Annotated in this window: 439 protein-coding genes, 10 tRNA genes and 3 pseudogenes (2 of these 452 running past the window's edge); 252 read left to right on the plus strand and 200 right to left on the minus strand. The window is 63.3% G+C overall.

Features of this window, described 5'->3' with window-relative positions; genetic code table 11:
* From LZ536_RS10325 to LZ536_RS10335, 3 genes are all read right to left on the minus strand, one after another.
* A protein-coding gene (locus LZ536_RS10325) for a DNA-packaging protein (protein ID WP_249848711.1) crosses the window boundary here: on the minus strand, positions 1-1,175 show its 5' portion. 121 nt of this gene lie to the left of the window's left edge; the window shows 1,175 of its 1,296 coding nt (coding positions 1-1,175); the start codon lies at positions 1,173-1,175; the stop codon falls past the left edge of the window.
* A 32-nt stretch (positions 1,176-1,207) separates the two neighbouring features.
* Positions 1,208-1,813 carry a hypothetical protein gene (locus LZ536_RS10330; RefSeq protein WP_249848712.1) on the minus strand — a complete coding sequence of 202 codons (606 nt, stop codon included), beginning with the start codon at positions 1,811-1,813 and terminating at the stop codon, positions 1,208-1,210.
* 140 nt (positions 1,814-1,953) lie between these two features.
* Positions 1,954-2,226, minus strand: a complete 273-nt coding sequence (locus LZ536_RS10335; RefSeq protein WP_249848713.1) for a hypothetical protein — start codon at positions 2,224-2,226, stop codon at positions 1,954-1,956.
* Positions 2,227-2,585: 359 nt separating this feature from the next.
* Here LZ536_RS10335 and LZ536_RS10340 point away from each other — a divergent pair, with 359 nt between their 5' ends.
* The 5 genes from LZ536_RS10340 (at position 2,586) to LZ536_RS10360 (ending at position 6,677) form a co-directional block, all read left to right on the plus strand.
* The gene (locus LZ536_RS10340) at positions 2,586-4,448 is read left to right on the plus strand and encodes an adenylate/guanylate cyclase domain-containing protein (protein ID WP_249848714.1); all 1,863 of its coding nucleotides are present in this window, start codon (positions 2,586-2,588) and stop codon (positions 4,446-4,448) included.
* Positions 4,445-4,954 carry an MAPEG family protein gene (locus LZ536_RS10345; protein WP_249848715.1) on the plus strand — a complete coding sequence of 170 codons (510 nt, stop codon included), beginning with the start codon at positions 4,445-4,447 and terminating at the stop codon, positions 4,952-4,954. The genes LZ536_RS10340 and LZ536_RS10345 overlap by 4 nt, the downstream gene beginning before the upstream one ends.
* Before the next feature lie 15 nt (positions 4,955-4,969).
* Positions 4,970-5,569, plus strand: coding sequence for a hypothetical protein (locus LZ536_RS10350; RefSeq protein WP_249848716.1), 600 nt, complete (start codon positions 4,970-4,972; stop codon positions 5,567-5,569).
* Positions 5,570-5,815: 246 nt separating this feature from the next.
* On the plus strand, positions 5,816-6,148 hold the full coding sequence (locus LZ536_RS10355) for a DHCW motif cupin fold protein (RefSeq protein ID WP_249848717.1): 333 nt from the start codon (positions 5,816-5,818) through the stop codon (positions 6,146-6,148).
* Positions 6,149-6,296: 148 nt separating this feature from the next.
* Positions 6,297-6,677 (plus strand): plastocyanin/azurin family copper-binding protein, encoded by a 381-nt coding sequence (locus LZ536_RS10360; protein ID WP_249848718.1) that lies wholly within the window; start codon positions 6,297-6,299, stop codon positions 6,675-6,677.
* A 43-nt stretch (positions 6,678-6,720) separates the two neighbouring features.
* On the opposite strand, the gene LZ536_RS10365 is transcribed toward LZ536_RS10360, so the two are convergent.
* The gene (locus LZ536_RS10365) at positions 6,721-7,182 is read right to left on the minus strand and encodes a DUF2165 family protein (RefSeq protein ID WP_249848719.1); all 462 of its coding nucleotides are present in this window, start codon (positions 7,180-7,182) and stop codon (positions 6,721-6,723) included.
* 82 nt (positions 7,183-7,264) lie between these two features.
* On the opposite strand from LZ536_RS10365, the gene LZ536_RS10370 reads away from it, so the two are divergent.
* A complete protein-coding gene (locus tag LZ536_RS10370; protein ID WP_249848720.1) occupies positions 7,265-8,650 on the plus strand; it encodes an RNB domain-containing ribonuclease in 1,386 nt (461 codons plus the stop codon).
* Between the two features lie 3 nt (positions 8,651-8,653).
* Here the strand turns inward: LZ536_RS10370 and gnd are convergent, their stop codons facing one another.
* Positions 8,654-9,631, minus strand: a complete 978-nt coding sequence (gnd, locus tag LZ536_RS10375) for a phosphogluconate dehydrogenase (NAD(+)-dependent, decarboxylating) (protein WP_249848721.1) — start codon at positions 9,629-9,631, stop codon at positions 8,654-8,656.
* 128 nt (positions 9,632-9,759) lie between these two features.
* Between gnd and LZ536_RS10380 the strand changes: the two genes are divergently transcribed.
* Positions 9,760-10,647 carry a hypothetical protein gene (locus LZ536_RS10380; protein WP_249848722.1) on the plus strand — a complete coding sequence of 296 codons (888 nt, stop codon included), beginning with the start codon at positions 9,760-9,762 and terminating at the stop codon, positions 10,645-10,647.
* Between the two features lie 128 nt (positions 10,648-10,775).
* Here the strand turns inward: LZ536_RS10380 and LZ536_RS10385 are convergent, their stop codons facing one another.
* The gene (locus LZ536_RS10385) at positions 10,776-11,507 is read right to left on the minus strand and encodes a hypothetical protein (protein WP_249848723.1); all 732 of its coding nucleotides are present in this window, start codon (positions 11,505-11,507) and stop codon (positions 10,776-10,778) included.
* A gap of 196 nt (positions 11,508-11,703) precedes the next feature.
* On the opposite strand from LZ536_RS10385, the gene LZ536_RS10390 reads away from it, so the two are divergent.
* Together LZ536_RS10390 and LZ536_RS10395 are read left to right on the plus strand one after the other, a co-directional pair.
* Positions 11,704-12,147, plus strand: coding sequence for a hypothetical protein (locus LZ536_RS10390; protein ID WP_249848724.1), 444 nt, complete (start codon positions 11,704-11,706; stop codon positions 12,145-12,147).
* A 354-nt stretch (positions 12,148-12,501) separates the two neighbouring features.
* A complete protein-coding gene (locus LZ536_RS10395) occupies positions 12,502-13,209 on the plus strand; it encodes a hypothetical protein (RefSeq protein ID WP_249848725.1) in 708 nt (235 codons plus the stop codon).
* Positions 13,210-13,564: 355 nt separating this feature from the next.
* Here the strand turns inward: LZ536_RS10395 and LZ536_RS10400 are convergent, their stop codons facing one another.
* The 9 genes from LZ536_RS10400 to LZ536_RS10440 form a co-directional block, all read right to left on the minus strand.
* Positions 13,565-13,948 carry a hypothetical protein gene (locus tag LZ536_RS10400; RefSeq protein WP_249848726.1) on the minus strand — a complete coding sequence of 128 codons (384 nt, stop codon included), beginning with the start codon at positions 13,946-13,948 and terminating at the stop codon, positions 13,565-13,567.
* A gap of 56 nt (positions 13,949-14,004) precedes the next feature.
* The gene (locus LZ536_RS10405; protein ID WP_249848727.1) at positions 14,005-14,394 is read right to left on the minus strand and encodes a hypothetical protein; all 390 of its coding nucleotides are present in this window, start codon (positions 14,392-14,394) and stop codon (positions 14,005-14,007) included.
* Between the two features lie 213 nt (positions 14,395-14,607).
* Positions 14,608-15,219, minus strand: coding sequence for a GTP cyclohydrolase I FolE (gene folE, locus LZ536_RS10410; RefSeq protein ID WP_249848728.1), 612 nt, complete (start codon positions 15,217-15,219; stop codon positions 14,608-14,610).
* Between the two features lies 1 nt (position 15,220).
* Positions 15,221-16,534, minus strand: a complete 1,314-nt coding sequence (locus LZ536_RS10415) for an FAD/NAD(P)-binding protein (protein ID WP_249848729.1) — start codon at positions 16,532-16,534, stop codon at positions 15,221-15,223.
* Complete coding sequence (locus LZ536_RS10420) at positions 16,524-16,769, minus strand: DUF6356 family protein (RefSeq protein WP_249848730.1); 246 nt, start codon at positions 16,767-16,769, stop codon at positions 16,524-16,526. The genes LZ536_RS10415 and LZ536_RS10420 overlap by 11 nt, the downstream gene beginning before the upstream one ends.
* Before the next feature lie 43 nt (positions 16,770-16,812).
* Positions 16,813-16,889, minus strand: a tRNA-Arg gene (locus LZ536_RS10425).
* Positions 16,890-16,923: 34 nt separating this feature from the next.
* Entirely contained in the window at positions 16,924-17,745 is an 822-nt protein-coding gene (locus LZ536_RS10430) for a carbon-nitrogen hydrolase family protein (RefSeq protein WP_249848731.1), read from the minus strand.
* Positions 17,745-18,002, minus strand: coding sequence for a glutaredoxin 3 (gene grxC, locus LZ536_RS10435; protein WP_249848732.1), 258 nt, complete (start codon positions 18,000-18,002; stop codon positions 17,745-17,747). Before grxC ends, LZ536_RS10430 begins: the two co-directional genes overlap by 1 nt.
* Positions 18,003-18,034: 32 nt before the next feature.
* Entirely contained in the window at positions 18,035-18,775 is a 741-nt protein-coding gene (locus LZ536_RS10440) for a ComF family protein (protein WP_249848733.1), read from the minus strand.
* A gap of 43 nt (positions 18,776-18,818) precedes the next feature.
* Here LZ536_RS10440 and LZ536_RS10445 point away from each other — a divergent pair, with 43 nt between their 5' ends.
* Both LZ536_RS10445 and LZ536_RS10450 read left to right on the plus strand, forming a co-directional pair.
* On the plus strand, positions 18,819-19,580 hold the full coding sequence (locus LZ536_RS10445) for a methyltransferase domain-containing protein (protein WP_249848734.1): 762 nt from the start codon (positions 18,819-18,821) through the stop codon (positions 19,578-19,580).
* A 100-nt stretch (positions 19,581-19,680) separates the two neighbouring features.
* Positions 19,681-19,863: a Flp family type IVb pilin gene (locus tag LZ536_RS10450; RefSeq protein WP_249848735.1), complete on the plus strand. Its 183-nt coding sequence runs from the start codon at positions 19,681-19,683 to the stop codon at positions 19,861-19,863.
* A 43-nt stretch (positions 19,864-19,906) separates the two neighbouring features.
* Here the strand turns inward: LZ536_RS10450 and LZ536_RS10455 are convergent, their stop codons facing one another.
* The 5 genes from LZ536_RS10455 to LZ536_RS10475 form a co-directional block, all read right to left on the minus strand.
* Positions 19,907-21,376, minus strand: coding sequence for a M48 family metalloprotease (locus LZ536_RS10455; RefSeq protein WP_249848736.1), 1,470 nt, complete (start codon positions 21,374-21,376; stop codon positions 19,907-19,909).
* 63 nt (positions 21,377-21,439) lie between these two features.
* A complete protein-coding gene (locus tag LZ536_RS10460) occupies positions 21,440-22,381 on the minus strand; it encodes an acetyl-CoA carboxylase carboxyltransferase subunit alpha (RefSeq protein ID WP_249848737.1) in 942 nt (313 codons plus the stop codon).
* Positions 22,382-22,417: 36 nt separating this feature from the next.
* A complete protein-coding gene (locus tag LZ536_RS10465) occupies positions 22,418-23,275 on the minus strand; it encodes a tyrosine recombinase (protein WP_249849210.1) in 858 nt (285 codons plus the stop codon).
* Positions 23,276-23,313: 38 nt separating this feature from the next.
* A complete protein-coding gene (locus LZ536_RS10470) occupies positions 23,314-25,092 on the minus strand; it encodes a hypothetical protein (protein ID WP_249848738.1) in 1,779 nt (592 codons plus the stop codon).
* A complete protein-coding gene (locus LZ536_RS10475; protein WP_249848739.1) occupies positions 25,076-25,213 on the minus strand; it encodes a hypothetical protein in 138 nt (45 codons plus the stop codon). Before LZ536_RS10475 ends, LZ536_RS10470 begins: the two co-directional genes overlap by 17 nt.
* Before the next feature lie 47 nt (positions 25,214-25,260).
* Between LZ536_RS10475 and LZ536_RS10480 the strand changes: the two genes are divergently transcribed.
* Both LZ536_RS10480 and aroB read left to right on the plus strand, forming a co-directional pair.
* Positions 25,261-25,800 (plus strand): shikimate kinase, encoded by a 540-nt coding sequence (locus LZ536_RS10480; RefSeq protein ID WP_348538837.1) that lies wholly within the window; start codon positions 25,261-25,263, stop codon positions 25,798-25,800.
* Positions 25,797-26,855: a 3-dehydroquinate synthase gene (aroB, locus tag LZ536_RS10485; protein WP_249848740.1), complete on the plus strand. Its 1,059-nt coding sequence runs from the start codon at positions 25,797-25,799 to the stop codon at positions 26,853-26,855. The genes LZ536_RS10480 and aroB overlap by 4 nt, the downstream gene beginning before the upstream one ends.
* On the opposite strand, the gene LZ536_RS10490 is transcribed toward aroB, so the two are convergent.
* The 6 genes from LZ536_RS10490 to LZ536_RS10515 are packed head-to-tail and all read right to left on the minus strand — an operon-like array spanning position 26,852 to position 34,055.
* Positions 26,852-28,624 carry a monovalent cation:proton antiporter-2 (CPA2) family protein gene (locus LZ536_RS10490; RefSeq protein WP_249848741.1) on the minus strand — a complete coding sequence of 591 codons (1,773 nt, stop codon included), beginning with the start codon at positions 28,622-28,624 and terminating at the stop codon, positions 26,852-26,854. The genes aroB and LZ536_RS10490 overlap by 4 nt on opposite strands.
* Positions 28,621-29,067: an iron-sulfur cluster assembly scaffold protein gene (locus LZ536_RS10495; RefSeq protein WP_249848742.1), complete on the minus strand. Its 447-nt coding sequence runs from the start codon at positions 29,065-29,067 to the stop codon at positions 28,621-28,623. Before LZ536_RS10495 ends, LZ536_RS10490 begins: the two co-directional genes overlap by 4 nt.
* On the minus strand, positions 29,052-30,359 hold the full coding sequence (cysS, locus tag LZ536_RS10500) for a cysteine--tRNA ligase (protein ID WP_249848743.1): 1,308 nt from the start codon (positions 30,357-30,359) through the stop codon (positions 29,052-29,054). The genes LZ536_RS10495 and cysS overlap by 16 nt, the downstream gene beginning before the upstream one ends.
* Positions 30,356-30,874, minus strand: coding sequence for a CvpA family protein (locus LZ536_RS10505; RefSeq protein ID WP_249848744.1), 519 nt, complete (start codon positions 30,872-30,874; stop codon positions 30,356-30,358). Before LZ536_RS10505 ends, cysS begins: the two co-directional genes overlap by 4 nt.
* Positions 30,875-30,912: 38 nt before the next feature.
* The gene (gene radA, locus LZ536_RS10510) at positions 30,913-32,277 is read right to left on the minus strand and encodes a DNA repair protein RadA (RefSeq protein ID WP_249848745.1); all 1,365 of its coding nucleotides are present in this window, start codon (positions 32,275-32,277) and stop codon (positions 30,913-30,915) included.
* A gap of 38 nt (positions 32,278-32,315) precedes the next feature.
* A complete protein-coding gene (locus LZ536_RS10515; protein WP_249848746.1) occupies positions 32,316-34,055 on the minus strand; it encodes a DUF885 domain-containing protein in 1,740 nt (579 codons plus the stop codon).
* A 67-nt stretch (positions 34,056-34,122) separates the two neighbouring features.
* Between LZ536_RS10515 and LZ536_RS10520 the strand changes: the two genes are divergently transcribed.
* The 3 genes from LZ536_RS10520 (at position 34,123) to LZ536_RS10530 (ending at position 39,153) form a co-directional block, all read left to right on the plus strand.
* Positions 34,123-35,433 carry an MFS transporter gene (locus LZ536_RS10520; RefSeq protein ID WP_249848747.1) on the plus strand — a complete coding sequence of 437 codons (1,311 nt, stop codon included), beginning with the start codon at positions 34,123-34,125 and terminating at the stop codon, positions 35,431-35,433.
* A complete protein-coding gene (cysK, locus tag LZ536_RS10525) occupies positions 35,430-36,356 on the plus strand; it encodes a cysteine synthase A (RefSeq protein ID WP_249848748.1) in 927 nt (308 codons plus the stop codon). Before LZ536_RS10520 ends, cysK begins: the two co-directional genes overlap by 4 nt.
* A 115-nt stretch (positions 36,357-36,471) precedes the next feature.
* Positions 36,472-39,153 carry a putative bifunctional diguanylate cyclase/phosphodiesterase gene (locus LZ536_RS10530; RefSeq protein WP_249848749.1) on the plus strand — a complete coding sequence of 894 codons (2,682 nt, stop codon included), beginning with the start codon at positions 36,472-36,474 and terminating at the stop codon, positions 39,151-39,153.
* Between the two features lie 40 nt (positions 39,154-39,193).
* Here LZ536_RS10530 and LZ536_RS10535 read toward each other — a convergent pair whose 3' ends face one another.
* A complete protein-coding gene (locus LZ536_RS10535) occupies positions 39,194-40,990 on the minus strand; it encodes an acyl-CoA dehydrogenase C-terminal domain-containing protein (protein ID WP_249848750.1) in 1,797 nt (598 codons plus the stop codon).
* Positions 40,991-41,139: 149 nt separating this feature from the next.
* On the opposite strand from LZ536_RS10535, the gene purF reads away from it, so the two are divergent.
* Both purF and LZ536_RS10545 read left to right on the plus strand, forming a co-directional pair.
* Positions 41,140-42,585 carry an amidophosphoribosyltransferase gene (gene purF, locus LZ536_RS10540; RefSeq protein ID WP_249848751.1) on the plus strand — a complete coding sequence of 482 codons (1,446 nt, stop codon included), beginning with the start codon at positions 41,140-41,142 and terminating at the stop codon, positions 42,583-42,585.
* A gap of 10 nt (positions 42,586-42,595) precedes the next feature.
* Positions 42,596-43,312, plus strand: a complete 717-nt coding sequence (locus LZ536_RS10545) for an SDR family NAD(P)-dependent oxidoreductase (RefSeq protein WP_249848752.1) — start codon at positions 42,596-42,598, stop codon at positions 43,310-43,312.
* On the opposite strand, the gene LZ536_RS10550 is transcribed toward LZ536_RS10545, so the two are convergent.
* From LZ536_RS10550 to LZ536_RS10565, 4 genes are all read right to left on the minus strand, one after another.
* Positions 43,309-44,556, minus strand: coding sequence for an SAM-dependent methyltransferase (locus LZ536_RS10550; RefSeq protein WP_249848753.1), 1,248 nt, complete (start codon positions 44,554-44,556; stop codon positions 43,309-43,311). The two genes, LZ536_RS10545 and LZ536_RS10550, sit on opposite strands and share 4 nt — an antisense overlap.
* 10 nt (positions 44,557-44,566) lie before the next feature.
* Entirely contained in the window at positions 44,567-45,538 is a 972-nt protein-coding gene (locus LZ536_RS10555) for a metal-dependent hydrolase (RefSeq protein WP_249848754.1), read from the minus strand.
* A gap of 14 nt (positions 45,539-45,552) precedes the next feature.
* Positions 45,553-46,563 carry a 2-oxoacid:ferredoxin oxidoreductase subunit beta gene (locus LZ536_RS10560; RefSeq protein WP_249848755.1) on the minus strand — a complete coding sequence of 337 codons (1,011 nt, stop codon included), beginning with the start codon at positions 46,561-46,563 and terminating at the stop codon, positions 45,553-45,555.
* A gap of 276 nt (positions 46,564-46,839) precedes the next feature.
* A complete protein-coding gene (locus LZ536_RS10565; protein WP_249848756.1) occupies positions 46,840-48,717 on the minus strand; it encodes a 2-oxoacid:acceptor oxidoreductase subunit alpha in 1,878 nt (625 codons plus the stop codon).
* A gap of 142 nt (positions 48,718-48,859) precedes the next feature.
* On the opposite strand from LZ536_RS10565, the gene LZ536_RS10570 reads away from it, so the two are divergent.
* Together LZ536_RS10570 and LZ536_RS10575 are read left to right on the plus strand one after the other, a co-directional pair.
* Complete coding sequence (locus tag LZ536_RS10570) at positions 48,860-49,651, plus strand: hypothetical protein (RefSeq protein ID WP_249848757.1); 792 nt, start codon at positions 48,860-48,862, stop codon at positions 49,649-49,651.
* A gap of 9 nt (positions 49,652-49,660) precedes the next feature.
* Positions 49,661-50,137, plus strand: a complete 477-nt coding sequence (locus tag LZ536_RS10575; RefSeq protein ID WP_249848758.1) for an RNA pyrophosphohydrolase — start codon at positions 49,661-49,663, stop codon at positions 50,135-50,137.
* A 3-nt stretch (positions 50,138-50,140) separates the two neighbouring features.
* Here LZ536_RS10575 and LZ536_RS10580 read toward each other — a convergent pair whose 3' ends face one another.
* Both LZ536_RS10580 and LZ536_RS10585 read right to left on the minus strand, forming a co-directional pair.
* Positions 50,141-50,290 (minus strand): hypothetical protein, encoded by a 150-nt coding sequence (locus LZ536_RS10580; protein WP_249848759.1) that lies wholly within the window; start codon positions 50,288-50,290, stop codon positions 50,141-50,143.
* Between the two features lie 44 nt (positions 50,291-50,334).
* On the minus strand, positions 50,335-50,832 hold the full coding sequence (locus LZ536_RS10585) for a MaoC family dehydratase (protein WP_249848760.1): 498 nt from the start codon (positions 50,830-50,832) through the stop codon (positions 50,335-50,337).
* Between the two features lie 15 nt (positions 50,833-50,847).
* Between LZ536_RS10585 and LZ536_RS10590 the strand changes: the two genes are divergently transcribed.
* From LZ536_RS10590 to LZ536_RS10620, 7 genes are all read left to right on the plus strand, one after another.
* Entirely contained in the window at positions 50,848-52,059 is a 1,212-nt protein-coding gene (locus tag LZ536_RS10590) for a hydrolase (RefSeq protein WP_249849212.1), read from the plus strand.
* Positions 52,056-53,075 carry an arginine N-succinyltransferase gene (locus LZ536_RS10595; protein WP_249848761.1) on the plus strand — a complete coding sequence of 340 codons (1,020 nt, stop codon included), beginning with the start codon at positions 52,056-52,058 and terminating at the stop codon, positions 53,073-53,075. The genes LZ536_RS10590 and LZ536_RS10595 overlap by 4 nt, the downstream gene beginning before the upstream one ends.
* Positions 53,072-54,325: an N-succinylarginine dihydrolase gene (locus LZ536_RS10600; protein WP_249848762.1), complete on the plus strand. Its 1,254-nt coding sequence runs from the start codon at positions 53,072-53,074 to the stop codon at positions 54,323-54,325. Before LZ536_RS10595 ends, LZ536_RS10600 begins: the two co-directional genes overlap by 4 nt.
* A 70-nt stretch (positions 54,326-54,395) precedes the next feature.
* On the plus strand, positions 54,396-54,734 hold the full coding sequence (locus LZ536_RS13125) for a hypothetical protein (RefSeq protein ID WP_348538838.1): 339 nt from the start codon (positions 54,396-54,398) through the stop codon (positions 54,732-54,734).
* A gap of 17 nt (positions 54,735-54,751) precedes the next feature.
* A complete protein-coding gene (locus LZ536_RS10610) occupies positions 54,752-54,994 on the plus strand; it encodes a hypothetical protein (RefSeq protein WP_249848763.1) in 243 nt (80 codons plus the stop codon).
* Positions 54,995-55,418: 424 nt separating this feature from the next.
* Positions 55,419-55,495, plus strand: a tRNA-Arg gene (locus tag LZ536_RS10615).
* 126 nt (positions 55,496-55,621) lie between these two features.
* A complete protein-coding gene (locus LZ536_RS10620) occupies positions 55,622-56,050 on the plus strand; it encodes a hypothetical protein (protein WP_249848764.1) in 429 nt (142 codons plus the stop codon).
* Here the strand turns inward: LZ536_RS10620 and LZ536_RS10625 are convergent.
* Genes LZ536_RS10625 through LZ536_RS10660 form a run of 8 tightly spaced genes read right to left on the minus strand, consistent with a single transcriptional unit; the run spans position 56,047 to position 66,350 of the window.
* The gene (locus LZ536_RS10625; RefSeq protein ID WP_249848765.1) at positions 56,047-56,637 is read right to left on the minus strand and encodes a GNAT family N-acetyltransferase; all 591 of its coding nucleotides are present in this window, start codon (positions 56,635-56,637) and stop codon (positions 56,047-56,049) included. The genes LZ536_RS10620 and LZ536_RS10625 overlap by 4 nt on opposite strands.
* Complete coding sequence (gene hemB / locus LZ536_RS10630) at positions 56,630-57,625, minus strand: porphobilinogen synthase (RefSeq protein ID WP_249848766.1); 996 nt, start codon at positions 57,623-57,625, stop codon at positions 56,630-56,632. The genes LZ536_RS10625 and hemB overlap by 8 nt, the downstream gene beginning before the upstream one ends.
* A gap of 31 nt (positions 57,626-57,656) precedes the next feature.
* Entirely contained in the window at positions 57,657-59,108 is a 1,452-nt protein-coding gene (locus tag LZ536_RS10635; RefSeq protein ID WP_249848767.1) for an MATE family efflux transporter, read from the minus strand.
* 19 nt (positions 59,109-59,127) lie between these two features.
* Positions 59,128-61,746: a valine--tRNA ligase gene (locus LZ536_RS10640; RefSeq protein WP_249848768.1), complete on the minus strand. Its 2,619-nt coding sequence runs from the start codon at positions 61,744-61,746 to the stop codon at positions 59,128-59,130.
* 40 nt (positions 61,747-61,786) lie between these two features.
* On the minus strand, positions 61,787-63,856 hold the full coding sequence (locus tag LZ536_RS10645) for a S9 family peptidase (protein WP_249848769.1): 2,070 nt from the start codon (positions 63,854-63,856) through the stop codon (positions 61,787-61,789).
* Positions 63,857-63,895: 39 nt separating this feature from the next.
* Positions 63,896-64,309, minus strand: coding sequence for a DUF2497 domain-containing protein (locus LZ536_RS10650; protein WP_249848770.1), 414 nt, complete (start codon positions 64,307-64,309; stop codon positions 63,896-63,898).
* 15 nt (positions 64,310-64,324) lie between these two features.
* The gene (locus LZ536_RS10655; RefSeq protein ID WP_249848771.1) at positions 64,325-65,758 is read right to left on the minus strand and encodes a TolC family outer membrane protein; all 1,434 of its coding nucleotides are present in this window, start codon (positions 65,756-65,758) and stop codon (positions 64,325-64,327) included.
* A gap of 13 nt (positions 65,759-65,771) precedes the next feature.
* A complete protein-coding gene (locus LZ536_RS10660; protein ID WP_249848772.1) occupies positions 65,772-66,350 on the minus strand; it encodes a protein-L-isoaspartate O-methyltransferase family protein in 579 nt (192 codons plus the stop codon).
* Positions 66,351-66,545: 195 nt separating this feature from the next.
* Between LZ536_RS10660 and LZ536_RS10665 the strand changes: the two genes are divergently transcribed.
* The 6 genes from LZ536_RS10665 (at position 66,546) to LZ536_RS10690 (ending at position 72,431) form a co-directional block, all read left to right on the plus strand.
* Positions 66,546-66,619, plus strand: a tRNA-Cys gene (locus tag LZ536_RS10665).
* Between the two features lie 265 nt (positions 66,620-66,884).
* A complete protein-coding gene (locus LZ536_RS10670) occupies positions 66,885-68,354 on the plus strand; it encodes a class I adenylate-forming enzyme family protein (RefSeq protein WP_249848773.1) in 1,470 nt (489 codons plus the stop codon).
* Positions 68,347-69,528: an isocitrate/isopropylmalate family dehydrogenase gene (locus LZ536_RS10675; RefSeq protein ID WP_249848774.1), complete on the plus strand. Its 1,182-nt coding sequence runs from the start codon at positions 68,347-68,349 to the stop codon at positions 69,526-69,528. Before LZ536_RS10670 ends, LZ536_RS10675 begins: the two co-directional genes overlap by 8 nt.
* On the plus strand, positions 69,528-71,378 hold the full coding sequence (locus LZ536_RS10680) for an aldehyde dehydrogenase family protein (protein ID WP_249848775.1): 1,851 nt from the start codon (positions 69,528-69,530) through the stop codon (positions 71,376-71,378). The genes LZ536_RS10675 and LZ536_RS10680 overlap by 1 nt, the downstream gene beginning before the upstream one ends.
* A gap of 40 nt (positions 71,379-71,418) precedes the next feature.
* Positions 71,419-71,850: a copper chaperone PCu(A)C gene (locus LZ536_RS10685; protein WP_249848776.1), complete on the plus strand. Its 432-nt coding sequence runs from the start codon at positions 71,419-71,421 to the stop codon at positions 71,848-71,850.
* Entirely contained in the window at positions 71,847-72,431 is a 585-nt protein-coding gene (locus LZ536_RS10690) for an SCO family protein (protein WP_249848777.1), read from the plus strand. The genes LZ536_RS10685 and LZ536_RS10690 overlap by 4 nt, the downstream gene beginning before the upstream one ends.
* Here the strand turns inward: LZ536_RS10690 and LZ536_RS10695 are convergent.
* Positions 72,428-73,309: an alpha/beta fold hydrolase gene (locus tag LZ536_RS10695; RefSeq protein WP_249848778.1), complete on the minus strand. Its 882-nt coding sequence runs from the start codon at positions 73,307-73,309 to the stop codon at positions 72,428-72,430. The genes LZ536_RS10690 and LZ536_RS10695 overlap by 4 nt on opposite strands.
* A gap of 53 nt (positions 73,310-73,362) precedes the next feature.
* A complete protein-coding gene (locus LZ536_RS10700) occupies positions 73,363-73,722 on the minus strand; it encodes an MmcQ/YjbR family DNA-binding protein (RefSeq protein ID WP_249848779.1) in 360 nt (119 codons plus the stop codon).
* Between the two features lie 49 nt (positions 73,723-73,771).
* Here LZ536_RS10700 and LZ536_RS10705 point away from each other — a divergent pair, with 49 nt between their 5' ends.
* Together LZ536_RS10705 and astD are read left to right on the plus strand one after the other, a co-directional pair.
* Positions 73,772-75,130: a protein adenylyltransferase SelO family protein gene (locus tag LZ536_RS10705; RefSeq protein WP_431357943.1), complete on the plus strand. Its 1,359-nt coding sequence runs from the start codon at positions 73,772-73,774 to the stop codon at positions 75,128-75,130.
* Positions 75,131-75,162: 32 nt separating this feature from the next.
* Positions 75,163-76,590 (plus strand): succinylglutamate-semialdehyde dehydrogenase, encoded by a 1,428-nt coding sequence (astD, locus tag LZ536_RS10710; protein ID WP_249848781.1) that lies wholly within the window; start codon positions 75,163-75,165, stop codon positions 76,588-76,590.
* A gap of 83 nt (positions 76,591-76,673) precedes the next feature.
* Here the strand turns inward: astD and LZ536_RS10715 are convergent, their stop codons facing one another.
* Entirely contained in the window at positions 76,674-78,110 is a 1,437-nt protein-coding gene (locus tag LZ536_RS10715; protein WP_249848782.1) for a L,D-transpeptidase family protein, read from the minus strand.
* Between the two features lie 236 nt (positions 78,111-78,346).
* Between LZ536_RS10715 and LZ536_RS10720 the strand changes: the two genes are divergently transcribed.
* Complete coding sequence (locus tag LZ536_RS10720; RefSeq protein ID WP_283938543.1) at positions 78,347-79,183, plus strand: outer membrane protein; 837 nt, start codon at positions 78,347-78,349, stop codon at positions 79,181-79,183.
* A 144-nt stretch (positions 79,184-79,327) separates the two neighbouring features.
* On the opposite strand, the gene LZ536_RS10730 is transcribed toward LZ536_RS10720, so the two are convergent.
* Positions 79,328-80,815: a replicative DNA helicase gene (locus LZ536_RS10730; RefSeq protein WP_249848783.1), complete on the minus strand. Its 1,488-nt coding sequence runs from the start codon at positions 80,813-80,815 to the stop codon at positions 79,328-79,330.
* Positions 80,816-81,023: 208 nt separating this feature from the next.
* On the opposite strand from LZ536_RS10730, the gene dcd reads away from it, so the two are divergent.
* Both dcd and kynU read left to right on the plus strand, forming a co-directional pair.
* Positions 81,024-81,578, plus strand: coding sequence for a dCTP deaminase (gene dcd / locus LZ536_RS10735; RefSeq protein WP_249848784.1), 555 nt, complete (start codon positions 81,024-81,026; stop codon positions 81,576-81,578).
* Positions 81,578-82,798, plus strand: coding sequence for a kynureninase (gene kynU, locus LZ536_RS10740; RefSeq protein WP_249848785.1), 1,221 nt, complete (start codon positions 81,578-81,580; stop codon positions 82,796-82,798). Before dcd ends, kynU begins: the two co-directional genes overlap by 1 nt.
* Here the strand turns inward: kynU and LZ536_RS10745 are convergent.
* The 5 genes from LZ536_RS10745 to LZ536_RS10765 form a co-directional block, all read right to left on the minus strand.
* Positions 82,795-83,409: an NADPH-dependent FMN reductase gene (locus tag LZ536_RS10745; protein WP_283938544.1), complete on the minus strand. Its 615-nt coding sequence runs from the start codon at positions 83,407-83,409 to the stop codon at positions 82,795-82,797. The genes kynU and LZ536_RS10745 overlap by 4 nt on opposite strands.
* A gap of 35 nt (positions 83,410-83,444) precedes the next feature.
* The gene (locus tag LZ536_RS10750) at positions 83,445-83,774 is read right to left on the minus strand and encodes a YdbL family probable chaperone protein (RefSeq protein WP_249848786.1); all 330 of its coding nucleotides are present in this window, start codon (positions 83,772-83,774) and stop codon (positions 83,445-83,447) included.
* Between the two features lie 53 nt (positions 83,775-83,827).
* On the minus strand, positions 83,828-84,685 hold the full coding sequence (locus LZ536_RS10755; protein ID WP_249848787.1) for a cytochrome c: 858 nt from the start codon (positions 84,683-84,685) through the stop codon (positions 83,828-83,830).
* Between the two features lie 41 nt (positions 84,686-84,726).
* Positions 84,727-86,961, minus strand: coding sequence for a ribonuclease R (gene rnr, locus LZ536_RS10760; protein WP_249848788.1), 2,235 nt, complete (start codon positions 86,959-86,961; stop codon positions 84,727-84,729).
* A 136-nt stretch (positions 86,962-87,097) separates the two neighbouring features.
* Positions 87,098-88,507, minus strand: a complete 1,410-nt coding sequence (locus LZ536_RS10765) for a M28 family peptidase (RefSeq protein WP_249848789.1) — start codon at positions 88,505-88,507, stop codon at positions 87,098-87,100.
* 95 nt (positions 88,508-88,602) lie between these two features.
* Here LZ536_RS10765 and LZ536_RS10770 point away from each other — a divergent pair, with 95 nt between their 5' ends.
* From LZ536_RS10770 to LZ536_RS10870, 21 genes are all read left to right on the plus strand, one after another.
* Positions 88,603-89,400 carry an FkbM family methyltransferase gene (locus LZ536_RS10770; protein WP_249848790.1) on the plus strand — a complete coding sequence of 266 codons (798 nt, stop codon included), beginning with the start codon at positions 88,603-88,605 and terminating at the stop codon, positions 89,398-89,400.
* Positions 89,401-89,498: 98 nt separating this feature from the next.
* Positions 89,499-90,377 carry a Cif family virulence factor gene (locus LZ536_RS10775; RefSeq protein ID WP_249848791.1) on the plus strand — a complete coding sequence of 293 codons (879 nt, stop codon included), beginning with the start codon at positions 89,499-89,501 and terminating at the stop codon, positions 90,375-90,377.
* A 75-nt stretch (positions 90,378-90,452) separates the two neighbouring features.
* Positions 90,453-91,955 (plus strand): CoA-acylating methylmalonate-semialdehyde dehydrogenase, encoded by a 1,503-nt coding sequence (locus tag LZ536_RS10780; RefSeq protein WP_249849213.1) that lies wholly within the window; start codon positions 90,453-90,455, stop codon positions 91,953-91,955.
* 59 nt (positions 91,956-92,014) lie between these two features.
* The gene (locus LZ536_RS10785) at positions 92,015-92,533 is read left to right on the plus strand and encodes a hypothetical protein (protein WP_249848792.1); all 519 of its coding nucleotides are present in this window, start codon (positions 92,015-92,017) and stop codon (positions 92,531-92,533) included.
* A gap of 43 nt (positions 92,534-92,576) precedes the next feature.
* Entirely contained in the window at positions 92,577-93,722 is a 1,146-nt protein-coding gene (locus LZ536_RS10790) for an acyl-CoA dehydrogenase family protein (protein ID WP_249848793.1), read from the plus strand.
* Between the two features lie 8 nt (positions 93,723-93,730).
* Complete coding sequence (locus LZ536_RS10795; RefSeq protein ID WP_249848794.1) at positions 93,731-95,404, plus strand: PHA/PHB synthase family protein; 1,674 nt, start codon at positions 93,731-93,733, stop codon at positions 95,402-95,404.
* 8 nt (positions 95,405-95,412) lie between these two features.
* A complete protein-coding gene (locus tag LZ536_RS10800) occupies positions 95,413-96,480 on the plus strand; it encodes an enoyl-CoA hydratase/isomerase family protein (RefSeq protein ID WP_249848795.1) in 1,068 nt (355 codons plus the stop codon).
* 9 nt (positions 96,481-96,489) lie between these two features.
* Positions 96,490-97,263, plus strand: coding sequence for an enoyl-CoA hydratase (locus LZ536_RS10805; RefSeq protein WP_249848796.1), 774 nt, complete (start codon positions 96,490-96,492; stop codon positions 97,261-97,263).
* Positions 97,247-98,161, plus strand: a complete 915-nt coding sequence (mmsB, locus tag LZ536_RS10810) for a 3-hydroxyisobutyrate dehydrogenase (protein ID WP_249849214.1) — start codon at positions 97,247-97,249, stop codon at positions 98,159-98,161. The genes LZ536_RS10805 and mmsB overlap by 17 nt, the downstream gene beginning before the upstream one ends.
* An 8-nt stretch (positions 98,162-98,169) precedes the next feature.
* Positions 98,170-98,634, plus strand: coding sequence for a c-type cytochrome (locus LZ536_RS10815; protein WP_249848797.1), 465 nt, complete (start codon positions 98,170-98,172; stop codon positions 98,632-98,634).
* 2 nt (positions 98,635-98,636) lie between these two features.
* On the plus strand, positions 98,637-99,290 hold the full coding sequence (locus tag LZ536_RS10820) for a cytochrome b/b6 domain-containing protein (RefSeq protein ID WP_249848798.1): 654 nt from the start codon (positions 98,637-98,639) through the stop codon (positions 99,288-99,290).
* Between the two features lie 31 nt (positions 99,291-99,321).
* Entirely contained in the window at positions 99,322-99,897 is a 576-nt protein-coding gene (locus LZ536_RS10825) for a NifU family protein (protein ID WP_249848799.1), read from the plus strand.
* A gap of 67 nt (positions 99,898-99,964) precedes the next feature.
* Positions 99,965-100,576: a tRNA (adenosine(37)-N6)-threonylcarbamoyltransferase complex dimerization subunit type 1 TsaB gene (gene tsaB, locus LZ536_RS10830; protein WP_249848800.1), complete on the plus strand. Its 612-nt coding sequence runs from the start codon at positions 99,965-99,967 to the stop codon at positions 100,574-100,576.
* Between the two features lie 2 nt (positions 100,577-100,578).
* Positions 100,579-101,052, plus strand: coding sequence for a ribosomal protein S18-alanine N-acetyltransferase (gene rimI / locus LZ536_RS10835; RefSeq protein WP_249848801.1), 474 nt, complete (start codon positions 100,579-100,581; stop codon positions 101,050-101,052).
* 123 nt (positions 101,053-101,175) lie between these two features.
* Positions 101,176-101,592, plus strand: coding sequence for a Ros/MucR family transcriptional regulator (locus LZ536_RS10840; RefSeq protein ID WP_249848802.1), 417 nt, complete (start codon positions 101,176-101,178; stop codon positions 101,590-101,592).
* Between the two features lie 71 nt (positions 101,593-101,663).
* A complete protein-coding gene (locus LZ536_RS10845; protein ID WP_249848803.1) occupies positions 101,664-102,086 on the plus strand; it encodes a Fur family transcriptional regulator in 423 nt (140 codons plus the stop codon).
* Positions 102,058-102,831 (plus strand): lysophospholipid acyltransferase family protein, encoded by a 774-nt coding sequence (locus LZ536_RS10850; RefSeq protein ID WP_249848804.1) that lies wholly within the window; start codon positions 102,058-102,060, stop codon positions 102,829-102,831. The genes LZ536_RS10845 and LZ536_RS10850 overlap by 29 nt, the downstream gene beginning before the upstream one ends.
* 12 nt (positions 102,832-102,843) lie before the next feature.
* Positions 102,844-104,181 carry a tRNA (N6-isopentenyl adenosine(37)-C2)-methylthiotransferase MiaB gene (miaB, locus tag LZ536_RS10855; RefSeq protein WP_249848805.1) on the plus strand — a complete coding sequence of 446 codons (1,338 nt, stop codon included), beginning with the start codon at positions 102,844-102,846 and terminating at the stop codon, positions 104,179-104,181.
* The gene (locus LZ536_RS10860) at positions 104,181-105,203 is read left to right on the plus strand and encodes a PhoH family protein (protein ID WP_249848806.1); all 1,023 of its coding nucleotides are present in this window, start codon (positions 104,181-104,183) and stop codon (positions 105,201-105,203) included. Before miaB ends, LZ536_RS10860 begins: the two co-directional genes overlap by 1 nt.
* Positions 105,203-105,706, plus strand: coding sequence for an rRNA maturation RNase YbeY (gene ybeY / locus LZ536_RS10865; RefSeq protein ID WP_249849215.1), 504 nt, complete (start codon positions 105,203-105,205; stop codon positions 105,704-105,706). The genes LZ536_RS10860 and ybeY overlap by 1 nt, the downstream gene beginning before the upstream one ends.
* Positions 105,706-106,587: a hemolysin family protein gene (locus tag LZ536_RS10870; protein ID WP_249848807.1), complete on the plus strand. Its 882-nt coding sequence runs from the start codon at positions 105,706-105,708 to the stop codon at positions 106,585-106,587. The genes ybeY and LZ536_RS10870 overlap by 1 nt, the downstream gene beginning before the upstream one ends.
* On the opposite strand, the gene LZ536_RS10875 is transcribed toward LZ536_RS10870, so the two are convergent.
* Entirely contained in the window at positions 106,584-107,006 is a 423-nt protein-coding gene (locus LZ536_RS10875; protein WP_249848808.1) for a VOC family protein, read from the minus strand. The genes LZ536_RS10870 and LZ536_RS10875 overlap by 4 nt on opposite strands.
* Before the next feature lie 50 nt (positions 107,007-107,056).
* Here LZ536_RS10875 and lnt point away from each other — a divergent pair, with 50 nt between their 5' ends.
* Genes lnt through trmB form a run of 3 tightly spaced genes read left to right on the plus strand, consistent with a single transcriptional unit; the run spans position 107,057 to position 110,584 of the window.
* A complete protein-coding gene (gene lnt, locus LZ536_RS10880) occupies positions 107,057-108,586 on the plus strand; it encodes an apolipoprotein N-acyltransferase (RefSeq protein ID WP_249848809.1) in 1,530 nt (509 codons plus the stop codon).
* Between the two features lie 31 nt (positions 108,587-108,617).
* Positions 108,618-109,832, plus strand: a complete 1,215-nt coding sequence (metK, locus tag LZ536_RS10885; RefSeq protein WP_249848810.1) for a methionine adenosyltransferase — start codon at positions 108,618-108,620, stop codon at positions 109,830-109,832.
* A gap of 8 nt (positions 109,833-109,840) precedes the next feature.
* Positions 109,841-110,584: a tRNA (guanosine(46)-N7)-methyltransferase TrmB gene (gene trmB / locus LZ536_RS10890; RefSeq protein ID WP_249848811.1), complete on the plus strand. Its 744-nt coding sequence runs from the start codon at positions 109,841-109,843 to the stop codon at positions 110,582-110,584.
* On the opposite strand, the gene LZ536_RS10895 is transcribed toward trmB, so the two are convergent.
* A complete protein-coding gene (locus LZ536_RS10895; RefSeq protein WP_249848812.1) occupies positions 110,524-111,753 on the minus strand; it encodes a PQQ-dependent sugar dehydrogenase in 1,230 nt (409 codons plus the stop codon). The genes trmB and LZ536_RS10895 overlap by 61 nt on opposite strands.
* 49 nt (positions 111,754-111,802) lie before the next feature.
* Here LZ536_RS10895 and LZ536_RS10900 point away from each other — a divergent pair, with 49 nt between their 5' ends.
* Both LZ536_RS10900 and LZ536_RS10905 read left to right on the plus strand, forming a co-directional pair.
* A complete protein-coding gene (locus tag LZ536_RS10900) occupies positions 111,803-112,849 on the plus strand; it encodes a type III polyketide synthase (protein WP_283938546.1) in 1,047 nt (348 codons plus the stop codon).
* The gene (locus LZ536_RS10905) at positions 112,846-113,346 is read left to right on the plus strand and encodes an isoprenylcysteine carboxyl methyltransferase family protein (RefSeq protein WP_249848814.1); all 501 of its coding nucleotides are present in this window, start codon (positions 112,846-112,848) and stop codon (positions 113,344-113,346) included. Before LZ536_RS10900 ends, LZ536_RS10905 begins: the two co-directional genes overlap by 4 nt.
* Here the strand turns inward: LZ536_RS10905 and LZ536_RS10910 are convergent.
* Positions 113,330-113,863, minus strand: a complete 534-nt coding sequence (locus LZ536_RS10910) for a PadR family transcriptional regulator (protein WP_249848815.1) — start codon at positions 113,861-113,863, stop codon at positions 113,330-113,332. The two genes, LZ536_RS10905 and LZ536_RS10910, sit on opposite strands and share 17 nt — an antisense overlap.
* A 70-nt stretch (positions 113,864-113,933) precedes the next feature.
* Between LZ536_RS10910 and LZ536_RS10915 the strand changes: the two genes are divergently transcribed.
* The 15 genes from LZ536_RS10915 (at position 113,934) to LZ536_RS10985 (ending at position 131,528) form a co-directional block, all read left to right on the plus strand.
* Entirely contained in the window at positions 113,934-115,775 is a 1,842-nt protein-coding gene (locus tag LZ536_RS10915) for an aspartyl protease family protein (RefSeq protein WP_249848816.1), read from the plus strand.
* Between the two features lie 138 nt (positions 115,776-115,913).
* Positions 115,914-116,438, plus strand: a complete 525-nt coding sequence (rimP, locus tag LZ536_RS10920) for a ribosome maturation protein RimP (RefSeq protein WP_249848817.1) — start codon at positions 115,914-115,916, stop codon at positions 116,436-116,438.
* Positions 116,439-116,443: 5 nt separating this feature from the next.
* On the plus strand, positions 116,444-118,063 hold the full coding sequence (gene nusA / locus LZ536_RS10925; protein ID WP_249848818.1) for a transcription termination factor NusA: 1,620 nt from the start codon (positions 116,444-116,446) through the stop codon (positions 118,061-118,063).
* Entirely contained in the window at positions 118,044-118,742 is a 699-nt protein-coding gene (locus tag LZ536_RS10930) for a DUF448 domain-containing protein (RefSeq protein ID WP_249848819.1), read from the plus strand. Before nusA ends, LZ536_RS10930 begins: the two co-directional genes overlap by 20 nt.
* Positions 118,739-121,258, plus strand: a complete 2,520-nt coding sequence (gene infB, locus LZ536_RS10935; protein WP_249848820.1) for a translation initiation factor IF-2 — start codon at positions 118,739-118,741, stop codon at positions 121,256-121,258. Before LZ536_RS10930 ends, infB begins: the two co-directional genes overlap by 4 nt.
* 3 nt (positions 121,259-121,261) lie before the next feature.
* Positions 121,262-121,657, plus strand: a complete 396-nt coding sequence (gene rbfA, locus LZ536_RS10940) for a 30S ribosome-binding factor RbfA (RefSeq protein ID WP_249848821.1) — start codon at positions 121,262-121,264, stop codon at positions 121,655-121,657.
* Positions 121,654-122,196, plus strand: coding sequence for a GNAT family N-acetyltransferase (locus tag LZ536_RS10945; protein ID WP_249848822.1), 543 nt, complete (start codon positions 121,654-121,656; stop codon positions 122,194-122,196). The genes rbfA and LZ536_RS10945 overlap by 4 nt, the downstream gene beginning before the upstream one ends.
* 79 nt (positions 122,197-122,275) lie before the next feature.
* The gene (locus LZ536_RS10950) at positions 122,276-122,674 is read left to right on the plus strand and encodes a hypothetical protein (RefSeq protein WP_249848823.1); all 399 of its coding nucleotides are present in this window, start codon (positions 122,276-122,278) and stop codon (positions 122,672-122,674) included.
* Positions 122,674-123,303, plus strand: a complete 630-nt coding sequence (locus LZ536_RS10955) for a thymidine kinase (protein ID WP_249848824.1) — start codon at positions 122,674-122,676, stop codon at positions 123,301-123,303. Before LZ536_RS10950 ends, LZ536_RS10955 begins: the two co-directional genes overlap by 1 nt.
* Positions 123,300-123,980: a site-2 protease family protein gene (locus LZ536_RS10960; protein WP_249848825.1), complete on the plus strand. Its 681-nt coding sequence runs from the start codon at positions 123,300-123,302 to the stop codon at positions 123,978-123,980. The genes LZ536_RS10955 and LZ536_RS10960 overlap by 4 nt, the downstream gene beginning before the upstream one ends.
* Before the next feature lie 3 nt (positions 123,981-123,983).
* Positions 123,984-124,964 carry a tRNA pseudouridine(55) synthase TruB gene (gene truB / locus LZ536_RS10965; RefSeq protein WP_249848826.1) on the plus strand — a complete coding sequence of 327 codons (981 nt, stop codon included), beginning with the start codon at positions 123,984-123,986 and terminating at the stop codon, positions 124,962-124,964.
* A gap of 19 nt (positions 124,965-124,983) precedes the next feature.
* Positions 124,984-125,253 carry a 30S ribosomal protein S15 gene (gene rpsO, locus LZ536_RS10970; protein WP_249848827.1) on the plus strand — a complete coding sequence of 90 codons (270 nt, stop codon included), beginning with the start codon at positions 124,984-124,986 and terminating at the stop codon, positions 125,251-125,253.
* A gap of 157 nt (positions 125,254-125,410) precedes the next feature.
* On the plus strand, positions 125,411-127,795 hold the full coding sequence (gene pnp, locus LZ536_RS10975) for a polyribonucleotide nucleotidyltransferase (protein ID WP_249848828.1): 2,385 nt from the start codon (positions 125,411-125,413) through the stop codon (positions 127,793-127,795).
* Between the two features lie 608 nt (positions 127,796-128,403).
* Positions 128,404-128,934, plus strand: a complete 531-nt coding sequence (locus LZ536_RS10980; RefSeq protein WP_249848829.1) for a biliverdin-producing heme oxygenase — start codon at positions 128,404-128,406, stop codon at positions 128,932-128,934.
* Positions 128,931-131,528: an HWE histidine kinase domain-containing protein gene (locus LZ536_RS10985; RefSeq protein WP_249848830.1), complete on the plus strand. Its 2,598-nt coding sequence runs from the start codon at positions 128,931-128,933 to the stop codon at positions 131,526-131,528. The genes LZ536_RS10980 and LZ536_RS10985 overlap by 4 nt, the downstream gene beginning before the upstream one ends.
* A gap of 9 nt (positions 131,529-131,537) precedes the next feature.
* Here the strand turns inward: LZ536_RS10985 and LZ536_RS10990 are convergent.
* Positions 131,538-131,613 (minus strand) — tRNA-Ala (locus LZ536_RS10990).
* A 188-nt stretch (positions 131,614-131,801) separates the two neighbouring features.
* Here LZ536_RS10990 and LZ536_RS10995 point away from each other — a divergent pair.
* The 3 genes from LZ536_RS10995 to LZ536_RS11005 all read left to right on the plus strand — a co-directional run bounded on the left by LZ536_RS10995 (position 131,802) and on the right by LZ536_RS11005 (position 134,605).
* The gene (locus LZ536_RS10995; protein ID WP_249848831.1) at positions 131,802-132,830 is read left to right on the plus strand and encodes a DUF2171 domain-containing protein; all 1,029 of its coding nucleotides are present in this window, start codon (positions 131,802-131,804) and stop codon (positions 132,828-132,830) included.
* 167 nt (positions 132,831-132,997) lie between these two features.
* A complete protein-coding gene (locus tag LZ536_RS11000; RefSeq protein ID WP_249848832.1) occupies positions 132,998-133,987 on the plus strand; it encodes an NADP-dependent oxidoreductase in 990 nt (329 codons plus the stop codon).
* A gap of 222 nt (positions 133,988-134,209) precedes the next feature.
* On the plus strand, positions 134,210-134,605 hold the full coding sequence (locus LZ536_RS11005) for a hypothetical protein (RefSeq protein WP_249848833.1): 396 nt from the start codon (positions 134,210-134,212) through the stop codon (positions 134,603-134,605).
* Positions 134,606-134,646: 41 nt separating this feature from the next.
* Here LZ536_RS11005 and LZ536_RS11010 read toward each other — a convergent pair whose 3' ends face one another.
* Positions 134,647-135,228, minus strand: coding sequence for a hypothetical protein (locus LZ536_RS11010; RefSeq protein WP_249848834.1), 582 nt, complete (start codon positions 135,226-135,228; stop codon positions 134,647-134,649).
* An 80-nt stretch (positions 135,229-135,308) separates the two neighbouring features.
* The gene (gene ypfJ / locus LZ536_RS11015; RefSeq protein ID WP_249849216.1) at positions 135,309-136,187 is read right to left on the minus strand and encodes a KPN_02809 family neutral zinc metallopeptidase; all 879 of its coding nucleotides are present in this window, start codon (positions 136,185-136,187) and stop codon (positions 135,309-135,311) included.
* A 100-nt stretch (positions 136,188-136,287) separates the two neighbouring features.
* Between ypfJ and LZ536_RS11020 the strand changes: the two genes are divergently transcribed.
* From LZ536_RS11020 to LZ536_RS11030, 3 genes are all read left to right on the plus strand, one after another.
* Positions 136,288-137,055 carry a 3-hydroxybutyrate dehydrogenase gene (locus tag LZ536_RS11020; protein WP_249848835.1) on the plus strand — a complete coding sequence of 256 codons (768 nt, stop codon included), beginning with the start codon at positions 136,288-136,290 and terminating at the stop codon, positions 137,053-137,055.
* A 157-nt stretch (positions 137,056-137,212) separates the two neighbouring features.
* Positions 137,213-137,818 (plus strand): DUF4893 domain-containing protein, encoded by a 606-nt coding sequence (locus LZ536_RS11025; protein ID WP_249848836.1) that lies wholly within the window; start codon positions 137,213-137,215, stop codon positions 137,816-137,818.
* Between the two features lie 33 nt (positions 137,819-137,851).
* Positions 137,852-138,025 carry a hypothetical protein gene (locus LZ536_RS11030; RefSeq protein ID WP_249848837.1) on the plus strand — a complete coding sequence of 58 codons (174 nt, stop codon included), beginning with the start codon at positions 137,852-137,854 and terminating at the stop codon, positions 138,023-138,025.
* 3 nt (positions 138,026-138,028) lie between these two features.
* On the opposite strand, the gene LZ536_RS11035 is transcribed toward LZ536_RS11030, so the two are convergent.
* Positions 138,029-139,003, minus strand: coding sequence for an aldo/keto reductase (locus LZ536_RS11035; RefSeq protein ID WP_249848838.1), 975 nt, complete (start codon positions 139,001-139,003; stop codon positions 138,029-138,031).
* 70 nt (positions 139,004-139,073) lie between these two features.
* Here LZ536_RS11035 and prsK point away from each other — a divergent pair, with 70 nt between their 5' ends.
* From prsK to LZ536_RS11060, 5 genes are all read left to right on the plus strand, one after another.
* The gene (prsK, locus tag LZ536_RS11040) at positions 139,074-141,134 is read left to right on the plus strand and encodes an XrtA/PEP-CTERM system histidine kinase PrsK (protein WP_249848839.1); all 2,061 of its coding nucleotides are present in this window, start codon (positions 139,074-139,076) and stop codon (positions 141,132-141,134) included.
* Positions 141,131-142,507 (plus strand): PEP-CTERM-box response regulator transcription factor, encoded by a 1,377-nt coding sequence (gene prsR, locus LZ536_RS11045; RefSeq protein WP_249848840.1) that lies wholly within the window; start codon positions 141,131-141,133, stop codon positions 142,505-142,507. Before prsK ends, prsR begins: the two co-directional genes overlap by 4 nt.
* 202 nt (positions 142,508-142,709) lie before the next feature.
* Complete coding sequence (locus LZ536_RS11050; RefSeq protein ID WP_249848841.1) at positions 142,710-144,542, plus strand: DUF885 domain-containing protein; 1,833 nt, start codon at positions 142,710-142,712, stop codon at positions 144,540-144,542.
* A 141-nt stretch (positions 144,543-144,683) separates the two neighbouring features.
* Positions 144,684-146,522, plus strand: coding sequence for a DUF885 domain-containing protein (locus LZ536_RS11055; RefSeq protein ID WP_249848842.1), 1,839 nt, complete (start codon positions 144,684-144,686; stop codon positions 146,520-146,522).
* Between the two features lie 60 nt (positions 146,523-146,582).
* On the plus strand, positions 146,583-147,815 hold the full coding sequence (locus LZ536_RS11060; protein ID WP_249849217.1) for an MFS transporter: 1,233 nt from the start codon (positions 146,583-146,585) through the stop codon (positions 147,813-147,815).
* Here LZ536_RS11060 and LZ536_RS11065 read toward each other — a convergent pair.
* The 3 genes from LZ536_RS11065 to LZ536_RS11075 form a co-directional block, all read right to left on the minus strand.
* Entirely contained in the window at positions 147,812-148,369 is a 558-nt protein-coding gene (locus LZ536_RS11065; RefSeq protein ID WP_249848843.1) for a lipid-binding SYLF domain-containing protein, read from the minus strand. The two genes, LZ536_RS11060 and LZ536_RS11065, sit on opposite strands and share 4 nt — an antisense overlap.
* Positions 148,370-148,506: 137 nt before the next feature.
* The gene (locus LZ536_RS11070) at positions 148,507-148,974 is read right to left on the minus strand and encodes a hypothetical protein (protein WP_249848844.1); all 468 of its coding nucleotides are present in this window, start codon (positions 148,972-148,974) and stop codon (positions 148,507-148,509) included.
* A 28-nt stretch (positions 148,975-149,002) separates the two neighbouring features.
* On the minus strand, positions 149,003-150,628 hold the full coding sequence (locus LZ536_RS11075; protein WP_249848845.1) for a tetratricopeptide repeat-containing sulfotransferase family protein: 1,626 nt from the start codon (positions 150,626-150,628) through the stop codon (positions 149,003-149,005).
* 249 nt (positions 150,629-150,877) lie between these two features.
* On the opposite strand from LZ536_RS11075, the gene LZ536_RS11080 reads away from it, so the two are divergent.
* Complete coding sequence (locus tag LZ536_RS11080; RefSeq protein ID WP_249848846.1) at positions 150,878-152,242, plus strand: YadA-like family protein; 1,365 nt, start codon at positions 150,878-150,880, stop codon at positions 152,240-152,242.
* Positions 152,243-152,315: 73 nt separating this feature from the next.
* On the opposite strand, the gene LZ536_RS11085 is transcribed toward LZ536_RS11080, so the two are convergent.
* The 3 genes from LZ536_RS11085 to LZ536_RS11095 all read right to left on the minus strand — a co-directional run bounded on the left by LZ536_RS11085 (position 152,316) and on the right by LZ536_RS11095 (position 156,656).
* Entirely contained in the window at positions 152,316-154,397 is a 2,082-nt protein-coding gene (locus tag LZ536_RS11085; protein WP_348538839.1) for a sensor histidine kinase, read from the minus strand.
* A gap of 45 nt (positions 154,398-154,442) precedes the next feature.
* Positions 154,443-154,730 (minus strand): hypothetical protein, encoded by a 288-nt coding sequence (locus tag LZ536_RS11090; RefSeq protein ID WP_249848848.1) that lies wholly within the window; start codon positions 154,728-154,730, stop codon positions 154,443-154,445.
* A gap of 132 nt (positions 154,731-154,862) precedes the next feature.
* A complete protein-coding gene (locus LZ536_RS11095; RefSeq protein ID WP_249848849.1) occupies positions 154,863-156,656 on the minus strand; it encodes an ABC-F family ATP-binding cassette domain-containing protein in 1,794 nt (597 codons plus the stop codon).
* Between the two features lie 119 nt (positions 156,657-156,775).
* Here LZ536_RS11095 and LZ536_RS11100 point away from each other — a divergent pair, with 119 nt between their 5' ends.
* The 5 genes from LZ536_RS11100 (at position 156,776) to LZ536_RS11120 (ending at position 162,403) form a co-directional block, all read left to right on the plus strand.
* The gene (locus tag LZ536_RS11100) at positions 156,776-157,072 is read left to right on the plus strand and encodes a PepSY domain-containing protein (RefSeq protein WP_249848850.1); all 297 of its coding nucleotides are present in this window, start codon (positions 156,776-156,778) and stop codon (positions 157,070-157,072) included.
* 110 nt (positions 157,073-157,182) lie between these two features.
* Entirely contained in the window at positions 157,183-157,848 is a 666-nt protein-coding gene (locus LZ536_RS11105; RefSeq protein WP_249848851.1) for a response regulator transcription factor, read from the plus strand.
* A gap of 89 nt (positions 157,849-157,937) precedes the next feature.
* Positions 157,938-159,245: an ATP-binding protein gene (locus tag LZ536_RS11110; protein WP_348538844.1), complete on the plus strand. Its 1,308-nt coding sequence runs from the start codon at positions 157,938-157,940 to the stop codon at positions 159,243-159,245.
* Between the two features lie 82 nt (positions 159,246-159,327).
* The gene (locus LZ536_RS11115; RefSeq protein ID WP_249848852.1) at positions 159,328-161,346 is read left to right on the plus strand and encodes a M13 family metallopeptidase; all 2,019 of its coding nucleotides are present in this window, start codon (positions 159,328-159,330) and stop codon (positions 161,344-161,346) included.
* 43 nt (positions 161,347-161,389) lie between these two features.
* Positions 161,390-162,403 (plus strand): polyprenyl synthetase family protein, encoded by a 1,014-nt coding sequence (locus tag LZ536_RS11120; protein ID WP_249848853.1) that lies wholly within the window; start codon positions 161,390-161,392, stop codon positions 162,401-162,403.
* Here the strand turns inward: LZ536_RS11120 and LZ536_RS11125 are convergent.
* Together LZ536_RS11125 and LZ536_RS11130 are read right to left on the minus strand one after the other, a co-directional pair.
* Positions 162,397-162,909, minus strand: coding sequence for a DUF4402 domain-containing protein (locus LZ536_RS11125; RefSeq protein ID WP_249848854.1), 513 nt, complete (start codon positions 162,907-162,909; stop codon positions 162,397-162,399). The genes LZ536_RS11120 and LZ536_RS11125 overlap by 7 nt on opposite strands.
* A 70-nt stretch (positions 162,910-162,979) precedes the next feature.
* A complete protein-coding gene (locus LZ536_RS11130; protein WP_249848855.1) occupies positions 162,980-163,582 on the minus strand; it encodes a hypothetical protein in 603 nt (200 codons plus the stop codon).
* 77 nt (positions 163,583-163,659) lie between these two features.
* Between LZ536_RS11130 and hrpB the strand changes: the two genes are divergently transcribed.
* Both hrpB and LZ536_RS11140 read left to right on the plus strand, forming a co-directional pair.
* Entirely contained in the window at positions 163,660-166,119 is a 2,460-nt protein-coding gene (hrpB, locus tag LZ536_RS11135; RefSeq protein ID WP_249848856.1) for an ATP-dependent helicase HrpB, read from the plus strand.
* Positions 166,116-166,397 (plus strand): ETC complex I subunit, encoded by a 282-nt coding sequence (locus LZ536_RS11140; RefSeq protein WP_249848857.1) that lies wholly within the window; start codon positions 166,116-166,118, stop codon positions 166,395-166,397. The genes hrpB and LZ536_RS11140 overlap by 4 nt, the downstream gene beginning before the upstream one ends.
* A 3-nt stretch (positions 166,398-166,400) precedes the next feature.
* Here LZ536_RS11140 and LZ536_RS11145 read toward each other — a convergent pair whose 3' ends face one another.
* Positions 166,401-167,258: a phosphodiesterase gene (locus tag LZ536_RS11145; protein ID WP_249848858.1), complete on the minus strand. Its 858-nt coding sequence runs from the start codon at positions 167,256-167,258 to the stop codon at positions 166,401-166,403.
* 182 nt (positions 167,259-167,440) lie between these two features.
* Here LZ536_RS11145 and wecB point away from each other — a divergent pair, with 182 nt between their 5' ends.
* Together wecB and LZ536_RS11155 are read left to right on the plus strand one after the other, a co-directional pair.
* Positions 167,441-168,529 (plus strand): non-hydrolyzing UDP-N-acetylglucosamine 2-epimerase, encoded by a 1,089-nt coding sequence (gene wecB, locus LZ536_RS11150; protein WP_348538845.1) that lies wholly within the window; start codon positions 167,441-167,443, stop codon positions 168,527-168,529.
* A gap of 48 nt (positions 168,530-168,577) precedes the next feature.
* A tRNA-Glu gene (locus LZ536_RS11155) sits at positions 168,578-168,653 on the plus strand.
* A gap of 185 nt (positions 168,654-168,838) precedes the next feature.
* Here LZ536_RS11155 and LZ536_RS11160 read toward each other — a convergent pair.
* Positions 168,839-169,144 carry a hypothetical protein gene (locus tag LZ536_RS11160; RefSeq protein WP_249848859.1) on the minus strand — a complete coding sequence of 102 codons (306 nt, stop codon included), beginning with the start codon at positions 169,142-169,144 and terminating at the stop codon, positions 168,839-168,841.
* 520 nt (positions 169,145-169,664) lie between these two features.
* On the opposite strand from LZ536_RS11160, the gene LZ536_RS11165 reads away from it, so the two are divergent.
* The 10 genes from LZ536_RS11165 (at position 169,665) to LZ536_RS11210 (ending at position 181,222) form a co-directional block, all read left to right on the plus strand.
* Positions 169,665-169,877, plus strand: a complete 213-nt coding sequence (locus tag LZ536_RS11165) for a helix-turn-helix domain-containing protein (protein WP_249848860.1) — start codon at positions 169,665-169,667, stop codon at positions 169,875-169,877.
* Entirely contained in the window at positions 169,877-170,335 is a 459-nt protein-coding gene (locus LZ536_RS11170; protein WP_249848861.1) for a hypothetical protein, read from the plus strand. The genes LZ536_RS11165 and LZ536_RS11170 overlap by 1 nt, the downstream gene beginning before the upstream one ends.
* A gap of 31 nt (positions 170,336-170,366) precedes the next feature.
* Entirely contained in the window at positions 170,367-172,778 is a 2,412-nt protein-coding gene (locus tag LZ536_RS11175; RefSeq protein ID WP_249848862.1) for an AAA family ATPase, read from the plus strand.
* Positions 172,779-172,983: 205 nt separating this feature from the next.
* The gene (locus LZ536_RS11180; RefSeq protein ID WP_249848863.1) at positions 172,984-173,148 is read left to right on the plus strand and encodes a hypothetical protein; all 165 of its coding nucleotides are present in this window, start codon (positions 172,984-172,986) and stop codon (positions 173,146-173,148) included.
* 591 nt (positions 173,149-173,739) lie between these two features.
* Positions 173,740-174,873, plus strand: coding sequence for a hypothetical protein (locus LZ536_RS11185; protein ID WP_249848864.1), 1,134 nt, complete (start codon positions 173,740-173,742; stop codon positions 174,871-174,873).
* Positions 174,874-174,938: 65 nt separating this feature from the next.
* Positions 174,939-175,283: a hypothetical protein gene (locus LZ536_RS11190; protein WP_249848865.1), complete on the plus strand. Its 345-nt coding sequence runs from the start codon at positions 174,939-174,941 to the stop codon at positions 175,281-175,283.
* Between the two features lie 704 nt (positions 175,284-175,987).
* Positions 175,988-176,206, plus strand: coding sequence for a hypothetical protein (locus LZ536_RS11195; RefSeq protein WP_249848866.1), 219 nt, complete (start codon positions 175,988-175,990; stop codon positions 176,204-176,206).
* A gap of 66 nt (positions 176,207-176,272) precedes the next feature.
* Positions 176,273-180,394 (plus strand): RHS repeat domain-containing protein, encoded by a 4,122-nt coding sequence (locus tag LZ536_RS11200; RefSeq protein WP_249848867.1) that lies wholly within the window; start codon positions 176,273-176,275, stop codon positions 180,392-180,394.
* Between the two features lies 1 nt (position 180,395).
* On the plus strand, positions 180,396-180,659 hold the full coding sequence (locus tag LZ536_RS11205; protein WP_249848868.1) for a hypothetical protein: 264 nt from the start codon (positions 180,396-180,398) through the stop codon (positions 180,657-180,659).
* Positions 180,660-180,997: 338 nt separating this feature from the next.
* Positions 180,998-181,222, plus strand: coding sequence for a hypothetical protein (locus LZ536_RS11210; RefSeq protein ID WP_249848869.1), 225 nt, complete (start codon positions 180,998-181,000; stop codon positions 181,220-181,222).
* A gap of 149 nt (positions 181,223-181,371) precedes the next feature.
* On the opposite strand, the gene LZ536_RS11215 is transcribed toward LZ536_RS11210, so the two are convergent.
* The 7 genes from LZ536_RS11215 to LZ536_RS11245 all read right to left on the minus strand — a co-directional run bounded on the left by LZ536_RS11215 (position 181,372) and on the right by LZ536_RS11245 (position 186,150).
* Positions 181,372-181,971: an SOS response-associated peptidase gene (locus LZ536_RS11215; RefSeq protein ID WP_249848870.1), complete on the minus strand. Its 600-nt coding sequence runs from the start codon at positions 181,969-181,971 to the stop codon at positions 181,372-181,374.
* A gap of 9 nt (positions 181,972-181,980) precedes the next feature.
* Entirely contained in the window at positions 181,981-182,973 is a 993-nt protein-coding gene (locus tag LZ536_RS11220) for a COG3904 family protein (protein WP_249848871.1), read from the minus strand.
* 532 nt (positions 182,974-183,505) lie between these two features.
* Positions 183,506-183,958 carry a surface-adhesin E family protein gene (locus LZ536_RS11230; RefSeq protein ID WP_249848873.1) on the minus strand — a complete coding sequence of 151 codons (453 nt, stop codon included), beginning with the start codon at positions 183,956-183,958 and terminating at the stop codon, positions 183,506-183,508.
* Positions 183,955-184,272: an excalibur calcium-binding domain-containing protein gene (locus LZ536_RS13130; RefSeq protein WP_348538846.1), complete on the minus strand. Its 318-nt coding sequence runs from the start codon at positions 184,270-184,272 to the stop codon at positions 183,955-183,957. Before LZ536_RS13130 ends, LZ536_RS11230 begins: the two co-directional genes overlap by 4 nt.
* Positions 184,273-184,364: 92 nt before the next feature.
* Positions 184,365-184,712 carry a hypothetical protein gene (locus LZ536_RS11240; RefSeq protein WP_249848874.1) on the minus strand — a complete coding sequence of 116 codons (348 nt, stop codon included), beginning with the start codon at positions 184,710-184,712 and terminating at the stop codon, positions 184,365-184,367.
* A 6-nt stretch (positions 184,713-184,718) separates the two neighbouring features.
* Positions 184,719-185,243, minus strand: coding sequence for a YecR family lipoprotein (gene yecR / locus LZ536_RS13180; RefSeq protein ID WP_431357944.1), 525 nt, complete (start codon positions 185,241-185,243; stop codon positions 184,719-184,721).
* Positions 185,244-185,676: 433 nt separating this feature from the next.
* Positions 185,677-186,150 (minus strand): hypothetical protein, encoded by a 474-nt coding sequence (locus tag LZ536_RS11245; protein ID WP_249848875.1) that lies wholly within the window; start codon positions 186,148-186,150, stop codon positions 185,677-185,679.
* A 707-nt stretch (positions 186,151-186,857) separates the two neighbouring features.
* Here LZ536_RS11245 and LZ536_RS11250 point away from each other — a divergent pair.
* On the plus strand, positions 186,858-187,739 hold the full coding sequence (locus tag LZ536_RS11250; protein ID WP_249848876.1) for a hypothetical protein: 882 nt from the start codon (positions 186,858-186,860) through the stop codon (positions 187,737-187,739).
* A 762-nt stretch (positions 187,740-188,501) separates the two neighbouring features.
* On the opposite strand, the gene LZ536_RS11255 is transcribed toward LZ536_RS11250, so the two are convergent.
* From LZ536_RS11255 to LZ536_RS11275, 6 genes and pseudogenes are all read right to left on the minus strand, one after another.
* The gene (locus tag LZ536_RS11255; protein ID WP_249848877.1) at positions 188,502-189,827 is read right to left on the minus strand and encodes a tyrosine-type recombinase/integrase; all 1,326 of its coding nucleotides are present in this window, start codon (positions 189,825-189,827) and stop codon (positions 188,502-188,504) included.
* 366 nt (positions 189,828-190,193) lie between these two features.
* Complete coding sequence (locus tag LZ536_RS13185; RefSeq protein WP_431357945.1) at positions 190,194-190,439, minus strand: Crp/Fnr family transcriptional regulator; 246 nt, start codon at positions 190,437-190,439, stop codon at positions 190,194-190,196.
* A pseudogene (locus tag LZ536_RS13190) lies at positions 190,390-190,746 on the minus strand (Crp/Fnr family transcriptional regulator); the annotation flags it as partial. The gene LZ536_RS13185 and the pseudogene LZ536_RS13190, both read right to left, overlap by 50 nt.
* A gap of 299 nt (positions 190,747-191,045) precedes the next feature.
* Positions 191,046-191,945 (minus strand): universal stress protein, encoded by a 900-nt coding sequence (locus tag LZ536_RS11265; protein ID WP_249848879.1) that lies wholly within the window; start codon positions 191,943-191,945, stop codon positions 191,046-191,048.
* Positions 191,946-192,012: 67 nt separating this feature from the next.
* Entirely contained in the window at positions 192,013-192,519 is a 507-nt protein-coding gene (locus LZ536_RS11270) for a pyridoxamine 5'-phosphate oxidase family protein (RefSeq protein ID WP_249848880.1), read from the minus strand.
* A 102-nt stretch (positions 192,520-192,621) separates the two neighbouring features.
* The gene (locus LZ536_RS11275; RefSeq protein ID WP_249848881.1) at positions 192,622-193,125 is read right to left on the minus strand and encodes an Hsp20/alpha crystallin family protein; all 504 of its coding nucleotides are present in this window, start codon (positions 193,123-193,125) and stop codon (positions 192,622-192,624) included.
* Positions 193,126-193,501: 376 nt separating this feature from the next.
* Here LZ536_RS11275 and LZ536_RS11280 point away from each other — a divergent pair, with 376 nt between their 5' ends.
* A complete protein-coding gene (locus tag LZ536_RS11280) occupies positions 193,502-193,801 on the plus strand; it encodes a hypothetical protein (RefSeq protein ID WP_249848882.1) in 300 nt (99 codons plus the stop codon).
* A 37-nt stretch (positions 193,802-193,838) separates the two neighbouring features.
* On the opposite strand, the gene LZ536_RS11285 is transcribed toward LZ536_RS11280, so the two are convergent.
* The 4 genes from LZ536_RS11285 to LZ536_RS11300 all read right to left on the minus strand — a co-directional run bounded on the left by LZ536_RS11285 (position 193,839) and on the right by LZ536_RS11300 (position 196,705).
* On the minus strand, positions 193,839-194,453 hold the full coding sequence (locus tag LZ536_RS11285; RefSeq protein ID WP_249848883.1) for a response regulator transcription factor: 615 nt from the start codon (positions 194,451-194,453) through the stop codon (positions 193,839-193,841).
* Positions 194,450-195,595 carry a sensor histidine kinase gene (locus LZ536_RS11290; protein ID WP_249848884.1) on the minus strand — a complete coding sequence of 382 codons (1,146 nt, stop codon included), beginning with the start codon at positions 195,593-195,595 and terminating at the stop codon, positions 194,450-194,452. The genes LZ536_RS11285 and LZ536_RS11290 overlap by 4 nt, the downstream gene beginning before the upstream one ends.
* 31 nt (positions 195,596-195,626) lie before the next feature.
* Positions 195,627-195,998: a hypothetical protein gene (locus LZ536_RS11295; RefSeq protein WP_249848885.1), complete on the minus strand. Its 372-nt coding sequence runs from the start codon at positions 195,996-195,998 to the stop codon at positions 195,627-195,629.
* Positions 195,999-196,099: 101 nt separating this feature from the next.
* The gene (locus tag LZ536_RS11300) at positions 196,100-196,705 is read right to left on the minus strand and encodes a CC0125/CC1285 family lipoprotein (protein WP_431357946.1); all 606 of its coding nucleotides are present in this window, start codon (positions 196,703-196,705) and stop codon (positions 196,100-196,102) included.
* Between the two features lie 264 nt (positions 196,706-196,969).
* Here LZ536_RS11300 and LZ536_RS11305 point away from each other — a divergent pair, with 264 nt between their 5' ends.
* On the plus strand, positions 196,970-197,278 hold the full coding sequence (locus LZ536_RS11305; protein WP_249848887.1) for a hypothetical protein: 309 nt from the start codon (positions 196,970-196,972) through the stop codon (positions 197,276-197,278).
* Positions 197,279-197,289: 11 nt separating this feature from the next.
* On the plus strand, positions 197,290-198,246 hold the full coding sequence (locus tag LZ536_RS11310; RefSeq protein WP_249848888.1) for a L,D-transpeptidase family protein: 957 nt from the start codon (positions 197,290-197,292) through the stop codon (positions 198,244-198,246).
* A 439-nt stretch (positions 198,247-198,685) separates the two neighbouring features.
* On the opposite strand, the gene LZ536_RS11315 is transcribed toward LZ536_RS11310, so the two are convergent.
* Together LZ536_RS11315 and LZ536_RS11320 are read right to left on the minus strand one after the other, a co-directional pair.
* Positions 198,686-199,012, minus strand: coding sequence for a TraR/DksA family transcriptional regulator (locus tag LZ536_RS11315; protein WP_249848889.1), 327 nt, complete (start codon positions 199,010-199,012; stop codon positions 198,686-198,688).
* Positions 199,009-199,434, minus strand: a complete 426-nt coding sequence (locus tag LZ536_RS11320) for a GNAT family N-acetyltransferase (RefSeq protein WP_249848890.1) — start codon at positions 199,432-199,434, stop codon at positions 199,009-199,011. The genes LZ536_RS11315 and LZ536_RS11320 overlap by 4 nt, the downstream gene beginning before the upstream one ends.
* A gap of 311 nt (positions 199,435-199,745) precedes the next feature.
* On the opposite strand from LZ536_RS11320, the gene LZ536_RS11325 reads away from it, so the two are divergent.
* Positions 199,746-200,270: a superoxide dismutase family protein gene (locus tag LZ536_RS11325; protein ID WP_249848891.1), complete on the plus strand. Its 525-nt coding sequence runs from the start codon at positions 199,746-199,748 to the stop codon at positions 200,268-200,270.
* A gap of 5 nt (positions 200,271-200,275) precedes the next feature.
* Here LZ536_RS11325 and LZ536_RS11330 read toward each other — a convergent pair whose 3' ends face one another.
* Genes LZ536_RS11330 through LZ536_RS11370 form a run of 9 tightly spaced genes read right to left on the minus strand, consistent with a single transcriptional unit; the run spans position 200,276 to position 209,515 of the window.
* Positions 200,276-200,896 (minus strand): class I SAM-dependent methyltransferase, encoded by a 621-nt coding sequence (locus LZ536_RS11330; RefSeq protein WP_249848892.1) that lies wholly within the window; start codon positions 200,894-200,896, stop codon positions 200,276-200,278.
* Positions 200,896-201,546: a tetratricopeptide repeat protein gene (locus tag LZ536_RS11335; RefSeq protein ID WP_249848893.1), complete on the minus strand. Its 651-nt coding sequence runs from the start codon at positions 201,544-201,546 to the stop codon at positions 200,896-200,898. The genes LZ536_RS11330 and LZ536_RS11335 overlap by 1 nt, the downstream gene beginning before the upstream one ends.
* Before the next feature lie 20 nt (positions 201,547-201,566).
* The gene (locus tag LZ536_RS11340) at positions 201,567-202,334 is read right to left on the minus strand and encodes an SDR family NAD(P)-dependent oxidoreductase (RefSeq protein WP_249848894.1); all 768 of its coding nucleotides are present in this window, start codon (positions 202,332-202,334) and stop codon (positions 201,567-201,569) included.
* The gene (locus LZ536_RS11345) at positions 202,324-204,405 is read right to left on the minus strand and encodes an AMP-binding protein (RefSeq protein WP_249848895.1); all 2,082 of its coding nucleotides are present in this window, start codon (positions 204,403-204,405) and stop codon (positions 202,324-202,326) included. Before LZ536_RS11345 ends, LZ536_RS11340 begins: the two co-directional genes overlap by 11 nt.
* Positions 204,402-204,983 carry a thermostable hemolysin gene (locus LZ536_RS11350; RefSeq protein WP_249848896.1) on the minus strand — a complete coding sequence of 194 codons (582 nt, stop codon included), beginning with the start codon at positions 204,981-204,983 and terminating at the stop codon, positions 204,402-204,404. The genes LZ536_RS11345 and LZ536_RS11350 overlap by 4 nt, the downstream gene beginning before the upstream one ends.
* 49 nt (positions 204,984-205,032) lie before the next feature.
* Positions 205,033-207,405, minus strand: a complete 2,373-nt coding sequence (locus tag LZ536_RS11355; RefSeq protein ID WP_249848897.1) for a TonB-dependent receptor — start codon at positions 207,403-207,405, stop codon at positions 205,033-205,035.
* On the minus strand, positions 207,311-208,237 hold the full coding sequence (locus LZ536_RS11360) for a FecR family protein (RefSeq protein ID WP_249848898.1): 927 nt from the start codon (positions 208,235-208,237) through the stop codon (positions 207,311-207,313). The genes LZ536_RS11355 and LZ536_RS11360 overlap by 95 nt, the downstream gene beginning before the upstream one ends.
* A 59-nt stretch (positions 208,238-208,296) precedes the next feature.
* Positions 208,297-208,836, minus strand: coding sequence for an RNA polymerase sigma factor (locus LZ536_RS11365; protein ID WP_249848899.1), 540 nt, complete (start codon positions 208,834-208,836; stop codon positions 208,297-208,299).
* A gap of 10 nt (positions 208,837-208,846) precedes the next feature.
* Positions 208,847-209,515, minus strand: a complete 669-nt coding sequence (locus tag LZ536_RS11370; RefSeq protein ID WP_249848900.1) for a site-specific integrase — start codon at positions 209,513-209,515, stop codon at positions 208,847-208,849.
* Between the two features lie 614 nt (positions 209,516-210,129).
* Between LZ536_RS11370 and LZ536_RS13135 the strand changes: the two genes are divergently transcribed.
* From LZ536_RS13135 to LZ536_RS11465, 19 genes are all read left to right on the plus strand, one after another.
* The gene (locus tag LZ536_RS13135) at positions 210,130-211,713 is read left to right on the plus strand and encodes a sensor histidine kinase (protein WP_249848901.1); all 1,584 of its coding nucleotides are present in this window, start codon (positions 210,130-210,132) and stop codon (positions 211,711-211,713) included.
* Positions 211,710-212,330: a response regulator gene (locus tag LZ536_RS11380; RefSeq protein ID WP_249848902.1), complete on the plus strand. Its 621-nt coding sequence runs from the start codon at positions 211,710-211,712 to the stop codon at positions 212,328-212,330. Before LZ536_RS13135 ends, LZ536_RS11380 begins: the two co-directional genes overlap by 4 nt.
* Positions 212,331-212,404: 74 nt before the next feature.
* Complete coding sequence (locus LZ536_RS11385; protein WP_249848903.1) at positions 212,405-213,457, plus strand: M23 family metallopeptidase; 1,053 nt, start codon at positions 212,405-212,407, stop codon at positions 213,455-213,457.
* Between the two features lie 16 nt (positions 213,458-213,473).
* Positions 213,474-214,982 carry a hypothetical protein gene (locus LZ536_RS11390; protein WP_249848904.1) on the plus strand — a complete coding sequence of 503 codons (1,509 nt, stop codon included), beginning with the start codon at positions 213,474-213,476 and terminating at the stop codon, positions 214,980-214,982.
* Positions 214,975-216,090 carry a glycosyltransferase family 87 protein gene (locus LZ536_RS11395; protein ID WP_249848905.1) on the plus strand — a complete coding sequence of 372 codons (1,116 nt, stop codon included), beginning with the start codon at positions 214,975-214,977 and terminating at the stop codon, positions 216,088-216,090. The genes LZ536_RS11390 and LZ536_RS11395 overlap by 8 nt, the downstream gene beginning before the upstream one ends.
* A gap of 159 nt (positions 216,091-216,249) precedes the next feature.
* Positions 216,250-217,023, plus strand: coding sequence for a DUF2569 domain-containing protein (locus tag LZ536_RS11400; protein WP_249848906.1), 774 nt, complete (start codon positions 216,250-216,252; stop codon positions 217,021-217,023).
* Between the two features lie 426 nt (positions 217,024-217,449).
* Entirely contained in the window at positions 217,450-217,665 is a 216-nt protein-coding gene (locus LZ536_RS11405) for a Flp family type IVb pilin (protein ID WP_249848907.1), read from the plus strand.
* A 126-nt stretch (positions 217,666-217,791) separates the two neighbouring features.
* Positions 217,792-218,715, plus strand: coding sequence for a Flp pilus assembly protein CpaB (cpaB, locus tag LZ536_RS11410; protein ID WP_249848908.1), 924 nt, complete (start codon positions 217,792-217,794; stop codon positions 218,713-218,715).
* Complete coding sequence (locus LZ536_RS11415) at positions 218,705-220,258, plus strand: type II and III secretion system protein family protein (RefSeq protein ID WP_249848909.1); 1,554 nt, start codon at positions 218,705-218,707, stop codon at positions 220,256-220,258. Before cpaB ends, LZ536_RS11415 begins: the two co-directional genes overlap by 11 nt.
* Positions 220,248-220,556, plus strand: a complete 309-nt coding sequence (locus LZ536_RS11420) for a hypothetical protein (protein WP_249848910.1) — start codon at positions 220,248-220,250, stop codon at positions 220,554-220,556. Before LZ536_RS11415 ends, LZ536_RS11420 begins: the two co-directional genes overlap by 11 nt.
* A gap of 6 nt (positions 220,557-220,562) precedes the next feature.
* Entirely contained in the window at positions 220,563-222,146 is a 1,584-nt protein-coding gene (locus tag LZ536_RS11425) for a pilus assembly protein TadG-related protein (RefSeq protein ID WP_249848911.1), read from the plus strand.
* A complete protein-coding gene (locus tag LZ536_RS11430) occupies positions 222,146-222,697 on the plus strand; it encodes a TadE/TadG family type IV pilus assembly protein (RefSeq protein WP_249848912.1) in 552 nt (183 codons plus the stop codon). Before LZ536_RS11425 ends, LZ536_RS11430 begins: the two co-directional genes overlap by 1 nt.
* Positions 222,694-223,338, plus strand: coding sequence for a TadE/TadG family type IV pilus assembly protein (locus tag LZ536_RS11435; protein WP_249848913.1), 645 nt, complete (start codon positions 222,694-222,696; stop codon positions 223,336-223,338). Before LZ536_RS11430 ends, LZ536_RS11435 begins: the two co-directional genes overlap by 4 nt.
* 10 nt (positions 223,339-223,348) lie before the next feature.
* Positions 223,349-224,551 (plus strand): CpaE/TadZ family protein, encoded by a 1,203-nt coding sequence (locus LZ536_RS11440; RefSeq protein WP_249848914.1) that lies wholly within the window; start codon positions 223,349-223,351, stop codon positions 224,549-224,551.
* A 3-nt stretch (positions 224,552-224,554) separates the two neighbouring features.
* Positions 224,555-225,940, plus strand: coding sequence for a TadA family conjugal transfer-associated ATPase (locus tag LZ536_RS11445; protein WP_249848915.1), 1,386 nt, complete (start codon positions 224,555-224,557; stop codon positions 225,938-225,940).
* A complete protein-coding gene (locus LZ536_RS11450; RefSeq protein WP_249848916.1) occupies positions 225,937-226,938 on the plus strand; it encodes a type II secretion system F family protein in 1,002 nt (333 codons plus the stop codon). The genes LZ536_RS11445 and LZ536_RS11450 overlap by 4 nt, the downstream gene beginning before the upstream one ends.
* 4 nt (positions 226,939-226,942) lie before the next feature.
* Positions 226,943-227,926, plus strand: coding sequence for a type II secretion system F family protein (locus LZ536_RS11455; RefSeq protein WP_249848917.1), 984 nt, complete (start codon positions 226,943-226,945; stop codon positions 227,924-227,926).
* A 1-nt stretch (position 227,927) separates the two neighbouring features.
* The gene (locus tag LZ536_RS11460) at positions 227,928-229,025 is read left to right on the plus strand and encodes a LytR C-terminal domain-containing protein (RefSeq protein WP_249848918.1); all 1,098 of its coding nucleotides are present in this window, start codon (positions 227,928-227,930) and stop codon (positions 229,023-229,025) included.
* Positions 229,022-229,804, plus strand: a complete 783-nt coding sequence (locus LZ536_RS11465; protein WP_249848919.1) for a tetratricopeptide repeat protein — start codon at positions 229,022-229,024, stop codon at positions 229,802-229,804. Before LZ536_RS11460 ends, LZ536_RS11465 begins: the two co-directional genes overlap by 4 nt.
* 4 nt (positions 229,805-229,808) lie before the next feature.
* Here the strand turns inward: LZ536_RS11465 and nadA are convergent, their stop codons facing one another.
* The 11 genes from nadA to LZ536_RS11520 form a co-directional block, all read right to left on the minus strand.
* Positions 229,809-230,840: a quinolinate synthase NadA gene (gene nadA, locus LZ536_RS11470; protein ID WP_249848920.1), complete on the minus strand. Its 1,032-nt coding sequence runs from the start codon at positions 230,838-230,840 to the stop codon at positions 229,809-229,811.
* Complete coding sequence (locus LZ536_RS11475; protein ID WP_249848921.1) at positions 230,837-231,559, minus strand: DUF4230 domain-containing protein; 723 nt, start codon at positions 231,557-231,559, stop codon at positions 230,837-230,839. Before LZ536_RS11475 ends, nadA begins: the two co-directional genes overlap by 4 nt.
* Positions 231,544-232,389 carry an MBL fold metallo-hydrolase gene (locus LZ536_RS11480; RefSeq protein ID WP_249848922.1) on the minus strand — a complete coding sequence of 282 codons (846 nt, stop codon included), beginning with the start codon at positions 232,387-232,389 and terminating at the stop codon, positions 231,544-231,546. The genes LZ536_RS11475 and LZ536_RS11480 overlap by 16 nt, the downstream gene beginning before the upstream one ends.
* Before the next feature lie 42 nt (positions 232,390-232,431).
* On the minus strand, positions 232,432-232,845 hold the full coding sequence (locus tag LZ536_RS11485) for a hypothetical protein (RefSeq protein WP_249848923.1): 414 nt from the start codon (positions 232,843-232,845) through the stop codon (positions 232,432-232,434).
* A 68-nt stretch (positions 232,846-232,913) separates the two neighbouring features.
* The gene (locus LZ536_RS11490; protein ID WP_249848924.1) at positions 232,914-233,786 is read right to left on the minus strand and encodes a hypothetical protein; all 873 of its coding nucleotides are present in this window, start codon (positions 233,784-233,786) and stop codon (positions 232,914-232,916) included.
* Positions 233,787-233,856: 70 nt separating this feature from the next.
* Positions 233,857-235,116, minus strand: a complete 1,260-nt coding sequence (locus LZ536_RS11495) for a glycosyltransferase (RefSeq protein ID WP_249848925.1) — start codon at positions 235,114-235,116, stop codon at positions 233,857-233,859.
* 188 nt (positions 235,117-235,304) lie between these two features.
* On the minus strand, positions 235,305-237,002 hold the full coding sequence (locus LZ536_RS11500; RefSeq protein ID WP_249848926.1) for a M56 family metallopeptidase: 1,698 nt from the start codon (positions 237,000-237,002) through the stop codon (positions 235,305-235,307).
* The gene (locus tag LZ536_RS11505) at positions 236,999-237,370 is read right to left on the minus strand and encodes a BlaI/MecI/CopY family transcriptional regulator (protein ID WP_249848927.1); all 372 of its coding nucleotides are present in this window, start codon (positions 237,368-237,370) and stop codon (positions 236,999-237,001) included. The genes LZ536_RS11500 and LZ536_RS11505 overlap by 4 nt, the downstream gene beginning before the upstream one ends.
* 268 nt (positions 237,371-237,638) lie before the next feature.
* Positions 237,639-237,956: a Grx4 family monothiol glutaredoxin gene (gene grxD / locus LZ536_RS11510; protein WP_249848928.1), complete on the minus strand. Its 318-nt coding sequence runs from the start codon at positions 237,954-237,956 to the stop codon at positions 237,639-237,641.
* Positions 237,953-238,198: a BolA family protein gene (locus LZ536_RS11515; protein ID WP_249848929.1), complete on the minus strand. Its 246-nt coding sequence runs from the start codon at positions 238,196-238,198 to the stop codon at positions 237,953-237,955. Before LZ536_RS11515 ends, grxD begins: the two co-directional genes overlap by 4 nt.
* The gene (locus LZ536_RS11520) at positions 238,198-238,524 is read right to left on the minus strand and encodes a DUF1476 domain-containing protein (RefSeq protein WP_249848930.1); all 327 of its coding nucleotides are present in this window, start codon (positions 238,522-238,524) and stop codon (positions 238,198-238,200) included. Before LZ536_RS11520 ends, LZ536_RS11515 begins: the two co-directional genes overlap by 1 nt.
* 150 nt (positions 238,525-238,674) lie before the next feature.
* Here LZ536_RS11520 and LZ536_RS11525 point away from each other — a divergent pair, with 150 nt between their 5' ends.
* Together LZ536_RS11525 and LZ536_RS11530 are read left to right on the plus strand one after the other, a co-directional pair.
* Entirely contained in the window at positions 238,675-240,027 is a 1,353-nt protein-coding gene (locus tag LZ536_RS11525; RefSeq protein ID WP_249848931.1) for a DUF418 domain-containing protein, read from the plus strand.
* A gap of 78 nt (positions 240,028-240,105) precedes the next feature.
* Positions 240,106-240,543, plus strand: a complete 438-nt coding sequence (locus LZ536_RS11530) for a hypothetical protein (protein WP_249848932.1) — start codon at positions 240,106-240,108, stop codon at positions 240,541-240,543.
* Position 240,544: 1 nt separating this feature from the next.
* On the opposite strand, the gene LZ536_RS11535 is transcribed toward LZ536_RS11530, so the two are convergent.
* The 8 genes from LZ536_RS11535 to LZ536_RS11570 are packed head-to-tail and all read right to left on the minus strand — an operon-like array spanning position 240,545 to position 245,436.
* On the minus strand, positions 240,545-241,540 hold the full coding sequence (locus LZ536_RS11535; protein ID WP_249848933.1) for an NADPH:quinone oxidoreductase family protein: 996 nt from the start codon (positions 241,538-241,540) through the stop codon (positions 240,545-240,547).
* 4 nt (positions 241,541-241,544) lie between these two features.
* A complete protein-coding gene (locus LZ536_RS11540; protein WP_249848934.1) occupies positions 241,545-241,967 on the minus strand; it encodes a hypothetical protein in 423 nt (140 codons plus the stop codon).
* The gene (locus LZ536_RS11545; RefSeq protein ID WP_249848935.1) at positions 241,964-242,839 is read right to left on the minus strand and encodes an N-acyl homoserine lactonase family protein; all 876 of its coding nucleotides are present in this window, start codon (positions 242,837-242,839) and stop codon (positions 241,964-241,966) included. Before LZ536_RS11545 ends, LZ536_RS11540 begins: the two co-directional genes overlap by 4 nt.
* A gap of 10 nt (positions 242,840-242,849) precedes the next feature.
* Positions 242,850-243,506: a CoA transferase subunit B gene (locus tag LZ536_RS11550; protein ID WP_249848936.1), complete on the minus strand. Its 657-nt coding sequence runs from the start codon at positions 243,504-243,506 to the stop codon at positions 242,850-242,852.
* Positions 243,506-244,213 (minus strand): CoA transferase subunit A, encoded by a 708-nt coding sequence (locus LZ536_RS11555; protein WP_249848937.1) that lies wholly within the window; start codon positions 244,211-244,213, stop codon positions 243,506-243,508. Before LZ536_RS11555 ends, LZ536_RS11550 begins: the two co-directional genes overlap by 1 nt.
* Positions 244,214-244,257: 44 nt before the next feature.
* Entirely contained in the window at positions 244,258-244,620 is a 363-nt protein-coding gene (locus tag LZ536_RS11560) for an ACT domain-containing protein (protein ID WP_249848938.1), read from the minus strand.
* Between the two features lies 1 nt (position 244,621).
* Positions 244,622-245,137, minus strand: coding sequence for a hypothetical protein (locus LZ536_RS11565; RefSeq protein WP_489146319.1), 516 nt, complete (start codon positions 245,135-245,137; stop codon positions 244,622-244,624).
* Positions 245,137-245,436, minus strand: a complete 300-nt coding sequence (locus tag LZ536_RS11570) for an SCP2 sterol-binding domain-containing protein (RefSeq protein WP_249848940.1) — start codon at positions 245,434-245,436, stop codon at positions 245,137-245,139. The genes LZ536_RS11565 and LZ536_RS11570 overlap by 1 nt, the downstream gene beginning before the upstream one ends.
* A 72-nt stretch (positions 245,437-245,508) precedes the next feature.
* Here LZ536_RS11570 and LZ536_RS11575 point away from each other — a divergent pair, with 72 nt between their 5' ends.
* Positions 245,509-246,936 carry an NAD-dependent succinate-semialdehyde dehydrogenase gene (locus LZ536_RS11575; protein WP_249848941.1) on the plus strand — a complete coding sequence of 476 codons (1,428 nt, stop codon included), beginning with the start codon at positions 245,509-245,511 and terminating at the stop codon, positions 246,934-246,936.
* 46 nt (positions 246,937-246,982) lie between these two features.
* On the opposite strand, the gene LZ536_RS11580 is transcribed toward LZ536_RS11575, so the two are convergent.
* The 3 genes from LZ536_RS11580 to LZ536_RS11590 all read right to left on the minus strand — a co-directional run bounded on the left by LZ536_RS11580 (position 246,983) and on the right by LZ536_RS11590 (position 257,771).
* On the minus strand, positions 246,983-248,335 hold the full coding sequence (locus LZ536_RS11580) for an HlyD family type I secretion periplasmic adaptor subunit (RefSeq protein WP_249848942.1): 1,353 nt from the start codon (positions 248,333-248,335) through the stop codon (positions 246,983-246,985).
* Positions 248,332-250,053, minus strand: coding sequence for a type I secretion system permease/ATPase (locus tag LZ536_RS11585; RefSeq protein ID WP_249849221.1), 1,722 nt, complete (start codon positions 250,051-250,053; stop codon positions 248,332-248,334). The genes LZ536_RS11580 and LZ536_RS11585 overlap by 4 nt, the downstream gene beginning before the upstream one ends.
* Positions 250,054-250,133: 80 nt before the next feature.
* Positions 250,134-257,771, minus strand: a complete 7,638-nt coding sequence (locus LZ536_RS11590) for a hypothetical protein (protein ID WP_249848943.1) — start codon at positions 257,769-257,771, stop codon at positions 250,134-250,136.
* A 134-nt stretch (positions 257,772-257,905) separates the two neighbouring features.
* On the opposite strand from LZ536_RS11590, the gene LZ536_RS11595 reads away from it, so the two are divergent.
* From LZ536_RS11595 to LZ536_RS11605, 3 genes are all read left to right on the plus strand, one after another.
* A complete protein-coding gene (locus tag LZ536_RS11595) occupies positions 257,906-258,850 on the plus strand; it encodes a winged helix-turn-helix domain-containing protein (RefSeq protein WP_249848944.1) in 945 nt (314 codons plus the stop codon).
* A gap of 158 nt (positions 258,851-259,008) precedes the next feature.
* Entirely contained in the window at positions 259,009-260,526 is a 1,518-nt protein-coding gene (locus LZ536_RS11600) for a PAS domain-containing protein (protein ID WP_249848945.1), read from the plus strand.
* Positions 260,526-261,020, plus strand: a complete 495-nt coding sequence (locus LZ536_RS11605) for a PilZ domain-containing protein (protein WP_249848946.1) — start codon at positions 260,526-260,528, stop codon at positions 261,018-261,020. The genes LZ536_RS11600 and LZ536_RS11605 overlap by 1 nt, the downstream gene beginning before the upstream one ends.
* Here LZ536_RS11605 and LZ536_RS11610 read toward each other — a convergent pair.
* A complete protein-coding gene (locus tag LZ536_RS11610; protein WP_249848947.1) occupies positions 261,017-262,819 on the minus strand; it encodes a multicopper oxidase family protein in 1,803 nt (600 codons plus the stop codon). The two genes, LZ536_RS11605 and LZ536_RS11610, sit on opposite strands and share 4 nt — an antisense overlap.
* Before the next feature lie 114 nt (positions 262,820-262,933).
* Between LZ536_RS11610 and LZ536_RS11615 the strand changes: the two genes are divergently transcribed.
* A complete protein-coding gene (locus LZ536_RS11615) occupies positions 262,934-264,586 on the plus strand; it encodes a thiamine pyrophosphate-binding protein (protein WP_249848948.1) in 1,653 nt (550 codons plus the stop codon).
* A gap of 23 nt (positions 264,587-264,609) precedes the next feature.
* Here the strand turns inward: LZ536_RS11615 and LZ536_RS13195 are convergent, their stop codons facing one another.
* Positions 264,610-264,825, minus strand: coding sequence for a hypothetical protein (locus tag LZ536_RS13195; protein WP_431357947.1), 216 nt, complete (start codon positions 264,823-264,825; stop codon positions 264,610-264,612).
* 58 nt (positions 264,826-264,883) lie between these two features.
* Positions 264,884-265,543, minus strand: coding sequence for a protein-L-isoaspartate(D-aspartate) O-methyltransferase (locus LZ536_RS11620; protein WP_249848949.1), 660 nt, complete (start codon positions 265,541-265,543; stop codon positions 264,884-264,886).
* Positions 265,544-265,626: 83 nt separating this feature from the next.
* On the opposite strand from LZ536_RS11620, the gene LZ536_RS11625 reads away from it, so the two are divergent.
* The 3 genes from LZ536_RS11625 (at position 265,627) to LZ536_RS11635 (ending at position 266,909) form a co-directional block, all read left to right on the plus strand.
* Positions 265,627-266,421 carry a thymidylate synthase gene (locus LZ536_RS11625; protein ID WP_249848950.1) on the plus strand — a complete coding sequence of 265 codons (795 nt, stop codon included), beginning with the start codon at positions 265,627-265,629 and terminating at the stop codon, positions 266,419-266,421.
* A 79-nt stretch (positions 266,422-266,500) separates the two neighbouring features.
* On the plus strand, positions 266,501-266,641 hold the full coding sequence (locus tag LZ536_RS11630; protein WP_249848951.1) for an entericidin EcnA/B family protein: 141 nt from the start codon (positions 266,501-266,503) through the stop codon (positions 266,639-266,641).
* Positions 266,642-266,768: 127 nt separating this feature from the next.
* The gene (locus LZ536_RS11635; protein WP_249848952.1) at positions 266,769-266,909 is read left to right on the plus strand and encodes an entericidin EcnA/B family protein; all 141 of its coding nucleotides are present in this window, start codon (positions 266,769-266,771) and stop codon (positions 266,907-266,909) included.
* An 84-nt stretch (positions 266,910-266,993) separates the two neighbouring features.
* On the opposite strand, the gene rpoC is transcribed toward LZ536_RS11635, so the two are convergent.
* Together rpoC and rpoB are read right to left on the minus strand one after the other, a co-directional pair.
* Complete coding sequence (gene rpoC, locus LZ536_RS11640) at positions 266,994-271,256, minus strand: DNA-directed RNA polymerase subunit beta' (RefSeq protein WP_249848953.1); 4,263 nt, start codon at positions 271,254-271,256, stop codon at positions 266,994-266,996.
* 50 nt (positions 271,257-271,306) lie between these two features.
* Positions 271,307-275,479 (minus strand): DNA-directed RNA polymerase subunit beta, encoded by a 4,173-nt coding sequence (gene rpoB / locus LZ536_RS11645; protein WP_249848954.1) that lies wholly within the window; start codon positions 275,477-275,479, stop codon positions 271,307-271,309.
* 281 nt (positions 275,480-275,760) lie between these two features.
* On the opposite strand from rpoB, the gene LZ536_RS11650 reads away from it, so the two are divergent.
* On the plus strand, positions 275,761-276,111 hold the full coding sequence (locus tag LZ536_RS11650) for a DOPA 4,5-dioxygenase family protein (protein WP_249848955.1): 351 nt from the start codon (positions 275,761-275,763) through the stop codon (positions 276,109-276,111).
* A 14-nt stretch (positions 276,112-276,125) separates the two neighbouring features.
* On the plus strand, positions 276,126-276,542 hold the full coding sequence (locus tag LZ536_RS11655) for a GFA family protein (RefSeq protein WP_249848956.1): 417 nt from the start codon (positions 276,126-276,128) through the stop codon (positions 276,540-276,542).
* A 3-nt stretch (positions 276,543-276,545) separates the two neighbouring features.
* Here the strand turns inward: LZ536_RS11655 and LZ536_RS11660 are convergent, their stop codons facing one another.
* On the minus strand, positions 276,546-277,058 hold the full coding sequence (locus tag LZ536_RS11660) for a hemerythrin domain-containing protein (RefSeq protein ID WP_249848957.1): 513 nt from the start codon (positions 277,056-277,058) through the stop codon (positions 276,546-276,548).
* A gap of 98 nt (positions 277,059-277,156) precedes the next feature.
* Between LZ536_RS11660 and LZ536_RS11665 the strand changes: the two genes are divergently transcribed.
* Complete coding sequence (locus LZ536_RS11665) at positions 277,157-277,390, plus strand: hypothetical protein (protein ID WP_249848958.1); 234 nt, start codon at positions 277,157-277,159, stop codon at positions 277,388-277,390.
* On the opposite strand, the gene LZ536_RS11670 is transcribed toward LZ536_RS11665, so the two are convergent.
* Both LZ536_RS11670 and LZ536_RS11675 read right to left on the minus strand, forming a co-directional pair.
* Positions 277,391-278,260, minus strand: coding sequence for an SDR family oxidoreductase (locus LZ536_RS11670; RefSeq protein WP_249848959.1), 870 nt, complete (start codon positions 278,258-278,260; stop codon positions 277,391-277,393).
* Between the two features lie 50 nt (positions 278,261-278,310).
* Positions 278,311-279,612 carry a serine hydrolase domain-containing protein gene (locus tag LZ536_RS11675; protein ID WP_249848960.1) on the minus strand — a complete coding sequence of 434 codons (1,302 nt, stop codon included), beginning with the start codon at positions 279,610-279,612 and terminating at the stop codon, positions 278,311-278,313.
* A 165-nt stretch (positions 279,613-279,777) separates the two neighbouring features.
* Here LZ536_RS11675 and LZ536_RS11680 point away from each other — a divergent pair, with 165 nt between their 5' ends.
* From LZ536_RS11680 to LZ536_RS11695, 4 genes are all read left to right on the plus strand, one after another.
* On the plus strand, positions 279,778-280,062 hold the full coding sequence (locus tag LZ536_RS11680; protein ID WP_249848961.1) for a lipopolysaccharide assembly protein LapA domain-containing protein: 285 nt from the start codon (positions 279,778-279,780) through the stop codon (positions 280,060-280,062).
* On the plus strand, positions 280,059-280,733 hold the full coding sequence (gene pyrF, locus LZ536_RS11685) for an orotidine-5'-phosphate decarboxylase (protein ID WP_249848962.1): 675 nt from the start codon (positions 280,059-280,061) through the stop codon (positions 280,731-280,733). Before LZ536_RS11680 ends, pyrF begins: the two co-directional genes overlap by 4 nt.
* A gap of 61 nt (positions 280,734-280,794) precedes the next feature.
* Complete coding sequence (gene accD, locus LZ536_RS11690) at positions 280,795-281,664, plus strand: acetyl-CoA carboxylase, carboxyltransferase subunit beta (protein WP_249848963.1); 870 nt, start codon at positions 280,795-280,797, stop codon at positions 281,662-281,664.
* Positions 281,665-282,975 (plus strand): bifunctional folylpolyglutamate synthase/dihydrofolate synthase, encoded by a 1,311-nt coding sequence (locus LZ536_RS11695; RefSeq protein ID WP_249848964.1) that lies wholly within the window; start codon positions 281,665-281,667, stop codon positions 282,973-282,975. It abuts the gene before it with no gap.
* Here LZ536_RS11695 and LZ536_RS11700 read toward each other — a convergent pair.
* Positions 282,972-284,690 carry an AmpG family muropeptide MFS transporter gene (locus LZ536_RS11700; RefSeq protein WP_249848965.1) on the minus strand — a complete coding sequence of 573 codons (1,719 nt, stop codon included), beginning with the start codon at positions 284,688-284,690 and terminating at the stop codon, positions 282,972-282,974. The two genes, LZ536_RS11695 and LZ536_RS11700, sit on opposite strands and share 4 nt — an antisense overlap.
* A gap of 58 nt (positions 284,691-284,748) precedes the next feature.
* Complete coding sequence (locus LZ536_RS11705; protein ID WP_249848966.1) at positions 284,749-285,465, minus strand: Crp/Fnr family transcriptional regulator; 717 nt, start codon at positions 285,463-285,465, stop codon at positions 284,749-284,751.
* Between the two features lie 367 nt (positions 285,466-285,832).
* Between LZ536_RS11705 and LZ536_RS11710 the strand changes: the two genes are divergently transcribed.
* The 3 genes from LZ536_RS11710 (at position 285,833) to LZ536_RS11720 (ending at position 287,572) form a co-directional block, all read left to right on the plus strand.
* The gene (locus tag LZ536_RS11710; RefSeq protein ID WP_249848967.1) at positions 285,833-285,997 is read left to right on the plus strand and encodes a hypothetical protein; all 165 of its coding nucleotides are present in this window, start codon (positions 285,833-285,835) and stop codon (positions 285,995-285,997) included.
* Positions 285,998-286,674: 677 nt separating this feature from the next.
* Positions 286,675-287,031, plus strand: a complete 357-nt coding sequence (locus LZ536_RS11715) for a hypothetical protein (protein ID WP_249848968.1) — start codon at positions 286,675-286,677, stop codon at positions 287,029-287,031.
* A 91-nt stretch (positions 287,032-287,122) separates the two neighbouring features.
* A complete protein-coding gene (locus tag LZ536_RS11720) occupies positions 287,123-287,572 on the plus strand; it encodes a WGxxGxxG-CTERM domain-containing protein (RefSeq protein ID WP_249848969.1) in 450 nt (149 codons plus the stop codon).
* A gap of 235 nt (positions 287,573-287,807) precedes the next feature.
* Here LZ536_RS11720 and LZ536_RS11725 read toward each other — a convergent pair whose 3' ends face one another.
* The gene (locus tag LZ536_RS11725) at positions 287,808-288,317 is read right to left on the minus strand and encodes a hypothetical protein (protein ID WP_249848970.1); all 510 of its coding nucleotides are present in this window, start codon (positions 288,315-288,317) and stop codon (positions 287,808-287,810) included.
* Between the two features lie 1,032 nt (positions 288,318-289,349).
* Between LZ536_RS11725 and LZ536_RS13140 the strand changes: the two genes are divergently transcribed.
* Both LZ536_RS13140 and LZ536_RS11735 read left to right on the plus strand, forming a co-directional pair.
* Positions 289,350-289,658, plus strand: a complete 309-nt coding sequence (locus tag LZ536_RS13140) for a cold-shock protein (RefSeq protein ID WP_348538842.1) — start codon at positions 289,350-289,352, stop codon at positions 289,656-289,658.
* Between the two features lie 137 nt (positions 289,659-289,795).
* A complete protein-coding gene (locus tag LZ536_RS11735) occupies positions 289,796-289,984 on the plus strand; it encodes a hypothetical protein (RefSeq protein ID WP_249848971.1) in 189 nt (62 codons plus the stop codon).
* Between the two features lie 504 nt (positions 289,985-290,488).
* Here LZ536_RS11735 and LZ536_RS11740 read toward each other — a convergent pair.
* From LZ536_RS11740 to LZ536_RS11750, 3 genes are read right to left on the minus strand one after another with little or no spacing between them, the layout of a single operon-like run.
* Positions 290,489-290,716, minus strand: coding sequence for a hypothetical protein (locus LZ536_RS11740; protein WP_249848972.1), 228 nt, complete (start codon positions 290,714-290,716; stop codon positions 290,489-290,491).
* Positions 290,717-290,755: 39 nt separating this feature from the next.
* On the minus strand, positions 290,756-290,980 hold the full coding sequence (locus LZ536_RS11745; protein WP_249848973.1) for a hypothetical protein: 225 nt from the start codon (positions 290,978-290,980) through the stop codon (positions 290,756-290,758).
* Complete coding sequence (locus LZ536_RS11750) at positions 290,977-291,186, minus strand: hypothetical protein (RefSeq protein ID WP_249848974.1); 210 nt, start codon at positions 291,184-291,186, stop codon at positions 290,977-290,979. The genes LZ536_RS11745 and LZ536_RS11750 overlap by 4 nt, the downstream gene beginning before the upstream one ends.
* A gap of 404 nt (positions 291,187-291,590) precedes the next feature.
* On the opposite strand from LZ536_RS11750, the pseudogene rpsA reads away from it, so the two are divergent.
* The 4 genes and pseudogenes from rpsA to LZ536_RS11770 all read left to right on the plus strand — a co-directional run.
* Positions 291,591-293,285, plus strand: a pseudogene (rpsA, locus tag LZ536_RS11755) (30S ribosomal protein S1); the annotation flags it as partial.
* 423 nt (positions 293,286-293,708) lie between these two features.
* Positions 293,709-294,005 (plus strand): integration host factor subunit beta, encoded by a 297-nt coding sequence (locus LZ536_RS11760; RefSeq protein ID WP_249848975.1) that lies wholly within the window; start codon positions 293,709-293,711, stop codon positions 294,003-294,005.
* A 24-nt stretch (positions 294,006-294,029) separates the two neighbouring features.
* Positions 294,030-294,115, plus strand: a tRNA-Leu gene (locus tag LZ536_RS11765).
* Positions 294,116-294,316: 201 nt separating this feature from the next.
* Positions 294,317-294,481 (plus strand): hypothetical protein, encoded by a 165-nt coding sequence (locus tag LZ536_RS11770; protein ID WP_249848976.1) that lies wholly within the window; start codon positions 294,317-294,319, stop codon positions 294,479-294,481.
* A 134-nt stretch (positions 294,482-294,615) separates the two neighbouring features.
* Here LZ536_RS11770 and LZ536_RS11775 read toward each other — a convergent pair whose 3' ends face one another.
* Positions 294,616-295,887, minus strand: coding sequence for an MFS transporter (locus tag LZ536_RS11775; protein ID WP_249848977.1), 1,272 nt, complete (start codon positions 295,885-295,887; stop codon positions 294,616-294,618).
* 81 nt (positions 295,888-295,968) lie between these two features.
* Between LZ536_RS11775 and pgsA the strand changes: the two genes are divergently transcribed.
* Together pgsA and katG are read left to right on the plus strand one after the other, a co-directional pair.
* On the plus strand, positions 295,969-296,538 hold the full coding sequence (pgsA, locus tag LZ536_RS11780) for a CDP-diacylglycerol--glycerol-3-phosphate 3-phosphatidyltransferase (RefSeq protein WP_249848978.1): 570 nt from the start codon (positions 295,969-295,971) through the stop codon (positions 296,536-296,538).
* Between the two features lie 273 nt (positions 296,539-296,811).
* Positions 296,812-298,983, plus strand: a complete 2,172-nt coding sequence (gene katG, locus LZ536_RS11785; RefSeq protein WP_249848979.1) for a catalase/peroxidase HPI — start codon at positions 296,812-296,814, stop codon at positions 298,981-298,983.
* Positions 298,984-299,034: 51 nt separating this feature from the next.
* Here katG and LZ536_RS11790 read toward each other — a convergent pair whose 3' ends face one another.
* The gene (locus tag LZ536_RS11790; RefSeq protein WP_249848980.1) at positions 299,035-299,958 is read right to left on the minus strand and encodes a hydrogen peroxide-inducible genes activator; all 924 of its coding nucleotides are present in this window, start codon (positions 299,956-299,958) and stop codon (positions 299,035-299,037) included.
* Positions 299,959-300,069: 111 nt separating this feature from the next.
* Between LZ536_RS11790 and LZ536_RS11795 the strand changes: the two genes are divergently transcribed.
* Positions 300,070-300,612: a peroxiredoxin gene (locus LZ536_RS11795; RefSeq protein WP_249848981.1), complete on the plus strand. Its 543-nt coding sequence runs from the start codon at positions 300,070-300,072 to the stop codon at positions 300,610-300,612.
* Positions 300,613-300,720: 108 nt separating this feature from the next.
* Positions 300,721-301,242: an alkylhydroperoxidase, AhpD family gene (gene ahpD, locus LZ536_RS11800; RefSeq protein ID WP_249848982.1), complete on the plus strand. Its 522-nt coding sequence runs from the start codon at positions 300,721-300,723 to the stop codon at positions 301,240-301,242.
* Between the two features lie 7 nt (positions 301,243-301,249).
* On the opposite strand, the gene LZ536_RS11805 is transcribed toward ahpD, so the two are convergent.
* Together LZ536_RS11805 and LZ536_RS11810 are read right to left on the minus strand one after the other, a co-directional pair.
* Complete coding sequence (locus tag LZ536_RS11805) at positions 301,250-301,804, minus strand: hypothetical protein (RefSeq protein WP_249848983.1); 555 nt, start codon at positions 301,802-301,804, stop codon at positions 301,250-301,252.
* An 80-nt stretch (positions 301,805-301,884) separates the two neighbouring features.
* On the minus strand, positions 301,885-302,664 hold the full coding sequence (locus LZ536_RS11810) for a sulfite exporter TauE/SafE family protein (protein ID WP_249848984.1): 780 nt from the start codon (positions 302,662-302,664) through the stop codon (positions 301,885-301,887).
* Between the two features lie 275 nt (positions 302,665-302,939).
* Here LZ536_RS11810 and LZ536_RS11815 point away from each other — a divergent pair, with 275 nt between their 5' ends.
* The 3 genes from LZ536_RS11815 (at position 302,940) to LZ536_RS11825 (ending at position 305,045) form a co-directional block, all read left to right on the plus strand.
* Positions 302,940-303,935 carry a phosphatase PAP2 family protein gene (locus LZ536_RS11815; protein WP_249848985.1) on the plus strand — a complete coding sequence of 332 codons (996 nt, stop codon included), beginning with the start codon at positions 302,940-302,942 and terminating at the stop codon, positions 303,933-303,935.
* A gap of 76 nt (positions 303,936-304,011) precedes the next feature.
* A complete protein-coding gene (epsC, locus tag LZ536_RS11820) occupies positions 304,012-304,704 on the plus strand; it encodes a serine O-acetyltransferase EpsC (RefSeq protein ID WP_431357948.1) in 693 nt (230 codons plus the stop codon).
* Positions 304,701-305,045 (plus strand): DUF2794 domain-containing protein, encoded by a 345-nt coding sequence (locus LZ536_RS11825; protein WP_431357949.1) that lies wholly within the window; start codon positions 304,701-304,703, stop codon positions 305,043-305,045. The genes epsC and LZ536_RS11825 overlap by 4 nt, the downstream gene beginning before the upstream one ends.
* Here LZ536_RS11825 and LZ536_RS11830 read toward each other — a convergent pair.
* The 3 genes from LZ536_RS11830 to LZ536_RS11840 form a co-directional block, all read right to left on the minus strand.
* Positions 305,023-306,141, minus strand: coding sequence for a hypothetical protein (locus tag LZ536_RS11830; protein ID WP_249848986.1), 1,119 nt, complete (start codon positions 306,139-306,141; stop codon positions 305,023-305,025). The genes LZ536_RS11825 and LZ536_RS11830 overlap by 23 nt on opposite strands.
* 113 nt (positions 306,142-306,254) lie before the next feature.
* Positions 306,255-307,481: a SulP family inorganic anion transporter gene (locus LZ536_RS11835; RefSeq protein ID WP_249848987.1), complete on the minus strand. Its 1,227-nt coding sequence runs from the start codon at positions 307,479-307,481 to the stop codon at positions 306,255-306,257.
* Between the two features lie 304 nt (positions 307,482-307,785).
* Positions 307,786-308,088 carry a glycine zipper 2TM domain-containing protein gene (locus LZ536_RS11840; RefSeq protein ID WP_249848988.1) on the minus strand — a complete coding sequence of 101 codons (303 nt, stop codon included), beginning with the start codon at positions 308,086-308,088 and terminating at the stop codon, positions 307,786-307,788.
* A 199-nt stretch (positions 308,089-308,287) separates the two neighbouring features.
* Here LZ536_RS11840 and LZ536_RS11845 point away from each other — a divergent pair, with 199 nt between their 5' ends.
* Positions 308,288-308,638, plus strand: a complete 351-nt coding sequence (locus LZ536_RS11845; RefSeq protein WP_249848989.1) for a hypothetical protein — start codon at positions 308,288-308,290, stop codon at positions 308,636-308,638.
* Here the strand turns inward: LZ536_RS11845 and rsmD are convergent.
* Together rsmD and LZ536_RS11855 are read right to left on the minus strand one after the other, a co-directional pair.
* On the minus strand, positions 308,635-309,171 hold the full coding sequence (gene rsmD, locus LZ536_RS11850; protein WP_249848990.1) for a 16S rRNA (guanine(966)-N(2))-methyltransferase RsmD: 537 nt from the start codon (positions 309,169-309,171) through the stop codon (positions 308,635-308,637). The two genes, LZ536_RS11845 and rsmD, sit on opposite strands and share 4 nt — an antisense overlap.
* Positions 309,168-309,950, minus strand: a complete 783-nt coding sequence (locus LZ536_RS11855; RefSeq protein ID WP_431357950.1) for a pseudouridine synthase — start codon at positions 309,948-309,950, stop codon at positions 309,168-309,170. The genes rsmD and LZ536_RS11855 overlap by 4 nt, the downstream gene beginning before the upstream one ends.
* A 54-nt stretch (positions 309,951-310,004) precedes the next feature.
* On the opposite strand from LZ536_RS11855, the gene LZ536_RS11860 reads away from it, so the two are divergent.
* Positions 310,005-310,439: a response regulator gene (locus tag LZ536_RS11860; RefSeq protein WP_249848991.1), complete on the plus strand. Its 435-nt coding sequence runs from the start codon at positions 310,005-310,007 to the stop codon at positions 310,437-310,439.
* Here the strand turns inward: LZ536_RS11860 and LZ536_RS11865 are convergent.
* Positions 310,436-311,578 (minus strand): aromatic ring-hydroxylating oxygenase subunit alpha, encoded by a 1,143-nt coding sequence (locus tag LZ536_RS11865; RefSeq protein WP_249848992.1) that lies wholly within the window; start codon positions 311,576-311,578, stop codon positions 310,436-310,438. The two genes, LZ536_RS11860 and LZ536_RS11865, sit on opposite strands and share 4 nt — an antisense overlap.
* Positions 311,578-312,225, minus strand: coding sequence for a (d)CMP kinase (locus tag LZ536_RS11870; RefSeq protein ID WP_249849225.1), 648 nt, complete (start codon positions 312,223-312,225; stop codon positions 311,578-311,580). The genes LZ536_RS11865 and LZ536_RS11870 overlap by 1 nt, the downstream gene beginning before the upstream one ends.
* A gap of 142 nt (positions 312,226-312,367) precedes the next feature.
* Between LZ536_RS11870 and LZ536_RS11875 the strand changes: the two genes are divergently transcribed.
* Both LZ536_RS11875 and LZ536_RS11880 read left to right on the plus strand, forming a co-directional pair.
* The gene (locus LZ536_RS11875) at positions 312,368-312,691 is read left to right on the plus strand and encodes an FYDLN acid domain-containing protein (RefSeq protein ID WP_249848993.1); all 324 of its coding nucleotides are present in this window, start codon (positions 312,368-312,370) and stop codon (positions 312,689-312,691) included.
* 78 nt (positions 312,692-312,769) lie between these two features.
* A tRNA-Ala gene (locus LZ536_RS11880) sits at positions 312,770-312,845 on the plus strand.
* 120 nt (positions 312,846-312,965) lie between these two features.
* On the opposite strand, the gene LZ536_RS11885 is transcribed toward LZ536_RS11880, so the two are convergent.
* Entirely contained in the window at positions 312,966-313,127 is a 162-nt protein-coding gene (locus tag LZ536_RS11885) for a Flp family type IVb pilin (protein WP_249848994.1), read from the minus strand.
* Positions 313,128-313,280: 153 nt separating this feature from the next.
* On the minus strand, positions 313,281-315,254 hold the full coding sequence (locus LZ536_RS11890; protein ID WP_249848995.1) for a transglycosylase domain-containing protein: 1,974 nt from the start codon (positions 315,252-315,254) through the stop codon (positions 313,281-313,283).
* 109 nt (positions 315,255-315,363) lie between these two features.
* On the opposite strand from LZ536_RS11890, the gene LZ536_RS11895 reads away from it, so the two are divergent.
* Both LZ536_RS11895 and LZ536_RS11900 read left to right on the plus strand, forming a co-directional pair.
* Complete coding sequence (locus LZ536_RS11895; RefSeq protein ID WP_249848996.1) at positions 315,364-316,833, plus strand: ABC transporter substrate-binding protein; 1,470 nt, start codon at positions 315,364-315,366, stop codon at positions 316,831-316,833.
* Entirely contained in the window at positions 316,830-317,252 is a 423-nt protein-coding gene (locus LZ536_RS11900) for a DUF4112 domain-containing protein (protein ID WP_249848997.1), read from the plus strand. The genes LZ536_RS11895 and LZ536_RS11900 overlap by 4 nt, the downstream gene beginning before the upstream one ends.
* Here LZ536_RS11900 and LZ536_RS11905 read toward each other — a convergent pair.
* Genes LZ536_RS11905 through LZ536_RS11915 form a run of 3 tightly spaced genes read right to left on the minus strand, consistent with a single transcriptional unit; the run spans position 317,249 to position 320,195 of the window.
* Entirely contained in the window at positions 317,249-319,345 is a 2,097-nt protein-coding gene (locus tag LZ536_RS11905) for a prolyl oligopeptidase family serine peptidase (protein WP_249848998.1), read from the minus strand. The genes LZ536_RS11900 and LZ536_RS11905 overlap by 4 nt on opposite strands.
* Positions 319,346-319,401: 56 nt before the next feature.
* On the minus strand, positions 319,402-319,689 hold the full coding sequence (locus LZ536_RS11910; RefSeq protein ID WP_249848999.1) for a hypothetical protein: 288 nt from the start codon (positions 319,687-319,689) through the stop codon (positions 319,402-319,404).
* Positions 319,686-320,195 carry a DNA-deoxyinosine glycosylase gene (locus LZ536_RS11915; RefSeq protein ID WP_249849000.1) on the minus strand — a complete coding sequence of 170 codons (510 nt, stop codon included), beginning with the start codon at positions 320,193-320,195 and terminating at the stop codon, positions 319,686-319,688. The genes LZ536_RS11910 and LZ536_RS11915 overlap by 4 nt, the downstream gene beginning before the upstream one ends.
* A 69-nt stretch (positions 320,196-320,264) precedes the next feature.
* On the opposite strand from LZ536_RS11915, the gene LZ536_RS11920 reads away from it, so the two are divergent.
* Entirely contained in the window at positions 320,265-321,479 is a 1,215-nt protein-coding gene (locus tag LZ536_RS11920) for a glycosyltransferase family 4 protein (protein WP_249849001.1), read from the plus strand.
* A 31-nt stretch (positions 321,480-321,510) separates the two neighbouring features.
* Here LZ536_RS11920 and LZ536_RS11925 read toward each other — a convergent pair whose 3' ends face one another.
* Positions 321,511-322,173: a PadR family transcriptional regulator gene (locus tag LZ536_RS11925; RefSeq protein ID WP_249849002.1), complete on the minus strand. Its 663-nt coding sequence runs from the start codon at positions 322,171-322,173 to the stop codon at positions 321,511-321,513.
* 94 nt (positions 322,174-322,267) lie between these two features.
* Between LZ536_RS11925 and LZ536_RS11930 the strand changes: the two genes are divergently transcribed.
* From LZ536_RS11930 to LZ536_RS11950, 5 genes are all read left to right on the plus strand, one after another.
* Complete coding sequence (locus tag LZ536_RS11930; protein ID WP_249849003.1) at positions 322,268-323,605, plus strand: replication-associated recombination protein A; 1,338 nt, start codon at positions 322,268-322,270, stop codon at positions 323,603-323,605.
* A 10-nt stretch (positions 323,606-323,615) separates the two neighbouring features.
* Positions 323,616-324,923 carry a mechanosensitive ion channel gene (locus LZ536_RS11935; RefSeq protein ID WP_249849004.1) on the plus strand — a complete coding sequence of 436 codons (1,308 nt, stop codon included), beginning with the start codon at positions 323,616-323,618 and terminating at the stop codon, positions 324,921-324,923.
* Positions 324,923-325,270 (plus strand): MmcQ/YjbR family DNA-binding protein, encoded by a 348-nt coding sequence (locus LZ536_RS11940; protein ID WP_249849005.1) that lies wholly within the window; start codon positions 324,923-324,925, stop codon positions 325,268-325,270. Before LZ536_RS11935 ends, LZ536_RS11940 begins: the two co-directional genes overlap by 1 nt.
* Complete coding sequence (locus tag LZ536_RS11945; protein ID WP_249849006.1) at positions 325,267-326,118, plus strand: hypothetical protein; 852 nt, start codon at positions 325,267-325,269, stop codon at positions 326,116-326,118. The genes LZ536_RS11940 and LZ536_RS11945 overlap by 4 nt, the downstream gene beginning before the upstream one ends.
* Before the next feature lie 18 nt (positions 326,119-326,136).
* Positions 326,137-326,211: transfer RNA gene (locus LZ536_RS11950), tRNA-Thr, on the plus strand.
* Between the two features lie 204 nt (positions 326,212-326,415).
* Here LZ536_RS11950 and LZ536_RS11955 read toward each other — a convergent pair.
* Entirely contained in the window at positions 326,416-327,606 is a 1,191-nt protein-coding gene (locus LZ536_RS11955) for a threonine synthase (protein ID WP_249849007.1), read from the minus strand.
* A 6-nt stretch (positions 327,607-327,612) separates the two neighbouring features.
* Positions 327,613-328,542: a cation diffusion facilitator family transporter gene (locus tag LZ536_RS11960; protein WP_249849008.1), complete on the minus strand. Its 930-nt coding sequence runs from the start codon at positions 328,540-328,542 to the stop codon at positions 327,613-327,615.
* Between the two features lie 104 nt (positions 328,543-328,646).
* Between LZ536_RS11960 and LZ536_RS11965 the strand changes: the two genes are divergently transcribed.
* Positions 328,647-330,785 carry a TonB-dependent receptor gene (locus LZ536_RS11965; RefSeq protein WP_249849009.1) on the plus strand — a complete coding sequence of 713 codons (2,139 nt, stop codon included), beginning with the start codon at positions 328,647-328,649 and terminating at the stop codon, positions 330,783-330,785.
* A gap of 299 nt (positions 330,786-331,084) precedes the next feature.
* Here the strand turns inward: LZ536_RS11965 and LZ536_RS11970 are convergent, their stop codons facing one another.
* The 3 genes and pseudogenes from LZ536_RS11970 to LZ536_RS11980 all read right to left on the minus strand — a co-directional run bounded on the left by LZ536_RS11970 (position 331,085) and on the right by LZ536_RS11980 (position 332,518).
* Positions 331,085-331,225: a hypothetical protein gene (locus LZ536_RS11970; RefSeq protein WP_249849010.1), complete on the minus strand. Its 141-nt coding sequence runs from the start codon at positions 331,223-331,225 to the stop codon at positions 331,085-331,087.
* A gap of 430 nt (positions 331,226-331,655) precedes the next feature.
* Positions 331,656-331,793: a hypothetical protein gene (locus tag LZ536_RS11975; protein WP_249849011.1), complete on the minus strand. Its 138-nt coding sequence runs from the start codon at positions 331,791-331,793 to the stop codon at positions 331,656-331,658.
* Positions 331,794-331,856: 63 nt separating this feature from the next.
* A pseudogene (locus LZ536_RS11980) lies at positions 331,857-332,518 on the minus strand (aquaporin).
* Positions 332,519-332,656: 138 nt separating this feature from the next.
* Between LZ536_RS11980 and LZ536_RS11985 the strand changes: the two are divergent.
* The 3 genes from LZ536_RS11985 to LZ536_RS11995 are packed head-to-tail and all read left to right on the plus strand — an operon-like array spanning position 332,657 to position 334,539.
* Positions 332,657-333,283: a hypothetical protein gene (locus LZ536_RS11985; protein ID WP_249849012.1), complete on the plus strand. Its 627-nt coding sequence runs from the start codon at positions 332,657-332,659 to the stop codon at positions 333,281-333,283.
* A gap of 38 nt (positions 333,284-333,321) precedes the next feature.
* Complete coding sequence (locus LZ536_RS11990) at positions 333,322-333,672, plus strand: DUF3147 family protein (protein WP_249849013.1); 351 nt, start codon at positions 333,322-333,324, stop codon at positions 333,670-333,672.
* 45 nt (positions 333,673-333,717) lie between these two features.
* Positions 333,718-334,539, plus strand: coding sequence for a COG4705 family protein (locus tag LZ536_RS11995; protein WP_249849014.1), 822 nt, complete (start codon positions 333,718-333,720; stop codon positions 334,537-334,539).
* Between the two features lie 76 nt (positions 334,540-334,615).
* On the opposite strand, the gene LZ536_RS12000 is transcribed toward LZ536_RS11995, so the two are convergent.
* Genes LZ536_RS12000 through pspA form a run of 3 tightly spaced genes read right to left on the minus strand, consistent with a single transcriptional unit; the run spans position 334,616 to position 335,969 of the window.
* Complete coding sequence (locus tag LZ536_RS12000) at positions 334,616-334,852, minus strand: hypothetical protein (RefSeq protein ID WP_249849015.1); 237 nt, start codon at positions 334,850-334,852, stop codon at positions 334,616-334,618.
* Positions 334,852-335,241 (minus strand): PspC domain-containing protein, encoded by a 390-nt coding sequence (locus LZ536_RS12005; RefSeq protein ID WP_249849016.1) that lies wholly within the window; start codon positions 335,239-335,241, stop codon positions 334,852-334,854. The genes LZ536_RS12000 and LZ536_RS12005 overlap by 1 nt, the downstream gene beginning before the upstream one ends.
* A gap of 14 nt (positions 335,242-335,255) precedes the next feature.
* Entirely contained in the window at positions 335,256-335,969 is a 714-nt protein-coding gene (pspA, locus tag LZ536_RS12010; protein WP_348538843.1) for a phage shock protein PspA, read from the minus strand.
* On the opposite strand from pspA, the gene LZ536_RS12015 reads away from it, so the two are divergent.
* Positions 335,959-336,600: a hypothetical protein gene (locus tag LZ536_RS12015; protein WP_249849017.1), complete on the plus strand. Its 642-nt coding sequence runs from the start codon at positions 335,959-335,961 to the stop codon at positions 336,598-336,600. The genes pspA and LZ536_RS12015 overlap by 11 nt on opposite strands.
* 43 nt (positions 336,601-336,643) lie before the next feature.
* Here the strand turns inward: LZ536_RS12015 and LZ536_RS12020 are convergent, their stop codons facing one another.
* Complete coding sequence (locus tag LZ536_RS12020; protein ID WP_249849018.1) at positions 336,644-336,937, minus strand: DUF3297 family protein; 294 nt, start codon at positions 336,935-336,937, stop codon at positions 336,644-336,646.
* Positions 336,938-337,073: 136 nt separating this feature from the next.
* Here LZ536_RS12020 and LZ536_RS12025 point away from each other — a divergent pair, with 136 nt between their 5' ends.
* The 7 genes from LZ536_RS12025 to LZ536_RS12055 all read left to right on the plus strand — a co-directional run bounded on the left by LZ536_RS12025 (position 337,074) and on the right by LZ536_RS12055 (position 348,552).
* Entirely contained in the window at positions 337,074-340,406 is a 3,333-nt protein-coding gene (locus LZ536_RS12025) for an amidohydrolase family protein (protein ID WP_249849019.1), read from the plus strand.
* 57 nt (positions 340,407-340,463) lie between these two features.
* On the plus strand, positions 340,464-341,180 hold the full coding sequence (locus LZ536_RS12030) for a hypothetical protein (protein ID WP_249849020.1): 717 nt from the start codon (positions 340,464-340,466) through the stop codon (positions 341,178-341,180).
* 108 nt (positions 341,181-341,288) lie between these two features.
* Entirely contained in the window at positions 341,289-342,551 is a 1,263-nt protein-coding gene (locus LZ536_RS12035; RefSeq protein ID WP_249849021.1) for a 3-methyl-2-oxobutanoate dehydrogenase (2-methylpropanoyl-transferring) subunit alpha, read from the plus strand.
* Positions 342,552-342,559: 8 nt separating this feature from the next.
* On the plus strand, positions 342,560-343,564 hold the full coding sequence (locus LZ536_RS12040; protein ID WP_249849227.1) for an alpha-ketoacid dehydrogenase subunit beta: 1,005 nt from the start codon (positions 342,560-342,562) through the stop codon (positions 343,562-343,564).
* Positions 343,564-344,877: a dihydrolipoamide acetyltransferase family protein gene (locus tag LZ536_RS12045; protein WP_249849022.1), complete on the plus strand. Its 1,314-nt coding sequence runs from the start codon at positions 343,564-343,566 to the stop codon at positions 344,875-344,877. The genes LZ536_RS12040 and LZ536_RS12045 overlap by 1 nt, the downstream gene beginning before the upstream one ends.
* A 92-nt stretch (positions 344,878-344,969) precedes the next feature.
* Positions 344,970-347,543 carry a TonB-dependent receptor gene (locus LZ536_RS12050; protein ID WP_249849023.1) on the plus strand — a complete coding sequence of 858 codons (2,574 nt, stop codon included), beginning with the start codon at positions 344,970-344,972 and terminating at the stop codon, positions 347,541-347,543.
* 40 nt (positions 347,544-347,583) lie between these two features.
* Positions 347,584-348,552, plus strand: a complete 969-nt coding sequence (locus tag LZ536_RS12055) for a class I SAM-dependent methyltransferase (protein ID WP_249849024.1) — start codon at positions 347,584-347,586, stop codon at positions 348,550-348,552.
* A gap of 87 nt (positions 348,553-348,639) precedes the next feature.
* Here the strand turns inward: LZ536_RS12055 and LZ536_RS12060 are convergent, their stop codons facing one another.
* Complete coding sequence (locus tag LZ536_RS12060; protein ID WP_249849025.1) at positions 348,640-349,191, minus strand: FMN-dependent NADH-azoreductase; 552 nt, start codon at positions 349,189-349,191, stop codon at positions 348,640-348,642.
* 112 nt (positions 349,192-349,303) lie between these two features.
* Here LZ536_RS12060 and LZ536_RS12065 point away from each other — a divergent pair, with 112 nt between their 5' ends.
* Both LZ536_RS12065 and LZ536_RS12070 read left to right on the plus strand, forming a co-directional pair.
* Positions 349,304-349,693, plus strand: a complete 390-nt coding sequence (locus LZ536_RS12065; protein WP_431357951.1) for a winged helix-turn-helix transcriptional regulator — start codon at positions 349,304-349,306, stop codon at positions 349,691-349,693.
* Between the two features lie 63 nt (positions 349,694-349,756).
* Positions 349,757-351,064 carry an MFS transporter gene (locus tag LZ536_RS12070; RefSeq protein ID WP_249849026.1) on the plus strand — a complete coding sequence of 436 codons (1,308 nt, stop codon included), beginning with the start codon at positions 349,757-349,759 and terminating at the stop codon, positions 351,062-351,064.
* On the opposite strand, the gene LZ536_RS12075 is transcribed toward LZ536_RS12070, so the two are convergent.
* A complete protein-coding gene (locus LZ536_RS12075) occupies positions 351,061-351,327 on the minus strand; it encodes a hypothetical protein (RefSeq protein WP_249849027.1) in 267 nt (88 codons plus the stop codon). The genes LZ536_RS12070 and LZ536_RS12075 overlap by 4 nt on opposite strands.
* Before the next feature lie 125 nt (positions 351,328-351,452).
* Here LZ536_RS12075 and LZ536_RS12080 point away from each other — a divergent pair, with 125 nt between their 5' ends.
* From LZ536_RS12080 to LZ536_RS12110, 7 genes are all read left to right on the plus strand, one after another.
* Positions 351,453-353,765 carry a transketolase family protein gene (locus tag LZ536_RS12080; protein ID WP_249849028.1) on the plus strand — a complete coding sequence of 771 codons (2,313 nt, stop codon included), beginning with the start codon at positions 351,453-351,455 and terminating at the stop codon, positions 353,763-353,765.
* A gap of 10 nt (positions 353,766-353,775) precedes the next feature.
* Positions 353,776-354,228: a MaoC family dehydratase gene (locus LZ536_RS12085; protein ID WP_249849029.1), complete on the plus strand. Its 453-nt coding sequence runs from the start codon at positions 353,776-353,778 to the stop codon at positions 354,226-354,228.
* The gene (locus tag LZ536_RS12090) at positions 354,228-355,061 is read left to right on the plus strand and encodes an HpcH/HpaI aldolase/citrate lyase family protein (RefSeq protein WP_249849030.1); all 834 of its coding nucleotides are present in this window, start codon (positions 354,228-354,230) and stop codon (positions 355,059-355,061) included. The genes LZ536_RS12085 and LZ536_RS12090 overlap by 1 nt, the downstream gene beginning before the upstream one ends.
* A 10-nt stretch (positions 355,062-355,071) precedes the next feature.
* Positions 355,072-356,160 carry an NAD(P)-dependent alcohol dehydrogenase gene (locus LZ536_RS12095; RefSeq protein ID WP_283938552.1) on the plus strand — a complete coding sequence of 363 codons (1,089 nt, stop codon included), beginning with the start codon at positions 355,072-355,074 and terminating at the stop codon, positions 356,158-356,160.
* Positions 356,157-358,079, plus strand: coding sequence for an acetate--CoA ligase (acs, locus tag LZ536_RS12100; RefSeq protein ID WP_431357952.1), 1,923 nt, complete (start codon positions 356,157-356,159; stop codon positions 358,077-358,079). Before LZ536_RS12095 ends, acs begins: the two co-directional genes overlap by 4 nt.
* 139 nt (positions 358,080-358,218) lie before the next feature.
* Entirely contained in the window at positions 358,219-359,874 is a 1,656-nt protein-coding gene (locus LZ536_RS12105; RefSeq protein ID WP_249849031.1) for an MFS transporter, read from the plus strand.
* 30 nt (positions 359,875-359,904) lie between these two features.
* Positions 359,905-360,141, plus strand: coding sequence for a hypothetical protein (locus LZ536_RS12110; RefSeq protein ID WP_249849032.1), 237 nt, complete (start codon positions 359,905-359,907; stop codon positions 360,139-360,141).
* A 22-nt stretch (positions 360,142-360,163) separates the two neighbouring features.
* Here the strand turns inward: LZ536_RS12110 and pgl are convergent, their stop codons facing one another.
* Together pgl and LZ536_RS12120 are read right to left on the minus strand one after the other, a co-directional pair.
* On the minus strand, positions 360,164-360,865 hold the full coding sequence (gene pgl, locus LZ536_RS12115; protein WP_249849033.1) for a 6-phosphogluconolactonase: 702 nt from the start codon (positions 360,863-360,865) through the stop codon (positions 360,164-360,166).
* Positions 360,866-360,924: 59 nt separating this feature from the next.
* A complete protein-coding gene (locus LZ536_RS12120; protein WP_249849034.1) occupies positions 360,925-361,662 on the minus strand; it encodes an energy transducer TonB in 738 nt (245 codons plus the stop codon).
* 54 nt (positions 361,663-361,716) lie between these two features.
* Here LZ536_RS12120 and LZ536_RS12125 point away from each other — a divergent pair, with 54 nt between their 5' ends.
* The 4 genes from LZ536_RS12125 to LZ536_RS12140 all read left to right on the plus strand — a co-directional run bounded on the left by LZ536_RS12125 (position 361,717) and on the right by LZ536_RS12140 (position 368,807).
* A complete protein-coding gene (locus LZ536_RS12125; protein ID WP_249849035.1) occupies positions 361,717-362,892 on the plus strand; it encodes an acetyl-CoA C-acetyltransferase in 1,176 nt (391 codons plus the stop codon).
* A 141-nt stretch (positions 362,893-363,033) separates the two neighbouring features.
* Positions 363,034-364,587 carry a hypothetical protein gene (locus LZ536_RS12130; RefSeq protein WP_249849036.1) on the plus strand — a complete coding sequence of 518 codons (1,554 nt, stop codon included), beginning with the start codon at positions 363,034-363,036 and terminating at the stop codon, positions 364,585-364,587.
* Positions 364,588-364,666: 79 nt separating this feature from the next.
* The gene (locus tag LZ536_RS12135) at positions 364,667-367,756 is read left to right on the plus strand and encodes a TolB family protein (RefSeq protein WP_249849037.1); all 3,090 of its coding nucleotides are present in this window, start codon (positions 364,667-364,669) and stop codon (positions 367,754-367,756) included.
* A 7-nt stretch (positions 367,757-367,763) separates the two neighbouring features.
* Positions 367,764-368,807: a PrsW family glutamic-type intramembrane protease gene (locus LZ536_RS12140; RefSeq protein ID WP_249849038.1), complete on the plus strand. Its 1,044-nt coding sequence runs from the start codon at positions 367,764-367,766 to the stop codon at positions 368,805-368,807.
* Positions 368,808-368,817: 10 nt separating this feature from the next.
* Here the strand turns inward: LZ536_RS12140 and hspQ are convergent, their stop codons facing one another.
* Positions 368,818-369,186 (minus strand): heat shock protein HspQ, encoded by a 369-nt coding sequence (gene hspQ / locus LZ536_RS12145; protein WP_249849039.1) that lies wholly within the window; start codon positions 369,184-369,186, stop codon positions 368,818-368,820.
* Positions 369,187-369,291: 105 nt separating this feature from the next.
* Between hspQ and LZ536_RS12150 the strand changes: the two genes are divergently transcribed.
* The 6 genes from LZ536_RS12150 to LZ536_RS12175 all read left to right on the plus strand — a co-directional run bounded on the left by LZ536_RS12150 (position 369,292) and on the right by LZ536_RS12175 (position 374,113).
* Positions 369,292-369,381: transfer RNA gene (locus tag LZ536_RS12150), tRNA-Ser, on the plus strand.
* A 196-nt stretch (positions 369,382-369,577) separates the two neighbouring features.
* On the plus strand, positions 369,578-370,318 hold the full coding sequence (locus LZ536_RS12155) for a DUF1223 domain-containing protein (RefSeq protein WP_249849040.1): 741 nt from the start codon (positions 369,578-369,580) through the stop codon (positions 370,316-370,318).
* 726 nt (positions 370,319-371,044) lie between these two features.
* Complete coding sequence (gene rplU / locus LZ536_RS12160; RefSeq protein ID WP_249849041.1) at positions 371,045-371,572, plus strand: 50S ribosomal protein L21; 528 nt, start codon at positions 371,045-371,047, stop codon at positions 371,570-371,572.
* Between the two features lie 3 nt (positions 371,573-371,575).
* Positions 371,576-371,848 carry a 50S ribosomal protein L27 gene (rpmA, locus tag LZ536_RS12165; protein ID WP_249849042.1) on the plus strand — a complete coding sequence of 91 codons (273 nt, stop codon included), beginning with the start codon at positions 371,576-371,578 and terminating at the stop codon, positions 371,846-371,848.
* A gap of 179 nt (positions 371,849-372,027) precedes the next feature.
* The gene (locus LZ536_RS12170; protein WP_249849043.1) at positions 372,028-372,573 is read left to right on the plus strand and encodes a GNAT family N-acetyltransferase; all 546 of its coding nucleotides are present in this window, start codon (positions 372,028-372,030) and stop codon (positions 372,571-372,573) included.
* A 202-nt stretch (positions 372,574-372,775) separates the two neighbouring features.
* On the plus strand, positions 372,776-374,113 hold the full coding sequence (locus LZ536_RS12175) for a M61 family metallopeptidase (RefSeq protein WP_249849044.1): 1,338 nt from the start codon (positions 372,776-372,778) through the stop codon (positions 374,111-374,113).
* Between the two features lie 9 nt (positions 374,114-374,122).
* Here the strand turns inward: LZ536_RS12175 and LZ536_RS12180 are convergent, their stop codons facing one another.
* Positions 374,123-375,013, minus strand: a complete 891-nt coding sequence (locus LZ536_RS12180; RefSeq protein WP_249849045.1) for a metal-dependent hydrolase — start codon at positions 375,011-375,013, stop codon at positions 374,123-374,125.
* Positions 375,014-375,075: 62 nt separating this feature from the next.
* Between LZ536_RS12180 and LZ536_RS12185 the strand changes: the two genes are divergently transcribed.
* Together LZ536_RS12185 and LZ536_RS12190 are read left to right on the plus strand one after the other, a co-directional pair.
* Positions 375,076-375,669, plus strand: a complete 594-nt coding sequence (locus LZ536_RS12185) for a TetR/AcrR family transcriptional regulator (RefSeq protein WP_249849046.1) — start codon at positions 375,076-375,078, stop codon at positions 375,667-375,669.
* Positions 375,666-376,004: a VOC family protein gene (locus tag LZ536_RS12190; RefSeq protein ID WP_249849047.1), complete on the plus strand. Its 339-nt coding sequence runs from the start codon at positions 375,666-375,668 to the stop codon at positions 376,002-376,004. Before LZ536_RS12185 ends, LZ536_RS12190 begins: the two co-directional genes overlap by 4 nt.
* Positions 376,005-376,037: 33 nt before the next feature.
* On the opposite strand, the gene LZ536_RS12195 is transcribed toward LZ536_RS12190, so the two are convergent.
* A complete protein-coding gene (locus LZ536_RS12195; RefSeq protein WP_249849048.1) occupies positions 376,038-377,078 on the minus strand; it encodes a LysR family transcriptional regulator in 1,041 nt (346 codons plus the stop codon).
* 52 nt (positions 377,079-377,130) lie between these two features.
* Here LZ536_RS12195 and LZ536_RS12200 point away from each other — a divergent pair, with 52 nt between their 5' ends.
* Genes LZ536_RS12200 through LZ536_RS12215 form a run of 4 tightly spaced genes read left to right on the plus strand, consistent with a single transcriptional unit; the run spans position 377,131 to position 380,650 of the window.
* On the plus strand, positions 377,131-377,721 hold the full coding sequence (locus LZ536_RS12200) for a peroxiredoxin-like family protein (RefSeq protein WP_249849049.1): 591 nt from the start codon (positions 377,131-377,133) through the stop codon (positions 377,719-377,721).
* A gap of 40 nt (positions 377,722-377,761) precedes the next feature.
* The gene (locus LZ536_RS12205; protein WP_249849050.1) at positions 377,762-378,652 is read left to right on the plus strand and encodes a DMT family transporter; all 891 of its coding nucleotides are present in this window, start codon (positions 377,762-377,764) and stop codon (positions 378,650-378,652) included.
* Between the two features lie 55 nt (positions 378,653-378,707).
* Positions 378,708-379,748 carry a GTPase ObgE gene (gene obgE / locus LZ536_RS12210; RefSeq protein WP_249849051.1) on the plus strand — a complete coding sequence of 347 codons (1,041 nt, stop codon included), beginning with the start codon at positions 378,708-378,710 and terminating at the stop codon, positions 379,746-379,748.
* Complete coding sequence (locus LZ536_RS12215) at positions 379,733-380,650, plus strand: NAD-dependent epimerase/dehydratase family protein (protein ID WP_249849052.1); 918 nt, start codon at positions 379,733-379,735, stop codon at positions 380,648-380,650. The genes obgE and LZ536_RS12215 overlap by 16 nt, the downstream gene beginning before the upstream one ends.
* Here the strand turns inward: LZ536_RS12215 and LZ536_RS12220 are convergent.
* On the minus strand, positions 380,607-381,230 hold the full coding sequence (locus LZ536_RS12220; protein WP_249849053.1) for a Pycsar system effector family protein: 624 nt from the start codon (positions 381,228-381,230) through the stop codon (positions 380,607-380,609). The genes LZ536_RS12215 and LZ536_RS12220 overlap by 44 nt on opposite strands.
* Positions 381,231-381,317: 87 nt before the next feature.
* Here LZ536_RS12220 and LZ536_RS12225 point away from each other — a divergent pair, with 87 nt between their 5' ends.
* The 3 genes from LZ536_RS12225 to LZ536_RS12235 are packed head-to-tail and all read left to right on the plus strand — an operon-like array spanning position 381,318 to position 384,792.
* A complete protein-coding gene (locus tag LZ536_RS12225; protein WP_249849054.1) occupies positions 381,318-381,560 on the plus strand; it encodes an acyl carrier protein in 243 nt (80 codons plus the stop codon).
* Entirely contained in the window at positions 381,560-382,762 is a 1,203-nt protein-coding gene (gene spt / locus LZ536_RS12230; protein ID WP_249849055.1) for a serine palmitoyltransferase, read from the plus strand. The genes LZ536_RS12225 and spt overlap by 1 nt, the downstream gene beginning before the upstream one ends.
* Positions 382,763-382,809: 47 nt before the next feature.
* Complete coding sequence (locus LZ536_RS12235; protein ID WP_249849056.1) at positions 382,810-384,792, plus strand: ATP-binding protein; 1,983 nt, start codon at positions 382,810-382,812, stop codon at positions 384,790-384,792.
* Here the strand turns inward: LZ536_RS12235 and LZ536_RS12240 are convergent.
* Positions 384,749-385,609, minus strand: a complete 861-nt coding sequence (locus LZ536_RS12240) for a hypothetical protein (protein WP_249849057.1) — start codon at positions 385,607-385,609, stop codon at positions 384,749-384,751. The two genes, LZ536_RS12235 and LZ536_RS12240, sit on opposite strands and share 44 nt — an antisense overlap.
* Positions 385,610-385,618: 9 nt before the next feature.
* Positions 385,619-386,599 carry a diacylglycerol/lipid kinase family protein gene (locus LZ536_RS12245; protein WP_249849058.1) on the minus strand — a complete coding sequence of 327 codons (981 nt, stop codon included), beginning with the start codon at positions 386,597-386,599 and terminating at the stop codon, positions 385,619-385,621.
* A gap of 190 nt (positions 386,600-386,789) precedes the next feature.
* Between LZ536_RS12245 and lptF the strand changes: the two genes are divergently transcribed.
* Positions 386,790-388,010, plus strand: a complete 1,221-nt coding sequence (gene lptF / locus LZ536_RS12250) for an LPS export ABC transporter permease LptF (protein WP_283938553.1) — start codon at positions 386,790-386,792, stop codon at positions 388,008-388,010.
* Positions 388,007-389,104 (plus strand): LPS export ABC transporter permease LptG, encoded by a 1,098-nt coding sequence (gene lptG, locus LZ536_RS12255; RefSeq protein WP_249849060.1) that lies wholly within the window; start codon positions 388,007-388,009, stop codon positions 389,102-389,104. Before lptF ends, lptG begins: the two co-directional genes overlap by 4 nt.
* On the opposite strand, the gene LZ536_RS12260 is transcribed toward lptG, so the two are convergent.
* Positions 389,088-390,188, minus strand: coding sequence for a fatty acid desaturase family protein (locus tag LZ536_RS12260; RefSeq protein ID WP_249849061.1), 1,101 nt, complete (start codon positions 390,186-390,188; stop codon positions 389,088-389,090). The genes lptG and LZ536_RS12260 overlap by 17 nt on opposite strands.
* Positions 390,189-390,306: 118 nt before the next feature.
* On the opposite strand from LZ536_RS12260, the gene LZ536_RS12265 reads away from it, so the two are divergent.
* A complete protein-coding gene (locus LZ536_RS12265) occupies positions 390,307-391,446 on the plus strand; it encodes an N-acetyltransferase (protein WP_249849062.1) in 1,140 nt (379 codons plus the stop codon).
* 562 nt (positions 391,447-392,008) lie between these two features.
* On the opposite strand, the gene LZ536_RS12270 is transcribed toward LZ536_RS12265, so the two are convergent.
* The 4 genes from LZ536_RS12270 to LZ536_RS12285 form a co-directional block, all read right to left on the minus strand.
* Entirely contained in the window at positions 392,009-392,341 is a 333-nt protein-coding gene (locus tag LZ536_RS12270; RefSeq protein ID WP_249849063.1) for a hypothetical protein, read from the minus strand.
* A 257-nt stretch (positions 392,342-392,598) separates the two neighbouring features.
* Entirely contained in the window at positions 392,599-393,372 is a 774-nt protein-coding gene (gene xth / locus LZ536_RS12275; RefSeq protein WP_249849064.1) for an exodeoxyribonuclease III, read from the minus strand.
* A 32-nt stretch (positions 393,373-393,404) separates the two neighbouring features.
* Positions 393,405-393,731: a HesB/IscA family protein gene (locus LZ536_RS12280; RefSeq protein WP_249849065.1), complete on the minus strand. Its 327-nt coding sequence runs from the start codon at positions 393,729-393,731 to the stop codon at positions 393,405-393,407.
* Positions 393,732-393,768: 37 nt separating this feature from the next.
* A complete protein-coding gene (locus LZ536_RS12285; protein ID WP_249849066.1) occupies positions 393,769-394,716 on the minus strand; it encodes a M23 family metallopeptidase in 948 nt (315 codons plus the stop codon).
* Positions 394,717-395,097: 381 nt separating this feature from the next.
* Between LZ536_RS12285 and LZ536_RS12290 the strand changes: the two genes are divergently transcribed.
* Genes LZ536_RS12290 through LZ536_RS12300 form a run of 3 tightly spaced genes read left to right on the plus strand, consistent with a single transcriptional unit; the run spans position 395,098 to position 399,156 of the window.
* Positions 395,098-396,240 (plus strand): phosphoserine transaminase, encoded by a 1,143-nt coding sequence (locus LZ536_RS12290; protein WP_431357953.1) that lies wholly within the window; start codon positions 395,098-395,100, stop codon positions 396,238-396,240.
* Complete coding sequence (gene serA / locus LZ536_RS12295; RefSeq protein ID WP_249849067.1) at positions 396,237-397,817, plus strand: phosphoglycerate dehydrogenase; 1,581 nt, start codon at positions 396,237-396,239, stop codon at positions 397,815-397,817. Before LZ536_RS12290 ends, serA begins: the two co-directional genes overlap by 4 nt.
* Positions 397,818-397,866: 49 nt before the next feature.
* On the plus strand, positions 397,867-399,156 hold the full coding sequence (locus LZ536_RS12300; RefSeq protein WP_249849068.1) for an adenylosuccinate synthase: 1,290 nt from the start codon (positions 397,867-397,869) through the stop codon (positions 399,154-399,156).
* On the opposite strand, the gene LZ536_RS12305 is transcribed toward LZ536_RS12300, so the two are convergent.
* Genes LZ536_RS12305 through LZ536_RS12320 form a run of 4 tightly spaced genes read right to left on the minus strand, consistent with a single transcriptional unit; the run spans position 399,153 to position 402,201 of the window.
* Positions 399,153-399,425 carry an acylphosphatase gene (locus tag LZ536_RS12305; RefSeq protein WP_249849069.1) on the minus strand — a complete coding sequence of 91 codons (273 nt, stop codon included), beginning with the start codon at positions 399,423-399,425 and terminating at the stop codon, positions 399,153-399,155. The two genes, LZ536_RS12300 and LZ536_RS12305, sit on opposite strands and share 4 nt — an antisense overlap.
* The gene (gene fabI / locus LZ536_RS12310) at positions 399,422-400,225 is read right to left on the minus strand and encodes an enoyl-ACP reductase FabI (RefSeq protein ID WP_249849070.1); all 804 of its coding nucleotides are present in this window, start codon (positions 400,223-400,225) and stop codon (positions 399,422-399,424) included. The genes LZ536_RS12305 and fabI overlap by 4 nt, the downstream gene beginning before the upstream one ends.
* Positions 400,222-401,250, minus strand: coding sequence for a YihY/virulence factor BrkB family protein (locus LZ536_RS12315; protein ID WP_249849071.1), 1,029 nt, complete (start codon positions 401,248-401,250; stop codon positions 400,222-400,224). Before LZ536_RS12315 ends, fabI begins: the two co-directional genes overlap by 4 nt.
* The gene (locus LZ536_RS12320; RefSeq protein WP_249849072.1) at positions 401,251-402,201 is read right to left on the minus strand and encodes a DnaJ C-terminal domain-containing protein; all 951 of its coding nucleotides are present in this window, start codon (positions 402,199-402,201) and stop codon (positions 401,251-401,253) included.
* Positions 402,202-402,266: 65 nt separating this feature from the next.
* On the opposite strand from LZ536_RS12320, the gene pdxH reads away from it, so the two are divergent.
* The 3 genes from pdxH to LZ536_RS12335 are packed head-to-tail and all read left to right on the plus strand — an operon-like array spanning position 402,267 to position 404,544.
* Positions 402,267-402,845 (plus strand): pyridoxamine 5'-phosphate oxidase, encoded by a 579-nt coding sequence (gene pdxH / locus LZ536_RS12325; protein ID WP_249849073.1) that lies wholly within the window; start codon positions 402,267-402,269, stop codon positions 402,843-402,845.
* The gene (locus LZ536_RS12330) at positions 402,842-403,768 is read left to right on the plus strand and encodes a cation diffusion facilitator family transporter (protein WP_249849074.1); all 927 of its coding nucleotides are present in this window, start codon (positions 402,842-402,844) and stop codon (positions 403,766-403,768) included. The genes pdxH and LZ536_RS12330 overlap by 4 nt, the downstream gene beginning before the upstream one ends.
* Positions 403,765-404,544 (plus strand): PhzF family phenazine biosynthesis protein, encoded by a 780-nt coding sequence (locus LZ536_RS12335; RefSeq protein ID WP_249849075.1) that lies wholly within the window; start codon positions 403,765-403,767, stop codon positions 404,542-404,544. The genes LZ536_RS12330 and LZ536_RS12335 overlap by 4 nt, the downstream gene beginning before the upstream one ends.
* A 313-nt stretch (positions 404,545-404,857) precedes the next feature.
* Here LZ536_RS12335 and mnmA read toward each other — a convergent pair whose 3' ends face one another.
* Positions 404,858-405,970: a tRNA 2-thiouridine(34) synthase MnmA gene (mnmA, locus tag LZ536_RS12340; protein WP_249849076.1), complete on the minus strand. Its 1,113-nt coding sequence runs from the start codon at positions 405,968-405,970 to the stop codon at positions 404,858-404,860.
* Between the two features lie 405 nt (positions 405,971-406,375).
* On the opposite strand from mnmA, the gene sciP reads away from it, so the two are divergent.
* Together sciP and LZ536_RS12350 are read left to right on the plus strand one after the other, a co-directional pair.
* Positions 406,376-406,675: a CtrA inhibitor SciP gene (sciP, locus tag LZ536_RS12345; protein WP_249849077.1), complete on the plus strand. Its 300-nt coding sequence runs from the start codon at positions 406,376-406,378 to the stop codon at positions 406,673-406,675.
* 188 nt (positions 406,676-406,863) lie between these two features.
* The gene (locus LZ536_RS12350; protein WP_249849078.1) at positions 406,864-407,115 is read left to right on the plus strand and encodes a GlsB/YeaQ/YmgE family stress response membrane protein; all 252 of its coding nucleotides are present in this window, start codon (positions 406,864-406,866) and stop codon (positions 407,113-407,115) included.
* Between the two features lie 56 nt (positions 407,116-407,171).
* Here LZ536_RS12350 and LZ536_RS12355 read toward each other — a convergent pair whose 3' ends face one another.
* Positions 407,172-407,891 (minus strand): SIMPL domain-containing protein, encoded by a 720-nt coding sequence (locus LZ536_RS12355; protein ID WP_249849079.1) that lies wholly within the window; start codon positions 407,889-407,891, stop codon positions 407,172-407,174.
* Positions 407,892-407,968: 77 nt separating this feature from the next.
* The gene (locus LZ536_RS12360; protein ID WP_249849080.1) at positions 407,969-408,235 is read right to left on the minus strand and encodes a GlsB/YeaQ/YmgE family stress response membrane protein; all 267 of its coding nucleotides are present in this window, start codon (positions 408,233-408,235) and stop codon (positions 407,969-407,971) included.
* A 215-nt stretch (positions 408,236-408,450) separates the two neighbouring features.
* On the opposite strand from LZ536_RS12360, the gene LZ536_RS12365 reads away from it, so the two are divergent.
* From LZ536_RS12365 to LZ536_RS12380, 4 genes are read left to right on the plus strand one after another with little or no spacing between them, the layout of a single operon-like run.
* Positions 408,451-409,626, plus strand: coding sequence for an efflux RND transporter periplasmic adaptor subunit (locus LZ536_RS12365; protein WP_249849081.1), 1,176 nt, complete (start codon positions 408,451-408,453; stop codon positions 409,624-409,626).
* Positions 409,627-409,649: 23 nt separating this feature from the next.
* Complete coding sequence (locus LZ536_RS12370; RefSeq protein WP_249849082.1) at positions 409,650-413,030, plus strand: efflux RND transporter permease subunit; 3,381 nt, start codon at positions 409,650-409,652, stop codon at positions 413,028-413,030.
* A 32-nt stretch (positions 413,031-413,062) separates the two neighbouring features.
* Positions 413,063-414,349: a DUF445 domain-containing protein gene (locus LZ536_RS12375; RefSeq protein ID WP_249849083.1), complete on the plus strand. Its 1,287-nt coding sequence runs from the start codon at positions 413,063-413,065 to the stop codon at positions 414,347-414,349.
* A gap of 35 nt (positions 414,350-414,384) precedes the next feature.
* Positions 414,385-414,765, plus strand: coding sequence for a GNAT family N-acetyltransferase (locus tag LZ536_RS12380; RefSeq protein ID WP_249849084.1), 381 nt, complete (start codon positions 414,385-414,387; stop codon positions 414,763-414,765).
* Here the strand turns inward: LZ536_RS12380 and murA are convergent.
* From murA to LZ536_RS12395, 3 genes are all read right to left on the minus strand, one after another.
* Positions 414,762-416,045, minus strand: a complete 1,284-nt coding sequence (gene murA / locus LZ536_RS12385; RefSeq protein WP_249849085.1) for a UDP-N-acetylglucosamine 1-carboxyvinyltransferase — start codon at positions 416,043-416,045, stop codon at positions 414,762-414,764. The two genes, LZ536_RS12380 and murA, sit on opposite strands and share 4 nt — an antisense overlap.
* 47 nt (positions 416,046-416,092) lie before the next feature.
* The gene (gene clpS / locus LZ536_RS12390; RefSeq protein ID WP_249849232.1) at positions 416,093-416,434 is read right to left on the minus strand and encodes an ATP-dependent Clp protease adapter ClpS; all 342 of its coding nucleotides are present in this window, start codon (positions 416,432-416,434) and stop codon (positions 416,093-416,095) included.
* A gap of 143 nt (positions 416,435-416,577) precedes the next feature.
* Positions 416,578-417,303: a phasin family protein gene (locus LZ536_RS12395; protein ID WP_249849086.1), complete on the minus strand. Its 726-nt coding sequence runs from the start codon at positions 417,301-417,303 to the stop codon at positions 416,578-416,580.
* Between the two features lie 125 nt (positions 417,304-417,428).
* On the opposite strand from LZ536_RS12395, the gene gmk reads away from it, so the two are divergent.
* Complete coding sequence (gmk, locus tag LZ536_RS12400; RefSeq protein WP_249849087.1) at positions 417,429-418,079, plus strand: guanylate kinase; 651 nt, start codon at positions 417,429-417,431, stop codon at positions 418,077-418,079.
* Here gmk and LZ536_RS12405 read toward each other — a convergent pair.
* From LZ536_RS12405 to LZ536_RS12430, 6 genes are read right to left on the minus strand one after another with little or no spacing between them, the layout of a single operon-like run.
* Positions 418,076-418,768: an ATP12 family chaperone protein gene (locus LZ536_RS12405; protein WP_249849088.1), complete on the minus strand. Its 693-nt coding sequence runs from the start codon at positions 418,766-418,768 to the stop codon at positions 418,076-418,078. The genes gmk and LZ536_RS12405 overlap by 4 nt on opposite strands.
* A complete protein-coding gene (locus tag LZ536_RS12410; RefSeq protein WP_249849089.1) occupies positions 418,765-418,992 on the minus strand; it encodes a hypothetical protein in 228 nt (75 codons plus the stop codon). The genes LZ536_RS12405 and LZ536_RS12410 overlap by 4 nt, the downstream gene beginning before the upstream one ends.
* Positions 418,989-419,651: an HAD-IA family hydrolase gene (locus LZ536_RS12415; protein WP_249849090.1), complete on the minus strand. Its 663-nt coding sequence runs from the start codon at positions 419,649-419,651 to the stop codon at positions 418,989-418,991. The genes LZ536_RS12410 and LZ536_RS12415 overlap by 4 nt, the downstream gene beginning before the upstream one ends.
* Positions 419,648-420,766: an RluA family pseudouridine synthase gene (locus LZ536_RS12420; RefSeq protein ID WP_249849091.1), complete on the minus strand. Its 1,119-nt coding sequence runs from the start codon at positions 420,764-420,766 to the stop codon at positions 419,648-419,650. Before LZ536_RS12420 ends, LZ536_RS12415 begins: the two co-directional genes overlap by 4 nt.
* A gap of 10 nt (positions 420,767-420,776) precedes the next feature.
* Positions 420,777-421,142: a ribose-phosphate pyrophosphokinase gene (locus LZ536_RS12425; protein ID WP_249849092.1), complete on the minus strand. Its 366-nt coding sequence runs from the start codon at positions 421,140-421,142 to the stop codon at positions 420,777-420,779.
* Positions 421,139-421,804, minus strand: coding sequence for a DUF4893 domain-containing protein (locus LZ536_RS12430; protein ID WP_249849093.1), 666 nt, complete (start codon positions 421,802-421,804; stop codon positions 421,139-421,141). The genes LZ536_RS12425 and LZ536_RS12430 overlap by 4 nt, the downstream gene beginning before the upstream one ends.
* Positions 421,805-421,937: 133 nt before the next feature.
* Between LZ536_RS12430 and rarD the strand changes: the two genes are divergently transcribed.
* From rarD to LZ536_RS12445, 3 genes are read left to right on the plus strand one after another with little or no spacing between them, the layout of a single operon-like run.
* Entirely contained in the window at positions 421,938-422,882 is a 945-nt protein-coding gene (rarD, locus tag LZ536_RS12435) for an EamA family transporter RarD (RefSeq protein ID WP_249849094.1), read from the plus strand.
* A gap of 21 nt (positions 422,883-422,903) precedes the next feature.
* Positions 422,904-423,125 (plus strand): hypothetical protein, encoded by a 222-nt coding sequence (locus tag LZ536_RS12440; RefSeq protein WP_249849095.1) that lies wholly within the window; start codon positions 422,904-422,906, stop codon positions 423,123-423,125.
* Positions 423,122-423,715 carry a YdeI/OmpD-associated family protein gene (locus tag LZ536_RS12445; protein WP_249849096.1) on the plus strand — a complete coding sequence of 198 codons (594 nt, stop codon included), beginning with the start codon at positions 423,122-423,124 and terminating at the stop codon, positions 423,713-423,715. The genes LZ536_RS12440 and LZ536_RS12445 overlap by 4 nt, the downstream gene beginning before the upstream one ends.
* Before the next feature lie 17 nt (positions 423,716-423,732).
* Here the strand turns inward: LZ536_RS12445 and LZ536_RS12450 are convergent, their stop codons facing one another.
* The gene (locus tag LZ536_RS12450; protein ID WP_249849097.1) at positions 423,733-424,164 is read right to left on the minus strand and encodes a GNAT family N-acetyltransferase; all 432 of its coding nucleotides are present in this window, start codon (positions 424,162-424,164) and stop codon (positions 423,733-423,735) included.
* Entirely contained in the window at positions 424,164-425,894 is a 1,731-nt protein-coding gene (locus tag LZ536_RS12455) for a PHA/PHB synthase family protein (protein WP_249849098.1), read from the minus strand. Before LZ536_RS12455 ends, LZ536_RS12450 begins: the two co-directional genes overlap by 1 nt.
* Before the next feature lie 43 nt (positions 425,895-425,937).
* Here LZ536_RS12455 and LZ536_RS12460 point away from each other — a divergent pair, with 43 nt between their 5' ends.
* Together LZ536_RS12460 and LZ536_RS12465 are read left to right on the plus strand one after the other, a co-directional pair.
* Positions 425,938-426,558, plus strand: coding sequence for a trimeric intracellular cation channel family protein (locus tag LZ536_RS12460; protein WP_249849099.1), 621 nt, complete (start codon positions 425,938-425,940; stop codon positions 426,556-426,558).
* Positions 426,559-426,595: 37 nt separating this feature from the next.
* Complete coding sequence (locus tag LZ536_RS12465) at positions 426,596-427,771, plus strand: LL-diaminopimelate aminotransferase (RefSeq protein ID WP_249849100.1); 1,176 nt, start codon at positions 426,596-426,598, stop codon at positions 427,769-427,771.
* On the opposite strand, the gene LZ536_RS12470 is transcribed toward LZ536_RS12465, so the two are convergent.
* The 3 genes from LZ536_RS12470 to LZ536_RS12480 form a co-directional block, all read right to left on the minus strand.
* Positions 427,749-428,468 carry a prolyl hydroxylase family protein gene (locus tag LZ536_RS12470; RefSeq protein ID WP_249849101.1) on the minus strand — a complete coding sequence of 240 codons (720 nt, stop codon included), beginning with the start codon at positions 428,466-428,468 and terminating at the stop codon, positions 427,749-427,751. The genes LZ536_RS12465 and LZ536_RS12470 overlap by 23 nt on opposite strands.
* 53 nt (positions 428,469-428,521) lie before the next feature.
* Positions 428,522-431,080, minus strand: a complete 2,559-nt coding sequence (locus LZ536_RS12475) for a TonB-dependent receptor (protein ID WP_249849102.1) — start codon at positions 431,078-431,080, stop codon at positions 428,522-428,524.
* Between the two features lie 175 nt (positions 431,081-431,255).
* A complete protein-coding gene (locus tag LZ536_RS12480; protein WP_249849103.1) occupies positions 431,256-431,978 on the minus strand; it encodes a hypothetical protein in 723 nt (240 codons plus the stop codon).
* A gap of 175 nt (positions 431,979-432,153) precedes the next feature.
* On the opposite strand from LZ536_RS12480, the gene LZ536_RS12485 reads away from it, so the two are divergent.
* The 4 genes from LZ536_RS12485 to LZ536_RS12500 all read left to right on the plus strand — a co-directional run bounded on the left by LZ536_RS12485 (position 432,154) and on the right by LZ536_RS12500 (position 435,586).
* A complete protein-coding gene (locus LZ536_RS12485; RefSeq protein ID WP_249849104.1) occupies positions 432,154-432,639 on the plus strand; it encodes a DUF2721 domain-containing protein in 486 nt (161 codons plus the stop codon).
* Positions 432,640-432,702: 63 nt separating this feature from the next.
* Positions 432,703-433,677 (plus strand): class II fructose-bisphosphatase, encoded by a 975-nt coding sequence (gene glpX / locus LZ536_RS12490; protein ID WP_249849105.1) that lies wholly within the window; start codon positions 432,703-432,705, stop codon positions 433,675-433,677.
* 31 nt (positions 433,678-433,708) lie between these two features.
* On the plus strand, positions 433,709-435,466 hold the full coding sequence (gene recJ / locus LZ536_RS12495; RefSeq protein ID WP_249849106.1) for a single-stranded-DNA-specific exonuclease RecJ: 1,758 nt from the start codon (positions 433,709-433,711) through the stop codon (positions 435,464-435,466).
* A 45-nt stretch (positions 435,467-435,511) separates the two neighbouring features.
* Positions 435,512-435,586, plus strand: a tRNA-Glu gene (locus LZ536_RS12500).
* A gap of 94 nt (positions 435,587-435,680) precedes the next feature.
* Here the strand turns inward: LZ536_RS12500 and LZ536_RS12505 are convergent.
* Positions 435,681-436,613 (minus strand): LysR family transcriptional regulator, encoded by a 933-nt coding sequence (locus tag LZ536_RS12505; RefSeq protein WP_249849107.1) that lies wholly within the window; start codon positions 436,611-436,613, stop codon positions 435,681-435,683.
* Between the two features lie 180 nt (positions 436,614-436,793).
* Here LZ536_RS12505 and LZ536_RS12510 point away from each other — a divergent pair, with 180 nt between their 5' ends.
* Both LZ536_RS12510 and LZ536_RS12515 read left to right on the plus strand, forming a co-directional pair.
* Entirely contained in the window at positions 436,794-437,504 is a 711-nt protein-coding gene (locus LZ536_RS12510) for an SDR family NAD(P)-dependent oxidoreductase (RefSeq protein WP_249849108.1), read from the plus strand.
* Positions 437,505-437,529: 25 nt separating this feature from the next.
* Positions 437,530-437,763: a tautomerase family protein gene (locus tag LZ536_RS12515; RefSeq protein WP_249849109.1), complete on the plus strand. Its 234-nt coding sequence runs from the start codon at positions 437,530-437,532 to the stop codon at positions 437,761-437,763.
* 44 nt (positions 437,764-437,807) lie between these two features.
* Here the strand turns inward: LZ536_RS12515 and LZ536_RS12520 are convergent, their stop codons facing one another.
* Entirely contained in the window at positions 437,808-439,058 is a 1,251-nt protein-coding gene (locus LZ536_RS12520) for an MgtC/SapB family protein (RefSeq protein WP_249849110.1), read from the minus strand.
* Between the two features lie 124 nt (positions 439,059-439,182).
* On the opposite strand from LZ536_RS12520, the gene LZ536_RS12525 reads away from it, so the two are divergent.
* Positions 439,183-440,331: a hypothetical protein gene (locus tag LZ536_RS12525; protein ID WP_249849111.1), complete on the plus strand. Its 1,149-nt coding sequence runs from the start codon at positions 439,183-439,185 to the stop codon at positions 440,329-440,331.
* 7 nt (positions 440,332-440,338) lie between these two features.
* Here the strand turns inward: LZ536_RS12525 and LZ536_RS12530 are convergent, their stop codons facing one another.
* The 5 genes from LZ536_RS12530 to LZ536_RS12550 are packed head-to-tail and all read right to left on the minus strand — an operon-like array spanning position 440,339 to position 445,432.
* Positions 440,339-442,402, minus strand: coding sequence for an alkaline phosphatase D family protein (locus LZ536_RS12530; protein WP_249849112.1), 2,064 nt, complete (start codon positions 442,400-442,402; stop codon positions 440,339-440,341).
* A gap of 4 nt (positions 442,403-442,406) precedes the next feature.
* On the minus strand, positions 442,407-443,249 hold the full coding sequence (gene fghA, locus LZ536_RS12535) for an S-formylglutathione hydrolase (RefSeq protein ID WP_249849113.1): 843 nt from the start codon (positions 443,247-443,249) through the stop codon (positions 442,407-442,409).
* Positions 443,249-443,620, minus strand: coding sequence for a VOC family protein (locus LZ536_RS12540; RefSeq protein WP_249849114.1), 372 nt, complete (start codon positions 443,618-443,620; stop codon positions 443,249-443,251). Before LZ536_RS12540 ends, fghA begins: the two co-directional genes overlap by 1 nt.
* Positions 443,621-443,630: 10 nt before the next feature.
* Positions 443,631-444,743, minus strand: a complete 1,113-nt coding sequence (locus LZ536_RS12545; RefSeq protein ID WP_249849115.1) for an S-(hydroxymethyl)glutathione dehydrogenase/class III alcohol dehydrogenase — start codon at positions 444,741-444,743, stop codon at positions 443,631-443,633.
* The gene (locus tag LZ536_RS12550) at positions 444,740-445,432 is read right to left on the minus strand and encodes a type 1 glutamine amidotransferase (protein WP_249849116.1); all 693 of its coding nucleotides are present in this window, start codon (positions 445,430-445,432) and stop codon (positions 444,740-444,742) included. Before LZ536_RS12550 ends, LZ536_RS12545 begins: the two co-directional genes overlap by 4 nt.
* 67 nt (positions 445,433-445,499) lie before the next feature.
* On the opposite strand from LZ536_RS12550, the gene LZ536_RS12555 reads away from it, so the two are divergent.
* The 5 genes in view from LZ536_RS12555 to LZ536_RS12575 are tightly spaced (each overlapping or abutting the next) and all read left to right on the plus strand, a layout consistent with a single transcriptional unit that may run on beyond the window.
* Positions 445,500-446,258, plus strand: coding sequence for an SDR family NAD(P)-dependent oxidoreductase (locus LZ536_RS12555; RefSeq protein ID WP_249849117.1), 759 nt, complete (start codon positions 445,500-445,502; stop codon positions 446,256-446,258).
* Entirely contained in the window at positions 446,255-447,064 is an 810-nt protein-coding gene (locus LZ536_RS12560; RefSeq protein ID WP_249849118.1) for an enoyl-CoA hydratase family protein, read from the plus strand. Before LZ536_RS12555 ends, LZ536_RS12560 begins: the two co-directional genes overlap by 4 nt.
* Positions 447,057-448,193 (plus strand): acyl-CoA dehydrogenase family protein, encoded by a 1,137-nt coding sequence (locus LZ536_RS12565; RefSeq protein ID WP_249849119.1) that lies wholly within the window; start codon positions 447,057-447,059, stop codon positions 448,191-448,193. The genes LZ536_RS12560 and LZ536_RS12565 overlap by 8 nt, the downstream gene beginning before the upstream one ends.
* On the plus strand, positions 448,190-448,582 hold the full coding sequence (locus LZ536_RS12570) for a RidA family protein (protein ID WP_249849120.1): 393 nt from the start codon (positions 448,190-448,192) through the stop codon (positions 448,580-448,582). Before LZ536_RS12565 ends, LZ536_RS12570 begins: the two co-directional genes overlap by 4 nt.
* Positions 448,579-449,485, plus strand: the 5' portion of a protein-coding gene (locus tag LZ536_RS12575; RefSeq protein WP_249849121.1) for an AMP-binding protein. 674 nt of this gene lie beyond the right edge of the window; only the first 907 of its 1,581 coding nucleotides appear in the window; it begins with the start codon at positions 448,579-448,581; its stop codon lies beyond the right edge, outside the window. Before LZ536_RS12570 ends, LZ536_RS12575 begins: the two co-directional genes overlap by 4 nt.

The raw sequence follows: 449,485 nt of genomic DNA on the forward strand, positions 1-449,485 counted from the left end.
AGGCCCGCCAACTCGTCCTCCAGTTCCGGAAATGCGCCCACGAACCACGCCCGCTTTGCCTCGAACAACAGCGCCACCGGCTCCGCCCGCGCGACCTTTCCTTTCGACGCATGAACCAGCTTCGGCGCCAGGCCGCTGTCCGCATTGCGCAGCACCTCCGTGATCATTGCCCCGCCATTATTGGCTTCGGCAACGACCCTGTCCGCGCGCCATCTCGAAGCCGCAGCGGCGACCGCTCGCGCCCATCCGTCCGGGCTCAAGCCAAAGACGCTTTCGTCGGCCAGCACATAATATTGCTCGCCCGCCTTTGCGCAGACGACGATTCCGCAAGCATCTCCGCCTTGCCCTGAGTCCGACGAAGGGCCCGCCGGCGGATCGACGCCGACCACCACCCGATCGAACCGCGACGGCATTTCGCAGCGGCAGGTCTCGATCAACGCTCGCGGCCACAAACTGCCCTCGACATCCTCGATCAGTTCGCCGTCCAGCTCCTGCCGGCCGATCCGTGTCTTCGCATAAGTTGCCATCATCACCTCGATGAACGCCTTTGGCAGCGACACATTGTCCTTGGTCCGGCCGCCCGTCGTCACGGTCCAGGCATCGTCCCTGATCCGTTTCAGCAAGCGGATCGGCCGCGGCGTCGTCGTCACCAGTGCGCGCGGCCTCGGCCCCGCCCTCAGCCCCATCTGCAAATTGGTCCAGGCCTCTTCGGCCTGCCGCCACTTCGCGAGCTCGTCACACCACGCAACGGAGAGCTCGGGCCCGCGCAATCCGTCCGCATTGTCGCCCGAAAACAGCTGCGCGACGGTGCCCTTCGGCCAGATCAGCCTGCCCTTGCTCGGCTCCCATTTCACCCGCACCCTTTGTTTGCGCGCGATGCTCAGGATCCCACTCACGCCCTCGACCATGATGCTGCGCGCCTCGTCGATCGTCGCCGCGACCAAGGCGATGTGCTTCGGCACGCCTTGGGCCAAATTGTTAATCCACTCCGCCCCCGCGCGCGTCTTCCCGTATCCACGCCCGGCCATCATCAGCCACACGCGCCAGCCCTCGCCCAGCGGCGGCAACTGCCCTTCGTCCGCCCACATCTCGAAGGCGGCATCGAGCAACAAGACGCCGCGCGGCCCGCATTTCTCCAGGAAGTCGCGAAGCTCTTCCGGCGACATACGCAACATGGCCCGCGCCTCGGCAGGCCCCAGTGGCAACTTCACGCCTCGTCGCGTTCCCGCAGCCGGTCCAACCGCGCAACGATGCGGTCCTTGGCTTCCTCATATTCGATGTCGTCGACGGTCTCATCCGACAGCTTGGCCGTGTCGCGGTGCATCCGCAGCAGCGCCAGCGCCACCCTGTCGCTATATTCGCGCATCATCGTCTTGGTGCCATCGCGAGCGACGACGATCTTCTCGACGCCATGCAGTGAACGCTCCAGCAGCATCAGCTCAAGCTGGGCGTAACCGGTCGCCAGCGCATTGTCCCAAGCCGCCCGGAAGGACGCGTGCTTCGATCGCCTGTCATAGACAGAGCTGGTCGAAACCTTCGCCGTCTTCGCCGCCAGCTTGACGTTGCAGCATTCGGCCAGCGCGCGCAGGAACGCACCTTCCTTCGCCTTGGTCCAGCTACGGCACGACGCCCGGACCTTCCGCTTCCGACTTCCGCCTTCCAGGACGAGCCCGTCCGCCTTCGCCATGCCGATCGCCCTTCCCGCAAAAGAAAAGCCGCCCGGATTTCTCCGTAGCGGCTCGCTGAACCCATTTTCCGACTGTTCATGGAAGTACCGAAGCAGCGTGACGATGTCAAGAACTATTTTACCCATTTGGTTTCTTCAGCGGTAAGCTGTCCACCGGATGCTGGCGACGAAGCCCAAGCCGCACAAGACGAATACAGCGGGCCACTCCAGGCCGAAGAAATAAGCCGCGAGGAGTGCCGCCGTCACAATCGTGAAGGGCCGCATTGTCAGGAGTTCATATGAGCATGCAGCCACTCCATGCCTTCCTTGCGCGCCTCGATCGACCAGTCGGCGTTCGGCAGAAGTTCGAGGACGGCGATCGATCCGCTGCCCCGAAAGGTGGCCTGCAGAATCCTTCTTACAGCCTCGGCTGGGCCAGCCAGCTCTGCGAGCCAAACGGACTCTAGCAGGCGCCTCGCCTGCCATTTGAACATGAGCTGATGGCATTCTTCGTAATTGCGAGACGGATGCTCGTCATAGCTGATCACATACAAGGGCATACGCGCCTCCCCAGGACGCAACGATTCGGCATGGATATAATCTGCATGCTTGATCTAGATTGCAAATCAGCTACGCAACATGGATCAGCGTGCCTGTGGGGGCAGGCCCGTCGGTCAGTTGCGTTCGACGGGCCTGTTTCCAAGAAGTTGGGCCTCTTTTCATGAGCATCGCAATCCTGACGCAGGTTATTGCGCGTTCCGATGAACCGTCCCACGGTGGCGGTGCCTGAAGTAGCGTAAGGCCTTCTTCGTTTCTCCACTCGACCTAGCCTGCCGGCATCCCCCTCCTCCCTCGGACCGGCGGGCTTTTTCTCGTCCGGCGATGTGCTAGACCGGCCCTGAACAGTGCCGGAGCGTCGATGGAACGTCGCCTGTCAGCAGTCTTGTCCGCCGACGTCGTCGGTTACAGCCGCCTCATGGGCACGAACGAGGTCGCGACGCTGACCTTATTGAACGAACGCCGCAGCGAGATCCTCGAGCCCGCCATCGCCACCCACAACGGCCGCGTCGTCAAGCTCACCGGCGACGGCCTGCTTGCCGAATTCGCCAGCGTTGTCGGCGCGGTCGAATGCGCGACGGGCATCCAGCAGCAGATGCGTTCGCGCAATGCCGACCTCCCGGAGGACCGCCGCATCGAAATGCGTATCGGCATCAACCTCGGCGACGTCATCGCCCAGGACGGCGACATCTACGGCGACGGCGTCAACCTCGCTGCCCGCATCGAAGGCGCCGCGCGCCCGGGCCGCGTTGCAGTATCGCAATCGGTCCGCGACCATGTCGGCAACAAGCTCGACGTCGAGTTCGAGGATCGCGGCAATCACGACCTCAAGAACATCGACCGGCCCGTACGGATCTTCGAAGTCGTCGATGGATCAACCGCGCAGCCGGCAGGCAAGGCTGCTGCGGCAACCGCCACCGACGACAAGCCCTCCATCGCTGTTCTGCCCTTCAACAACATGAGCGGCGACACGGAGCAGGACTATTTCTCGGACGGCATTACCGAGGACATCATCACCGATTTGTCCAAGGTCTCCGGCCTGTTCGTCGTCGGCCGCCACACCAGCTTCGCTTACCGTGGTGCGTCGGAAAACCTGGAAACGGTCGCACGCGACCTCGGCGTGCGCTTCATCCTCGAAGGCAGCGTCCGCAAAGCCGGCAACCGCGTCCGCATCACCGGCCAGCTCATTGACGGGGCAACCGGCGGTCATGTCTGGGCCGAACGCTACGACCGTGACCTCGACGACATTTTCGCCATCCAGGACGAGATCACCCGGACCATCGTCGATCAATTGAAGGTCAAACTCTTCCCAGCCGAGAGCAAGGCCATAGGCCAGGCGCCAACCGACAATGTCGAGGCCTACAATCTCTACCTCAAGGGCCGGCATTACTTTCATAATGCGACCAAGCATTTCCTTGTCCTCGCGCGGCAGATGTTCGTTCAGGCAACTGAGCTCGACCCGAAATTCGCCCGAGCCTACGCAGGCATTGCCAACGTCGATTGCCGGAAGATCGGCTGGTACGGCGAAATCATCCCCGAGAAAGATATTCTCGCGGTCGCCGATCAGGCGCTGGCGCTGGATCCCAATCTCGCCGAGGCCCACGCGGCCCGCGCGGACGCACTCAGCTTCTTCGGTCATTTCGAGGAGGCCGAGGCTGCATTTGAACGAGCGCTCGAACTCGACCCGGATAGCCCCGACGTCAATCTGCTCTATGCGCGCTTCCGCGTCCGCAACAATGAGCACGACAAATGCATTCCCCTGTTCGTCCGGGCGCTGGAAGTGAATCCGGACGATTTCACGTCGCCGCTAATGCTTCAATTCATCTTGCGCGCGCTCGGTCGAAAGGAAGAGTCGGAACTTTATGCCGAGCTTGGCATCAAGCGCGCCGAAGAAGCCATGCGACGTCATCCCGAAGCCTCACGCCCGGCCCAGCTGGTCGCACCGACGCTCGCCGGGTTGGGACGGACGGAAGAGGCAAAGGTCTGGCTGGAGCGGTCGATCTCGCTTGATCCCGACGACGGGCAAACGCTCTACAATGCGGCATGCACCTATTCGCAACTCGGGGAGACCGAGAAAGCGTTTGAAACGCTATATCGCTGGCTGCCGACGTCCGGACTCGAGAAGAAGCAGTGGCTGGTGATGGACAATGACTTCGATCCCATCCGCGATGACCCGCGCTTCGTTCAGCTCCTCGAAGATGTGAAGGCTTCCTTCGAGTCATGACTCCCGACCAGCGCAGGGTGGCCATCGGCGCCGCCAGCGGCATCATCTCCATGGCCGCCGCCATGTGGCTGCTGACCGCCATCCTGCCCCATGCCTATGCGCCAACCGCCGGCGACCGCCTTGCTTACGCGGCCGCCGCCAATGCCTGCGCCGCCATCGTCCTGTTCGCCATGGTCGTCGCCGTCGGCAATGCCCGCTTCCTCTCCGAAGCCATTGACCCGACCTTGCACAAGGAAAGCCAGAGGATGGAGGTCGATGGCCGCGTGGCCGACAACACGACCCAGCAATTCGTGATTTTCTGCGCCGCGACCCTGGGCCTCGCCGCTAACATTTCCGAAGACCGCATCCACGTCATCACGGCTGCGGCAATCGTCTTCGTGGCCGCCCGCATCGCCTTCTGGATCGGCTATCGCATCCACCCGCTCTACCGCGCCTTCGGCTTCGCCTCGACCGCCTACCTCAACCTCGGCCTCATCCTCTCCGCGGCCTGGTTGGCGGTCCGCTAGAACCGCGGAGCGGGAATGACCGGGATCGACCTCTTATTCCAGCTCTTCGCCTTGCTGCTGGGCCTGTCGATCGCGGAAATGCTGGTGGGTCTTGGCCGCAGCTGGCGGATCCGTTCGGGCGCCACCAAGGCCGCCACCAAAATCCGCATCGGCTATCTCGTTCCGCTGCTTGGCCTGCTGGTCCTCTGCGACCAGACGCATTTCTGGGTCAGCGCTTATGGCATGCGCGACCATCTGACCTTCAGCTATTGGACGCTGCTCGTCATCCTCGCGATCGTCGGCGGCTATTTCATCCTCTCGACCTTCGTCTTCCCGGATGAACCGGCCGACTGGCCCGACTTCGACGATTATTACCTCGCCACCAACCGCACGGTCGTCGGCGGCATGTTCTTCGTCAATTTCCTGACGTTGCTGCACCTCGCCTATCTCAGCATGCACGGGCTCGACGTCACCACCCTCCCGTTCGCCCAGTCATGGCCGTCGCTGGCGGCGGTCTTCCTCTATTTCCCCGGCCTCGTCGCACTCTGGTACGTCAAGTCGCCGCGCGCCAACGCCGCCCTGCTGACCTTCATGATCGCCCTCCTCGTCATCGCGGCGCTGGGCGCGGAATTATGATCGTCGCTATATTCCGGAAATGGCTGGAAAGCGGACATTGGCAAACCCGATAGGCTTTCCCTGGTTCGGGAATAAACCGCGCGCAGGCCGAGTCACTGGCATCGACGCTCTGAAACGAAAGTCGATGCAATGGCGAATAGAAGAAGACCGCGCGATATTTTGAAATGCATGGCGTGGGCGGTCAGCGCCACGCTGCCCACCCGCTTTCTTTGACGTGAACTCGCCACCTTCCTTGGAACGCAATCAATGAAAATCGACCCGATCCCGTTCACCGTTGTGGATTGGTCCGCAGTGGCGGCCACGACATTTGCTGGAGCTACTGGAACCGGTTCACAGCGAATTATCAACATCGGCGATATCCGCATTCGCGTGGTCGATTTTTCCGCGGGATACCTTGCCGATCACTGGTGTGATCGGGGACACGTCCTGGTCGTCCTGGAAGGCGAACTGATCAGTCAGCTGAAAGACGGACGAAGGTTCCTGCTCAAGCAGGGTATGAGCTATAAAGTCTCGGACTTCGGCGACGAACCGCACCGGTCGTTCACGCCTACGGGCGCCAAGGTATTCATCGTTGACTGATGCGCGAATTGGACCGGGATTTCTGGCGAGTAAGCGAACCGGTGTTTCAGCCAAGATTTCCGGCAGGACAATCATTCCATCCTCAATACCGCGCGGTTAGTTCGGTTGCTCCGCGAGAAACAAGAGATGCCCGACAAAGGAGATCCGTATGAAGAGCTTGGTCGCCTTTTCCCTAATGAGCCTGATCGCGCTCAATCCATTGAGAGCTGCGGATCCCAGCGTCGTTCAGGTCACGATGACCAGCTTCAACTTCAATCCCGCAACCGTGCAACTGCGTGCGGGAATTCCTACTGTGCTGCAGCTCCGCAACGATGCGGGCGGCGCACATAACTTCAGCGCACCGGCCTTCTTCGCTGCGGCCCATATCGACCCAGCCTCCTCCGCGTTGATTCATGACGGCCATGTTGAGGTTAAAGGACACGCTCAAGTTGACATCACCCTGACGCCGGCGGCGGGGCAATATCCGCTGAAGTGTACGCATCCCCTCCATTCCTCGTTCGGAATGAAAGGCAGCATTACCGTCCGTTAGCTTGCGGGCCCCAGACGGACCGCCGCCCTAGAACTACTCTAGCCTAGTCCCTGACGCCGTTGACGAAGAGGATCGTCAGCGCCGACGTGCTGCCCAGCTGGAACGCTCGCGTCAGTGCCATCGCTCCGAACTCGCTGCCCCACTGGAACAGGCCGGCGCCGATCATCAGCGACAAAGCGAACCACAGCAGCAGCGACAGGCCGCCCGCCCAGATGGCGAGGTTCTTCGCCTCTTTATATTCGGCGTCCGTGGCGTTCCTCGCCGTGTACAAATCCCAGGCGCCTTTGAATGCCACGCCGGCGATCACGAACTGGCATAAGGTAATCAGTGCAAAGCCTGTCCAGGTTGCCGCCGGCGATCCGCTCAACAAGGTGTCGCGATAGGCATCGCCCGGCGCTGCCTCGGCCTGCACCTTCATCTCGTCGATGCTGGCCAGCCCCTGCACCGCGTACATCAGCGCCGTCAGCCCGATCAGCGCAACCAGCAGGCTCTTGAAGCTTCTCATCCCGGCCCCCGCAGCGATGGCGCGAAGACCCTAACTTACCTATGCACCGGCCATCAAGGTCGCCGAAGGAGTTGCGGACGGTATGAGGTTGATCGACAGCGAAGGCGCACTGGCGCGCGGCCTGTCGGACATCCGCACCCAGTTCCAGGTCCCGGCCGGCTTTCCCGCCGAAGTCGTCGCCGCAGCCCAATCCGCCAAGGATCACTACGCCGCATCCCGCGCCGACTGGACCGCCACCCCATTCGTGACCCTTGACCCCGCAAGCTCGACCGATCTCGACCAGGCCTTCGCCCTCGCCCGCGATGGCAACGATATCGTCCTTCACTATGCCATTGCCGACGTCGGCGCGGTCGTCGCGGACGGCGACCCGATCGATACCGAAGCCTGGGCGCGCGGCACCACCATTTACCTCCCCGACGGCAAGGCCTCGCTCTACCCGCCGATCCTCAGCGAAGGCTCGGCCAGCCTGCTCCCCGACGTCGACCGGCCGGCAGTCGTCTTCACCGTCCGCGTCGATGAAGCCGGCAATTCCCGCCTCGACGGCGCTGTCCGCGGCCTCATTCGCTCGCGCGCCAAGCTCGCCTACGAAACCGTCACGCCATCCGACCTGTCGCCCGAATTCACCGAACTATCCCGCCGCATCGCCCTCGCCGAAGACGCGCGCGGCGCCGAGCGGGTCGACGCGCCGGAGCAGGAGCTGGTGCCAGACGGCGGCGATGGCCAGTTCGACCTCGTCATCCTCCCGCAGCTGGAATCCGAACAGCAGAACGCCGCGCTTTCCCTCGCCGCCAACCTCGCCATCGCCGACGCTTTGTTCGCGCACCACACCGGCCTGTTCCGTGTCATGGCGGGTCCGGGCGACTGGGCCGTCCGCCGTCTGCGCCACACCGCCAAGGCCCTCGGCCTCATCTGGCCGAAGGACGCGACGCTCGCGCAGTTCGAACGCACGCTCGACGGCACAAACCCAAGCCACGCCGCCTTCCGCTCCGCCATCCGCCGAGCCAGCCCGGGTGCCACCTACGCGCCCTTCACGCCCGGCGCCGTCCCCTGGCATTCGGCGATGGCCGCGACTTACGTCCACGCCACCGCACCGCTCCGCCGCCTCGCCGACCGCTTCGTCATTGAGGCGGCCCTCGCGGTCGCCAACGGGCAGCCTGTCCCCGACACCCTCACCGCCAGTTTCGCGAAGCTGCCGGAAGTCATGGCCGACGCCGACAATCGCGCCGCGCAGGTCGAGCGCGCCGCCCTCGACCTCGCCGAAGCCGTGATGCTGAAAGGCCGCGAGGGCAGCCGGTTCGACGCCGTCGTCACCGATGTGGACGAACGCGGCGCGCGCATCCAGCTTTGCGAGCCGCCCGTCGTCGCCCGCATCGATGCGAAGGACCTGCTTCCCGGCGCCGCGCTCAAGGTCGAGCTCGTATCGGCAGACGCCACAACCCGCCAGGTCCGCTTCCGCCGCGTCTCCTGACGCTTACTGCGGCATCTCCACATGCCCGCCGAACCCGAAGCGCATCGCCGACAATAGCCGATCGCCGAACCGGTCGTCGGTCCTGCTCCGGTATCGCGCGAACAAGGCCGCGCTCAGCACGTTGATCGGCACGGCTTCTTCCATGGCTGCATCGATCGTCCACCGCCCCTCGCCGCTATCGGCGACACGCCCGGAGAAGCGTTCGAGGTGATTGTCTCGAGCCAGCTCCAGTGCGCACAGGTCGAGCAGCCAGGACGAGATCACCGATCCCCGGCGCCACACCTCGGCAATGTCCGGCAGGTTGAGCGTGAAGCGCTCGTCCTCCGGAAGCGCCTCGGACGACCGCCCTTTCAGTACGTCGAAGCCTTCCGCATAGGCCTGCATCAGGCCGTATTCGATCCCGTTGTGCACCATTTTCACGAAATGCCCCGCCCCCGCCGGCCCGGCGTGGATATAGCCGCGCTCCGCCCGGTCGTCGCTGCCTGTGCGGTTGGCGTTGCGCGCGATCGTCCCATATCCCGGCGCCAGCGTGTTGAAGATCGGGTCGAGCAAATGGACCGCCGCCTTGTCGCCGCCGATCATCAGGCAATAGCCGCGCTCCAGCCCCCAGACGCCGCCGGACGTCCCGACATCGACATAGCTCACGCCGCGTTCGGCGCATTCGCGGTGCCGCCGGATATCGTCCTTGAAGAAGCTGTTGCCGCCGTCGATGACCACGTCGCCCGTCTCGGCGAGCCCGCTCAACGCCGCCACCGTCTCCTCGGTCGGCGCGCCCGCCGGCAGCATCACCCAGAAGATCCGCGGCGGCTCCAGCTTGGCGACCGCCTCCTCCAGCGACGCCGCGCCCACAGCCCCGTCCGCCGCCAGCTCGGCCACCTTCGCCGCGTCGCGGTCGAACGCCACGACCTCATGCCCGCCGCGCATCAAGCGCCGCGAAATATTCGCTCCCATCCGGCCAAGTCCGATCACTGCCAAACGCATGCGGCGACTCCCATCCATCAGCGGGCGCCACCCATAGCAGCGCACAGGCGGCAAATCTGCGCCGCTTGCCCTCGTCCGCAGATTTGCTAGCAATCCCCCCGTGTTGCGTATCAGGGGGTAGCGTAATCATGAAGATGTATCGCGTATTGTTGGCCGCCGGCTGCGGCCTTGTGGGGCTTTGCGTTTCGACTTCGGCGAGTGCGGGCTACGGTTATTGCGAGACTTATGCGCCGCACCAGGCGGCTCGCGTCACCCCGATGTTCGAATTCCCGTCGGCTTCCAACGGCAACATCGACGCCGACTTCGAAACCTATATGGAAGCCAAGCTCGGCTTCAACCTCATGCCCATGTGCATTTCCTATGGCGACGACGAGGACCGCGCCCGGGAAATGGCGGCCTATGCGCTCGCCGATATCAAACAGGACATGCACGCGATCCTGGAAGAAGGATTCGTGGCCTATGTGGCCCAGAAATATGGCAGCGGTCGCAAGAGCAGGCCGGCACCCAAGACCGTCGCGGAAAGCTCCGGTCGCGACGATACGAGCGAGGCCGAAACCCCCGCCGGACCATCCGCCGCCGAACAACGTGCCGAACGCCACAAGGCGGTCGAGGAGCGCAATCGCGCCGCCCAGGCGAAATATGAAGCCGATCTCGCCGCGGTCGAGCAGGCCAAGCGCGACATCGAAGCGCGCAAGGCCGCCAATCGCGCCGCCGCCGACAAGGTCCTCGCCGACCACGCCCGCGACATGGAAGCGCACGCCCAGCAGGTCCGCATGGCCGACGCCGCCAACCTCGAATACAAGAAGCAGGTCGCCAAGCCCGCCGGCGTGCCCAACCCCGTTTATCGCGGTTTCATCGGCAAGGACTGCGCCGCCGCCCGGATGAGCGCCACCAACGGCGCCGGCACCGATTCAGGCACCAAGTTCATCGAAGTCGAAAGCGAAATGGTCGGCGGCTACTGCAACGTGCGCGGCTGGTCGTGGAGCACCCAGGTGGGCGGCGCATCGCGGCAGTAAACTGCTGCAGCGCCGGCGGGCACTAGCGGCGTTGCGAGAGGCGGCCGGGTTCAACGGCGACTATTTGCACATCAAGCGCCGCGTCGCGATCCCACACTGAATTGGCGCGGGAAACGAACGGCTCGGGATCAAGGACCCTGTGGTTCGACCTTCCCAATGGGTAAACCGTGAGCACGGCAGAACTTCAGCGTCCCGGACTGGCGAATCTCCTCGGCAAGGTCCGCCTCAGCCGGTGTTAGCTTCATTGCCTGAACGCTTCCGATAATCTGGTTGCCGACCAGCCTCATGGTGGAAAAGCGGCCTCTTGCCTCCGCGATTGCTTCGCTGAGTCGAACGCGGGTGCCGGCATCGAACTCTATGGGTTGGCCGAGGATGCCCAATCTCCAACCCAGCTGATCCGCAGTCCGGTTGTTATCGCGCATGTAAGTCACCTGCGCATAATGCTCGCCCAGGATGACGCGCAGGTCCTTGGCCAAATGAGAGGCAACGCCCTCGCTGACGATGGAAGCCCACTTGTTCTCGGACCAGGTGCGGGTCGGCGCCCTGTATACAAATTGCCGAAAGAGATCGTCCGAATAAACGGTCGCGGGTCGGGGAGAGTCCTTGCGCAGTTCCGCTTCGAGAAGCGCAAGCAGCCTGTCGATGCATGGCTGGGCCATGACGATTTCCACCGAATAGAAATAATGGTCCGCGACTTCCTCACGAAGGGCTTCGGTCGCCAAATTTGCGCGGCGTTGCCAGCTTAGGTCTTCAACGATTTGTTGCGCGGCAAGCGCGACTAATACGCCGACGACGATGATTCCGACCTCGCCGGCGAACTGGCGCCAGCCGTGGAGCGGCCGCAGCAGCTTAATATACATGAAACTGATCCCCCCCGCTACCGCAATGGCTGGCAATCGGGACCCCACGTGGTTTGACAAATTGCGCCACCGCATTGTCCATTTACGACGGGCGCGAGTGGGCAAACCGGGTCTCTGGGACCTGTCGGTATTCGACCCGATTGCCCGGCCAGTCTCGCGGAGTAACGGCAGGGCCTGCTCCTGAGGGGGACTGGGCATGATGCGATTTGGATTTTGCTTGGGCGCTGCGCTGATCCTGAGCCTTGCCAGCTGCAAGGGCGATGAGTCTAGCAACGAAGTGAATCCGCAGGCCAATCAGGCTCAACAAGTCGCCAAAAAGGATCAGCCAGCCCCGAAGGCAACGGGCGCCAAATGCCCCTTTGTCTACACGCAGCTTCCGGTTGGCACCCCCGACCCGACGCGAAGGGTCTACACCTGCGTCGAACGCTACGCCCACCTCTATTCAAAAGGCCCGGACAGCGCCGAAATCCTCTCGAAGGCGGTCATGGCCAAGTGCAAGGACGAGATCGTCAAATATGTGGATCAGGAAGCCAAAAAGGCGGGCGTAAGGCCCCCTTACAAGGAAGCTTTCGAATCCTGGCAGGGCCACACCTTGCCCATCATCGCAGAAGCCAGGTCCCGCCGCTGCTTTGCTGACTGACCGGCCGCAATCGGTCGGACACGGACACTAGGCTTCTAGGGCCCGACTTGGGCGGAAAACTGCCATTAGTCTCCTAACGTCATCCCCGCGCAGGCGGGGATCCCGCTGCCTTCAGGCAACCGCCAACCATGCATCAGCCCTCGCACCAGCGCTGCTCGCCCGCGCAATTCGGCGAAAGAAGACTAGCGGGATTCCCGCCTCCGCGGGAATGACGGATTTGGGAGGTTCTAATGTCCGCAATGGGTCGAATTCAGCCATTGGCCTTCTAGCGCCCGATCGTCCGGTCCCATCGAACAGCTATCGCGCGAGCCGTTTCATTGTTAGCGATTGCACTTGCCGTCGGGGGGCTGCGCAATGTTCCAGACCGTACGTCATTGGTGGGGAAGCGGGCCTGGAAAGGTGACCGCGCGTCTGTTCGCGTTCGAATTCGTCGTCGTTGTCACGGGCGTTCTGGTTGCGCAGGCACTCGCCAGCTGGGTGCAGGACCGCGCCGCTTTCAGGGCGATGAAAGAAGCGGAAGCTCGTGCCGACGCCGAAATCAGCGACAACATGTACGCCGCCAGAATCTACCAGGTGGCGATCCCCTGTTTCGAAGATCGCATGCGCGAGGTGATGCGCAGTGCAAGCAAGGGACCGGTCGACCCTCAATTGGCTGTGCGACCGTCCTTCAAATCTTCCGGCCTTTCTCCGATTGGCGAACAATCCGCGTTGCTCCTGCGGAAGGAAAACGGCGACCAATGGTCGAACCTGTTCGACGCGCTGGCTCGCAGCATTTCCGACATCGACGACCGGGGCTCGAGTATCGCCGAAGAGTGGGGCAGGATCGCGCTCGCCGATCCGGGGAACGGCGAAGTCAGCTTGGGCGACCGTCTTGCGGCGCGAGAGGCGGCGGCGAACATAATCGCTCGCCTGCGCGGAATGAGGATCAATGCCGAAAACATCCTGCAGCTGGGCGCGCAGCTTGGCCTCAAACCGCGTTCGTTGACGGAGCCCGAATACGGCCCCGCCAAGACATGCGACGCAATCTGGAAAAGCGGGCGAAGCGATCCCCCGTTGAGCTAAGCGCCTAGAGTCCGATTAGGGTGGAAAGCGGACTCTAGTCCGTGCGGTTTTTTCGAGCCTGAGAACGCAATAGCAGCACTGGCACGACGGCGCAGCCGACCAACAGCGGTAGCCAGAATCCCATTAGCAGCGCCCACACGCTCGTCATCTCGTAGTCCGGGTCGGGAGCGCTGAAGAACTCGCAAGCCCACCAAGATTCCCACGCGACGGCGGCGAGAACCGCCACCCATTTTGCGATGCGCCAGTATCTATGGGGAACGCTCACAGCTAACGTTTGTCCGATGCTGCTAATGTCCGCAATGGGTCGAAATCGGACTCTATGTCGCTAACGTCTGATTTGGGTGGAATACTGCCGTCAGCGAGCTTCCAACTTCGCGGACCTCACCAGGAAGCGCTTCTCGACATTGAGATAATTCCATTCAACGCCCGCGCATCGGCATACGATCCTCTTGCCCAGCAAGGGGTTTGCCTCGCCCTTGAGGTAGACCCTGCCGGGTTGGATGAAGCCATCGAAGGCCGTTTGAACCTGCGCATCCGCAAAGTCGGGCCACAGGTCGTCGCCGGGGCGATCCACAGGCGTCAGCGTATAGCCGTAGTGCATTTCCCAGCCGACGTAGAACTCACGTTCCGCAGTGGTTGGGGAGCCTTGGACCTCACGAAGGGCGGCTGCCCTGCCCTCGGCGACCTCTTTTTCGACGGCCCGGACATCGACCTGCTCGAGTGCGGGCGGGCTAGGCACGCAGGCACTAAGGCAGGTGAGTGCCAATGCGGCGGCACAAGGGACGCCTGCGCCGCTCAATGGGACTGCCGGTACGTATTGATGATCACGGATTTCACGCAGGGTCCGTCGGGGTCAGGTAGGCCGAAGGACACCGACCCCCAATCTTGCCGGGCGGTGTAATACCAGCACTGCGCATCCGCGCAGGATTGCTCGACGCTTCCGCCGCTGAATTGTCGGGCGACCACAGCGGCGCGAACGCATTGTCCGGAAATGTCATCGAGCTCGAAGAACAGGCCGTTGCGGTCGAAGCTCAGCCGGCCCTTTCGCGAGACCATGCCGCCAAATTCGGTTTGGCCGAAGTCGCATCCTCCTGTGGCGCACTCGCTTCGCAGGCCAAAGGCGCCGGCGACTGCTCCGGCCGTTACGGGCTGCTCGTTGAGGGCGTCGGCAAGACGCCCAAGCATTTCGTCTTCACTGCGATTGAGGGAATGATCGTTCGGGTCCGATCAAAAGGGCGCCTGCAACGGTTGTGGATCCATTGGCCTGATCGTCGGCGGCTCTGTCGAGCATCCAGCCGCGCAAATGAACACCAACGAGGCAACCAGCATGCGCATCGATTCGATGCTTACATGCAAGGAGAATGTCCGCAATGGGTCGAAAGCTGTCTTAGCGCCCGCTCAATACCCCATTAGCGCCAACACCTCGCGCCGGCTCCGCTCGTCGCTGCGAAAAATGCCCATCATCCGGGATGTCGTCATCATGACGCCGGGTGTGTTGACCCCGCGCGCCGACATGCAGGCGTGGCTGGCTTCGATCACCACCGCGACGCCCTTGGGCTCAAGGTGCGTCCAGATGCAGTCGGCGACCTGCGCCGTTAAGCGCTCCTGCACCTGCAGTCGCCGCGCAAAACCGTGCAGCACGCGGGCGAGCTTGCTGATCCCGACCACTTTGTCGCCGGGCAAATAGGCGATCGCCGCCTTGCCGATGATCGGCGCCATGTGATGCTCGCAATGGGACTGGAACGGGATGTCCTTCAGCAGGATGATCTCGTCATAGCCGCCGACCTCCTCGAAGGTGCGGCTGAGGTGGTGCGACGGGTCCTCGGCATAGCCTCGGGCATATTCGCGCCAGGCCCGCGCCACCCTTGCCGGCGTGTCCAGCAGCCCTTCGCGCTCGGGATCGTCGCCGGCCCAGCGGATGATGGTCTTCACGGCGTCGGCGACGTCCTTCGGGACCTTCACTTTCTTCGCCGGCTCGACCAGGTCGCCATCTTCCGGGGAACAACCCATCCTACTTCAGCTCCATCTCGATATCCTCGGCGACCCGCGCCGCCTGCCCGCGTATATCCGGCACGGCGATGATCTCCCAATAATTCCCCTTGGTCACGGGGCCCATCGCCCAAACCCGCTCACCCGCGCGGTCGGTCTCGTCGACCTTCAGCCCGATGCCGATCCGGTCGACGGCAACCAGTCCGTCGTCCAGCATCTGTCGGATGACCGGATTTTCGGTTTGCTCCATGGCATGCAGCGGCCCGGTGCAATTGATGACCGTGTCGAAAGTCCGCGTCTCGACCTTGCAGGCGCCGCGAGCGCAAACCTCGACCTCGACCCCGTCGGCGGTTTCACGCATCGCCTTTATGCGACCGGCCGCGATCTGCAGCTGGCCATTGCCAATCAGCTGCTTCATCCGTTCGGCGACTTCCGTGGCGATGCGGTGCCGGTGGACGTCCCAGAACGGACGGGCGTGACGCATGAAGCGGCCCTGCTGCTCTGCGTCCCAGGATCTCCAGACCATGCTTGTGTGGGGCCGCATGGCATCGACCGCCGCCCGCCAATTGCCTTGCCCGGCCCGCTTTCGCAGCCAGCGCCAGACCTTCAGCACATTGCCCAGCGGCACGTCTTGCGCTTCCACCGGCCAGGGTTCGTAGAGGATATGCCCGCGCGGCACCTGCCCGCGCCGCGACAGCATGGTGATCCGCCCGTGATGGCCGTGCGCGTCGAGCGCCAGCACATGGTCGACCGCCGTCAGGCCGGTGCCGATCAGCAGCACAGTCTTGTCCGTCCCGGCCAGCCGGTCGTCGGCCGCGCGGGCATCGGGGCCCCAGGGATTGTTGACGAAACGATTCGGCGAAATGCCTTGCGCGAACGGCATCGGCGCCGGATCCTGGTTGCCGATCGCCAGCACCAGCGCCCTCGCCTTGATGCCGCGGCCGTCGTCCAGCGTCACGATCCAGCCATCGCCTTGGCGTTGCGCTCGAACCGCCGTTGCGGCGACTGGCTCGACCTGCCCGGACTCCAGCGCGTCCCCCAGCACTTCGTCCATGTAGCGGCCAAAGCGGCGGCGCTCGGCAAAATCCTTGGGCGTTCCGCCCTCGGCCACAACCTGCCGGGAGAAATCCTCCAGGTCCTCCGGCCAGGCGCTCATCACTTCGGCGCGGACGTTGAGGACGTGGGCCGGCTCGCGGGTCGAATAGGCGACGCCGCGGCCCATCCGGCCGCTTCCGTCGATCAGCGCAGCCTTGAGGCCGCGCCGGCCGAGCTGGACCGCCGCCATCGTGCCGGAAAAGCCGCCGCCGATAACGGCGACGTCCACCTCAGATGTCATAGTCCGACCATTGCTCCGGCTTGCCCGATCCCGCCCTGATCTTCTGGATGTAATTGTAGGTTTCGGTGACCGTGCGTCCCGCGGTGTCGGTGAAGAGGCCGGGGACGAGCCCGTGGATGAGGGCCGCGCAGCCGGCGAAGATGAGCTTGCCGCCGATCTTCAGCGCGCCCATGCCGTGCCTGTACCAGCTCAGCCCCAGAGAGCGTGGATGTTCCATGAACAGCCGGTCCAGCATTATCAGAGCACCCCTCAATTCGCCTTTTAAATCAATATGTTACTGGTGGCCCCGGCAGGACTCGAACCTGCGACCTTTGGTTTAGGAAACCACTGCTCTATCCGGCTGAGCTACGGAGCCAACGGTGCCGCAATAGGGTCGGCTCGCCCTCGAATCAATCGACCGGGCCGATGGCCTTGCGATGCTTCAGCGCCGGCACCCTCGACCGCACCTCGGCGATGCGGCCAAGGTCGATCTCGGCGAAATGCACCCCGCCTTGGTCCGCGGCGTCGAGCAACACCTCGCCCCAGGGGTCTATGACCAGGCTGTGGCCATAGGTCTCGCGGCCATCTTCATGCCGGCCGCCCTGCGCCGCCGCGAGGACGAACAGCCCCGCCTCGATTGCCCTCGCCCTCAGCAGCACATGCCAGTGGGCCTTGCCGGTCGGCACGGTGAACGCCGCCGGCACCGCGATAACCTCGGCCCCCGCCTCGGACAGTCGCTCGAATAGCGCCGGGAAGCGGAGATCGTAGCAAATGGTCAAACCGAGATTTCCGACCGGCGTATCACGTACGAGCACCGGCCTGTCGCCGCCCTGGTACACCGCCGACTCTCGCCAACTCTCGCCGGTCTGCAGGTCGACATCGAACAAATGGATCTTGTCGTACCTCGCGCGGACCTCACCCTCATTGTCCATGAGGAAAGCCCGGTTGACGAACCGGTCGCCCGGACCTTGCAGGGCCAGCGATCCTAGGTGAACCCAGATGCCGCTGGCCTTTGCCGCCGCCCGAACACTGCGAAGGACCTCATCGTCCTGCTCGGTCCGGATCGCCGATTTGGCTCGTTCGCGATTGCTGTCGAGCAGCCCGGACATTTCGGGGGTGAACAGCATCTCGGCCCCGCCGGCCGCCGCTGTCTCCACTGCCGCGACCAATGCCACGGAGTTCGCCGCCGGGTCGATGCCGCTACGGGCCTGGTAGAGCGCGATCCGTGCCATCAAGCCGCCAACAGCTCGTCCAGCTTGCCGGCGCCATCCAGCTCGAACAGGTCGTCGCAGCCACCGACATGCTTCCCGTTGATGAAGATTTGCGGGACCGTCATCCGGCCGTTGGCGCGCTGGATCATTTCCTGTTTCTTCGGCCCGCCGAGATCGACTGAAATTTCCTCAGGATCCACGCCCTTCTGTTTCAACAGCGCCTTGGCACGGTAACAGTAGGGACAGGTGAACTTCGTATAGATTTCGACCTTCGCCACGTTCGAACGCTCTCCCAAAGTTGGCCGGCCCCTTAACGCACAAGCTGGGTGGGTCGCACAACCCGTGCCCAGCAAATCAGTTCGATACGCGCCGCGCCCGCCTTGGCCAGTGCCTTGGCACAACCATCAGTCGTACTGCCGGTCGTCAATACGTCATCGACCAGGATGACCTTGCGGCCGGAAAGGTCCGCCCGGACATCAACGGTGAAGGCGCCGGCCACCTCCCGCTTCCGCTGCAGCGAGCTCATCCCTCGCAGGGCGGCGGTCCGTTTGCTGCGCCAAAGCAGGAAAGGATCGTATTGGGCTCCAGTAAGCTTCGCCAGTTCTGCCGCCAGCAAGGCGGCTTGGTTGAAGCCCCGATTCCACAATCGGCTACGATGGAGCGGTACCGGGATAAGGATCGGATTTTCGCTTTGATCCACAAGCGGTCGCATGAACTTTGCCATGGTCTTCGCAAGCGCCACCTTGCGCGCATATTTCAGCCGCAACGGCAGCGACCGGGTGGCGTCTCCATAGGCGACCGCTGCCCGAGTCCTGGCGATCAGGGGCGGTTTCGCGAGGCAGGCCGCACAGGTGTCCATATCGGTCGCCTCGAGCCGCACACCACAACTCTGGCAGCCGCCGTCGCCGAGCCATTCGATACCTGTCCAGCAATCGGCGCAAAAGCTGTGCGGCTGCCCGGTGATGATTCCGCACCCCGGGCACCGCGGCGGCAGGGCAAGGTCGATCGCCCAATTGCCGGCAGTTGCGAAGGGCTGAAGGAACGCTTGCATCCGCCCCTTGTCGCCTCGGCGTGCGCGTCGCACAAGCTCCGCCATGCCCGAACTGTTCGACCATAATCTTCGCTCGCTGCGCCGTGACCGGGCTGTGAGATCGGGCCTGGAAACCTTTTTGTTCGATCGCGCCTTTGGCGATTGCCTGGACCGGCTCGCCGACATGCGGAAAAGCTTCAACGACATCCTGCTCGCCGGATGTCCCGATCCCAGCTGGATTAAGCACTTCGGCGCTGCCAACGTCGTAGTCGTCGATCCCGGGCCCCTAATGGCCGAGCGCGCAGGGGGCCTGTGCGCCGATCTGGAAACACTGCCCTTCGACGGCGAGCGCTTCGACCTTGTCCTCTCGGTCGGCCTGCTTGAGACAACGAACGAGCTTCCTTTTGCAGCCGCAGCATTGAACCTGGTTCTAAGGAAGGGTGGCTTATTGCTTGGCGCCGTTGCAGGCGGCCACAGCCTTCCAAGGCTGCGGGCGGCCATGCTCGCGGCAGATGCTGCGACGGGCCAGGCAAGCCCACATGTCCATCCACGCATCGATGCGCCAAGTCTGGCGCACCTGCTAACCGCGGCCGGCTTTCAAGAGCCCGTCGTGGATGTGGATCGCATCGACCTGGCCTACGGTTCGTTCGACAAGCTTGTCCATGATTTGCGCCAGATGGGCTCGACCAACATCCTGCACGCGCGCTCCCGTAAACCTATGGCCCGCCCGGCTTTGTGGGCTGCCCGCGAGGCCTTCCTCGAACGCGACGCTCGCGTCACCGAACAGATCGAAATCCTGCACTTTGCTGCCTGGAAGCGAGCCTAGCCAACCAAGGCAAACGGTTCCTTAATCACGCTCCCGGAACATTCTGTTAACTCTTGCGACCGTAAACCCGCAGCGTGGACCAAGACCAGAGGAGGGTGGCGTGGACGCTATCCTGACGTTGATGCGGTGCCTGCGCGCGGACACGCGCGGTGCAACTGCGATTGAATATGGGTTGATTGTCGCGCTCATTGCGATCGCCATGCTCGAGGGCCTCAGGCAGCTCGGCGGCGGCGCCGGAGGCATGTGGACGAACCTCGCGACGACCGTCAACGGCAACATGTAAGTTTGCTGGCCCGTGAAGCTTGCGTCCCGTTTAGGTCGGGGCGCTACGTTCTTCGCGTCCCATAGGTGACCACCTTCACCCTTTGACCGGGCACCAGCCGCGAGTTGGCCGTGAGGCCATTCAGCGACAGGAACCGATCCAATTGAAATTCATGATAAGCCATGCGCCGCGACAGGAGTTGCGGCGTGTCCCCCGGCTTGACCGTGACCACGTCGATGATTTTTGGTCGGATGCTCGAGGCTTCCTGAGGCGTAATCCGGCGGAGTGAATCCACCATCGACGCAAAGGGACCGATCCCTGCACCGGCCTGCGTGAGCATGACGAAATGGTAAGCGCGGTCCGGGGCCCATTGATAAGCCATGACACTCACGTCCACCGCGCCCGACGAGGTGTTCGCCCGGCCGACGGAATACATGGCCGGAATGCCGTTGATTGTGGTTTGTCGCGGCGGCGCCATCGGCACCTGGCTCCGCCCGCCGGTCAGTTCATAGACGACCTGGTTGATGTAGGCAGCGAGGTCGCCATTGAAGCGCCCGGTGCTGAATTGGGCTTTGCCCGCAGACCCGGAGATCGTGACCGCGCTGCTGCCGTTTTGCATGGTGTACCCAGTCGGCACGGCGAACTGGAATCGCAGATCGGGATGCGTGAAAGTGCGGCCGTCGATCACACCCTGGGCCGGATCGTCATCGACATAAATGCCTTGGAGTTGCGCAAGGAATTGGTCGCGGTTGCGCAGGCCCTGTCCAGCCCGGCCCGTCGCACGCGCTTCTGCCTGCGCTCGCTGCGTCCTGTTTGTACTGAGCGGATGGGTGCGCGCCCATTCGGGTGTTGAACGGCTGTCACGTCCCTGAAGCCTCGTCTCCAGGGCATCGGCCCGCACGAGATTGTCCAGCATCGTTGCGCTGCCCATGGGGTCGTAGCCCGCCGAGAGCATGTAGCGAATTCCCAAAGTATCCGCCTGATATTCCTGGTCGCGCGAGAAGCTCAGGGTCGCCATCTGCGCATATTGCGCCGCGCCTTGAGAAATCATGTTGCCGAAGCCACCTGCCCCGACGACGCTGCCAAGCAGGATGCCAAGCACGCCCATGATGGAATTGCGCCTTTGAGCCGCTTCCCGCGCCTGGGCGTGACGGGCAGCGATGTGGCCCGTTTCATGCCCAAGGACGAACGCGAGCTCGGACTCATCGTTCATCAGGCCCATGAGCTGGCGGGTGATGTAGACGTAGCCGCCCGGCAGCGCGAACGCGTTCTCGACGGCACTGTTCAAGGTGGTGAAGTGATAGGTCTGCGCACTGTTGGCGATGCCCGAATATGCTGCGACCCGCCGCCCTACGCCTTCGACGTAGCCTGCGCGAGCGCCGGTCTCAGCGCCCCCGAATTCGGCAACGACTTGGGGATGGTCGCGCTGTGCTTCCGCGACATCACGCTGATTGAGGTACCCCGGCGCCTGGCCCAAAGCGACGGCGGGAATGGTGATGATCGCAATGCCAGCCAGAACCCAATTCGTGCGCATACGCCCCTCCTCCAAGGGATCTTTCATGCACGAAACCGAATGAATAGTGGCCGGTTCCCTCGTTCACCCGACAGCAAGGAATTTTGCGCGCCTCTGCGCCAGCAATTCCTTGGGTCCGAGGGCTGAACAGCCATCCAGCTCCTCGATCAGCGTTTCCTTTAGTTTCCCCATCGCTGCCTCGGGTTGCCGGTGCGCGCCTCCCAAAGGCTCGTCGACTATGCGATCGACGACGCCCAAGGCCTGGAGATCGAAAGCGGTTATCTTCATCGCTTCGGCGGCGTCCGCGGCCTTGTCGGCCGTGCGCCACAGAATGGAGGCGCAGCCTTCCGGCGAAATCACCGAATAGACGGCATGTTCAAACATCAGGACACGATTGGCAGCAGCCAAGGCGACCGCTCCGCCCGAGCCGCCTTCCCCGACAATCACGGCGATCAGGGGAACCTTGAGATCCAGGCATTGCTCGGTCGAACGGGCAATGGCCTCCGCTTGCCCGCGCTCTTCGGCCTGGACACCAGGGAAGGCGCCGGGTGTGTCGACCAAAGTGATGACCGGCAGTCCGAACCTGTCGGCCAACTGCATCAGTCGGATCGCTTTGCGATAACCCTCGGGTTTGGCCATCCCGAAATTGTGCTTGAGGCGGGAAGCCGTGTCGTCGCCCTTTTCGTGACCGAGCAGCATGACGCGTCGGCCGTCAATCTTGGCCAGGCCGCCGATGATCGCCGGATCGTCCGCGAAGGCACGGTCACCTGCGAGCGGCGTGAAGTCCTCCGCGATTGCCCCGACGAAATCCTTGAAATGCGGGCGATCGGGGTGGCGTGCGACCTGCGTCTTCTGCCAGGGCGTGAGACGCGAATAGGTTTCCTTGAGAAGCTTAGTCGACTTCGCCTCAAGCTTGGCGACTTCCGCCTCGATGTCGATGTCGCTTGCTGTCGCTGTCTCGCGAAGCTCCGCGACGCGGGTCTCGAGCTCGGCGATCGGTTTTTCAAACTCTAGGTACGTCTGCATAATCGTGGCGAGGCCTAGGGCGCGAGGTCTACCGCGTCAACGCGCTGGAGCGCGGCGCGGACGAGCCAGAGGGTGCCGTTGGTTGACCAGTTCGACCAGGCGGGCGCTGTCGACATGGGTGTAGATCTGGGTCGTGGCGATGTCCGCATGGCCCAGGAGCGTCTGTAAAGCCCGCAAGTCGGCGCCACCGGCGAGTAAATGGGTCGCGAAAGCATGGCGAAGCACGTGCGGGCTCACCCGGTCGGGCGCGATGCCTGCGTCGGCAGCGAGCGCGCGGACAATCTGGAACAGGCGCATTCGGCTCAAATGCTTGCGGCCACTGGGGAACAGCCAGATGGATTCGGCCGGGCAAACGGCAAGCCAGCGCTCCACAGCCACAAGTGCGCGACTTGAGACCGGAACCAACCGTTCCTTCTCACCCTTTCCTTTGAGAATGAGGAACGGCTGCCCCTGTCGGACGGCACGCCTTGGCAGTGTCACCAACTCGCTTGCGCGCAGGCCGGAACCGTAGAGCAATTCCAACAACGCAAGGTTTCGTACCGCTTCAACCTGGCCGCTAGCAGCTCGGTCCTCAGCTGCGGTGAACATCGCCTGCACCTCATCCTCGTCGAGGATGCGTGGCAGGGGGCGCTGGTGGCGTGGCCGCGGCAGCGCGGCGCTGGGGTCGTCGGGCCGCAGCCCCTCGTCATGCAGGAAGCCAAAAAACCGACGCAAGGCTGCGGAGCGGCGTGCCAGCGTCGATGCCGCGAGTTCCGACCAGCGTGGAGCAAGCTCGCCCAATTCATCAAGCGATGCCTCGCCAAGACCCTGCGGCAGTGCATCGGCCGCCGCCTCAAGGTCGTTACGATACGCGTTCAGCGTGTTGCGCGACGCGCCTGCTTCCGCCGCCATCATATCGAGGAAGCGGTCGACTAGCGCGCGGTCATCGGCGTTCACGTCCTGGAGAGTGCCTCGGCAGCGATCATGCGCGCCGCGAACTCCTGACCGTTTCGCCTCAGGGCCGTGACGGCATGGAACATGTGCATGCCCGGCACGCCTTCGAAGCTATTGGTCTGCATGCCGATCCCCGCAAGCACGGCAACGGTTGCAGCCTGCCTGCGGATCGAAGCGGCATCGATCAAATTGCTCCAGCTGGTTCGCCGCGACAGTCCCAGGCCGTAACGGTCGCTGAGCCGTCCGGCAGTGCGGCCATCGATCCGTCCAAGACCTGCCAGCCCTGCGACGAGCAATGCGCTGCGCTGCTTGCCCGGACTATTGTCGCGGCCAATGAAGGATCCGATCCGTCCCGAACTGATATCGAGCCCGCGCGCTGAAGGCGCGCCCAATGCCAGCATCGCCCAGCATTTGTCGGCATTCGCGTCGCCCATATCGTCGACGACGGAGGCCCAGCGAGCCGCCTGCACGTCATAGCCGGCTGCCAGCATTGAGGCGATCAGGTTGGGAGCGTCTGCTTCCAGATCTTTGCTCGGCGCCACTCGCGAAGCTGCTCTGGCCAAGACGGCACGCGCGGCTTCAGTGTCCAGGCCGGGCTTCGCGGCCGACCACAGTTTGCGCATCGCGGCCAGGCGCGTTTCCTGGTCCTTCCCCACCATCGCCACACGCAATTGCCAGGCGTCGGTCTGGCCAAGGTCGCTCGGATCGGTGCCGTCATAGATGACCGAGTACAAGTCCATCAGCGCCTGGCTGGAGAAGACACCAAGGCCGGTTGCGATCCGCGCTGATGCAAGTCGGGACTCGGGGCCCAGGACGGGCGCCCGCGCCTGCCATGCGCGAACCTGCGGCGATGCCGTGTCGATAAGATCCTGTGGCGGCAACATCCCGGTCGAAGTGGCAAGGCCGAACCGCCAGGCGGTTAGCGAGTTCGCCTGCGCCCATTCGATTGTTGCCGCCCGCGAGGTATCAGCGCCGGCGCCCACAACCTTGTCGGCGAGGGCAAGATCGATGCCGCCGATGCGGCCGTGGCGGCGCGCATCTTCAATGTCGGCAGCGGCCTCGGCGCTGGCGCCAGATAGCGATGCGCAAATGGCCCGGATGAGCGGAAGCGAGAGCCTTTCCACCGTCCCAAGACCGTCCTGGAGCGGGCAGAGGCCAGACGGATCGGCATTGGCGAGCGCGCTCTGCACTGCCACCTGATACATTTTTGGCGTGAAATCATCGACGTCCACGGCCGAGACGAGCATCCTGGCACCGTCCGCCTCCCCCATGCGCAGCAACAGCCAGGCGCGCTCCGCGGCCCAGTCGGCAGCGTTGACGTCGGTCGGAGCCGGGATCTGCGTCAGAAGAGCATTGCGAACCGTGATGTGCGCCCAGCGCGACGGCAGTGGTGCGTGCGTACGCCGGAGCAGGATCGACAAGAATTTGCCGCTCGCCCTGCCCCAGGCGTCCCGCTCAAATCCGGTCTGTGAGGAGGGCAATGGCCCGGCTAGCGAAGGGTCCCGGCGCGCTGAGGCCGGCAGTTCGACAGGCGGCGGGACGTTGTCGGGCAACAGGTCGGCTAAAGCCTGGTCCATCGGCACCATTTCCACCGCGGTCTCACTACCTCCGGTGGGTGCGGTGGTATTTCCGGGCGATACTGTGGTCGGACTAGGAGCAGGCGCCGGTTCGCCGAAGCCCGGCGGCAACAGCGATTCCGGCTGGTCCTGGGCAATGGCGGGAATAGCCACGGCCAGGGCCGCCGCCACTCCCAACAGGAGCTTAGTGCGCGTTCGCATCACGGCTAACGTCAGCCTCGATCTGCTTGGTGGGCACCTCGTGGGCGCTGCGTGAAAGGAAGAAAGCCCCACCGATGACGAGCAGGGCGACGATGATCAGAATAACGGTTCCTCGCGACATACCAGCCCTTTTGCCCGACCAGACAAGCCCATGTATAGCCCTGCTTTGTGGAAAAGCTCTCGGGGCGTCTCGATCGGCCAATTGTCCTGGTTGGATTGATGGGTGCGGGCAAATCGACGGTGGGCAAGCGCCTTGCGAAGCGGCTTGGCCTGCCCTTCGTCGACAGCGATTCCGCTATCGAAGACGCCGCTGGATTCAGCGCAGCCGAGGTTTACGAACGGTTCGGCGAGAAGGATTTCCGCGACGGAGAGCGGCGGCTGGTCGCTCGCCTGGTGGACGGCCGTGTCGGCGTCATCGCCACCGGTGGCGGCGCTTTCGTAGATCCTCGGACGCGCGAACTCCTCAACCAGCGCGCAATCACGATCTGGCTCGACGCCCCTGTCGATATTCTGCGCGAACGAACCTCACGACGGGACACCCGGCCATTGCTTCGGACACCTGATCCAAAGGCGACCTTGTCCAGGCTGGCGGACGAGCGACGGGCCTCATACGCCGAGGCGCACATCCACATTCGCAGCGGCATCCAGGGCCATGGCGAGGTCGTCGACCGGATTATCGACGCTCTGGCCGAACACCTCAGCGCATGAGCACCATTCGAGTGGCGCATTGCGACGCCGACTACGACGTACTGGTGGAGAACATTGCAGAGGCCGTTCCAAAGCTTGCCGGGATTGCCAACGGGCGCCGCCTGGCACTGGTCAGCGATACTCGGGTGTTTGAACTCTATGGGCGGGCATTCGCATCAGTAGCACTCGATGAACCCGTCCTCGTTCCTGCCGGCGAAGCCGCCAAGGATTGGAGCGTCCTGGCCGAAATCACGGACCGTCTGGCAGCGCTGGACGTCAAGCGCGGTACGCCCATCATTGCACTCGGGGGTGGATCGGTCGGCGATGTTGCCGGGCTCGCAGCGTCAATATTCAAGCGCGGTTGCCCGATCATTCATGTGCCCACCACGTTGCTTGCCCAGGTCGACAGCGCCATCGGCGGCAAGACCGCGATCGACGCCGCCGGCCAGAAGAACCTGGTCGGCAGCTTTCACCATCCGCTATTGGTCATTGCCGATCCGGCCCTCCTCGACACACTTGACGAGCGTCAGATGCGTTCCGGTTATGCCGAAGTCGTCAAATATGGGCTGATCGACGATCGCGGCTTATTCGAATGGTGCGAAGCCAATGGCGGAGCAGTAATCGCTGGGGCCGGTACTGCTCGCCGCGCCGCGATCGAGCATTGCATCCGCGCCAAGGCGCGCTTCGTCTCGGCCGATCCGGAGGACACTCTGGGAACCCGAGCCCTGCTCAACCTTGGCCACACCTTCGGCCATGCCATCGAAGCGCTAGCGGGCCAAAACCTGCTTCATGGCGAAGCTGTGGCGATCGGCATGGTGCTGGCCTTTGAATTCTCTGCCGAGCTCGGACTTTGCCCGGCCGACGACACTGAGAGGGTCAAGACTCACCTCCGATCCGCGGGGCTGCCCGTGAGAATTGCTGACGTTGGCTTGATCGGGCCCGCAATTTTCGCGGCGATGAGGGCCGACAAGAAATGGACCGCCGCCGGACCGACACTTATCCTTGCCAAGGGCATTGGCCAGGTCTTCGTTGCCCGAGACGTCGACGCGAGCCGTCTCGCTGCCTTTCTCGCTTAGCCGCAGGATTTGGCCGGGTCGGCAGGCTCATCCGGAAGACCTCGGTCAGCAGCGAAGCTACGCTCCGCACCTGCGTGAAGATCTCCGGTTTGGCTTTGCGCGTGCAGCCGATCACTGTCGCGGACTCGAAATTCGCGTTCCACCCGCACAACCTCTCGATCGGCGACGCGCAACGCTTGAAGCGCCGCGCTCCCCATCGTCATCGCGCTTTCGAAAACCTCGCGCTGGATCAGGTCAACATCCAACCCATCGAGGGCTATTTCCTCGATGCGGTCGAAGACGCGGACCATGACCTTCGCCTGCGGAAAGGCCTCCAGCACGGCTTCAAGCTTGTCGCGCGAGAAGCTGCGATCATCGTGGCAGAACAGGATCGCTTCCGCGGTTTCCGCCCCAGCCGTCCGAAGCAGGTCTATGCGGGTGCCGTCGCCGTAATAGACCTTGTGCCCGAACTCGCCGACCCTCTCGATCTGGCGAGCATTGCTGTCGATCAACGTGACCGGGATGCGCTTGGCGTAGAGCATTTGCGCCACGGTCTGACCAAAACGGCCATAGCCAACGACGATCGCGTTGGTCTCCGGCGAGAATTCGGGGCCCTCAAGATCCGAATGCTGCTCCGGACGGCGGCGCTGCAGATATTCAATCAGCATCATCAGGAACGGAGTCGACACCATCGACAGGGTGACCACAGCACCGAACAGGGACGCGGCCTCGGGCGAAATTAGCTGTGCTGCCGTCGCTTGCGAGAAGAGGACAAAGCCGAACTCGCCGGCTTGGCTCAGAAGCAGGGCGATGGAGATCGATCGCCCCGGCCGCATCTTGAACCATCGCGCCAGCGGGTACAGCACCGCCGCCTTCACCGCGATGACCATGATCGCCAATCCCAGGACCATCAGCGGTCGCGACGCGATCACCGACAGGTCCAACATCATGCCGACGGACATGAAGAAGAGGCCGAGCAGGATCGACCGGAACGGCTCCACATCGCTTTCCAGCTCGTGCCGGTAAGGCGATTCTGCGAGCATCACGCCAGCGACAAAGGCGCCGAGCGCAACCGACAAATGCAGGTAATGCATCAGCGCCGCGCTGCCGACGGCCGCAAACAGGCCCGCAACAACGAACAATTCGCGCTCGTTGAAGCGACCGATGAGGCGGAAGAGCGGATTGAGCAGGAAACGCCCCGCGACGACCAGCCCGGCGACCGCGAGGACGGTGAAAAGCACCAACTGCCAACCGCCAACCGCTTCAGGATCCGGCGACCTCGACATGGCGGCAATGATGGTGATCAGGGGAATGATCGATAGATCCTGAAACAGCAGGATCGAGAAGGCCCTCTCGCCATAAGGCGTGTTGAGCTCCCCGGTGCTGCGCAGCATCGGCAGTACCTGCGCCGTCGATGAAAGGGCGAGCGGGAGGCCCAGTGCGAGGCTGGCTTCCCAGCTGAACTCGAGCGTCCAGTGAATCAGCAAGGCGAGGGCAAGGCCGGCGATCGTCACCTGCAACAGGCCGAGACCGAAGATATCGTGCCGCAACCGCCAAAGCCGGCTGGGTTGAAGTTCCAGTCCGACGATGAAGAGCAGGAGCGCGATACCGATTTCGGCAACGCTCTGTATCGTCTCCGCCTCGCCAACGAGATTCAGGGCGTAAGGCCCAAGGATCGCCCCGCTGACGATATAACCCAAGGTAGCGCCGAGCCCGAGGCGGCGGAACAGGATCACAAACAGTACAGCGCCGCCGAGCATCACGGCGGCGGCGGTGAGGAAGCCGCTCATGGGGTCTGGCCTTCCGCGTCTCGGATGGCCGCGAGTAACGCAAGAAACGGGAGTCGCATGGCTCCGTGTCTGCCTCGCCGGTTCTTCGCGGGGGTTAGTACGTCGAGGTTCGGCCAGTCCCCTGGATTGTTTCGCGCACCCTCCAGCCAGCCGCTAAAATCGGCGAGAGCTTTCTCGGCTTCGAGCTCGCTGCGCCCGATGGCATTCGCGCCGAGTAATGCAGCACTAGCCTGGCCAAATGCGCAGGCCTCGACCTGCTGCCCGAAGTCGGTAACGCGCCCGGTGTCGTCAAGGATGACTTGGGCTGACACCTTGCTTCCGCAGGTCGGCGATCGGACCTCGGCTTGCCCGTGCGGATCCTTGAGCGGCGTGAGATGTGGAATGTCGGCAGCGAGCCGCAGGATCTCGATCGTGTAGAGCGGCTGGTTCACGCCCTTCGCCACGTAGTTCCTTGAGGCCCGTCCTCCAAGAGCACGCCCTCGGACTTCAGCTCATCGCGGATGCGGTCGGCTTCTGCGAAATCCCGGCGAGCCTTGGCTTCGGCACGGGCTAGGATGAGCCCCTCCACTCGCTCATCACCCTCGCCCCGGAACCACTGTTCTCCTCCTTGGTCGAGGAAACCCATCAGCCGAGCGCTGGCGCGAAGCGTGGCGGGGTCGTCGATAGCCGCGAGGCGTGACAAAGCGAGCGGCGTATTGAGATCGTCCGCGAGCGCAGCGAACACCTCATCGTCTACCTCACCGGGCTCAGCATCGCCTGCCGCGCGATAGAGCCGGTCGAGCAGGGCTTTCGACTGAACGACCAGAGCTTCGGTCCAGCTGAGCGGCTGGCGATAATGCGCCGACAGTAGCGCAAGTCGCAGCACCTCGCCGCGATGTCCCTGCTCGAGCAGGTCGCCGACGGTGACGATATTGCCCAGCGACTTGGACATTTTCTCGCTGCCCATGTCGACGAAGCCGTTGTGCACCCAGTAGCGCGCCAGCGGGATGCCGCCATGAGCGCAGCGACTCTGAGCGATTTCATTCTCGTGATGCGGGAAAATGAGGTCGAGGCCGCCGCCGTGAATGTCGATGGTCTCGCCAAGGTGCGCCTCGATCATCGCCGAGCATTCGATATGCCAGCCGGGGCGTCCACGGCCCCAAGGCGAATCCCAGCCGACGACGCCTTTGCCGCTGGGCTTCCACAACACGAAGTCCGCCGGATCGCGCTTGTAAGGGGCAACTTCGACCCTCGCACCCGCTAGCATCGCCTCACGGTCGCGCCGCGACAGCTCGCCATAATCGTCATGCGACGGCACATTGAAGAGCACGTGGCCATCGGCGGCGTAGGCATTGCCGCGATCGATCAGCCGCTCGATCATGCCAATCATCGCCGGGATCTCGCGGGTGGCATGTGGCGCGATGTCGGGCGGCTGGACGCCCAGCGCGCCCATGTCTTCGAGGTAGATGCGCTCGTAGCGCTCCGTGATCACCGAGGGACCGACGCCTTCCTTCTCGGCGGCGGCGATGATCTTGTCGTCGACGTCCGTGACATTGCGCGCATAGACGAAACTATCGGTGCCGAACTGGTGCCGGATCAATCGAGACAGCGTGTCGAAAACCACCGCCGGCCGGGCATTGCCGATGTGGGCGCGTCCGTAGACCGTCGGCCCGCAAACATACATCGTGATGCGTTGCGGGTTCTGCGGAACGAACGGCCTTTTTTCCCGCAACAAGGTGTCGTGCAGCTGGATCACGATGCGCGGTCCACTTCACCGTCACCGCGTCTGGTTTCGACCCAATCGACGACTGCGCGCCCGGTCGCGTTAAGCAAGGGATAGGTGCGCGAACTGGTCATCCACTCCGGACGGTCGGCGCGTGCACCGTAGACCATGTCGGTGGCAAGATTGGCCAAGAGGAAGAAAAGCGTCGCGCCAAGCAGGCCTTTGAGCATGCCGAACCCGCCCCCGAGCATGCGGTCGACGGGACCGAGGAGCGAACGTCGCGCCTTGCCGCCGACCGCTCGAGCAAACAGCTTCACGGCGATGTAAACGGGGAAGAAAATCAGGGCGAAAGCGACGATCGAGGCGCCGGGATCACTGCCGACCGGGCCGACCAGTGCATGCTGCAACGGGTTGTGCAGGAACTTCAGCGCGACGATGGCGACGATCCAAGCAAAAAGCGCCAGCACTTCGTGAACGAAGCCGCGGATGAAGCCAATCAGCGCGGCTCCGCCGAGGAGAAGGACAACAAAGATGTCGAGCGCGGTCATGGCCCCGCGCTAGCGGGCGGTCGGGCCAGATTCCAGCCCTATCTCCCGAGGATCTGGTCGACCAAGGCGCGAAGATTGCCGAAGTACGCCAACCCAATGCCCTTCGCATCGGCAGTTCCAGAAGGCACCCATGCCCGCTCGAACCCGAGCTTGGCCGCTTCCTTGAGCCTCAGGCCCGCATGGGCAACCGGCCGGATTTCTCCGGACAAGGCGATCTCTCCGAGGATGATGGCTTCGGATGGAATCGGACGCTCGGACAAGGCCGACACGAGCGCCGCGGCAACGGCGAGGTCGGCGGCGGGGTCGGTCAGCCGGTAACCACCAGCGACATTCAGGTAGACCTCGACCGAAGCGAAACTGATGCCGCAACGCGCTTCCAGCACGGCAAGGATCATCGCCAGCCGGCCGCCGTCCCAACCGACCGCGGCTCGGCGAGGCGTCGCGCCGCTTGCCAGCCTCACGGTCAGCGCCTGAATCTCGACCAGGACGGGGCGAGTGCCCTCGAGCGCCGGGAAGATCGAAGTACCGCTCACCGGATCGTCGCGGCGGGTAAGGAACAACGACGAGGGGTTACCGACTTCGGCCAAACCGCCGGCCTCCATGGCGAAGACGCCGATCTCGTCGGTGCCGCCGAAGCGATTCTTCATGGCGCGGAGGATGCGGTATTGGTGGCTGCGCTCGCCCTCGAAGCTCAGCACCGTGTCGACCATATGTTCGAGCACGCGTGGCCCGGCGATGGTGCCGTCCTTCGTGACGTGGCCAACCAGGACTAGGGCCATATCCTGCTGCTTGGCGAAGCGCACAAGCTCCTGCGCCGAGGCGCGGACCTGACTGACTGTGCCGGGCGCGCCCTCGATCAGGTCGGAATGCATGGTCTGGATGGAGTCAATGACGAGCAGCGCCGGCGCCTCGCCATTGCCGAGGGTGGTGAGGATGTCGCGAACCGAAGTTGCAGCCGCCAATTCGACAGGCGCACCGCCGAGGCCAAGCCGCAATGCCCTTAGACGGACCTGGTTTGCGGCTTCCTCCCCCGAGACATAGACTACGCGCTTACCGCTCGACGCCAGTCGTGCCGCCACTTGCAACAGCAGTGTCGACTTGCCGATGCCGGGATCGCCCCCGACTAGCATGGCCGAACCGGGGACGATACCGCCGCCAATCGCCCGGTCGAACTCTGCAATGCCGGTGACGATGCGCTCCGGCAACGCGACCTCTGTATCCAGGCCGACGAGGCGGATCGCCTGACCGCCGCCAGACAAATCGTGCTTGGCGGCGAAGATGCTCTCGACCGATGCTTCCTGCGCCAGCGTGTTCCACTCGGCGCAGTCAGGGCATTGCCCCTGCCAGCGCATGGAAACCGAGCCGCAGGCCTGGCAGACGTATCGGGTCTTGAGCTTCGCCATGCCTGCAGCTTACGCGAACAAAGAGAGAACGAAAAGCCCTAGAAGACGGCTTCGGCCTTGCCGCCCATCATCTGCTGCCGGACCAACGGTATCGGCGGCCCGCCGAAGCTCAGGAACTGGTCGTGAAATTCCTTCCAAGCTTTCTCCCCGCCCCGACTGGCCGACCAGTCGTCCCGCAGTTTGCGGATCATGAGCTTGCCCATCGTGTAGTTGAGGTACGCCGGGTCATAGGTGCCCCGCGCCGCCTGCTGCCGGGCATTGCCGGCATCCTGGTAGCATTGCTTCTGGAAGAGATCATAGCTTTGCGCCTGGGTCATGGACCCGGTGTGCATGCCGATCGCCGACAGGAAGCGGCAATCGCGCAACAGGGCATTTGACAGCTGTCCGATCAGCGTCTCGTCGGTGCCGCCGCCGACGCCTTTCAAGCGCATCATCTCCTCGGTGTAATGCGCCCATCCCTCGGCAAAGGCGTAGCCGACAAAGATCCTGCCGAAGATATCCTTCGACCGGTTGGCGTGCAGGAAGTTGAGGAAGTGGCCGGGCCAGACTTCGTGGACCGACGTGAACAACAAATCCGCCTGACCAGGCACGAACGCGTCCTGCTCGGCCTTCGGCCAGCTCGGGTCCGCCGGGGCGATGTAATAGACGGATGGCAAGCCCTCTTCGTACGGCCCCGGAATGTTGATGTAGGCGAAGTTCTGCCGGTTGTAGGGCGGCGCCTCCTCGACCTTCGCTTCTTCCGGTCCCGGGATCGTGACGATGTCATGATCGATGATGAACTGCTTCAGGCCGGCGAGCTGGGCGCGGGCGCCGGCGACGGCTCCGCCCTGCGGCTTGTTGGCTGACATCTTGGCCATGCAGGCCTCGATCGTCTGGCCCGCCGCGTAGCGCGAGCAGGCCTCAGTGAGAAGCTTCTGGTTCGCGGCAAGGTCCGCGCGGCCAATCTGCTCGAGTTGGTCGATCGGCGTCGTCACCATCTCGGTATCGGCCAGCATGCGCTGGAATTTCGCCTTGCCGAGCGCAAAGTTGGGTTTGGAGGCGCCGCGCTGGCTTTCGACCCATGCCGCGACTCCCTTCATTGCCTTGACCGCATTGTCCGTCGCGGTCTTCAGCGCCTGTTGGTCTTCGGACGAACCGATGCCCTTCCAGGCCGCCATGCCATCGCCCGGGTAATATTCGACGAAGCCGCCGAACGCCGACTTGCCGTAATCGACAAAGCTGGTCGCCATCGGCGTCTTGATATTGGCCCGCATCCGCTCGGCGGTGGTCGGGATGGTCTGCAGGAACTTGATGTACGACTTCAGCCGCTGTTCCTTGGGCGCATAAGGCACCGTGACGTAGACCGACGGGTCGAAGGCGCCGAGGTAAGCGGCGGGATTATTATGAAGCTGGTCGGCGCCCTCGGGGTCGATCCAGAACAACTGCCCTTTGGCGACCGCGATCAAATAGTCGCGCTGATAGCGCTGCTGGGCATCGAGCTTGTCGTCGCCGTAGGCCTGGGCATCGGCGATCGCCTTCTTGAGGCGCGCGACTTCGGCGGAAATACCGGCTTCCGACAAATCGCCGACCTGCCCGTCATACTCGTGGCGGCCCTGGCCCACCGCGAAGCCTGGGTTTGCCTTGAAACTGGCTTCGATGAAATTGTTGACGAAAGCCGCCCAATCACCCTGCTGCGCGCCGGACTGCGCCGTCCCGTTCTGGGGAGCCTCCGATACCTTGCACCCGGCCACCGCCAGCGCAGCTGCCACCACCGAGGTCATCAGGAACGGAAGCTTCATGGCCAGACTCCTTGCCCAGGGAAACGGGCGCGCAACCTAGCGCGCCCGCGCTGCTTGTCGAGGCGTCATGGCGCGGCTAGGCGCGGAGGCGATGCTGTCCTTCCCCGAACCGCTGCGAATCCCCGACTTCAGGCTTTACTGGATCGCGCGCTTCGCCGCCGTGCTCGCGACCATGGGGATGGTCGTCATCATCGGTTACCAAGTCTACGACGTCGCCCGATCCGCCTATGGCATGTCGATTAAGGAAGCCTCCTTCCAGATCGGCCTTGTGGGCCTCAGCCAGTTCATTCCCATCGCGCTGCTGACCCCAGTCGCCGGATGGGCGGCGGACAGGTTCGAGCGCCGGACCGTCGCCCGCATCGCCAACGCGATCGACTTGGTCGTCGCGCTATCGCTAGCGACGATCACGTATCAGGCCATCCTCAGCCTGCCGCTGCTCTTCACGCTCGCGGCACTGCACGGTGTTGCCCGCGTGTTCGTTAATCCGGCGATGGCGGCCATCGCGCCGAACATCGTGCCGCCCGAGCAGTTGCCAAAGGCAATCGCCATGAGCTCGATCGCCTGGCAAACGGGTTCGGTTGTCGGGCCCGCACTGGGAGGCTTCCTCTACGCCGCGCATCCCTCAGCGCCATATTTTGCCGCGGCGGCGCTCATGCTGGTCGCCATGGTTGCGCTAACTCCGATCCGGCGTGTGGTGCCACCGCCCATCCAGGGTGAGCGGCATCCGATCCGCCAGATGATCGAGGGCGTGACCTATGTCAGACACCATCGCTTCCTGCTGGGTGCGATCACGCTCGACCTGTTTGCAGTCCTGCTCGGCGGTGCGACTGCGATGCTTCCGGTTTACGCTCGGGATATCCTTAAGGTGGGGACCGAAGGCCTCGGCCTACTGCGTGGCGCGCCTGCTGTCGGGGCGGCAATCGTCGCGCTTTGGTACAGCTTCGCGCCATTGAGACGGAATGTGGGCGCCAAGATGTTGCTGTCCGTCGCCGCCTTCGGCCTGATGACCGTGATATTCGGACTGTCCAAATCAATGACGCTGTCGCTTGCGGCTTTGGTATTCCTGGGCGGCTTTGACATGCTCTCGGTCTATGTCCGCTCGAGCCTGGTGCAACTCCACACGCCGGACGCCATGCGCGGCAGGGTGTCTGCCGTCTCGGGCCTAGCCATTTCCGCCTCGAACGAACTCGGCGAGCTCCAGTCTGGAGTCGCGGCCGCCATCCTCGGCCCGGTGGTCGCCGTCGTCGCTGGCGGAGCCGCGGCTATGGGAATCGCGGGCCTCTGGTCCTATCTGTTCCCCGAACTCAGGCGAGCCCGGACGTTCGACCCGCCGGCAACCGCGCTCGCTGACGCATTGATGGAGGAGAAGCCCGCATGAAGGCCGCCAACGTCCTGGAGACCATCGGCAACACCCCGCACATCCGCCTGAACCGGCTCTTCGGCGACAAGGCAGAGGTCTGGGTGAAGTCTGAGCGTCAGAATCCCGGCGCGTCGATCAAGGACCGCATCGCCCTCGCGATGATTGAGGATGCCGAGCGCAGCGGCAAACTGAAGCCGGGTGGCACGATTATCGAACCCACGAGCGGTAACACCGGCATCGGCCTGGCCATGGTCGCCGCGGTCAAGGGATATAAACTCGTCCTCGTCATGCCGGACAGCATGAGCGTCGAGCGCCGCCGGCTGATGCTAGCCTATGGCGCCGAATTCGACCTCACTGACCGTGCCCTCGGCATGAAGGGGGCGGTCGCGCGGGCCGAAGAACTCATTTCCCAAACTCCGAATAGCTGGATGCCCCAGCAGTTCGACAATCCTGCCAATGTCGAGGTTCACAGCAGGACGACGGCGCAGGAAATCCTGCGCGACTTCGCCGATCAGCCGCTCGATGCCTTGATCACCGGCGTCGGCACCGGCGGCCACATCACCGCCTGCGCCGAGGTACTGAAAAAGGCGTGGCCAAATCTGAAGGTTTTCGCGGTTGAGCCGGCCCTGTCGCCAATCCTGTCGGGCGGCGCCCCAGGCCCGCACCCGATCCAGGGCCTTGGCGCCAATTTCGTTCCCAGCATTCTCAACACGGGCATCCTCGACGGCATCATCGACGTCGATGCGAACGATGCCAAGGAAATGGCCCGCCGCTGTGCGCGGGAAGAAGGCCTTCTTGTCGGGATTTCATCAGGCGCTGCCCTCGCGGGCGTGGCGCTGAAACTGTCCGAGCTTGGCGAGCGGCCCCGTGTCCTGACGTTCAACTACGACACTGGCGAGCGCTATCTGTCTGTGCCGGATTTCCTGCCGGAAGAAGGTTGATCGCTGCCAATCGGCAAAAAATCATCACTAACAACGGCCTAACCGCATCGGTTTGACCGGCTGTTAACCCCTACGCGCGCATATCTTCCCCGCGAGTCTCGGTTGTGGGGAGCAGATGCGTAGGACGCAAATCGCGGTTGTGAACAAGGACACGCCGGCCGACGGCCGGATGGATTTCCGCGACCTGATGACTTTCGATCTGAAGCGCGTGTTCGACCCCGAGGAGATCGGGCTCGCGGAGTCGCGCGTTGCCACCTTCAATCACGCACCCTTGCTGCTCGCGGCAGGCCATCTAGTTTGGGGAATTACGCTTCTCGCGCAATGCATCTGCGACAGTTTCCTCAGCCAGATGATCCTGCCTATATTGCTGCTTGGCCTCGTTCTCGCGGCGGACGGCGCCTTCGCCTTCCTGCTGCGAATTCGCGCCAACCTCGAACCTCACATCGTGACCAAAGGCATCTGCGGATTTATTGCCGTGACGGGAATGCTGTGGCTCCTGTTCGTCAGCGTGGCCCATGCCCATCAAGGTATGCCCAACGATCAGGTCACTGATCAGGCGATCGGCGTCGGACTGATCATCGGGGCCCTCGTCGCAATCCAGTCGCCAGTAGCCTCGATCACCAATGCGCTGGTCGCGATCGGGTCGGCTGCGCTCATCGTCCAGGACTTCGTCCTTACGGGGGCGCTGGTCGTCATGTCGGCAGCGATCGTCACCTACAGTCTCGCCAACTCAAGGGGCGTGATCGCGGCTTCCCGCCGCCGGCGTATGCTCGCCGAAGAGGCCCGCAAGGCCTTGCACTTTGTCCATGAGTTCGAAGGCTCGGGTCGCGGCTGGTTCTGGGAAACCAACCATCTCGGCACCCTGTCCTACGTTTCACTGCAGCTTGCCGATGACTTCCATTGCGGGCGCGAAGAATTGCTCGGCCGCCAATTCACCGATTTGCTGTCGGTGGATACCAGCCATGGTGCCGGCGGCGAAGAGCACAAGACACTGGGCTTCCATCTCTCGGCTCGCTTCCCCTTCTCCGACGTCGTGGTCCGTGCCGCAACCAACGAAGACGTCCAATGGTCGCTGTCGGGCAACCCGATTTTCGACGATCACGGCCGCTTCATGGGCTTCCGGGGTATCGGCGCCGACCTCACCGAGCAACGGCGCACAGAGCAGGAAATCAGCCGCCTCGCCCGCTTTGATTCGCTGACCGGCCTGCCCAACCGGGCTATGATGCGTCAGACACTTGAAGAGGCGTTGCGCAACGCGTCCAGGCGTCAAAAGGGCTGCGCGCTGTTCCTGATCGATCTCGACCGGTTCAAGAACGTCAACGATACGCTGGGCCACCCTGTCGGCGACGCTCTCCTGCGCCAGGTAGCCGATCGACTGAAAACCGTGATGGGCAATCATGGCCAGGTCGGCCGGCTTGGCGGCGACGAATTCAAGGCAGTGCTTCCAGGCATTGTCGAAACGGGCCTGCTGGAATCGCTGGCGCGGACGCTGATCGAGCAGGTTTCGCGTCCCTACACGATCGAGGGCCATAAGATTTCAATTGGCGCTTCGGTCGGCATCGCCATTGGCGACCCGGGCCGGGCTTGTGCCGACGCCATGATCCGCAACTCCGATCTCGCCCTTTACGCGGCAAAGGCCGCTGGCCGTGGCAAGCACTGCTTTTACGAGCAATCGATGCACTCCGAAGCTTCGGACCGGCAGATCCTGGAGAACGACCTGCGCCAGGCCCTGGATCGCGGCGAGCTTTGGGTTGCCTATCAGCCGATTGTTCGCACGACCGGCGAAGATGTCTGCGGCTTCGAAGCACTCGTCCGCTGGAATCACCCGGCGCGCGGGCCGATCGGGCCCGACAAGTTCATTCCGCTCGCTGAAGAATGCGGCATGATCGAGAAAATCGGCACGTTCGTGCTGCGGACGGCTGTCAAGGACGCCGCGACCTGGCCCGACCCGGTGCGCATCGCGGTCAACCTGTCGCCGATCCAGTTCAACAATCCCAACATCGTCGAGACGATTTCGGCCGTTCTTAACGAGCATAAGCTGCGGGCCGGCCGGCTAGAGCTGGAGATCACCGAGGGCGTCTTCCTTGCCGATAACAGCGCGACCGACGAGACGTTCGCCAACCTGAAGGCACTCGGTGTTCGATTGGCGCTAGACGATTTCGGTACCGGTTATTCGTCGCTCGGCTATTTAAAAAAGGCGCCCTTCGACAAGATCAAGATCGACCAGAGCTTCGTTCGCGGTGCCGCGTCTACGGGTAGCCGGAACTCGGCCATCATCCGCGCCATTGTCAGCTTGGCCGAAAGTCTGGGGATGGACACCACGGCCGAAGGCGTCGAAACCCATGATGACCTCCAGCTCATCCGCGAGCTCGGCGTCAGCCAGGTCCAGGGCTTCATTTTCGGGCGGCCCGGCGATGCGACGGCTGCCGCTGAATATGCCTCTAGCGCAACCATCGAGGCCGACGGATACAGCTGCATTCGCGAGCCTCGCCAGACACTGATGCGCCGCGCCATTACCATGATCAATGGCTGCACAGAGGAAATCCGGCTTCGCAATATTTCCGGCATGGGTGCGCTCGTGGAATGCTCCGCCCCGGTTGCGCCAGGGACGCATCTGACACTCGACATCGTCGGCGTCGGCCCAGTGACGGGCAGTGTCCGCTGGGCTCAGTCGAGCCGCTTCGGAATGCAGTTCGACGAACCGTTCGACCTGTCGCGGCTCACTCCCAAGCGCGAGAAATCAAGCGGCCAGCCGGTGCTCCGGCCCTGGTACGTCGACCGGGCGGTCGGCGAGTAGCAAGCGAGCAAGTCATGCCGGGGGCATGACGCGCGGCTTGCTAGAAGGCTTCGACCGGAAGCGCCATCACGCTTTCGGCACCCGCCTCGACCTTTTTGCGGAGTGCACTCGCAGTGACCAGCTCGCGCTGAGCGTAGAAGCGGGCAGTGGCGATCTTGGTCTCATGGAAGGCGCGGTCTTCTCCGGAATCGTCCTTCAGACGGTCAGAGGCACCGGCCATTTTCAGCCACATCCAGCCGAGCGAGACCAACCCCATCAACTGCATGTAGGCATAAGCTCCGGCACCGGCGTTGTCCGGGTCGGCCATGCCGTTTTGCGCCAGCCACATGGTCGCCGATTGCAACTGCCCGACGGCCGCTTCGAGAGGAGCGGCGACACCCGCCGGATCGCCCGCTGCTCGGGCGTCGGCGATATCGCGCCCTACGGTTTCAAAGAATAAGCGCACAGCGCGCCCGCCGTTCTGCGCAAGCTTGCGGCCCACCAGGTCCATCGCCTGAACGCCATTCGTCCCCTCGTAAATCTGGGCAATGCGAGCGTCGCGGACGAACTGCTCCATTCCCCATTCGCGAATGTAGCCGTGGCCGCCGAACACCTGCTGGCCGTTGACCGCCGCCTCGAACCCCTTGTCGGTCAGGTAGCCTTTGATGACTGGCGTCAGCAGCGAAACCAGATCGTCGGCCGACTGCCGCTCCGCCTCGTCCGGCGACTTGCGCGACAGGTCGACCTGCATCGCACCCCAGAGGATCAACGCGCGCGCGGCCTCGTTGAAGGCTTTCGCCTCCATGAGCATGCGGCGAACGTCCGGGTGGACAAAGAGACTATCGGCCTTGGCGTCGGGGTCGCGATTTTCAGGCTTTAGTGCCCGGCCCTGCCTCCGATCCTTCGCATAGGCCACCGCGTTCTGGTAAGCGACTTCGCCCTGCGCGAGCCCCTGCAGGCCGACGCCCAGCCTGGCGGCGTTCATCATGATGAACATCGCCTGGAGCCCTTTCTCGGGCTCGCCGACCAAGTACCCGGTCGCCCCGTCGTAGTTGAGCACGCAGGTCGAATTGCCGTGAATACCCATCTTGTGCTCGATCGAGCCGCAGCTGACCGCGTTGCGCGGGCCCAGCGAGCCGTCCGCATTCACCAGGAACTTGGGGACGATGAAAAGCGAAATGCCTTTGACGTTGTCCGGCGCGCCGGCGATTTTCGCGATCACCATGTGGATGATATTTTCTGAGAGGTCGTGCTCGCCCGACGAGATGAAGATCTTCGTTCCGGTGAGCTTGTAGCTGCCATCGTCCTGCGGCTCGGCACGTGTCTTCATGAGACCAAGATCGGTCCCGCAATGCGGCTCGGTCAAGTTCATGGTGCCGGTCCATTTTCCCGACACCATGTTCGGCAAATAGGTGGTCTTTTGCTCGTCCGAACCCTTGACCACTAAGGAGGCGATCGCGCCCTGGGTCAGGCCGTTGTACATCTCGAAGCTGTGGTTCGACGAGCAGAGATACTCTGCAATCGCGGTCGAGAGGATGTGCGGCAGCCCCTGCCCGCCAAATTCCTGCGGCGCCGACAGGGTCGTCCAGCCGTTGGCAACGAACTGGTCCCAGGCATCCTTGAACCCCGGCGGCGTCGTCACCGACCCGTCGTCATGGCGGACACAGCCATTCTCGTCGCCGACCCGGTTCAATGGTTGGAGCACTTCCTCGCAGAAGCGGCCGCCCTCGGTCAGGATCGCCTCGACCATGTCAGGCGTCGCGTCGGCGAATCCAGGCAGGTTCGAATAATTCTGAAGGCCGACGATGTGATCGATGACGTAGCGCGTGTCGCGGACTGGGGCGGTGTAGCTGGGCATGTCCGTTCCTCGTTGAAGGTCGTCCCGCACTCAAGGCGAATTGACAGCGGAGTCAATAAGGGCCGCGGCCTTCAACCTGGGTTCAGGCCAAGGGCGACAAATGGCGAACCCTCCCCTATATGACGGAAAAGCTGGGATTCGCGGGCAAAATGCTGACAACTAATCCGTTTGACGACGACAAGCTGCACGAGGAGTGCGGCATTTTCGGCATTTGGGCCGCCGACGACGCCGCGAGCTTCGTCGCATTGGGTCTCCATGCCCTTCAGCACCGCGGCCAGGAAGCCGCCGGCATCACCAGCTTCGACGGCAAGCATTTCCATTCGCATCGCGCGATGGGCCATGTCGCCGGCAACTTCGATCGCGACGATGTCATCCGAAAGTTATCGGGGCGCGCAGCCATCGGCCACGTCCGCTATTCGACGACGGGCGAATCTGGCCTGCGGAACATCCAGCCGCTATTTGCAGATTTGGCCGAGGGTGGGTTTGCGGTCGCGCACAACGGCAATCTATCCAACGCGCTGACGCTTCGGAAGACGCTCAACCGCCGCGGCTCGATTTTCCAGTCGAGCAGCGACACGGAGGTCATTATCCACCTCGTCGCGACCTCCAGCTACTCGACCCAGCTTGATCGCCTGACCGATGCCCTGAACCAGGTCGAAGGCGCTTACGCCTTGGTCGTCCTGACGGAACAAGGCCTTGTCGCCTGCCGCGACCCGCTTGGCATCCGGCCGTTGGTCATGGGCAGGCTCGGCCATTCAACAATTTTCGCGTCGGAGACGGTCGCGCTCGACGTCATCGGGGCGAAGTTCGTCCGAGAAGTCGAGCCGGGTGAGGTGGTGCTGATCAACGACGATGGCCTGCGGTCATTCAAACCGTTCGCCAAGGCGGCGGCGCGGCCCTGCATCTTCGAGCACGTTTATTTCTCGCGGCCCGATAGCATCATCGAGGGCTCGTCGGTTTACGAAGTCCGCAAAAACATCGGCGCTGAGCTGGCCCGCGAAGCCCCGGTAGATGCAGATTATGTCGTCCCTGTCCCCGACAGTGGTGTGCCCGCAGCGCTCGGTTTCAGCCAGGAATCGGGCATCCCATTCGAACTGGGCATTATCCGTTCACACTATGTCGGCCGGACCTTCATCCAGCCGAGCCAGGACGTCCGCCACTTGGGCGTCAAACTGAAGCACAACGCCAATTCTGCTTTGATCCAGGGCAAGAAGATTGTCCTGATCGACGACAGCATCGTTCGTGGCACTACATCCGTGAAGATCGTGCAGATGATGCGCGATGCAGGCGCCCGAGAAGTTCATATGCGGATTGCCTCGCCGCCGACCAAGCATAGCTGCTTCTACGGCGTCGACACGCCGGAACGCGCGAAACTCCTTGCGGCACAGATGAATGTCGAGGCGATGCGCGACTATATCAATGCCGACAGCCTGGCCTTCATTTCGATCGACGGCCTCTACCGCGCGCTCGGCGACACCCGTGATGGACAGAATCCTCAAAGATGCGATGCCTGCTTCACCGGCGACTATCCGACGGCCTTGACCGACGTCGGCGGCAAAGACTCCGGCTCGCTTTCGCTGGTCGCCTCGCGCTAGAGGCGCGGCCATGACTGATTCGAAGCCTCTCGCCGGCAAGCTGGCGCTCGTTACCGGTGCCAGCCGCGGTATCGGCGCCGCCACCGCCGAAGCCCTCGCCGAAGCAGGCGCGCATGTCATCCTTGTCGCCCGGACAGGCAAGGCGCTGGAAGATGTCGAGGAGCGCATTCACAACGCCGGCGGCAGCGCCACCATCGCACCGCTCGATATTACCGACGGCGAGTCCATCGCCAAGCTGGCCGCCGCAGTCGCGGGACGCTGGCAGGCGCTGGACGTGCTCGTCCTCAATGCCGCGATGCTCGGCTCGCTGACCCCGGTCGAGCATATCGATGCCAAGGAATATAGCCGGCTCATCGCCACCAACCTGCTGGCGCCTCAAGCGTTGATCGCGGCCTTCGACCCCATGCTGCGCCATGCCGAGCGGGCCGATCTAGTGGCCGTGACTTCGTCGGTCGGCAGTGAGCCTCGCGCTTTCTGGGGTGCCTACGGCAGCAGCAAGGCAGCGCTCGAGACACTGGTCCTGTCCTATGCCGACGAGACCGAGCATGTCGGCAGGATCAAGGTCCATGTCGTCGATCCCGGAGCCACCCGCACCCGCATGCGGCAGCTGGCGTTTCCCGGCGAGGAGCCCTCATCGGTGAAGCCGCCGGAAGTCGTGGCCAAGGCGATCCTCGAGCGTGTGATGGCGGATGCCATCACCGGCGAACGCATCCGGGTCGAAGCCTAGCCCTTCACCATCGTGACCTGGGCGACGTCGATGCCGCCGCCACGGAAGCCGCCCTCGCAATACATCAAATAGTAGCGCCAGAGGCGGCGGAACTCCTCGGCGAAATCGTCGAGGCGGCCGCGCCTGGCAGCGGCGTCGAAGCGCTGACGCCAGGCCTTCAGCGTTTCGGCGTAGTGCTGGCCGTAGCCGATGCGGCCCTCCCAGCTGAGGTCATGCGCGCCGGCAATGGCAGCGAAGCGCGGCTCGTGAACCAGCATGCCGCCGGGGAAGATGTAGGTCTGGATGAAGTCCGGGCTGGCGGCATAGGCGTCGAATAGAGCGGGATCGATCGAGATAAGCTGTAACGCCGCGCGGCCGCCCTCCGGTAACGCTCGGCTGATGGCGGCGAGATAGTCGTCCCAATATTCCTGACCGACCGCCTCGACCATTTCGACCGAGGCGACGGCGTCGAAGCGTTCATCGAGTTCGCGATAATCGGCGAGACGGATTTCAACCTTGTCGGTCAGTCCTGCCTTTTTCATCCTCTTGTCGGCGTAGGCCTTTTGCTCCTCCGAAAGGGTGAGACCGACGACCTCGACCCCGTAATCGCGGGCGGCGATCTCGGCGAGGCTTCCCCAGCCGCAACCGATCTCGAGCAGGCGCTGGCCAGGTTTCAATTGAAGGCGATCGAGCAGCAGGTGAATCTTGCGCGCCTGAGCTTCTTCGAGGCTGTCGCCATCCTCGAACGCCGCGCTCGAATAGGTCATGCTCTTGTCGAGCCAGGCCGAGTAGAAGTCATTGCCCAGGTCGTAGTGCGCCTGGATGTTTTTGCGGGCTCCGAGCGGAGTGTTCTTGCGCACCGCATGCGCCGCGCGGTTGGCCAGCTTGAACAAGCCCTTGGCGCGGCCGATCTGCCCCAGTGAGCGGCCGTTGCGCATGAAGAGGTCGAAGAGCGGCACCGGGTCCGGGCTCTGCCACTCGCCCTTGAGCCAGGCATTGTACCAGCCGACCGAGCCCGATGTGGCGAGTCGCAGCATCGCCCGCCAGCTGTTCAGCCGCACGATTGCCACCGGGCCGTCTGTCCGGAAGCCCAGGCGGCGACGTGAACCGTCCGGCAATGTGGCGTCGATGCCACCGGTCAGCAGGCCGGCATCGATCCTGTCGAGGACAACCCGAAACGCCGGCGCAAGCGGCTTCAGCAATGCCAGCCCGCCGGTCGCAAAGCGTCGGTCGGCCCGGACCAGATGTTCGCCACGCGTGCTCATCGGCGCCGAACTATGAACGCCGACGCGAATTGTCGAGGCACGCGCCGGGAATCGCGATCACTGCTTCTCGCGCCAGCCGCGAGCGCTTGCCTTCGCCGTAGCGGGCGTCGCCAATGGTCACGCGCGCCAAGCATTTGCCGCGGGTCACATCCGCTTGCGGCAGGATCGACCATTTCAGAAACTTGGCAAGCGAAGGATCAGTGCGGACGGCGAAGCGAACCAGAGGATCAGCCATGTTCGTCGGCTCGCAGGCCTTGCTGGCCGTGAAACCCTGGCCGAACAGATCGTAACGGGCGCGACCGTAGCAATGGTCCTCCCGCCAGACGATGTCGCGGCGCCATGACCAGAAGGGCGGGGGCGAGGCGAAGATTGATTGCGCTTGGGGTCGGAGCGCGCGGACGGCGGAATCGGCACGCTCGGTGATCAGCAGGTTGGCACCGATGTAGGCGATGACGATGGCGATGGCGATTTGCGGAATGCGCCGCCACGGCCGGCGCTTCTTCTCCCTGCGCTTCGACCAGAAGATCGCCCCGCCAAGGACCAGCCAAATCCAGACGTCGATAATGAACAGGCCGTCGGCGTGATACCAGGACCGCGACAATGGGGAGAAAAGCTGGATCGAATAGGTGGTCAGCAGGTCCAGGAGCGGATGGGTCAGCGCCCCCAAATAAGCGAGCGCCACGAGCCAGCCGAAATGCATCGGCAGTCCGCTCTTGAACGCCGTGCCACGACCCAATTGCCAGCGGTCGAGCAGCCAGAGCAGTCCGGCCAGCACCGGCGGCAGGAACAGCACGCCGCCGACCAGCCCGTGGGTGAAGCCACGATGGATGGCGAGCGGATCCCACGGCGCATTGCCGAAGAAGACGTCAATGTCAGGCATGTTGGCGCCAAGAATCAGTGCCGCCAGGCCTTTTCGCGAGCGCGTCTTCAGCCCGGCCTGGCCCAGCGCCCAGCCGGCCAACGAATGGGTGATGTTGTCCACTGAGGGCTAGGCGGTCAGAGCTCGCGCGGTTCCTTGCCGACCATCCAGCTCTGGCCCTTGGAGACTAGGGCCTGAAGGTCCGGCTTCTTGCCTTCGGAAACCTTGGCGTTCTGCTCGGCGACGGCGCTGTCGAAGGTCGGCGCGGGGCTTTCGTAAATGACGCCCAAGGCCATAGGGAAGCTTTCCGGCATGGCGATCAGCATGGCGGCGATGCCCTTGTTGCGCGGGTCGTGGACGATGACGGCGGGATCGTCGGCCTCGACGACCTTCAGGGCCAGCCGTTCGACATCAAGCGCGAGGCCCTTTGTGCCGTTGGCGAACAGCATCTTCTCGCCGGCCTTGAGCCAGAGCTGTTTGTCGGCGGCGACTTCGCGGTTGGTGAATCCGGCGAAGACGTCGTCATTATAGACGACGCAATTCTGGTAGATTTCAACGAAGCTCGCGCCCCTGTGGGCGTGCGCCGCCTTGAGGACGTCGGGCAGGTTCTTGTGGACGTCGATGCCGCGGGCAACGAAGCGCGCGCCCGAGCCAAGCGCGAACATGCAAGGCGTCACTGGCCGGTCGACGGAGCCGAAAGGCGTCGATGGCGAGCGCGTGCCGACGCGGCTGGTCGGCGAATATTGGCCCTTGGTCAGGCCGTAGATCTCATTGTTGAAGAGCAGGATCTGGCAGTCGAGGTTGCGGCGCAGGATGTGCATCGTGTGATTGCCGCCGATGCTGAGCGCGTCGCCGTCGCCGGTGATGATCCAGACGTCGAGCTCCGGGTTTGCGAGCTTGATGCCGGTCGCGAAGGCCGGGGCGCGGCCGTGGATGGTGTGGAAGCCGTAGCTCGACATGTAATAGGGAAAGCGGCTGGAGCAGCCGATGCCGCTGACGAACACCGTCTTTTCGCGCGCGACGCCGAGGTCCGGCATCGTCCGCTGCACGGCCTTCAGGACCGCATAATCGCCGCAGCCCGGACACCAGCGGACCTCCTGGTCGCTTGCCCAGTCCTTGGCGGTCGTGATTGTCGTCATTTCATTCATGTCAGATACCCACCGAGCCAGGCGATCAAAAACACCACTGCGGCCAGCAGCGCGATCAGCGGCCATGCGTTGATCGGTTTCATGCGTGCGAGCCCCTGCTTAAAGTCACAAAGGTCGCAAAAGTCTTGGGATGAGGCGCCATTTTGGGCCCCTGCAGCTCCCCGGCGCAGGCCGGGGTCCAGGAGCGCGAAGCGCTTTCCGCTATCTGGTTGGCCAGGTGAACGCTGCTGCGCAGCGTCCTGGGCCCCGGCCTGCGCCGGGGAACACGAAACCCCGTCATTTCAGCGCCTCCGAAATCGCCGCTTCAATCTCGGCGATGGTGAAGGGCTGGCCGCTGACCTTCGGCAGTGATTTCGCGTCCACCAGGAACTGGTCGCGGAGCAAAGTCTTGAGCTGGCCAGTGTTCATCTCGGGCACGAGGATATGCTCGAAGCCTTTGAGTAGGACAGCCATGTTTTTCGGCATCGGCCAGATGTGGCGGATGTGGACATGGGCGACGTCGAGCCCCTTGCCGCGGGCGCGGCGGACGGCCTGGTGGATCGGCCCGTAGGTGGAACCCCAGCCGACGATCGCGAGCTTCGCTCCGGCCTCGCCCAGGCAAACGTCCTGGTCGGGAATGGAATCGGCGACGCCGTCGACCTTGGCGGCGCGGATGCGGGTCATTTCCGCATGGGCTTCCGGCGAATAGTCGATGTTGCCGCTGCCCGGCGCCTTCTCGATGCCGCCGATGCGATGTTCGAGGGCGGGAGTGCCCGGCTTGATCCACGGCCGTGCCAGTTCGTCGTTGCGGGCGTAGGGCATGACCCCCTCGCCTTCCGCGGGCGCCTTGTCGAAGAAGCTGACCGGGAATGGCGCGAACTTGCTGGTGTCCGGCACTTTCCACGGTTCGGCGGCATTGGCGATGTAGCCGTCGGTCAGCAGCATCACTGGCGTCATGTAGCGGGTGGCGATGCGGCAAGCCTCGATCGCGCATTCGAATGCGTCCGAAGGCGAGCGGGCAGCGATGACCGGCAGCGGCGCATCGGCATTACGGCCATAGACCGCCTGGTAGAGGTCGGACTGCTCCGTCTTGGTCGGCAGGCCGGTCGAAGGCCCGCCGCGCTGCGAATTGACGACGATCAGCGGCAGCTCGGTCATGATCGCAAGGCCGATGGCCTCGGTCTTCAAGGCAATGCCCGGGCCTGAAGATGAAGTGACACCAAGCTGCCCGGCATAGGAGGCGCCGATAGCAGCGCAGACGGCGGCAATCTCGTCTTCCGCCTGGAAGGTGGTGATGCCGAACTCCTTGAGCCGCGACAGATGGTGCAGCAGCGGCGAGGCCGGGGTGATCGGATAGGAACCGAAGAACATGTCGAGCCCGGCAAGCTGCGCGCCCGCGACCAGGCCGATGCTGAGCGCCTCGGCGCCGGTGACGGTCCGATAGAGGCCGGGCTCGGCTGGCGCGGCGTCGAGATGATGCTTGTGGACGCCGCCCATCTCGGTCGTCTCGCCATAGGCGTGACCGGCGTTTAAAGCAGCGATATTGGCTTCGGCGAGTTCCGGAGCCTTGGCGAACTTGGACTTCAGCCAGTCGACAATCGGCTCGCGGTCGCGGTCGAACATCCAGAGTGCCAGCCCCAGCGTCCACATATTCTTGCAGCGCAGGGCCTCCTTGTTGCCGAGGCCGAACGGCTTCACGGCATCGAGGGTCAGCTGCGAGATATTGAAATGGACGAGCTGCCACTTGGCGAGGCTGCCGTCCTCCAGCGGATTCTGGTCATAGCCGGCCTTGGCCAAGTTGCGGGCGGTGAATTCGCCCTCGTCGGCGATGATCAGGCCGCCCTCACGTAGCGCCTTGACGTTCACCTTTAGCGCCGCCGGGTTCATGGCGATGAGGACGTCGGGCTGGTCGCCGGCCGTATCGATCGCGCAGCTGCCGAAATTGATCTGGAAGGCGGAGACGCCGAAGGTCGTGCCCTGCGGGGCGCGGATTTCCGCCGGAAAATCGGGGAAGGTCGCGAGGTCGTTGCCGGCAAGCGCTGTCGAAAGCGTGAACTGCCCGCCCGTCAGCTGCATACCGTCGCCGCTATCGCCCGCGAAGCGGACGACGACGGCTTCCTGGGGTGGATGTGCCTCGGATTCCTCCGGGGTCAGAACATGGGTCGCTGTGGCCACGAGCGAAACTACCTTACGCCTTAGGTTTTGATTTTGCGCCCTACTTAGGCCTGTCGCCCGCCAATCGCCACCTTTTCGTCAGGAAATGACGGAGTGCGGGCGAGTTGCGGAGTTGCTACAAGGCGCGCGGGGGGAACAGCCGATGATCCTGCGTCGCCTGACCGAAAACTTGCGCGGCCAGAACTGGACCGCCATCACCATCGAATTCCTGATTGTCGTCACCGGCGTCTTCATCGGCACGCAGGTGTCCAACTGGAACCAGGAGCGACTGGAAAAGCAGGCGACGAAGCGAATGCTCGACCAGCTTCAGCCGGAGTTGCGGAGCCAACTGGAGTTCTTCGATGGCGTCACAATCTATTTTGCGACTAGCAGGCGGTATGCTGATGAAGCGTTTGCCGGTTGGAGAGGCGACCCGACCATAAGCGACGAGCGCTTCGTTATTGCAGCCTACCAAGCCAGCCAGATTACGGGGATCGCCATCAATCCCGACAGCTGGGCGCTGACCTTCGGCGGTTCGCAGCTCCGCGACATCGAGGACCCGAAGATTCGCCGCAATCTCGAGCTGACGCTGACGGCGGACTATGCGCCCGTCGAGTTTACTGCGGTCGCCACTCGATATCGCGAGCAGGTGCGCCACGTCATACCGATCGATATTCAAGACAAGGTTCGCATCGAATGCGGCGACCGCAACGTACCCGGGAAAGAGGGCGCAATCCTCATCGTGCTTCCGACAACATGCGCGACGAAGATCGAACCCGCGGTCGCGCACCAGATCGCCTCAGCCTTGCGTGCAAGGCCCGACCTCGTGGGCGAACTACAGTGGCATCTGGCAGCGATTGCAACCTTCATGGCGAATGTGGAAACACTTTCCATGCCCATACGCGAACTGGAAAAGGAGCTGGCCGCCACTTCCGTGCCGGCGAAAGCCAGCTAGAAGACCAAAATGCCCAAGAACGACGAAAATCGCTACCGACGCGGCGTCGGCGTCATGCTGCTCAACAGTCATGGCAAGGTGTTTGTGGGGGCACGTATCGATAACACGGATGAGGCCTGGCAGATGCCGCAAGGTGGGATCGACAAGGCCGAGGACCCCTGGGACACCGCGCTGCGCGAACTGGAGGAGGAGACTGGAATCTCGCCGCAGCTCGTCGAGCGGGTTACGGTCTGTCCCGAGCGGCTTAAGTACGACCTTCCGGTCCAGCTCAGGACCAAATTATGGGGCGGCAAGTGGATCGGGCAGGACCAGGACTGGTATTTATGCCGCTTCCTTGGTCAGGATAGCGACGTGAATATCGCCACCAAACATCCCGAATTCCGGGCCTGGAAGTGGATTGAGCCAAGTCAGCTTCCCGAGTTGATCGTGCCGTTCAAGCGACCGCTCTATGAACAACTCCTCGCCGAATTCGCGGAGTATCTCTGAGCGCTACTTCTTCTGGTCGGCGGTGAAGAAACCGATGCCGCCGCCGAGGATCGCGCCCGCGATCGGGCCGATGAACGGCAGCGGGATGGCAATGACCGCACCGATGGCCGCCGCAATCGCCGCGCGCTTCGCAACCGGGTTCTCGAACATCATCTGTCCTCCTTCATGTGTATTATAGTGATAATACACATCGGAGTCTAGGTCTGGGGGCGCTTGAAAACCGGCATCTTGACGGTGAAGACCTGGACCGCCTCGCCTTCCTGGTCGCGAGTTTCGTTGCGCATCGCAACCATCGCCATGTTCGGCTTGGACCGTGACGGCTTGATGTCCGTGATTTCGCTAAACACACGAAGCGTCATTCCAGGTCGCGTCGGCTTCGGCCAGGCCAGTTCCAGCTGCGCGCCGACCAGCCCATCGGCAAAGGGCGTGCTTTCCACCAGCATGCGCATGGTGAGTGCTGCGGTGTGCCAGCCGCTGGCCGCCAGCGAACCGAACAAAGTGCCGCGAGCCCCCTCTTCGCTGAGGTGGAAGGGTTGCGGATCGAACTCTTTGGCGAAAGCCACGATCTGCTCGGAATCGATGTGGTGCGGCGCGCTTTCGAAACGCTGACCGACATGAAGGTCTTCGAGGTAGAGCGGGTTGTGCATGGATGAGTCCGGATTGGGGCCGTCAGTGTAGCCTTCGCTCCGGAGCACGGCTAGAGCATGGCCATGGGGGCGCTCAGCAGCACGGAACAGGACGCGGTCGAAACGGCATCGGCGGAACCGATGCTGGCGCAGGTCGAGGCTTGGGCGCCGGTCAACAGCGGAACCGGCAACCTCGAGGGCCTGGAGGTCATGGCAGGCCTGCTTGGCGATGCCTTCTCAGCCTTGCCCGGCAAGCTGAACCTCGATGACGCGAGTGTCGTGGAGGCCGTCGAAGCGGACGGATCGAAACGAGCCATCGGCTACGGGAAGAATTTGCACCTGACCGTGCGGCCTGACGCGCCCGTGCAGCTGCTGCTGACCGGCCATATGGACACGGTCTTCGCCAAGGATCACCCCTTCCAGGCTTTGACCTGGCTGGAACCCGGCAAAGTGCTCGGCGGCCCGGGCGTCGCCGACATGAAAGGCGGTATCGCGGTCATGCTGGCGGCGCTGAAGGCGGTGGAAGCCAGTCCTGAACGCGGCGCCATCGGCTACGAAGTGGTCCTCAACAGCGACGAGGAAACCGGCTCGGCCGGATCGGCGGCACTGATCGCACAGGCGGCGCAGGGCAAGCGCGCGGCCCTGACCTACGAACCCGCCGCACTTCCCGACGGTACGCTGGCCGGCGCGCGTCCGGGCAGCGGCAATTTCAGTTTCGTCATCAAAGGACGCTCCGCCCATGCCGGGCGCAACCCGGAGGATGGCCGCAATGCCGTCGTCGCGGCGGCTGAACTGGCGCTGCGGTTGGCGCATTCGAAAACGCCGGGGCTCAGCATCAATCCCGCGAAAATCGACGGAGGCTCTCCCAACAATGTCGTGCCGGATCATGCGATCCTCCGCGCGAACCTCAGGCCGCTAACCGGCGACGACCAGGAAATCGCACAGCGGCTGATCGCCAATGCGGTCGAACAAGTGGCTAAGGAGCATGACGTCTACATCGAGGTCCATGGCGGATTTGGCCGGCCTCCCAAGCCGATGACCGGTGAAGCCGAAGTCCTGTTCCACCTCGTCCGCAAGGCGGGTGCCGATCTGGGCCAAGCCATTGCCTGGCAGCCGACCGGCGGCGTCTGCGACGGCAACAATATCGCCGCCTGCGGCGTGCCCGTGGTCGATACGATGGGTGTGCGCGGCGGCAAGATCCACTCGATGGAGGAATATCTGATCGTCGAAAGCCTGGCCGAGCGCGCCGCCTTGTCCGCCTTGACGATATTGCGATTGGCCGGAGGCGGCGCATGAGCTTCCGCATACGCGCGGCGCGCGAGAGCGATTATCCGGCGCTGTACGAGATGGCGAAACTGACTGGAGGCGGTTTCACCAACCTGCCCGCCGACAAGACGACGCTGCAAAACAAGCTGGCGCGAGCGGCCGAGGGCTTCGACCGCAAGGGCGAGAACCAGTCGGACGACCTTTACCTGTTCATGCTGGAAGATTTCGACAGCAAGGCCATTCGCGGCACCTGCCAGATCTTCGGCGAGGTCGGCCGCGACCGGCCTTTCTATAGCTACCGTATGTCCACGCTGACGCAGAAGAGCGAGGAACTGGGCCGTATCTTCCGCAACCAGACATTGTCGCTGTGCACCGATCTTGAAGGATCGAGCGAGGTGGGTGGGCTCTTCCTGCATCCCCACGAGCGGGCCGGAGGCCTCGGCATGTTGCTCGCCCGGTCCCGGTACTTGTTCATTAAGCAGCACCGGCCGCGCTTTGGTGCCCGGGTGCTGGCCGAATTGCGCGGCGTCATGGATCCCGCGGGCCATTCACCCTTCTGGGATGCGCTCGCCGGCCGCTTCTTCGGCATGACCTTCCCGGAAGCCGACGAGTTCAATGCCGTCCACGGCACGCAGTTCATCGCCGACCTGATGCCGAACACGCCGATCTACGTGAACATGCTGCCGGAAAGCGCCAGGGCGGTAATCGGCCAGCCGCACCCGACGGGCCGCGCGGCGTTGAAGATGCTGCAGGCGGAAGGCTTCGTTTGGGAATGCTACATCGATATTTTCGACGGCGGCCCGACGGTGACAGCGCCTACCGACCAAATCCGCAGCGTGCGCGAAGCCGAATGGATCAAGGTCGGCGGCAGCCACAAGGACAAGGGCGGCAAGACGATGATGGTCGCGACCGGCCAGCTGGGCAATTTTGCCGCCTGCTGGGCCCAAGTACAGATCGACGACCGCGGCGAGGCCCTGCTCGATGAAAAGGCCATGCAGATGCTCGACGTCGGCAGCGGCGACACGATCATCGCTGTTTCGCGATGATCCGCGAGATCAACTTCGATGGAATCGTCGGCCCGAGCCATAATTATGCTGGCCTGAGCCTCGGCAACCTCGCCTCGGCCCGCAACGCGGGTGAGGTCTCGCAACCCCGCGCCGCAGCACTGCAGGGCCTCGACAAGATGCGGGCGAACCTGAAGCTGGGGCTTGTCCAGGGGATCTTCGTCCCTCCTCCGCGACCCAATGACGACTGGCTTGCGAAACTCGGTACATCGATCGAGGGCGCGGACCCGGCGCTGGCCGCCAATGCCCTGTCGGCCTCGACCATGTGGGCGGCCAATGCGGCAACGGTTTCCCCGTCCCCCGACACCGCCGACGGCAAGTGCCACCTGACGGTGGCCAATTTGAAAAGCATGCCGCATCGCAGCCACGAATGGCCGGACACGCTGGCGCAGTTGCGGGTGGCGTTTGCAAGCGGCGCGTTCGCCGTCCACGACCCCGTGCCGGTGGCGTTCGGCGACGAAGGTGCGGCGAACCACATGCGGCTCGCCGGGTCGCACGGCGAGCCAGGCCTGGAAGTGTTCGTTTACGGCGTCAGCGGCGGCGCCTTTCCTGCCCGCCAGCATGTGGAAGCGTCGCGGGCCGTTGCGCGACTGCACGGGCTTGCCCCCGACCGGACAATGTTCGTCGAACAGTCGCCGGACGCGATCGCGGCAGGCGCTTTCCACAACGACGTGGTCGCGGTTGCCAACGAACGCGTGTTGTTCACGCACGAGCTTGCCTTTGCCGAGCGCGACGGATTCTTCGACCAGCTGCAAGGGCGCATGCCCGACGTCGAAATCGTCGAAGTCCCGGCAGGCGAGGTGCCGATCGAAGATGCCATCCGCTCCTATTTGTTCAACTCGCAGCTGGTAACGCCGCCCGACGGCGCGATGACCCTGGTGGCGCCGACGGAATGCCGCGAAACGCCGAGCGTTGCCGCCTGGATCGAGCGGCACCTGGCGTCGAACGGCGCCATTCGCCGCGTCGAGTACGTGGACGTCCAGCAGTCGATGGCCAATGGCGGCGGCCCGGCCTGCCTGAGACTGCGGGTTGCCTGCGAACCTGCGGATGTCGATCCACGCTTCCTCGTGGATGAGGCCAGGCTGGACCTGCTCGCGGACGTCATCAGCCGGAACTGGCCCGAGGAGATTGCGATCGCCGACCTGCAGTCTCCGGCGCTGATCGCGTCCATCCGCGCTGCGCGGACGCGTCTGCTCGAGGCGTTGAGCCTAGGCGAACTATTGTCGGGTTAATTGACACTTTACCATTTTGGTAAACGCAAAAACGGCGGAACTGCGCCATTGGCACGGCGTTTGCTTAACCATGAGCATGTTCAAGCGTCTTGGCCGCCTCTTCATCATCAAGACCCGCTTCGAGGCCTTCCTTGTCACCTATGCAATCGCGGTCGGCTCAATCGAACGCGGCCAGCATTACATGGCGCAATATCCCGGATTTGGCGGCTACCTGCTCGCCTTGGCGTGCACCGGAGTGGTCTTCCTCGCCGGCGGCAAATTGCTGGACTCGGTCAAGGCACAGCCGGTGATTGCCTCTTCCCAGGTTCCAGTGCAGCCGCGGGCACGGCGTCAGTTCAGTCGTAATCGACCCAGGTTTCGCCGCTCGGCCGCCGGCGCAAGGTCAGTCGGCTCGTCCCGCAGAGGTTGACGCCGGACCATAAGGCGGTGCCGCCGCCCGCGACCGATGCCTTCAAATCGAACGCGCAATCGGGATCGCTGAAATTGACATTGTTCGCCGCCCCGGCGCTGGCGGATGCGGATAAGGGTTTCCAGTCAGACGTGCCCGTGCGCTTGATCGAAATCGCCGACAAGGCGGCGTCGGTGCCGTTGACGAGCGTGAAGTTCGTCGCCCCCGCGAATGCCAATGTGGGCGCTGCTAAAAAAGCCAATGCGGCCAGTGCGAAATGACGCTTGCTCATGGGGCCTTTTATACGCTGAAAATCGTTGCGCCCCAAGAGGATGATTGGGCCGTTCCACAAGCGAAAAGACTCATGTGGATATTAACCATGCGTTAGGGCATGTAGCTGCATGCTTGAGTCGCTCGGGGGAGGACTCCATGGTTTCGAACTTGCGTTATTACCAACGCCGCGCGGCAGAAGAACGCATCGCCGCAGCGCGTTCTGTCACCCCTCAGGCCCGCGAGTGGCACAGCAAACTTGCCCAGGATTTCGCGGCGCGCGCAGAAGCCTGCAGCGCTCATGCCGTTAGCGCCTGAGCGCGCTTCTTTCAGAATTTTGATTGAGCTGGCGACGGGTTTCGCCGGCCATTTTGTTTTGCGTCTGACGGGGGTTGCGCAGCAAAAAGTCTCCCCCTATGTGCGCCTCTCTCCTGCGCGCCCGTAGCTCAGCTGGATAGAGCACCAGACTACGAATCTGGGGGTCAGAGGTTCGAATCCTTTCGGGCGCGCCATTTCCTTGAAGCGCATTTGCACAGGCCGTCGCGGCCCCCTAGACAGGCGCAATGCCTCGCCGCTTTGCCCTGTTTTGCCTTCTGCTTTCCGCTTGCTCGACCGGGCCTTCCGGACATGAGCCGTCATTGGCGCCGCGGGCGGCCGAGGCGATCGATCCGCGTGTGCCGATCCCGAGCGAAGTCGTGTCCGGTCCGGCAGACCCCGCGCTCGTTTCAAAGGTCATTCTGTACTACGCGCAGGCCGCACACAAAGGCGACGTCGCATTCGAGGCCGCATTGCCAAACGCCGAGCGAATGGTTGCCGCCGCCGGTCCAGCGCAGAGCGAAAGCTGGATCGCGGCTCAGCAGGCGGTGTCTGCGCTCATTGCGAGCCGGGCACCGGTCACTGAGGCCATCAGCCACCTGGACGAATTGGCGTCCTCGCAGGTGATCGCGAATGGCGGGATTCTGCCGGGCGATTTGGAAATCATCCAAGCTGCGAGCAGACTGGCGAGCACTATCGGCGATCGTGAAGCGGCGGTTATCGACCGATTGCAGAGACAACTCGCCCGCTAGACTGCCTGCCGAGGACGAAGCGCTGCCTGCCGCGCCGCCGGCCAGTCCACTGCCTCGATTTCAAAGACGATCTGCGGATTGACCTCCGGGCCGAAGCGGCCGTCGACAAAGTCGAGGTCGGCACGCCGATGCATGCCGAGGCGATGCATCAGCCCCTTGCTTTGGGCATTGGCAGCGATGGTCATGGCGATGATGCGTTCATAGCCAAAGCTGTCGAAACCGAGGTCGAGCGAGGCAATTGCCGCTTCCTTGGCAATGCCCTTGCCCCAAGCGCTTTCGCGAAGCCGCCAGCCGATTTCCGGTGTGCCGGTGAGGTCGCCCGCGCCCGGCGCATTGACGCGCTTGAGGCCGCAGAAGCCCTGGATTTCGCCGGTTGCCTTGTCTTCAACGATCCAAAAGGTGTGGCCGAAATCGCGGGTGAAGCCGCGGATGCGTTCGAAACCGGCATGCCAGGCTTCCGGATCCTGCACCCCGCCTAGGTGTCGCATGACGGCGGGCGTATTCATGATCGCGTAGAAATCGGCCTCGTCGGAGTCCCGCCAGTCGCGAAGCCGCAGCCGCTCGGTCTCGATCGCGACCTCAGCCATTGATGAGGCGGGCAGCATCCAGCGCGTGATAGGTGAGGACACCCGCGGCCCCTGCCCGCTTGAACGCCAGCAAAGTCTCGAGGATCAGCGCATCCCGCTCGCCCGCGCCGGCCGCGGCGGCATGCTCGATCATCGCATACTCGCCCGACACCTGGTAGGCGAAGGTCGGCACGCGGAACTCGCGGGCGACGGCGGCGACGATGTCGAGATAGGGCAGCCCCGGCTTCACCATCACCATGTCGGCGCCCTCGGCGAGGTCGAGCGCGACCTCGCGCAAAGCCTCGTCTCTATTGGCCGAATCCATCTGGTAGGTCTTCTTGTCGCCCTTCAGCCGGCCGAGGGACCCGACGGCTTCACGGAACGGGCCGTAGAAGGCCGAGGCATATTTGGCCGCATAGGCCATGATCGCCGTGTTGATGTGACCGCCCTGCTCCAGCGCCGAGCGGATAGCGGCGACGCGGCCGTCCATCATGTCCGACGGAGCGACGATGTCGGTGCCCGCCTCCGCCTGGACCAAAGCCTGGCCGACCAGGACCTCGGTGGTCTCGTCGTTTAGGACATAGCCCTTGGCGTCGACGATGCCGTCGTGGCCGTGGCTGGTGTAGGGATCGAGCGCGACGTCGGTAAGGACGCCGATTTCCGGTACCGCGTCCTTGATCGCCTTGATGGCACGGCACATCAGATTGTCCGGGTTGAGCGCCTCGCGGCCGTCATCGGTACGAAGTTCGTTCGGCGTGTTCGGAAACAAGGCCAGGCACGGGATGCCGGCATCTGCGGCAAGGCGCGCCTGGGCGGCCAGCCGGTCGACGCTCCACCGCGACACGCCTGGCAGCGCGCCGATCGGCTCCTCACAGGACCGACCATCGCAAATGAAGAGTGGCCAGATCAGGTCGCTCGGATGCAGGCGGTGCTCGGCGAGCATGGCGCGCATCCACGGGCTTGATCGGCCGCGACGCATGCGGACGGCGGGGAAAGAGCCTTGAGTCATGGCGACGCACTAGCGCGCGCGGGTCCCAGTGTCAGCCCGAGGGATTGAGGCGCGCCGTCTGCTCCATGCTTGCCTCGGCCTCCTCGATACACTCGTCTACGCTGGGCGGCGGCATCATGCGCTGCTTTTTCCATCCGCCGTGCATGTAGAAGGCGATAGCCAGCGACATGTTGACGAAGCTGCTGACCGGGAAGCTCAGCCACAAAGCGTCGGCGCCGAGCCAGTGATAGGCACCGAGAGCGAAGCCCAGCCGCACCGGATAGAGGCCGATGGCGAGGATGATCAGCGGGCCAAGGACGGCGCCATTGGCGCGAACGACGCCGAACAGGATCATCGTCACGCCAAATAGCAGGAAGCTCCATGTCGCGAGAATCTGGATATGCTCGGCAATCGGAAGTGCCGGGCTTTGGCCCCCGAGGAAAAGCGCCAAGGCAGGACGATCGGCAAAGGCCAGAAGCGCGACGAAGACGCCCGTGATCAGCATGCACTGGATAATGCCGGTCTTGGCGATCGATCCGACACGGTCCCACCGCCCGGCGCCGATGTTCTGGGCGGCCATGGCGCTGGCGGCGGCGGCAAGCGCCATCGCCGGCATCTGGAGGTAGGTCCAAAGCTGCATGGCGACACCGAAGGCGGCGGTCGTGTCGACGCCCTCGCGATTGACGAGGCCGATGGTCGCCAAGGCGGACGAGGAGACGACGATCATCTGCAGGCCCATCGGGAAGCCTTTACGGATGATGACGCCGAGCAGGGCCTTGTCGGGTTTCAAATAGGCTAGCTCCCTACCTCGCAACCGAAGCGGGAGGTCGCGCCAGTAAATGGTGGCGATGAGCGCGATGAGGCCGACGTAATTGGCGATGACGGTCGCCAGCGCGCTGCCGGCGATGCCAAGCTTGGGCGCCGGACCTAGGCCGAGGATGAAGACCGGATTGAGGCCCGCATCGAGAATCACGGCGAGGATCATGAAATAGAGCGGCGTCATCGCATCGCCCGCACCGCGAAGGGCCATCATCAGCATGACGAGGATGAGGATTGCGGGCATGGCGGTGAAAATGACGCGCAGGTAGGCGAGCGCCAGCGGCATGGCGTCGGCCGGCATGGCGAGCAGTCGCAACAGCGCCGGTGCCGCGAACCAGCCGACGATGCCGATCAGTGCGGCAACGGGCAGAAAGCTGCCGATTGCGGTGCCTACGACCTTGCGGGCCTGGTCGAGATCCCTGGCGCCGAAGGCCTGGCCGATCAGCACGGTCGAGGCCATGCCGAAGCCGAAGACGAAAGCCATCAGCAGGAACATGATGAAATTGGCGTTGAAGGTGGACGCAAGCGCGTTTTCGCCGAGGAAGCGCCCGATCCAGATGGAGTTGATCGAGCCGTTCAGCGACTGGAGGATCGACGAAACGAGCGTCGGCAAGGCGAACAGGATCAAAGTCCTGCCGATGCCGCCCTGCGTCAGGTCGCGGCCATGCTGCGGTCTGCTCGCCATTGAAGTCTCCCTGCGGAGACTACCCTAGCCGGTTGAGGGCCGCCCGCAAGCGCTCCGCCTCGGCGGCTTTCTCGGCATGGTCCGCGCGTGCCTTCTCAACCGCTTCGGGCTTGGCGCGTTCCGAGAAGGCCGGGTTGGCGAGGCGGGCGGCGAGACTGTCGCGTTCCTTTTCCGCGGCGGCGATAGCCTTGGATAGACGTGATTTCTCGGCCTCGATGTCGATCACGCCTTCCAGCGGCAGCGCGTAAGTCGCCTCGTCAACGACGATCTGCGCCGCGCCCGTTCCCGCGAATGGCGACAACTGGATGGATTCCAGCCGCGCCAGCCGCGACAGCGTCGCGTACTGGCGGTCGAGCCGGGCCGCGGTTTCATCCGAGGGGTCGGCGACGAACAAATGCAGCTTGGCTCCCGGAGGAACGTTGAGCTCGTTCCTTGCCGAGCGGATTTCGCTGACGAGCCGAGTGACCCAATTGAGCTCAGCTTCGGCGCGCGGATCGCGCTGTGCTTCCGGCTCAGGCCATTTGGCGACGATCAGGTCGTAGGGCCGCTCGTTGGCATGCCACAGTTCTTCGGTGACGAAGGGCATGAACGGGTGGAGCATGACGAGGATCTGGTCGAACGCCCAGGCGGCGACGGCGCGGGTTTCATCGTCGAACGCGCCTTTGATCAGTTCCACATACCAGTCGCAGAAGGTGCCCCAGGTGAAGTGGTAGATGGCGTCGGCCATTTCGTCGAAGCGCAGTTCGGCAAAGGCCTTGTCGAGCTTCGCCAGCGTTTCGACCACTTCGCCGATGATCCAGCGATTGACCGGCAGCTCGGCAGCCGGCGCCGCGATGCTTTGCGAGGCGCCAACGCCGTTCATCTGCAGGAAGCGGGCGGCGTTCCAGAGCTTGGTCGCGAAGTTGCGGTAGCCTTCGACGCGCTTCTCATCGAGCTTGATGTCGCGGCCCTGGCTTTCCATCGCCGAGAGCGTGAAACGCAAAGCGTCGGCGCCATATTTGTCGATGAGGCCGAGCGGATCGACCGTATTGCCCTTCGACTTGGACATCTTCTGGCCCTGCGCGTCGCGGACCAGGCCGTGGAGGTAGAGGGTGCGCCACGGCACTTCCTCCATGAACTCCATGCCCTGCATCGCCATGCGGGCATCCCAGAAGAACAATATGTCGAAGCCCGAAATGAGGACGTCGTTGGGATAGTGGCGCTTCAGGTCTTCCGTCTGCTCGGGCCAGCCGAGGGTCGCGAAGGGCCAAAGAGCGGACGAGAACCAGGTGTCGAGCACGTCATCATCGCGACGTAGTGCCTTGCCGCCGGCCTGGGCCCGCGCCTCTTCCTCCGTCTCGGCAACATAGGCATTGCCGTCATCGTCGTACCAAGCCGGGATGCGATGGCCCCACCAGAGTTGGCGCGACACGCACCATGGCTGGATGTTCTCGAGCCAGTTGAACCAGGTCTTGGACCAGGTTTCCGGGACGATCTTGATCTCGCCGCTGCGAGTGGCGGCCATCGCCCGCTCGGCAAGCGGCGTGACGTTCACATACCATTGGTCGGTCAGCCACGGTTCGATGACGACGCCCGAGCGGTCGCCATAGGGCGTGGCGATGACGCGATCCTCGACCTTCTCCAGCGCGCCTTCGGCTTCGAGCAATTCGACCACCCGCTTGCGCGCGTCGAAGCGGTCTAGGCCGATTAGCTCGGCCGGAACCAAGCCGTCCTGCGTCTGGACGATGCGGCCCTGAGCATCGAGCATGTTGAGCATTTCCGCAGCCTTGAAGCCGGCGCGCCTGCCGACCTCGAAGTCGTTGAAGTCGTGGCCCGGCGTGATTTTCACCGCGCCCGAACCAAGCTCCGGATCGGCATGCTCGTCGGCGACGATGGGGATGAGGCGGCCGGTAATCGGATGCTTCACCTGCTTACCGGTAATGGCGGTGTAGCGCTCGTCCTCCGGGTGCACGGCGACGGCCATGTCGGCCAGCATCGTCTCGGGGCGCGTCGTCGCGACATGGATCGCGCCCGAGCCGTCGGCGAGCGGATATTTCAGGTGCCAGAAGTGGCCGTTGACCTCCTTGGTCTCGACCTCGAGGTCGCTGATCGCAGTCTGGAATTTCGGATCCCAGTTTACGAGGCGCTTGTCGCGATAGGCCAGCCCGCGCTTGTAAAGCTCGACGAAGACATGGGCGACCGCGGCCGAGAAGCCCGGGTCCATGGTGAAACGCTCGTTCGACCAGTCGCAGCTGGCGCCGAGGCGGCGGAGCTGACGGGTGATCGCGCCGCCCGACTGCGCCTTCCATTCCCAGACATGTTCAAGGAACGCATCGCGGCCGATCTCGGCGCGCTTGATTCCCTGGCTGTCGAGGTTGCGCTCGACGACCATCTGGGTAGCGATGCCGGCATGGTCGGTACCCACCACCCAGAGGGCATCCTTGCCCTGCATCCGGGCGTGCCGCGTCAATATATCCTGCAGCGTATTGTCGAGAGCGTGCCCAATATGCAGCGAGCCGGTGACGTTCGGCGGCGGCATGACGATGGTGAAGGGCACGGCCTCCTTCCGCTCCGGGCGGAACAGGCCTGAACCCTCCCAATGGTCATACCAGCGGGCCTCGATCGGGCCCGGTTCGAACGTCTTTGCTAATTCGGTCATGCTGTGGCGCGACTAGCCTTGCCGCGCCGCAGCATCAACCTCAGTGCGCGGTGACGCTGATCGGCTGGCTGGTCCACTTGCCGAGCCAGCTGAAGACCTCGTCATACCATTGGATCGAGTTCTTCGGCTTCAGCACCCAGTGATTCTCGTCCGGATTGACGAGCAGCCGCGATGGCACGCCCTTGCGCTGGAGCGCCGTGAAGCTGGCAAGCCCCTGCGTGTAGGGAATGCGGAAGTCCTTCTCGCCGGTGATGACCAGCATTGGCGTCTTCCAGTTCTGGACGTAGTTCACCGGGTTCCATTTCTCGAACGCCGCCGGGTCCTCGTAATAGGCCTTGCCGCCGTGTTCCCACTCGTCGAACCACAGTTCTTCGGTTTCATAGGCCATGGCGCGGGCATCAAAGACGCCGTCGTGCTGGACAATGCATTTGAACCGGTCGGGCCATTGCCCCTCGATCCAGTTCATCATGTATCCGCCGTAGCTGGCGCCGAGCGCGCAGGCCTGGTCGCCGTCCAGCTGGGCATCATTGGCCGTTGCGTAGGCCAATCCCTTCTGCAGGTCCTCAAGCGGCCAGCCTCCCCAATTGTTGCGGATCGCATCGGTGAAGGCTTGGCCGTAACCGGTCGAACCGTGGAAATCGACGCTGACGACACCATAGCCGCCCGATGCGAAAACGCGCGGGTTCCAGCGATAGGACCAGCTGTTGCCAAGGCTGCCCTGCGGCCCGCCGTGGACGACGAAGGCAATTGGTAGCTTGGCCGCCGCCGCATATTGCGGGCCGGACGGCTTCACCGTGATGCCCCAGACCTTGTCGTTGTTGGCACCGGTGAAATTGAATTTCTCAAGCTTCACGGGATCCAGTTGGGCAAGCAGGTCGCGATTGAGGTTGGTCAGCCGGCTGACCTTGCCCTTCGGCGTGACGCGGAACAGGTCATCGGGGGCATCGATGCTGTTCGATGTGTAGAGCACATCGCCGTTCGGCAGCGCATGGGCATTACCGGCATGGCCGTCGCCGGTCAGGCGAGTGACTGCGCCGGTCTTGGCGTCGACGCGGAACAGCGGCTCCTCCAGCGTTTCGCCGGCAGTGACGATGAGGCTCTTGCCGTCCTCGGACCAGGCTATCGAGTCGACCGACCGATCCCAATTCTGCGTTAACGCTCGAACTTGGCCGCTAGCGAGGTCGCGGAGCATCAGCACCTGGCGGTCGGCCTCGTAAGTCGGGCGCGCCATTGCAAAATAAGCGAGCGTACGGCCATCGGGCGAGACGACAGGCAAATTGTCCATCGCGTCATTGGCGTCGGTGAGGTTGACCGGGCGGGCGCTGCCGTCGCTGGGGGTCGCGAAGATGTCGAGGTTGGTCGACTTGGCTTCGATCCGTCCCGCCTCGCGCAACGTGAAATAGATCGTCTTGCCATCCGGCGAGAAGTTGAGTTCCTCGCCGCCGCCCATGGGCTTGGACGGCGTGTCGCCGACCAGCGTCCCGGTCAGCGGAGAGCCGGCGCCGGTTACCTGCCCGTTGGCGACGGCAAAGCCGAATAGGCGCGAACGCACACCAGGCTCGGCCCATGTGTCCCAGTGACGGACGAACAGCTGGTCGTAGGTGCGGCCGCCGCCCGTCCGAGTCTTCTTCGGGAGGTCGGCGCAGGCGAAATCGTTGCAGCGCAGGTCGCGGTCGGCCCAGATCACCAGCCGGTCGCCGGTCGGTGCGATCTTGAACCCGCTGATGTCACCCTTGAGGTTGCTCGCCTGTACCGGCGCGCCGCCTGGGACCAGGCGGAACAATTGGTCCTGGCCATTCACGTCCATCAGGAACCAGATCGCGCCGTCGCCGGCAAAGGTCGCGTCGTGGCCCTTTTCCGCGCCCTTGATCGGCTGCGGAGTCGCGCCCTGTGCCTTCAGGTCCAGCAAATAGAGCGTGTTGTTGCGCTTATTGGCGGCAAGATCCGTGTCGGAAATGGTGAAAACGGCCCAGCGGCCATCGGGCGAGACCTCCGGCGCGCCGAGACGATGCATCATATGCATGTCCGTGGCGGTCATCGGCCTAGCGACGGCGGGGGCGGCGAAGAGAGAGGAAGCGGCAACGGCCGCAAGCAGGGTGCGCTTTATCATGGACGCGAGGCGTAGCAGCGCCGCGGCAGGAGGCAAGCCTTAGAGCGGCCTTCCCGTAATCCTGGTGATCTCGCGCTTCACATGTTCGTCAACGATGCGCGGCAGGTTCTCGTCCAGCCATTGCTTGAGCATAGGCCGCAACATCTCGCGCAACATCTCTTCGAGCGGATTGCCCTGCGGCTGCGGCGGCGGAGCGCTGGCGGCAAGGCTGGACAATTGATCGAGACGTTCGCGGGTTGTGCCGGCGGCCTGTTCGTCCAGCAACGGCGGTCCGAGCTCGACAGGAGCCTCCGGCGACGATTCTTCCATGCTTTCGTCGAGCTCCAGTACGTCGTCGTCGTCCTCGGGCATCGAAGGAGCCGGCGGCACGGCGGCGCGCAGCTCCTTTTCCTCGGCGATCACACGTTTGATCGACGCCAGAATGTCTTCCATCGAGGGCTCACGCGACTGCATGGCCGTCCGTATCGCTTATCGCGTCGGCGGAGTCACGCCCTGCGCCGGAGTCTCGGCCGGAGTAAGCGTCCGGGTGGAGACCGGCAGGTGCTTCGGATCACCCGACCAGTCGTTCCAGTCACCGGCGACGCGGCGGTAATTGCCCAGCGGATCATAGAGAGGGCCGCCATCCAGTCCCAGGTCCTGTGCTTCTGCCTGGCCCATGGCGTTCAGCAGCTGGAAACCAGCGACATAAGCATCGCGTCGCGCTGTCACCAGGAGCACCTGCGAGTTCAGCAACTCCTGCTCGGCATCGAGCACGTCGAGGATGGTGCGCGTGCCGACGCTGTTTTCCGCGCGGACACCCTCGAGCGCCAGCTCGTTGGCCTTCACCGCAACATCGTTCGAATTAATCGATTCGAGCGCCGCATGGTAATTGGCAAAGGCCGACCGCGTAGCCGAAATCACGGCGCGCTCGGTCCCTATGCGGTTCTCGAGAAACTGGCCTTCGATCGCCTGCGCCTGGCGGATCCGGGCCGCCGGAAGGCCGCCCTGGTAGACGGGGACCCGCAGCTGGGCGCCAACACTGGTCGTCGTGCCGGAGAGGAAATTGTCATTGTCGCCGAACGCATCGTCATATTCGGCCGAGCCGAAGGCCGAGACGGTGGGGAGGAGGGTGCCGCGGACCGACTTGACGTCGTAACCGGCGGCCTCGGCCTGGTGCAGGATGGAAATCAGGTCGGGATTGTCGACCAGCGCGATGCGGACGGCTTCGTCGGCGGTCGTCGGCAGTGGCGGAAGCGGCGGCGGCGAAGCTAGGCTGTCAGGTTGCTTGCCGATTACCCGGCGGTAGTTTTCCTCGCTGGCGGTTAGGTTACCCTTCGCCAAGAGCAATCGCGTCTGGCCGAGGGAGAGGCGCGCTTCCGACTGCGCAACGTCCGTGCGAGTCACGTCGCCGATCTGAAATCGGTCGCGCGTCGCTTCGAGGTTTGTCTGCAGAACCTTGACGTTGTTCTGGTTGAGCTCGACGGCCGCGCGGTCACGCATGACGTCCATGTAGGCAGACACGGCTTCGACGAACGTGTCGCCTTCGACAGCACGCAAGGTGGCGCGGCCCGCCTCGTCGCGCTTTTTGGCGGCCTTGATATTGTTTTTGACCGTCCCGCCCTGGAAGACTGGATAGCTCAAATTGACATTCGAAGTGACATACGGCCCCTTGCCGAGGGTCGACTCAAATCGGCCGCTTCGCGAAATGTCGCGTGTCAGGTTGACAGTGCCCGCCACGGTCGGGCGTCCCGCCGCCTTGGCGATCGCCACGCCGGCATCGCTCGACTTCAGGCTCTCGCGTTGGGCGTTGAGGGTCGGGTTATAGTGATAGGTCGAGTTAAGCGCCTCGCGCAGCGTATCCGCATAAGCGGTTCCGCCGAGCAAGGTTGCAGCCATCGCGCCGATAAGAAGGTGACGCTTCACAGTAACTCCATTCCTAGAAGGTAAAGGCCCGCGGCCGCGTAAAGCCGGCAAGAACCGGCAGCTGAACATCCGCGAAACGCCGGAGACCGAAAGATGTGCCCGCGCGGCGGCCAATCGCCAGGCGCGTCACGCCATTGTCGGAAACGCCGGTTCCAAGCCGGCCATCGGGACCAAGGCGAGCGGCGAGGGATTCAGGGATTTCTTCCACCGCGCCATCGACCAGAATGAGATCGTAAGCCGATTTGCCGCCTCGCGTCTCGCCAGCAGCCGTATCGACTTGGACGCCAAGGGCCTCAAGGACGCGTGGGGCATAGCCATTGCCCGAACCAACGACGAGCGCGCGTTCTCCGGCGCGCGGCTCTAGCTCCATGATCAGCTTTCCAAGCGCCGCCGGCGGCATCATTGCCTTGCCGTCACCAAGATCGAGCGCGCGGTCCATATAAGCGAGCGGGCGCACGTTCTCCGGCACGAACTCCTCCCGCGGTACCGAAGCCATGGCAGCGAGGATCGCCGGGTCGCTGACGCCCTGCGGCCGCAACTGGCTGTCGATCATGGCCTGCCGGGCAGCGGCGAAGTCGGTGTTAGGCGACATCAAGTCCTCTGAAATCTCAACTGTTATATGCCAGTAATACACCGGCGTTGCAAGGCCGTCCATATCGCCCGTGGCCGCCAAGGCCAAGCAGCGGACACCACCTCCGGTCGAAAAGACGTACGGACGAATGACCTGTTTCGCCAGTGGCGCGCGGTTGACAATAGAGGGCCGCCCGACCATTGCGCCGCTTCCGCTGGCCCGATGGCGGAGTGGTTACGCAGAGGACTGCAAATCCTTGCACGCCGGTTCGATTCCGGCTCGGGCCTCCACCTTCCCGCAGCCTGTCCACAAGTGGACGGCGGGCGTCCGGAATCGGACACTCGCGCGCATCGCGGCGGGTTGTACGCCGCTGTCGTCCGGTTCGTGCCTCAAATTCCATAGCCAATATGGAGCAAAAGGCGTGCCAAGCCGCGGCGACAAAAGTGTTGGCGTAGCGCCACTGGCCCAACGAACAATCGCGTTCACCTTGAAATGCGCGTTGCGCCAAATCCCGGCTTTGCTAATGCATTGGCGACTGGGGGAAATCGGGCGTTCATGGGAATTATCGCGCGAATCATGGAACAGGCGGGCGACCGCACGGCCGTGTTGGCCGGCGGCGCGCCGATCAGCTTTGCGCGCCTCAATTCCGATATCGATGCCGCCGCCATGAAGCTGCGGTCCCAGGGCGTGGGTACCGGCAAGACGATCGGCATCCGCGCCGGGGCCGCGGAGAACGGTCATTCCTATACGAATTGGATCGCCCACCTCGCGGTCATAAAGCTGGGCGCCACCCATGTTTCGATGACCGACAAGGCGGCGGTCAAGGGCGCGCTCCAAGCAGGTAAGGTCGACCTCGTGCTCGGCCACTTTGAATCCCTTATCGACGTGCCCCCCTCCGTTTCGCGTTTCGAATTTCACCTCGATCCGGGCGCCCCGACCGCCGTCGGCGAGGCGGTTGCCAACGATGAACAGTCGGCGCGGCGCCTCAATCTCACCTCGGGGACGACCAATCGACCCAAGTTCATCGTCTGGGACGCCGCAATGATCGAGCAGCGGGTCGACCAGGTCGGCGAAATGGCGAACGCTGAGACCAAGCTGTTCCCGCTTCTGCACCTCAGGACCACGGCAGGTTTCCGCTACCCGCTGGCGACGTGGGCAGCCGGTGGCTGTGTCATCCTGCCGCGGGCAGCCAAGGGCCTGGAGCGCGATGTCGAAGCGCTCCCCGATGCCAATTTGATCACCTGTTCCCCGCCGCAGCTCAAGGAACGATTGTTCGGCCTCAAGGGCGAGTGGCCGGGACGAGAGGGGCGGACGATCATGCTTCTCGGCGGCCGGCTACCGACGGCGTTGCGCGACGTCGCGCTCCAGCGAGCCTGCACCCGCCTGCTGATCAGCTATGGCTCGACCGAGACGGGCAGCATCGCCATGGGCGAACATGAGGTGATCGAGCGCCATCCCGGAGCAGTCGGATTCCTCCGCGACGGCGTCGAAGCCGAGATCGTCAGCGCCAAGGGCGAGCCAGTCCCAGCCGGGCAGCCGGGCCTTATCCGGACACGCAGCGCGATCATGGCCGGTGGTTATGAGGAGGGCTCTGGCCCAACCGGCGGCAGTGTTTTCCGTGACGGTTGGTTTTATCCGGGCGACATCGGCCGGCTTTACGAGGATGGGCTGCTCGCCATCGACGGCCGCACCGGCGACATGCTCAATCTCGGCGGCTGGAAGATTTCCGCAGTCAACCTCGAGACGATGGTCGGCGGATTGCCGGGAGTAAAAGACGTCTGCGCCGTCGGCCTTCAACTCGATGAGGGTGACATTCTGACCTTTGGAATCGTCTGTGACGACGATTTCGATGTTCGAGGTTTGACCGAGAAAATCCGGGGCATGCTGAAGAACAATCGCCGCTTCCACGTCATCCGAATGCCGTCGATCCCGCGCAACGCCATGGGCAAGATCCCAAGGCCCCTGATTGCTAGTCAGCTGACTGCTCTCTACGGCGCCGTGAAGAAGAATGCCGCAAATGCTTAAGAGCCTGATGAATCCAGTGTCCGACAAGTTCAGCCGAGTGACCGAAGCTTCCAAGCCGCGCCTGACCGAGACGCTCCACGTTCCCTGTGCGCCTTGGGACCCGGCGCGCGTCCATCATATCGGCCTCTTCCTGGGCGAGGGTGTCGGCCCAGAAGTCGTGCGGGTTGCGGCTTCGCTGCTCGAAGTCCTGTCTCAAGCGACCTCGCGTCGGTTCGAGATCCATGAAGGCGGCCTCATCGGCCTGCCGGCGAAAGAGCTCTACGGCAGCAGTCTCTCGTCGGAGGTTATCGGCTTCGCTGAGGACATCTTCGATCGCGGCGGAGCGCTTTTCTGCGGGCCGGGCGGCGACCGCTTCGTCTACGAAATGCGCCGCCAGTTCGACCTTTATTGCAAATTCACGCCAATCGAGCCGCTCATCGAATTGCGTGAAGCGGGCCAAGTCCGCCCCGAGGTCGTCGCCAGCGCCGACATCATCGCCATCCGGGAGGGCATGGGCGGGATTTACCAGGGAAGCTGGGAGGAGGTCGACGTCGAAGGCGACCGCGTCGCCCGCCATCGCTTCGAATATCGCGAGTCCATGGTCCGCCGGATCGTGGACGTGGCGATCAAGCTTGCCTCCAGTCGGCGCGGGCGCATCAATGTCGTCCTGAAACCCGGCGGCATTCCCTCGATCAGCTCGATGTGGCGGCGCATCGCACAGGAAATGACCCAGGAAGCCGGCACCGCTTTGGCAGAGCTGGAGATCGACAATGCGGTCTTCCAGTTGATCGCCAATCCGGGCCAATTCGACGTTGTGCTCTCGCCGAACATGTTCGGCGACGTGCTTGCCGATTGTGCCGCATTGTTGCTGGCCTCGCGGGGCCTCAGCTATTCCGGCAATTTCAATGACAGGGGCAACGGCGTCTACCAGACCGGGCACGGCGCGGCGCGAGACATCGCCGGCAAGGACGTCGCCAACCCGATCGGCCAGATTCTGTCGCTCGGCATGATGTTGCGCGAGAGCTTCTGCTGGCCGGAAGCGGACGCGGCCTTGCGCCAGGCCGTCCGCGAGACGCTCCAGCAGGGCAAGTGCACCGGCGACATCGCCATGCCGGGCCATGAGGTCGTCGGCACGGCCGAGTTTGGCCAACTGGTCAAAGCCAACCTCGAACGGCTGCTGGCCGACGCGGCCTAGTGAGCGGCAAGACCGCCCTCCTGCTGGTCGATTGCCAGGAGGATTATCTCGCGCGGGAGAGTTTGCAGCCACCTCGCGGCACGCTGATCGCGGCGATCGCTGAAACCTTGGAGGCGGCACGGACCCAAGGCTGGCCTGTCGTCCATGTCCGCACCCGGGTTGCCGCTGATGGTTCAGGCGCCATGCCCCATCGCCGCGGCGCACCCGAAGCGGTCGACGGGACGCCCGGCGCCGCTGCGCCGCCCGAATTGCAGGAGCGGCCGGGCGAGCCCGTGCTGTTTAAGCGCTTCTTCAGTGCCTTCGATGCGCCAGGCCTTGACACCGAACTCCAGTCGCTAGGCGTCGAGCGCCTGTTAGTCGCGGGCGTGCATAGCCATGCCTGCATCCAGGCGACCGTTCTCGATGCCTATGCGCACGGTTTTGAGGTCGTGATCGGTGAAGATCTTGTCGGCAGCTACGATGCCGCCCACGGCGCGCAAGCGCTGCGCTGGCTCGATGGTCGCGCCGCGAGCGTGAAGTCCAGTGCCGCGATCTTCGGGAAGGCTTCAAAGACTTGGAGTCATTTCAATCCGTGCGATGCACGAGAATTGCTGTTCGAGGCCGAGCTGACTCGGTCCGCGACCGTCACCAGCGAAGCGGATCGCCTGCGCGGACAGCCCGACATGCCGATCGCCGAGCGTTCGTCCGCCCTTTCAGAATTGCACAGGCGCCTGAGTTCAACTCGCGGAATGTGGGTCGAAGCCTTGATCCGCGACCTTGGTAAGCCGCGTGTCGATGCCGAAGGCGAATTTACCTACGGACTCGGCCTGCTGGAGCACGTGGTGACTACGCTTCAGAACGAGGAGGCCCACGGCAGTCGCCGAGTCCGCTACCGGCCAGTCGGCGTCGCCGGCCTGATCACGCCTTGGAACAATCCCTTCGCCATCCCTCTTGCCAAGCTCGCCCCCGCGCTGGCTTATGGGAACAAGGTTCTCTGGAAGCCGGCGCCCCAAGGCTCGCGCATTGCCTCCATGCTTCGAGACAGTCTTGCCGACGTCGGGTTGGGCGAGAGCATCGCGATGCTCACGGGCGACGGGGTTACCGGACAGGCCGTATTGGCCAGCGCGGACCTCTTCAGCTTCACCGGCTCCGTTCCGGTTGGCCGGCTGATTGTCGCTGAAGCCGGAAGGCGAGCGATCCCTGCTCAGGCGGAGCTTGGCGGCAGCAACGCTGCCATCGTCGACGGGAGCGCCGACCTTGAGGCGGCCGCCAGCGATCTCGCCGCCGCTATTTTCAGCTTCGCCGGCCAGCGCTGCACCGCCATCCGCCGCGTCATCGTCCTCGATGCAGTCTACGACGTTTTTGTCGAGCGCCTGGCCGCGGCGGTAGATGCGCTGTCTGTCGGCGATCCCGCGGGCGTTGCTACGCAAGTTGGGCCGGTGATCGACAAGGCCAGTCAACGAACCTTCTTGAGCATGGGCGCCCAGGCGGCGGTGGACCTGAGCGAGCGCGGCTGCTGGGTACGACCGACCCTGGTCATCGAGCCAAGACCCGATCACCCGCTCCTTCGCCACGAGGTGTTCGGACCGCTGGCAGCAGTCCTCAGGGTGCGCAATCTGGACGCTGCCATTGCAAGCCACAATTCCACCGACATGGGCCTCCTGGGCGCCCTGTTCAGCAACGACGCAGGCGCGCATGCACGCTTCCTGGCAGAAGCCCAGGCGGGTATTCTTTCCATCGGCAAAGCCCGGCCGCCTTTCGCGGCCGATGGGCCGTTCACCGGCTGGAAGGCATCCGGGTATGGAGTGCCCGAGCACGGCCGATGGAACCGCGACTTCTATACGCGCGCGCAGGCAATCTACGGCCACTGATGGCTTGCGGCTCCGAGTGTCCGCTTCCATAGGGCGCGCCATGTTGAGACCCGCTACCATCGCATTCGCTCTTAGCCTTGCCGCCTGTTCGGCTCCCGGCCCGAAGATTTCGGCGCACGACGCATGGGCGCGGGAAACCGGCTCCGCCGACAACGCTGCCGCCTATGTCACGATCGAGAACAAGGGCGGGGCCGATGAATTGATTGGCGCCAAGGCCAGCATCGGCGAGGCGATGATCCACGAGAGCTCGATGGACGGGGGCGTCATGCGCATGCGTCCGATCGCGGCCGGTGAAGGCCTATCGGTGCCTTCGAATGGCAAGCTGACGCTTGGGCCGGGCGGCACTCACATCATGATCATGGGCCTGAAGGGGCCGCTAAAGGCCGGCGACCATTTCGACCTGACCCTGATCTTCGCCAAGGCCAGGGCGCACCGTATTAGGGTGACGGTCAAACCAGCGGGTGCAATGTGAGAAACCTTCGGCTAGCACTTTGGCTGCTGGCGGCAGTCGCCGCCATGATCGGCGGCGCCTTGCTGTGGCGGCAATCCGACGCACCGCTGCTGAAGCCTGTGCCGACGCAGGTCAGCTTTGGAGGGCCGTTCACGCTGGTCGACAGCAAGGGCCAGCCATTCGCCAGCAGCAAACTGGCTGGCAAACCCTACGCGATCTTCTTCGGCTTTACCCATTGCCCCGATGTCTGCCCAACCACCTTGGCGAGGCTTGTGAAGCTGCGCCGGGAAGTAGGCAGCGAGGGCGCATTCCAGATCGTCTTCGTTACCGTCGACCCCGAGCGAGACGGCCCGAAGGAGGTGGGCAATTATGCCGATCTGTTCGGCGCGCCGGTCATCGGTCTGACCGGCAGCACGGCCCAGATCGCCCTGGTGAAGAAGGAATATGGCATCTTCTCGCAGAAGGTCGGAACTGGAGATGACTACACGATCGACCACACGGCGACGGTCCTGCTGTTCGACAAGGACCAGAAGTTTCAGGCGACTATTGCACCAGACGAGCCGGACGAGACTGCAATCGCCAAGCTGAAAAAGCTCGCTTAACCCGCCTCGACTTCGGATTCAGCCAGAACTTTCGCAAGCAACCGGTCGATACCGGCGACGGCTTCCGGTTCGTCGAGGATCGGCGCGTGGCCGATGCCCGGGACCGTCACCAATTCGGACTTCGGCAGAGTTTCAATCATTCGCTCGGCTGTTTCGACCGACAGCAAATCGCTGGTCTCGCCGCGCACGAGGAGGACGGGCTTGTCCCTCAATCCGTCGATCAGCGGCCAAGGGTCGAACGGGGGCGTCCCCTGCGCGGTCGCGAACGGCTGGGCGATGGCCATGTCATAGTCCGACCGCACCGTTCCGTCTGGCCGCTCGCTTGCCTGCCGGCGGACGAAGACGTCCCACTGATCGGCAGTGTAGTTAGGAAAAGCGATGCCGTTCCTTGTCGCAGCGGACTCCGCCGCCTCGGCCCAATTGGCGAAAACCCCTCCCTTGCCGACATAGGCGCGGAGGCGATCGATCCCGCGATCCTCCACCACCGGCCCTATGTCGTTGATCATCGCCCCCGCGATCCGCTCGGAATCCGTCGAGCTCATCAGCATGGCGACGATACCACCCAGCGACGTCCCGAAGAAGACGGCGTCAGCAATGCCGAGCTGGTCGAGCAGCTTGAGGACGTCTGCCGCATAGGTGTGCGGCACGTAATTGGCCGGATTGGGGTCGTATTGCGATTGGCCCCTGCCCCGGAATTCGACGGCAATGATCCGCCATTCACCGGCGAGGCGGTCGGCCACGGGCTCAAAGTCGCGAGCGTTGCGGGTCAGTCCGGGCAGGCAGAGGATCGGCGGCCGCTCATGCGGACCCGCATAATCGCGATAATGGAGTTTCAGCCCGTCGTTGCTCGTCCAGTAACGATCGACCCACTCCGCCATGCGATACCCCTGACTGCTTCCTGGCAAGACCCTACAAAGGGCGCTGGCGACTGTCACCCGTCGTCGCGAGCATCCAATTCCTTGACCAGTTTGCGCGGCGCCTGGGCGCGGTAGCTCTCCTCGACCCATTCCTTCAGTTGATTGAACGAGGGAATATGATCGGCCGGTGGCGAGAAGCTGACCCAGCCGCTCTTGCCGAGACCATAACCGGTCGGTTCGGCGAAGGGCAGCTGCAACGCCTCATAGCCGGTATAAGGCAGCTTGCAGGACAAGCTGAACGGCTTCCCCTTGCCCGGCAAATAGGCGAACGTCTTGTCCTTGACCGCCAGATCATCGTGATCGGGCCAGGGCGATTTACGGTGCGCACCGGGCAAAGAGAGGCCGAATGCCCGCAATTGTTCGACAAGGTCCATGGGATTGGACCTAGCGGATCCAGCGCCGATGCTCCACCTGTGGCAAGCCATGGCCGATTACCGCCCCGACCCAAAAATCCTCGAGCTCGGCGCGGATTTCTATGACGCAGTCGAACCGGCAAAATTCCCCAGGTCCATTCCGCGGTTTCTCAACGAGCGATGGGCCGAGCGGATCGGATTGGATGGCACCGATTGGGAAGCGCATTTCTGCCGCTTCGAACCGTTGCCGGACAACCTGCCGCAGCCCCTCGCCCTTCGCTACCACGGGCATCAGTTCCGGAGCTACAATCCGGAGATCGGCGATGGCCGCGGATTCCTCTTCGCCCAACTCCGTGACGAGGGCGGCCGCCTGCTCGACCTCGGCACCAAGGGGTCGGGCCAGACCCCTTACAGCCGGTTCGGCGATGGCCGCCTAACTCTAAAGGGCGGGGTTCGCGAGGTGTTGGCCACGGAAATGCTGGAGGCACTGGGCGTCAATACGTCCAAGACCTTCGCATTGTTCGAAACAGGCGAGGAGCTGGTGCGGAGCGACGAGCCTTCTCCCACACGCTCGTCCGTTCTGACGCGGCTCGGTCACGGCCATATCCGCATCGGCACCTTTCAGCGGCTCGCCTTCTTCGAGCAGCCCGACAATATCGCCAAGCTCGTCCGCTATTGCCTGGAGCACCTCTACGGAGAAGACCCGTCCGCGGGTGCGCATCGACTGTTCGAGCTGATTGCAGGGGCCACAGCCCGCCTTGCCGCCTCCTACCTTGCCGCCGGTTTTGTCCATGGCGTCCTCAACAGCGACAATATCGCCATTACAGGTGAGAGCTTCGATTACGGGCCGTGGCGGTTCACGCCCTACTGGGACGACGCGTTCACCGCCGCCTATTTCGACGAGACGGGGCTCTACGCATTCGGCCGGCAACCTGAAGCGATCCACTGGGACCTGGCACAATTGGCGGGCTGCCTTGCGCTGGTCGCCGAAGCCCCGCCCCTCGCCGACCAACTGCGCTCATGGTCCGAATTATTTGAAGCTGCACTCATTGAGGCGATGCTGAAGCGGCTCGGTGTCGTCCCGGCCGCCAGGGACGATGACCGGCACCTGGTCGCGACACTGATCAAAGCGCTGCAATCGAAAGCAGCAGGGATCGACTGGCTGTTCTTCGACTGGCGGGGTGGCCGCGATCCGGGGGTAGACGCGTACCCCTGCGAGGAATTCCGCGACCTGGCACAGCTGCTCGATGGCCGCGACAATCCCGCGGCGCGATCGCATCCATATTGGAGCGATGAGACGCCATGCTCGATGCATATCGAGGAGGTTGAAGGGATCTGGGCCGCAATCGCCGCGGGCGATGACTGGACACCCTTCAATGCCAAGATCGCCGCAATCCGGCGAATGGGCGCGGCAATGAGCGCGACTTGACCCAGGTTAACCAAGTTGTACCGAGGCCCGACATGGCAGCGCGTATCATTTCCACCGAGCCGGCGACGGGCGCTGAAGTCTGGTCGGGCGACGTCGGCAACGCTGCGGCCGAGGTTGTGGAGGCGCGCGCCGCCTTCCCCGAATGGGCTGCACACAGCATCGCCTATAGGATCGAGGCGCTTCGGCGCTTCGCCAATGAAGTGCGCAGCCGGGAACGAATCTTCGCCGACCTGATCGCCCGCGAAACGGGCAAGCCTCTGTGGGAGGCGCGCACCGAAGTCGGCGCAGTGATCAACAAGGTCGAGATATCTGCCTCCGCCTATCTCGATCGCACGCCGATGCGAAAATTGGAGGGTGCTCTCGGCAGCAAGATCGCGATCCGGCACAAGCCGCATGGCGTCCTTGCCGTGCTCGGGCCCTACAATTTCCCGGCCCATTTGCCCAACGGCCACATCGTGCCGGCGCTGATCGCCGGCAACACGATCGTGTTCAAGCCGTCCGAGAGAACGCCTGCAACAGGCGCCATGCTGGTGGAATGCTTCCATGCCGCCGGCATCCCCGAAGGCGTGGTCCGGTTATTGGTAGGAGGCCCCGACGAGGGGCGGGCGCTGGCCGCCGAGCCGGGCATCGATGGCCTGTTGTTCACCGGCTCGGTTCGCGCGGGCATGGCGCTTCACAAGCAGTTTGCAGACGCGCCGCACAAGATCCTGGCGCTGGAGTTGGGCGGCAACAGCCCGTTGGTCGTGTGGAACGCGAAGGACCTGGAAGCCGCGGCGGCAATCATCGTGCAGTCCGCTTACTTGTCGGCGGGCCAACGGTGCACCGCCGCCCGCCGGCTGATCGTCGAGGACGGCAAGGAAGCGAAGCTGATCAAAAAGGTCACGCAATTGATCGACCGGCTGATTGTCGACGAGCCCCTCGCTGATCCGCAGCCGTTCATGGGACCGGTCATCGACAATGACTCGGCGCACCACCTGCAGGAACAGTGGGTCGAGCTCATGATGCGCGGCGGAAAACCGATCCGCCGCCTCGACCGGCCATATGAGGACCGGCCCTATCTGACGCCGGCCTTGATCGACGTAACCGATGTCCGTGACCGGCCAGACGAGGAAATGTTCGGGCCCGTGCTGCAGTTGATCCGGGTGCCCGATTTCGAGGCCGCGATCGCCGAAGCGAACAATACGCGCTTCGGGCTGGCCGCCAGCCTCGTCGGGGGTAGTCCCGCCATGTACGACGAGTTCTGGACCAAGGTCCGTGCCGGCGTCATCAACTGGAACAAGCCGACCAACGGCGCACCGTCCAACGCACCCTTTGGCGGCGTCGGCCTAAGCGGCAATCACCGTCCCAGCGCCTTCTACGCGGCCGATTACTGCGCTTATCCGGTAACGAGCAGCGAGGCCGACCTGGCACGCGCCGGCATTGAGCAGGGCCTGCGCGACCCCAATCTGCAAGAAGACTAAAGCGCAGGCCGTCCGGGGGACAGCCGAGCACTAGTCTGAGCGCGTAGGCCGTCCGGGGGACAGCCGCACACTGGCCCCAATCCTTAGTGCGGCGAGCCCGCGGCCTTCGCGCTGCCTGTCTTCGGGGCGCCGCTGCTGCCTTCAAGGACCTCGGCGGAGCCCGCAGCCGCGGAAATGCCAATGGTAATGTCCATGCCGCCCGCCAGAACGCCAGGACGATCCCAGCCATAGCGGTCCTCGAAACTGGCCATTCCGTCAGTACTCGGAACCATCGTCAGGTAAGTCACGTAAACCGGTACGCCGCGAGGCAGCGAAATGTGCTGCTCGGGGCCGCTCCCGGCGGCCGCCACGTCATGGCCGAACAGCCAGTAGGCGAGCTTGCGATAATCCTCGACGCGGATGCAGCCGTTAGACTTGGCGCGGTTCGCCAGGCTGAAATATTCCTTCATCGGCGTGTCGTGCAGGTAAATGCCTTCCCGGTTGGGGAAGGGGAATTTCATCCTGCCCATCGAGTTGATGCTGTTCGGCTTCTGCCGCATCAGCACCTTGGTCGTGCCGGCCTGCACTGCCTTCCAGTCGATTGATGAAATCGGAACCGGCTGGCCGCTGGGCCCGAAATCCGTCAGCACTTCATAGCCGTTGCGATCCATGAAGGATTGCCCCTGAGCCTGGACGCGCGGCGCGAACTTGCGAACCAGATGTTCCGGAACGTGCCAATAGGGATTGGCGATCGCATAATTGATGCTGCTGACGACGATTGGAGTCGGCAGGCCGTAATGGTCCTTGTCGCCGACGACGACCTTCATTGAACCAGCTTCCTGCCAATTATCGTACATGTGCAGGCGCTGCTCGGCCGAATTGACGAGGATGAATTTGCCCGACGCCGGCAGGATGCGCGAGCGCTCCAGGTTCAGCCGCGTCTTGTCCGAGGGACGGCCACCGTTCGCGGCAGCCTCGGTGAGCGCGATCTCGCGAATCTTGGCGTAGATCGGGTTGACCGTCGACACCGACTGCAGATGCGAGGGCAGCGAGGGAGCAGCCGCTAGAAGGGCCATGATCCGGTCGGGATTGCCAGGCTTCAACGAGAGATAGGGGTCGCCCCAAATTACGTTGGTATCGGGCCGCTGCAGAGCCTGCACATAGTCGACCCAGGCGGCGGTCAGCGCCAGTTCGGCCACCTTGTGCGCCATCTCGTCGCCGGCACGGGCGGCCATGACCCTTGCGCCGACCGTGGCGGCAACCTGCGCGCCATTGGCCATGCCGTCGACCGACGCATTGTTGAGGATGCTCAGTAGTTGCGCGATCGCTTCATCGCCACCACCCTGCTTGAACCAGATCGGCGCATAATTGCGGCGCTCATAGAAATAACGGACGGCAACGCCGTTGGGGGAATCGGGCAGCGCAACCTGCGGCGGCGCAACCGGAGCCGGCGGCGGCAAGTCCTTCTTTTTTGCATCGGCCGGAGTGGCAGCAACCATCGTCGCCGCCAGTGCCATCAGAAGTGAACTCCGCCCCAACATGTAATTCCCCTTGCCCAATGTGGTTTCCGCTGAACGCCAATTGTGGCGCAACTATCCAATCGCATCAATGTTTTGGCGGCCCTGCCGGGCGCACCCGTTAACCATTCCAGCGCAGCTCAATGCCCTCTGTGACCTGAATGTCACAGTAACGAGGTGAAAACCCTTAGGGTGGAAACCATCACCTGCCCGGGCGGTTGGGGCGGCATCTCTCCAATCACTCAATCAAGGAAATAGAGATGCGTAAATATCTGCTCGCGGCTGCGTCCGCGGCGGCACTGGCTGCGACGCCGGCCATGGCTCGCGACCATGCGCCGTATGTCGGCGTCGAGGCTGGCGCCGTCATCGATGCCGATGCCGATTTCGACATCGACTACGACAGCGTCGATTTCGACAACGCCTTCGACGTCGACTTCAAGATGGGCTTCGACGGCGACATCGTCGCCGGTTACGATTTCGGCATGTTCCGGCTCGAAGGCGAGCTCGGCTACAAGAAGTTCAAGGCCGACAAGGTCGATCTCGACAACGACTTTGCCGACGCGCTCGGCATCGTCGACGACGATTTCAGCGTCGGCGGCTCGGGCAAGGTCTGGTCGCTGATGGGGAACGCTTTGCTCGACCTCGGCGGCAACGGCGGCGTCGGCGGCTACATCGGCGCCGGCTTCGGCCGCGCCAACGTCAAGCTGTTCGGCGACAGCGACAGCGCCTGGGCGTGGCAGCTGCTCGCCGGCGTTTACATGCCGGTCAGCGACAATGTCGATATCGGCCTGAAGTACCGCTACTTCCGCACCGGCAAGCTCGACTTCAGCGATGAGTTCGACAACGGAGACGGCATCGTCGAGCTTGGCGCCAACGGCAAGCTGCACTCGCACTCGCTGCTCGCAAGCGTGATGTTCAACTTCGGTGCCGCTGCGGCAGCCCCGCCGCCGCCACCCCCGCCGCCTCCTCCGCCCCCGCCGCCTCCGCCGCCCCCGGCGACGCAGACCTGCCCGGACGGTTCGGTGATCCTGGCGACGGACGCCTGTCCGCCCCCACCGCCACCGCCTCCTCCGCCGCCGATGCCCGAACGCGGTTAAGCGGAAAGGCTGCGGCCAAAATGGAACGGCCCGGGAGCGATCCCGGGCCGTTTCCTTTTCAAGTGAGGACGCCGGACGGGAAAACCGCCAGCATCCTCACCTGCCCCCCCACGCGCACCGCCCCAGAGCAGCGCGCTCCCGAAATCAGCCGCGCATTTCCGGTAGGTAAGCGTCGTCCACCAGGTCGCTGAACTTGGTGATGCGGCTGTCGAACTTGACCTTGACCTTGCCCGTCGCACCATGGCGCTGCTTGGCGACGATGATCTCCGCCTTGCCATAAGCGCGGGTCATCTCTTCCTGCCATTTCGGGAAGTCGGGATGATCGTCGGCCGGTTGCTTGGCGGCGAGGTAATAGTCCTCGCGATAAACGAAGAGGACAATGTCGGCGTCCTGCTCGATCGAGCCCGATTCACGAAGGTCGGACAGCTGCGGGCGCTTGTCTTCGCGCTGCTCGACTGCGCGGCTGAGCTGCGAGAGTGCCAGCACCGGGACGTGCAATTCTTTGGCGAGCTGCTTCAAGCCGCGGCTGATCTCCGAGATTTCCTGGACGCGGTTGTCGTTAGATCCCCTGCCCGACCCCTGCAGCAGCTGGAGATAATCGACGACGATCATGCCGATGCCCTTCTGCCGCTTGAGGCGGCGGGCGCGGGCGCGCAGCGCGGCGATGGTCAGCGCGGGCGTATCGTCGATGTAGAGCGGCAGGCTGTTCAGTTCGCTGGCAGCGCGGGCAAAGCGCGTGAATTCGTTGCGGCCGATCTTGCCTGAACGAATCTGCTCGCCGGGGATTTCCGACACTTCCGCCAGCACGCGGGTGGCCAGCTGGTCGGCCGACATTTCCAGGCTGAAGAAGGCGACGCCGGCACCGGCCGAACGCTCAGGCTCGATGCCGTCGGCGACCTCGTTGAGGAAGCGGGTGGCGGCGGCAAAGGCGATGTTGGTGGCGAGCGAGGTCTTCCCCATGCCCGGACGGCCGGCGAGGATGACGAGGTCGGACCGGTGCAGGCCGCCCATGCGGCCGTTGAGCTCGGTCAGGCCGGTGGTGATACCGCTGAGGCCGCCGCCGCTGTTGAGCGCTGCCTCGGCGACGCGAAGCGCCTCCTTCGAAGCATCGCTGAACGACTTGACCTTTCCTTCGCCGCCGCCCTGCTCAGCGACCTTGTAGAGCTCGCTTTCGGCCCGCTCGATCTGGGTCAGCGGCGCCACTTCCTCGGACGTGTCGAGCGCACCTTCAACCATCTCGCGGCCGACGCCGACCAAGGCGCGCAGCAACGCCAAATCGTAAATCTGGGTCGCAAAATCGCGGGCGCCGATGACCGCCGCGCCGGAGCCCGTGAGTTGGGCGAGATAGGACGGCCCGCCGACCTCCTTCATGCCCTCGTCGCTCTCGAACATCGGCTTCAGCGTGACAGGATTGGCGACCATGTTGCGGTCGGTCATGCGCAGGATCGCCTCGTAGATCCGCCCGTGCAGCGGCTCGAAGAAATGTTCGGAGCGCAGCCTGATCTGGACGTCCTCGACCAGCCGGTTGTCGATCATCAAGGCGCCAAGCAGCGCCGCCTCCGCCTCGATATTCTGGGGGAGCGAGGGCGTTGCGGGAGGTTCGCTCCCACTGATTCGAACAACTTCAGCCATGGGTCTTTCCGTGAAGGATTGATGCTTAGCTGAAAACGAGAACAAAAGCAGCCCGTGGGATGATAGCTGTGGATAGACTGTGCACTAAAATCTCCGTCATTCCCGCGAAAGCGGGAATCCCGCTTGGGCAAACCGTCCACAGAAAAAGAAGCGGGACCCCCGCATCCGCGGGGGTGACGAAATCGGGCGATGAAGCTAGCCAATCGCCATGAGCATCCTATCCGACCGCTGGATTCGCGAGCAGGCCCAGTCCCACAACATGATCGAGCCGTTCGTCGAGGCGCAAAGGCGCGAGGGCTGCATCAGCTACGGACTGTCGTCCTACGGCTATGACGCGCGCGTCGCCGACGAGTTCAAGATTTTCACCAACGTCGATTCCGCCGTCGTCGACCCCAAGGATTTCGCGTCGAATAGCTTCGTCGATCGCAAGACCGACGTCTGCATCATCCCACCCAACAGCTTCGCGCTGGCGCGGACGGTCGAATATTTCCGCATCCCGCGCGACGTGCTGGTGATCTGCCTTGGCAAATCGACCTATGCCCGCTGCGGAATCATCGTCAACGTCACGCCGCTGGAACCCGGCTGGGAAGGGCATGTTACCCTGGAATTCTCGAACACGACGCCGCTGCCCGCCAAGATTTATGCCAATGAAGGCGCCTGCCAGTTCCTGTTCCTCCAGGGCAACGAGCCCTGCGAAACGAGCTACGCCGACCGCGCCGGCAAATATATGGGGCAGAAGGGCGTCACCCTTCCCAAGCTGTGATGCTGGACGAAGCGAGGGCGCTCGACGCCGCTGACCCGCTGGCGCTCGCGCGCCAAAGGTTCCGGCTTCCCGATGGCGTCATCTATCTCGACGGCAACAGCCTTGGCGCCTTGCCGGTGATGACGCCGGGCGCGCTGTCGCGGACGGCGGAGCGCGAATGGGGCAATGATCTCATCACGAGCTGGAACAAGCACGGCTGGATCGACGCGCCAGCACGGATCGCGGCGAAGCTCGCGCCGCTTGTCGGGGCAAAACCGAACGAACTTCTGGTCGCGGACTCGACGAGCGTCTGCCTGTTCAAGCTGCTTGCAGCCGCCCTCGCGGCCAGGCCCGGCCGCGCCACCATCCTGACCGAGCGACGAAACTTCCCGACCGATTTGTATGTCGCCCAGGGTCTCGCCGACCTCTTGCCGGGTACTCAAATCAACACGGTCGACCGCGCCGATTTGGGCACGGCGATCGTTGACGACACCGCCGTCCTCTACCTCACGCACACCGATTATTGCAGCGGCGAGCGGCACGACATGCGGGCGCTCAACGAGGTGGCACACGAAAACGGCGCATTGACCATCTGGGACCTGTCGCACAGCGCCGGAGCGTTCGCGGTCGAGCTCAATGGCTCAGGCTGCGACCTCGCTGTCGGATGCGGCTACAAATATCTGAACGGCGGCCCCGGAGCGCCGGCCTTCCTGTTCGTCGCCGAACACCTGCAGGACGACTTACGCTCCCCGATCACCGGCTGGATGGGCCATGCCGAACCCTTCGCCTTTGCGGGTGACTATCGCCCGGCGCCGGGGATCTCTCGCTTCCTGACCGGGACGCCGTCCATTCTGGCCCTTGCGGCGCTGGAAGCCGGCGTCGGCACCTTCGACGGCATCCTCATGAGCGACATCGAGGCCAAATCGGCTGCAATGACACAATTGTTCATCGATGAGATCGAGGCGCGCTGTCCGGAAGTGACGCTCGTCTCACCCCGCGATCCGGCGCAGCGCGGCAGCCAGGTCAGCTTTTCACATCCCGACGGCTACGCCGTCATGCAGGCGCTCATCGCCCGCGGAGTCATCGGCGATTTCCGGGCGCCGAACATCATCCGCTTCGGCTTCGCCCCGCTCTACAATCGCTTCGAGGATGCGTGGCAGGCTGCCGACGCACTCGCCGAAATTCTTTCCACCCGCGAATGGGACCAGCCGCGCTTTCACGCACGGCAGAAAGTCACTTAAGCAGGCTCCTTCGCCTGCTCCTTGGCCGCGTCGTGGAGGAGCAGTTCGCGGGCCCTCAGGATCGCGTTCACCCAGTCATGGAAGGCATGCGCCAGCTTGGTCACAAGCTCCTTCAGCGGACCCTCCTTCAAGCAGCCGTCGGCATCGAAGCTGTCGTCAGTGACATGGCCGAGATAGGCCTCCGGCTGCTGCATCACGGGCATGTTTAGGAACACGCAGGCCTGGCGCAGCTGGTGGTTGGCGCCGAAGCCGCCGATCGACCCCGGCGAGGCGCTGACGATCGCCGCCGGCTTCTGGTCGAACACGCTTTTGCCATAGGGCCGCGAGCCGATGTCGATCGCGTTCTTGAGCACCCCCGGCACGCCGCGATTATATTCCGGGGTGCAGAACAGGATGCCGTCCGCCGCGCCGACCTGCTCACGGAAGCGCTTCCAGGACGCCGGCGGATTATCGGTGTCTATGTCCTGATTGTAGAGGTCGAGTTCGCCGATCTCGACCATCGAACAATCGAGATTGTCGCCCCGGAGCGCACAGATCGACCGCGCGATCTTCCGATTGAGGCTGTCCTTGCGAAGGCTGCCGACGATGATCGCAATCTTGTAAGTGGCCATTGAGCGCTCCCTATCCGACAGAGGCCCAATACTCCTCAGTGCGGAAGGTTGCGACCCGTTGCCGCGAATACGCCGAGCATCACGGCTGCGGCGAGGGCGGCGAGAAGCACGAGGATGATGGTGCGCTGGATGGCGTGGCGGCGGCTCAGTTCGATGTCGTAGGCAACGACATCGAGCCAATATTCTCCGGGCTTGGCTTCAAGGATGATATTCTTGGCCCGCATCTTTTCGAACTGCCGTTGTTCGATGCCGTTCTCGGCGGCGAACGGCACAGCACGGTCGGCACGGACAGCATCGGCGGCGAAGAAGTGATGCTGGATCTCGCGGCGGGCTCGAGCGATCAGAGCGGCGGCGGCAGTGGCCATGAAGCGTTACTCCCCCAAAGTGCCTAGAATTAAAGCGGATTCTTGGCCGGGTATCAATTGGACCGCTGGGCCCGTCCAACGAGATAGGCATGCAGTTCGGCGATTTCCTCGTCGGTCATGTGGCTGAAATTCGCGCGCGCGACCTCGTCCATCAGGGTCAGCTTCTTGCCGCTCGCCGGAATGCCGGTCCGCAGCAATTTGGTGAAGGCCGCCAGGTCATAGGCGCCGACGATGTCGAGGTCCGGCGACTTGAGGCCCGGCTTTACCTCGGCGCCATCGAGCGCCGGGCCGTGGCATTCGGAGCAGACGGTCGCTGCGAGGTGGCGGCCCTTGGCATAGTTCGGGCCAAGGTCCGCCGGCCATTGCTGGACATAGTCCGCCATCAGTTGGGGCTGCGTCCTGAACTTGCCGGTTGCGACGCCGAGGCGGCCCATCGCACCGATCGTCCGTGCAGGTGTGGGCGCGCCACCAGACGGAAGTTTGCGCACCGCGGCAATCAGCGCCGCGACCTCGCCATCGGTCAGGCGAGAGAATTGCGCGGACGGCATGATGGCGAGCGCGCGGCCATCGACTCCTATGCCTTGGCGGATAGCCGCCGCGAGCTGCTGGTCCGTCGCCTTTCCAGCGATTTCGGAGACGTTTGGCGCATAGAGCTTGGCGAGGTGCGGATCGTCGATGAACAAAGACCCGCGCATCCCATCGCCATGGCAGGAGATGCAGCCGAACACATGCAGCCGGCGCGATGCGTCGGCCACCATTTCCGGAGTGGCGCCAGACAGGTTTTCGTGTTTGGCCGCGAACGGCCCGTTCAGCATCCGGTTAGACGCGATCCAGATGTAAGCCGCCAGGACAGCGGCAATGACGATCACTCCCCCGGCCAGATAGCCGGCCCAACGCAATGCACTTCGCATGCAAGCCCCCCGGTTGCGCTTGCTGCGGCGATTAGCCGATTTCAGCGGCGACGGGAATCGTGACGAATGTTGCCGGGGCGGCCGCGTCGGCCCTGGGGCCGCTTGGCGGCGGTGCGCACGCGATCGCGCCGGGGGGCGCTTGGCCCGCCATAACTCCCCTCGGGCAACTGGAACCTCAAACCGCCGGAAACCGGATTGGCCTCGGCCAGGCGCAGCTCCAGCCGCTGTCCGACGCGGTAAGCCTCGCCGGTCTCGTCGCCGACCAGGGTCCGCGCTTTCTCGTCATAGCGGAAATATTCGGTGCCGAGGTCGGCGGCGAGGACCAGCCCGTCGCCGCCAAGCTCATCGACTGTCGCGAAGAAACCGAAGGGCTGTACGCCGGTGATCCGGCAACGGACGATTTGCCCAACCTGGTCGGCAAGGAAGGCGGCGACGTAGCGGTCGACGGTCTCTCGCTCTGCCTCCATGGCGCGCCGCTCCAACGTCGAGATCAGTTCGCCGGTGACCTCCATGGAATCCGCTTCCTGGTCGGTGAGGCCGCCCTCGCCCAGCTTGTACCAGCGGGTGAGCGCGCGGTGGACGACGAGGTCGGCATAGCGGCGGATCGGCGAGGTGAAGTGGGCATAGGTCGCCAGCGCCAGCCCGAAATGGCCGAGCCGTTCCGGCGAATAGCGCGCCTGCATCTGGGTGCGCAGCAATTGCTCCATAATTTCGGTCCGCCCTTCGCGGTCGCCGAACCGCTCGAGGATGGCGTTGAAGATCGATGGCTTGATGACCTGGCCGAGCGCGAACTCGAGGTCGAAGGTGGCGAGATAGTCCTTGAGTGCGACCAGCTTTTCCCGGCCCGGCGTTTCGTGGACGCGGTACATGACCGGCGCCTTCTTAGCTTCCAGCGCGCGAGCCGCCGCGACATTGGCCGCGATCATATAATCCTCGACCAAACGGTGCGCATCGAGCCGTTCTCGGGCTGCGACAGACAGGATCCGGCCCTTTTCGTCGAGCATGACCCGCCGTTCGGGAAGGTCGAGCTCCAGCGGCTCGCGCTTGGCCCGCGCCGCGAACAACGCCTTCCAGCAGTCCCAGAGCGGTTTGAGTGCATTTTCAACCACTTGCGGATCGACCAGACCGGCCTCGCCGTTGATCGCCGCCTGTGCATCCTCGTAAGCAATGTTTGCTGCTACGCAAATTTTGGCACGCGTAAATTTCCAGCTTTTCAGCTGCCCGTCCTTGCCGACATGGAGGTGGCAGGCCATCGCCGCCCGCTCCTGCCCTTCCTTCAGCGAGCAGATGTCCGCCGACAGCTCCTCCGGCAACATCGGCACGACGCGGTCGGGGAAATAGACGCTGTTGCCCCGCGCCCGGGCCTCGCGGTCGAGTTCGCTGCCGGGGCGGACGTAGAAGCTGACGTCGGCGATGGCGACGATGGCGTCCCAGCCGTCCTTGTCGTCGCGCGCCTTGGCCCAGATGGCATCGTCATGATCGCGGGCGTCAGCCGGGTCGATGGCGACGATGGGCAAGTGGGTCAGGTCTTCGCGGTCCTCGCCGAGCGGCTGCTTCGCTTGCCTTTTGGCCTCCTCAATCGCCTCGTCCTTGAAGCGGTCGCGGATACCGTGCTTGTGAATGGCGATGAGCGAAAAGCTGCGCGGCGCGGACGGGTCGCCCAGCACCGCGTCGACCCGCGCCGAGACGCGCGGCGGCCGGCCAGACGGTTCGCACAGCACGAGGTCGCCGGGCTGCGCGTCGCCGAGGTCCGAAATCGGCAGCTCGCGCCGCTCCTTCTTGTCGACCGGCGACAACCAGAAGCGATCGCCTTCTTTCCGCACCACGCCAAGCACCAGCTCGGCGGCGCGGGCGAGCTTTTTCATCGGGTGGGCGACATGCCCCTGCCCGCGCTCCTCGGTCCGCGCCAGGATGCGGTCGTTGAGCGCCAGCGCCGAGCGCTTGCCGCGCTCGATCACGCGCAGCTTCGGGGGCGGCGTGTCGGCATGCCATTGCTCCGGCACCGCCCAGACATTGCCGCCGTCGTCGACCGACGCGACGCGCAGCACGGTAACGCGCGGCACGCCGCCGGCCTGATGGAAAGCGCGGCCGGGCGATGAGTCGATCAGCCCCTCGTCGGCCATGTCCTTGAGCAGGACCTTGAGGCCAATCTTGTCATTGCCCTTGAGCCCAAATGCCCGCGCAATCTCCCGCTTTCCCGCCGGCTGGCCGGAGGAAGCGATGAAATCGAGGACCTGCTTGCGGGTCGGAAGGCCAGGCTTGGGCTTGCGGGGCATGACTAGCCCCTAAACGTCATCGTTCGCGAAGCGAAGCAATCCAGAAAGAAAAGGTTTCACGCGAAGCCGCGAAGGACGCGAAGAGGATTGCAGCAAACGGCCTCCTTCGCGTCCTTCGCGGCTTCGCGTGAGATCACTACTTCTCGTCCGCCGGCTTCACATAGGGCTTGAAGGCGCCGCCGGGCACGGCCGAGGCGACCGGGCTCTCCCAGCCATCCTTGCTGACCGAGGAGACGCCGAACACCCAATCGTCGACGCGGATCCCTTTCAGGATCGCATCGCAATCACCAATTACGCGCTCCTTTGGTGTCCCGGCGTTGACGGCATGAAGATCGCAATTGTCGGGCAAGGCGGGCCGCTTTTCGTTCCACTGGTTTGCGTCCGTGCGTCGCCAATGAATCACGTAAGAATAGGCACCCTCCATGGGCGGCACCCACTTCACCGTCGTATCCGTGCTCACCGCACCCTCCACCACCGGCTCCGGCGGCGGCGGGGCGGAGGCGATCGCAGCGAGCGCCGCGACGTTCAGCTGCGCCACCTTCTCAAGATAGCGGAAGTCCATATGGTCGATGGTGTCGCCATAGACCTTGCCGTTCTCGGTCCTCAGGTCCTGGTGCTGCCAGTCGTAATTCTCGATCGCCACCGAGAAGCGCACCGCCGGAAAGCCGTTGTTCAAGAATTCCGTATGGTCGCCGCCGCGGCCGAAGCGATCGTTGCGCCAGACCTGCATGACGTCGAGGCCGATGTTTAGCCGGTCGGCAAGGCTGTCGAGGAAGCGCGAGACGTTGCGTCCCGGCGCGTCATTCTCGCCGCCAAGGCTGCGCAGCTGCGCGGCAAGGTCCTCATGCCCCTGCCAGCGCGGGCCTTCGGAAAAAACACGGACATGCTTGTCGTCGCACAGGCCGTCCGACCCGCAGGAATTGCCGATGATGTCGTTGTTGAGGTTGGCGATGACGTTCCAGCCCTGCGCCTTGGCATAGTCGGCGAGGATCTTGCCGCCGAGCAACCCTTGCTCTTCACCCGACAAGGTCGCGTAGACGATTGTACCGGAGAATTTATGCTTCGACAGCACCCGCGCCGCTTCGAGGACCGCTGCCGTCCCCGACCCATCGTCGTTGGCGCCCGGCTCCTCCGCATTCACGTTCATGATGTCGGTGACACGGCTGTCGATGTGGCCGGTGATGATGACGACGTCGTTCGGCCGCTCGGTACCGCGCTGGATGCCGACCGCGTTGCAGACCCTGGTCGGCGCCGGCGTCCGCGGCGGCTTTGTCACCATGTCGCAGGTCTGCAGCGCCTCGATGCCATCCGCCTTGAACTGGCTTTCGGCCCAGCGCACCGCGGCACCGATGCCGCGCTTGGGGTCGGTCTGGGACGACAAGGTGTGCCGCGTGCCGAAGCTGACGAGCTTCGTGACGGTCTGCTTCATTTTCTCGCCGCTCACCGGCGCGACAATGGCGCGCAGCTTGGCGTCATTGTCGGCATTCTGGGCCAAGGCGGGCGAAACGGCGGCAAGGGCGGCGAACGCCGGGATCAGTTTCCTCATGGCGGCGATGGATGAACCGAGGTCCGGCAGCTTGGCAAGGGCTTTGCCGGTCCCTTCACCTAAGTTACGCTCGCGCCAGTTTGGGGGAGCGTGTCATGACCTTGCCGCGGATCGCACGCGTCGAATGCGACGGCTTCGACTTCAGCGTCTTTGCGACCGGCGATTTCATTTCGCAGGTCATCATCAAGGACGGGACTTGGGAGCCGCGCGTACGCGCCGCCGCACAGATGCTCCTCAGGGGCTTCGATGCAGCCACGGTCCTGGATGTCGGCGCCAATATCGGCCTGTTTTCGGTGCCGACCGCCAGCATGATCGGTGCCACCGGCGGCAGGCTCTACGCCTTCGAGGCGCAGCGGGTTGTCTTCCAACAGCTATGCGCAAACATCTTCGCCAACCGGCTCGACTGCGTCTGGGCCTTCAACCAGGCGGTCGGCGCCGAGCCGGGTGAGGTTGAAATCCCGACCTTTGACTATGCCAAGGCAAGCAATGTCGGCGCATTCTCTCTCGTCGAAGGCCTGCAGGAGTTGCGCGGACTCGACGATTGCGCCGACCGCAGCCGGATGGAGACAATCGAGTTGATCTCCCTCGATAACCTCGAGGTCGAAGGCCGCGTCCGCCTTGTGAAGATCGATGTCGAGGGCATGGAAATCGACGTCGTTCGCGGCGGTCATGACTTCCTGCGGCGACACAGTTTCCCGCCGATCATTTTCGAAGTCTGGGAAGACGAGGCCTTTGCCGATGGCCGGAAAGCGCTGTTCGAAGAAATCACCTCGCTCGGCTACGCGATCACCCGGCTCGGTCGCGACAGCTTCATCGCCCAGCATCCCGATTATGAGGCGCAGATCGACGTCCGCATAGATGGCATTAAGGTCCACTTCGCGCGCACCAAATAAAGCGGTCGGTCGAATGTGGGTGCACTTTGGTCGAGGGCCGGGCGCGCGATCCTTGGTCACGCACTAGGCGACGGCAATAAGATAAGGGGGAATTTCTGATGTTGCGCGCCCTGTTTCTGGCATTGCTGGCCATCGCTGCTCCTGCCTCGGCCAAGTCGCCAAAGGTAGCGCTCGACGAGCTTCTCGCGGCCGACCGCGCCTTTTCGGCGGCGTCCGCCAAGGCCGAGCCGATTGCCGGCATCACGGCAATGCTGGATGAAGAGGCGGCCATGCCGCTCGCCGGCAAAGGCATCCTTATCGGCAAGGCCGCCGTTACCGACGCTTTCAAGGCCAGCCCCGCCTTCAAGGACGGCCATGTTACCTGGGCGCCAGTGCGCGGCGGCATTTCCGCAGACGGCACGCAGGGATTTACCTATGGCTTCCTAACCGCCGGCTCGGGCGACGAGGCCAAGCGCAACCGCAAATATCTCAGCTATTGGGTGAAGCGCCCGGCCGGTTGGCGCGTCGTCGCCTATCGCCAGCAGCCGCGCGAGGCGGGCGATGTCTCGACCGCGATGTTCGAGCCCGCCCTTCCCGGCTTTGAAGCCAAGGCCAAGACCGATGCGGCGACGATCGCCGTCCTCAACAAGAGCCTGGCCGATGCTGAAAAGGCTTTCTCGGACCGCGCCCAGGTCGTCGGGCTCAAGACCGCCTTTCGCGAGAATGGCCGGCAGGACGCGATGAACATGTATTCGGGCGCCGGCTTCTCCTACGGGCTCGATGCCGTCGTCGCCAATTTCAAGGACGAGGGCCCGGCCAAGATCCACTGGAGCACCGAGCGCAGCTTCGTGGCCTCCAGCGGCGACCTAGGCGTCTCGATTGGCACCATCGTCCCGAACGAGCCGGGTGCCGACGGCAAGCCGCAGCCCGGCTTTCCCTTTTTCACCGTCTGGAAGCGCGACACGCCGAACGGGCCCTGGCGCTACATCGCCGAGTAGTTCGCTGGCATTCGCATTCGCGCGGGTCTAGGGGGGCCGCGACCCTTTGACTCACGAGGACGCTCACCCATCATGTTGCGTGAAATCGACCATTATATCGACGGCTCGACCTACACCTCCGGCGACCGCTCCAGCGACGTTTTCGATCCCAACCAGGGCTCGGTCCAGGCCAAGGTCCGCCTCGGCACCGCCGCCGACCTGCAGAAAGCGATCGACGCCGCCAATGCCGCGCTTCCCGGCTGGGCCGCGACGAATCCGCAGCGCCGTGCCCGCGTCATGTTCAAGTTCAAGGAACTGGTCGAGGCCAACATGCAGAGCCTCGCCGAGCTGCTCGCCTCCGAGCACGGCAAGGTCGTCGCCGACGCCAAGGGCGACGTGCAGCGCGGCCTCGAGGTCATCGAATTCGCCTGTTCCATCCCGCAGGCCCTGAAGGGCGAATATACTGTCGGCGCCGGCCCCGGCATCGACGTCTATTCGATGCGCCAGCCGCTCGGCATCGGCGCGGGCATCACGCCGTTCAACTTCCCCGCCATGATTCCGATGTGGATGTTCGGCATGGCAATCGCCTGCGGCAACGCCTTCATCCTGAAGCCCAGCGAGCGCGACCCGTCGGTGCCGGTGCGCCTCGCCGAACTGATGAAGGAAGCCGGCCTGCCCGACGGCATTTTGAACGTCGTCCATGGCGACAAGGAAATGGTCGACGCGATCCTCGACCATGAAGACATCAAGGCGGTGAGCTTCGTCGGCTCATCCGACATCGCCCAGTATATCTACTCGCGCGGCACCGCGAACGGGAAGCGCGTCCAGGCTTTCGGCGGCGCCAAGAACCACGGCATCGTCCTGCCCGACGCCGACCTCGACCAGGTCGTCAACGATTTGACCGGGGCCGCCTTCGGCTCAGCCGGCGAACGCTGCATGGCACTTCCGGTGGTTGTGCCGGTCGGCGACGACACTGCGGACGCCCTGCGCGCCAAGCTGCTTCCGGCTATCGACGCCCTGCGCGTCGGCATCTCAACCGACGCCGAAGCGCATTACGGGCCGGTGGTCAGCGCAGCGCACCGCGCACGGATCGAGCAGTACATCCAGATGGGTGTCGACGAAGGCGCCGAACTGGTCGTCGACGGCCGCGGGTTCAAGCTGCAGGGCCATGAGGAAGGCTTCTTTATCGGCCCGACCCTGTTCGACCATGTGAAGCCGACGATGAAGTCCTACCAGGACGAGATTTTCGGTCCGGTACTGCAGATCGTCCGCGCCAAGGATTTCGAGGAAGCCGTCCGGCTCCCTTCGCAGCACGAATACGGCAACGGCGTCGCCATCTTTACCCGCAACGGCCACGCCGCCCGCGAATTCACCGCCCGCGTCAATGTCGGCATGGTCGGCATCAACGTACCGATCCCGGTACCGGTCAGCTACCACAGCTTCGGCGGCTGGAAGCGGTCCGGGTTCGGCGACATCGGCCAGTACGGCATGGAAGGCATGCGCTTCTGGACGAAGAACAAGGTCGTCACCCAGCGGTGGCCGGATGGCTCGGCCGCGGGGGATCACAGGGAAGCGTTCATCATTCCCACTATGGGATAGGCGCGGCTCCGCGAGAGCGGGTTCGGAAACAAGTTCGGCCTCAGGGTCGTTCTAGCCGCATGAAAGCCGTTCTCGCAGCCATTCCACTGGCATTCGTTCTCAGCGTCGCAGCCTGTGGCGGCAACAAGCCCGTCGACGAGAAAGCGGAAAATGCCGACGGCCTCGACCAGGCCGTTGCGGAGGCGAACGCGACTGCCAACGCCGTTCATAATGATGTCGTCGATAATCCGCCTGCACCTGTGACCAATGAGAAGGCGCCCGAAGTCGCCACCCCGGTCCCGGGCGATGTTATTCCTGCACAATACCAGGGCCGGTGGGGCATGGTTCCGGCCGACTGCACATCCACGCGCGGCGACAACAAGGGCCTGATCACCATCGGGGACACCAGCATCCGCTTCTACGAATCGACAGCGACGCTGAAAGAGCGGAGGCCTGCCGTCGCGATCAGCTTCGCCGGCTTGTTCGACTTCACCGGCGAAGGCCAGCGTTGGACGAAGGTCATGACCTTCACCCGGACTGGGGATGCGCTGAAGCGCGCAGACCCGGAGGGCAGCTTCACCTACAAACGCTGCGCCTGACCCCACTGGCAATTCCCGCCGCGCCGGTGCTAGGGCGGCGCCCATGTCGCACCAATTCGACCTGACCGACGACCAGCTCCAGATCCAGGACATGGCGCGGAAATTCACCGCTGATGCCATCACGCCCTTCGCGGCCGAATGGGACGAGAAGCACGTCTTCCCCAAGGACACGATCCGCATGGCGGCCGAGCTCGGCTTCGGCGCCATTTACGTGTCCGAGGAATCCGGCGGCATCGGGCTCGGCCGGCTGGAAGCGGCGTTGATCATGGAGGCCATGGCCCATGGCTGTCCGTCGACCAGCGCCTTCATTTCGATCCACAACATGGCGAGCTGGATGATCGATCGCTTCGGGTCGGACGAGGTGAAGGCGAAATACCTCCCCTCCATGATCAGCATGGAAAAAATCGCCAGTTACTGCCTGACTGAACCGTCGTCGGGCTCGGACGCCGCGGCGCTCAAGACCAGGGCGGTCAAGGATGGCGACGATTATGTTGTCTCCGGCTCCAAGGCCTTCATCTCCGGCGGCGGCGAGAATGAGGTCTATGTGACGATGGTCCGCACCGGCGAGGACGGCCCCAAGGGCATCACCTGCCTGGTCATCGACAAGGACATGCCTGGCGTCAGCTTCGGCGCGCAGGAAAAGAAGCTCGGCTGGCATTCGCAGCCGACCGCCCAGGTCAATTTCGACGAGGTCCGGGTGCCTGTCGCGAACCGCGTCGGCGCCGAGGGCGAAGGCTTCCGCATCGCCATGATGGGCCTAGACGGCGGCCGCCTCAACATCGGCGCCTGTTCGCTCGGCGGCGCCCAACGCTGCCTCGACGAGGCGGTGAAATACACCAAGGAGCGCAAGCAGTTCGGAACGGCCATCGCCGACTTCCAGAACACGCAATTCATGCTCGCCGACATGGAGACGGAACTGCAGGCCGCGCGCCAGCTGCTCTACGCCGCGGCGGTCAAAGTCACCGCAAATGCCCCGGACAAGACCAAGTTCGCGGCCATGGCCAAGCGCTTCGCCACCGACACCGGCAGCTCGGTCGTCGACCGCGCGCTGCAGCTGCATGGCGGCTACGGCTATCTGATGGATTATCCGATCGAGCGCTTCTGGCGTGACCTGCGCGTCCACTCGATCCTTGAGGGAACCAATCAGGTGATGCGCATGATCGTCGGCCGGGAGCTCACCCGCCAGTGATCGCAGACATGACGCGCCGCCTGAGCGAAGCCGCCGAGAAGATGATGAGGGGCGATATCAAGGCGAGCCTGCCTTTCGATCCGTTCGCCATCGCGCAGGCGTCCACAGACTTCGCGCTCGGACTGGCCGCGCGGCCAGCTGATCTTCTCGAAGTGCAGATCACCGCCGCCCAGCAATGGGGCGACTTCTGGACCAAAGCGTTGTCCGGCCAGCCAACGGAGGCCCCGCGCGACCGCCGCTTTGCTTCGCCGCAGTGGCAGGACGATCCCTACTTCCGATCGATCCGCGATTCCTATCTGCTTGCATCGGAGCAACTCCGCGACCTGGTGTCGCTCGGCACGAACGGCACGGACAGCGGCAATGCGACCGTGCGTTTCCTGCTCGACCAGTATCTGAATGCGGTCGCGCCGACCAACTTCGCGCACACCAACCCTGAAGTGCTGAAGCGCACCAAGGAGACCAACGGCGCCAACCTCGTCCAGGGCTTCGCCCACCTGATGGAAGATATGGCGAGCGGGAAGGGAATTGTTCAGCGCCGCACCGATCCCGACGCGTTCGAAAAGGGCAAGACGATCGCCGCGACGCCCGGCCAGGTCGTCTTTCAGAACGATCTCTTCCAGCTGGTCCAGTACGCGCCGACCACCGACAAGGTGGCCGTGGAGCCTTTGCTCTACGTCTCGCCGCTGGTGAACCGTTTCTACATGATCGACCTCGTCCCCCGGCAGAGCCTGGTGAAATGGCTGGTCGAGCAGGGCCGCACCGTCTTTGTCGTGTCGTGGGTCAATCCGACAGAGAAGCATAAGGACAAGGGCGTCGGCGACTACGTGCTCGAAGGCGTGGTCGAAGCGATCGGCCAGGTCCGCCAGCGCACGGGCCAGTCGCCGGACCTCTTCTCTTTCTGTCTAGGCGGCACCCTCGTCGCGATTGCCCTCGGCTATCTCGCGGCGAACAAGCGCGCGGCAGAGGTCAATTCAGCGACGCTGATCGGCAGTCTCGTCGACTTCGCCGACATGCGCGACTGGTCGGCGTTCGTCCATGAAGGCCATCTTGCCGCGCTCGAGGATCACCTCGAAGCGCAGGGCTATATCGACAGCCTGGAGCTGCAGCGCCTGTTCGCAGCGATGCGCGCCAACGATCTCATCTGGTCCTCGGTCGTGAACCACTATCTGCTCGACAAGCCAGCGCCGCCAAGCGACCTGCTCTACTGGTTCGAGGATGGTGCCCGCATCCCGGCCGCATTCCTCAAGAGTTACAACCGCGACCTGCTGCTCGAAAACAAGCTGAAGGACCCGGCCGGCTTCGAGGTTGGCGGGACGCCCATCGACCTTGCCGCCATCCCGACACCGATGCTGGTGATCGCGCTGAAGGACGACCATGTTTCCGCCTGGCAAGCAGTGTATTCGGGAGCCCGCTCTCTCGGCGCTGATTTCATACTCGGCGGTTCGGGCCACAATGCAGGGGTCATCAATCCGCCCGCCGCCAACAAGCACGGCTTCTGGACTAACAAGGCCAGGCCCGCGAGCGCCGACGAATGGCTGGAAACCGCCAGGCGCCACGAAGGCAGCTGGTGGCCGACCTGGACCGAATGGCTGAGCGGCAAGGGTTCGAAGAAGACGGTGCCTGCCCGAAAGATCGAGGACGGCATGGAACCGGCCCCCGGCTCTTACGCGAAAATGCCCTGATGGACGCGATGACGACGCAACAAGACGTACTAACGATCAAGGAAGGCCTCGCCGGCCGCCTGCGGCTCAATCGGCCAAAGGCTCTGCACAGCCTTAACCGGCAAATGGTCCGGGACATGGCGACGGCATTGCTCGAATGGCGCAACGACCCTGACGTCCGGATCATACTGATCGACCACACAGAAGGCCGCGGCTTCTGCGCCGGCGGCGACGTCGTCACCATCGCCAACAGCGTCGACGGCGCCGAAGAGGCGGCGCGCGCCTTCTTCTTCGACGAATATCGCCTCAACCACCTTGAATATACCTATCCGAAGCCCGGCGTCGCTTTCATGGACGGCATCACCATGGGCGGGGGCGTCGGCATCGCCTGCCCCTGCCGCTTCCGCGTGGCCACAGAGCGCACCCTGCTCGCCATGCCGGAAACGACGATCGGCATCTTCCCGGATGTCGGCGGCGGCCGCTACCTTTCGCGCCTGCGCGGGCGACTGGCCCAGTTCCTGGCGCTGACGGGAGCGCGGCTCGACGGCGCGGAGTGTTTCCGCCTTCGTTTGGCGACGCATTATTTGCCGTCCGACCGCGTCGAGGAAGCGAAAGAGCGGATCATCGCCCAGCCCTTCCGGGTCGAAGCGATCCTCGACGAGTTGAGCGAAGAGAATGTCCCCGAGGCCCGCATCATGGGCAACCTCAACAAGATCGACCGCTATTTCACCAGCGACCGGCTCGAGGAAATCCTCGAAGCGCTCGATGCCGGCGCGACCGAGGGCGACGAATGGGCGCGGGCGGAAGCGGAGACCATCCGCAAGAAGTCGCCAATGGCCTGCAAGGTGACGCTCAAGCTGTTGGTCGAAAGCCCCTACCAGCTCCACTTCGTCGACGAGATGCGGATGGAATATGGAATCATGGTCCGGCTGATCCATCACCCGGACTTCCGCGAGGGCGTCCGCGCGTTGCTGATCGACAAGGACAATGCGCCCAACTGGCACCCGACCAACCCTGCCGTCATCGGCGATGCCGAGGTTCAGGCCTTCTTCGAGCCGCTGCCCATCGAGGAGCAGTGGCGTCCGTTCGATTTCTAGAGGTACGACATGAGCTACGAAACCATTCTGGTCGAAAAGAAGGGCGCGGTGACGCTGGTCACCTTGAACCGCCCGCAGGCACTGAACGCGCTCAACACGACCGTCCTCAAGGAATTGATCGAGGTTTTCGCGGCCTATGACGCGGACGACAGCCAGCACTGCCTGGTCCTGACCGGCTCGGAAAAGGCCTTCGCCGCCGGCGCCGACATCAAGGAAATGCAGTCCCAAGGCTTCGCCGATATGTATTCGGCCAACTTCTTCGCCGGATGGGAGCATGTTACCGCGACCCGCAAGCCGTGGATCGCCGCCGTCTCCGGCTTTGCGCTCGGCGGCGGCTGCGAAGTGGCGATGATGGCCGACTTCATCATCGCCGGGGACAATGCCAAGTTCGGCCAGCCCGAGATCAAGCTCGGCGTCACGCCGGGTATGGGCGGATCGCAGCGCCTCGCGCTTGCCGTCGGCAAGGCCAAGGCTATGGAAATGTGCCTGACCGGCCGCATGATGGGCGCCGAGGAAGCCGAACGCGGCGGCCTCGTCGCCAAAGTCGTGCCCGCCGCCGACCTCGTCGAAGAAGCGCTGAAGACCGCCGAGGCGATCGCGGGCATGGCCCCGCTCGCTGCCATCGCCACCAAGGAAATGGTCAACGCCGCGTTCGAAATGCCGCTCAATCAAGGCATCCGCTTCGAGCGCCGCCTGTTCCACGGCCTGTTCGGCACCGAAGACCAGAAGGAAGGCATGGCCGCCTTCGTCGAGAAGCGCCCGGGCAATTGGAAGGGTAAATAGGATGGCACGCGTCGCATTCATCGGGTTGGGCAACATGGGCGGCGGCATGGCCGCGAACCTCGCCAAGGCGGGGCATGAGGTCCACGCCTTCGACCTTAGCGAGGCCGCTTTGGCTCACGCCGAGGAGCGCGGCTCGCAGCGCGCCGCTTCCGCCGCCGAAGCCTGCAAGGGCGCCGACGCCGTCGTCACCATGCTTCCCGCCGGCCAGCATGTCGCCGCGGTCTATCGGGACAGCGTCTTCGGCCATGCACAGGCGTCCGCCATCCTCATGGACTGCTCGACAATTGACTTCGCCACCGCCCGCTCGGTCGAGGAAGAGGCCGCGGCCCAGGGCTACACCATGGTCGACGCACCCGTTTCCGGCGGCATCGCTGCTGCCGAGGGCGGCACCCTCACCTTCATGGTCGGTGGCTCCGACGAAGGCTTCGATAAGGCCCGAGAATATCTCGACAAGATGGGCAAGGCCGTCATCCATGCCGGCGATGCGGGCGCTGGTCAGGCAGCGAAGATCGTCAACAACATGCTCTTGGGCGCGACCATGGCCGCGACCTGCGAGGCCTTTGCGCTCGCCAAGAAGCTCGGCCTCGACCAGCAGACCTTTTTCGACATTTCGTCGAAAGCCTCTGGCCAGAGCTGGTCGATGACAAGCTATTGCCCGGTCCCGGGTGTCGGGCCGGAAACTCCAGCAGACCGCAATTACGAAGGCGGCTTCATGGCGCAGCTGATGCTGAAGGATTTGAAACTGGCGATGGAGGCCGCGCAGGCCGCGGGCGCCTACACGCCGATGGGAGCCGAAGCGGAAGAGCTTTACCAGCGCTTCGTAAACTTGGGCGGTGGGCCCAAGGATTTTTCAGCTCTTATTAAGATGATCGACGACAGTTGGCAGAAGCCGGAATAGGAGTTCGCATGAAGTTCGTGGTTGCAGTTTCCTCCATCGCCCTGATCGCTTCGGTCGCCGTCGCCAAGCCGCTGTCCCAGGACGCGGCGCTCAAGATCATGCATGAGCGCCACGAGGGCATGGAGACGATCGGCAAGGCCAATCGGGATCTTCGCCGGGAATTGACCAGCGACACGCCGAACATGGCGACCGTCAAAACCGCCGCGAGCCAAGTTGCCAACCTTGCGGGCAAGTCGTCTCACTGGTTCCCGGCCGGTACGGGTCCCGAACTAGGCAAGACCGGCGCCAAGCCGGAAATCTGGCAGCAGCCGGCCGATTTCAACGCTAAACTCAAGGATTTCCAAGGCGCTGCAAAGGCGCTTCAGGTGGCGGCTGCGAAGGGTGATGCCGGCGCGTCCAAGGCCGCCTATGCGAGCCTCGGCAAGACCTGCAACGCTTGCCACGAGACCTATCGCATGGACATGCACCACTAAGCATGAAGCAGGCGATCTGGGACCTGCCGATCCGGCTGTTTCACTGGCTGCTGGTCGCGCTGGTCGCGTTCAGCTGGTGGTCGGCGGAAAATGGCGAAACCGACCTCCACATCTGGTCGGGCATCGCCATCCTGTCGCTGCTGATCTTCCGGCTTTTATGGGGCTTCTTTGGCAGCTCGACCTCTCGCTTCTCGAATTTCGTGCGCGGCCCGAAGACGGTCGTCGGTTACCTGCACAATAAGGACAGCTGGCGTGCCGCCGGACACACGCCGCTCGCGGCCCTCAGCATCCTGACCCTGCTCGCCCTCATCGCGGCGCAGGTCGGCCTTGGGCTGATTTCCGTCGACGAAGACGGCTTTTACGAGGGGCCGCTGGCCCATCTCGTCAGCACGGATGTTTCAGAGGCTGCGCGCGAACTGCATGAGCAATTGTTCAACCTACTGCTCGCCTTCATCGTCCTGCACGTTGCGGCGATCATCTACTACCGCATCCGGGGCAAGAAGCTGACCAAGGCGATGATCACCGGCAAAGGAGAGCTCGGCCCGGGTGTAGAGCCGATGCGGCGCGCGAAGTGGTGGGCAGCACTGATTTGCCTCGCCGTCGCCATCGGCATCACGCGCTGGGTCGTCGCCGGCGCTCCCCCGTTCGGGGGTTGATGTCTCGACCGGCTGACGCCACATCGCGCCCATGCTGATCGAAACCGAACTGACGCCCAACCCGGCGACCCGCAAGTTCCTGCCCGGCCACACCGTGATGGAAACCGGCAGCCGCGACTTCCCGAATGCCGAAAGCGCGGAAGCTTCTCCGCTTGCCGAAGCCCTGTTCGCGACCAACCTGGTCGACGGCGTGTTCTTCGGTCGCGATTTCGTGTCCGTCAGTGCAGCATCGGGCGTCCAGTGGGACGCGCTGGAACCCGAAGTCCTCGGCATACTCCTCGACCATTTCGTCAGTGAGGCACCGCTCTTCAAACCAGGCACCGCGGCCGGCATCGCCGTCGACAATGAGGCGCCTGCCTTCGAGGAAGACCCGGCCGACGCCGACATCATCGAGCAGATCCGCGACCTGATTGATACCCGCGTCCGCCCGGCCGTTGCACAGGACGGCGGCGACATCGTCTATCGCGGTTACAGGGACGGCACGCTCTACCTAGCCATGCAGGGAGCCTGCTCCGGCTGCCCGTCCTCGGCGATCACGCTCAAGCGCGGGATCGAGAGCCTGATCAAGCATTACGTGCCCGAGGTCGAAACCATCGAAGCCATTTAGGCTTGCCCCGGCGGGCCGCTTGTGCCCAAATCCCTAACTTGTTGATTTGAGTAGGAGCACGCGACCCGTGATCCTTGCGTTCGACACGTCGACGCCCGCCTGCACCGTCGCCTTGTTTGCGGCGGACGGGAGCCTCTTCGCCTCACGCGACGAAGTTATCGGCCGCGGCCATGCAGAACGCCTCGTTCCACTGATCGCCGAAATGCTCGACGGCCATTTGCCATCACAGGTCCTCGTTGGTGTCGGCCCCGGCAGCTTTACCGGCCTGCGCATCGCCATCGCCGCCGCGCAGGGCTTGGCGATCGGTTGGGACGTGCCCCTCCATGGCATGTCCTCTTTGGCTTTGCTGGCAGCGACCGCACCCGGAGATGGGCCGGTCGCGGCTGCCCTTGCCGGCGGTCACGGCGAACTCTTCGTCCAGCAATTCCGCCGCGACCACTTCAGGTCCACCAGCGATATGTTGAACCTGCCTGCTTCCGACGCAGCGAGTCTTATCGAAGCACCTTTGGTTGTCGGGACCGGTGCCGAAGCGCTGGTTGCCGCACGCGGGCAAGGAGAGGCGGCGCCGATCCTGCCGTCCGCCTCCAACGCCTTGAAGCTCCCGTCCAAGCTGCGCTCCCTCGAGCCCAAGCCGCTATATGCCCGGGCGCCGGATGCCCGGCCCCGGGAAGCGGCATGAACATGGCGGCGGAGGCGATGCCCTTGCAGTTGGTCACAGGGGAATCGAAGGACCTGGACGAAGTGATGGACGTCATGGCGTCGGCCTTCGATCCGCATTTCGGCGAGGCATGGACCCGGTCCCAATGTGCCGGGATCCTGCCGCTTTCGGGTGTGCAACTCGTCCTCGCTCGTAACGAACACGAAGTATGCGGCTTTTCGTTACTACGCACGGTCGCGGATGAAGCCGAACTTTTGCTGCTGGCAGTCTCGCAAGATTCGCAACGCCAGGGCATCGGCGGCGCACTACTCAACCATTTCATTGATCACGGGCGGCAAGCCAACCTCGCTCGCCTTCACCTCGAAGTCCGTGACGGCAACCCTGCGGTCGCAATGTATCAAGCCTTCGGCTTTGAGGAGGAAGGCCGCCGTCGCAAATACTACACTGGCCGCGACGGCAGCCAGCATGATGCTCTGACAATGGCGCTCAAGATTTGATTGATCGAAATCAAGACGAATAGTGTCTGACTATTGCCGCGTAAAAAAAGGCGGCGTACTGACCCCGCGACTGTGGAGGTGGGAAGGGCCGCCACAGCATTTTCCAGCTCGGGGAAAATCCACATGTCAGATGAATCTCAAGACGATATTCTTATCACCATGACCACCGAAATTGTCGCTGCTCACGTCAGCAACAATAGCGTGGCGGTTAATGACCTGCCTACACTTATACAGAACGTTCACGGAGCACTGTCCGGCCTTTCCGGCCGCAGCGCCCCGGAAGCGCGACCGGAGCCCAAGGTGCCGATCCGTTCGTCGATCAAGCCGGACTATATTGTCTGCCTTGAAGACGGGAAGAAGCTGAAAATGCTGAAGCGTCACCTGATGACGCATTACCAGCTTACGCCCGACCAATATCGCCAGAAATGGGGTCTGGCAGCCGACTATCCGATGGTCGCTCCCAATTATGCGGAGCAACGCCGGACGCTGGCCAAGTCGATCGGCCTTGGCACCAAGCGCCGCAAGACCAAGGGCCGCTAAATTATTGCGGGGCATTTCGGCCGCTTCAAGCCGGATTGCCCCGCACGCGCCCGCGTCCTAACTAACAAGCCATGACGCGTAAGATCGACATCGAGGCGCTGTGCGCCGACAAGGGCCTCCGCATTACCGAGCAGCGCAAGACTATCGCGCGCGTACTCGGCGACAGCGAAGACCATCCCGACGTCGAAACCCTGCACGCCCGCGCCGCTGCGGTCGACCCGAACATCTCGATCGCTACCGTTTACCGGACGGTGCGCCTGTTCGAGGAAGCGGGGATCTTGGAACGCCATGAGTTCGGCGACGGCCGCTCGCGCTACGAAGCGGCTTCGGAAGCGCATCACGACCATTTGATCGACGTCGAGACCGGCAACGTAATCGAGTTCGTCGATGACGAATTGGAGATGCTGCAAAAGCGCATCGCCGAAAAGCTCGGCTTCCGCCTCGTTGACCATCGCATGGAGCTCTATGGCGTCGCTCTCAATCGCGGCCGCTGAACTGCCGAGCTCACGTCTCCGCGCCTATCGCCGTCTCGCGGGTTTGCTCCTTTTCTTCGCGCTCTGCGTTCCGCCGCATCTCGTTGCCAAGGCCTTCGGTCGGTCGCGCTGGCCGCGGCGTTTCCTGAAGCTGGTCGCCTGGGGAGCAGGTATTGATTTCCGGATTGACGGCCCGCTGGCGTCCCGCGGGACGCTCTTGCTCGCCAACCACGTCAGCTGGCTTGATATCCCGATCCTCGCCGCCGCGACCGGCTGCGCCTTCGTCTCCAAAGCGGAGGTCCAGGATCATTGGTTCCTCAAGTGGATCGCCGACCAGAACGAAACCATCTACATCGACCGCAGCGTCCTGCGCTCGATCCACGGTCAACTTGATGCTTTGTCGAACGGATTGAAGCGCCCCAAGCCGCTGGCGCTTTTCCCAGAAGGCACCGTAAGTGACGGCGGCCGTCTCCTGCCGTTCAAGCCGAGTCTCCTCTCCGCCGTGGCGCCTCCGCCCGAAGGGGTCATCATCCGCCCGGTTGCAATCGACTACGGGAGGATCGCGTCGATCATCGGTTGGGGCACGGGCGAGCCCGGCCTGCAAAACTTCTTCCGAGTGTTGGGGCTGAAGGGCCGGCACACGGTCACGCTTCACATGCTGCCCGCATTGCCGCCCGACCCGGACCGCAAACTCCTCGCCCGCCATGCCCACGACGCCATCGCCGCCGCGCTCGCGCCTTCCGGTATTGCCCCGGCTCGCGTATAGGCCGCGAAGTAAATGACGGATTCCCCAAAAACATTTCGAGTCAAAAGCTTTGGTTGCCAGATGAACGCCTACGACGGCGAGCGCATGGCCGAACTGCTTGGCGCTCAAGGCCTGACCCCGGTTGCAGACAATGAAGACGCCGACCTCGTCGTCCTCAACACCTGCCACATCCGTGAAAAAGCGGCTGAGAAGGCTTATTCCGATATCGGCCGGCTGAAACGCGAGGACGGCTCACGGCCGATGATCGCGCTAGCCGGCTGCGTCGCCCAGGCCGAGGGCGCGGAAGCAAAAGCTCGCAGCCAGATGATCGACATCGTGGTCGGTCCTCAGGCCTATCACCGCCTCCCGGAGATGGTTGCCGACGTCAGCGCCGGAAAGCGTCCGGTCGACACGGACATGCCCGCCCTCTCCAAGTTCGGCGCCCTGCCCGCCCGCCGAAAAGTGGGCGCTAGTGCCTTCCTCACCGTCCAGGAAGGCTGCGACAAATTCTGTACTTATTGCGTCGTGCCCTACACCCGGGGAGCGGAGATCAGCCGCCCGTTCGCCGACATCGAAACCGAAGCCCGCTCGCTCGTCGAGGGCGGCGCGCGCGAGATCACGTTGCTCGGCCAGAACGTCAACGCATGGGAAGGCACGTGCGGCGGTCTCGATGGCCTCATCCGCGCCATCGCCCGGATCGATGGGCTGGAGCGCATCCGCTACACCACCTCGCACCCCGCCGACATGAGCGACGCTTTGATCGCGGCCCATGGCGAGGTCGAGAAGCTCATGCCCTATCTGCATCTGCCCGTGCAGTCCGGAAGCGACCGCATTCTCAAGGCAATGAACCGCAGCCACAGTGCCGAATCCTACCTCCGCACGATCGAAAAGGTGCGTGCGGCGCGGCCCGATATTGCGATTTCCGGCGACTTCATCGTCGGCTTCCCGGGCGAGAGTGAAGAAGATTTCACGCAGACACTGTCGATTATCGATGCAGTCGGTTACGCATCGGCTTATTCGTTCAAATATAGCGCCCGTCCGGGCACTCCGGCGGCAGTGATGGGGGATCAGATCTCGCGGGAAATCATGGAGGAGCGGCTGGCTAAGCTGCAGGAGCGGATCATCAAGCACCAGCTTGCGTTCAACCGTTCGAAAGTGGGCATCGACACGCAGATCATGATCGACCGCAAGGGTCGCGCCGCAGGCCAGATGGTTGGCAAGTCCCCGTGGCTGCAGTCCGTCCATGTCGAAACCGACGCGCCGATTGGCGCCATGCTCGATGTGACCCTTACCAGCGCCGGTCCCAACAGCCTCGGCGGCGCGCTTAGAACCGCGCCTGCCCTGAGCTCTGTCGAAGGGGTGGCTGCCTGATGTCCAAGCGTGATCTCGCCGCCGTCGGCGCCAATGATTCCGGCCGCGCCCGCCTCGAGCTTGAGTTCGAGCAGCCCTATCTTCTCGGTCCTCTGTTCGGCGATTACGACCGTCACCTCGTGATGATCGAGGACCGGCTCGGCGTGAACATCGCCGCGCGCGGCAACCGGGTCATGATCGAAGGCGAACCTGATGCCGCCGCCCGTGCCCGCGACGTGCTTTACGGCCTCTACAACAGGCTCGACCAGGGCCATGACGTCGATACCGCGGCAGTCGAGGCCGTCATCGGAATGGCCGCACAGCCCTCGCTCGACGGAATCATCAACGAGGAGGTGGCGCAGCCGCCGCGCGTGATGATCCGCACGCGCAAGAAAACCATCGTTCCGCGCTCGCCGGTCCAGACGACCTACATGGAAGCGATCAACCGCGACGACATGGTATTTGCGTTGGGACCGGCTGGCACAGGCAAGACCTATCTTGCCGTCGCCCAGGCCGTCGCCATGCTGATCGGCGGCCAGGTCGATCGACTGATCCTCTCCCGTCCCGCCGTCGAAGCCGGCGAGCGCCTTGGCTTCCTGCCCGGCGACATGAAGGAGAAGGTCGATCCTTACCTGCGCCCCATCTACGACGCTTTGTACGACATGCTTCCGACCGAGCAGGTCGAGCGCCGTATCGCCAGCGGAGAGATTGAAATCGCGCCCATCGCCTTCATGCGCGGCCGCACGCTGAATGACGCCTTCATCATCCTAGACGAGGCGCAGAACACGACACCGGCGCAGATGAAAATGTTCCTGACCCGCTTTGGCATGCGCAGCCGGATGGTCATCTGCGGCGACCCCAACCAGGTCGACCTTCCCGACGCCGGCCGTTCGGGCCTTGCCGACGCCGTATCGCGGCTCGAAGGCATCCGCGGTGTCGCCACCGTTCGCTTCTCGTCCGCCGACGTTGTCCGCCACCCGCTGGTCGGGCGCATCGTCGATGCGTATGAGGGAGAGTCTGCGAAGAGAAGTGTTGGCGCATGATGCTGGACGTCGCCATTGAAGCCGACGCGGAGTGGGACAGTAGAACCGGCTGGGAAGAGCTGGTGTCCAGGGCCGCACAGGCCGCCGTCGCCGAAAGCGCCTTTCCACAGCTCGCCGCCGCCGTCCGGCCGGTCGAGCTATCCGTCCGCCTGACCAGCGACGAGGAAGTCCGCATCCTCAACGCCCAGTGGCGTCGCAAAGACAAGCCGACCAACGTCCTCTCCTTCCCGATGGCCGAAGCCTATGAGCTGGAGCAGGGCGACGAAGAAGGCCCCGAGTTGCTGCTTGGGGATGTGATCCTCGCCCATGGCGTCTGCGAGCGCGAGGCGGCCGAGAAGGCGGTTTCGATCGAAGATCATGCCGCGCATCTCGTAATCCACGGCACCCTGCATCTGCTCGGCTGCGACCATGAGAATGACGGCGACGCCGAGGACATGGAGGCGCGTGAGGTTCGCGCACTTGCACGCCTGGGCATAGCCGACCCCTACAAGGTTCACGCCTGATGGCGACGCGGCAGGACGACGAGGGCGGCTCAAGACTCTGGCGCGGAATGCGGGCCTTGCTGTTCGGCGAGGACCGCGAACCGACCCTCCGTGACCAGATCGAGGATGCGATCGACGAGGCCGAAGAGGGCAAGGAGGTCAGCGGCGACCTCAGCTCGCAGGAGCGCCTCATGCTCCGCAACATGCTACACTTCGGCGACCGCACCGCCGGTGAGATCGCGGTCACTCGCGGTGAAATCGTCTCGGTTCCCGACACCATCAGCTTCGACGAGCTGGAGGCCAAGTTCGCCGAAGCCGGCCACAGCCGCCTTCCGGTCTATGGCGAGAGCCTCGATGAGGTCATCGGCATGGTCCACATCAAGGACGTCTTCGTCGCAGCCCGCGACCCGTCGCTCGATCGCTCGCTCAATACACTGATGCGCACGCCGCTGTTTGTGCCTGAGAGCATGGGCGTCATCGATCTCCTTGCCCGCATGCGTGCCGAACGCATGCACCTTGCCATCGTCGTCGACGAGTTCGGCGGCACCGAGGGCCTCGTCACCATTGAAGACGTTGTCGAGGAAATCGTCGGCGACATCGAAGACGAGCATGACGAGGAGGAAACCAGCCGGCTCGTTCTGCTCGACGATGGCCTTTGGGAGGCCGATGCCCGGCTGGAGCTTGAGGAGCTAGCCGAAGCCATCGATTCGCGCCTCGCGACCGACGAAGACGAGGTGGATACGCTCGGCGGGCTCGTTTTCCTTCTCGCCGGCAAAATTCCGGCCAAGGGTGAGCATGTCGTCCACCCCAGCGGCTGGCGCCTCGAAGCGGTGGATTCCGACCCCCGTAAAATCCTGCGCGTTCGCCTTCACGCACCGGAAGCGGGCACGCCTGAGGCCTAGTCCTTCGCGAACAGGTTCTGCGGGTTCGCCATGGCCTTGAATTCCAGCGCATTGCCGGAGGGATCGAGCAGGAACATCGTTGCCTGCTCGCCCGGCTGACCAGCGAAGCGAACCGCCGGCGGGATGACGAAATCGGTTCCGGCCTCGACCAGCCGCTCGGCGAGCCGCTCCCAATCCTTCATCGACAGCACGAGGCCGAAATGCGGGACCGGAACATCCTCGCCATCGACCTCGTTGCTGGCGCGGCGCGGCGCATTTTCAGGGGCCAGATGAGCGACGATCTGATGACCTTGGAGGTCGAAATCGATCCAGCGGTCCGAACTCCTTCCCTCCGGGCAACCGAGCAGCGTCCCATAAAACTCGCGGGCGGCGGCCAGGTCGTGAACCGGAAAGGCGAGGTGGAATGGCGGCATGCTCATGCGCGAAGCCTGCTAGCCCCTTTGCCTCGCGTCGGCTAGCGAGGCGCGCGATGAAGTCCTTCGCACTCGCTTTCGGTCTCGGAATCGCCTCGGCCTTCGCGTTCCAGCCGGTCGGCTGGTGGCCTTTGATGCCAGCCGCCTTTGCCCTGTTATGCGAGCTCATCAACCGCACCGGCTCGTTGCGGCGCGCACTGCTGAACGGTTGGGGGTTCGGCCTCGGCCAGTTCATGCTCGGCCTCAACTGGATCGCTACTGCTTTCACCTTCCAGGCGAAGATGCCTGCGTGGCTCGGCTGGATCGCGGTCGTCCTCCTGTCGCTCTACCTCGCCGTCTATCCCATGCTCGCCGCCGGCCTTGCCTGGCGGTTCGGGCGCAATAAGCCGGTGGCGCTAGTACTGACCCTGGCGGGTGCGTGGGCAGTCACTGAGTGGCTCCGTGCCACGGTCTTCACCGGCTTCGCCTGGAATCCGGTGGCCGTGACGCTCATCGACACTCCTCTCCGGACTATTGCTTCCGCCGTCGGCACTTACGGCCTGTCTGCAGTCGTGGTTCTAATTGGCGGTCTGGTCTGGCTGGCAACGCAGCGCGAATTCAAGCCCGCGGTCGCCGGCGGGGCGATCCTTGCGATTGCTGCATTTGGCTTCTGGCCGCGAGCAGCGCCAACGCCGACAATTCTTAAGCCAGTCCGCATCGTCCAGCCGAACATCGGCCAGGAAGATAAATGGCGCGAAGGTTTCGGCGACGCGGCGGCCGACAAGCTCGCGTCCCTCTCATTGCCCCGAGCCAGCCAGCCGCGCCTGCTGCTTTGGCCCGAGGCCGCGATCACCGAGCCCGTCACCGACGAGCGCCGCGATCCACGCGCGCAAATCCTGGCGCAGTTCGAGCGGATGCGGGCAACGCTTGTCCTTGGGCCCGGCGACACGCTGGTCACCGGCGGCATCGGCCTGACATCGAAGGACGGCCGCTTCCTGACCGGAGCAACCAACAGCGTCTACGCCATCGCTCCCGGCGGCCGCGTGCTGGGCCGTTACGACAAGGCGCACCTGGTCCCCTACGGCGAATATCTCCCGATGCGGCCTTTGCTCTCGGCGATCGGCCTGTCGAGGCTCGCGCCGGGCGATCTCGACTTCGACGACGGCCCGGGACCCCGGACCATCACCCTTCCCGTTTTCGGGAAGATGGGTGTCCAGGTCTGCTACGAGATCATTTTCTCAGGCGATGTGGCCGATCGCCACAATCGGCCTGACTTCATCTTCAACCCTTCCAATGACGCCTGGTTCGGGAGCTGGGGCCCGCCGCAGCATTTGGCCCAGGCCCGCCTGCGAGCCGCCGAGGAAGGCCTGCCGATCATCCGTGCAACGCCGACTGGTATTTCCGCCGTCGTCGACGCCGATGGCCGTCTTCTCAAGAGCCTGCCGTGGCACGCCGCAGGCCGGATCGACACGACCATTCCGGCCGCCCGCGCTCCAACGCTCTTCGCCCGGCTCGGCAATGTCATCCCGTTGGTTTTGGGCTTTCTGTTGATCGCAGCCGGCATTGCAGCCGGGCGGTTCCGACGCTACAGCGCCGCCAACATATAAAGATTTCCTTATATCAGGATTCATCGCCGAAATGCGCAGCTCTTACCTCTTCACGTCCGAATCGGTTTCCGAAGGCCATCCCGACAAAGTCGCCGACCAGATCAGCGACGCCATCGTCGATCTTTTCCTTTCGAAGGATCCTGAAGCCCGCGTCGCCTGCGAGACGATGACCACGACCAACCGCGTCGTCCTTGCTGGCGAAATCCGCGGCGACGGGATCATGGACACAGCAGGCAATTGGGCGCCGGGCATTCGCGAGGAAATCGAATCCACCGTTCGCGGCGTGGTGAAGCAGATCGGATATGAGCAGGCCGGCTTCCACTGGGACCGCCTCGACTTTGCCAACCATTTGCACCCGCAGTCGTCGCACATCGCCCAGGGCGTCGATGCCGGCGAGAACAAGGATGAGGGCGCGGGCGACCAGGGCATCATGTTCGGCTTCGCCTGCGACGAAACTCCAGACCTGATGCCGGCGACGCTCGATTACAGCCACAAGATTCTTGCCGAAATGGCCGCGGACCGCCACGCCGGCCGGGCCCCGTTCCTTGAGCCGGACGCCAAGAGCCAGGTCACTTTGCGCTTCGAGGAAGGCAAGCCGGCCAAGGCGACCGCCATCGTCGTCTCGACCCAGCACGCTCCGGGCTACGACAAGGGCGAGAAGCAGGCCGAGCTCCACGCTTACGTGAAGGACGTCGTCGCCAAGGTCATGCCGGCCGAGTTGCTCGGCAACGAGACTGTCTATCACATCAACCCGACCGGCAGCTTCGAGATCGGTGGGCCGGACGGCGACGCCGGCATCACCGGCCGCAAGATCATCGTCGACACCTACGGCGGCGCGGCCCCGCACGGGGGCGGCGCGTTCAGCGGCAAGGACCCGACCAAGGTCGACCGCTCAGCCGCCTATGCCGCCCGCTACCTCGCCAAGAACATCGTCGCGGCCGGTTTCGCTCGCCGCTGCACGATCCAGCTCGCTTATGCGATCGGCGTGTCGAAGCCGCTGTCGCTCTATGTCGACACGCATGGCACCGGCAGCGTCGGTGACGACCAGATTGAGCAGGCGATCGGCAAGATCGACAAGCTCGGCGGCCTGACCCCGCGCGGCATCCGCACCCACCTCGCGCTCAACAAGCCGATCTACCAGGCGACCGCCGCCTACGGCCACTTCGGCCGCAAGCCGGAAGGCGACTTCTTCCCTTGGGAGAAGACGGACCTGGTCGACGATTTGAAAGCCGCGCTCGCGGCCTGAGCGGCCCGATGACTGCCCACAAGGCCGGCGATCCGACCACGCTCAACCGCCTCTACGGCCGGTCGAGCGGCCACAAACTGCGCAAGGGCCAAGCCGACCTCGTCGAGACCCTGTTGCCGCAGATTGCGGTGCCGGCGGAAGGCGAGATCACATCGGTGCGCCTGTTCGGCGAGGACCGGCCGCTGCACCTGGAGATCGGGTTCGGCTCGGGCGAGCATCTCGCCTACCGCGCCGACCTGCTGCCCGACCACGGCTTCATCGGCTGCGAGCCGTTCGTGAACGGCGTCGCCACCGCGCTCGGCCATATTCGCGACCAGCATCTCGCCAATGTCCGCATTCACATGGGCGACGCGCTCGACGTCCTGCGACGCTTTCCGGACCAGTCGCTGACCATGGTCTATATGCTGCACCCCGACCCGTGGCCGAAGGCGCGCCACGCCAAGCGCCGGATGATCAACGACGGCCCGCTCGACCTCATCGCTGCCAAGATGAAGCCGGGCGGCGAGTTCCGCCTCGCGACCGATGACCCGACCTATCTCAACTGGTCGCTGATGGTCATGCAGCGCCACATTGACGATTTCGAATGGGTGGTGAAGGAACCGGGCGAGTGGCTCCGCTATCCGTCAGGCTGGCTGGAAACCCGCTACGCCGCCAAGGCCCGCCGCCAAGGCCGAGTCCCGCATCAATTCCGCTATCGGCGCACTGGCTCCAATCGCAGCAACCTGCCGCCCTCGCCGTCTTCGAGCAAATAGACCTCGCCCCTCGGTCCCTGCTCGACCTCGCGGATGCGGGCACCCATGTCCCATTGGTTGGCCTTGCGTGCCTTGTCGCCGTCGATGTCGACGCGGATGAACGCCTGGCCCGATAGCGCCCCGATCAGCGCATCGCCCTTCCACTGCGGGAACAAATTGCCAGTGTAGATAATCATCGAACTGGGACTGACCGACGGGTTCCAAAAGACCTTGGGCGCCTCGAAGCCGTCGCCGCCGCGATGGTCGGGAATCGGCACGCCGTCATAATTGTCGCCGTTGGAAACCACCGGCCAGCCGTAATTCTTGCCGGGCAGGATCAGGTTGACCTCGTCTCCGCCGCGCGGCCCCATCTCATGCTCCCAAAGCCGGCCATCTGGCGCGAATGCGAGGCCATAGGGATTGCGGTGTCCGCTGCTCCAGGTTTCGACCGGCGTGCTGTTCATGCCGGGCCAGGCGACGCTGTGACCGGCGGCGCTTCTCGCGGCCTGCGTGTCGCGCGGGGGATCGGTGATCGTCACCTTTGCGGCACCGGCGCGTCCCGCCATCGGGTTGTCGGGCATAGGCTTCCCGTCCAGCGTCAGGTGCAGGATCTTGCCGAGCGGCTGGCTCGCATCCTGCGCCGGCGTAAAGCGCTGCCGCTCACCCACCGTCAGGAACAGCGACCGTCCGTCCGGCGCAAAGGCGATCCTGGCGCCGAACTGCCCGCCCTTGCCGCCGCCCGGATCGCGCCACAGCACCGTCAAACCATCCAGGCGCGGCGCCGACCCCAGGTCCGCTAGCTTTGCCCGGGCCAGCGCCAGTGAACTACCGCCGCTCGGGGACGGCTCGGAATAGCTCAGGTAGACCGTCTGGTCGCCCGCAAATCCCGGTGAAGGCACGATGTCGAGCAGGCCGCCCTGGCTGGAAACCAAGACTTTTGGCGCGCCCGCGACCTCCTGTTTCCGGCCGGTGCCGACGTCAATCAGCCAGATATGCCCCGGCTTCTCGGTCACCAGCGCGACATTGGTCATGGGCACGCCGCTCCCCGGCAGGAAGGCCATGGCCCAAGGCGCATCGAAGGTCGCAACCGGTGCGACCGTGAATGGCCGATCGCCGCTTTGGCCGTCGGACGGCGAAGCCCCGCAAGCCGTCAGAAGCAACATCGCGGCTTGCATAAAGCGTAGGGTCATACCACCTGCCTTGTAGCCATCAGCCCCCGGTGGCCGAACTTGGAACAGCATGCAAAGTTGCAGTCTCCTCTCCGTGGCCACGGCGGTACCGCCGCACGTCATCTCGCAGGCGGAGGCGAAGCTATTGGGCCGCCAGGCCTTCGGCGGCAAGAAGGCTTTGTTCGACCGCCTTTCGACTGTCTTCGACAATGCCGGCATCGCCAAGCGCCACATCGTTCAGCCGTCCGACTGGTACCTCCAGGACCATGGCTGGCACGACCGCAACGCATTGTACCTGGAAGCGGCCGAGCAGCTTTTCATCGATGCAGCGACCAAGGCCATCGACCAGGCGGGTCTTTCGCCCGAGGATATCGATGGCGTGGTCACCGTCTCGACGACGGGCATTGCCACACCGAGCCTGGAAGCACGTGTGGGGCCACGCCTGGGCCTTCGCAACGACATCCGCCGCGTGCCCGTTTTTGGCCTTGGCTGTGCCGGCGGGATCAGCGGCCTCTCTACCGCCGCGCGCCTCTCTGCCGCGGATCCCGGTAGCAAGTGGCTGATGGTCACAGTCGAAACCTGTTCCATCTCCATCCGGCTCGATAGCGACGATCCCGCCGCAATTGTCGCGACCGCATTGTTCGGTGATGGCGCCGCCGCCGCCGTCGTCACATCCGGCAAGCATAGCCTCGCGCATATCGGCGGCTCGGCGGAAAGAATGTGGCCGGACACGCTCAAGATCATGGGTTGGGACGTCGAAGACCCCGGCCTCGCCGTGGTCTTCGACCGCGCCATACCGCCTTTCATCGAGGCCGAGCTCGCCGACGCCGTCGACGGCATGCTGGGCGAGCTTGGGCTGACCCGCGCCGACATCGACCGCTTCTGCTGCCACCCGGGCGGCGTGAAGGTGATCGATGCGATCGAGAAAGCGCTCGAACTTCCGCAGGGCGAGCTCAATATCGAGCGGGAGGTCCTGCACGACTTCGGCAACATGAGTGCGCCAACCGTTTTGTTCGTACTCGAACGCTTGCTCCGGCGCGGCTTGCCCAAGCGCGTCATGATGACCGCCTTCGGGCCGGGCTTCACTTGTGCTGGGTTGCTACTCGAAGCCGCATGACCTGGCTCGCCTACCTGATCCTCGCGCTCGTCACGCTGCAGAGGCTGGGGGAACTGGTCCTCGCCGAACGCAACACCCGCCGGCTGCTTGCCAAAGGCGCGCATGAGGTCGGCCGGGATCACTACTTCTTTGTCGTCGCCGTCCATGCCGGATGGCTGATCGCGCTTTGGTTGCTGGGCCCCGGACCAGCGATCCACATCGTCCCGTTTGTCTTCTATATCGCCCTGCAATTCGCCCGCGTCTGGGTCATTGCCAAATTGGGCGAGCGCTGGACCACACGGATCATCGTCCTGCCGGGCGCGCCCCTCGTCCGGACTGGCCCGTATCGCTGGCTCGACCATCCCAATTACGTGATCGTCATTGCCGAGATCGCCGTGCTGCCACTCGTCTTCGGCCTGCCGATAGTTGCCGGTTTCTTCAGCGTGCTGAACGCCGTTGTCCTCTGGATCCGGATCCGTGAGGAGAACCAGGCGCTCGCGGCTATTTCTCCGAGCTGAGCTCCCGTTCCGCCAAATGAAGCCAGTCCAGGCGCGCATTGAGCTCGGCCAATGCGCCGAGGCTGCCTAGCCTCTCCGACCTCGCCACCATATCGCCTGCGGGCCGTTCAAGCTTCTTCTCGACACTGGCGATCGCCGCCCGGGTCGCCGCGCGATAATCGGCGAACGCCTGCCTCCGCGCGGCCGGATCGAGTGCCGACAGGAAGTGGACCCTGGTCCGCAGCGGGTCCGCCCTCGCCGATCCCAACCCGGCGCCGACCTTGGTCAGCCAGTCGTCGAGCGCCTTGCGGCCCTTGGTGGTCAGGCTGAGCAATTCACTCTTGCGGGGGCCGGTGGGCGACCCAGCGTCGAGATATCCGGACTGCCTCAATCGCCGGATCGCCGGGTACACCGTGCCCGTGCTGGAGCTCCAGGAAACCGTGCTCGATCCGGCGAAATGGGCGCGTACGCCATAGGCGGACATCGGCCCGCCGCGCCAGATGACACCGAGGATGCAATTGTCGAGTTCAGTCAGCATTTCGTCGAAGACCTTGTCGCCGGTGCGGAATCAATGCTATAGTGCGTGACGCATTATCGTGGAGATGTCCATGCGGTTTCTTGCCCTTCCCCTCGGCGCCCTCCTCCTCTGCGCGCCTCTTGGCTCCGCCGAGACGGCCCCTGCCGCGGCCCAGGCGCTTAGTCCGGAAACCGCGCAACTCGTCGCCCGCTACATCGAATGGCGCGGCGGCAAGACCTTCGCGGCGCTGAACAATTATCACCTCGTAGCCGACGTCGAGGCCGATGGTCTCAAGGGCACCACCACCGAGTGGCGCGACCGTTCCAACCGTTCGCGCGACGAATATGATCTTGGCGTCACCAAGGGTCTGTCGGTGCACGCGGCAAAAGACGGCTGGAACCGCGACGACGCCCTGGTGACTCCGCAGGGGCGCCACGCAACCGAAGACGATCGCCGCGCCCTGGCCATCGAATTCGGCGACGCATTTCGCGGCGGAGCTTCGGTCCAGCGGCTTGCGGACGAGCAGTTCGACGGCAAGACCTTCGCCGTCCTTCGCATCACCTTTGGCGATGCCGACAGCTACGACCTGATCCTCGATCCGGCGACCGGCGCCCAATATGGACGCCGAACCAAGGCGGGAGGCGCTCCCAACTTCACGCGCTTGTCCGATTGGCGCCTGATCAACGGCGTCCGGTTTCCGTTCCTGCGCGAAGCCTATCGCAGCAACGGCAAGCTCGATTCCACCATCCGCGTCCGGTCGATCGAGACCAACGCCAAATTCGCCGATTCGCTGTTCGCCAAGCCCGAAGGCAAGAAGACTCTCAGCTTTGCGGCCGGCACGCATTCGACGGGGCGGATCAAATATAACCCGTTCACCGGCACGCGGATTTACATCCCGGCCAAGGTCAACGGGCGCGACGTCGAGGTCCTGCTGGACAGCGGCGCGGATTCCAGTGTGCTCGACAAGGGCTTCGCCGACAGCATCGGCAGCAAGACGGTGAAGGGTGGCGTCGCCGTCGGCACCGGCGGAGAGACGGAGGCTGGCCTCGCCAACAACGTCCGCATCGCGATCGGCAACATGGCGCTCGACCTGCCGACAGTCGGCGTCGTCGACCTGGCATCCGTCGGCAAGCGCATCGGCATTCCGCTGCCGGTCGTACTCGGGCGCGACGTCTTCCTGCAGTCGATCGTCGACATTGATCCGTCGGGGCCGACCATCGCCTTCCACGATCCCGCGACCTTTACGCCCCCGGCTGGCGCGACCCTCGTCCCGCTCGACCCTCAGGGCGGTCTCCGTGTCGTCCAGGCGTCGGTCGAAGGCCAGCCGGACGCACCGATGCTCTTCGACCTCGGCAACGGTGGCTACATGACGCTCGGCGCCGCTTATTGGCAGGCACATAACCTCCTCGACGGCCGCAAAAGCAGCACCCGATCCTCCGGCGCCATCGGCGGCGAACAGATCAACCATGTCGCCACCTTGAAGACGGTACGCTTCGCCGGCGTCACCTTCCACGACGTGCCCGCTCAGTTCGACGCGCCGAATATCGAGCGGGACAGCGATCGCGATGCGGGTAATATCGGCATGCCGATCCTGAAGCGCTTTCGCATGATGATCGATTTCCAGAACAGCCGCATGTACGTCATCCCGATCGCCGAGCGCATCTCCCAGCCCTTCGATCGCGACCGCTCGGGCCTCCGCGCAGTCCAGGATGGCGACAAGCTGGTTGTCCGCCATGTCAGCAAGGGCTCGCCCGCCGAAGCCGCTGGCTGGAAAGCTGGCGACGTCATCACTTCCATCGACGGCCAGGCCATCGGCCCGCAGTTCGCCAGCAGCCAACTGAGCCTCTGGTCGTGGCGGCCGGAAGGGACTGTCGTCACCTTGACCATGGCCGACGGAAGTACCCGCAAGCTGGCGCTCGCCGACTACTTCTAAAGGAGTTGCGGCGCCGCTTGCGCGCCTGACCTGACGGGCCTATATCGCGGCCACTCCTCGACATCGCTGAGATGCTGAGGCTGGTTCCGGGACCCCGGGGCCGGCTCGAGTGGCGTTTGGTTTTGCAAAGGACGCAAGTTGGAAGCCGATCTGGCAACCGTGACGAAGTTGATCGAGCCCGAGGTGAAAGCCCTGGGCTTCGACCTCGTGCGCGTTGCGATGACCGGCGGCCGTTCCGACCCGACCCTGCAGGTGATGGCCGAGCGGCGCGAAACGCGTCAGCTCAACCTCGACGATTGCCAGGCGATTTCGCGGAAGCTTTCTGATTTGCTCGACGAAAAGGACCCGATCGAAGGCGCATACCGCCTCGAAGTCTCCTCGCCCGGCATCGACAGGCCTCTGACCCGGAAGGCGGATTACGCCGACTGGGCCGGTCACGAAGCTCGCGTGAAACTCACCGTGGAGCATGAAGGCGCCAAGCAGCTGTCCGGCGTCATCCAAGGCATCGAGAACAACATTGTCAGCATTGCGACGCCGAAGGGCGTGCGCGAGGTGCCCTTCGAATCTATCGCGTCGGCCAAGCTCCTTTTGACCGACAAGCTTATCAATGCCACTGCGCCGCTCAGCACTGAGGGCGCCGACTCAATTCAAACGGAAGGTTGATCACAATGGCTTCTGCAGCCCCCGCAGCACCCACCGCCAACAAGGCCGAGCTGCTCGCCATCGCCGACGCCGTCGCGCGCGAAAAGCTGATCGACAAGGGCATCGTCATCGAAGCGATGGAAGACGCCATCCAGCGCGCCGCCCGCGCCCGCTACGGCGCCGAGAACGACATCCGCGCCAAGCTCGACCCGAACACCGGCGACCTTCGCCTGTGGCGCGTCCTCGAAGTGGTCGAGGAAGTCGATGACTACTTCAAGCAGGTCGATTTGAAGGGCGCACAGAAGCTGCAGAAGGATGCAGCGATGGGCGACTTCATCGTCGACCCGCTGCCGCCGATCGAATTCGGCCGCATCGCCGCCCAGGCCGCCAAGCAGGTCATCTTCCAGAAAGTCCGCGACGCAGAGCGCGAACGCCAGTTCGAAGAGTTCAAGGACCGGGTCAGCGAAGTCATCACCGGCGTCGTCAAGCGCGTCGAGTTCGGCCACATCGTCGTCGATTTGGGCCGCGCCGAGGGCGTCATCCGCCGCGACCAGCAGATTCCGCGCGAAATGGTCCGCGTCGGCGACCGCATCCGCAGCCTCATCCTCTCGGTCCGTCGCGAAGCTCGCGGGCCGCAGATCTTCCTGTCGCGCGCACACCCGGATTTCATGAAGAAGCTGTTCGCGCAGGAAGTGCCGGAAATCTATGACGGCATCATCGAGATCCGCGCCGCCGCCCGCGACCCGGGCAGCCGCGCCAAGATCGGCGTCATCAGCCACGACAGTTCGATCGACCCGGTCGGCGCCTGCGTCGGCATGAAGGGCAGCCGCGTCCAGGCCGTCGTCCAGGAACTGCAGGGCGAGAAGATCGACATCATCCCTTGGTCGGAGGATCTCGCGACCTTCGTCGTCAACGCGCTGCAGCCGGCAACGGTCGCCCGCGTCGTCATCGACGAGGAAGAGAGCCGCATCGAAGTCGTCGTTCCCGACGACCAGCTCTCGCTCGCCATCGGCCGCCGCGGCCAGAATGTCCGCCTGGCCTCGCAGCTCACCGCTTCGCAGATCGATATCCTCACCGAGGCCGACGCCAGCGAGAAGCGCCAGCGTGAATTCGTAGAGCGTTCTGAATTGTTCCAGACGCAGCTGGACGTCGATGAAACCCTCGCCCAGTTGCTGGTCGCCGAGGGTTTCACCAGCCTTGAGGAAGTCGCCTACGTCGAAGTCGACGAAATCGCCTCGATCGAGGGCCTCGACGACGATATCGCCTCCGAGCTGCAGAGTCGCGCCTCGGAAGCGCTGGACCGCCGCGAAGCCGCCGCCCGCGAAGAGCGCCGCAAGCTTGGCGTCGAGGACGCGCTGGCCGAGCTTCCGCACCTCACCGAAGCGATGCTGGTGACCTTGGGCAAGGCGAACATCCGCACTTTGGACGACCTTGCCGACCTCGCCACCGACGAGCTTATCCAGAAGAAGCGCGTCGAGCCCCGCCGCCGCGAGCCGAGCAACCGGCCCGAGGACAAGGGTGGCGTGCTGGCCGAATATGGCCTGAGCGAAGAACAGGGCAACGAGATCATCATGGCAGCCCGGGCCCACTGGTTCGAGGACGAAGCCCCAACCGAGGAGGCCGCCGATGCGGAAACCTCGGAATGACTCTCTAGAGACGCATAACCCGGAGCGGACCTGCATCCTCTCGCGGCGGACGGCGTCGCGGGAGGACCTGATCCGGCTCGCCCTTTCGCCCGATGCGGAGGTCGCTCCCGACGTCCGCGCCCGCGCCCCTGGCCGCGGCGCCTGGATCGGCGTTTCCAAGTCCGATCTCGACGCCGCCAACGCCAAGGGGAAGCTGAAGGGCGCCCTTCAGCGCGCCTTCAAGGCCAATGAAGTGACCGTCCCCGCCGATCTCGGCGACCGCATCGCATCGGCGCTAAGGCAGGCGGCCCTTGACCGTCTCGGCCTTGAAGCGCGCGGCGGGACGCTGATCAACGGCAACGACAAGATCGACGCCGCCGCCCGCTCCGGCAAGGTCCATCTTTTGATCCACGCCGCCGACGCCGGCGAGGACGGGCGGCGCAAGCTCGACCAGGCCTGGCGCGTCGGCGGCGGCGGTCCCCGAGGACTGGAATTTCCCGAAGAACGCACCATCTTGTCGATGGCGCTAGGGCGCGAAAATGTGGTACATATCGCCCTGACCGATCCTGCCGCTGCGCGGCGGGTTAGCCATGCCATCGACCGGTGGCTTGCTTTCATTGCACCCGATGCTGGGCTAGAGGGCGGCTCCGCTGCCGTTGGCGCCGGCGTGGGTAACGAGTTGAACGAAGGAACCAAATGACCGACCAGACGGACAAGCCCAAGCTCGGTACCCGGCCTCCGCTGGGCCTGAAGCGCACGGTCGAGACCGGCAAGGTGAAGCAGAGCTTCAGCCATGGCCGCTCGAACACCGTGGTCGTGGAGGTCAAGAAGCGCCGCATCCTGGGCAAGCCGGGCGAAGCCGCGCCGGAAGCGCCGAAGACGCCGGTCCCCGCCGCTGAAGCGCCCAAGCCGGCAGCGCCAGCGCCGAAGCCGGCCGCCGCCGCGCCCGCCGCACCGAAGCGCAGCGCCGCTGACGATATCGCCGCCCGCAAGGAGCTTCAGGAGCGACTGCTGCGCGAAGCCGAAGAAGCGCGCATGACCTCGCTCGAGGAAGCGCGTCGCCGCGACGACCGTATCAAGGTTGAAGCGACCGAGGACGAAAAGCGGCGCGCCGAAGAAAATCGCAAGGCTGAGGAAGAGGCCGCCGAGCGCGCTCAGCAGGAAGCCGCGGAAGCCGCGCAACGCGCCGCCGAAGAGGCCGAGCGCGCCGCCGCACCGGAACCTGCCCAGCCCAGCGCCGCCGACGAACGCCCGCGCCACCATACCCCTGCCCATGCGCCGAAGCGCCACGAGCCGGCCCGTCCGACCCGTGGCCGCGGCGACGACCGCCGCCATTCCGGCAAGCTGACCGTCACGCGCGCCCTTTCGGGCGAGGACGACAGCCGCGCCCGCTCGCTCGCCGCGCTCCGCCGCGCCCGCGAGAAGGAAAAGCGCCACCACCAGGAGGTTGGGCCGTCGGCCAAGCAGTATCGCGATGTCGACGTTCCCGAGGCGATCACCGTCCAGGAGCTCGCCAAGCGCATGGGTGAGCGCGGCGCCGATCTGGTCAAGGCCCTCTTCAAGATGGGCACTCCGGTCACCATCACCGAGACCATCGACCAGGACACCGCCGAGCTGCTGATCACCGAGTTCGGTCACCGCATCAACCGCGTCTCCGAATCCGACGTCGACATCCAGGCGGAAACCGACGTCGATGCGGAAGATACGCTTAAGGTCCGCCCACCGGTCGTGACCATCATGGGCCACGTCGACCACGGCAAGACGTCGCTGCTAGACGCCATCCGCGGCGCCAGTGTGGTTTCCGGCGAAGCCGGCGGCATCACCCAGCACATGGGTGCCTACCAGGTCAGCCTGCCGGACAAGTCGAAAGTCACCTTCCTCGACACGCCGGGCCACGAAGCCTTCACCGAAATGCGCGCCCGCGGCGCCAACGTCACGGATATCGTCGTCCTGGTGGTTGCCGCCGATGACGGGCTGAAGCCGCAGACCATTGAGGCGATCAATCACACCAAGGCCGCCGGCGTGCCGATGATTGTCGCCATCAACAAGATCGACAAGCCGGACGCCAAGCCGCAGAAGGTCCGCGAGGAGCTGCTGCAGCACGAGATCATCGTCGAGGACATGGGCGGCGACGTCCAGGACGTCGAAGTCTCGGCGCTGAAGAAAACCAACCTCGACAAGCTGCTTGAGGCCATCACCCTCCAGGCCGAAATCCTCGAGCTGAAAGCCAATCCCGACCGCGCCGCCGAAGGCGCCGTCGTCGAAGCCAAGCTCGACAAGGGCCGCGGCCCGCTTGCCACCGTGCTGATCCAGCGCGGCACGTTGCGCGTTGGCGACGTCATCGTCGTCGGCGCCGCGAGCGGCAAGGTCCGCGCCATGATCGACGATCATGGCCGCCAGGTGAAGGAGGCCGGCCCGTCATTCCCGGTCGAAGTGCTTGGCCTGGGCGCCGTGCCGTCGGCCGGCGACCAGCTGACAGTCGTCGAGAATGAGGCCCGCGCCCGCGAGGTCGCAGCCTATCGCCAGGGTGTGCTCGACAAGAAGCGCACGACATCTGCGCCCGTCAGCCTCGAAAACATGTTCGCGGACAGGGCCTCGACCACCATCGAGTTCCCGCTGGTCATCAAGGCCGACGTGCAGGGCTCGGTTGAAGCCATCGTCAGCGCCGTCAACAAGATCTCGACCGACGAGATTCGCGTCCGCGTCCTCCAATCTGGCGTCGGCGCCATCACCGAGAGCGACGTCACCCTTGCCGCCTCGACCGGCGCGCCGATCATCGGCTTCAACGTCCGTCCGAACGCCAAGGCGCGCGAGGCCGCCCAGCGCAACAAGGTCGAGTTCCGCTACTACGACGTCATCTACCATCTCACCGACTGGGTGAGGGGCGCGATGGCGGGCGAGCTCGGTCCGGAGATCATCGAGAACGTCGTCGGCCGCGCCAGGGTCCAGGAAGTCTTCCCGGCCGGCAAGCGCGACAAGGCCGCCGGCCTGCTCGTCCTCGAAGGCGTCATCCGCAAGGGGCTGCATGCACGCCTCACGCGCGAGGATGTCATCGTCTCGAAAACGACCATCTCCTCGCTCCGCCGCTTCAAGGACGATGTCGCCGAGGTCAATTCGGGCATGGAGTGCGGTGTGCTCCTGGCCGACACCAACGACATCAAGCCGGGCGACAATCTCGAAGTGTTCGAGGTGGAAGAAAGGGAGCGCACGCTCTAGCCGATGCGCACCAAGGAAACTGCCGAAGGCCGTTCGGTCCGCCTGCTGCGCGTCGGCGAGCAGGTGCGCCACATTTTGAGTGAGTTGCTTCAGCGCGGCGACGTGCATGACGAGGTGCTGCAATCGCACCTCGTCAGCGTCACCGAAGTGCGCATGTCGCCCGACCTTCGTCACGCGACGGTGTTCGTGAAGCCCTTGCTCGGCCAGGACGAGGAAGCCGTGCTGAAGGCGTTGCGGACCAACACGGCCTATCTCCAGCGCGAAGTCGCCAACCGCGTCCGCCTGAAATATGCCGCCAAGCTGAAGTTCCTCGCCGACGAGAGCTTCGATGAAGGCACGCATATCGACAAGCTGCTGCGTTCGGATCACGTCGCGCGGGATTTGACGGAAGACGGATGATCGACCTCGATCGGCTAGCCCAGCCGATGACGGGCGACGGCTGCCGCGCCGAACCTTTCACCGAAACGCACCGCGATGCGCTGAAGGCCGCCTGCGCCGAGGACAATGAAATCTGGGCGATATATGCCAACAATTTCGGCCCGGACGGCTTCGATGCGAGCATCGATTCCTATGTCCAGAACCCGCGCAACCGCACCTTTGTCCTCTTCAACGGCGATGAGCTTGCCGGCATGTCGAGCTACCTCGGCATCGACGAAGCGCGGGAGGTGCTGGAAATCGGCGGCACTTACTACCGCCCTCACCTTCGCGGCAGCGGGTTTAACCGCCGGGTGAAAGACATGATGCTGGAGCGCGCCTTCGCCTCGGGCATCCGACGCGTCGAATTCCGTGTCGATTCTCGCAACAAGCGCAGCCAGGCGGCCATGAAGAAGCTCGGCGCCGTCCGCGAGGGCGTCATGCGCGCCGACCGCATCACCTGGACCGGCCACGTCCGCGACACGGTCCTGTTTTCGATTCTGAGGGATGAATGGCGGTCATGATTATGTGTTCCCGCGAAGGCGGGAACCCAGTCTGGGCTCCTGCCTTCGCAGGAGCACATCTTCGCGCTAATCAACGGCTGTGCGTTTAGTAGTTCTTTCCTTTGCGGCCCTGTTCGTCGCTTCGCCGCTCGCGGCCAAGCCTTTGACCGTGCACATGGGTGAAACCTGGATTTTCGCCGTCGCCCACGGCCAGCCAGCCAAGGCCCGCAAGGTGGACGCGAAGATCGCACCCTCGACTGGCGAAATGAAGGTCTCGCTGAGCTCTCTCATGGGCACAACCATGACTATCGCCAACAACAGCGAGCACGACTACGCTTATCGCGCGACCCTGGTCCTTGCCGAGGGCAAGGCGGGACCCGCGAAGAGCTGCGCAGTCCCCGCCAACGGCCGCCTCGCCATCGAGCATTGGCCGCAGAAGGTTGCCGCCATCCGCCTTAGCGACTTCAAGCCTGCCCCAGCCGGGAGCCTCTGCCCCTAATGGCCAAGCTCTATTTCTATTATGCGGCGATGAACGCGGGGAAATCGACGACCCTGCTGCAGGCCGATTTCAATTATCGCGAGCGCGGCATGGAAACGATGCTGTGGACCGCCGCGCTCGACGATCGGGCGGGTGCGGGGCGCATCGCGTCGCGGCTCGAAATTGGTGCCGACGCGCACCGATTTAGCGTGGACATGAGCCTATTCGATGCCGTCGTGCAGGAACTGCTGAAGCGCAGGCTCGACTGCATCCTGGTCGATGAAGCCCAGTTCCTGACCCGCGACCATGTGCTGCAGCTGTGCCGCATCACCGACGAGATCAAGATTCCAGTGCTCTGCTATGGCTTGCGCACCGACTTTCAGGGGCAGTTGTTCCCCGGTTCGGCGGCGCTACTGGCGCTCAGCGACAGCTTGGTCGAGCTGAAGGCGGTCTGCGAATGCGGGCGCAAGGCGACGATGAACCTGCGCGTCGACCAGGATGGCCATGCTGTCGCCGCCGGCGCCCAGACCGAAATCGGCGGCAACGATCGCTATGTCGCCCTCTGCCGCCGCCACTTCTTCGAGCGCCTGCGCGAGAGCGAGGCGCGCCAGCTCAGCCTCGACATCCCCCGGAAGTCCGAAACCGCATGAGCAGTACCGTCTATTCCATTGCGACCTGGCTGATCCCGCTCGTCATCGCCATCGTCTTCCACGAGGTCGCGCACGGCCTCGTAGCGCGCCGTTTCGGTGACACGACGGCCGAAAGCCAGGGCCGTCTGACCCTCAACCCGATCAAGCATGTCGATCCAGTCGGAACGATTATCCTGCCGATCGTCCTCGCGCTCTCCCACGCTCCCATCTTCGGCTGGGCGCGGCCGGTGCCGGTTCGCTCCGACCGGATGCGCAACCCGCGCCGCGACATGATGCTTGTGGCGCTCGCCGGGCCTGCCATGAATCTCCTGCTCGCGATCAGCGCCACAGCCATCCTCGCTTTCGGCCTGTGGCTTGGCGCAGGCGACCCGATGACGGTCGGCGGCTTCATTGCCAGCAACGCCATCAACTTCCTGCTGATCAACATCTTCCTCGCGGTCTTCAACCTCATCCCGTTGCCGCCGTTCGACGGCGGGCACGTCGTCGAAGGACTGTTGCCGCCGCCGCTGGCCGCCCGCTTCCATGCGCTCGGCCGCTACAGCCTTTTCATCCTCTTCGCCTTGCTGCTGATCGTCCCGGCAATCTGGCCGCAGGCCGATATCGTCGCCAAGGCCGTGACCCCCATCGTGAATGCCATCGCCCGGCTGTTCCTTGGAGTTGCCGGACTCAACGCCTGAATCATGCTCAGCGGCTGGATCATACTCGACAAGCCGGTGGGCATCGGCTCGACGCAATGCGTCTCGGCGGTGAAGCGGGCGCTGCGCGAAGCCGGTGAGCCCAAGACCAAGGTCGGCCACGGCGGCACGCTCGATCCGCTCGCCAGCGGTGTCCTTCCAATCGCCCTCGGCGAAGCGACCAAGCTCGCCGGCCGCATGCTCGACGCGACCAAGCAATATGAATTCACGATCCGCTTCGGAGAGGAGACCGACACGCTCGACGGCGAAGGCGAGCTGGTCGCCGCCAGCACCCATCGCCCGACGCGCGCCGAAGTTGAGGCCATCCTCCCCCGTTTCACGGGCCCGATAGAACAGGTTCCCCCGGCCTATTCGGCGCTGAAGATTGCCGGCAAGCCCGCCTACGCCCGCGCCCGCGCCGGCGAGCAGCTCGACATGAAGCCGCGTGCGGTGACGATTCACGATCTCAAAATCCTCCCCAGGATGGGGAGGGGGACCGCACGCAGTGCGGTGGAGGGGCTCGCAAGCCAAACCGACGATCCCCTCCACCAGCCTGTGGCTGGTCCCCCTCCCCGTTCCGGGGAGGATCAAATCACACTCGCCGCCACCGTATCCAAGGGCACCTATATCCGCAGCCTCGCCCGCGACATCGCCCGCGCCTTGGAAACGGTCGGCCATGTCACCATGTTGAGGCGGACGCGCGCCGGTCCCTTCGACCTTGCAAGGGCGATATCGCTGGACAAACTGGCCGAAATCGCTAAGGCGCGCACCCTTGATGGGGCGGTTCTCCCGCTTGTCGCGGGGCTGGACGACATCCCGGCCCTCCCCGTCACCCCCGAACAGGCAGCGCTGCTCCGTCATGGACAGCACCTGAGCGGGACCCCCGCGAGCCCGGGGCTTCACCTTGCGATGGACGGCGAAACGCCCGTCGCTCTGGTCGAGGTTTCGGCAATCGACGTTCGTGTCGTGCGCGGGTTCAACCTTTGAATTAGAAATGGAGTGAACGATGTCGATTACCACGGAGCGCAAGGCCGCGCTGGCGAAGGAACATGGCCGGGGCAAGGGCGACACAGGTTCGCCGGAAGTCCAGGTCGCCATCCTCACCGACCGCATTCAGACGCTGACCGAGCATTTCAAGGGCCACGCCAAGGACAATCATAGCCGGCGCGGTCTCTTGATGATGGTCAACAAGCGCCGGTCGCTGCTCGATTATCTCAAGAAGACGGACGTCGAACGCTATACCGACCTGATCGGCAAGCTCGGCCTTCGCAAGTAACGCCAAGGGCGCCCACGCGGCGCCCTTCGCATATCGGGGCCTCGCCGCATTTCGGCGGCAGGCCTTGGGGCATTATCAGGCCCAGCACCGCTCGCAGACCGGATTTGTCTGCCCTGCTGTCCCCGCCGCATCTGGCCGCGGGGGTGAAGGAAATAAAATGTTCGATATCAAAACCGTTGAAACCGAGATTGGGGGAAAGACCCTCAAGCTCGAAACCGGCCGCGTCGCCCGTCAGGCCGACGGCGCCGTCCTCGCCACCATGGGCGAAACCGTTGTCCTCTGCGCCGTGACCGCCGCCAAGTCGGTGAAGCCGGGCCAGGACTTCTTCCCGCTGACCGTCCACTACCAGGAAAAATTCTCGGCCGCCGGCCGCATCCCGGGTGGCTTCTTCAAGCGTGAGCGCGGCGCGACCGAAAAGGAAACGCTGACGAGCCGCCTGATCGACCGTCCGATCCGCCCGCTGTTCCCGGAAGGCTTCTACAATGAAGTCCTCGTGATCGCGCAGGTCCTCTCCTACGATGGCGAGAACGAGCCCGACATCCTGGCGATGATCGCCGCTTCGGCCGCCCTCACCATTTCCGGCGTTCCCTTCATGGGCCCGATCGGCGCCGCCCGCGTCGGCTACAAGGACGGCGAGTACATCCTCAACCCAACCCAGACCGAAGTCGCTGAAGGCCAGCTCGACCTCGTCGTCGCCGGCACCCCCGGCGCCGTGATGATGGTCGAATCCGAAGCCAAGGAGCTTTCGGAAGACGTGATGCTCGGTGCGGTCATGACCGCGCACAAGGCGTCGCAGGACGTCTGCAAGGCGATCATCAAGCTCGCCGAAAAGGCTGCCAAGGATCCTTGGGAGCTCGCCAAGAGCGACGACAAGGCCGCCATCAAGGACAAGCTCAAGAAGCTGATCGGCAAGGACGTCGAGGCTGCCTACAAGCTGACCTCGAAGTCGGAGCGCTCCGCCGCCCTCAACGCCGCCCGCGAAAAGGCCAAGGAAGGCTTCGCCGAAGCCGATGCCCAGGAACAGTTGGTCGCCATGAAGGCGGTCAAGAGCCTGGAAGCCGACATCGTCCGCACCGCCATCCTGAAGGAAGGCCGCCGCATCGACGGCCGCGACACGAAGACCGTCCGTCCGATCGAGAGCATGGTGGGCTTCCTGCCGCGCACGCACGGCTCGGCGCTCTTCACCCGCGGCGAGACGCAGGCGATCGTCACCACCACGCTCGGCACCAAGGACGCCGAGCAGATGATCGACGGCCTCGAAGGCCTCTCCTACTCGCGCTTCATGGTCCACTATAACTTCCCGCCCTATTCGGTCGGTGAAGTCGGCCGCTTCGGCGCTCCGTCGCGTCGCGACACGGGCCACGGCAAGCTCGCCTGGCGCGCGCTTCACCCGATGCTGCCGAGCGCGGAGGAGTTCCCCTATACGATCCGCGTCCTCTCGGACATCACCGAGTCCAACGGCTCCAGCTCGATGGCCACCGTCTGCGGCGGCAGCCTTGCAATGATGGACGCCGGCGTTCCGCTGAAGCGCCCGATCGCCGGCATTGCCATGGGCCTGATCCTCGAAGGCAAGGACTTTGCCGTGCTCAGCGACATTCTTGGCGACGAGGACCACCTCGGCGACATGGACTTCAAGGTCGCCGGCACGTCCGAGGGCATCACCAGCCTGCAGATGGACATCAAGGTCGCCGGCATCACCGAGGAAGTGATGAAGGTCGCTTTGGCCCAGGCCAAGGACGGCCGCGCCCACATCCTCGGCGAAATGGCCAAGGCGCTCGATCACACCCGTGAAGAGCTGTCGGCCCACGCCCCGCGCATCGAGACCATGCAGATCGCCAAGGACAAGATCCGCGAAGTCATCGGCACCGGCGGCAAGGTCATCCGCGAAATCGTCGCGACGACCGGCGCCAAGGTCGACATCGACGACGAAGGCCTGATCAAGATCAGCTCGTCGGACCTGTCGCAGATCGAGGCCGCCCGCCAGTGGATCCACGGCATCGTCGCCGAGCCGGAAGTCGGCACCATCTACACCGGCAAGGTCGCCAGCGTCGTCGATTTCGGCGCGTTCGTCACCTTCATGCCGGGCAAGGATGGCCTGGTGCACGTTTCGGAAATCAAGAACGAGCGGGTCGAAAACGTCCGCGACGTGATCTCCGAAGGCCAGGAAGTGAAGGTCAAGCTCATGGAAGTCGACCAGCGCGGCAAGGTCCGCCTGTCGATGCGCCTCGTCGACCAGGAGACCGGCGAAGAACTGCCCGACACCCGCCCGCCGAGGGAGCCGCGCGAAGGCGGCGACCGTGGTCCGCGCGGTGACCGTGGCGACCGTGGCCCGCGCCGCGATGGCCGTGGACCCCGCCGTGACGGCGGCGACCGTGGTCCGCGTCGCGAAGGCGGCGACCGGGACCGTGGCCCACGCGGCGAAGGCCGTGGCGAAGGTCGCGGAGACCGAGGCCCCCGCCGCGAACGCGACAACGGCGGCGACGAGGGCCCAACCCCCGAATTCGCCCCGGCGTTCCTGACGGGCGACAACGACAAGGACTAATCTGTTCCCCGGCGTAGGCCGGGGCCCAGTCCCAAAACAACGAAGGCCCCGGAGGAATCCGGGGCCTTTTTGTTCGCTTGGTGCCCAGGAAGATGCTCAGGTGCTCAAAATCCTTCCAATGTAGGAACTGATTTGCTTGGCTCGCCGCGCCGGTGAGTCTTGCGTGCCGGCATGGCTGCTTGAACTGGTCGATACCTGCCCTGAGCCTGTCGAAGGGCACCTCTTCGCCCGCGCGCGCATGCCCGCACGCGAGGCGAGTGCGACTCTTTTTGACTTTTGGAGCCGTGAGAACGCCCAAAGGTAACGAAGGTAACAACCCCCCTTTTTCGTGCGGGAGCGTTACCCTTGCTGTCACCCTCGCCTCGCCGCTCCAACCGGCAGAAACCGCCGAAATCCGCCGCCTAGCGGCCGAAAGTGACGAAGTTGACGACCCCCCGTTTTGATAGGGGCAGCGTCACCCTCCCGCGTCCGCCGCCTCCATGCTGGCGCCAGCATTCCCGGTATTGCGCACACGGAACGAACTCGTCTTTCGCGCGCTTAACGACGTTAAGACTGCACTTTTCCTGACCTTGCCCAAGGACTGCCGCCCGCGTGGACTTGTATCGCCCGTGACGAATCGCTTTGTGTTGAAGGCCGCGACTGACGATGTGCATCGCGAGCTCGACGACCGCCTGTCGCAGCTGAACCTGGCGACGGCCGAGGATTACGGCCGCTTCCTCGGCTTCCAAGCGCGCACCGTGCCCGCCATCGAAGGCGCGCTCGCCGCAGCCGGCCTCGCCTCACTGGTCACCGGCTGGGAGCAAGGTCGCCGTTCGGAAGCGCTGAGGTCCGATCTCTCATCGCTCGGCCAGCCGATGCCGCAGCCCGCTGCGCCGCCGTCCATCAGCACTACCGCCGAGGCCCTGGGCGCCGCCTATGTCCTCGAAGGCTCCCGCCTCGGGGGCCGCGTGTTGCGCGGGCGCGTCGGCAAGGGACTGCCCGCGCGCTTCCTCGGCGAAGGCCAGCACAATAGCTGGCCGCACGTCGTCGCCGCGCTCGATCGCCTTCTTGGTTCCGAAGCCGATCTCGACGCCGCCAAGCAGGCCGCGCGCCGGACCTTTGCCTTTTTCCTCGATGCCGCTGGGGAGGCGGGCCTTTGACGACCGAGACCGTTCTTGACCGCACTGCCGAAGTCGACCTTACCAACTGCGACCGCGAGCCGATCCACCAGCTTGGCGAAATACAGCCGATCGGCTTCCTCATCGTCCTGACCGCCGACTGGATGATCTCCAACGCTTCGGCCAACACGCCCGACTTCCTCGACGTCGACGAGCGCGGCCTGATCGGCCGGCCGGCGACGGACATCATGACCAAGGAGGCGATCCACACGCTGCGTAACCGCCTCGCCCTGCTGCGCGGCGCTGATGCCCTGGAGCGCGTCTTCCGAATGGCTCTGCAGGATAACGGCAAGTGCTTCGACATCGCGCTCCACATGTCCGGATCTCGCATCATCCTCGAGGCCGAGCCGAGCAGCGAGCATGATTATGGCGATGCCACCGGCACTGTCCGCGGCATGGTCAGCCGGCTGGAGCAGGCTGGCGACATGCCTGCTTTCTTCAATGAAGGTGCCCGACAGGTCCGCGCCCTCACCGGCTTCGACCGGGTCATGGTCTACCGCTTCTCGGCCGACGGCTCCGGCGAGGTGGTCGCCGAAAGCGCCAAGGGCGGAATCGGCAGCTTCCTCGGCCTCCACTACCCGGCCACCGACATCCCCAAGCAGGCCCGCGAGCTGTACACCCGCAGCCTCCTGCGCGTGATCACCGACATCAATGCAGAGCCGGTGCCGATCCTTCCGGCGACCGACGAATATGGGAAGCCGGTCGACCTCTCACTGTCGGTGCTGCGTTCCGTCTCGCGGATCCACATCGAATATCTCCGCAACATGGGCGTCGGCGCTTCCATGTCGATCTCCATCGTCGTCGAAGGCAAGCTCTGGGGCCTCATCGCCTGCCACCATTATTCGCCCCGATGCCCGAGTTTCGAGCGCCGCTCCGTGGCCGAGCTCTTCGCCCAGATGTTCGCGATGCGGATCGAGGCGCGCGAACGAAAGCTGATCGTCGAATATGAGCGCCGCGCCCGTGACATTTCCGACCAGCTCTTGGGTGCCGTCGCCTCCGACGAGACCCTGCTCAATGATCCCGACTGGCTGTCGCAAATTCTCACCAGCGCCATCCCCGCGGACGGCGTCGGCGTCTGGATCAACGGCAATTACGCCTTCAGCGGCCTGACACCCGAAACCGGCGAATTCGCCCGCATCATCCAAGCGCTGAACACCACCGCTGCCGGCCGCGCTTATGCAACCGACCATGTCGCTTCGCTGGTCCCGCCGCGCGAGGGGAAGGAAAGCCACATCGCCGGCCTCCTCGCCATCCCCATCTCGCGGACGCCACGCGACTATGTTGTGCTCTTCCGGCAGGAGATCATTCGCTCGGTCCGCTGGGCCGGCGATCCCCACAAGCCGGTCGAATATGGCCCCAACGGTCCACGCCTCACGCCTCGCCAGAGTTTCGAGGAATGGAAGGAAACCGTCGTCGGCCGCTCGCAACCGTTCACGGATTCCGAAATGCGCGTCGCCGAAACCTTGCGCGCCACGCTCATCGAGGTTGTGCTCCGCCTCTCCGACGAAGCCAGCGCCGAGCGCAAGGAAGCGACCAGCCGGCAGGAGCTGCTGATCGCCGAACTCAATCACCGCGTCCGCAACATCCTGTCGCTGATCCGCGGCCTGATCCGCCAGTCCAAGCCCGCCGACGGCACGTCGATCGAAGATTTCGTCAAGGTCATCGACGGCCGCGTTCACGCCCTTGCCCGTGCCCACAACCAGATCACCGACGACCATTGGGGCCCAGCCCCGGTCAAGAACTTGCTGGAGGCCGAAGCCGCCGCCTTCCTGACTACGCAGAAGGACCGGCTTCTGCTCGATGGCCCGAACGTCCTCCTCAACCCGCAGGCTTACTCGACCCTGGCGCTGGTCGTGCATGAACTGGTCACCAACTCCGTCAAATATGGAAGCTTGTCCGTCGAGACCGGCGAAGCGCTGGTCGAATGGTCAGTGCGCGACAATGGCGACCTCCACTTCTGCTGGCGCGAACGGAGCGGCCCGGAAGTCGCCGGCCCTCCCCAGCGCAAGGGCTTTGGGACAACCATCATCGAACATAGCGTCCCCTACGACCTCGGCGGCACGGCGAAGGTCGCCTATGCGAAAGAAGGCGTCCGGGCCGATTTCGTCATTCCGGCCAAACACGTCGTCCAGGCGGGCGACATCGCCGGTACCCGCATTTACCTTCCCGACGCACCTCACACGCCGGTCGAGCATGCCTCCAGGCTATTGCACGGCAAGAATGTCCTGCTTGTCGAGGACAGCCTGATCATCGCACTGGACGCCGAGGACCTGCTCATCCGGCTGGGCGCGGACCGCGTGAACACCGAGGCTTCGGCGCTTGGCGCCATTGCCGCCATCGAGACCGAGAAGCCGGACGTCGCCATCCTCGACATCAACCTTGGCGATCACGACAGCGTCCCCATCGCCAACCGTCTCGCCGAGTTGGAAGTCCCCTTCATCTTCGCCACCGGCTATGGAGAGCAAAGCCAGCTCCCGGACCACCACAAGCGCCGCCCGGTCGCGCAGAAGCCCTACACGCTCGCCAGCCTGTCGCGGCGCCTGAGCGAGCTGCTGGGAGTCGGCGAGGAAGCTTGATCAAGGGGCTGGTGGAGCTGAGGGGAATCGAACCCCTGACCTCTGCAGTGCGATTGCAGCGCTCTCCCATCTGAGCTACAGCCCCGCGCCCTTGGCAGGCGGCCCCTCTAGCCGCGCTTCCCCCTCCCTGCAACCACTCCGTTTCGCTCCCGTTCGGTTGGGCGCATCCGCCGCCTCCATTCGTCGCTACGACCGGAACGTGACCCCTCCGAAATCGTTGTTTTGGACAGTCCGGGCGCGTGTTCTGCGCCGGCTTCCTTGGAGGGAAAATCAATGGCTTATGACCGTTATGATACGCGCCGTGATTGGCGTGGCGAACGCTCCCGATGGCAGGGCGACGACCGTTCCGACCGTAGCTGGGGCAATGACCGTGATCGCAACGAACGCGGCTGGTTCGACCGTGCGAGCGATGAAGTGGCGAGCTGGTTCGGCGATGACGACGCCGAGCGTCGCCGGCGCCAGGACAACCGCATGAGCGGATGGTCCGGCAATGATCGCGACCGTCACGGCAGCGGCCATCTTCGCAACGACGACGATGTCCGCTCCTATTATTCGCATCGCGACCATGACCGCGACGCCTTTGGGCGTGATCGCGACACCAGTTTCCGCCGCGACCGCGATTTCGGCCGCGACGACCGCGCCTTCATGAGCGACGAAGATTTCTCGCGTTATGAACGCCGCCCGAGCTTCCGTGACGAAGGCTATCGCCGGCCCTACACCGGCCGCTTCACCGGTCGGGACGATCGTGATCGCGACGACCGTGGTTACCGACCGATGACCGGCGACTATGGCCGCGGCACCGAGGAGCGCATGGAACAGGGCGCGTCCTTCTATGGCGTCGGCGCTCATCATGACCGCCATTATGGCGAGTGGCGTTCGAAGCAGATCGACCAGCTCGATCGCGACTATGAGGACTATGCTCGCGAGAACCGCTCACGGTTCGAGGACGATTTCTCCAACTGGCGCGGCAAGCGTCAGGAAAAGCGCGGCCTGCTCGGCCAGGTCCGCGAGCATATGGAAGTGCTCGGCTCGGACGGTGAGCATGTAGGCACCGTCGACCGCACCGCCGGCGACCGCCTGATCCTTGCCAAGAGCGATCCGGAAAGCGGAGGCGCCCATCACTCGCTGATGTGCACCATGATCGACCGGATCGAAGGCAACCAGCTGTTCCTCGACACCCCGGCCGACGAAGCCAAAAAGCGCTGGCGTGACGACAGCCGCGAACGTGCGCTGTTCGAGCGCGACGACCAGGGCGAAGCCGGCCCGCACGCGCTCAACCGGAGCTTCTCGGGCACCTATTAAGGCAAGCCTGAGGGAGAGGAGGGCCCGGTCGCAGCGATGCGGCCGGGCTTTTCTTTGTCCTGTTCGTCATCCCGGGCTTGACCCGGGATCCGCCTTTTCTTTTGCAACGGAGCCTGAACGAAGGCAGACCCCGGATCGAGTCCGGGGTGACGAAGGAGAGACATCCAATGGCCCGCGCCTGGCATCTGATGAACCGCCCCACCGGTATCCCGACCAATGACGACGCCGTGCTCAAGGACATTGCCCTGGCGCCGCTCGACGACGGCATGGTCCACGTCCGCAACCGCTGGCTGTCGGTCGACCCGTACATGCGCAGCCGGATGAACGACGTGAAGTCTTACGTCCCCTCCTTCCAGATCGGCGAGCCGATGACCGGCGGCGCGGTCGGCGAGGTCGTCGAAAGCCGCGATCCCTCGCTGCAACCCGGCGACATGGTCCTCCACATGGCGGGCTGGCGCGACGAAGTCGTCGAGCCCGCTGGCCACTTCAACAAGCTTCCGCCGATCCCCGGCGTCGAGCCGCAGGCATTCCTCGCCAACCTCGGCCTGACAGGCGGGACGGCCTATTTCGGCCTGCTCGACGTTGCCGCGGCCAAGGCCGGCGACATCGTCTTCGTCTCGGCTGCCGCGGGCGCGGTCGGCTCGGCGGTGGTGCAGATTGCCAAGGCCAAGGGGATGACCGTCATCGGCTCGGCCGGCGGCGCGGACAAATGCGAATTCGTCCGCTCGCTCGGCGCCGATGAGGTCATCGACTACAAGGCCGGGCCGGTCGTGAAGTCGCTGATGGCGGCTGCGACCAAAGGCATCGACGTCTATTTCGACAATGTCGGCGGCGACCATCTCGATGCTGCACTTGCCGCAGCCCGACAGAACGCCCGCTTCGCCATGTGCGGGATGATCGAGGGCTACAATACGGGCGAACCCACGACCCTGCGCTACATCATGCGCGTTGTCGCCATGCGCATCCGCATGCAGGGCTTCATCTACACCGACTACATGGGCCGCCTCGGCGAGTTCTACCAGGACATGGGCGCCATGATCGCCGGCGGCCAGGTCAAGGAGCGCGAAACAGTGATGGACGGCCTCGACAGCGCCCTCGATGCCTTCCGAGGCCTCTTCACCGGCGCCAACACCGGCAAGATGCTCGTCCGCTTGTAGCCACCGAGCGCAGCGCCGCCGGCGCGCTCGGCGCGCCGCCGAAGCAGCGCGAAGAGATGGCGCAAGCCGGCCGACCGGCGTTCCGGCAAAGCCGAGGACGACCGGATCGACGTCACGGATTTACTCCGTGACGGCGAATGTCCGCTTTCGACCCATTCCTGCCATTAGCTCGGGCGGTCAGCTTTTGATTGCAGCCCTTGGCTTTGATGGTAGCGTTGGTTGATGGCAGACGATGCGGGTCAAGAACCGAGAGAAACTGCGCGAGAGGGCATCGACTACCAGAAGCTCTCAAATCCAGCTTATCTGGTCATTCTCGTTTTTGCTGTCCCTGTGTTCTTTTTCTTTGCCGCTCGAGGCGATGATGCCCGGGGGTTTGTCGCAGCGCTTTCGTTAAGCGCAGTCCTCGGCGTGGCTGCAATACTGAGGCCCCATTCGGGGCAGTTGATGTATTGGATGGCGTTGCTCGCCATGGCGGTCTCTCACGGTCTGTTGGTCATGCTTGTTCCGTGGCCTCAGCAATATCATGGTGCGGGGATAGTTTTTGCGCCGCTCGTTATTCTCGACATGTACGCGTGGGCGAGACTACTTTTGGCGATGGTCAGACTGCACAGCGCTTAAGCCGGAACGGCAGCTTTCCACCCAAACCTGCCATTAGCCCGTCAGGCGTGCGCGCGCTCCAGCACGATCAGCAGGTGCGGGTGCTCGCTCGGCTTGCCCGTCTTCACCTCGACCGGCTGGGCGACGACGGCGATCTTCGTCCGCTCGACGCCTAACGCGACGATGTCGCGCTGAAGCCGCTGCGCTCGCGATTGCTCCAGCTGGTCCTCGGCTTCGGTCTTGATCCCCTTGGCGGTGGTGATCATGATCTGCGTCGTCAGCTCCGGATGGGCCTTCATCATCTGCGCGAAATCGGCGACGCGATGGGCACCGTCGGGGGTGGGCTCGGCAGAGCCGGAGGCGAAGACCTCGTCGCCAACGGAGAACTGGTGGGTCGTCGTCGTGCCCACCTTGAGCCAGTTGGCCATCTTGTAGCCGATCGACCCCGGCTCGAGGACCAGTGTCGTGCCGTTCTTCAGGGACACCAGTCGTTCGTCGATCTGCGACGATATCACGACGCGATCCTTGTCCAGCGTGGTCTGGACACAGCTGCGAAGGGCAACGATTGGCCCCGTCAGAAACAGGGTTATGGCCAAGGTGAGCCAGGTGCGGGCATTGGCGTCGAGGCGCCGGCTTCTCGCCATTATCAACGTCCCAAACTGTCAGGAACGTTATGGAGAAGGGCCGCACCCTTCCCCATCGGGTTAGATACTGAGCGCCCAGCCTACCGCGTGTAGTTGCACTGCGACGGGTCGCCGGTGGTCATGCCGCGGCGGAGGGCCTCCATGCGCTGCGCGGACGACCCGTGCGTGAAGCTGTCCGGGACAACCGTGCCCTGCGCCTGCCGTTGCAGCGTGTCGTCGCCGATGGCTTCGGCGGCGCGCATACCTTCTTCCAAATCGCCCTGTTCGATGATCGAGCCCTTCTCGTCGCGGGCATTGGCGGCCCAGACGCCTGCATAGCAGTCGGCCTGCAGTTCGACTCCGACCTGGATGGCGTTGCCGCCCGTTTCGCTGCTGCGCGCCTGCGCATTGTGGGCCTTGTCGAGCGTGCCTTCGAGATCCTGGATATGATGCCCGACCTCATGGGCAATGACGTAGGCGACCGGGAAATCGCCCGGCGCGTTGAAGCGCTGCGACAGCTCGTTGAAGAAAGCCGGGTCGACGTAGATCTTCTTGTCGTTGGGACAATAGAACGGCCCCATTGCCGCCTGCCCCATTCCGCAAGCGGTCTGTGTTCCACCGGTGTAAGCGACTAAAGTCGTCGGCTGGTATTGCGCCCCCGATTTCTGGAAAATCTCGCCCCAGGTCTGCTCGGTCGAACCGAGAATACGGACCATGGCGTCGCGGACGTTCGGATCCAGCTTGGATGCGCCAGACGACCCCGCAGGCCCTCCGCCGCTACCGCCGCCCAAGCCACCAAGCGAGGTCAGCGCGCAGTATCCGAGCAGCAGGACCAGGATACCGACGATCCCGAACCGGCTGCCGACCAGGCTGAGGAGCAGGCCGAGCCCGCCACCACCGCCTCCGAAGCCGCCAAGCCCGCCGCTTTGGCCGGTCCGATCCTCAAAATTACCGCTTTCCGGTTCGCCGCCGAGCCGCACCATGCTTCAAGTCCTCCTCGTCGCGTCCAATGCTTGGCTTAGCGTAACGGTTGCAATTGCCCAAAGCGAAGGCAAAGGCGACTTGCAAAGGAGATCACGCATGAGCCTTGCCGGTAAAGTCGCCCTCGTCACCGGTTCCACCTCCGGTATTGGCCTCGCGATCGCCCGCGCGCTGACTGCCGACGGCGCGAAGGTCATGCTCAACGGCTTCGGCGACCAGTCCGAAATCGACAAGCTGAAGGCCGAGCTCGGCGCCGGTCACGACGGTGCCGACATGGGTGATGCCGCCGCGATCGAACGGATGATCGCGCACTGCACCGAAGAACTCGGCGCACCCGACATTCTCGTCAACAACGCCGGTATCCAGCATGTCTCGCCAGTCGAGGATTTCCCGGTCGACAAGTGGAATGCCATCCTGGCGATCAACCTCTCCGCCGTTTTCCACACCACCCGCCTCGCTTTGCCGGCCATGAAGGCGAAGAATTGGGGCCGCATCATCAACACCGCGAGCGCCCACAGCCTGATCGCCTCGCCGAACAAGTCCGCCTACGTCGCCGCCAAGCATGGCGTCGCCGGCTTCACCAAGACGGTCGCGCTCGAAGCCGCGAAGGACGGCATCACCGTCAATTGCATCTCGCCCGGCTATGTCTGGACGCCGCTCGTCGAGAACCAGATCCCCGACACGATGAAGGCGCGCGGCCTCACCCGCGAGCAGGTGATGAACGACGTCCTCCTCGCCGCCCAGCCGACCAAGCGGTTCGTCACGCCGGAGGAAGTCGCGAGCCTCGCACTTTATCTCTGCTCCGACGGAGCTGCGTCGATCACCGGAGCGAACTTGTCGATGGACGGGGGCTGGACGGCAGCTTGAGCCATCGAGCGCAGCGACGCCGGCGCGAAGCGCCGCCGGAGTAGTGCGAGAGATGGCGGATGCCGGCCAGCCTGCCGCGCCAACGGACAGGTCTGACGTCACGAATTTAGTTCGTGACGGCATTGCGCGGACAAATTGCCGCGCTACGCTCCGCCCCGTGAATCGCGCCTCGGCTCTCATCGCCTGCCTCGCACTCGCTGCCTGCGCGCCGAAGCCGATCGTTGCGACGCACACCGCCGACTGGCGCGCTGTCGTCACTGCGGCCGACCGCACCAAATTACATGACTGGCGGCAGGCCTTCATCGAGGCATTGGCACAAGCGCGCACGACCAACGCGGCCGATGTCGCAAAGGAAGGCGCCCTGCTCGACCCGGATGCAGCGCTCGGCGGGCCGATTCCCAACGGAATGTACAGATGCCGCGTCATCAAGCTCGGCGCCAAGACGCCGGGAATGCTCAACTACGTGAGCTATCCCGCCTTTTCCTGCCGGGTGCAGGCCGAGCATGGCATCCAGGGCTTCGCCAAGCTGACCGGCTCGCAGCGCCCCGTCGGCCTCATCTTCCCCGGCGACCAACTGCGCCAGGTCTTCCTCGGCACCATCACCCTCGGCGATGAGGTTCGTGCCATGCAATATGGCAATGACCCCGACCGGGACGTCGCCGCCTTCGTCGAGCGCATCGGCGACGCGCGTTGGCGGATGGTCATTCCGCGACCAGCTTTTGAATCCAGGACGGACGTGATCGAGCTCGTTCCCGCCACTTGAGGGGGAAAACGCAAACATGATAATCGATCATTGATGAACAGGGCTCAGCAGCAGCTGGTCTGGTCCGGCGCCGTCTTCATGGCGCTGCTCGGCGTCGCCGCCCTCAAGGAAGCAAGCAGGCCCGGCCTTCATTGCAAGCAGGACATCGTCGGCTGGGTCGATGGGCGCGGCCGCTGGGTCCAGGCCAACAGCGGCCATTGCAAATAAGGCTCAGGCGCTCGCCTCGCTGATCCGCGCCAACTGATCTTCCGACAGTTCCAAAGTCATCGACGCGATCAACTCGTCCGCCTGCTCGACGCTCGTGGCACTGGCGATTGGCGCGGTGATCGTCGGCTGCGCCGCCGTCCAGGCGAGCGCGACACTGGCCAGCGCCGCGCCGGTCTCTGCCGCGACCTCCTCGAGCGCCGCCAGCACCTTTGGCCCCTTGCCATCCAGATATTGCTCCGATCGGCCGCCGCGCACGCTTTTCTTGAGATCGTCCTTCGACCGGTACTTGCCGGTCAAAAAGCCATTGGCGAGGCTGTAGAACGGGAAGACGCCGAGGCCTTCCTTGATGGCGACATCGCGCAGCGCGCCCTCATATTTCCCGCGCTCCATCATATTGTACCAGGGCTGGAAGGCGCTGACCGCCGGGAAGCCGTCGACGCGGGCGATGATGCAGGCCTCGGCGAAGCGATCCGGCTCGAAATTGCTGAGGCCGATCGCCTTGATCTTGCCCGCCTTCGCGAGGTCGTCGAAGGTCTTCAGGCTTTCGGCCAGCGGGACCTTCAGATCGTCCTTGTGCTGGTAATAGACGTCGATCGTGTCGATCCCGAGCCGCTCGAGCGAGGCGTCGCAGGACTTGACGATGACCGCCGGGTCGAGCGCCGGCACATATTCGCCGTCGACCATCTTGCCGTCGTAATAGCCGACCTTGGTGGCGATCACGACCTTCTGCCGCTTCGACGGATCGCGCTTCAGCCAGTGGCCGATAATGGTCTCGCTCTCGCCGCCTTGGTGACCCGGCACCCAGGCCGAATAGACGTCGGCGGTGTCGATCATGTTGCCGCCGGCATCGACGAAGGCGTCCAGGATGCGGAAACTGGTCGCTTCGTCCGCGGTCCAGCCAAAGACATTGCCGCCGAGCGCCAGCGGCGCGACCTTCAATTTGCTCGTCCCGATGGGGCGCTTTTCGATATTTGCCATGCACGCATTCTAGCGTCTCATTTAGGCTTTGTTTGTAAATTTATCCGACACTCTGGCCATGTCGGCGGATTTGACACTGACGAACTTCTGGAGCCACGCGATGGCGGCGGCCCTGTTCCTGTCGCTCATCATGTGGCGGGTGAAGATCGGCGTGCGCCATCCTGCGCAGCGATTGATGCTTGCAGGCTTTGCGCTCACCGCCTGCTGGGCGTGGCTGACGGCCATCGCTCCTGCGAGCCAGATTCCCGCGCTCGCCGAGACCGTCCGCAACCTCATCTGGGTCAGTGTCCTCTACCGCCTGTCGAGCGGTGCGGACGGCGAGCGGCAGCATGGCGTGCGCTGGGTCTACGGCGCGATCGGCGCCGTGCTCGGCATGCAACTGGTCGCCGACATGATGCCGATCCTACTGGGCGCGGATGCCGGCGCTTCGGTCGTCGAGACTGCTACGATCCTCCGCATCACGGCCGCCGCCGGGTCCCTCGTGCTGGTCCACAACGTCTATGGCCAGGCCGCGCCGGAAAGCCGCGCAGCCATTGGCATGGCGATGCTCGCGCTGGTCGTCACTTGGGGATACGACCTCAACCTCTACACCTTGCTCTACCTCGATCCGCAATCCGGCCGCGGCCTGCTCGACTGGCGCGGCGCGGTGATCGCAATGACAGCGCCTCTGTTCGCCTTGGGCGCCGGCCAGCAGGACGGCTGGAAGATGCGCCTGTCGCGCGCCGCCACTTTCCAGTCTCTGTCGCTGCTCGCCATCTGTGGTTACTTCGCCGTCATGACCATCCTCGCCACCGCGCTTCGCGGTACCGGCTGGGACTGGTCGCGGGCGCTCCTTGTGCTCAGCATCTCCGCCATGACGCTGGCGGCGATGGTGCTGCTGCCCTCGCCCAAGGCGCGCGCCTGGGCAAAGGTAAAGCTCGCCAAGCATTTGTTCGAGCATCGCTACGACTATCGCGCCGAATGGCTGCGCTTCGCCGACACCGTTGGCCGCAGCGGCCCGCAGGCGCCGCCGATTGGCGAGCGGCTGGTCAAGGCCTTCGCCGACATCGTCGATGCGCCCGGCGGCCTCCTGCTCACCATCGACGAGAATGGCGCCATCACCGAGGCATCGGAATGGAACTGGCAGGGCCGGCCCTTCACGCCCGATCCGCAGGATGCCGCCCGCTGGCGCGAGCTCGAAGCGCGGCCGATGATCCTCGACATCGATGCGATGCGCGACGGCACGTCGGAAGGCGGCATGGGCCTTCCGCTCCCCGAATGGCTGACGAAGGACAAGACGGCATGGGCCGGCGTCCCGCTCGTCCACAATGAGCGGCTGGTCGGCCTCGTCCTGCTTGCCGCGCCCGGTTATCGCCGCCCGCTCGACTGGGAGGATTTCGACCTCCTGAAGACTGCGGGCCGCCAGGCGGCGAGCAGCCTTGCCGAGGCACATGGCCAGCAGGCGCTGTCGCAGGCTCAGCGCTTCGACGAGTTCAATCGCCGGTTCGCCTTCATCCTGCACGACGTGAAGAACCTCGTGAGCCAATTGTCCCTGGTCGCCCGCAATGCCGAGCGCCACGCCGATAATCCCGAGTTCCGGGCCGACATGGTGGCGACCCTGCAGAGCTCGGTCGGCAAGATGAACGACCTGCTTGAGCGCCTCGCGCCAAAAGCCGGCTCGCGCCCCGTCAACCCTGAGGCGCAGCCGCTGAAACCCATCCTCGAAGCCGCCATCCTCGCCAGCAACCGCGGTCGCGAGGTCCGTCTGCGCGGCAATCAGGGCCTGTGGGCGATCGCCGATGCCGAAGCGCTCGAACAGGCGATCAGCCACCTGCTGCGCAACGCCCTCGACGCCAGTGCCGAGTACCAGCCGGTGATGATCGACGCGCTCGCCGACGGCAGTGAAACCGCCATCAGCGTCATCGACGAAGGCAAGGGCATGACGCCCGACTTCGTCCGCGACCAATTGTTCCAGCCCTTTGCCTCGACCAAGGACGGCGGCTTCGGCGTCGGCGCCTTCGAGGCCCGTACGCTCGTCGCCGCCATGGGCGGACGCCTCACCGTCCAGAGCCGCCCGGGCAAGGGCAGCCGCTTCACCATTCACCTGCCGGCGCCGGAGCCGGTCCAAGAACCGAAACGGAAACGCGCATGACCGACACGTCTGATCTTCCCGTCCTGCTTGTCATCGAGGACGACGAGGGCCTGCAGCGCCAGCTAAAATGGGCCTATGAAGGCTATCGCGTGGTTGCGGCGACCGACCGCGCCCAGGCAATCGACATGCTTCGCCTGCATGAGCCTTCGGTGATCACGCTCGACCTAGGCCTGCCGCCCGACCCGGACGGCACCAGCGAAGGTTTCTCGACCCTGTCGGAAATCCTGGCGCTTAAGCCCGACGCCAAGGTCATCGTCGCTTCCGGCCACGGCGCCCGCGAAAGCGCGCTCAAGGCCATTTCGCTCGGCGCCTATGATTTCTACCGCAAGCCGGTCGACATCGACGATCTCGGACTCATCGTTGCCCGCGCATTCCATTTGCATGAAATCGAGGCGGAGAATCGCCGGCTCGAAGCCAGTGGCGCGCCCGTCGACACCGTCATCGGCTCGATCATCAGCGCCGCCCCGGAAATGCTGAAGGTTGCCCGCACGATCGAGCGCGTTGCCACCACCGACGTCTCGGTCATGCTGCTGGGCGCCAGCGGTACCGGCAAGGAATTGCTCGCCAGGGCCCTGCACGAAAAAGGCCCGCGCGCCGGCGAGTCGTTCGTCGCCATCAATTGCGCGGCGATCCCGGAGAACCTGCTCGAGGCCGAGCTATTCGGCTATGAACGCGGCGCTTTCACCGGTGCCGTCAAGACGACGCCCGGCAAGATCGAACTTGCCCAGGGCGGTACTCTGTTCCTCGACGAAGTGGGCGACATCCCGCTGCCGCTGCAAGTCAAGCTGCTGCGCTTCCTGCAGGAGCGGGTGATCGAACGCATCGGCGGCCGTTCCCCAATCGCGGTCGATACCCGCATCGTCTGTGCGACGCATCAGGACCTCGACGCCATGACCGCCGACGGCCGCTTCCGCGAAGACCTCTATTATCGTCTCGCCGAAATCGTCGTGAAGATCCCGAGCCTGGCCGAGCGTACGGGTGACGCGGTCCTGCTCGCCCGTCACTTCGCGGCCCGCTTCGCTCGCGAGATGAATACAAAGGTGCAAGGCCTGTCTGCCGACGCCATCGATGCGGTCGACGGCTACGCCTGGCCGGGCAACGTCCGCGAATTGGAAAACCGGATCAAGCGCGCGGTCATCATGGCCGACGGCAAGCTGGTGACCGCCGCCGACCTCGATCTCGGCAATGCCGTGCCGGCCGAGGAAGGCCCGGTCGCCATCAACCTGCGCGCCGTCCGCGAAGTCGCCGACCGCAGGGCGATCCGCCAGGCCCTCGCCCGCACCGACAACAATATCTCCGGCGCTGCGAAGCTGCTCGGGATCAGCCGGCCCACGCTTTACGACCTTTTGAAACAGTACCACCTTCAGGCTTAGTGCTCCTGCGAAGGCAGGAGCCCAGTCGCGCGAAGCGCTTCTTGGGTTCAAAGCTCGCGCCAAGGCGCTCGGACTAGGCTCCTGCGTTTGCAGGAGCACACCGGTGCGATCTGCAAACGCGCGGCGACCATCGACAAACGCCCTTGCGCGGCGCGCATCGGCTCCTAGTCTCCCCGGCAAAATCCACCGGGGAGACTCACTCATGGACCGCCGTTCCTTCCTTTCCGCCGGAAGCGCCGCTGCGCTCGTTCCGATCCTCGCCGCCGCGACGCCCAAAGTTGCCAACGCAGCGGTCGCTGCGCCCGCCAAATCGTCGGGGGACGCTGCACTCAACGCCGCTTTCGACGAAATTTTCAACGTGATCATGAAGAACAGCCCGGGCTATGCGACGGCGCTCGGCCTCGACAAGGGCGACCTCGCTTATCTTCGCCGGACGTTCGATCCAAAGCCTATCGATGCAACACTGCGCGACCAGCTGGCGAGGGCCAAGGCGGCGATTGCCCTGCTGAGCGGGATCAACCCCGCAACTCTCTCGCCGACGGCGGCGCTAAACCGCGAGATAGTCCTCTATGGACTGGAGCAAGATACCGTCGCTTACCCGAAGTTCGGGCTCGGCAGTGTCCAGCGACCCTATGACATCACGCAGCAGGACGGGAATTACTTCGGAATCCCCGATTTCCTGGATAGCACGCACCCGGTGGAGAATGCGTCGGATGCCGAGGCCTATCTCTCGCGCCTCGCCGAGTTCTCCAAGCTTCTCGATTACGAAACAGAGCATCAGCGCGCCGAGGCCGCGCGCGGCTTCCTCGCTCCTGCCTGGTCGCTCGACCTCGCACTCGGACAGATCGCCAAGCTCCGCAATCAGCCGGCAGCGACGAACGGCCTCGTCACGTCGCTTGTCAATCGCGCCAAGGCCAAGAACATCCCGGGCGATTGGGCCGGTCGCGCCACCAAGATCGTCGAAACGCAGGTATATCCGGCGATCGACCGCCAGGTGGCGATGCTCAATCAGCTGAAGCCGACAACTCGCCCCGGCGACGGAGCCACCCGTCTCCCGAACGGCGAAGCGATCTACGCGGCTGCTTTGGCTGAAGCGACGACGACCAACATGACCCCGGACGAGGTGCACAAGCTCGGTCTTTCACAGGTCGCGGAATATACCGGCATCATTGACGGGATCCTCAAATCCAACGGCTTCACGCAAGGCTCGGTCGGGGAGCGTCTCTCGGCCCTCAACACCAACCCGACCCAGCTCTACGCCGACACGGATGCCGGTCGCGCCGAACTGATCGCCAGCCTCAACGCCAATGTGAAGATGATGAGCGGCCTGCTACCGAAGGCGTTCGCGACGCTCCCCGGCCAGCCGCTGGAAATCCGCCGTGTACCGCCGGACATCCAGGACGGCGCTCCCAACGGTTATTACAACCCGGCGACCCTCGATGGCTCGCGGCCGGCTATCTACTGGATCAACCTCAAATCGACCCACGACTGGCCGAAATATTCGCTGCCTTCGCTTACCTATCACGAGGGCGTTCCGGGCCACCATCTGCAGATCAGCCTCGCACAGGAGTCCAAGGACATCCCGATGCTGCGCAAGATCAGCTTCTACAATTCCTACCTCGAAGGCTGGGCGCTCTATGCCGAACAGCTGTCGGACGAGATCGGCGGCTACTCAGGCATCGAACGCGCCGGCTATCTCCAGTCCTTCCTGTTCCGTTCGGCGCGCCTCGTCGTCGACACCGGCCTTAACGCCAAGGGCTGGAGCCGCGAAAAGGCCGTCGACTACATGGTCGGCGTCACCGGCTTCCCGCGGCCGCGCGTGCAGCGCGAGGTCGAGCGCTATTGCGCCTCGATCGGCCAGGCCTGCAGCTACAAGGTCGGCCACCTCGCCTGGCTCCGCGCCCGCGACAGCGCCAAGAAGATCCTTGGGCCCAAGTTCGACATCCACCAGTTCCACGAAGTGCTGAAGGATGGCGCCATGCCGCTGACGATCCTCCAGCGCAGGGTCGAGGAACGCGCCCGCGCCCTCGCATAAGGTAACTCCCCTCCCCTCGATGGGGAGGGGTTCGGGGTGGGGTGACCTCGCCGCAGGCAGTACCTGCTCGAACGTCACCCCCCACCCCACCCTTCCCCCCATCAAGGGGGAGGAATTTCAAGAACAAAGGACCAAGCCTCCATGGACCGCCGCCAGTTCCTGACCACCTCGTCGATTGCCGCCGCCACCGCTCTTGTCCCCGCCGCCGTCAAGGCCGCCACCCAGGCCGCCGTTCCCGCCGCCAACGGCGACGCCAAGCTCAATGCGGTCTTCGAGGATATCTTCCAGGACCGCGTGAAGCGGAACCCGGAGTTCGCCACCTCGCTCGGTCTCGACAAGGGCCCGCTGGCGCACCTGAAGTCGGAGCTCGACGTTCGTCCCGCCGCCCATGCACGCAAGGAAGATTTGGCCCTCGCCAAGAAGAACCTCGCGGCGATTAAGTCGGTCCCGCCCGCCAGCCTCTCCGACTCCGGCAAGCTCAACCGCGACGTCGTCGTCTACCAGCTCGAAACCGGCATTACGGCCGCCGAGAAGTTCAACATTGATAGCGTCCAGCGCCCCTATCCGATCTTCCAGCAGGGCGGCGCATATTTCTCGACGCCCGACTTCCTCAACAGTGCGCACACGATCGAAAATGCCGCCGACGCCGAGGCCTATCTTTCCCGCCTCGCTTTGGTCGGCAAGGAATTTGATAACGACACCGAAAACCAGCGGGAGCAGGCCGCCCGGGGCTTCCTCGCTCCCGCCTGGTCGATCGACCTCACCCTCGGCCAGATGCGCAAGCTGCGCGAGCCCGCGCCGGAAGCGAACACGATGGTCGATTCCATCGTCAAGCGCGCCGCAGCCAAGGGCATCGCCGGCGACTGGCAGGCCCGGGCCGCCAAGATTGTCGCCGACAGCGTCTATCCAGCGCTCGACCGCCAGATCGCCATGATGGAGAAGCTTAAGCCGACAACCCGGCCCGGCGACGGCGCCCAGCGCCTGCCGGGCGGCGATGCCATCTACGCCGCCGCTCTCGCCCAGGCCACGACCACCAATTTCACGCCGGACGAAGTCCACCGCATGGGCCTGTCGCAGGTCGCGGACTTGACCGCCCAGCTCGAAGCCATCCTGACCGCCGCCGGCCTCACCAAGGGCACCGTCGGCGAGCGTCTGAACGCCCTCAACCGCGACCCGGCCCAGCTCTATCCGGACACGCCCGCCGGCCGCGCCGAACTGCTGGCCAGCCTCAATGCCGGCGTCAAGGACATGTACGCCCGCCTGCCGCGCGACTTCGCGACCCTGCCCAATGCCCCGCTCGAGATTCGCGCGGTACCGGTCGAGATCCAGGACGGCGCCTCCAACGGCTATTACCGTCGCGCTGCCCTCGATAACTCGCGTCCGGCCATCTACTTCATCAACCTGAAGGATGTCGGCGACTGGCCGAAATATTCGCTGCCGACCTTGAGCTATCACGAGGGCGTCCCCGGCCATCACCTGCAGATCAGCATCAGCCAGGAATCGAAGGACATCCCGACCCTGCGCAAGATCGGCGGCTTCTCGGCCTATTCCGAAGGCTGGGCGCTCTATGCCGAGCAGGTCGCGGACGAACTCGGCGCCTACGCCAACGATCCCATCGGCCGCGCCGGCATGCTGCAAAGCTACTTGTTCCGCGCCACCCGGCTCGTCGTCGACACCGGCCTCCATTCCAAAGGCTGGAGCCGCGAGAAGGCCACCGACTACATGGTCGGCACCACCGGATTCGCTCGCCCCCGAACCCAGCGCGAGGTCGAGCGCTACTGTACGCAGATCGGCCAGGCCTGCAGCTACAAGGTCGGTCACATGGCGTGGATCCGCGCCCGCACCGAGGCCCAGAAGGCGCTCGGCGCCAAGTTTGACATCAAGCAGTTCCACGAGGTCCTGCGCGACGGCGCCATGCCGCTGGCGATCTTGGAGCAGCGCATCCGCGCTCGCACTCAAGCCGCCCTGCGCGGAGCCTAGATCACGAGCGAGCGGCCCGCCATCGACCACGGCCACCGCGCCGTCTCGCGCGGGTCGCTCATCGTCGCCGCCTTCTCGACCATCGTCGAATGGTACGACTTCACGCTCTACCTCTATTTCGCGACGGTCCTGTCCCGCGTCTTCTACGGCGGCGGCGCGGCTTCGCTGGCGCTGACGCTCGGCAGCTTCGCCGTCGCCTATCTCATGCGACCGCTAGGCGCTGCCGTCTTCGGCCATGTCGGCGACAAGATCGGGCGGCGGCACATGCTGCTCTGGTCGGTTACCGTCATGACGGCAGCGATGCTCGCAACCGCTCTCCTGCCGACCCACGCGCAGATTGGCGCCGCCGCCGGCTGGCTGCTCTTCCTCCTGCGCTGCGTCATGGGCTTCTCGGTCGGCGGCGAATATAGCGGCGTCGTCGCCTATCTTCTCGAAGGCGCGCGCCCCAGCCGCCGCGGCCTCATCGCCAGTTCCGCCTCCGCCGCCAGCGAGATCGGCGCCCTGCTCGCCGTTGGCGTCTCGGCCCTCACCGTCGCCTCGCTGAGCGAAGCCGATCTCGCGAGCTGGGGCTGGCGCATCCCCTTCTTCGTCGGCGCGGTGCTCGCCGGCAGCGTCTGGATCGCCCGTTCCACCATGCAGGAATCGCCCGAGTTCGAACGCCAGCGCGCCGCGGGCACCGTCCCCCACCAGCCATGGCGGCACAGCCTCGCCAACCACAAGCTCGGCATCTTCCGCGCCTTCTCCATCTCGGCGCTCGGCTCGATCACTTATTATGTTGGCATCACCTACGTGCCCGCTTTCCTCACCTCGTCCGGATCATTGAGCGAAAGAGAAAGCTTGTGGCTTGCAACCATTGCGGCTGTCGCGGTCATCCTGGTGACCCCGCTGACCGGCATCCTCTCCGATCGCTACGGCCGCAAGCCGGTGCTGATCGCCGTCAGCCTGCTCAGCGCCGCGCTGCCCGTCACCCTCTTCTCGATCATGGCCAGCGGCAGCCATGCGCAGGCGCTCGGCGGCGCCATCCTGCTGGCCTGCGTCGCCGGGGCGATGAGTGCAGTCGGCGCCGTCGCCACCGCCGAGCAATTCCCCGGCGAGGGCCGGGTCACCGGCCTCGCCTTCGGCGCCACCGGCGCGACCGCCATCTTCGGCGGCCTTACCCCTTATGTCGCGCAGCTCTTGCTGGAGCGCACCGGCAACCACGCCGTCCCCGGCATCATGATTGCCGTCGTCGCGCTCGCGGTCCTGCCGGTCTTCCTGACCCTCAGCGAAACCGCCCCCGCCAAGCTCCGTTAGCGGCGGATCGGCGAGATTTTCGAGCCTTCCAGCCCGATCCCCGCCATCAGCCCCTTCTGCCCGAACGGCATGGCGTAGACGTCCTTGGCGACCGTCGTCGAGGTCGTGCTCATCGCCGCGCCCTGGTCGATCACGACCACGCTCGGCCCCGACCCGATCGCCCAGCCGTCGCTCTTGCGCAAATAGGTCAGCGCCTTGTCGTTCATGAAGAACAAGGCATAGCTGAACGACTGGCCACCGGCCTGCAGGCCGTATGACACCGCATTGATCTTGTAATAACCCGCCGGCTTGCCGTGGACGAACAGCACGCCCTCGCCGCCCTGCCCGCCGATCACCAGGCCTGCCTTGAGGATCTTCGGGAAGACCAGGATGGCGCGTGCGTCACGCGCATAGCGCTTGGCCCGGTCCGACTTGGAATAGAGGAGATTCAGCGCCGCCTGCCCGCGCGAATTCAGCTCGGCGGCGGTCGCCGCCTGGGCCGGTGTGGCGACCGACCCCGCCATGCCCGCGACCATGATGCCGAGCGCCAGAAACCCGTTCCGAATGATCTTCATCGCATGTGCCTTCCCAGTATTTCCCCCATGGGATGTGCCCAACGAAACAGCCCGCGCCCATCGGGAATAGCCACGAGACGCGTGGGAGTGGAAGGCTAATGGCAGGTTTGAGTGAAACGCATTGTCGCGTCAGCTAATCATTTCTCCAGACCAGCTGCCTGCTGCTCTGCCGCGGTAACGACGCCGTCCTGATTGCCATCGACACGGTCGAAACGGTTCAGCTTCACCGTTCGATATTCCACCTGGCTGATCCCGCCATCACGATTGGTGTCGTAGCGGATCAGGAGGGGTTGGGGGTCAATCTTGGTGGCAGGAGTCAAAGCGCGGAACTCGGCCGGGCTGATCTGGCCATTTTTGTCCGCGTCGAGCTGGGTAAAAAGGGCGTGGTTCCGGGCTCCGGACTCCGCGACGCTGACCAAACGTTGAAAGTCCGCGACCTCGGAACGCGTCACGATGCCGTTCTTGTCAGCATCCATCTTTCGAAACTCTCCGTCGATGGCGCTCAGGAAGTTCGCTCGAGGAAGGGAGGCCTGCGGCTGTGCCGTTGCGATACCGGAAACCATCGCAACCACACTGCTGGACATCATGATGTGACGAATTGACACGCAAGTCTCCTCTGTTCGAATGCGTCGGTCACGCCGGCGTTCGATCCCAATCAAAAAGATTTGGCCCGAGAGCTTCCTTCAGCTCGTCCAGCCAGGTTTCATAATGGCGCCAGGCGTCCAGACCGTCGCTGTTGATGGGCCTCCTGACCTGCTCGGCGCTCGGGGTGCTGACCGCTCTCTTCGTCCGGTGGAAATCAAGGCATGCCGGATCGAAAGGCACCTGGATAAAATCGAGAAGCCGTCGAATCTCGCCTTCGGGGTCGGCGACGAGACGTTCGTTCAGCAGGTGATGAATTGCGCCGGGTTGGACCTCATCGAAGTGTTGCATCAAGCGCAGGTAATCGACGTAGAATCGGCCGATCGATTGAAGGCTGTACGCAAACGCAACGCCCGTTGCGTAGTGCTGTTTGAAATTGGAAAATCCACAGGCCATTGGGTGCCGCCGCGCATCAATAATCCTGGCATTCGGCAGCACCGCACGAATGAGGCCGACCATCATCCAGTTTGCCGGCAGCTTGTCGACAAACAGAGGGCGGTCAGTACGCCGGAACGGCTTGACCCTGGCGAAATAATCCTCGCCAATAGCCTTGAGGCGAGCCGGGTTCGATTCCGCGAGCGCTTCCCAGACGGTTTTGCCCTCTCGAGCGGCGTCCTTTCCAAGGTCTCCCCATAGTTGCTGCAAGGCCAGCAGCTCGGTCGTGCCCTCGATCAGCGGATGGCTGGCGACGATCTGTTCGATCAGGGTGGAACCGGAGCGTTGCAAACCAACGACGAAGATCGGGCCCGTTTCCGGATGACCGTGGGTTCCAACGCTTGCGAAGAAGGAGCGGTCGAGGCTGGCGATCGCCTGATCGACGAACGGCGTGACGACCAACTGCTCCGGCCGGAAGCCGGCACTGCGGATGCGGTTTCCTTCGGCGTAGTGGCGGAAGGAGTGCTCATATTCACGCCGGTCTTCCAGCGCTTTGCCCAGCGCAAAATGCAAATGGAGGGCGTCGATGTCCTGAACGCCGCCACGCAGCGCTTTCCGCATCGCGCGCAGATCCGACGCTTCAAATCGTGCCGTCTTCACATTGGCGAGGCTCCACCAGGCTTCGCCATAGCTTGGGCGGATTTTTACGGCGCGCCTCAGTGCGACGAGGCTTTCTTCCGTCCGCCCAGCATATTTGAGGGCGTTACCGAGAGAGTTCCAAAGGGCCGGATGATCGGGACTGTCGCAGGTTAAGCCCTGGTAGATTGCAATTTCACCTTCATGGTCGCCCAACTTGCCGAGCAGGCTTGCTTCCAGAGCCCGAACCGCAAAAGAATGACGCAATGGGCCAGTGATCGCGTTGAGTTGCGCGCGTGCGGTCTCGACATGATCCTGGGCGTCCAGCAAGCGCGCGAGACCCAATTTGATCTCATTGTTGGCCGGAAGCACTCCGGCTGCCCGCTGCAACATCATCGTGGCTTCCGGTAGCCGTCCCTGACGGCCAAGCAATTCACTGAGCAGCAGCAATGCCGGCGCGTCATTGAACGACGTAGAAATATGGTTTCGAAGCAGGGTCTCCGCTTCGACTAAGTTCCCGGATTGGGCGCAAAACCTCGCCATCTGGCAGATGCCTTGCGAGGCGCGAGCGGCATCTTTGTCCGCTGGCCTAAGTAGCTCGATCATCGCTTCAACTGTCGTGGACGGGCAGAAGTGCGTGTGGAAATGTTCAAACCGTGTCAACTATTATTCAAATGTAAAGCTGCATATTCCAGCCTGCTAGATAGTTACGGTAGCGAAACGAAAGTAACGTTGAAGTATTTGCATTAATTATTGTTAATCTCATCAACATTGATGATCGGTGACTATTTCATTCCGTAGCTTAATGCAGACGTGACGCTGCTTTCATGGCGTCTGGTATCAGGGAAGTATTTCATGAAAAATACGAGAATGATGGTCGCCGCATCGGCGATTGCGATGGGATTCGCATTGACGTTCGCCACTCCGGCAGCGGCTCAGGAAGTTTGCGACGTCGCCGGTGCGCCGTCGGGTACCGCAGCTGGCACGCCTTCACTCGCTTGTGGCGCCGGCGCCAACGCCAGCGGCAATTTTTCGACCGCCCTTGGCCAGAACTCTGTCGCTTCCGGCCAGTACGCCACAGCGGTCGGCAACTTTGCCCAAGCCACGGGCTTCGATGCCACGGCCGTCGGCGTGAATTCGCTGGCGACCGACTTCGGGACCGCTTTCGGGTTCAGTTCGCGCGCGACCGCTCCGGCCACGACCGCGATCGGCAACAATGCGACCGCGACGCTTGATGGCGCGACCGCCGTTGGCTGGTATTCAACGGCGACCGGCCTCAATTCCACGGCAGTCGGACGTTATGCGCAGGCGAATGGCGACGGCTCCGTTGCGCTCGGGCGGATCGCGGTTGCTGATGGCATCGATGGTGTCGCCATCGGGCGCTACGCCGACAACGCCGGCTTCGACAATTCCGTCGCACTTGGCGCGGGCTCGGTAAACACGGCAGACAACCAGGTCCACGTCGGCGGCCGCACTGTCAGCGGCGTGGCCAACGGCGCGATTGCGGCCGGTTCAACCGACGCGATCAACGGCGGTCAGATCAATACGATCGTGACCGCTCAGGACGCTCGCGACGACGCCCAGGATGCCTTGATCGGCGCGCTCGTCACCGACGACGATTTGTATGTGCAGATCAACAGCACGGGAGCGCCCGCAAGCGCTACCGGTGTCGACGCCATCGCCATTGGCGGAGATTCAGTTTCGTCGGGCGCCGGCGCGATTGCGCTGGGTGAGAATTCGACGGCTGGCTTTGCGAATTCCGTAGCGATCGGAACTGGCACGGCGACGACGGCGGCCAACCAGGTCAACGTTGGAAATCGCACGATTGGCGGCGTGTCAGCAGGCGCAATTACGGCGACGTCGACCGATGCCGTGAACGGTTCGCAGCTGTTTGCTACCAACCAGGCAGTGAACGCGCTCGATAATCGCGTGGACGCGCTGGAAACGCTTGCACTCGACTTCGATTCCAGGCTCGACCGGGTCGATGACCGTGCTTCGGCCGGCACCGCCGTGGCAATTGCCTTGGGCGGCAGCACCTTCTTGCCGGGCAAGCAGTTCAACATCTCCGGCAACGTCGGCACCTATCGCGGTGCCTATGCTGGTTCACTGCAGATCGGTGCCATGATCGGCGAGAATGCGGCCGTCAACGCGGGCGTTGCCAGCGGCTTCAACAAGGGCGGCAAGCTCGGCGCTCGCGCCGGCGTGACGTTCGGTTTCTAATGGAATGAAATGGAAGGCGGGGTCTTCGGGCCCCGCCTTTTCGCAGTTTCTTGCGCAATTAGGTGCTTGGCTCTTAGCGAACCTGCCCGCCTGACCCATAAGCGAGCGGAATTGCCACGTGCACGGTAGTGCCTCGTACGCGGCGATCGACATCCATTCGCCCGCCTAGCTGCTGTACACGGGCCGCCATGCCCGGAAGCCCGACACCAAGTCTCAGCCTCTCGCCGAGTTCTCGCCCATTGTTAAACTGAATGCCTTTCCCATCGTCGCTCACAACCAAGTGGACGACGTCCGAAATGCACCGGACGGCAACGGTGACATTGCTGGCCCTGGCATGCCGGTGAACATTGCTGAGGCTCTCTTGTGTAATCCGCAGGATGGCATGCTGCTGTTCGGCGGACAGGAGATCGGCGAGCGGGTTGACGCGAAGCGAAGCGGTTACGCCAGTCCTGCTGGCAAATCCCGGAACATATTGCCTCAAGACGCCGCTGAGGCCGATGCGCCCAAGCTGCGGCGGATGCAGCAGGTAAGAGAAGGTCCGCACTTCCATCAATGCTTCGTGAAGCGACTTGAGTCCCAGCGCGAGGATGCCACGTGTCTCGGGCGCGCGAACCCGCGTCTTGAGCGAAGACAGGTTGAGCTTCGCGGCGACGAGATGCTGGGCGGTTGAATCGTGCAGCTCCTCGGCGATCCGGCGGCGTTCGTCTTCCTTCAGGTTAGCCAGGCGCCTGCGAAGTTCCTCGGCCTCCAAATGGGCGAGGACGCGCTCCGTGACGTCCCGGAAGACGCCGCTGACTTGCATCTTATTGTCGCTCCCCAGCTCCGAATGCACTTGGAGTTGCAGCCAGCGCGCCTCGCTCTCATTGCCAATCCGAAAATCTTGTGCGGGCAGCTGTTCTGTCGAGGAGAGCGCCAGCTTAATGGCGGCTTCGAAGCGCTGTCGATCCAGTGGATGAACGGAAGCGAGGAACGACATGGGTGTCTGCCCGTCGCCGGCTCCAAGTCCGAACATTTCCCGGCAATGGTCGGAAGCCCAGAGCGACTTCGTCCCCGAATCCCATTGCCAGAGTCCCGTGTCGGTTGCCGAAGCAACGACGTTCATTCGCGCTTCGGACAGGCGAAGGAGGGCGGCGGTCCACCGTCGCTCGTCCATCAGCGCCGCAAGCAAGATCAACGGGATCGAAATGGTCACCAGGAAGGCTTGCAGCGAAATGACGTCCCTTGCCGGCGACTGCAGCGCAAATGGCCCATGATGCCAGAGCGCCTGGACGATGGTCGCTGACGCGAGCACGAGCAAGGAGACGCTTGTGCCGCCAACCCCCAATCGCACTGCAGCCCAGATCAGGAACGGAAACGGGGCCAGGAACAGTGCGGGCCAGCTGGTTGTGTTCGCGGCTGCGCCGAACGCTTCGAAACTGAATGCAAACAGCAGTGCGATCAGCAGCAGCAGTTCCAGGCGGGGACTTGGCGATGCCGACGGTTGGCCGGTCAGCCGCCCGTTGGCCGCCAGGACCAGGACGGGCGGGATCGTGATCGTCGGAAAGATCCCTGCGATCATCCATTGCCTCCAGGCGAGCCAGAAGTCGTGCGTCCACCCGGTTGAAAGGTGCACCGCGAGGATCAGTGAATTGACGACGGCCGGCACGCCAAGGCCGGCGACAAGGATGAAGGTTACCAGCGTACTGAAGCTGTCGAACCTGACCCGCGCTCCGACTGCCTTTTGAACCGCGACGACCGTTGCCAGGGCCAGGATCAGATTGCCGCCGATTTGCGTCACGACCACGGGAATGGGCGCTCCGGGCTGCAGGGTTGCGGCAATATAGAAATGCGTTGGAATGACCGCGGCAACGCAGAGCCACCAGCGGCTCGGAGCGATGATGAGAAATGTCGAAACCAGGAAGGCGGTGGCGGGCCAAATGATAGCGAAGCCCGACGGCGGCACGCTCAGCAGGGTCCCGACGAGCGCACTCACATAGTAGCCAAGGGCACAGCCCGCGGCGACGAGGAGGTCAGGAACCAGTCTTCCAAGACGGGTTTGATTTTCATTTGCAGGCGAAGCCGCGCCAGAGGCCTCGCGACGCGTCTCGCGTCCGCGCCAATATGCTTTTCGAAGAATGTTAGCGTTCGGCACCATCAACCGGCTTACAGATTGCATCCGCAAGAGAACAGCGCACCTGCGGTTTCCCCCTAGAATCAGCCTTTATGGCGTCGCGCTCGCCCTGACCCGGGTGCACCCCGGCAACGGACGGTCGTCGGCGACGAAGGCGGCGAAGTCGCCGTCGAGGTAGAGCGTCGCCTTGGCGCTCGCATATTTGACCGCGATCGCCGACGGCTTGCGCGGCAGTCGATATTCGCCGTTCTTGAACCGGACGACCGCCTGGCCCTCAGACAGGACGAGGGTGAATGTGGTCTCGTCGAAACAGCGATAGTCGCGCTTTTCCAATGCCGGCTGTGCGGCCTCGCCTGCCAGAAACACCAGAAAACTCATGCCCGCTCTTGCCCCAGAAACCTTTGCCGAACCCGCTCACGGCCCGGTCGATTCAAAGGTTCAACAGTCTTTTCAGTCTTTTAGGCATAGTTAACTTTGGATATAATTGAAAGATGGTTAACGTAATTTAACTCAAGCCAATTGCTCAGCGAGCTCCGCCACCTCCAGCCACCGCAATTCCGCTGCCTCAACCTCCGCGCGGTGGCGCGCGATGCGCTCGGTCAACTCGGCGAACAGCGCCGGATCTCGCGAAAACAGATCGGGATCGTGCAATTTCTCTTCATCCGCCGCGATTTCGCGCTCCAGCCGCTCGATTTCGCCCGGCAAACGGTCGAAATCCCGCTGGTCCTTGTAGGAAAGCTTCTTCGCCGGCCCGCCGCGAACCTCATTCTTTGAAACCGCTGCAGTGTCCGGTTTGGCCGCGGCTTTCGCCGGCCGATGGTCCTCGAACCTTTTCCGGACCCAATCCTCATAGCCACCGGCCACCACGTCAACCTTGCCCGACCCGTCGAGGCCCAGGGTCACCGTCACGGTCCGGTCCAGGAAGTCGCGGTCGTGGCTGACGATCAGCACCGTCCCGTCATAGTCTGCGATGACTTCCTGCAAGAGGTCCAGAGTCTCGAGGTCGAGATCGTTGGTCGGCTCATCGAGCACCAGCAGGTTCGATTCCCGCGCAAACTCCCTCGCCAGTAGCAGCCGCGACCGTTCGCCGCCGGACAGGGAGCCGACCGGCGCCTCGGTCAGCGAGGGATCGAACAGGAACTCCTTGAGATAGCCCTTGATATGCTTCTTGTGGCCGCGGACTTCGATCCAGTCGCCGCCCTCGGCCAGCACGTCGCGGACCCGCTTGGTTGGGGTCATCAGCTTGCGCTGCTGGTCGATGACGATGCCCGACAGGGTCTTGGCCTTGGTCACCGAGCCGGAATCCGGCGGCAGTTCCCCCGTCAGCAGCCGCAGCAGCGTCGTCTTACCCGAGCCGTTGGCGCCGACAAGGCCGATACGGTCGCCGCGTTGCACCCTCAATGAGAAGTCGCGGATGATCTGCCGCTCCCCGAAGCTCTTTGAGACCCGCTCGGCGTCAATCACCGTCTTCGATTTGATGTCGTCCTTTGCCAGCGCCAGCTTCGCCGCGCCCGGCGGACCGAGCATCGCCGCCCGCTGCGCGCGCATCTCGTGCAGCTTTGCAAGGCGGCCCTGGTTGCGACGGCGGCGCGCGGTGACTCCGCGCTGCAGCCAATGCGCCTCGATCGCCAGCTTGGCGTCGAGCTTCTCCGCTGCGCGCGCCTCCTCGGCATAGGCCGCCTCAGTCCAGGCTTCGAACCCCCCGAAGCCGATTTCCGCCCGGCGCAGAGTGCCCCGGTCGAGCCAAATGCAGCTCTTGGTCAGCCGCGCCAGGAAGGTGCGGTCGTGGCTGATGACGATGAAGGCGCCCTTGAAGCGATTCAGCCATGCCTCCAGCCAGCCGATCGCCGCGAGGTCGAGGTGGTTGGTCGGTTCGTCGAGCAGCAGCACATCGGGATTCTGAGCCAATGCGCGAACGATCGCTGCTCGCCGCCGCTCGCCGCCACTTGCTGTGGTTGCCGGCCGCGCCAGATCGATTCCAAGCTGCTGAGCAATTGCGTCGGCCTCGTGCGGCGCCGGCGCGTCGTCCCCCGCCAACACCCACACGCCCAGCGAGTCATGCGCGCTCATGTCCGGGTCCTGCTCCAGAAGCACGACCTTGGTGCCAGGAACGATGGTTCGTCGCCCTTCGTCCGTTTCGATCATGCCCGCGAGGCATTTGAACAGGGTCGTCTTGCCGGCACCGTTGCGGCCAATAAGCGCCAAGCGATCCCGGGGGCCGATGAACGCATCGATCCCACGAAACAGCCAGCCTTCGCCCTGAACGAGCCCGAGACCTTCGTAAGACAAAATAGGGGGTGCCATGCGCGGGCCACTAGACTAGCTTGGCGAACACGTCATCTGGCCGGATGAACAGGGGATTTCGGGCCATTCATAGGATATTCAATGCCTTGTCCGTAACAGGCGGTCAGAGAGTTAAGCCAATGAGCCTGTTTCGTACCCTTCTAGGCGGCATGATCGCCGTCGGCCTCCTCGCCTCCCCCGCTTTGGCAGACCGCCCGCGGGATCAGGATCGTGCGTTCCAGGCAACCCGCGACGGCAAGTCGATGCCGCTGCCGATGATCGAGCGCCGCGTCATGCCTTTCATGGGAGGCGCCGAATATCTTGGCCCGGAGCTTCGCGGCGATTCCTACCGCCTGAAATTCATGCGGGACGGCCGTGTGATCTGGGTCGACGTCGATGCCGCCACTGGCCGCATTATCGGCAAATCCGGCCACTGATTTCTCAAGCGCCAATTGACTTTTCGGCGCTTCTCCCTTCGTTGCGGTGAAGCAACCGTTCAGGTTGCCGCGTGTTTGAGTAGCCAAACGCAATTTTCAGGGATGCAGACATGCGTGTGTTGATCGTCGAGGACGAGCCGAACCTGGGGCGTCAGTTACGCTCGACGTTGGAAGGCGCCGGCTATGCCATCGACCTCGCCACCGACGGCGAAGACGGCCATTACCTCGGGGCCACCGAAACTTATGACGCCGTCGTCCTCGATCTCGGCTTGCCCGAGGTCGACGGCCTGACCGTGCTAGACCGTTGGCGCAAGGAGGGCCGTAAGATGCCGGTCCTGGTGCTGACCGCGCGCGACAGCTGGTCGGACAAGGTGGCGGGCCTCGACGCCGGCGCCGACGACTATCTCGCCAAGCCGTTCCAGACCGAAGAGCTGATTGCCCGCCTGCGCGCCCTGATCCGCCGCTCAGCGGGCATCGCCAGCTCGGAACTTCATGCTGGCGACATCCGTCTCGACACTCGTTCAGGCAAGGTCACAAAGGCCGGTGAACCGGTGAAGCTGACGGCGCAGGAATACAAGCTGCTGAGCTACCTCATGCATCACAAGGGCAAGGTGGTTAGCCGCACCGAACTGATAGAGCATATCTACGACCAGGATTTCGACCGAGACTCCAACACAATCGAGGTCTTCGTCACCCGTATCCGCAAGAAGCTTGGCGCCGACGTGATCACCACGATCCGTGGTCTCGGCTATAGTCTTGAGGACCCGGACAAATAGTGACCGAGCCGGCCGCGGTTGATTCAGTACCCGCGGCTGGGCAGGCCCCAGCGCCGCGGAAACGTCCACTGACGTCGCTGACGCGGCGTATCATCGGCATCGCCGCGATCTGGATCACCGTGCTTTTGCTCGGCGGCGGCTATGCGCTCGACAGGGTCCTGACGAGCTCCCTCGTCGAGAATTTCGACAAGCAACTGGAATATGTCCTCAATGCCATGATCGCCGCCTCGGAAATCGGGCCGGACGGCGAGGTGCGTTTCAACCGGCCGCCTGCGGACCAGCGCTTCCTGGAGCCTTATTCCGGCGTCTATTTCCAGGTCTCGGGCGAAGGCGCCGATACGTTCCCATCACGATCTCTTTGGGACCGCCGGCTTCACGTTGACCCAGGTCACTATGACGTCCGACTTCACACCTACGATAGCCGTGAATTCGAGGATGAACCGCTGCGCATCGTCGAGCGCGACGTTATCCTTCCAAGTTCCAATATCCGCTGGCGTTTCCAGGTCGCACAGTCGCGCGAGATCATCGATCACCAGATCAAGGAATTGCGGACGACGCTAATCCGCGCCTTCGCGGCGCTCGGGATTGGACTACTCGTGCTGGCTGCCCTTCAGGCTTTCTACGGCCTGTGGCCGTTACGGCGCGTACGCAAGGAAGTCGTCGCAATCCGATCCGGCACGCAGCGACGCATTAGCGAGGACTTCCCGCGCGAAATCTTTCCGCTGGTCAATGAGTTGAACCAACTGCTCGCCCATGGCGAAGAACAGGCCGAGGAAGCGCGGCGACATGCGGGCAATCTCGCCCATGCCTTGAAGACGCCGCTGACGGTCATCACCAATGCCGCGACCGCTCAGGCGCCCGATCTTGCCGACACCGTTTGCAGAGAGGCAACCACGATGCGCCGGCAGGTCGACCATCACCTCGCCCGTGCTCGGGCCATTGGCCGCCGGGCGTCGGCACACGCGCGTGCCCAGGTCTGGGACAGCGTCGAGGCCGTCGAGCGCGCAGTCACCCGCCTCTATCCGGACGTCACGGTCGATATCGCCGGAGACAAGCAAGCAGCGGTCGCAATTGAGCGCCAGGATCTCGACGAAATGCTCGGCAATTTGGTCGAAAATGCCGCGAAATATGGCAACGGCCGCGTCTTCGTCACCGTCGAGCAGGTTGGCGACAAGGGGGTCGAAATCCTGGTCGAGGACGACGGCCCCGGAATCCCCGCCGCCGAGCGCGAGTCCATTTTCCAGCGCGGCGCGCGGCTCGACACCGACAAACCCGGCACCGGCCTCGGCCTCGCCATCGTCCGCGATGTTGCCGAAATCTATGGTGGCTCGATCCGCCTGGAAGAAAGTGAAGATCTTGGCGGCCTGCTCGCCCGGCTCTGCCTGCCGCCAGCCTGAGCCTCCCCTTCGTCGAAAAGCCGCTTGCGTCCGGCACGCCCGCCGATAGGGTTCCGGCCAATCCGTTGGGGAGTAAAAATCGATGAATGTTCGTCACTTGCTGCTGGGCACGACTTTACTCGCAGCGGCTCCCGCGCTTGCGGCCACGCCGAAGTTTGGCGACTGGGGCTATGACTCCAGTTCGATGGACAACGCCGTCAAGCCCGGCGACGACTTCTTCGATTTCGTCAACGGCTCCTGGGCAAAGCGCACAGAGATCGCGGCTGACCGCACATTCGTCGGCATCGATTCCGTTCTCAATGACCAGATCGACAAGGACGTCCGCGCCGTCGTCGAGGACATGGCAAAGAACTCCGCTTCCTCCGGCAAGATCGGCCAGCAGGTCGGCGATTTCTATGCCAGCTGGATGGATGAGGCCGGAATTGAAAAGCGCGGCCTCGCGCCGCTGAAGCCCTACTTAGCGCGCGTCGCGGCGGTGAAGGACAAGACCGCTCTCACCCACTTGTTCGTCGACCCATCCTATGCGGGACCGGTTGGTCTCGGCATCATCCCCGATCCACAGGATCCGACGCGCTACGTCGCCATTGCCGGCCAAGGCGGGCTCGGCATGCCTAACCGCGATTACTACCTGCTGCAGGGCGCGAAATATGACGGCTATCGCAAGGCGTATCGCGACTACGTAATCAAAATCCAGACGCTCGCCGGCATTACCGATGCCGCGGCAAAGGCGGACAAGATCATCGCTCTTGAGACCGCCATCGCCAAGGACCAGTGGACGCCCGAGCGCAGCCGCGAGATCAAGGACATCTACAACCCGATGGATCGGGCGAAGATGGCCACGCTCGCGCCCCAGTTCGACTGGAACGGCATGCTGAAGCAGGCGGGTCTCGCGAACATGCCAACTGTGGTCGTCCTGCAGCCGAGCGCTATCCAGTCGGCCGGCAAGCTGGTCGATACCGTGCCGCTGCAGACCTGGAAGGACTATGTCGCGTACCATTTCGTCAGCAGCCACGCCCAGTTCCTCCCCAAGGCGCTCGATCAGGCGAATTTTGACTTCTTCTCAAAGACGCTCCGCGACGTTCCGACCCAGCGCGATCGATGGAAGCGCGGCGTTGCCCTCGTCAATGGCGCGCTCGGTGAGGGCGTGGGCCAGATCTACGTCCAGCGCCATTATCCCGCCGAAAGCGACAGGCAGATGGGTGAGCTCATCGCCAACATCCGTGCCGCGCTGAAAGAGAAGATCGAGACGAACAGCTGGATGGATACCGGCACCAGGAAGGAGGCGCTGGCCAAGCTCGCGAGCTTCGACCCGCGCACCGGCCACCCGGTCAAGTATATCGACTATTCGTCTTTGAACGTCAGCCGTACCGACCTGCTAGGCAATGCCGTGCGATCGGACGAGTTCGACTGGAACCTGCAGTTGTCGCGGCTGCCCAAGCCGGTCGATCGCACCCTCTGGGACATGACCCCCCAGACGAACAATGCCTACTACGACCCGTTCATGAACCAGATCACGTTCCCGGCTGCGATCCTGCAGCCGCCCTATTTCGATCCGAACGCCGATCCGGCCTCCAACTACGGCAGCATCGGCGCGACCATCGGCCATGAAATCGGCCATGGTTTCGACGACCAGGGCCGGCAGTTCGATGCCAAGGGCCGCCTACGCGATTGGTGGACCCCGGCAACGGCCAAGCTCTACACCGATCACGCGCAGGCCTTGGTGAAGCAGTACGACAGTTACGAGCCGATCCCGGGAGTCCGTATCAAGGGACAACTCACGCTCGGCGAAAACCTCGGAGACCTTGGCGGGCTTGAAGTCGCCTATGCCGCCTATCGACGTTACGTCGCCCAGCATGGCGAACCGCCAGTGATCGACGGCATGACGGGCGATCAGCGCTTCTTCGTGGCCTATGGCTATAGTTGGCAGACTAAGACCCGCGAGGGTGCGCTCCGTGCCCAGCTGCTGACCAATGAACATTCGCCGGCCAAGTATCGCGTGAACGGCGTCGTTCGGAACATCGACGCCTGGTATAAGGCATTCAACATCCAGCCGAGCGACAAAATGTACCTCCCGCCCGAACAGCGGGTCCACGTTTGGTAGGTGCTAGGAAAACGCCCGCCGTGCGGCTAGTGCGGCGGGCGCCATGACTGCCACGGTCCATACTCTGCAGGCCAATCGAGCTCCGTCCCTGGAACCGATGATGGCGCTGACAACCAGCGGCATGAATGCCGTCAATGCTGTGATCCTCGACAGGATGCAGTCAAAGGTTGCGCTCATCCCTGAGCTCGCTGGACATCTGATCGCAGGCGGCGGCAAGCGGATGCGACCGATGCTGACGCTCGCGAGCGCGGCCTTGTTTGATTACCCGGGAACGCGGCACCACAAGCTCGCCGCAGCAGTCGAGTTTATCCACACAGCCACCCTGCTTCACGATGACGTAGTGGATGGCTCAGGCCTGCGCCGCGGCCGACGAACCGCCAACATCATCTGGGGCAACCCGTCGAGCGTGCTGGTCGGCGACTTCCTGTTCAGCCGCGCTTTCGAGCTGATGGTGGAGGACGGCAGCCTCAAGGTGCTGAAGATCCTGTCATCGGCGTCGGCAATCATCGCCGAGGGAGAGGTCGATCAACTGACAGCCCAACGCCGTATTGATACCGATGAAGACCATTATCTGCAGATCATCGCCGCGAAGACCGCGGCGCTTTTCGCCGCCGCCTGCCGCATCGCCCCGGTTGTCGCGGAGGCGGGAGAGGAAGCGGAGGACGCGCTCGACACGTATGGCCGCAACCTCGGTATCGCGTTCCAGTTGGTGGATGACGCCATCGACTACAGTTCCGACAGCGCCACCATGGGAAAAGGCGTCGGTGACGATTTCCGCGACGGGAAGATGACCTTGCCGGTCATTCTCGCTTACGCGCGTGGCACTGACGGAGACCGCGACTTCTGGCGTTCCGCGATTTCCGGCGATCGCGTCGCCGATGAGGATCTGGCCCGGGCCATCGATCTTGTCAGGTCGACCGGCGCGCTGGCGGATACGCTGGAGCGGGCCCGCATCTATGCCCGCCGGGCCGTCGATTCACTTGGAAGTTTCCCGGCCGGGAAGGCGAAATCGGCAATGATCGAAGCAGCCGAATTCGCGGTCGCCCGCGCCTATTGATAGTCGACCGTCACGTCGACGACCCCAGTGTAGAGGCCTTCGCCAGTCGTCGGCGTAATGACGAACGATCCGCCGATCGCAAAATCGCTTCCAGGCGCTCCCGAATTGGTCAGCGTGACACTCGCTGGCCCGATCGGGGTCAACGTCAGAGTCGCGCCATTGACGCTGTTGCGCAACGTGCTCAAGTTCTTGTTGATCGTGATGACCTGCTTGTTGGTTCCCTGGACATTATAGGTCGGGACCGATGTCGCACCGGAGCAAACCAGCTCCGTCGTGTTCCCGCAGGTCAACACGTTCGCCGCGCTAAGGCTGATCGTGCGGTTAGCCGTGATCTTGTTGATGACGATCGTGCCGAAATTCAGGGACCCCGTCGCCGTGAGCACGACGGGCCTCACCACATTGGCATTGACCTGGGCACTGGCGGTTGCCGCCGACGCAGGGGTGCTCGCAAGCGCCGCCAATGGCAGCGCCAGCAAAGCACCGTACTTGCCTGGTCCCCCGGACATGCGTGGGACTATCACCGAAAATGGTTAAGACGCCATTAGCCCTGTTCCGATTCGGTCGTGGCTTGGCGACTTATTGTGCCGGTTCGCCGATCGGGATCATCAGGTGCGCATAAGGCGTGCCGGCGAACATCACGTAAGGCGCCTTGGTGTCCGGCTGCTCGCCAGTCGGATAACCCGCCAGTATCTCCTTGGAACCGACAACCATGACGTGCGGGCCTGTCTCGACCCATTTGGCGCCTTCCGCCGGCTTGGTGCCCCACGGGTCAGTGTTGCTGGCGTCGCTGCCGCCCTCCAGCATGTACATCAGGCCGACGGCGCCTGCCGGCGGATCCTTGTGTGCCATCCACGCCTGCGCCCACTTCAACCCATTGGCGTCCATGCACATCGGATCATGACCCGGTGTTTGCGGATTATCGGGCATGCAGGTCCAGCCGTTGCCGCCCTGCCGTAGCACCTTCATCGAGCCGTCCGCCGCGGCCTGGATCACCGTTGCATTCGCGGACACGGAGGACGGCGCAGCCGCGGTCGCGCTTTCGATTGGGTCGGTCGGAATGGACTTCTTGGCCTCCGCTTTCGATTCCGGCTTCGCGGGGGATGCCTCATACTTCTGGCAGGCCATAAGCGGCATCGATGCCGCCGCGACGAGCAGGATGGCGCACTTCGACATTGTCATGACTTCCTCCCTCGTGAGGAGGGCGTCCTATAGCATCGCGCTGGCCAATTGTCCGCAGGCTGGGCAAGGGTGTTCGAGTGAGCGAGTACCCCGTCCGCGATGTCCTGCCAGAACTGTTGGCCGCGTTGCGCGAAGGCACGCGCGCATTGCTCGTCGCTCCCCCCGGCGCCGGCAAGACCACAATGGTCGCACCGGCCCTGCTTGATGAGCCCTGGATCAACGGCGGCCAGATCCTCCTGCTGGTCCCGCGCCGCCTCGCTGCCCGCGCCGCCGCCGAGTTCATCGCGTCACAGCATGGCGAGCAGGCTGGCGAGACATTCGGATACGCAACGCGGCTCGACAGCAAGGTGGGCAAGGCAACCCGCGTCATTGCGATGACCCACGGCGTCTTTTTGGCGCGCATCCAGGCCGACCCGGAGCTCAAAGGTGTCGCCGCCGTCCTGTTCGATGAAGCCCATGAGCGCAGCCTCGACAACGACCTGGCACTAGCCTTTGCCCTGGATGCGGCGTCCGCGCTGCGCCCGGATCTACGCCTCGTCGCCATGTCGGCGACGATGGATGGCGCCCGCTTCGGCGCGTTGCTCGGCGACCCGCCGCGGATCGTCAGCGAAGGCAAGGCCTTTCCGCTGACCATCGACCATGTTGGCCGCGATGCGACGGCGCGCATCGAGCCGCAAATGGCCACCGCCATCCGTCGTGCTTTGGCCGAGCATGACGGATCGCTGCTCGCCTTTCTTCCCGGCGTGGCTGAGATCGAGCGAACGACTGAAGCGCTGGGCGCGCCGCCCGACGACGTCATCCTCCACCGCTTGCACGGAGGCGTCGAACCCGCTGCCCAGCGCGCCGCCTTGGCCGCTCCGCCATTGGGAAAACGGAAGCTCGTCCTAGCCTCTGCGATTGCCGAAACCAGCCTGACACTCGACGACGTCCGAATCGTCGTCGATTCCGGGCTTGCCCGGCGCCCGCGTTATGATCGCGGCGCCGGACTGACCCGGCTCGTCACCGAGCGTGCCAGCCGTGCCGCCGTCACTCAGCGGGCCGGACGCGCCGCTCGCCAGGGTCCGGGCATCGCTATCCGCCTTTGGGAAGAAGCAGCGACGGGCTCGCTGCCAACGCAGGATCCCCCTGAGATTCTCGAGGCAGATCTGTCGGCACTTCTGGTGGCCTGCCTGATGTGGGGCGAAGCCGATCCGGCCCGCCTGCCCTTTCTCGACCCTCCGCCCGCGCCTGCGATCGCAGAAGCTCGGCGTCGCCTGGCAACGATCAGCGCACTGGACGAGACCGGACAGCTAACACCGCACGGCCGGGCGATCGCCGGCTGGCCACTTGAGCCACGCCTTGCACATATGATGATCGAGGCGGCCGCACGCGGGATGGCGGGCGCAGCTGCGGGCGCCGCCGCGTTGCTGACGGAGCGCGGCCTTGGCGGGAATGACGCCGACCTCGAACTCCGTTGGCGCCGTTGGCGATCGGACAAGGGCCCGCGAGCGAATGCCGCGCGACGAATGACCGAACATTGGGTCAAGCGCGCTGGTGGGAAATCCAATCATCCGGCACACGAGCTTGGCAGAGGTATCGCCCTTGCTTTCCCCGACCGGCTTTCGCGGCGCCGCGACGCGAGCGGCGAGCAATGGCAGTCGGTGGGAGGCCGCGGCTTCCGGCTCGACCCGGCCTCCCCACTGGCGCGGAGCCAATGGCTCGCGGTTGCGGAGGTCGCGGGCCACGCTTCGGGAGCCCGAATCCTGTCCGCCGCCGCGCTTGAAGAGCAGGACGTCATCGACCTGTTCGGCGACAGGATCGAAACCCGCCACGACGGCGCCTTCGACCCCGCTACGGGGTCAGTGACTCCAACGCGTAGCCGCCGCCTTGGCGCCATCCGCCTCTCCAGCGGCCCCGATCCCAAGCCCGATCAGGCCGCCATCGAAGCCGCACTGGTCGATGGCGTACGCGAGCATGGCCTTGATTTGTTACCGTGGAGCGAGAGCGCCTCATCATTCCGAGCACGAGCCGCCTTCGCCCGGGAGTTCGATCCCTCCCTTCCCGCGCTCGATGATGAGGCCCTGATGGAACGGCTTGAAGAGTGGCTACCATCGCTCGTCACAGGTAAGCGCAGCCTGAAGCATATTGATGTCGCGGCCCTTCGTTCTGCGATGGATGGGCTGCTCGGATATGATGCCGTGCGCACGATCAGTCGCCTCGCTCCTCCCGAATTCTCCAGCCCGGCCGGAAGCCACCACGCCATCGACTATCGGGCACCCGGCGGCCCGACAGTCGAAGTGCGTGCTCAGGCCCTCTACGGTCTGTCGGAACACCCCATGGTCGCCGGCGGCCGCGTCCCGCTAACGCTCGCTATTACCTCGCCCGCGCATCGGCCGATCCAGACCACCAAGGACCTGCCCGCCTTTTGGAATGGCAGTTGGCGCGAGGTCGCGAAGGAAATGCGCGGCCGCTACCCTAAACACCTTTGGCCCGACGACCCCGCCTCAGCCGCCGCCACCTTGCGCACGAAGAAGGCCGGCGGTAGTCGGCGTGCATGACCATTGCCCGCATCGTCGAAGCTGACCGCAAGGCCACCCAGTCCGGCAAATTTGGCACCGGCCGATGGCAGCTGGAATTTGAACGCAGCCAGGCGCAGCGCCCCGACCCGCTTACCGGGTGGAACGGCAGCGGGGACACGCGCACTCAAGTGCGCCTGAGCTTCAAGACCAAGGAAGACGCCATTGCCTATGCTGAGAAGCAAGGCTTTGACTATCACGTGGTGCCGGCGGCGAAGACCAGCCTGAAGATTCAGGCCTACGCGGACAACTTCCGCTAGGTTCTAGCCCGTCCCCCGCTCGGTCAGAAACGCGCGCATCATCGGCTGAAGGTTACTGTTGTAGCTTGCGAGCACGTTTCGCGGGCCCGCAATCTCGAAATGCGTCAGCAACGTCTGACCATCCCAATAATGCAGCGCATAGCCCGGAGCATCGGCGATGATCAGCGCCCGGCCGTCAGGGTGCTGCGGATCGACGGCATCGAGGTCCAGCGCCACTTGCGGCGCGGTCGACGGCGAGACGATCAGCGGCTTGCCAGCGAAACTCGTCGCAATTGGCCGATGCACATGACCGGCAATCAGGCAGATAACCTGGCTTGCCGGGCGGACAATCGCCTCCAACCGCTTCACCCATTGTTCTGTCGGAAGCGCGCTCATCCACTCTATTCCAGTGTCGACCGGTGGGTGATGGAGCAGGATGACCGTCGGTACATCCACCTTTTCGCGCAAGCGCTCTGCGAGCCACCAAGCGCGCTTCTCGCAGATCATGCCGCCATGGCGGCCTTCGTCCAGCGTATCGAGAACGATCCAGCGCAGGCCGCCCTGCTCGATCTCATATTGAACGAAGCCGTTCTCATCGGTCGGCACGTCCGGCAATTCGCGCCTGAAATTTGCACGAGAATCGTGGTTCCCGACTAGCCAGAGCTTTGGCCCCTGCCATCGTCCGACAAGCGCATGTGCATGGTGATAGGCGTCGATGTCGTCGCCATTCTCGACGAGGTCGCCGGTGATCAACAGCAACTCGGGACGCGGGGACATTTCGTTAAGCTCGTCGATCACCAGGTTCAGCCGGCGGACGTTGAGCTCGTGCGGGTTGCCGCGGTCAAAGCCGACATGGAGGTCGGTAATCTGGGCGATCAGCATGTCGCCAACGCCCGATTTGAAGGTAGACGCAATTCATCCCCCCGGGGCGCCCAGTCCATGCGCCCGAATAATCGTTCCTATACTGCAACTTCTTCCAATGCCAGCTTGCTTGCCGCGAACTTCCTCTGCATCATTGACGTGCCGAGCTAGGGGGAAGGCTGTCCAGTAAGCGTATCGACATCATAGTCGGCACCCGCCCAGAAGCGATCAAACTAGCACCCGTTGTCTCAGCACTTGACCGGCGCGGCATGCGGCTGCGCCTCATTTTGACTGGCCAGCATCCGCTGAGCGCGGCCGATTACGGCTTGTCAGCTCATGAGCACATCAGGCTTGGTTGCAGTGGAGGCTCTGATCCGCGCGACCTGGTTGAACGCGTCTCCAGGTCTGTTTCACCGCTGCTAGCCGAACGGCCAGGCCTGATTATCGTGCATGGCGATACTGCAAGTGCCTTCGGGGGTGCCTTGACCGCATTTGCTACGCGCATCCCGGTCGCCCACGTTGAGGCCGGATTGCGCAGCTTCGACCCGCAAATGCCCTGGCCGGAGGAAGAGTTCCGAACGGCGATCGATGCGCGCGCCGACCTCCTTTTCGCGCCGACCGAGATCAGCGCTGCAAACCTGGAGGCCGAGAATGTTCCGGGTCGGATTTTCGTCACTGGAAACACCGGAATCGATGCTCTGTTGGCGGTTCTTGATCGACTGCCTCGGACCAGCCCGGATTCAGGACGATCGCTCGTCCTACTGGTGACGTGCCACCGCCGCGAAAGCTGGGGCGATGGCCTGAGATCGATCGCAGCCGCGTTGAGCGATCTTGCAGGCCGGCATCCCTTGGAGATCAGGCTCGTTCTTCACCCCAACCCGGCAGTCGCAAGCGTCATGCGCGAGTTGCTGCCAGATAAATCGGGAGTGCGACTGCTCGAACCTGTGACCCATGAGCAGATGATCAAGACCATGCTCGCGGCCGATATCATCCTCAGCGATTCCGGAGGCATGCAGGAAGAGGCGCCCGCACTCGGCGTTCCATTGCTTGTCTTGAGGGAAAAGACCGAGCGGCCTGAAGGCGTGGCGAGCGGCAACATGTTGCTGGTTGGCACCGACCGCAATCGGATCGTCGCCAGCGTCGAGTTCTTGCTCGATCCAGGCGTGCGTGCCGCAATGAGCCGCCGCGCCTTTCCCTATGGCGATGGCCAGTCTGCCGAGCGGATCGCGGGGCATATCGCCGAATACCTGGCGCTTGAAGCAAACCCCGCCACGCAGCTGCGGCAGGCATGATTGACGAACCGTGCCGAAACCCACATATGCGCGCCTCGCAATCGCTTTGGCCCCTTCGTCTAGCGGTCTAGGACGTCGCCCTCTCACGGCGAAAACACGGGTTCGAGTCCCGTAGGGGTCACCAGCGAAATCAGATACTTAGCGGCGGCGCGGCGAAACTTCCCCCTCAATTTCCCTAATAAGCGGGTTGGAATTCGACCGTTGGCGGCGAGCAGAAAGGCCCGACCGCAGCCAGCGACAGCAACCCCCATAACGCTCTACGCAACGTCATAGCGGGGGAAGCTGCCACGGCTGAGGCCGCTTCGCAAATCAGGCCGCTGCTAGCATTCGCAGCATAGTCGGCGCCTCGCGCAGCGTTACGGTTAGCTCAATGCCGTCACCGGGGGAGAGCGTAACCAAATCGTCCAAGTCAGCATCGCGCCACTGCAGGTTAGCCAGGCGGCGCTCCAAGCAAACCAATCGACCTGCGATCATCTCCCGGTCTTGATGCCGAAGGGCTCGGGCTATCTCTTGGGCTTCGTCGATTGCCCTAGTCCATGACGTAGCGCCGTGGCGCATGAACTCGACCTCTGAACGCTTGGCGTGGTCGAAGGTAATGACGTTGTTTGTAGGCATGATTGCGCTCCTTTTCGTGCATCGGAGCCAGCGAACTATTCGGCGGAAATACCGTCTGTCAAAGAGGATGTTGTCGGTCGTCATTGTCGACAGGAACCAACGCCTCGATCCATCCCCCGGCCTCGCTGATCGGTGAGCTCGGGACGGTGTGCCATGCCATGAGATAGAAGCGAGAGCATCGCAGCGCTGCGCTCGTCATGGGGTGGGGGGCTTTGCTTATAGGGCCCGCCACGCTGCCCACCCCCCGGCACCACCCGTGCGCCGGCCGTCATTTCTATTCCGGTCGCCCGCACTAATTTATTTTCGCAGAAGTTGCTTCCTACAAGTTGTCGGAACCTCACAACACGTAAATCACTGATATTCCAACTAAAGCTATTTAAAATCATACAAAATCCGACAGGTGTTTCCTACACTTTGTCGGAAAAGTCATTTGGTTTCAAAGATTTAATACTTGCGCTGCGAATGCCAGTGATTATGTGCGCTGACAGGTGAAGCAAAAGAACATCTGGAAGCGCGACACATGACTGGACAAACTCAGCTCTTGGAGCCCCTGGCTTACTCGGTCCCCGATGCATGTGCCGCGCTCGGTATCGGAATGACCCAGCTTTATAAGGAGATTGGGGCGGGCCGGTTGACGGTCTGCAAGGTCGGCAAGCGCACCTTGATAGAGCGGAGTGAAGCGCTCCGCTGGCTGGCGTCTTTGCGCGTCGCTGCTGTTTCGGCGGTGCACTGATGGGCGCGCGGGGTGAGCGGCTGGCTGCGGCGCAGCAGGCGGTGGCTTCGGCTGAGGCTAAGCATGATGCTGCTATGGGCGAGTGGAAGGCGGCTGACATTGTTGAGCAGGGCGCGTGGGCATCCGAAGCGGCGGTACTGTTTGCGCGTCGCAAGGTCGCGGCTGGCGAAGCGCGACTTGAACCGGACCAGCTTCGCGAGCGGTTGGTTCGTGACCTTGGCGGGTGTGCTGGTCGCGAAGAGATTGGCTTTGCGGTCCTGTGGGCAATTGCGCGCAGCATGGACGGCGGCTCGACGGGCTTGCTGGACGATTGTTCTCCGATTGGCATGAGCGCGGTTGAGCTGAGGGCCCGGGCTGAAGAGCTTTGGGACGAGGGTGAGCGGGCGAAGTTCGATCTGAGTGAGGCGAGGCGTCGACTGCACGACATTGAAAAGGAGATTTCAAAGCGCGGCGCCTGAGTGGTGCCGGTAATTGGTGGGTGGGATTACGATGAACAACGACAGGATTGGATCACTTCGGGCGGATGTAGACTTTCGCGAGGATGTCTTGGCTTTGCGGGAACGCGCGCTCAGTGAAGCGTCGGCTAATACCAAGGAAGCATCCGACCGGATTGCTGAGCTGAAGGCCAGCCAGCCGGAGCGCGTTGAGAAGGCGCGCGAGGCGTTTGCTGCGGCCAAGGAAGCCAAGCGGCTTTCTGACGAGGCGAGGGCCGCGGCCAGGCGGGAAGTTGATGCGGCACAGCGTCGGGTCCAAGTCCTGCAGCGCGCGCATGCCTACATCGGCCCGCATGACCCCAAGGAAATTGCGAAAGGTGCCGTAGACGCATTGCGCGAAAGCGAAGCACTGACTGAAGGCGACAATTTGCCGGAGCGCTTGGGAGTGGCGGCTGAACTGACTGACGGCGACTTTCGGGAAACGGTGACTGAGCTTATTGAAGAGGCAAGCCGCAGTGCTGCGATAGCTCGAGAGAGGCTTGCTGGGTTGCCGTCCGCCGCAGCGGTTGTGACCTCGTGGGGCCTGTCTCATCGCTCGCCGGCCGATATCGACACGGCCCGCTTAGATCAGGCGGTCGCGGATGCTGAGCGAGCCCTTGAACACGCGGAGCGCGAGCCTGACACGTCCCACTTGAAGCTGTGCCGCGATGCGGAGACGAGCGCGGCTGAGGCTGTGGCCGCGGCCAAATCTGAAATTGCCGCTGCAAGGGAGGCGCTTGCTGTTGGGGAGAGCGAGCTTGAGGAAGAGGCTCGCCAACGGGCGAGGATCCGAGAGGCTGCGGGCATCGGCGCTGTCGAGGCCGGAGAGTACCGGGCCTATTCGGTCAATGTCGACTTTCATTTGAGCCTGAATGGCATCGGCATAGAAGAAGTTCGCGCGCTTCATTCGAGTGAGGATTGCGATTTCTGCGAGCTGAGCTTTGAACAGGTCCAGCTGGTCCATAAAGAGCTGCGGTCGCGGATGTCGCGCTGGCATGAAGCACTTAGGCGGATGGGCTGCGTTGCTGGCGGCTTGATTGAGGCGCCTTACACCGGGGTCACCGACACGGGTTATTTCCTGCTGGTGCGCGGCGATGCCGACCTGCCGATATACAGCCCGCATTGGGACGCGGATGGGGAGCAACTTCCTTGCCTTGGCATGCTCTCTCAGATTCCGGTTGAAGGCGTTCCGGGCGCTGAGCTTTCCCTTGTGGCGTGGGCTCATCCGTCCTCCATCGAGGAGGCCTATGACGCTCTGATCAATCTTTCTCACAGCCACCCGGTTGATGAATGGGGAGCCAAGCGAACGCCTGGCCGACTTCCGAAGGCCGATGAGCAGGTGTCTGACTGGCTGGCGCGTGTTGCGCTTTCGCAGAAGGCGACGAAGTTTTACGGCCGGCGCCTGAGGACGTTTGGTCTTAACCTACTGGCTGCGGTGAACTACCCGCATCCCGATGCTCCTGCCCGTCCTAAGGCACTTATCGACGGCCTGCTGTTCAGCGGTTACGTGGCGGTTCTGGGCGGCGCGGGCGGCGCGGGTAAGTCGACGTTCCTGCACAACATGCTCGCGGTGCTGAACGCACCGATAGACGCGCCCAATCAATTTCTTGGGCGGGATGTCACCAGGCAATTCCCCGTCGCGTTCTTCGCCAGCGAGGGGACCGAGGAAGAGTTCGCTTACCGGTCGGATCACTACGAACGGCGCTGGGGCGATAGCTCGCTCCTCTATCAGCGCGTCAATGCGGACGAGCTGAGCGCCCGTCTGGACGAACTGCGCGACCTGATCCTTCGGTCTGAAATGGAGGTTGGCGCGCTGGTGGTCGACAGCTTTCGCGGCACGACAAGCGCCAGTGAGAATTCGTCCGAGGAAGTCAGGGGCTACTATCAGCGGCTCATCGACTTTGCGGAAGAGACCGACTGGGCGGTCGTCGTCTCGCATCACTTGACCAAGGGCGATCCTAAGAGTTTTGCCGACCTGAAGAGCAAGATGCGCGGCTCTGGCGAGCATCTGAATTCGGTGCGGCTCGCGTTCGGCCTTATGTCGAGGAAGAACGGGCAGAGGGAATTCGGCGTTCTCAAAAGCAACGTGCCTCGCGAATTCATGTGGCTTGGTGAGGGTGAGAGCGTCACGCTCCATAGCGATGCCGAGACGCACAGCTTTGAGTTGGTGGAAGCCAATCCTCAGAAGGAAGCTCAGGCCGCTACCGTGTCCGATGCGGAGCTGCAGCGTGTTCTCAGTGCTGTCGCGGCATGCAACGCGTCCGGCGTCGCTGTCCGTCGCTCCGGCTCGTCCGGCATATTTGAGCTTAGGTTGCCGGAGCTGGAGGGCATGTCGCGTTCTGTCGCCCGATCCGCTTTCGATACCTTGGTTGCCTCCGACCGGCTGAGAGCCGGAGCGAATGGCATGACCGCGATGGAAGCTGGCTGAAATTCGTTTCGGCAGTAGAACGTACCACCGTCCCTAACCACCAGCCCCAGAAGGACATTTTGCCTATGCGTACACTGCACACGATTTTCGTTCGGCCTGGCACCCCTATGGCGGACGTGTTTTCTCATTGGCACCGCACCCGGCCGGAAAACTCGCTTGGGTGCTTCAGCTATCGCGTCGATGCCAACGCGCCGCCGATACCCGTATGCGAGATTTTCTAGCTCTCGCCCTCTACAGCTACGCCGCAGTCGGGGCTCCCAACCCCGGCTCCGGCAAGCGGTTCATGGCGAGCTGGGCGCGCTCGGCTTTTCTATTCATCGCAGCCCTCGATCCGTTTCCCGTCATCTATGTCGACGCTAGCAAGCTGTAGGGCCCATGCTGCGAACGAACCTTTTCAAGTATTGCCCCCGGTGTGAGCAGTCGAAGCTGCGCGCCGAATTCAACAAGGAAGCCAGAAACAAGGACGGCCTGGCGCGGCGCTGCAAGCTATGTAGCCGGGCGCTGCACAAGGCATGGAGGGATTCCAAGCCCAAGGCGCCGCATAAGACTACCGATTTCGGCCCGTGGTTCGATCCGTGGCGAATCAAGCCTTACCGGCAGAACCGCGTCAGGGATGTGGTTAGAGCGGCCTCTGGACCGTTGCTGATGAGTGAGGTCGCGGCCAAGGCTCGTCTTCATATCTACACCGTCAATCGCTGCCTCCTTCGGCTGCACGAAAGGGGCCTAGTCTCCCGTCACAAGCTGCCGATGCGGGTAGCTGCGTTCTGTTGGAAGACGCGAACAAGGAAGCCCGGCACGGGCACGCGAATGCTGTACGTTTATAGCTGGTCTGGGCCCGTCGAATCCTCCCCCAATCGGCCATGAATTTCCCAATTATCCACTAGGAGATGCGAGCAATTCGGGTAGTATGATACCCGGGCATTAGCCGGGCTTCGGCGCGGCAAACGGTGGGGAAGTCATTATGGCGCGCGGCTCTAACCCCTTCTACTACGGCGCTGAACGCAACTTAGGCGATGCGCTCGGCCAAACGCTCGGGCGCGCGATCTTTGGTGATCCTGAGCTGAGGGCCCAGCAGGAGCTTCAGCGTCAGCAGACCGCGAATTACGCCGCACAGGCTGCTGAGGCTCAGGCCCACAGCGGGCTCTACGGCGCGCAGGCGGCGGACCAAGCGGCGCGCACGGCAGCTCGCAATCAGTTCGGTTCGCTTGCGCAATCGCTGCTTGATGCGTCTCTACCGCAGCTTGTCGCGGCTCCGGCCGGCGCTGACCCTCTGGCCCCTCTTCCTGATCCGGCGCCCGCATTCGACCGGCAAGGGTTCCAGCGCTCCATTGTCCCGTTCATCGCGGCGCTCGCCGGGGCGCAGGAAAACCCGAACGTGGGCGACACTGTGCAGGCTCTCGGGGCCTATCTTGGCGATGACCAATTCGCTCGCCGTGCGCTGGTTGCTGGCGGCAAGACGCCTGGCAAGGAATTCGCTCTTACGGCGGATCGCGCCGACGCGATCGCGGCGCAGGAATACGCCAAGGACCGCGACGTTGCGACGATCAACAACGCCAGCGATATTCCGATTGCGCGCATACAAGCCGCGACTGCAGCTCGCGGTCAGGACATCGGCGCTGCGACAACGCGCCGCGGTCAAGACATCGGCGCCTCGACCACGAGGCGCGGGCAGGACGTCACCGCCGCGACGACGCGCCGGGGCGTGAGTGCGAGTCCGCCTAGGGTCAGCCAAGAAATGCTTACGAATCTCTTCGGCGATGGAACGGAAACCAAAACTGAGAAGAAAGGCGAGCTTGGTCGCCAGCTCGTGGCTCGCGGCTATCCTGAAGGCCTGAGCGACAAAGGCGAGGCCTCGGTACGCGGCGAAATCATCAGCCGCTTTCAGCAGACTGGGAACCCCGTTCAGGCGGTAAAAGACACGCTGGACGGTCGGCAAAAGCAGATCGACGCCCGCAAGAACAGGGCACTGGCGCAGAAGGTTCAGGGATATAGTGCCGACGAACTCAAGAGCGAGGCGAGGGAGGCGATCGGTAGGGGCGCCTCCCCTCAGGTGGTGCGCCAGCGCTTCAAGTCTCTGACCGGACAGAACCTCTAAATGGCCGGAGTGATGGCCAGGGTGGAAGCTGGGCGGGGCCCGGCGAAATGGTGGGAGATCGACTGATGTGTTTTTTCGGAAATCGTGTCGTGCAGGCGCTTGGTAAGGGCTTTAATGACTATCAAGAGCGGCAACAGAAACGTGCTGAAGCTGAGGATCAGGCGGTTGCGGAACGAGATGCCAAGAATGCGGGCATCGATGCCGTGCTAGGAACATTGAATTCGGAAAGGCAAGCGACCAGTCAGGAGCTGCAGGCGGTGGGTCAATCGCTGCAACAGCTCCCCGTGAATGCGCTTATTACGAGTCAGGACATGGCCGCTTTGGGCCTGTCGCCGCTTGCCTCTGCCATCGCAGACATAGGTCGATACGGGCTTGGTCCGCGCTCCCAAGGCGTACAACAGTTCTATTAGGCGACGCCGCCCGCGTTCGCCGCCTCGCCGTCGCCAGACACACCCCCACCCACGTTGTCCGGTGGCGGCGAGGCAATCCTGTCTATGATCCGGCCTGTTGGCTTCTAAGCCCAAGCCACGAAAGCCGCTTAAGGAGAAGCCTCGGGAGGCTCGTCAGCCGTATGTGGGTGATGGAATTTCGAAGGCTCGCCCACTGCCTTGGGATCAGAAGTATCGACCCTCATGAGGTAATACCTTGGCTTTGGCACTGGCGGGATGCCCAAGGGAGGCGGATTTGCTTCGTGCCGCGTCCGCTCAACTTCGATCTCAATGTCGGCCAGTTGCTGCGACAGTCTTGAGAACGTGTTCATGAATAGAAGCAGCGATTGCTCTGCGATCTCGGCGCGCCTGTTGCGCGCGTGATTCAAACTGCACTCGGGACAAGCCAAACCTTACCTCCGTTCGCCCGAGCAACATCCGTTATGGTTGTGAAATGAAACCCGTCAAGCCCAATATTGATTTGTAGGACTCGCAATTCTAACAACTGAATTCGGCGTGCCGAATGCCGTTAGCCCGCCAGTTTACAAGACTGGCGGGCCTCTTTTTCTTAACCGATATTTAACCATCATTGGCCGGGCCGCGCAGGGGACCCTTCCCCCGAGTTCGAAATCGTGTACGGTTACGGAGCCGAATCGAATCGCGGGAGTGCTGCGATGCGACGATTTGTGCGTTCTGAAATCATCACTGGCTTGCTGACTGCTACGGGCGTGGCGCTCGCCATGAGCGCCGAGGCGTCGGAAACCATCAACTACACCTATGACGCGCGCGGGCGGCTGATCACCGTCAATCGAACGGGCTCGGTCAACAATGGGGTCAACACGACCTACAACATCGACAAGGCCGAGAACCGTCTGAACAAGACTACGACCGGCTCACCCAACTAGCCCTGACGCTCCTCCCGCTACTCGGTGCGGGCTCTCCCAAAATCATCCTGTTCAAAGGAAAGCCTTGTGATTCATCGAGCATTGCGTTTCGCCATATTGGCCAGCAGCGCGCTTGCCGCGCCCGTCTACGGACAGGCCGTTCTTGTCCCGCCAACGCGCCAGCTGATCGACGACAACAGCGTCGACCTGTTTCGCGGCCTCTACACGGTCGATGAGCCGGTCGCGACAATCGGCGGCAGCCAAGGGCTAGACCTCCGCAGGATCAACGTAGGTGCGGGCTGGACAAATAACATCATTGCCAATTTGCAGAGCAGCGGGAGCACCTTCTTCGCGACCGTCAATGGCCGCACCGACCGCTTTACAAAGTCAGGCAGTACTTACACCCCGACCGAAGCCAATGGCTCCTCGCTAACATTCGCCAGCAATATTTACACCTACACGGCCCGCGACGGGACGACCGTCACCTTCAACAAGGCGATCGTCAACACGGGCTTCGACCCTTACGGCAACGAAGGATTGGTGACCGCCATTGTCAGGCCAAACGGCCAGCGGCTCGACTACAACTACGACCTGCGCACCTACTGCGTCTTCTTCAATGGGGATTTCTGCCAGGGTGGGTTCAAGGACGTCCGTCGGCTCCAGTCGGTGACGACGGCTTACGGCTATATCGCGGAATATTCTTATTTCACCGACGATCTCGATGACGCCTCGGGGCTGACGAGCTGGTTCTTGGTAACCGACATCACGCTTCGTAACCGGTCATACGACCCGGCGAGCCAGACATGGCCCAGCCAGACGAATCCCAATCAATTGCTGAATACCTTTACCGGCACCGCCATTACCGGGGTCAAACGCCCCGGCAGCTCCAGCAATGACATTACCATTGCCTATTCGAGCGGCAAGGTGAGCTCGATCACCGATCATGCCGGCACCACGACCTATGGCTATGCTGATGCTTCCGGGAACCGGACGGTCACCGTTACTAACAGCTTGAGCCAGGTCAGCACCTACGTCTTCAATATCAGCAGCGAGCGGCTCACCAGCTTCACTGACGCGCTCAGCAACACGACGACCTACGCTTACGACAGCAGCGCCCGGCTAACCAAGATCACCAAGCCGGAAGGCAATTACACGCAATACACCTATGACGCGCGAGGCAACGTCACAGAAGTACGGAACGTCGACAAGACCGGCACTTCGAGTAGCGCCGACATCGTCACGACGGCATCTTTCCCATCCTCCTGCACCAGCCCCGTCACGTGCAACCAGCCGACCAGCACCACCGACGCGCGCGGCAATACGACCGACTATACCTACGATTCCACCCACGGAGGCGTTCTGACTGTCACTGGCCCGGCGCCGACCAGTGGCGCGACCCGGCCCAAGCAAACCTTCACTTATGTCACCGCCCAGGCACAAATCAGGAATACGTCGGGGACAATCGTCGGCACCGGGCAGAACGTCACGCTTCCCCAGTCCATCTCGCAATGCGCGACGACGGCGAGCTGCTCGGGCGGGTCGGACGAGGTCAAATTCACCGTCACCTACGGCACGACTGGAGTGGCCAACAATTTGCTGCCGACACAGGTCGCGAAGGGCAACGGGACCGGCACGCTGACCGCCACCACCAAGCTCGCCTATGACACCATAGGCAATCTAACCTCGGTCGACGGACCGCTTTCCGGTACCGACGACACAACCACCGCACTGTATGACAGCCTTCGTCGACAGATCGGTGTCATCTCCGCTGACCCGGATGGCGCCGGAGGACGCCCGCGGCTCGCGTCGAAGAAGACATTCGCCACCAACGGAGACTTGACCAAGATCGAGACCGGCACGGTCACGGGGACCACGTTCAGCGACCTCAACTCCATGACCGTCGCCCAGACCGTCGATATGACCTATGACGCCGATGGGCTGAAGTTGACCGACAAGTTGAGCGGCGGTGGGTCGGCCCAGACACTCACCCAATTTAGTTACGATACTGCCCACCGCCTGCAATGCACCGCGCAGCGGATGAACCCTTCGGAATTCGGTAGCCTGCCAGGCGACGCCTGCACTCTCGACACGCAGGGAAGCTACGGCCCGGATCGCATCACCAAGACTTTGAGGGACAGCGACGGGCGCCCGAATGAGATCAAGGTCGCGTTCGGCATATCGGGCGAGGAGGCCAGCGAGCGCAAGCTGAGCTACAACGCCAACGGTACGCTGCAGTATTTGATCGACGCGAATAACAATCGCACGACCTATGAGTATGACGGTTTCGATCGGCTGGTGAAGACACGCTACCCGATCACGACGATCGGTTCGAACAGCTCCAGCACCACCGATTATGAGCAGCTGTCGCTCGACAAGAACGGAAATGTCACCAGCCGCCGCCTGCGCGACGGAAACAGCATCGGCTACACCTATGACGGGCTCAACCGGCTGACCGACAAAGACTTGCCAGGCAGCGAACCGGACGCGGCCTACGCCTACGACTTACTCAATCGCCTGACCTCGGCAGTCCAAAACTCGCTGACAACCAGCCTGACTTGGGATGCGTTGTCGCGTAAGCTTACGGAAGCAACGACCGGGCTCGGCACGGTCACCAGCGAATACGACCTCGCCGGCCGCCGCACAAAAGTCACGCTGCCGGGTTCGACCAGCCTCTTCGGCAATTACGACTACGACGTGCTGGGGAACACGACGTCCATCCGGGAGAACGGGGCATCCTCCGGCGTCGGCGTGCTTGCTACCTATCAATATGACAGTCTCAGCCGCCGCAGCAGCGTCACGTTTGGGAACGGCGTGGTGCAGGACTACACCTATGACAACGCCTCGCGGCTGGCGACGCAGTCCAACGACCTCGCCTCAACTGCGAATGATCTCACTCAGACCTTCAGCTACAGCCCCGCCAGCCAGATCACGAGTGTCGCCCGCAGCAACGATGCCTACGCATGGACCGGTCACAACAATGTCAATCTCTCGTCCACGCCGAACGGATTGAACCAGATCGGCAATGTTGGCTCGGCCACCGTCACCCACGACAGCAAGGGCAATATAACTGCGGTCGGCAGCGACAGTTATGGCTATTCAAGTGAGAATTTTCTGACCTCGGGGCCGGGAAGTACGACGCTGGGCTACGATCCGATGGGGCGGCTCTATCAGGTCGCCAATGGCTCAGGCACGACCCGTGTGGGCTATGACGGCTTGGATCGGATCGCGGAATATGATGGCAGCAATGGCATTCTTCGCCGTTACATCCACGGGCCGGGCGTCGATAACCCGTTGGTTGCTTACGAAGGTACCGGCGCGAGCAGTCGCAGCTTCCTGTCATCCGACGAACGCGGCTCGGTCCTCACATCGACTGACAGCTCTGGCGCACTCTCAGCCGACAACAAGTATGATGAGTATGGCGTCCCGCAATCCAGCAACTCGGGCGCGTTCGGGTATACGGGCCAAGCTTGGGTGCCGGAGATCTCACTCTGGTATTACAAGGCGCGGTTCTATCGCTCCGACATAGGCCGGTTCATGCAGACAGACCCAATCGGATACGAAGACAGCCCCAACGTTTATGCATACGTCGTGGGCGATCCGGTAAATCTGCTCGATCCGTCTGGGCTTGGTGGTACCATCCCGTGTCCCACGACGAGTGACGCTTGCCCAACCGGTCCGCGGAATCCGTGTTTCAGCAATCCGAGCTCCTGCGTTAACGGTGATCCGAACGGTGGGATCGCGTTTGCGGGCCCAAACCTGTTTTGGACCCTGCAGCGAGAAGATACAGGAGGGCCGGGCGATCGAGAGACGGTAGACGAGGAGATCGTCGTTACCGCCAAGAAAAAATCGGCAGTGGATAAGGTCGTCCAGTGCGCGCTTGATCAGTTTGGCATTACCGGATTACTTGACCTTGGGACGGCATTGCTGGGCATACCGCAGGAGGGCAGCAAGCGTTTCGTGACTCCTGGATCATCAAGAGGCACCTCCGCACTTTCCGAGGGCTTGGCGCGGCGCTTTCCTCAGCGGATAGGAGAAACCAACTTTGGTCAGCGTTTCGGTGTTAATAGAATTTGGACGCCTCGATTGGCGCAGCTAAATCGAGCCACACCAGTCATTGGCCGCGCCGCTGGTCGCCTTATTCCAATTGCTGGTGGAATCTTATTGGCCAAAGACGTTGTAATGATCGTTGTCTGCTCGCGAAGGAGTTAGCGTGGATAAAAGCGATCAAAAAGTCTTAGAAAAACTAGCAGTTATCCTTGCTGAGCAGCAAGGTATCTCCAGCCCGGTCTCCGCTGGCCAGCGCCTCTGTCGCGATCTTGGCGTTTGCGGTGGCGACTTCCAAGACTTTATGAGCGCCGCCTGGGAAGCAAACGGGTTACCGAACTCTGGCGGGGTCGAACTCGGGATTCCGGAAGATGCAATCACACTAGCTGACGTCGTCAAAATAATTGGGGCCGCTCGACTACGGTCATAATGAGCACTCGTACCCTTTGGAACGATATTAAATAGAAACCCGGAATTAATGTGACGGTTTACTAAATACACTAAATTCAGCTCCTCGTCTGCCCCGCCTTCCCATCGTCCTCCCGGTAGGATTCGAACCAGAAACCTTATGCTCAAAGGACCTAGGTCTGCCCCAAATCCGAAATCTCGCCGCCTAGACGGTTCACCTTACCGCACGGTCACTCGGAGGTTGCCTAACGCGGCCGCTACGCAAATGGGCCTAGCCAGCTGTTCTCATGATGTTCCACAATCGCGGCCATGCTTCGAGTCGACGACCCAACCGACAATCAAGGCCAGGGCTGGCGAGAAATGACCGGCCATGAAATCGCGGAGCTTCTCTATTTCACGGTCCGCACCGCGCCGAAGCACCTAATGAACGACCTGACCAACCGCGATGCCGCGAAGGGTGATCGGGCGGCCAAGCGAATTGCCGAGCTGCTGGCGGAGCGCCTGCGCGGCTATCCCGTTTTCTGTGCCGCCCGTGCTAGGGATTGGGGCGGCTTTCCCGGTCCTTCGGGTGGATCGATCGGCTAGGCCCTGACCGGGATTATTGCCGCCAGCCGCCGAATACCGAACCAACCGAGCGAAAGAGCGATGGCAACGCCTAGGCTCGTTCCGTGAAAGTAGGCGACGAACATGCAGACGGTCACAACGCCAGCGGGGCTGAGACGCTCAGGCAAGGCTCAGCGCCTCACCCAAGGCTCTTGAGTGCGCTCAACCGTCATCAACCCTTCGAAGGGCCTGCAGAGGATTCCAGCGGTGTCTGGAGAGCCGTCCAGCCAATCGCCCCAATCGCTGGGCGGCAGGATCGCGGGCATGCGGTCGTGAATACCCTGTACATGCTCGCAGGCCTCGGTCATCACCATCGAATAGGCCGGCCCCCATTCGTCCGTGTCGCGCCAGATGCCGGCGACGGCGAACAGGTCCTGATCGGGCAGCGAGAACCAGGTGCGGGTCTTGGCGCCCTTCTCTCCTTCCGCTTCGCAAAAGGCGCTGACCGGGATCAGGCAGCGCCGGTCCTGGAACGAATAGCGCCACATGAAGCTGTCGAGCTTGTCGGTGCGGCAATTGTTGACCGGCTTGGGCTTCAGCGGCTGGCCGTTCTTGCCCTTGAGCGTCAGCGGGAAGCCCCAGGTCATCTGCCTGACGCGGCCCTCTGCAACGACGAGGCCGGGATAGCCGGGATAGACATTCTCCCCGGCATTGCCGCGCGGGTCGGGATCGGCCCGGAACAGCCGGGCGACCTCATCGACGTTCTTCCGCATGTTGTAGAGATTGCACATGCGGACCCGTTAGTGGTGCGACCGGTACATAGCGACAGCCTGAGCGCGATTGGCAACTGGGCCGGTTTCGAAATCGCTTTCGCATACCGATTCTATGACGCCGAAAATCATGGAATCTGGGGATGCGTATGAAACTTTGTTGCTATCTATTTTTGCCTGACTTTCAAACTCGTCGTCGGCAAAATACTTCCTGTCCAGTTCACGGTAGGCTTTGTTGCTGCAATTCGCCTCGAAGAGGGCCACCGCCTTGTTCACGCCTTCCACTCTTTCGGACCACCAGGATTCGTCCCAAAACTGAACCGTAGTTCCGCTTCTCCGTATCTCGTCGGTGTTCACGAAATGGATGGTTTTGTTGTCCGGCGAGCGGGCACTCACGCGCCAGCCGCCCAGGGTTTTTGGCGGAGGTGTGTTCAATTGTACTAACGGCGGCGGCGAAACGGTCGTCTCCTCAGACTCAAGTATCTTGAAGTCGATTCCAGAGGTTCCCCGATCTGAAGCACCAAGCCAACGAATGGACGAAGGGGGAGCGCTAGTCGCGAAGATGATGGACCGCTCGGGCAACTCCAACTGCGTGAGATATCTGCCGACGAGCGCATTACCCACACCCGTCTCAATCTGCCTTCCGCCCTCCTCCAGATAGGTTGCATGAAATCCAACCCTGCCCGTCGGAGCCAAGAACTTACTTTCCCCGGCGACCCAGATGAGCGCGCATGAGGAAGCGCATACTTCACGGTCGGGAACGTATGTCGCAAAGCCCATCAGATGGATCGCCTTGCCGATCTCGAGCGCCGGAATGAGAAGACCACCGTTGCTGCTAAGCGCCACGACAGCATTCGGATACTGCGCCGCCATCCGCCGGAATTTTGCATCGTCCCCCTTTTGGATGTCGCCCACGATGGCGATCAGCTCAAACCCCTTTTCGACGGGCTCATGCAGAATCTCGGCGGCCGAAGCTGCCGACGAAGATGCCAGAAACGCGAGACCAATCTTCAGCCAATTCATGACTGAAACTCCTTAGACACACTGCCAACCTGTCAACGACTCCTATATACCCATTAGGATCAAGCTTAAGATCAGGAAAAGCCCAACAAATGCGGATGCGTTTAGGGTCTTCCTGATCAGCATCTGTGATTGCCCCAATAGCGTTGCCAAACTACGACGCCGCCTGCACGGACAGCCGCGCAGGATAGGTCGCCGAAAGCTGGCGATGTGCACCATGCAGCAGTGCGCGATCCGCCAGCTGAGCCTTCCGACAAGCAGCGCATCGCGGGTGAGCGCACCTTAATGTGACCCGTCGAAAGTGTGCCTTTTGGACCGCCAAACAGCACTACCAATCGGTTGCGGGCCTCGACGCCTCCAACAGCGGGGCAGGGCTGGTTTGACTTGCAGGTCTCGTCGATCTCACGCGCAGCTACGCCCGCTATCCTGATCCGCGGGCCTTCCGCGCACCAAATCGGGCCGTCACCGTCCCACACGGCTGTCGGAGTGCAGGTGAATGTCTGGCCGGCTGCCACGACTGCGACGGCAAGCAGCATTATTTCGAGAACTTGGTGCAGGCAGCTTTGCGCCAGGATTCCCCGATGCTTCCGGGGACAATTGGGTCGGCAGCAAATGGCCCTTCCGAGCCGACTGTCTCTCCGGATGCCGAATAATAGACACGCCGCTCAACTCGGATTGTGTCGGCCATGCAGTCGATCTCAACCAGCGCCTTGGTCTCGCGATAAGTGACTGTCGAGTTTTTCCGGTGATAACCGCGGATCCACACCCGTGGAAATGCACTGCGGTTTGTCAGCGATCTGTAAAGGTCGTTAGCAAGGATGGCGTAGTCATCACGCGCTCCAACCTTGTTCGTGTTGATCCACAGCTTTCCGTCTAGCGTGATATCCATGCCAAACGGCGCATGATCTGTGGCCCAATCTAAGGGAGGGCCGTCAATAAGCGGCTCGGCTGGCGGCTCGGCAATTAGCATCAATCCTGCCAAAATCATTCGCAGCCAACCCCATCTCCGTCGCGATCCAAGTGACGGCCATAGCCAGGATCGCCCGCCCTGACCGGCGCGGCACCGGCAGCACGCGCTTCGGAGCAATTCCGGAAGGCGCGGCCGGTCGGTCCCGAACTCATGACTTGGGATTGCGCAGATCGATTAGCCGAAGCTCCGCGTTGGCAATGATAGCCGCCATTCTTACGATCATGGTGACAGCCGTTTGCGTCGAGCCCGCCGGGGTGCGCGAAGATCGATGTGGCTGGCACCGCCACAATCAACGCAAACACGCAAAATGCACAAAAGCTCGGCAGCCTCATGACCGCATCCCCCACAACCCGAGCGGCATCGAACAAACGCCCTACCGCTGTCGCTGTCAACCGGGACAAATCATAACCCGGCAGGCGCCAGGTCACTCGTCCTCGCCCTCTTCTCCGTAAGCGGACGCTTCTTCGTCGATCGCTTCACCGTAGGCCTCGCAGCCTTCTTGAAACGACTGACTTTCTCCGCCGCAGTCGGCTGGATCGGTCACCCCATTTTCCTTGGCCCACTCAAATCCGGCATCGTGACCGCTGCAATCGTCAGTGCACAGGCTGGTGTCTCCCACGTCCTCGTAGGATTCAGAGCTCACATCGTCACTTGCGCGGTCGTATGCCTCGTCGAGCCGAGCATCTTCTTCAGCTTCTGTTGGCTCGCTGCTGCCACAACCAAACAACGGAACAGGCAGCGCGAACAGCGCCGCAATTACCAGTACTCGCATGATCACTTATTTGCCCGAAAGACTGCTGCACCTTGGCATGGCATCGCTGACTGCCGGTCGACTTGAAGCGCCGGTGCCGACGTAATCGTCCGGGACATCTAGACAATATCCGGAGAGCGTTTTGGCCCTGACCATATGTACGCCGGAAGCCGCGGCCGGTGCCGCCTGAGTGGGCCCAGCCTGGGCCGCTACCAATGGAGGTGGCGAAACGACCTGAGTGCCGGCGGCTCCCGTGCATTGGTACTCCACGGTCGCAAACCACTGAGTGCAACCGTACGTCGACATCGCTTGGCATTGGCGGGTGACGCCGCCGAACGGCTCAGCACCCCCATAGCCCCACGTTGCGCATCTCTGCTGCGCGGTCACCAAGGCGCTGGCCTGGTCGATCTGAACCTTGTCGAACATGCCGTACTCAAACGAGAGTCTGACTACACCGTCCGCCCGGCTCCCGCCTGTCGCCGTCATCTGTGAAACTGTCGCACAACCCGCAACGCCGACCAAAGCTACGGCGATCAGAACACGCTTCAGCATATGCGCCCCCGTACATATGTTAACCGAGCGGTTATGAACGTAAATTAAATAAACGGATCGTGCAATCGCCGTGGGCAACGGGCCCCCGGCCGGAGCCAAACTGGGCTAGTGGCATGAACGGATCAAAAAACTTGCCGCTCGCAGCGGCCAGCTTAACATTCTTTTTAACGGCAAGCGTGTGTAGCCCTTACGCACCTCAGGATGTTGCGTTGCCTCCAGTCTTATATCCGTCGCCTGTGGTATCATCTGTTCCTAGTTGGCCGCTGCCCTGTTTGCGGTGAGCCGGGGTCGATCGATGAACCCGAACATGAGGAGTGCCGGGCAATCCATGCCATGACGCCTTAGCTTGCTTCGCTTCCAACAGAGTGGCGACGCTGGGTGGAAAGCGGACGTTGCGAAGTTATTCGTCAATGGCTTGCGGGTCGTCCTGTCGTTATCGTCCCGCAGCGTCCTCGGGGACAAGATCATCAAAAACACCGGAAGGCCCTTTTTCGATCATCATCGTATCGTCGACATTCATGACGTTTTCTGCCTGGCCGGCCTCATCGCTGCGGATGAGAGTCCAGAGCCCCACGGCTGCGACCAGCAGGGCGATAGCCGCGCCGATCCAGAACCGGGGACGTCTTCTGATGGCTTGCCTGAACCGTGGGGCAGCTCTTCCGAGCGGCAGGAGGTAGGCCTGGCCATGGGCTTTCCACGTTGATCCGGGGGCGCCTTGGCGGGAACAGAGCAGGGAGAACAGGACGGCGCCAACCAAGGCGATGATCAGCCCCCAAATGAGAGCGTTATCTCGTGCGGCGGTGGCGCGGATCACGCAAGATGCACTGTCGTCGCAGATTTCAATTCGCCGCTCAGCCAGCCACCATGAGAGGGCGACAATCCCAGCCCAGCCCATCAGTGCACGCAACGCTACTCGCCTAACCATGCCTACCCCCCGATAATACGCGCCAGCTATCGCCCGCGTCCCCCGGCCCGATGACAACCGGCAGCAAAGCCGGGCCTGGAACCGAGAAACGCGAAGCTGTGGCCCCGCCGCCTCCGGTCGATTGACGGGGAAGCGGATCAACGGTGCGGACACGGACATGACCGCGATGGTGCCCGGGCCGATCCCCCGGTACTAAGGCCACCGCCCCGGCCGCAACGAAGGTCACGCGTGCTGCGGATGACGGTCAGGACGAATTCCCTGACCCCGTGGCTTTGCTTCACCCACAACGGAGGACGGACGCGCTGCGGTTCCGGCCGGGACGGCTCCCCCGGCTGCGAAGCAAGTACGGACATAAGCGCTCATCCGACCGCCAGAAAGCTTATCATTTGTTGGCGATGTTAATTTGAACGTACCCACCTGTATGAGGCGAAGGTGTCGCCGTTTGCTGGAGGTTTCCCCTATCCTCTCTCCGTTGGGTCCTTCGTTGCACTACTGTGGAGGGCGTGGTTTGTCTGATGCAGCTTTCCGGTGGCGGGTGAATGCGCTTGGGATTCGGAGCGCGCGAGTTGAGGTCACTTCGCCTAACCGGCGATGGCGAGGCTGCTCCGTCTCTGAAGGTGTAGACCTACCAAACCAAGGCGGCGGCAGAAGAGGGGATTGCAAACCTCCCGCGGTAATCCGGCGGCGTCATGTTTGACGACATCCCAGAAGAACTAAACCAGTGGGTTCTAAATGCGCCGGAGGAACTGAGAGAACCTTACGCGTTTGGCAATTTGGCTATCCAGGCTGTAATCGCATTTTACCTAGGCAAGCTACTCGACCGTAAGGCCGCATTTCTCGATTTTCCGGACAATAGCCCGGGCCGGATTCCGTGGCAGCAAACCATACGTCTTACTCAGATAGCGCAGGCCCTATTCGTCCTGCGGCGACAGCCCGGATTTCGCGAGGTTTGCCGCCGCCTCGGGACGCGCGAAGACATGCGATCAGCGGCCTTTGAAGCATTTGCAGCGCAGATGTTTGGAGAGCGGGGATTCAGTGTGATGGCTCGCCCAGAGACAGGGCGGCTGGGTGAGGATTTCGACTTCGCGGTAAGGGCCGACGACGGCATGGAGATCAATGTTGAGGCCACTTCCCTTACCGTGCGCTCATTCAGCGAAGGCACAATCATGTCGGCACTGCGCAAAAAGCGCAGCCAATTGCCTAACGACAAGCCTGCCGTGATTGTGTGCTTTCTGCCCGGCACATGGAGAGAGCAAATCGGAGATCTGGTCGGCGTCCTTACGCCAATCGCGTTGAGGTTTCTTCGAGGGACGAAGCGGATAAATCACCTCGTATTTTGCGAAGACCTAATGTCTCCATTCGAGAAGGGCGGTTCGGCCTCGTTTCACATTATAGGCTTCCGAAATCATTTCGTTCGTTTCGCCGCACCTAGGCTCGATAGGATGATTGTGGAGCGCCTGTGGAATGACAAAGAGGTGACGGAGTTTTTATCTTCGGAAACGCCCGAGGGTTTCAGCGGTTCAAGCGAACTGTTTCATTGGATTGAGTGGTTGAAGTGCCGCTTGGCCTAGCGCTGCGTTAACCGGATGCGAAAAAGGCGGATAACAAAACTTAACTAGGGGTCGGTCTTCAGAAAATGGCGGAAAGTCGCCGTTGCCGCGAGGTTTTGGCAACGGAAAATGGTGGGTGAACGCAGGTGAAAAGCCGATCTCGCTAAGCCATTGTATGACCAGCCTTTTCCGTTGCCGTGGTCATGACCGGCAACGCGGCAACGGGCGGCAACGGGTGGCAACGGAACGGCTAAGCCATTGGAATAATTGGATTTCCCGTTGCCGGTCACGGTTGACCATAATTCCGTTAAGTCATTGAAATCATTACCGTTACCGTTGCCGACTACCCTATAGTAGTAGTTCCAAGGAACAGGGCTTCCTTGGACTACTTACTCTTTAGGTCGGGAGGGCAGCTGGCAACGAACGCGAGCGGGAAGATCTAGGATCGAAAGGGCGCGGTCATGAAGAGAAGTTGGAGGGCGCCAGGCCGGACGGGGAGAGAGCGGAGCGGTCAGCGCGGTTCAGCTAGAGGATGTCGGGGGATCGCCGTGGATCAAGCGGTGAGATACCGATTGATGATATGATGTATCATTTAACATAATACGGCCACCATCGAAGGCATCCTGCGGGAATTACGGTGGGGCTAGAGCGCACCCTACCCGCCTATCTCGATAGCGGTTTAAACGGACTCAGAGGCACCGCAGGACTCAAAGAAAGGGGTGCCCGCTACCCACCTAGCTGACACCCCTAGAAAGCGCTGTACGGGCCTTAAAACGACTCCTTTTAGGTGGCCTTCGCAGCGGTGATAGAGACCACGTTTTCACCTCGGTCTTCCTCAACCATCGGCACGATTGCTTTGCGCGCCACGTCTTCCAGAGCGTGAGCCATGAAGCGGGTATAGTTGCGCTCGATCATTGCGATGCTGGTGTCATGCAGCTGGGCGACCAGGCGCACCGGCAATCCCTCGCGGAGAGCGCGAACGATAGAGCTGTGCCGGAATGAATAGGCGGATACGGAGTCACCCAGTTCTGCGGATTTGACGGCTGCGCGGATCGGGCGGGCCAGCTCTGCGGCGGACTGCCATGCTCCCCGGCTATCGCGCTCCCACGTCGCCGGGCCCGTCTGTTTATGACGCCAGCGCTCTAGCAGCGGCTCGCTCGCCTTGCGGCCCTTGGTGACCGGCAACAGGGCGTCGATGACGTCTTGCCCAACCGGAACGGGGACGCTGGCTCGCTGGGCGCTACCAACGCGGCCCTTGCGGGAAGCTGGCACCATGACGCGAAGCCGCGCGCCCTGAACGTCGCCAACGGTCAGGCGGCGGAGCTGGGCGAAGCGGGCGCCCGTCGCGGCCATAAGTAGGGCCATGCGGTAAAGATCGCCGTCCACGTCGCTGGCGTGGATCGCCTTCAGCAGCTTGCGCGTCTCCTGATCGGTCAGCAGCTTGCTCGCGTCGGCGGCTTCTTCGGCCGGCGCGTGGCTCTCGCCCTTGGGAGAGGCCAAGCCCTCCTTGATGATCAACTTCAGGGCAGCAGTCGGCGCGGATTCATTGAGCGCGGCCTTCAAGTCGTTGGTGACGCGCTGGCGGGTTGCAGGGGCAACGGCTAGCCCGGCGCGCCATTTGCGAAGCTGGGCAGCGGTGAGCGTATGCAGCTCCTTCGCGGCCAGATCAGCGTTGGAAACGACATGGCGGTTGAGCGCGCTGCCACAGCGGGCTTTGATGGGGCGACCCTCCTGCTTGGTGAGCCGCGCGTTCATCGCCTTGATGTAGCGCTCGACCGCATCCTTGACGGTCGACGCTTCGCCGTCGCCCAAGGCGTCGGTCTCGGTCGCCACCTTGTCGAACCAATCTCGGGCGGCGGCCTGCGCCTGGCCGAAGTTGAAAACGTCTGCGCCGTTGGCGTCCAGCGTGTCGTCCGCCGTGCCCAGCCGCTTCTCTCGGTAGCTCCCCGGCTCGCCTGTGCGGGCGAACCATGTGCCGCCGCGCGGTCCCTTGTAATAGCCGATATGGCGGCCTGTCTCGATCGCTCGATAGTAGGGCTTCTTGCGCGGCTCCAATCGCTCCCGCGCTGCACGGCTATCCAGCCGCACATCCTTCACTGTTCTCGCCACCTATTTCGCTCCTTTTCAAACGTCCCCCTCAATTTCCCCAATACCCCTGCGCGAAGGCCGGTGAAGGCAGGCGAATGATTATTGGCAGTTTCTCTAGGGTTTGACGAATGTAGGCGAAGGCTGGTGAATGCACAAAGGCTTATTTATTCCCCCTCTCACGGCGAAAACACGGGTTCGAGTCCCGTAGGGGTCACCAGCAAAATCAACATCTTAAACGCGATCCAAGGCACTTGCCGATCAACTTCGGCAACAGTTCGGCAATAAGCGTGCGCTGTGTTTGAGTTGGAAGCATTCGACCACTTCAAGACTTGTGCGGGCGTACGGCACCGGTCGCCCATGGGCTTTGAGCAGCACGAGAATGCTACCTTAAGTGAGCAGATATGAGCCATCGAACTCGCCAATATCCTCCAATTCTTGAGGGTGTTCGATGCGCAAACGCCGCTGGCCGAGGCTAATGAGACCTTCCTTTCGCATTCGCTGAATGACCCGGTTAGTGTGAACCGGCGTCATTTCGAGCGTGTCGGCCAATTGCTCCTGAGTGAGAGGCAGATCGAACTCTCCATCACCGACAACACCCGCCTGCTGGAGGCGTTGATGCAATTCGCAGATCAAGTGCGCCAGATGCTCGCGCCTTTTCGCGGCGTCCGAGACAGATCAACCATTCGCGAAGAATGGCCTGTTCGCTGAGGGCTAGCCGCAAGAGTCCCACAGCTAAGTCTGAATGAGAAATTATTGCTGATAGAAGCGCTTCGCGGTTCAGGAGGACAACCTCGGAGTCCGTCAGCGCCAGGGCTCTCCCGGCGGACCCGCCATCCAGGTTGGACAGGTCGCAAAAATCTCCGGGCAGCACGAAATCAGTAATTTGCTGCGAGCCGTCCTCGAGGACGGATATCCTCGCGGCCCAGCCGGACGTCAGGAGATGAAGAGCCTGGCTCCGGCTTCACATGCTTGCAATGACCTTACCACGGCCGTAACGGCGCGTGCCCACTTGTGCGTGCTCCAGGGTTGCGCGTGCCGGCCCTCCGAGAACGCTTGCGGGTCCGAGCCTGAGTTGAAGCTGGTGAACCCAATGCTTCGTCATCAGCGGTCCTATCCGGTCCCAAATGAGAGGAAACGGCTCCCCGAGACTTGCGGGGTGGGGAGGTGGTTCGGGAGGTCCCGGAGAGCCTTGGACGAATCATGCAACGTTAGGAGCATCGTCCCAATACGTAGTCGCACTTAGTGCGCGATGACGATCGGCAGAGGCGCCCCCTTGAGCATGGCCCGCGTTACACCGCCGAATAGATATTCACCCGTCCGGCTATGACTGTATCCGCCCATCACGAGATAAGACGCGCCAACGGTTTCCGCTCGCGCGACGAGCATGTCTGGGACCAAGTCGCGATCCATCTTGGGCTCTGATTCAAACGTCAACTCAGCGTGGATGCCGTGGCGGGACAGAAATTCCAGCAAGCGAGTACCAGGAAAGCTCTCCTGCTTTTCTTCCTCGACCTGCAGGATGTGCACTGAGGATGCTTCTCCAAGCATGCCTAAGGTTCCCCTGACCGAGTTCGCCGCCTCATAGCTACCATCCCAAGCAACCAGGGCTGGCCCTGTGGGATCGCATACGGCACTTCCCTTCGGCGAGATAAAGAGCGGCGTCCTCGTTCGGCACATAAGGTCACCAAGCAGCCCGACCGTCGCCCCGGCAAAGTCCGCGTGAAACGGTCGAGACCCCGTTACGACGAGGTCGGCAAGCGCGGCACGCCGAACGATGCCGGTACCGATATTGCCGCGCACATCGTCATAGTCCCAGGTTACGTCTTCGCCGCGCAACTTGTGTTCGATCGCTGCCTGAAGTTCAGCTGAGCCCTCTTCGATGGCTTTCAGGATTTCAGGGACGACGTAGATGCCACCAAAGCTATCGAAGGCTGTGAATCCCTCGAGCGGCGTGACGTGCAAGCAGGAGATATGAGCCGAGAAAGCCCGGGCGAGCGAAAGCGCGTGCTCAAGCCTCTGAGTACAGGATGATTTGTCTTCTATGTGAACTAGGATCGTCTTCGGCGCCGCATTAGAGGCGGTGGTTTTGGTTATGGTCTCCGCTGGACGGTTCACCAAGAGCTGTTCCGGAGCGCTCATCATTTCCTCCTCAAATTTGGGGAAACAATCGCTCCAACCGCCCTTCAGACATAATAAGGAGTTCCACTTAATCGCCGGTGATGGGCAAGTAGCCCCAGTCATTGTCTTTGGCGGCTTCCATGATCGACAAGCCCGGGGTGCTGACCACCAGGTTGTCGGTATGTCCGACCCCCTTCGTAAAATCGAGGATCGAGACATATTTGCACGGGGCCCGCATCATTGCGGCCTTCGCGGCATCCGGAAGATCGAATTCCGAGAGGTTGGGATGACGTTGCATGAGTAACTCCCATGCGCGTTGCCGCTGCTTGGGGTCAGTAACCTCCGAAGCATGAGCGCCGGCGTAGACTGCCTTAATGTTGTGATAGTCATCCGGTTCGGTGGCGACGGCGATCGAGATCCGGTCATCCCGCTGAATATTCGCGAATTTCTGGCTGGCGCGCGAAATCAGGAAATAGAGCAAGACGCCGTCATTCGCGTAGCCGACCACGGTCGTTTGGGGCCACCCGTCCGGCCTCAAGGTGGAAACCGCCATGATCCGGTGAGCGTCGAGGATTTCTGATGCCATTTGTTCCATGATTCTTTCCCAAGGAGGGCTGCGTTCAGGACGGCAAAGAGGAGGGAGCCTTGTCCGGCATCCCTCCTCCGGTGGCGGGCGCGCTGCCCGCGTCCGTGCCGCTTAGCTGTCCTTATGGACCTTGATCCGTCGCGCGGCCTTGGGATCGCCGTTCTTGGCAATGGTGACCTTCAGAACGCCATTCTTGAACCGAGCTTCGATTTTCTGGCCATCAGCGGTCGCGGGCAGCTCGATCATTCGTTCGAACGCGCCATAACTGCGTTCAGACAGACGATAGCCACGCTCATTTTCATCGCGCTCGCTCTGCTTCTCGCCAGCGATGCGGAGAATATTGCCCTCGAAGGTGACCTCAACATTTTCCGGATCAATGCCTGGCAGCTCAGCCGTAATCTTGAAGGCCTTGCCTGTTTCGGTCATCTCAATCGGCGGCACCGCAAGCGTCATGCGCGGCAGGTGAAGACTTGGCATCCGGAACGGAAAGCTCTCGAAGATGTGGTCAACCTCACTGCGCAGCTGATTGAACGGATCAATCAGTTGATCGGTGAAGTCACCAACTGGCCTCTTGGACAGGGACGACTTCTGGGCCTGATCGGTTGTGACGTTCATTGTCCTGCTCCTTCTGATACAGGACTGATGACCCAATCAGATAAAGCTGCGCGATACGCAAATCTCCGGATCAATCTGAACCGAGTTTCCAAGTGCGATTCATATATGTTAAAAATTGCTCGAGCTTCGACTCCGGGGCGGTGGTTGGCCGTGGACAAGTTCATCGCACGCGAAAACGTCAGGCGCTTCAAGGAACAGTTGCGCTTGTCTGATGATGAAGCTCAGAAGGCCACGCTTCGAAAGCTGATCATCGAAGAGGAAGCATAATTGGGGCCTCTCAAGAATGAGATCCCGCAATCAGATGCATCATAAGTAATATTACGCAAAGCCGAACAGCGCCTCCCTGCGGGAAACTGAGCCCGGAAGGAGAATAGCCATGCGCCGCATCAATCCGGGCAAAGCCGCATTATCCGTCGGGGCAGTCGTTGGTTTCTATCATTTGGTCTGGATCGTGCTGGTCGCGACAGGCGCCGCCAAAACCATCATGGATTTCGTCCTGCGCCTTCATTTTATTCAGCTGCAGTATGAGATGCTCCCGTTCAGCCCAATCACCGCGCTTGGCCTGGTCGCCTTAACCTTCTCCGTCGGCGCGTTCTTCGGTCTGATATTCGCCTGTATCTGGAATTGGCTCGGCAATCAGCCCGCTGCCGAAGCTCCGGAACACAGTCGCGCCTGACAGCAAGGCAAGTACGGGCGAAAGGGCTTTATGCGGCTCACTTGTCCTGCGCTGAAAACGCCAGCTTCAACGCCTCTGACAGGCTGCGCACTCCGAGCTTGCTCATGAGATTAGCCCGATGGATTTCAACCGTCCGCGGGCTGATGCCAAGGTCGTAAGCAATCGTCTTGTTCGGTAATCCTTGGGCCAACCCATCAAGGACATCCCTTTCGCGCGGAGTCAGAACTTGCAGGCGCACGGCCGCTTCATCGGCTCGATCACGACGGACATTCGATCGTCCGAGCAGCGCGAAGCCGTCCTCTATGGCAGATATCAAAGCCTCTTTCTCGAAAGGCTTTTCAATGAAGTCGATAGCGCCGGCCTTCATCGCCCGAACAGACAGCGGCACGTCGCCATGGCCTGTCATGATGATAATCGGGTGGCGGACACCCCTATCCTGCAGCGCTTGCTGGATTTCGAGCCCATCCATCCCCGGCATGCGAATATCCAGCAAGATACAACCTGGCTCCAGAGCCTTCACCACTTTCAGAAGCTCAGCGCCGGAAGCATAGGGCTTTACTCTATATCCTGACGTCTTGAGCATGAAGCCGACGGAGCGCCGGACAGATTCATCATCGTCTACTACATGAACGATTTTATTGCTCTCACTCATTGAGCCGCCTCCCCCGACGGTAAGGTGAAGTGGAATGCGGTGCCGCCTTCAGCTTTGTGTTCGAACCAGATTCTGCCACCGTGCGATTCAATGATGGTCCGGCATATCGAAAGGCCAATCCCCATGCCTGTCTGCTTAGTCGTGACGAAAGGCCGGAAGAGCTGATCGGCTACATCTGAGGCGATCCCAGATCCCGTATCCTCGACGCTAAGCGCCACCATATCATCGGGCGCAGGCGCCGAACGAATTGTCAGTGAACGGATCGGGCTGTCCAGCATGGCATCGATTGCGTTGCGAATGAGATTGGTCAGAACCTGCTGGATTTGAATGCGATCGACGAACACCTCGTCTGCGTCTGGGTCGAGTTGCACCGAAACCTCGATGCCGTGTTCGCGGGACCCTACCAGTGCCAGGGCGTTTGCTTCGGTGACGAGACGCGCCAATGATTCCACGCGGCGATCCGCATCTCCGGGCCTCACGAACTCGCGCAATCTGTGAACAATCTGACCAGCGCGGATGGTTTCCTTGGCGGCTTCGTCTACCGCCTCGCGAACGAGCATCAAATTCGGGTCGCTAGTTTCTGGAATCAAATCGCGCGCGGCTTCGCAATAATTGGCGATGGCGGTCAGGGGTTGGTTAAGCTCATGAGCCAGCGATGAGGCTAGCGATGCCATCTCGCTGACGCGGCCGACATGGGCCAATTCCGACTGAAGATCCTGAAGGCGAAGATCGGTCTCCTGGCGATGGGTGATGTCGTGAATGAAGCCGGTGAAAATCCGTCTCTCGCCAAGCCAGGCTTCGCCAATCGAGAGTTCGATCGGAAACGTATAGCCGTCACGGTGCCGCGCAGTGGTCACTCGACCGATCCCGATGATCTTACGGTCGCCGGTTTTGCGGTAGTTCGCGAGATAGGCGTCGTGCCGTTCGCGGTCTGGCGAAGGCATCAACATTGCCACATTCTCTCCGATCACCTCAGCTTCCGCATAGCCGAACATCTTTTCCGCGGCTGCGCTGAACGAGATGATATGACCCGTCTCGTCGATCACCACCATGGCATCCGGAACGGTTGCCAGGATCGATCGTAGGTGCGCCTCCCTCTCTTCCGGAGACACATAACGGGTTTGGTCACGCCGGCTGCTCATTGGCGGAGATTAGCAGCGCCGAGGCGAAAAACTATGATTTGGCTGACGCGGCCCATCCGATGGCACGCATGCTCGCGACGCGAAACTCATTCATTGTGCCATCGGCTTCGGAAACGGCGATTTGACTGTCCAGGCGAAACGGACCGGATTCGATCGCTCCGCAGCTTTCGTTGGCACTGCCTTTCCAGCGAAGTACCCAAAGGCCGTTGTCGTTTTCAACATTCCCGAACTTGTCGGGCTCGGGCGACCAAAACCGCCTAGCGGTGGCGCGCAATGGACTTCGACCCAGCGCTGCGGCATCGATTCGGCCATCGTCGCGGACAGGTACGCGCAAAAGGTAAGCGCGGCTGGCAGAGCCCTGAGGGAAAGTCGCGGTAGGCGCCAGTTCGAGGCGAATGGTCATCCAACTCATTACTCGCTGATATGGGAGACCTGTTCGGCACGCTTATACGCAATGGTACGGATGTAGCGCTAAAGGGTTTGGCAAAGGTCTCGCGCGCTCGGTTACTTTTGCTTTTGATGCGGTAAAACGATGCTCGGCCCGAGGTCCGACATAACCTGCCGAGCGTTGAAAGGATGTCCCTCGCTGGTTGACATCGGCCCCTTCCCGACCACGATTTCGGCAACGGCTTCAAACGATTCGACGGTAGTTACGTCTATCTGGCTTGCCCAGAACGGATCGCCACGCCACGGATACCAATCGTTCCAGCCGTAACCCGGCCGATAGTAGCGCCAATAAGGACGCCAGTACCCATATTGGCCACCATACCATGGCCGATAAAATGGGTCTGGATGGACGTAAGTCTGCACTTCATGCTCGGTTTGTCGATCGACGATTGCGAACCAGTCGTATCCGCTTTGAACCGTCAGCTCCGCCGCCCGGTATAGCATGTAGCCTTCGACCCGATCCCTGGTGGTCAACTCATTGCCGTGAAAGCGAACCAGGAAGCGGTTCTCGGCGAGACGTTGTTCTGAGTAACCGCCATGAATGCCCGCCGTCAGCTCAGGCTCGTAAGGCTGATACGGGGTAGGCGTCATGCATCCCGAAGCGGCAGCCAGGATTGCGAGGGTCAAAAGCGCACGCGACGGATTTCGGAGTCCAGAATGCATGTCTCAACTCCAGCCAGAGACTGAAAACTGTTACTTCGACGCCAAGGCCGTGCGCATACGCAAATACACATAGCGGACTTTTACTTATGGCTCGCGAACGGCCGGAGAGTGACCTTCGCCGCTCATTCAGTCGCTGAGGAGGCAAAGATGAGCGTACGACACGAAGCCGCAGTCCTGAAAAGTGCTCGGGAGCTTACCTCTCCGCCCTTGCGCCGAGCGTGTGATGATCACAGTTTCGAGATGCCGACCGTTATCTAAGGCTTCATGGCGGCCATGTTTTTCGGGTTCGTGACGGTTATGGCGATCGGCTTTGCTCACCCGGAACTCGTCATTCCGATGGCGATCAATTTCATTTTCCTGATAGGCTTCTTCGGCATTCCTGTCCTGTTTGTCATCGGATCCCCGCGCAGACTGGAGCCAGGCGCTCGACGCTGGTCCGAGTTCATGCGGAACGGTCTGATCACTGCGACCGGTCGAACCTCAGGCGGCGAGGCCGTTGTCTTAACCTTGATGCTTCCATTCTTCATCTTTTGCTGGGCAATCGTGGCGGTCATCATTGCGGCTTTGGCCTGAGCGATCTCGCGATGAGAAAGCTTGGCTTTTTGATGGCAGTCGCGCTGGCAACGGCGGCGCAGGCTGAGCGTGTCGAACCTGGCGCGAAATCCGTGGTCGAGACAGTCAAGCACCTAAAGGCTGGGCAATTCGTCTGGGCACCGGGCATCGCCCCAGCCGGGCCTGTGCTCCTGATTGTCAACGTGCAGACGCAGCGCGCCGTCCTCTATCGCAACGGCGTTCCAATCGGCGCGACGACAGTGTCGACGGGCAAGGCGGGCCACAGCACGCCCACGGGCGTTTTCTCAATCCTCCAAAAGCAGGTCGAGCATTATTCATCAAAATACGACAGCGCCCCCATGCCCTACATGCAACGCCTAACCTGGTACGGAGTAGCGCTCCACGCCGGCAAGTTGCCGGGATACCCTGCCTCCCACGGATGCATTCGTCTGCCTGCCGAATTTGCCAAATTACTGTACGGCGTGACGAAGCTCGGCATGACGATTGTCGTGGCCGACAGACCCTCGTCTCCCCGCCTGGCAGTGGAGGCATGGCCGTTGGGTGGCGATGCCTCGCCTAGCAACGATTATCAGTGGCAACCTCAACTGTCCCCTGCAGGCCCGGTCTCAATCATTGTGAGCATTGCCGACAAGAGAGCCGTCGTCCTGCGCAACGGCGTCGAGATCGGATCCGCGGTCGTTACCGTAGATTCCGTTGCTCCGGGGACATGGGCTTATGAGCTCCGATCGGCAGAGGGTCATGAACAATGGATACGCCTCGCGATCGACGGCAACGAAAGCGCCGAGACGGCCGTGCCGAGCGAGGAATGGCAGCGGTTCCACGCTCCGGATGCCTTTAGATCCCTCGTTGCATCGATTGTCGAACCTGGGACCACGGTTGTCGTAACAGGCGACTCCTTGGTCGATGCATCAGCTGGTAGCGTTCAGTCACTCATTGAGTCCGAAGCTGCGGCTAGCCAACAGGAATGAATTAGCGCCTAGTCCCCACCTCTGCGATCACTTCAGCCACGCGGCCGGGACCTTTGAAGACCTTTTGCAGTGAGCCGCCGCGGCCGAAAACGAACACCGCGCCCTCGCTCCGAGTGAAATTGGCTCCTTCCGCCGCGCATCCGGACATTGCGTCCCAAGCTGCACCTGCCTCGTCCCTAACCACGGTGACTGGTGTTGCAGGAACATCTTGCTCTGATTCGACTATGGCAAGCAGCCAGGCGTCATGCTTCGTGACGTCGTCCAAATGTGCTGCGTAAGCCTCCAGTTCGCTCGCCGCCCCTTTTTTATCGCTCGGGGTGAACAATATGACCAACTCGTGCCCGATGAAATCAGCTGGGCTGACCGAGCCCTCTCTCAGTCTCAGTCGCACGTCTGGTATGCAGTGAGGCGCGTCCCCCTTTTCGGGCCAGATCAATATTCATCTGCGCGACTCCTGGTTCGCACATTCGATACAAAGCGAGGTTTCTGGCTTAGCGGCGAGGCGGGCCGCACTAATCGGAGATCGGCACCGAATACAGGTGCCGTAACTACCGTCCGCCATCCGTTGGAGGGCCTGCTTCACTGCAGCGATCTCCTGATCGACGAGCCGCCGTTCGGCATCAAGCGCATCATCGTCTTCGACCTCGATTGCAGCCTCATCGGAGTCCCGGCTCAGAGGCTCTGCGAGGTCCGCTGCAAGACGGGCCCGGCGGCTGTTCAGCTCGACCAACAGGGATTCGAGCTGCGACATTGCATCGGGCTTCATGGCAGGACCTTCGAAAGTACCGTCAGCGTCCCGTCTTCCGGATGCTGGTGAGCCTGAAATCCCAGCTCCTCCTCCAAGGCGATCGCGGGGCGATTATCGCTGCTTTCCACTGCCACGGCTTTACCGAACCCCAGCGCCGCTGCCTGTTCACAACAATGGTCGAGCATCGACCAGCCGATGCCCTGCCCCTTCAAATCGGACCGAACCAGCACGGCAATTTCGGCCTCATCCTGTGCCGGCGCACCGGCGATCATGCCTGTCGCCGCCAGACTTCCGTCGGCAGCATCAAAGGCGAGAAGACTTTCGACGCTTCCCGTAGCCGCTGCGATGGTCCTGTCTGCCAGCGGCCGATCCGGTTTGACGGAACTCAGAAAGCGAAAGCGAAGGTCAGTCGGCGTTACCCGGCGGTAGAAGCGACCCAAGGCTTCTTCATCACCTTTTCCTGCCGACCTCACGTTTAGCCTCCGGCCAGCCCTTGTCTTCAGTTGTGCGCTCCACTCGGGGAGCATCTTGGGTGATTGAATCGGTCCCTGTGACATCGGTCGCGTCCAAAGAATATTCCAAGGCTGGAGAATGGCGTGGCGGTCGGAGAATTGGACTACGCAAAGATCCTTAGCCAAAACGGGACATTAGACCGACAGGTGCGGGCGGAGTCCTTGGCCCAGCCGCGCTGAGGTCTCAGCCAGCGCGCGGCGTCATTGTGGGCATAGGGAAACGTCGGGAGGAAAACATCATGAGAAGACTGGTTGGTATTTCGCTCATCCTTGCGTCGCAGGGGCCTGCAATCCTTGCCCAACCGCCTGCAGTGTCAAGCTATGACATTGTCACGGACGGCGGGCGCAAGGCTGGAACGGTGAGCCTGACCGAAGCGCCGAAGGGCCTCCTCATCCGTGTCGAAGCGGCAGGCCTGACGCCGGGCTGGCATGGAATGCACATCCATTCCGTGGCGACCTGCGCCGATCCAGGGTTCAAGGCTTCCGGCGGCCATGTCCATGACGCGTCATCCACATCGGTCCACGGCCTTTTGAACGCCAATGAAACTGACCTCGGCGATTTGCCCAATATTTATGCCGGCCCTGACGGAAAGGCTGCAGCCGAGGTGCTGGCGCCCAACGTCTCGCTCGGTACCGCGGACGGCCGGTTGAACTTGCTGGACACCGACGGCTCGGCGCTCGTCATCCATGCCTCGCCCGACGACCATAGCAGTCAGCCGATCGGCGGTGCCGGCGCGCGCGTTGCCTGCGCGGCAATCAAATAAGCCCTCTAAAGCCGAACGACCGCCAGCAGGCCCTCGATCTCGCCGGGCAGAATGAGCGCGTCGATCTCAAAGTCGGCGCGACCGAGGCCGCTTTCCCTCAATTCGGATTCAAGATCCTGCCGGCTGAAATGTCGATGGGTGGCGGATCCCGCAAAGCGCCATTTCGCCATCGATTCCGCAGCGGTCACATAAATACCGAGCGACGCGCCCGGCCGAGCAACGCGGCGGCATTGGTCGATGAACGAAGGGACGTCTCGGCAGAAATAGAGGATATTCGAGGCCAACAGGCGATCGAACGAATTCGGCTCGTACGGCAGGTTCATCATGTCGCCCTGGACCAGGCTTGCGCGACCTTCGCGAAGCGGCCGGCGCAAGGCCTTGCCCGCAATGCTGAGCATCGTCGCCGACCGGTCCAATCCGCTCCGGTAAGCCGCTTGCGGTACGGCGGCCAGGGCTGTGCCGTCGCCGCAGCCGATATCGAGGACGCGATGCGTGGAATCGATTTGCAGCGCTCCAACCAATGCTTCGGTCGGTACCTTGTTGGCGACCCGCATGATGGCGCCGACCAGCCGCCCGCCGACCCCCGACGGATTTGCAAGTTGCCGGCCGACAGCGGTCCAGCTCATCAGAGCTTGGCGAGAAGCGCTTTGACCTCGGCGCGGCGGCCCGCGTCCCACACTGGCCGGTCCGGGTTGGCCGGAGCCTGGAGCGCACGCTGCAGATATTGCTTCGCGGCGGCCTTGTGCCCTTCCTGGGAGAGGAAGTCGCCAAAGAAGAAATTGTTATCGAGCCCGCGCGGGTCTTCCGCCAGCGCCTCCTGGAAATAACGCTGGGCCTTGGCAGTGCTGCCGAACCCGATCGGCCAGCCGGGCACCTTGTAATAGAGGACGCCGAGGCTCATCGCCGCGCCACCATCCGCGACCTTGGGATTGATCGCATATGCCTGGGCAAGGATGTCGCGGGCTCGGGTCGCAAGCCCCAGTTGCTTCAATGTCGAGGCCCGTGCTGCCTCCTCGCTGACGACAATGCCTTCCCAAAGCAGGGGCTCCGCCTTGCCGGGATATTTCACGGTGACCTGGTGCGCTTCCTTCTCCAACGCCGCGAGCTGGTTATACTGCGCATTCTTGTCGCGCACCTGGTAGCGGATGTGCGCCCATCCATTGTTGATGCGCATGACGTCGCCGGCCATCGCCGAGCTATCCGCGGCGGCGGCGGGGGCCGCCAGCGCGGCGAGCGCGATTCCAATGAGGGTCATTCGCATGTAGCCAAGTGGCATTTGACTTTCCTTTTCGTGGCTTAGTTCGGGAAGAGAGCCTGCGCCTTGGCGACGGTACCCTTGAGGCCGGCGTCGACGAGGCGCGGGAAGGCTCCGTTGAGGCGGGTGTAAAAGCGCTCGGCGATTCCAAGCGTCACTTCTTTGCGCCGCTCGATGATGGCCCTGGCAATGCGGTGCGCGACGACAGCAGGTTCGTCAGGGCGCATCTTCGCAATATCGAGAAAGCGATTGACCTCCGCGTCGTTGAACGCGGTGCGGACGGCCCGCGGGGCGATGTACGTGATGGCGATCCCCGACTTGTCCAGCTCCCGCCTCAGCGCGTCGGACAGGCCGCGAAGACCCGCCTTGCTGCTCGAATAAGCGGCGAAATAGGGGTAGTTCACCGCGCCCAGCACGGAACCGATATTGACGATCTGCCCGGCGCCGCGGGCCTGCATCTGCGGCAGGACGCAGCGGGTTAGCGTCGCCGGGGCAATCAGGTTGACCGCGTAGCATGTCCAGATCTGCTCCGGCCCCTGCCGGTCGAACGGGCCGAAATGCTGCATGCCCGCCAGGTTCACGAGGATGTCTACGTGCCTTTGCGCAATCCGGCTGTTGAGAGCCTTGAGCCCTTCCTGTGAGGCTAGGTCGGCGACAATCGTTTCGTCTGCTTCGGAACAATCGACTCTGTCGACGCCGACAACGGTCGCCCCCGCCGCGCGCAGTTCGTGGCAAAGCAGGCTGCCGATCCCCCCGGCTGCGCCGGTGAGAACCACGGTCTTGCCTTTGAGCCGTCCCTCAAGCCGCATTGAGCACGCCCTCAAGTTCGATGGCGCCGAACATTCCGCCGAACAGGCCGAACATGTCTTTTGCCATGGCGACGATCGCCGCCTGATCGTCGGGATTCTCGATCCGGTTCATAAGGCCTTCGAAAAACTTCATATGGTCCTGGTCGAGCGCCCCGTGCGAATTGAGGTAGCGGAACGCCGTCTTGGGGAGATCGAGGCGCTGCTGGACGGCCGCGGCGCCGTTCGAAGCCATGGCGACGCTCGTGCCTTCGAGCACAAAGACCATGCCGAAAAACGCCGCCGGGTTGCCGTGGCGAATGGTCTGATAGGCGTGCTCCACCATGGCCTTGGTCGCCGGCGCCGGGCTGCTCGTTTCGGCCGCCGCCCGATCGCCACCGGCCGCCGCGATATCATCGAGGATCCATTCCTCGTGCCCGGTCTCCTCGAGGATGTAATCGTCGAGAGCTTCGACCAGCATGTCATTGCCGCGCTCAGCAAGGCGGGTGCGCGCCTCGGCCATCAGCGGCACGGTGTGGCGGACATGGTGAAAGGCCTGGGTGAGATAGGCGATATAGTCGCGGCGGCTGATCTGACCGGTCAGGCCGGCGATCAGCTGCGGCGTCATTGCGAAGCGCGCTTGCTCGCTGCGCGTTTCGGCCACCAGCCGGTCGAAGAACAGGCCCGTGGTTCGTCCCGAATAGGCATTGTCGATCGTCTCGCGGCGCAGGCGGCCGTTGCCGGTCAGCTGCCCATTTACGGGTGTGAAAGGGGGCACAAGCCGAGTGCGGCCGATACGGGCATAGGGCGGTAGCAGTGCATTGACGTTCAGCACCGCCCGATCAACGTCTGCCGAGGGGCTGGCAGGGACAATCAGGGCCTCCACGGTCGCTTCGCCATCGCCGCGCACCATGGCCTGGGCAATCTCCGGATGAGCGACGAGTAGGCCTTCCAGCCACTCCGGCGCAATGTTGCGGCCGAAGCTGGTGATGATTAGGTTCGATTTGCGCCCCTCGATCCAGAGCATACCTTCGTCGTCGAACCGGGCGATGTCGCCGGTGTGGAAAGGGCCAGGCTTTCGCGGATCGTTGACCAGGCCGAGGAAGAGCGGCCCGTCGATGACGATCTCGCCGTCGGCGGCAAGGGAAACGCGGTGCCCGCCGATCGAACGCCCGACGCTGCCGGACGAAGGCCCGCGGCCGTCCTCAAGCGTTATCACCGACCCCGCTTCGGTCATGCCGTAGCCCTGTCGGACAGGCAATTCGACCTCCGTCGCTCGCTTCAGCAGCGATGGCGAGACGCTGGCGCCGCCGACCGCGACCAGGTTCAACCGGGGCAGGCGGATGGAACTGTGCTCCATCGCAGCCACGAGTGATCCGAGATATTCGGGAGCGAGTATCAGGGACGTCACTCGCTCCCTGGCGACAGTTTTCAGCAACTGCGCCCCATCCGGTCGCAACGGGTCGGCGAGGCCTACCTCGCTGCTCGCGAATGGCAAATACGTGCCCCCGGCGAGCAGGGAAGCGAACAGGCCCGCGACCTGCTCGAGCAGGATGCCGAAGGGAAGTACCGCAAGATGGCGGCCGGCCAAGTCCCGCCCAAGGAAATTGCAGACGGCAACCGCCACCGCGACCAGGTGGTCGCGGGACAGGCAGACCCCCTTCGGCTCGCTGGTTGATCCGCTGCTGAAGCTGATGAGTGCGGTCCCGGCGGGCAAGTGCGCCGGGTCGGTCCGAACAGGCTCGGCATTGAACTGGACGAAGTCGCCACCGAGCAGGCAGCTGTCGATGACGTGTGAAGCTCCAGCGTCAGCGAGGACGGCCTTGCGCTGGGCTTCATTGAAGAACGGCGACAACGGAATGACGGGAACGCCCGCTTCCATGAAAGCGACGAGCAGCAGCGCGCTGGCAATCGAATGGTCGAGCTCCAGTGCAACGGGACGCTGTACCTGGAACGCCCGCTCGATCCGCAACATGGTTTTCGTAATCGCGCTTGCCGCCTCATCCCAGGTGAGGCTCTGTCCGCCGTCATCGAAGCCCGCATTCGAGCGGCCGGATGCGGCATGGGCGCGAACAGCGTCCAGCAACCCAGTCACGCGCAAAGCCCCGGCATTCCCTTGTCGAACCCGCTGAGCTTAGGCAGCGCTGGCGCGATCATGCCGGCGCACACGCGCGGCCGAAGTTCGTAGTAGCGGCCCCAATCCTTGCCGCCGTCGGGGAGTCGCGCAGGATCGGCATCGCCCAAGTCAACGATCCTGACGCCAAGTCTTTCGAACATGGCCCTCAGGGGCGCCGTAAGCACGGCCACGGCGACATCAGCGATGCCATCGAGTTCTCGAGCGGTGCGCGCCCATAAGGCCAGTGTTGCGCGGCTGCGGTTGGAGGCATGCGCGCCGATCTCGACGATCCGGTCACGCGCGAAACGAGTGCCGAGCGCTTTCTCGACGACTATCTCAATGGGGGCATCCAGATAGTCTTCGAGAAACAGGCGCTCGGCGGCGGCGATACGGAAGCCGAGCGCCGCGCTGGGGGCAATGTCGCCATCGGAACTGACGGCGCAAAAATGGGGGTAGGAGATGGAAGGTATGGCGCCGTGCACTTCGCCATAGCGCTGTTCGATCAACCGCTGGATGTTCGCGAATTGCACAGAGGACTCCCGCTCGTTCAGGAGCAAGACGTCGGGAGCGTGGCCAAACCTCAGTCCGAGGGGGAACTTTTCGAGGTCAGAAGGTCCGGCCGATGTTTATGCCGATGGTGCGTGGCCGCTCGGGCGTGCGCTGCGCATCGTCGCGGATCCGGTAGGGGTTGCCGAAGGCGAAACTGTCGGCAGTCGAATTACCAAGATTGTCCGCGACAAGTCCGATCGACCACAATCCATTGCTAAGTAAAAGCGAGGCATCGAACGTGGCGTGGCCGCGCGTTCGCCTGTCGAGGGTTGGATCGAAGCTTAAGTGCGTGGCGCCTTCATAGTCGACGCCTACGGCCGCCCGGCCGTTCCAGCCAGCGAACATGAACTCTTTCGCGATTTTCAGTCGCGCAGCCGTTTGCGGAACGACGGGAAGTCGTTTGTCATCGACCTCGGCCCCGGGTGTCTCATCCTGAAGTCGCGAGGACTGGAGAAGGAAGCCGAAATTGACGGTTGTCGACGCAGTAGGCAGCCAGCTTAGCTTGCCTTCGATTCCGTAATTCAAGGCATCACCCGCATTTCTTGTTGCGACGAGGCCGTCGCCCAGCAGCTCGTCCGCCTGGACATGCTTCCATTGGGTGGCAAAAGCAGTGGTGCTGATTGCCAGTATACCGTCCACCGTGACGTGGGTGCCAAGCTCAATGCTGGCCAGTTCGTCCGCTTCGTATTTCTGCTGGGTGGCTTCGGGTTGAACGTTGATCCCGCCCGGCCGGTATGCCGTCGATGCGCGTGCAAAGATCGCGGTGCCGGGTGCCGCCTGCCAATTCACCGCTGCGCTTGCCGAGCCGCGGACGATGGTCTTGCCTTCCAGCGTGTCGTCTCCGCCGTACCGCCCTTCGTCCTCGATGCGGCTTGAAAAGAGCCGGCCGCCGGCCCCGATCGCCAGCCTCGAGTTGATTTTGTACGTGCCCTCTCCGAACAGCGCCGTTTCCATCACCGACCTGCTGAAAGACAATCGATCGACTTTGGTGGAAGCATCCTCGGCGGACACCTTTGAATCGGTCGAAGCCTTGATCAATGACACGCCGGCGATCCAGTCGAACGATCGTGCGGCGGGATTTCGGAGCCGTACTTCCTGGTCGAACACGGTGTAGCGGCGGTCGTCCGTGACTTTTGTCACACCGCTCGTGCCGAGCAGGCCGGCAAGAGGCGTCGCATCATAAGCGGCAACCGCCTCCTGCTTGCTGAGGCTGGTTACTGAAGTCAGCTCAAGGCCAGCTACGGGCCCGCTCACGGTAAACATGGCCAAGGTGGCATCGAGATCGCCCGCTTCGCGAAGACGGCCCGGACGTTTCAGCGGGCCAAGATCGCCGTCGACGTATTGGCTGTCGCCCGCGCCGCGCGACTGGACCGCACCACCAATGTCGACAGTCCAGCGGCTTGGCGCGAACTTGAAGTTTAGCCGCCCACCCGCAAGGCGTTCGCGATTACCGTCGCCTTTTCCGCCAACATTGTCGATCCAGCCCGCCCGGTCGACGCGGTAAGTTACTGCGCGCATCGCGCTCTTTCCGTCGGCCAGCGGAACGTTCAGGACCAGGCTCTGGCTATTGGTCAGGTCGCCGTCCCGGGTGATGGCGACCCCGGCGTTCGCGGACAGTGACGTTTCGACAAGATCGGGCTGTCGGGTGACGATCTTGACGATCCCGCCGATTGCGCCCGTTCCGTACAGAGGCCCTTGCGGCCCTTCGAGTACCTCTACCCGGTCGATATCGACCAGCGCCCAGTCGGGATCGGGCGCGTCATAGGTCAAGCGAGCCTCGTCCATCAGGATCGCGACGCTGCTCTGGTTGTATCCGCCCAGCGGCCCGTCGCCGATGCCACGAAGGAACAGGCGGTTGCGACCGGCGCCGACGTCACTGGTGCTCAGAGACGGCAGCTCCCGGTCGAGAGTATCGCTACCGCCAATGCCACTTGCGGATTGAAGGTCGTCGGGTTTGATGATGGCGATAGTTGCCGGGAGCGAAAACAACGAGGCGCGCCGCTTGAGCGCAGTGACGACAATGTGCGCCGCTTCCATGTTTGTATCGCGCGGTGATGGAGGCTCCAGCCTTTCAGCCTTAGGCACGCGCTCGAGCCGAAAGCTCGATTGGCCCGTCGCGATCGCCCGGTAACCACTGCCTGCAAGCATTTGGCTCAATGCTTCGGCGGCACTTCGCGCGCCGTGTACGGCCTTCGTCCTTATGTTGGGAAGGCTACCCGCAAATCCGACTGAAACGCCGGTTTGGGACGAGAGCGACCGGAGGGACTGCGCCAGCGTGCCGGCAGGAATGACGATCGAATAGGCCGCTATCGCCGGCTGTGGCCAGGCGAGGACGCTAACGGCGACGAGGCTCCAGGCGAACGCCGCCGTCCACCGGCCGCGCGTCGAGAGCCATGATTTGGGCGAGATTGCGGGCGGCTGTGTCGCCATTGTCAATTGCAATCACTCCACTGAAGGGCTGGCCACTCACTGCCGGATCCGCTGTAACGCTCCTGCCGGAATACCGGGAGATATCACGCACGACCAGCGACAGCGGCGCATTCTCGAACTGGAGCTTGCCGTTGCGCCAGGATGCGACATCGGCGGGTCTCATCTGGGTCAGACGGATCGTCTGTTCGTCGGCTTTGATCCCGTGCCCCGCCGTCAGCACAATTGCTCGATCGAGCCGGTCGGAGGAGACTGACAGCCTGCCATCCTCCACATCGACGCTGACCGACCCGGCTTCATTGGCAACCGCGAAACGGGTGCCGACGTCAGAAATGGTAAAGCTGCCCGCGCGGACGGCCAACTCCCGGCCCGGCTTGTGCGGGACGTCGAAATAGGCCGTACCTTCAAGTGCGAGTTGGGGGCCGCTGACTGTCAGTCGGCTGTCCGGGGCCAGCGCGACGCGGGTTCCGTCGGCAAGTGCAACCTCTCGGGAATGGCCGACGGCCGACCGATATTCCTGAATCTGCGATCCGCGCTCAACGGGCTGCATGACGACGACGAGCGCGAGGGCCGCCGCGACCGCGCCGCCGAGGCCGGCCCAGCGGCCCCAACGTGGGCCATCGTCGTTGGCAGGCGGACTGATATTGGAAAAGCCTGCTTCCAAATCCTTCCCATGGAAATCGAGATCGGAGTCGAGCGCGCATAATCCGTCGTAAGCCTGCCGATGACGCGGATCAGCCTCGAGCCAGGCCGTGAAACCTTCCCAATCCATGGCGTCATCCTGCTGGCGAACGAACCAGCCGGAGGCCTCGTCGAGGATCCGATCTTCAGTCATAGCCCTGAGCCCGCGACCCAGGTCGCGGCCTTTCCCTGTTGCCGGATAGACGCCACGGCTCAGTCATTACCCCAGTCCCGCAATATCCGCCTTAGATGCGCCATTGCTACGGCCATATGCTTTTCGACCGCGCTCTTGGTGATGCCGAGGCTCTCAGCGACAGCGGCATGGCTAAGACCGTCGATCTTGTGCATTTTGAGCACGCGCTGCGCGCCCGGGGGCAGCTGGGCGATCGCCTCGCGCAAATGGCGGGCTTCTTCGCGTTCGATCAGCAACTGCTCCGACGTCGGCGAAGTGTCGGCAATCTCGAGTGCCAGGTCTTGATCGCCGTGGAATTCGCCAGTCCAGTCCCGCTCGCGCCGGCTACGGCGCCTTGCTTCGCGCAGCCTGTCGAGCACCAGGTTGTTGGCCATGCGGAAGAGATAGCTGCCTGGATTGGCAATCGGCCCTGTCGCACCAGCCTGCGACTTGATCCATAATTCGCTCAAGAGATCGTCGGCGTCGCTCTCGCTGCCCGTCCGGGCGACGAGGAACCGCCGCAAAGCAACGCGTTGCTCTTCAAGCGTCGCCAACAGTCCTTGCACCGGCGTTTCGGCCATCGTTCCGCCGTCAGCATCCGGCGGGTGTCCGGTCAATGCTGTAAATCAGGGATTGCGCGATTTCACTCGCAATGCACGAGGTCAACGCACCATTCTCTAATGTCCGCTTTCCACCCAAATCGGACTCTAGAAGCTTTGCCGCATTTCGCTTGGCGATTGCCGCAACACGTTGAAGCAGAGCCTCGAGATCTTCCTCGTCGTTATCATTTGGTAGGGCGAGCTCGAGAATGATCTGGCCCTGCCGGTGGCGCGGTACGGCTCCATAGCTTGTCAGCGTCGTGCTGACCTGCTCATGCCCCAGGTTCTGGCTCCAAGCCTTGAATTGCTCAGGCGTCTTGCAGAGTTGTTCGCCGAGGCGAGCTAGCGTCTTTCGAAAGCTGTGCGGGTTGAAATAGGGCAATCCTGCGTTCTCGAAAGCGTTCCTGAAGATCTTCCTGATAGGGTCCGCATTGGCCCAGGTTGAATGGGAGAGGCCAATTGGGGCGAACAGGCCTCGGTCATTCAAGCCAACCAGAGTCGCCGGGAATAGAGGATCGTCGTCGCCCCAAACACCATCGCCTTGAAGCTCCTCGATCCAGGAAGACAAGATCTCGACGGCGAGGCCACCAACCGGAAAAAACCAGATCCAGATTCCCTTGGATCCTTTGATACGGACCGCTCTCGGGTCCTGAAAAACCATCCTCCTCGCGAGATCGACGTCCTTGAGCCGCAAGGACGCCGCGGCATTTGCCTATCCGATGATTCTGCAGATCATCACCGGCGCCCTTGCCGAGGCAAATTGGCTGGCGCTTAGATATAGCCAAGCAATTCCCACCGGATATGACTGGTCGCAGCGTCGCCGCGAGGTGCGGAGCGGAGGTGAGAACAATGCCAAGCTATGCTTTTGTCATCCAGTCCAAAAACGGTCGGGACGTTCAATTCCGTGAATTTCCGGACGACAGGGCCGCAGAAGACTATGCGCGCCAGGCCGGCAAGGGGACGATTGTTACTGTTTCCTCGAACCAAAAGGCGGTTGCCTCAATCAGAAACTCATAGGCAGAAAGTGGCACCTCCAACTATCCACAGGGTACCGCCCCTCCATCGACAGCGTGAATCTGTCAAAGTTTTACTCACGCCGATACCCCTTGGACTTCGCGCACGCGACCGTTGAGCGATCCGTGCTGTGCAGTCTCCTTGCCAGCCTGGGAATTGGGCGTGAGTGACAAAACGCCCTGCTTATGGTCTGTATCCGCCCGGGACGCGGTTAAGGAATTGGGGCGAGTGGAGGGAGGTCCACTACAACCATCTGGCAGGGTGATTGCGAACGGGCGGCTGCTACTTGCCTGCCTGTTCCTCATCGCCGTCTGGGCGGATGCTGGCCATTCATCTGCGGAAATCCTGCCGATCTACGCGCTGCTTGGCCTGTACGTCGTTTGGTCGGTCACGGTCCTTTTGATGGTGTGGCGCGACTGGTGGATGGACGCCCGTCTAGCCGCGCCCGCGCATGTCATGGACGTCGCGGTCTTCATGCTGATGCTCTATTCGACTGCCGGCCCTAGTAGCCCCTATTTCACCTTCTTCATCTTCATCCTGCTGGCCGCTGCGATCCGCTGGGGTTGGAAGGAGACCGCGGTGACGGCCGGCGCGATTACCGCAGCTTACCTCGTCGCCGGCCTCGCGCTCGGATCTGGTCCCGAGCTGGAAGTCGAGCGCTTCATCCTGCGCACGGGAAATCTCCTCATCATCTCGGCGATCCTCGTCTGGTTTGGCGCCAGCCAATGGGTGCCTTGGCGTCACATTGAATCGCGCCGAGCGGTAGAAGCGGCTCGTGAGGAAGATGGCTTCATTGCCGCGCTTCGGGCCGGTATGTCCTCCGTCGGCGCCGGCGGCGGGGTTATGCTTTGGCGAGATGCCGGTGGTCCGGAAATCGAGATCGTCAGGATCTCCGGCGGCAAGGGGACCAGATCGGATGTTCGCCGGCAGACCAGATGGTCCACTCTTCCAGGCAGCCTGCTTTTCAATCTTCCCAAGAACCGAGTTTTGATGCTGGGCGATGCAGGTCGCTGGCAGTTTCTCCTCGCAGACGGAAATCTGTCGGAAGGCTTCAGGAAGCTGGCGGGTGTCGGCGAGGGTTTGGCCGTCCCAATCGCGACCGGCACGATCGAGGGCCTGGCCGTCTTCTACGAGGTACGAGCATTGTCGACAGACCATCTCGACGTCGCGCCCCGCGTCGCGCGCGAATTGGCGGTTCGAATCCAGGATGCGACCTTGTTCGCTGCAGTTGAGGAACGCAGCATGGCCAAGGCGCGCGTCGCCGTTGCGCGCGACCTGCACGACAGCGTCGTCCAGTTCCTGGCGGGCCTCGGTTTCCGCCTTGAGGCTTTAAGCCGGTCGCCGGAGGCAATTGGCGAACTCGCTCATGGCATTGCCGACCTCAAAGACACGGTGATGACCGAGCAGCGCCAGCTGAGGGCGTTCATCAAGGGTCTGAGGACTGGCATGCCAATCTCGATGCATGATCTCACGCGCGACTGCGCCTCTCTGTGCAAGCTGCTGTCGCGCCAGTGGACGATCGACTGCCGATGCGCCTGTGGCAGTGAAACGGGGTTCGTTCCGCTGAGGACGCAACTCGATTTCCAGCACCTTGTGCGCGAGGCCGTTGCGAACGCCGTCCGCCACGGCAGCGCGAAACATGTCACGGTCGCCATTCACCGGGACGAAGAGTCCCTGAACCTCACGGTGACCGATGACGGGCGCGGGTTTGCGCCCGACAAGCCGATCGCGCCTCCGGCATCGTTGAACGGGCGAGTGCGCGAAGCACGCGGCGAGTTGAAAGTTGAAAGTATCGAAGGGCGGACATCGGTGATAATTCGCCTGCCGCTGGAGAGAGCCGAATGAGCACCCGCGTTCTCATCGTCGACGATCATCCGATGATTCGATCGGCGATCGCCGTTTTGCTTCAAGGCACCGATTTCGAGGTGACCGCGACGGCCGCGAGCGTTGAAACCGGACTCGAAGCTTTCGCTGCCAACGATCCTGACATTGTCATTCTGGACCTGGCGATACCAGGTGGATCGGGCATTGAGGTTCTCCGCCATATCCGCGCCCTGGGCGACAAGCAGCCGGTCATCATCCTCACGGCGGCGATCGACGACTTCACCCTCCGCGAAGCACTCGGCCTCGAGGTCAACGGAATTGTGATGAAGGACAATGACCCTGCACTGTTACTCGAATGTCTGCAGTCGGTTCTCGAGGGCCGGCGCTGGATCGACCCTGAGGTCGAAGAACGCATTGTCCAGTTCGGCAAGGAGGGAACGTTCACCGGGCTGACTGCCCGCGATCGCAAATTGGTCGGCCTGGTCGCCCGGGGCCTCAGGAACCGCGAAATCGCCGAGGAGCTGGGCGTCACCGAAGGCACCGTAAAAGTCTATCTCCACGCGATTTTCGAGAAGCTCGGGGTTTCAACCAGGACCGAACTTGCAGTCCGTGTGGCCGACGAGGGACTGCGGTTCTGACGACCCAATGCGGGACACAGCAGTGGTTTCCTAAGTCGACGGTTTGACTAAGCGGCTGGTTTAATGGGAAGTTAATGGGAGAGCGGCCGGAGTCGGGTCCTGGCCGGGCTGGGGGCATGGTGCATTTGACCATCGCATATTCTCGAGGACGATTTGCCGGGCTGGCCTTGGCCGGCGCAGCGGCGCTGGCGGTTGCCCTGACAGCTGGCGCTTCGGCTTATGGGTCGCCGGCCATCCCCGCGCCGGCTCCCGATGAGTGGCAGGGCCTCACCGTCCGGCCGATTGCGCAGGGAAGCGGCACCGGCGCCTGGTCAGAGCCCGCAGCAACCCTTGAGCGCGTAGATGTTCAGGGACAGCCGGCCCCGGGACCGAAGCGGATCAACGGCCTCGCCGGTACCAACCTCAACCAGGCGATGGCGGCGGCGGGCGTGCCCAACGCCGTCGCGCAGGATTATTTGCGGGCGATTTCCAGCCGTATCGCGCTGGCCAATGGCATCAGCGTCGAGGACCGCTTTGACATAGTCATCGACACCAGCGGCGGATCGCCCAGGCTTCTCTACGCCGGGCTCGACCGCGTCGGCGCCAGCGACGTGCAGCTCATGCGATGGACGGAGGATGGCAAGGCCGGCTGGGTCGATGCCAATGGCATAGACGCGGCGGCGGAAGCGATGCGCACCCCGGTTTCGGGCCGCGTCAGCTCCGGATTTGGGATGCGCTACCACCCGATCCTCGGCCGCGAGCGCTTTCATAAGGGAGTCGATCTCGCCGTCAGCTTCGGAACGCCAATCCACGCCGCAGCCGACGGCCGCGTGACCTTCGCGGGCTGGGTCGGAGGCTATGGCCGCCAAGTGCGCATTGGCCACGCCGATGGCCTCGCGACCGCCTACGGCCACATGAGCCGCATCGCCGCCGCGCCTGGCGAACTCGTCCACCGCGGCGACGTCATCGGCTACGTCGGCTCCTCGGGCCTGTCGACCGGCCCGCACCTCCATTACGAGGTCTTCAAGAACGGGCGGCCGGTGAACCCGATGACCGTCCGCTATGTCGGCGGCACCGGGATGGAACGCCAAGAGCGGCACGCGTTCAACGACCGGTTGCGGGCGCTGCTGACGGGCAGGACCGGCTGAGCTACACGGAAAATCGATGTCACTGAGCGTGAGTAGCGGACTGGGTTCGCGTATCCTGAAATCGCTTGCGCTGACGTGGCTGCTGATCCTGCCAGTCGTCATGGGTGCTTCGCCGCGGATCTTCGCCGATGGCGATACGAGTTGGCATGTCGCCGCAGGCAATTGGATACTGGCGCACCACAGAGTGCCCGAGGTCGATCCCTTCTCGTTCACCATGCAGGGTCATCCCTGGGTCGCCTTTGAGTGGCTCTCCGAGATTATCTACGCCTCTGCATACAATCTTGCGGGACTAACCGGCCTGACGGCTGTCGTGATGATGGCGCTGCTCGCGCTCCACGCCGTAGTATTTCTCTATCTTTTTCGGAAGGTGACGCCGCTGGGCCTCGTCTGCGCCCTGGTGGCCATGGACGTCATTATCTGGATGTTCCTCTTCGCCCGCCCCCATGTGCTGGTATGGCCCGTCCTCGCATTATGGACCGCAATCTTGTTGTACTGCCGCGACGAGGGCAGGACGCCGCCCCTCATTCTTGCCCTGCTGATGGTGCTTTGGGTCAATCTGCATGCGAGTTTCGTGCTCGGATTCATGGTTGCGGGCGGGATCGCGCTGGATGCGCTGATTGCCGCCCGCTGGAACCGGGACGCGCTCCTGGGCTGGCTCAAGTTCGGCCTGGTCGCCGTCGCGGCTGCTTTCATCAACGCCAATGGGGTCAATGGTGTTGTTCATCCGTTCAACGTCATGCGGATGGGCAACCTTGCTTTCATAGCGGAGTGGAGCCCCAGCAACCCGTCCATCACGCCAGGCTTCTACGCCATCCTGATCTTCATTCTTGGGCTGTCGCTATGGAGAGGCCTCAAGCTCAAGCTCGGCGAAATCCTGATCTTGTCATTCCTGCTTTTCATGGCCTTTTACCAGGTCCGGCATCAAAGCTGGCTCGGAATCGTCGCCCCGCTGATCCTGACGCCACGCCTGAGCACCCGCATTGCGGGCGGAGAAAAGTTCCTGGAACAGAGGGTGCGCCCGATGGCCGTGACCATCGCCGCTTTGGCCTTGGTCGGTTTCGTGGGCCGAATGGCCTGGCCGATCCCGGTACCCGACCACGCCAGCAATCCACGCGCCTTGCTGGCACATGTCCCCCCGCCCCTTCGATCCAAGCCTGTATTCAATGGATATAGCTTCGGCGGCCCGCTGATCCTGGCGGGCATCAGGCCCTACATAGACGGGCGGTCCGAAATGTATGGCGACCAGTTCGTGGCGGACTATGTCGCAATGCAGGAAGGCGACATGGGGCGGTTCAATGCGGCCGTGCGCAAATACGGGATAGAGTGGACCATCCTGCCCCAGACATCGAAGCTGGCGCGCGCGCTGGACGCGTCACCGGACTGGCGGCGGACCTATGCAGACAAGATCGGGATCATCCATGTGCGGGCGGGTAGAGCCCCGAAGGTAGCTTCCTTATCGAACTGCTTTAGCACATCGTCGCCATTCGGGTCGCAGTGCAAATTGACTGAGGTCGGGCGTGGATAAAGGCATTGTCTGGTGGCGTAAGGCGGCTACGCCTAAGCACGCCTATCTCGCATTGCTCCTCATTGTGGGCGCCTGTTGGCCTCTCAAGAACATTCTTGAATTCCCGCCGTTGGCTTCGCGGGATTTTGGCACGTTCTGGGTGTCAGGTCATGCGATCCGGGCCGGAATAGACCCGTATAATGTTCAGGCATTCAAGGCGTTGGGTGACGGATTGCTTGGAAAGGCCAATTACAACTTCACCTATCCTCCTCACACGTTGTTCCTATTTCTGCCGCTGTCTTACCTGCCTCCGTTGGCAGCTCTCCTTGTATGGAATGTCGCGTCCGCCGCGCTCCTTTGGTGGGCTGCGAAACCGTGGCTACCAAAAGGCATGCCCTCGTTCGTCCCGCTGGTCGTTCCCGGTGCGCTTATCAACTACAACTACGGGCAGACAGGAATCCTCTATTCTGCGCTATTCCTGATGGCCTTCCGGCCGAACGGCATTGCAGCCGCTATTCTGACAATGAAGCCGCAGCTAGGTATCTTGGTTGCTCCTGCGTTGCTGCGCGACAGGCGCAGTCTCATTGTCGCAATCGTAGCGACCTTGGTCTTGATCGCCGCGAGCGTCGTTGCATTCGACAATTGGCCTGAGTTCATCAGACATGCTCGTGACGTCCAAGGGAAGAGCTTAGTCGATTTCTCCCATCCCATTTGGTTGTTCAAAGGGACGACGCCGGCAATAGGCTACGGTCTTTGGGGGTGGGCCGTGTTCGCAATGGGCGCGGCCTTCATCCTCGCGCGCAACTACAACGTATTTACCGCCGCCACAGCCGCTTTTCTTATTTCGCCCTACGGCCTTCAGTATGACATGGCAGCTCTTTGCCTAGGCTCCGCGGTCGTTCTGTACTCGCGCTGGGAAGAAATGCCCGCCCTCGATAAAACGTGCGCAAGCCTTGCATTCTTATCACCCGTGATTGTTGCCTACGCGACCACCTGGGCAATTCCTCCAATTCTTCTCTGGGCCTTGTTAATCCAGTCTAAATGGTCCGACGGACTTCGCTTGAGAATCAAGTGCCGAGGGCTGGGTTTCCCCTCTTTTAGTGTTGAGCCGACGCCGGCCGTCCCCTGAAGCCCTCAAAACATGGACTCGATCCGGATTTAGCCGTCGAAGTCCCACATTACGCCCTTGCTAACGGAACCGCAGGACGTGCAGTTCATTTAACCTGATCGAAACGGGTGTGGGCGTAATGAGCGGGTGAACCCCGCGTAGTAAGAAGGCCCCGCCCCGATGATCGACACGTTGAAGCATCGCCTGCATGCCAAGTCGGCCGCGCTGCTGATCTCGCTCGAAAATCGCCTGGATCATATCATGCTTGCGTGGCTGGGCCTTGCCGGGCTGGCGTCCGCAATCCGGATCGCGGTCAGCCCGATCCACACCAATGTCCCCGATTTCGCGACCTATGCGCCCTACATCCTGCTGGTGTTCGCGCCGGCGGTATCCTTGCTGCTCGCACTGCGCTGGTTCGCCAATGGCGAACGCGCATCCCAGCCGCAGACCCGGCTCGCGCGTCTGGGCAAATGGCGCGGCGTCGCGCGGCATGAAGCGCGCAACCATGAACTATATGGGACGACCGGCATTATGGTGTCGCTGCTGGTCGGCATGCTGATCAACGTGCCGGTGCGCGCCGCCGAATATCTGACCGCCATGCCAGCCCTGTCCGGCCCGGTCCCGTCCTGGCTAGCCACCCTGCATACCCTGATGACGGCCGACGTTGTGCTGATGTCCAGCCTCTACGTCATCGCCTTCGTGGCGGCGCTGCGTAAGGTGCCGCTTTTCCCACGGATGCTTGCGGCCGTATGGATGGTGGACCTGGCCTGGCAGTTGCTGACCGCGCAGCTCGTCGCCGGTGCGCCTGGCCTGCCGCATTCAGTTGCGGTGCCGCTGCAGACCCTGCTCGACGGGAATGTGAAGAAGGTCCTGATCAGCGTCGCCCTGTGGCTGCCCTATTTGCTGCTCTCAGCACGCGTGAACGTCACCTATCGCAATCGCGTTCCCGCCTGAATCCTCTGGCGCCGCGACTCGGAGCAACAACATTCGTTAAGCTTCCGAAACCACGATGCGTTTGGCCTATTGGCCAGCCCAAATCCTGTGCCGAACCGGTGACTCCTGTCCAAAATCGGGACATGGACAAACCCACACGAGCGGGCGCTTTCAACGCATTTTTTCCTTTTTTTCTAAACCGTTATCGCGCCACGACGCGGACAATCATGGTTTACTTTGAATTAACTGGAATGGTTGACAAGCCGTTAACTAAAGATAACCCCTAAGACAGCCGGGCGGCCTGGGGGGTCGAACGGGGGGTGCCTAAGTTCCTGTCAGCGTGTCGATTTTGGCACCCGCCTGTTTGAAACCGCCACTTTTCTCAAAGTCGTCTCGGTGCGGGCACGCGCCTCTTTGGAGGCGTGCGAATTGAGAAGGGAAAAAGCTATGAAGAAATTTCTGAAAATGCTGATGGACAAGTCCGGCGCCTCGGCGGCCGAATATGCCCTTATCCTGGCGATCATCGGTGCGGCCGTTGCCGTTGCCGCGGTCACCCTCGGCGGCGCCATCGGCAATGCCATGGACAAGGCCAGCAACTGCATCAACGGCGCCGACTCAACCTGCGTTGCGGGCGGCGGTGGCTCTGGTTCGGCCAGCAGCTAATCGCTGAAACCGGGCGGGAGGCGACTCCCGCCCGGTTTTACTTCGGCCGTGCCTGTTAAAGGTGCGGCTTAACTAACTTTCGTAATTGCGTTATTATCCCGCGCAGAGCTGCTGGGGGGCGGACACATGAGACGTCAGTCGTTGATTGCTCTTCTGGTAGCGATCCTGCTTGGGGCTGTGGCCGTCTATTTGGCCAACGTCTTCCTTACCAACAATGAAGAAAAGACGCAGAAAGCGCTCGCCGGGACGACGCCCGTGGCGGTCGCTTCCGCGCCTCTGGACTATGGTGTTCCGGTCACTGCGGAGAAGGTTAAGTTCGTCGAATATCCGAACGGAAGCCTTCCGGCCGGAGTCTTCACAAAGATCGATCAGGTCCTTCCGCCGGGCAAGCCCGCGCGGATCGCGCTTCGGCCCATCGCGGTCAACGAACCCATCCTCGCCGGCAAGATCTCCGGCACGGGCCAGGTCGCCTCCATTGCGGCCACCTTGCCGCCGGGCATGCGCGCGGCCGCCGTTCGCATCAACGACGTGTCCGGCGTCGCCGGTTTCGTCCAGCCGAACGACAGCGTCGATGTCCTCGTTACCCGCTCCGTCAACGACCGCGATATCACCGACGTCCTCCTGCAGGACGTGCGCGTCATTGCCATGGACCAGAATGCCAAGAACGCCGACGGGACAGCGAACATCGCGCGGACCGCGACGCTGCAGGTGAGCCCGCTCGACTCTCAGAAACTGGCGCTGGCGCAACAGGCCGGCAGCTTGAGCCTGGTGCTTCGCAAGCCGGGGGCGGAAGAGAATAATCCGGTCGTCGAGACGGTCAGCCTCGAGGACCTTCGCTACAATCTCTACGGCGGCGCGCGTTACGCGCAGGCGAACCCGTCAGGGGCGCCGATCGCCCGATCGCAAGTGACGGTGGCCGCCGCGCCGGTGGCACCGCGGCCCGTTCGCCGTGCGCCCGCTCCGGCCAAGCGCAAGCCGGCCGGTACCAGCATCGAGATCGTCAGGGGGACGGTCGGTACGGACTACAAGGTGGGGGAAAATGGCAAGTAACCTTGTGAGGGGCGGCCGGACCGCCGGAATGAAACGGCGGCCGCGCGCAATCGCGATGATTGCCGCGGCTTTTTTGACTGGAGCGATCGTCGCCACGCCGGCGGAAGCCCAGATCAGCGTCGCTGATGGAATTCACGCCGGCGAAGTCGCAGTGCCCGTCAACAAGAGCCAGGTGATCCGGTCGGACCGCGCTTTCACAAAGGCGATGGTCGGCAATCCCGAAGTCGCCGACATCCTGCCCTTGTCGAGCACCTCGCTCTACGTGCTGGGTAAGAAGGCCGGAACGACGAGCCTTTCGCTTTACGGGCCGGGCAACCGCCTGGTCGCCGTGGTCGATGTCGTCGTGGGCCCGGACGTCATCTCGCTGAAGCGCCAGCTGGCGGGATCAATCGGCGAGAATGTCGGCGCTCGGATTTCGAACGACAGCGTTGTCCTCGAAGGCATCGTCTCCAGCGCCGTCGCCGCCGATCGTGCCGTGCAGCTCGCCGAGACCTACGCCCCAGGCAAGGTCGTCAACCTACTGTCGGTCGGGTCCTCGCAACAGGTGATGCTCGAAGTCCGCTTCTCCGAAGTGAAGCGCTCGGCGCTCAAGGATATCGGCTTCGGCTTCTTCGTCCGCAACGACAGCGGGACGCTGCAGGGCGTGTCAGCCGGCGGCGCCGGCCTTGGGCCGATCGCCGATCCCGATACCGGCGAAGTGTTGCGAAACCAGCTGACAGCCGGGGCGATCATCGACAGTTTCGGCATCATCACCAAGAGCTTCGGCGCCTTCGGCCTGAACTTCGACGCGGCATTGAACGCCCTCGAAAAGAAGGGCGCGATCACGACCCTCGCCGAGCCGACGCTGGTTGCGTTGTCGGGCGAGACAGCCAATTTCCTTGCGGGCGGCGAATTCCCCGTGCCGGTGCTGCAGAATGCGGGGACCAGCGGCGCGACTGGAATTACCATCGAATGGAAGCCCTTCGGGGTTGGTCTGGCATTCACTCCGACTGTCCTTGCAGACGGTGTCATCAACATGGTGGTCGAGCCGGAGGTGAGCTCCATCGACCAATCGGCATCGATCGTCGTCAACAATTTGCGCATTCCGGGCCTACAGACCCGTCGTGCGAAGACGACCGTCGAATTGCATGATGGCGAGAGCTTTGCGCTTGCCGGCCTGCTGCGCACCGATTTTCAGGACACGGTACGGCAATTCCCGATCCTCGGCTCGATCCCGATTATTGGCATGCTGTTCAAGTCCACGAACTTCCAGCGTGACGAGACAGAGCTCGTGATCACGGTCACTCCGCGTCTCGTAAGGCCCGTGCCAGCCTACGCGCTCAAGGTGCCGACCGACCGCGCCTCCGCGCCCAACGAGCTCGACCTGTTCGGCGCGAGCCGGACCGATACCGGTGTCCCGGCCGGCCCCGGAGCGACGGGCGTGCCGCCGGCGGATGTGCAAGTCCGAGTTATGCCGCCCCCGCCACCGGCGCCGAAACAGCCTGGCGGAATGGCCGCGGCCAAACCGACCGGCTTCCAGAAGGAGTATGGCCATGTCCTTTAGGCTGATCATCGCCGTAGCAGGCGTGGCCCTCCTGTCGGCTTGCCAGACCGAGCCCTTGCCGCAGGCGGGTTCGATGGACGCCGCATTCGGCGAGGTCACGAAATACAATGCCGCGGTCCAGATCATCAATCCGGACCCCGTCTATACGGCGCAGGACGCGCAGCCCGGCGACAATGGCGAGAAGATGGCGGGCGCGGTGAAACGCTATCGCACTGACGCCGTGAAGCCGATCGAGCCGGTTAGCTCGACGAGCAAGAGCGGCGGCGGCAGCGGTGGAAGTGGCAGCGGGCCGAAGTAGGATGTTATGTGGGCGGGCGCTAAACGACTGATCAAGGCGAATTACGGCGCGGTCGCGCCGACCGTCGCTCTGTCACTGTTCGCCCTCATCGGCGCCGGCGGCATCGCCTTCGACTATGCCCATCTGGCCGCCATGGATACCGAGCTCCAACAGGCGGCGGACCAGGCCGCCTTGGCCGCAGCGACGCAGCTCGATAGGTCGACGGGAGCGCGGGCGCGGGCGGCGGCGGTAATCCAGACGCCCGGCACAAACCGGCTAGCTGCGAACATCACTAAATTTGCCAATGACGACAGCGACAGCGGGACGTCTGTCGAGATTGCCAGTGTCACGTTCTGTAAAACGTTCGATGACGGTGTCGCCAACACGGCGACTGCCTGCACAGCGCCGAAGGACGATACCGACAGTGTTTTTGTCGTTGTGACGACGGAGCTTCGAACCGCGAATTATGCGTTGACGCCAGTGGTTGCTGCCTTTTCGGGGACCATTTCTGCGACGGCCGTGGCGGGAGTCCAATCATCGGTCTGCAACATCGCGCCGATCTTCGTTTGCACCGACAACATGGATTTCCCGACGGACGCGGACATCGGCAAGGGTCTCCTGATGAAGACCGGGTCGGGCAATAGCTGGGTTCCCGGGAATTACGGCCTTCTAGATTTCTCCGCCAACGGCGGCGGCGGGGGTAATACGGGCGTCATCGACGCGTTGTTGGGACACGGACTAAATGGCTGCCTGGCGAACGACGCAGTCACGACCGAGCCAGGTAACAAAAACGTTACTGACGCGATCAACACGCGAATGGACGTTTACGCCGGAAGCCCGGCAACGAAGAATCCTTCGATTTGCGTGGCAAATAGTGACGGCACGGGCTGCCCAGCAGCCAATACCGGGAAAGATATGGTCATCACGCTAACGGCGACGGCCAATAATTCGACATCCTCAACACCTCCTGCGGCAAAAACGTGCCCCACAGATCCGAAGACAGTAACTCCCGCCGTTGCCTTCCAGGAATCGAAGAGCCCCATCAAAGGCTTCAACCGCGACAACTGCCACTACAGCGGGACATGCGGAAACTTCGGCAACGGGGTTTGGGATTATTCGGGATATATGGCCGCGAACCACCCCGGCGTTGACACGAGTTCGGTGCCGCATGCCGGTACGACGCCAACGCGCTATGAGGTATACAAATGGGAGCTAGGTGACAGCACCCGAACCGACCCCAAGTCGTTCGTGACAACGGTATCAACCCAGCGGAACAATGGGCGCTGGGACCATACTGTCACCACGCAGTGCACTTACAACAGGCCGGTGTTTGGAACGTCCAATTACACGGCGCAAAAGGACCGTCGCTTGTTACCGGTAGTCGCGGCCAATTGCGACCTACTTAACGGCAAGGGCAGCATTGGAGCGGATTTCAAGATCGTCCGCGTCTTTGACGTCTTTGTGACCGAGCCATCGCTCAATCGAACCAGCTATCCCGGACCTAGTGACGAGAAGGAAATTTACGGCGAGGTAGTCGGTCCGGCAAAGACCTTTGCGGGCACGAGTGGCTTCCAATATTATGCCCGCAGCAAACCGTACCTGGTGCGGTGATGCTGAAGCTGGCGCGCCTCTTTCACAATCGCAACGCCGCTGCCGCGGCGGAAATGGCGCTAGTGACACCCTTGCTTCTGGGGTTGATGTTCGGCTCGGCCGAGCTGGGTAATTTCTTTGCCGACCAGCATGCGTTGGAAAAGCAGGTCAGGGACGGCGCTCGATATGCGTCGCGGCTTGAGTTCAACACGACTTACGCGTGCCCGGATTCGGTGTTCCAAGATGCCGACTGGAGAACCAAGACTATCAACGTCACTAAGAACGGTGCGGTTTCAGGAGCCGGCAATCCGCGCTGGACCACCTATTGGGACAGGTCGTGCACCGGAGGTTCGCAAACCGTGACGGCCAGCATCCGTTGCGTCAACAAAAGCGCAGTCGCGACCACAACGAATGGCCCAACTGGCCTCTACAGCAGCCTGGCTGGGACCACGATCCCGGTGGTCAAGGTTTCCGGCGCTGTTGAGTATCGGTCGGTGTTGGGAAGGCTAGGCCTCGATTTGACGAATGTGTGCCTGCGTGCCGACTCCGAAGCTGCGGTGCAGGGCTTATGAAGCGGGCGCTGCGGCCTCTGATGCGATCAGATTCGGCGGCAACCGCTGCCGAATTTGCGATGGTGTTGCCTGTTCTCCTGATCCTTCTGTTCGGGATCATCGATACGGGCCGCTTCCTTTACGAGTATAACGAAGCCGAGAAGGCGACCCAGGTTGGTGCTCGCGTCGCAATTGTGACAAATGTGCTGTCACCTGAACTGCGGGACGAGAATTACGTCGGCCAGACAGTCGGGGGAAAGGTAATCGGACCCGGCGATCGCATCCCTGCCGGTGCGCTCGGGACAGTGTTGTGCACATCGGCAAGTTGCACCTGCGCGGCGGGTCCCTGTCCGTCCGGGGTCGGGACAGTCGATACTGCGACCTTTAACGACATCCTGGTTGCGCGCATGCAACAAATTTACCCGGCAATTCAGCCGGATAACGTGCAGGTACGATATTCCGGATCTGGATTGGGGATCGCTGCGGATCCCGTTGGCGGCAGCGGAGGCGCGGAGCAGATGCAGATTTCGCCCCTGATCACCGTGACCCTGACAGGTGTCGATTTTCATCCGATCACATCGCTGATGTTTGCGACCATCGGCATGCCCAGTTTTTCCACGACGCTGACCGCCGAAGACGCGTCCGGATCATATTCAAATTAGGAACGGAAAGGTGAGCGTAATCAATCCCAACGAGACCGCGAAGAGCTGGCGAGCACACCAGCGGCAGGCCAATGTCGCTCTCTACCTGACCGGGGCGGAGGGGGACACGGGAGCGCTTGCCAGCACGCGCGTGGCCGGCTTCCCGCTGTCGCTCAACCTGGTCGGCAACGCGGACTGGATCAATCCTGAGGAGGTTTCCGCGGCAGCGGTGGCGATCGTTCAGGTCGACCGAGATAACCCAGCCTCGGTCAAGCGCTTCGCCAAGCTAGCGGCTGCGACCAAGACCCCGGTGATCGCCGCCGCCTATGAGCCGCCGCTGGCTTTCGTGCGCTCGCTTATCCGTTCGGGCGCGCGCGATGTCGTGCCGCTGCCGCTTGATATGACCGATCTCGAGAGCTCGCTGGCGCCGATCGCGGAAAGCCTTGCTCGCCGCGAGGAACAGGAAGCAGGTAAGCACGCCAAGGTCGTCAGCGTCATCAAGAGCCTTGGCGGTGTCGGCACGACCAGCCTGCTCTGCCAGCTCGGCATCCGTTTCGCGCAGAAGGAAGCGGCGGCTGGCCGCGAGTGCTGCCTGATCGACCTGGACGTCCAGTTCGGCGATGCCGCCTTCCAGCTCGGCCTGCAGCCGAAGCTAACGCTGTCCGACCTCATCGAGGCCGGGGCGCGCCTTGACGGCGACCTGCTGCGCTCCGCGGTAACCGAGCATTCGAGCGGCCTCAAGGTCGTTGCCGCTCCCAAGGACATGCTGCCACTGGAATCGCTGACCAGCGACCAACTGCTCGACATCGTCGAACTGGCGGCCCGCGAGTTCGGGACGGTGCTGCTGGATTTGCCGACCAACTGGACGAACTGGTCTCTATCACTGCTGGCACGGTCCGACCTGACCCTGCTGGTGACGCAATTGTCGATCCCGAGCCTCAACCGGGCCAAGCGGCAGCTGGAGCTGATGCGGTCGCAGGAATTGAATGGCCTGGACATTCGCATCATCGTCAACAGGCTGGAAAGCCGCTTCACCCGGACCATCCGGCTTTCGGACGTCGAGGGGAGTCTTGGCCGCGATGTCGCCTACACGATTGCCAATGACCACGCGACGATGCGGGCAGCCATCGACCGTGGAGTGCCTATCGACGAGGTCAGGCGTAAGAGCGCGATCGGCAAGGACCTCGATACGCTGGACGCCGGCATTGCCGCCGCCTTGGGCCTGGAGCGCTGAGCCATGTGGAATGTCCGAAAGTCCCGAACCGGCAGGCAGTCACCCGAAGCTGAGGGACACGATGCCGATTCCCGCTTATACGCAATCGGCGAAGCGGGCGCATTCGACCGGCGCGATACCAACACCGATTTGAAGGTCGAGCTGCACCAGCGGCTGATCGATCTCATCAACCTGTCCGCGCTCGACCAGATGTCGCGCGAGCAGATCCAGGCCGAGGTCGGCGACATCGTCGTCGAGGAACTGGGCAAGCAGAACCACGCGCTGAATCAAGCGGAGCGCAAGCAGCTGGTCGAGGATGTGCTCGACGAACTGCTTGGCCTGGGTCCGATCGAGCCACTGCTCAAGGACCCGACGATCACCGACATCCTGGTGAATGGCGCCGAGCGGGTCTTTGTCGAGCGCTACGGCGTCCTCGAACCGACGCCGGTACGATTCAAGGACGAGAAGCACCTACTGCGCATCATCCAGAAGATCGTCTCGGCGGTTGGGCGCCGGATCGATGAATCCTCGCCGATGGTCGACGCGCGACTTGCCGACGGCAGCCGCGTCAACGCCATCGTGCCACCGCTGGCCATCGACGGCTCGACCCTGTCCATCCGCAAATTCGCGCGCGTGCCGATCAGCATGGCACGGCTAGTCGAGATCGGCAGCATCCCGCCACCCGTCGCGCAGGTTCTGGAGGCAGTTGTCGCATCGCGCCGCAACGTGCTCATTTCCGGCGGCACCGGGTCCGGCAAAACCACTCTGCTGAACGCAATGTCGGCCTATATCGACAATCGCGAGCGCATCGTGACGATCGAGGATTCCGCTGAGCTCCAGCTGCAGCAGAACCATGTCGTACGGTTGGAAACGCGGCCGCCCAATATCGAGGGCAAGGGCGAGATCGCTCAGCGCGACCTGGTCAAGAACGCGCTGCGCATGCGCCCCGACCGCATCATCGTCGGCGAGGTGCGTAGCGGCGAGGCCTTCGATATGCTCCAGGCTATGAACACCGGCCACGACGGGTCGATGACAACCGTGCATGCCAACACGGCGCGCGACGCCCTGGCGCGTGTCGAGCAGATGGTCGGCATGGCCGGCTTGGACATGCCGGCGCGCTCCATCCGCGCGCAGATTGCATCCGCCATTCACGTTGTCATCCAGGTAGCGCGCCTGGCCGACGGCCGCCGCAAGCTGATCAGCGTTTCCGAGCTGACTGGCATGGAAGGCGATGTCATCACCATGCAGGAAATCTTCCATTTCCGGCAGACGGGCATGAACTCCGAGGGGCAGGTCCAGGGCCGCTTCGAGGCGACCGGCATTCGGCCCCGCTTCCTGGACAACATTTCGGCACACGGCATGACGCTTCCACCCGAGCTGTTCCGCCCTGACATGAAGTTCGAGGCATGAACGACACCCTGATCAAGGGCGCGATCCTCGCTGCCATCTTCGGCGCAGTGCTGATCACCGTCGATGTCCTGGTCGGCTGGTGGGCGCGGAGCCACTCGGAAGGGCGCGCGATCAACCTGCGTCTGAAGTTCATCCAGCGCGGCCGCAGCACGGCCGAGACGCTGACCCTGCTCAAGCGCGCCCACAGCGCCTTGCCGCCATGGCTGCCGAGACCGCTCCTGCGCATGGGCAGGGCCGTTGAGCGCATGTTGATGATGGCGCAGATCACGATCCCAACACCTCGGCTGATGTTGATTCTGATGCTTGCGCCGATCGCCATCCTCTTCACGATGCTTCTGATCATGGTCATCGTTGGCGCACCCGTCGGTTTCGGCCGCGTCGTGCTGCTCGGTACCTTCTCGCTCGTGCTCGGCCTCTTCCTACCGCTGATGGTGCTTCAGGTCCGCGCCAATCGCATGCGCAAGAGGATGCAGGAGCAATTCCCGATCGCGCTCGACGTCTTCGTCCGCGGTTTGCGTGCCGGTCACCCCGTGGCCGCGGCGCTGGATTTGCTGACGGTCGAGCTGCCTGACCCGATCGGCAGCCAATTCGGCGTCGTTGTCGACGAAGTCACTTACGGCGCCGAACTTCGCGATGCGCTGCACGCGATGGCCGAGCGCTGGGACTTGGCCGACATGCGAATGTTCGTAGTGTCGCTTGCCGTGCAAAACGAAACCGGCGGCAACCTTTCCGAAGTGCTGGAGAATCTGGCGCAGGTCATCCGTGCCCGGCAGTCGCTGATGCTGACGGTGCGAGCGCTTTCGAGCGAAGGCAGAATGACTGCGGTGGTGCTGACGGCGCTGCCGATTCTGGCCTTCACCGCATTGTTCTCATTCAACCCGGGTTTTTACCTGGACGTCGCCGATGACCCCTATTTCGTTCCCGGTTTCCTCTCGCTGATCGCCCTCTACGCAGTCGGTTTCATCACCATCCGCCGCATGGTCGACATCAAGGTCTAGAGCGATGATCGAAGTCCTCTCCGACAACCCGCTGCTCAAGTACCTTTTGCTGGTCGCCTTGTTCGCGCTGGTTGCAGCAGCCGCCTATTTCACGTCCTTAGCGATTGGCGCACGTCAGATCGCGCGCCGCCGGCTGGCGGAGGGTGTTGCCACGGCCGGCGAGGACGAGATCATCGGTTCCTTGCGATCCGACAAAGTCGAAAGCGCCTGGCTGAAGCTCGTCGAGCGAATCGAAAAGACCGGCCTTTCGCTAGTCGACACCAAGGACCAGGCGGTTCGGGAACTGCTAATGTCGGCGGGCTATACTGCGCCATATGCGCCGCGCGTCTACACGCTGATCAGGCTTGTCCTGGTCTTCCTGCTGCCAGCTCTGTTCCTCGGTTACTTCTGGATGATCCGGGGCGCCCCCAGTGCCGTCTCTCTCTATTTCATCGTCGTGATCGCAGCCGCCTTGGGTCTCTACATTCCAACGTTGATAGTTCGGGCCAAGGCAGACCGCCGCAAGGAGGAGATTGTTAACGGCTTTCCGGACGCGCTGGACCTGATGCTCGTCTGCGTTGAGGCAGGCTTGGGCCTTGAAGCAGCATTTGCCCGCGTTGGCATGGAGATCACGGAATCGCATCCGCGCATTGCCGAGCAATTCGGCGGGGTCGTCCTCGAGATGCGCGCGGGCCGCAATCGCGAGGACGCATTGCGTAGGCTGGCTGACCGCGCGGGCTCCGACGAGATCCGTGCCTTCGCGACCTTGCTCATCCAGTCAACCAAGCTCGGCTCTTCGATCGCGCAGACGCTAAGAATTTATGCTTCGGAGATGCGCGAGAAGCGCCGACTCCGCGCCGAAGAAAAAGCGCACCGCCTGCCGGTCCTCCTGTCCATTCCGCTCGTCACCTGCATGCTACCGGTGATGATCGGGGTGCTCATGTTACCCGCTTCCATTCGGGTTATTCGTGCAGTTGTGCCGGCCCTGAAGGCCGGAGCTGGAGGCTGATATGAACCGGGGGGCATTCTTCACTGTAACGGCCGCGGCACTCGCTCTCAGCGGGTGCCTTGGCGACCAGGGCAAGCTTGAGATCCGCTCGGTCGATCGCGGCATCAAGGAGGGCGCGCAGCCCGTCTCGTTCCAGGTCGCCGAGGCCTATGGCCAGCTCGCCATCGGCAATGTCGCTCTAGCGCTTGAGGGCTTCCGCAAGGCCGAGCGCGAGGATCCGAGCAGCATGGATGCGCTGGCGGGGATGGCGCAATGCTACGACAAGATGGGCCGGTTCGACCTGTCGCGCCGCTATTACGAGCAGGCGCTGGCGCGGGCGCCGCAGAACCAGACATTGCTGACGCTGTTTGCCGCTTCCCTGGACCTTCAGGGCGAACGGTCAGAAGCCGCATCGGTCCGCGCCGAGATGGCGTCCCTGACGCCGCCCGCATCGGCGCCCGCGACGGAAACTGCCCAAGATGTCGCCGCCACGGCCGCGCTGGCGGCCCAACCGCCCGAGACCGCCGCCCCTGTCGGGAAGTCGGTCACGATCGCTTTGGCTCCGGCACAGCCCGCGAAGGCTGCACCGATCCCGAAAGCTGTCCCAAAGGCCCCGACGATGAACGTCGCGCCGGTCGGCAAGTCGGTGACGATTGCTTTGGCTCCGCTGCCGCCAGCACCGCCGCCGCCGCGCCAGCCGCGGATCGAGCGCCTGTCGTTGACGGAGGTTGCCCTGATCACTGGCGACGGTCCGAAGTGGATGCGGCCTGCGGTGGCGCAGCCGGTGCGCTCCGCGTCGCACGCGCGGCAGCAAAAGATCGAGCAATTGGCAGACATGCCGGTGCGGCTTCGCGTCCTGAACGCCGCGCGCGTCGACAAACTGGCTGCCCGCACCCGCACTTACCTCGGCCAGTTTGGCTGGCGGAACATCCTTGTCGGCAACGCAGCTGTGACTCGGCCAAAGAGCCTGATCCTCTATCCGCAGGCGGCGCGGGCGGAGGCAATGCGACTCTCGAACCGCTTCGGCTTCGCGATGGCACCGCGAGCGGACGTCAAACAGTTGACGATCCTGCTCGGCCGTGACGCCGCCGGCCATCCGGCGCTCCGCCCCGCGCCATGATGCTGGTCGCCGCGGCCCTGTTGTTCGCCGCGGACCCGGCCATGGGCGAAACCGTGCGCGCTATCCAGGCCGGCCGGCTGGAACAGGCGCAGATCATGCTCAACGCGGCGATCGCCAATGGCGCGCAGGGCGAAGAGGTCGATCGCGTGCGCGCCGACCTTGCATTCCGTTCTGGCAATTTCGCGGCGGCGCTGAAGGACTATGAATCTCTTGCCGCCCTGCACCCGGACGAGCCACTGAATTTCGAGCGGGCGGGAATTGCCGCCATCCAGCTCGGCCAACCCAACCGCGCCGCGCAGGTGCTGCGGACCGCCACCGCTTTTCCATCGGCCAGCTGGCGCGCCTGGAACGCGCGCGGAGTCCTCGCCGATTTCCAGCGGGATTGGACTGAAGCCGATGAAGCCTATCGGAGCGCAGAAAAGCTCGCGCCGGACCGCGCGGAGATCCTCAATAATCGCGGCTGGTCGCTCATGCTACGCGGGCAGTGGGCAGAGGCCCTGCCGCTGTTCGAGCGTGCCGCCGGTCTCGATCCGAAAGCAACGCGCATTGCCGACAATCTCGAACTGGCGCGCGCAGCAGTCGCCCGAGACCTGCCACAGCGACGGGCCGGCGAGAGCGATTCCGACTGGGCGGCTCGGCTCAACGATGCTGGCGTGATCGCGGCCTCAGGCGGAGAGCGCCAGCGCGCTATCGCCGCCTTCTCGCAAGCGCTCGAGGCGAGTACGCAATGGTTTGAGCGGGCAGCCAACAACCTTGCATTGGTCGAGGGCAGGAACTGACGGCTCAGTCGCCGCTGATCTTGGGGTCGATCGCTTCGGGCTTGTGAATGATCGGGGCGCCGACATCGCCCTGCCCTACCGTCCGCCCCGCCATCTCCAGCATCCGCTCCAGCGGCAAGCGGGCCTTGGCCATGGTGTCGGCATCCAGTTCGATGCGAGGCTCTAGGTCGCGGAGGGCGACGTAGAGTTTCTCTAGAGTGTTGAGCGCCATGTAGGGGCACATGTTGCAGTTGCAGTTGCCGTCCCCGCCCGGGACGCCGATGAACGTCTTGCCCGGTGCCGCTTTTTCCATCTGGTGGATGATGTGCGGCTCGGTGGCGACCAGGATCGTCTGGCTCGGCGAATTAATGGCGAAGTCGAGGATCGCCTTGGTCGAGCCGACGAGGTCGGCATGGTCAACGATATGCGGCGGGCATTCCGGATGCGCCGCGACCGGAGCGCCGGGGTGCTCGGCCTTGAGCTTGAGCAATTCGGTTTCGCTGAAAGCCTGGTGGACGATACAGATACCGGGCCACAGCAGCATTTCGCGGCCGAGCGTACGCGACAAATAACCGCCAAGGTGGCGATCGGGGCCGAAGATGATCTTCTGGTCCTTCGGAATCTGGTCCAGGATGATCTGAGCGCTCGACGAGGTGACGATGATGTCGCTCAGGGCCTTCACCGCCGCCGAGCAATTGATGTAGGTCAGCGCGATATGGTCCGGATGGGCCTCGCGGAACGCCTTGAACTGTTCGGGAGGGCAGCTGTCCTCAAGCGAGCAGCCGGCATCCATGTCGGGCAGGATGACCGTCTTTTCCGGCGAAAGGATTTTCGCCGTCTCGGCCATGAAGCGGACGCCGCAAAAGGCGATGACATCGGCGTCCGTCGCCGCCGCCTTGCGCGACAGATCGAGGCTGTCGCCGACGAAATCGGCGAGGTCCTGGATTTCAGGCTTCTGGTAATAATGGGCAAGGATGACCGCGTTGCGCTCCTTCTTCAGGCGCGCGATTTCGGAAAGCAGGTCGATGCCCTTCAGGCTTTGCGGCTGTGCAGTCACTTGGTCGTCTCTCCAGCGCGGCGTTTCCGCGCCTCCTCTATCGCCTGGTTATATGTGAGCGAGCGGTCGAGATAGCTAGGCTTTTGGGCTTTCGGCTCGTCGCCGAAACGGGCGACCACCTTGGCGTCGCTGATGCCGGCGGCGTTGAGCGGCATGGCGAAGCTGCGCTCGATGGCTTGCCGCGCCGCCTCGCGCGCCAGATGCAGTGGAACAGGCGCGCCCGCCTGCTTGCGCAAATCGTCGATCGCGAGGCCGCGGTTGGCGTCATCGAGTTGCGTATCGGCATTGCTCAACGCGGAAAGTATGCCCCCGGAACCGTATTCGCGCGCGGCCTTGAGATCGACTTCGGGACCGGCGATTTCAATCTCCGGCAATTCGACGCTCAGTGTCTTGGTCGCCTTATCCCAGGAGAGGTCGTCGCGCTCGATCTTGGCCATGTCGAGTTCGTAGCGGACCGTCCCTGGCAGGATCAGCGTCCGTTCGGCGGAGAGGCCGAATTTTTCCTGCTTCGAGCTGGTTACGGAGACGAAACGCGCGACGAACGGCACGAGGCGGTTCTGGGCGTGCATCGATTGCAGGCTGGAATCTACGACGCTTTCGGGGTCGGCGCCACCGAACAGGCGCTTGCCGATGTCGGCGATGCCGCCGACCAGGAAACCGATCAGCAACGCGACCACGACTGCGGCGATCGCCAGCGATTTGTTCAGGCGGCCTTCCATATGTCCACATCCACATTAACGAGCCCGCGCCTCTGAAGGTCCAAAAGGTGCGCGAGCACGGATCCGCCGGCCGCGGCAGTCAGGCGAGGGTCGAGGCCCGGATAGGCGCCGTCGACGATTCCTGGGATGTCGCGCGGGCCTGCCCTCAACAGCTTCAGGATCTGTTTTTCGCGGTGCAGGCGATGCCCCATCAGCCCGCGTACATATTGCCGCGGCTTGGTCACCGGCTGGCCGTGGGCGGGGTAATAGATACGGTCCTGACGATGCCTGAGCTTGTCGAGGCTGGCCATGTAGGCCGCCATTTCGCCATCGGGCGGGAAGACCACCGTCGTCGACCAGCCCATGACGTGGTCGCCGGTGAACAAGGCGTCGCCATAAGCGAGACAGAGATGGTTCGAGGTGTGACCGGGCGTTGCGACCGCGGTGAGTAATCGGCCATCGATCTCGATGCTCTCACCGTCCTCAAGGATGCGGTCGGGCACGTAGTCGCCGTCGAATGCGGCATCGAGGCGCGGCCCGACGCTTTCCAGCGCCAGTGGCGCGCAGCCGATGATCGGAGCTTCGGTCGCTTGGGCGAGAGGCCTCGCTGCCGGGCTGTGGTCGCGATGCGTGTGCGTGCAGCAGATGGCGACGACCGGCCGGTCGGCAATGGCATCGATCAACGCCGCAATATGGTCTTCCAGATCGGGTCCGGGGTCGATGACCGCGAGTTCGTTGTCGCCGACCAGATAAGTCTGCGTTCCGTAATAGGTGAAAGCTGACGGATTATGCGCCAGAACCCGGGCGATGCCGGGCTCGACCTGCTCCAGCCGTGCGTAGGGGGCGTCCACGGCGGTGACCTAGCCGTGAAGCGCCCCTAAACCAAGTACCGCCTACTTGCCGATCTTGGCGATTTCGCTCTTCAAGTCGGCCACGATTTGCGCCTTGGCGTCGGCCGGCATGTCCTTATCGCCTTCGATATCCGCCAGCGCCTTGCTGAGCGTCTTCGCCCAGTCGGCATCGCTTTCGCCCGGATCCGAGCAAAGCACCATCTTGCTGACGTTTTTCTTCTTGTCGTCACCGCTGCTAGATGAGGATTCGAACTTGCGGCCCTTGCCGCAGTCGGCGACGAACTTGTCCGAGTCCGAATTGATGGCGATTTCCTTGTCGCCATCCGTCTTGATGATCTTGATCGTGCGGACTTCTTCAGTCTTCGTCGCATGTTCAGGATGCGCTGCGGACGGCACCGCGAATGCCAGGCCGGCCATGGCCACGCTTGCCGCCAGGATGAGGCGTATTTGATTCATTGCTGTTCCCCTCTCGTCGCGAAGGGAGCAGAATTAACAAATGTACTGAACGAGAGTTGAACGCGTCCTCAAGACGCGCAGTAGAGCGCCCACGGGCCCAGGGTTTCGGCGACCTGCCCCTTGTTCATCACCTGGACCCGGACCTTGCCGCGCATCACCCCCGAGCAGACCCGGCTGGGCAGGCGCTCCTTCAATGTATCGCCCTTCTTCAGCTGGCTGAGGTCCAGCTCGGCGCGATTATCGTCACCGCGCAGGAAGCGCAGGCTGGTCCCGGCGGGCATGTCCTCTTCGGCGCGGACGAGGACCTGGCTTTCGCGCTCAAGCCGCGAGCAGGTCGCGAAGGTCTCATGCGGGACTGCGCAGCGGACGACCAGGTTCGGCCTCGCCACCGGCTCGGGCGCCGGTGTCGCTGGAAGCACCGTCCCGTTGGCAAGCTTCAACGGTGTCGAGCGCTTCGGCGCCGGCAAGGGCGGCAGACTCGAATATTCAGGCGGCCTCTCGCTGGGCGCGACCCTTTCGGCCGGCAGGTTGAGCGCGTACTCCGCGGGCGCCTCCTTGACCGTGCCTCCGGTCGGATTGGAGCCGGCGGTCGTTTCCAGTTTCGCAATTTCGTTCTTCAGTGCCGTGATGATCTGGCTTTTGACGCGCGGCGCCATTTCCTCGTCCGCCTCGGTCTTCTGAATGGAGTCCTGGAGGGTTACCAGCCAGTCGGTATCCGATTGGCCAGCCTCGCCGCAAATCTTCACTTTCGAGCCCCGGCCGGGGCCGGTGATGACGGTCGTCTCGAACTTGTGGCCGGGGCAGCTGTCGACAAGCGATTTCAGCTGGGTGTCGTCGGCGGACGTGTCCGCGCCTCCCAGGGGGTCGGTGACAAGCTGGGCCGGTGCAGCCGTCGCCATCAGACCAAGGCCAACCACCAAAAATATCGCACGCTTCGTCATCTTTGCCTCCCGCGCCAAAGGCTTAGCTGATCGGTAGGCGGCGTGAACCCCTTAAATCATGAAATTATGTTCACGCATCCGCGAGCGCAGGGACGACCTGCCGAGCCGGCTGGGCCGCCCGCGCCCAGACGCGGCGGAATGCCTTGGGATAGAGGCTGCCGAACAAATCGGACATGCTCCGGTCCCAGCTGTACTGACGGGCGTGATGTTGGGCTACCTCGCCCATTGCCTTGGGATCCGAATTCCAGACCGCGAGGATGTTGTCGGCCAGGGCGCGGGCATCGTCGACCGGGCCGAGGCGGCCGATCAGGTCCGTGACACGGTCGACCATTGCGCCTGCGGCGACGCCGACGACAGGCAGGCCCGAGGCCTGGGCTTCAACGATCGACACGCCAAACGTCTCATCGGCCATGCCGGACACGTAAATGTCGCCGCTTGCCAGCGAGCGCGCCAGCTCCGACCGGTCGCTGACATAACCCGGCGCGTGAATGCGCGGATCATTCATTGCGACAATGCTCTCGCGCAATGGCCCGTCGCCGATCAGTAGCAGGTGCGCGCCCAATGCTCGCGGCAGCATCTCGAAGGCGTCGACAAGCAATTGTGCCCGCTTCTCGCCGTCGAGCCGTCCAGCATAGACAAGGAGCGGCGCTCCGCCCTCGATGCCGAGCGTTTGGCGAAGCCGCGGATCCCGCCTGTCGGGCGAGAAATCGCCAAGCTCGACCCCGAGCGGCACAACCTCGATCCGGTCGATGCCAAGCGATTGCAGCTTGGTCATGCCGCCATTCTCCGACAGCGCGAACATACCGTCGAAGCGGCTGTAGAGCTTGCCGCAATACCAGTAGCAGAGGCGCGACGCGGCGCTGGCCAGGGCCTTGCCGATCACCTTGCGGAAGGGCCGCTCGACATAGACGGTTGGGAAATCGGTCATGTAAGCGGCGACCAATGCCACTCCTGGATTCCGTCTGGCGTGACCAATGGCCGTCCACGGCAAGACATAGGCATCCTGGCATTCGATGAGGTCGGGCTTGAAGCGCTCCAGCACCTCGCGGACCGCGCCGGTGCGGAGGAGCAGGCGGTAGTTCGGGCTTCCCGGCACCTTCGGCGATGCGATTGTGACGGTTATCGCCCGCTCCTCCTCGACAATCTCGTCACGCGGCCCGGGGACGATCAGCAAATGCCGGTGCGGCATGGTCGACAGGATGTGCTGGCGCTTGTGCCGCAAATAAGTACCGACGCCGCCGCCGACCGCGGACCAGCTCTGCGTAACGTCGCAAAACAGGCGGGTCGGCCCGTGCGCTGAATACGCATCCCAAGGGTCTTCGCGGCTCATTCCTGGCTCCCAACCCCGCAGTGACGGTTTAGTGCCATGAACCCACCCAGATTAAGTCGAAGGCCGCGGGTCTCTAGTCGATGCGAATGCGTAATAAAATAGGGGCACCGCCGACGGCCTCCCCGCCGGCAGTGCCCCCGCCACGCGAGCGCACCCCTGAGGGGCCGCCGCCGCGCCGCTTCGAGCTCTTAATTGTCGTCCAGCTTGTCTTCCATCCGGTCGATTTCGGCCTGAGCCTTGTCGATCTGGGCCTGGGCCTGGGCGACGCTGGCAGCGATCTTGGCCGGGTCGACCGACGCCATGGCTTCACGGCGGATCTTGTCGACGTCGATCGCCTGGACCTGGGCAAGAGAAGCACGGACCTGCGCCTTGATCGCTTCCGGGTTCTGGCCGGCGCGGCGAAGCTCCTCGGCATTGGCATCGATTTCGCGCATGGCGTTGGCAATCTCGACCTTCGCCTGGGCAAGCTCGCGCGCCATGTCGGCATGGTCGGCCTGAGCTTCCTTGAGTGCCTCGCGAACTTCACGGTCGATTTCAGCACGGTCGATCTTGGTGTTCTTCAACTCCTGGCGCGCCCGGGCCAGTTCACTGCGGACATAAGCCTTTTCGGACGGCGTCAGTTCGTTCCAGCGCTTGGTCTTGCCGTTGATGAAGACGTTGTCGCCGTTGACGTTGAAGCTGGTGTGGCCGTGGCGGGCTGGCGGCGTCGGCGGCGCTGGCGGCGCCGGCAGGGCCATTGGCGCCAGCGGCGCAGCAGGCGCTAGCGGCGCGAGTGGCGCAGGCGGCGCCGTGGGAGCCAGCGGAGCGGTCGGGACCAAGGGCGCGGTCGCCGTGCCGGCCTCATCGGACAACGAAGCCGGCGCCATCGGAGCCAAGGGCGCGGCAGGCGTTCCGGGCGCCGGCGGAGTGGCTGGTGCAGGCGGCGCAACCGGGGCGACCGGTGCAGGCGGTGCCGGCACGTCGATATAATCGACCGCGCGGGTGGCGGTCAGCGGCAAGGCGACGGCGACGGTTGCCAGGATCATGAACTTGCCGGTCGTACGCTTGCCGGCGGTGGCGGTATTCAACATGGACTTCAGCCTCCTGTGAAGGGTGTGCTTGCGATCGAGCGTGCTGGCGAACAGCAGCGCCCTTCCCGAAGCGGCCTTGGCGATCGCGCGGCCATATTCGGCGCGGTCGCGGGCCACGGCTTTGTCCAGCACCCGGGCGTCGCACGCGGCTTCCTGATCGAAGCGGAAAGCAGCATGGGCGACCCAGGCGAGCGGGTTGAACCACTGGAGGCAGAGGAGGACAAAGGCGAAGATGTTGGCGACAAGGTCGCCGGAACGGTGGTGGGCAAGTTCGTGATCGAGCGCCAATGCGCGCTCGCGTTCGTCGTACAGGCGCTCGAAATTCGCCGGCACTGCGATCACCCGGTCGATGATCCCGAAAGCAACCGGGCTCGGCACCTCGCTCGACTGGACGATGCGGATCGAGCCGATGCGACCGACCTCGTGTCCGTTGGCGAGGATGACCCTGCGGTCGCGAAAGAAGGCCGCGATGCGCGACAGGAACAGCCCAGCCGCGACGCCTAGCCAGACCGTCAGGAAAATGGTCGGCCAACCGCCGATCTGCTCGAACAGGCCCGGAGTCGGCGGCGTGAAGCTGGTCAGCAGCAGCGGCTCATCGACCACCGGGCGGACCAAAGGCTGGACGGGCACGCTGGCCGGGACCTGCCGTTCGATGGTCTGGGTCAGGGTCGGCATGAGCAGGCGCGCCGCGGGGATCAACCACAGGCCATAAGCGACGCGGGAGCCGAAACGCTGCCGGACGGGCTCGCGGATGAGGAGCACGAGCGCGACCAGCAGCGAAGTCGCAAGCAGGGTGCCAAGCAGCCAGGAGGTCATGACTTGAGCTCCTTCAGGATCGCCTCGATCGCGGCGATGTCGTCGTCGTCGAGCGCATCCTCTTCGGCCAGGCGCGCGACAAGCGGCGATAGACGGCCGCCGAACAATCTATCGACGAACCGCCGGGATTCACCGCCGACATAGGTCTCGCGCTCGATCGCCGGCGAATAGAGATAGCGGCGGCCTTCCTCGCGATGCGAGAGCGCGCCCTTGGCGGCGAGGCGGGACAACATGGTCTTGACGGTGGCGAGCGTCCATTCGCGCTCGGGCTCGATCCGGTCAGCGACTTCCGTAGCCGTGAGCGGCTCATTGGTGGCCCACAGCACCTCCATCACGTGCAATTCTGCGTCGCTGATTCGCCGATCCATGACTTACCCTTTCGACTACATGTGTAGGCGTAACGGTTACAGCTGTAAACAGGCAATCACCGCCGTTCGTCGAAAGGCGTGTGTCGGATTTTCTGACAATGAAGGCTGGGGCGCGGAGATTTGTTCGCCGGAAAATGGCCGTTTTCAGCCATTTTATCAAATTGGCACGGCCATTGCTTCTATGTTGTCGTCCACTTGGTTCCACAACCAAATCAAAGGGCGGCTCGGCAGGTTTCTGGTCCCACGAGCCGCCCTTTTTGATTCCGGCTCAGGCGGCCTTGGTGCCGACCAGCTGCTGGAGTTCGCCGCTCTCGAACATTTCCATCATGATGTCGGAGCCGCCGACGAATTCGCCCTTTACGTAAAGCTGCGGAACGGTCGGCCAGTCGGAATATTCCTTGATGCCCTGGCGGATCTCCTGGTCCTGCAGGACGTCGACAGTCTCATACTGGCTGCCGAGGTGGTCGAGGATTGCGACCGCCCGGCTGGAAAAGCCGCACTGCGGGAAGAGCGCCGTACCCTTCATGAACAGGACGACGTCGTTCGACTTCAGCAGCGCGTCGATGCGCTCTTTTGCGTCACTCATTGATGATCTCCGGAAGGGATGGCCGTTTCCAGCTGCAAGGCGTGCAGCTCGCCCCCCATTTTGCCCTTAAGCGCCGCATAAACGGCCTGGTGCTGGCGCACCCGGTTCATGCCGGCAAAGCTCTCGCTGACGACCCGCGCGGCATAATGGTCGCCGTCCCCTGCAAGGTCGCGGATTTCGACGCGCGCATCGGGGATGGCGGCGACAATCATCGCTTCGATCTCTTCCGCGCGCATCGGCATCAGTTGGTCTGCTCGATGATCTGGCGACGCGCCTCGACCGTCTTGTGGCCGAGCGCCTCGCGGATCTGGGATTCGTCGGCGTCGACGCCGGCCGAGGTCAGGTCGCCCAGGACCTTGCGGACGACATCGTCGTCGCCGGCTTCCTCAAAGTCCGCGCGGATCACATCCTTGGCGTAGCTTTCGGACTCGGCCTCGTTAAGCCCCATCAGCCGCGCGGCCCATTCGCCGAGCAGCCGGTTGCGGCGAGCGATGATACGGAACTGCATCTCCTCGTCGCGGGCAAATTTGGCCTCGAAAGCACGCTCGCGGTCATCGAAAGTCGACATCTACACTCCTTAACCCTGTTCGGTGGGCAGATAGTGACCCCTCGCCGCCCCGTCCAGCACGCACCCCGGCAATCCAGCATTTCACCTTGCCGGTGGACCCGAATGGGGGCATCCAGTCGCGGCGTCGTCATTATGCCGGGGGGCTAGCAAATGAACGCCGAAGCAAATCTTGGAATCGACCGTGTTCGCGGCTCGGAAAGGATCGCGTCGCTCGACGTCATCCGCGGCCTCGCCATCCTCTTCATCCTCTTTATGAACATTCCGGTGATGGGCGGATATGAGTTCATCCTGTTCGATGAACGCTACCCCACCTGGACCAATGCCGACTGGTGGACGACCTTCATCCGGATGACATGGATGGACGGCACCCAGCGCGGCTTGCTGGAGCTGTTGTTCGGCGCGGGCATCTTGATCATGGCGCGAAGAGCGATGGAGCCCGACGGGCCGGTCGCGGTTGCCGACCTGCATTATCGACGCAACATCTGGCTCGCTCTGTTCGGCCTAGCCAATGCCTTCCTGCTTATGTGGTTCGGCGACATCCTGCTGGTCTACGGGCTTGCTGCCGTATTCCTGTTCCCCTTCCGCAAGCTCGGTCCGAAGGCATTGTGCGGCCTTGCGTCGATCTTCCTCGTCGCCCTGACGCTGAATGGCCTCGGAGATTATCGCGAGTCTCAGGCGAAGCACGACAAGCTGGAACAGATCCAGACGGCGCAAGCGTCGGGCAAGAAGCTTAACGAGGCCGACAAAAAGGCCCTGCAGGACGACAGGAAGCAGGTCCTCGACTGGATCCAGCTGCCGGCCCAGAATGCCGAGGCGAAGAAGAAGATTGCCGATGCCGACAAGGCGCGTCACTCGACCTTCGCAGCTTATTGGACCGCCCAGTTCGACGGCTGGAAGTTCGTCATGGGCTGGTTCTGGATCATCGAGGCGGAGATTGTCGCGACGATGCTCATCGGCATGGCCTTTTATCGATGGGGCATCATCCAGGGCAAAGCGAAGCAGAGCACCTATTGGGCGTTGCTGCTGGTTGGCTATGGGGCGGGCATGTGGCTGCGTGGCAGCGTCGAATGGTACAAGCTGGCGCACATTCGTGGCCCGCACTGGGAGTGGATACTCACCGACATTGCCCGCCTTCTGGTCACCTTTGGTCATGTCGGCCTGATCCAGCTCATCCTGACTTCGTCGCTCGGTCGCCGGCTGCTCAGTCCTTTCCAGGCGGCCGGCCGCATGCCGCTTACCGTTTATCTCGGCACGTCCTTCCTGATGATGTGGATCCTCTTCGCACCCTGGGGCCTCAACATGTTTGGCGTGTGGGGCCAGGCCAAGCTCATGGCGGTAGCGGCGGTCGTTATCGTCGCCGAGCTGATTGCTGCGAACCTCTGGATGCGAAGTTACGATAACGGCCCGATGGAATGGGTGTGGAAGAGCCTTGCCTACCAGCGACGCGAACCGTTCCGGAAGGCCCGGCAGCAAGTCCCGGACGCCGTGCCTTCGCCAATCTAGACTGCACGGGACGCTTTCCAGCACCTGCGGTTGTCCCTGATTGCCCGGAGGAGTAAGGGCGCGCACCGGAGGTCATCTATGACCCGCAGCTTCCTCATGCTTTCACTGGGGCTGCCCGGCGCGCTCCTGCTCGCGTCCGCCGCCTCATCCCAGACAAGCCCGGCTGCCAGGCCGGCGGCATTGTGCGTCGCACCCGGCGGCAATGGCTTTGCGCCCTGTCCAATCGCGCGCGGCGGCCAGACGATCCGCCTCCAGGTGGCGACGACAGATTTGCCGATCGACGCGATCAACCTGCGCTTTACCGAGGACGCCCCCGCTGGGCAGGCGCCGCGAACGGCAACCGAGGTCATCCCTCCCAGCCGCAGCAGAGATGGCAGCTATGAAGTGACGATCCCTGCCGAGCTATGCACCACGGGCCGCGGCACGACCGGCAGCTTCGAAGTCCAGCACGTCTTCAGCGCGTTCAACGACACTGTCGTGCCCAAGTCGCTTGGGACGCTTACGATCGCCTGTTAGGTCAGAGCGTCACCACCAGTTTGCCGATTGCCTGCCGGTTGGCCATTGCCGTGATCGCCTCACCCGCTCGCTCCAGCGGATAGGTGGCGCTGACCTTCGGATTGATTTGCCCCGCCTCCCACAGGCGGAAAAGCTCCGCGACATGCGCGGCATTGGCTTTCGGGTCGCGAGCTGCGAATGCCCCCCAGAAGACCCCGCAGACGTCGCAGCTTTTCAGAAGCGTCAGGTTGAGCGGCAGCTTCGGGATGCCCGCCGGGAAGCCGACAACGAGGTACCGCCCTTCCCACGCAATCGCCCGCAAGGCCGGCTCTGCATAATCGCCCCCGACCGGGTCGTAGATGACGTCGGCGCCATTCGGCCCGACCGCGCCCTTGAACAATTCGGACAAGGCTTTCTGCCCGTCCCTGTCGAACGGCCCGCGTGGATAGACGATGGCCTCGTCGGCTCCTGCTTCGCGGGCTGCCTGCGCCTTTTCCTCACCCGACACGGCGGCAACGACCCGCGCGCCCTTCGCCTTGCCGAGTTCGATCGCCGCCAATCCAACGCCGCCAGCGGCGCCGAGCACGAGCAACGATTGCCCAGCGGCAAGCTTTCCACGATCGTATAATGCATGGATGGAGGTGGCGTAGGTCAGCAGCAGCGCCGCACCTTCCTCGAACCTGCGGCCAGCGGGCAGGTGGTAAGCCATTTTCGATGGCACGGTCACAACCTCCGCAAGTCCGCCGTGGCCCGTCACCGCGATGATGCGGTCACCTACCTGCCAGTCAGCGACTCCTTCACCGACACCGATCACCTCGCCCGCGATTTCTCCACCCGGTGCGAAGGGCCGCGGCGGTTTGAACTGATATTTGTCCTCGATGATCAGCACGTCGGGATAGTTGATCGCGCAGGCGCGGACTCGGACGAGAAGATCGCCCGGTCCCGGCGTCGGCTCCGGCACGTCGGTCAATCGCAGCGTTTCGGGCGGACCGGGTTCGTGGCTGAGCAAGGCCTTCATATTCTCAATCCCCCTCCGCGGCGCAGGCGTCGCCGTCCGGCTTCAGCCAACAGGATGCCCCGTCCAAAATCTCCTTCGCGCCGGGCAGGCCCAGGCCTTCCTCGGCGAACACCCATTCCAGGGTGAGTTCGCCTTTTTCAGGCGAATAGAGGTGCGGTTCCGTCGCGCCGCTGGCGCTTGCGACCCTGACGCGGCGGATGGCCTTGGCTTGGGCCGGCGAGATCTCGCCGTTGCGGCACGCTGCGTCGACCACGGCCTTCAGCTTGGCGTCGACCTTGTCCCGGAAGAGGGCGAGCTTCGGCGCACTGAAGGTCTTGCCGGCGCCATTGTGCGTGAAACTTTCGGCGTCGAGCGTCACGGTCCAGTGGTCGGCGCAGCCGGGCGGCGCTGCCGCGACCATCGCCGCCAGCGCCAACGAAAGGATCACTCCGCCGCCTTGGGGAAGACCGGAAGCTTGGCGATGTCGTTCGGCTCGTGCTGGATGATCAGCTTGGCATGGGTCTCCGCGACGATTTGCTCCAGTCGCTCCATCGACTTCACCGATTCCGCGCGGTCGGTGTTGAACCCGGGCACCGACTTGTTCTCGCGAGCGATTTGGGTGTGATAGGTGTCGCCGCTGAGGATCACCGGCCCGCTCTTCAGCTTGACCAGCAGACCCAAATGATCCGGCGTGTGCCCCGGCAGGTGCAGCGCGATGACGCTGCCGTCGCCGAAGATGTCGGTGTCTGCTGTGGCGAGGGTCACCTTCGCGCCCTGCCCGCGCCAGCCCAGGAACGGGTCGTCGGGCTTACCCCCAAGCTGCTCGAAGTCGCCCTTGCCTATGATCAATCGGGCGTTGGTGAATTGCGCTGCCTGGCCGGTGTGGTCGCCATGCTCATGGCTGATACCGAGGGCGGTGACGTCGGTCGGCTTGATGCCGAGCTCAGCCAGCTGATAGGCCAAAGTGACGGTGATGCCGCCGGACATATTGTCCTGGACCATCGGCTTGTCCTTGCTCGCGGCGGGGAGGCCCGTGTCCCACACCATCACGTCCTTGCTGTGACGGATCAAATAGCAGCTGTCGGTGACCTTGCCCGGACCCGGCGGGTAGACGCCCGGCTTGTCGGAGAAGAAGCCGTTCATGTCCTTGAACTCGGCATGCCCGCAGTCGAGGCGGGTGAGCGTTAAGCTTACGCTCGCAGGCGCGGCCGAAGTAAGGATGTTACTCGCCTCCGCTTGGCTCGACTGATTGGCCGCCTCAGGCGCGGATGCAGTGCATCCGGCCAGCAGCAACGCGACAAGCCCAACCGTCCGCAGCATACTCACTCTCCTATTCCACGTAATGTGCTGTCGTTTTTTCCCGGATTTCCTGCGAGCTCACGCCCGGCGCCGTCTCGATCAGCCTGAACGGGCTATCGTGGTCCGGCCGCTGGAAAACGGCGAGGTCGGTGATGATCATGTCGATGACGTTCTTGCCAGTCAGCGGCAGAGTGCATTCCGGGATGAACTTCGGGTCGCCGTTCTTGGAGGTGTGTTCCATGACGACGATGATCTTCTTGACGCCGGCGACGAGGTCCATGGCGCCGCCCATGCCCTTGATCATCTTGCCGGGCACCATCCAGTTGGCGAGGTCGCCCGTCTCGCTGACTTCCATGCCGCCGAGCACGGCAAGGTCGATATGCCCGCCGCGGATCATGGCGAAGCTGTCGGCCGAGGAAAAATAGGAGGTGTTCGGAAGCTCGCTGATCGTCTGCTTGCCGGCGTTGATCAGGTCCGGGTCGACCTGGTCGTCATAGGGAAACGGCCCGATGCCGAGCATGCCGTTCTCGCTCTGCAGCGTGACGGTCATGCCTTGGGGTATATTGTTTGCGACCAGCGTCGGAATGCCGATACCGAGGTTGACGTAATAGCCGTCCTTTAGCTCCTTGGCCGCGCGCGCCGCCATCTGGTTGCGATCCCAGCCCTTCGCTTCGACTTGCGTGGCCATTATGCCGCCTCCCTCTCGCGCACGGTCCGGAACTCGATCTTCTTGTCGTAGGGCGCGCCGAGGATAAGGCGCTTCACGTAGATCGACGGCAAGTGGATGCTGTCGGGATCGAGGCTGCCGACCGGCACGATTTCCTCGACCTCGGCGACGCAGACCTTGCCGCTGGTCGCCGCCGGCTGGTTGAAGTTGCGGGCCGTCTTGCGAAAGACGAGGTTGCCGCTTTCGTCCGCCTTCCAGCCCTTGATGATGGCGAGGTCGGCGCGGATGCCGCGTTCGAGGATGAAGTCGTCACCGTCGAAAGTCTTCACTTCCTTGCCCTCGGCGACCTGCGTCCCGACGCCGGTCTTGGTGTAGAAGCCGGGAATCCCTGCGCCGCCGGCGCGCATGCGCTCGGCGAGCGTGCCCTGCGGCGTAAACTCGACCTCCAGCTCGCCGGCCAGATACTGCCGCTCGAACTCCTTGTTCTCGCCGACGTAGGACGCGATCATCTTCTTCACCTGCCGCGTACGCAGCAGCTTGCCGAGGCCTTCATTGTCGATGCCGGCATTGTTCGACGCGATGGTCAGATCCTTGACGCCGCTCGCCTGGATGGCGTCGATCAACCGTTCGGGAATGCCGCAAAGGCCAAAGCCCCCGGCGGCAATCAGCATGCCGTCGAACAGCAGCCCTTCAAGCGCCGCCTCGGCATTGGGATAGATCTTTTGCATCCGCGTCTCCTTGCGCGAGGCTCTGCCGTCACGCTGACCAGCGGTCAAGCAAGGGAATTGAGGGCTCTCAACGCATCCTCTCGGCGGCTCCATTGCACGAAAATGTGATCGTGATGAAGCGCGGCAACCACATTTGCGCTGATACCGGCTCCAGCGAGGATCGCGGAGATGGCCGACGTCAATCCGACCGCCTCAAGGCTGGAATGCACCTCCAGGCTGATGCGCGCCCATTCCCCGGCCGGGTCGGCTCGAATTGCGGTCAGGCCCTCCTTTTCGCGAACGAGGGCAAATATCCCCGGGTCGAGGACCGCTCGATCCGTCGCTTCAAATGTATATCGCTCGTCCGCAAGCGCGGGCCTCAGGTCGGCCAGCAGCCTACCCAGATCACTCTCCCCTGGCTTGTTCATCCTATTGACCGATCGGGATGAACTCGCTCGTCGCCGGCATCAGCAGTGTTGCCTCCGACGGCAGCCGCCACACGACTTCGCCCTTGGACGGGTTCGACCGGTATTTGGTGCCTTCATATCGAAGAGCGCGCACGCCGGGCTGCGCGCCGCCGCCGCTGACATAGACGCCAAGGTCGAACCAGCCACCGTGATGGACCGGCAGTCGGTAGATCGGCAGGCGGCTGACCGTGATCCGCCCGAGCGGCAGCCACCCCGCCTCCGTCTCGGTCAAAACGAACGTCGTGCAGCCGCCCGACCCGCAGAAGTTCGGCCCGCCGATATGCACGATCGCCTCCGGATGATGATCGTCGTTCAGGTCCGAAAAGGCGATGGCATATTGGGCGTTCGGCCCGAACCCGTCCTGGCCGAGCTGCGCATGGATCGCCGCCAGCACCGCCGGCGTGCGGGGATCGGATGCCTGCGCAGAAGCGCCAGACGCTGCCAGTGCCGCAGCGGCCGCGAACAGGGCCCCGCGCATCACCCGCGCAGCTTTGCCAGCACGCCCTGCAATTGCATGGCGTTACCCATGTCGCCTTCGACCTTCAGCTTGCCCGTCATGAATGCGGTCATCCCGTCAAGCTGGCCGCCGGCCATCGCCTGCCAATCGTCCCAGTTGATCTTGATGGTGGTGTCGGCATCGCCGGCCTCTTCGCTGACCGCGCCGGCCGCGCCGTCGAGCATGATCGCGCCCTCGCTGCCGAAGTCCAGCTTCACGCGCTTGCCCGGGATCCAGGCATTGCCCTCCTGCATCCGTGCAACGAGTTCCTGCTTGGTCATGCCTCTCTCCTGTTGTTTGCCCGCGATTACCCGCCCGTTGCAGCAGCTTCAAGCGAGGCCTATCTGGCTGCAATGGGATACGAAGCCGACCTCAAGCTTTTCATCGACGGCGTCTGGAAATCCGGCGAAGGCCGCGACGCCCACACCGTCATCGACCCGGTCACCGGCAGCGGCATTGCCGAAGTGCCTTACGCGACCGCCGCCGACCTTGAAGAGGCGATCGCTGCCTCTGGCCGGGCCTGGCCGGAATGGCGATCCACCGATGTCGAGAAGCGCTCGGCGATCCTCCACAAGACCGCTTCGCTATTGCGGGAACGCGTCGACCATATCGGCGCCATCCTGACGCAGGAGCAGGGCAAGATCCTCGCCGAGGCGAAGCTCGAAGTGCTCGGCAGCGCGCAATTGTTCGATTGGTATGCCGAGGAGGTCAAGCGCGACTATGGCCGCACCCTGGTCCGCCCCGCCGGCCAATTGAGCCGCGTCATCCGCCAGCCGGTCGGCCCGACCGCGACGTTCAGCCCGTGGAATTTCCCCATCTATCTGCTGGCGAAGAAGGTTGCGGCGTCGCTCGCCGCCGGCTGCACCGTCATCTCCCGTCCGCCGCACGAGACGCCGGGTTGCGCGACCGAACTGTTCCGCGCGCTCCACGACGCCGGCATACCTGCCGGCGTCGCACAATTGGTCCACGGCGATGCGAATCTCATCAGCACGACGCTCATCGCCTCGCCGGTCATCCGCAAGGTCAGCTTCACCGGCTCGACCAACGTCGGCAAGCACCTCATGCGCCTCGCCGCCGACAGCATGACGCGCATCACCATGGAGCTTGGCGGCCACGCGCCCGTCCTGATCTTCGACGATTGCGACCTTGAAAAGACGCTCGACATGGTCGTGCCCCAGAAGTTCCGGAACGCCGGCCAGGTCTGCGTCTCGCCGACCCGCTTCTACGTCCAGAGCGGCATTTACGATGCCTTCCTGAAGGGTTTCGCCGAGCGCACCGCCAAGGTGAAGACTGGCAATGGCCTCGACGCGGACACGAAGATGGGCCCGCTCGCCAACGGCCGCCGCCCCGACGCGGTCGGCGCGCTGATCGAGGATGCCCGCGCCAAGGGCGCCCGCGTCCTCGCCGGCGGCGAAAAGGGCGATCAGGGTTTCTTCTTCCAGCCGACTTTGCTCGCCGATGTCCCGAACAGCGCCGACATCATGAATGACGAGCCGTTCGGCCCGGTCGCCGTCACCCGCGCCTTCGACACCTTCGATGAAGCCATCGAGCAGGCCAACCGCCTGCCCTTCGGCCTCGCCGCCTTCGCCTTCACCGAAAACGGCCGCCGCGCGAACCTGATCGGCGACCTCGTCGAAAGCGGGATGGTTGGCATCAACACCTTCGCCATCTCCGTCGCCGACGCACCGTTCGGCGGGGTGAAGGACTCAGGTTTCGGCTCCGAAGGCGGCAAGGAGGGGCTGGAGTCGTATCAAGTGGTGAAAGCCATTCACCAGGCTTGATTGCTCGCTTCAAGGTTCAACCCACCCATTCCGGACGTTTAAGAGGTCACTGCTCCCGTAGCGCACGCCAGAAGTTCGCCGTCAGCGGTTCCAGCAGATATTGCAGCGCTGTGCGCTTGCGGACCGCCATGATCACTTCGACCGGAAGTCCTGGCCGAAGCTGGCCGCGACCGAGATGGCGGCGGACTGCGTCCATTTCGCCCCGGGGAACCTCGACCTCGGCGATGAAATAGGAAACTCCGGACTTCTCGTCGCGGAAGCTGTCGGCTGAAACGGTTTTCACCCTGGCTTCCACCAGCGGGACCGTGCGGTCGTGGATACTTGAGAAACGCACCTGCGCGGTTTGGCCGACATACAAATCGTCGGCGTCGCCGGGGCTTACCTGGGCCCGGACAACTAATGCCTTTCTGTCTGGCACGACTTCCATCAGCGTCTGGCCGGGAGCAACGACCCCTCCCACGGTGAATACCGCCAGGCCCACGACCTGGCCTGTGGCCGGAGCCCGTATCCTGTTGCGCTGTAATTGCTCGCGCGCGGCCACTAGCTTGGGCAGCGTTTCCGACAGGCGCGACTGTGTTTCACGCAGCTCCTGGGCGATATCCGCCTGAGTGGAGCTTCTCATTGAGAGCGCCTGCATACGGGTCTCGCCCATCCCTTCGCCCGCCTTGGCCATTTCGGCGGTCATGGCGGCTTCTTGCCCGCGAAGATCGGCTTCCGCGCGCTCCATGGCCCGAATTCTGCTGGTCGAGACAAAGCCCTTGGCTGCAACCTCCTTCAGGCCGGCAAGCTCTTCGGAGATCAGCCGCTTCTGCTCCCGGATTGATTCACGCCTTGCCTGAAAGCCACTCTTCTGTTCGCTGAGCTGGGCGGACCGCTGGCCAAGCACGGACTGCTTATCGCTCAACGAGCGGTACCGCGCGTGCATCTGCGATTGCTGAAGTGCGATCGCCTGGTCCGCCAGCTCCCGGTCTTCGCCGGTAAGAGATCTGAATTCGATTGGAGGCTGGAAACTGCCCATTCCAGCACGTTCGGCCATCAGCCTCGCCCGCTGGGCAAGCAGTGTCAGATAGTCACTCGTCAGGGCGCGCTCGGAGGCAGTCAGTTCCGGAGCTGCCATTTCCACGAGCAGCTGTCCCTGCTGCACCTTCTGACCCTCGCGGACGTGAATGGCGGTGACCACTCCTCCGTCTCTATGCTGCACGGCCTGGCTATTTCCCGAGACGGCGATGGTGCCGGCGGCACGGACCCCGGCATCAAGCGGGGCAAGGGCAGCGCCGCCCAACAGGATGACGAAGAAAATTCCCGTGACGACGATTCCAAATCGTAGGTCTCGACGGGGGTTCTGAAGCTCGGCGGCCTGGACGAGTGCCTGGCGGCCCGCAAGCACGAGGTCGTTCATGCCGCGCTCTCCGTCCGCTCCGCGGGTCCGGCAAGACGCGCCGCTACTTCTCTTGTCGGGCCCAAAAGTTTCATTCGCCCCGCATCGAGCACCAGCAGCCTGTCGGCGCAGGTGAGTATCGTCTTGCGATGAGCAGCAACCATGATTGCCGCACGACGGCCGCGGGCTGCCGTCATGGCGCTCATCAGCGCGGCCTCCCCGTCCGCGTCCAAAAAGCTGTTTGGCTCGTCGAGCACGAGGATCGCGGGATTATCGTAAAGCGCGCGGGCCAGTGCCACGCGCTGCGCCTGGCCCGCGGAGAGACCGCCGGTCATCGGTCCCAGGAAAGTATCGTAGCCCTGCGGCAGGTGAAGGATCAGCTCGTGAACGCCGGCAGCCTTCGCTGCCGCGATCGCCTTATCGTCAGTGTCACCGTCCGCGCTATCGCCCCAAGCGGTGAAGCGGGAGATGTTATCCTTGACGGTGCCCTCAAAAAGACTTGGCTCCTGCGGCAGGTAGCCGATGTGGCGGCAGAGTTTGTCCTGGTCCCAATCCGAGAACTGCGCCCCATCGATGCGGATTGTTCCTGCATCGGGTGCAAGTGCGCCGCACACGAGTTTCGCGAGGCTGGTCTTGCCGGCGCCGCTTGGGCCAATCACTCCCAGGACTTCACCAGGCTCAAGCGTCAGGCTTATTCCGAACAATATCGGCTGTCCGCCAGAACCGCGCAGGCCGACCTGTTCGACTTCTATTCGACCTTCAGGCGGTGGAAGGCTGGTCCGAATACGCTCGGCTTCGCCTGCCCGCTCGTAGAAATCGAACAGCCGGTCGGCGGCGGCTTTTCCGTTGGCGATGGTGCCCCAACCGGAAATGACGGCCTCCGCGGGCTGAAGCGCGCGGCTAAGGAGAATGGAGGCGGCAATGATCGATCCATTTGAGATCTCGCCGGCAACAGCAAGCAGCGCACCAAGACCAAGCGCGCACGATTGAACGAACATCCGCGTGAATTTGGTGAGCGCGGTGAACTGCCCGCCGGTGATCTGCGCGCCGATAGAATCGCGCAGCGCCACTGCCCGTTGCATTTGCTGGCGCTGGACCATCGCACCAGTCATCCCGAGGGCGCGGATGACTTCGCCGTGGAGCGCTGCGGATTGCTGGGCAGCATGGGCGGCCGAAAAGGCCTGGTTGGACCGTTCTACGGCGCTCCGCGTCGCCTTCTGGTTCCGCCAGGCGATGACCAGCAGAAGAGCGATCGAAAAGACGGCGAAAATGCCAAGCCAGAAATGGAACAGGAAGGCGACAATGATGTAGATTGGAGCCCACGGGACATCGAGCATCGCTCCCGCGGCCGGGCTCGCCATTGCGTTCCGCAATGTGTCAAAGTCGCGCATGGCCTGCGTGCTCCCGAGAGAGCCGTGCCCAGCCATGGAACGCTTCAGAATCTTGTCGGCCAGCAGGCTATCGAACCTTGCGCTCGCACGCACCAGCAGGCGGTTACGCACAAGGTCCAGAAGGGCCATGGCCCCAAGGGCAACCGCAAGTGCGATCGTCACAAAGAGCAGGGTAATCTTGCCGCCGGTCGGAACCACGCGATCATAGATCTGGAGCATGTAGATCGAGGGCGCGAGGTACAGCAGGTTGATAAAGAAACTGAACGAGAGGGCTGCTGTAAAATAGGGTTTGGCGACGGCGAGCGCCTCCTCGAAATCACGCGGGAGCCTGATTTCCACAACCTTCATCGACGCCACCAGAATAGGCCAGCGCTCGGCATGAAGTCACCCATCCATTGCGGTCGGGCCATCAACCCGGTCTCCGACAATCACAGGAAGATGTCATGAGGCGTCGCATAGTCTGTCGAGAAGCTGTGGTTCACATGCTCATATCCGGCGGCTGCCGGGTTGAACTGGAAGTCGGCTGCCGACAGATCCGTCGGCTTAAGGCCTGTTAGCGTGATGCTGTTGCCGTTGCCCCAGCTGACCAAAGTGTTGGATCCCACCTTGGTTAGCGTGAGCTGCGCGTACGAGGTGACCCCGCTAGAATCGTCGAAGACGATCTTGTCGACCAGGTGGGCAAATCCAGAGATCGTGTCCGCGCCCGAATTTGCCTCGATAACATAACGGTCGTTGCCATTGCCGCCCGTCAGCGTGTCGTTGCCGGTTCCGCCATAGAGCGTGTCGTTGTCCTTATCGCCCTTGATGACGTCGTTGCCGGCCCCGCCATAGATGAAGTCGTCGCCGTCGCCGCCGCTCAGGATATCCGCACCGGCGACGCCGCCGTAGGTCGCGACCGCGTCAGGGACAATGATGATCGGCCCGGACCCACCCGTGCCGTGGTCGTCGAATGTAATCTCGCCATCGCCGTAGATCGTGTCATTCCCGGCACCACCGTCGATCGTGTCCGTGCCCGCCCCGCCGGCCAGGATGTTGGCATTGCCATCACCTGTCAGCGTGTCGTTCGCCGTGCCTCCGACCAGGTTCTCGATCCCGGTCAACGTCCATGTGCCCTGCCCCGTGTTCTGCGCACCCGCGACTGCCAGGCTGATCTTCACAGCGACGTCGCCGGAGAAGTTCTGGTTGTACATGACCGTGTCGTTGCCGGTTCCGCCGATCAACGTCATGTTGCCGTTGCCGGCCCAGAGCAGGTCGTTGCCGCCTCCGCCGTCCAGGGTGTCGTTATTGACGGTGCCTGCGGTCGTCGCGAAACCCCACAACCAATTGTCGTTAGCGTTCCCGATCAGCGTGTCGGAATATTGGGTGCCGGTCAGGTTCTCGACGTCGATCAGTGTGTCAGTCCCGGCGCCAACCGTGTTCTGGGCGCCAGCGATTGCCAGGCTAACGGTGACACCTGTCGTCGCACCGAAATAATTCGCGCGGTCATATCCCGCCCCGCCATTGATGACATCGTTGCCGGCCCCGCCCGTGAGCGTATCATCTCCATTGCCGCCGAGCAGGGTGTCGTTGCCGCCTGCGCCCGACAATTTGTCGTGGCCGCCACCGCCATCGAGCGTATTGGCATCGTTATTGCCGTTCAACACATCGTTGAATGCGCCTCCGGTGAGATTTTCGATGTTGGACAGCGTATCATTGCCGTCGGCGCCACTCGACGTTCCGGCACCTCCGGCAGTCAGCGTCACGGTCACCGCGCCCGACGCATTCGCATAGCTCGCGGTGTCTATTCCCGCGCCCCCGTCGAGCGCATCGTTTCCGGTGCGTCCTTGGAGAACGTCGTTGCCGTCGCTGCCGTTGAGAGCGTTAGCATTCGCATCGCCGATCAAAGTGTCTGCAAGGACACTACCATCGACATTCTCTATCCCCGTGACGGTACCGGCATTGCCGTATCCGTCGACAGTCGTGCCAGCCGAGAGATTTACGGTCCAGCCGTTGACTGCGTCCGGAGCAAGTTCGGCCAAACCATCGCCATTCGAGTCCGGCCTTAGCCATCCGCCAAGGTTGGTGACGCTGAGCCGGTCCACCCCGGTTCCGCCGTCGACTATGGCCGCTGCCGAGCTTGTCAGGAACAGATCGTCGCCGCCGAAGCCGTAGAGGCCGTCACCGACGTTGCCGGCGAGGTAATTGCGAGCGTCGTTGCCGTAGAACGTATCGGCATAGGCCGTGTCCGCACCAAGCGATTCAATGCCCACCATCGTCTCGACATTGCCAAAGCCATCGTTCGAGATCACGCCCGTGCGGAGATCGGCAACCGCGCCCTGTGTTGCGCGCCGCTCGTAGAAGCTGACGCGGTCGCCGATTCCGTTGAAACCTTCGCCGTCATCGGCCCCGCCGTCGAAATAATCTACGCCGCCATTCCCGCGCAGCAGGTCGTTATTGGCACCGCCGTAAAGCTGGTCGTTGCCGAGACCTCCTCGCAGGCCGTCGTTGCCATCGCCGCCATACAGTAGGTCGTTACCGGTGAAGGAGAGGCTGTTCTCACCGAAGTCCCCTTGCAGAAAGTCGTCGCCGTCCCCGCCGTAAATCGTGTCGTCGCCTGCACCGCCCGAGATAAAGTCGTTTCCGCCGCGCCCGTCGATGACGTTTGACCCACCGTCGCCGGTCAAATCGTCGGCAAAGGCCGAGCCGATGACGTTCTCGATGCTGATGAGAATGTCATTGCCGTCGGCGCCGCTCGACTGGCCGCTGCCAACGTCGACCTGGACCGCGCCCGACGCGTGCTCATAGCTGGCCGTATCGGTGCCACCGCCGCCATCGAGCGCGTCGTCGCCAAGTCCGCCTTCCAATAGGTCGTTGCCGTCGGGCACGCCGAAGGTCGCTCCGGTATCTGTGAACAAGGTGATCGGTCCCGATCCGCCAAGGCCATGCGTGTCGGGTCGATAGGAGCCGTCGCCATAAAGGGTGTCGTTGCCCGCGCCTCCGACCAGCGTATCATTGCCAAGCTCGCCGCCGAGCACATTGTCGCCGCCATCGCCGGTCAGCGTGTCGTTGCCGCCGGATCCGGACAGCCCCTCGAAGCCGCTCAGGGTCATCATGCCCTGGCCGGTGTCTTGCGCGCCGCCCTGCAAGGCGAGGCTGACGTTGATGCCAGTGGTTCCAACCGACGGCTGGAAGGCGAATACGTCGAACCCTGTCCCGCCGCTCAGGCTATGATTTCCCGAACCGTTGACGATCAGGTCGTTACCGCCATTGCCGATGATCGTATCGGCATTCCCATCGCTCTGGCCACCCAGCCAGTTGCTGCCTTCGTCGCCAATCAGCGTGTCGGAGAAGGACGTGCCCGTGACGTGCTCGATGTTGACGAGCGTATCCATGCCTTGCCCTGTATCCTGGGCGATCCCCTGCAGGTTCAGGTCGACGTGGACGCCCGCGGTCGCCCCGCTGAAGAAGCCGGCGCGGTCATAGCCATCGCCGCCGTCGATATAGTCGTTGCCGGCGTTGCCGTAGAGAAAGTCATCCCCGCCCTGCCCGTACAGGGTATCATCACCGCCATTGCCGCGGAGGCTGTCGTGGCCGTCGCCGCCCGTCAGGACGTTGGCAAGCGCATTGCCATTGAGCAGGTCGTTGAACGCCGAGCCGGTGAGGTTTTCGATCCCGTTGAGTGTGTCGTTTCCGTCCGCGCCGGACGAATTGCCGTTGCCGGTCGTGTTGTTGAACAGGGTGACCGTCACCGCGCCCGACGCGTTGGCGTAGCTCGCCGTGTCGACACCGCCACCACCATTGATGAGGTCGTCACCCAGGCCGCCTTCCAGCGTGTCATTGCCAGCGATGCCGCCAACATAGTTGCCAGTCGCGTCCGCATAGGTGGTGATCGGCCCCGAACGGCCGGTGCCGTGGCCATCCCAGGTGATCTGGCCGTCGCCGTAGAGCGTGTCGTTCCCGGCCCCGCCGGAAAGCGTGTCGTCGCCAAGATCGCCAGCCAGAACATTGGCATTGCCGTCGCCGGTCAAATTGTCCCCGGCGATGCTTCCGGACAGGTTCTCGATGCCCGTGAGCGTCCAGGTACCATTGGCAGTTACTTGCGCCTGGCCGGCGAGGAGCAGCGACAAGGTAATGCCTGTCTCGGGTGCCCCGTTCTCGGTGAACCGGAACGTGTCTGTCCCCGTGCCGCCATCTATGCTGTGGTTGCCGATGCCGACGACCAGCAGGTCGTTGCCGCCATTACCGATCAGTGTGTCGTTATTGGTTCCACCGGCATTTCCGGAGGCCGAACCCCACAGCACGTTGTCACCACCATCACCGATCAAGGTGTCGCCGAACTGCGTGCCCGACACGTTTTCGATATTGACCAGTGTGTCCATGCCCTGGCCGGTGTCCTGGGCGATGCCTTGCAGGTTCAGGTCGACATGCACTCCGGCCGTCGCGCCGCTGAAATAGCCGACGCGGTCGTATCCCGCGCCACCGTCCAGCAAATCGTCGCCGGCGTTGCCGTAAAGAAGGTCGTCGCCATCGCCGCCATAGATTTGGTCGTTGCCGCCAAAGCCGCGGACATCGTCATGCCCCGCACCGCCGGAAATGACATTGCCCTCGTCGTTGCCGTACAGGACGTCGTTGAACGCCGAGCCGCTCAGGTTTTCGATGTCGTACAGCTGGTCGAAGCCATTGGCCCCGTACGCCTCGCCGTAGGTCGCATCGTAGAGGAATACCGAAACATTCCCCGTCGCCGAAGCGTAGCTGGCAGTGTCGATGCCGCCGCCGCCATAGATCTGGTCGTTGCCCGCTCCACCGTCGAGGACATCATTGCCGTCGATGCCGCCTGTCGATCCCACGTCCGCGATCGTCTCGATCGGGCCGGAACCGGGCGCATTCACCCCAATGGCGCCATCGCCGTAAAGGGTGTCGCTGCCCCCGCCGCCTGCAAGCTGGTCGTCGCCAAGATTGCCGGCCAGCACATTGGCCCCACCATCGCCGGTCAGCGCGTCGTTTCCGATACCTCCCGACAGGTTTTCGATGCCGTTCAGAGTCCAGCTTCCGGCGCCTGTGTCCTGCGCACCGCCCTGCAGCTCTAGGCTGACAGAGATGTTCGGCTCGGCCCCACCGTTCTCAGTGAACGCGACTGTGTCGATGCCGCTTCCGCCAGTTAGCGAATGGTTGCCGATCCCCACCTGCAGCAAGTCGTCGCCGCCCTGCCCGTCCAGCGTATCGTTGTTGGTGCCGCCATTGCCGCCGACTGAACCCCATAACTGGTTGTTGCCATCGTCGCCTGTCAGGTGATCGCCGTAAACGGAGCCCGACACGTTTTCGATGTTGACGAGCGTATCCATGCCCTGGCCCGTGTCCTGGGCCTGGCCTTGCAACCGTAGGTCGACCGTTACGCCCGCTGGCGTAGCGTCCTCAAAGAAGGCCGCCCGATCGTATCCGTCGCCGCCGTCGATATAATCGTCGCCCGCCGATCCGTTGAGAAAGTCATTGCCGGCACCGCCGTATAGCGTGTCGTTGCCGCCATTACCCCGAAGCCCGTCATTGCCATCGCCGCCGCTGATGACGTTGTCGAGGTTGTTCCCGGCTAGTTGGTCGTCGAACGCCGATCCGACCAGGTTCTCAATTCCTGATAGCAGGTCCTCGCCGTCCGCGCCGGTGGAATCGCCGTTGCCGCCGCCATTCTTGTAGAGGACGACCTGCACTGCGCCCGATGCATGTTCGTAGCTGGCAGTATCGATCCCGCCGCCGCCGTAGATTTCGTCGTCGCCGAGCCCGCCTTCCAGCACGTCATCGCCGTTCGCGCCGAGGTCGGGGTACAGCGTAGGCGCGCCCGAAGCGGGAGCGGCAGTGTCGATGCTGCCGTCACCATAGAGCGCGTCATTGCCGCCGCCGCCGCGAAGAATGTCGTTGCCGAACGATCCCGCCAGGATATTGGCGTTATCGTCGCCGGTCAGCTCGTCGTCGTCATTGCCGCCGCTCAAATTCTCGACGCCATTAATGGTCCATTGGCCCGCACCTGTATCCTGGGTCGTGCCCTGCAGGGCGAGGCTGACGTGGATCGCCGGATCGTCGCCGAAATTCTCGGTGAAGCCGACCGTGTCGATGCCGTCACCGCCGGTGAGGCTGTGATTGCCGATGCCGACATACAGCAGGTCGTTTCCGTCACCGCCGTCCAACGTGTCGTTGTTGGTGGTCGAAACCCAATTGGTGTCGGGATCGATGGTCGCCGTTGAACCCCAAAGAACATTGTCGTTTGCATCGCCGATCAGCACGTCCGCGAAGGGCGTTCCAGACACATATTCGATGCTGACGAGAGTGTCCCAGCCCTGGCTGCCGGTGTCCTGCGGTCCTGAAATGGTCAGGTCCACATGGGCGCCGCCGGCGGCTTCGTTCAGGTGGTAATAGCCGGCCCGGTCGTAGCCGTCGCCGCCGTCGATATAATCGTCACCCGCTCGGCCGCGGAGCAAATCGTCTCCCTCGAGGCCGAACACCAGGTCGTTGCCGGCGCCGCCGGTGAGGACATCGACTTCGTCGGTGCCAAGCACTGTGTCGTTATTGTCGACGCCGTTGATGGTGATGACGGCTGTCGCCGTGTCCCCGCCCTCCAGCGTATAGGAGAAGGTGTCGCCCGAGGGTGTGTTGGTTCCGCCGGACTCGGGCGCGGGAGTATACTCAAAGGACCCGTTGGGATCGTAACTGAAGCTGCCGTCGTCGTTCAGCGTCAGCAACGCGCCCGAAGGCAATGTAATTTGCGTGCCGACATTAGCGGCCACGCCGTTCACCGCCACGACGGTGAGGGGCCCACCGCTGTCGGGCCCATTGCCATTGTCGGCAAAGACGTTGCCGGTGATCGGCGTCAGCTCATCGGTGGTGAATTCGTCATTCTGGGCATCTGCAGTGTCCTCCGCCGGCGCCGGACCGTCATAGATCCTGGCCTCCACGTCGGAAGTGAATCCATTCATCCAGCTGATGACGAAGTGGCCGCTCTCCAGCGTCGTGATCGAGGGCCGTATCTGGCCGCTGTACTCAGCATTGACCTGAATCTCGTCGCCCAGCTTCGATCCGTCGGCCGCAAATTGCTGGGCTTTGATCTGGTACGAATAGCCGGGATAACCGTCGACGAAGGCAATGACGAAGGTGCCGTCGGCAAGACCGGTAACGACTCCCTGACTTTGCTCGCCGGAGGTCTGGCTGTTGACCAGGAATTCGTCGGTCACCGCGTTCCCGCTCGCGTCGAAGACTCGCGCCTGATCGCCATAAACGCTGTAGTCGCCATTCGCTGGTGCTGACCAGCTGACGACGAAGCCGCCGCCAGTAAGACCGGCGATGGTCGGCTCAGCCTCTCCCGAGGTCGGGTTGACGTTGACGATGACCTCGCCGCCAACTTCCTCACCCGCGGCGTCGTAAACCTGCGCCCTGACGTCATAGTCGGCACCAGCCACGCCGGTCGCGTGCATCCATGTGATCGCGAACCCGCCGTCCGCGAGAGCGGCAATAGCCGGCTGGATCTGGTAATTGGCGATCTCGGAATTGACGTGGAACTCTGTTCCGATCGGAGATCCATCGGTGCCGAAGATCTGGGCCTTGATGCCGTAGGGGCTATCGCCGGAATCCGCGCTCGCATCCGCCCAGGCGATAACGAAGCGGCCGTCAGCCAGCATGACAATGGATGGCTGAATTTGCTGGTTCGTAGTGGCCGTGTTGACGAGGAATTCATCAGCGATCGGCGTGCCGTCAGCACCGAACATGCGCGCCTTGATGCTCGACGAGCTTGCGTCGCCGCCGATGCCGCTGTCGTCAATCCACGTGACCACGAAGCCGCCGTCGGAAGTTGCCGCGACCGCTGGGTCGGCCTGATTACCAATGGTCGTCGCATTGACCACGAATTCGCCGCCGATCAAGCTGCCCTCGGCGTCATAAATTTGACCCCGGATCGAGCTGCCGGTCGTATCGCCACCTTGGCCGCTGTCGTCCTGCCAAGTGACGACATAACCGCCCCCCGTGAGGTAAGTAATGCTGGGCCACCGTTGCCAGCCCGCAGTCGTGCTGTTGACGACGAACTCATCACCGAGCGCTTCGTAGGTCATGACATGCCCCCGCATTGCCCGCGCGACTCACTGCGCGGCTTGTTTAATTCCCGTTAATCAAATGTTGCTAAACCGCTGGAATGTGTCATGAAGTCGTTCTGAAGTTTTTCTGAAGGGCCGGGGGGCCGTGAAGAATGAGCGGTGCTGAACGCCTGAGCCGTCGCCGCTGGCGCTTCGCCGGCTGCGTCTTCGACGAGGCCAACTGGACGTTGGTTGTCGATGGCAGGCGCGTTTACGCCGAGGCCAAACCTCTCGAGCTTCTGCGCGAGCTTCTCCTGAAAGCGGGTGATGTCGTCACCAAGGAGGAACTCCTCCACAACATCTGGCCGCAGGTCCACGTCGTCGAGGCTTCGTTACCAACAGCAGTGGGCAAGCTCCGGAAGGCGCTGGGTGACGATGGGCATGAGATCATCGAAACCGTGTCGGGGGTCGGCTATCGCATTCCTGTCGAGGTGGAGCTGAATGGCGGCTCGCCCATGCAGGTGGCCAGTGGTCCGGCGTTGGACAGTTCGGCCCAACTCTCTGGGCACGCCATTGCCGCAGCTAAGCCTGCACCGGCTTTTCCGCGATTGATGATCTTGGCGGCAGGCTTGGCGGTCGGTCTCGCCGCCTTGGCCGTCGCCTTTTCGCCGACTGAGCATGCCGATGCGGCAAAGACGAAGGTCACCTATTCGCAGCAGGACGCAGCCAATGCGCTGCGCGGGCTCGACATCGGCAAGATCGAAACGATGCTCGCCGCGGGATGGGACCCCAACGCTATGTTCGACAAGGATGGCACCAACGCGATGAGCTACCTGCTCAACATGTGCGAGTGGGACCCGTCGCACGACCAGCGCAAGATGATGCTGCTCGGACGAACGCTGTTGGAAGGCGGTTATGATGTTCAGAACCGCAATTTCTGGGGCGACACAGCCTACAGCATCGCCAAGGCCAAACGTTATTGTGGCCCGGACCACCCCATCACGAAAATGCTGAAGGCCGTCTGCTACAACGGCCTGGGCGCGCCAGGTGACCGCTGCCTTGCTTCTTATGAACTTACCCCCGCACAGCGCAAGGCGCAGGGTTTGCCACCCGCCTAAGCGTCGGCTTGCTACTCAAAGTTGCTGCCTCCGCTTTCGACCCAGAGCAGACATTTGCCGTCCCTTTCCGGGACACTATTTCCCCACCCCGTTCTTAACCCTTTGGTAGAACCGCGAAGCCCAGAATCCCCGGCGACTCGTTTCAACCGGAGGTGAGGATGGGCGCGCCCATTCCCAAGCTAGATTCTGTCGGCGATCACAGCGCCGAAGCCCTGCTCGATTCCCTGAAGACCATCGACCCTGCGGAGCGTCGCAAGCATGCGACCGTCTTCAATTACTGGCAGTCGATCCGTTCCAACCGGCAATTCCCGCCGATCCGCGATTTGGATCCGCTGGAAATCTCCGACGCCGGCCCGTGGAGCGTGCTGCTGGAGATGATCGGCGGCGGCGAGGACGCGATCGTCAAGCATTTCGGCCAGGCCATCCGCGACGGCAATGACGTCGAGCGCATCTCCGACGCCTCCGCGCCGTCCCTGCTCGCCTGCATCCATTCCAAGCTGCCGATCGTCGCCGCCTGCCGCGAGGCCTATGCCTTCGAGGACCGGTACGAGGGCGAGCAAGGCACCGTCCGCTGCTGGGTGACCTTGCTGCCGTTCAGCCAGAACGGGACGTGGATCGACTTCGTCTACGGCTACGTCAGCCTCGATACGGCGGGCGCCGCGGAAGCCGTGGCCGAGGTCGTGGCGGAAGAGGAAGCGGCCGCCGAGCCTGAACCCGAAGCGGTCGAGGCGGAGGCTGAAGTCGCGGAGGTCGAGCCGGAAACCGAAGTTGCCGAGGTTGAACCTGAAACCGTCGAGGAGGAACCGGAGGTCGCCGAGGCTGAGCCGGAGCCCTTCACCGTTCCACTGGCCCCGCTCGACGAGGAATATGAACAGGCCGAGGCCGCCGCCGAGCCTGAGCCGGAAACGGCCGAGGAATTCGTCGAACCCGAACCCGAACCGGTCGAGGAGACCATCGAGGCGGTGGCCGAGGAAGAACCCGTGGCCCTCGTCGAACCGGAACCCGAGCCCGAGCCGGAATATGAAGCCAGCTACGAGGAAGAAGCGCCGCAGAAGCCCGGCTTCACCAAGTTCATGGAAAGCCTTGGTGGTTTCTACGGCAAGGTCGTTCAGGCCGGGCCCGACCTGCCGCCCGAATCCTTCGTCGAGGAGGAGCCGGCAGAGGAAGAGGCGGCCGTCCTTCCGGAAGAGGTCATCGATGAAGCACCGGCCGCAAACTTGCCGGAAGCGGAGCCTGAAGAAGAGCAACCCGCCGCCGAGCTGCCCGAAGCGCAGCCCGAGCCGGCCCCTGAACCCGCGCATCAAGTGGAGGGTACATTGCAGAGCAAACTGACCGATGTCCGCACGCTGGCCGAAGAGGCCCGCGAAGCGCAGATCCGCAGCAATATGGCCCTCTACGAAGGGCTCAGCGCCGCCTACGACTTTGCGCTCGATGCCGAAGAACAGCCGGAGGAATATCTCCGCCTCGTCGAGGCCCAGGGCCTGAAGATCCAGCTGCGTTCGCCGATGAAGCCGGTGGTCAAGCTGGCCTTCGACGGCACCTGCGACGAACCGACCATCAAGCAGCTCGAAGCCGTGCTCGGCTGGGCGCTGAAGCAGGACCTGCCGCGCGGCACGCTTGCCGAGCGCATCCAGTCCGAAGGCGGCATCGGCGCCATCCTGGAAGGCCACGCCTGATGGGCCGCGAGGCCGACTTGCCGGACGGCCAGGAGGAGCGCCGCCGCGCGCCGCGCACGGGCCTGAGACTCAGCGCGACGATCCGCGAGCCGGGCCGCAGCCGCGTCGGCGTCAAGGTGATCGATATCTCGACACACGGCTGCCGCGTCGAGGCGCAGTCGGCGTCCACGCCCGATACCTGGGTGATGCTGAGCATTACCGGGCTCGAGACCCAATATTGCCGCATCGTCTGGCGGGCGCATGAGTTCGCCGGCATCGAGTTCGCGACGCCGCTTGCGGAGCCGGTGCTCGACCGCCTGCTGCAGGACCAGAGCCAGCTGTCCGAACAATCGATCAGCGAGTTGCGCGATATCTCCAACCGCGTGCACCGGCTGGCGACGGTCGAAAGCCACCGCGAGGCCGACACGCTTGTGGATCTCTCCAGCAAATGCGCGGTCGACGCCGTGGTCGAGGCACTGCGCCTCGGCGAAGCGAGGCACTCCAGCCGCCGCTAATGTGCGGCGTGCGATGGCGGCATGGCTTCATCGCCTTCTGCCGCGATCCGTAGATTCTGCATCATCCCATGGTCGCCGTGGAACAGGATGTGGCAGTGCAGGACGAAGTCGCCGGTGAAGCGCTCGTAGCGGGTGCGGAAGATGACCCGGTCGTTCTCCTTGACGAGAACCGTGTCCTTCCACTGACCGATCATCCCCGCATAATCGGGATCGTAGGCTGGCCCCTTGGGATCTGTCCGGTCCCTCCCGTCTTCATCGGTGATCGAGACGATCTCGAACGGGTTCACATGGATATGCAGCGGGTGGTCCTCGACCAGCGCCACCGCTTCCCACTCCTCCGCCTTGCCCAAGGGCAGCACCTGGTCGATCCGGCCGTGCTCATAGGCCCTGCCGTTGATCCTGAACGCGCCGTGTTCCGGACCGCCAACGATATTGATGATCGCTTCGCGATAGCCGCTGATTTCGGCATCCTGCACCGGCTTGTGCCAGTCGAACGACGTTAGCTTCAGCCCGTCCTTGAGGTCCGCGATCACCTTGCTGCGAATGGCTGAGGCGTCCGTTCCAGGAAGCGCTCTTTCGGCGGCGCGGATCAAGGCGGTCTGAAGCAGGCCGTCGGAGCTTTCGCTCGACGTCCGGCCGCCCTTGGCTTCCACCGTCGTGATCGCCCGTGAAGGATTGGGAGGATCGAACTTCGGGGGATTGTCGGGCGTAGTGTCATTGACGATGCAATAACGGCCGCGCTCCGGCAGCCGGACCAACACGTCCTTGCGTTCGCCCGGGAAGAGGACGGCAACGTCGGTTTTGCGGATAGCGGTGCGTGTCAGCCCGTCGAGCGCGAGTTCCCACATCGGCAATGGCTGGCCCGTGCAGTAGCGCTCCCGCCATGCAATCTGCGCTTCGCCTTTCACCGCACGAAGCGCTGGGGCCGACGGATCGAGGCGATAGAGGCGCATCCGCATCGGCTCGCCCCTGCCCGCATTGATCATCCGCCAGCGCTCGAAACCGCCGGCCTTTGCCGCTGCCAGTTCCGGTTCGACCCTGCCATTGATGCCGGTGAAGCGGCCCGAATAGCGCCACGACCAGTCGTTATCGAAGCTCTCGACTCGACCAACCTCCCCGGCCTTGCAGGTGAACGGCCGTACCGGATCGTCCTTCTTGGTGCGCTCGCCCTCGATCCGGCCCTTCTCGTCGAAGCAGCCGTAAACGATGTGCTGGAAGATCATGACCCGCTCGGGAAACGGCCGGCCGGTCTCGTCCTTCAGCAGGACATCCACGTCGCCCGGGCTGGTCGCAGTTGGCAGGCGGTTGCCAGTAACGATCAACGCCCCCGCCATGCCGCTGCCGACCTGGACGAAGCCCGCGCCATGCTGGTGCGGATGGTACCAGAAGGTCCCGGCCGGGTGCTCGACGGGAATTTCATATTTGTAGTGAAACTGATCGCCGGGCTTGATGGTGACCAGGACATTGTCGCTGTTGCCTGACGGCGAAACCCACAGGCCGTGGGTGTGGAGATTGGTATCGTTGAAGCAGAGTTGGTCGGCGCGTTGCTTGTCGGTGCAGGGCTCGAGCTTGTTGTCGAGATCGATCGACAGTTGCTGTCCGGGGGACACGTGCATGACTGGAGCGACGAAATCGCCCGGTTTCGCGCCCGAGCCGACGAAGGAGCGCAGTTCGACCCGATCGTCGCTTTGCGTCCAGGGGTTGTAAATCGTGCCCTCGGCGCGGCGGACTTCGAAACTATAGTGCAGTGGCGGCGCGGCTGATGCCGCCGCCAATATTCCTGCAATCAGGATCCCCATCCCCGAGCCCCCGTCTGGTTGGCGGGCTACGCTTACGATTTCGTTGTGCGCTCGAAACGAGAGGCGAGCAAGCTTTCACTCCACTTCGGTCGCGCGAGCCGCTAAGCGGCGGCCATGACCAAGCGCACCGGGGGCCGCATTCTCGTCGACCAGCTCAAGATCCAGGGCTGCGATCGCATCTTCACCGTTCCGGGCGAGAGCTTCCTCGCCGTGCTCGACGCGCTGCACGATACGCCCGAAATCGACGTCACCGTCTGCCGGCAGGAAGGCGGGGTCGCTTATATGGCAGATGCCGACGGCAAGATGACCGGCCGCCCGGGCATCGCCTTCGTCACCCGCGGCCCTGGCGCGACCAACGCTAGCGCCGGAGTCCATGTCGCCTTCCAGGACTCGACCCCGATGATCCTGTTCGTCGGCGACCTGTCGCGCGGAGACAAGGACCGCGAGGGGTTTCAGGAGATCGACTTCCCCGCCTTCTTCTGCCCGATCGCCAAATGGGCGGCGCGGATCGACGATGCGCGCCGGATTCCGGAATATGTCGCCCGGGCGTATCGCGTCGCCACGGCCGGTCGTCCGGGCCCGGTCGTTCTTGCCATTCCTGAGGACATGCTGACGGACGAGGTTGAGGCCCGTGACCGCCCGGCCGTGCCGCCGGTCGCGGAAGGCCCTGATCCGGGCGCGGTCCAGGCCATGTTCGAACTATTGAAGGAAGCAACCAACCCGGTCGCCATCATCGGCGGCGCCGACTGGAGCCCGCGCGCGGCGCATCACTTCGCCAACTTCGCCTTCCGGCACGGCATTCCGACCGCCGCCGCCTTCCGCCGCCAGGATGCCGTCGACAATAAGTGCGGCGTCTACGCCGGCCAGCTCGGCTACGGCCCCAACCCGAAGCTGCAGCAGCGCATCCGCGATGCCGACCTGCTGCTGGTTGTCGGCCCCAGGCTCGGTGAAGCAACCACTGACGGCTATACGCTGGTCACGCCCGACCATCCGGGCCAGACCATCGTCCACGTTCACCCCGACCCGAACGAGCTCGGCCGCGTCTATCACGCCGACCTCCCCATCGTCGCCGACATGGGCGAATTTGCGGAGATGGTAGACGAGTGGAATGACCCGGACCTCGTTCGCTTTTCGGCCGGCGAGGAAGCGCATCGCGAGTGGCTTGAGTGGTCGGAGCCCAAGGCTCGTGGGGGCGTTGGGATGGACCTCGGCCCCTGCGTCAAGACGATGCGCGATGCGCTCCCGCATGACGCGATCATCTGCAACGGAGCCGGTAATTTCTCCGGCTGGTGGCACCGGTACTGGCACTATGCCTGCACGCCGTCCCAACTGGCGCCGACCAGCGGCACGATGGGATATGGCTTGCCCGCTTCGGTCGCGGCGGCATTGCGATTCAGGGATCGCACCGTGGTTTGCGTGGCGGGAGACGGCGATTTCCTGATGAACGGGCAGGAACTGGCGACGGCGGCGCAATATGGCGCCGACCTGATCGTCATCCTGGTCGACAACGGCAGCTACGGCACCATCCGCATGCACCAGGAGCGTGAATATCCGGCTCGGCTGAGCGCTACGTCCCTGAGCAATCCCGACTTCGCAAAGCTCGTCGAGGCGTATGGTGGCTGGTCCGAGCGGGTCGAAACGACCGAGGCCTTTTCCCCCGCTTTGGCTCGGGCGATGGAACGCAAGGGCATACGCCTTCTCCACTGCATCACCGACGTCGAAGTGATCAGCAACGCTCGCACCATCGCCGAAATCCGCAAATCCTGAGGACGGATTCCGCGCTGTAACGACTAGCAGTGGCTCGGTTGCGGCAAGCGATTAAGCGATTTCAATGACTTGGCCGTTTCTCTCGCATTGATCTTCGGATCGTCGAAGGAGACAAGGAAATGCCTAACCGCAGTGACAATCGCGGCAACCGCACCAGCCGCAGCAGCCAGCAGATGAGCGACCGCAAACGCCGCACCGGCGCCAGCAAGAGCGGCCGCAGCAATCAAGGCGGCGACCACAACCGCTAAACCCCCTATTGGACTTCCTCAGGAGGGCGGGCCGCAAGGTCCGCCCTTTTCAGAATGTCGTATTCGCAAACCCGTGCTCACCGATCAGGGGCACGAACCGCACGGCTCCCAGATCCTCGCGTTCCAGCGTCCCGTCCTCCTTCTTGGTTAGCTTGACCAGGGACTGGATGCTGTGCGGCGCGCCGATGGGCATGACGATCCGACCGCCGGGCTTTAGCTGGTCAACAAGCACGGTCGGCACGTGGCTGCCGCTGGCGGCAGCCACGACGGCGTCGAAGGGCGCCTCGGCCGGGCATCCACGGCTTCCGTCGCCCTCCACAATGCGGACATTGTCATAGCGGAGGCGCTCGATGCGCTCCCGGGCCAGCTCAACCAGCTCCGCATGCCGCTCGATCGCGATGACTTCTCTGGCCATCTGCCCGAGAATGGCGGCAGCGTAGCCAGACCCGGCACCGATCTCGAGCACCTTGTCCGTCGGCCCAATCCCCGCGGCGTCGATGGTCAGAGCGACGATGTAAGGCTGGCTAATTGTCTGGCCGGATTCGATCGGCAGCGGCCCATCATCATAGGCATGGCCGGCATAGTTGCCGCTGACGAACTCCTCCCGCGGGACGGTGCGGAAGGCCGCCAGCAAAGCGGGCCTGTCGAGCCCGCGCCGGCGAATGGTGTGTTCGACCATTGCATCGCGCTCGGCGGCAAAGTCGATCATCAGCCGTCTCCGTCCACAGAAACCATTGGCCGCAGCACACCGTTCCGCTTGCCGGGCGCACCACTTCGGCTAGTCTACGCCTCATGCGGCAATATCTCGACCTCATGACCAGAATCCTCGACGAAGGCGTCGAACAACAGGACCGCACAGGCACCGGCACCTTGTCGCTGTTTGGTGCGCAGTTGCGCTTTGATCTGGCGCACGGTTTTCCTCTGCTGACCACCAAGAAGCTGCACCTTCGCTCGATCATCGTCGAACTCTTGTGGTTCCTGCGCGGCGACACCAACGTCCGCTGGCTGCAGGACCGCAAGGTCAGCATCTGGAACGAATGGGCCGACGAACATGGTGATCTTGGGCCGGTTTATGGAAAGCAATGGCGCGACTGGGAGACAAGCGACGGCCGCCACGTCGACCAGATAGCCGACCTCATCGCACTGATCCGCAAGGACCCGTCATCACGCCGCCAGATCGTGACTGCGTGGAACCCGGGCGAGATTGCCAAGATGGCACTCGCGCCCTGCCATTGCCTGTTCCAGACGCAGGTGGCAGCGGGCCGCCTCAACCTTCAGCTTTACCAGCGCAGTGCCGATTTCTTCCTCGGCGTCCCGTTCAACATCGCCAGCTATGCGCTGCTGACGCACATGCTCGCGCGCGAATGCGGGCTGGAGCCCGGCGTCTTCGTCTGGACCGGCGGCGACGTGCACCTCTATTCAAACCATCTGGAGCAGGCGCGGACCCAGCTGTCGCGCCAGCCGCGCTCACTGCCGCAGTTGGTCCTCAAGGATCGCGGCCAAGACCTGTTCAATTACGAGGCAGAGGATTTCGCTTTCGAAGCCTATGATCCGCACCCTCACATTTCAGCGCCTGTCGCCGTCTGAATGGCGCAACCGCGCTTATGGAATGAACTTGATTGCGGTTTCGGCGTTCGTTGCGCATCCGGTAACAGGAGAGAATAAGATGCTTCGCAAGGTCATGACCATGGTTCTGATCGGTGGCGGCCTGATGGTCGCGGCCTGCAACACCGTTCGCGGCGCCGGCCAAGACGTTCAGTCCGCCGCCAATTGCACCGAGAATGCCATCCACAACGGCAACTGCTGAGCCAATCGCCGCTGATTTCAACGGAGCCCCGCCTTTTGGCGGGGCTTTTCGTTACGGAAGGGATTCCATTCAGCGGCGAGTCAGGCGAAAAGGCCATGGTTTTGAGAGCACCATGGGGAGACCAGAAATGTTTCGTAAGATTGCGACGATGGCGCTGATCACCGTCGGCCTGACCATTGGCGGTTGCAATACGGTCCGTGGGGCGGGCCAGGACGTCCAGTCTGCCGCCAACTGCACCGAGAACGTGATCCATCAGGGCAACTGCTAAGCCAGCGCCCGGCCCAGAGACCAAAAAAGAAGCCCCGCCGGATTGTCTCCGGCGGGGCTTTTTGTTGGTCGACTCTAACGAGCCTTAGTTGAGGTAGTCCCCGGCATCGGCGTCGGTGCCATTGCCCGAGGGCACGACATCCGCCAGCGGCTCGCTGTTGGTCGCCGCTTCCGGACCCTGGGCCAGCTCGGCCGCATGCTCTTCAGCAGCAGTGTTCGGCAGGATCAGGGCTTCCTGCAGCTTGCGCTGCGCCGCACGGAGCGAGGCATCGCGGCTGGAGGCCGCAACCCGCATCCGGTTCATGCCGGCGCCGGTGCCCGCCGGGATGAGGCGGCCGACAATGACGTTCTCCTTGAGCCCGTTAAGGGTGTCGATCTTGCCCTGCACCGAGGCTTCGGTGAGGACACGGGTCGTCTCCTGGAACGAAGCCGCCGAGATGAAGCTGCGGGTCTGCAGCGACGCCTTGGTGATGCCGAGCAGCACCGGCTTGCCTTCAGCCTTCTTCTGCTTCTTCTCGAGCTTGGCGTTGGCTTCATCCATCTCGTCGCGGTCGACTTGCTCGCCGGCGAGGAGAACGGTGTCGCCGCCATCGGTGATCTCAACCTTTTGCAGCATCTGGCGAACGATCACCTCGATGTGCTTGTCGTTGATCTTCACGCCCTGCAGTCGATAGACTTCCTGGATCTCGGCAACGAGATATTCGGCCAGCGCCTCGACGCCGAGCACTTCCAGGATGTCATGCGGATCCGGCGAACCGCCGACGAGGTTGTCGCCGCGCTTGACGTAATCACCTTCCTGCACGTCGATGACCTTCGACTTCGGCACCAGATATTCGACCTCGGCCGAACCGTCGTCCGGAACGATCGCGATCTTACGCTTCGCCTTATAGTCCTTCTTGAAGGTGACCTTGCCGGACACCTTGGCGATGATCGCATTCTCCTTCGGCTTGCGGGCCTCGAAGAGTTCGGCGACGCGCGGCAGACCGCCGGTGATGTCACGCGTACGCGCGGCTTCACGCGGCATACGGGCGAGCACTTCGCCGGCCTCGACCGTCTGGCCATCGTCGATGGCAACGATCGCACCCGCCGCCAGGCGGTAGACGCCCGCTTCCTTGGCACCTTCACCCGTCAGGGTCAGGCGCGGACGAAGGTCGTCCTTCTTCGACTTGGCAGCGTCCTCGGTGACGACACGCTGGACGATACCGGTGGACTCGTCGGTCTGCTCGGTCATGGTCCGGTTTTCGATCAGGTCCTGGTACTTCACCGTGCCGGCCTTTTCGGTGATGACCGGGCTGAACGAGGGGTCCCATTCAGCGATACGGTCGCCACGACTGACAATGTGACCACTCTCGCAGAGCAGATGCGCACCATAAGGCACGCGGTGCGTCGAGAGTTCGCGCCCGTCCATGTCGAGGATCGCCATTTCGCCCGAGCGCGACAGCGAGATGTGCCGGCCGCGCGGGTCCGTAATCGTCGGCATGTCCCGGAACTCGATGGTGCCGTCGACCGGCGCCTCGAGGTTCGACTGCTCGTTGAGCTGCGCCGCACCGCCGATGTGGAAGGTCCGCATCGTCAGCTGGGTGCCCGGCTCACCGATCGACTGGGCGGCGATGACGCCGACCGCCTCGCCGATGTTCACGGGCGTACCGCGAGCAAGGTCACGGCCATAGCACTTGCCGCACACGCCCTGCTTCGAGGCGCAGACCAAAGGCGAGCGGATCTTCATGCCCTGGAGGCCCAGTTCCTCGATCTTGAGGACCATGGCCTCGTCGAGCAGTGCGCCTTCGGGGATGATGACCTCGTTGGTCTTCGGGTCGAGGATATCCTCGGCCGTGGTCCGGCCCAGAACGCGGTCGCCGAGCGAAGCAATGGTCGCGCCGCCCTGCACGATCGCACGCATTTCCAGCGCGCGGTCGGTGCCGCAATCTTCCTCGATGATGACCGCGTCCTGCGACACGTCGACGAGACGGCGGGTCAGGTAACCCGAGTTCGCCGTCTTGAGCGCCGTGTCGGCCAGGCCCTTGCGGGCGCCGTGGGTCGAGTTGAAGTATTCAAGGACGGTCAGGCCTTCCTTGAAGTTCGAAATGATCGGCGTCTCGATGATCTCGCCCGACGGCTTCGCCATCAGGCCGCGCATGCCGGCCAGCTGCTTGATCTGGGCCTGCGAACCTCGGGCGCCGGAGTGGGCCATCATGTAGATCGAGTTGACCGGAGCCTCGCGGCCGTCGGCCTGCTTCGGCGTCGATGAAATCTCCTTCATCATTGCCGTCGCAACCTGGTCACCGCAACGCGACCAGGCGTCGATCACCTTGTTGTACTTTTCTTGCTGGGTGATCAGGCCGTCCTGATACTGCTGCTCATAATCCTTCACCAGCGCGCGGGTATCATCGACCAGCTTTTCCTTCTCGGCCGGGATGACCATGTCGTCCTTGCCGAAGGAAATGCCGGCACGGAACGCGTGGCGGAAGCCAAGCGCCATGATGGCGTCGGCGAACAGCACCGTCTCTTTCTGGCCGGTGTGGCGATAGACGATGTCGATGACGTCGCCGATTTCCTTCTTGGTCAGCAGGCGGTTGACGGTCTCGAAGGGCACCTTGTGGCTCTTCGGCAGGGTCTCGCCCAGCAGCATGCGGCCGGCGGTCGTCTCGAACCGCTTCATGTAGGTATTGCCTTCCTCGTCCGTCTGCGGGACGCGGCTGGTGATCTTCGAATGAAGGGTCACGGCGCCGGCGGCCAGGGCCTGGTGGACCTCGGTCATGTCGCTGAGGAGCATGCCCTCGCCCGGCTCACCCTCTTTTTCGAGGCTGAGGTAGTAGAGGCCGAGAACCATGTCCTGCGACGGAACGATGATCGGCTTGCCGTTGGCGGGCGACAGGATGTTGTTGGTCGACATCATCAAGACGCGCGCTTCCAGCTGGGCCTCGAGGCTCAGCGGGACGTGCACGGCCATCTGGTCGCCGTCGAAGTCGGCGTTGAAGGCAGCGCAGACCAGCGGGTGAAGCTGGATCGCTTTGCCCTCGATGAGGACCGGCTCGAACGCCTGGATGCCGAGGCGGTGAAGCGTCGGTGCGCGGTTCAGGAGAACCGGATGCTCGCGGATCACCTCGTCGAGGATGTCCCAGACTTCCTTGCGCTCTTTCTCGACCCACTTCTTCGCCTGCTTCAGCGTCATGCTGAGGCCCTTGGCGTCGAGGCGCGAGTAGATGAACGGCTTGAACAGCTCGAGCGCCATCTTCTTCGGCAAGCCGCACTGGTGGAGCTTGAGCTCCGGACCGGTGACGATGACCGAACGGCCCGAATAGTCGACGCGCTTGCCGAGCAGGTTCTGGCGGAAGCGGCCCTGCTTGCCCTTGAGCATGTCGGACAGCGACTTCAGCGGACGCTTGTTGGCCCCGGTGATCGTGCGGCCGCGACGGCCGTTATCGAACAAAGCATCAACGGCTTCCTGAAGCATGCGCTTTTCGTTGCGGACGATGATGTCCGGAGCGCGCAGCTCCATCAGGCGCTTCAGGCGGTTGTTACGGTTGATGACACGGCGATAGAGGTCATTGAGGTCCGACGTCGCGAAGCGACCACCGTCCAGCGGCACCAGCGGGCGCAGCTCGGGCGGGATGACCGGAACGACGTCCAGGATCATCCATTCCGGGCGGTTGCCGGAATCGATGAAGCTCTCGACGACCTTCAGGCGCTTGATGATCTTCTTGGGCTTCAGCTCCGACTTCGTCTCGGCCAGCTCCTTGAGAAGCTCTTCCTTCTCGCCGACCAGGTCGAGGTCCATCAGCATCTGCTTGACGGCCTCGGCGCCGATGCCGGCGGAGAAGGCGTCCTCGCCATATTCGTCCTGCGCCTGCAGGAGCTCGTCCTCGGTGAGGAGCTGATACTTCTCAAGGGGGGTCAGGCCCGGCTCGATGACAACATAGGACTCGAAATAGAGGATGCGCTCCAGCTGCTTCAGCTGCATGTCGAGCAGCAGGCCAATGCGGCTCGGCAGCGACTTCAGGAACCAGATGTGGGCAACCGGGGCGGCCAGCTCGATGTGGCCCATGCGCTCGCGGCGGACCTTGGAAACGGTCACCTCGACGCCGCACTTCTCGCACACGATGCCCTTGTACTTCATGCGCTTGTACTTGCCGCACAGGCACTCATAGTCCTTGATCGGACCGAAGATGCGCGCGCAGAACAGGCCGTCACGCTCCGGCTTGAACGTGCGGTAGTTGATCGTCTCCGGCTTCTTGATCTCGCCGAAGGACCAGCTGCGGATCTTGTCCGGGGAGGCAATGCCGATCCGGATCTGGTCGAACGTCTCCGGCTTGGCGACCGGGTTGGCGAAGTTGGTCAGTTCGTTCATCTCAAACTCCTGCCCTCTCCCTGTGAGGAGAGGGCGTAAGTGGTATCTGGTTATTCGGCGGCGATGGCGGTGGGTTCGTCGTCCTCGCTCTCGATGGAATCGAGTTCAACGCTGAGACCCAGGCTGCGCATTTCCTTGACGAGCACGTTGAAGCTCTCGGGAATGCCGGCCTCGAACGTGTCGTCGCCCTTGACGATCGCCTCATAGACCTTGGTGCGGCCGATGACGTCGTCCGACTTCACGGTCAGCATTTCCTGCAGCGTGTAGGCGGCGCCGTAGGCCTGGAGGGCCCAGACTTCCATTTCGCCGAAACGCTGACCGCCGAACTGCGCCTTGCCGCCTAGCGGCTGCTGGGTGACGAGGCTGTACGGACCGATCGAACGCGCGTGGATCTTGTCGTCCACGAGATGGTGCAGCTTCAGCATGTAGATGATGCCGAGCGTCACCTTGCGGTCGAACGGCTCGCCGGTGCGGCCATCGTAAAGCGTCGACTGGCCCGAAGTGTCGATGCCGGCCTTGGTCAGCATGTCGGACACATCGCCTTCGCGGGCGCCGTCGAACACCGGAGTGCCCATCGGGATGCCGCCGACGAGGTTGCTGGCCATCTCCATGATGTCATCGTCGCTGCGCGCGTCGATGTCCTTGGCATAGCCGTCGCCATAGACGTCCTTCAGCTTGGCGCGGACTTCCTTGATGTCCTTGCCGGCAAGCTCACCGCCCTTGGCGTGCATGCCTTCCAGCATCTCGCCGATCTGACGGCCGAGGCCGCGGGCGGCCCAGCCGAGGTGGGTTTCGAAGATCTGGCCGACGTTCATGCGCGAAGGCACGCCCAACGGGTTCAAAACGATGTCGGCATGCGTCCCGTCTTCGAGGAACGGCATGTCCTCGATCGGCAGGATGCGGCTGATGACGCCCTTGTTGCCGTGACGGCCGGCCATCTTGTCGCCGGGCTGCAGCTTGCGCTTCACCGCGACGAAGACCTTGACCATCTTCAGCACGCCCGGCGGCAGCTCGTCGCCGCGCTCGAGCTTCTCGACGCGGTCCTCGAACTTGCGATTGATGACCGCGGCGGCCTCGTCATACTGGGCCTTGAGGGCCTCGAGGTCGGCCTGACGCTTGTCGTCCTTGACGGCGATCTTCCACCAGTCGTGACGCTCGGCGGCGTCCAGCGTCGCTTCGTCCAGGGTCGCGCCCTTCTTGATGCCCTTCGGAACGGCGGTCGCCGTCTGCTTCAGGAGCATTTCCTTGAGGCGGGCGAAGGTGGCGCGGTTGAGGATGCCGCGCTCGTCGTCAGCGTCCTTCTTCAGGCGCTCCTTCTCTTCCGTCTGGATGGCGCGGGTACGGTCGTCGATGTCGATGCCGTGACGGTTGAAGACGCGGACCTCGACCACGGTTCCGGAAACGCCCGGCGGCAGGCGAAGCGAGGTGTCGCGAACGTCGCTGGCCTTTTCGCCGAAGATGGCGCGGAGGAGCTTCTCTTCCGGTGTCATCGGGCTTTCGCCCTTCGGCGTGATCTTGCCGCACAGGATGTCGCCCGGCTCGACCTCGGCACCGATATAAACGATGCCGGCCTCGTCGAGGTTGCGCAGCGCCTCCTCACCGACGTTCGGGATGTCGCGGGTGATGTCTTCCGGCCCGAGCTTGGTATCGCGGGCCATGACCTCGAACTCTTCGATGTGGATCGAGGTAAAGACGTCGTCCTTCACGATCCGCTCGGAGATCAGGATCGAGTCCTCGTAGTTGTAGCCGTTCCACGGCATGAACGCGACGAGGACGTTGCGGCCCAGCGCCAGCTCGCCGAACTGCGTCGACGGACCGTCGGCGATAATCTCGCCGGCCTCGACCGTGTCACCGACCTTCACCAGCGGGCGCTGGTTGATGCAGGTGTTCTGGTTCGAGCGTTGGAACTTCATCAGCGTGTAGATGTCGACGCCCGATTCACCAGCGCGGAGTTCGCCGGTGACGCGTACGACGATGCGGGTCGCATCGACCTGGTCGACGATACCCGAGCGGCGTGCAGCGATGGCAGCGCCGGAATCGCGAGCGACCGTCTCTTCCATGCCGGTGCCGACCAGCGGCGCGTCAGCCTGCAGCAAGGGCACGGCCTGGCGCTGCATGTTCGAGCCCATTAGGGCGCGGTTGGCGTCGTCGTTTTCGAGGAACGGGATCAGCGAGGCAGCCACCGAAACCAGCTGCTTCGGCGAGACGTCCATCAACGTGATCTGGTCGCGCGGTGCCATCAGGAAGTCGCCGGCACGGCGGGCCGAGATGATGTCCTCGGCAAAGCCGCCCTTGGCGTCGAGCTCAGCGTTCGCCTGCGCGATCGTGTGCTTGGCTTCTTCCATCGCCGACAAATAGACGACCTCGTTGGTCACCTTCTGGTCGACGACTTTGCGGTACGGGGTCTCGATGAAACCGTACTTGTTGACGCGGCTGAAGCTGGCGAGCGAGTTGATGAGGCCGATGTTCGGGCCTTCCGGGGTCTCGATCGGGCAGATGCGGCCATAGTGCGTCGGGTGAACGTCGCGGACTTCGAAGCCGGCGCGCTCACGGGTGAGGCCGCCCGGCCCAAGCGCCGAAACGCGGCGCTTGTGGGTGACTTCCGACAGCGGGTTGGTCTGGTCCATGAACTGCGACAGCTGCGACGAACCGAAGAACTCGCGCACCGCTGCGACCGCCGGCTTGGCGTTGATGAGGTCGTTCGGCATGACCGTCGACACATCGACACTGCTCATGCGCTCCTTCACCGCGCGCTCCATACGCAGTAGGCCGACGCGATACTGGTTCTCCAGCAGCTCGCCGACCGAACGGACGCGGCGATTGGCAAGGTTGTCGATGTCGTCGATCTCGCCCTTGCCGTCCTTGAGGTTCACCAGCTCCTGCACGACCGCCAGGATATCCTCGCGGCGCAGCGTGGTGACGGTATCCTCTGCATCGAGGCCCAAGCGCATGTTGAGCTTGACGCGGCCGACGGCCGACAAATCGTAGCGCTCGGAATCGAAGAACAGGCCATAGAAGAGCGCGTCCGCGGTTTCGCGGGTCGGCGGCTCGCCGGGGCGCATGACGCGGTAGATGTCGGACAAAGCGCTGTCGCCATCTTCGGACTTGTCCGCCTTCAAGGTGTTGCGGATCCAAGGGCCTGTGTTGACATAGTCGATGTCGAGCAGTTCGAGGCGGTCGACACCGGCCTTGTCGAGCTTCTCGAGGTTCTCGGGGCTGACCTCGTCGCCGGCCTCGATGTAGATCTCGCCGGTCTTCTCGTTGATGAGGTCATAGGCCGAGAAACGGCCGAAGATTTCCTCGGTCGGGATGATGACGTTCTTGAGTCCATCCTTGGCGGCGGCATTCGCCTTGCGCGGGGTGATCTTCTCGTGGCCCTTGAAGATGACCTCGCCGCTATCGGCGTCGACAACGTCGTGGGTCGGCTTCTGGCCGCGCCAGCTCTCTGACGAATAGGGAATCTGCCAACCGTTCTTGCCGCGGACGTAGGTCACGCGGTTGTAGAAGGTGTTGAGGATTTCCTCGCTCGACAGACCGAGCGCGTGCAGCAGCGCCGTCACCGGCAGCTTGCGCTTGCGGTCGATGCGGACGTTGACGATGTCCTTGGCGTCGAACTCGAAGTCCAGCCAGCTGCCGCGGTACGGAATGACGCGAGCGGCGAAGAGGTACTTGCCGCTGGCGTGGGTCTTGCCGCGGTCATGGTCGAACAACACACCCGGGCTGCGGTGCATCTGGGAAACGATGACGCGCTCGGTGCCGTTGATGATGAAAGTGCCGTTCATGGTCATGAGCGGCATGTCGCCCATGTAAACGTCCTGCTCCTTAATATCGATGACCGACTTGGCTTCCGTGTCAGGATCGATTTCGAAGCTGGTCAGGCGCAAGGTCACGCGCATCGGAGCGGCATAGGTCAGGCCGCGCTGGCGGCACTCGTCGGTGTCGTACTTTGGCGGCTCGAGCTCGTAGCGGTCGAAGTCGAGATGCGCCGTGCCGGCGAAGTCGACGATAGGGAAGACCGAACGGAGCGTCTTCTCCAGGCCCGATACATAGCCAATGGCCGGGTCGGAGCGGAGGAACTGCTCATAGCTTTCACGCTGAACCTCGATGAGGTTCGGCATGTCGCTGATTTCGTGGATGTTACCGAAAATCTTGCGGATACGCCGCTGGTTGGTCTTCGTCCCCGCCTTGGCCTTGCGGGGTGCGTCGATCGCCTTGGTCGCCATGTATATTCCCTGCGCTCTGGACGCGCGCCATCGCGGCGCTGTCCGTCTGATGTCGGGCGCTTCTTCCCGGTGATCCCCTCCATTCGTTCGATCTGTTGCGCGGTCAGATCGTGGCCCGGAGAGGCAGGAAAAGCCCCGGGCGCACGTCACCGTGCGGCGGAGCCGATATGTGTTGGATAGGGCCGATATAGTCCTATTCCTCGCTGGCGCAAGAGGCGGGTACAGATTCGTTCCCTCTTGCGCGCCGGTGACCGCAGTCCGATGTCGGCCTTGGAGGCGATATGACCGCGAATCCCATCCAGAATTTTCACGCCCACATCTATTTCAATCCGGATCAGCTGGAAGCCGCCCAGACGCTCGGAGCGGCCGCCCGAGAGCGTTTCAGTGTGCCCGTCGGTCATTACCATTTGCATCCCGTCGGGCCCCACCCTCGAGGCTCGTGCCAGCTGACCGTTCCGCCCGAGATCTTCGGCGAGTTCGCCCAATGGATGGTCCTGAATCGCGGCGGCCTCACGATTTTCGCCCATGCCACCACGGGCGACGATCTTTCCGACCATACCCGCAATGTCATTTGGTTCGGACAGAGCGAGCGGCTCGATTTGTCGATCTTCGGCGTTGAGGAGCAAATTTAGGGAGAGAGGGGCTTATGGCCGAGCAGACCCAGAACGGTTCATGTCATTGCGGCGCCGTCCGCTACTCCGTCGACATCGACCTGGCGAAAGGCACCTTGCGTTGCAATTGTTCTCTATGCCGCAAGACGCGCGCCTGGTTCGCCTTTGCCCCGGCCGAGAATTTCCGGCTCGACATGGGGCAGGACAAGCTGACGAACTATCGCTGGACGCCCGAAGGCAGGGAACAACCCAATCTCACTTACCATAGCTGCGCGGCCTGCGGTGTCCGCACCCATGCCGAGGGTCAGGGGCCGAACGGTCCGACTGTCGCCATCCAGGTCGCGACAATCAACGGGCTGGATCGCGACCTGCTCGCCACCGGCATTCGCTACGTTGACGGGCTGCACGACGATTTTAAGCATCCGCCGAGCGAGGACATTCGCGGGCTCTAAATCCTAAATACTTGTTTCCTCGAGCGTCTTAAGCTCAGGGGTTGGCAGGCCGTTGGCTTCGATCTGGCCCCGCAACTCCTGTTTTCGGGCCGTCAGCTGCTCACCCAATGAGTCCATGTCGAGGCCCGCCTTTTTTGCCTGCGCGAATAGGCCTTCAAGGCGCTTCTCTTCTTCCTGGACGTGGTGCTCAATCTCTTCCTTCAAAACCTTGACCTTGGAGTCATAGAATTCGTCACTTGGCTCGCCGGCGCTGATCTCGGCGATCAGAACCTTTGCAGCGTCGTGCTCCACATAGGATTCCTTGAGCAAATCCTCGTCGACCTTGCCCTCGCAGGCCGGATAGAAAATCTCTTCCTCGATCTGCGCGTGGATCGACAGTTCGGTGCAGATTTGCAGGGCCAGCTTTTGCTTGCGACCTTCGCCAGTCGCTTTCTCGAACTGCTCGAACAGGTCCTCGACCTTGCGATGATCTGCCTTCAGAAGCGCGACCGCATCCTGAGCTTTCGTTTCCGCCATTTACGCCTCCACAAATTTGGTTCGCGGCGACAACGTGGGCGCATGGCACCAGTTCCGGCGACGCGCGTATTGTCAGCGAATTGTCACGGGAGCTTGGCGTGGACCTGAAGGCCCTCGGTTATCTCATCTCGACCGTCAGCGTCATATTGCTGGGTATCGTCGCCTGGCCAAAGCCCGACGAGCCGCAATGGAAGGCGGTCCTGGTCGCCATCGGGATGCTGACGTCGATCGGCGGAATGGGCTTCCGCTGGCTGTCTCATCGGAAGGAAAAGGCCGTGATTGCCTACGCCCGGCGCGAGTCGGAGCGCGCCAAGTCGGAAGGCAAGGCCTGATCAGCCGTTGACGATGATCCCCCCGTTGGGGTGCAGGACCTGCCCGCTCATGTAGCTGGAGTCCTCGCAGGCCAGGAACAGGAAGCTGGGCGCGACCTCATTCGGCTGACCTGGCCGTCCCATAGGCGTCGACTTGCCGAAATCCTTGAGCTCTTCGGGTGGCTTGCCGCCTGAGGGATTGAGCGGAGTCCAGATCGGACCCGGCGCAACTGCATTCACGCGGATGCCGTCGCCGACCAGGTTTTCCGACAGGGACCTGGTGAACGCCGTGATGGCGCCTTTGGTCGAGCTGTAATCCAGCAGCGCCTTGCTGCCCTGGTACATGGTCACCGACGTCGTGTTGATGATCGCGCTTCCCTTCTTGAGGTGCGGCCGAGCCGACTGGACCAAGTAGAACATGCTGAAGATGTTGCTCTGGAAGGTCCGGCGGAGCTGGTCGTCGGTGATGTCGCGCACATCCTTATCCGGGTGCTGCTCGCCGGCGTTGTTGACGAGGATGTCGATCTTCCCGAATTCATCGACGACCTTTTGGATCGACTGTTCGCAGACTTGCGGATCGCCAAGGTCGCCGGGGATCGCGATCGCGCGGCTGCCCTCGCCTTCGACGATGCTCTTTGTCTTTGCCGCGTCATCATGCTCACACAAATAGAGGATAGCGATGTCGGCACCTTCCCGGGCGAACAATGCGGCGACGGCGCGGCCGATACCGCTGTCAGCACCGGTGACAACGGCCACCTTGCCTTTTAGGCGATCCGAACCTTTGTACCTCGGCTCCCAGTCAGGCTTCGGTTCGAGCCGACTTTCATGACCGGGCAGGTCATCCTCGTGGATCATGGGTTCCACCGTGTCGGCTTCGTCGGCTTGGGTCATGGCGGGAATCTCCTTGCCCACCCAACCCGCCGACGAACCGGGCGTTCCGCTTAGCCTCGCCGCCTGTCGCCGCTGTCGCCCGAACTGACCTGATCATCGGCATCGGGCACCGGCGCACCCGAACTGTCGACTTCCATCCAGTCCCGGAATGGCAGGTGATAGAGCATGTCCATTACTTCGAACTCCAAGCCGCCCGGCTGGCTGGTGTTGCTGTTCCACAAGGCGACGACGCCGCTCTTCAGCTTCGGATCGAACAGGATCAACGATCGGTATCCATTCACACCGCCGCGGTGGCCGACGATATGATGCCCTGCGTAATCGTAGCTGCGCCAGCCGTAGCCGTAATAGGGATCGCGCACGCGTTCGGCGAACTTGCGCAGCCGGCCACGCTCTCCGGGCGTCGAAACCAGCGGTGCATGGATCGTATTCAAAACGCGGGGGCTGAGGACATCCGGCATCTCGCCCATTTGCGCGATCATCCACAGCGCCATGTCCTTGATGTTGCTGTTGACGCCGCCGGCTGCCGGGACCTTGTAATAGGCATCGCTGACTTCCAGCGGACGCCGGCCGACACTGTGTGGACGGGCCCAACTCTTCGAGTTTTCCAGCCCTTCCTTGGTGACACTGGCGGAGGTCATGCCAATCGGCGCGAAAAGCTGCTCGCGCACTTCCTCCTGATAAGGCTTGCCGGTGACCCGGGAGATCACTTCGCTCGATGTGTCATAGGCGACGTTTTGGTAGCTCCAGCAGCTATGCGGGGCGCACACCGAAGAAAGGGTCGCCAGCGATTGGCGGATCAGGTGCGGGTCCTCGCCGGCTTCAAGCTTGTCGTCCCACGCATTGCGATAAATGCCGAGCCGATGGCTAAGCACGTCCCCCAGCGTCGCCACCCGCTCATTGCCGCCGGGTAGCCTGAGACTCGTATTGTAAGTGGCGATCGGCGCGTCGAGATTGACCTTGCCTTGCTCGGCAAGCTTGGCCGTCATGGTCGCGGCAACGCCCTTAGACACTGATGCCCACCGGAAAACCGTCTGTGGCGTCACGGGATCGCCGGACCCCTCCACGGTTTCACCGTAGCCGTGAAGGAAAGTAATCCGGCCGTTCTCGACGATCCCGATGGCCAGCCCGACCATGGTCGGCTTTTCGACGAGGCGTTTCAGGCGGGAATCGAGCAGCGCATAATCGACGTCGCGGCGGGATGAAGTCGAAAGGGTGGCGAGTCGCAGATTGGCCGCGGATACTTGCTTCTGGCCGGATTTCCCGTGCCACCCGGTCCCGCCAGTGCTTGCAACCGCCAGTGCGCCGACCACGAGCGCGAACGCGGCGATCCCAATCTTGAATTGTCGTTCCAAATCCTCGCCTTCCTCCGCCCCCGGCGGGTGTGGCTGCTGGGCGGCGGCGGCTCAATCGTCAAGAGAGTCGGCTGCGCCGAACCGAAGTCCGCGCACGACGAATGACTCGCAGCCTAGCCTTCCGTTTCGCGCTCAACTAATGACGCCCCAGCGAAAGGGGAGCGAATGCAATTCCTGCGGACCCTGTTCTGGGTGGTGATCGCCGCCTTCGTTGCGATCATCGCGAGCAACAACTGGAGCGACATTACGCTCAACCTGTGGGGGAACCTCCAGGCCGACATCAAGATTCCGGTGCTTCTGCTGATCACCTTTACCGCCGGTTTCCTGCCGACCTGGCTCATCATGCGCGGCAAGCTTTGGCGGGTCAGGCGACGGCTGTCCCAAGAAGAAGTAAAGGCGGTACCGGCCGCTCCCACGGCAACGCCTCCACCGGAGGAGGATGGGCTATGAGCAGCCCGATCTTCGTCGCCATCGACACCCCCGATCTCGAACGAGCGAGGGGCCTGGCAAAGGCGATCAAACGCCATGCCGGCGGCATCAAGCTTGGCCTCGAGTTCTTCGCCGCAAACGGACCGGCCGGCGTCGCCGAGATTGCCCATCTTGGCCTGCCGATATTCCTTGATTTGAAGCTGCACGACATTCCAAACACGGTCGCCAAGGCGGTACAGGCGCTGCGCTATCTGGAGCCGGCCGTCCTAACGGTTCATGGCGCCGGCGGACAGGCGATGCTGGAAGAAGCAAAGGCCGCTGCTCCCGCTGCGACGAGGGTGGTAGCGGTCACTGTCCTGACGAGCCTCGACGAGGACGATCTTGCCGCCACAGGGGTCAACGGATCGCCACACGATCAGGTCGAGCGTCTGGCGAGGCTCGCCAAGTCTGCCGGCCTCGACGGCATTGTCTGCTCCGGCAACGAAGTGAAGGCCGCACGCAGTGGCTGGGGCAGCGGCTTCTTCGTCGTTCCCGGCATTCGCCCTGTCGAAGGCAGTAGCGCCGACCAGAAAAGGGTGATGACGCCGCGCAAGGCCATGGACGCCGGGGCATCGATCCTGGTCATTGGTCGGCCCGTGACAGCGGCCGTCGACCCCGATGAAGCGCTAAGGGCGATCGCCGCAACGCTTTAGTGGACAATCGGACCGCCCAAGCGTTACGCGCCGGTCAAGATTTCGAATTGAGGACGTTTCCATGAGTTGGCTGAGCCGGGTCCGCAGCGGCATTCCCTTCCTTCCCAAGCGTCAGACGACGGACAATCTCTGGCACAAGTGCCGCAAGTGCGAGTCCATGGTTTTCACCAAGGAATGGGAGGAAAACCTCTTCGTTTGCCCGCGTTGCGACCATCATGACCGCATCGGACCCAAGGAGCGGTTCGAACAGGTGTTCGACAAAGGCCATCATGAGACCTTGCCCTCGCCCGAGGTCAAGGAAGACCCGCTGCGGTTCCGCGACACCAAGCGCTACACGGATCGCCTCAAGGCGGCGCGGTCCTCAACTGAGGAGAAAGACGCGCTGATCAACGCGCGCGGCAAGATTGGCGGCAAGGCCGCGATAGTTGGCGTACAGGATTTCGCCTTCATGGGCGGGTCGATGGGCGTAGCTGTGGGCGCCGCCTTCGTGGCGGGCGTCCGTGCAGCGATCGCCGACAAGGCTCCGTTTGTTCTCTTCACAGCGGCGGGCGGCGCCCGCATGCAGGAGGGAATCCTGTCCCTCATGCAGATGCCACGGACGACGGTGGCGCTTGCGGAACTCCGTGAGGCCGGCCTGCCCTACATCGTCGTCCTCACCGATCCGACAACGGGGGGCGTTACCGCTTCCTACGCCATGCTTGGCGATGTCCAGGTAGCCGAACCGGGTGCCCTGATCGGCTTCGCTGGTGCCCGCGTCATCGAACAGACGATTCGCGAAAAGTTGCCGGAAGGATTCCAGCGCGCCGAGTACCTGCTCGAACATGGCATCATCGATATGGTCGTGCGCCGCCACGACCTGAAGGACCAGCTCGCAAACCTGATCGACTATCTGGGCCCCGACAAAAACAAGGCCGGGAAGAAGGCCGCGTAGGTGCCCGATTTCGCCCGCTCGGCCGATCCGAGGGTTCAGGCCGAGCTGGATTTGCTTTCGAAGTTGTCGCCTGGGGGCGACCAACTCGGCCTCGACCGCATCACGCGCCTGCTCGATCGCCTTGGACGCCCGCAAGATCAGCTGCCGCCGGTACTTCATGTCGCCGGTACCAACGGCAAGGGCTCCACATGCGCATTCCTGCGCGCCGCGCTCGAAGCGTCAGGCCACAAGGTCCATGCCTTCACTAGCCCGCATCTCGTTCGCTTCAACGAACGCATCCGGATCGCCGGGCGCCTGATCGACGATGCCGAACTTGCGGCTCTGCTGGGGGAGGTCCGCGAGGCAAGCGACGGGATTGAACCGAGCTTCTTTGAGGCAACGACTGCGGTCGCCATGCTGGCCTTTGCGAGAGTGCCGGCCGATGCCTGTATCCTGGAAGTCGGGCTCGGTGGCCGGCTTGATGCGACGAACGTGATCGACAAGCCGCTGGTGACTGCCATCGCCAGCCTTGGCCTCGATCATCAACATTTCCTCGGGCACCGAATGATCGACATTGCCGCCGAGAAGGCTGGCATCGCCCGGGCCGGCGCGCGCCTCATCACGCAATTATATCCCGAGGACATCGCCGGTCGGATCAGCGAAATTGCGCACGACGTCGGCGCTTTGTGGCTGCCGCGTGGCGGTGCGTGGGACGCCATCGTTCGGCAAAACCGACTTCATTACTCCGATGAAAAGGGCGAGCTTGAGTTGCCAGTGCCCCGCCTGCCGGGCAGACACCAGGCGCTCAACGCCGGCTTGGCGATCGCCATGCTCAGACATCAGGACCGGCTCAAAGTCCCGGCCTCGGCATTCAGCGCCGCCATGGGGTGGGCGGACTGGCCGGCCAGGCTGCAGCGGCTGCCGTCGGGGCCGTTATCGGGGCTGATGCCGGTGGGAAGCGAACTCTGGGTCGACGGTGGCCACAATCCGGCCGCGGCGCGGCTCGTTGCCGACTGGGTCAAGCATCACTGGGTTGACGGACGCCCCCTCCACCTCCTGTTCGCCGCGCTCAAGTCGAAGGATGCGGAGGGTATCCTGAAGCCCTTCGCGGGCATTGCGGACGTGGTCCACACCTTGCCGATCACCGACCACGACTGCCGGGATCCAGGGGAGCTTGCAGCAATGGCCCGAGACCAGGGCTTCAAGGCCTATCCGCGCGAGACGGTCGGGCAGGCATTGGCGGCCATCCGCAAGCCGGCACGCGCGCTGGTCTTTGGTTCGCTCTACCTTGCCGGCGAGGCGCTCGGCGCCAACGGCACCATCCCCGACTAGGTCGTCGGATTGCTCATTTCGGCCGAGGTGCTGGAGCCGGCGGCTTCGCGAGCCGACCTGCGTTCGGAGGCGTTCGAGCGGATCCATTCGAGGCTGACGAACAGGACCGACAGGAAACCGAAGGCGGCGGTGTAGCGAAAGACGGTTGCATAACCGAGTGTGTCGAATGCCTCACCGGCAACGCCGCGGCCGAGCGAACCGACCAGGAACGTCAGCGACGACAGCAACGCATATTGGACGGCCGTGAACTTCCTGGAGATGATGCTCGAGAGGTAGGCGACGAAGGCGGTCAAGGCGATGCCGGTCGAAATATTCTCGTAGCTGATGGCCAGCAACAGCCTCACCATCCGCTCGTCGGAGCCCAGGGCCACGGCGAGCGAGTCCAGGCGAAGCAAATGGGCGAAGGCATCGATGTTCGGACCGCCCTCGGCCAGATCGGCAAATACGAGATTGCCGGTCGGGGGCAGGATGGCGCCGATAAGGACCGTCGGGAAACGGCCGATCTTGGCGAACAAATAGCCGCCGAGGCTGATGCCGATCATCGTCATGAAGATGCCAAAGATTTTCGAGGCGAAGGCGACCTCGTCCTTCGTGTAGTGGAGGTAGTCGAGATAGAAGGGGAAAGCGAAGCTCGACCAGATATTGTAGCAAAGCGCGTAGGTCAGGATGAAGCCGATTATGATCAGGACGCCCCAGCCGAGGCGGCCCGACAGTTCGGCCAGCGGCGAAATCAAGGCTCCGTACATTTGATTGGCGGCGGTCCGGCCGCTGGAATGGCTGGTATCCGCTTCCGTCGTCACCGATTTCCCACGTGCCTTCAGCCAGTTCATCGTCGCGGCGACAACCAAGGGGACGAACACTGTGGCGACGATGATCCACGGCCCCAGTTCCTTGGTGAAGTCTGCGACCGACGGGGCCTTGGTGCCTTCCTGCTGAGCACCGAGCATCGAAACCATGAAGGTGCCGATCGTGATGATCGCCCAGGCCCAGGCAACCAGGACGATTGCGAGTGCGACGAGCCGGGTCCGCGGCTGAATTTCGCCGGGCTGAGAGAGAAGCTCGTTCATCAGGCCCTTGGGCGGCCGCTCCGTGTCAGGGGCGGTCAAAGCGACGAACAGGGCCAGAAGGATGAAGCCGGCCATCAGCAAATAGACGAGGCTCCAGCTCATCCGGGCGGCGAGGAACAAGGCGAAAGCGCCGCCGACGATCGAGGCGGTGCGGTAGCCGAACTGGTAGATGGCGGAGAGCAATTCGACCGGCGTCTGTTCGTCGGCGACGTCGATGCGCCAGGCGTCAACCGCGACATCCTGGGTCGCCGAGGCGAAACTGGCGATGACGGCGAAGATGGCAAACCAGCCGATGTTGGTCACCGGGTTCGTCAGCGCCAAGGCGGCGAAAGCGAGGATCATCACCGCCTGGCAAAGGACGATCCAGCTCTTGCGGCGGCCGATTTTGGCGAGGCCGGGAAGCTCGACCCGGTCGACCACGGGCGACCAGAGGAACTTGAAGGAATAGGTGAGGCCGATCCACGACAGGACGCCGATGGTGGCGAGGTTGATCTTGACCTCGCCAAGCCAGGCATTGAGCGTGCCGATCAGCAAGGCAAACGGCAGGCCCGACGAGAATCCGAAGGCCAGCATCGAGGCCGACTTGCGGGTCCTGAGCGCAGCCTTGAGGAGCTTGAACCCCTTCGGTCGTGCCTGCGCCTCAGCCATTCCAATCCTCCCCGTGGAAAGCAGGCAGGTTAGCAGGGAAACGGCGGCTGCCTAGGCCTCAGTCCTCAATTAGGCGAAGGTTCAAATACGCTTCGTCGAAGCGGGCAAGGCGCTTCAGGCCGTCGAAGTCGAGCACCTTGGCCCAGCCGCTGGCGAAGGTGACGAGATCGGCCTCGCGCAGCTCCTTGAGGCAGCGGTTCAAATGGACGTGGGTCATGCCCGCATAATCGGCCATTTCCTGCTGGCTCAAGGGCATCGGGAAACCCATCTGGGTCGCGATCCCGACGAGGGCCAGCCGCAACTGCATCTCGCAGAAAAGGTGGGCGATCTTGGACGTCCCGCGCTTCGACCCCAGGGCCTGGATCCATGCGGCCATGATCGAATGTTCGATCGCCGCCTGCATCCAGAAGGTCTTCTGGATTTCCGCCGAAAGCCGCGTCAGCTCCTTGAATTTCGAATGGGTGATGGTGGCGACTTCGCAGGGCGACAAAGCGATGATGTCCTGCTCGAGCTTGCCGAGGATGACGCCGTGAACATCGAGCATGTCGCCGGCAACGCCGATGCCGACGATCTGGCGGTTGCCGGCCGTATCCTCCTGCGCGCGGGCGGTGAAGCCGCTGAGCAGGAGGTGCGCGTGATCGAGCCGCTGGCCGGCGCGGACAATGACTTCGTGGCGGGCATAGCGGCGGTTGATCCAGCCTGCTTCCCTCAGCAAATTCTCATCAGTTTCCGTCAACGCCTGACGGCTACGCAATTTCGCGACAAAACGATCCATTGATACGCAACACCCCTAAACCCGGCGCCCTGATTTACAGAAATCGTTCCAAGGCGCGACTTTACAAATGTTAAGAACAGCTTAGCGGCATCGCCCGTATCGGCCCGGCGGTCAATTCATTCCCGCAAAAAGCGGTTCGCGGCCCAAAAATTCACATATGTAAAAATTGTTCCGCGTCCGGCCTGGAGGGAACTTCCGTGCCCGAAACGAGGCGAAGCGAGCCATAAATCGCCCGAACAGTAACATTTGTAAGGGTGCAGACAGGTTGGCGTGCTAGGCTCAAGCCATCGGGTCCCCACGATACAAGCACCGACCCGACTGAGAGACCTGGCAACACGCTCCCGCTTGTAATTCAAGGAGCACCGCCGTGGACTATGAGTATCTGAACCGGCGAATGAGCGAAGAACGCGACCGTGCAGCGGAGGCCGACAATGACGCGGCCCGCGACGCCCACCTGCAGCTGGCGGAGCAATTCCGCGTCCAGATCGAGCAGCTGGGAAGTAGCGACAGCGGAGAACTGAGCGCCGCCTGAGCAACGAGTTCAACCGCCGACCAACGGAGGGCTCGCCGCGAGGCGGGCCTTTTTCGTATCCGGCGGCCTCTACGTTCACCAAGGCCATGGAGCGGGCGCCCGGATTGCGTGGCATGGCGCATCCCAAAATTGACAAAAGTTACACTCATTACGCGCGCGGGCGCCCAAAGGTCACAATGCGCCGAAAAGTAACAGCGTCACGCTGCACCCCCCTCAAACGGGGGGTTGTCACCCCCGTCACCTTTGCCGCTCCAGCGGCGGATTTCCGCGATTTTCCAACCTGTGGTGAGCCCCGCCGAGGGTAACAAGGTGAGGCCGGAATACTACGGAAACGGGGGGTCGTTACCCAAAGTGTTACATTGTTCATCTTGGCGTCCCGGCGGCTCTGCGAGCCAAGTCGGGCAAGGATCGACATCGACAGTGGAAAAGAGCCCGCCCGGCCGTGACCGAGCGGCGGGACGCTGGCACATCCAGACAGCTGTAGGACAGCAAATTCGTGCGCCCGGCCCGTTCCTTTGCGCCGGAATTGGGAGTAAGGGCTGCAGCGATCAACTTCCCCACCGTGCCGATGGCCGAGTTGGTCTGGCGCCCGCCGGGTGCTCGGACCGGACTGCTGCCCCTTACGGCCGCCCTGCGCCTTGTCCGCATCAGTCCAACCAGACTGGAAAGGGAAGCTCATGACTATTTCGGGAGTCGACTCAAGGGGCCATGCCGATGCCGCGGCAGGTTCCGTCATCATCCATGGCCACGAACTTGATCCGGGGGACGGGGATGTCGCCGCCATGGTCCCCCATGGGTGGCGCGGCATCCAGCTTTGCTATTGCGTGTGGGATTCACCGGAGAGCCCGTGCAAGTGCATGCACGATCCGCGCTGGTACTTGCCGATCGGCGGTATCCGCAGGGAGCAGCGCTCTGCCCGCAAGGATCATGACGGCAAGGCTCTCCACGAATTCGAGATCGCCAAGGGTACGCCCGTACTGTTGGAGATGAAGGTCGAAGAGATGGCCGACCAAGCCAAGGCGGCCGCGGCCTAGTCCATATTTCGGTGTCTGCTCGGTGGCAGCAACAGGCTGTCCGGCACCCTGTCAGCTCGGTTCATCAACCAGGGAAGAAGGGGAATTAGCAATGACACGGACGACATTATTCCTGGCGGCAACCGCCTTCGCGCTTTCGATGGCGGGCGCACCTGCGCAAGCCGAAGACACAGACATCAACCCACCCCCGTCCGCCGAAGATCTCAAGGGCGCGTGCAAAGCCGCGCACGGCAAGTTCATCGAAGTCACCGACGGGTCTTTTTACGGGTGCAAGACACAGTGCACGGGCGGGGCCTGCGCGGTTCTTTGCAGCGACGGAAAGTGTTTCGGGACCACTCCGGACCGCCGCCAAACCTCAAACGGCCCGCGCGCGGTTACCGACACGTTCGCCGGCAAGTTGGGGATGCGCGAGCAAGACGACGGATACGACCATGGCCGTGGCAAAGACGGCGTGCCGTGGGGCTGGCTGGGCCTGTTGGGCCTGGTCGGTCTGATCGGGCTGAAGCGCAGCCCGGCCGCAAGCGGGGTCAACCGAGGATAAGGGTTGACGGAAGACGTGCCGGCGGAGGCGTCACGGCCTCCGCCGCACCGCCCAGAATTGGCGAGCATGCCATGATCCCGGTGCGCGCCAATCTGGGGGATTGGCCGTGCGCAGACATGGCATGGCAGTTCAGACGTTGGCGCACCGGTGCTAGGGCTTTCTGGGTAATGCCGGACCTGCAGGACAGCAAAAAAGGCGGAGCCCGGAGGCCCCGCCTTCCTGAATGCCGAAACGGCTATTTGACGTTGATATTACCCGACACGATCGTTTCGAGCGGGACGTCGCTCAACGTCGAGTTGAGGCAGGCCGATGGCGGGCCCTGGGTGTTCGGATCATTGTCCCAGAAATAGGCGCGGCTGACCTTGTCCTTGTTCGCGCCCGGCTCGCCATTGTCCTGCACCGAGAAGAAGACGGCATCGACCAGGCTGGGGTCGTTGGTCCGCTTCGTCGAGCCGCCGAGGATGGCGGTATGGTCGTCCAGCATCTTGCCGCAGCTGATGTCGACCTGCAGCAGGTACGGCGCCTTGCCGTTTTCGCCCGTGAAGGCCTTGTTGACCAAAGTCGCGCGGCCCGAGGCGGTGCCGTCGGCATTGATGTGCGCGCTGACAGAGAAGGTGCGGCCCGGGTCGGTGGACAAGGCGCCCTGCCCGCTGACCATTCCGCCCGTGGCTGCAAGCGCCGGCGCGGCAAGCGCCGCCATGGAGGCAAGCGCAATGATCCCCCTGTTAAGCTGGGTACGCGTCATTGGATTTTCTCCTGTAATTTCAAAATAATATGGAAGCAGGCTCAACGACTTAAGCGCGTCCATGTTCCTGCGCCGCTGTGGTTACGGCCCGCGCGGCCCCGCCAGAATCGGGGAGCACGCCATGATCCCGATGCGCGCCAATCTGGGAGGATTGGCTGAGCGCCGAGATGGCATGGCAGTGGCAGGGGCCGGACCGGCCCTAGGGCTTCCTGCGTAGAGCCCAGACGAGCGCCGAAAAGCTGCTGATGACGGCCGCGACGGCCACAATCATCGGGGGATCGAGAACAAGCATAAGCGACTCCGAGCTAAGCCGCTTTGTTCCCTATATGTTCTCATCATGCAATAGGAAATTTCCTATCGCTGCCCAGCGAGACCGCTGATTTCCGATCTATGACCAGCAGGAGCCTAACGCCGCTCGCTCAAAGGATCGATCCGGCGCGCATCGTCATCAAATCTATCTGAGACCGCAACCAATGCTATCCCGCCCTTGTAGGTTCGAGCCCTTTTGGCCAGGCGGCGACAGGCAGCCGCTTGCTCACGTAGAGTGTCAGCCGCCTCATGCCTGGAAAGGGGCTCTCTCATTTTACGCAAACTACAGGCCTTTGACGTCGGGCCGTCGTGATGAGCGCGCAATATGCATTCGCCATCCCGAGATGCGCACGCCTCGAGCTCTCGCAGGCAGCATGTTCCGACATGTAAATCGAAATCTGGTGCCGCTTACAAAGATAGTTGAGATCGCTCATGCCATTCTCCTAATAATCCGAAAAAACGGGAGCACGATAAGTCTCCCAGTCGCAAATTTTTGCGAAGAAATGTGCAGTGCGATAAAATATCTAATAGCACAGGTTCATAGTTATTATCGCACGTTTTATTAGAGTTTTTCGATGCAGTGATTTTCCGAAATTATGCTATCATCCAACCCGCTACCAGTCGCAAATTGACGGTCATTGGCGCTTTGCGGCCCTTTTTCCTTCTCAAGCTTCTCTTAGCGGAAGGAGACCGGCATTCGGTCTCCCAACGAAGGAATTCGATATGCCGATTGGCACCGTCAAGTTTTTCAACGATCAAAAGGGCTTTGGCTTCATCCAGCCGGACGACGGCAGCGGCGACGCTTTCGTCCATGTCTCCGCCGTCGAACGCGCGGGCTGGCATCGCCTGCAGCAGGACCAGCGCGTCGCTTATGACGTCGTCATCGGGCAGCGCGGCAAGAGTGAAGCCGCCAACCTCCGCACGGTCGAAGACGATAAGGCCGAGCAGGACAACGCGCCGGCAGAGGCAGCGTCAGAGGATCCGTCAGAGGTGACGGCCGAGGCAGTTTCAGAGGAACCTGCCGCCGACTAACAGCCGTTGCGTTTCGCCGCCTGCGCGCCGCCGCCTGGCAGCGCGCAGGCGACGCATGACCTGATCGAAGAAGGCAGCCACGGCCTGGGGCCCGGCGCCAAAGGCCTGAAACGGCCAGACAACCAGGCGGAGCCAAAATGCCGAGCTACAGAATCTATATACTGGACTCCGATACGGGTCATCGCGCGCCGGGTGAATGGCTTGATGCAGCCGATGATGACGAAGCAACCCGGCTCGCTCACGAGTTGGCCGGGAAGGCCCGGTGTGAGGTCTGGCTCAAGACCAAGCTGGTGGCGATCGTCGCGCGCGGCGACCAGCAATCATAAGGAGCAACGATGCGCAGGAAGCAGAAGATAGAATCAGAAACGCAACTGCAGGCACGCCTCGAAAAGGAGGCCCGCCGGGCGAGCTCACGAGTGGACGAAGAACGTAGCCTCGATGAGATGATCAGGAAGAGCATCCAGCTTCACGGGGCCTGACCTCAAGTTCGGCGTAATCGCTGGACTTCAGGAGTAGTGCAACTAGGCTGTTTCGAGAGGTTCGCCCCTGATGGTTTGTTGTTGCGCAACACTCTCTTCAAAGGGCGGGCCTCAACTCCGCAGCGCAGCCCGGTTAGGCGAGGCGCTTGGCCAGTTCGACTTCCAGTTCCACTACCAGACGCTGTAGCGGCTCCGATGGGAGTGCAGCGCAGTTGGATAGCTCCCGCCGGGCATGGCTAAGCAAACCCTCCCAGTGCCTAATGGTGTCAGCATGGACCGGATGGTCACGAAAACGGACCGCGCTGCGAACCGCTGCGATCAAGTTTCCTTCGGTGCTGCCATGTAACTGCATCAATCTGTCTCCGCGTCGGCGACTTCGAGCAGCCGGGCCCGGCGCGACCACATGACAGCGCTGTGTTCGAAGCGGGTCCTGCCCCAACCCTCCATATGGGCAGCGGCCCGCGCCATGTCAGCGGCGGCCATCGCATCGCATCCCTCCGGCGTGTCCTGAGGCGGCTGAGGCTTGCGGCGCGTTGGAGGCGTCCGGTCCTGGACCCGGCCTTTGACGGGCACCGCCATCAGTCTCCCACACCCAAAGCGGCCTGGATTCCTCAATGCCTACCATAGCGGGGTCCTCGGTCGGAGTTGGGCGCGGCGGGGATCGCCATCTATCATATGGCGCTTCAGCTTCAGGCGAATCTGCTCGGCGCCATAGACGCTGTCGCAAACCAGCCTGACGCCGCCTCCAGGCAGTGCTTCCAGCACCGAAATGCCTATGTCTTCGTCACGGCAATGCTTGGTGATGGCTTCCTCGCGCATGGCGAGGTTGACGGCGCGGCTCATCGGCCTGCCCGTTCAGCAGCAGCAATCGCGTCGGTGGCATTGGAGTAGCGGTAGCCACGCCATTCGTAGACCGCTCGCGGCACCACCGTGATCCCAAGGCTGTCGAGCTTAGCGCGCATCTCTGGGTCTGGCGCGATTTCTGGATTAATTCCGGTCATGATGTGCTCCGACGCGGCAAGCGGGAGCACGATGTGACTCTCAGCCATCGGCGCCTGCGAGAAGAATGCCGATGATGCTTAAGGCCCTAGCATACTGACCGGCTTAAAGCTTCAAGATTCGGGTTCGCGACGTCGGCCGGACGACCGCCGGAATGAATATGTACGCGCCTTGCCCCTTCGCCGTCCTTCCGCTACAGGCGCGCTCGTCTGGCGGGCGGTGAGTTTCCCCTTCCGGATGCACGCTTAAGTTGGCGAGCTCGTGGGCAAGGCATACGCCTGTTGCCGCGACACTCGTTTTCGGAACGGCGGCATCCCGCAAGGTTCACCGGCCAAGGATATCCTTCCAACATGGGGTTGGCGGGATGGATCACAGGGTTTCCAGGTCCGCCTTTGTAGCCCGGGGATAGTCCCCGGCGGCGGCATGAAAGTCCGAAGTACAAGGTACACACCACATGGCCTCTACGGCTTTTCCGTCCCGCGACGATTTCGCGGCGATGCTCAATGAATCCCTCGGCGGCGAGAACGAAGCCTTTGAAGGCAAGGTCGTCACCGGCACCGTCACCGCGATCGAAAACGATTTGGCCGTCATCGACGTCGGCCTGAAGAGCGAAGGCCGCGTCGCGCTGCGCGAATTCGCCGCCCCCGGCCAGAAGGCCGAGATCAAGGTCGGCGACAAGGTCGAAGTCTATGTCGACCGCGTCGAGAACAGCGCCGGCGAAGCCATGCTGTCCCGCGACCGCGCCCGCCGCGAAGCCGCCTGGGACAAGCTTGAGAAGGAGCATGAGAAGGGCGAGCGCGTCGAGGGCGTGATCTTCGGCCGGGTCAAGGGCGGCTTCACCGTCGACCTGGGCGGCGCCGTCGCCTTCCTGCCCGGCAGCCAAGTGGACATCCGTCCGGTCCGCGACGTCGGCCCGCTGATGGACCTGCCGCAGCCGTTCCAGATCCTGAAGATGGACCGCCGCCGCGGCAACATCGTCGTGTCGCGCCGCGCCATCCTGGAAGAGACCCGCGCTGAGCAGCGCAGCGGCCTCATCCAGAGCCTCGCCGAGGGCCAGGTCATCGAGGGCGTCGTCAAGAACATCACCGATTACGGTGCGTTCGTTGACCTTGGCGGTATCGACGGCCTGCTGCACGTCACCGACATCAGCTACAAGCGCGTCCAGCACCCGAGCGAGGTCATCGGCATCGGCGACACCGTCAAGGTGCAGATCGTCCGCATCAACCGCGACACGCAGCGCATTTCGCTGGGCATGAAGCAGCTGGAAGCCGACCCGTGGGAAGGCGCCGGCGCCAAGTATCCGGTCGACGGCGTGTTCCGCGGCCGCGTCACCAACATCACCGAATATGGCGCCTTCGTGGAGCTGGAGCCGGGCATCGAGGGCCTCGTCCACGTGTCCGAAATGAGCTGGACCAAGAAGAACGTCCACCCGGGCAAGATCGTTAGCACTTCGCAGGAAGTCGACGTGAAGGTGCTCGAGGTCGATGAGGAGAAGCGCCGGATTTCGCTGGGCCTGAAGCAGGCGCAGGCGAACCCCTGGTCGGCCTTCGCCGAGAAGCATCCGGTCGGCAGCGAAGTCGAGGGCGAGGTCAAGAACTCGACCGAGTTCGGCCTGTTCATCGGCTTGGACGGCGACGTCGACGGCATGGTCCACATGTCGGACATCGCCTGGGGCGTGTCGGGCGAGGAAGCTTTGGCGCTGCACCACAAGGGCGAGAGCGTGAAGGCGGTCGTTCTCGACGTCGACGTCGAGAAGGAGCGCATCAGCCTTGGCATGAAGCAGCTTGAGCGCGGCGGTGTCGCCAAGGGCGGCTCGGCCAGCGGCGGCGTCAACAAGAACGAGACGGTCACCGTCACCGTTCTCGAGGTCAAGGACGCAGGGCTTGAAGTCCAGGTCGGCGACGATGGCGCGACCGGCTTCATCAAGCGCATCGACCTTGGCCGCGACCGCGACGAGCAGCGCTCCGAGCGCTTCCAGGTCGGCCAGAAGTTCGACGCCCAGGTCACCGGCTTCGACCGGTCGAAGAAGCCGACCTTCTCGATCAAGGCTCTGCAGATCTCCGAAGAGAAGCAGGCCGTGGCGCAGTACGGCTCGTCCGACAGCGGCGCGTCGCTTGGCGACATCCTCGGCGCGGCGCTGAAGGAAAAGGCGGCCAAGGGCGGCAAGGCGGAAGCCGAGCCCAAGGCGGAAAAGAAGGCCGAGAAGGCTGAAAAGGCCGAGAAGCCGAAGAAGGCTGCCGCCAAGAAGGCTCCGAAGGCTGAAGCCGAAGCGGCTCCGGCCGAAGAGGCTCCGGCTGAAGAGGCTCCGGCCGAGGCTCCGGAGGCGGAGACGACCGAGGGCGAGTAAGCTTCCGCGCAGGCCATGCTGGGGGCATGGCCGAGCAGAAGCTCAGGTCTGTCAAAGAACAAGGAGGGCGCGGCGGCGAAAGCTTCCGCGCCCTTTTTGCTGCGCGCTTCACAATTTGTAACGGCAGCGTAACCTGTATGAAAGCAGCCTCTTTTCCTTTGCATAAGAGGCTGATAGGCAGTGCCTACCCGCGGGGGGCGGGGTGATTTCAAGCGCGGGGATGCCATGATCCGTTCCGAACTCGTAATGAAGCTGTGCGGCGATTTTCCGGACCTGACGCAGCGGGAAATCGAGAGCGTGGTCGCTGCGCTTTTCGACAGCATCACCGACCAGCTGGCCACGGGCGGCCGCGTCGAGCTTCGCGGCTTCGGCGCCTTTTCGACCCGCGACCGCGACGCCCGCGTCGGCCGCAACCCGCGCACCGGCGCCTCGGTCGACGTCTCGGCCAAGCGCGTCCCTTACTTCAAGCCGGGCAAGGAAATGCGCGAGCGGCTGAACTTAGGTGAAGCCTCGGCCGAATAGCGCTAAGCGCCGGCCCACACCGATGCGGACGTGGCGGAACCGGTAGACGCTGGAGACTTAAAATCTTCTGCCCCATGGGCGTGCGGGTTCGAGTCCCGCCGTCCGCACCAGCATTGAATTCCAGTCAGTCCGGGGGACTGACGAATTCAATGCTCTAAATTGAACGTCCGGGGGGGGGGACGTTCAATCGTTTCAGGCTCATCTACAAATTGAGGGCGCTCCAGCGTTTCCGTCCCACTCCGGGACGATCGGAACGAAGGGCCAAACATCACCGTTGATGGCGAATGGTAAACTCGTCATTAACCCATTCCATGAACCTCTTGGGCACCCTATCGGACCCCCGCCGCTTCGGCCGCCGCCAGCCATTTGTGATGGAGGCAGTCGCGGCTCCGTCGCCCGCGCTCAGCGATGACATGAAGCTGTTCCTGATGACGTATCTGGGCGGCTTCCTGATCGTTTCGATATTTCTCGCTTGAAAGTATTCGGCGCGGAATAAATCCGCGCCGTCGGTCCTGTCGTCCTTCGCAGGCTCCGGACGCAGGCCGTCCGGATTTCACCGTCTCTCGCCTAACGACGCTCGCTTCGCTCCGCTCTCGTTACGCTCGGCGGCTCAATCGCACGCGACGTGAAGCTTCCAACCCAAATACGCGGCGACGAAGCACATCGCCGCGACCAGTAGCAACTGCCCAACCGGGCCAACGCCGAAGCTGCTCAGCCCGAACGCGACCGCCGAGCCGATCACCATGGCGCCGGAGTTGACGATGTTGTTCGCGGCGACCGTCCGCGCGGTCTGCGACTTGTCGACGGTGGTGGTCAGGAAGGCATAGAGCGGCACGACGAACATGCCGCCGAAGATGGCAACGCCGAGCAGCGCCGCGATCATGAAACCGGCGCTCGGGTGGAAGATGAAATTGCTGAGCGTCGTCAGCTCGACGCCATGGTCGCCCCAGTTCAGCGCGACGAGGTAGAGCAGCAGGACGAAGAGGGCCATCATCATCACCGAGGCGGGCGCGAAACGCGCCGACACCTGGCTCTTCAACAGGCGGTTGATGGCGACCGAGCCGATGGCGATACCGATCGAGAAGATGGCGATGAACAGGCTAGCGACCTGCTCGTCGGCGCCGAGGACGTTCTTTACCAGCGGCGGGAAGATGATGATCAGCACCGCGCCGATGGTCCAGAAGAAGCTGATGGCGAGGATCGCGAGGAACAGCCGCGGAATGTGCATCGTCTCGCTGACGAGATGGATGGAGGCGCGAATGATGTGCCAGTTGAACGGCACCCGTTCGGCGGCGGGAGGCGCCGGCGGCACCTGGCCGCCTGAAATGCGCCCGAGGACAGCGATCCCCAGCGTTGCGGCAACCGCCAGGCGAGCATCGTCGGCAAGCACGCCGGCGAGGATCGTGCCGAGCAGGATGGCGATATAGGTCCCGGCTTCGACGAGGCCGGTGCCCCCCAGCACCTCGTCCTTTTCCAGATGCTGCGGCAGGATCGCGTATTTGATCGGCCCGAAGAATGTCGAATGAATTCCCATGCCGAGCACGGCCGCGAGCATCAGCGGAATATTCTCGAGCAGCAGGCCGGCGCCGCCGACTGCCATGATCAGAATCTCCGCCGTCTTGATGATGCGGATCAGCCGGGCCTTGTCATGATCGTCGGCCAGCTGCCCCGCGAGGGCCGACAGCAGGAAGAACGGGAGGATGAAAAGTCCCTGGGCGATGGCGCTGAACTGCGCTTCGCGGGCGGCATCCGAATAGAGCTGGTAGGTGACGAACAGGACGACGCCCTGCTTGAACAGGCTGTCGTTGAAGGCACCGAGGAATTGCGTCGAGAACAGCGGCACGAAACGCCGCGCGCGAAGCAGGTGGGTAACGTTCTGCATCAAGACGCAAGGCACTCCGCAGGGAGCGCTTCGAATAGCCAGCTTTGCGCCCGCGTCCAAACCCTATAACGGTCGTGTCCCATGCTGACGCTGCCGAACCTGCTGACCCTGTCGCGGATCCTGGCCGTGCCGATCCTTGTCTTCCTGCTGTGGAAGCCGGCGCCCTATGATTACCTGATCACGTTCGTGCTCTACTGCATCGTCGGCATCACGGATTATTTCGACGGTTATCTGGCGCGCGCGCAGGGGCTGACATCGCGACTGGGACAATTCCTCGATCCCATCGCCGACAAGATCATGGTCGCGGCGGTGCTCGTCATGCTGATGGCCAGCCGCAAGGCCGACGGCGACGTGCCGATCATCGAGAATTGGGCCGTGATTCCGGCAATCGTCATCCTGCTGCGCGAAATCATTGTCTCCGGGCTGCGCGAGTTCCTGGCGCCGCTCAATGTCTCCGTGCCCGTCAGCAAGCTCGCCAAGTGGAAAACGACGTTTCAGCTGGTCGCGCTTGGCGCGCTGATCCTCAGCGGCGGCTTTCCCCACGAAGCGTGGATGCACCAGGTTGGGCTCGCCAGCCTCTGGGCGGCGGCGGCGCTCACCCTGATCACCGGCTACGACTATCTGCGTATTGGCCTCAAGCACATGGATTGACGCCGCGCAGCCATGCCGGGGGCATGGCGAGCACCGGCAACAACACGGAAGGCGAGGCCGTCACGGGATTAAATCCCGTGACGTCAGTCGGGCTTCGCCCGCTGGCCGGCTCTCGCCCTCTCTACGCGCTGCTCAGGCGGCGCTGTGCGCCGCCTTCGCTGCGCTCGGGGGCTCAACCACTAATCGATTTTCCCGCTCGCACTGACCGAGTTTAATCGTTTCCGCCGCTCCTCGCCGAAGCCTAGGCAGGCGTCCAAAGAGGAGGATGCAATCATGGATAAACCGACGTCAGGCTGCCCGATGGGACCGCGCTCCCTGCTTGGCCGCACCAATCGCGACTGGTGGCCTGAGGCCCTGCCTGTCGACATGCTGCACCAACACGGGGTTTCGCCCGACCCGATGGGGCCGGACTTCGATTATGCCGAGGCGTTCAAGAAGCTCGATTACAAGGCGCTGAAGGCCGACCTGACGGCGCTCATGACCGATAGCAAGGAATGGTGGCCGGCCGATTACGGCCACTACGGTCCCTTCATGATCCGCATGGCGTGGCACGCGGCGGGCACCTATCGCATCACCGACGGCCGGGGCGGCGCGTCGAGCGGCCAGCAAAGGTTCGAGCCGCTCAACAGCTGGCCGGACAACGGCAATCTCGACAAGGCGCGGCGCCTGCTTTGGCCGATCAAGCAGAAATACGGCAAGCACATCAGCTGGGCTGACCTGTTCATCCTCGCCGGCAATGTGGCCATCGAAAGCATGGGCGGCCCGGTCTTCGGCTTCGGCGGCGGCCGCAAGGACGTCTACCAGTCCGAAGGCGATACCTTCTGGGGCGCCGAAGAAATCTGGGTCAACCAGGGCGCCAAGACGCGCATCATCCCCGAGGAACAGCTCGAACTGGAAGGCCCGCTGGCGGCGATCCAGATGGGCCTCATCTACGTCAATCCGGAAGGGCCCGGCGGGAATCCCGACCCGCTGCTATCGGCGCGCGACATGAAGGCGACCTTCCTGCGCATGGCCATGAACAGCGAGGAAACCGTCGCGCTCACCGCCGGCGGCCATGCTTTCGGCAAGGCGCATGGCGCCAAGCCGGCCGATACGTTCGGCAGCGATCCGGCGTCGGAGGCCATTCATCTCCAGGGACTCGGCTGGCTGACTGACGACGAGGAGATCGGCAAAGGCCACATCACCACCTCGGGCATCGAGGGTGCGTGGTCCAACAACCCGACGAAGTGGGGCGGCGACTATTTCCGCCTGCTGTTCAAATATGACTATGAGTTGGTGAAGAGCCCGGCCGGCGCGCAGCAATGGCAGCCGGTCAATCCCGATCCGGAAGACATGGCGCCGGACGCACGCGACCCGAGCAAGCGCGTGCCGACGATGATGACGACCGCCGACATGGCGCTGAAGATGGATCCCGAGTTCAGGGCCATTTCCGAGCGGTTCCGTGACGACCAGGCGGCGCTGGACGACGCCTTCGCGCGCGCCTGGTTCAAGCTGACCCATCGCGACATGGGCCCCAAGCACCGCTACCTCGGCCCGGAAGTGCCGGAAGAGACTTTGATCTGGCAGGACCCGGTGCCGGAAGGAAAGGCGCCGTCGGACGCCGATGTCGCCGCATTCAAGGACAAGGTACTCAGCAGCGGCCTCAGCGTTTCGCAGCTGGTGAAGACGGCCTGGGCTTCGGCCTCGACGTTCCGCAAGTCGGACCAACGCGGCGGCGCAAACGGGGCGCGCATCGCGCTGGAGCCGCAGAAGAACTGGGAGGCCAATGAGCCGGCCGAGCTTGCCAAGGTGCTTGCCAAGCTCAACGAGCTCCGCGGGTCGATGTCGCTGGCCGATGCGATCGTTCTGGCCGGTTCGGCGGCGGTCGAGAAGGCGGCGAAGGATGGCGGCTATCCGGTGTCCGTACCGTTCACCGGCGGCCGCGGCGATGCGACTCAGGACTGGACCGACGTCGAGAGCTTCGCCTGGATGGAGCCGCAGTCCGACGGCTTCCGTAACTTCCTCAAGTCGAGGCAGAGCGTGAAGACCGAGGAGTTGCTGCTCGACAAGGCGTCTTTGCTCGGCCTGTCGGCGCCGGAAATGACCGTGCTGGTCGGTGGCCTTCGCGTGCTCGGCGCCAATCACGGCGACAGTCCCGAGGGGGTGTTCACCAACCGCAAGGGCCAGCTGACCAACGACTTCTTCGTCAACCTGCTGGACAACGACACCTTCTGGGAACTGGTCGACACAGCCAGCGACGAACGGTTCGTCGGCCGAGCCCGCGCCGGCCGGGCGGAGAAGTGGAAGGCGACCCGAACCGACCTCATTTTCGGCTCAAACAGCCAGCTCCGCGCGACGGCCGAAGTCTATGCCGAGAAGGGGAATGAGGAGAAGTTCGTCCGCGATTTCGTCAAGGCGTGGACGAAAGTCATGAACGCCGACCGCTTCGATTTGCAGCGGGCCTAGCCCGTTCACTGCTGGCCGCAGCCGCCCTCCCCAGCTGCGGCCAGCATGGTTTCAGGCGGCGAGCTTTGGAATGACGCTGCGGGCAATCTCGCGCAGGGTGCCGGCGAGGAGATTGAATTCTTCCTCGCGCGGGCTGGACCGGCGCCAGGCCAAGGCAATGCGCCGGTAATTATGCTTCGAGCGTAGCGGCCGGGCGACGATGCCGGTCCCGTCGAGGATTCCGGATTCGATCGCCATGGCCGGGACGAAGGTCTGCCCAAGGCCGTTATCGACCATCTGCACCAATGTGTGCAGCGAGGTTCCCATCATCGTCGCTTCGGCACGCAGTTCCGGCCGGTTGCAGGCGGAGAGGGCATGATCTTTCAGGCAGTGGCCGTCCTCGAGGAGCAGCAACCGGCTCTCGTCGATCGTGCTCGGCTCGATTTCAGCGGCAAGCGGCGCTTCCCCCTTCGGGAAGGCGACATAAAGAGGGTCATCGAACAGGTTCGCGATCTCGACGTCCCCGCAAGCGTAAGGCATCGCCAGCAGCACGCAGTCGAGCTGGCCCCGATGGAGGGCGTCGCAGGCCGAGGGGCTGGTCTCCTCGCGAAGGAAGAGCTTGAGACTCGGCCATTCCTGGCGGAGGAGCGGCAGCATCGCCGGCAGCAGGAACGGCGCGATGGTCGGAATGACGCCCATGCGCAACTCTCCGGTCAGCGGCTGGCCCTCGGCCCTGGCCAGATCGGCGAGCTCCTCGCCCTCGCGAAGCACGCGCTGGGCCTTGTCGGAGATCTTGATGCCGAGCGGCGTGAAACGGACCACGCGCCGGGTGCGCTCGACAAGGGTGATGCCGAGCAGCGTTTCGAGCTCGCGAATGCCGGCGGATAGCGTCGACTGGGTGACGAAACAGGCCTCCGCAGCCTTGCCGAAATGACCGTGCTGCCGGAGCGCGACGAGATACTGCAGCTGCTTGATCGTCGGTAGGTGAACAGTCATTGGCAAATCCGATGAGTTCAATCGAGATAATCGACTTGAACGATTAACGCCAGCTTCCTACATGCTGCACCGCACACGAAATTCTTCGCATTCGCACAAACAGGAGATTCAATGCTTACCGTTGGTGACAAGCTTCCCGCGTTCAAGGTTCCGGTCCAGCAGGGTACGTCCGCGCTTCCCGCCGGCGAAATGCTCGACCTCGGCGAGACCAACGGCAAGTGGAAGGTGCTCTTCTATTGGCCGAAGGATTTCACCTTCGTCTGCCCGACCGAGATCGTCGGTTATGGCGACCTCAAGGGCGACTTTGAAGACCGCGACGCAGTGCTGATCGGCGCGTCCACCGACACTGCCCATGTCCACTTCGCCTGGCGCAAGTCGGACGAGCAGCTGGCCGCCGCTGACTTCCCGTGGATCGCCGACAACAAGAAGGAACTGGCGGAAGCGCTGGGTATCCTCTCGGCCGATGAAGGGGTCGCTTTCCGCGCCACCTTCATCATCGATCCGGACAACATCATCCAGCACGTCACGGTCAACGGCCTGAACGTCGGCCGCAATCCGGCCGAGACGCTGCGCGTGCTCGACGCGCTGCAGACCGACGAGCTTTGCCCCTGCAACTGGAGCGAGGGCGATGAGGTGCTGAGGCCGGCCGCCTAACGGCTTAGAAACAGATCCTGCTGCGGCCCCTTTGGAAGCAGCAGTGGACGGCGGAGCCCCTCCCCCCTCTCGGGCTCCGCCGTCATTCCTTCCCGACAGGACAATGCCATGAACTCGCTCAAGGAGTTCGGGGATACACTCCCCGACTATGCCAAGGACTTGCGCCTGAACCTCAGTTCGTTGCTGAGCGACCAGTTGCTCGGTGACCAGCGCAAGTACGGACTGATCCTGGCCTGTGCCCATGGCAGCGGCTACCGCCCATTGGTCGCAGCGGCCGAGGCCGAGTGCGCGCCGAAGCTATCTGCCGAAGCCGCCAATGCTGCCCGCGGCGCCGCGGCGGTAATGGCGATGAATAACGTCTATTATCGCTTCGTCCATTTGGCCTCGAACCCCGTCTATTCGACCCTCCCGGCGAAGCTGCGCATGAACCTCATCGGCAGCCACGGCATCGACAAGGCGGACTTCGAACTGTTCAGTCTGGCGGTCAGCGCCATGAACGGCTGCGGCATGTGCATCGACAGCCACGAGAAGGTGCTCGGTCAGCACAATATCAAGGCGGAGACGATCCAGGCGGCCGCACGCATCGCCGCAGTGGTGAAGGCGGTCGCGACGGTACACGCGACGCTTTAGCTGCGGGCTACTTGCCGCCGTTGAGGCGCCTGCCGACCTCCAGTTGGGCAAGGAAGTCGTGCATCATCGTCGACACCTTGTCTTCGGAGCCGAGCAGCACGGGCTGGCCCTGTCCGTACCAGCTCGCCCAGACTTCGCCATCCTCGAGGCTGAAGACCACGCCGCCCTCGCTTTCGTCCTCGCCCGGCCTGTGCAGCGCGTGGAAGAGCCCGCGGACAATCATCACAAGGCCGATCATCGCTGCCGAGGCGGCAAGGAAAATCGCGGCGCTGGACTGGAAGCAGTCGGAGTGGAGCAACTTCCCGGGTGCGCCAATGAACGAAAGGCCGAGGATGGGCACTGACAAGAGCGCAATCAGGGCCGCCTGCCACCACCTGAGGAAGATTGCCGAAAGCAGGACGAACGGCAGATAGGGTGTGAATTCGCAACCGGTGACGATGCCATCGACTGTCGCCCTCACCGCCGTCGCGGAGGTCAGGGCCGCGATCGCCGAGAGAGCCGCGAGCCGGCCCGTGAGCGGCGTCCGGACGACCCAGGTTTTCAGAGTGTCGACAGCAGCCATGAAGCACTCCCCGAGCCAGAGTGAATCGAAAATCAATACCGCCCGGATGACCACCCAAAAAGCGGGATATATTCCGATGCCTAGCTCAGGGCGCGATAGAGGCCGAAGGCGCTGCTGGCGGTGATCACCACGCCGACGAAGGTCAGCAGCAGGTCCGCATTGACGCGCTGGGCGATCCGGGCGCCGAACGGCGCGGCGATGACGCCGCCGATGAGGAGGCCGACGGTGGCGGTTGTGAAGGCCTGCCAGCCCAAGGTGGCGATGAAGGTCGCCGAAATGGTGACGGTCAGGAAAAATTCGGCGGTGTTGACGGTGCCGATCGTCTTCCGGGGATTGCTGCCCTGAACGAGCAGGTTCGTCGTGACGATCGCCCCCCAGCCGCCACCGCCGGCCGCGTCCAGAAAGCCACCGATGAGGCCGAGCGGCTCGACGATCCTGGGCCGCTTCTCGGTGTGTTTGTGCATGACGCCGCGATAGAAGAGATAGAGGCCGGTCCCGGTCAGGTAGGTGAGGACCGCCGGCTTGGCGATGTCGGCCGGCGTTTCGGTGAGGACGTAGGCGCCAAGGACCCCGCCAATCACTCCCGGAATGACGATCCGCATGAAGAGGCGCCAGTCGACATTGCGATGCGCGACATGGCTGATCGCCGAAACGCCGGTCGTGAAGGTCTCGGCGGTATGGACGCTGGCCGAAGCGAACTTAGGCGGCACGCCCAGCGCGATCAGCAGGGTGCTGGAGATTTGCCCGTAAGCCATGCCGAGCGCGCCATCGATCAGCTGGGCGAAGAAGCCGACGAGGATGAGCGGAAGCAGCAGAGACGGATCACCGAGGATGTCCGGGCTGATAAAGGCCTCCTGCAACTGTTGCTCATTCGCGCCATTGCCGCGCCGTACCATCTCCCGCAAGCAGCTTTGACGCTAATTTGGGGCGGACCGTCCGGCTATCGCCCTACCCAGCGTCAATATTTTATAACGTTCGGCTCCGCGCTCTTTCGGAGATCTTAACCATTCCATCTTAGCCAATTCGCCATGCAGACCGCTTCGAGGACCCGTTGAGACAGGTCATTTCGGCATTCCGCAGAGGTGCGGCCGAGGACGGACCGATCGTTGCCGGGGTCGGCGTCTTATGGGCGGCCATGCTGGCGATTCTGGCCACCCGGGGCGTGAGTGGCTTTCGGCCATCCGGCTATCTGGGTAATCTGCTGCTGTACGTCCTGACCCTGGGCGTAATGTCGGTTTTCGTGCTTGGCAGCCTTCTTTTCCGTCATCGTCCGAAGAGTCCGATCAGGTTCCTGTGGAGCCAGGTAGCCAGCACCAGCTGGATGGCCAGAATTGCTCGCGGCTTTCCCATGCTGGTCGTCGTCGCCGTCCTGATTCCGGCGTTTTCGGCCATGAAAAGCTCGATACCGCTATTCAATACTTACAGTTGGGATCCGGTGTGGATCGCGGCGGATCGAGCGATCCACGGCACTGACGCATGGCGATTGCTCCAGCCCGTGGCCGGGTTCCCAATCGTCACATCGCTGCTTTCGGTCGCCTATCATGCCTGGCTGTTCATCGTGTACGCGGGTAGCGCCTACTTCTGCATCTTCCCCCGGGACCGAGAGCTGAGAGCCAGGTATCTGATCAGCTATTTCGCCTGCTGGACGATCATTGGCGTCGCCATGGCGATCATGTTCGCGTCAGTCGGACCTTGTTTCCTCGCGCCTCTCACGGGCGATCACCACTTCGATCCGCTGATGTCCTATCTCTACAGCGCCAATCAGCAGTATCCTGTATTCGTGCTGCCTGTTCAGGAACAACTCCTCGCCTGGCAGCAGCAAAACGACCATGGCTTGGCGACGGGCATCTCAGCCATGCCGTCGATGCACGTTTCGATGGCGATGCTGTTCGCTTTGTCGATCTCGAAGATTTCAAGGGCGGCCGGGGCGGCGGCTTGGCTTTTCGTCGCGACGATCATGATCGCTTCGGTGCATCTCGCCTATCACTATGCGGTGGATGGCTATGTCGCGATTCTGATGACGCTGGCGATCTGGACGGTTGCGAAGCCACTGTCGAGGATGGTGGTCAATCGGCCTGCGGACACATTTCAGCAAGCGCAGGCTGGGCTGATCGGGACGGCCGCGACCTGAGAGGCCCAATTCAGCAAGACCGTCTGGCAATTGGCCCGTCCAAGACATACATTGGGAGCCGAACAACAAAGGGTGGATGCGCTTGTCCTTGGCGCTTGTCGATTATCTGGACTCGGTGAAATCTCGCGACCCGGCCGCGCGCTCGCGCTGGGAAGTGCTGCTCTATCCGGGTGTCCTGGCCCTCGGGCTCCATCGCATCGGCCACTGGCTCTACGGCGGCGAGCTGTATTTCCTGGCGCGGATGGTCAACCACATCGCCCGGTTCCTGACGGCCATCGACATCCATCCCGGCGCCAAGATCGGGCGGAATTTCTTCCTCGATCACGGCTTCTCCGTCATCGGCGAGACGGCCGAGATCGGCGACAACGTCACCATCTACCAGAATGTCACCCTGGGCGGCACGAACCCGTCGACGGGAATCGGCGGCAAGCGCCACCCGACGCTCAAGGACAATGTCGTCATCGGCTCCGGCGCGCAGATCCTGGGGCCCATCATCGTCGGCGAGGGCGCCAAGGTAGGCGCATGCTCGGTCGTCACCAAGGACGTCACACCCGGTGCAACCATGGTCGGCATTCCGGCCCGACCGGTCCCGATCGACACCGTGCATTATAGCCCGGGCTTCGTCCCCTATGGGACGCCCTGCGGCGAGGACGTCGATCCCACGCGCGCCCGCATGTGTGAGCTTGAGGAAGAGATTGCCGAGCTTCGCAAGGAGATTGCGGCGCTCAAGGCCCGGCGGGCGCCCGCGCCCAAGGCGAAAAGCGCTTGAGCGTCATTTCGCCGTTCCCTGGACCAAGGGACCGGCGGGCGTTGACTGCTTTCGACCACCGCGAGCTGCGACGCATCCTCGACCTCTACGGGCGCATGGTCGCAGCCGGTCACTGGCGCGACTATGCCATGCAGTTCGACATCGGCGTCGCCAGCTTTGCCGCCTTCCGGCGATCCGCCGACCGTCCGGAAATCTGGATACAGAAACGCCCCGAGCTTCATGCGAAGCAGGGGGCGTTCTCTTTGGTGTCCGAACATGGCGCCGTGCTCAAACGGGGTCACGACCTTTCACTGGTCCTGGCCCCGCTCGAGCGCCGGCTTATGCGGCTGGTGCGGGACTAGCCACCGAGCTCACCGAGCGGTCCAGCAACGGCAGCTTCGACCGCAGGCTTGCCGGCAGCGGCCGCACGACCATCGCCCGGGCCTGGTGCCAGAAGGCCGACAGCATCAACAGCGCCGAGCCGATGACCAACGCCGTCAGCGCGACGTTGAGCTCGACCGCTCCGAACTGGTCGAACAGGGCCTTGAGCGCGAACAACACATAGGCGAGCGCCGAAACGAGCAATGCGCGGCGGTCGATGGCGAGCGCGGTGATGCCCATCACGATGTAGAGGGCGATCACGACCAGGCCCTCACCAATGGAGGCGCTGTTGTCGTTGAGGCCGAGCAGGCTGAAGATCGGATGGACGATCATCGGCGCCGCCAGCAGGTGCAGCCAGAAGGCGACGTCGCTGCGCCGCGTCACGCGGGCAGGATCCGACGAATCCCAGCGCATCGCGAACAGGAATACGCCGATGCCGAGCAGCAGCACAAAGCCGAGCAGGATGTTGCCGTTGAAGCCGTCGGCGTTGCCGAGGACCGCAATGATGAGGCCGACGGCAATGGCCGACACGGCGGCCGCGCCGGCGGCAATCGTGATCGGGACATGGAAGCGGCGCCAATGGGCCCAGGCCGCCGCAGCCGCGATGGCACCGGAGACGGAGGCGATGATGCCACCGACGAGTGCTTCCCGATTGCCCTGCGGTTCGCCGACCGCGAGGACCAGGCTGAACCCTGCCGTGGCAAAGACGCCCATGACGAAGGCCAGCAGCAAGAGGATGGAAGGCAACGCCATGCGGCGCTTGGCGGTGAAGAACAATGCTAGTCCCCAGGCGGTCGCAGCGACGAACAGCGGCGCCAAAGGCGAGGGTCCATCATGGTCGATGATCAGGCCAAGGGTCTGGCCGATCGACTGGCCGATGAAGCCAACCGCGAACAGCAGGATTGCTGCGGCGATGGAGACGAAAATATCGTTGAAGCCGGTGATGAGGCGGAATTGTTCTTCGTCGACAGACGGGGTCGCCCGCTGGTTTTCGACGAATCCGCGAAGCGCGTTGGCCTGATCGACGCTGATCGCGCCCGCCGCCACTGCCTCGTCGAGGTCATTCTGGCTGTACATGTTGCATCCTCCCTGTGGCGACCAGCCTAGGGGAGGTGTATTATTATGTCAATACAGTGGTCGGTGGGATTGAGAGGTATTGGCGGGTTTGGGTGGGAACTGACACTTGCCGCTTAGAGCTGAGACCGGTCTGAAGGTGCCCACTCTTCAGGTTCGACGTCCTTGCGGATGAGGCGAAGCGCCAAGCCGGCGACTGTTCCCACCGCAATGGCAATGGTCAGGTCAGTAACGACTGTCAGGACCATCGTGAGGAAAAGCAGGTTGCGATCCCCTGTCCGCAATCTAAGCCGCTCACCCCAGCGATGGGGCTCGCTCATGACCCATGCGGTCACGATGAGCAGGCCCGCCAGGGCCGGCATGGCAAGATAACCGCAAAGCCAGCCCGCCCCGAGCGTGATGAGCAGGATCGCAAGCGCATGGACAATGCCTGCAATGGGTGTCCGGCCACCAGCCCGCACGTTTGTCGCGGTACGGGCGATTGCACCGGTTGCAGGCAACCCACCGAACATAGGTGAGGCAATGTTTGCCGCGCCTTGCGCGAGCAGCTCGGCGTTCGAGCGATGACGCCCGCCAATGATTCGATCCGCGACAATGGCCGAAAGGAGCGATTCCACGGCGGCCAAGAAGGCTATGACAAGGGCGGAAGGCAGCAAGGCGCTGATACGGGCGATGCTCACGTGCGGCAGCGAAGGTTCCGGCAGGCCGGCGGGAAGGGAGCCGAAGCGAGAGTAAATGGTGTCGACGGGCAAAGCGAGCAGGGCGATCGCAGCGGATGCTACGGCGATGACTAGGAGAGATCCCGGAAACCAGGGGGCGATGCGCCGGAGCAGGGCTATGCCTCCTACCGAGAACAGGCCAACGGCCAATGCCAACGGATTGATCATATCGCGAGCGGCCCAGAGAGCTGGTAGCGCCTGCACCAAATCGGCGGACACTCTTGTTGAAGAAAGCCCAAGCAAGTCCTTGAGCTGACTGACCGCGATGATGAGGGCAATACCGACGGTGAAGCCTTCGATCACCGGCTCTGGCACCAAGGTTATGAAGCGGCCCGCCCGCAACAGCCCGCCGACGATGAGGATGACGCCCGCCATGAGTGTTGCGAGAAGAAGACCGTCGAATCCGTGCTGCTCGACTATGCCGTATACGACGACGATGAACGCACCCGTCGGGCCGCCAATCTGGACCCGGCTGCCCCCCAGCAATGAGATCAGGAAGCCAGCGATTATCGCGGTTACCAGTCCGGACTTCGGGTCGGCGCCGGACGCAATTGCAATCGCGATGCTGAGAGGCAGAGCAACAAGGGCGACTGTGATCCCGGCGAAGGCATCGCCAAGGAACATGCGCCAAGAATATTCGCGGATTGTCGTTAAGAGTTTGGGCTTCACACGACCGAGCTAACGATCTCGTTGCGACAGTTCAACGAAACTGCCCAAGGTCCGCAACGAGTCGAAAGCGGACATTAGCCGTCACGGAGTAAATCCGTGACGTCAGTCCTCGCTGCGCGAGGCTGGCCGGCATTCAATCTCTCTTCGCATAAGCTCCGGTTCGCTGCGCGAATCCTCCCTTATGCTCGGGATTTCATGTGTGGGTGGCCGGCGCCGAGTTGGGGGGTGGGTGCGAGGCGCCGGCCTAAGGAATATCGTATCAGTGGCAGGTATAGCGGCTGCGATCGATCTCGCGGCCGACCAGGGCGCCGGCGGCGGCGCCGATAATCGTGCCCGTCGCGCGTTCGCCATGCGTGTCGATGGCACGGCCAACCAGCGCGCCGCCTGCGGCGCCGACGATCAGGCCCGTGGTGCCGTTGGGGCGATGGCAGCGCAGGCGGCCGTGGGAATCACGCCAGACCTTGCCGTGATAATAGCCGGTGCGCGCATCGGCCGCCGTCGGCAATGCCGGGATGGCGAAAGCAGTCGCAGCCAAGGCAAGGATCGTTCTACGCAAACTCATCTCCCTAATCTTCTTTCGTTGGAACCTGAGCGAAACGAACCGCAGATGCGAGGCGGAGTTAATGTTACCCGGCCCGTTAACGACGAACCGAGCCGATGATTCAGGCGGGACAGCGGTAAAAGCCGGGGAACAGGCTGCTGCCCTTGCCGTTCGGTCCGGCAACGCCGACATGATGGCGATCGATCAGGGAGAGAATACAATGGCAAAGCCCGCAAAGGCGAAAGCCGGCAACAAGAAGAAAACCAAAAAGGCCGAGTCACGGGCGCTCGTGGTGGCCACCCCCAAGAGCGGCGGCGGATCGAAGAACAAGGCTGGCATCAAGGATCTCGCCAGCCTGCTGGAGCATCCCCTGGTTACCGAATTGCTGGCGGTCGGCGCGATGGCGGCGGTCAGTGCGATTGCCGAGCATGGCGTCAAGTCGCGCAACGGCGAGCTCAAAAAGGGATCGAAGGTGATCAAGAATGCCGGCAAGGCCGCGGCGACGGCCATGGGCAAGCGCCTGGTCACCGAGTTCGACGAAATCCGCAAAGCATCGAAGAAGAAGGCCTAGGCGCGGATCAGCGTAATCCGGGCCTTGCCGACCCGGCGTTCGGCATCGATCGTCCAGCCGCCGGCATCGACGGGCTCTTTGGCTTCGGTCTCGATGGCCAGCCAACCGCTGTCGGCCAGCCAATTGGCATCGCGGACCGCCGTTACGACTGCCGATCCTGAGCCTGCGGCGTAGGGCGGGTCTGCGAGTATCAGGTCGAAGGGTTGCGCCGGCGCAAGTTTTGCCGCGGATAAGGGTCGCAAATCAGCCCTATCGGCGGCCTTCACCGAAGCAAGGTTCAACCGGATGGCTGAGAGCGCATTCCTGTCGTTCTCGACAAAGGTGACGTGCGCGGCACCGCGCGACAAGGCTTCCAAACCCAAGGCGCCGCTGCCGGCATAAAGGTCGGCGACGCGAAGGCCTTCGAAGCTGCCAATGCGGCTGACCAGCATGGAGAAGAGCGTTTCGCGCGTGCGATCGGCGGTGGGCCGAGTCCCCTGCCCTGCAGGCGCCTGCAAAGGCCGTCCGCGCCATTCGCCGGCGATGATCCTCATTTCAGGGACGAGCGGAAATTGGCGAGCTCGCCGGCGTCGACCTCCTCGATCTGGCCGGGCGCGAGGCCTTCAAGGCTGAGTGGGCCGTACGAGGTGCGGATCAGGCGCGACACCTGCATTCCAAGGTGCTCCAACACGCGCCGCACTTCGCGGTTCTTGCCCTCGGTGAGGCTCATCTCGATCCAGCGGTTGCGGCCGCTTCCGCGTTCGAGATTGGCATCAATCGACCCGTAGCGGACGCCTTCGATGGTGATGCCCTCCGACAAGTCCTCGAGCTGGGCCTGGGTGACATCGCCGAATGCGCGCGCCCGGTAACTGCGGACCACGCCGGTCTTTGGCAGCTCAAGCAGGCGCTTCAATTCGCCGTCGTTGGTGAGCAGAAGCAGGCCTTCGGTCATGAAATCGAGGCGGCCCACGGGCATCAGGCGGGGCAGGCCTTTGGGCAGCACGTCGTAGATCGTCGGACGTCCCTTGGGGTCGAACTCCGCCGTGAGTGCGCGCTGCGGCTTGTAGAACCGATAGAGGCGGGTCGCCTTGGCCGGCCGGACCGGCCTGCCATCGACCGTCAGTCCGGCAACGTCCTTCAGCAGGGTCGCCGGAGTCGTAATTGTCTCCCCGTCGAGCGCGATGCGCCCTTCGGCGATCATCCGCTCAATCTCGCGGCGGGAAGCGATGCCGGCGCGGGCGAGCAGCTTGGCGATCCGCTGCGGACCTTCCTCGCGCGGCGGCGGCGGGCCCTTGCGGCGCTGCGGCGAAGAGCCTTTACTGCCGCGCGGCACCGGAGGACGCTTCGTTCGTTGCGGGGTCACAGGGTTGGTCCTACCGGGGAAAGCATGCTGTTCGGCAAGCGCAAGCGTATCGTCAAGCGTATCCTCGTCATCGAGGACGAGCCGCTGACCGCGTTCGACAATGAAGTGATGATCAAGGATGCGGGTTACGAGGTCGTCGCCACCCATGACGATTTCGAGGAAGCGGTGGCCGCGCTCGACCGCGGGAAGGTCGACCTGATCCTCAGCGACGTGCGGCTTCGGGGCAAGAAAACGGGCATCCATCTGGCCAAGGAAGCGCAGAAACGCGGCGTACCTTTGCTCTTCGTGACCGGTGCGCCACCTGAGAATGCCTCCGACCTGGCCCTGGGCTGCCTGCATAAACCCTATTCGGCCCGGCAGTTGAGGAAGGCGCTGGAGGTGATCGACCAGCATCTCGCCGGCGAGCAGCCCAAAGTGCCGAAGGGAATGGAGCTCTACGCGCCCAAGCAAGCAGGCTAAAGCGCTGCCTCGATCCGGGCGTGGAACTCTGCAATGCCCTGTTCGAGCGTGCCCAGCGTCGCCTCCTTGAGAAGGCCGCTTGTCAGGCCACGATGGCACAAAGCGGCAGCGTGGAAATCTTCCGCCGCGAATGTCCCGCCGTCGAGCAGGTCCCAGCTGCGCCGCCAGTGCGCTTCCGCTTCGTTGGTTTCGGGCCGCTCCGGGATCAGCATGAAATCCTCGACAAGGCAGCGGCCGACCGATTGCGGCATGACGACCAGGACGTTGATGTAGTCCGGGCTCATGATGACGATCGTGTTCGGGAAGATCTGGTAGGTGTAGGTGACCGCGCGGCGGAGAGCCGCCCAGTCGTCGCGATCGATCTCGGCAAGATATTCGGACCGGCCGACGGCCGCGCGTTGATGCGGGCCGATCATGTCGGCAACAGTGATGCCGTCGGCGAAGAAGGGCGCGATCGTCTGCGCGTGCAGCCGCTGGACATGATAGCTTTCAAGGAAAGCGTCGATCACCAGCTTCCAATTGGCGGCAACGTCATGGGTCTTGCGGCGGTAGAGGTGGTGGCCGCCGATCCCGAACGCGTCGAAATCCTCACAGAGCATGTCGATCTCGGCAAAATCTTCATTGCCGTCGCGCGAGAACCAGATGAGTCCGCCGCATTCATAGTCGCGGAACGGCATCAGGCCGTGATCGGCCTTGTCCATTCCCGGGAAACATTCGGCGCGCGGCAGGCCGATGAGCTGGCCGTCCGAGCGATAGGTCCAGGCGTGATAGGGGCAGACAATCCGCGAGGCCGGCGTCGGCTCGTCGTCCGTGTCGATCAGGCGGGTGCCGCGATGGCGGCAGACATTGGCAAGGACATGCGCCTCGCCTTGCCCGTCGCGCGACAGGATCAGCGGTGTGCCATAGCCGTCGTGGGCAACGGCGAGGTTCGGGGCGGGAATGAGTGCGGACGGCGCTACGAGCAAAGGCAGCCTATGGAATATGCGCGCCTGCTCGGCCTCGAAGCGGTCGGTGTCGATATAGATTGAGGACGGGACGGCCTGGACGGCTTTGCCCATCACCGCCTCGCCGCGCGCCAGGGCTTCAGCGAGCGCTCGCTGGCCCGGGCTTGGCCGCAGGCTGCGGGTCGGCGCATCCATTAAACTGGGTTAAGCTTATCCACTGAGTCGCGCAATCGTTTCTCTGCCAGATCGATCGCCGCGGAAATGGCGGCGTCGATGTCCATTTCGCTGGTGTCGAGGTGGATTGCGTCGACCGCTTCCTCCAGAGGCGCGGTCACTCGCGAGGAATCGCGCGCGTCGCGGGCCTTGAGGTCGATGACAACGTCTTCAAGATGCGCGGGCATGCCGCGCGACAGCAACTCGGCGACGCGGCGGCGGGCGCGCACCTCGACCGAAGCGGTGACAAACAATTTCACGTCGGCCTGCGGGGCGATGACGGTGCCGATGTCGCGGCCGTCGAGGACGGCGCCGCCGGCCTGGCCCGCGAAGTTGCGCTGGCGATCCAGCAGGCGCTCACGGACGGCTGGATAAGCAGAGATTCGCGACGCTATGGAGCCGACGATTTCCGAACGCAGCTCTGGGTCGTCAAGCGAGATGGAGGTGAGGTCGCAAGCGCGGGTCGCCTCGAACTCACTGGCAGGATCGCCGCCAAAGCGGAACAGGTTAAGGGCGACGGCGCGGTACAAAAGGCCCGTGTCCATGTGCGGCAGCCCGAAATGCCGGGCGAGCGCCTTGGCGATGGTGCCCTTGCCGCTTGCGGCGGGTCCGTCGACGGCAATGACGATCGCTCGCCGGGGGGTCTTCGCCTCGCTCACAGGCCGGGCGCTTTGACAGGGCCGAACGCCTATGGCAAGGCGCCCGCCGATTGCCGCCGGCCCCGGCCGTCGCGGCACATGAACTGACCGCCTGACTGGAGAACATCTCACCATGGTGAAGCCCGAATGGGGCACCAAGCGCACCTGTCCCAAATGCGCGACCCGTTTCTACGACCTCGGCAATGACGAGCCTGTGACCTGCATCGAATGCGGCACTGCGTTCATGCCCGAGCCGGTGCTGAAATCGAAGCAGCCGCTGCCCTTCGAGGCGGTGGCCGCGCAGCCGGAGAAGGACGAGACCGCCGACGACGATCTCGCCGCCGAAGAGCTGGTTCCGGACGAGGACGAAGAGCCCAGCGCCGACGACGAAGTCGATCTGTCGACCGGCGATGAAGATCTCGGCGTCGCCACCGGCGAAAGCGACGAAGACCATTGATTTAAAGGATTAACCCGCGCCGCACGAAGCTTCCGCTTGCACAACAGGAAGTTTTGCCTAAATGCGCGGGACTGGATCGGGGCCGTAGCTCAGCTGGGAGAGCGTCGCAATGGCATTGCGAAGGTCAGGGGTTCGATCCCCCTCGGCTCCACCATCCAAATAAAGGCCCGCTTCGGCGGGCCTTTTTCATTGTGGTGCGGGAATAAGTGCTTTGCACATACGAAAGCGGCGGCGTCTTTCGACGCCGCCGCCCCGTTTCAACCGTTTAACTGACTTACGAGAGGTCAGACGAAACGTTGTTGAAGGTGTCGCCGAGCTTCGAGCCAACGCTCGTCATGGCGGCAATGGCAGCAACGGCAATCAGGGCGGCAATCAGGCCGTACTCGATCGCGGTCGCACCCTTGTTGTTGCGAATCAGCTTAAGAAACTTAGCCATCTCTGGTCTCCTCGTTCCACAATAAGGGGTCCACATCCCCCACCGGGCGTCTTGACGCGCATCCGGATGAGACCGTTTTGGCGAGAAGAGATTGAGAAAAGTTTAAATTGCCGAATTATCGGGCCGGTAACCATTTTTTCCCGAAGACGGCCTTCAGCGGTCGTTGAGCAGCTTGTCGAGGATGCTCGCGACGCGATCGATGACCTTCTCCGGGTCGCTCCATTCCTCGGGCAACGGGCTTTGCCGCTCACGCTCCGGCGGTGGCAGGGAGCGCCGACGATAATCGCGCGGCAGTGGCGGACCACGCGATCCGTCGACCGCAAGCGCGCTCGCCATGAAATTGTGCCAGATGCGCGCGGGGACGGTGCCTCCGGTCATCCGGCCGAGCGACTTTTCATCGTCGCGGCCAACCCAGACGCCGACGACGAGGTTGCCGGCGAAACCGATGAACAATGCGTCACGATTGTTCTGGGTCGTACCGGTCTTGCCGAATGTCGGGACACCTAAAGCTGCGCGCTTGCCGGTTCCCTCGTTGGCCGCCGCCCAGAGCAGGTCGAGCATCGGTCCCCAATCGCGATTGCGATCGAGTTCGCCGCCGCGGCTGAAGAAAGACGAAAAACCCTCGTCCTCCTCGCCGAGCGGCAATCCGCGCGGCTTGATGGGGTAATGCCCGCTGGCGACAGCCGCATAGGCGCTGGTCAATTCCAGCAGGCTGACTCCGGCGGTACCGAGCGCGACGCTGGGCGAATTCGGCAGCGGCGAGCTGATGCCAAGCTCACGCGCGGCGCGCATGACGTTCTGGCGCCCTACTCGCTCAGACAGGCGCACGGCCGCCGCATTGCTGGAGCGCAGGAACGCCTCGCGGAGCGTGATCTCTCCGCGATAGACGCCGTCGCCGTTCGCCGGGGTCCAGCCGTCGACCGTGATCGGCCTGTCCTCGATCAGGTCGGTGGGCTTGTAGCCCGCCCTGAGCGCGGCGAGGTAGACGAAGAGCTTGAAGGCGGAGCCCGGCTGGCGGCGCGCCTGGGTCGCACGGTTGAACGCGCTCTTCCCATAATTTCGGCCACCCACCATGGCGACAATGCGGCCGTCCGGACGCATTGCGACCAGCGCCGCCTGGGCGTCGCCGATCGGGGCATTGGCGATGGTCCGCGAGGCGATGCGCTGAAGGTCGGCGTCGAGCGTCGTCTGCACCTTCACTTCGCCATAGTCAGCCTCAAACGCCTTCTGCGCCGCCGGCGCGACCCAATCGGCGAAGTAGGTGCCGGTCGGGACCCGGTCAGTCTGAGCGACGGGACGAGCTGACTTTGTCGAATGCGCGCGTGACTGGGAGATGACGCCGGTGTCGGCCATTGCCTGGAGCACGAGACGGCTGCGCTTCTGGGCGAGTGCGAGGTTCCTGGTCGGTGCGAGACGGGACGGCGCCTGCACCATCCCGGCGAGCATCGCCGACTGGGCCAGGTTCAGATTGTCCGGCGATTTGCCGAAATAATGCTTCGAGGCGGCGCGGAGCCCATAGACGCCGTCGCCGAAATAGACGGACGACAGATAACGCGAAAGGATCTCGTCCTTCGTCAACCAGGCTTCCAGCCAGAAGGCAATAATGACTTCCTGCGCCTTGCGCTTGAGGCTGCGGTCCGAGCTCAGGAAACTGGTCTTGGCGAGTTGCTGGGTCAGGGTCGAACCGCCCTGGCGGACTCCTCCGGCGTGAAAATTGGCGACCATCGCCCGGCCGATGGCGCGCGGGTCGATGCCCCAATGGCTCCTGAAACGGCGGTCTTCGATGGCGATAAAGGCATTGGGCGTCAGTGGATTGAGCTCGGCGATGGTGACCGGCTCGTCCTTGACCGCACCGCGCCGCGCGATCGGCTGGCCTTCGGAACTGAGCAGCAGCATGGCAGGATCGTCGAGCGGCTCAAGCGCGCGGCTCAAGGGCGCGGTGACGATGAGCCAGATCAATGTGACAAGCAGCAGGCCAGCGAAACCGTAAAGGCCCCATTTCCAATAGCGGCGCTTGCTGGGCTTGCCCGTCCCTTCAGACGGTGGCGAAGGGTCGACCGGGATCGGATCCGGCAAATCCTCGATGTTCCGTCCGTCCCGCCGCCAGATGGTGTCGCTGTCGCTCATCCAAACCCTGTTCTGGGGACCTCGCCCTAACTGCCTTACTTAAGTAAAACAGTCCTTGGGACATATCCAGATGCTTGATGAACCCCGCTATAACGCTAGACGCATGAGGATGCGCCGCGTTTTCCGCAGCCTGCTGTTCGCCGCTATGCTGGCCTCGGGACTGGCGGGTTGCGGGCCGTCCAACGACGAAGCGCTGGACGTTACGGTCATCGGTTCGGCCGCGCCGGCTCTCTCCGACCCCGATTCCGGCCCGCTCACCGCACCAAGCGAAGTGTTGATGGCGAGCACGGCGCAGGGATTGGTTCGGTTCGACCCGAAAGGGCAGATCGAGCCCGGCCTCGCCGAGACATGGAACGTCAGTGACGACGGGCTGAGCTACATCTTCCGCCTGGCGACCGGCGACTGGCCCAACGGCCGGCCGATCGTTGCGCGCGACGTCGCCAAGATTCTCAACCGTGAGATACGGGCTTCCAGCCGCAACCCGCTGAAAGACACGCTGGGCGCAGTCGACGAAATCGTCCCCATGACGGATCGCGTCATCGAAGTCCGGCTAAAGGCGCCGCGGCCATATCTGCTGCAGCTGCTGGCCCAGCCCCAGTTCGCCCTCGTCCGGGAAGGCCACGGCACCGGCCCTTTCCTGATCGACTCCAAGCAGACTGTGCAGGGCGCCATCGCAGTGACGCGAACAATTCGGGTCGTCGACGATGCCGACCGGATCGAGCGCGTTCGGCTTCGCCATGCGTCCGCTCGCGACGCGATCCAGCAATTCCGGGCCGGCAAGGCCGGACTCGTCCTTGGCGGCACCTTTGCGGACCTGCCGCTTGTCCCCCGTGACCGGAGCACGCGGAATTCGCTGCGGTTCGATCCGGTCGCCGGGCTGTTCGGCCTGGTGCCGGCGCGAGCGACCGGGCCGATCGCCGACGCACAACTGCGCGAACTGTTGGATGAAGCCATCAATCGCGACGCGCTGATTGCGGCCTTGAACGTCCCCAACCTGGTACCGCGAACGACGATCCTGCAGTCGGGACTGGAGGGTAGCGCCACGCCCCAGGTGCCGCCGTGGGCGGCAACAGCCCTTCAGGATCGTTATAACCAAGTGGTTGGGCAAGCGCGGACCGCGCTGGGTCCCGGGCGCTTGTCTCTCTCTGTCGCGCTGCCCACCGGTCCGGGAGCCGACTTGTTGTTTGAACGGTTGAAAGCTGACTGGGCGCCGCTCGGTGTTGACCTGGTCCGTGTTGGCTGGGGAGCGAGCGCTGATTTGAAGCTGGTCGATGCAGTGGCGCCATCGAGCACGCCCGCCTGGTTCGTACGCAGTTTCCGCTGCGGCGTGGTGCCCATCTGCCTGCCGGAGGCCGACAAGCTGATGGACGACGGCCGCGACACGCAGGTTGCTGCCCAGCGCACGGCCTTCCTGACCCAAGCCGGACGGATGCTCGACGAGAAAACCCTGTTCCTGCCGCTGGCGGCGCCCGTGCGCTGGTCGCTGGTGTCGGCCGACCTTCCCGGCTTTTCGGAGAACATCTTTGCCCGTCACCCGTTGAGCGGCTTGAGAGACAAACCGACACGGGAGCGGCAATGATGGACGTCAGGCAGGAGGACCGCCGCCCCTTTCCGGGGCTAGGCACCGACCCCCAGTCCGTGCGCACGCGGATCGAGACGATGGAACGGCTGCTGGAACATATCGTCACGATTCCCGGCACCAACCAGAAGATCGGGCTCGACGTCATCCTCGACCTTGTGCCGATCGCGGGCAGCACGGCGGCCGCTGCTCTTGGCGCCTATATGGCCTGGGAGGCTCGCAACCTCGGTATGTCGAAATGGCAGGTCGCGCGCATGGCCGGGAATATCGGCGTCGACTGGCTGTTCGGCCTCATCCCCTGGGTCGGGGCGATCCCCGACCTCCTGTTCAAGTCCAACACGCGCAACCTGCGCATCATCAAGCGGCACCTGGACAAGCACCACGCCAATACGGCGACGATCGAGGCGAAGCTCCGCTAGGGCTTCGTCGTCCCGACCTCCTTCGTCAGGAACGCCCAGAGCAACGCCGAGCGCTTGGCGTCTTCGGTCAGGTCGGCGCCGACGGAGTGACCGCCCTCGGTATATTCGTGGTAGTAGACGGTGTTGCCGTAAGCCTTGAGCTTGGCGCTCGCCTTGCGGGCATGGCCCGGATGCACGCGGTCGTCCTTCGTGGACAAATAAAAGAAGGTGGCCGGGTAACGGACGCCCTTCCTGATGTTCTGATATGGCGAATATTTGCTCATGAACGCCCAGTCGGCCGGCTTGTCGGGATCGCCATATTCATCGATCCACGACGCGCCTGCGAGCAGGTGCGAATAGCGCTTCATGTCGAACAGAGGCGAGCCGATGATCGCCGCGCGATAGAGGTCCGGATGCTGGGTGATCGAGGCGCCGGTCAGTACGCCGCCGTTCGAGCGGCCGGAGATTGCGATGCCGGCCTTCTTGGCGACGCCGGTGCGGATCAGGTCGCGCGAGACAGCTTCGAGGTCGTCGAAGCTGTTCTGCCGCTTTTCGCGCAAGGCGTCGCGCCACCAGCCCGGGCCATATTCACCGCCGCCGCGGATGTTGGCGAGAACGAACGCGCCGCCATCTTCGACCCAGAACAGGCCGAGCGGGTTGGCGCGGTAGGGTTGGCCGCTGAGATAGGTCGGGGTCTGGGCGTTGCGGAAGCCGCCATAGGCATGGACGAGCACGCCGGTCGGCTTGGTGACGCCCTTCTTGCGGACGAGGAAATAAGGGACGCGCGTGCCGTCCTTTGACTTGGCGAAGCGCTGGGTAACGGTGAACTTCGACGCATCGAACTGCGCGGGCAGCGAGGCGATGGTGCGGTTGCCGCCGCCGCCTACTGCGACGAGCGTCGTCGGCTGCAGCATGCCCTCGACGGTCGCAAAGGCGATGTCCTGCTTGTCGGCGCCGCCGATGATGTGGATCGTGCTGTTGCCCGGCAGGTTCATGTCCTGGCCGGCCCAATGGCCGTCGGGCTGGCGGGAATAACGGAAAAGCTTTCCCGAAACGTCGTCGAGCGCCTTGATCCAGAGGACGTTGTCGGTGGCGGAGACTTCCTCGATCGCCTGGGTCTTGCTCGGCGCCATGACGAGGGTCGGTGCAGGCTTCTGCCCCGCTAGCATCTGGTTGATGTCGAAGGCCACGACCGAGCCTGGCTGGAATGCGCCCAGCGGCTCGACGAGGGTGACGATCGCCTGGCCGGAGACGACGGCGTCGACGCTGGCAGTCTGCGGGATCGGCAGTTCGACCCAACGGCCGTCGGGCGTGCGCATGGAGACGCGCGATTCATAGAAGCCAACGTTGCGGCTGATGGCGACCCGGCGGGTCTTGCCATCCATGACCGAGAACGGGCCGATGCCGATGTTCTCGGGGCTGACTTCGGCGACCTGCGTCGCGGAACTCCACGGAGTGCCGCGCTTCCACTCCTTGACGATCCGCGGATAGCCGGACTTGGTGGCTGTCCCCTCGCCTTCGACCCGGGCGACCAGCAAGGTGTTTTCATCGACCCAGGTGGCGTTGTTCTTGCCTTCCGGCACTTCGAAGCCGCCGGTGACGAACTGGCCGGTCGTCATGTCGAATTCGCGGATGATGTCGGCATCGCTGCCGCCCGGGCTTAATGAGACCAGGCAGTGGCGATATTCGGGCGCCAGGCAGTTGGCGCCGTGCCAGACCCAGCTTTTGCCTTCCGTCTTGCCCAATGCATCGACGTCAATGACCGTGCGCCACTCGGGTTTGCCGGCCAGATAGGCATTGAGCGGCGAGACGCGCCACAGGCCGCGCTTGTGGTTCTCATCGACCCAATGGTTGGTAACGAGGTCGCCCATGACCTCGTCGGGCATGGCGATACGGTTGGGATCGTTGAGGAGCGCCAGCGCCCGCTGCCGGTGCGCTTCGTAACCCGGCATCTTCGTCAGCAGGTCCTCGGTTTGGGCATTCCATTCCTTCACCTGCGCCAGCGGCTTTGCGCCCTGGATATCCTCCAGCCAGAGATAGGGGTCGGTCGACTGGGCAATGGCAGTGGTGGCGAGGCCGACGGCTGCGGCGGCGAGCAGGTGCTTGGGGCGCATGAAATACTCCGGAAAACTGAATTGGTGGGTCGATGGCTGGAAAGGCGGCGGCTCGCCTAGCCCTGTTCGCTCAAGAAGCGCATCAGTTCTGCAAGCGTCGCTTCCATCTGGTCCTGCATCTGGCTGACGAGCTCGTTTTCGCGCATGCCTTCATGATCGAGCGGCTTGGAATAGCTCTCCGAAAACGCCTTCAAGTCCTGCTTGTCGAACACGCCGCGCTGGACGAGCTTGGCGAGGATGACGAGCAGGCCGTTGGTGTTGGCGATATTGCCGGCCACGAGCGCCTCATCGACCATCGAAAGACTCGTGTCCTTATCGGCGTCTTGTTCTTCAACGTCGGTCATATGGGTAATTTGGACGATTCCGGTGGCTGTGCAACCCCGGCGTGTCGGCGAAGCACCGCCCACGCTTGTGACTTGTCGGCGAACGGTCGTGTCAGCGCGGCGCTGGACGAAGGCAGGTCGATGAAGGTCAGGCCGGCATGTGAGGCAAGCGTACGGCGGCCGATGGCGGCGGCGGTCTTGCCGTTGAAGGCGACGGCTTCGAGGCGCGGATGGGAGGCAACATAGGTGACGAGTCGGTTCGCCGTTGCGTCGCGGATGGCGCCATCGAGGCTGCCCTGCCGGCGAGCCTCGGCAACGACGTCCCAAAGCGCAATCTCGCGCGCTGCCAGGCGTTCGAGGCGAACGTCATAGTCCATAGCCGCGAGGTCTTCAGTGATCGCCAGGCCAAGCAACCGCCAGAATTGATTGGTCGGATGCGCGTAGTAACGCTGCGCGGCGAGCGATGCCTCGCCCGGCAATGAGCCGAGGATCAGGAGCCGCGCATCCTGCGATCCAACCGGGCCCATTGAACGTTTTTTGTCGATCGCATCTCTCCGGTTGCGGGTTCCACGCGCCAGCCGCTACAGGCGGTCGCAATGAAGCCCGAAGAGCTCCGCATCGCCCTCTTTTCGGGCAATTACAATTATGTGCGCGACGGGGCCAACCAGGCACTCAACCGCCTGGTCGGCTATCTGTTGCGGCAAGGCGCGCACGTGCGCATTTATTCGCCGACAACCGACCATCCGGCCTTCCCTCCGACCGGCGACCTGGTCAGCATCCCGTCGATCCCCTTTCCCGGGCGCGGCGAGTATCAATTGGGCTTGGGCTTGAACTCGGCGATCCGGCGCGACCTGGCCGAATTCCAACCCAACGTCGTCCATATTGCCGTGCCCGATATCGTCGCCCACCGCGCGCTGAGTTGGGCGAGGAACCGCAGGCTGCCGGTGATCGCATCCGTACACACACGGTTCGACACCTATCTCCAATATTACAACCTCAAGTGGCTGGAGCCGGTGGCCCGCGCGATCATGCGCCGCTATTACCGCCGCTGCGACGCGATCGTCGTTCCGGCGGACTCCATCGCCGCTATTTTCCGCGCCCAGCGCATGAGCAACGACATTTCGATGTGGCGCCGGGGGGTCGACCGCGAACAGTTCAATCCGGATCGGCGCAGCGAAGAATGGCGCGCGGCGCACGGCATCGCCAAGGACGAGGTGGTTGTCAGCTTCCTCGGCAGGCTGGTGCTCGAAAAGGGGCTCGACGTGTTCTCGGACGCAATCGACGCGGCGCGCGAACGAGGCGTGGCGCTGAGGGTCGTCGTGATCGGCGACGGCCCGGCACGGGACTTCTTCCGCGAACGCCTGCCCGACGCGATTTTCACGGGGCAGCTAACCGGCGCCGAGCTGGCAACGGCACTGGCGTCTACCGACGTCTTTCTCAATCCGTCGATTACCGAAGCCTTCGGCAATGTGACCCTGGAGGCGATGGCCAGCGGCCTGCCCGTGATCGCCGCGATCGCCACCGGCGCGACCAACCTGGTTCACGATGGCGAGACTGGGGTCCTCGTCGATCCTTTGGACATCGAGGCCTATGCCGACGCGTTGCAGGATTATGCCGCGGACAAGGCGCTTCGCCGCCTGCACGGCCACGCGGGCATTGCATTCGCCAAGACGATGGATTGGGACCGGATCAATTCGGTCGTCATGCGCCTTTACCAGCGCGTCATAGACCGGCGGGAGCGGCTCGAACGCATTCGCGAGGTTCGCCGCCTGCGCTGGCCCTTCGGCATGAAAAAAGTGACCGACGCCTAAACGTCGGTCACTACCTCAGCGTTGTTGAAACCTATTCGTCGTCGTCGGCGTCCGGTTCGTCCGCGTCTGGACGGCGGGCCTTTTTCGCCCGCTCGATCCGCTGCGCGGCATCGTCGAGAATGTCGACGACCTCTTCCAGCAAATCCTCATGCCAGCCTTCGGCCGCGACGCGGTTGCGGAGCGCGGTCATGAGGTTGCCGATCGCCCGGCCGATTTCTGGTCGCTGGCCGTGGCGGCGGGTGCGGCCGTGGCCTTCAAGGCGCTCGAACAGTTCTTCGACCTCTTCCTCATTTTCTTCGAGGTGGGTGCGGCCGGCGTCAGTCGCTTCATAGACCTTCTTGCTGTCCTTGGACTTGCGCTCAGCGATGAAGCCGATGTCCTCCAGCATGTTGAGCGTCGGATAGACGATGCCCGGACTGGGGCCGTAATCGCCTTCGGTCAGGTCTTCGATGGCCTTGATCAGCTCATAGCCGTGACGCGGCTCGTCAGCGATCAGCTTCAGGACGACGAGGCGAAGCTCGCCGCCTTCGAACATGCGCTTGCGGTCGCGCCGGCCGTGGCGACGCCCGCCGCCCCAGCCGCCACCGGGGCCATCGCCGAAATCGAAATGAAAGCCGCCCGGGCCAAAGCCGAAGCTGCGCCCGCGAGCTGCCCAGCGCTTGTGCCCGGGTCCGCAATCATAATGGATTTTCATCAATCTCTCCTTTTGATAGGTCTAAGATATATCTTAGATGCATCGACAACAAGAGATCCGTGCAACTTTTTCTGGCCGCGCCTATTGCGAGGGGATGGCCGACCTGTTCGCCGACGACGTCCCTCCGCCGACCACCGTGCACGAGCCGGCGGCCGATGCGCCGCTCGCCGACCGGATCCGGCCCCGGAGCCTCGATGACATCGTCGGGCAGGAGCATCTGACTGGCCCGGACGGCGCGATCGGCCGGATGGTGGCCGCGGGGAAATTGTCCTCGCTGATCCTGTGGGGGCCGCCGGGGACCGGCAAGACAAGCATTGCCCGGCTGCTGGCCGATGCGGTCGGCCTCAGGTTCGTCGCCTTGTCCGCAGTCTTTTCCGGCGTCGCCGATTTGAAGAAGGTCTTCGCCGAAGCACGGCAGGCGGCGAAGGCCGGGCAGCGTACCTTGTTGTTCGTGGACGAAATCCACCGCTTCAGCCGTGCCCAGCAGGATGGCTTCCTGCCTTATGTCGAGGACGGCACGGTGACCTTGGTCGGCGCGACGACCGAGAACCCGAGCTTCGAGCTGAATGCCGCGCTATTGTCCCGGTGCCAGGTATTGATCCTGCACCGGCTGGACCATGCGGCTCTGTGCAAGCTGCTCGACCGCGCCGAGGAGCTGACCAAGAGGCCCCTGCCCCTGACGTCCGATGCGCGCGACGCCCTGGTCGCCAGCGCCGACGGCGATGGCCGCTTCCTGCTGAACCAGGCCGAAACCTTGTTTGACGTTGAACTTGAAGAGCAACTCGACCCGGCGGGGCTTGCCGGTTTCCTGCAGCGTCGGGTCGCGGTCTACGACAAGGATCGCGAGGGCCATTACAACCTGATCTCGGCCCTCCACAAAACCATCCGCGGCTCCGACCCGCAGGCCGCGCTTTATTATCTGGCGCGCATGCTGACGGCGGGCGAGGAACCGTTCTATTTGCTCCGCCGCCTCACCCGGGCGGCGATGGAGGACATCGGCCTCGCCGACCCGCAGGCGCTCGTACAATGCCTTGCCGCCAAGGATGCCTATGATTTCCTGGGCTCGCCGGAGGGTGAGTTGGCGCTGGTGCAGGCGTGCCTGTACCTCGCCGTCGCACCCAAATCGAACGCCGCCTATTCGGCGCAGAAGACCGCCTGGCGGAGCGCTCGCGAAACCGGATCGCTGATGCCCCCGGCACACATCCTCAATGCCCCGACCAAGCTGATGAAGGACATCGGCTACGGCAAGAATTATGCCTATGACCACAGTGTCGAGGGAGCCTTTTCCGGCCAGGATTATTGGCCCGAGGGCATGACCTCCGAAACCTTCTACGAACCGACCGACCGCGGCTTCGAGGCACGGGTGCGCGAACGCCTTGCCTATTGGGAAGAAATGCGGAGAGAGAAGAGAAACCCAAGCGACGAGGAATAGGGGAGAGGCAATGTACCGTTCCGAAGCTCCGGCAGCCTATTGGCGCGACCAGTTGATCCTCTGGGGACCACGCGTCCTGTTTGCGATCCTCATCCTCATTGTCACCCACTTCGTGGCGAAGGCAGTGCAGTGGGGCGTTGCGCGCGCGATCGATAAGGTACCGGTGCTCAAGCGCCATCGCGAGGCGGGGGTCGACTCAGTCGGCACGGAGCTTGGCCGTCTCGCTTATTGGCTGGTGTGGCTGGTCGGCCTGATCGCGGCGCTGCAGCCGCTTGGCCTGTCCGGCGTGCTCACGCCGGTCACGAACCTTACCAACGAGGTCTTCGCCTTCCTGCCGCGGCTGCTCGGGGCGGGACTCTTCTTCTTTGCCGGCCTGATCCTGGCCCGTGTCGTGCGGCATGTCGTTGAAGCGGCTCTCGGAGCGCTAAACCTCGAGCGACTGCTCGGCCGCGCCGGAGTCAGCATCGGCGAGCCACCGCTTGCGGTCGACGAGACCGGTGTCGCAAAAGAAGGCGTTGCCCCTGCGCGAAGCTCGATCGCGAAAGCGGTCGGGGTCACGGTGTCGGCAATCATCATCATCTTCGCTGCCATCGGCGCGCTGCAGATCCTCCAGATCTCGGCAATTTCCGATCCGGCAACGAACATGCTGAATGCGATTGCGCTGGCGATCCCCAATGTCCTCGGCGCACTCGTCTGGGTAACGCTCGCCTATATCATCGGCCGCTGGGTGAAGAGCCTGCTGGAGACAATCCTTCCCAGCCTCGGCTTTGACAATGCCGTTCGGGCGCTCGGCGTGATGCCGTCCACCGCGGTTCCGTCGAAAGTCGTCGGCACACTGGCGATGACCGCAGCGATCCTCGTCGGCCTGATGGAAGCGGCTCAGCAGGTCGGCGGAGATTCGACTGCTGCTTTGATGTTCCAGATCACCGAACTCGGCGCCAAGGTCATCTTTGGCACGGTGATCATTGTCGTCGGACTGTTCCTGGCCCGCATCCTCGCCAATCTGGTCGGGAGCTCGACCGGAGAGAGCAGCTATGCCGAGACGATCGTCAAATATGCGATCATCGCCCTGTTCACCGCGATCGGCCTCACCTTCATGGGCCTGGCCGACCAGATCGTCATGATGGCGTTCGGCCTGATCCTTGGCAGCGCGGCCGTTGCGACCGCCCTCGCCTTCGGCCTTGGCGGACGGGACTGGGCGGCACGGCAGCTGGAGGACTGGAGCAATAGCGGGCGTCCGTCGTCCCCGCCGCCGCCTCCCCCGCGGATCCGGCGCCAGCCGCCGGATGAGGACGACAACCAGCCGCCGCTGGTGTGATGCCGAAATTCGGTTCCTGGGATGAGGTCGTTGCGTTCGCGCTGACCTTGCCGGGGACCGAACTGTCCAAGTCCTGGGGTAGTCCTGCGGTGAAAGTCGCCGCGAACGGCCGCGCGTTCCTCTACACCGGGCGGGAGCCGGACAGTTTCGTCCTGGCGATCGACCAGGACAGCAAGCTGATCCTGCTCGAGACAGATCCCGACACTTATTGGCAGACGCCGCATTACGAGGGCTGGGACGGCGTTCTGGTGCGTTTTGCGAGCGACGATCCGGAGCGGGTTGCAGCCATGATCGAGCGCGCCCGCGATGAGGCTGCGGCCAAGAAGCCGCCGAGGACGCGAAAGTGAGCCGGTTCGAGGCGTACGTCGCGATCGACTGGTCGGGCGCCAAGGGACGGCGGCACAAAGGCATCGCGGTCGCCGAAGCGCGCGGTGACCGGCCGCCCCGGCTAATCCGGCCTGACCATGTCTGGTCGCGGACCGATGTACTGGCCTGGCTGCTGAAGCGCGCAGGCCAAGAGCCCACGCTCTTCGGCTTCGACTTCAGCTTTGCCCCGCCGTTTGCGGAACGTGGTTCATACCTGCCCGGCGAGGCGCGCGTGCCCGAGACCGCCCGGGAGTTTTGGGCCTATGTCGATTCGAGAAGCGGCGACGATGACCTGGGGGCCGCGAGCTTCCTGGAGCATATTCACCGCCCGCATTTCTATTTCGGGATAGCCGACGGAGTGAAGGCCGACTTCGTCCGTTTCCGCCAATGCGATGCACGGCTGAATGCGCAGGGCGGCCGGAAAACGGCCAGTGCCTATGACGCAATCGGCGCGGCACAGGTCGCCAAGGCGAGCTTCTCCGGCATGCGGTTGTTGCGTGCACTCGACGGAAAGGTCGCAATCTGGCCGATGGACCCGATGCCGGCGGCTGGTAGCGCCGTGGTGGAAATCTACACCCGTATCTACCTGCGCAACGCGGGCATGAGCGGCAAGAAGCTGCGCAGCCGGGAAGAATTGAACCTGGCGCTGAAAGGGCTTGGCAGTCCGCCCGTGAGACTGCGCTTCGAGCCCAATGACCACCAGACCGACGCGCTGGTAACGGCCGCCGGGATGCGGGCGCTGGCGGAGACAGAGCCACGCGCCTTCGCTCCAGAGGGACTGACTGCGAAGCTTGCGCGAACCGAAGGCTGGACGTTCGGCATCATCTGACGCATTGGCTTGCCCCGGGCCGGCTTAGCACAGTGGTAGTGCAGCGGTTTTGTAAACCGAAGGTCGGGGGTTCAAATCCCTCAGCCGGCACCAGCATCCAGCGCAGCTTATCCGGGGCGACAGCCGGAAAAAGAGCGCCGCCCTGACTTATCCACAGCTAATTTGAGCGAGACCGAAAAATTTTTTCGGGGCGCGGAACCGCGGGGCGGGTCGCGTGTTTTATCAGCGTGCTTCGGTAGAGATACCAAAGCATGGAGCCCCGGTTACTTCGGTAACCGGGGCTTACTCGTTTCCGGACTAGAGCAAGGCCAAATCCACCTTAGCAAGATCGAGCCGGCCCGACTTGTCGGGCAGCGGATATTTGTTGCCGTTGGCGCAATTGAACAAAACGACCCGCTCGCCCTCGGCCACCAGCTTTCGCTTCAGCGCCTCGCGCCAGGCGGCAAGCACCGCGCCGCCTTCGGGGCAGAGCAGGAAGCCGTCATCGCGGGCCGCATCCTCCACGGCCAAAGCGATTTCGGACTCTTCGACCGCGATTGCAGCGCCCCCGGATTCGCGAATGGCGCGGAGAATGAGGAAGTCGCCGATCGCCTTGGGAACGCGGATGCCGGTGGCGATGGTGGCGGCGTTTTCCCAGCGCTCGGCGGACTCAGCACCGGTTTCAAAGGCGCGCACGATCGGGGCGCAGCCCGCAGCCTGGACCGCATACATGCGTGGTCGCTTTTTACCAATGAAACCAATGGCTTCGAGTTCGTCGAAAGCCTTCCACATGCCGATCAAGCCAGTACCGCCGCCAGTCGGGTAAAAAATGGCATCCGGAAGTTCCCAGCCGAGCTGCTCGGCGAGCTCGAGGCCCATCACCTTCTTGCCCTCGATCCGGTAGGGCTCCTTGAGCGTCGAGCAGTCGAACCATTTGCCGGCGGCCGCGCCCTCCCCGACGATCCGCCCGCATTCGTCGATCTGGCCGTTGGCGACATAGACCTCCGCGCCATAGGCGGCGGTCTCGCGAACGTTGATGGCGGGGGTTTCGTCAGGGCAGATTACGAGCGACTTCATTCCGGCCCGCGCGCCATAGGCCGCAAGCGCCGCGCCGGCATTGCCGTTGGTCGGCATGGCGATGCGGCGGACACCAAAGTGCTTCGCCATGCTGACGGCCATGGCGAGCCCGCGCGCCTTGAAGGAACCGGTCGGCAGGCGGCCCTCGTCCTTCACCAGCAGGTTCGGCCCGCCGGTGTTTGTCAGCGGGACCAAGGGCGTTTCAGGCTCGCCGAGGCTGACCGGTTCGACGCCGTCAGGGAGAGGCAACAGCTCGCGCCATCTCCACATGCCCGCCGGGCGCGAGGCCAGCGCCTCCCTGGTCAGCGCGCCTTTGACGGCATCGAGGTCGTAGCGGACCAGCAGGGGCTTTCCGGCGCGCGAGAGATTGTGCGGCTTGTCGGCTTCATAAAGCTCGCCGGTCGCCGAGCATTCGAGGTGGGTGACGAACATTGGCCCTCAGTGATGATGGTGACGGTGGGAAGGTGTGTCGTGGCAATGGTCATCGTGATCCATGCCGGGGCTTTCGACCTGGATGGTCGAATGGGAAATGCCGAACAGCTGGTGGACGTAGGCATTGGCCTGACGGATCAGCTTGTCGCGATCGCACTCGTCATCGACGACGAGATGGACGGTCAACGCCGTCTCGGTGGTGCTCAGCGACCAGATGTGCAGGTGATGGATGGCCGTGACACCGGGTAGCTTTTCCAGCGCGCGGCCGACCTGCGAGGAATCGATCCCCTTCGGCACGCCGGCGAGCGTCATCGTCGCGGATTCGGTGAGCAGGTCCCAGGTGCTCCAGAGGATGATGGCGGCGATGACGAGGCTGGTGACCGGGTCGATCCAGGACTGGCCGGTCTTGAGGATCAGGAAACCGGCGAGGACGACGCCGACCGAGACGGCGGCATCCGCGACCATGTGCAGGAAGGCGCCGCGGATGTTGATGTCATGGTGGCGGCCGCGGGCGAACAGCCAGGCGGTGACGCCGTTGACCAGGATACCGATGGCCGCGACCCAGATAACGGTGCCGCCGTCCGTGACCTCCGGATCGCCGAGCCGCCGGATCGCCTCGGCGATGATGGCGCCCATGGCGACGAGCAGCAGGAGCGCATTGAGCAGGGCCGCAAGGATCGAGCTTTTCTTGAGGCCGTAGGAGAAGCGCGCGTTGGGCCGGCGCTTGACCAGCGCGGCACCTGCCCAGGCGAGGACGAGGCCGAGAACGTCGGAAAGGTTGTGGCCGGCGTCCGCGAGCAACGCCATGGAATCGGCGAAGAAACCGTAAAACGCCTCGACCACGACGAACCCCAGGTTGAGCGCAATGCCGGCAGCAAAGGCGCTGCTGAAATCGGCCTGCGACGCGTGATCGTGACTGTGTCCGGAACCCATCATCCAACGCCTAGCCTCAACCGTTCGTCGAAAGCAAAGTTGTGACAGTATAACATTAAGGCTAGCAGGCCGCTTCCCCGAGTCGCTTTCCCGGAAAATTCGCCGACATGCTTCGCACTTCGATTTCGCTTGCCGCCTTGATTGCCGCCCTTGCCAGCCAGCCGGCCCTCGCTGCCGACGCGGCCGCCGATGCCAATGCCGAAGCCGCGACGGCCCCCGATTCCGATGCTGCCGCTGACAGCGCCGGCGCCAATCAGGACAAGCATGAGGAAAGCCTTGTCGTCACGGGGTCGCGGAAGAAGACCGACGTGCTGGGCGGGGTCACGGCGCTGGAGCCGGAAGAGCTGGTGCACGACGTGAAACCGAGCCTCGGCGACACTTTGGCCGACTTGCCGGGAGTCAGTTCGTCCAGCTTCGGCCCGTCCTCGTCGCGTCCGATCCTGCGCGGGCTTTCGGGCGAAGACGCACCGATCCTGCTCGACGGCCTCACCAGCCTCGATTTGTCCGCGTCCGATCCCGACCATGCCGTCGCCATCAACCCGCTGACCGCCGAGAGCATCGAGGTCCTGCGCGGGCCGGGCACGCTCATCTACAATTCGGCGGCGATCGGCGGTGTCGTGAACGTCGTCGGCAACCGCATCCCGCGGCATGTCCCGGATGGCGTGGAAGGCGATGCACTGGTCAATTACGGCAGCGCCGCCAACGAGCGCTCCGTCAATGCCGGCGTCACTGTTCCGCTGGGCGGCCATTTCGTCGCCCATGCCGACGGCAGCTATTCCAAATATGATGATCTGGAAGTCGGCGGCCATTTGCTGTCGAAGGAGCTACGCCGCGAGGCCGCAGCCAGCGCCGACCCCGACATCCGCGCTCTTGCCGAATTGAAGGACAAATTACCGAACACCGCCGGCCGCAGTGACGATTATTCGGGCGGCCTCGCCTATGTCGACGGCGACCTGGACGTCGGCCTGTCCTACAGCCGTCACGACGCCAAATATGGCGTGCCGATACGGTTCTCGCTCGATCCCAATTTCGAGGCCGAGCAGCCGACCATCGACGCCCACCAGGACCGCGTCGATGCGCGCGCGAACGTCCCGATCGGCGGTTTCTTCCGCGCGTTCGAATTCAGCGGCGGCCTGTCCAAATATCGCCATGCCGAGCTGGAAGCCGACGGCGAGGTCGGGTCGCGTTTCTATTCGGACGGAGGCGAGGCGCGTGCCGCGCTCGTCCAGTCCGACCATGATGGCTGGGGCGGTTCCAGCGGCATCCAGTACCTCGACCAGGATTTCCGGATCCGCGGCGACGAGAAATATCTGCCCGACAGCGAGAACAAGAAACTGGGCCTGTTCACGCTCCAGAACCTGGAACGCGGGCCGCTGAGGCTGGAGGCGGCCGCGCGCGTCGATTTCGTGCGGGTCGATGCCGATGCCGATGCGGACATTGCCGCCAATGGCGGGATCATCGGCACGCGGCCTTTCTCCAACAAGTACACGCCCATTTCGGCGTCGGTCGGCGGCAATTACGACGTCGGCGGCGACTGGCGCGTCGGCCTGTCGCTGTCGCACAGCGAGCGGGCGCCGAACGTTCAGGAGCTCTTTTCCAACGGGGCGCACGGCGGCAGCGCGCAATTCCTGATCGGCAATCCCGACATCGGCACGCAGAAGAGCAATGGCGCCGAGTTGACCGTCCATCACAATGGCGGGCCGCTGCACATCCAGGCCAGCGCCTATTACAATAATTACGGCAATTACATTTTCGTCACGCCGACCGGCGACGTCCGCGATGGCCTGCCCGTCTATGCCTACCAGGAGGGCAAGGCGAAATATTACGGCTTCGAGGTCGAGACCGAGGTGAAGTTCGGCAATGCCCTGGGCGTCGACTGGAGCGGCGAAGTGACCGCCGACGCCGTGCGCGCCAAGATCAGGAATTTCGGCGACGCGCCTGAAATCCCGCCATTCCGCGTGCTCGCCGGCCTGAGCGGCGAGCGCGGCCCGGTGAAAGGCCATGTCGAGGTCGAGCAGGTCGCCAAGCAGGACCGCACGGCGCCCGAGGAAACCTCGACCCCCGGCTACACGATGGTCAATGCCTCGTTCGACTGGACGCCGTTGAAGGACAATCCGGAACTGACCCTATCACTGACCGGCGACAATCTGTTCGATGTCGAGGCACGGCGGCATGCCAGCGACCTCAAGGATTTCGCTCCGCTGGCGGGGCGGGACATCCGTCTGACGGCGAGATTGGGGTTCTGAGGCCGGGTCGAACATCCGAGCCAATTGGTAAAAGGTTGTCGTGATTCACGAAATTTGAGGATCAGAAGCTGCGTATTTGCAGCTCCACCGGGACGCGCAGTTCGCGACCGGTAATCGATCACCTGGAGGGGATGATCCCGTAATGCGTCGGGGGAGGCTAAGCGTTTGCCCCCTTTTTCGTTTCGCCTCCCCCATTTCGGTTTAGTGTCCGCTTTCGACCCATTGCGGACATTTGCGCGGCCCAAAAAGAAGGGCGCCCGGCGCGGAGCCGAACGCCCTCCTCTCAGGTCAACTGCAGTTTAGCCGCAGCAGGGCAAGCCAATGCCGCAGCATGCGAGCGCCTGGCAGCATGAGGCCGCCAGGCTGGCAACCGCATTCGGCGCGGCGAGAGCAGCTGTGCTGGACATCAGCAGCGTTGCTGCAATGATCATCTTTTTCATGTGAAAATCCTTGTTTGAGTTAGTCGATCGAAATGCCGTGCCATCGGGGAGGCGGGATCTCAGGACGAGTGTCGAACCCAATCAGTATCGGCTCTGGAAGCGGCAAATCAGCCGAGCGGAGCCGGCCCGGAGCGCCGAGCTCCTGTGGATGCGCCGCAACGGCGCCGCACATCAATGTGCACATAGAAGTGCAAGCGTGGCCCGTGCTGCGGCTGCCTTGGCAGTGATTCGTGCAATCGGATGGTTGCTGCGCCGCGCTGGCCGCAAGAGGCTGATCACAGCCGACTTCCGCCAGTGCGGAAGCTGACGTGAAGGAAGCCAGCATCAGCATTGCAATGAGAGTGACGGTCAATCGCCGGAGCATATTGGCCATTCGCTCGGTGACGACAGAAGGTTACCCAAGTGAGTGCCAGACGCCCTTCAGGCAAGGCTACATCTTATGGTCTTGATGCTGCTCTGTTTTGTCCTTGCAGCAATCCTTGCAGCAACCCATCGCCTCAGTGGCGGCATAAGCGGCAGTCGCGCCGAAAACGATAGCGGCGACGGCGATAGCGAACCTCGATTTCATGTCAGTCTCCCCATTCAGTTGAGAATATAGCCGGCAATGTTCGCTTTCCACACAAACCTGCCATTAGGCGGGAGGAGGGAAGAGCAATTTGGCCGTGACGGCGGCTAGGCCCGCACCGACAAGCTGAGCGACTATGAACATCGGGACGTCGCCTGGCGCGATGCCCGCGAAACTGTCGGACAGGCTGCGGGCCACCGTGATCGCCGGATTGGCGAAGCTGGTGGACGAGGTGAACCAGTAGGCGGCCATGATGTAGAGGGCGACGCTGGCCGGGACCCACGGCTGGCGATAGCGGACCGTACCGAGAATGGTGAGGACGAGGCCGAAGGTCGCAATCGCCTCCCCCAGCCATTGGCCGGAGCCGGTCCTGACTTTGGTCGAGACCTGGATCACCGGCAGGTCGAACATCGCATGCGCGGCCCAGACGCCGAGGATGCCGAACGCCAGCTGCGCGACGATATAGGCCGCGGCGTCCGGCCAGCTGAGCTCGCGGCGCGCGGCAGCGACGAGGCTGACCGCCGGGTTCATATGTGCGCCCGATATCGGGCCGAGCATGGTGATGAGACGAATAGGATCGCGCCGGTCGCCATGGTGTTGCCGAGCAAGGCGAGCGCGACGTTCCCGCCCGACAGCCGCTCGGCCATGATGCCCGAGCCGATGACAGTCGCGAACAGGAAAAAGGCGCCGAGCGCTTCAGCGGCCAGTCGCCGTCCAAGTGATGTCATTTCAAACCCCCGTCACCGCCTTGTGCCGCATGGATGACATTCCGATGACAGCCCCGGCTCCTCCACTCGCGCTCCGCACTAACCCGTCTTTGCGAGTCCCGTGAGGATGAATAAAGGGGAGCCGCTCGGGAGTCCGCGATGTTTCGTGCAGCCAATGTCCAGGCCACGATCGACAGCCTGCACGCGAATGTCGCGCTGCTCGACCGCGATGGCGCGGTCATAAGCGTCAACGAGGGTTGGCGGCGGTTCGGATCGAAGCGGAGCGCGAATTCGGATTACATCGGGCTGAACTATCTGGAAGTCTGCGCCGGTGCCGCCGAGATTGGCGATAGATCGGCGATCCGCGTGCTTCGCGGGCTCAAGCGATTGCTGGCCGGGCAAAGCGATTCCTACGGCACTGCCTACCCCTGCGCCGAGCGGATTTACCGGTTGAGCGCCCGGCGGATCGGCATTCCCGACGGCGGCGTGATCGTCGCACACCAGGACATCACCGCCTTGGTGAATGCCCGTCGTGAGCGAGCTTCGAAGCGGATCGAGTTGCAAAGCGTCCACGAAGCCCATGCGGGCCGGATCGCCCAAGCCCATGAAGAACTGGCGCAAAGGTTGACGGCCATCACCTTGGCGACGTCGGCGCTGGAGCAAGGCGGAGACATTGCCGACGCCGTTACGCTCATCAAGCTGGCGGTCGAGGAAGCGCGCCAGGAACTGAAGCTGCTTCGCTATGATTCCTTGCAGCCCCTCCCGGACATCAGCCTGGCACCATAAGATTGCCGCCGGATGCGGGCCGTGGCACGACAAGCGCCATGCTCTACCTCGCCATCAAGGCCGGCCTGTCCGGCATCCTCATTGCCATCGTCTCCGAGGTCGCCAAGCGCTACCCGGGATTCGGCGGGCTGATCGCGTCGCTGCCGCTGGTGTCGGTGCTGGGCATGATCTGGCTGTGGCGGGACAAGCCGGACGCGGCGAACATGGCGGCGCATTCGGAAGGGACCTTCTGGTTCGTGCTGCCTTCCCTGCCGATGTTCCTGCTGATCCCCGCGATGCTGAGGCACGGGTTCAGCTTCTGGGCCTCGCTGGCGGCGGGATGCGTCCTGACGATCCTTCTCTACAGCCTGACGATCTGGGCGGGCCCGCGGCTGGGGTTAAAGCTTTAGTAGCCGCAGCACATTCAAATCACCGCCGTTCCGGGAGCCGATTTCATGACTGACCGCGATGCGATCGAGGATGCGCTGACCAAGGTGCCGGCGATCACCTTGGGCTTCTGGATCATCAAGATCCTGGCGACGACGCTGGGCGAGACGGGCGGCGACACGGTGACGATGTCCTGGCTCGGTGAGACGACCGACCATCCGGTGCCTTACGGCTATCTGATCGGGACGGCGATCTTCGGGGCGATCCTGGTGGCGCTGGTGATCGCGCAGATCCGCGCCAGGGCATTCAATCCGTGGCTGTACTGGGCGACGATCATTGCCTCGACGACTTGCGGTACAACGCTCGCCGACTTCGCCGACCGGTCGCTCGGCATCGGCTATCCGGGCGGGTCGCTGCTGCTTCTCGCCTGCGTCCTCATCTCGCTGTTCGCGTGGTGGCGGACGCTGGGCACGGTGGACGTCAATTCGGTGGCGGGGCCGCGCGAGGAAATGTTCTACTGGATCACCATCACTTTCTCGCAGACGCTGGGAACGGCGTTAGGCGACTGGAGCGCGGACCCGTTGAGCGAGGGCGGCTGGGGGCTGGGCTATTCGGGCGGCGCGCTGGTATTCGGGGCCGGGCTGGCGGTGCTGGCTTTGCTCTATTTCTCAACGAAGGTTTCGCGCGTCTTCCTGTTCTGGGCGGCGTTCATCCTGACGCGCCCGCTGGGAGCGACGGTCGGCGACTGGTTCGACAAGCCGGTTGCCAAGGGTGGGCTTGAGCTCAGCCGTCCGCTCGCGTCGCTGGTGCTGGTTGTCGTGATATTCGCGCTGATCCTGATCCTGCCGCAGAGACCCGGACGCCACGAGTTCGCAGCGCAGCGGGCATGAAAAAAGCGGCCCGGCGGTGTGGGTCGCCGGGCCGCTGGACTGCGGCGCTACGGGGGTGGAACGAGCGCCGACGGGGTTAGATGTCGATGCCGGCCGCGATGGCCTCGAGCTTGCGGACGCGTTCCTTCAGATCCGCCAGCTCGATCCGGCCGCCGGCTGCCTGGGGCATGACGGCTTCGGCGCGGCCGTTGACCAGCTCCATGCGCTTCAGCTCCAGCCATTCGTGCCAGGCCTTGAGGCCGGCCCAGGCGGCGATCCCGGCGGCGGCGAGAACGCTGGCCGCGACGGTCATGATCAGGATTGGGTCGGTCATCACTTTTCCTCCCGGAGCGCTTCGATTTCACGCGCCAGCTCATGGTTCTTCGACGTGGTGATGTGGTGGTCGATCGCCATCATGCGGCGGTCGGTCTCATCGAGCTCGGTGCGGAGTGCGTGGATCGACGAGCGGGTGCGGCCAACGTCGGCCATGCGGTCGAAGTCCGACCGGCGCTCTCCGCGACGACCAAGCACCTGCCCCTTCTGCCTGTGCAGGTAGATGCCGGCGGCGATGTAACCGATCAGCGCCAGCTTCCAGCTGATCAGGATGGCGATGGCGATGAAGCCGATCCGCATGAAGGTTGGATCGAGGTTGAAGACATCACCGAGCGTCGCGCAGACACCGGCAATCTTCTTTTCCTTGCGATCCATCGAATAGCGAGACATCCCCTTTTGTCCTTTCACTTCTTCGCCGCCAAAGCGGCCTTCAGTTCTTCCAGCTCCGCATCGACCTTCTCGGCGGCCTTCAGCTCGGCAATCTCTTCTTCCAGGCTCTTCGGGCCGGTCAGGCCCATCGCCTCGGCATAGCCCTCGGCGAGGTCGGCGCGGCGTTCCAGCAGGTCGAAGCGCGAAAACGCATCTTCCGTGCGGCCGCCGTGCAGCAGCTCGCGGGCCTTGGCGCGGGTCACCGCGCTTTCGAGGCGGCTGGCAATGGCGTTCTGCCGGCTGCGCGCCTCGGCCAGCTTGGCCTGCAGGCGGGCAATATCTTCCTCGTAACCGCGAAGCACCTGCTCGATCTGGCTGATCTCCTCGCGGAGGCCTTCGGCCATGTCGGTGGCCTTTTGCTTCTCGTTAAGCGCGGCGCGGGCCAGGTCCTCGCGGCCCTTTTCCAGCGCCAGCTGGGCCTTTTCGGACCAGTTGGACTGGAGGCCATCGAGCCGCATCATCGCCCGCCGCATTTCCTTGATGTCGGCGATCGAGCGGGCGGCTGTCGCCCGGACCTCGACCAATGTCTCTTCCATCTCGACGATGATCATGCGGATCATGCGAGCGGGGTCTTCGGCCCGGTCCAGCAGCTCCGTCATGTTCGCGGCGATGATGTCCCGGGTCCGGGTGAAGATCGGGCCCGACAGGATGCCGGCGAGCGGGGCGAAGCGGATCGTGGTGTCTTCCACTTTGGGCTTTTCCTCCATTCTCGGGGTGCGGGTGGGCACCTTCGCCTCGATCGGTTCAAGCTCAAGCATTGGCGGTGACCGCCGGGCTCTGAACTGCCGCCGGGGCAACGGCCGAACCGACCGCAACCGTGCTCATCAGGAGGGCTGCAAACGCCGCTACCAGATGACGACCAGTGTTAGAACCAAACATTGTCTTTCTCCCTTTTTCCCGCCGATCCCTGTTTGGCGGGCCATGCCGGTCTATATTCAAGCACCGTGCCAATTGCAGTTTTCCGCCAAAAATGGCGCTGAATTGGTGGATGCGAAGCCGGGGTTGGTGGAATCCACCACCGACAGTTGGGAGATTTCGCCATGGGAACCGCGAACCCGTATGGAGCGCTATTCCGTCCACGTTTCAGATGAAGGAATGAGAATGCTGGGCAAGATTGTAGGTGCGATCATCGGCGAGAAGGTCGCCGGCAGGAATCGGGGCGCCAAGGGCGCGATCCTCGGCGCCGGCGTGGCGGCCGTGGCGCGCCGCGGACTGGGCCCACTGGCCGGCGCGATGGCGCTCGGCTGGGGTGCGAAAAAGCTCTGGGATTGGCGGAAGGGGCGTTCGCCGCGTTACCCGAAGGACGCGACGCCAAGCTGAGCTGCGCTCCTCCTCGTTCGGGTCAGGCTTGGTAAGTCCGGAGCTAGCTTTCGGATGACTCTTCCGAGGCTTCTTCCGAACCCTTCTCACCGAGGCCTTCGATGTAGGGCTCGACCTTGCCCTTGAGGGTCAGGGTCATGGGATTGCCGAAACGGTCGCGGCTGCGGCCGGCGATGATTTTGATCCAGCCTTCCGAGACGCAATATTCCTCGACGTTGGTCTTTTCCTGGCCGTTGAAGCGGATGCCGACGCCGCGCTCCAACACTGCCTCATCGAAATAGGGGCTGCGCGGGTCGAGGCTCAGGCGATCGGGGAGTTCGTTGGTCTGTTCGGTCATGACGGATCGCCTAGTCCCCACTCGCCGCTTCCGTCAACGCGCGCGTGTCTTCGACCAACGGCGACCTGTGTGGATTGCGTTCGCACGACTGCGTCGCCAAAGTCCCCGGCGACAAGTCCGTTCCCCGGGGGTTTCCATGCGCCGCTTCACGCTGTTTCTCGCCGCCTCTTCGCTCGCCAGCCTCGCCGCCGCCCAGGCGCCGACGCCGCCGGTCGCGCCACCGCCGCCGCAGCCCGGTGCCGCCGAGCCGATGACGCAGGCCAAGCCTGCGAACGTACCGGCCGCGCCGCAGCCCGACGCTGCGAAGAAGGACGCGAAGTGGGACGTCAACGCCCGCCACGGCCCCGGCCATGACGCGCAGATCGACACGCACACCGGCACCTGGATGAGCGTGGATGTTTCGCCGGACGGCAAGGAGATCGCCTTCGACCTGCTCGGCGACATCTACGCAATCCCAATCACAGGCGGCGAGGCGCGGCCGCTTGCCACCGGCAATGCGTGGGAAATGCAGCCGCGTTACTCGCCGGACGGGCGCGAGATCGCCTTCACGTCCGACCGGGGCGGCGGCGACAATATCTGGACGATGGACCGCAACGGCCAGAACTTGCGGCAGATCACCAAGGAAGACTTCCGCCTGCTGAACCAGGCCGACTGGACCCCGGACGGAAATTACATCGTCGCCCGCAAGCATTTCACCTCGTCGCGCTCGTTGGGTGCGGGCGAGATGTGGCTCTACCATCGCTCGGGCGGCGGCGCAGGCCTGCAAATGACCAAGGCGCGCACCAAGCAGAAGGACACCAACGAACCCGCCTTCTCGCCCGACGGTCGCTACCTCTATTTCTCCGACGACGCGACGCCGGGCGAGGTCTTTGAATATTCCAAGGACGTCAACGGCCAGATTTATGTGATCCAGCGGCTCGACCGGCAGACGGGCAAGATCGAGACGTTCATCGACGGCCCCGGCGGCGCCATCCGGCCGACGCCATCGCCGGACGGCAAGACCTTGGCCTTCATCCGCCGGGTCCGGTACAAATCCGTGCTGATGCTGATGGATATCGAGTCCGGCCGCATCACGCCGCTGACCAACATCCTCGACCGCGACATGCAGGAAACCTGGGCGGTTCACGGCGTCTATCCGGGCATGGACTGGACGCCGGACGGCAAGTCCATCGTCTTTTACGCCGACGGCGGCATCAAGCGCATCGACGTTGCCTCAAAGCAGGTCACGGACATCCCCTTCCACGTGACCGGCACGCGCTTCGTCGAGGACGCGGTGCGCCAGCAGAAGGACGTTTCGCCGAACAGCTTCGATGTGAAGATGATCCGTTTCGCCCATGCCAGCCCCGACGGGCGGCGCGTGGCCTATGAAGCGCTGGGGCAATTGTGGGTGCGCGATGCGGCCGGCGGAACGCCGCGACGGTTGACCAATTCGACCGACTTCGAATCCTATCCGACCTGGTCGCGCGACGGGCGGCAGATCGCCTTCGTCAGCTGGAACGACGACAAGGCCGGGCGGATCAAGGTCGTGTCCGCGACCGGCGGCGCGGCGCGCGACGTGACACCGGAGCCGGGCCATTATCTGGAGCCGACGTTCTCGCCCGACGGCAGCCTCATTGCCTATCGCAAGACCAGCGACGGTTACCTGACGACGGCCCTCTGGGGCCGCGAGCCGGGCATCTATGTCGTGCCGGTCAAGGGCGGCAAGCCGACCCGGGTCACCGAAAACGGCTACCAACCGGAATTCGGCGCGACCAACGACCGCATCTTTTTCACCGCGCCTGCAGCCGAAGGAAAGCGGGAGCTGCACTCGGTCAATCTGACCGGCGGCGACGAGGTCACGCACGTCGTCTCGCAGAACGCAGGCGAGTTCGCACTGTCGCCGGACGAGCAATATCTCGGCTGGGTCGAACGCTACCAGGCCTATGTCATGCCGTTCGTGCGGTCCGGCCGGTCGGTCGAGATTTCGCCGGACACCAAGGCGCTGCCGGTGTCGCGGGTCTCGGCGGATGCCGGCGACTGGCTGCATTGGTCGGGCAACAGTCGGACGCTCTATTGGACTCAGGGGCCGGACCTTTTTGCGCAGAATTTGAATGCGGTCGGCGGCTTCGCCGGCGGCAAGCAGGCGGTGGCGCCGGTCTATGCGCACCTCGGGTTCACTGCCAATGCCGACAAGCCGCGCGGGCTGATCGCGCTGACCGGCGCGCGCATCATCACCATGCGCGGCGGCGGTGACGAGGTTATCGAGAACGGCACGATCCTGATCGATGGCGACCGGATCAGCGCCGTCGGCCCGACCGCTTCGATCACCTATCCCGCGGGCACGCGGACGATCGACGTTACCGGCAAGACGATCATGCCGGGCCTGATCGATGCGCACTGGCACGGGTCGATGGGCAGCGACCTCATCATCCCCAAGCAGAACTGGTTTCATGCGGCCGCGCTCGCTTACGGCGTGACGACCATCCACGACCCGTCGAACGAGACGAAGGAGATTTTCGCCGCGTCGGAATATCAGAAGGCCGGCAAGATCGTCGGGCCGCGCATCTTCTCGACCGGCACCATCCTCTATGGCGCGACGACGCCGTTCACGGTCGAGATCAAGACGCTTGACGATGCGCTGTCGCACCTGCGTCGCCTGAAGGCGTCGGGCGCATGGTCGGTGAAAAGCTACAACCAGCCGCGGCGCGAACAGCGGCAGATGATCATCGAAGCAGCGCGGCAACTCGGCATGGAAGTGGTGCCGGAAGGCGGGTCCTTGTTCGAGATGAACATGACGATGATCGCCGACGGGCACACGACCATCGAGCATTCGCTTCCGGTGCAGAAAATCTATGACGACGTACTGCAGTTCTGGAAGGGCAGCGGCACGGCCTACACGCCGACGATGGTCGTCACTTACGGCGGGCCGTTCGGCGAGAATTACTGGTATCAGCATACGCAGGTCTGGAACGAGCCGATCCTGTCGAAATGGGTCCCGCGTCCGCTGCTCGATGCGCGCTCGCGGCGGCCGGTGATGAACCCGCCGGAAGAGGACAACCTCGTTTCCAACGCGATCACGGCGCGACGGGTCGGCGAGCTCGGCATTCCGGTTTCGATCGGCGCGCACGGCCAGCGCGAGGGCCTCGGGGCGCACTGGGACATGTGGACCTTCGTAATGGGCGGGATGACGCCGATGCAGGCGCTGCACACCGGGACGATTAACCCGGCCCGCGCGCTCGGCCTCGACAAGGATTTGGGCAGCCTCGAAGTCGGCAAGCTTGCCGACCTAGTCGTGCTCGACGACAACCCGCTCGAGAACATCCGCAATTCCGACCACATCGCCATGACGATGGCCGGCGGCAGGCTGCTCGATTCGAACCTGCGGATCATCGCCGGCGGCACCGGCGGCTTCCAGCCCTTCTGGTTTCAGCAGCAGGCCGGCGGATCCTATACGGCGACAGCGACAATGGTGACGAAAGAAGCGGACTGAGGCGCTCCCGGTCGGTAAACGGCCGGTTCATTGAGTCTCATCAACGGGCAGCAAGCCTTGAGTTCCGGAACCTATCGCAACGCCCCGGCCTGGGATGCGACGACGGCGACCCGCCGCGGTTCCGGGCTGGGGCTGGCGATCGCCATCAACGGGCTGATCTTCCTGGTGCTGATGACGCTGGGGGCGGCCGAGTTTACCAAGAAGCCGGATGACGTCCTGGTCGTCGACATGGTGTCGTCGCGCTCTGCGTCGGCACCGCCGCCTCCGCAGGCCGAAAAGTCGACCGAGACGTCGAAGCCCAGGGTGCCGCCGATCAAGCCGCCGCCGATCCAGATTCCGATCGCCAAGCCGCTCGACTTCATCCCGCTCACCAAGGAGGAGTTCGCTGCCTCCGACATCCGCAACCTGGGCCACGCGCCGGGTGAGGGCCAGCAGGCGGCGGCAGACGATTCCGAGGCAATCGGCCGGGCGCCAAATGGCGAGCTGATGTACGGCGCCGAATGGTACCGCAAACCGACCGATGCCGAGCTGGACGGGTACATGCCGCCGAACGCGCCGGAAGGATATGGCCTCATCGCCTGCAAGACTGCCCCGGACCACCGCGTCGAGGATTGCATCGAACTCGAAAATTATCCGCCCGGATCGCACCTTGCGAGCGCCGTGCGGCAAGCGGCATGGCAATTCCGGGTCCGCGCCCCGCGCAAGAACGGGCAGGAAATGATGGGCGCCTGGGTCCGGATCAAGATCGAGTATTTCCACGGGCCGGCGCGGTAGCCGCATGGTCCCCTGCAAAGCTTTCGGTTCAGCCGGTTAAGGCCAAAGTCAAGTTTCCTTGACAGTGAGATTTGCACGGTTGCGCGCACGCGACTAAGCGGGCCGGCGATGGCCGATAAGCAACCTTCCCGGCGCAATGCGCCAGCGCTGGCGCTGCATGTGCCGGAGCCGCCGTTCCGTCCCGGCGACACGCCCGATTTCTCGTCGATCAAGGTGCCGCCCGCGGGCAGCGCGCCGCGCCCCGACACGGCGGTTGCTGCAAGGGAGACCCACCCGCTCGCGACCGACCTTGTTCGCGTGCTCGACGAGGATGCCAAGGCCGTCGGTCCGTGGGACCCGAAGCTCGATGCGGACACTTTGCGCAAGATCCTGAAGGACATGGTCACGGTCCGCGTGTTCGACGACCGGATGTACCGCGCCCAGCGCCAGGGCAAGACCAGCTTCTACATGAAGTGCACCGGCGAAGAGGCGATCGCAACCAGCGCCGCCGCGGCGCTCGATTTCGAGGACATTCACTTCCCGACCTATCGCCAGCAGGGCATTCTCGTCAGCCGCGGCTATCCGCTCGTGAAGATGATGTGCCAGATCTATTCGAACCCCGGCGACCACATGAAGGGCCGCCAGCTGCCGATCATGTATTCGGACAAGAAGCACGGCTTCTTCACCATCTCCGGCAACCTCGGCACGCAGTACCCGCAGGCGGTCGGGTGGGCGATGGCGAGCGCGATCAAGGGCGACAGCCGCATCGCCATGGGCTGGGTCGGCGACGGCGCAACGGCAGAGGGCGACTTCCATTCCGCAATGACCTTCGCGGCCGTCTATAACGCGCCGGTCATCCTGGCGACGGTCAACAACCAGTGGGCCATCTCCAGCTTCAGCGGCATCGCGGGCGGCGAGCGGGCGACCTTTGCGCAGCGCGGCATCGGTTATGGCATCGCCACCCTGCGCGTCGACGGCAATGACGCGCTGGCGGTTTACGCAGCGGTGCGCTGGGCGGCCGAACGGGCACGGTCGAACAAGGGCCCGACGATGATCGAGTTCTTCACCTATCGCGCCGAGGGCCATTCGACCTCCGACGACCCGACCGGATATCGAGCAGCGGGCGAAGCGCAGAGCTGGCCGCTCGGCGACCCGATCGAGCGGCTGAAGGCGCACCTTATCGGCATCGGCGAATGGGACGAGGAGCGGCATTCCGAGATCACCAAGAATGCCGACGCTGAAGTCCGCGCCGCGCAGAAGGAAGCCGAGAAGCTCGGCATCCTTCCCGAGCAGGGCAAGAGCGACATCGGGTCGGTGTTCGAGGACGTCTACGCCGACATGCCGTGGCACATCGCCGAGCAGCGCGACCAGGCTCTTGAGGAGCAGCGCTGATGCCGGTGATGAACATGATCCAGGCGATCAACGACGCCCACAAGGTGATGATGCGCCGCGACCCCGACATCGTCGTCTATGGTGAGGACGTCGGCTTTTTCGGCGGCGTCTTTCGCGCCACGGAAGGCTTGCAGAAGGAATTCGGCAAGCAGCGTTGCTTCGACGCGCCGATTTCCGAAGGCGGCATTGTCGGAACCGCCGTCGGCATGGCCGCCTATGGCCTGAAGCCGGTGATCGAGATCCAGTTCGCCGATTACATCTACCCGGGCTACGACCAGATCGTCAGCGAAGTCGCCAAGATGCGCTATCGCACCGCCGGCGAATGGTCGATGCCGATGGTCATCCGATCGCCTTATGGCGGCGGCATCTTCGGCGGCCAGACCCACAGCCAGTCGCCGGAAAGCCTGTTCACCCATATCGCCGGCCTGAAGGTGGTCGTGCCATCGACGCCCTATGACGCCAAGGGCCTGTTGATCGCCGCCATCGAGGATCCGGACCCGGTCATCTTCTTCGAGCCCAAGCGCATCTACAACGGCCCGTTCGACGGGCATCACGACCGGCCGGTGACGCCCTGGGCGCGGCACAAGGCAAGCGAGGTCCCGGAAGGCCATTATACCGTGCCGCTCGGCAAGGCCGAGATCGTCCGCGAAGGCGAGGAAGTGACGATCCTCGCTTATGGCACCATGGTGCATGTCGCTTTGGCGGCCGTCGAGGACAACAAGATCGACGCCGAGGTCATCGACCTCCGTACGCTCGTCCCGCTCGACATCGAGACGATCGAAAAGTCGGTGCAGAAGACCGGCCGCTGCCTGATCGCGCAGGAAGCGCCGCGCACATCCGGCTTTGCCTCGGAACTGGCCACGCTCGTCCAGGAACGCTGCTTCTACAATCTCGAAGCGCCGGTCGGCCGGGTCACCGGCTGGGACACACCTTATCCGCACGCTTACGAATGGACCTATTTCCCCGGCCCCAAGCGCATGAAGACGGCGCTCCAGAAAGTGATGGCTGACTGATGGCAACCTACCAGTTCAAGCTGCCCGACATTGGCGAAGGCATTGCCGAGGCGGAGATCGTCGCGTGGCACGTGAAGGTCGGCGATACGGTCGAGGAAGACCAGCAGCTGGCCGACATGATGACCGACAAGGCGACGGTCGAGATGGAAAGCCCGGTCGCCGGCAAGGTGACGAAACTGGCTGGCGAAGTCGGCGACCAGATCGCCATCGGCTCCGTGCTCGTCGAGATCGAGACCGCCGGCGATGCCTCCGCCGCCGAAGCGCCCGCGCCTGACAGCCGGCGGGAAGTGCCGCTGGCCGACGGCGCCGAACGTCCGACCAAGGAGCAGAAGGAAGCCATGCCGGTCATGGCGACCGCCAAGCCGGCCCCGGCCCCTGCCCCTGAATCGGAAGTCGAAGCCGCGCCCCCACCCGCTCCACGGGTCGAACCCGAAGTCGCCGAGAAAGAGCCGAGCCACGAGAAGGTGCTCGCATCTCCCGCCGTGCGCGCCCGTGCCCGCGACCTTAACATCGACCTCGCAGAAGTGAGGACGACCAGCGACCGCATCCGCCACGCCGACCTCGACGCCTATCTGCTCTACAATGGCGGCAGCGTTTCGAGCCGGGGCGCCGCGCCACGCGCCGACGAGACGATCAAGGTCGTCGGCCTCCGCCGCAAGATCGCCGAGAACATGCAGGAAGCGAAGCGCCGCATCCCGCACTTCGCCTTGATCGAAGAGTTCGACGTCACCGCCCTTGAAGACACACGCGCGATGATGAACCGCGACCGCGGATCCAATCCCAAACTGACGGTGCTTCCCTTCCTGATCACGGCCATGTCGAGGGCGGTGGCCGAATGGCCCATGATCAACGCCACTTATGACGACGAGGCCAATGTCGTGACGCGCCATGGTGCGGTCCACATGGGTGTCGCCACCCAGACGGACGGCGGCCTGATGGTGCCGGTCATCCGCAACGCGGACGGGATGACCGTCTGGCAGCTGGCTTCGGAAGTGCTGCGTCTCAGCGAGGCGGCGCGTACCGGTAAAGCCAGCCGCGAGGAACTGAGCGGGCCGACCATCACCATTTCGTCGCTCGGGCCGATGGGCGGCGTCGTTTCGACCCCGGTGATCAATCCGCCCCAGGTTGCGACGATTGCCGTCAACAAGCTGGAAGAGAAGGTCGTGGTCGTTGCTGGCGAGATCGAGGTTCGCAAGCGCATGAATCTTTCGCTCAGCTGCGACCACCGCGTGGTCGACGGCTGGGACGCGGCGAGCTTCATGCAAGCGCTGAAGGGTTACATCGAGAACCCGCTGCGCCTGCTGTCGGCCTGATCGAACGGCCTAACGCAGATTAAAAACTCCCGCTTGCGGGACCGTCACATTCATGCGCTAATTCCCGCCTGAATTCAGGAGGGGGATTCATCATGCATTTGCGCGCTCTCTTCGCGGCCGGCAGCCTGCTGGCGCTTGTTACCGCCACGCCGTCGCTAGCCCAGACCACCGGAGAGACCCCAGCGGCCAGCCAGCCACCGGAACAGGCAGAGCAGCCCGCCGACGAAACGAGCGAGAATGTCATCGTCACCGCCCAGCTGCGCGAGCAGCGGCCGGTCGAAGTCCCGTTCGCGCTGACGACCTATTCGGGACGATTCCTCGACGACCTTAACATCCAGGAATTCGAGGACCTGGCGCGCTACACGCCGGGCTTCGCGGTGCAGAACCAGTCGCCGAACAATCCGGCGATCAGCATCCGCGGCATCACCGTCGATAGCGGCGCATCCTTCTTCGAACCGCGCGTGTCGATCTACCAGGATGGCGTTTCAATCGCGAAGCCGCGCGGCGCCTATGTCGAACTGTTCGACGTCGAGCGCGTCGAGATTTCGAAGGGTCCGCAGTCGACCCTCTACGGTCGCGGCGCGCTGATCGGTGCGGTCAATATCGTCCAGAACAAGCCGAGGCTGGGTGAAACCAGCGCGATGGTCCGCGGCGAGATGGGCAATCTCGATTATTGGCTGGGCGAGGGGATGATCAACGTGCCGCTGGGCGACAGCGCCGCACTGCGCGTCGCCGGCCGCTACAAGAAGCGCGACGGCTATGTCGACAGCCTGCTGCCCGGCGTCGACGATTTCAATTCCATCAAGACCGGAGCCGTGCGGGGCTCGCTGAGGTTCGAGCCGTCGGACACGATCACGCTCGACCTCATCGGCAATTACCAGAAGGACAAGCCGAGCGGCACGTCATTCAAGTCCTTGCTCTACACCGCAACCGACCCGGTGACCGGCGAAGTGCTGGACGGGACCGGCATCCGTGATGGCGCAGCCCTGGCGCCGGGTGCCGGCTTCGAGGGCGGCAAGGACCTGGGCGTCGACCGCGAAGTCTGGGGTATCACCGGCCTCGCCAAGGTTGAGCTGAGTCCGGCCTTCACCCTGAACTCGATCACCGCGTACCGCGCGTTCAACACGCTCGAAATCCTCGACATCGACGGCATTTCCCTGCCGGTCATCACCGGCGCCGAGGACTTCGACGACAAGCAGTTCAGCCAGGAATTGCGGTTGACCTGGGACAATGACGGTCCCGTCACCGCCTTTGTCGGGGCAAGCTATTTCCATGAGGAAGCCCAGCAGCGGCAGTCGGTCCAGTTTGACGAGCGATTTGCGCTGGCGAGGCTGGCGGACGCCCTGAACGGCGGCGGCTTCATCCCCGGCCGGCCGGCGTCCGACCCGGCACCGGCATCCTTGCTGAGCAATCCGGGGTTCGACGCATTGCTGTTGCAGGGCGTCGCCGCGAGCTTCGGCTACCCGCTCGACGGGGCGACCGCGCTCGGCATCGCCAACAACCTCAAGTCCGACCATCGCGAACAGGACATCAACGAGTCGAAGACCAACGCCTTCGACATCTTCGGCGACGTGACCTGGAAGGTCTCGCCGGAGATTGAGTTGGGCGCGGGCCTCAGGTGGACGCACGACGACAAGACCACCAGCATCAGCGACAGCGTATTGAACAACCGTTCGATCCTCGGCGGCTTCCTGGGCGCCTTGTCGCTGCCGGAACCGAACCGTTCTGCGATTTTGGCAGCGCTATCCTCGCCGTTCGTGCAACTGCTCCCGGCGAGCGTGCTGCCGCTGTTCGGCGTTACCTTCCAGCCGACCGACAATAATGGCGACGCGATCGACGCGCATAACAAGGACGACGGCTTCACCTACCGCCTGTTCGGCCGCTGGTCGCCCAACGAGGACAGCAGCATCTATGCGATCTACGCGCGCGGGCGCCGGCCCGAGGTGTTGTCGGCCCTGAACCCGGCGGTGCCGTTCGGTGACCCGCGTTTCAACCTGGTCGATGCCGAGACAGTCGACAGCTTCGAGATCGGCGCGAAGACAGCCATGTTGAACCGCAAGCTCTACCTCGACGGCGCGCTCTTCTATTACAAATACGATAACTTCCAGACGCTCGAGCAGGTCGGCACGACCTTCGTCACAACCAATGCCGGCAAGGCGGAAAGCTATGGTTTCGAAGCACAGGTCCGTTACGACCCGAGCCGCGACCTGAGGCTATTCGCCAATTACGCCTTCAACCACGCGCGATTCAAAAGCGGGGTGCTTGACGGCAATCACTTCCGGCTGGCGCCCGAGCATACGTTCAGCGCCGGCCTGACCTGGGCCCATGATGTCGGGCCCGGCCGCATCGATTTCACCCCGGCGGTCACCTACCAGTCCAAGGTCTTCTTCGACGACAACAACGACATATCGGCGCTGCAGCAGCCGCCGGCGACCCTGCTCCCCGACCTCATCCAGGACGAGTTTCAGGACGGCTATGCCCTGTTTAGCGCCCGTCTCGGCTACGGCCTCCAGGGCGGGCAATACCGGGCGGAGCTGTTTGTCGAGAACGCGTTTGACAAGAAGTACATCAAGGATGCCGGCAACAGCGGCGATGCGCTCGGCCTGCCGACCTTCATCGCCGGCGAGCCGCGGACTTACGGAATCCAGCTGACGGCGAAATTCTAGTGCTCGCCTGATCCGGCGCGCTTGTCTAAGCGCGTCGGTGATGGACGAACGCAAGGCCTGGGACCTCTTCTGGAGTTACGACCGGCTGGCCTCCTTCGGGACCGGCCGGGGCGCGGGCAATTACGGCCAGGCAATCGCTTCGGGTTGGCGCGATTTCTTCGCCGCTTTGCCTGTCGGGGCGCGGGTCATGGACCTCGCCACCGGCAATGGTGCCATCGCGGTGATGGCGGTCGAGGCGGGAGACAATCTCGATGTGACGGGGGCGGACCTGGCTTCGGTGCGTCCAGCCGCATTCGTGTCCAAAGGCAAAAGTGCGCTCGCCAAAATCCGTTTCCTCAGCGACACGCCGGCCGAGGACCTGCCGCTCGACGGCGGCAGCTTCGATGCGGTCGTCAGCCAGTACGGCATCGAATATTCGGACCTTGAACGATCGGTTCCTGAGGCGGTTCGCATTCTGGCGCCCGGCGGTCGGCTGCGGTTTGCCTGCCATGCGGCTGAAGGATCGGTGGCCGCCGACACCAAGCGGGCCATCAAGGATGCCGATTTCCTGCTCGACGAGGTCGAACTGACCAGACATGCGGCCACTTGCATCCCGGCCATCCTCAATGTCGAGCGAGGCCGCGCCAGGGGGGCTTTCGCCCAAGTCGAAGCGCAGGAGCAGTATCGGAAATTCCGCGAGGCCCTGCGGCTTGTTGCGGAGCGCGCGCGGAGTGCGGCGGACGCGGACATGCTGGCCTCCGTGCATCGTTCGCTGACCGACCTGTTCCAGCAGCGAAAGTCGCATTCCGAGAGTGAGATCGGATCGAAAGTCGACGCGCTTCGCCTTGAAGTGGAGGCGCATCGCGAACGCGAACGGGCGCTGCTGGGGGCGGCACTGTCGGCCGACGAAATGGGCGAAATGGCGGAGCGGCTCGATGCACTCGGGCTGCGCCAGATCAAGCAAGGCGAGCAGCGCAACGGCGATGCGCTGATCGGGCACGTCATCGAGGCCGTGTCGTTCGCCGTTTAAATCTATTCGTTTGTCGAGGCCGCATCGTCGACCTGTAAACGGGTAATCGCTGTTCGGCCCGGCGCCGAAGCACCGGGCCTGAAGCATTCAGGCTGCGAGGCGGACGGTCTCGCCAATGGCAAGGCCGATGGCCTCTTCACGCTGCTCCGGGCCGATGGAAAGGCCCTCGGCCGTGACGAACTCCGGCTCGATGCCGATGAAGTTGAAGACGCCGCGCAGGTAAGTCTCGAGATGCTCGAGGGAGGACGCCGGAGAGCCTTCGCTGTAGATGCCGCCACGGGTCAAGGCGACGATGACACGCTTGCCCTTGGCAAGGCCTTCAGGCCCATTTTCCGTGTAGTGGAAAGTCGTACCGGCAACGACGATGCGATCGATCCAGGCCTTCAGCTGGGTCGGGAGCGTGAAATTGTACATCGGCGCGCCGATGACGATCGTGTCCGCCGCCAGGAATTCCTCCAGGTCGAGATTTGCCGCGAACGCGTCGAGCGTCAGGTGCGGGATCGGGTTCGCAACCAGGTCACGGTAGATGACGCTTTCGCCCCAGTTGGACTGCTTCAGCTTGTCGACAATGGCAGAGGTTATGACGCGGCTGGCGCTGTTTTCGCCATTGATGCTGCTGTCGATATGCAGGATGGTCACTATTGCCTCCTAAGTATTGATTTGTTACCGAGGCACTCCAAATAACCATCAGCGAAACGCCCGCAAGAACGCACTTTTTTGTGGTTCAGACACAAATTTGTGGCCCGGGAACATGGAGGTGACTGCGATGAAGGATCCCAGCAACCCGGTCTGCCGGACAATCAGCACATTGCTGTCGCGCATCGGCGACAAATGGACGGTGCTGGTGGTGCAAACGCTCGGCGACGGGTCGAGGCGCTTTAACGAGCTGCGCCGGGAAATCCCGAGCGTGTCGCAGCGCATGCTGACGCTGACCTTGCGCAACCTGGAGCGTGACGGACTGGTCAGTCGGACGGTGACGCCGTCCATCCCGCCGCGTGTGGATTATGAGCTGACCGCGCTCGGCAAGTCGCTGCAGAAGCCGATTTGCGGCCTTGCTACCTGGGCTACGGAAAATGTCGAGGCGATCCACCAGGCGCAGGCGCGCTTCGACGCCGCGGCCGACGAGGCTGTCGCCGCCTAGCTTTTCCGGGCCAAGGCGCTTAGCCTTTCATCATTGCAGTGCTGTCGGGGGAAGGCGCTGAACATGAGCCAGACTGTCGGCAACCCGGTCGAACGATCGACCATTTCAATCATCTCGTGGCGGATCCTGCCGCTGATCGGCCTCGGCTATCTCTTCTCGCTGATGGACCGCGTCAACGTCAGCTTCGCGGCCCTGCAGATGAACGAGGAGCTGAAGTTCAGCGCCACCGTCTACGGCATTGGCGCGGGCACTTTCTATCTCGCCTACGCGCTGTTCGAGATCCCATCGAACATGCTGCTGACTCGGTTCGGCGCGCGGCGCTGGCTGGCGCGGATCATGGTGACGTGGGGCATATTGGCGGCCGGCATGATGTTTGTGCGGACGCCGACCCAATTCTACATCATGCGTTTCCTGCTGGGCGCAGCCGAAGCCGGCTTTTTCCCGGGCGTCGTCTTCTACCTCTCCCACTGGTTCCCGCGGATGCAGCGGGGACGGGCAATCAGCCGCTTCTACTTCTTCGGGCCGCTAGCATCGACGATCATGGGTGCGGCATCGCCGGTCCTACTCAATCTCCATGGCCACGGCGGACTCAGCGGCTGGCAATGGCTGTTCCTGGTGGAAGGCCTGCCGGCGGCGTTTGTCGGGATCGCCATTTTTTTCCTGCTGCCGGACGCACCGCGCGGAGTGCGCTGGCTGAGTGAGCCTCAGAAGGATTGGATCGACAGCAACCTCGCGGCGGACGCCGAGCGGCTCGCTGCGCATGGCACCGGCGGATTGAGGGCGGCGGTATCCCACCCGGCGACATTGCGGTTCGGCTTCCTCGGGATGCTGACCATCGGCGCGATGATGACCTATACCCTATCGGCGCCGTTGATCCTCAAGGGCGCCGGCTTCGGCAGCGGCGCGATCGGGACGCTGGTCGCGGTGGGGGGCGTGCTCGGCGCCCTTGGAATGCTTGCGACCGGCTGGGTTTCGGACCGGCGCGGCGAGCGCTTCACGACCATGTGGATCAGCACGACCTTGATGGGCCTGTCCTTCGCCCTGACCGCCGTGGCCGATTCCAAGCCAGTGTTCGCGGTCGCCTACCTGCTCTACGGCCTTTCGTGGGGTTCCGTGACCTTGTCGCAGGTCAGCGCCTGGCCGGACGTGCTCCATGGCCGCGTGCTCGCTCTAGGCTGCGCCGCCGTGAACACCCTGTCGCAAATCGGAGCCTTTCTGATGCCGATCGGATGGGGCCGGGCCGCGGACGCTACCGGAAGCTTCGACGCCGGCCTGATCGGACTAACGGTGGCGACCGCAATCGCGCTGCTGATGACCGCGGAGCTCGCGAGTCACGTAAGGCGAACCCAAGCAAGGGTAGCGACGGCTTAGGCGGCCGCCCAGGCCTTGGTCGTCTCGACGATATTGAGTTCCCGGATCAGCGCATCCACGCTCTCGGTCAGCTCCGGCAGGAAGGTGATCTGATGGCGGGCGCCGCGATAGGATTCGGCCATCAGGATCGCATCGATAACGATCGGGACGATCAGGCCCTCGGCGTCTTCCAGCTCGGTCAGCCCCTGAAGCTTGGCGAGCACCTTGCGCCGCGCCGCTTCCGGGTCTGTCATGGCCGCCGTACGGCCGATCATCCACGCCATTTCAAATCACTCCCTGGGTAAGCGCCAAGGATAATCCTTCGGCAGCAGTCGTGAAGTTCGGACGGGCGCGCCCCGCCTTCGCCTTGTCGCTTTGCCTCGCGAGACCGAAGCGCTAGGGCGTCGCCATGCTGAAGACTGCCGCGCCCGACATCGCCGCCCTCAAGCTTGCCGAGGAACGGCTGCGCTGGCTGAGCGCCTGGACAATCCACCATGCCAATCACATCCGCGAGAGTGCGGACGGGCTGAAGGTCGGCGGTCACCAGGCGAGCTGCGCATCGATGACGGCGATCATGGCGGCGCTCTATTTCCATGCGCTGGGTCCGAACGACCGGGTGGCGGTGAAACCGCATGCCGGGCCCGTGCTGCATGCGATCCATTATCTGCTGGGCTCGCAGAGCCTGGAGCAGCTGCAGAACTTCCGCGGATACCAGGGCATGCAATCCTATCCAAGCCGGACGAAAGACAAGATTCCGGTCGACTTCTCGACAGGATCGGTGGGACTTGGTGTCGCGATCACGGCATTCGCCAGCCTCATCCAGGATTACCTCACCGCGCACGGAATGATGGATGAAGCGGATCGCGGGCGGTTCGTGGCGCTGATTGGCGATGCCGAGCTTGATGAGGGCAATATCTATGAGTGCTTGATCGAGGCCTACAAGCACGACATCCGCAATTGCTGGTGGATCGTCGACTACAACCGCCAGAGTCTCGACGCGACGAGCACCGACCGCATGTTCGAGCGCTTCGACGAGATTTTCGCCTCCTGCGGATGGCGGACGATCGAGCTTCGTTACGGCAAGAAGCTGGCGGCGGCGCTGAAGGCCAATCCGGCAGTGGGCGAATGGCTGGATACGCTTCCCAACGCCGACCATTCGGCGCTGCTCTACCAAGGCGGAGCGGCGTGGCGGGCTAGGATCGAGAAAGACCTCGGCAAAAAGGCCGACAAACTGCTGAAGACCTATGACGATGAGGCGTTGACGGCGCTGATGAGCGATCTCGGCGGGCATTGCATGGAGACGCTGACGCAGGTCTTCGATGCGGCGCAGGACGATGTCCCTACACTGTTCGTCGCCTGGACAGTGAAGGGCTTCGGCCTGCCCTTCGCCGGGCACAAGGACAATCACGCCGGCCTGATGAACCCGACGCAGATGGCGGCCTTCCGTGAAAGCATGGGTGTTGCAGAAGGCTCTGAATGGGAGCCGCTCAACGGCGTCGGCGACAATGCCCGGCCGGGCCTGGAAGCGCTGATCGAAAAATGCCGGATCGCGCGCGAGAAGAGGACGCGCGATTTCGGGCGGGTCAAAATGCCGGCATTGCCGGCGCCAACGGGCGACGAGCAATCGACGCAGGCGGCGTTTGGGCGGATCCTGCTCGACCTCGCCAAGTCGGGACACCCACTTGCCGACCGGATCGTTACCACCTCGCCGGACGTCACCGTGTCGACCAACCTCGGCGCGTGGGTGAACCAGCGCGGATTGTTCAAGCGGCGCGAAATGGCGGATGTATTCGCGCAGGCAAAAATTGCTTCGGCGCAAAAATGGTCGGCTAGCAACCAAGGGCAACATATCGAGCTAGGTATCGCTGAATCCAACCTTTTCCTGATGCTGGCGGCGGCAGGACTGTCGGGCGATTTGTTCGGAGAACGGCTTTTCCCAATCGGGACGCTCTACGACCCGTTCATCGCGCGCGGCCTCGATAGCCTCAACTACGCCTGTTACCAGGATGCGCGCTTCCTGCTGGTGGCGACGCCGAGCGGCATCACGCTGGGGCCGGAAGGCGGGGCGCACCAGTCGATCAACCCGCCGCTGATCGCCTTGGGCCAGCCAGGCCTCAGGCATTACGAGCCGGCCTTTGCCGACGAATTGGCGATCATGATGCGCGAAGCATTCCGGCTGATCGACGACCCGGCGGGCGAGTCGACCTACCTTCGCCTGTCGACGCGTTCGATCCAGCAGTTCGAGCGGGCGAATGACGACTGGCAGGCGGATGCATTGGCGGGTGGTTATTGGCTGCGCGAGCCCGGCCCGAATGCCGAAAGCGCCATCGTCGCGATGGGTGCGGTAATGCCCGAGGCGCTGGCGGCGCATGAGGAATTGAGCGCGGACATTCCGGGGCTCGGTCTGCTTGCGGTCACTTCGCCCGATTTGCTGCATCGCGGCTGGTCGGCGGCGCAGGCTGCGCGGTGGGGTGGCCAACGCCAGCCCAGCCATGCGGAGACCTTGCTGTCGAAGTTGGAGCCGGGAGCTGGTCTGGTGACTTTGTGCGACGGCGCGCCGGCCAGTCTATCCTGGCTTGGAGGCGTCCTGGGACAACGGGTCGCGCCGCTTGGCGTCGATCGCTTCGGCCAGACCGGCAACCTGCCCGACCTCTATGCCGCCTACCGGCTCGATGGCGATGCCATCACGGAGGCGATTGCCGAGGTGCTGCTGACCGCTTAGGGGGTTGGCCATGCCAGGACGCTTTTTCGACGAGTGGCAGGTCGGCGACACGGTCGCCCACTCGATCACGCGCACGATCACCGAGACCGACAACCTCCTTATCTCGACGCTGACGCATAATCCGCAGCCGCTGCACATCGATGCCGAGGCGGCGAAGGCGAGCGAGTTCGGTCAGATCCTGGTCAATAGCTGCCTGACCTTCAGCCTGGTGGTCGGCGTTTCGGTCGAGGATACGACGCTCGGGACTTTGGTCGCAAACCTCGGCTTTGACGAGGTTCGGCTGCCCAAGCCTGTCTTCATCGGCGACACCCTGAAGTTCGAGAGCGAGGTCATCGAGCTTCGCGAGAGCAAGTCGCGGCCGACAGCGGGCATCGTCACGTGGGCGCATCGCGCCATCAATCAGCGCGGCGAAGCCGTGTGCACAATGAAACGATCGGCCCTCATCCAGAAGAAGCCTGCCTGATGAGCGAGCCGCGTTCCTGGCTGTTCGTCCCTGCCGATAGCGAGAAGAAGATCGCCAAGGCGCTGCAGAGCGAAGCCGACGCAGTCATCTTCGACCTGGAGGATAGCGTCGCGCCGAGCCAGAAGGCGGCGGCGCGCGATATCCTGAAGAACCTGCCCAAGCAGTCGAACGGCCCGCAATGGTGGGTGCGCGTGAACCCGCTCGGATCGGAATTCCACAAGGACGATCTGACGCTGATCGGCAGCGCCTATGTCCACGGCATCGTCCTACCCAAGGCGGAGAGCGGCGCCGACGTCGTCCAGCTCGCCCACCGCACCGGCAACATCCCGATCCATGCGATCGTCACCGAGACGGCGGCGAGCCTGTTCGGGTTGCTCAGCTATCGTTCGCCCAGCACGACGCTGGCGGCGATGAGCTGGGGCGCGGAGGACCTTTCGGCGGCGCTCGGCGCCTCGTCCAAATATGATGAGAGCGGGGAACTTAGCTTCACCTACAAGCTGGCGCGGTCTTTGTGCCTTGCCGGCGCGATGGCTGCCGGCGTCCAGCCGGTCGACGGCGTCTTCGCTGATTTTCGCGACGAGGAAGGGTTGCGCAAGGAATCCGAGGCTGCGCGGCGCGAGGGTTTCACCGGCAAGCTGGCGATCCATCCGGCGCAAGTGGCGGTGATCAACGCCGCCTTCACGCCGTCCGCCGCCGACATCGCCCATGCGGAGGCGATTGTCGCCGCGTTCGAGGCACATCCCGACGCGGGCGTGCTGTCCGTCGACGGCAAAATGGTCGATCGCCCGCACCTCGTGCAGGCGAAACGCACATTGGAGCGCGCATTAAAATAGGAGTCTGATCATGGCGACGACGGCGGAACCCCAGGCAGCAATGAGCAGTGGACCAACGATCGCCAAGGGCTGGGGAACGGATGCGCCCGACCAGCCGCTGCGGCCGATGGAGTTCGAGCGCCGCGCGCTCCGCCCCGACGATGTCGCGATTCGGATCACCTACGCCGGCATCTGCCACAGCGACCTCCACACCTGTCGCAACGATTGGGGCGGCACGCGCTACCCGGTTATTCCCGGCCACGAGATCGTCGGCACGGTCACGGCCGTCGGCAACGAAGTGACCCGCCACCGCGTCGGTGACACGGTCGCCGTCGGCTGCATGGTGGACAGCTGCATGGAATGCGACCAGTGCCTGGAAGGCTGGGAAGTCTTCTGCCGCAAGGGGTGCGTCCAGACCTACAACAGCAAGGACTATCACGACGGGACGGTGAGCAAGGGCGGCTACACCGACCATATCGTCGTGCGCGACCATTTCTGCTGCAAGGTGCCGGACGGCATGGACGTCAGCAAAGTCGCGCCTTTGCTCTGCGCCGGCATCACCACCTACTCGCCGCTGCGTCAGTACAATGTCGGCCCGACGACCAAGGTGGCGGTCGTCGGCCTTGGCGGGCTCGGCCACATGGGCGTCAAGCTAGCCGCCGCCATGGGCGCGCACGTCACGATGATCACGACGACGCCGAGCAAGGGCGAGGATGCGCGGGCGCTGGGTGCGCACGACGTCATTATCTCGACCGACGCGGAGCAGATGAAGGCGGCGTCGACGCGCTTCGACTTCATCCTCAACACAATTCCGGTCAGCCACGAGATCGACGGCTATCTCCAACTGCTCGGACGGTCGGGACGGATGGTCATCGTCGGCGCGCTGACGCCGATGCCGGGCTTCGTCGGCATGAACCTCATCTGGTGGAACCGGGCGGTCGGCGGGTCGGCGATCGGCGGCATTCCCGAGACGCAGGAAATGCTCGATTTCTGCGCCGCCAAGGGCATCTACCCGGACGTCGAGATGATCCGCATGGACGAGGTGAACGACGCCTATGAGCGGCTTCTGAAGAACGACGTCCGCTACCGCTTCGTCATCGACATGGAAAAGGGGCTGTGAGCGAAACTGTCCATCCGGTTCCGGATACCTATCTGGCGCGCTACGGCCCGGCCGAGGTCGAGGCGCTTCGCCAGCAGGCGGAATCGGATCCGGACGGTTTCTGGCTCGATCTTGCCAAGAGGCTCGACTGGTACCGCCCGCCGACCAAGGCGGGCGACTGGTCGTACAATGAGGACGACTTCCACATTGAATGGTACGCCGACGGCCAGCTGAACCTCAGCGTCAATTGCCTCGACCGCCAGCTCGATGCGCGCGGCGACAAGGTCGCGCTGATCTTCGAAGCCGACGAGCCCGGCACCGGCCGCAGCCTCACCTACCGCGAAATCTACGAAGAGACGTGCCGGTTCGCGAACCTGCTGAAGAGCTACGACATCGGCCGCGGCGACCGGGTCATGATCTACATGCCGATGATCCCGGAAGCGGCGGCGGCGATGCTGGCTTGCGCCCGGATCGGCGCGGTGCATTCGGTCTGTTTCGGCGGCTTTTCTCCCGAAAGCCTCGCAGGCCGCATCTCTGATTGCGACGCCTGCGCCGTCATCACCGCTGACGAAGGCGTGCGCGGCGGCAAGATCATCCCGCTGAAGCTCAACGTCGACGAGGCGCTGAAGGAATCGCCGGTTCCGACATGCATCGTCGTCACGCGCACCGGCAACGACGTGCCGATGACCGAAGGCCGCGATGTCCTCTATTCCGCCGTCCGCGAGGCGCTGTCGACGGAGTGCGAGCCCGAAGTGATGAACGCGGAGGACCCGCTCTTCATCCTCTACACCAGCGGCTCGACCGGCAAGCCGAAGGGCGTCGTCCACACGACCGGCGGCTATGCGGTCTGGGCGGCGACGACCTTCGACTGGATCTTCCAGCCCCAGGCGTCGGACATCTTCTGGTGCACGGCCGATGTCGGCTGGATCACCGGCCACACCTATGTCGTCTACGGGCCGCTGATGAACGGCGCGACCAGCATCATGTTCGACGGAGTTCCCAATTACCCCGACTTCGGCCGCTTCTGGGAGACGGTCGACCGGCTGGGCGTCACGATCTTCTACACGGCGCCGACGGCCATCCGCGCACTCGAGCGCGAGGGCGACGATTGGGTGACGCGCTACTCACGCGAATCCATCCGGCTGCTCGGCACGGTCGGCGAGCCGATCAACCCGGACGCCTGGGAATGGTACTGGCGGGTTGTCGGCGGCGGCCGCGTGCCGATCGTCGATACCTGGTGGCAGACGGAAACCGGCGCGGCGCTCATCTCTCCCCTCCCCGGCTCGACACCGATGAAGCCCGGGTCGGCGACCCAACCCCTGCCCGGCATCCACGCCATATTGGTCGACGAGCACGGCAAGGAGCTCGAAGGCGCGGTCAGCGGCAACCTCTGTCTGACCACCTCATGGCCCGGCCAGATGCGAACCGTCTGGGGTGACCACAAGCGCTTCTTCGACACCTATTTCACGACATATCGCGGCCGCTATTTCACCGGCGATGGCTGCCGCCGCGACGAGGACGGCTATTACTGGATCACCGGCCGCGTCGACGACGTCATCAACGTCTCCGGCCACCGCGTCGGCAGCGCCGAGGTCGAAAGCTCGCTGGTGTCGCACCCGCTAGTCGCCGAGGCCGCGGTCGTCGGCTATCCGCACGACATCAAGGGCTCGGCGGTCTACGCGTTTGTGACGCTGAATGCGGGCGAGGAAGGCACGGACGCGGTCCGACAGGAACTGATCAAGGAGGTCCGCCACGACATCGGCGGGCTGGCGGCGCCAGAGAAGATCCACTTCACCCCGGCCCTGCCCAAGACCCGCTCCGGCAAAATCATGCGCCGCATCCTCCGCAAGATCGCCGAGGGCGCGACCGACGGCTTCGGAGACACATCCACGCTCGCCGATCCAAGTGTCGTCGACGCTTTGCTTGCAGGACGGCAATAGTTCGTGCCCCTGCGAAGGCAGAGGCCCAGTCCGGCGAAGCCGTTAAGAAGCGCTTCGCGCGACTAGGCTCCTGCCTTCGCAGGAGCGCACTTGCCTCCCGCACTCACACCGCTATCCCTTCTCCTCTCGGGGGAGAGACATGGCGAGTATTGCACTTCACGATGACCACCAGCCCTGGCCGATGAAGCGCGTCGTCGCGGCGTCGTCGGCGGGCACCGCGTTCGAATGGTACGACTTCTTCATCTTCGGCAGCCTGGCGACGACCATCCAGAAGGTCTTCTTCGCCGGCCTCGACCCGACCGCAGGCCTCGTCGCCGCGCTCGGACTGTTCGCCGCCGGCTTCGCTTTCCGCCCGCTTGGTGCGGTGATCTTCGGCGTCATCGGCGACCGGGTTGGCCGCAAGGGCGCCTTCCTCGCTACCGTCAGCCTGATGGGCGGCGCGACCTTTCTCATCGGCCTGCTGCCGACCTACCAGACGGCCGGCATCGTCTCGCCGATCCTGCTCATCCTGCTGCGCATCTGCCAGGGCATCGCGCTCGGCGGAGAATATGGCGGCGCGGCGATCTATGTGGCCGAGCATGCGCCCCGGAAGCAGCGCGGCATGATGACCGGCTGGATCCAGATCACGGCGTCACTCGGCCTCATCGCCGGCCTGCTGGTGATCCTCGCCACCCGCAAGACGCTCGGCGACGACGGTTTCCAGGCCTGGGGCTGGCGCGTGCCGTTCCTCGCCTCGGTCGTGCTGCTAGGGATTTCGCTCTGGATGCGGGTCAGGCTCTCGGAAAGTCCGGAATTCGCCAAGCTGAAGGCGGAGGGTGCGGTCACGAAGATGCCGCTGCGCGAGGCTTTCGCCCAACGCGACAACCTCCGCCGCGTGCTGATTGCCTTCTTTGGCATCATGTGTGCGCAGGGCGCCGTCTGGTATCTGACCTTCTTCTATATCCAGGTGTTCCTGACGCGCTCGCTGGGGGTGCCGGAGCAGACCAAGGACATGCTGGTGCTCGGCATGACCGTATTGAGCGCGCCGCTCTACGTCTATTTCGGGCATCTCTCGGACAAGGTCGGCCGCAAACGAGTGATGCTCGGCGGAATGTTGCTGGCGCTCGTCGCCTACAATCCCGGCTTCCACGCCATCGCCAATGCCGCCAACCCGGCGTTGGCCGCCGCCCACCTAAGCAAGCCGGTCGAAGTCCACGTCGACCCGGCTACCTGCAAGGTGCAGTTCGACCCGGTCGGCACCCGGCGCTTCGACAGCAGCTGCGACATCGCCAAGTCGATGCTGGCGACGATGGGCATCAGCTACGACATCATCCCCTATGCGGATAAAGAGGCGATCGTCTCCGTCGGCCAGCAGCAGGTGCAGATCCCGGACGGGCGCGGCCTCGATACGGCCGATCTGAAGGCGCTGAAGGATGCGTCGACCAAGGAAGTCCGCGCGGCCCTGACGGCGGAGGGTTATCCCGAAAAGGCCGACCCGGCGAAGATGAACTACGGCGTCATGTTCGCCTGGCTGATGGTGTTCGCGGTGGCGGCCACGGCGCTCTACGGGCCGCAGGCGGCGGCGCTGGTCGAAATGTTCCCGACCCGCATCCGCTACACGGCCATGTCGGTGCCCTATCATGCCGGCACCGGCTGGGTCGGCGGCTTCCTGCCCTTCACCAGCTTCGCGCTGGTGGCGATCACCGGCAATATCTACGCCAGCCTCTGGTACCCGGCGTTTTTCACCGCGATTTCGGTCGTGGTCGCCTTCTTCTTCATCAAGGAGACGAAGGGAAAACCGCTGGATCAGTGCTGAGCCAGACTCGAATTCGCTTTGGAGGAAATCGTGACCGAATCGAGGAAGAACGATGAGGCTGACAAAAGGTCGGTGGCGTGGTTGCGTTGGGAATTGACGTTCTGGCCAGTTTTGTTGACCGCGTGGCTCGCTGAGCGCTGGTTCGGGTTCACTGCCGTGATGATCGTGCTCGCCGTCGTGGCTGTCGGCGCACTGGGTTACCAGCGGCTAGTGAACCGCCGATCATGGCAGTCAATTCTCCGAGGTGATCGCGCCTCCAAGCAGTAGTGGTTCTGGCCCGTCGCCCTGCCTACGGGGCCCAATGAATGTCGATCGGCTGCTCGGCCTCGGCGAGGACGCGGCCGATGGGGAGCTTGCTGGACTGGCCGTCCTCGATAGCACCCTCAAGCAAGGCCTTTTTGTCGTCGCCGGTCACAGTGATCAGGACCGTCCGCGCCGACAGGATCGCCGACCGAGTGAGCGAGACGCGCGCTACCGGCGCATCATCGGGCAGCGGGTCGGGCATGACGCCGACCGCGTGCCTGCCCTTGGGCGCGTTGAGCGCTTCTTCCAGGTCCGGCCCCGCGAAGATGGACGCCGTGTGGCCGTCGCCGCCGACGCCCAGCCAGGCGAGGTCCAGCGGGAACTTGAGCTCGGACAGCTTGGCGTTCGCGGAATTGCCGGCGAGCTTGTAGTCGCTGATGTCGCTGGTGATCGGGAAGACCCGGGCGCCGGCAGGCAGGAAGGCCTGGGCGATGGCGCGAATATTGGCCCGCTCGTCCGTCAGCGGCACCAGCCGGTCGTCGGTCGGGATGATCGTCACCTTCTTCCAGTTGAGCTTGGCTGAGGCGAGCTTCTTGTAGATCGGCAGCGGCGTTGTGCCGCCGGGAACGGCGATCAGGGCCTCGCCACGGGCATCGAGCGCACTTTCGATGATGAACCCGATGTCGCCGGCGACGGCATCCGCCATTTCGTCGGCATCGTCATATTCCCACCATTCGGCTTCGATCATGGAAAAGCGCTCCTGTTGCGGCGGTGCGCTTGCCCCAGGCTCGCGGAAATTGCCAGCGCTCAGGAGCCGACCGGTTCCTGGGCATAGCCGGACCAGTCGATCACGGCACGGCCATTGGCGTCGGTCGCCGGCCGGTAACGCAGTTTCGACATGGCAAGGCTACAGGTCCACTGATCGACGGCCCGATTACCGCTGGAACGCATGACTTCGCAGCCGAAGGGCCTGCCGGCGACATCCACATGGAAACGGATGAACACTGGTGCGCCACGGGGCCACTGGTTTAGGACTTCGCGGGGATAGTCGCGGCCTCCCAGTTTGGGCGTCAGCAGCGAGGGGCGAACGACGGCCCCGGAGCCACCGCCCCCCCTGCCGTTCCCCGAACCGCCCGCACCCGTGCCGTTCCCAATTCCTCCGGCGCCCGTTCCCGGGCCAGCCACCGGCGCTGCGCCCTGGGTCGGGTCGGCGCCGGTATTCGGCTTTTCGGCGACCGGCATCGGCGGCGGCACCGGCAGCTGGATGCGCGGCTTGGGCGCGACGACGGGCGTCGCAGTGCTCTTGATGTTTTCCGGCGAGGACGCGCCTTCCTTGTCCTTCGGCTTTTCCTTCACCGCGACCTCGACGACCGGCGGAGGCGGCGGTTCGACATCGACATCGATCAACTGGGGAATGACCTCGTCGCGAATGACCTGCATCGTGCCCGAGAGGTTGAGGAAGGCGTAGGCCAAAGCGGCGTGGATCAGCACCACCATCGTGATGGAGCCGGCCTTGTCGCCTTTGTTGAGGTCAGAACGATACATATCAGCAACAAACGCCCGGTTGAGCGGCAGGGTTTCCCACGTCTAAGGTGACCCATGGCTGAAGCTTATATCGTCGAGGCGCTGCGGACGGCAGGCGGCAAGCGTGGCGGGGCGCTGAAGGACTGGCACCCTGCCGACATGGGCGCCGCGGTGCTGGATGCACTGGTCGAGAAAAGCGGGATCGATCCGGCGCTCGTCGAGGACGTCATCGTCGGCTGCGTATCCCAGGTTGGCGAGCAGAGCTTCCACATCGGCCGCAACATGGTCATGGCCTCCCGCCTGCCCGACAGCGTGCCGGCGGTCAGCATCGACCGGCAATGCGGGTCTTCGCAGCAATCCCTGCATTTTGCTGCCCAAGCGGTGATGAGCGGGACGCAGGAAGTCGTCATCGCCGCCGGCGTCGAGAGCATGACGCGTGTGCCGATGGGGACGCCGGTTTTCCTGCCGCTCCAGGCGGGCATTGGCACCGGCCCGTGGCCTCAGTCGATCAAGGACCGTTACGGCGTCTCCGAGTTCAGCCAGTTCACCGGCGCCGAGACGATCGCGAAGAACTATGGCTTCACGCGCGAGCAGCTCGACGAATATGCTCTCGGCAGTCATCGCAAGGCGGCGGAGGCCACGGAGGCCGGGGCGTTCGACAGCGAAATCGTCCCGCTCGCGATCCTCGACGCCGAGGGCAACGAGACCTTCCATGCACGGGACGAGGGCATCCGCTTCGACGCATCGTTGGAGGGACTTGGCAGCCTGAAAACGCTGAAGCCCGACGGCGTCATCACCGCCGGCAACGCCAGCCAGATTTGCGACGGGGCGAGCGGGCTGCTGGTCGTCAGCGAGAGGGCGTTGAAGGACCACGGCCTGAAGCCTCTCGCCCGTATCGACAATCTGACCGTCACCGCCGGCGACCCGGTAATCATGCTGATGGAGCCGATCCCGGCAACACGGCGCGCACTCGAACGGTCCGGCCGCAGCATCGGCGACATCGACCTCTACGAAGTGAACGAAGCCTTTGCGCCCGTTCCCATGGCTTGGCTCAGGGAAATCGGCGGCGATCCGGAGCGGCTCAACGTCAACGGCGGCGCCATCGCGCTTGGCCATCCTTTAGGGGCTAGCGGAGCCAAGCTGATGGCGACATTGGTCCATGCGTTGCATGCGCGCGGCAAGCGATTCGGGCTTCAGACGATGTGCGAAGGCGGCGGCATCGCCAATGTCACCATCATCGAGGCACTCTGAGTGGGCCGCATCTGACCGATTTGTTTCAGCGTAAACCGCGAAAATCCGCCATTTGTCCCAGCCTGAAACTTCCGGCGTCATTGACTCCGATTAATATTTGGTAAACAATCGACCCCTTGGACTGCACTAGGGGGTATCATCATGACTGCCGCCGTTTCCCAAAATCGTAAGTACCTTATGTCGGGTGCGTTGATCGCCGTCGTCGCCGTGAGCGCCTACGGCCTGGGCCGCGTATATCCACCGCTGGGACCGGCCGAGGGCACCATTGCTCCGGCTGAACGCTATGTCTCCAGCCAGGTTCAATCAGGCGACGTCACCTTGGGTGACCAGTCGGTTCCGCAGTTGATGCAGACCGACGCCTTTGAACTGATGACCAAGGATCCTCAATTCGCCGCCATGGTGAGGGACCCGAATTTCGCCGTCATGGCGAAGGACCCGGCTCTGCTGGCTTCGCTCTCCGCGAACGCCCGTGAGCTTGCGGCCGTCGCCAAGGATCCGAACATGTTCGCCCAAATGGCGAAGCAGGCTCAAGCCGTGTCGGCCGCGGGCCGTGAGGCCAATCTGCAATCGGCGCAGCTGTTTACTGCCATGGCGCGTCAGGCTCCGGCCTTCCAGGTTCTGGCGAAATATCCGGAAGCTCTGGTCGCGCTGTCGCATGACGCCAACATGGCCGCGCAATATGGCAAGAACCCGCAGGCGTTTGCCGACGCAGTGAACAAGAACCCGGCCTATGCCAACCTCGCGGCGAATGCCCGCGACGTGGCGGCCATCACGGCCAACGGCCAGGTGTTCCAGGCGATCGCCCAGAACTCCGCGGCTCTCGGCCAACTGGCGCAGAACCATGCCGCTCTGCAGGCAGCGTCGGCTCAGGCTGCTTCCTTCGCTGCCAATATGAAGGGTGCGCAGGGTCTCGATGCCAACTTCGCGGCCGCCTTCGGCAAGAATGCCCAAGCCTATAGCCAATTGGCGCTTCAGCCGCAGCTGATGGGCGTCATGGCGCGTTATCCGCAGGTCTTCGCATCGCTGGCTAACCACCCGCAGGCGCTTGCCAATATGGCGGCGAATGCGCGTGCCTATGCCCAGTTCTCGAAGGACCCGCAGGCCTTTGCCAATGCGGTGAAGAACCCGCAGGGCATTGCCTCGATGGCTCGGGACGCCAGTGCTTTCGCGCAGCTTGCCGCTGACTCGAAGGCGATGGCGAGCCTCCAGGCCAATGCGCAGGTGTTCAACGCGATTGCCCAGAACCATGCGGCGTTCAACGCTTTGGCGACCAACTCGCAACTGCTGTCGGCGGCGACCAATGCCGCTGCGGTGCAGGCGATGGCTCAGAACGCAGCTGCGTTCCAGAGCGCCGCTCGTGATGCGCAGGGGCTTGCCTCGGCTGCGAGGGACGCCCAGGCGTTCGTGTCGCAGGCGACCGCGGCGAACATGGCGGCTCAGGGACACCTGAATCCGCAGCTCATGGCGTCGATGGCTGCAAACTCGCAGGCCTTCGCGGCGATGACGCAGAATCCGAATGCCTTCGCTCAGTTCGCGAAGAACGCCAATCTGCTGGCGAGCTTCTCGGCCAATGCGAGGGCGTTCGAGGCATTTGGCCGCAATCCGAACTTCCAGGCGCTGGCGCTCAATCCGGCGTTCGCGGCTGGCTTGCAAAGCGGAGCGATCCAGGCGTCGTTCAACGCCCAAGCTCGCTAGGAGTAGTTAGCGGCCGCTTGGCCGAGTGGGGGGCTAACATTTGGCCAAGTGGCGTACTTATCGTGCGTGTAGGGGAAGCGTGGCCGCACTGCTCGTCAGTGCGGCCACTGCTGCATTAGCGCAACCGGCGGACCAGCCGCCTCCGCAACCGCCGACGACCACGGTCACCGAGCCGATCGCCGAGCCGGACAAGAAGCCGACGGAGGAGACGCAGCCGCAGCCCGAAGCACCGCAAGCGCCCCAGCCCGAGCCGGCTCCCGCGCCGCAAGGGCCCGAGCATGTGCCGCCCAGCCCCGGCGGCCTGAACCTGTCGACGCTCGAGACCAAGAATTTCTCGCTGCTCTATTTCGACCCGGTCCAGACCTATTTGACGCCATACATCGGCCGCTCGGTCGAAAATGCGCTGGCCTGGCACCGCAAGACCTTCGAATGGCAACCTTGGGACCGCGTCACGGTCCTGCTCAAGGATTTCGGCGACTACGGCAACGCCGCCGCCCGCTCCTCGCCGAACAACGCCGTCCTCTTCGACGTCGCGCCCTTGTCGCAGAGCATGGAGACGTTCACGCCTGGCGAACGCTTCTTCACGCTGACCAACCACGAGCTCGCCCACGTCGCGACCATGGACGTGTGGAACAAGCGCGACGCCTTCTGGCGGCACTTCTTCGGCGGCAAGCCGATGCCGATCCAGGAGCATCCGGAATCCATCCTCTACAACTTCCTGACGACGCCGCGGAACGTCGTCCCCCGTTGGTGGCTCGAAGGCAGCGCCGTCTTTTTCGAAACCTGGATGGCGGGCGGCCTCGGCCGCGGCCAGGGCGCCTATGACGAGATGGTCTGGCGCGCCAAGGTCCGCGACGGCGACAAAATCTATTCGCCGCTGGGCCTCGAATCCGAAGGCACCGCCGTCGACTTCCAGGTCGGCGTCAACGATTACCTCTACGGCACGCGTTTCTATTCCTATCTCGCGCTGACGTACGGGCCGGACAAGGTGCTGCAATGGCTGCGCCGGCCGGACGGCAGCGCCGGCTATTATTCGGCGGCCTTCAAGCAGGTCTTCGGCAAGAAGCTGGACGCCGCTTGGGACGACTGGATTGCGTCCGAGAAGCAGTTCCAGCAGGAGCAACTGGCCAAGCTTTCGGCCTACCCCCTGACGGAGGTCCAGCACCTGAGCCCGCGCGGCCTCGGATCCATTTCCCGCGGCTTCGTTGATAACAAGACAAACAGCCTGATCGCCGCCTTCCGCTACCCGGGCAAGATCGGCTTCGTCGGCCGCATGGACCTCGCCACCGGCGAGCTTCACCCCCTGCAGGAAATCAAGGGGATGATGCTCTACAAGGTGACGAGCCTCGCCTTCGACGAGGATACGCGGAAGGTCTATTACACCGAGGACAATTACGCCTTCCGCGACCTCATCGAGGTCGATGTCGACACCGGCAAGAAAAAGATGCTGCTGCGCGACGCGCGCATCGGCGACTTCGCATTCAACAAGGTCGACAAGTCACTCTGGGGCATCCGTCACCAGAACGGCTTCGCGACCATCGTCCGGCTGCCCGCCCCTTACACGGCGTTCAACCAGATCCACACGTTCGATTACGGCCAGATCCCGTTCGACCTCGACATCTCGCCCGACGGACGGTTGATGGCGGTCAGCTTCGGCGAGATCAACGGCGACCAATCCGTCCGCGTCTGGTCGATGGATTCCATGTATCCGGGAACGGAGCCCCAGGAAGTTGCACGCCTGTCGCTGCCGCCATCGACACCGGAAAGCTTCACCTTCACGCCCGACAGCAAGAGCCTTTACGGCACCTCCTATTACACGGGCGTCTCGAACGTCTTCCACTTCGACATCGCCAGCCAGAAGTATGAAGTCGTCAGCAACGCCTCGACCGGCTTCTTCCGGCCGCAGCTCCAGCCGGACGGCAAGCTGCTGGTCTATGAATACACAGGCGAGGGGCTGACGCCGTCGCTGATCACGCCGAAGCCGACGGAGGACCTCGGCACCGTCGAATTCCTCGGCACCAAGGTGATCAAAACCCATCCGGAGCTCAAGACCTGGGGCGTCGGCTCACCGGCGAAAATCCCGCTCGACGAGCTGGTCACCGAGCGCGGGCATTACGATGCGACGCGGCGCATGAAGCTCGCGTCCATGTATCCCATCGTCGAGGGCTATAAGAAGCAGGTCTCCCCCGGTTATCTCCTCCATTTCGAAGACCCGATGCAGTTTCATCAGTTCGATGCGAGCGTCAGCTACACGCCGTTCGGAGAGATGGAGAGCAAGGAGCGGCTGCACGTCGCGCTCAAGTACAAGACGCTCAACTGGAAGGTGCAATACCTCCACAATTACGCCGACTTCTACGACCTGTTCGGGCCGGTCGAGCGCAGCCGCAAGGGCGATGTCGTCTCGCTGGGCTGGAACAAGACCACGATCTACGATCCGCCCAGGACGCTGGACGTCTTCTTCAATGCCGCGGCCTTCTTCGGGCTGGAGCAGTTGCCCTTCTCGCAGAATGTCGCTTCGCCGAAGAACATCGGCTCGGTCGAGGCAGGCCTGAAATACAGCAACACCCGCAAGTCGCTGGGCGGCGTCGACCATGAAAAGGGCATCGCCTGGCGGACGACCGTCGGTTTTGACACCGATTATCACGACGAGTTCACGCACCTCACCGCTGAGCTCGACTATGGCGTGCCGCTGCCATGGTCGAACTCGTCACTCTGGGGTTATGCGTCGGCCGGCATCATGACCGGCAAGAAGGATAGCCCGCTCGGCAGCTTCTACTTCGGCTCGTTCCGCAACAACTATGTCGATAACCGGCCGGAGAAGCGCTACCGCGAACTGGAGGCTTTCCCGGGCTTCGAGATCGACCAGATCGATGCGCGCCGGTTCGGCAAGCTGATCGGCGAGGTCAATTTGCCTCCCATCCGGTTCGCCGAGGTCGGCACCCCCAGCATCTATTTAAGCTACCTGCGGCCCGCGTTGTTCGCCGGTGCAATGTTGACTCATAACGCGGAAGGCGAGAGCCATGATTATGAGACGGTCGGCGGCCAGCTGGACCTGGCCTTCACCGTCGCACTGCGTCTGCCGATGGTATTTTCGGTCGGTGCCGCCCACGGTTTCGTCGACGGCCATTCCGAGAAGACCGAGTTCCTTGCCTCGCTAAAGATTATGTGAGCCGCGGATGAACCTCTTCCAATTCGTCGATTGGTCGGTCGCCCTTCTTCCGGTCCTCGTCATGCTGATCCTGTTTGTCTGGCTCGACGTCTTCAAGCTGATGACGGTCTGGGAGACTTTGGGCCTGCTCGGGCTCGGCATGCTGACGGCCGTGGTGACCTATCCGATCAGCGGTACATTTCTCGATGCCTTGCCGCTGGGCTTTTCGAACTACAGCCGCTTTGTCGCCCCCTGGATCGAAGAGTTAGTGAAGGGCCTCGCCATCGTCGGCCTCTTCTGGTTCAACCGCATCGGCTACAAGCTCGATGCGGTCATCTCCGGGTTCGCCATTGGCGCCGGCTTCTCCGTCGTCGAGAACATCATCTACCTGATGCGCTTCCCGGAGCTGTCGGCCAATGTCTGGATGGTGCGCGGCCTTGGAACGGCCGTGATGCACGGCACGACCTGCGCGGTCCTCGCCGCTACCGCCCATGAGTTTGCCGAACGCGAGACGCGAGCAGCCGTCGCCGACTTCGATTTCAGCCTGCTCTGGTTCGTGCCCGGTTATCTGATCGCGGTCGCCATCCACACCGCCTTCAACCAGTTCCCGGAGCGCCCGCTGATCGCAATGGTCGGCATCCTTGCCGTCGCGCCGTTCGTCATGATGGCGATCTTCCGCTTTGGTGCCGTGGAGGCCCAGCAATGGTTGAACGAGGAGCGGGAAGAAACTCGCGCCGCTCTGGCAGCCTGGGAAGCGGGCAAATATCCCGACGATGAAAGCGGCAAGAAGATCGCAGCCCTCATCAAGCGTTCGGACGCGCAGACGGGCGCAAGGATGCGCGAATATTGCCAGCTGCTGACTTGGATCCTGCTGCAGGCCGAGGACACGTTGCACGACCAGGCCGACGACACCGAGAAGCTGCACGTCGAAGGACGCCAGGCATTCATCCGTCTCGACAAGCTGCGTAGCGAACTCGGGCGGACGAACGTCGCCACCCTAAAGGCGCTGCTGCCCTTCAGCCGCAACGATTATTGGGAAATCTCCGAGCTCAAGGAGCGGATCGGCGGTTAGCCCGCCAGGCCTAGTGCCTGTGCTCGCGCCTTAACCGGTAGCGGCCCTCCGCAAAGCGGTCGAACAGGCCGTCGATCGCCGGATGGTCGATCTCCTCGGCATCCTCGTCATGCACCAGATTCTGTTGGCTGACATAGGCGACGTAACTCGACTCCGAATTCTCGGCGAGCAAGTGGTAGAAAGGCTGGTCCTTGGCCGGCCGGATTTCCTCGGGAATCGACTCGTACCATTCCTCGCTATTGGCGAATTCCGGGTCGACGTCGAAGATGACGCCGCGGAAATCGAACAGGCGATGCCGCACCACGTCGCCGATGCCGAAGCGGGCGGCCGGGATGGGTTTACCCTCTTGAGAAATCTTGTCGGATAGCTGGCGGTTCATGTGGCTTAATGTAGAGACGCGACCGGGCTAGGCAAGGTTCCAATGCACTGCTAGAGGCGCGCGTCCGACCGGCAACGGCTTGAGCGCCGGCAGCACCCGACATGCGGAGAGGTGGCTGAGTGGTCGAAAGCACCGCACTCGAAATGCGGCGTGCGGGCAACCGTACCGTGGGTTCGAATCCCACCCTCTCCGCCATCGCCGATGCCTCGCGAAGTGGGGCGGCGGCGATGGCCGAGCGGGTGGATGGGAGAAGCCCACTTGGGTTCGGGCCGAAGGCGAACGAGCGAAGCGAGGACAATCCCACCCTTTCCGCCACCTGCGCCATCGAGAATCGTAACCCATGGTGCCGTTCGCGCGAAGTCGGGTAACATTGAACCTGATGGAGCGGCCGGTGATCCTTAAGCTGACTGCAGGCGTCGCGGCAATTGCCGCATTCTTGGCCGCTGTCCTTGCCTCCCAGACCGCCAGGCCTGAAGCCGCTCGGCCGGCCCGGGTGGACGTTGCGGCGAGCCCAGAACGGCCCGTCTTCGTCGAGCTGTACCAGAGCCAGGGCTGTTCGAGCTGCCCGCCGGCCAACGCCAATCTCAATGCCATCGCCGATCGGCCGAATGTCGTCGCCTTGTCCTTTGCGGTCACTTACTGGGATGCGCTCGGTTGGAAGGACACCTTCGCCTCGCCCCAGTTCACTGAGCGGCAATGGGATTATGCGCGACATTACCAGCTGGGGAACGTCGCGACGCCCCAGGTCTGGATCAACGGACGGAAGACCATTGTCGGCAGCAACCGGGCGCAGCTTGGCGCAGCCATAGCCGAGGCCGCAACCGGCGGGCCGCCGCTGACGCTTGGTACGAATGAGGCGCGAGTGGGCGCGGGCCGCAGCCCGGCAGGCGGCGCGGACCTCTGGGTCGCCTTCTTCGATCCACGGACCATCCAGGTGCCGATCAGGGCGGGGGAGAATGACGGCCGCACCTTGCCTCACAAGAACATCGTCAGGTCCCTGGTGCGGCTTGGCCACTGGGACGGCGCGGCCAAGACCTATGCCTTGCCTCAGCGCAATCGCGGGCTGGCGACGGCGGTTTTCCTGCAGGCCGGAAAAGGCGGCCCGGTGATCGCCGCAGCCAAAGGCGCCTGAAATTATTGCACCGTCACTTTAATTCTTTTTTGGCGGCATTCGGATACAGGCGCTATTACCTTGGTGAAAATAAAAAATGGCTTAGGATGTTAGCCATGCAGTCCGGCAAAATAAACAGAATCCAAGGGAGTGATATTGGTATTTTGTGGAATATCGGCTGTATTAGGATTTGCATCGAAGGTTGAATTGTCTGCTAGTCCTGTATTTTCCTCATTCATCCAGCCAAGTTATTTTATAGATAACATGGACTCCGCCAGCACTGCGGCATATACTTATTGGATAAGCCAGATATTTTTCGGTGTAGGATTGGTGTGCGCTACGTTGCTGGAACTAAAGAAGAGGAAAGGCTGAGATTTGATCGCTCTCAATTACGGGCAATCACGGTCACAGTGCACTTAATTCCCGACTGCTCCGCTTCGCGCCGGATTGTTGGATACACATAGGGTTCCGCCCGGCAGCCTCCGCCGCATGTGCACTTCCCATAATGTCGGCGACTGGCCCTTCCCGAACATCGACCTTCGCGCCAATGGTGACGATATTGTCACCCACCGTTTCGGCTGGGTTTTGGTCACTCATCCCAAGACTTTTGCGACTTTAGTGACGTTAAGGACGTGCCCATCGCCATTGACACCCGCGGCACCTCCTTATAGGCGGCACGCTTTCCGCGCGGGGGCATGGCTTTCGCCGAGCAAGCCGTGCGGTCACAGATTTTTTGGAAAGAGGCCAATGTTCGCAATCGTGCGCACGGGCGGCAAGCAATATCGCGTCGCCCCTGGAGACAAGATCGTCGTCGAGAAGCTGGCAGGCAGCGCTGGTGACAGCATCGACCTGACCGACATCCTGCTGGCCGGCGAAGGTTCGGACCTCAAGTCCACGAACGGCCTGATCGTCGCCGCCGAGATCGTTGCCCAGGCGAAGGGCGAGAAGGTCACGGTGTTCAAGAAGCGCCGCCGTCACAACTACCGCCGCAAGGCCGGCCACCGCCAACAGCACACGATCCTGAAGATCGTGTCGATCGGCGGCAAGGGCGAGAAGAAGGCCCCCAAGGCCGAAGCAGCGCCGAAGGCCGAAACTGCTGCACCTGCGAAGGCTGAAAAGCCCGCCGCGGAGAAGAAGGCTGCCGCTCCCAAGGCGGAAAAGGCCGCAGCCCCGGCCAAGGCCGAGAAGCCCAAGGCGTCGACAAAGGATGCTGCACCTGCTAAGGCCGCGGCCAAGAAAGCTGCTCCGGCGGCCAAGACAGCTAAGAAGAAGTAAGCAATGGCACATAAGAAAGCAGGCGGCTCTTCGCGTAACGGCCGCGATTCGGAATCGAAGCGCCTCGGCGTGAAGAAGTTCGGCGGCGAGAGCGTCCTGGCCGGCAACATCATCGTGCGCCAGCGCGGAACGAAGTGGTACCCGGGCGACAACGTCGGCCTGGGCAAAGACCATACCCTTTTTGCTCTTTGTGATGGCCGCGTCGCGTTTCGCGACGGCAAGCTCGGACGCAAGTACGTCCATATTGAGATGCCGGCGCAAGCGACAAGCAAATAGGGACCGGTCGATAAAGGGCCGCTCCCGGAAGGGGCAGCCCAGGATCACCGCTCAAACGGAATCCAAAAAGGGAGAAGAGGGCAGCCCCCTCCTCTCCCTTCTTTGTTTTTGAAGGGCCCAAATCTTCTCCCGAAACTGTCAAAACCGGTCCGTAGGGGCCGGCGGCGAGGAGAAGACGAATGTTCGCGCGGACCGAACGACTGCTGTTGAGACCCGGCTGGGCCGAGGACGCCCCGGCGCTGGCGCAGGCGATTGCCGACGAGATGATCGTCCGCAACCTTGCAGTCGCCCCGTGGCCTTACTCGCTCCGCGACGCCGAAGCCTTTCTCGCAGCGCCGCGCGACCCGGTCCTGCCCTCCATGCTCATCTTCGAGCGGACGGATGGCGAGCCGGCGCTGGTCGGCTCGTGCGGGCTTGGGCGCCGCGCGTCGGGCCGGATCGAGCTCGGCTACTGGATCGCCCGGCCGTTCTGGGGCCGCGGCTTCGCGACCGAGGCCGGTGAAGCGCTGGTCGCCATTGCGCGGGCGCTTGGGCTCGAACGTCTCGAAGCCTCGCACTTCCTCGACAATCCGGCGTCAGGCCGGGTGCTCGAAAAGCTCGGCTTCCAATCGACCGGGATGATTGCGCCGCGGCTCAGCTGCGCGCGCAATATGGAAATTCCGGCGCGTTACTTCCGGCTGGAGCTGGCCGCCATCGAGGACGAGGACGAGCCGCTGGCGGCTTAACGATACGGCGGGGTCGTTCGTGGCAATCGACTGGCCATTCGCGCGCGCATTCGGATCAAGTGCGCAAATGGGGGACCAGAAAATGGATTGGCAACGCCGGACCGTCGTGTTGGGATTTCCTGCGGCGGCGGGCCTGGCTTTGGCGGGGCCATCACTCGCGGTTCCTCGCAATGCACGGCGCGCTGACTATCGGGTTACGCTTTTGAGCATTAAACCGCTGCGCTTTTCGATCGTCGCCCGGGTGCCGATCGATGGCGACCGGCTCGAGATGGCCAACTCCTATCCGGCGGAGCTGCCGGCCATGGCAGGCAAAGGTTGGCCGGCGCTGATCCACGACCTCCGCGTCACCAATCTGGCAGGTCTCGATCTGAAGCCCGCCTTGCTTGGATCCGCCGGCTGGAAGCTTTCGAGGCCGGTCAAGGCGATCGCGACGCTCCGCTATCTCGTCGACTTCGCGCCATTCGAGAAAGCGGGATGGTCAAGTCCGCTTGAATCCGCCGTGACCGATGACGAGCATGTCGTCGCCAGTTGCCGGGCCTTGTTCATCACAACGCCAGCGATGGAGGAGGCAGACGTACAACTCCGGTCGCCGGCCGGCTGGCTAGCCGTCGCACCATGGCCGGCCCTTAATCCCGGACGGCATTCGTTCCGCGCCGCGACCACGGCGGACCTTACGGAAAACATGGCCGCCTTCACATCCCGGCCAGTGGACAGCGTAACCGCGTCTGGGTTCACGTTGGCCATCACGGCCATGGGTCATTGGGCACCGCTGCACAGCCTCCTCCAAGAGACGATGCACCGGATCGTCAGCCTGGAGGCCGGCATGATGGGAAGCAGCGGCGGAGGGACCTACAGCGTCATCCTGGTACCTACGGTCGACACGGGCGGCGAAGCCTATCGGCAGAGCTTTGCCTATGCCTTTGCTGAGCCGACTGCCGAAAATCGCGGCGTCTGGGCGAACACGCTGGCGCACGAGCTCTTTCATTACTGGAATGGCTCGCGGCTACAGGGGGAAGATTATGCGTCGAGCCAGTGGTTTCAGGAAGGCTTCACCGAATATGTCGCCAATCTTACGACTTTGGTCGGAAAGATCATCGGGCCTGAAGAGTTTGTCGCCAAACTCAAATCGCACATTGCCAATTATGCGCGGTTGACGACGACACTGGAAAATATCGGGACACACAAAGGCCCCCCGCTTTACAGCGCGGGCGCGCTGGTCGCCTTCAGCTTCGATGCCATGATCCGGCATGCGACTGGCGGACGCCAGACGATAGGCGCCTTTTTTCGAACCCTGTGGCGCCAGACACGCGAAGGCGAGCGCAAATATGGCTGGCCGGATATCGAGGGGGCGTTGCGCGCGACGGCGCCGGGCGATTGGGCCGGATATTACGAACGGCACATTCGCGGCAGCGATAAACTTCCGCTCGCGGAGTCTCTTGCCTTGGCAGGACTAAAGCTTCGTGATGGAACCGTCGAAATCGACCAGTCGGCGCGACCGGATGCCCGCGCCGTGTGGAACAGCATGAATGCCCGATTGTAACGAAACGCGTTAAGCAGCCTTCGCGCCGCGCACCTTCTTCACCGGCTCCTGGCCATAGTCTCCGCTAAGGTCGAAGCCGGCGATGAGGTGCCGGTCGTCCACATTCCACGGGTGGAAGCCGGGCAGGAAGTATTTCAGCCAAGCGCTGAAGATTCGGCGCATCATCCCGGGCTTGATCCACATGTACCAGAGCAGGCGGGCGACGGCTTTCGGGCCGGTGATGCCGTCCTGCCGGAGCAACTCGAGCGAGCCGAGTGTCCGGTCGACGATGAAGTTGCGGGTGACGAACAGCATCACCTTCGCCTTCACCTTCCAGCGCTTGAAGCGCGGCCAGTCGCGGGTCGCCCAGAGCCAGGTGTCGTAAGCGACGCCCTTGTGCTCGATCTCCTCGGCGGCATGCCATTTCCAAAGGGCTGCGGCTTCCGGATCGGCTTTGCCGAGATGATGGCGGTCTTTGAGGAGCTCGTGCGCAAGGATGGCAGTGAAATGCTCAAGCGCCATGGTCGCGCCCAGTGCCACCACCGGCGGGCGCTGACGGGAAAAGCTTAGGCGCCAGTGCACTCGCTCCTCGAGCGGCGTCAGGTCATAGCCCGCCTTGGCGGCAGCCTTGTTGAAGGCTGCATGCTCGCGGCTGTGGATTGCTTCCTGGGTCGTGAAGGCCTTGATTTCCGCCGCCAGCTTGGGCGGCGTGCCGTCCTTGAAGCGTCGGACGCTCTCGACAAAATAGGCCTCCCCTTCAGGAAAGGTGGCGGAGAGAGCGTTGTAGAGGGCAGTGGCGACGGGGTCTCCACCGTTCCACCAATGCGCCGGCGTGCGCTCGCGGGCGAATTTGCGGTCGCGCGGGGTGATCGTCAGGTCTTGCGGCGTTACCGAACGGGCCGTCACGCTTGCAGCAGTCACAGGCTTCCTCCAATCAGGTGAAGGAGAGATGCTATTTACTTACAACAATGTCAATAAGCCTGATGTCGACTCGTCGTCGGCTTAGCCCCGATCAGAGCCGGGCTGCCGCAATTGCGGCAGCGCGCGACCTGTTGCTGGAAGCCGGACCGCAGGCCGTAACACTGAAAGCCGTCGCCGACCGCATTGGCCGGACCCATGCCAATGTCCTTCACCATTTCGGCTCCGCCGCCGGACTGCAGGCCGAGCTGGCGCGGTCGATCGGCGAGTCCGTGACGGCGGGCATTGGGGAGGCGGTCATCCGCGCCCGCCACGGCGAAGCCGATCCGCGCGAGGTCGTCGATAAGACGTTCGACGCTTTCGGTCGCGAGGGCGCCGGTGCGCTCGCCGCCTGGCTGATCCTGATGGGCGACAAGAACGCGCTGCAACCGGTGCTCGATGCGATCCACAATTTGGTCGACGAGCTTGGTCAGGGCGATTCCTACCGCCCCGTCCACGAGACGACATTGTGGCTGGTGATCGCGGCACTGGGCGACTCGCTGCTTGGCGGTCTGATGGCGGATGCGTTGGGCCTGCCCCGCGACACCGCACGCAAGGTCGCTCGTCATCACCTCATCGAATCGACCCGGCCGGGCGAGGACAAGGGAGAAGGCCAATGATCAGCGGCGCCCATGTGATGATCTTCACCAAGGACGAGGAAGCCGACCGTGCATTCCTGCGCGACGTCTTGGAGATTCCGTGCATCGACGGGGGCGGTGGCTGGCTGATCTTCAAGCTGCCGCCGACCGAAATGGGCGTCCACGGCGGCGAAAGTAACGACGTCCACCATTTGTATTTCATGACCGATGGGCTCGATACCACGATCGCCAAGCTTGCCGAAAAAGGCGTGGAGTGCAGCGAGCCATTCACCGCCAGCTGGGGCCGGGCGACATCGGTTCCGCTTCCCGGCGGCGGCAAGGTCGGCCTCTATGAGCCGCGTCACGCTCGCCCCTGAGGGTCTTCGGGTTCAGTGGCAAGTCACCGTCATCTAGGCCGAGTTCCAAGCCAATTTGAGGTGGCGAGCTAAATGATCCACGAACGCTCTGGCTGCCGGTTTTGCAGCCCGCCCCGGCGCGTAAACCGCATGAAGCTCGAGCAGGTCGGTCTCCCAGTCAGGCAGGATCCTGACGAGCGTCCCCTTTTCCAGCTCTGACCGGCAACCCCACAGTACAGTTGAGACGATGCCCAGCCCCGCAACAGCCGCCGCGACCGCGCCTTCGTTCGACGTGACAGAAAGGTGGCCACCAAGTTGGCCGGGAAGCCTCCCTTTCTTCGGGCTCAGCGGCCAGGTGCCGGCAAGTGCCCCGGTCGGACCCAGTATGACGCAATGCTCCGACAGATCCGCAGGCACCACAGGTTGACCTTCGGTTCGAATATAGTCCGGTGATGCAAGAAGCAGGCGCGGCGACGCGTCGAGGAGGCGGGCGGTGGCCGTAGAATCCCTGAGTCCGCCGAAGCGCAGTGCGACGTCCAAACGCTCAACGACGAGGTCCTGGTAACGATCGTCGACCGCAAGTTCGACCTTCAGTCCGGGATGCCTCCTCAAGAAGGGAGGCAGGCTGGGAATGACTTCACGGATAACGAAGCTGGAGGACACGCCGACGCGCAAGGTTCCTCGCAATTCGCCGGCTCCCCGCGCCGCCTGATCGGCTTCCTCGAGCGCATCCAGGAGCGGATCGATCCGCGCCAGATAATCCTCTCCGGCTTCAGTCAGGACCAAGGCACGCGTCGTGCGCGTGATCAGCCCTGTGCCGACCTGCCGCTCCAGATCTGCCACGATACGCGACGCCGAAGGCTGCGAAATCGCCAATTCGCGCGCCGCGCGGGAAAAACTGCCGAGGCGAGCGACCGTTGAGAAGACCTTCAGGGCGAGAAAACGATCCATGTTATATTTGAATATATCATAGTTGAAACCAAGGGATACCGCGAGCAAACAAAATAAATATCTTGTGCAGCAAGCGCCGCTCAGCGCCTCATCACAGGAGAGCAATATGCTGCTGCAAGACAGGCTGGATGCATTCAAAGCCAATTTCGAAGCCGGAGGACCCCCGTATCATGCGCCCGCCGCCGTTCATGAGCCCATGCGCCGAGCAACGGCCGAGCTGGTGGCCTCCGGGATCGCCTCGAACGCGCTGGGGGTCGGCGACCTGGCACCGTTGTTCGAACTGCCCAACGCCGAAGGCAGATCAATTTCCTCGGCCGAACTTCTCGCAAAGGGCCCGCTCGTCCTGACTTTCTATCGCGGCTTCTGGTGCCCCTACTGCAACCTGGACCTTGAATCGCTGCAGGAAGCCCTGCCTGGCATCGAACAGCGCGGAGCGACACTCGTTGCGCTGTCCCCGCAGACGGCTGCCAACAGCCGCCGGGCAATCCGCGAAAAGGGGCTGACCTTCGATATTTTGTCCGACAGCGGCAATGAAGTCGCGGCTTCGTTCGGCTTGCGCTTCAGGATGCCTGATTATTTGATCGAGTTGTACCGCGACGGCTTCAACAACGACCTTACTATTACGAACGGTGAACCTAGCTGGACCCTGCCGATGCCGGCCCGCTTCGTCATCGATACGACCGGCGTGATCGCTTATTCCGAAGTGAACCCCGATTACACCAAGCGGCCCGACCCAAGCGAGATGCTGCCGATTCTGGATCAGCTCAAGCAGTCAGCCGCGGCTTGAGCCAATATGCACCGGCCGGACTGATGGACGAACGCCTCCAATGAACGCGGGGCTGGCTGCAAAGGACCGCCTGTTCCTGGCCGCCCTGATCCTCGTCTGGGCGGCCAGCTGGCCGATCATGAAGGTCGGGGTGGCTGCGGTTCCCCCGATCTGGTTCGCACTCCTCCGCTACGCCATCGGCGCGACCCTGCTTTTCGTGGTTGTCGCCAGTCGTGGAAAGGTCGAGGCTCCGGTGCGGCACGACTGGCCCCTGGTGCTCGTCTCGGGAGCGCTGCAAATGGCGTGCTACTCGGCCTTCACGGGCCTCGCACTGACCTTGCTACCGCCCGGCAGGGCCGCTGTCCTCGCTTACTCGACCCCGCTCTGGGTGCTCCCACTGGGGGCCTGGCGGCTCAAGGAGCGGGTCTCAAGTGAGCAGTGTGTGGGCGTCGCCCTTGGCGTCTTGGGAATCGCGATCATCGCCTGGCCGTCACTGCAGGCCCATTCGGGGGAGCAACTGATTGCCTACGGCCTCTTGCTGGCCGCCGCAGGCTTTTGGGCCATTTCCATCGTCCATGTCCGCGGCCATAAGTTTGTCGGGACGGCTCTGGCTCTGGCGCCCTGGCAAATGCTTGTTGCTGCCGCTCTCCTCTTGCCCGTGGCAATCGCGACCGAAGGGCCTTTGCTCCGGCTCAACGCGACGGGCCTTATTGCCCTCGCCTATGTCGGTCCGATCGCGACTGCATTCGCTTATTGGGCGATCGTCGATCTTGGCAGTCGATTGTCGGCAACCACGCTTTCCATGGCATTGCTTGCGACGCCTAGCCTCGGAATCATGATCTCCGCCGCCGCCCTCGGAGAGATCATCGACCGGCCCCTCGTCGCCGGCGCAGCCGCAATCGCGGCAGGAATTGGGCTCACGATCCGACGGAGCGCCAAACGGAAGCCATGATGGACCACGACAGCCAGAGGTTCCCCTTCTCGCCAGCATCGCCTAATCCCCCACCATGCATTTTCTGGACCAGGCCAAGATCTTCATTCGCTCCGGCGCGGGCGGGCCTGGCGCTGTCAGCTTCCGCCGCGAAAAGTTCATCGAATATGGCGGGCCGGACGGCGGCAACGGCGGCAAGGGCGGCGATATCGTCTTCGAGGCGGTCCACGGCCTGAATACGCTCATCGACTTTCGCTATACGCAGCATTTCCGGGCCCCTCGCGGGAAAGGTGGCTCGGGGTCGAACCGCACCGGTGCGGGCGGCGAAGACCTGGTGATCAAGGTGCCGGTGGGGACGCAGGTTCTCGCCGACGATGAGGATCGCACGCTCCTGGCGGACTTCACTGAAGAGGGACAGCGGGTCGTCTTCCTCAAAGGCGGCGACGGCGGACGCGGCAATGCCAGCTACAAGACGTCGACCAACCGCGCTCCCCGCCAGCACGGCACCGGCTGGCCGAGCGAGGAGATGTGGATCTGGCTTCGGCTGAAGCTATTGGCCGATGTCGGCCTGGTCGGCCTCCCCAACGCCGGCAAGTCGACCTTCATCAACGCCGTCACCAATGCGCAGGCCAAGGTCGGCGCCTACGCATTCACGACGCTGCGGCCGCAGCTCGGCGTTGTCAGTCACAAGGGCCGCGAGTTCGTCGTCGCCGACATCCCCGGCCTGATCGAGGGCGCGGCCGAAGGAGCGGGCGTCGGCGATCGCTTCCTTGGCCATATCGAGCGCTGCCAGGTGCTGTTGCACCTCGTCGACGCCAACGACGAAGATGTCGCAACCAGTTACCGCATCGTCCGCGATGAGCTCGAAGCCTATGGCGAAGGCCTGGTCGACAAGCCGACGATCCTCGCCCTCAACAAGGTCGACATGCTCGACGAGGAATTAATCGCCGCCCTCTCCGCCGAGTTGGCTGAAGCCAGCGGGGCCAAGGTCTACCCATTGAGTGCGGCAGGCAAGATCGGACTCGAGCCGGTGCTCGATGCTTTGGTCGCGCAGCTGCACCACCAGCTGGTCGAAGACGAAGGTCCCGCCGAGCCGATCGAATGGTCACCGCTTTGACGATCGCGTTGACGGGCGGGACGGGTTTCGTCGGCGGTCGTGTCCTCGACTTGCTGGAGAAACAGGGGGCATCGGTCCGGGCGCTGACACGCCGCCCGCTTGACCCTCGGCCGAATGTCGAGTGGGTCGATGGCGCGCTCGACCAACCGGAGTCCTTGTACCGCCTGGTCGAACGCGCGGATGCCGTCATCCATGTCGCCGGCGCCATCAACGCGCCGACCCAGCAGGCATTTGACGCCGCGAACCTGCATGGCACGGAAGCGATGATTGCGGCAGCCAAGTCCGCCGGTGTCCAGCGCTTCATCCATGTCTCCTCCCTCGCCGCCCGCGAACCGCAATTGTCGCAATACGGCGCGTCGAAGGCGAAATCGGAAGCCGTCGTCGAGGCTTCGGGGCTGGGCTGGTCGATCGTCCGGCCGCCGGCCGTCTACGGGCCGGGCGACAAGGAGACGTTTGATCTCTTCAAAATGGCCCGGCGTGGCCAGATCTTCATGCCGCCAAAGGGGCGGGTGTCGCTGATCCATGTCGACGACCTGGCACGCCTGCTGGTTGCACTGGCGGCTACTAACGCTCCAACGGGCACGATCATGGAGCCCGACGACGGCCGGGCAGGCGGTTGGTCCCACATCGAATTCGGGAATGCGCTGGGAGAAGCTGTCGGCGTGCCCTCCCGCACGATCTCGACGCCAAGGATCCTGATGAAATTAGGATCGAAGATCGATGGCCTGATCCGCCGCGACAAGGCCAAGCTGACGGCCGACCGGGTTGCTTACTTCTGCCATCCCGATTGGGTCGCCAATCCTGCCCTCGCCGCCCCGGCAGAGCTCTGGCGGCCGGAAATCGATACTCGAAAGGGCCTTAAGGCAACGGCTGAATGGTATTCAGAACAGCGGTGGCATTAAGCTCCATGACGAGCTTCAGCACCAATGCGCCGAAGGTGATGACGAGGCCGACCAGGAACAAGGTGTAGCTCCAGTAGAGCCAGCGGTATTTGTCCGCCCTCAGGATGCAGCCGTGGTCGTAAACGTCCCGCGCAAGGCGCTTATAGACCTCTTCTTCCGAGGTCAGGACCTTCATCATCTGCTCAACATATTCTTCACGTGAGATGTTAGCATAGCTGCCGAAGAACATGATGTTGACGTTGTTCGGGTCGAGCTTGAACTTGCGCAACCGATTGGGCCGGACGGTCAGGACGCCGAGCACCGTCGCCGCGAACGAGAAGAGGGTGAGGACGAGGAGCGGGAAGCTTGCCTTGCCGGTGGCGACATCGCCAATCGACAGTGAGAACACGACGAAGCTGGCGCCCATCAGGATGCTTGCCTTGTTGTCCGCCATTTCCGACAGGTTCCAATTCCCTTCGTAAGCGGCGATGACGAGGTTGTGGACCTCCTTCGGGAATTCATAGTCGGGGTTGCCAAGTCCAAGCATCCGACGCTCGTCGGTCGTCAGTGGCGTCGCCGTCGGTGTCGGTTCCTTGGCCATTCGACCCCCTTTCAATCACGCCCACTCGGCGCCGCTTTTGCGCCCCATTCGATTGCGAAAGCCACCCGTGCTGACTAGGACACCGCAATGACTGACCGCGATCAAGTGCTGGCCAAGGTAAAGGCCCTCATCGAACCGTTCAACAAGAAGGGTGCGGAGGTCACCGAGGCGACCCGTTTCGCCCAGGATCTCGAATGGGACAGCCTGACTGTCCTCGACTTCGTCGCCAACATCGAGGACGAGTTCGACATCGTCATCACCATGAACCAGCAGGCCGAGATCGAGAATGTCGGCCAGTTGGTGGACGCGGTCGGACAATTGCAGGGCTGATGAGCGACCTTTTCTCCAAATTTGACCCGCTGATCCAGCAGCGCGAGACGCTGTTGTCGACGGGCATCACCGACCCGTTCAACCTTGTGATGGAGAGCGTGGAATCGCCGACGGTCGCCATTTGCAACGGCCGCCGTACCATCCTGCTCGGTACCTACAATTACATGGGCATGACCTTCGACCCCGACGTCGTGCAGGCGGGCAAGGACGCGCTGGACCAGTTCGGATCGGGCACCACCGGCAGCCGCGTGCTCAATGGCACGTACCAGGGCCACAAGGAGTGCGAGGCGGCACTGCGCGAATTCTACGCCATGGACCATGCCATGGTCTTTTCGACCGGCTACCAGGCGAATCTCGGTATTATTTCGACCGTGGCCGGGAAGGATGACTACATCATCCTCGACATCGACAGCCATGCGTCGATCTATGACGGCTGCGCACTCGGCAATGCCCAGATCGTGCCTTTCCGCCACAATGACATCGAGGCGCTGGAGAAGCGCCTGAAGCGCCTGCCTGCCGAAGCCGGCAAGCTGGTCGTCCTCGAAGGCGTCTATTCCATGCTCGGCGACGTCGCTCCACTCGACAAGATGGTGAAGGTGGCAAAAGACCACGGCGCGATGGTGCTGGTCGACGAGGCCCATTCCATGGGCTTCATCGGCGAGAACGGCCGCGGCGTCGCCGAAGCACAGGGCGTCATCGACCAGGTCGACTTCATCATCGGCACTTTCTCCAAGTCCGTCGGTACCGTCGGCGGCTTCTGCGTGTCGAACCATCCCAAGTTCGAAATCCTGCGGCTGGTCTGCCGGCCTTACGTCTTTACCGCCTCATTGCCGCCCTCTGTCGTCGCGACGGCGGCCACCTCCATCCGCAAGCTGATGCATGGATCGAACAAGCGGGCCCACCTCTGGGAAAATTCCAAGCGGCTGCACGGCGGCCTCAAGAAACTGGGCTTCACGCTCGGCACCGACGAGCCCCAGTCGGCGATTATCGCGGTCATCATGCCCGACCTCGAAAAGGGCGCGGCCATGTGGGAGGCGCTGCTTCACGAGGGCCTTTACGTGAACCTGGCCCGGCCCCCGGCGACTCCGGCGAACATGACGTTGCTACGTTGCTCCCTCTGCGCGGAACATTCGGCCGAGCAGGTGGAGGAAATCCTTGGCATGTTCGAGGCGGCAGGCCGTTCCACCGGCTGCATCGGTTGAGTCCGACGGCACTTTCGCCCGGCCTAATGCGGGTTTAGACTGACTTCATGGCGTCGAATTCGGACGAAGAAGAATTTAACTGGAGTGGCGTAGGAACGGCGACTGGCGCCTTGCTCGCGGCCCTCGTCCTCCTCGGCATGGTCTTCTTCGTTGCCTTGACCAGCCGCGCCCGTGACGAAGCCATTGCCAGCGAGCGCCATGCCTATGACGTGACCCTGCTGACACGGACGCTGGACGCCAGCATCGCTCGCGCGGAGGCCGCACTCGGCCGCTTCGTTCTCGACGAGGACAACAAGGGCAGCGGGAACATCTACTACAGCCAGTGGCGGCTTGCCGGGCAGCAGGTTGTCCAGCTTGATCGGCTCGTCGCGGCAGATCCCGCGCAGCGGGCAAGGGTCGATCAGCTCCAGGAGCTCTTCCAGAAGCGCGGCGCGGAATTCGACCTCGCAGCGCGTGCCACGGTCGCCAAGAAAGGCGGCGCCGGCTATTTCTACTCATCGAACAAGCCAGAAAATAACACCGGCGCCCAACTCAGCGCGAAGCTGACCGAGATTGCCAATAGCGAGCGGCAATCGTTGGAGCAGAAGATGGCGCAAAGCGTCGTCTTCAATGACAAGTCTCAGCAGCTGACCGACTATCTGTCGATCCTTGGCGCCATTGTCGGCTTCGGCGCTATCTTCCTCGGCTGGGTCGCGGTCCGGGCGCTGCGGTTGAATGCGCTCTCACGACGCCAGGCGGACACCGAATCCGATCGCGCATCCGCACTCGAGGAAGCGGTGCGCGAGCGCACCCAGGAATTGTGGGAAGCCAATCAGGCTTTGAAAGCCGAGGCAACGGAGCGCGAGGCCGCCGAAGCCCAGCTTCGGCAGGTCCAGAAAATGGAAGCGGTCGGGCAGCTGACTGGCGGGATCGCCCATGATTTCAACAATATGCTGGCCGTAGTCGTGGGCGGAATCGATCTGGCGAAGCGGCGACTGTCGGGACCGCGCAAGGAAGTCCTCCACCACCTGACCAACGCCATGGAAGGCGCGACCCGCGCAGCCGCGCTTACGCGCAGGCTGCTGTCATTCGCTCGTTCGGAGCCGCTGCTTCCCGAGCGGGTCGATAGCCGCGAGCTGGTTAGCGGCATGTCCGAGCTGCTCGACCGCACGCTCGGTGAGCGGATCAAGGTCCAGACCAGGCTCGGCACCGACGCCTGGCCGATATTCGTCGACTCTCACCAACTCGAGAACGCGATCCTTAACCTGGCCGTCAACGCCCGCGACGCCATGGAGGGAACGGGTACGCTTTCCATCTCGACGGAGAATGTGACACTCGCAGCCAACCAGGTCGGAGACGTTCGTGCCGGCGAATATTTGAAGCTCTCGGTCGGCGACACCGGCTGTGGTATGACGGAAGAAGTCCGCGAGCGCGCGTTCGAACCCTTCTTTACGACCAAGCCGGTCGGCAAGGGCACTGGGCTCGGTCTTAGTCAAATCTTCGGATTTGCGCACCAATCCGGCGGCGAGGTCGGCATTGAAAGCGAGCTTGGCAAAGGCACAACCGTTTCCCTCTACCTGCCGCGCACGGAAGCGGCGGCACCGGTGAGGCTGCATTCGCAGACCGCCGGCGGACAGTCCGAGCCGACAGTGCCGGGTGCGCGCATCCTCCTGGTCGAGGACGATCCTCGCGTGCGGGCGGCGACGGTCGACGCGCTGGAGGACCTGGATTACCAGCCGATCGCCTGCGAGGGTGGCGCCGACGCCATCAAGATGTTCGATGCGCAGGAGTTCGACCTGGTCATCAGCGACGTCATCATGCCGGAGATGACCGGGCCCGAGCTCATCCGGATCATCAAGAAGCGGAAACCCGGCATCGCCGTCCTGTTCGTCACCGGCTACGTCGGCGAAGGCGAGAGCGAGGATTTGATCGGCTACGAGCTGCTCAGGAAGCCGTTCACGGTCGGCGCACTGGCATCCGCGGTTGCCGCCGCCCTCGCTCGGCCGGTCAGCGAACCGCGCCGGAGCGGAGGAGCCGCGGCAGCAGGCTGATGGCGGCCAGCAGCGGGAATCGCCGCTGCCAGGGCCTCAATTCAATGTTCGTCCCCGCATGCCGGTTGATTTTCCAGGCGATGTAGTCGGCGCCGCCGTCGAAAGTCGTGCTGGCCTTGGCTAGCCGGGCAACGGACAAGATCTTCCCCTCCAGACGCCTGATGCCCCACCCGCCCCCGGCGGCTTCGGCCGGAATTGCCGCCATCGCAGCTTGGGAAAAGCGGGTGTAACGATCCGGGTCGATATCCACGATCGAGCCGGAGCGTCCTTTTCGCTCTGCCCGGAGTTCCGCCGAATAGGTGAGCGCAAACGCCCGGCGCCACCAATCGAGCGGCGATTCGGCATCAAGCCTTCCCGCTGCGGACAGCAGGGTCGGCGCAGCCCGGGACACGGCCGCGACGGCCTTGGCCTTTGCCGCATCGTCCCTGGCCCAAACCAATCGCGACGGCTGCGCAAATCGTGCCCAGACCGACACGCTGCGGGTCTCTGGCCCATTGAGGCGATGGAAATCCGCCTCGCTGAGGACCGCATATTTGGCCGCCAGCCCGTCATGCTCGTAATAGAAGACGTTCGGCGGGATCAGGCGGTTGGCGAAGGCCAGCCAGCCGCGGCCATAGGCTTCGCGGTAGCTCGACACGATCAGGTAGAAATCGAGCATGAGCCCGTCGAGCTGCTTCTCGCGCAGGCAGCTGCCGTAGAACAGGACCGCGCGCGAAGCCTTCCCGTATTTGGCGGCGATGGCCTCGGCCATTGCCGAGACTCGCGGATCGACCGGCTGGGACAGTTCCTCGGCTACGAGGTCGCGCAGCGACGGCATCGCTTCGCCTCAGGCGGCGAGGCGCACGAAGGACAAGGGCGCAGCGGTGCGCAGGTTGATTGGGCGCCCCGGCTCGGCGCGAAAGATCTCGCCGTCGAGGATGAGTTCGGAACTGTCGCCCTCGATGTTGATCTCTCTCGCTTCCTCGAAGTGCACACCGCGCACTGGCGTACGTCCGACCTTGCCGCCGATGGTCGCGAGTAGCCCGCGAAGCATCGTCATCCGCTCCCCCTCGACTGCCAGCAGCCTAAGGCGGCCCTGCTGGCGTCCGGAAAGCTCGGCCGAAAGCAGCAGCTTGTCGAGAGTGGTCACCGCGAGCAGCGAGAAACGGCCCGTAAGTCGGTTTTCATTTCCCGACAGCGACACGCTGAGCGGCTTTGGATCGGACGGCAAGAAAGCCGCGCGAATGCCGAGCGCCATTTTCGCGAACGCCGCTATCGCAGTCAAAGCGTGCGCGATCCCATTTGGCAGGCCGAGCGGATAGATCCTGTCACGGCAGTAGAGCATCGTCTCGGCAAGGCCTGCACCGCCAAGGAACATGCCGATCACGGGCCTTTGTTCGTCGGCGCCAAGACGCAGCGCGATCAGCTCGCGTTCAACAGTATGCGGCTTCAAGTCGCTGCGCGCGAGCTCGATCAATTTCTCGAGGGCGGCAATCGGGTCGCCGCGCGCGCCGAGCTCGATCGCGATCAGGTTAGTCTTGCCGCTGGGCAGCACGGCAACCGGGGGCCGATCGTCAAGGTGGAAGTGCCCACCGTTGTACAGCTCGGTCAAGGCCGCCTGGACGGTGCCGTCGCCGCCGTTGATAACCAGCAAGGTCGGGTTGACCAAGGCGATCGTCTTCATCGCCTCGCCGATCTGCTGGCCATGTTCCACTTCGTAGTGGAAGACGTCCGGGTGCGAGGCGCAATAGGCACGGATGCGCGGCAACTGCGCGATGTTGCCCGTCGAGCGGGGGTTGGACAGAAGAGCTATACGCGCACGCGACATCAAATACTCACCTCACTGGCCGAACGCAGCACTGCCGCCAGCGCAACGCCTGATGCGCAAAAGATCGGCAGGGAAGAAATCGGCATGATTTTACCACTCGGTTCGCTATAGCCACCGAGGGAACGCATGGGCCGGGGAACCGGCTGCGGTCCCCCGCTAGTGTCCTTTCCGAGCGCTTTGCGGCCAAATCATGGTGTTGGGACGACGAAAGTTGCGCAAGGCGTCACTGATCGACCGTTATATGGCTCGCAGTATTGCCGTGCCCTTGCTGGGCACGTTGCTGCTGGCCGCCATGCTGCTGGTCCTCGAGAAGATGCTTCGGCTGTTCGATTTCGTCGTCAACGCCGGTGGCCCGGTCAGCGTCGTCTGGCGGATGCTCGCGAACCTGCTGCCCGAATATTTCTCGCTGGGAATACCGATCGGCCTGATGCTCGGCATCCTGCTGGCTTTCCGCAAACTGGCGCTCTCTTCGGAACTGGACGCTTTGCGCGGGGTCGGCGCGAGCTACGGCCGCTTGCTGAAGGTGCCGTACATCTTCGCCGGCATATTGCTCATCGTGAACCTGCTGATTGTCGGCTGGGTCGAGCCCTACTCGCGTTACCGGTACGAAGGCTTGCGTTTCGACCTGCGCTCAGGCGCCCTTGGCGCGGCGATCAAAGTCGGCGAATTCAACCAGCTCGGCAAGCGTATGACCCTCCGGATCGACCGCAGCGCTGACAGTGGAACACAGCTCGGCGGCATCTTCATCGCCCTCAACGACAAGTCGGGCACGCAGATTTCCGCGACGGCACAGGAAGGGCGCTTCTTCGCCACCGATGACCCGGATACGATTATCTTCCGCCTGAAGAGGGGCCGGCTGGTTCAGGATGCGCCGAACTATCCGACGCCGCGCACCTTGGCCTTCGACAGCTATGACTTGCCCATCAACCTTCCGGCGGTCGATCAATTCCGGAAGCGGGGCGAGCAGGAGGAATTGTTCCTGCATGAACTACTTGCCAAGGGTTATGGCGGGGCGGCGCGGACTGCCGAGGAGGCATTGGCCGCGCGCGCCAATTTCAACTTCCGCATCGTCGAAGTGGTGATGATGCTGATGCTGCCTCTGCTGGCAGTGGCACTCGCGGTGCCGCCAAAGCGCAGCACTTCCTCGCTCGGCATCTTCCTGTCGATCGTGATCGTCGTCACCTATCACAAGGTCAACCAATATGCCGAGCAGATGGGAGCCCAGGGGCGTGTCACGCCCGAAATCGCCTTGTGGGTGCCGCTCCTGCTGTTCGCGGGGCTGATCTTCTGGATGTATCACGTCCTCGCCCATCGACCGGGCGGCCAGCCGATTGGCACGCTGGAGCGCAGTTTCGCGAAGCTGGTGAAGGCGGTCCGCCGCCTGCTGCCGCGTCAGGAAATGCGGGCATGATCAACCTGGACTTCATGCCCTCGCGCAATCTCTCGCTGTATTTGGCGAGACTGTTCCTGACCCGCACTTTCGCCGTCCTGCTGATGCTCGTGATGGTGCTCATGGCGCTCGACCTGCTGGGGGAATCCGGCAAGATCCTGGCGGTGCCCGGGAACGGCCAGGGCGACCTGTGGCACTATGTTTCTCTGCGTGTTCCGCTGCTCATTCAGAAGTTCCTGCCCTTCTCGGCGCTGCTCGGCACGCTGATCGTCTTCACCTCGCTCAACCAGCATAGCGAAGTCATCGCCATGAAGGCGGCCGGCCTGTCGGCACATCAGATCCTCGCGCCTTTGGTGGTCGCCAGCCTGGGCCTCGCGGCCGCCGCCTTCGCGTTCAACGAAGGCGTGGCGGTCAATTCCGCGCGGACGGTCAACGCCTGGAGCGACAATGATTACAAGCCGATCCGCGTGTCGAATGGCGTCCTCTCGAATGTCTGGGTCCTGTCAGGGGACGACCTGATCCATACGCAGATCGTCAGCGGACGCGGGTCCAACCTGCAACTGCAGGGCATAACCATTTACGATCGCAGCGGCCGCGAACTTCAAAGGGTAACCGAAGCTGAGCGAGGGCTGCAGGCGAGCGGCGGTTGGCGGCTCGAAAATGTCCGCACTTACGATGCTGCCATGAATGTTGTGCGGCGGCAGGCCAACGTCCTGGCCCTGCCGGGCATCACACCGGATCGGTTCACTCTGGCCAAGGTGAAGCCCGACGAGCGCAACTTCATGGACCTGAAGCAGGACATTGCGGACCTTGAGGCGGCGGGCCGCCCCAGCGAAGAGGCACGCGCCGGGCTGTGGCACAAGTTCAGCGGGCCGCTCTCGGTGGTGCTGATGCCGCTATTGGCCGCAATCGCCGCGTTCGGGCTCGCGCGCTCAGGCCAGGTGCTTTTGCGTGCGGCGGCGGGCATGGCGCTGGGCTTCGCCTATTTCGTGATCGACAACCTCAGCCTCGCGCTTGGCAATGTCGGCGCCTACCCAGCCTGGCTCGCAGCCTGGGCACCTTTTGTCCTGTTCCTGCTGATCGGGGAAGCCGTCCTCGTCAGGAGCGAGGAGTAGAGGTCATCGTGCTCGCCGCGAGACGCCGCACCAGCCCGTAAAGGCCGCGATGGTTGGCATCGAAATAGGCGGAATCGCCATCCAGCTCGGCCGTCAGGCGGCGATGAGCCTCGCCGAGGGCATGATAGGGCAGGCCCGGCAGCAAGTGATGGAGCGCGTGGTAGCGCAGCCCCACAGGTGCCCAAAGCGCAGGCAGGGTCGCCGGCGGCGGGACGTTGACGCTGTCGAGGAACTGGGCGGTGACGCTCATTGGCTCGCCGTCATTCTCCCACAGATGCGCCACCAAGGTGCGGATCTGGTTGAGGAACATCACGCCGGACGAAACGCCCAGAAAGATCGCGAAGGCCTTCAGCGGAATGACGCTGGTCGCGACCATAAAGATCAGCGCAATGGCCCAGACGCTGGCGGCGCCTTCCTGCAAACTCCAGTCGCGGGCGAACTGGCCCTGCGGTGAGGGGCGACGAAAGCTGGGGTTGATCTGAAGACCTGAATAGCGCTCGACCACTGCTTTGCGCAGCTTTGGTGACAGCAGCGACAGCGGCGCCAGGATACCGAAGCGGATCAGCATGCCGATCGGCGCCAGCGCTGCGGCGATCAGGAACACCGGCAATGTCCACGGGTGCATCAAAGCCAAAGGCAAATATTCCGGGTCGTTGGCCGTGCCGTAATAGGTCTTGGCGTGATGCTGGTTGTGGACGCCCTCGTACATGAAGCTTGGAATCAACAAGGGCACGCCGACCAAGGCGTTCCAAGCGAGCCGGAAGCCTGGCAAGGCGCCCTGCTTGATATGGGTCAGCTCGTGGATGAAGCTTCCGGCGCGATAGAGCGCGAGTACTGCCACCAAGCCAGCAATCACAGCGACGAGCGTCGAGCCGGCCATGATGGCGGTGAACAGGCCCGCATAGCCAAGCAGTGCCGAACCCAGCATGTCGGCCCAATAGATGCGGCCGTCCGGGACATTGAGGTCGCGGGTCAGGTTCGCGGCTGCCTTCAACATGGCCTTGTCGTCGCCGTGGCGGGCTGCCGCCTCGACGGTGGGCGCAGGTTCGCGCGCGCTAATCTCTATGGTCGCTGTTTTGTTCATGATCCTCGGTGCCGTTGGCCATAGATAGTGGCACCATCGTGGCGTTGCGAGGGCGATGTCATGGGTTCCAGCCGGATTTCGGTTGCGCGGCGGTGCTTTGCCTGCAACGCAGGCGCGCATGACCCAGCCCGTCCTCATCCGCCCGGTCGAAACCAAGCGGGACCGCAAAGCTTTCGTCGACTTCGCCTGGGAAGTTTACAAGGACGACCCGGCCTGGGTGCCGCCGTTGAAGGATGAGGTCCATGGCCTCATCACGCCGGGCAAGAATCCCTGGTTCGAGCATGCGCGCGCCCAACTGTGGCTGGCAGAGCGTGGCGGGAAGGTCGTCGGCCGCATCAGCGCCCAGGTCGATGAGCTTGTGCTGGAGCATATGGGCGCTGGAACCGGCCAATGGGGCATGTTCGAGACCCTGGACGGCGAGACCGCCGCGGCACTGATCAAGACGGCAGAAGACTGGCTGCGAGCGCAGGGAATGACCAGCGCCATGGGGCCCATCAGCCTGTCGATCTGGGACGAGCCTGGCCTCGAGATCGAAGGCTTTGAAGAACCGCCAACGGCGATGATGGGCCATCATCGTCCCGAATATCAGGCGTGGATCGAGGCCGCCGGCTATGAAAAGGCCAAGGACCTGGTCACTTACGGGCTGAACATCGAGCATTGGGAAGACCCGATGATCGATCGCCTGATCGCCATGGGCGAACGCAACCCCAAGATCCGCATCCGCGAGGTCGACAAGTCGAATTTCGATGAGGAAGCGAAGCTGATCCTGGGCCTGCTGAACGACGCCTGGTCGAACAATTGGGGCTATGTGCCTTTGACCGAGGCCGAAATCGCCTATGCCGGCAAGAAGCTGAAGCCGATCATTTTCCCCGAACTGGTGCGGATCGCCGAGGTGGAAGGTGAGCCGGTCGCCTTCATGCTGACGATCCCAGACATCAATGAGCTGACAAAGGACCTGAACGGCGAACTCTTCCCGTTCAACTTCATCAAATTGCTGTGGCGCCTGAGGAAGCCGCGTACCCGCCGCCTGCGCGTGCCGCTGATGGGCGTCGCCAGGAAGCTGCACCACACGCGGCTCGCCAGCCAATTGGCCTTCATGATGATCGAGTACACGCGCCGCGAAGGCACCACGAAATATGGCGCCACCCACGGGGAATTCGGCTGGATTCTGGAGGACAATAAGGGGATGCTGTCGATCGCGCAGCTACCGGGCGCGTCAATCAACCACCGCTACCGGATCTACGAGAAGCAGCTGTAGCGACCATCCGGGGGATGGTTGTGTGAAGGTGCTGCTCCAGGCCGCGGCCTGAGAGTCACAGTGCCACCAATTCCCTACGAAAATGGGGGGTTGTTACCCTAAGTGTTACCTTGTTCATCTTTCTACATTTGAGTCTGAGAAAGAGCCGTCGAACCGATCAGGCCCGTTTGCGAACGCTGGCATGAATCGACGATTGTAGGACAGGAAAATCGACCGCCGGACTAGTGTCCGCCTTCGACCCAAAGCGGACATTGCAACCATAGGCCGCATTTTGCGCGGTATGAGTCTCGATGATTTGATCTCCAAGGTTCGAGAGCGGATTGCCCTCGCTCGCCGTCTGGCCGCGTCCACACACGACCCAAGGACCGCCGCGCAACTAAGAGCAATGGCGGACGACGGGGAGCGGGACCTGGCCCAATTGGAGGCAGAATCTAAGATGGAAATTGACTTGAAGCCGGAAAGCTAAGGGCGACTTTCGACCTAAATCGGGCATTAGCGTGTCGAGGAATGCAGCCATCGTCCGACGAACGCCTTGGGCGCGCGCCGGACAAGGTGGCAGGGGCTATTGGTTGACAGTTCCAAGCTTCTTTTGGACTGCTGTCTGAAGTGCCGAGGTATTGTTCTTGGCGGTGCAGCGCGAAGTTCCAGTCTTCTTCTGCGCGGCAAGCACGTTGGCGTTGACGTCGCAGATCGCAGCGGCAAGGCCGATCGGGACGGATACGTTATTAAGCGCCGAAATGTCGCTGACGTTGACCTTCAAATTCTGGGCGAGGTTATTGAGAACGTCCGCATTCGTCAGGTCGACGACAACCAGACCGTTGTTATTTCCGGCGAAGGCGGGCGCAGCGGAAAGCGCCAAGGAAGCTGACGCCAAAATGGCGAGGGTTGTACGCATCTTACAATCTCCTGTGGTTGAAACCCATAATAAGGGTTCCAGTTCAAACGCTTATGGGCTGAAGAGTATCCGAATGCTGTTCCGATCGACGGGTCAAGCAAGGGAAATCCAGCGAGGTCTTGCCATTTGGCAACCGATAAAGGCGGCCACAGTGTCGGCTTTATGGCCGGTCATGCCAATGGTCTAATACCGCAGCACTTTAAGCGCTAGCTAATGTCCGCTTTCCACCCAAAGCAGACATTAGGCAGGTCGAGAGGCTAGCGTAATTCAATCCAGGTCGGCGCGTGGTCGGAGGCCTTCTCCTCACCGCGCGCCCATTTGTCGACGCCAGCGTTCCGCAGCCGATCCGCCGCGGGCGGCGAGCAAAGCAGGTGGTCGATGCGGAAACCCGCATCCCGCTGCCAGGCGCCGGCGGTGTAATCCCAGAAAGTGTACAGCCGCTCTTCGGTCGGGTGAATTGCGCGAAGCGCGTCGGTCCAGCCCTGGTTGACCAGGCGCCGCAGCGCCGCACGGCTTTCCGGCTGCATCAACGCGTCGGCCTGCATAGCGCGGACCGAGAAGACGTCGCGGTCCTCGGGAATAACGTTGTAATCGCCGGCAAGGACGACTGGCCTCTCCTCGGCGAGCAGCTCGCGGGCGTGCTGGGCCAAACGCTCCAGCCATCGCAGCTTATAGTCGAATTTCTCCGTCCCGACCGGATTGCCGTTGGGTAAATAGATGGAGGCGATGACGACGCCATCGACCTCGGCCTCGATATAGCGGCTATGGCTGTCGTCAGGGTCGCCAGGCAGGCCGATACGGCGTAGCGCCGGTGCCGAGCCCTTCGCGAGGACAGCGACGCCGTTGAATCCCTTCTGCCCGTGCCAGACGGCGCCGTAGCCGGCCGCCTCGATATCGGCGACCGGAAGCGAGTCATCGGCGCACTTCAATTCCTGCAGGCAGGCAACATCAGGCTGCTCGCGCTGAAGCCATTCGACGAGGCGCGGCAAGCGGGCGCGGATACCATTGAGGTTGTAAGTGGCGATCTTCACTCGATCGCCCTACCCGCTCGTCCCGAGCGCGGCTAGACCGAGAAGCTGGATCCGCAGCCGCAACCCGAGGCGGCATTGGGGTTGGTGACCTTGAACGCCGAGCCGCCAAGATCCTCGACGAAATCCACCGCCGAGCCTTGGACCAGCTCGAGGCTGATCGGGTCGACGACCAGTTTCACGCCGGCCGTTTCGGCCGTGGCGTCACCCTCTTCCAGGTCGCCAAGCTCGAACTTGTAGGAGAATCCCGCGCAGCCGCCGCCATCCACAGACAGGCGCAGGATTGGCGCCTTGCCCTGTCGATTGGCAATGGCCGCCACCCTCTTGGCGGCAGCTTCGGTCAGCTGGATTTGGTCAGTCACGCCAGCGAGATAGGGAGTACGGCAGCGCCGAACAACCTTACTTCTGGCCGCCCTGCTGCGGGCCGCCGAGAGCCACGTGGCCACCGTCCATCGAGGCGGAGCCATTGGTCTTCTGCATGGCGAGCAAATAGTCGGTCGACTTCATGAACGGAATCGGGTTGACCGCGCGATTGTCGATACGGACTTCGTAGTGAAGGTGGCTGCCGGTCGAGCGGCCGGTCGAGCCCATGCGGCCGATCTGCTGGCCGCGGACGACATGCTGGCCGGCCGAAACGAGGATCGCCGACATGTGGCCGTAGCGGGTTTCGATGCCGCGGCCGTGGTCGATCTTGACGAGATTGCCGTAGCCGCCGCTGTTCCAGCCGGCGTCGGTCACGGTGCCGTCGGCCGTCGCATAGATCGGCGTGCCGATCGGGCCGGCGAGGTCGATACCGGCATGCATGGCGGCAGCGCCGCGGAAAGGATCGGAACGGACGCCATAACCCGACGTGAAGGCAGCGGTCTTGACCGGCTTCTCCGAGGGGACGGCGATTGCGCCCTGCGAAATGCTGTCCAGCTTCTTCCAGCTGTTGAACAGCTGCTTGAAGGTCGTGTCGGCACCGCCGACAGGCTCCAGCGGGCCGCCCACGCCGTTGGCGGCGGAGCTCGACGCAATGCGCTTCAGCACTTCCGGATCGACCTTGTCGTCGCCGGACAGCATGGCGGCGAGGAGTTGCTGGCGATGTTCGATTTCGTTGACGCGCTGCTCGGTGGCAGCGGCGAGGCGGGCCATTTCGGCGGGAACCTGGGCGGAGGGAGTTTCGGCTTGGGGAGTCAGGAAGCGGACAAGGGAGAAACTGGAAAAGGCAAGAAGCACGCCAATAAAGGCGGCAAACAGGGCTTGCGCCCGCCAGGAGACGCGCAATCTACGCAGCTTGGTCCCGTCGTGGACGAACAGGTCCTTGTCACGAAACAGCGCGCTCGGCGCAGCAAGCAAATTGGTCATTACCCAACGCTCCCAACATCCAACACACGACCCTTCGCCGGCAAGGCCGACGGGTCGCCGTTCTTCCTCAAATCAGGAGCTCCCCAGCCCCTCTCCAGGACGCGCGTTTGCCCACACGTGTCTGGAAGGTTGAGTTGGACAGTGGATGGTTAAGGAATTCAACCTTTCGTTCCCCTCTTAGGGACGAGCCGTCCCCGTCGCGGGATGAACCGTTGCGCAAACTTAAGAGAGGTTAGGAGTAGAACAGGGCGTAAAGGCGAATTTAACGCGGAAAATCGCGATTCTTTCGCCCCCGCCTTGCCTTCGCCACATTGCCGCTTACACCCGGCGTCGGGCCACGCCGTCCCAACGCGGCGCGTGCTCTCTGCGAGGAGAGTTTGAGTGTTGAATAATATCTCCACCGGTGCGTCCCCGCACCGGGCAAAGCCGGAAATGCGTCCGGCGCGCCCCTATTTCTCGTCGGGTCCCTGCGCCAAGCCGCCGGGTTGGAACCCCGAATGGATCGACCAACGCATTCTTGGCCGCTCGCATCGCAGCGGGCTGGGGAAGGAGCGCCTGCAACTGTGCATCGATTTGATGCGCGACGCCCTGCAGCTGCCGGACACACACCGGATCGGCATCGTGCCCGCCTCCGACACCGGAGCCTTTGAAATGGCGATGTGGTCGATGCTCGGAGCGCGCCCAGTGACGGCGCTGGCGTGGGAGAGTTTCGGCGAAGGCTGGGTGACCGATGCCGTCAAGCAGCTTCGGCTCGATCCGAACGTGCTCCGCGCCGACTATGGGCAGTTGCCGGACCTCGGAAAGGTCGATTGGTCGCACGATGTGCTGTTCACCTGGAATGGCACGACCTCAGGGGTGCGCGTTCCCGACGGCAACTGGATTGCCTCCGACCGGGAAGGCTTGAGCTTCGCCGACGCAACCAGCGCGGTGTTGGCCTACGATTTGCCGTGGGACCGCATCGATGTGGCCACATTCAGCTGGCAGAAGGTCCTGGGTGGAGAGGGCGCGCATGGCATCCTGATTCTCGGACCACGGGCTGTTGAGCGTCTCGAGACTTTTACCCCCGACCGGCCGCTGCCGAAGATTTTCCGCCTGACCAAAAGCGGCAGACTCAACGAGGGCGTTTTCAAGGGCGAGACTATCAACACACCGTCGATGCTGGCCGTGGAGGATTCGATCGCCGTACTCGAATGGGCAAAGCGCGTCGGCGGCCTTGAGGGGCTGATGGCGCGGACCGAGGCCAATGCGTCGGCGCTGGATCGGATTGTCGAGGAGCGGGAATGGCTTCATCACCTCGCTCAGGATCCAGCAACCCGCTCGAAAACCAGCGTCTGCCTGACTGTCGATGGTGCCGACCCGAAGAAGATGGCGAAGCTGCTGGAAGCGGAGGACGTCGCTTACGACATCGCATCCTACCGCGACGCCCCGGCGGGCCTCCGTATCTGGTGCGGAGCGACTGTCGACACCGCCGACATCGAAGCGCTCGGGCCGTGGCTGGACTGGGCCTGGGAGCAAAGCCGATGACTGTTCGCGTCCTGATTTCCGACAAGATGGACCCCAAGGCCGCAGCCATCTTCCGCGAACGCGGGATTGAGGTTGACGAGAAGCCCGGCCTGACGCCCGACGAACTGAAGGCCATCATTGGCGACTATGACGGCCTCGCGATCCGCTCGGCCACCAAGGTGACCAAGGCGCTGCTGGAAAGTGCGGCCAAGCTGAAGGTCGTCGGACGCGCCGGCATTGGCGTGGACAACGTCGACATCCCGGCCGCGACCGCTCGAGGCGTCGTGGTCATGAACACGCCGTTCGGCAATTCGATCACGACGGCAGAGCATGCCATTGCCCTGATGTTCGCGCTCGCCCGGCAGCTCCCCGAGGCCGACGCTTCGACGCAGGCCGGCAAGTGGGAGAAGAACCGCTTCATGGGCGTCGAACTGACAGGCAAGACGCTCGGCCTGATCGGTTGCGGCAATATCGGCTCGATCGTCGCCTCGCGGGCGCTTGGCCTGAAGATGAAGGTCGCGGCCTTCGACCCCTTCCTGACGCCGGAACGGGCCGTTGAGCTGGGCGTCGACAAGGTCGAGCTGGATGAGCTTCTCCGCCGCGCGGATTTCATCACGCTGCACACGCCGCTGACCGACCAGACGCGCAATATCCTCAGCCGCGAGAATCTCGCAAAGGCAAAGGCTGGCGTGCGCATCATCAACTGCGCGCGTGGCGGATTGATCGATGAAGGGGCACTCAAGGACGCGCTTGATAGCGGCCATGTCGGCGGGGCGGCGCTGGATGTGTTCATGACCGAGCCGGCCACGGCTTCGCCTTTGTTCGGCACGCCGGGCTTCATCTCGACCCCCCACCTTGGGGCTTCGACCAGCGAGGCGCAGGTCAATGTTGCCATCCAGGTCGCCGAGCAGATGAGCGATTTCCTGCTGCTCGGAGGCGTCACCAACGCGGTGAACATGCCATCGCTCAGCGCTGAGGAAGCGCCGCGGCTGAAGCCGTACATGGCGCTTGCGGAAAAGCTCGGGAAGCTGGTCGGCCAAGTATTGGGCGAAGGCATCCGGTCCGCCTCGGTCGAGGTCGAGGGCGCGGCCGCCGAGCTCAACCAGAAACCGATCACCGGCGCGGTGCTGGCCGGGTTGATGGGAAGCTATTCGGACAGCGTGAACATGGTCAATGCGCCATTCCTCGCGAAGGAACGCGGGCTCGACGTCCGCGAAGTCCGGCACGAGCGCGAAGGCGATTATCACACGCTGGTAGCGGTCACGGTCGGGACGGCTGCGGGTGAGGTCCGCGTCGCCGGCACTTTATTCGGCAACAAGGCGCCGCGGCTCGTCGACATTTTTGGGGTTGGCGTCGAGGCGGAGCTGACAGGCTCCATGCTCTACATCGTCAACAGCGACGAGCCGGGTTTCATCGGCAAGCTCGGGACGGTGCTAGGCGAAGCAGAAATCAACATCGCCACCTTCAACCTCGGCCGCCGTGCGGCTGGCGGCGAGGCCGTTGCGCTGGTCGCCGTCGATGGCGATGTTTCGCGAGGTGTGGTTGCGCAGCTTTGCGCCCTACCCGGCGTCCGCGAGGTCGTGCCGCTCAGCTTTTGACCCTCCCGCCGCGCTCGCCTAGAGGGCCGCCGTAACCAAGGGGATTTTCGTGGCAAACGTAACCGTCATCGGCGCGCAGTGGGGCGACGAGGGCAAGGGCAAGATCGTCGACTGGCTCGCCAGCCGAGCCGACATGGTCGTCCGCTTCCAGGGCGGCCACAATGCCGGCCACACGCTGGTTGTCGGCGGCGAGACCTACAAATTATCGTTGCTGCCGTCCGGCATCATCCGCGGGACGCCTTCGGTCATCGGCAATGGCGTCGTCCTCGACCCATGGGCGCTGAAGGCCGAAGTGGAACGGCTGCGCGAGCAGGGCGTGACGGTGTCGCCGGAAGTCCTGCGGTTGGCCGAGACGTGCCCCCTAATTCTCCCGATCCATCGCGACCTCGACGCCCTGCGCGAAGACGCCAGCGGCGCCGGCAAGATCGGCACCACGCGTCGTGGCATCGGCCCCGCCTATGAAGACAAGGCCGGCCGCCGCGCCATCCGTGTTTGCGACCTGGCGCATCTCGACGATCTCGAACCGCTCCTCGACCGTTTATGCGCGCACCATGACGCGCTTCGCGCCGGCTTCAACGAGCCTCCGGTGGATCGCAACCGCCTCCGCCGTGACTTGAAGGAAATCGCCGATTTCGTGCTGCCGTTCGCGCGACCGGTTTGGCGCGATCTCGACGAAGCGAAGCGAGCCGGGAAGCGTATCCTGTTTGAGGGCGCGCAGGGCGTCCTGCTGGACGTCGACCACGGCACCTATCCGTTCGTCACCTCTTCCAACACGGTCGCCGGAACCATCGCATCGGGCAGTGGCACGGGACCGTCGTCGGCGGGCTTCGTACTGGGCATCGTCAAGGCCTACACGACCCGCGTCGGTTCCGGCCCCTTCCCAACCGAGCTTCAGGACGAGATTGGTCAGAGGCTAGGCGAGCGTGGCAGGGAGTTTGGGACTGTGACTGGCCGCCAGCGTCGCTGTGGCTGGTTCGACGCGGTGCTTGTCCGCCAATCGGTCGCGGTCAGCGGCGTCACCGGCATGGCGCTCACCAAGATCGACGTCCTCGACGGCCTCGAGACGGTCAGGATCTGCAAGGGTTACAGGATCGGCGACCGGACGTTCGATTACCTCCCGCCGCACACCGCCGACCAGGCCAAGGTCGAACCGGTCTATGAGGAGATGGATGGCTGGCAGGGAACAACCGCGGGTGCCCGCAGCTGGGCCGACCTGCCGGCACAGGCGGTGAAATATGTCCGCCGCATCGAAGAACTGACCCGCTGCCCCGTGGCACTGGTCAGCACCTCGCCCGAGCGCGACGATACGATTCTCGTCAGGGATCCGTTCGCCGGCTAGTGCCGGACTGAGAAGCCACTGACGTCTTCAGGTTCGATGGGCTCGACCAACACGTCCTCGACGCGAGCCTGCGACGGGCCCGTGTGCATCGCTGCAATCATGCCGGCGACAGCCTCATCGTCGCCAATGACGTGCGCCTCGACGGTGCCGTCAGCTGCATTGCGAACCCAGCCCGTTACGCCAAGCGAACGCGCCTGGTTGACGGCCCACTGGCGGTAGAAGACGCCCTGGACGCGCCCGAAGACGCGAACCTTGCGGGCAATGGTCATACGACGCTGATGTCGGGCGCGTCCTCCGCCTTCATCCCGACGACGTTGTAGCCGGCATCGACGTGATGGATTTCGCCCGTCACGCCCGAGGCGAGATCGGAGAGGAGGTACAGCCCTGCCCCGCCGACGTCCTCGATGGTGACGTTGCGGCGCAGCGGCGAATTATATTCATTCCACTTCATGATGTAGCGGAAATCGCCGATGCCGCTGGCGGCCAGCGTCTTGATCGGGCCGGCGCTGATCGCATTGACGCGGATGTTGCTTGGGCCAAGGTCCGCGGCGAGATATTTTACACTGGTCTCAAGCGCCGACTTGGCGACGCCCATGACGTTGTAATGCGGGATGACCTTCTCGGCCCCGTAGTAGCTCAACGTCAGCAACGAGCCGCCGACGGCCATCATTTCGCGAGCGCGCTGGGCAACGGCGACGAAGCTGTAGACCGAGATGTTCATCGTCATCAGGAAGTTGTCGAGGCTGGTGTCGACATAACCTCCGCGCAGCTCATTCTTGTCTGAAAAGCCGATCGCATGGACGATGAAATCCAGCCGGTCCCAACTCTTCTTCAACTCGGCAAAGGTGCGATCGAGCGCCTCCATATCGCTGACGTCGCAGTCGACCAGCAGGTTCGAGCCCAATTGCTCGGCGAGCGGGCGGACACGCTTCTCGAGTGCCTCTCCCTGATAGGAGAACGCCAATTCGGCCCCGTGTTCGGCAAGCTGCTGGGCAATACCCCAGGCCAGCGAGCGGTCGTTCGCGAGGCCCATGATCAGCCCGCGCTTTCCCGCCATCAATTTGGTCATGCCCTAACCCTTCGTACTTTTGGCACCACGTCTTCGCCCGGCTCCGGCTCGTCGACCTCAAGGTCCTCGACGAACGGGCCGGAATAGATTTCGCCCTTTAGCGCGTGCCCGCCGGAATCTGCCAGCGCGGCGTTCAGCTCGGCGCCCATGACGACTCCCAATCCGATGACGAAGAAGAAAAGCAGGACGACCATGACGCCTGCAAGGCTGCCGTAGGTCAGGCTGTAGCCGCCGAACAGGCCGATGGCGTTGGGCAGGAGCTCGGACGTCGCCACCCACCAGGCGGTGACCAGCAAGGCGCCGGGCCATTTCCGGCAGCCGATCTTGCGGTAGCGCGACGGCGTCAGCGCCAGGAACAGGAAATAGAAGGTGACATAGATCGCGACTGCCGGCGCCAGCCGGTAGAGGCCGATGTCAGTGGCCAGGCCGTTGGTCAGCGGCAGGATCGTCACCACAAAATGATGCACCGAGCTCAGCAGCACGGTGAGGCCGAATGCCGCCATCAGCAACAGCACTGCCGCAATGATGAGTCCGATGGAGCCGAGCCGATAGGTCCAGAAGGGCGCGCAAAACTCAACGCCATAGGCCCGGCGCAATATGTCCCGAATCGTCTCGACGAAGCTTCCGGCCGTCCACAGCCCGACGATCGCGCCGAACCAGAGCAAAGGCCCGGTGCGCAGCGTCAGCACTTCCTGGATGGGGCCGCGAAGCGCGCTGGCGACGTCGGGCGGCAGTTTTCCGAGCACGCTGGCGACAGCGAGCTGGCTATCGGCCGACTGGCCGAGCAGCTGAGCGATGGCTGCGGCGGTGATGAAGAACGGGAACAGCGCAAGCAAGGCCAGATAGGCAAGATTGCCGGCGTGGATGAAGCCGTCGTTGTAGACGCCGATCAGGACCCGCTTGGTAATGTCCCAGGCAGTGGCCGGCTTGTGGATCTTGTCGGTGACCGCTTGCCCGTAGGCAGCGGTTTCGGCCGCCTGCTTCTTGCGCCGCGCCTCGGGCGAGAGGGGATGGCGTTCCTGCACCTAGACTCCCATGCCTTCGCGCGGATTGCCGGCTCCGGACCAGTCGGCGGCAAATTTTTCAAGCGCTTCGTCGCCGGCGGGCAGATCGACGTTGAGCGTAACCAGCAGATCGCCCCGCTTGCCGTCCTTGCCGGTGAATCCGCGCCCCTTGAGGCGCAGCACCTTACCCGACGAAGCTCCCTTCGGGACCGTCAGCATCACCGGGCCTTCAGGCGTCGGCGCCTTGACCTTGGCACCGAGCACGGCCTCCTTGAGGCTGACCGGCAGGTTGAGGCGGATATCCTTGCCCTCGCGGGTGAAGAAGGGGTGACCGGCGACTTCGATGGTGACGATAGCATCGCCGTTGCCCGCCGGGCCCGGCTGCCCCTGCCCCGCCAGGCGAATCTTGGACCCGCTCTCGACCCCGTTCGGAAGCTTGAGGTCGACGGTCTTGCCCGCCTGCAGGGTGACCCGCTGCGGCTTCAAGGCGGCGGCGTCGATGAAGGGCACTTTCAGGCGGTAGGCAACGTCGGCGCCTTTTTGCGGCGGAGCCTGCCGGCGGCCAAAGCCTCCGAACCCGCCGCTGCCCCTGCGGCCACCGGTTGCGGCGCCGAACAGGCCTTCGAACAGATCGGAGAGGTCGGCAGTGCTGGCGTCGAATCCACCCTGCCCATAGCCCTCATATCCGCCGGCAGGACCGCTGGCGCGCGAGCGGGCGCCGCCGCCGAAGCCCCCGCCGAAGGGCATGCGCGGGTTGCCGTCCTCGTCGATCTCGCCCCGGTCATATTTCGCGCGGCGGTCCTTGTCGGACAGGATGTCATAGGCCTGCGTCACCTTTGAAAAGCGCTCGGCGGCCTTGGGATTGTCCTTGTTGCGGTCGGGGTGAAGCTGCTTGGCGAGCGTCCGATACGCCTTCTTGACCTCGGCCTCGGAGGCGCCGCGCTTGATGCCCAACTGCTGATACAGGTCCATAAGACACCCCTCCTGCAACAGGCGTGCCTTGCAGCGCAAGCGCGGGTGCGATTAGAGCCCCCACCATGGCCGACGATCCCTTCGCCCTTTTCGATGCCTGGTTTGCCGAGGCGAAGGCGGCCGAGCCGAACGATGCCGAGGCTATGGCGCTGGCAACGGCGAGCGCGGACGGCTTTCCGAGCGTGCGGATGGTGCTGTTGAAGGGTCATGGTCCTGACGGCTTCGATTTCTACACCAATGCGCAGAGCAGCAAGGGCCGCGATCTAGCGGAAAACGCCCACGCGGCCCTGCTCTTCCACTGGAAGTCGCTGCGGCGGCAAGTGCGGGTCGAAGGCTTTGTCATCTTGCTGCCCGACGAGGTCGCCGATGCCTATTTCGCGACTCGTGGCCGAGATTCTCAGATAGGCGCCTGGGCATCCGACCAGTCGCGGCCGCTCGATGATCGAGACCTGTTCGAGCGTCGCTTCGAGGAAATGAAACGGCGCTTCGAAGGGCAGGAAGTGCCGCGACCGCCGTACTGGCGTGGATATCGCGTTGTTCCAGCGGGTATCGAATTTTGGACCGACCGCGCCCATCGTCTGCACGAACGCCGCTTGTTCACGCAGACGGACAGCGGCTGGACGGAAGGGCTGCTTTACCCATGACCACCGCCACCCAAGCGCCAATCGATCCGGCAGTCCGTGCGCGACTTACGACGCGGGCAGCGCTGGCCAGTGTGTCGATGGCCCTGCTTCTCCTCGCCGCCAAGGCATGGGCGGTGATCCAGACCGGCTCCGTCGCCATGCTCGGAAGCCTTGCCGACACTGCGCTCGACGTCCTCGCCAGCGTCATCACGCTGCTCGGCGTGCGCTGGGCAGCCATGCCGGCGGACGAGGAGCATCGCTTCGGCCATGGCAAAGCGGAAGCACTCGCCGCGCTCATCCAGGTCGTGCTCATTACCATATCGGCGCTCGGAATCGCCTGGCGCTCGGTCCAGCGACTGGGTTCGGGCGAAGGCACAACGGGCCTCGAGAGCGGCGTCGTCGTTTCGATCGCGGCGATGTGCGCGACCTTGCTTCTCCTCTGGTACCAGCGGCTGGTCATTCGCCGCACCGGCTCGGTCGCCATCGCCACCGACAACGTCCACTATCAGTCGGACCTTTTGCTCAATTTCTCTGTCATCGCCGCTCTCGGCCTCGACCAATTATTTGGCTGGAAGCTGGCCGACCCCGTCTTCGGCCTGCTGATCGCGGCGTGGCTGATGTACGGCGCCTGGAACGCGGCCAGCCACTCGGTCGACCAGCTGATGGACCGCGAATGGGACGATGAGGCGCGCGAGCGGTTGATCGCACTAATCAAAACGCATCCGGAGCTGCACGGCATCCATGAACTCCGCACCCGCCGCTCGGGCGGCCACGACTTCATCCAGTTCCACATCTGGCTCGATCCCCGCATCAGCCTCACGGAGGCGCACCGGATCATGGATGAGGTCGAAGCCGTCGTGAAAAGCGAATTCCCCGGGGTCGAAACCATCATCCACCCCGATCCGCGCGGACTCGCGGAGCCAGGTCAGGAGTTGCGGGCATGACCCCCATTCCCTTCTTCCAGGTCGATGCCTTCGCGGAGAGGCCCTTCACCGGCAATCCGGCGGCCATCATGCCATTGCAGGAGTGGCTTCCCGACGATGTGATGCAGGCCATCGCCAATGAGAACAATCTTGCCGAGACCGCTTTCCTCGTCCCCAGCGAAGCCGATACGCACGATTATGATCTGCGCTGGTTCACGCCGGCCGTCGAGGTCAACATGTGCGGCCATGCGACGCTGGCGGCCGGCCACATCCTACTGCACGGCAAGTCCATACGCTTCATGACCAAGTCGGGCGTGCTGACGGTCACCCGCGACGAGCACCTCTTGAAACTCGACATGCCGGCGGCGCCGGTCGAACCCGCCGACCTTCCAGAGCTGTTGCAGGCGCTCGGCGTCGAGGGCGAGACGTTCATCAATCGCGCGGGCAACGGCAACGCGATCGTGCTGCTGGACAATGAGGCAGCGGTCATGGCCGTGAAGCCCGACTTCCGGGCGCTGAGGGAGCTGCCGTATCTGGTCTCCGTCACGGCGCCCGGCGACACGCAGGATGTTGCGTCCAGAGTCTTCGCTGCTTTTCACGGAATCGACGAGGATCCGGTTACCGGTTCGGCGCACACGGCGCTCGTGCCCTTCTGGGCGGCGCGGCTCGGGCGCAGCCATTTCACTGCGCTGCAGGCCAGCAAGCGCACAGGCCTTATCGATTGCGAACTCGCCGGCGACCGCGTCATCCTCGGCGGCCAATGCGTGACGGTGATCGAAGGGCACTTCCAGCTTTAGGTAAGATTGCGCTTTCGACCCAAATCGGACTCTAGAATTTCCTGTCCTACAGGTGGCTGACTGTGCCAGCCGACAGTCCGCTCTTTCTCGTCGTCGGTATGATTTTCCCCGCGCGCACGTGTGCGCACGCTTGCCCGCGCGTTGCGAGGGTGAACTTAGTGAACTTTGACCGCCCGCCACCGCGAACATTGTGAACATTCGCGCCCAACCTTTGTCATTCCCGCGAAAGCGGGAATCCCGCTTTTCTGAAGGTAATGAGAAGGTAAGCGGGACCCCCGCTTTCGCGAGGGTGACGAATTGGAGTGACCGAGGACTAAGCCGCCTCAGCCTCCCTCATCGCTGCAGCCTCCGTCTCGACGATCGTCCCGCCGCCAAGCAGGCGGTCGCCTTCGTAGAAAACCGCCGACTGGCCGGGGGCAACGCCATATTCCGGGTTGGCGAAGGTCAGGCGCTCGCCGTCCCACGATCCATCGACCGGTCGTGCGAGCGAGCGGACCTTGGCGCTGACCTCGCGCTGATCCTCGGCAAGCCAGTTGATACCCTCGACGAGGGCCGACGCCACCGCCAATGCCGAGCGCGGCCCGACGACGAGCTGGCGCTGCTCCGGGTCGATGCGGACGACGTAGAGCGGCTCGGGCTGGCCGCCGACCTCGATCCCGCGGCGCTGGCCGATAGTGAAATGGACGACGCCTTCATGGCTTCCGAGCACGCGGCCGTCGACATGGACGATCTCGCCCGGCGCCGCAGTTTCCGGGCGCAGCCTCTTTACGAGGCTGGCGTAATCGCCATCGGGCACGAAACAGATGTCCTGGCTGTCGGGCTTGTTGGCGACGATCAGGCCCGCCTCCTCCGCCAGCCGCCGAGTCTCGCTCTTCGGCAAGTCGCCAAGCGGGAAACGCAGGTATGCCAGCTGGTCGGCGGTGGTGCCGTAAAGGAAATAGCTCTGGTCGCGCGACGGGTCGCGGCCCTTCCACATTTCGATGCGGCCTTCGCGCTCGACGCGGCGAACATAATGGCCGGTTGCCAGGCAGTCCGCGCCAAGGTCGCGGGCGAAACCGATCAAATCGGTGAATTTCACGCCTTGGTTGCACATGCTGCATGGCACCGGCGTCCGGCCCATCGCATATTCGTCGGCGAACCGGTCGATGACGCCGGTGCGGAAGCGGCTCTCATAGTCGAGCACGTAATGGGCGATTCCGAGCCGGTCGCAGACGGTCTTGGCGTCGTAAATGTCCTGGCCGGCGCAACAGGAGCCGCTTCGCCTTACCGCTTCGCCATGGTCGTAGAGCTGCAAGGTGACGCCGATCACCTCGGCGCCCGTCTTCGCGGCGAGCACGGCGACGACGCTGCTGTCGACGCCGCCGGACATGGCGACGACGATGCGGGCACCGGCGGCTGGCCGGCCGAGATGGAAATCAATGCTCATCTGAAGGCGCGCTCTTTACCCGAAATTCACCCTGTATCGCTAGACCATCTCAACCAAAGGCAGAAACAAGGGTGTTCGCTTGGCGAGGCATGAGGGGAAATTCGAGGCAATAGCCGAGACCTCGCTGGATATGGCGGAGCTGCTTCAAGCGCTTGGGCGCGACGAATCGGCGGCCAGTCGTGAGCGGCAGGCGGCAATCGCCTGTCTTCTCTCGGCAAGCGAGGGCTGGCGCGATGCCGTTGGACAACTGGGGGGCGCTTTCGCGGAGGTCGTCAGGCAAAGAGGGTTAACTGACGGTAAGGATAGATGAGCAGGATTTTTACCAGCGCTGATGAGAAAGTCTTCAATGGCGCGGCGTTAAATCCAGTCCATCGACAGGCACCAAACGGTTTTGAGGTTACGTAAATGCTCGAGAATCAGAAGTTCAGGCCAGCCCAGGTAATCGGTCCTCTCGGGGAGCCGCTGACGCTCGATTCGTTGCCGCCGGCTTCGACGACCCGCTGGGTCGTCCGCCGCAAGGCCGAAGTGGTGGCTGCCGTCGCCGGCGGGCTGCTGACCGTCGATGAAGCCTGCCAGCGCTACACCCTCAGCCTTGAGGAATTCACCAGCTGGCAGCGCGCTGTGGACCGCAGCGGAATGCCGGGCCTGCGCGTAACGCGGATCAAGCATTACCGCGAACAATATGAGCGCCAGCAGCGCTACTAAGTCGTTCACCCTCAATCGATCGACATTGGGGTCGCGGGAAACCGCGGCCCCTTTTTCATCCACAGGTCGTTTCGCCTGCGTATGGACAGGTCGTTCATTATCCGGAACAACTTGACTGCATCACGCGTCTTGATGCCGGAAAGCCGGCAGGCGTCAGACCTGTCGGCTACGAACAGGAGGGAATGCACATGGGTATTATCGTTTGGCTGGTCGTCGGCGGTATCTGCGGCTGGCTTGCCAGCATGATTATGCGCACCGACGCTCAACAGGGCGTCATTCTGAATATCGTCGTCGGCATCGTCGGCGCGGTCATTTCCGGCCTCATTTTCGGCGTCAACATGAACTCCGGCATTACCGTCGAGAGCTTCCTCTACGCCTTGCTTGGCGCTGTCATCCTGCTGGCGGTCGTCAATCTCATCCGCCGCGGCAGCGTCCGCTAGACTGAGCACGCTTGAAGACGGCCGCGCGGGCGATGTCCGCGCGGCCTTTTTCATGCCTATTGAAGTTCGAAGCTCATGGAAACGCTGACCTGCAGCCTCTGTTCGCCGGGATCGATGCTTGTCGATGAGTCTCGCTCGGCGCGGGCGTACATGACCGGCGGCGCCGGCGGTGGAACCGCATAGCCGCCGCTCTCGCTGACGCTGAGCAACCGCACAACTCTCATGCCTAGTGCCCGAGCGTAGGTATCAGCGCGCGCGCGGCCGGCTGCAATCGCCTTGACCCGCGCCTCGTCAAGCGCTGCTTCCGGCTTGTCGATGGTGAGGTTGGGGCCGCTGATCTGGTTGGCGCCTTCGGAGACAAGGGCATCGAGGATCTTGCCCGTCTCGCCGATATCGCGGAAGCGGACGGACAGCTGGTTGGACGCCTGATAACCGGTCAGCCGCGGCGGCTGGTTCTGCTCATAGGCATAGTCGGGGTTGAGGCTGAGAGAGCTGGTCTGGATGTCCTTGTCCTGGATGCCCGCGCGACGCAGCGCTGCGCGCACACGCTCCATGCGCTGGGCGTTTTGCTGAATGGCTGCAGTTGCAGTCGCGGCCTTGGTGACTACGCCTGTCGAAATGATGGCGACATCGGGAACGCGGCTGACTTCGCCGGTCGCGGAGATGTCGAGGCGCGTGCCAGTGATCGGCTGCACCTGGACCGCTGTTTGCGCGGACGCGGTAGCAGGCAGGGCCAATGCTGAAGCAGCGAGCAGAGGCAGTATTGTCATTTTCATCGGTCTTTACTCCATAGACCAGAACACCCGCGCACTAAGCTGTACGCGGGCGAATGGCTGCTGGCTGAACGATGCCGTCAGCGGCGGCGGGCGATTAGCCTGTAAACGAGCAGGATGATGAAGGCGCCGACGATGGCGCCGATGAAACCCGCCCCGTTGGAAGCACTGGTCAAGCCCAGTTGCTGGCCCAGGAAGCCCGCGAGCACCGCGCCCAGCACACCGAGAATGACGGTAACGATGCAGCCACCAGGGTCCTTGCCCGGCATCAGCAATTTCGCGATGGCGCCGGCGAGGCCGCCGATAATGATCCAGGCGATCCAGCCGTGGTCTTCCAGAAATCCCATGACGCTGCTCCCATCTGTCGGACGCAGGAATCACCTACCGTCCTCGTTACGTTTGGACAACAACGCCGCTTGCCGTGGCTAGTGCCCCCGTTAGTCGAATTTCCCTTGGAATTGGTCTATGCGCCCGCTTCCTGTTGCAGCGGGTGACTTATTCGCGTAATACAGCTGTGTCAGGAAACTGCTGAAATCGCGAACAGGGCGAAAGAATGTTGCGCATGAACCGGGAAACACGTTTGCAAGGCTCCGATACGCTGATCGTCGTCGATCGCTCCAAGCGTCGGCGGAATATCATCATCGCGGCCTTTGCAGGCCTTGCCATCCTACTGATCGCGTTCATGGTCATGAGCGGCAAGAAGGATGAGGCGGCGCAGCAGGCTGCCGCGGGCGGGGCTGGTGGCCAGATTCCAACTGTCTCGGTCGTCGTCCCCGGGCGCAGCGAAGTCGCGCGCACCATCACCGCATCGGGCGCTCTTGCGGCTCGTCGCGACCAGCCGATCGGTGTCGCCGGTGAAGGCGGCCGCGTGACCGCTGTCCTCGTCGACCAGGGCAGCTGGGTGCGTGCCGGCCAGGTGCTGGCGGTCATCGACCGCTCGGTGCAGGCACAGAACAGCAACCAGCTCGCCGCGCAGGTGCAGGTCGCCCGTGCCGATGCTGCCCTCGCGCAGAACGAATATGACCGCAGCGCATCGCTGGTCGACCGCGGATTCGTCTCCAAGGCCGACCTCGATCGCAAGAAGGCTGCCCGCGATGCCGCCAACGCCCGCGTCGGCGTTGCCTTGGCCAATCTCAATGCCATGCGTGCGCAAATCGGCCGCCTCAACATCGTCGCGCCGACCGCCGGCCTGATCCTGGCCCGCAATATCGAGGTCGGCCAGGTCGTAAGCGCCGGCACCGGCGGGCTGTTCCGCCTGGCCAAGGGTGGGGAGATGGAGATGCGCGCGGCGCTTCCGCAGCAGGATCTGGCGCTGATCCATGTCGGTGAAACCGCGAGCATTACGCCGATCGGCTCACAGCAGTCGTACGCGGGCTCTGTCTGGTTGGTCTCGCCGACCATCGATCCGACGACCCGCCAGGGCGAGGCGCGGATCGCGGTCCCTTACAATTCCGCCATCCGCCCGGGCGGTTTCGCCGAGGCCAAGATTGCCGCTGGCACCGCCACAGCTCCGCTCCTCCCGCAGAGCGCCGTGCTGTCCGACGAGGACGGAAATTACGTCTACATCGTCAATTCGAAGAACCAGGTCGAACGGCGCGCCATCAAGATCGGCAATGTCGACGACAGCGGCGTGACCATTGCAGAAGGCCTGTCGGGACAGGAATCGGTCGTCGTTTCTGCCGGTCCGTTCCTGAACCCTGGCCAGAAGGTCAAGCCGAAGCGGCAAGCCGCGAACTAGGCGTTTGAGCAGGACTTAGGTATATGAATTTCCGTAACATTTCGGCCTGGTGCATTCGCAACCCGGTACCGCCGATCGTCCTGTTCATCGGCTTGTTGCTGGCGGGTCTCGTCGCCTTCAACGGCATGAGCGTCAACAACAATCCAGACATCGATTTTCCGTTGGCGGAGATCGACATCTCGCAGCCGGGCGCCGCTCCGTCCGAGATGGAGCAGCAGATCACGCAGAAGGTCGAAGCCGCCGTTCGCGGGGTCAGCGGCGTCGACGAAATCAACAGCACGGTCCGTGAGGGCATCAGCAGCACCAACGTCCAGTTCGAGATCGGTACCCCGACCGACCGGGCCGTCAACGACATCCGCGACGCCATCGCGCAGATCCGCGGCGACTTGCCGGACGGTATTCTCGAGCCGCAGGTCACGCGCATCGATATTTCGGGCGATCCGATCCTGTTCGTCGCAGCCGAGACCACCGACATGAGCCTGGAAGAGCTCAGCTGGTACGTCGACAATACGGTCTCCAAGCGCCTGTTGGGCGTCGAGGGCGTGGCCGCCGTGACTCGCGAAGGCGGCGTCGACCGCCAGATCCGCGTCATCCTGGACCCGGCAGCGCTACAGGCCCAGGGCATCACCGCGGCGCAGGTCAATGCCCAGATCCGCCAAACCAACCTCAACGCCGCCGGCGGCCGCGCCGAAATCGCCGGCTCCGAGCAGTCGGTTCGCGTGCTCGGCAACGCCCGCACCGCTTACGACCTGTCGCAGACCGACATCGCCGTTCCCGGCGGACGAATGGTGAAGCTTGCCGACCTTGGCGAGGTCAAGGACGCCTACTCAGAGCAGCGGACGATCGCCAAGATGAACGGCCGCCAGGTGATCAGCTTCAACGTCCAACGCTCCAAGGGTGCGTCGGAAGTGACCGCATATGACGCTGCCTGGGCCGAATTGAAGAAGATCGAGAAGGACGATCCGCGCGTCCAGTTTCGTGAGATCGTCAATCAAGTCGATTATACCAAGCAGCAGTACAGCTCGGCGATGAAGGGCTTGTGGGAAGGCGCGGTCCTGGCCGTGCTCGTCGTCTTCCTCTTCCTCCGCGACATCCGCGCAACGCTCATCTCTGCGCTAGCCATCCCGCTATCGGCCATCCCCGCCTTTTTCTTCATGAACTTGATGGGGATCACTCTGAACAGCCTGTCGCTCCTGGCGCTCAGCCTGGTAGCCGGCGTGCTCGTCGACGACGCCATCGTCGAGATCGAGAACATCGTCAGACACATGCGAATGGGCAAATCGGCCTGGCAGGCCTCGATGGACGCCGCCGATGAAATCGGCCTGGCCGTCCTTGCTACGACGATGTCGATCGTTGCCGTCTTCCTACCCGTCGCGCTGATGCCCGGCATCTCGGGCCAATTCTTCAAGAGCTTCGGATATACAGTCGTGATCTCGGTGATGATGAGCCTGTTCGTCGCGCGCATGATCACGCCACTGATCGCTGCTTATTTCCTGAAATCTCACGGCGTCGCCCCACACGCAGCGGGCAAGGCGATGGATTGGTACCTGAAGACCCTCAAATGGACGATCGACGAGAGCAAGGCCGAGAAGAGGCTTGCCGCCCTGGGCGATGTCCGCGGCCGCTGGTGGCACTTCGTGATCGCAGGCATTGAAGTCGTCGGGTTGGTAATGCTCTTCACACTCGGCGCGGTCGTCGGCTGGAAGCTGTTCGCCGTTATCGGCCTGCCAGCGCTGGTAAACCTGGTTGTCGCCGTCGCCGCTGGCGGTGCGCTGGCTTATGGTGCTGCCCGCCTAATCGGCTTCATCGTCAGCCGGTTCCAGGGCGGATATTCGCGCTGGCATCCGAGGCTGGTGGCGCGGGCCTACGATCACCGCATCTGGATGGTGGGCGCCGGCTTGTTGACCTTCGCGGTCAGTGCCGTGCTCATGGTTACGGCTGGGATGCAATTCCAGCCGCCGCTCAACGTCGACTATTCCGGTGTCCGCATCGGCCTGCCGCCGGGATCGACCCTGGCTCAGACCGAGGCCAAGGTGGCCCAGGCCGCCGCCATCGTCGAGAAGAACCCGAATGTGGAGCGCGTATTCCAACGCATTTTCGTCGGCTCGGGCAACCTCAACATTGTCCTCAAGAAGGATCGCAAGCAGACGAGCACGGAGTTCGAACGTTCGCTGACGCCGCAGTTGGCGGCGATTCCGGATGCCCGCGTCAATTTCCAGAGCCAGAGCGGCGGCGGCCCGGGTGGGCGCGATATCACCTTGTTCCTGGGCTCGGACAACCCCGAGTTGCTCTACGCGACGGCCAACAAGATTTCGGATGAAATGGCGACCTTGCCCCAGCTTCGCGCGCCGCGCGTCGCCGGCGATCTGGTCCGTCCGGAAATCATCATCAAGCCGCACTTCGACTTGGCGGCCAACCTTGGCGTGACGCCGGCTGCGCTGTCCCAGACAGTGCGCATCGCCACCCTTGGGGACATTGCGCAGAACAGCGCCAAGTTCAGCCTAGCCGACCGCCAGGTGCCGATCACGGTATCGATTTCCGAGAATGCGCGCCGCGACCTGGCGACGCTCGAGAATTTGCCGGTCCCGACGTCGAACGGCAAGTCGGTGCCGCTGAAGTCGGTCGCGACGATCACGTTCGGCTCCGGCCCGACCACCATCCAGCGGACCAACCAGATCCGCCGCATCATTGTCGGCGCCGATTTGGCACCGGGCCTGGTCTCCAGTGATGCCTGGGCGAAGATCGAGCAGCTGCCATCGGTCAAGAACTTGCCCCAAGGCGTCAACCGCCTGACCTTGGGCGACCAGAAATGGCAGGGCGAGTTGATCAAATACTTCTCGATCGCCTTGCTGTCTGGCGTCCTGCTGGTGTTCGCGGTGCTGGTGCTCCTCTACCGCCGCTTCCTGGCGCCGTTCGTCAACATGGGCTCGCTGCTGCTGGCACCGCTGGGCGCGGTCATTGCGCTGCACCTGACCGGCAACCCGATCTCCCTGCCGGTGCTGATCGGCATCCTGATGCTGTTCGGCATCGTCGCGAAGAACTCGATCCTTCTGGTCGACTTCGCCATCGAGATGATCAGCCATGGCATGGAGCGGCACCACGCGATTATCGAGGCCGGCCACAAGCGGGCCCAGCCGATCGTCATGACGACGGTCGCCATGGTTGCCGGCATGCTGCCGATCGCACTCAGCATCGAGGGCGACTCCAGCTGGCGCGCGCCGATGGGCGTCACCGTCATCGGCGGCCTGATCTTCTCGACCATCCTGACGCTGGTGCTGGTCCCGGCTTACTTCAGCCTAGCCATCGACATGGAGCGTTGGCTTGGCGGCAAGTTCACCAAGCTGATCGACAATGGTGAGGCCCACACGCCCGACGCATCGCCGGCGCCGGTTCCGGCGGAGTAGCCTTCACGGCTCAAGGCTCTAAGGTGGGAGCGATGAGCGTCGCTCCTGCGCCCGTTCGCCCGCCGGCCCAGCCGGTCGGTGGCCGCCTGTCCCTTGCCCAGCCCGGCGCGCGCGGGATGAAGATTGCCGCCACCGGCCTGTTGCTGGTGATGGCGACAGTCTTCCTGGTCGCCCGCGCCTACGAGCATGTCTGGCCGTGGCTCAGCTACGTCAAATCGTTCGCCGAAGCGGCGATGGTAGGCGGCCTGGCCGACTGGTTCGCGGTCACGGCCCTCTTCCGCCATCCGCTTGGCCTGCCGATCCCGCACACGGCGATCATCCCGCGAAACAAGGACCGTATCGGCCAGGCGCTGGCGACCTTCCTCAAGGAGAATTTCCTCATCCCGCCAGTCGTCGCGCGACGGATGCGCAATATCGACATCGCCGGAGCGGTCGGCCGGTTTCTGCAAGCGCCCGAGGGGCAAGAAACGCGGATTCGCCAGGGCGCGTCGCGCTTGCTGGCGGATTTGTTCGAGAGCCTCGACGACGAACGGCTGGGTGGGCTGGTCAAGACTGCGCTCTCCAACCGCATCCAGAAAATGGAGGTGTCGCCGCTGATCGGCCGGGCCCTCGCCTCGGCAATCAACGAGGATCGCCATGTGCCCATGCTGGAGGCCGCGATCCGCTGGATGGCGCGGGCGCTGGACGCCAATGAAAGCCTCATCCGCGACATGGTGCACAAGCGCGCCAGTTGGGTGCTGAAGATCGTGTCCCTCGATACCAAGCTCGCGGATTCCATCGTCGAGGGCCTGCGTAAGCTGACGGTAGAGATGAGCACGGATCCCGGCCACCCGGTCAGGCAAAAGGTCGAGCACGCGCTCGCCGACCTTGCCAATGATCTGCAGACCAATGCGGAGACCCGCGCCAAAGTCGAAGCGATGAAGAACGAGCTCATTGCCAACCAGTCGGTCGGCCAGTGGATCGACGCGATGTGGCAGAATGCTCGCCTGAGCCTGATCAAGGCGACCCGCAACCCCGATGCAGCGTTGGCCGGCAAGCTCGGCGAAGTGTTGAGGTCTATGGGTCAGAGCCTGGAGAAGGACGAGCGGCTCCACGACGCCATCAACCAGTTCGCGCGCCGCGCTGTTTCCGGAATGGCCAACAGTTACGGCAGCTCGATCGTGAAGCTGGTCAGCGAGACCGTTCGCGCCTGGGACGCGAAGACGGTGACGGACCGGCTGGAGGGTGCTGTCGGCCGCGACCTCCAGTACATCCGAATCAACGGGACGCTCGTTGGCGGGCTCGTCGGCCTCATCCTCCACGTCCTCGACAAATTGTGATCATTCGAGAAGCCAATACTGGTGACGCAGAGTGCTTGGTCGCACTGATTGGCGAGCTGGAATTCAGCGTCGATGCCGCGGGCGTTGCTGCGAGGCTGCACAGTCTTGCCGAGTGCGGTGAGCCGGTCTTACTTGCAGAGACAGGCGGAGAGGTTGTCGGCCTACTCGACTGGCATGTGATGACGACCATCCATCGACCTCACCCGGTCGGTCGCCTTGTCGCTTTGGTCGTGGCCAAAGGCCATCGCGGGCGAGGGATCGGCAAAGCGCTAGTCGCGGAAGCAGAGCGGCGGATGCGGGCGAGGGGCTGCGAGAAGATGGAGGTCACCAGCAATATGCAGCTGATCCGGGCCCATGAATTCTATGAAGGACTCGGCTTGGAGCGCAGCAGCTTCCGGTTCGCGAAAAATCTTTAACCCGCCGAGCGTCGCTCGATCTGGGCTCCGACCGCGCTCAGCTTCTCTTCCAACCGCTCATATCCGCGGTCGAGATGGTAGACGCGCAAGACTTCGGTATCCCCTTTGGCGGCGAGACCTGCCAAGACCAGGCTCATCGAGGCGCGCAGGTCGGTCGCCATGACTTGGGCCCCCGACAGGCCTTCGACCCCATGCACCAGCGCCGAACGGCCGCGGACGTCGATGTTCGCGCCCATGCGGCGGAGCTCGGGCACGTGCATGTAGCGGTTTTCGAAGATCGTTTCTTCGAGATAGCTTTCGCCCTTGGCGAGGCTGAGCATCGCCATGAATTGCGCCTGCATGTCCGTCGGGAAGGCCGGGAACGGCGCCGTCGACAGCGCCAGCGGCTTCAGCGGACGGTCGGCGGTGACTTTCATCCCCTCATGGTGGAATTCAATGATCAGCCCGGCGGCGGCGAGCGCATTGGTGATCGCAAGCATGTCTTCATGACGTGCGCCGATGAGGTCGAGTTGGCCGCCGGTGATACCGGCCGCGCAGGCGTAGCTGCCGGCCTCTATCCGGTCGGGCATGACGGTGTGGGTAGCGCCGTGCAGCCCTTCGACGCCGTCGATCGTGAGGTGCGACGAGCCAATGCCGTCGATATTGGCGCCCATCGCCACGAGCAGGCGGCAGAGATCGACGATCTCCGGTTCGCGAGCGGCGTTGAACAATTGCGAGCGCCCCGTGGCGAGGACGGCGGCCATCACCGCATTTTCCGTCGCGCCGACGGACACCACCGGGAAGCTGTAGTCGCCGCCGGTCAACCGACCCTTCGGCGCGGTCGCCTTGACGTAGCCGGCGGCCAGCTCGATCTCGGCGCCGATGGCTTCGAGCGCGTGAAGGTGAAGATCGATAGGGCGGTCGCCGATGGCGCAGCCGCCGGGCAGTGACACGGTCGATTCGCCGGCGCGCGCCAGCATCGGCCCCAGCACCAGGATCGAGGCGCGCATGCGGCGGACCATGTCATAGGGCGCGACGGTCGAGGCGATCTCACTCGCCTGCAGCGTCATCTTGCGGCCGTACTCGCCCTTCTTGACGCCCGCGACCGACGTCGAGACTCCGAGCTGGTTCAGCAAATGCGAGAAATTGTCGCAGTCCGCGAGCCGCGGCAGGTTCTCCAACGTCACCTTCTCGTCGGTGAGCAGAGCGCAGGGCATGAGGGTCAGCGCCGCATTCTTCGCGCCCGAAATCGGGATCTTGCCCTTCAGCGGCTTGCCGCCGGTGATGTAGATGGAGTCCATCGCCGCGCCTTAGCGCATCGCGGGCGGCTGGCAAGAATCGCTGGCTGCTAGGCCTTTTCGAGCGTGCACTGCAGCGGGTGCTGATTTTCGCGGGCGAAGTCGATGACCTGCGCGACCTTGGTCTCCGCGACCTCGTAGGTGAAGACGCCGCAGACGGCGACGCCCTGCTGGTGGACCTGGAGCATGACTCGCGTCGCGTCCTCGATGTCCATGGTGAAATAGCGCTGCAGGACCAGCACGACGAACTCCATGGGAGTGTAATCGTCGTTGAGCATCAGCACTTTGTAGTTGCTGGGCTTCTTGGTGCGCGGGCGCGTACGGGTGACGACGCCGGTATCAAGCCCGTCGTCGAGGCCGTCGTCATCGCGGCCGGGCGTGTCGCCCATCATCAGAATCCGTTCGCTCACGTCTTCCTAAAATATGGCATGCGGCGAACGCTTGCCAAGTCTCCCCGCTCCTTTCGGCGCACATAAAAATGCGGCCGCCCCAATCAGGGACGGCCGCACAACTCTGCCTGAGGAGAGGAGGGAGTTCAGGCAGCGATGTCGTTGAGGCGCTCGGCCGTCAGGCTGGCGCGGTTCGAAAGCGGCTGAACCGCTTCGCCGGCGAGCTTGACGAACTGCTCGGTGAGCTTCGAGCTCTGAGCGACCGCACGGTCGAACGAAGCGCGGGCCAGCTCGCCCTGCAGCTGGAAGAACTCGGTCGGCGACTTGACGTCGGCGAGGGTCTTCACAGCGGCCGAAGCCTGCTCGACGCTCTCACGGCCGGTAGCCAGGACGTCCTGGCCGATCGTGCGGGCGCCGCTGGCGGCGATACGGCCGGCCTCGGCAATCGCCTCGACATTGGCCTTGGCGATCTCGGCCAGCTCTTCAGCGGCCTTCTGCGACTTGCGGACGATTTCCTGGCCGCGCTCGCCGGCTTCGGCGAACAGGGTCTGGAACTTGTCGGCGCCCGGAAGAGCGTCGAACGCGAACAGCTTGTTGAATTCGTTGGTCACGGTCTTGATCCTTTCAATCTTGGGCGCAGCCGCCTTGCGGGCGACCTTGGCGCGAACCTTCTTCACTCGGCGCGGAGCAACCTTCTTCGCCACCGGGGCGGCCTTCGGAGCGGCCTTGCGGGCACGCTTGGCTTTCGGCGCAGCCTTTACAATGGGGGCACTGGCCTCGGCGGCCTTCTTGACCGTTTCGGCAACGGCTTCGACGACCTTGGCCGGGGCTTCGGCAGCGGCCGTGGCGTCGATCTTGGTTTCGTCAGCCATTTTGTTCTCCAAATCTCTCATGTTGCAGTGCACAATATAGTGCGCTGCGAAAAAATTCAAGCGTTTTTTGTGCACTGCACAATGGCTGGCTTGACGGGCGCGCCGCCATGCGGGCAAGTGCGCCCATGGAAATCATTGACGAGCCGAATGCACGCCGACGCAGGGGACTCCTGGTCGTCCTCTCTTCCCCGTCCGGTGCAGGCAAGTCGACCATCTCGCGAATGCTGCTGGCGTCCGATCCGGAAGTGACCATGTCGGTCAGCGCGACGACGCGGGCCAAAAGACCGGGCGAGCGAGACGACGTCGACTATCATTTCGTCAATGATGCGCAATTTGACCAAATGGTTGCCGACGGCGAGTTCGTCGAATGGGCTCCCGTTTTCGGGCATCATTACGGAACGCCCAAAGCACCGGTGAAGGCGGCTCTGAAGGCCGGCCGCGACATCCTGTTCGACATCGACTGGCAGGGCACACAGCAACTGCAGGCGGCGATGGGCGAGGATCTCGTCACCATCTTCATTCTGCCTCCGTCCATGGCCGAGCTCGAGCGGCGGCTGCACACGCGCGGCACCGACAGCGAGGAAGTAATCGCCAGCCGCATGGATCGCGCGTCGAGCGAAATCAGCCACTGGCCGGAATATCAATATGTGCTGGTCAACCGCGACACCGCAGAATGTCTTAGCGAAGTGCGCTCGATCGTCGCCGCGGAACGGCTGAAGCGGACGCGGCAGATCGGCCTGGTGACTTTCGTCCGGGAACTGGTGAGCGGCAACTAGGCCAGCAGTTCCAGAAAACTTGCGCCAGCCAGGAAATCAGCCCGTCGGTTCGCCAGCATCGTTACCGCTTCTTCGTCGACGCCCCACTGCTCCATCTGCCAACGCTCGTCTAGCGTGACCGCCGACCACGCGTCCTCGGCGGCAATCGCTTCCTCGACGATCATCAAGGCTGCCACCAGCGAACCGCCAATCGTCACCAGCGGTGACAATCCGGCCAGCCGGAAAGGGTCGAGCGACGCGACGCCATGGCCCAGCTGCTGTACGGTGGACTCTGGCTGCGGCACGTGGGTGATTCCCGCAGTCACCTGAAAGTCGACATCATAGCGCCGCCGTGCCCAGGCCAGCAGGGGGGCCCATTCCCGTTCCTGCTGCTGGGCGAGCGCCTCCTGCGAGTTGGCGCGGTAGCAGAGGAGGTCGCCTTCGCCATATTTGGCGAGGCCGGCAGCAAAAGTGCCGGGATCGGCACCGACTCGGTCGATCGCGGCATTGGCGAGACCCGTCAGCGGCATGGCTCGTGGGTCGATACTTTCGCCAGAGCCGTTCCATTCTCGAGCGATGCCTCTGGCAAGGGCCTCGGTCGGCACAACTAGAGGCTGCCTGGCCGGAGTGCGCAGTGGCTTGCCGTCCAACTCTACCGTCCAGCCACCATCGGCCGCGACGGCACGGGCTTCCTTCCAGAACCTTTTCATTCGTCGCGCTGCTGCCAATGCTTCCGGAGCAGGCGGGGCGCGAATACCGCGTCAATGGCACCGAGAACCGCGATCAGGCTGCCGGCTACCGGCCAGCCGCCCGGGCGGACGAGCCCCGTATAGGCGATGGCGATACCGAGCAGGAAAGTGGCGACGCCGAGCAGCCGGACCAGCATGAACAGCTGGAAGCGCTTGCGCCAGATGTCGTCATTGGCCTGGGTCACGCCGCTTTCTCCACCCATTGCCGGGCAATGCCAAGCACCTCCGATGGCCTCTCGGCAACACCGTGCGCACCCGCGTCGCGAAGCTCGTCGAGGTCGTGATAGCCCCACGCCGCGCCGATTGCGCATGCACCCGCGGCAAGCGCCATGCCCATGTCAAAGCTGGTGTCGCCGATCACGACACTCCACTCGGGCGATGAGCCCGCTTCCGCGATCGCTGCTAACGCCATGCCCGGATTCGGCTTGCTGGGGTGACGGTCGGCTGTTTGCAACGAAACGAAGCGGGCGTGGATGCCATGGCTCTCAAGGCAATGCTTGAGGCCGCGGTCCGACTTTCCCGTGGCGACGGCGAGCTGCCAGCCTTCGGCTGCCAGTGCGTCGAGCAAAGGCAGGATGCCGTCGAAAAGAGGCTCCTCGACCTGCTCACCGGCCCGCATCGTAAAGAAAGCTTCCTTGTAGGTCTTGCTGAGCGCCTCAGGGTTATATTCGGGCGCCAGCGTCGACATCGCTTCATTGAGGCTAAGGCCGATTACCTTGCGGCTAACGCTTGGCGCCGGACATTCGAGGCCGTGAACCTTGAATGCGGCCTCAAGCGCGCGATGGATGGTCGCACCGCTGTCGACCAAGGTTCCATCGCAATCGAAGATCGCCAGCCTGTTCATCTCTTTCCGCCCTTGCGCGGCGGCGGCGATTTCTGGCCGCGTGCGCGGCGCTCACCTTTCCGGGCCCGCCGGGCCGTCTTGGCAGCCGCTGCGGCACGACGGGCCTTGACGACCGGCGTCTTGGCCGGATCGGGCTCATCCAGCGGCAGCATGTCGCCGATAAGCCGATCGAAACCCAAGGTGCCGAGCGACTCCTCGAAATGGGCTGGAAGCTCGGCCTGGCGATCGATGACTCGTCCGTCAGGTCCTTCAATCCGGAGGCGGCGGGCATGGAGATGCAGCTTGCGGCTGATCCCGCCGGTGAGGAAAGCCTCGGGCCCGCCATATTTCGCGTCACCCACAATCGGGTGGCCGATCGCCGCCATATGGGCGCGCAGCTGGTGGGTGCGGCCCGTCAGCGGTTGTAGCTCGACCCAGGCGGCCCGGTTGCCGGCTCGGTCAACCATCCGCCAGCGGGTCTTCGACGGCAGGCCGTTCTCGTGATCGACATGCATCTTCTCGCCGCCCGTGCCCGGCTGCTTGGCGAGAGGCAGATCGATGAAGCCCTCTTCCGCGGATGGCACGCCGACGATCAGCGCCCAATAGACCTTGCGTGCTGTCCGGCCTGAAAAAGCCTTGGAGAAATGACTCGCCGCGCGGGCGGATCGAGCAACCAGCAAGACGCCGCTCGTGTCCTTGTCGAGGCGATGGACGAGCTTGGGCCGGTTGCCGGCTTCGTCGGCCAACCCATCAAGTAGCCGATCGAGATGCTGATGGGTGCGTGTGCCTCCCTGCGTCGCCAGCCCTGGCGGCTTGTTCAGCACCAGAGCGTGCGCGTCGCGGTAGATAACCAGTTCCCGGACGAACGCGGCCTCATCCTCGCTGAGAGGCACGCGCTCCCGTACCGGGCGCGCGGCCTGGTCAGGGACTGCATCGGCCGGCGGCATGCGGATGACTTGCCCTGCTTCGAGACGGTCGCCGGGCGTCGCCTTCCTGTCGTTGACCCGGAGCTGCCCAGTACGCGCCCAGCGGGACACGATATTGAAACTGACGTCCGGCATATTGCGCTTGAACCAGCGATCGAGACGGATGCCGTCGTCGTCCTCGGATACGGTGAAAGTGCGCATGTCGGCCATGCCGGCGCGCTTAGCTTCTCTCCCGCCAATAGTCGAACGCCGCCTTGTGAAGCTTGCGGATCAGCTTTTGTGCCTTGGGCCCTTCCCACAGGCCGGTATAGGCGTGGGCCTTCGCCCCCTCGATCCACCAACCCTGACCGGGAAGGCCGTCGGATTGGCGTACCACCAGCACGGCCAGCTCTGGTTCGCCGCGGCAGGCGGCCTCGTCATCGACATAGGACAGGACCTTGCACAGCTGCCGCATCTTGGGCCGGCTGAAATGATGGCCGAGAAAGCTCAAGACTTCGGAATAGGTGATCGCCTCACCCGCCTTGGCGGCGGCAACCAGGATTGCCCGCACCTCCTGCGGATCGGCAAGCAGCCCTGCTTCGCTCACTTCGGCTGGTCGGCCACCGGGGTCAGCTCGAACACCTGGAGCTTGGCGCCGTCCTGCGGCCAGGGAATGACCAGCCGCCATTTGAAAGGTGCGATCCGCTCGAAGATGCCGGCCATGTCGCGCTTGGGGTCCTCGCCATAGGCCAAGGGCGCGTCCTCATCACCCAGCGCCAAACTGCCAAGAAAGACCAAGCGCTGCGGATTGTCATCCTCCCACAGCCGGCCCGCCGGACGGGTATTGCCGGTCTGTTTGACGATGGTGAGCAAGTCTCCTTCCACCTCGACATAGCAGAAGAAAGGTTTGAACTTTTCGAACGCCGGTTTGCCCTTGCCGGTGCTGCCGAGCCTGACCAGCCGGCAATTGTAGCTGCCGGGGGTTGGTGCTGGCCGAGGCAGCGCCGCGTCGGTCTTGAGAAGCACGCCTTCGTCGCGGATAGCGCTGACGAAATTCGCCTTGCGCGCATCGGCAAGTCCAGCGGCCCAGGCACCCGTGATATTGGCAAGGCGCGCGGCGTCGGCAGTGCTGGCAACGCCCTGCCAGACCTCCCCCTTGGTGGGCGGAGCAACGCTGACGACCGGCTGAGGCTTGTTGGCAGGCTGGGTCTGGCAACCGGCCAGTAGCGCGAGCGCCGATGCAGCTAGAACGAAACGAGCCAGGCCCAAGCGGTTTAGCCCCCCAAAGAAATCACGGTTCCAGACGCACAACGACAATGGCCCTCACGGCGACTGCTTTCAACCAACTTTGAGTTCAGCATGTTCGTTGACTTGGGAACAATGGGCCTTAGGCCAGCCAGCGATGAACCGTGCCCCCTCCCCGACGCATTCCGATGACGCCCGCGCAAAGGTCGGCCTGGTCTTCGGCCTACTCGCCTATGCGTTGTGGGGCGTCCTGCCGATCTACTTCAAGCAATTGGCGGGAATCTCGCCGATCGACATCGTCGCCCACCGGGTAGTCTGGTCCCTATTGTTCCTAGGTGCGCTGCTGTTGGTCACTCGTGGATGGAGCCAGGTTCGCGAGGGCGTCGGGCACAGGAAGACCCTGGCCTTGCTGCTGGTGACTTCGCTGCTGATTGCCGCCAACTGGCTGCTCTATGTTTACGCGGTCACGAGCGGCCACATCCTCGCCGGCAGCCTCGGCTATTATCTCAATCCGCTCATGAACATCCTGCTCGGCCGCTTCATCCTCAAGGAGAGGCTGACGCGAATGCAATGGACCGCGGTCGGCATTGCCGCCATCGGCGTTTCCGTGCTTGCGATTGGCGCGGGTACGACCCTGTGGATCAGCCTGACGCTCTGCGTCACCTTCGCGACTTATGGCCTGCTCAGGAAAATCGTCGCCGTCGACGCCGTTGCCGGGCTTTCCATCGAGACCGCGATCCTCTTCCCGGTGGCGGTTGCTTGGCTGATCTTCAGCGCCTCGTCCGGTCACCCGGTGTTTGGAAACACGCCGGTCGAAGGCTGGCTCCTCGTCCTGTCTGGCGTCGCGTCCACGACTCCCCTGCTGCTCTTCACGTCGGCCGCTCGGCGGCTCCGTTATTCGACGCTGGGGATGTTGCAGTTCGTCGCCCCGACGTTGCAGTTCCTGATTGCCGTGGCGCTCTACAATGAGGAATTCACCAACGCCCACGCGATTGCCTTTGCCTCTATCTGGACCGCGCTCGCGCTTTACGTCACGTCGCTGTTGCGCGACCTGCGCGCCCAGCGCCGGACATCGGCCGTGACCGAATTGTCGGAATCCTGAGCTGGGTGATAAGAGTAGCCCATGCTGAACCTCGTATCCCTCATCATCGGCGCCGTCTCACTGGTCTGCGCCGCGATCGCGTTCCTGCCGCTGCTGGGCTGGGCGAATTGGCTGATCATTCCGCTGGCCGTCATCGGCGCCGGCATCGGCGCGATGAGCCAGGGCAATTCCGGCCGTAACCTCAACATTTTCGTGATCCTCGTCGGCATCGTCCGTTTGATGATTGGAGGAGGGCTGTTGTGAACAGGGATCCGCGCATCGACGCCTATATCGCCAAGGCCGCGCCCTTTGCGCAGCCGATTCTGACCCACGTCCGGGCACGCGTGCGCGCCGTCGCGCCTGAGGCGGAGGAAACGGTGAAGTGGAGCATGCCGAGCTTCACTATCGACGGGAAAATCCTGTGCGGCATGGCGGCTTTCAAGGCGCATGCGACGGTGGGCTTTTGGCGGGGGCAGGAGATGGGCCTCGATCCGTCGCATGAAGCCATGGGGCAGCTTGGCCGATTGACCTCGATCGACGACCTACCCCCCGACGAAGAACTGGATGGCCTAATTCGCAAGGGTGTCGAACTCGCCCACACGGCGCCCGCGCCGCGCAAGACCAAGCACGAGCCCAAGCCGCCGCCCGAGATGCATCCCGACTTCGCCAAGGCGCTGGCGGCCGCTCCGAACTCAAAAGCCGTTCTCGACAGCTTCCCGCCTTCGGCGCAGCGCGATTATCTGGAGTGGATTAGCGAAGCCAAGCAGGACGCCACCCGCCAGAAGCGCATCGACACCGCGATCGAATGGCTCGCGGAAGGCAAGAGGCGTCACTGGAAATATCAAAATTGCTGATGCCGGTGGTGAAGCGATTAGCGTGACATCCGGATTCCGGGACCGAACCGCGTTGCCACAATGCCTTCTTCGCTGAAGCCGCACCGGAAATAGAAATCGAGCGCATGCGGGTTGGCAACGACCATCAGCGCCTTGCCCCTGTGCCGTGCCTCGTTCACCGCCGCGTCGACCAGTTGAGCGCCGATTCCCTGCCGCCACCGGTCCGGCTCGACGAACAGCCCATCAAGCTCAACATGATCGTCTTCCTGGAGGATTGCCGAGAAGCCGGCGATGGCCCCATCGATTTCGGCGACGAACACTTCCCCTCGATCGATCTGCTCGACCGGTAGTTCGATGGCGTCGGGGTTGGCCTCGAGGTGCGGGCGGTCGTTGTCATTCGCGAGCGACGCGCGTCGCTGCAACTCCTCCAACGCCTCCCGTTCTTCGCGCCGCGCCAGCCGGATCAGCATTAGCGCGTCTTCACGTAGCGGCCGGGCGCGTCCTCGATTGCTTTGAGCTTGCCCTTCCCCGGCACGCGCGCTCCGGTTGCCGCCGTTTCCTTGGACGATTGCTTCCGTATCCACGCCAGCCAGTCCGGCCACCAGCTTCCCTTGTGCTCTTCTGCGCCCGCGATGAATTCCTCGAGCGTCGCTGCGTCCTCGTCATTGGTCCAATATTGGTATTTGCCTGCCGCAGGCGGATTGACGACCCCGGCAATATGGCCTGATCCGGCGAGCAGGAAGCGCTTGGCGCCGCTGAAATGCTTCATCGCCTTCCAGACGCTCTGCGGCGGGGCGATATGGTCCTCCCGGCCGGCCTGGATATAGGCGGGTACCGCAACCTTCGTGATGTCGATCGGTACGCCGGCAACCCTGATCCCGCCCGGCTCGATCAGCTTGTTCGCCTTGTAGAGCGTCTCCAAATAGTCGCGGTGCCAGGCAGCCGGCAGGTTGGTGACGTCCCCGTTCCAGTGCAGCAAGTCGAACGGTGCCGGCTCCTGCCCGAGCAGATAATTGTTGGTGACGTAATTCCAGATCAGTTCACGGCCGCGCAGCAGGTTGAAGGTCGCGGCCATATAGCGCCCGTCGAGATAGCCCTTCTCCTTCGTGACCTGGTCGAGCAGGGTCATCGTCTCGTCGCCGAGGAAGAGCTTGAGGTCGCCGGCCTCGGTGAAGTCGACCTGCGCTGTGAGGAACGTGGCGGATTTGACCTTCTTCGTCTCTCCCTTGGTAGCGAGATAGGCCAGGGTCGCGGCCAGCGTCGTTCCCGCGACGCAGTAACCGATGGTGTGCACGGATTCGACGCCGAGCAAATCGCGGATGGTGTCGATGGCGTCGATCTGGCCGTTCAAGACGTAATCGTCGAGATGGATATCGGCGATGCTCTCGTCCGCCGACTTCCAGCTGACCATGAACAAGGTGATGCCGTTCTCGACGCACCAGCGGACAAAGCTTTTTTCGGGCGTCAGGTCGAGAATGTAGAAGCGGTTTATCCACGGCGGGAAGACGACGACGGGCGTCTCCAGCACCTTTTCGGTCACCGGCGTATACTGGATCAGCTGGTAGAGCGCGTTCTCGTAGACAACCTTGCCCGGCGTGGTCGCGAGGTTCCTGCCAACCTCGAACGCGCCCTTCTTGGTCTGCGTCAGCTGGCCGCCCCGGACGTCGTCCAGCATGTTCTTCAGGCCATTGAGCAGGTTCTCACCCTTTGTGTCGATGGTTCGCTTCATCACTTGCGGATTGGTGAGTGCGAAATTGCTCGGGCTCATCGCATCGACGAAGCTCCTGGTGGCGAAGCGCAACTTCTGCCGTGCCTCCTCGTCCAGCCCCTCCACTTCCTCGACCGAGCCGAGAAGCTGGTCGGAAATGGCGAGATAGCTTTCCTTGATTGTCTCGAAGACGGGGTTCTCGCTCCACTCCGGCGAGGAGAAGCGACGGTCTTTTCTCTGCGACGCATCGGCCGTCGAACCAAGCATCTTGCCCCAGGCTTCAAGTCCCTTGCTCCAAGCCTCCGCGCCCGCGGTCATCCACGCCATCGGATCAGCGGCATTCGTCGGAGAGACAGCCGGAAACGGCTGGTCACCGGTCGCGCCCTGCGCCCAAAATTCCATCAGCATCTGCTGGGCCCGGCCCGTAACCCAGGTCCAGTGCTGCCAGTCCTCGAGGCTGGGATAGGGCGGGTTGGTCGTCTCGTTGTTCATGGCGGCCCTTTACGCTGGTCCGCTCAGGATGCGAAATGAGGGAATGAACCCACCGGTCATCCCGCACGACGCGCTCATCTTCCTCGACTATGTCGGCATCGCGGTCTTCGCGATTTCCGGCGCGCTGGTCGCCGCCGAACGGAGGCTCGACTTCGTCACCTTCGTCTTCTTCGCGGTCGTAACCGGAGTCGGCGGCGGTACAATGCGCGACCTCCTGATTGGAGCTCCGGTATTTTGGGTCAGCTCAAACGCGACCCTGCTGATCTGCATCGGCGCGGCTCTGGCGGCCTGGCTTGTCCCCAATCGCCCTTTTGCAGGGCGCGCCCTGCTCTGGTTCGACGCGGCCGGCATGGTCGCCTATGCGATTTACGGGGCTTCCAAGTCGTTGGACTATGGCATCGCCCCGGTTCCGGCATTCGTGATGGGCGTGTTGACCGCCTGCGCCGGCGGCATCATCCGCGATGTCATCAGCAGCGAGAAGACGATCCTGCTGCGCGGCGAACTCTACATCACGCCGGCGGCCCTTGCGTCCGCCCTGTTTGTCGGCCTCCACACTGCCGGCTTCCCAGGCTTCATTACCGCGCCAGTTGCTGCCGCGGCAGGCTTTGTCCTGCGTGGTCTCGCAATCACCCGAGGCTGGTCGCTGCCGACATACGGCCGATGATATTGATGCACTGCACAATCAGCGGCATTCTGTCGCAATGACCGACGACTTTTATCGCATCCAGCGACTGCCGCCCTACGTCTTCGCCGAAGTGAACGCGATGAAGGCTGCCGCGCGAGCGCGGGGCGAGGACATCGTCGACCTCGGAATGGGCAATCCCGACGGGGCGCCTCCGAAGCATGTCATCGACAAATTGGCGGAGGTCGCCGCCAAGCCGAACGCACACCGCTATTCGGCATCGAAGGGCATCCCGGGCCTCAGGAAAGCGCAGGCCGCATATTACCAGCGACGGTTCGGAGTCGAACTCGATCCCCACCGCGAAGTCATCGTCACCTTGGGCTCCAAGGAAGGCCTCGCCAACCTTGCCCAGGCGATCACTGCGCCTGGCGACGTCGTGCTGACTCCCAATCCCAGTTACCCGATCCACCACTTCGGCTTCATCATCGCCGGCGCTTCGATCCGGTCGATCCCCGCAGTGCCGGGTCCCGACTTCTTCCAACGGCTGGACCGGGCCATGCGCTATACCGTGCCGCGGCCAAAGGTGCTGGTGATCGGCTATCCGTCGAACCCGACGGCGCAGGTCGTCGACCTCGACTTTTATCGGCAACTCGTCGAATTCGCCCGCGCCGAAGGCCTGTGGATCATCTCCGACCTTGCCTATGCCGAAATCTACTTTGGCGACACGCCGACCCCTTCGATCCTGCAAGTGCCGGGCGCCAAGGAGGTGGCGGTCGAGTTCACGTCCATGTCCAAGACCTATTCCATGGCCGGCTGGCGGATGGGATTCGCGGTCGGCAACGAGAGGCTGATCGGGGCGCTGACGCGGGTGAAATCCTATCTCGACTATGGTGCCTTTACGCCGATCCAGGCGGCAGCCGTCGCCGCGCTCAATGGCCCACAGGGCTGCGTCGAGGCCAATCGGCAACTCTACAAAAAGCGCCGGGACGTGCTGGTCGATTCGTTCGGCCGCGCCGGCTGGGATATCCCCGTGCCGCAAGCGAGCATGTTCGCCTGGGCGCCGATCCCCGAACAGTTCGGAAACCTTGGCAGCATGGAATTTTCCAAGCGGCTACTGACGGAGGCCGGTGTCGCCGTCGCCCCCGGCGTCGGCTTCGGCGAGGAAGGCGAAGGCTTTGTCCGCATCGCTTTGGTCGAGAACGAGCAGAGGCTCCGCCAGGCCGCGCGCGGCATCAAGAAGATGCTGAAAGGCTGAGAACGAACGGCTTCTCGCGATACCATTTGGTGACGATGTACTTGGTCCCCGCCTCGACGTCGCAGCCCTGGTGCATGGTCCAGTTGTTGGGGCTGCCGTCGGTGATCATGTTGTTCCACGCTAGCAGCATGCCGCGCTTCGGAGTCACCGTCAGGTCGAGATAGGGGAATCGCGTCGCGCCTCCGGCCTCCGGCTCGTTCAGATAGGCCATGGCTGTCCAGGTCCGTTGCCCACCCTGGCGGTCGACCTGCGGCCAATAGGCCTGGTCCACATAGAAGAAGTCCGGGTGCATCCGGTAATGTTGACCAGGCGCATAACGCTGGCCCTGCAGCGGCTCACCGTGGGACGGCTCGGCCTGCAGGAGCGCGTCGATCAGCGTATCGGCTTCGACGACGGCTGGATCATCGGGCGGCAGGTTACAGGTCTGGCTGGTACGATACTCTTCGTAAGCATGACCAACGAACAATTCGGACGGGATGCAACCTCCGTCGGTGAGCGCGACCAGTCTCTCACACAGCCCGGCCTCGAAGAAATCCTCGACAAGGTAGATCTCGGCCTTTTCGGAATGCAGCTGTCGTGCGCCGCGAGCCGCGAGACTCTCGCGGCCCTTGCGGCCCGCCTCGGCACGGTACGCCGAGGTCTGCCAGGAAAATGGCGTGAGCGGTTTGTAAAAGGGCGGCAGCTCTTCCGACGACAATCTCGCCTCCGTTTGCCGGGCCTTATGCCGTCACTCCGGAGAAAGGAAAGGGATCAGAAGACTTTGCGCAGCTCAATCTCGATGGTGCGGCCGAGCGGGTCGCGATAGCCGGCCTGGTAACGCAACGGCGTGTCGCCTGTGGAATCGCGAACCTCCTGACGGTCGTTTGTCGCGTTTACGACGTTGATCGAAAGCCGCATGCTCCGCGCCCAATCCGAGTGCGGGAGGAAGCGGTGAAGATCGGCGAAGGCACGCAATCCAAGGTTGAAGACGGGCGAGAAGACAAGCCTGTCGGGCCCGCCTTCGTCGAGTGCATTCAGGGTGCTCTTGCCACGCCAGCTGGCCGTAACGCGCGCGCCAAGGCCGCCGGACGTAATCGATGCCGTAGCGTCAAGCTGATGGCGGACCCGACCTCCGCCAAGGCCGATCGCTCCGCCTTCCAACAGGTCCACCGGAGGCAACCCTGAGCGGATGACGATCTCGTCCTTGAAGACGATTGAATGCGTGGCCGTGAGGCTTAATCGGGTTGCTGGATTGCGCCGACCGGCCGATTTGGAGGAAAGGGACTCCTCTCGCGAACCCTCGTCGTCCGCCCCTTCCGCAGCCTTGGGGACACTGATACCGGCGGCAGGTCCGCCCCCGCCGAGCTTGGTGTTTAAGCTGAACCCGTAGCGGAATCGCTTCTCGCGGTGGGAATCGAAATTGACGGGACGCAAATCGACCGTCGTCAACGTGCCGTCTAGGTCGCGAACGAACCGCTCGGGAAAGGCCAGCATGACTGCGGCGCTGGCCTCCGGGATATACGACACATAATTGTGCTCTTCGGTGTCCGTATATTCCGCATTGAGCTCGAGGTTCAGGCGCTCGACAAGGCGGACGATCGCCGAAACCCGGCGAACGTCCGTCTTTTCTGGGTTAAGGTCGGGATTCCCACCCGTAATTTGCGTGACGTCGACCGTGTCGCCGGTCAACGGGTCGAAGGTGCGCACCTCCGGCGTGACAATGACCGGATTACCAAGAAGCTGAACTGAGGCCGGAAGACTGGTCTGCTCCAGATCCGCTTCCAGCCTGAGCAGGCGGCGCGGCTCCCAGCTGATCCCGAGCTCGTGATTGGTGACGTTGCCCGCATCGGAATAATGCACGCGGCTCAACTCGCCCGAGAGGTTCAGGTTACCCATTGCGGCACCGAAGCCGTCGGAACTCGTGATCGGAAGATCGATCGCAGCACGAAGCCCAGTCTCGCCGCGCCCGAAGCTTCGCTTCTGGGTGACGAGGTTGAACTCGCTTTCCGACCGCTGTTTGTTGTGAATGTACTGACCTTCAAACGTCGCCTGGGCAGGTCCGGCCGGCAGCGTGAATAGCGGCCCCGTCAATGACAGCCTGGCCTTGTCGGTCGTGGTCTTCGACTCGGCGCGATCGGTGCGGACGGGCACCAGGTCGAAGACATCGTCCGTAAACGGATCCACGGTGTCGGGCAGCGGGACCGTGCCCGTAAGACCCTGGCGCTCCGTCTTGGTGACGTCCTTGGATTGGGCGTGAGCTCCATTGAGAAAGCCGGTCCAGCTACCCCAGTGAGCATTGAAGGACACCGAGCCATCACCGCCATCATGCACGGAGCGGGTGGAAAGCGGATCCGTGCCATATTCGGCGAGCGCAACGGTGGTCGAAAAAGGCGAAGAGGCGTTCGTTGGCGCCAGTGTGAATAGTGCCGCCGGCAATCCTCGCAGCGAGCGGCGCGTCGAGTGGTTGAACCGAAGCCCGATATTAGCAGTCAGCCATGGCGCAAGCCGCGTCGCGAACGTGCCGTTGAGGTCGTAGTTGCGCGTATCGGGGCGGAGTGTGCGGAAGTGGCCGAGGTCGGTGACTGTCGCGTCGTTCGCATTCGGCACGAAATCCAAGAGGCTGGGATTGGCGACATCCGGGATTGGTGCCACGGTGACGACTTCACCGGCGGCCGCGCTCAGGAGCGGATCGATTTCTCCCGAGGTGTCTGGAAAGCCGATGACGTTGCCGCCGATTGCGTAGGGATGGATCGGATCGGGCTGGATGATGTCGCGATCGCTTTCCAGCAGGTCGGATTCGTCCCTGGCCTTCAATGTAAGGTTCGCGCGTGTAGAGCCGCGAACGTAGGTGAGGGTTCCCTCGGCCCGACCCGCGGTCCAGTCGCCGTCCGTGGCGAACTTTGGCGCGATAAGTACTGTTGCCGAGCGCACCTGCTTTTGGAGATTGAGGTTAACCACCCGTTGGCCGGGCGCGCCGCCAACGCGCACCGCGGAACCGCGCGGCAGGATCTGGACGTTCTTCAGTGCTTCGACCGGAAGTCCGCCGATATCGCTAATGTCGTCGACGCGCTCGCCATTGACCATGATCAACGGTTGCTCGTCCTCGCCGAGTTCAGACAGGACGTCGCCGAGAAGCTCGTCAACCGTGCTCTGCCCGTAGCTTTCTATACCCTGCTGATCGAGCTCGCGCTCAGGCGGAATCTGGGCAAGCATGCGGTCCCCGACGACCGTAATTTCTTCGACGTCCGTACCTGACTGAGTGTCGGCGACATCGGCCGCGATCCCACGCGATGGGATAAAGGCGCCAGTCAGCAGCAGGACGGCCGCCAAGGACCGCCGGCACTTAACCGGCCGATCAACCAACTGCGCTAACCCGCGAAAGCCCACGTTACCCCCCGCAAAGCACGTCTTGATTACCGCGATACCACGGTCCTTGGACCACCGTAAAAAACCCTGCCCAGCAGCCCGGCCAGGCAGGGTTTGTAAGACTCATCCGAAGATGAAGTTAAATTGTGGGCGCGTTGCCGCTTGGAACGGTCCCGCCTGCGGCGAGGCTGGCCGCCGGACAATTGGCGGCGTTGAAGCCGTTCTTGCCGGTCCAGGTGCCGGGCTTGCCCTTTGTCACATTATTAGGACTGATGCAGATCAACGCACGCACCGTCTGCCCTTCGATTATGAAGTCATCGTCGGTGATGACTTCCTGGGGGTCGCCGGCGATCGTCTGCTCTTCGACCGTTGAATTGCCCGTCGACTGGAGGCCTGGCGGCTCGACCAAGTTCTGATCGTTCGGGCCGACGAATTTCCAGACGTGGCAATCAAAGCCAATGGTCCGTTGCTGCGTAATCTCTGTCTCGAACATCTGTCCCGTCTGCGGGAAGGTTTCGGTCGCCGTCGCTAGCGCCCAAACGTTCGGGCTTCCACCGTTACGGAAATAGCTGCCGCCGATAATGACGTTCGAGAAGGTCGGCGTGCCGACCCCGTAAGGATCGCCGATGGGATCCGTGGTCTGCGTGTCCGTGGTGACCCAGCCGCCTTCGACCACATTGAGCGGCTCGGTCTGGAAATCGCTGTTCGGGTTATTCGGCTGCAATTGCGCGTCACAGATTTCCTGCGGCGTCATGCCCGTCGTGTCGATGGTTGGCGGGGTAGCCAACGCAGGCGCCATCAGCACAGGATTAAAACTACCAACGACAATCGCCGTGGCGGCAAGAATTGCCCGCTTACTCATATCAATACCCCTCACAGTCCAAGATTCGCTTCGAGTCGCAGGACCCGCAGCTAAGTCTTTGTTAACTCTAAGTGGAGACTTATTGCAATTAACTTGTATTTAACAGCTCGATATATGTGCTGTTCCAGTCTGGCACGATGTTTGCGCCCGAAGCAGCTTGCGGCCATTAGGGCGCATGGCCCCAGGTGGACTCCTGCCCCATTCGCCCGCGCTCACTTACCTGGCGCAGATCATCCAATTGGCCGTGGCCCCGGTGTTCCTGCTGGCCGGGCTTGGCGCCTTCCTCAACGTCTGCACGGGCCGTCTGGCGCGCATCGTCGACCGGGCGCGGACGATGGAACCGGACCTGCTCGCATCCCGCGGCAAGGAGCATGACCGGCTGATTGCGGAGATGCATATCCTCGATCGGCGCATCGGCATCGTAAACGCCGCAATCTTCGCGACCGTCCTCGCGGCCCTCATCATCTCCGCGGTTGTCGTTCTCCTCTTCGCCGGCTTCCTCAGCGGCTACCGGTTCGGCACGCTGATCGCGTTGCTGTTCATCGCCGCCATGATTTCGACCGCGACCGGCTTTGGAATCTTCCTGTTCGAAACCCGCATGGCGACGCGGACGATGCGGGTTCGCACCTATGTCCTCGAACACCAGGCGGACGAGGACTAGCCCGCTCGACAAGCCCGCCGCCCCTGCCTATCGCGGCGCTAACCATCAGGGAGCGCCGACATCATGATTTCCGCCAGCCATATCCTCGATCGAGTCCTGGTCCTGGAAATGGTGCGGGTCACCGAGGCCGCGGCTATCGCCGCCTCGAAATGGATTGGGCGCGGCGACAACGATGCAGCCGATGCCGCCGCCGTCGAGGCCATGCGCACGGCGTTCAACGACCTTCCCTTCGACGGCACGGTCGTCATCGGCGAGGGCGAGCGCGACGAAGCCCCGATGCTCTTCATCGGTGAGAAGGTCGGGCTTGGCGGCGAGGGCGCGCCGAAGATCGACATCGCCCTCGACCCGCTCGAAGGCACGACGATCACCGCCACCGCCGGCCCCAATGCGCTCGCCGTCCTCGCGATCGCCGAGGAAGGGTGCCTGCTCAATGCGCCCGATGTGTACATGGAGAAGCTCGCCATCGGCCCCGGCTATCCGGAAGGCACGATCGACCTGAACCGGTCGCCCGCCGACAATGTCCGGTCGCTCGCCAAGGCAAAAGGCTGCGACCCCCGCGAAATCCGTGCCTGCGTCCTCGATCGGCCGCGGCATCAGGCAATCATCGACGATCTTCGCGGCCTTGGCTGCGCCATTCAGCTGATCCCGGACGGGGATGTCGCGGGCGTCATTGCAGTCACCAATCCGGACACCGGAATCGACGTCTACATGGGCACGGGTGGGGCGCCGGAAGGTGTGCTGGCGGCAGCGGCCTTGCGTTGCGTCGGCGGCCAGATGCAGGGACGCCTGCTCTTCCGCAACGACGATGAAAAGGCCCGCGCCGCGCGATGGGGCGTCACCGATCTCGACCGCATCTACGAGCTGGAGGACATGGCACGCGGCGACTGCATCTTCGCGGCGACCGGCGTGACCGATGGTTCGCTGCTGGAGGGCGTGCACGTCCACAAGGGCGGCTGCATCTCTACGGAAAGCGTCGTCATGCGTGCCTCGTCCGGTACGATCCGCCGTGTGCGCACGGAACATCGAAAAGGCGCTTGAACCGCCCCTTCGCAAGACTCATAAACGACTGATGGGGCGGGAAGATTTTGCCTGCGGCGTGTCCGCGTCACTGCTTGGCCAGCCGTGGCGCTGGCGGCGCAATGGCGGCGATGACCTGTCGCTGTCGCTGACCGACCAGTTGTTGCTGGCGCGCGGCGTCGAGCAGTCCGACCTGGCCCGCCATCGCCAGCCAACGATCCGAGACTTCCTGCCCGACCCGTCGGTGTTCAAGGACATGGACAAGGCGGCGGAACGCCTTGCGGACGCAGTGGAAAAGCAGGAAGCGGTCACGATCTTCGGCGACTATGACGTCGATGGCGCAACCAGCTCGGCGCTGCTTGTCCTGCTCCTTCGGCGTCTTGGCCTTGAAGCGGGCACCTATATCCCCGACCGGCTGATGGAGGGTTATGGCCCCTCCGGAGATGCCTTGGTCCGGCTCAAGCAATCGGGTGCCGACCTGGTCGTCACGGTCGATTGCGGGGCGCAGGCCTTCGCCGCCTTGGAGGCTGCGGCTGACGCCAGCCTCGATGTCATCATCTGCGATCATCACCAATGTGCCGCCGAACTGCCCAAGGCCTATGCGGTCATCAATCCGAACCGGCTGGATGAGAGCGACGATGGTGCAGCCCACGGCCATCTCGCCGCAGTTGGCATGGCCTTCCTGCTTGGCGTCGCTCTGGTACGGGAACTCCGCAAGCGCGGACGCTTCACGCAATCCGCGGAACCATCGATTATTGACCTTCTGGACCTGGTCGCGCTCGGCACCGTTGCTGACGTTGCTCGCCTGAAGACGCTTAACCGCGCATTCGTCACCCAGGGACTGAAGGTCATGTCCGGAGGCAAGAACCTCGGCCTCGCATCGCTTGCAGAAGCCGCTCGACTGGTGAAGGCACCAAGCTGCCGCGACCTTGGCTTCGCGCTCGGCCCACGGATCAATGCCGGTGGTCGTGTCGGCAAGTCAGATCTTGGCGTTCGGCTCCTGACTTCGACCGATCCAGAGGAAGCTCGGACCATCGCCGTCGAATTAGACCGGCTGAACGAGGAACGCCGGGCAATCGAGATGCTGGTGACCGAAGCCGCGGAGCAGCAATCCGCCGAGCACGCCGCCGATCCGGTCGTCATCGTCTCCGGCAAGGGCTGGCATCCCGGTGTTATCGGCATCGTCGCCGGGCGACTGAAGGAAAAACTGCATCGCCCGACTATTGTTATCGCCGAAGACGAGGACGGCACAGGCAAGGGCTCGGGCCGGTCGATCAGCGGCGTCGACCTCGGCGCGGCAGTCCTCGCGGCGAAAGACAACGGGCTGCTCATCGCCGGCGGAGGTCACGCCATGGCCGCTGGGCTCACCGTCGCGCCGAGCGGAGTCGAGGCGTTGCGTGCCTTCCTTTGCGAACGGCTGGCGCGTGATATCGAACAGGCGGTCGGCGCCCGCGCGCTGCTGCTCGATGCGGCCCTTGCACCCGGAGGCGTGGTGGGCGGCCTGTGCGACGAGCTGGACAGTGGCGGCCCCTATGGTGCGGGCTGGCCGAATCCCAAGATCGCTGCCGGTCCGGCCCGGCTGATGCGCGTTGGGATCGTCGGCAACGGCCATGTCCGCGGCATTGCTTGCGGCCCCGATGGCAAGAGCTTCAAATGGATTGCCTTCCGTTCTGCGGAGACGCCCCTTGGCGAGGCGCTGCTGGCATCGCCCGCGGACAAGACATGGTGGCTGGCAGGATCGATCAAACGCGACGAGTGGAACGGCGGCAATGCCGCGGAAATGCACCTGGACGACGCCGCACCGGCTTGACCGGGCGCGGAGCCTCCCTTAAGCGCGCGGCCTGCCTTCAGGCATGGCCCCTTCGTCTAGCGGTTAGGACGCGGCCCTTTCACGGCTGAAACACGGGTTCGATTCCCGTAGGGGTCACCAGCTAATTCCTTGTGATCAAACACATCCTTGGCCGAACACTGCGGGAGCGGGACGAACTGTCCCCTTAACTTCCCTAATATGCGCAGTGATTTCGTTAGCGGAGCTCTCGAGACTGGACCGCAAGTCGAGCGAAAATTGCTTTCAGCTGCGGCGTCGCCAAATCCAGAAACGCCCTGACCTTTGGCACCGACGCTCTGCCGGTCGGTGTCAGCAGGTGAACAGGTAACGGCGGAAATTCCGCATCGGCCAGCACGACCTGCAGGCGGCGAGCACGGACGGCGTCGGCGACATGATAAGAATAGAGGCGGGTTAGCCCTTTGCCCTTAGCCGCGGACGTGACGGCCGCTCTTACTGAATTGACAGTCAGCCGCGGGTTGAATCGAACGGCTCGCGGTACTGACGAACCGGGTGCAGGCGGAAACGTCCAGCTATCCAAGCCAAAGTTGGTGAATGCTATAATCTTGTGAGCGCTGAGGTCGACCGGCTCGAAAATCTGCGGGTGGCTGGCGAGATATTCAGGCGAAGCGACGACCACACGACGGACGTCGCTGCCCACCCGCGTCGCAATCAAGGATGAGTCCGGCAAGTCTCCTACCCGCAGCGCAATGTCGACGCCTTCGTCGACAAGGTTCACCTGCCTATCGAGGAGCAGCAGGCGCGCTGACACCATTGGGAAGGCGTCGAGGAATCGGTCCAGCACCGGGCGCAGGATATCCTCTCCGCTTACGGGCGGGGCCGTTAGGGTCAGTACACCTCTCGGAGCCGATTTCTCGCCCAGCGCCAGCAAGTCCGCTTCATCAATTTCGGTCAGGATCCGGCGGCACGCCGCCGCGTATCTTTCGCCCGCTTCGCTTAACCGGATTGTTCGCGTAGTCCGATGGAGCAATTCGACCCCGACCTGGTTTTCCAGGGACGCAATGGCGCGACTTACGGCCGCCGGCGACCGTTTCAACAGACGGCCGGCAGCTGCCAAACTGCCCTGATCAAGTGCTGCAATAAACACCTTCATTGCTTCGATGCGATCCATGGCGGGCTTCCTCGAGACGCCTCTAATCGACGCAAGATAATGCAGACCGGGCGCTTATTCATCCGATTTACGGAAGAGTGCCTGCCGGCTGCCGGTTATTCTCTCGCGGTGCGACGCCAATTAAATGGTCGCAATCGGCGCAATTGGGCGCCCCAAGAGCAAGTCTAGAGGGAAATGGCTATGGGTGAAGTGCGCAAAGTTGCCGTTATCACCGGCGCTTCACAGGGCATCGGTGCCGGCCTGGTCGATGCCTTCCTAAAGGGGGGCTATCGGGTCGTTGCAACGTCACGCTCGATCAAGCCGTCAACAATTCCTGATGTATTGACCGTCGCTGGCGACATTGGCGATCCCGCGACAGGTGCTCGTGTGATCGAGGAAGCGATCAAGAAGTTTGGTCGCGTCGATACATTGGTCAACAATGCCGGGATCTTCGTTGCCAGTCCGTTTACCAGCTATACCGCGGGCCAGTATGACGCCGTGGTTGCAACGAACCTCAACGGATTCTTCAACATCACGCAGCCAGCAGTTGCGGCGATGGATAAGCAAGGTTCCGGCCATGTGGTCAGCATCACAACGACACTGGTCGAACACCCGACGTCCCAGGTCCCGTCCGTCCTCGCGTCGTTGACCAAGGGCGGTATCGGCGCGGCCACGAAGAGCCTCGCCGTGGAATATGCAAGTCGCGGAATTCGGGCCAATGCGGTTTCCCCGGGCATCATCAAAACGCCAATGCACGCCCAGGAAACGCACGAATTCCTCGCCGGTCTCCATCCGATGAAGCGGATGGGAGAGATTAGCGAGATTGTCGACGCTGTCCTGTACCTTGAGTCTGCGCACTTCGTGACGGGCGAGATCCTGCATGTCGATGGCGGCCAGATCGCCGGTCACTGAGGGTTAAACCCAAAGGAGGCAATCCATGCCAATGGTTACAGTTCAGGTTACCCGGGAAGGGTCAGTCCCAGGCGCCGATCGGGTTACGGCCGAGCAGAAGGCGGAGATCTACCAAGGCATCGCCCAACTGCTGCTCGACGTCCTTCGGAAGCCCCTCGATCGAACTTGGGTGATCTTCGAGGAAGTGGAGCTGGAAAACTGGTCACAGGCGGGCCTGCCACTTCCCGAATATCGCAAGCGCCAGTCGGTGGCGGACTAACATCCGATGCTAGAGCGGTCACCACGTGGGTGACGGCGTGCTCCTCACAACCTCAACCCGCCGATGACCAGGCTTGCAGCCAGCGTCACCATGCTTGCCAGCAAGGCAAGTGCCGCCGACAAGCTCTTTTTGCGGGCATAGGCTAGGGTGATGCCGAGCTTTACCGCCATGTTGGCTAGGATCGTACCGCCTAGGGCCAGGGCGGCCAGTTGCGGCGCAATGGCATCCGGCGGCAAGTTGCCGGCGGTGACGATCGCGGCGTCGACATCGAGGCTGCCCATGAACAGCAAAAGCCACGCGATGCCCTGCTCGCCGAAGCGACCCTGTGCCCAGCGCGCGGCTACGGCAGCCACTGCCAGGAAGAGGACGAAGCCCAGCGCGGGAAGCAGCGCGATCGGATTCCCCGGTGCGGCCGGTGCATCGCATTTCGGCGCGTTGCGGTAGAGCCACCAGCCAGCCAGCCAACTGACGATTAGCGGCGGTGCGACCACGATTAGGAACGGAATGGTTAGACGCGTCGCAAGTAAGCCTACCAACACCAGAACTCGCAGGTACATTACGGCCGTCGCCAGCGCGATGCCGGCGTCCTCGGCGCCGGGCGAATTGTCCTGGCCAAGTCGTTGGGCGAGCGACTGCGTGACGGCGGTCGAGCTGTAAGCGCCGCCAATCAACGCCGTCGCGATCGTCCCGTGACGCTCGCCGAAGATGCGGTTGGCCACATAGCCAGCGAAGGAGAAGCCGGTGACCAGGATGACCACCCACCAGAGCTTCGACGCATTCCACGCATCGAAGGGGCCGAAGGGCTGGTCGGGCAGGAAGGGCAAGACCGCCAACGCAATGACCGAGAAACGGGCGAGCGCTTTCACATCCTCTTCGTCCAGCTTATCCAGAAAGCTGTGAATCTCCGCCTTCAACGCCAGAACGGAGATCGTGATTGCCGCTGCTGCAATCGCCAGCCCGGCGCTCCCGGACCCGGCAAGGAAACCGATAGCCAGGGTCAACAAGGCAGCAACGGCGGTGGTTGAATCGCGCTGCGCCTTTAGCTCGCGGCCAAAGCCGTAAGTCATCAGGCCCACTCCGCCGGCGATGAGCGCCCCCGCAGCAAGGGAATAGCCGCGCGCTCCGATCAGCCCTGCGATGCCCGCTCCGAGGCCCAACAAGGTGAAGGTCCGCACCCCCGCGATCCGCGACCCCGGCTTTTCTCGGCGTTGTTTCCAGCCGCGCTCGATGCCGACCAGCAGCCCGACCGCCAGCGCTCCACCAACTGAATATGCTTCAGCCTGCCAGTTCATCATCGCGAACAGATAGCGGCCAAATCGCCCCGATAGGAAGGGCGCGCGAAATCCGCGTCGTAACTTCAACCACGGGAAAGGCGAACTAAGGCCTGTCGCGCATGCATTCCCGTGGCCGAGGTCTATCATGAGACAATGGGCCCAGATCGCCCTTCCGATTTCTTTGTTGTGGATTTCTAGCCAGGCGTCAGCGCATGCGGTGTTTCATGATGCGCCATTCGATGAGGCGCATTGGACATTCGCCGGAGCGGACGTTCACCCGACGGAGGCGCTTGGCCAGAAGGCGCTCCGACTGCAGGACGGCGTCGCCACGCTCAAAATTCCCGACCTTGCGAGCGGAATTGTCGAATTCGACATTCTCTTCGCCTCTGAGGCGCCAATGTACAGCGGTCTGAGGTTCCACGGGCGCGACAGGGGTCAATACGAGTATTTCTACCTCCGCGCCGACCGCAGCGGCATGGCCGATTCCACCGAGTACACACCGGTGTTCAATGGCGACCAGGGCTGGCAAATCTATGCAGGGCCAGAGTTTTCGAGTGAGGAAGGTTTCAAGCGAGGCGGCTGGAACCATGTGCAGGTTCGAATCTACCCGGACTCTGCCGACGTCTTCATGAACGGCCACCTGTCTCTGCGCATTCCTGAGCTTAAGACTGGGCAGGCTGCGGGCTATGTCTCCTTTGCATCCTCCTTTGGACCGCGGTTTCCCTTCAACCAGACTTTCTATGCCAACGTCCGCTACAGCCTGGATCCGATAAGCCGCCCGGCGGACATGCCCGTGCCGTCGCTTTATGCGCCCGCCGGCCTGGTGCGCCGCTGGCGCGTTTCTCATTCCATGCCTCAGGCCGATGCCCTGGCGATCGCTGCGGGGAAGGCGGCACCCGCCACCAAATGGGCTGATCTCAAGGTGGAAACCAACGGCATCGCCAACCTCGCCCGGGTCGCCGCCAAATCTGGGGATAGCAACGCGGTGGTAGCGCAATTCGAAATCACGGCAGACAAGGACGGCTCCCAACTCATGCGCTTCGGCTACAGCGACACCGTCGACATGTTTGTGAACGGCCGGCAGGTCTTTCAGGGCGACGCCACCTTCATTTCACGAGACCTGCAATTCCTGGGCACCGTCGGGTTCAAGGATGCAGTCAGCATCCCCCTGCGGCGAGGGGCCAACCAGGTCGCCTTTGTCGTCAAGGAAAGCTATGGCGGCTGGGCAGCAGCGGCGGAATTTGTCGAGCCTCGTGGCCTTGCAGGCGCCGGACTGCCAGCTGCGCAAAGGTAATGGACGCTTAGATCCCCAGCCCCGGGTCGCCCTCGATCACCTCCTGCCGAAGTCGCGGCCGTTCACCCGGTGCCCACAGCTTTGCCGTGTGCGCAAGACGATAGCGAAGCGGGCCGCCATCGGCGCGATCACTGCGGGTAATCGGCCGAGGAATGCAAACGAACTCGGTGCGCATTTCGTCCTTGGTCAGCTGCACCGTCGCATAGCCGTGTCCTCCGATATCTACGAACGTGAGGTGAGGTGCGACATCTGGGTTGGATAGGGCCAAGGCCTTGGCCCGGTCGAACGACTTAGCATATTCGAAGCACGACCGGACACCGTGCCTTAGCATCATGTTGTACGTGTGCTCAGGCTTCGCTGCACCCGGCCGGTCGGCGAGGTAAAGCGGTCGGAATTTATCGTCCTTCTTGATCGTATATTCATGCGCTTCGGCGGCACCGACGCTCGTCATGGACGCGCCGGTGAAACTCAGTCCGATGGGCTGGAAATTGCCGGGCGGCAATTGGGCGGAGGCATAGCCGGCCCAAAAGCTGTGCAAATCACCGGCGACGCTGACGAAACCGGTGATCTTTGCGTCGCGGACGAGGTCGTAAATCTCGCCGCGCTCAACCCAGGCGCTGCCGAAGTCTCCGCCCTGTACATTGGCGAACCGGCCCGCTGGCCATTTCTGCTTTGTCAGTCCAGTCGGGAAATTCTCCGGATCGGCGCGCTGCTCAAAGACACATTGCGAACTGCCCCAGATCTTCCAGGTCGCGGTTGACCGCTTAAGCTGGTCCTTGAACCATGCCTTCTGCTTCCCTCCGAGGATGGTCTGGGGCGGGTTGCCCTTGGCCGGATTGGGAACCTTTGCGCCGTTGAATTCCATCTGGGCGGGCGGGTTGCCGCCGTTGAACGCGCGCCCCCCGTCGAGCACCTGAAGCAGATCGTCCGGAAACATCCCATAATCGGCCCAGTCGGCCAGCTTATCGGTTGCCGACTCCTCGAACGGGTTCGGTCCGCGAAAGGTTCGCTCGTCGGTGAGGATGAGGTCGAGGTGCCTGCCATAGCGCAGCGTGCGGTAGACGATCAGGCTGTTGATCGCGGCGATATTGTTCGGCTCGAGGCCCAAGCCGTCGTCGCCGAATTTCTCGATCTTGACGTTCTTCACCGGAACCGAGCCGAACTCGTCAAAGGTTCCGCTCGGCGCCTTCACGCGGGCCGGAATATATTCGAACCAGGCCTGGTTGGCCGCAACCTTGATCGTCTGTCCGGGCTGCTCGAACTTCGGGTTTTTCAGAATGCTCTGCCAACCCTGCCACGAGAATTCGTGATTGTCCCATGTGCACACAAAGGGCCAGCGGGCGCGCGCATCTTGCAAGTCAGGATCAGAAAGGTGGCCCTTCCAGACCGCCCGGTAGCCCTCGACCGTCGTCGGAATGTGAAAAATGGACACCTTCAGCGCGTCCGGGATCCGGGCAACCTCATAGACTTTCCGGTCGAACCGAGGCTTCCCGTCCTCCGGATATTGCACGACCTCGTAGATGAAATCGCCAAGGTGCAGGACGAAGCCGAGTTGGTCCTCCGGCCGGGCACGCTCATCCTCGAAGATCATCCGGCGGTAGCCGTTCATCTTGCCTTCGTTGGTGCCCTGACAGCTAACGAAAGCGAATTTGACGGCGCGCGGGTCGTTCTTCGTGGGCGCGGTGATGGTCCGGCCGATTCGACTGCCGTTTCCTTCGGAATCGGTGAAGCGGTACCAGTAGACATGCGCCGGTTTGAGGTTGCCGACGAGGACTCGGGTGGTCCAGTCCGACGCCGCCGAGACCGGCGCCGACGCATGGGCGACAACGCGGTGGAAGGCCTCGTCTTCAGCCACTTCGACGGTGAGCATCTGGCGGCCGCCACTCGCGTACGGCCTTCGGGTCCAAAGGATGACGCTGTTCGGATCGGGATCGCCGGACGCGACGCCTTCAGGGAACAGCTCGCGCCGCTCAATCCATTTCGCCTTGGAGGCGCGGGCCGTTCCGACCCAGGCGAGGGAGGCCCCCATGGCCGCCGCAAGTTGAATGAAGTCGCGGCGGTTGAGTGCCATGCCCCTATCCCCTCTTCAGTCTCTCCGCATGCCAGGCAATGTGATCGGCCATGAACGTCGAGATGAAATAGTAACTATGGTCGTATCCCGCATGGCGACGAAGAGTCAGCGGGATGCCAGCCGCCTTGCAGCTTTCCTCCAGCAATTCGGGCCGCAATTCCTTTTCGATGAACGGGTCGGACTTGCCGACATCCACGAGGATTTCATCGACGGACGCGCCATCGTCGATCAGAGCGACGGTATCATGTCTGCGCCAGGCGGCGCGGTCGTCGCCCAGGTAACCTGCCAGCGCCTTCTGTCCCCACGGAACCTGACTCGGCGCAACGATCGGCGCGAATGCCGAGACGCTTCGGAAGCGGTCCGGATGATTGAGCGCCACGGTCAGCGCGCCATGCCCGCCCATTGAATGGCCGGTGATCGACTGGCGGTCCATGTCGGCCGGGAACTCGGCGGCGATCAGCGTTGGAAGCTCATCGGTGACGTAGCTCCACATGCGGTAATTCGCTGCCCACGGCTCCTCCGTCGCATCGACATAGAAACCGGCGCCGAGACCGAAATCATATGTACCCTCGGCATCGTCCGGAACGCCTTCCCCTCGCGGGCTCGTATCCGGCGCGACGAAGATGACGCCATGTTCGGCACAGGCGGCGCGATATTCGCCTTTCTCGGTGACATTAGCGTGCGTGCAGGTAAGGCCCGACAAATACCAGAGAACCGGGCATGGCCAGTTCTCCACCTGCGGCGGCAGGAAGATCGAGAAAGTCATGTCGGTCGAGGTTGAGTTCGACGCATGCTTCACCACCAGCTGCCGCCCGCCGTGCGACCGGTTTTCGGAAATAATTTCCATCACTGCTGCGGCCGGTAAAGCCCGCAAAGCTTGTTGCCATCAGGATCTCGCAGATAGGCGAGGTAGAGCTTACCGAACGCATTCCCTCTATAGCCCGGCGGGTCTTCGCACGGTTTGCCGCCCGCCGCGCAGCCCGCGGCATGCCAGGCGTTCACCTCGTCTTCGCTGTCGAAGGCGAAACCGACCGTGCCGCCGTTGGCGTGCGTCGCCGCCTGGCCGTCGATCGGGTTCGACACCATGAACACCGCGCCCTTGCGGCCGTAGCTTAGCCGGCCCTTCTCGTCGCGCTTGGCTTCCTTGCCGAACAAGGCGTCATAGAACGTCTTCGAACGGTCGAGGTCGTTCGACCCGACCATGATGTGGCTGAACATATGCTCTCCCTTAGTAGGCGACGACGCTGCGGATGCTCTCGCCCGCATGCATCAAATCGAAGCCCTTGTTGATCTCGTCCAGCGTCAGGACGTGGGTGATCATCGGGTCGATGGCGATTTTCCCGTCCATGTACATGTCGACGATCTTCGGCACGTCGGTACGGCCCTTGGCCCCGCCAAACGCCGTGCCGCGCCAGTTGCGGCCGGTAACGAGCTGAAATGGCCGGGTAGCGATTTCCTTGCCCGCCTCGGCGACGCCGATGATGACGCTGGTACCCCAGCCGCGGTGGCAGCATTCAAGGGCGGTGCGCATGACTTCCGTGTTGCCAGTGGCGTCGAAGCTGTAGTCGGCGCCGCCGTCCGTGATCTCGACGATCTTCGCGATCGTATCCTCGCGGGTCATTCCTTTGGTGTTGAGGAAGTCGGTCATGCCGAATTGGCGGCCCCATTCCTCACGGTCGGGATTGATGTCGATGCCGAGGATTGTATTGGCACCCGCCAGCTTCGCGCCCTGGATGACGTTGAGGCCAATGCCTCCGAGGCCGAACACAACGACGTTATCACCCGGCTGGACCTTGGCGGTGTTCATTACCGCGCCGACGCCGGTCGTCACTCCGCAACCGATGTAGCAGCTAGTCTTGAACGGCGCGTCCTCGCGGATCTTCGCTACTGCAATCTCAGGAAGCACCGTGAAGTTGGAGAAGGTCGAGCAGCCCATATAGTGATAGATGGTCTGGCCCTTGTAGCTGAAGCGGCTGGTGCCGTCCGGCATCAGGCCCTTGCCTTGCGTGGCGCGGATGGCCGTACAGAGGTTGGATTTGCCCGACAGGCAGGTTTTACACTTGCCGCACTCGGGCGTGTACAGCGGGATCACGTGGTCGCCGGCCTTCACACTGGTGACGCCCTCGCCGACTTCCCGAACCACGCCCGCGCCCTCATGGCCGAGGATCGACGGGAAGATGCCTTCGCTGTCGAAGCCATCAAGCGTGTAAGCATCGGTATGACAGATGCCGGTCGCCATGATCTCGACCAGAACCTCACCGGCTTTCGGGCCCTCTAAGTCGAGTTCGACGATCTCGAGCGGCTTCTTGGCCTCGAAGGCGACGGCGGCGCGGGTCTTCATTCACTTTCTCCGTTGGATGTCAGGAAACGGCGGATCCAGTCCGCGATGCGGTGATTGTCGTTGGGCTGATCCAGCGAGGCGATGGCGGCCTCGGGATTGGGAACGCGGTCGTACCGCTCGGTTATGAGCGCCTTGGCGAAAGCCGGTTCGAACTCGGGATGAAACTGGAATGAAATGGCAGGCCGGTCGGTCCATGCGAGGCCAGCATAAGGCGTGAAATTGGAGGCGACGGTGATTTCCGTACGCGGCGGCTGAATGACCACCTGGTCCTGGTGCGAAGCCGGAGCGGATATTTCGGCGGCCGAATCCATCCACGGCTCGGCATGTTCGACGCTATAGCTGTGCAGCCCGGCGCCCCAGCCCTTGTCGGACTTCTCGACCTTGCCGCCCAGCGCTTCCGCCATCGCCTGATGGCCGAAGCAGATGCCCACCATCTTGCGGTTCCCGGCGGAGCGGATGAAATCGAGCAGGGCCGGAATCCACGGCAGGTCCTCGTACACCCCCGCCGGCGATCCCGTGATCAGGAGGGCATCATGGCCGCCCCCGCTCGGTAGCTGGCCGGCCGCTAAGTCGAAGCTCTCGATCTCGAATTGCGGCCCGAGCATCTGCGCGAACATTGAGGGATAATTGCCGAACCGCATGGCCAAGTCGCCGGGAGGGCGTCCGGTCTCGAGAATGGCGAGCTTCATCCGCGCCGCCTTGCCACCTCAATTGCGTTCGGCCAATGCTGAAAGTGCGCTAGGCATAGGGGGCCGGATGCAGTTTGCGGGACGCCATGCACTGATCACGGGCGGCGGCACCGGAATTGGTGCCGCGACGGCACGTGCCTTGGCTACCGGGGGCGCGAAGCTGAGCCTTCTTGGGCGACGCCGCGAACCTCTGGATGCGGTGGCCGCGGAGACCGGCGGCAGTGCCATTTCCTGCGACGTTACTGAGCGAGCCGATATTGAGCGTGCTTACGCGGAAGCGCGTGCAGCCCATGGCCCCTTCGACCTCGTGATCCTGAATGCCGGTATTGGCGACAGTGCCCCGTTTCAGCGGACCAAGCGTCAGGCATGGGACCGGATTATGGCAACGAACATGACCGCCTTATTCGACGGCACTCAGCTGGCACTGCCCGACTTGCTCGATGGGGACGACAAGCGTCTGATCATCGTCGCCTCCGTCGCCGGTTTGCGCGGAGCGGCTTACGCTGCGCCCTATGCCGCCTCGAAGCATGGCGCAATCGGGCTCGCCAAGAGCCTGGCACTGGAGTTCGCGAAGACCAATCTAACTGTGAACGCCGTCTGTCCGAGCTTCGTCGATACGCCAATGGTCGACGAAAGCGCCGAACGCATATCACGCGTTTCGAAGCGCACGGAGGAGGAAGCCCGTCAGGCGCTGGCGGCGATGAACGCCAGCGGCCGGCTGGTGACGGCCGAGGAAGTCGCCGACACCATCCTCCACCTCTGCAGGCCATCAAGCCGCTCAATCAACGGCGCTTGCATCACCATCGACGGTGGAACCACGGCATGAGATTTGACCCGACATCGTTCCAGCCTGCGCACTTCCTGTGGGATTTTGAGAACGGCGTTGCGACCATCACGCTCAATCGGCCTGAGCGCAAGAACCCGCTGACGTTCGAGAGCTATGACGAGCTTCGCGCGACCTTCTACAACCTCGACCACGACTATAGTGTGAAGGCGGTCGTGCTGCGCGGCGCGGGCGGCAATTTCTGCTCGGGAGGGGACGTCCACGAGATCATTGGCCCGCTAACCAGGATGGACCACAACGGGCTGCTCAGGTTCACGCGCATGACCGGTGACCTCGTCCGTGCGATGCGGGCCTGCCCGCAACCGATCATCGCCGCGGTCGACGGCGTCTGCGCCGGAGCGGGCGCGATCATGGCGATGGCCAGCGACCTGCGCTTGGCCGCGCCGAACGCGAAGACCGCCTTCCTCTTCACCCGGGTTGGACTGTCCGGCGCGGATATGGGCGCGTGCGCGTTCCTTCCGCGCATCATCGGCCACGGGCGCGCCGCCGAACTCCTCTTTACCGGCCGCAATATGAGCGCGGAGGAAGGTCTCGCCTGGGGTTTCTGGAATCGGCTGTCCGACAATCTCTTCGCGGACGCCCGGGCGCTGGCGGGGGACATCGCCGCCGGCCCGTCGATCGCCCATGCGATCACCAAGACCCAGCTTCATGCCGAGTGGACGATGACACTCGATCAGGTGCTGGAGGCTGAAGCGCAAGTGCAGGCGGGATGCATGCAGACCAACGACTTCCGCCGCGCCTACGAAGCCTTCGCCGCCAAGCAGCGGCCGGAGTTCAAGGGTGACTGACTGGCTCGATTGGCCCTTCCTGGAAGATCGCCACCGCGAGCTATACGCGCGCGTCTGCGATTGGTGCGACAGCAATGATGATGACAGTCATCACGACGATGTCGACGCGGCCTGCCGGGCGCTGGTTGCCTCACTGGGTCAAGCCGGCCTGCTGAGACTCAGCGTCGCCGACCGCGACAAGATTCCTGACGTCCGCAGCCTCGCCATGACCCGCGCGCTGTTGGCCAGCCGCTCCGGTCTCGCCGACTTCGCCTTCGCGATGCAGGGCTTAGGGTCGGGGGCGATCAGCCTGTTCGGCTCGCCTGAGCAAAAGGCGGAATGGTTGCCGAGGGTCGCCAGCGGCGAGACCATCGCCGCCTATGCTCTGACCGAACCGGAAACCGGCAGCGATGCCGCCAACATCGCCATGACGGCGCGCGCCGATGGCGACGAATGGGCCTTGAACGGCGAGAAAAGCTACATTTCCAACGGGACTATCGCCGATGTCCTGACCGTCTTCGCCCGCACCGGCGAGCCGGGACCGAAAGGCATTTCTGCTTTCATCGTTCGCGGCGATGACAGGGGCCTTTCAGTCGCGGAGCGGATCGAGGTCATCGCCCCCCACCCACTTGCGCGGCTGAAGTTCAATGGCGTTCGCGCCGAGTTGCTCGGTTCGGAAAGCGAAGGCTTCAAGGTCGCCATGCAGACGTTGAACCTCTTCCGCGTCACCGTCGGCGCCGCCGCGCTCGGCTTCGCCAGCCGTGCCCTCCAGGAGGCCATCGCCTTCGCCTCCACCCGCAAGCTCGGCAACGGCACGCTCGCCGACCATCCGGTGACGCAGGCGAACCTCGCTGACATGGCAACCGCCATCGACGCATCGTCGCTGCTCATCGCCCGCGCCGCCTGGCAACAGGACATGGGCAAGCAGGATAACCGCCGCGCCGCCGCCATGGCCAAGCTCCACGCGACCGAGGAGGCGCAGAAGGTCATCGACGCCGCGGTGCAGATGCACGGCGGCCTCGGCGTCACCAAGGGTGCCAAGGTCGAGGAGCTTTACCGCGAGATCCGCGCGCTGCGCATCTACGAAGGCGCGTCGGAAGTGCAGCGCCAGATCATCGCCCGCGACCTGTTGAAGGAGCATCGCCAATGAAGACTCTGCAACCGGCCGGCTGGCCGCGGCCATCGGGCTATTCCAACGGCGTCTCCGCCAAGGGGCGGATGATATTCACGGCCGGCATGATCGGCTGGGACGAGCGCGAGATGATCGTTTCGCATAAGCTGGAAGTGCAGTTCGGCCAGGCGCTCAAGAATGTTCTCGCCGTGCTGGCCGAGGACGGCGCAGGGCCGGAGCACGTCGTCCGCCTCACCGTCTACATTACCGACCGCTTCCAATACCTCTCGCGCCGCGACGACCTCGCGCCGATCTGGAAGTCGATCATGGGGGCGAACTATCCCCCCATGGCCCTGGTGGAGGTGAAAGCACTGGTCAACAGCTCGGCGCTGGTCGAGATCGAGGCGACCGCCGTCGTTCCCGAATGAGCCAATACGACAGCTTTGTCCGCGACCGATTACCGCCGGCTGACCAGCAGCCGGAGTTTCACCTGCTCGACTATCCTGAGCGGCTGAACGCAGCGGCGGAGCTGCTGAAAGGCGGCGCTCCCGATGACCTCGCCGTCGTCAATTCACACGGGCGTTGGACCTACGCCGAACTCGACTCCTTTTCCGGCCGCATTGCCCGCCTGCTGGTCGAGGAAGAGGACTTGATTCCAGGCAACCGCGTCCTGCTGCGCGGACCCAATAGTTACACGATGTTCGCTGCCTGGCTCGGCATCTTGAAGGCCGGGGGTGTGGTCGTCGCAACGATGCCGTTACTGCGACCCGGCGAGATCGCCACCGTCATCACCCGCGCCGAGATCAGCCACGCCATCGTCGACAGCCGCTTCATTGGCGATTTCCGAGAGGCGGTCGACCAGGCCCATTTCGTCAAATCGATCGTCAAATTTGACGGTGACTACGGGAACGGCGAGCTGGAGCGCCGGACCGCCGACTTCAACCCGCTTCCTCCAGTCGACACCGGTCGCGACGATCCCGCTTTGGTCGCCTTCACCAGCGGAACCACCGGCGTGCCCAAGGGCTGCATCCACTTCCACCGCGACATCCTCGCGCCCTGCGACACCTTCGCCGCAACGCATTTTCGCATGGCGCCCGGCGACGTGGTCATGACCAGCGCTCCGATCGCCTTCACCTTCGGCCTGGGCGCGACCCTGCAATTTCCGCTGCGCTTCGGCGCCGCCACCGCGACCCTCGAGCAACCGAGCCCGCCGGCCATGCTGGAAGCAATCGCCAAGTTCGGAGTCAGCCACCTCGGCACCGCCCCCACCGCCTACAAGGCAATGCTAGCGAGCCCGGCGCTCGACGGTGCGCTCAAATCGCTGAGGGCCT

The organism is Sphingomonas alba (assembly GCF_023516555.1).
Lineage (GTDB): Bacteria > Pseudomonadota > Alphaproteobacteria > Sphingomonadales > Sphingomonadaceae > Sphingomicrobium > Sphingomicrobium album.

What these genes read in the sequence shown, in the direction of transcription:
- LZ536_RS12125 (WP_249849035.1), top strand. Translation starts at nt 361,717, where the DNA reads ATGGCTGAAGCTTATATCGTCGAGGCGCTGCGGACGGCAGGCGGCAAG.
- metK (WP_249848810.1), top strand. Translation starts at nt 108,618, where the DNA reads ATGCGCAGCTCTTACCTCTTCACGTCCGAATCGGTTTCCGAAGGCCAT.
- astD (WP_249848781.1), top strand. Translation starts at nt 75,163, where the DNA reads ATGGCAGCGCGTATCATTTCCACCGAGCCGGCGACGGGCGCTGAAGTC.
- LZ536_RS12105 (WP_249849031.1), top strand. Translation starts at nt 358,219, where the DNA reads ATGGCGAGTATTGCACTTCACGATGACCACCAGCCCTGGCCGATGAAG.
- rnr (WP_249848788.1), bottom strand. Translation starts at nt 86,961, where the DNA reads ATGCCCCGCAAGCCCAAGCCTGGCCTTCCGACCCGCAAGCAGGTCCTC.
- LZ536_RS11680 (WP_249848961.1), top strand. Translation starts at nt 279,778, where the DNA reads ATGCAATTCCTGCGGACCCTGTTCTGGGTGGTGATCGCCGCCTTCGTT.
- LZ536_RS10955 (WP_249848824.1), top strand. Translation starts at nt 122,674, where the DNA reads ATGGCCAAGCTCTATTTCTATTATGCGGCGATGAACGCGGGGAAATCG.
- LZ536_RS10335 (WP_249848713.1), bottom strand. Translation starts at nt 2,226, where the DNA reads ATGCCCTTGTATGTGATCAGCTATGACGAGCATCCGTCTCGCAATTAC.
- LZ536_RS12560 (WP_249849118.1), top strand. Translation starts at nt 446,255, where the DNA reads ATGAGATTTGACCCGACATCGTTCCAGCCTGCGCACTTCCTGTGGGAT.
- LZ536_RS11005 (WP_249848833.1), top strand. Translation starts at nt 134,210, where the DNA reads ATGGCAGACGATGCGGGTCAAGAACCGAGAGAAACTGCGCGAGAGGGC.
- LZ536_RS11455 (WP_249848917.1), top strand. Translation starts at nt 226,943, where the DNA reads ATGATCGAAGTCCTCTCCGACAACCCGCTGCTCAAGTACCTTTTGCTG.
- LZ536_RS10930 (WP_249848819.1), top strand. Translation starts at nt 118,044, where the DNA reads ATGCGGAAACCTCGGAATGACTCTCTAGAGACGCATAACCCGGAGCGG.
- LZ536_RS11010 (WP_249848834.1), bottom strand. Translation starts at nt 135,228, where the DNA reads ATGGCGAGAAGCCGGCGCCTCGACGCCAATGCCCGCACCTGGCTCACC.
- LZ536_RS10345 (WP_249848715.1), top strand. Translation starts at nt 4,445, where the DNA reads ATGACTCCCGACCAGCGCAGGGTGGCCATCGGCGCCGCCAGCGGCATC.
- LZ536_RS12040 (WP_249849227.1), top strand. Translation starts at nt 342,560, where the DNA reads ATGAACATGATCCAGGCGATCAACGACGCCCACAAGGTGATGATGCGC.
- LZ536_RS12320 (WP_249849072.1), bottom strand. Translation starts at nt 402,201, where the DNA reads ATGGACCTGTATCAGCAGTTGGGCATCAAGCGCGGCGCCTCCGAGGCC.
- LZ536_RS11890 (WP_249848995.1), bottom strand. Translation starts at nt 315,254, where the DNA reads ATGAGCGACAGCGACACCATCTGGCGGCGGGACGGACGGAACATCGAG.
- LZ536_RS11615 (WP_249848948.1), top strand. Translation starts at nt 262,934, where the DNA reads ATGACCAAGCGCACCGGGGGCCGCATTCTCGTCGACCAGCTCAAGATC.
- accD (WP_249848963.1), top strand. Translation starts at nt 280,795, where the DNA reads ATGAGTTGGCTGAGCCGGGTCCGCAGCGGCATTCCCTTCCTTCCCAAG.
- LZ536_RS10545 (WP_249848752.1), top strand. Translation starts at nt 42,596, where the DNA reads ATGACTGATTCGAAGCCTCTCGCCGGCAAGCTGGCGCTCGTTACCGGT.
- LZ536_RS11185 (WP_249848864.1), top strand. Translation starts at nt 173,740, where the DNA reads ATGGCGCGCGGCTCTAACCCCTTCTACTACGGCGCTGAACGCAACTTA.
- LZ536_RS12045 (WP_249849022.1), top strand. Translation starts at nt 343,564, where the DNA reads ATGGCAACCTACCAGTTCAAGCTGCCCGACATTGGCGAAGGCATTGCC.
- LZ536_RS11550 (WP_249848936.1), bottom strand. Translation starts at nt 243,506, where the DNA reads ATGGCCACGCAAGTCGAAGCGAAGGGCTGGGATCGCAACCAGATGGCG.
- LZ536_RS12270 (WP_249849063.1), bottom strand. Translation starts at nt 392,341, where the DNA reads ATGCGTACAACCCTCGCCATTTTGGCGTCAGCTTCCTTGGCGCTTTCC.
- LZ536_RS10405 (WP_249848727.1), bottom strand. Translation starts at nt 14,394, where the DNA reads ATGCTTGGGCGTCTTGCCGACGCCCTCAACGAGCAGCCCGTAACGGCC.
- LZ536_RS12190 (WP_249849047.1), top strand. Translation starts at nt 375,666, where the DNA reads ATGATCAGCGGCGCCCATGTGATGATCTTCACCAAGGACGAGGAAGCC.
- LZ536_RS10575 (WP_249848758.1), top strand. Translation starts at nt 49,661, where the DNA reads ATGCCCAAGAACGACGAAAATCGCTACCGACGCGGCGTCGGCGTCATG.
- LZ536_RS12420 (WP_249849091.1), bottom strand. Translation starts at nt 420,766, where the DNA reads ATGGCCGACATGCGCACTTTCACCGTATCCGAGGACGACGACGGCATC.
- dcd (WP_249848784.1), top strand. Translation starts at nt 81,024, where the DNA reads ATGAGCATCCTATCCGACCGCTGGATTCGCGAGCAGGCCCAGTCCCAC.
- LZ536_RS10840 (WP_249848802.1), top strand. Translation starts at nt 101,176, where the DNA reads ATGTCAGATGAATCTCAAGACGATATTCTTATCACCATGACCACCGAA.
- LZ536_RS11595 (WP_249848944.1), top strand. Translation starts at nt 257,906, where the DNA reads ATGAGCGGTGCTGAACGCCTGAGCCGTCGCCGCTGGCGCTTCGCCGGC.
- LZ536_RS11775 (WP_249848977.1), bottom strand. Translation starts at nt 295,887, where the DNA reads ATGCAGAACGTTACCCACCTGCTTCGCGCGCGGCGTTTCGTGCCGCTG.
- LZ536_RS12415 (WP_249849090.1), bottom strand. Translation starts at nt 419,651, where the DNA reads ATGAACAGGCTGGCGATCTTCGATTGCGATGGAACCTTGGTCGACAGC.
- LZ536_RS11705 (WP_249848966.1), bottom strand. Translation starts at nt 285,465, where the DNA reads ATGGATCGTTTTGTCGCGAAATTGCGTAGCCGTCAGGCGTTGACGGAA.
- LZ536_RS11760 (WP_249848975.1), top strand. Translation starts at nt 293,709, where the DNA reads ATGATCCGTTCCGAACTCGTAATGAAGCTGTGCGGCGATTTTCCGGAC.
- LZ536_RS11035 (WP_249848838.1), bottom strand. Translation starts at nt 139,003, where the DNA reads ATGGCAAATATCGAAAAGCGCCCCATCGGGACGAGCAAATTGAAGGTC.
- LZ536_RS10790 (WP_249848793.1), top strand. Translation starts at nt 92,577, where the DNA reads ATGTCGCACCAATTCGACCTGACCGACGACCAGCTCCAGATCCAGGAC.
- LZ536_RS11325 (WP_249848891.1), top strand. Translation starts at nt 199,746, where the DNA reads ATGAGAAGACTGGTTGGTATTTCGCTCATCCTTGCGTCGCAGGGGCCT.
- LZ536_RS12000 (WP_249849015.1), bottom strand. Translation starts at nt 334,852, where the DNA reads ATGACCGACCCAATCCTGATCATGACCGTCGCGGCCAGCGTTCTCGCC.
- LZ536_RS11180 (WP_249848863.1), top strand. Translation starts at nt 172,984, where the DNA reads ATGCGAGATTTTCTAGCTCTCGCCCTCTACAGCTACGCCGCAGTCGGG.
- yecR (WP_431357944.1), bottom strand. Translation starts at nt 185,243, where the DNA reads ATGCTGAAGCGTGTTCTGATCGCCGTAGCTTTGGTCGGCGTTGCGGGT.
- LZ536_RS10910 (WP_249848815.1), bottom strand. Translation starts at nt 113,863, where the DNA reads ATGCTGACTGAACTCGACAATTGCATCCTCGGTGTCATCTGGCGCGGC.
- LZ536_RS11000 (WP_249848832.1), top strand. Translation starts at nt 132,998, where the DNA reads ATGGCCCGCGCCTGGCATCTGATGAACCGCCCCACCGGTATCCCGACC.
- LZ536_RS12545 (WP_249849115.1), bottom strand. Translation starts at nt 444,743, where the DNA reads ATGAAGACCCGCGCCGCCGTCGCCTTCGAGGCCAAGAAGCCGCTCGAG.
- LZ536_RS12065 (WP_431357951.1), top strand. Translation starts at nt 349,304, where the DNA reads ATGGAGGTGACTGCGATGAAGGATCCCAGCAACCCGGTCTGCCGGACA.
- LZ536_RS11975 (WP_249849011.1), bottom strand. Translation starts at nt 331,793, where the DNA reads ATGAAATCGAGGTTCGCTATCGCCGTCGCCGCTATCGTTTTCGGCGCG.
- LZ536_RS12460 (WP_249849099.1), top strand. Translation starts at nt 425,938, where the DNA reads ATGAACCCACCGGTCATCCCGCACGACGCGCTCATCTTCCTCGACTAT.
- LZ536_RS12095 (WP_283938552.1), top strand. Translation starts at nt 355,072, where the DNA reads ATGGCGACGACGGCGGAACCCCAGGCAGCAATGAGCAGTGGACCAACG.
- LZ536_RS11265 (WP_249848879.1), bottom strand. Translation starts at nt 191,945, where the DNA reads ATGAGCGCTCCGGAACAGCTCTTGGTGAACCGTCCAGCGGAGACCATA.
- LZ536_RS10395 (WP_249848725.1), top strand. Translation starts at nt 12,502, where the DNA reads ATGTTCCAGACCGTACGTCATTGGTGGGGAAGCGGGCCTGGAAAGGTG.
- LZ536_RS11370 (WP_249848900.1), bottom strand. Translation starts at nt 209,515, where the DNA reads ATGGTTTTTCAGGACCCGAGAGCGGTCCGTATCAAAGGATCCAAGGGA.
- purF (WP_249848751.1), top strand. Translation starts at nt 41,140, where the DNA reads ATGCTGACAACTAATCCGTTTGACGACGACAAGCTGCACGAGGAGTGC.
- LZ536_RS13125 (WP_348538838.1), top strand. Translation starts at nt 54,396, where the DNA reads ATGAGCATGTTCAAGCGTCTTGGCCGCCTCTTCATCATCAAGACCCGC.
- LZ536_RS12035 (WP_249849021.1), top strand. Translation starts at nt 341,289, where the DNA reads ATGGCCGATAAGCAACCTTCCCGGCGCAATGCGCCAGCGCTGGCGCTG.
- LZ536_RS11750 (WP_249848974.1), bottom strand. Translation starts at nt 291,186, where the DNA reads ATGGCTGAGAGTCACATCGTGCTCCCGCTTGCCGCGTCGGAGCACATC.
- LZ536_RS10560 (WP_249848755.1), bottom strand. Translation starts at nt 46,563, where the DNA reads ATGAATGAAATGACGACAATCACGACCGCCAAGGACTGGGCAAGCGAC.
- LZ536_RS11310 (WP_249848888.1), top strand. Translation starts at nt 197,290, where the DNA reads ATGAGAAAGCTTGGCTTTTTGATGGCAGTCGCGCTGGCAACGGCGGCG.
- LZ536_RS11955 (WP_249849007.1), bottom strand. Translation starts at nt 327,606, where the DNA reads ATGTTCGTCACCCACCTCGAATGCTCGGCGACCGGCGAGCTTTATGAA.
- LZ536_RS11425 (WP_249848911.1), top strand. Translation starts at nt 220,563, where the DNA reads ATGTGGGCGGGCGCTAAACGACTGATCAAGGCGAATTACGGCGCGGTC.
- LZ536_RS12085 (WP_249849029.1), top strand. Translation starts at nt 353,776, where the DNA reads ATGCCAGGACGCTTTTTCGACGAGTGGCAGGTCGGCGACACGGTCGCC.
- LZ536_RS11405 (WP_249848907.1), top strand. Translation starts at nt 217,450, where the DNA reads ATGAAGAAATTTCTGAAAATGCTGATGGACAAGTCCGGCGCCTCGGCG.
- LZ536_RS11250 (WP_249848876.1), top strand. Translation starts at nt 186,858, where the DNA reads ATGTTTGACGACATCCCAGAAGAACTAAACCAGTGGGTTCTAAATGCG.
- LZ536_RS12185 (WP_249849046.1), top strand. Translation starts at nt 375,076, where the DNA reads ATGTCGACTCGTCGTCGGCTTAGCCCCGATCAGAGCCGGGCTGCCGCA.
- LZ536_RS11495 (WP_249848925.1), bottom strand. Translation starts at nt 235,116, where the DNA reads ATGAGCCGCGAAGACCCTTGGGATGCGTATTCAGCGCACGGGCCGACC.
- LZ536_RS12285 (WP_249849066.1), bottom strand. Translation starts at nt 394,716, where the DNA reads ATGACCAATTTGCTTGCTGCGCCGAGCGCGCTGTTTCGTGACAAGGAC.
- LZ536_RS10745 (WP_283938544.1), bottom strand. Translation starts at nt 83,409, where the DNA reads ATGGCCACTTACAAGATTGCGATCATCGTCGGCAGCCTTCGCAAGGAC.
- LZ536_RS10870 (WP_249848807.1), top strand. Translation starts at nt 105,706, where the DNA reads ATGGCGACGCGGCAGGACGACGAGGGCGGCTCAAGACTCTGGCGCGGA.
- LZ536_RS11490 (WP_249848924.1), bottom strand. Translation starts at nt 233,786, where the DNA reads ATGACGAAGCGTGCGATATTTTTGGTGGTTGGCCTTGGTCTGATGGCG.
- LZ536_RS11805 (WP_249848983.1), bottom strand. Translation starts at nt 301,804, where the DNA reads ATGGCTGCTGTCGACACTCTGAAAACCTGGGTCGTCCGGACGCCGCTC.
- LZ536_RS10785 (WP_249848792.1), top strand. Translation starts at nt 92,015, where the DNA reads ATGAAAGCCGTTCTCGCAGCCATTCCACTGGCATTCGTTCTCAGCGTC.
- LZ536_RS11385 (WP_249848903.1), top strand. Translation starts at nt 212,405, where the DNA reads ATGGGAGAGCGGCCGGAGTCGGGTCCTGGCCGGGCTGGGGGCATGGTG.
- LZ536_RS10570 (WP_249848757.1), top strand. Translation starts at nt 48,860, where the DNA reads ATGATCCTGCGTCGCCTGACCGAAAACTTGCGCGGCCAGAACTGGACC.
- LZ536_RS11995 (WP_249849014.1), top strand. Translation starts at nt 333,718, where the DNA reads ATGACTGACCGCGATGCGATCGAGGATGCGCTGACCAAGGTGCCGGCG.
- LZ536_RS10600 (WP_249848762.1), top strand. Translation starts at nt 53,072, where the DNA reads ATGATCCGCGAGATCAACTTCGATGGAATCGTCGGCCCGAGCCATAAT.
- LZ536_RS11815 (WP_249848985.1), top strand. Translation starts at nt 302,940, where the DNA reads ATGCTGGCGATTCTGGCCACCCGGGGCGTGAGTGGCTTTCGGCCATCC.
- LZ536_RS11590 (WP_249848943.1), bottom strand. Translation starts at nt 257,771, where the DNA reads ATGACCTACGAAGCGCTCGGTGATGAGTTCGTCGTCAACAGCACGACT.
- LZ536_RS11845 (WP_249848989.1), top strand. Translation starts at nt 308,288, where the DNA reads ATGGCAAAGCCCGCAAAGGCGAAAGCCGGCAACAAGAAGAAAACCAAA.
- LZ536_RS11630 (WP_249848951.1), top strand. Translation starts at nt 266,501, where the DNA reads ATGCTTCGCAAGGTCATGACCATGGTTCTGATCGGTGGCGGCCTGATG.
- LZ536_RS11295 (WP_249848885.1), bottom strand. Translation starts at nt 195,998, where the DNA reads ATGACCATTCGCCTCGAACTGGCGCCTACCGCGACTTTCCCTCAGGGC.
- LZ536_RS11545 (WP_249848935.1), bottom strand. Translation starts at nt 242,839, where the DNA reads ATGCTGCGGACGGTTGGGCTTGTCGCGTTGCTGCTGGCCGGATGCACT.
- LZ536_RS10825 (WP_249848799.1), top strand. Translation starts at nt 99,322, where the DNA reads ATGCTGATCGAAACCGAACTGACGCCCAACCCGGCGACCCGCAAGTTC.
- serA (WP_249849067.1), top strand. Translation starts at nt 396,237, where the DNA reads ATGACTGTTCGCGTCCTGATTTCCGACAAGATGGACCCCAAGGCCGCA.
- LZ536_RS11530 (WP_249848932.1), top strand. Translation starts at nt 240,106, where the DNA reads ATGACCCGCAGCTTCCTCATGCTTTCACTGGGGCTGCCCGGCGCGCTC.
- LZ536_RS12485 (WP_249849104.1), top strand. Translation starts at nt 432,154, where the DNA reads ATGGCCCCAGGTGGACTCCTGCCCCATTCGCCCGCGCTCACTTACCTG.
- LZ536_RS10670 (WP_249848773.1), top strand. Translation starts at nt 66,885, where the DNA reads ATGGGAATTATCGCGCGAATCATGGAACAGGCGGGCGACCGCACGGCC.
- LZ536_RS10385 (WP_249848723.1), bottom strand. Translation starts at nt 11,507, where the DNA reads ATGTATATTAAGCTGCTGCGGCCGCTCCACGGCTGGCGCCAGTTCGCC.
- LZ536_RS10685 (WP_249848776.1), top strand. Translation starts at nt 71,419, where the DNA reads ATGTTGAGACCCGCTACCATCGCATTCGCTCTTAGCCTTGCCGCCTGT.
- LZ536_RS11080 (WP_249848846.1), top strand. Translation starts at nt 150,878, where the DNA reads ATGAAAAATACGAGAATGATGGTCGCCGCATCGGCGATTGCGATGGGA.
- LZ536_RS10845 (WP_249848803.1), top strand. Translation starts at nt 101,664, where the DNA reads ATGACGCGTAAGATCGACATCGAGGCGCTGTGCGCCGACAAGGGCCTC.
- LZ536_RS11280 (WP_249848882.1), top strand. Translation starts at nt 193,502, where the DNA reads ATGCGCCGCATCAATCCGGGCAAAGCCGCATTATCCGTCGGGGCAGTC.
- LZ536_RS11360 (WP_249848898.1), bottom strand. Translation starts at nt 208,237, where the DNA reads ATGACTGAAGATCGGATCCTCGACGAGGCCTCCGGCTGGTTCGTTCGC.
- LZ536_RS11790 (WP_249848980.1), bottom strand. Translation starts at nt 299,958, where the DNA reads ATGACTGTTCACCTACCGACGATCAAGCAGCTGCAGTATCTCGTCGCG.
- LZ536_RS12360 (WP_249849080.1), bottom strand. Translation starts at nt 408,235, where the DNA reads ATGGGATTTCTGGAAGACCACGGCTGGATCGCCTGGATCATTATCGGC.
- LZ536_RS10675 (WP_249848774.1), top strand. Translation starts at nt 68,347, where the DNA reads ATGCTTAAGAGCCTGATGAATCCAGTGTCCGACAAGTTCAGCCGAGTG.
- hspQ (WP_249849039.1), bottom strand. Translation starts at nt 369,186, where the DNA reads ATGAACCGCCAGCTATCCGACAAGATTTCTCAAGAGGGTAAACCCATC.
- LZ536_RS12130 (WP_249849036.1), top strand. Translation starts at nt 363,034, where the DNA reads ATGACTGCCGCCGTTTCCCAAAATCGTAAGTACCTTATGTCGGGTGCG.
- LZ536_RS11085 (WP_348538839.1), bottom strand. Translation starts at nt 154,397, where the DNA reads ATGCAATCTGTAAGCCGGTTGATGGTGCCGAACGCTAACATTCTTCGA.
- katG (WP_249848979.1), top strand. Translation starts at nt 296,812, where the DNA reads ATGGATAAACCGACGTCAGGCTGCCCGATGGGACCGCGCTCCCTGCTT.
- LZ536_RS11600 (WP_249848945.1), top strand. Translation starts at nt 259,009, where the DNA reads ATGGGCGCGCCCATTCCCAAGCTAGATTCTGTCGGCGATCACAGCGCC.
- LZ536_RS11700 (WP_249848965.1), bottom strand. Translation starts at nt 284,690, where the DNA reads ATGGCTGAGGCGCAGGCACGACCGAAGGGGTTCAAGCTCCTCAAGGCT.
- LZ536_RS11335 (WP_249848893.1), bottom strand. Translation starts at nt 201,546, where the DNA reads ATGCCACTTGGCTACATGCGAATGACCCTCATTGGAATCGCGCTCGCC.
- LZ536_RS12055 (WP_249849024.1), top strand. Translation starts at nt 347,584, where the DNA reads ATGGACGAACGCAAGGCCTGGGACCTCTTCTGGAGTTACGACCGGCTG.
- LZ536_RS11145 (WP_249848858.1), bottom strand. Translation starts at nt 167,258, where the DNA reads ATGCTGATCGCCCAGATTACCGACCTCCATGTCGGCTTTGACCGCGGC.
- LZ536_RS11450 (WP_249848916.1), top strand. Translation starts at nt 225,937, where the DNA reads ATGAACGACACCCTGATCAAGGGCGCGATCCTCGCTGCCATCTTCGGC.
- sciP (WP_249849077.1), top strand. Translation starts at nt 406,376, where the DNA reads ATGCTCGAGAATCAGAAGTTCAGGCCAGCCCAGGTAATCGGTCCTCTC.
- LZ536_RS10420 (WP_249848730.1), bottom strand. Translation starts at nt 16,769, where the DNA reads ATGCTGGACCGGCTGTTCATGGAACATCCACGCTCTCTGGGGCTGAGC.
- LZ536_RS11075 (WP_249848845.1), bottom strand. Translation starts at nt 150,628, where the DNA reads ATGATCGAGCTACTTAGGCCAGCGGACAAAGATGCCGCTCGCGCCTCG.
- LZ536_RS11605 (WP_249848946.1), top strand. Translation starts at nt 260,526, where the DNA reads ATGGGCCGCGAGGCCGACTTGCCGGACGGCCAGGAGGAGCGCCGCCGC.
- kynU (WP_249848785.1), top strand. Translation starts at nt 81,578, where the DNA reads ATGCTGGACGAAGCGAGGGCGCTCGACGCCGCTGACCCGCTGGCGCTC.
- LZ536_RS12550 (WP_249849116.1), bottom strand. Translation starts at nt 445,432, where the DNA reads ATGAAGCTCGCCATTCTCGAGACCGGACGCCCTCCCGGCGACTTGGCC.
- LZ536_RS10650 (WP_249848770.1), bottom strand. Translation starts at nt 64,309, where the DNA reads ATGCAGTCGCGTGAGCCCTCGATGGAAGACATTCTGGCGTCGATCAAA.
- LZ536_RS11900 (WP_249848997.1), top strand. Translation starts at nt 316,830, where the DNA reads ATGATGGACGTCAGGCAGGAGGACCGCCGCCCCTTTCCGGGGCTAGGC.
- LZ536_RS10915 (WP_249848816.1), top strand. Translation starts at nt 113,934, where the DNA reads ATGCGGTTTCTTGCCCTTCCCCTCGGCGCCCTCCTCCTCTGCGCGCCT.
- LZ536_RS11925 (WP_249849002.1), bottom strand. Translation starts at nt 322,173, where the DNA reads ATGAAAATCCATTATGATTGCGGACCCGGGCACAAGCGCTGGGCAGCT.
- LZ536_RS10720 (WP_283938543.1), top strand. Translation starts at nt 78,347, where the DNA reads ATGCGTAAATATCTGCTCGCGGCTGCGTCCGCGGCGGCACTGGCTGCG.
- folE (WP_249848728.1), bottom strand. Translation starts at nt 15,219, where the DNA reads ATGGGTTGTTCCCCGGAAGATGGCGACCTGGTCGAGCCGGCGAAGAAA.
- LZ536_RS12225 (WP_249849054.1), top strand. Translation starts at nt 381,318, where the DNA reads ATGACTGACCGCGATCAAGTGCTGGCCAAGGTAAAGGCCCTCATCGAA.
- LZ536_RS11030 (WP_249848837.1), top strand. Translation starts at nt 137,852, where the DNA reads ATGAACAGGGCTCAGCAGCAGCTGGTCTGGTCCGGCGCCGTCTTCATG.
- LZ536_RS12515 (WP_249849109.1), top strand. Translation starts at nt 437,530, where the DNA reads ATGCCAATGGTTACAGTTCAGGTTACCCGGGAAGGGTCAGTCCCAGGC.
- LZ536_RS11230 (WP_249848873.1), bottom strand. Translation starts at nt 183,958, where the DNA reads ATGATTTTGGCAGGATTGATGCTAATTGCCGAGCCGCCAGCCGAGCCG.
- LZ536_RS10755 (WP_249848787.1), bottom strand. Translation starts at nt 84,685, where the DNA reads ATGCGAAGTGCATTGCGTTGGGCCGGCTATCTGGCCGGGGGAGTGATC.
- LZ536_RS11270 (WP_249848880.1), bottom strand. Translation starts at nt 192,519, where the DNA reads ATGGAACAAATGGCATCAGAAATCCTCGACGCTCACCGGATCATGGCG.
- LZ536_RS10750 (WP_249848786.1), bottom strand. Translation starts at nt 83,774, where the DNA reads ATGGCCACTGCCGCCGCCGCTCTGATCGCTCGAGCCCGCCGCGAGATC.
- LZ536_RS10350 (WP_249848716.1), top strand. Translation starts at nt 4,970, where the DNA reads ATGACCGGGATCGACCTCTTATTCCAGCTCTTCGCCTTGCTGCTGGGC.
- LZ536_RS11165 (WP_249848860.1), top strand. Translation starts at nt 169,665, where the DNA reads ATGACTGGACAAACTCAGCTCTTGGAGCCCCTGGCTTACTCGGTCCCC.
- grxD (WP_249848928.1), bottom strand. Translation starts at nt 237,956, where the DNA reads ATGAGTGACGCAAAAGAGCGCATCGACGCGCTGCTGAAGTCGAACGAC.
- LZ536_RS10995 (WP_249848831.1), top strand. Translation starts at nt 131,802, where the DNA reads ATGGCTTATGACCGTTATGATACGCGCCGTGATTGGCGTGGCGAACGC.
- LZ536_RS10770 (WP_249848790.1), top strand. Translation starts at nt 88,603, where the DNA reads ATGACCTTGCCGCGGATCGCACGCGTCGAATGCGACGGCTTCGACTTC.
- LZ536_RS10695 (WP_249848778.1), bottom strand. Translation starts at nt 73,309, where the DNA reads ATGGCGGAGTGGGTCGATCGTTACTGGACGAGCAACGACGGGCTGAAA.
- LZ536_RS12080 (WP_249849028.1), top strand. Translation starts at nt 351,453, where the DNA reads ATGCTGAAGACTGCCGCGCCCGACATCGCCGCCCTCAAGCTTGCCGAG.
- LZ536_RS10945 (WP_249848822.1), top strand. Translation starts at nt 121,654, where the DNA reads ATGATCGACCTCGATCGGCTAGCCCAGCCGATGACGGGCGACGGCTGC.
- LZ536_RS12305 (WP_249849069.1), bottom strand. Translation starts at nt 399,425, where the DNA reads ATGACCATTGCCCGCAAGGTTCGCGTCTTCGGGCGCGTCCAGGGCGTC.
- LZ536_RS10590 (WP_249849212.1), top strand. Translation starts at nt 50,848, where the DNA reads ATGGGGGCGCTCAGCAGCACGGAACAGGACGCGGTCGAAACGGCATCG.
- LZ536_RS11065 (WP_249848843.1), bottom strand. Translation starts at nt 148,369, where the DNA reads ATGAAGATCATTCGGAACGGGTTTCTGGCGCTCGGCATCATGGTCGCG.
- fghA (WP_249849113.1), bottom strand. Translation starts at nt 443,249, where the DNA reads ATGGAAATTATTTCCGAAAACCGGTCGCACGGCGGGCGGCAGCTGGTG.
- LZ536_RS11555 (WP_249848937.1), bottom strand. Translation starts at nt 244,213, where the DNA reads ATGCAAAAGATCTATCCCAATGCCGAGGCGGCGCTTGAAGGGCTGCTG.
- LZ536_RS11500 (WP_249848926.1), bottom strand. Translation starts at nt 237,002, where the DNA reads ATGACCTCCTGGCTGCTTGGCACCCTGCTTGCGACTTCGCTGCTGGTC.
- LZ536_RS10860 (WP_249848806.1), top strand. Translation starts at nt 104,181, where the DNA reads ATGTCCAAGCGTGATCTCGCCGCCGTCGGCGCCAATGATTCCGGCCGC.
- LZ536_RS13140 (WP_348538842.1), top strand. Translation starts at nt 289,350, where the DNA reads ATGCCGATTGGCACCGTCAAGTTTTTCAACGATCAAAAGGGCTTTGGC.
- epsC (WP_431357948.1), top strand. Translation starts at nt 304,012, where the DNA reads ATGCGCTTGTCCTTGGCGCTTGTCGATTATCTGGACTCGGTGAAATCT.
- LZ536_RS11655 (WP_249848956.1), top strand. Translation starts at nt 276,126, where the DNA reads ATGGCCGAGCAGACCCAGAACGGTTCATGTCATTGCGGCGCCGTCCGC.
- LZ536_RS12525 (WP_249849111.1), top strand. Translation starts at nt 439,183, where the DNA reads ATGAGACAATGGGCCCAGATCGCCCTTCCGATTTCTTTGTTGTGGATT.
- LZ536_RS11895 (WP_249848996.1), top strand. Translation starts at nt 315,364, where the DNA reads ATGCGCCGCGTTTTCCGCAGCCTGCTGTTCGCCGCTATGCTGGCCTCG.
- LZ536_RS12050 (WP_249849023.1), top strand. Translation starts at nt 344,970, where the DNA reads ATGCATTTGCGCGCTCTCTTCGCGGCCGGCAGCCTGCTGGCGCTTGTT.
- LZ536_RS11305 (WP_249848887.1), top strand. Translation starts at nt 196,970, where the DNA reads ATGGCGGCCATGTTTTTCGGGTTCGTGACGGTTATGGCGATCGGCTTT.
- aroB (WP_249848740.1), top strand. Translation starts at nt 25,797, where the DNA reads ATGAGCACCATTCGAGTGGCGCATTGCGACGCCGACTACGACGTACTG.
- LZ536_RS10475 (WP_249848739.1), bottom strand. Translation starts at nt 25,213, where the DNA reads ATGTCGCGAGGAACCGTTATTCTGATCATCGTCGCCCTGCTCGTCATC.
- LZ536_RS11525 (WP_249848931.1), top strand. Translation starts at nt 238,675, where the DNA reads ATGAACGCCGAAGCAAATCTTGGAATCGACCGTGTTCGCGGCTCGGAA.
- LZ536_RS11560 (WP_249848938.1), bottom strand. Translation starts at nt 244,620, where the DNA reads ATGAACAAGCCAGGGGAGAGTGATCTGGGTAGGCTGCTGGCCGACCTG.
- miaB (WP_249848805.1), top strand. Translation starts at nt 102,844, where the DNA reads ATGACGGATTCCCCAAAAACATTTCGAGTCAAAAGCTTTGGTTGCCAG.
- lptG (WP_249849060.1), top strand. Translation starts at nt 388,007, where the DNA reads ATGATCAACCTGGACTTCATGCCCTCGCGCAATCTCTCGCTGTATTTG.
- LZ536_RS10520 (WP_249848747.1), top strand. Translation starts at nt 34,123, where the DNA reads ATGGCGCGGCTAGGCGCGGAGGCGATGCTGTCCTTCCCCGAACCGCTG.
- LZ536_RS10465 (WP_249849210.1), bottom strand. Translation starts at nt 23,275, where the DNA reads ATGATGGCGGCGGAAGCAGGCGCGTCGCGCAACACGCTGAACGCGTAT.
- LZ536_RS10460 (WP_249848737.1), bottom strand. Translation starts at nt 22,381, where the DNA reads ATGCAGACGTACCTAGAGTTTGAAAAACCGATCGCCGAGCTCGAGACC.
- LZ536_RS12505 (WP_249849107.1), bottom strand. Translation starts at nt 436,613, where the DNA reads ATGGATCGCATCGAAGCAATGAAGGTGTTTATTGCAGCACTTGATCAG.
- LZ536_RS12370 (WP_249849082.1), top strand. Translation starts at nt 409,650, where the DNA reads ATGAATTTCCGTAACATTTCGGCCTGGTGCATTCGCAACCCGGTACCG.
- gmk (WP_249849087.1), top strand. Translation starts at nt 417,429, where the DNA reads ATGGAAATCATTGACGAGCCGAATGCACGCCGACGCAGGGGACTCCTG.
- LZ536_RS11830 (WP_249848986.1), bottom strand. Translation starts at nt 306,141, where the DNA reads ATGTACAGCCAGAATGACCTCGACGAGGCAGTGGCGGCGGGCGCGATC.
- LZ536_RS10370 (WP_249848720.1), top strand. Translation starts at nt 7,265, where the DNA reads ATGAGGTTGATCGACAGCGAAGGCGCACTGGCGCGCGGCCTGTCGGAC.
- LZ536_RS11390 (WP_249848904.1), top strand. Translation starts at nt 213,474, where the DNA reads ATGTCACTGAGCGTGAGTAGCGGACTGGGTTCGCGTATCCTGAAATCG.
- LZ536_RS12220 (WP_249849053.1), bottom strand. Translation starts at nt 381,230, where the DNA reads ATGGCCAAGGAACCGACACCGACGGCGACGCCACTGACGACCGACGAG.
- rarD (WP_249849094.1), top strand. Translation starts at nt 421,938, where the DNA reads ATGAACCGTGCCCCCTCCCCGACGCATTCCGATGACGCCCGCGCAAAG.
- LZ536_RS10895 (WP_249848812.1), bottom strand. Translation starts at nt 111,753, where the DNA reads ATGACCCTACGCTTTATGCAAGCCGCGATGTTGCTTCTGACGGCTTGC.
- lnt (WP_249848809.1), top strand. Translation starts at nt 107,057, where the DNA reads ATGAAGTCCTTCGCACTCGCTTTCGGTCTCGGAATCGCCTCGGCCTTC.
- LZ536_RS12025 (WP_249849019.1), top strand. Translation starts at nt 337,074, where the DNA reads ATGCGCCGCTTCACGCTGTTTCTCGCCGCCTCTTCGCTCGCCAGCCTC.
- LZ536_RS10815 (WP_249848797.1), top strand. Translation starts at nt 98,170, where the DNA reads ATGAAGTTCGTGGTTGCAGTTTCCTCCATCGCCCTGATCGCTTCGGTC.
- LZ536_RS11965 (WP_249849009.1), top strand. Translation starts at nt 328,647, where the DNA reads ATGCTTCGCACTTCGATTTCGCTTGCCGCCTTGATTGCCGCCCTTGCC.
- LZ536_RS11795 (WP_249848981.1), top strand. Translation starts at nt 300,070, where the DNA reads ATGCTTACCGTTGGTGACAAGCTTCCCGCGTTCAAGGTTCCGGTCCAG.
- ybeY (WP_249849215.1), top strand. Translation starts at nt 105,203, where the DNA reads ATGCTGGACGTCGCCATTGAAGCCGACGCGGAGTGGGACAGTAGAACC.
- LZ536_RS12245 (WP_249849058.1), bottom strand. Translation starts at nt 386,599, where the DNA reads ATGTCGCGTGCGCGTATAGCTCTTCTGTCCAACCCCCGCTCGACGGGC.
- LZ536_RS10635 (WP_249848767.1), bottom strand. Translation starts at nt 59,108, where the DNA reads ATGGCGAGCAGACCGCAGCATGGCCGCGACCTGACGCAGGGCGGCATC.
- LZ536_RS12205 (WP_249849050.1), top strand. Translation starts at nt 377,762, where the DNA reads ATGAACGCGGGGCTGGCTGCAAAGGACCGCCTGTTCCTGGCCGCCCTG.
- LZ536_RS11770 (WP_249848976.1), top strand. Translation starts at nt 294,317, where the DNA reads ATGAACCTCTTGGGCACCCTATCGGACCCCCGCCGCTTCGGCCGCCGC.
- LZ536_RS11840 (WP_249848988.1), bottom strand. Translation starts at nt 308,088, where the DNA reads ATGAGTTTGCGTAGAACGATCCTTGCCTTGGCTGCGACTGCTTTCGCC.
- LZ536_RS11520 (WP_249848930.1), bottom strand. Translation starts at nt 238,524, where the DNA reads ATGTCGACTTTCGATGACCGCGAGCGTGCTTTCGAGGCCAAATTTGCC.
- LZ536_RS11210 (WP_249848869.1), top strand. Translation starts at nt 180,998, where the DNA reads ATGACCGGCCATGAAATCGCGGAGCTTCTCTATTTCACGGTCCGCACC.
- LZ536_RS12070 (WP_249849026.1), top strand. Translation starts at nt 349,757, where the DNA reads ATGAGCCAGACTGTCGGCAACCCGGTCGAACGATCGACCATTTCAATC.
- hemB (WP_249848766.1), bottom strand. Translation starts at nt 57,625, where the DNA reads ATGACTCAAGGCTCTTTCCCCGCCGTCCGCATGCGTCGCGGCCGATCA.
- LZ536_RS12200 (WP_249849049.1), top strand. Translation starts at nt 377,131, where the DNA reads ATGCGCCGAGCAACGGCCGAGCTGGTGGCCTCCGGGATCGCCTCGAAC.
- clpS (WP_249849232.1), bottom strand. Translation starts at nt 416,434, where the DNA reads ATGATGGGCGACACGCCCGGCCGCGATGACGACGGCCTCGACGACGGG.
- LZ536_RS11625 (WP_249848950.1), top strand. Translation starts at nt 265,627, where the DNA reads ATGCGGCAATATCTCGACCTCATGACCAGAATCCTCGACGAAGGCGTC.
- fabI (WP_249849070.1), bottom strand. Translation starts at nt 400,225, where the DNA reads ATGACCAAATTGATGGCGGGAAAGCGCGGGCTGATCATGGGCCTCGCG.
- rsmD (WP_249848990.1), bottom strand. Translation starts at nt 309,171, where the DNA reads ATGAGGATCATCGCCGGCGAATGGCGCGGACGGCCTTTGCAGGCGCCT.
- LZ536_RS10765 (WP_249848789.1), bottom strand. Translation starts at nt 88,507, where the DNA reads ATGAGGAAACTGATCCCGGCGTTCGCCGCCCTTGCCGCCGTTTCGCCC.
- pdxH (WP_249849073.1), top strand. Translation starts at nt 402,267, where the DNA reads ATGGCCGACGATCCCTTCGCCCTTTTCGATGCCTGGTTTGCCGAGGCG.
- LZ536_RS12540 (WP_249849114.1), bottom strand. Translation starts at nt 443,620, where the DNA reads ATGTTCAGCCACATCATGGTCGGGTCGAACGACCTCGACCGTTCGAAG.
- LZ536_RS11835 (WP_249848987.1), bottom strand. Translation starts at nt 307,481, where the DNA reads ATGTTCCTTGGCGATGCCTTCGCCGGGATCACAGTCGCCCTTGTTGCT.
- LZ536_RS10445 (WP_249848734.1), top strand. Translation starts at nt 18,819, where the DNA reads ATGCCCGAACTGTTCGACCATAATCTTCGCTCGCTGCGCCGTGACCGG.
- LZ536_RS11660 (WP_249848957.1), bottom strand. Translation starts at nt 277,058, where the DNA reads ATGGCGGAAACGAAAGCTCAGGATGCGGTCGCGCTTCTGAAGGCAGAT.
- LZ536_RS10360 (WP_249848718.1), top strand. Translation starts at nt 6,297, where the DNA reads ATGAAGAGCTTGGTCGCCTTTTCCCTAATGAGCCTGATCGCGCTCAAT.
- rbfA (WP_249848821.1), top strand. Translation starts at nt 121,262, where the DNA reads ATGCGCACCAAGGAAACTGCCGAAGGCCGTTCGGTCCGCCTGCTGCGC.
- LZ536_RS11435 (WP_249848913.1), top strand. Translation starts at nt 222,694, where the DNA reads ATGAAGCGGGCGCTGCGGCCTCTGATGCGATCAGATTCGGCGGCAACC.
- LZ536_RS11420 (WP_249848910.1), top strand. Translation starts at nt 220,248, where the DNA reads ATGTCCTTTAGGCTGATCATCGCCGTAGCAGGCGTGGCCCTCCTGTCG.
- LZ536_RS11485 (WP_249848923.1), bottom strand. Translation starts at nt 232,845, where the DNA reads ATGAATCAAATACGCCTCATCCTGGCGGCAAGCGTGGCCATGGCCGGC.
- ahpD (WP_249848982.1), top strand. Translation starts at nt 300,721, where the DNA reads ATGAACTCGCTCAAGGAGTTCGGGGATACACTCCCCGACTATGCCAAG.
- LZ536_RS11100 (WP_249848850.1), top strand. Translation starts at nt 156,776, where the DNA reads ATGAGCCTGTTTCGTACCCTTCTAGGCGGCATGATCGCCGTCGGCCTC.
- LZ536_RS11095 (WP_249848849.1), bottom strand. Translation starts at nt 156,656, where the DNA reads ATGGCACCCCCTATTTTGTCTTACGAAGGTCTCGGGCTCGTTCAGGGC.
- glpX (WP_249849105.1), top strand. Translation starts at nt 432,703, where the DNA reads ATGATTTCCGCCAGCCATATCCTCGATCGAGTCCTGGTCCTGGAAATG.
- LZ536_RS12440 (WP_249849095.1), top strand. Translation starts at nt 422,904, where the DNA reads ATGCTGAACCTCGTATCCCTCATCATCGGCGCCGTCTCACTGGTCTGC.
- LZ536_RS10800 (WP_249848795.1), top strand. Translation starts at nt 95,413, where the DNA reads ATGACGACGCAACAAGACGTACTAACGATCAAGGAAGGCCTCGCCGGC.
- LZ536_RS11635 (WP_249848952.1), top strand. Translation starts at nt 266,769, where the DNA reads ATGTTTCGTAAGATTGCGACGATGGCGCTGATCACCGTCGGCCTGACC.
- LZ536_RS12240 (WP_249849057.1), bottom strand. Translation starts at nt 385,609, where the DNA reads ATGCCGTCGCTGCGCGACCTCGTAGCCGAGGAACTGTCCCAGCCGGTC.
- LZ536_RS11365 (WP_249848899.1), bottom strand. Translation starts at nt 208,836, where the DNA reads ATGGCCGAAACGCCGGTGCAAGGACTGTTGGCGACGCTTGAAGAGCAA.
- LZ536_RS10440 (WP_249848733.1), bottom strand. Translation starts at nt 18,775, where the DNA reads ATGCAAGCGTTCCTTCAGCCCTTCGCAACTGCCGGCAATTGGGCGATC.
- LZ536_RS11380 (WP_249848902.1), top strand. Translation starts at nt 211,710, where the DNA reads ATGAGCACCCGCGTTCTCATCGTCGACGATCATCCGATGATTCGATCG.
- LZ536_RS11740 (WP_249848972.1), bottom strand. Translation starts at nt 290,716, where the DNA reads ATGGCGGTGCCCGTCAAAGGCCGGGTCCAGGACCGGACGCCTCCAACG.
- LZ536_RS12530 (WP_249849112.1), bottom strand. Translation starts at nt 442,402, where the DNA reads ATGGCACTCAACCGCCGCGACTTCATTCAACTTGCGGCGGCCATGGGG.
- LZ536_RS11055 (WP_249848842.1), top strand. Translation starts at nt 144,684, where the DNA reads ATGGACCGCCGCCAGTTCCTGACCACCTCGTCGATTGCCGCCGCCACC.
- LZ536_RS11190 (WP_249848865.1), top strand. Translation starts at nt 174,939, where the DNA reads ATGTGTTTTTTCGGAAATCGTGTCGTGCAGGCGCTTGGTAAGGGCTTT.
- LZ536_RS10875 (WP_249848808.1), bottom strand. Translation starts at nt 107,006, where the DNA reads ATGAGCATGCCGCCATTCCACCTCGCCTTTCCGGTTCACGACCTGGCC.
- lptF (WP_283938553.1), top strand. Translation starts at nt 386,790, where the DNA reads ATGGTGTTGGGACGACGAAAGTTGCGCAAGGCGTCACTGATCGACCGT.
- LZ536_RS12020 (WP_249849018.1), bottom strand. Translation starts at nt 336,937, where the DNA reads ATGACCGAACAGACCAACGAACTCCCCGATCGCCTGAGCCTCGACCCG.
- LZ536_RS11020 (WP_249848835.1), top strand. Translation starts at nt 136,288, where the DNA reads ATGAGCCTTGCCGGTAAAGTCGCCCTCGTCACCGGTTCCACCTCCGGT.
- LZ536_RS10355 (WP_249848717.1), top strand. Translation starts at nt 5,816, where the DNA reads ATGAAAATCGACCCGATCCCGTTCACCGTTGTGGATTGGTCCGCAGTG.
- LZ536_RS11875 (WP_249848993.1), top strand. Translation starts at nt 312,368, where the DNA reads ATGGTGAAGCCCGAATGGGGCACCAAGCGCACCTGTCCCAAATGCGCG.
- LZ536_RS11940 (WP_249849005.1), top strand. Translation starts at nt 324,923, where the DNA reads ATGCCGAAATTCGGTTCCTGGGATGAGGTCGTTGCGTTCGCGCTGACC.
- LZ536_RS11565 (WP_489146319.1), bottom strand. Translation starts at nt 245,137, where the DNA reads ATGCGCGGGGCCCTGTTCGCGGCCGCTGCGGCACTGGCAGCGTCTGGC.
- LZ536_RS12365 (WP_249849081.1), top strand. Translation starts at nt 408,451, where the DNA reads ATGAACCGGGAAACACGTTTGCAAGGCTCCGATACGCTGATCGTCGTC.
- LZ536_RS11400 (WP_249848906.1), top strand. Translation starts at nt 216,250, where the DNA reads ATGATCGACACGTTGAAGCATCGCCTGCATGCCAAGTCGGCCGCGCTG.
- LZ536_RS12480 (WP_249849103.1), bottom strand. Translation starts at nt 431,978, where the DNA reads ATGAGTAAGCGGGCAATTCTTGCCGCCACGGCGATTGTCGTTGGTAGT.
- LZ536_RS12375 (WP_249849083.1), top strand. Translation starts at nt 413,063, where the DNA reads ATGAGCGTCGCTCCTGCGCCCGTTCGCCCGCCGGCCCAGCCGGTCGGT.
- rpoC (WP_249848953.1), bottom strand. Translation starts at nt 271,256, where the DNA reads ATGAACGAACTGACCAACTTCGCCAACCCGGTCGCCAAGCCGGAGACG.
- LZ536_RS10550 (WP_249848753.1), bottom strand. Translation starts at nt 44,556, where the DNA reads ATGAGCACGCGTGGCGAACATCTGGTCCGGGCCGACCGACGCTTTGCG.
- LZ536_RS11650 (WP_249848955.1), top strand. Translation starts at nt 275,761, where the DNA reads ATGACCGCGAATCCCATCCAGAATTTTCACGCCCACATCTATTTCAAT.
- LZ536_RS11275 (WP_249848881.1), bottom strand. Translation starts at nt 193,125, where the DNA reads ATGAACGTCACAACCGATCAGGCCCAGAAGTCGTCCCTGTCCAAGAGG.
- LZ536_RS11140 (WP_249848857.1), top strand. Translation starts at nt 166,116, where the DNA reads ATGACCATTGCCCGCATCGTCGAAGCTGACCGCAAGGCCACCCAGTCC.
- rpmA (WP_249849042.1), top strand. Translation starts at nt 371,576, where the DNA reads ATGGCACATAAGAAAGCAGGCGGCTCTTCGCGTAACGGCCGCGATTCG.
- LZ536_RS10390 (WP_249848724.1), top strand. Translation starts at nt 11,704, where the DNA reads ATGATGCGATTTGGATTTTGCTTGGGCGCTGCGCTGATCCTGAGCCTT.
- LZ536_RS10490 (WP_249848741.1), bottom strand. Translation starts at nt 28,624, where the DNA reads ATGAGCGGCTTCCTCACCGCCGCCGCCGTGATGCTCGGCGGCGCTGTA.
- LZ536_RS11960 (WP_249849008.1), bottom strand. Translation starts at nt 328,542, where the DNA reads ATGATGGGTTCCGGACACAGTCACGATCACGCGTCGCAGGCCGATTTC.
- LZ536_RS12455 (WP_249849098.1), bottom strand. Translation starts at nt 425,894, where the DNA reads ATGAACAACGAGACGACCAACCCGCCCTATCCCAGCCTCGAGGACTGG.
- LZ536_RS12120 (WP_249849034.1), bottom strand. Translation starts at nt 361,662, where the DNA reads ATGTATCGTTCTGACCTCAACAAAGGCGACAAGGCCGGCTCCATCACG.
- LZ536_RS12215 (WP_249849052.1), top strand. Translation starts at nt 379,733, where the DNA reads ATGGTCACCGCTTTGACGATCGCGTTGACGGGCGGGACGGGTTTCGTC.
- LZ536_RS11860 (WP_249848991.1), top strand. Translation starts at nt 310,005, where the DNA reads ATGCTGTTCGGCAAGCGCAAGCGTATCGTCAAGCGTATCCTCGTCATC.
- rpsO (WP_249848827.1), top strand. Translation starts at nt 124,984, where the DNA reads ATGTCGATTACCACGGAGCGCAAGGCCGCGCTGGCGAAGGAACATGGC.
- truB (WP_249848826.1), top strand. Translation starts at nt 123,984, where the DNA reads ATGCTCAGCGGCTGGATCATACTCGACAAGCCGGTGGGCATCGGCTCG.
- LZ536_RS11240 (WP_249848874.1), bottom strand. Translation starts at nt 184,712, where the DNA reads ATGCGAGTACTGGTAATTGCGGCGCTGTTCGCGCTGCCTGTTCCGTTG.
- pgsA (WP_249848978.1), top strand. Translation starts at nt 295,969, where the DNA reads ATGCTGACGCTGCCGAACCTGCTGACCCTGTCGCGGATCCTGGCCGTG.
- LZ536_RS10595 (WP_249848761.1), top strand. Translation starts at nt 52,056, where the DNA reads ATGAGCTTCCGCATACGCGCGGCGCGCGAGAGCGATTATCCGGCGCTG.
- LZ536_RS12405 (WP_249849088.1), bottom strand. Translation starts at nt 418,768, where the DNA reads ATGAAAAGGTTCTGGAAGGAAGCCCGTGCCGTCGCGGCCGATGGTGGC.
- LZ536_RS11340 (WP_249848894.1), bottom strand. Translation starts at nt 202,334, where the DNA reads ATGCGGCTTGAGGGACGGCTCAAAGGCAAGACCGTGGTTCTCACCGGC.
- LZ536_RS12235 (WP_249849056.1), top strand. Translation starts at nt 382,810, where the DNA reads ATGGCGTCGAATTCGGACGAAGAAGAATTTAACTGGAGTGGCGTAGGA.
- LZ536_RS10640 (WP_249848768.1), bottom strand. Translation starts at nt 61,746, where the DNA reads ATGACCGAATTAGCAAAGACGTTCGAACCGGGCCCGATCGAGGCCCGC.
- LZ536_RS11515 (WP_249848929.1), bottom strand. Translation starts at nt 238,198, where the DNA reads ATGCCGATGCGCGCGGAAGAGATCGAAGCGATGATTGTCGCCGCCATC.
- LZ536_RS11570 (WP_249848940.1), bottom strand. Translation starts at nt 245,436, where the DNA reads ATGACCAAGCAGGAACTCGTTGCACGGATGCAGGAGGGCAATGCCTGG.
- LZ536_RS11330 (WP_249848892.1), bottom strand. Translation starts at nt 200,896, where the DNA reads ATGAGCTGGACCGCTGTCGGCCGGCAACTTGCAAATCCGTCGGGGGTC.
- LZ536_RS10960 (WP_249848825.1), top strand. Translation starts at nt 123,300, where the DNA reads ATGAGCAGTACCGTCTATTCCATTGCGACCTGGCTGATCCCGCTCGTC.
- gnd (WP_249848721.1), bottom strand. Translation starts at nt 9,631, where the DNA reads ATGCGTTTGGCAGTGATCGGACTTGGCCGGATGGGAGCGAATATTTCG.
- LZ536_RS11910 (WP_249848999.1), bottom strand. Translation starts at nt 319,689, where the DNA reads ATGACCGACGTTGAAGAACAAGACGCCGATAAGGACACGAGTCTTTCG.
- LZ536_RS12555 (WP_249849117.1), top strand. Translation starts at nt 445,500, where the DNA reads ATGCAGTTTGCGGGACGCCATGCACTGATCACGGGCGGCGGCACCGGA.
- LZ536_RS10415 (WP_249848729.1), bottom strand. Translation starts at nt 16,534, where the DNA reads ATGACATCTGAGGTGGACGTCGCCGTTATCGGCGGCGGCTTTTCCGGC.
- LZ536_RS12075 (WP_249849027.1), bottom strand. Translation starts at nt 351,327, where the DNA reads ATGGCGTGGATGATCGGCCGTACGGCGGCCATGACAGACCCGGAAGCG.
- LZ536_RS11970 (WP_249849010.1), bottom strand. Translation starts at nt 331,225, where the DNA reads ATGAAAAAGATGATCATTGCAGCAACGCTGCTGATGTCCAGCACAGCT.
- LZ536_RS10660 (WP_249848772.1), bottom strand. Translation starts at nt 66,350, where the DNA reads ATGTCGCCTAACACCGACTTCGCCGCTGCCCGGCAGGCCATGATCGAC.
- LZ536_RS12465 (WP_249849100.1), top strand. Translation starts at nt 426,596, where the DNA reads ATGACCGACGACTTTTATCGCATCCAGCGACTGCCGCCCTACGTCTTC.
- LZ536_RS11285 (WP_249848883.1), bottom strand. Translation starts at nt 194,453, where the DNA reads ATGAGTGAGAGCAATAAAATCGTTCATGTAGTAGACGATGATGAATCT.
- LZ536_RS10805 (WP_249848796.1), top strand. Translation starts at nt 96,490, where the DNA reads ATGAGCTACGAAACCATTCTGGTCGAAAAGAAGGGCGCGGTGACGCTG.
- trmB (WP_249848811.1), top strand. Translation starts at nt 109,841, where the DNA reads ATGACTGCCCACAAGGCCGGCGATCCGACCACGCTCAACCGCCTCTAC.
- LZ536_RS11505 (WP_249848927.1), bottom strand. Translation starts at nt 237,370, where the DNA reads ATGGATCGGCGAATCAGCGACGCAGAATTGCACGTGATGGAGGTGCTG.
- LZ536_RS11465 (WP_249848919.1), top strand. Translation starts at nt 229,022, where the DNA reads ATGATGCTGGTCGCCGCGGCCCTGTTGTTCGCCGCGGACCCGGCCATG.
- prsR (WP_249848840.1), top strand. Translation starts at nt 141,131, where the DNA reads ATGACCGACACGTCTGATCTTCCCGTCCTGCTTGTCATCGAGGACGAC.
- LZ536_RS11670 (WP_249848959.1), bottom strand. Translation starts at nt 278,260, where the DNA reads ATGACCCAAGCCGACGAAGCCGACACGGTGGAACCCATGATCCACGAG.
- rplU (WP_249849041.1), top strand. Translation starts at nt 371,045, where the DNA reads ATGTTCGCAATCGTGCGCACGGGCGGCAAGCAATATCGCGTCGCCCCT.
- LZ536_RS10705 (WP_431357943.1), top strand. Translation starts at nt 73,772, where the DNA reads ATGGCCGATTACCGCCCCGACCCAAAAATCCTCGAGCTCGGCGCGGAT.
- LZ536_RS10340 (WP_249848714.1), top strand. Translation starts at nt 2,586, where the DNA reads ATGGAACGTCGCCTGTCAGCAGTCTTGTCCGCCGACGTCGTCGGTTAC.
- LZ536_RS11985 (WP_249849012.1), top strand. Translation starts at nt 332,657, where the DNA reads ATGTTTCGTGCAGCCAATGTCCAGGCCACGATCGACAGCCTGCACGCG.
- LZ536_RS11220 (WP_249848871.1), bottom strand. Translation starts at nt 182,973, where the DNA reads ATGAATTGGCTGAAGATTGGTCTCGCGTTTCTGGCATCTTCGTCGGCA.
- LZ536_RS10905 (WP_249848814.1), top strand. Translation starts at nt 112,846, where the DNA reads ATGACCTGGCTCGCCTACCTGATCCTCGCGCTCGTCACGCTGCAGAGG.
- LZ536_RS11535 (WP_249848933.1), bottom strand. Translation starts at nt 241,540, where the DNA reads ATGAAGGCCTTGCTCAGCCACGAACCCGGTCCGCCCGAAACGCTGCGA.
- LZ536_RS11920 (WP_249849001.1), top strand. Translation starts at nt 320,265, where the DNA reads ATGAAGCCCGAAGAGCTCCGCATCGCCCTCTTTTCGGGCAATTACAAT.
- LZ536_RS11130 (WP_249848855.1), bottom strand. Translation starts at nt 163,582, where the DNA reads ATGACAATGTCGAAGTGCGCCATCCTGCTCGTCGCGGCGGCATCGATG.
- mnmA (WP_249849076.1), bottom strand. Translation starts at nt 405,970, where the DNA reads ATGAGCATTGATTTCCATCTCGGCCGGCCAGCCGCCGGTGCCCGCATC.
- obgE (WP_249849051.1), top strand. Translation starts at nt 378,708, where the DNA reads ATGCATTTTCTGGACCAGGCCAAGATCTTCATTCGCTCCGGCGCGGGC.
- pyrF (WP_249848962.1), top strand. Translation starts at nt 280,059, where the DNA reads ATGAGCAGCCCGATCTTCGTCGCCATCGACACCCCCGATCTCGAACGA.
- rimI (WP_249848801.1), top strand. Translation starts at nt 100,579, where the DNA reads ATGGCGGCGGAGGCGATGCCCTTGCAGTTGGTCACAGGGGAATCGAAG.
- LZ536_RS11170 (WP_249848861.1), top strand. Translation starts at nt 169,877, where the DNA reads ATGGGCGCGCGGGGTGAGCGGCTGGCTGCGGCGCAGCAGGCGGTGGCT.
- LZ536_RS11735 (WP_249848971.1), top strand. Translation starts at nt 289,796, where the DNA reads ATGCCGAGCTACAGAATCTATATACTGGACTCCGATACGGGTCATCGC.
- LZ536_RS10430 (WP_249848731.1), bottom strand. Translation starts at nt 17,745, where the DNA reads ATGGCACGGATCGCGCTCTACCAGGCCCGTAGCGGCATCGACCCGGCG.
- LZ536_RS12335 (WP_249849075.1), top strand. Translation starts at nt 403,765, where the DNA reads ATGACCCCCATTCCCTTCTTCCAGGTCGATGCCTTCGCGGAGAGGCCC.
- LZ536_RS12350 (WP_249849078.1), top strand. Translation starts at nt 406,864, where the DNA reads ATGGGTATTATCGTTTGGCTGGTCGTCGGCGGTATCTGCGGCTGGCTT.
- LZ536_RS10715 (WP_249848782.1), bottom strand. Translation starts at nt 78,110, where the DNA reads ATGTTGGGGCGGAGTTCACTTCTGATGGCACTGGCGGCGACGATGGTT.
- LZ536_RS11125 (WP_249848854.1), bottom strand. Translation starts at nt 162,909, where the DNA reads ATGTCCGGGGGACCAGGCAAGTACGGTGCTTTGCTGGCGCTGCCATTG.
- LZ536_RS10455 (WP_249848736.1), bottom strand. Translation starts at nt 21,376, where the DNA reads ATGCGCACGAATTGGGTTCTGGCTGGCATTGCGATCATCACCATTCCC.
- LZ536_RS11115 (WP_249848852.1), top strand. Translation starts at nt 159,328, where the DNA reads ATGAATGTTCGTCACTTGCTGCTGGGCACGACTTTACTCGCAGCGGCT.
- LZ536_RS12005 (WP_249849016.1), bottom strand. Translation starts at nt 335,241, where the DNA reads ATGTCTCGCTATTCGATGGATCGCAAGGAAAAGAAGATTGCCGGTGTC.
- LZ536_RS11315 (WP_249848889.1), bottom strand. Translation starts at nt 199,012, where the DNA reads ATGAAGCCCGATGCAATGTCGCAGCTCGAATCCCTGTTGGTCGAGCTG.
- LZ536_RS12450 (WP_249849097.1), bottom strand. Translation starts at nt 424,164, where the DNA reads ATGCTGATCCGGCTGGCGCGGCGCGAAGAACGGGAGGCGTTGGAGGAG.
- LZ536_RS11885 (WP_249848994.1), bottom strand. Translation starts at nt 313,127, where the DNA reads ATGGCTAAGTTTCTTAAGCTGATTCGCAACAACAAGGGTGCGACCGCG.
- LZ536_RS11415 (WP_249848909.1), top strand. Translation starts at nt 218,705, where the DNA reads ATGGCAAGTAACCTTGTGAGGGGCGGCCGGACCGCCGGAATGAAACGG.
- pnp (WP_249848828.1), top strand. Translation starts at nt 125,411, where the DNA reads ATGTTCGATATCAAAACCGTTGAAACCGAGATTGGGGGAAAGACCCTC.
- infB (WP_249848820.1), top strand. Translation starts at nt 118,739, where the DNA reads ATGACCGACCAGACGGACAAGCCCAAGCTCGGTACCCGGCCTCCGCTG.
- spt (WP_249849055.1), top strand. Translation starts at nt 381,560, where the DNA reads ATGAGCGACCTTTTCTCCAAATTTGACCCGCTGATCCAGCAGCGCGAG.
- LZ536_RS10850 (WP_249848804.1), top strand. Translation starts at nt 102,058, where the DNA reads ATGGCGTCGCTCTCAATCGCGGCCGCTGAACTGCCGAGCTCACGTCTC.
- LZ536_RS10645 (WP_249848769.1), bottom strand. Translation starts at nt 63,856, where the DNA reads ATGATAAAGCGCACCCTGCTTGCGGCCGTTGCCGCTTCCTCTCTCTTC.
- nusA (WP_249848818.1), top strand. Translation starts at nt 116,444, where the DNA reads ATGGCTTCTGCAGCCCCCGCAGCACCCACCGCCAACAAGGCCGAGCTG.
- LZ536_RS11935 (WP_249849004.1), top strand. Translation starts at nt 323,616, where the DNA reads ATGTACCGTTCCGAAGCTCCGGCAGCCTATTGGCGCGACCAGTTGATC.
- LZ536_RS10625 (WP_249848765.1), bottom strand. Translation starts at nt 56,637, where the DNA reads ATGGCTGAGGTCGCGATCGAGACCGAGCGGCTGCGGCTTCGCGACTGG.
- LZ536_RS11105 (WP_249848851.1), top strand. Translation starts at nt 157,183, where the DNA reads ATGCGTGTGTTGATCGTCGAGGACGAGCCGAACCTGGGGCGTCAGTTA.
- LZ536_RS10795 (WP_249848794.1), top strand. Translation starts at nt 93,731, where the DNA reads ATGACGCGCCGCCTGAGCGAAGCCGCCGAGAAGATGATGAGGGGCGAT.
- LZ536_RS11725 (WP_249848970.1), bottom strand. Translation starts at nt 288,317, where the DNA reads ATGACGCGTACCCAGCTTAACAGGGGGATCATTGCGCTTGCCTCCATG.
- cysK (WP_249848748.1), top strand. Translation starts at nt 35,430, where the DNA reads ATGAAGGCCGCCAACGTCCTGGAGACCATCGGCAACACCCCGCACATC.
- LZ536_RS12570 (WP_249849120.1), top strand. Translation starts at nt 448,190, where the DNA reads ATGAAGACTCTGCAACCGGCCGGCTGGCCGCGGCCATCGGGCTATTCC.
- radA (WP_249848745.1), bottom strand. Translation starts at nt 32,277, where the DNA reads ATGGCGAAGCTCAAGACCCGATACGTCTGCCAGGCCTGCGGCTCGGTT.
- LZ536_RS10820 (WP_249848798.1), top strand. Translation starts at nt 98,637, where the DNA reads ATGAAGCAGGCGATCTGGGACCTGCCGATCCGGCTGTTTCACTGGCTG.
- LZ536_RS10730 (WP_249848783.1), bottom strand. Translation starts at nt 80,815, where the DNA reads ATGGCTGAAGTTGTTCGAATCAGTGGGAGCGAACCTCCCGCAACGCCC.
- LZ536_RS11745 (WP_249848973.1), bottom strand. Translation starts at nt 290,980, where the DNA reads ATGAGCCGCGCCGTCAACCTCGCCATGCGCGAGGAAGCCATCACCAAG.
- LZ536_RS11120 (WP_249848853.1), top strand. Translation starts at nt 161,390, where the DNA reads ATGACTGCCACGGTCCATACTCTGCAGGCCAATCGAGCTCCGTCCCTG.
- LZ536_RS10700 (WP_249848779.1), bottom strand. Translation starts at nt 73,722, where the DNA reads ATGGACCTTGTCGAACAATTGCGGGCATTCGGCCTCTCTTTGCCCGGT.
- LZ536_RS11430 (WP_249848912.1), top strand. Translation starts at nt 222,146, where the DNA reads ATGCTGAAGCTGGCGCGCCTCTTTCACAATCGCAACGCCGCTGCCGCG.
- LZ536_RS10505 (WP_249848744.1), bottom strand. Translation starts at nt 30,874, where the DNA reads ATGACCGCGCTCGACATCTTTGTTGTCCTTCTCCTCGGCGGAGCCGCG.
- murA (WP_249849085.1), bottom strand. Translation starts at nt 416,045, where the DNA reads ATGGACTCCATCTACATCACCGGCGGCAAGCCGCTGAAGGGCAAGATC.
- LZ536_RS11930 (WP_249849003.1), top strand. Translation starts at nt 322,268, where the DNA reads ATGGCCGACCTGTTCGCCGACGACGTCCCTCCGCCGACCACCGTGCAC.
- LZ536_RS11475 (WP_249848921.1), bottom strand. Translation starts at nt 231,559, where the DNA reads ATGGAAGGCCGCCTGAACAAATCGCTGGCGATCGCCGCAGTCGTGGTC.
- LZ536_RS11580 (WP_249848942.1), bottom strand. Translation starts at nt 248,335, where the DNA reads ATGAACGACCTCGTGCTTGCGGGCCGCCAGGCACTCGTCCAGGCCGCC.
- LZ536_RS12265 (WP_249849062.1), top strand. Translation starts at nt 390,307, where the DNA reads ATGACCCAGCCCGTCCTCATCCGCCCGGTCGAAACCAAGCGGGACCGC.
- LZ536_RS11610 (WP_249848947.1), bottom strand. Translation starts at nt 262,819, where the DNA reads ATGGGGATCCTGATTGCAGGAATATTGGCGGCGGCATCAGCCGCGCCG.
- LZ536_RS13130 (WP_348538846.1), bottom strand. Translation starts at nt 184,272, where the DNA reads ATGAGGCTGCCGAGCTTTTGTGCATTTTGCGTGTTTGCGTTGATTGTG.
- LZ536_RS11445 (WP_249848915.1), top strand. Translation starts at nt 224,555, where the DNA reads ATGTGGAATGTCCGAAAGTCCCGAACCGGCAGGCAGTCACCCGAAGCT.
- LZ536_RS11215 (WP_249848870.1), bottom strand. Translation starts at nt 181,971, where the DNA reads ATGTGCAATCTCTACAACATGCGGAAGAACGTCGATGAGGTCGCCCGG.
- LZ536_RS11720 (WP_249848969.1), top strand. Translation starts at nt 287,123, where the DNA reads ATGACACGGACGACATTATTCCTGGCGGCAACCGCCTTCGCGCTTTCG.
- LZ536_RS11355 (WP_249848897.1), bottom strand. Translation starts at nt 207,405, where the DNA reads ATGGCGACACAGCCGCCCGCAATCTCGCCCAAATCATGGCTCTCGACG.
- LZ536_RS11300 (WP_431357946.1), bottom strand. Translation starts at nt 196,705, where the DNA reads ATGCATTCTGGACTCCGAAATCCGTCGCGTGCGCTTTTGACCCTCGCA.
- recJ (WP_249849106.1), top strand. Translation starts at nt 433,709, where the DNA reads ATGGGGCGGGAAGATTTTGCCTGCGGCGTGTCCGCGTCACTGCTTGGC.
- LZ536_RS10365 (WP_249848719.1), bottom strand. Translation starts at nt 7,182, where the DNA reads ATGAGAAGCTTCAAGAGCCTGCTGGTTGCGCTGATCGGGCTGACGGCG.
- LZ536_RS11290 (WP_249848884.1), bottom strand. Translation starts at nt 195,595, where the DNA reads ATGAGCAGCCGGCGTGACCAAACCCGTTATGTGTCTCCGGAAGAGAGG.
- LZ536_RS12520 (WP_249849110.1), bottom strand. Translation starts at nt 439,058, where the DNA reads ATGATGAACTGGCAGGCTGAAGCATATTCAGTTGGTGGAGCGCTGGCG.
- LZ536_RS10380 (WP_249848722.1), top strand. Translation starts at nt 9,760, where the DNA reads ATGAAGATGTATCGCGTATTGTTGGCCGCCGGCTGCGGCCTTGTGGGG.
- LZ536_RS12355 (WP_249849079.1), bottom strand. Translation starts at nt 407,891, where the DNA reads ATGAAAATGACAATACTGCCTCTGCTCGCTGCTTCAGCATTGGCCCTG.
- LZ536_RS11905 (WP_249848998.1), bottom strand. Translation starts at nt 319,345, where the DNA reads ATGCGCCCCAAGCACCTGCTCGCCGCCGCAGCCGTCGGCCTCGCCACC.
- LZ536_RS10515 (WP_249848746.1), bottom strand. Translation starts at nt 34,055, where the DNA reads ATGAAGCTTCCGTTCCTGATGACCTCGGTGGTGGCAGCTGCGCTGGCG.
- LZ536_RS10470 (WP_249848738.1), bottom strand. Translation starts at nt 25,092, where the DNA reads ATGCGAACGCGCACTAAGCTCCTGTTGGGAGTGGCGGCGGCCCTGGCC.
- LZ536_RS12140 (WP_249849038.1), top strand. Translation starts at nt 367,764, where the DNA reads ATGAACCTCTTCCAATTCGTCGATTGGTCGGTCGCCCTTCTTCCGGTC.
- LZ536_RS10330 (WP_249848712.1), bottom strand. Translation starts at nt 1,813, where the DNA reads ATGGGTAAAATAGTTCTTGACATCGTCACGCTGCTTCGGTACTTCCAT.
- LZ536_RS11620 (WP_249848949.1), bottom strand. Translation starts at nt 265,543, where the DNA reads ATGATCGACTTTGCCGCCGAGCGCGATGCAATGGTCGAACACACCATT.
- LZ536_RS11175 (WP_249848862.1), top strand. Translation starts at nt 170,367, where the DNA reads ATGAACAACGACAGGATTGGATCACTTCGGGCGGATGTAGACTTTCGC.
- LZ536_RS12330 (WP_249849074.1), top strand. Translation starts at nt 402,842, where the DNA reads ATGACCACCGCCACCCAAGCGCCAATCGATCCGGCAGTCCGTGCGCGA.
- LZ536_RS12090 (WP_249849030.1), top strand. Translation starts at nt 354,228, where the DNA reads ATGAGCGAGCCGCGTTCCTGGCTGTTCGTCCCTGCCGATAGCGAGAAG.
- LZ536_RS11990 (WP_249849013.1), top strand. Translation starts at nt 333,322, where the DNA reads ATGCTCTACCTCGCCATCAAGGCCGGCCTGTCCGGCATCCTCATTGCC.
- LZ536_RS10530 (WP_249848749.1), top strand. Translation starts at nt 36,472, where the DNA reads ATGCGTAGGACGCAAATCGCGGTTGTGAACAAGGACACGCCGGCCGAC.
- LZ536_RS11160 (WP_249848859.1), bottom strand. Translation starts at nt 169,144, where the DNA reads ATGCCTACAAACAACGTCATTACCTTCGACCACGCCAAGCGTTCAGAG.
- cpaB (WP_249848908.1), top strand. Translation starts at nt 217,792, where the DNA reads ATGAGACGTCAGTCGTTGATTGCTCTTCTGGTAGCGATCCTGCTTGGG.
- LZ536_RS12395 (WP_249849086.1), bottom strand. Translation starts at nt 417,303, where the DNA reads ATGGCTGACGAAACCAAGATCGACGCCACGGCCGCTGCCGAAGCCCCG.
- rpoB (WP_249848954.1), bottom strand. Translation starts at nt 275,479, where the DNA reads ATGGCGACCAAGGCGATCGACGCACCCCGCAAGGCCAAGGCGGGGACG.
- LZ536_RS10580 (WP_249848759.1), bottom strand. Translation starts at nt 50,290, where the DNA reads ATGATGTTCGAGAACCCGGTTGCGAAGCGCGCGGCGATTGCGGCGGCC.
- LZ536_RS11575 (WP_249848941.1), top strand. Translation starts at nt 245,509, where the DNA reads ATGGGATACGAAGCCGACCTCAAGCTTTTCATCGACGGCGTCTGGAAA.
- LZ536_RS10900 (WP_283938546.1), top strand. Translation starts at nt 111,803, where the DNA reads ATGCAAAGTTGCAGTCTCCTCTCCGTGGCCACGGCGGTACCGCCGCAC.
- LZ536_RS12510 (WP_249849108.1), top strand. Translation starts at nt 436,794, where the DNA reads ATGGGTGAAGTGCGCAAAGTTGCCGTTATCACCGGCGCTTCACAGGGC.
- LZ536_RS11460 (WP_249848918.1), top strand. Translation starts at nt 227,928, where the DNA reads ATGAACCGGGGGGCATTCTTCACTGTAACGGCCGCGGCACTCGCTCTC.
- LZ536_RS10535 (WP_249848750.1), bottom strand. Translation starts at nt 40,990, where the DNA reads ATGCCCAGCTACACCGCCCCAGTCCGCGACACGCGCTACGTCATCGAT.
- LZ536_RS11915 (WP_249849000.1), bottom strand. Translation starts at nt 320,195, where the DNA reads ATGGGCCCGGTTGGATCGCAGGATGCGCGGCTCCTGATCCTCGGCTCA.
- LZ536_RS10775 (WP_249848791.1), top strand. Translation starts at nt 89,499, where the DNA reads ATGTTGCGCGCCCTGTTTCTGGCATTGCTGGCCATCGCTGCTCCTGCC.
- LZ536_RS11050 (WP_249848841.1), top strand. Translation starts at nt 142,710, where the DNA reads ATGGACCGCCGTTCCTTCCTTTCCGCCGGAAGCGCCGCTGCGCTCGTT.
- LZ536_RS12260 (WP_249849061.1), bottom strand. Translation starts at nt 390,188, where the DNA reads ATGAACAAAACAGCGACCATAGAGATTAGCGCGCGCGAACCTGCGCCC.
- LZ536_RS11090 (WP_249848848.1), bottom strand. Translation starts at nt 154,730, where the DNA reads ATGAGTTTTCTGGTGTTTCTGGCAGGCGAGGCCGCACAGCCGGCATTG.
- LZ536_RS11865 (WP_249848992.1), bottom strand. Translation starts at nt 311,578, where the DNA reads ATGGATGCGCCGACCCGCAGCCTGCGGCCAAGCCCGGGCCAGCGAGCG.
- LZ536_RS12170 (WP_249849043.1), top strand. Translation starts at nt 372,028, where the DNA reads ATGTTCGCGCGGACCGAACGACTGCTGTTGAGACCCGGCTGGGCCGAG.
- LZ536_RS11585 (WP_249849221.1), bottom strand. Translation starts at nt 250,053, where the DNA reads ATGAAGGTTGTGGAAATCAGGCTCCCGCGTGATTTCGAGGAGGCGCTC.
- pgl (WP_249849033.1), bottom strand. Translation starts at nt 360,865, where the DNA reads ATGATCGAAGCCGAATGGTGGGAATATGACGATGCCGACGAAATGGCG.
- LZ536_RS11715 (WP_249848968.1), top strand. Translation starts at nt 286,675, where the DNA reads ATGACTATTTCGGGAGTCGACTCAAGGGGCCATGCCGATGCCGCGGCA.